A 323,784-nucleotide genomic window follows, 5' to 3' on the forward strand; every position below is an offset into this window, starting at 1 on the left:
TCGGCTATCACTGCCGGGGACGGGGTATCAACTAATCTGGCGTTGATTTTTGGCACGCTGTTGAGTTCTCAAGGAACGAAAGCTTCCTTTGTACTTGCCTGAGAGACTCTCTCAGGTTTTCCTCCGGGCTTCCCTTCGGTCTTGCGTTTCCGACTCTATCAGACCTTTTCTCGATCCGATTTCCTCGGTGCTTTCCAGGTTCCCGCTTTTGTTTCGCGGTTTCCTTTCCGGCGGTTCCGACTTTATCAGAAGTTCCGGGCCGGTCTGACCGGCGGTGGTTTTCCGATTCATCGGGGGGCTGCTGCGGAATTAATATTCCAAGCTGCCGATAGATTTTCACTGCTGCCGACCGGATCGCATCCAGTTCCAGGCAACTGTTCGAATCTACCTCCCCGCGCACTCCGTGTCAACGGCCTTTGCGGGAACGAGGAGGACACTAGCAGTTCAGCGGGGCGGTTCGCACATCAGGCGGCTGTCGGCACGGTCGCGCTGCGCTCGGCTGCCTCGACGTCGCCCGTGTCACCGGCTCGTGCCGCTCTGCCGCCTAGGACCTGGACGTACGCGAGGAAGGCCAGTTCGGCGGAGACGCCGATGGTGATGCGGGCCCAGGTGGGCAGGCCCGAAGGGGTGACGAAGCCTTCGATGGCACCCGAGACGAAGAGGACCAGGGCGAGGCCGATCGCCATGGCGATCGCGGCTCTGCCCTCCTCGGCGAGGGCCGTGCGCCGGGAGCGCGGGCCGGGGTCGATGACGGTCCAGCCGAGACGGAGGCCGGTGCCGGCGGCGACGAAGACCGCTGTCAGTTCGAGCAGGCCGTGCGGGAGCACCAGGCCGAGGAACGTGTCGAGCCGGCCCGCCGAGGACATGAGGCCGGCGCCGACGCCGAGGTTGAGCATGTTCTGGAAGAGGATCCACAGCACCGGAAGACCCAGGAAGACACCCAGGACCAGGCACATCGCGGCGGCCTGGGCGTTGTTCGTCCACACCTGGGCGGCGAACGAGGCGGCCGGGTGGCTGGAGTAGTAGGTCTCGTACTGGCCGCCGGGCCGGGTGAGCTCGCGCAGTTCGTCGGGGGCCGCTATGGAGGCCTGTACTTCCGGGTGGGTGCCGATCCACCAGCCCAGGGCGGCTGCGACGGCCGTAGAGAGGAGTGCGGTGGGGATCCACCAGTGGCGCGCGCGGTAGACGGCGGCGGGGAAGCCCTCGGTGAGGAAGCGGGTGACATCGCGCCACGAGGCCCGGCGGGTTCCGACGACGGCGCTACGCGCGCGTGCCACGAGTTGGGTGAGCCGACCGGTCAGCTGGGGGTCGGGGGCTATGGACTGGATGAGGGAGAGGTGGGTGGCGGTGCGTTGGTAGAGGGTGACGAGTTCGTCCGTCTCGGGGCCGGTGAGGCGGCGGCGTCGCCGTAGGAGGGCGTCCAGGCGGTCCCATTCGGCTCGGTGGGCGGAGACGAAGACGTCGAGGTCCATCGGTGTGCCTGCTCCTCGGCTGTGCGTCGGCTGCCGGTGGTGTGTGTCAGGTTGTCGTACTGCGACGCGATGTGCGCTCAGCTTGGCAGACTGGCTGGTTCCAGGAGCAGGTCGGGAAGGGGCAGCGGGCGTGAGTGAGCTGGTGACGGGTGAGGCGGTGGCGTTGCAGCTGCAGCCCGCCCGACTGCCCAGCAGGGCGCTGGCCCTGTTGCTGGACCTGGTCGTGGTCCTGGTCGTCTATGTGGTCGTGAGTGTCGTTCTGGTGCTGTCGACGGCCTCGTTGGACGACGCGGCGCGGACGGCGGTGTCGATCGCCACGTTCCTGCTGGTTCTGGTGGGTGGGCCGATCGCGGTGGAGACGCTCAGTCATGGGCGGTCGTTGGGGAAGACGGCGTGCGGGTTGCGGGTGGTGCGGGACGACGGTGGGCCGATCCGGTTCCGGCATGCGCTGGTGCGGGGCGCGCTCGGGCTGGTGGAGATCTTGCTGACGTTCGGGGTGGTGGCGTGTGTCGCGTCGCTGGTGTCGGCGCGGGGGCGGCGGCTCGGTGATGTGTTCGCCGGGACCCTCGTCGTGCGGGAGCGGGTGCCGGTGGCGCGGGGTGGTTTCGTGCCGCCTCCTCCGCCGTGGCTGGCCGGGCGGTTCCAGGAGCTCGATCTTTCGGCGGTGCCGGACGGGTTGTGGTTGGCGATCCGCCAGTACCTGGGGCGGATGAGTCAGCTGGATCCGCAGGTGGGCTGGGCGATGGCGGGGCGGCTGGCGGGTGAGCTCGCGGAGCGGACCGGGGTGCCGGTGCCGCCGGGCGTGCCGCCGGCCGCTTATCTGGCGGCGGTGGTGCAGGAGCGGCAGGTTCGGGAGGCGCGGCGGATGTTCGGGGGTGGGTCGGTCGTGGGTGGGTCGGTCGTGGGTGGTCCTGTGGTGGGTGGGGCGGGTGTGGGTGGTGGCTTCAGCCCTGCGCCGCCGTCCGGTCCCGCCGTGCCCGGTGATGGGGCGGGGGCGGGTGGGCCGTCCGTGGGGGTGGAGGGAGTGGAGCGTGGTGGGGGTGCGGGGCAGAGCACCGGGTTCGTGCCGCCGGCGTAGGGCCTGGGTGTCGGGTTCAGGTGAACGTCGACGGGGGTGATTCGAGGTCCTCGAGTTCGATGCCGGGGGCCGCGAGGACGACGTCGCCGGCGATGTGCACGTTGTGCTGTTCGCCCGTGTCCAGGGCTGTGACCTGGTATTCGTCCACGGTCAGGAGGGCGTTGTCAGTGGCGTGTGTTTCTCTGTTCACGAGGGCCCAGGACTGGTCGACGGTGCGGGGGGCGAGGACCGGGTCGGTGAAGGCGACGAGGCGTACGCGGGTGGCCGCGGTGGAGGGGGTGAGGCGCAGGAGGCGGGTGGTGGCGACGAGGAATGCGGGTGAGGTGCCGGTGAAGGCGTGGGCGGGTGTGTTGCCTTCGGTGGCGTGGGTGCCGGTGGGGTCGGTGCGGACCCAGGTGACGCCGTCCAGGGCGGCGCCGCGGACCTGCCAGCTGCTCGCGTGGAGTTCGAGGCGGAGGGGGCGGCCGAGGTCGTCGAGGGTGAGGTCGACGGAGCCGGTGTGTTCGCCGGTGGGGGTGGTCAGCTGGGAGACGTAGCGCCAGCCGGAGGGGCCGGGGGCGCACTGGAAGTGTTCGTGTGCGAGGGGGGTGTGATCGTGCGGATCGTGGAGCGAATAGCGGCCGCGGGGCATGGGGGTCCTGGGGTGTGACGGGCTGGTCGGGGCGCCGCGGCGGTCCGGCCGAGGGGCCGAAGGGGCAGGCCCCCGGCACGGGGGTGCGGGGGCCTGTCTCTGAGGTGCGGTCCTGCTGCTTGCTGGTGCGGCTGCGGGCTCGGGGCCCGCGGCCGGCTCAGTAGCGGTAGTGGTCCGACTTGTACGGGCCGTCGACCTGGACGCCGATGTAGGCGGCCTGCTCCGGGCGGAGGGTCGTCAGCTTGACGCCGAGGGAGTCGAGGTGGAGGCGGGCGACCTTCTCGTCGAGGTGCTTGGGCAGCGTGTAGACGCCGATCGGGTACTCGTCGGGCTTGGTGAACAGCTCGATCTGGGCCAGGGTCTGGTCCGCGAAGGAGTTGGACATCACGAACGAGGGGTGGCCGGTGGCGTTGCCCAGGTTCAGCAGGCGGCCCTCGGACAGGATGATGATCACCTTGCCGTCGGGGAAGGTCCAGGTGTGGACCTGCGGCTTGACCTCGTCCTTGACGACGCCGGGGATCTTGGCGAGGCCGGCCATGTCGATCTCGTTGTCGAAGTGGCCGATGTTTCCGACGATGGCCTGGTGCTTCATCTTGGCCATGTCGGAGGCCATGATGATGTCCTTGTTGCCGGTCGTGGTGACGAAGATGTCGGCCTTGTCGACGACCTCGTCGAGGGTCGTGACCTGGTAGCCGTCCATCGCGGCCTGGAGGGCGCAGATGGGGTCGATCTCGGTGACGATGACGCGGGCGCCCTGGCCGCGCAGCGACTCGGCGCAGCCCTTGCCGACGTCGCCGTAGCCGCAGACGACGGCGGTCTTGCCGCCGATGAGGACGTCGGTGGCGCGGTTGATGCCGTCGATGAGGGAGTGGCGGCAGCCGTACTTGTTGTCGAACTTCGACTTGGTGACGGCGTCGTTGACGTTGATCGCCGGGAAGAGGAGGTCGCCGTCGCGCTGCATCTCGTACAGGCGGTGGACGCCGGTGGTGGTCTCCTCGGTGACGCCGCGGATCTCCGAGGCGAGCTGGGTCCACTTCTGGGAGCCGTCGGTGATGGTGCGGTTGAGGAGCTCGAGGATGACGCGGTGTTCCTCGTTCTCGGCGGTGTCGACGGAGGGGACCTTGCCGTCCTTCTCGTACTCGACGCCCTTGTGGACGAGGAGGGTGGCGTCACCGCCGTCGTCGAGGATCATGTTGGGGCCGCCGGTGGGGCTGTCCGGCCAGGTGAGGGCCTGCTCGGTGCACCACCAGTACTCCTCCAGGGTCTCGCCCTTCCAGGCGAAGACGGGGACGCCCTGGGGGTTGTCCACGGTGCCCTCGGGGCCGACTGCGATGGCGGCGGCGGCGTGGTCCTGGGTGGAGAAGATGTTGCAGGAGGCCCAGCGGACCTGGGCGCCGAGGGCGACCAGGGTCTCGATGAGGACGGCGGTCTGCACGGTCATGTGCAGGGAGCCGGTGACGCGGGCGCCGGCGAGGGGCTGGGCCTCGGCGTACTCCTTGCGGATCGCCATGAGGCCGGGCATCTCGTGCTCGGCGAGGGTGATCTCCTTGCGGCCGAAGGTGGCCAGGGAGAGGTCGGCGACCTTGAAGTCCTGTCGGTGGTCGACAGTCGTCATGGTGAGCTGCTCCTCGGTGGTTGGTTCGAGGTGGGTAGGGCTGGTCTGCGCGGCGGCGGACACAGGGGTGCCCTCAGGGGGACACAGGCATGCCCGCGTGCGCGCAGCGCAGTCCGTCGGAGGCCCTCTCTCCCTCGGACGGTCCGCTGTGGGACCGCCCGACCGCCATCAGCAGCGACGTCTGGCTCCCGTCCAAGCTACACCGGAGGTGGCGGGCGGCCCCAGTCCGTCTGCGAACAGATCGCGCCGTTCGGGGGTGGCGAGGGGGGAAGGCCGCAGGGCCCGCCGGTGGTGCGGCGGGCCCTGTCGGGGAGGTGTCGGGGGTGGTCAGTGGTCGGCGGGGTGCCGGTCGGGGCCGCCGGGGGTGGCCTCGGGGTCGGGGCCCTTGGCGGCTTCGGTCTCGCTGAAGATGTCGGGTTCGAGGTAGATGACGCGGGCGATGGGGACGGCTTCGCGGATGCGGGCCTCGGCGGCGTCGATGGCGGTGGCGACCTCGGCGGCGGTGTCGTCGTGCCGTACGGCGATCTTGGCGGCGACGAGGAGTTCCTCGGGGCCGAGGTGGAGGGTGCGCATGTGGATGACGCGGGTGACGGTGCGGCCGTCGACGAGGGCGGTCTCGATCTTCTGGACGTCTTCGAGGCCGGCGGCTTCGCCGAGGAGGAGGGATTTGGTCTCGGCGGCGAGGACGAGGGCGATGAGGACGAGGAGGACGCCGATGCAGACGGTGCCGATGCCGTCCCAGATGCCGTCGCCGGTGAGGAGGGCGAGGCCGACGCCGCCGAGGGCGAGGATCAGGCCGATGAGGGCGCCGAAGTCCTCGAGGAGGACGACGGGGAGTTCGGGGGCCTTGGCGCGGCGGACGAACTGGGACCAGGAGAGGGAGCCGCGGAGTTCGTTGGACTCCTTGATGGCGGTGCGGAAGGAGAAGCCCTCGGCGATGATCGCGAAGACGAGGACGCCGACGGGCCAGTACCAGTGCTCGACCTCGTGGGGGTGCTTGATCTTCTCGTAGCCCTCGTAGATGGCGAACATGCCGCCGACGGAGAAGAGGACGATGGAGACGAGGAAGGCGTAGATGTAGCGCTCGCGGCCGTAGCCGAAGGGGTGCTGGGGGGTGGCTTCGCGCTGGGCCTTCTTGCCGCCGACGAGGAGGAGGGCCTGGTTGCCGGAGTCGGCGAGCGAGTGGACGCCTTCGGCGAGCATCGACGAGGAGCCGCTGAAGGCGAACGCCACGAATTTGGATGCCGCGATGGCGAGGTTGGCGCCGAGTGCCGCCACGATCGCCCTGGTGCCGCCTGACGCGCTCATGTGTTCGCGTTGTCCCTTCGCCTCACGTACGTGTCTCGTACGTCCTGTTCGCCGTCCGGGGTGTCTTTGCCCGGCCTTTGCCGGTGGGCCATTGTTGCAGCCCTGTCGGGCGGCGGTTCGTCAGGTGTCCACAGACCCGGTCAGACAATCACCGTGGCGCGGAAGAGGGTTCCGGCTCCGGACGCCTCGGCCTTCTCGCCGGCGGGGACGAAGACCGACTGGCCGGGGGCGAGTTCGTGTTCTCCGGCTCGTACCGTTCCGGCGGTGCAGAGGAGGATCTGCGGGGTCTCGCGGGTGAGGTCGTGGGGTTCGGAGCCCTCGGGGAGGACGTAGCGGGAGAGGCGGAACTCGTCGATGGGGGTCTCGTAGACCTCTTCGCCGTCGGGGGACGCCTCGGGGCGCAGGACGCCGGGGTCGCCGGGTTCGAAGCGGACGATGCGCAGGAGTTCGGGGACGTCGACGTGCTTGGGGGTGAGGCCGCAGCGCAGGACGTTGTCGGAGTTGGCCATGATCTCGACGCCGAGGCCGCTGAGGTAGGCGTGCGGGATGCCGGCGCCGAGGAAGAGGGCCTCGCCGGGCTGGAGCCGGACGTGGTTGAGGAGCATGGCGGCGATGACGCCGGGGTCGCCGGGGTAGTGGTGGGTGATGCCGGCGTAGGGGGTGTAGTCGCCGCCGAGGCGGTCGCAGGCGGCTGCGGCGGCGGTGACGGTGTGGGTCATGTCGTCGGGGTCGGCGGTGAGGACGGCGGTGAGGACCTCGCGCAGGGCGGCCTCTTCGGGGTGGGCGTGCAGGAGGTCGACGTACGGCTTGAGGGAGTCGACGCCGAGGCCGTCGAGGAGGGCGGCGGCCTGGAGGGGGTGGCGGAAGCCGCACAGGCCGTCGAACTCGGTGAGGGCGCAGATCAGTTCGGGCTTGTGGTTGGCGTCCTTGTAGTTGCGGTGGGGGGCGTCCACGGGGATGCCGCGGCGCTCCTCGTCGTCGTAGCCCTCCTTGGCCTGGGCGAGGTCGGGGTGGACCTGGAGGGAGAGGGGGGCGCCGGCGGCGAGGAGTTTGAGGAGGAAGGGCAGCCGGGGGCCGAACTTGGCCACCGCGCGGTCGCCGAGTTCGCGTCCGGGGTCGGTGTCGATGACCTCGACGAGGGTGCCGCGTTCCGTGCGGGAGGGGGCGCCGGGGTGGGCGCCCATCCACATTTCCGCCTGGGGTTCGCCGGTCGGCTCGGTGCCGAGCAGGTGCGGGATCGCGGTGGGGGAACCCCAGGCGTAGGGGCGGATGGTGTTGTCGAGGCGGTCCATCGGGTTCTCTGCCTGTCTGTCCGGCGCTGCTTGTCTGGTCGTGCTGGGGTGGGGCCCGCGCTGCACGCGCGCGTGGCTTCAGATCAAGCTTGTGAGGCGAGCGCCAGGTAGACGGCGGCGAAATCCGTGGTGGCGATCAGTTCGGCGAGGGTGACGAGTTCGTCGCCGTCGTCGGGTTCGAGCTCGCTGATCGGTGTGTCGTGGCTGAGGGCCAGGTCGCGGGCGGCGGGGGCGGCGGTGAGGCCGCCGAGGGGGCGGTCGCGCAGGAGGACCACGCGCGCGTGCAGGGCCGGGGCTTCCTCGACGCGGTCGCGGAAGAAGTCGTCGGGGTCGGCGCTGGCGGCGAGGGGTCCGGCGAGGAGGGCGCTGTGTTCGGCGAGTGCCTCGGGGAGTTCGGCGACGAGGGCGGGACGGCCGGCGAGTTCGGCGAGGGCGGCGGCGAAGCGCCGGCCGGCGGGGCCCGCGGAGGCGCCCTCGGTCCAGATGACCGGGAGGGCGTCGGCGAGTTCGGCGGCCAGGGTCTTCGCCGGGTTGCTGTAGGTGGCGATGGCGGGGCCGCAGCGTTCGGCGACCTGGTCGAGGCGGTCGGCGACCTTTTCGAGGGCGTCGGCCGGGGCGGAGAGGAGTGCGATGCGGTCGAGGAGCACGAGGAGGGGGGTGAACAGGGCCCACAGGACGCCGGGGGCGGAGGCGGCGACGGGGGGCTGTTCGTCGTGTTCGTACGGGGCGGTCGCCATCGGTACGAAGAGGCCGTGCGCGGCGTCGGCGGCGTCGGTGAGGGGGGTGCGGGCGGGGGCCACGGCGACGACGGTGCAGCCTCGGCGGTAGGCCTGCTCGGCGAGGAGGGCGAGGCCGGGTTCGGTGCCGTCGGGGGTGGCGATGAGGAGGAGGTCGACGGAGCCGGCCCAGCCGGGGAGTTCCCAGCGCAGGGCGCCCGCGGCGGGGGCGACGCCGGTGGGGGCGAGGCGGATGACGGGGCAGGCGGCGCCGGCGAGGGTGTCGAGGAGGTCGGCGACACAGGTGGCGGCGGCGCCGGGGCCCGCGATGAGGATGGCGCGGGGGCGGCCGTCGGGCTTGAGGTCGTTCACCCCGGCTTCGGCGGCGTGGCGGGCGGCGGTGCGGACGCGGGCGCCGGCTTCGGCCGCGCCGCGCAGGAGGGCTCGGCGGTCGGCCTCGGCGAGGGCCTCCGGCGTGTCGAGCAGTGAGTCGTCGAGCATGGCGGGGGTCTCCGATCGCCGGGGGGTCGTCGGGGGTCGTGCCGTGGTGGGGTGGCGGTGGTGGCGGTTGCCGGCGGGGCCGGTTGCGGCGGGGCGCCGGTTCGGCCGGGTGCCGGTTCGGCCGGGAGTGCCGGTTCGGCCGGGAGTGCCGGTTCCCGTCGGGGGTCCGATTCGAGCGGTACGACGGTGTCGGCGGGCCCCGGTCGCGGTCGGCGGGGTGGGCTGCGGTCGCGCGGGGTGGGTGCGCGGGGCGCGGCGGGCTGGGTTACGCGGGGCGGCGGGCCTCGTCGACGAGGAGGACGGGGATGCCGTCGCGGACGGGGTACGCCAGACCGCAGTCCTGGCCGGTGCAGATCAGCTCCGCGTCCTGCTCCTTGAGGGGGGCGTGGCAGGCCGGGCAGGCGAGGATCTCCAGGAGGCCGGCTTCGAGCGGCATGAGGTGTCCCTTCAGGTGCGTGCGGGGGTGGCTGGATGTGCCTGGTCAGCGTACCGCCGGTGGGGGTGGGGTGGTGGGTGGTGTCGCCCGCCGTCGCCGCCCCCACGCCGCCCGTACCGGGACGACGTCCCCGGGCGGGGCCCGAGCATCGCTCGGCGCGCGAGCCCCGTGAGCCCCGCGGGGTGTGCTCAGGCGCGGATGATCGCCAGGGCCTCGTCCCTGATCTTGGTCATGGTGGGTTCGTCGCGGGCCTCGGCGTTGAGGCGGAGGAGGGGTTCGGTGTTGGAGGGGCGGACGTTGAACCACCAGTCGGGGGTGGAGACGGTGAGGCCGTCGAGTTCGTCGAGGGTGACGTCGGGGACGTCGGCGTAGGCGGCCTTGATCGCGGCGATGCGGTCCGCCTGGTCGGCGACCGTGGAGTTGATCTCGCCGGAGCCGGTGTAGCGGTCGTACGCGGCCACGAGGGAGGACAGCGGGGCCTGCTGGCCGCCGAGGGCCGCGAGGACGTGGAGGGCGGCCAGCATGCCGGTGTCGGCGTTCCAGAAGTCCTTGAAGTAGTAGTGGGCGGAGTGTTCGCCGCCGAAGATCGCGCCGTGGCGGGCCATCTCCGCCTTGATGAAGGAGTGGCCGACGCGGGTGCGGACGGGGCTGCCGCCGCTCTCCTCGACCACCTCGGGGACGGTGCGGGAGGTGATCAGGTTGTGGATGACCGTGCCCCGGCCGCCGTGGCGGGCGAGTTCGCGGGTGGCGACCAGGGCCGTGATCGCGGACGGGGAGACCGGGTCGCCGTGCTCGTCGACGACGAAGCAGCGGTCGGCGTCGCCGTCGAAGGCGAGGCCGAGGTCGGCGGACTCCTCGCGGACGCGCTGCTGCAGGTCCACGAGGTTCGCCGGGTCGAGGGGGTTGGCCTCGTGGTTCGGGAAGGTGCCGTCGAGTTCGAAGTACAGGGGGACGACGGTCAGGGGCAGGCCGTCGAACACGGTGGGGACGGTGTGGCCGCCCATGCCGTTGCCCGCGTCGACCACGACCTTCAGGGGGCGGATGGAGGTCACGTCGACGAGTGAGCGCAGGTGCGCCGCGTAGTCCTTCAACGTGTCGGTCCGGGTGAGGGTTCCCGGCACGGCGGCGGGCTCGGGCGCGCCGGTGTCCGACCAGCGCTCCACCAGGGCGCGGATGTCCGCGAGGCCGGTGTCCTGGCCGACGGGGGCGGCGCCGGCGCGGCAGAGCTTGATGCCGTTGTACTGGGCGGGGTTGTGCGAGGCGGTGAACATGGCGCCGGGCAGGTTCAGGGCGCCGGAGGCGTAGTAGAGCTGGTCCGTGGAGCACAGGCCGATCTCGGTGACGTCGACGCCGAGGGCCGCCGCCCCGCGCGCGAAGGCGCCGCTGAGGCCGGGTGAGGAGGGGCGCATGTCGTGGCCGACGACGATGGCATCGGCGCCGGTCACCCGGGCGAAGGCCGCTCCGAGGAGTTGGGCGAGGGACTCGTCCCACTGGTCCGGGACCACCCCGCGGACGTCGTACGCCTTCACGATCTGCGACAGATCAGCAGCCACGGGCCACCCTTCCTGGAAGTCCTGTTCAGTCGCCACAAACTACCCGGAAGGGTTCAGCGACCGCTGTGCGCCCGCGCGGTGGACCCGCAGAAGTAACCTTGCGCACCAACCCGGGACACGCGTGCGTCGGATCACGCCGGTGACAGGGGGCGGCTGGGGTCGGTCAGGTTCCCGTCGCTGGAAGCGGTTTCTCGCCGTACGGGATCAGTTGTCGGGCGAGCGCAGGACACGCAGGTGGCCGCGGCGGGCGACTTCCATGGGGTCCGCGCCCCGTCCGCCGCCACCGGCCTGCGCCGCGCGTTCCTGCGGGCGGGCCGCCTCGCGGACGGCGTTGGCAAGCGCTTCCAGATCGTCACCACTGGGCCGCGCGGGAGCCGAGCCGTCCAGCAGCCGGACGACCTCCCAGCCGCGCGGGGCGGTGAGGCGCTCGGAGTGCTCGGCGCACAGGTCGTAGCAGTGGGGTTCGGCGTAGGTGGCGAGCGGGCCGAGGACCGCGGTCGAGTCGGCGTAGACGTACGTCAGCGTCGCGACGGCGGGTCGGCCGCAGGCAGTTCGCGAACAGCGACGTACAGGGCTCACGACGTTGGACGGTACCGCACTCTTGAGCGGGCCGCGACGACTCTCCACCAGGTCACTCCACCGTGTCGTGTTGTGAAACGCCCCACGGGCCTCTCCAGTCATACCCCGCTGACCTGCGCGAACACCAGTCATTAGCGAGAAGAAGACGAAGCCTCGCAGTCACCGGTTGGTGCAAACAGGATCAATTGCCATGAGTTCACCGGTCTCGGAGAGATACGGAATCGAGCCCAACCTTGGCTGGAATGGTCATCCTGCGACATGGGGTACGGGCCGGGCCGGAGGTGTCCGGGATGCCGCGTGGGGCCGGGCGGCCGGTCGCGGCGGGGTCTACCCTTCAGTAGTGATGGACAGCCCCGTACCGCCCCGTGCCGCAGGCCCCGGGCCCCGCCGCCGCGATCGTCACGGCCGGGGCATGCGGGGACCGATCGCGCCCCCTCAGGTGCCGTTGGCCGCGAGCCGCGCCGACGCGTTCGCCGACCTGGTGCAGGACTCCGTGGAACGGCTGGAGCGGCGCTGGCCGCAGCTCGCCGAGATCGACTTCATGGTGCTCGAGGTGCCGCGCCCGGCCGCGGCCGGCGAACCGTGGAACGACGAGGCGGTGCCCCTCGGCGGGACGGTTCCCGCGCGGGACGGACGGCGGGCGCGGGTGGTGGTCTACCGGCGCCCGGTCGAGATCCGCACCAAGGGACGCGACGAACGGGCCGCGCTGGTGCACGAGGTGGTCGTGGAACAGGTGGCGGAGCTGCTGGGGCTGACCCCGGAGACGGTGGATCCGCGCTACGGCGACGAGGACTGACCGGCCGTCTCCCACCGTCCTTGGCGCACCATCCCCACCGCCCCCGCCGCCCCGCACCGTCTCCCCGGATGACCCGGTCGGGTTACTTCTGCAGCACCGCCACGTTCTCGTCCGCGCGGGGGACCTCGACCGTGCCCCGGTCGTCCGGCAGGGTCTGGACGGTGAAGCCCGAGACGCCGTCCTGGGTCACCGCCAGAGTGCGGGCCGCGTAGACGGGGGTGTCGTTGAGGGGCTCCACCGTCAGGGCGAAGGTGCCCTTCAGGCCTGACGGGACGGGGAGTTCGACGTCCTGGGTCGTACCGGACTTGATCGTGTACGTCTTGGACACGGCCGTTCCGCCCTCGCTGCCCGCGGACGCGGTGACCTTCACCTTGGCGGTGCCCTTGGGAGCGGTCAGGGAGAGGGTGGTGCCCTTGGCGGTGTTGTCGACGGCGGACGCGCGCGTGCCCACCGGCGCGGAGGCGGGAATGAACGCCGACTCCTGATTGCCTCCCTTGCCGCGCAGCACCCGTACGGCCGCGACGACCGGCACCGACCGGTCGGTGGGCGTCAGGACGATCGAGCCCGCCTCGCCGCGCGTGACGTCGCCGAGGTCGACGGCGGTCGTCATCCCTCCCTTGACGTGCACGGTCTCGTGCCCGGCCGGGGTGATCAGGCCGCTGGGGGAGGCGAGTTGGACCTTCAGGTCGGCGTCGGCGTCACCCGGCGCGTAGGCGATCAGCCGGACCGCGGTGGCGTCCTTGGGGATGCCGGGGACGACCAGGCCGGCCGCCGGGTCGGTGGTGGCGGCCAGCCAGTCGCCGCCGAGCTTGTCGTCCAGGGCCTGCACCGCCGCGCCCACACGCCCGCTGCGGACGTTGACGTGGACGGTGAGGTCGTCCTCCTTGTCGGCGGTGAGCGTGGACAGCAGGACCGGCTCGCTGGAGTGCGGCGGGACGGTGATGCCCTCCCCCACCGTGGTCTGCAGGGCGCCGTCCTTGCCGTAGAGCTCGATGTCGGCGACGGCGGCGGAGTCGTCCGGGTTGGTGAGGTGGACGTAGTCCGTGCGGTCGGCCGCCGTGCTGGCTCCCGGGAACCAGAACTCCGTGTCCGCGGGGGTGCAGGTGACGCCCTGCAGGCCGCGGCCGGAGCCGGCGGCGACCTCGGTGGTCTCCTGGACCGTCCAGCCGGGCGCGAACTTCCCCTCGGCGGTGCCCACGAGCGCGGGCGACTCCCCGCCGGTGCTGTCGCCGGTGGCGGGGGTGCCGGGCTCCTTGGGGGTGACGACGGACTTCCCGGACTTGTCCGTCTTCTTGTCCTTCTTCTTGTCCTCGTCGGTTTTCTCGTCGGCCTTCTCGTCGGCCTTCTTGTCGTCCTTGTCGCTCGCCTTGTCGTCGGCCGTGTCCGCCGACTCCTCGGTGGCGGCGACGAGTTCGGCCGTGCCGTCGCCGCCCGTGCCCTTGGTGACGGGTGTGAACGACGTGTACGACGTCTCGGCGATGTCGGAGGTGCTGGGCGCCGGGCAGAGCAGGCTGGTGCGCTCCACGGGCAGGACGGCGGCCGCCTTGGCCGAGTCGTCCGCGCCGGCGGTCTTGGGCTCGTTGAGCGTGGCGAACCCGGTGACGGCGGCGAGCGCGGCCGTGCCGGCGATCAGGGAAAGGGTGGTGCGGTTCACTGCTGGCTCCCGTCGGGACGCTCGCTGCCGGTGCCGTGGGGGTGCTGCTGCTGCGCCGGGTCGTAGGCGGGGTCGTAGCCCTGGTTGCCGTAGCCCTGGTCGTAGCCGTACGTCTGCTCGTACGACGCCTGCCCGCCCTGGCCGTCGTAGGCATAGGGGTCGTACTGGCCGGCCTGGTAGGGGTCGTAGGACTGCTGGTCGTAGCCGCCCGCCCCGTACTGCTGGGCGTCCTGGTACTGCTCGCCCTGGTAGCCGCCGTACTCGGCGCCCGCGTAGCTCGGCCGGTCCCAGTCGCCGTACGTCTGCTGGTGCGGGAGGGCGACCGGCGTCTGCTCCGGGGCGTCCTGCGGTGTCTCCTCCGAAGGAGGCGAGGGGAAGTCGTCCCCAGGGGTCGGGAAGTCGTCGTCCTGGGCGGCGGGTTCCTCCGCCTCCTCGGCCTGGGCGCGCAGCCGGCGGGCCCGGCGGCCCTCGCCGTCGGCGGGCCGGTCCTCTGCGGGCTGCTCCTCGGGGAGGTCGTCGTCGACGTCGCGGCGGCGGCCGGGCAGGGCGAGGACGACGAGGACGAGGGCCAGGAAGCCCTGCGTCCACAGCCAGGCGGTGTGGGTGAAGGGGTCGTCGTAGGTGACGTCGAGCGTGCCGCCGGAGGCGGGGAGTTCGAAGCCCTGGGCCCAGCCGTCGACGGTGGTGCGGGTGAGCGGCCTGCCGTCCAGGGTGGCGGTCCAGCCGTCGGCGGCGGCGTCGGCCAGGCGCAGGATCCGGCCCTCGGAGCCCGACGGGATCGTGGTGTGGATGTCGACCGGGCCCGCGGCGACCGGGGTGGCCGTGCCCTTGCCCGACTCGGTGACGACCGCCGTGCGGGAGACCTCCTGGCCGACCCGCCACAGGGCGCTGCCGTCCTGCTGGCTGAGCCGCTTCAGGCCGGGGGTGGCGTCCAGGACGCGGGTGACGTCGCGGGGGGCGCCCTTGTGGACGAGGACGTAGCCGACGGCGAACTTGCCGAGTTGGTCGGCCTGGTCGGCGCCTGAGCCGGCGACGAGGTTGGCGACGACCTTGTCGAGCTGCGGGTTCTCGCCGTCGGCCGCGGCGAGTTCGGCGTCGCCGAGGCGGGCGCCGGAGCCGCGGACCAGCATGTAGTCGACGTGGGCGGTGGAGTCGCTGTCGAGGACGAGGGTGCGGGACTGGTCGCGGTTGCCGGCCTCCTCGGCGACGAACGCGGGCACCTGGACGGGGTCGCGGCGCTCCAGCGGGCCGTCGGCGCCGCCGATCATCCAGCCGGCGGCGAGCAGCAGGGGGCCCGCGGCGGAGGCGAAGGCGATGAGGGCGGCGACGGGCTGGCGCCAGCCGAAGCTCTGTTCGGCGACACGCGTGCGTGCGCCGTCGGCGCCGAGGACGGCGGCGGCCAGGAGTGCGATGCCGTAGACGAGGGTGGCGGGTCCGGCCCAGGTGGAGCTGTTGGACAGGACGGCGAAGACGAGCGCCACCAGGGCGATCGCCCAGGCCGTCCAGATGCCGAACTGGCGCTCGCCGCGCAGCAGGGCGGCGAGCGCGGCCAGGACGACGCCGATGAGCATCAGCCCGTCGACGGTGCCGGGTCCGCCGGGGCTGGCGGCGAGCAGGTCGAGCGCGGAGGCGGTGGACGGGGCGTAGTCGAGTCCGGCCTGGGTGAAGAAGCCGAACGGGAGCAGCGACAGCGACCAGGGCGCGAGGAGCAGCAGGGGGGTGCCGAGCTGGGCCAGGAAGCGCAGGCCGTAGGCGGTGATGTCGCCTCGGCGCACGGCCAGGACGGCGAGGCCGAGGACGAGCGCGAGGGGCCAGACGATCGGCGTGAACGCGGTGGTGACCGTGAGGAGCAGGGCGTAGGCCCAGGTGGCGCGCCAGCTGCCGCGGGCGCCGGAGGTGTGCGTCAGGCCGCTCGCGGCGGCTGCCGCGCGGGCGATGAGCGGGAGCAGGACGGCCAGGACGGCGGTGCCGACGCGGCCGCCGGCGAGGGCGCCGGTGGCGGCGGGCAGGAAGGCGTAGACGACGGCGGCCCAGGCGCGCAGGAGGCGGGACTCGACGAGGGGGCGGGAGGCGAAGTAGGCGGTGAAGCCGGCCAGCGGCACCGAGCAGACGAGCAGCAGGGTGAGGGCGAGGCCGGTGGAGCCGAACAGCAGGGTGGCGAGGGTCGCGACGATCGCGAGGTAGGGCGGCGCGGAGGGGGTGCCGCCCGCGCCGACCGGGTGCCAGGCGTCGAGGTAGCGCGACCAGAGTTCGGAGGCGTCGGCGGGGGCGGGCAGCAGGGCGCCGCCGGCGAGGGCGCCGCCGCCGAGGAGGTTCCGGCAGGCGACGAGGGAGACGAGCAGCAGGACCAGGAAGAGCACCGGGCCGGGTTTGCGGGCGATGCGCTTGAGGCGGGCGAACTGCTCGATCTCGAGGAAGTCGGCGTCGTCGCCGCCGGGGCCGGACTCCAGTCCGCCGCCGTGCCGTCCGGCGCCGCCGGCGGTCTCGGTGTCGGAGGAGCCGAAGAGGTCGCCGGCGACCTGTTCGACGGTGGCCCGTACGGTCGCGCCGGGCGGCGGGAACAGGGGCCGCAGTTCGCCCTTGTCGATCTGGGGGGTGCCGCGGCTGCGTCGTCCGGCGATGATCCGCTCGGGCCGCAGGAGGGTGCCGAGCAGACCGCGGATCTCGTCGAGGGCCTGTCCCGGGACCTTGCCGACGAGGTAGGCGACGGTGCGCAGCAGGGTGCCGAGGACCAGGCGCAGCAGGATCCAGGGCAGCAGTGCCGTACGGCTGTTGACGAGGAGGGTGTAGACGGCGCCGGCCTTGTCGACCTTGTGCGGGGAGGCGGTGGTGCGGCCCGCGCAGTCGACGGCGCGGCGCTCGCGGGAGGCGGCCTCGGCGTGGCGTACGACGGCGTCGGGGGCGACGAGGACGCGGTGGCCGGCGGCGGTGGCGCGCCAGCACAGGTCGACGTCGTCGCGCATCAGGGGCAGTCGGCGGTCGAAGCCGCCGAGTTCGTCGAAGACGTCGCGGCGGATCAGCATGCCGGCGGTGGACACGGACAGTACGGGCCGGACGTGGTCGTGCTGGCCCTGGTCCTGTTCGCGGCGGTCCAGGCCGGTCCAGCGGCGGCCGGAGGAGGCGATGGTGACGCCGACCTCGAGGAGCTGGCGGCGGTCGTACCAGCCGCGCAGTTTGGGGCCGACGACGGCCACGTCGTCGCGGCCGAGTTCGAGTTCGTTGTCCACGACGCGCAGGAGTTCGGCGAGGGCGTCGGGCTCGGGGGCGCTGTCGTCGTGCAGGAGCCAGAGCCACTGGACGGGTTCGCCGTGCGGGAGCTCCGGCAGGTCGTAGGCGTCGTCGCGCCACGTGCGCGTGACGGGGTCCCAGCCGCTGGGCCGCTTCAGGTACGGCAGTTCCTCGGGGGTGAGGACCGGGGCGGTGCGGTTGGCCTCCTCGACGGCCTGGCCGAAACCGGTGCGGCGGGCGAGGTGCAGGACGCGGTCGTCGCCGAGGGCCTCGGTGACCAGGCGGGCGGAGTCGTCCGAGCTGCCGGTGTCGGCGGCCATGACGGACTGGACGGGGCGCTCCTGGCCGAGCAGCCCGGCGAGCGCGTCGGGCAGCCAGCGGGCACCGTCGTGGGAGACGAGGACCGCGGTGACGACATGACGCGGAAACTCAGGTGTGGCAGCGCCGCCTTGGTGGCCTGCCGTGTGGCTGTGCACGGACATCGAGGTACGGGCCCCGGTTCGGTGGACGTGGTGGACGCCTGCGCCGCGTGAGGGCGGCGGGGTGTCTCGGACGAGCGACCACACTATCGGCTGGGCAGGACGGCGGCCCGCCGCCTGTGGACAACCCACCTGCGACGGGCCGTTCACCGCCGTGTCCGCCCGTGCCGGGCGGCTTGCGCCCCGGGGGGCGGCTCGCGTCCGTTGCGGGCGCCGTTCTCAGACGGCGGCCTTCTTCAGCCTGCGGCGCTCGCGCTCGGAGAGACCGCCCCAGATGCCGAAGCGTTCGTCGTTGGCGAGGGCGTATTCGAGGCATTCGGAGCGGACCTCGCAGGCGAGACAGACCTTCTTGGCCTCGCGGGTCGAGCCGCCCTTCTCGGGGAAGAAGGACTCGGGGTCGGTCTGGGCGCACAGTGCGCGCTCCTGCCAGCCGAGTTCCTCGCCCGCGTCGTCGACCAGCAGTTGCTGCACCAGCTCGGTCATGTGCGCCCCTCGCTCTGTCTTTCGCGTCCCCGTGTACCTGGCCGTTTACCGATGTCGGTGCCTTGGCCCATTACCGATGTCGGCTGAACGACACGAGTGAAATTACAAGTGTGCTGCTCCGGGCGAGTCAAGCCGAGATCTGCTATTGAGCCCCTTATTCACTCTGCGGAACCAAGGCCGTGCGGTAAGTGTTCAAATCGCCATAAACCTTGACATGCAGAGAGGGCCCTGGAGGGCTCGGACCCCGCGCAGTGCTTCCACGGGGAAGGACGCCCATGAGTGCGATCCCGTTGCGTCACAACGGCCTACGCGTCCGGCTTGTGCCTCGTGTGTCCCGGTGGCCGTATGCACAAACCTTTCACCTCTCAGATGCACCGGATGAGGTGAACCCTGTCCCACATATCGGGCGTCGAGTTGACACCGGCAGGTGTGAACCGATGTCCTTGTGGGCATGCTCGCGAACTCGGCACTCACCTCGACCCGCTCCGCCGGGTCCCACGGTGCTGCTCGTGCTCGCTGTAGCTGTTGTCGCTGTTCCAGCTGTTGAGCCCCACGCGCTCCGGCTGCCCCCTCCCGGGTCCACTCCGGCCCGGAGCTGTTTTCCTTCGGCCCGCACCAGGGCACCCCTGATCCACCCGTGATCCGGGTGGACGGTACGCGACACCCAGCCGCCCCCCACTCTTCCGCCGAGGAACATCCCACCCCATGAACAGCGACAGCGACCTCCAGATCGCCGGCGACATCCTCGAAGTCCCCCACCTCCTGCAGGCCCCCCGCGAGCACCCCGCCACCGTGGCCGAGTTCGTCGGCCTGGCCCGCTCCATCGCCGCCGACCGCGCCGCGTGGGAGCACCTCGTCCGCTACGACGCGACGAGCCGCTGGTACCACCGGCTGCGCACCGGCCCGGGCTACGAGGTGTGGCTGCTGTCCTGGGTGCCCGGACAGAGCAGCGGGCTGCACGACCACGGCCGCTCCTCCGGTGTGCTGACCGTCCTGGACGGCGAGCTGACCGAGCGCACGGAGCGGGGCAAGCGGGTGCTGGGGGCGGGCGCGCAGCGGGTGTTCGCGCCGGGGTACGTGCACGAGGTGGTCAACGACGCACTGGAGCCGGCGGTGAGCCTGCACGTGTACTTCCCGGGGCTGACCGAGATGCCGATGCACCACACGGCCTGCACGGCCCGGGAGACGTTCGACACGGTGGACGCCGTCAGCGCGTAGGGCGGTCATGGCCGGTACACGGCGCCCGTGACTCGTACGAGTGGTCGGGTTGTCCACAGGCGGGGGGTTGTCCACAACCGCCCGGCGGGCTGTCGGCGGGGCCTGCGAGACTGGCTTCCATGCGCATCGTGGTTCTGGCAGGCGGCATCGGTGGTGCCCGGTTCCTGCGCGGTCTGAAGCGGGCCGTGCCGGACGCGGACATCACCGTCATCGGCAACACCGGCGACGACATCCATCTCTTCGGGCTGAAGGTCTGCCCGGACCTCGACACCGTGATGTACACGCTGGGCGGCGGCATCAACGAGGAGCAGGGCTGGGGCCGGGCCGAGGAGACCTTCCATCTGAAGGAGGAGCTCGCGGCGTACGGCGTCGGGCCGGAGTGGTTCGGGCTGGGCGACCGGGACTTCGCCACGCACATCGTGCGGACGCAGATGATCGGCGCCGGGTATCCGCTGAGCGCGGTGACCGAGGCGCTGTGCGACCGGTGGAAGCCGGGGGTGCGGCTGATCCCGATGACGGACGACCGGGTCGAGACGCATGTCGCCGTCGAGATCGACGGCGAGCGCAGGGCCGTGCACTTCCAGGAGTACTGGGTGCGGCTGCGGGCGTCGGTGCCGGCGCAGGCGGTCGTGCCGGTCGGCGCGGAGCGGGCGAAGCCGGCGCCGGGGGTGCTGGAGGCGATCGCGGCGGCGGACGTCGTCCTGTTCCCGCCGTCGAACCCGGTCGTCTCCGTCGGCACCATCCTCGCCGTGCCCGGCATCCGTGAGGCGATCGCCGAGGCCGGGGTCCCGGTGGTGGGCCTGTCCCCCATCGTCGGGGACGCGCCCGTGCGCGGCATGGCCGACAAGGTGCTGGCCGCGGTCGGCGTGGAGTCGACGGCCGCCGCGGTCGCCGAGCACTACGGCTCGGGGCTGCTGGACGGCTGGCTCGTGGACACCGTGGACGCGGGGTCGGTGGACCGGATCGAGGCGGCCGGCATCCGCTGCCGGGCCGTGCCGCTGATGATGAGCGATCTCGACACGACCGCGCGGATGGCCGGGGAGGCGCTGAAGCTGGCGGAGGAGGTGCGGACGGTATGAGCGGTGAGCAGGGGTATCGCGTGTGGGCCGTCCCCGGGCTGCCCGAGGTGCAGGACGGGGACGACATCGCCAAGCTGATCGCCGCCGCCGAACCGGGGCTCGCCGACGGGGACGTGCTGCTGGTGACGTCGAAGATCGTGTCCAAGGCGGAGGGGCGGATCGTCCGGGCGGACGACCGGGAGGCCGCGATCGACGCCGAGACGGTACGGGTCGTGGCGCGTCGCGGGACGCTGCGGATCGTCGAGAACCGGCAGGGGCTGATCATGGCGGCGGCAGGCGTCGACGCCTCCAACACCCCTTCCGGGACGGTGCTGTTGCTGCCCGAGGACCCGGACGCGTCCGCGCGGGCGATCCGGGACGGGCTGCGCGACGCGCTCGGCGTCGAGGTCGGGGTCGTCGTCACCGACACCTTCGGACGGCCCTGGCGTGCGGGGCTCACGGACGTGGCGATCGGCGCCGCCGGGGTGCGGGTGCTGGACGATCTGCGCGGGGGCACGGACGCGTACGGCAATCCGCTGAGCGCGACGGTCGTCGCGACGGCGGACGAACTGGCGGCGGCCGGGGACCTGGTGAAGGGGAAGGCGGCCGGGCTGCCCGTGGCGGTGGTGCGGGGGCTGGCGCAGGTCGTGGCGGAGAGCGCGGGGGACGGTGCCGCGGCCCTGGTGCGCGGGGCGCGGGACGACATGTTCCGGCTGGGGACCTCGGAGGCGGTGCGGCTGGCGGTGACGCAGCGGCGGACCGTGCGGGCGTTCACCGACGAGCCGGTGGATCCCGGGGCGGTACGGCGGGCGGTCGCCGCGGCGGTCACGGCGCCGGCGCCGCATCACACGACGCCGTGGCGGTTCGTGCTGCTGGAGTCGGCGGAGTCGAGGGTCCGGCTGCTGGACGCGATGCGGGACGCGTGGATCGCGGATCTGCGGCGGGACGGCAAGTCCGAGGAGTCGATCGCCAAGCGGGTACGGCGGGGGGACGTCCTGCGGAACGCGCCGTATCTGGTGGTCCCCTGTCTGGTGATGGACGGGTCCCACACCTACGGCGACGCGCGGCGGGACGCGGCCGAGCGGGAGATGTTCGTCGTCGCGGCCGGGGCCGGGGTGCAGAACTTCCTGGTCGCGCTGGCCGGGGAGCGGCTGGGGTCGGCGTGGGTGTCGTCGACGATGTTCTGCCGGGACGTGGTGCGGGAGGTGCTGGGGCTGCCGCAGGGGTGGGATCCGATGGGGGCGGTGGCGGTCGGACATGCGGCGCAGGAGCCCCGGGAGCGGGCGGAACGGGAAGTGGAGGGTTTCATCGAGGTGCGGTGAGATGCGGTGAGGGGGTAAGGCTTGGTTCGGCTCTCTGCATTCGGGACGGGCATCGTGGCAGGACGTTTCGCACCTCGGTCCACGCGTACGACCGTGCGCGGCGGTCATGTTCCCGTGCCCGCGCGGACGGCGGCGCGGGACGCCGGCGCGCCGGGGCGGGTGCGGGAGTGGGTGCCGCGGGGGCCGGTCGATCTGGGGCTGGTGCTGGGGCCGTTGCGGCGGGGGGCCGGGGATCCGACGTTCCGGGCGATGCCGGACGGTTCGGTGTGGCGGGCCAGTCTGACGCCCGCCGGGGCGGGGACGCTGCGGGTGTCGGTGGTGCCCGGCGGGGGTGCCGTACGGGGGGAGGCGTGGGGGCCGGGGGCGGAGTGGCTGCTGGAGCGGTTGCCCGAGCTGCTGGGCGCCGCCGATGAGCCGGAGGCGTTCGTGCCGCGGCATCGGGTGGTGGCGATGGCGAGGCATCGGCGGCCGGGGCTGTGGTTGACGCGGACCGGGCTGGTGCTGGAGTCGTTGATTCCGTCGATTCTCGAACAGAAGGTCACGACGGACGAGGCGTACCGGGCGTGGCGGTTGCTGGTGCGGAAGTTCGGGGAGCCGGCGCCGGGGCCCGCGGCGGGCGGGCGGCTGTGGGTGATGCCTCCGGCGCGGACGTGGGCGTTGATCCCGTCGTGGGAGTGGCATCGGGCGGGCGTCGACAACAAGCGGGCGTCGACGATTCTGCGGGCGGTGCGGGTGGCGCGGAGGATGGAGGAGGCGGTGGGGATGTCTCCCGAGGACGCGCGGGCGCGGCTGGAGGTGGTGGCGGGGATCGGGCCGTGGACCTCGGCGGAGACCGTGCAGCGCAGTCATGGGGCGGCGGATGCGGTGACGGTGGGGGATCTTCATCTGCCGGGAATCGTGGGGTGGGCGTTGGCCGGGGACCGGGGGGCGGATGACGCGGCGATGCTGGAGTTGCTGGAGCCGTATGCGGGGCAGCGGCATCGGGCCGCTCGGTTGATTCTGTTGAGTGGGCGGGTGCCGGAGCGGAGGGCTCCGCGGATGCGGCGGGGGGACATCGGGTTGTTGTGAGGGGCTCCGCCCCTTCGACCCCGCTGGGGGCTGCGCCCCCAGACCCCGCTTCGGCCCTGAACGGGCCTCGTCCTCAAACGCCGGACGGGCTGAGAGAAGTGGACCGGCGCAGAAGGGTGACGCCCCTGCTTTGAGAGTTGCATCCGCGGACGCCGGACGGGCTGTAAGGCCGCGGCCGGCGTCGAGGGATGGAGCCCTTCGGTGGGCGGGTGGTTACTGGTCCGAGGAGAAGCGGACCGCTCCTGCGGGGATTTGGGCGTCGCACCAGATGCGGGCGCCATCGCGGAGTTCGTTGTCGGGGCCGATGATCGCGCCGTCGCCGATGACCGTGCCGGTGAGGACGGAGCGTTCGCCCACCCGGGCGCGGGTGCCGATGAGGGAGTCGGTGATGACGGCGCCGGGTTCGATGACGGCGCCGGGGAGGATCGTGGAGCCGAAGACCCGCGCGCCCTCCGCGACGAATGCGCCCTCGCCGACCACCGTGCCGCCGGTGAGTTTGGCGTCCGCCGCGACCCGGGCCGTGGGGAGGATCAGGCGGTCGCCGCAGCGGCCGGGGACCGCGGGGGACGGGGCGCGGCCGAGGACGAGGTCCGCCGAGCCCCGTACGAAGGCCGCGGGGGTGCCGAGGTCCAGCCAGTAGGTGGAGTCCACCATGCCCTGCAGGTGGGCTCCGGCCGCCAGCAGGTCGGGGAACGTCTCGCGTTCCACCGAGACCGGGCGGCCCTGCGGGATCGTGTCGATGACCGAGCGGCGGAAGACGTACGCGCCCGCGTTGATCTGGTCGGTGACGATCTCCTCGGGGGTCTCGGGCTTCTCCAGGAACGCGAGGACCCTGCCCGTCTCGTCCGTGGGGACCAGGCCGTAGGCGCGGGGGTCCGTCACCTTGGTGAGGTGCAGCGACACGTCCGCCGCCGTCTCCCGGTGCGTGGCCACCAGTCGTCCGATGTCCAGGCCCGTGAGGATGTCGCCGTTGAAGACCAGCACCGGGTCGTCGGGGGCCGAGTGCAGGCGGGACGCCACGTTGCGGATCGCGCCGCCCGTGCCGAGGGGCTCCTCCTCCGTCACGTACTCGATGTGCAGGCCCAGGGACGAGCCGTCGCCGAAGTACGGTTCGAAGACCTCCGCGAGATAGCTCGTCGCGAGGACGATGTGGTCCACCCCCGCCGCCTTCGCCCGCGCCAACTGGTGCGTGAGGAACGGCACCCCCGCCGCCCTGACCATGGGCTTGGGCGTGTGCACCGTGAGCGGGCGCAGCCGGGTGCCCTTGCCGCCGACCAGGAGGATCGCTTCTGTCACCTTCGTCTCTGCTTCCTGCCGGGACCGGCCGAACTGTCATTCGACCGGCCAGTGTATGCAGACCGTTGTGTGGCGCTTTCCAGGCCGTGCGGTGTTCCGTCCCAGTCCCGAGGAGACTGTCCCCCCGACGGCTGATGAAATGTGCCCCCATCTGGATGTGTTCTCCGGCCGTTCGGATGCAGTTCCGGTGCGGTCCGTCCGGGGGCCTCCCCTGACCCCCGGAGGCGTGGGCCGTGGTCCGCTCTCAGCGGCCCTGGTAGGTCGCCGCGGTCGAGCGGGCCGTGCCGAGCTTGCCGTAGAGCTGCTTGCCCGGGCATTCCGTGGCGAACCCGTCACGGTGTCCGGAGATCACATTCAGTCGTACGTTCTTTCCCTTGGCGTAGAGGTTCCCACCTCCGGACTTCAGGTATGTCTTTCCGTTCGGATTCGCCCCGAACAGGCCGAGCTTCCATGCCGTCAGACGCGCGATGGCCTTGACGGTGGCCGAGTTCGGCTTGGCTGAGGTGAAGGTGCCGAGGACGGCGACGCCCATGCTGTTGGTGTTGAAGCCGAGGGTGTGGGCGCCCATGACCGCCTTCGCGACACCGCCGGCCCGGCCCTCGTAGATGGTCCCGCACTTGTCGATGAGGAAGTTGTAGCCGATGTCCCGCCAACCCATGCTTTTGACGTGGTAGCGGTAGATACCACGGATGACGGACGGGGCCTGTGCGCAGGTGTAGTTGTTGCCCGTGGCCGTGTGGTGGACGAAGGCGGCCTTCACGGTGGTGGTGTAGCGGAAGCCCGCCTCCCGCATGCTCTCGTCCGCGCCCCAGCCCCGGCGGGTGACGATGCTCGGGCGGGGGCCGATGTAGGGGGTCGAACGGTGCTTCCTCGTCTGTTCGCGGTTCAGGGCCTGGATCCTGGTGGCGCCCAGGGGGGCGAGGCGGGCGTTGGCGGCGGAGGCGGCCCGCTCGGCCGTGGACAGTGCCTCGGGCCCCGCGGCCGGCAGGGCGCGGCTGCGCGGGGCCACCGGAATGTGTTGGGGGGCGGGGGCGCCGGGGTCGACCAGTTCCAGGCGCAGGCCGGCCGGGAGGGGGGTGTCGGGGTGGACGCGGACCTCGACGCCGTCGGAGTCGCCGACCCACAGGGGGGCGGTGGCGCCGCGGACCCGGCCCGAGGTGCGTTCGGCGGTGCCCGGGTCGGCGCCGTGGTCGGCGTTGTGGGTCTCCACGTCCTGCCAGCCGGACCAGGCGTCGCCGCCGGCCGGGCGGGTGCGGACCTGGACGCTGCCGTGCAGTTCGGCGTCCGGGTCGTCCCAGACGACGCCCAGCAGGGAGAAGCGGTGTACGTCCCTGCGGTGCATGCCCTGGTCGGCGGAGCCGAGGGCGCGGTCGCGGGTGAGGGGGGTGAGGGGCAGTGACTGGGTGCTGCCGGGGAGGGCGGCTGCCCTGGCGGCCTCGGCGCCGGCCTGCGCGGTCGGCGCCGGCCGCACCGCCGCCGCCGTGGCGGGCGACGTCAGTGGCAGGGCGAGGGCGGCCGCACAGGTGACACCGATCGAAGTAGCTAGCAATCCACGCATGCGAACGATCCTGGACATGGTCATACATATCTGTCCATCGGGGATATGACGGGCCGTCGGGAGCGTTCCGCCGAACCGGTGGCTCCCCGGGCGCCGGGCGTTCGGCCGAACCGGTGGCGCGGTGGCACGTGCGGCGACGGGGCGGCGCGTACGCTTGCGCGGGTGAACGTCACCGATCGCACCCCTGCCGACCTGCTGCGTTCCGCGCTCGCCGCGGATCCCGCGCGTCCCCTCGTGACCTTCTACGACGACGCCACGGGCGAGCGGGTCGAATTGTCCGTGGCCACCTTCGCCAACTGGGTGGCCAAGACCTCGAACCTCCTCCAGGACGGGATGTCCGCCGAGCCCGGCGACCGGGTCGCGCTGCTGCTGCCCGCGCACTGGCAGACGGCGGTGTGGCTGCTGGCGTGCGCGTCGGTGGGCGTGGTCGCGGACGTGGAAGGGGATCCGGCGCGGGCGGACTTCGTGGTGGCCGGGCCGGGGCGGTTCGAGGCGGGGCTCGCGTGCGGCGGGGAGCGGTACGCGCTCTCGCTCGCGCCGCTCGGGCGGCGGTTCGTGCCGGGGCCGCCGCAGGGGTACGTCGATTACGCCGTGGAGGTGCCGACGTACGGGGACCGGTTCGCGGCGTACGCGCCCGTCGATCCCGAGGCGCCGGCGCTGGTCGTGGCCGGGGCGGAGTTCAGCGGGGCGGAGATCGTGGAGCGGGCGCGGGACGGGGCGGCGGGGCTGGGGCTGACGGGGCCGGGGTCGCGGTTGCTGTCCTCGCTGCCGTACGACACGTGGGAGGGGCTCGCGGCGGGGTTGTACGCGCCGTTGGCCAGTGGGGGGTCCGTGGTGCTGTGCCGGAATCCGGAGCGGGCCGAGGAGGAGACGGTGGCTCGGCGGATCGAGAGTGAGCGGGTGACGGCGACTGCTCGGTAGGCGGGGGTGGGTTCCGCCTCCCGTACCAGGGGGCTCTGCCCCCTGGACCCCCGATCGGCCCTGAACGGGCCTCGTCCTCAAACGCCGGACGGGCTGAAAGACCTGTAGCGCGCCCCTCACTCGTTCGGCCCATCCCCGCCCGCACCCCCGCCCCGCTCGCGTCATCGTCGTAGAAGCGGCACTGCGGCGCGGGAGGGGGTGAGACGGATGAGGCGGCGGCGGTGGGTGGGGTACGGGGTCGGGGTGCTCGCCGTGCTGGTGGTGGGCAGTGGCGGGGTCGGGTGGGTGCTCTACACGCAGCTCGACGGGAACATCACGCCCGACGAGGCCGCCGCGGCCGAGCTTGCCCGGTATGCGAAGGAGCGGCCGGCCGCCCTGGTCGCGGACGCGCAGAACGTGCTGCTGATCGGGTCGGACTCGCGGGCCGGGGACGACAACGGGCGGTACGGGACGGACTCGGGCACCGAGCGGTCGGACACCACGATCCTGCTGCATCTGTCGGGCGGGCGGCACAGCGCGACCGCCGTGTCCCTGCCCCGGGATCTGATGGTGGACGTGCCCGCCTGCCGGCGGGCGGACGGGTCGCGGACCCGGCCGGTGTTCGCCATGTTCAATCACGCCTTCGAGACCGGCGGGTCGGCCTGCGCCGTCCGGACCGTGGAGAAGCTGACCGGGGTGCGGATCGACCATCACGTCGTCGTCGACTTCAGCGGGTTCAAGGACATGGTCGACGCGGTGGACGGGGTGCGGGTGTGTGTCGCCGAGCCCATCGTCGACAAGGCCGCGAAGCTGCGGCTGCCCGCCGGGGAGGTGACCCTCGACGGGGAGCGGGCGCTGGGGTACGTCCGGGCCCGCAAGTCCCTCGGGAACGGCAGCGACACCGAGCGGATGGACCGGCAGCAGCGGTTCCTCGCGGCGCTCGTCAACAAGGTGCGGAGCGACGATGTCCTGCTGAATCCCGTGAAGCTGTATCCGCTGCTGGATGCGGCCACGTCCGCGCTCACCACCGATCCGGATCTGGCGAGTCTGCGCGGACTCTATGAACTCGTGCGCGCCTTGGGCGACATTCCCACCGAACGGGTGCAATTCCTGACCGTTCCGCGGGAGTCGTATGTCTACAACGCCAATCGCGACCAACTGGTCGAGCCGGAGGCGGAGAAACTCTTCGAACAGCTGCGCACGGACGGGCCCGTCGTGGTTTCTAAGAAACTTCCCATGAAATCAGGCACGGTGGAGTCGGGTGAACACGGACCGTACTCCCTGACGGGTCCCACCCCCTCTCCACCGGCCCCTACGTTCCGCGGCAGCACCGCCGCCGACGACGGTTGCGGGTAAAGCGCTTGCCAAGTCGAGGTCTCTCGATGCACTCAAGTCCAGGGAATTGGGGCGGATTGCCCGGTTGTAGGGACGTGGAATTTGTCACGGCCGTCGCTCCACGTCGAACTGGGCGGATAGTGTGAGCGATCCGGTGCACCCGGCCGCGTGGTCTGTCCTGGGGTCGTGCACGGATGTGACCGAGTTGAGACTGAGTGACCGAGACGACCCGAGCGCCTTGAGGGGGAAAGGCGCCGCGTGGCCCCGACGGAGGATTTGACAGACCGTGGACGCGCAAGGCCGTGGGCGGGCGGACAACATCGATCCCGCAGACCAATGGGTGCTCAATCCGGATACCGGCGAATACGAACTGCGACTGAGCCCTTCCGCACCGCAGTCGGCGGTCCCCGGACCCCGTAGAGCGGCCTCCCGCGCGGCGGCCCCGGCCGGCGCGTCCGGCGGGGCGCGCGGCCGTACGGCGGCGCCGGAGCGGGAGTCGCCCGAGGAGGCCCCGGAGCGGGTTCCCGGGCCGCGCCGCAGGCGTGGGGTGCCGGAGGAGCCGCCGAACCGGCGTGGGCGCCGGCCGGTGAAGAAGAAGTCGAAGGCGAAGAAGGTCCTGCTGTGGACCGGCGGCGTCATGGCCTTCGTGCTGGTGGGCACGGCCGGTGCGGCCTACCTGTATCTGGAGCACCTCAACGACAACATCACCGCCGTCTCCGACGACGGTGCGAGCACCGGTGGCTTCAGCAAGGACAAGGCGATCAACATCCTGCTGATCGGCACCGACAAGCGCACCGGCGCGGGCAACACCAAGTACGGCGACGCCAACAGCGTGGGCCACGCGGACACCACGATCCTGCTGCACGTCTCCAAGGACCGGACGAACGCGACCGCGCTCAGCATCCCGCGCGACCTGATCGTGGACGTCCCGGACTGCCCGACCACGATGGAGGACGGCACCACCAAGGTCATCAAGGGCGAGGACGGCGTGCGCTTCAACACGAGCCTCGGCCAGGAGGACCGGACGCCGAGCTGCACCGTGCGCACGGTCACCGAGCTGACCGGGATCCAGGCGGACAACTTCATGGTCGCCGACTTCAACGCGGTCAAGACGCTGACCACGGCGGTCGGCGGGGTCGAGGTGTGTCTGGCGAAGGACATCGACGACGCGGACTCGCATCTGAAGCTGTCCAAGGGCACGCACACCATCGAGGGCGAGCAGGCGCTGGCCTTCGTGCGGACCCGGCACTCGGTGGGCTTCGGCGGCGACCTGAGCCGGATCGAGATCCAGCAGCAGTTCCTCGGCTCGCTGATGCGCAAGCTGAAGTCGAACGACACCCTCACCAGCCCCACCAAGATGATCAAGCTGGCGGAGGCGGGCACGAAGGCGCTGACCGTCGACTCCAAGCTCGACAGCATCACCAAGCTGAAGGACCTGGGCCTGGAGCTGGGGAAGCTCAATGTGAAGAACCTGACCTTCACCACCGTGCCGGTGCTCGACAACCCGGCGGAGAAGGTCAAGGCGACGGTCGTGGTCAACACCTCGACGGCCCCCACCGTCTTCCAGATGATCCAGGACGACGTCTCCTTCACCGAGGTGAAGGAGAAGGCCAAGGAGTCCAAGAGCGCGGCCGCCGCCGAGGCCGCCGCCCGGCTCAAGGGCACCAAGTCCGCAGCCTCCGAGGTCCGGGTGCAGGTCATGAACGGCGGAGCCCCGGCCGGCAGCGCACAGGAGACTCTTAACTGGCTGCAGAATGATGAGGGCGTGACGAAGTCCGAGAACGCGGGCAACGCGCCGGAGGAACTGAGCAACACGACGCTCGAGTACGACCCCGACCAGGCCGATCAGGCCCGCAGGCTGGCCGACATCATGGGGCTGCCGGGCACCGCGCTGAAGCCGGGGAAGAGCGTCACCAACGCCCAGGGACTGCCGACGATGACGCTGACGCTGGGCAAGGACTTCAAGGGCGCGGGCGTCTCGCTCACGGCAACCACGAAGGTGCCGGACTCGGTCCAGAAGTCCACGGCGGACAAGGTCCAGTGCGCGAAGTAGGTAACCCTACGGGCCCGTCGTGCGTCTGACTTGACGCGGGACGGGCCCGTGTCAGGCGCACGGCGTGGAGGGGCTGGGGAATTGGCGACGACAAGCGGGATGCGGGGTGAGGTTCCCGCGGTCGAGGACACGATGTCCCTGACCCCGGTGGACAAGGACACGTCCGACGACGAGGGCGGGGCCAGAGGCGACGGCGGCAACGGCACGGGCCGGGGGCGCCGCAGACGGAGGGTGCTGCGCTGGTCCGCGACGGTGCTGGCGCTCGTCATACTCGGCGGCGCGGGGGCCGGATACCTCTACTACGAACACCTCAACGCCAACATCAAGAGCGACGACCTCAACCTGGGCGACGCCAAGGACCGGGCGGCCAAGACGCAGGCGAACTCGGCCGGTCAGACCGCGCTGAACATCCTGCTGATCGGCTCCGACGCGCGCGACAGCGCGGAGAACCAGAAGCTGGGCGGCGCGAAGGACACCTACGGGGGCACCCCGCTCGCGGACGTCCAGATGCTGCTGCACGTCTCGGCGGACCGCAGCAACATGTCGGTGGTGAGCATGCCCCGCGACACGCTCGTCGACATCCCCAAGTGCACGGACCCCGACACCAAGAAGACGTACGCGGCGAGCACCCGGTCGATGACCAACGAGTCCCTGGGCCGCGGCGGCCCGGGCTGCACCGTGGCCACCTGGGAGAAGCTCACCGACATCCACATCGACCACTTCATGATGATCGACTTCTCGGGTGTGGTGTCGATGGCGGACGCGATCGGCGGCGTCCCGGTGTGCGTGGACGCCAACGTCTACTCGCACACCAGCAGCGGCAAGGGCTCCGGGCTGAAGCTGGAGAAGGGCACCACGTCCATCAAGGGCAAGCAGGCCCTGCAGTGGCTGCGCACGCGCTACGGCTTCGAGGACGACACCGACCTCGCCCGCGCCAAGGCGCAGCACATGTACATGAACTCGATGGTCCGTGAGCTGCGCGCCAACGCCAAGCTGACCAACCCCAACAAGCTGCGCAAGCTCGCCGAGGCCGCCACGAAGGCGATCACCGTCGACGACGGCCTGGACACCATCACCAAGATGTACGACCTGGCCACCGAGCTGCAGAAGGTGCCCACCGAGCGCATCACGATGACGACGATGCCGAACGCGTACGACACGGTCCAGACCGGCCGTGTGGTGCCCACCGAGGACGCCGACAAGCTGTTCCGGCTGGTGCGCGAGGACATCGCCCTGGACGGCAAGGACGAGAAGAAGGCCACGGCGAGCCCCTCGCCGACGGTCACCGACACGGCCGCGGCGGACGGGAAGATCGCGGTGCAGGTGCACAACAGCACCCGTACGGGCACGCTCGCCCCGGTCGTGGGCCGCGCGAGCGCGGTGACGGACCTGCTGAAGGCCAAGGGCTTCGACGAGGCCGTCGCGGACGCCTCCGCGGCCACCTCCGAGGAGGTCACGGTGATCCGCTACCCGAGCGCCGACCTCCAGGCCGACGCCCTGCGGGTGGCGAAGGTCCTCGGCGTCCCGACGAGCCAGGTGAAGAAGTCCACCGACGTCTCCGGGGTCACGCTCTACGTCGGCGGGGACTGGCGGTCGGGGAACAAGTACGCGGCGTCCGAGAAGAAGGACGACGACAAGACGCCCGAGTCGGCCCAGGCGATGAACGGCGCCGACGACTCGCAGTGCATGCACGTGGACCCGAACTACACCTGGTAGTCCGGGTCCGGGACGGGTGTCCGGCGGTGCTCAGCTCGACGAGCTGCTGAGGACCGCCGGGCGGCGCGAGGCGATGACCCTCCTGGCCAGCGCCTTCGGGCTGGTCAGGAAGCCGAACCCCCACGACATGTGCATGGTGGCGAGGGCGACGGGGATCTGGAGCCGGGCCTTCAGCGGCAGTCCCCTGCCGGCCGGCAGCGACCCGGCGGCGATCGCGGCGAGATAGCCGCCGGGGATCACGAACCCGAGCGGGGTGAGCACGGCGCCCACGACCAGGCCGGCGGCTATCGCGCACACCGCGGTGGGCGGGGCGAGGTAGCGCAGGTTGATGGAGCCCTCGTGGTAGCGGGCGACGACGTGCCGCCAACGGCCGTAGTCCTTGTACTGCTTGGCGAGCGCCTTCACCGACGGCCGCGGGCGGTACGACACCCTCAGCTCCGGCGAGAACCAGATCAGCCCGCCGGCCTCGCGGATGCGGAAGTTCAGCTCCCAGTCCTGGGCGCGGATGAACTCCTCGTTGTAGCCGCCCTGCTGTTCCAGGGCCTCGCGGCGGAACACGCCGAGGTACACGGTCTCGGCGGGGCCGGCCTGGCCGCCGGTGTGGAAGGCGGCGTTGCCGACGCCGATCTTCGAGGTCATCGCGGCGGCGACGGCGTGCTCCCAGTCGTTCTCGCCCTCGGCGTGCATGATGCCGCCGACGTTCTGCGCGCCGGTCTCCTCCAGGAGCCGTACGGCGGTGGCGATGTAGTTCGGGGAGAGGATGCCGTGCCCGTCGACGCGGACCACGATCGGATGGCGGGAGGCCTTGATCGCGGCGTTGAGGGCGGCGGGGGTGCGGCCGGTGGGGTTCGGGACGGTGTGCACGCGCGGGTCCTCCGCCACGAGCTCGGCGGCGATCTCGTCCGTACGGTCCGTGGACGGACCGAGGGCGATCACGACCTCCATCTCGCCGGCGTACTCCTGCGCGAGGATCGCTTGGACGGCTCCGCGCAGATGCCGCTCCTCGTCGAGGACGGGCATGATGACGGACACGGCGGGGAGCTGCACGTCGGGCTTGGCGTTCATAGGACGCTCACGTTACCGCGAACGGGGGACACCGGTGCGCGCCGCCGGGTGCGCTGCGCCGGGCGACAGATCGTACGGGCCTACGGTACTCACGGCTTCCCCCGCCCCTCTCCCCCCGCCGCTCGGCCGTCGCCCGGAGGTGTCCCGTATGCCCACCACACCGTCCCGGACCCGGCGCCGACCGCCGCGCCGCCCGATCCGCCCGGTGCGGCGCAGGCGTCCGCGCTGGGCCATGCGGGCGGCGACCACGCTCTCGGTCGTCGTGCTGGCCTCGGCCGGGATCGGGCACTCGCTGGTCGCCGGCCTCGACGCGGACATCGTCCGGGTCGATCCCTTCAAGGACATGAAGAACCGGCCGCGGGCCGGGCACGGGATGAACGTGCTGCTGGTCGGCACCGACGGCCGGGACAGGGTCACGGAGACCGAGCGGCGGCGGTTCCGGCTCGGCGGGGCGCCCTGCCACTGCACCGACACGATCATGATCGTGCACATCTCGGAGGACCGGGAGCGGGCGAGCGTGGTGAGCCTGCCGCGTGACTCGTACGCCGAGACGCCCCCGCACACCGACCAGGTCGGCGGGCGGGAGCACCGGGGGCACCCGATCAAGCTGAACGCGGCGTACGCGGAGGGCGGCCCGCAGCTGACCGTGCGCACGGTGGAGAACATGACCCATGTGAAGATCGACCACTATCTGGAGGTCGACTTCACCAGCTTCATGAAGACCGTGGACGTGCTGGGCGGGGTGAAGATCTGCACCACGCGGCCGCTGCGGGACACGTACACGGGTCTCGACCTCGCCGCGGGCGAGCACACGCTGCGGGGCGGGGCGGCGCTGCAGTACGTCCGTGCCCGGCACGCGGACGCCTCCTCGGACCTCGGGCGGATGAAGCGTCAGCAGCGGTTCCTGGCCTCGCTGGTGGACCGGGCGACGTCCTCGGGGATCCTGCTGAACCCGCTGAGGTTCCGGGACGTGACCCGGGCGGTGCTGGGGTCGGTCCGGGCGGACCGCGGCTTCGGCACGGACGAACTCCTCGACCTCGGCCGGGCGATGCGCACCTTCTCCCCCGCCTCCTCCGAGTTCACGACGGTGCCGATCGGCCGGCTGGGATACGTGGTGCCGGGCATCGGCTCGACCCTGAAGTGGGACCCGGTGAAGTCCGAGCAGGTCTTCCGGGCGCTGCGCGAGGACAAGCCCCTGGCCTCCGCCCGGCCGGGGCCGAAGCCGAGCGCGAGCCCGGACGGGCCGGCCCCGCGGGTGGAGGTGGCTCCGCAGCGGATCCTCGTCCAGGTGGAGAACGGCACGGCGACCAAGGGGCTGGGCCGGCGCGTGGACGAGGCCCTGGCGGCGGCCGGCTTCCGCACCACCCACCGCCCGGTCGACTCCCCCACCCGGGACGTCACGCGCACGCTCGTCGTCCACGACCCCCGCTGGGACCGCTCGGCCCGCTCCCTGGCCGCCGCCCTCCCCGGCAGCGAACTGCGCGCCGCCCCCGGCCTCGGCCCGACCCTGAAGGTCGTGGCGGGCACGGACTTCCGGGAGGTCCGCCGGGTCCGGGGTCCGCAGCCGGTGGCCCCGGAGCCGGAGGTCGTGCGGGGGAACGAGGTGCGGTGCACCTGAAGGCGAAAGTGCACCCGGGGGCGTAGCCCGGATGGCGGGTGGGGCCGTGGGGGCGTAGGACGGTAGTGCACGGGGTCCGCCCCGGGCCCCTGAAGCCCTCCAGGAGGAGCCATGACCCAGCAGCAGTCGTCCATGACGGCCATGAGCAAGGAGATGCAGGACTGCGTCCAGGCGTGCATGGCCTGCCACACCGTCTGCGAGGAGACGATGAGCTCCTGCATGCAGATGGGCGGCCAGGCCCAGATGCAGATCATGCGCGCGCTGATGGACTGCTCCGAGATGACCCGGATGTGCGCCGACATGATGATGCGGCGCTCGCCCATGTCGGCCGAGATGTGCGCGATGTGCGCCAAGGCGTGCGACATGTGCGCCGAGGCGTGTATGTCCATGCCGGACGATCCGCAGATGATGCGGTGCGCACAGGCGTGTCGCCGCTGCGCCGAGTCCTGCCGGACGATGGCGGGCGCCCGGATGTGATCCCCGCCCGAACGCGGTCAGGGGCACCCCTCGGGGTGCCCCTGGTCATGACGGGCGCTCAGCCGAACAGCGGTGCCAGCTCCCGCTCCAGGTCGGCCGGTTCGCGGTAGCGGACGGCCCGCATGCCGAGCGCGGCGGCGGCGTCCACGTTCTCCGGGGTGTCGTCCACGAACAGACACCGCTCGGGCCGTACGCCGGCCCGCGCCGCCCCGAGTTCCAGGATCCGCGGATCGGGCTTGGCGAGACCCACGCGGGCGCTGCTGACGACGTCGTCGGCGAGGTCGGTCAGGCCCATCGCGGCGAGGTCGGCCTCCAGGCCGGTCGTGGCGTTGGTGACCAGGACCAGCGGCACCCGGGTGCGGGCCCGGCGCAGCAGGGCGACCACCTGGTCGTCGGCGTGGAAGGGCGACTCCAGCAGCGCGGTGCCGAGCGACCAGGCGGTCTCCTCGTCCTCCACCAGCGGGGCGAGGCCCTGGGCGATGGCGGCGACCCACTCCTGCTCGGTGATCTGCCCGAGCAGCAGCGGCCCGTCGACCTCCGGGGAGAACGCCACCTTCTTGGTGGTGCCCTCCGCCAGTCCGGCGGCGCGTTCCAGCGCCTCCAGGTGGGCGGAGTCGAAGTGGCGTATCACGTTGTCGACGTCGCACAGGACGGCGTCGTAAGGGCGGCCCGAGGCCGGTCTGTCCCCACCCTGGTCAGTCACTGGTCACCGTGACCTTCTCGTCGTTGTTCAGTTCGTTCACCAGCTGCTTGACCTTGGTCTTGTCCCAGACGAGGTTGCCGCCGGAGGAGCCGGAGATCGGCATGTTCATGGACACGCCGTCGCCGCCGTTGACGCCCTTCATGGCGAAGAACATGGACCCGAGGTCGTACAGCCCCATGTCCTTGTCGACGATCAGGGAGTCCAGGCCCGCGCCCATCACCGGGTAGAACTTGAAGGGGTTGAGGATCGTCGACGGGGTGGCCACCTGGTGGGCCAGGGCGGCGAGGAACTTCTGCTGGTTCTTGGTGCGCTGGAGGTCGGAGGCGGCGAAGGCGTGCCGGGTGCGGACGAACGCGAGCGCCTCCTCGCCGTTCAGCGTCTGCTTGCCCGCCTTGAAGTCGGCGCCCGAGTACTTGTCCTTGAACGCCTTGTCGATGGTGATGTCGACCCCGCCGACCGCGTCCACGATGTTCGCGAAGCCCGCGAAGCCGATCTCGACGTAGTGGTCGATGTGCAGGCCGGTGTTGTACTCGACGGTGCGCACGAGCAGCGTCGGGCCGTCCTCGGCGTAGGCGGCGTTCAGCTTGGTGTGCCGGCCGGTGCCCTTGAACGTCTTGCCGGACTCGGAGCCCACGTACGTCGGGATCTCCACGTCCGAGTCGCGCGGCAGCGAGATGAGCGTGTCGCCGCTGGACCCGACGTGCAGGATCATCATCGAGTCGGTGCGCTTGCCCTCGGCGGAGCCGGTGTGCAGCTCCTTCTTGTCGGCGGCGGACAGGCCTTCACGGCTGTCGGAGCCGACGATGAGGTAGTTGGTGCCGTCGCCCTGCTCGGGGCGGTCGACGACCTTGGAGAGGTCGACCTCGCGGCGCAGCTTGGAGTCGGCCCAGAAGTAGGTGGAGACCGAGGTCACCACCAGGACGACCGCGAGGGTGATCGCGGTCCACTTGATCCGGCGGCGCCAGTCCGGCGCGGGGCGGGCGCCCTGCGGGTACGCGCCTGCCGGCCCGCCGGGCTGCCCGGGGCCGCCCGGTGAACCGTAGACCTGGCCCGAGCTGAAGCCGCTGTCGTACCCGGACTGCTGGGCGTTGGTGTAGTCGCCGTGTCCCTGTCCGCTGACGTACGACGGCTGCTGGGGGACACCGGCGCCCTGCGGCGGGGACGCGGGGCCGCGCCGGACCTGCCGCATGACACGCGCGCTCTCGGGCTGGGCGCCCGCGCTGCCGTTTCCGTACCGGGAGCCTCGGTCGTCGCCGGACCATCCCTCGGGCCAATCGTTCATGCCGAACAGTGTGCAGGCCGCGGCTGTGTCCCTTACAAGGGGTGTCGGAAAATCAGCGCTCCGCTGTTGCCAAGCTGACACAAAGTCCCGGCTTGTCCCCTGCGGCATAAGGTGGAGGCCATGACAGACCAGGTCACCGCAGTGGACTCGGACCTCCCGGACATCCCGGGCAAGCCCACCTCCGCGTCCCGCACCACCCTCAGCCACATCATGACCCACAACGACACCAACCTCCTGGGGACGGTGCACGGCGGTGTGATCATGAAGCTCGTCGACGACGCGGCGGGCGCCGTGGCCGGCCGGCACTCCGGCGGGCCCGCCGTGACCGCGTCCATGGACGAGATGGCGTTCCTGGAGCCGGTCCGCGTGGGCGACCTCGTCCATGCCAAGGCGCAGGTGAACTGGACCGGCCGGACCTCGATGGAGGTCGGTGTGCGGGTCCTGGCCGAGCGCTGGAACGAGTCGGCGCCGCCCACCCAGGTCGGCTCGGCCTATCTGGTGTTCGCCGCGGTGGACGCCGACGGCAAGCCGCGGGTGGTCCCCCCGGTGCTCCCGGAGACCGACCGCGACCGCCGGCGCCACCAGGAGGCCCAGATCCGCCGCACCCACCGGCTGGCCCGCCGCCGGGCCATCCGGGAACTGCGGGAGCGTCGGATCGCGGAGGGGTACGAGGACTGAGGTGCCCGGCCCGCCCCCGGACAGGTTCTAGAGCAGCCCGGCCAGCTTGCCGAAGGACTGGGTCCAGCCCTCCTCGTGCAGGGCGCGGCGCTGCTCGGTGGCGAAGTCACCCTGGGTGAGGGTCAGTTCGGTCGAGGTGTCGGCCAGTTCGCGGAGCGACAGCGTCACGACCGTCTCCCGGTCCTCCGGGTCGGGCTCCTCCCAGCGGAAGGTGCAGCGCAGGAGCCGCGGAGGGTCGACTTCGAGGAACTCCCCCGCCAGGTGGAACACGGCGCCTTCGGGGGGCCGCATCGCGATGCGGTACGCCCCTCCGGGACTCGGGTCGCTCTCCACGCTCGGGATGCCGAACCCGTCGGGGCCCCACCACCGGGCGAGCTCCTCCGGTTCCGTCAGGGCCCGGAACACGGCCCGGGGCGGTGCGCCCAGGACGCACCGCAGCCGCAGCACCAGCCCCTCGCCGGATGTCCTCACCCCTCCATCGTGGACCGGGCTCCCGCCGGCCACCACACGCGCCCGCCCTCCGGCCGGGAGGCGGACGGAGAGCGGGCGGGCAGGCGGGCGGAGCGGGGGGACGATGTGCCGGGCGGGTCCTACGGCAGGTTGCGGGCCATGACGATGCGCTGGACCTGGTTCGTGCCCTCGTAGATCTGGGTGATCTTGGCGTCGCGCATCATGCGCTCGACCGGGTAGTCCCGCGTGTAGCCGTAGCCGCCGAGGAGCTGGACGGCGTCCGTGGTGACCTCCATCGCCACGTCCGAGGCGAAGCACTTGGCGGCGGCGCCCTGGAAGGTGAGGTCGCTGTCGCCGCGCTCGGACTTGGCCGCCGCCGCATAGGTCAGCTGGCGGGCGGCCTCGATCTTCATGGCCATGTCGGCGAGCATGAACTGGATGCCCTGGAAGTCGGCGATTGGCTTGCCGAACTGCTTGCGCTCCTGGACATAGCCCTTGGCGTAGTCGAAGGCGCCCTGGGCGACGCCGAGGGCCTGGGCGGCGATGGTGATGCGGGTGTGGTCGAGGGTCGCCATCGCCGTCGCGAAGCCGGTGCCCTCCTCGCCGATCATGCGGTCCGCCGGGATGCGGACGTTGTCGAAGTAGACCTCGCGGGTCGGGGAGCCCTTGATGCCGAGCTTCTTCTCGGGGGCGCCGAAGGAGACGCCCTGGTCGGACTTCTCGACGACGAAGGCCGAGATGCCCTTGGAGCGCTTGGTGGGGTCGGTGACCGCCATCACGGTGTAGTACTCGCTGACGCCCGCGTTGGTGATCCAGCGCTTCACACCGTTGAGGATCCAGTGGTCGCCGTCACGGACCGCCTTGGTCTTCATGCCGGCCGCGTCCGAGCCCGCGTCCGGCTCGGAGAGGCAGTACGAGAACATCGCGTCGCCCTTGGCGAGCGGCGTCAGGTACTTCTTCTTCAGGTCCTCGGAGCCGGACAGGATCACCGGCAGCGAGCCCAGCTTGTTGACGGCCGGGATGAGGGAGGAGGACACGCAGGCGCGGGCCACCTCCTCGATGACGATCACGGTCGCCAGGGCGTCGGCGCCCGCGCCGCCGTACGACTCGGGTACGTGCACGGCGTGCAGATCGCTCGCCACCAGCGCGTCCAGCGCCTCCTGCGGGAACCGGGCCTCCTCGTCCACCGCCGCGGCGTACGGCGCGATCTTCGCCTCGGCCAGCGCGCGGATGGCGTCCCGGAGCATGTCGTGCTCCTCGGACAGGCGGTACAGGTCGAAGTCAGCCGATCCGGCCAAGGTTGCTCACGCTCCAAAGACGCTAGCGTTACCGACGCTAATTACCGTTAAGTAACTCAAATTTTAGAGGCCCCACCGCGCGTCTGACACGTGAGCTGGACAACAGAGGGAAGCCTGGGAGGGAAAGCGCCCGGTGAGGGGCTCCGACCCGCCCGGATATGCTCGGGCGCGCGCACCCCCGGCTTACTTTCCTGGAGCATCCATGAGCCTCAAGATCACCGTGATCGGCACCGGCTATCTCGGGGCCACCCATGCCGCGGCCATGGCCGAGCTGGGCTTCGAGGTGCTCGCCCTGGACGTGGTCAAGGAGAAGATCGAGAAGCTGGAGCGCGGCGAGACCCCCATGTACGAGCCGGGGCTCGAGGAGCTGCTGCGCCGGCACGTCGCCGGTATCGAGGGTTCCACCGGGCGGCTGCGCTTCACCATGGACTGGGCCGAGGTGGGCGCCTTCGGCGATGTGCACTTCGTGTGCGTGAACACTCCGCAGAAGCACGGCGAGTACGCCTGCGACATGTCCTACGTCGAGTCCGCGATCGGCTCGCTCGCCCCGCATCTGGCCCGGCCCGCCCTCGTCGTCGGCAAGTCGACGGTGCCCGTCGGCTCCGCCGAGCGGCTCGCCCGCACCATCGCCGAGCTGGCGCCCGTCGGCGCGGACGCCGAGCTGGCCTGGAACCCGGAGTTCCTGCGGGAGGGCTTCGCCGTGGACGACACCCTGCACCCCGACCGGATCGTGGTCGGGGTGCGCAGCGAGCGGGCGGAGAAGCTGCTGCGGAAGGTGTACGCCACGCCGGTCAAGGACGGCTCGCCCTTCGTCGTCACCGACTTCCCGACGGCCGAGCTGGTGAAGACCGCGGCGAACTCCTTCCTCGCGACGAAGATCTCCTTCATCAACGCGATGGCGGAGGTCTGCGAGGCCGCCGACGGCGATGTCGCCAAGCTGGCCGAGGCCATCGGGTACGACGACCGCATCGGCAAGAAGTTCCTGCGGGCCGGGATCGGCTTCGGCGGCGGCTGTCTGCCCAAGGACATCCGTGCCTTCATGGCGCGCGCCGGTGAGCTCGGCGCCGACCAGGCGCTGACCTTCCTGCGGGAGATCGACTCCATCAACATGCGCCAGCGCGGCCAGATGGTGGAGCTGACCCGGGAGGCCCTCGGCGGCGGCCCCTTCCTGGGCCGGCGGGTGGCCGTGCTCGGCGCCACCTTCAAGCCCGACTCGGACGACGTCCGGGACTCCCCCGCGCTCAACGTGGCCGGACAGATCCACCTCCAGGGCGCCCAGGTGACCGTCTACGACCCCAAGGGCATGGAGAACGCCCGCAGGGTCTTCCCGACGCTCGGATACGCCGACTCGGCCCTGGAGGCCGTACGGGGCGCCGACGTCGTCCTGCATCTGACGGAATGGCGGGAGTTCCGGGAGCTGGACCCGGTGGCGCTCGGGGAGGCCGCGGCGGCCCGGCTGGTGCTGGACGGACGCAACGCGCTCGACCCGGCGGTGTGGCGGGCGGCGGGCTGGACGTACCGGGCGATGGGCCGTCCCACGGCGTGAGCGGACCCGCGTGAGCGGGCGGGGCCCGGGCGCAGGGTGACGCCGGTTCGGCCGAGGCTCAGTCGGCCGAACCGGCGTCTGCGTGCATTCTGCCGTACCCGGGGGCCGTGTGCGGCGCGAACTCCCCGTACGTCTGCCTGTCGATCTCCTGTGAGTTAAGCGGGGCGGTCGTGCGGGCACCTGTCCCCCATGGCATCCGTCGTGCGTTTCCGTTCCGTCGTGCTGGACTGTCCCGACCCGCGCGCCCTCGCCGCGTTCTACGCGGGGCTCCTGGGCGGCACGCCCTGGGCCGAGGAGGGCGAGGAGGACTGGTACGTCCTCCAGGTGCCCGGCGGTCCCCGGCTCGCGTTCCAGGAGGTCGAGGGGTACACCCCGCCCGAGTGGCCGCGCCCCGACCGCAACCCCCAGCAGTTCCATCTCGACCTGGACGCCGGCGCCACCTGGGCGGAGGTCGACGCGGCGCACGAACGGGTCCTGGCGCTGGGGGCGCGGCCGCTGGACCTGGAGGACCGGGAGAAGAAGGACTTCCAGGTGTACGCCGATCCGGCGGGCCATCCGTTCTGCCTGTGCCGGATCGAGCATCCCTAGCATTTTTAGGGGCCCCTGCGGTCCTGGGCGGCGCGGGCGGCGAAGTCGGCGGTGCGCAGGGCGCGCTGGACGTTTCCCCAGGTCAGCAGGGCCACATCGGGCTCCGGCCAGCCGCGGTCGAGGAGTTCCGCGACGAGGTGGGGGTAGCCGGAGGCGTCGGCGAGGCCCTGCGGGTGCGCGGCGCCGGTGTCGTACGTGCCCGACAGGCCCACACTCGCGGGGCCCGCGACGGCCCGCACATGGTCGAGGTGGTCGGCGACGTCCGACAGGGTCGGTCCGGTCTGCTCGGCGGCCAGCGGCACCATGCACACGCCCCCGGCCGCGCCCAGCTCGGCGAGTAGGTCGTCGGGGAGGTTGTCGGGGTGCGGGCGCAGGGCGCGGGCGGCGGAGCGGGTGGCCAGCACCGGGGTGCGGGAGAGTGCCAGCGCACGGCCGATGGTGGCGTCGGAGGCGCCGGAGAGGTCGACGAGGACGCCGAGCCGGTTCATCTCCCGTACGGTCTCCTCGCCGAACCGGGTCAGCCCCGCCTCGCTCGCCCAGGGGGTGCCGGCGAGGGTGAGGACGCGCAGCCCGAGGGAGCGCAGGACGCGCAGGACGGCGAGGGAGCCGTCGAGGGCCGCCGCGGTCGCCGACCCGAGGACGACGGCGACCCGGCCGCAGTTGCGGGCGTCGAGGACCTCCCCCGCGGTCCGGGCGAGCCGCAGCCCCTCCGGGTGGGCGGCGACCACCGCGCGGGCGAGGTCGAGCTGCTCCAGGGTGGCGGCGAGAGCCCGGTCGGGGGCGAGACCGTCGGGCGGCTGCAGGGCGCAGAACAGCGCGCCGACCCGGCCGCGCCGCAGCCGGGGCACATCGGTGGCGACGGCGCTCTCACCGAGCTGGAGGTCGTACCAGGGCAACTCCCGCAGCACCCGGGGCAGCCCACTGCAGCCGTCGGCGACGGGGTACCGGGCAAGCAGGACATACGCCCGCTCGAGGGGGTCGGTGCGATCGGGGTCCGGGGCGGTGGCCCCTCGCGGGGACGGCGTGGGGCGCGGCGGGTCCGGGTGCGGGGCCGTGTGCGGGGCCGCGTGCGGGGCCGCGTGCGCGGAGGGCTGCGGGCGCGGCGGGTCCAGGTCCAGGGCCGCGTGCGCGGAAGGCTGCGGGCGCGGCGGGTCCGGGTCCAGGGCCGCGGCGGACGGCTGCGGGCGCGATGAGTCCGGGTGCGGGGCCGTGTGCGCGGAGGGCTGCGGGCGTGACAGGTCCGGCTCCAGGGCCGCGGCGGAGGGCTGCGGGCGGGACGACGGCAGCGGTTCTCGGCGCGGGTGTGGATCGTGGGGCGGCTTCGGTCGCGGGTCGGGGTCGGTGCCGGGGGCGTGCGGGTCGGTGTGGGGAGTGGATGGCTCGTGGACCTCGGGCGGGTCGTGCAGTTCGTCCTGGAGGTCGGCCATGACGGTCTCCGTACGTCGCTCGGCGGTACGGCCACCGTCGCACGGGGGCGGGGAGGCTTCCTGGTGGGCGGGGCGTTCGGGGGTACGGCCCGCCCACCGGGGTACGGCTCAGCCGTCGAGGGACTCGATCGTCGCGTGGGACGGGGCCCGCGTGGCGCGCAGCCCGCGGGAGACGTCCTCCGCCGCGCCCAGCACCCGCACGGCGTTCTTCCAGGTCAGCTTGGCGAGGTCGGCGTTCGACCAGCCCCGGTCGAGGAGTTCCGCGATGAGGTTGGGGTAGCCGGAGACGTCGTTCAGCCCGTCGGGGGTGAAGGCCGTGCCGTCGTAGTCGCCGCCGATGCCCAGATGGTCGATGCCGGCCACCGCGCGCATGTGGTCGAGGTGGTCGGCCACGGTCGCGGCCGTGGGGACCGGGCGGGGGTGCGTCTCCTGGAAGGCCTCGTGGACCTTCATCGCCTCGGGGGTGGTGGCCAGGTCGTGGAAGCCGTGGGCGCGCAGGTTCTCGCTCGCCGCCGCGGTCCATTCGACGGCGGCCTGGAGCACGAACTTCGGCACGAACGTCACCATGGCGACGCCGCCGTTGGCGGGGAGGCGTTCAAGGACGTCGTCGGGGATGTTGCGGGGGTGGTCGCAGACCGCGCGCGCCGAGGAGTGCGAGAAGATCACCGGCGCGGCGCTCGCGTCGAGCGCGTCGCGCATGGTGGTGGCGGCGACGTGCGAGAGGTCGACGAGCATGCCGAGCCGGTTCATCTCGCGCACCACCTCGCGGCCGAACGCCGTGAGACCGCCCGCCCTCGGCTCGTCGGTCGCCGAGTCCGCCCAGTCCACGTTGTCGTTGTGGGTGAGGGTCAGATAGCGCACGCCGAGCGCGTACAGGCCGCGCAGGGTGCCCAGCGAGTTGGCGATGGAGTGGCCGCCCTCGGCGCCCATCAGCGAGGCGATACGGCCCTCCCCGCGCGCGGCCTCCATGTCGGCGGCGGTGAGCGCGGCGCGCAGGTCGGCCGGGTGCCGGTCGATCAGCCGGCGTACGCAGTCGATCTGCTCCAGGGTCGCCGGGACCGGGTCGGGCAGGTCCGCGCGGACGTACACCGACCAGAACTGCGCGCCGACCCCGCCCTCGCGCAGCCGCGGAAGGTCGGTGTGCAGATGGGCGGCCTGGGAGACGGCGAGGTCGCGGGCGGCGAGGTCGTAGCGGACCTGCTCGCGCAGGGCCCACGGCAGGTCGTTGTGGCCGTCGACGACGGGGAAGGCGGCGAGGAGTTCCCGGGCTGCCTCGAGTGAGGTCAAGGCCGTCACTTCCCGAAGCCGAATCCGTTGCCCGCGCCCTCGACCTTGGTGCGCAGCCGCTTGCCCTTCTCGCTGGCCTGGTCGTTCAGCTCCTGCTGGAAGTCGCGCATCCGGGCGAGGAGGTCCTCGTCGTGGGTGGCGAGGATCCGGGCGGCGAGCAGTCCGGCATTGCGGGCGCCGGCCACGGAGACGGTGGCGACGGGCACGCCGGCCGGCATCTGCACGATCGACATCAGGCTGTCCATGCCGTCCAGGTACTTCAGCGGGACGGGCACGCCGATCACCGGGAGCGGGGTCACGGAGGCGAGCATGCCGGGCAGATGGGCGGCGCCGCCGGCGCCGGCGATGATCACCTTCAGGCCGCGGTCGGCGGCCTGCTCGCCGTACGCGATCATCTCGCGGGGCATGCGGTGCGCGGAGACGACGTCGACCTCGTAGTCGATCTCGAACTCGTCCAGTGCCTGGGCGGCGGCCTCCATGACGGGCCAGTCGCTGTCCGAACCCATCACGATGCCAACAACGGGGCTCATTCGGTGATCGTGCCTCTCAGGTAGCCGGCTGCGTGACGGGCGCGCTCGAGCACGTCGTCGAGGTCGTCGCCGTAGGTGTTGACGTGGCCGACCTTGCGGCCCGGCTTCACGTCCTTGCCGTACATGTGGATCTTGAGCTGGGGGTCGCGGGCCATGCAGTGCAGGTACGCGGAGTACATGTCGGGGAAGTCGCCGCCGAGGACGTTGACCATGACCGTCCAGGGCGCGCGCGGGCGCGGGTCGCCGAGGGGGAGGTCGAGGACGGCGCGGACGTGGTTGGCGAACTGCGAGGTGATCGCGCCGTCCTGGGTCCAGTGGCCGGAGTTGTGCGGGCGCATCGCGAGTTCGTTGACGAGGATGCGGCCGTCGCGGGTCTGGAACAGCTCGACGGCGAGGTGGCCGACGACGCCGAGTTCCTTGGCGATGCGCAGGGCCATCTCCTCCGCCCGCAGGGCGAGGGCGTGGTCGAGGCCGGGGGCGGGCGCGATGACCGTGTCGCAGACGCCGCCCACCTGCCGGGACTCCACGACCGGGTACGCGACGGCCTGGCCGTGCGGGGAGCGCACGACGTTGGCGGCGAGCTCGCGGACGTAGTCGACCTTCTCCTCGGCGAGGACGGGGACGCCGGCGCGGAACGGGTCGGCCGCCTCCTCGGCGGTCTCCACCACCCACACGCCCTTGCCGTCGTAGCCGCCGCGGACCGTCTTCAGGACGACGGGGAAGCCGTCGCCCTCGGCCGCGAACCGGACCACGTCCTGCGGGTCGGTCACGATGCGGTGCCGCGGGCAGGGCACGCCGATCGCGTCGAGCTTCGCGCGCATCACGCCCTTGTCCTGGGCGTGCACCAGCGCGTCCGGGCCGGGGCGGACGGGGATGCCGTCCGCCTCCAGCGCCCTGAGGTGCTCGGTGGGGACGTGTTCGTGATCGAAGGTGATCACATCGCACCCGCGCGCGAAGTCACGCAGCGTGTCGAGATCGCGGTAGTCGCCGATGACGACATCGCTCACGACCTGCGCCGCGGAATCCTGGGGGGTGTCACTGAGGAGCTTGAACCTGATGCCCAACGGAATGCCCGCCTCGTGTGTCATACGAGCGAGCTGGCCTCCGCCGACCATGCCGACTACCGGGAACGTCACGCCCCCAGGGTATCGGCCGCGCCACCTGGGGCGGAGCCCGCGCCCGCCGGGGCGGGCCTCCGGAGTTCTCACCGGTCTTTTCCCCGGCTCATACCGGCTGTTTGCCGCGTTCTTCCCGACCCGTTTCCGACCCGTGAGGCGGAGCACAGGAAACCGACAAGAGTGGTGGTTAGCATGGCTGGGTTGACGCAACCGAGACCCGGACGGGGGCCTGTACGACCATGGCGCATGGTTCCTCGGGGCAAGGACGGCTGCGGGCGGTAGCCCGTGAGCTGGTCAAATTCGGGGCTGTGGGCGGTGCCGGGGTGCTGGTCAACCTCGGTGTGTTCAACCTCGTGCGGCATCTCACGGACCTGCAGGTGGTGCGCGCGAGTGTCATCGCGACGGTCGTGTCGATCGTCTTCAACTACATCGGGTTCCGGTACTTCACCTACCGTGACCGCGACAAGAGCGGGCGTACGAAGGAACTGACGCTGTTCCTGCTGTTCAGCGCGGTCGGGCTGGTGATCGAGAACGGCCTGCTGTTCGCGGCGACGTACGGGTTCGGCTGGGACAGCCCGCTGCAGAGCAACGTGTTCAAGTTCCTCGGCATCGGGGTCGCGACGCTGTTCCGGTTCTGGTCGTACCGCACCTGGGTGTTCCGCGCACTGCCGGCGAAGGAGGCCGTGGCCAGCGCCGAGGCCTTCCTCGCGGAGGAGTCGCTGATCGGGGAGCAGCCCCGGCCACGCAAGGCGAAGGCCCGGCAGCGGGTCGGCTGAGGCAGCCGGCCGTTCCGGGGCGTACCGGATCCCAGGGGGTCGTACCGGGTACTACCGGATCTACCTGACCATCGGTTCCTCGTCGTGCGACGTCCTCTTCCGGGGCGCCGTACGGGAGAGGAAGAGCCCGAAGACCGCAGGCTGGGCCTGGAGCATCTCCAGACGGCCGCCGTCGGCCTCGGCGAGGTCCCGGGCCACCGCGAGGCCGATGCCGGTGGAGTTGCGGCCGCTGATCGTGCGTTCGAAGATGCGGGCGCCGAGGTCGGCGGGGACGCCGGGGCCCTCGTCGGTCACCTCGATGACGGCCTGGTTGCCGGTGACGCGGGTGCGCAGGGCGACCGTGCCGCCGCCGTGCATGAGGGAGTTCTCGATCAGGGCGGCGAGGACCTGGGCGACCGCGCCCGGGGTGCCCACCGCCCGCAGGTGGCGCTTGCCGGAGCTGACGATGGCGCGGCCCGCGCTGCGGTAGGCGGGGCGCCACTCGGCGAGCTGCTGCTGGATGACCTCGTCCAGGTCGAAGGAGACGGCGGAGCCGGTGCGGGGGTCGCGGGCGTTGGTCAGGAGGCGCTGGACGACGTCCGTGAGGCGTTCGACCTGGGTCAGGGCGATCGTCGCCTCCTCCTTCACCGTGTCGGGGTCGTCGGTGAGGGTGATCTCCTCCAGGCGCATCGACAGCGCCGTGAGGGGGGTGCGCAGCTGGTGGGAGGCGTCGGCGGCGAGGCGGCGCTCGGCGGTGAGCATCCGGGCGATGCGTTCCGCGGAGGAGTCCAGGACGTCCGCCACCCGGTCGAGTTCCGGGACGCCGTAGCGCTTGTGGCGGGGGCGGGGGTCGCCCGAGCCGAGGCGTTCGGCGGTCTCCGCGAGGTCGGTGAGGGGGGAGGCCAGTTTGTTCGCCTGGCGGATGGCCAGCAGGACCGCCGCGACGACCGCGAGCAGTGCGACCAGGCCGATGATCAGCAGGGTGCGGCCGACCTCGCGGGTGATCGTGGAGCGGGGCTCCTCGACCCGGACGGTCTCGCCGCCCTCGCCGCGCTCCTCGGCGTGGATGACGTCACCGCTGGGCTTCTCGCCGACCGCGATCGGCTTCTGTCCCGGGATGCGGATCACGGCGTAACGGTCCTGGGTGACCTGGTCGCGCAGGATCTCCGCGGTGACGTCCTCGCGGCCGAGCAGCCGGGTGTCCACGATGCCGACCAGCCGCACCGCCTCGGAGTCCACCCGCTCCTGGGCGCTGTTGCTGATCGTGCGGCTCTCGACGATGACGAGGGAGACCCCGAAGACGGCGATCACGACGAGCACGACGGCGAGGGTGGACTGGATGAGACGGCGACGCAAGGGAGCCCTCCGGACAGCGGCTTTTCAACGACCAGTGTGCACGCACCCCGAAGGGGCGCGGGGTACTGCGCGACCGGTCCCCGACGGCCCGCGGCCGCGCACCCGGCACAGGCCACGCCGGCCGGATGCGCCTGGTCGGTCAAGCCCCGGCGGCAGCCTTCAGCTCTTCTCGAAGCGGAAACCCACTCCGCGCACGGTGGCGATGTAGCGGGGGTTCGCCGCGTCGTCGCCGAGCTTCTTGCGCAGCCAGGAGATGTGCATGTCGAGCGTCTTGGTGGAGGACCACCAGGTGGTGTCCCAGACCTCGCGCATCAGCTGGTCGCGGGTGACGACCCGGCCCGCGTCCCGTACGAGGACCCGCAGCAGGTCGAACTCCTTGGCCGTCAGCTGGAGTTCCTCGTCGCCCATCCAGGCGCGGTGCGACTCGACGTCGATGCGCACCCCGTGGGTGGCGGGCGGCTGCGCGGGCTCCGCGGCGCCGCGCCGCAGCAGGGCCCGTACGCGGGCGAGGAGTTCGGCGAGACGGAAGGGCTTGGTGACGTAGTCGTCCGCGCCCGCGTCGAGACCGACGACGGTGTCCACCTCGTCGGCGCGCGCGGTCAGGATGAGGATCGGCACGGCGTGGCCCTCGGAGCGCAGCCGGCGGGCGACCTCGAGGCCGTCCATGCCGGGCAGGCCGAGGTCGAGCACGACCAGGTCGACGCCGCCCTGCATCCCGGCGTCGAGCGCGGTCGGTCCGTCCTCACGCACCTCGACCTCGTACCCTTCCCGGCGCAGTGCGCGGGCCAGCGGCTCCGAGATGGACGCGTCGTCCTCGGCGAGCAGTACACGGGTCATGAGCTGATGGTAGTCCGCGGCGGGCACGGCCCGAAGTGTGATCGGCGCTGCTGTTTCTTACCCAGGGACATGCCGGACAATCGGCCCGTCGCATCGGTGACGATCTTGGTACGTACCTATGGTCGACGAGTGGCAGGATAGTACAGACCTTCGAAAGCCCGTCGCGGCTCCTTGATCACCTGTGATTCGTATCTCAAACCTATTCATTTCCGACACTCTCCTGACGTATGGTGAAACAACGCCTGTAGCACCGCGGGGACCTTTGGCGCACTTGACGCCGAAGGTCTCTTTTGCGTGCGGGCCGGTGCGGGACACGTCCCCGCCGGTCTCGACAAGGAATGACCTCTGGCCGGGCCCCTGCTCGCTCAACGCGCGTAGAGGCGTGGATCCCGGTGGTCGCCGTCCACCGCCCCGCGACCCGGGGCGGGCTCCCCGAGGGCGTGGGGTGGACGGACCGACCCGCCGGTGCCGGCCGTCCCCACCGGGCGCGTGACCGCTCAGGCAAGCCCGCTGAAGCAGCGCGTCCCGACCAGCAAGGAACGACCATGGCGTCCAGCCTGACGAAGGACTCGGTCCGTCCGGCCACCCCCGGCTCCGGGAAGACCTTCTTCGGCCACCCCCGCGGACTGGCCACTCTCTTCATGACCGAGATGTGGGAGCGTTTCTCCTACTACGGCATGAAGGCCCTGCTCACCGTCTACCTGCTCTCCGGCGGCCCCGGCGCCGGCAAGGGGAGCATGGGCGGCGGCCTGGCCATGGACGTGGCCACCACCACGGTGATCGTCTCCGTCTACTCGGCGATGGTGTACCTGCTCGCGATGCCCGGCGGCTGGCTCGGCGACCGCGTCTGGGGCCCCCGCAGGACGGTGACCATCGCGGCCGTCACGATCATGGCCGGCCATGTCACGCTGGCGCTGCCCGGCGGTCAGGCCCCGTTCTTCGCGGGCCTGGCACTCGTCGCGGCCGGCTCCGGTCTGCTCAAGGCCAACATCTCCACGATGGTGGGCCACCTGTACGACGGCCCGGACGACCCGCGCCGCGACGGCGGATTCACGATCTTCTACATGGGGATCAACGCCGGCGCCTTCTTCGCCCCGCTGGCGATCGGCACCGTAGGCCAGGAGGTCAGCTGGCACCTCGGCTTCGGCATGGCCGCGGTCGGCATGGCGATCGGCCTCGCCGCGTTCCTGATCGGCACCCGCAACCTGAGCCCGAGGAGCAGCGTCGTCCCCAAGCCGCTGGCGGCCGAGGAGCGCGCCGCCTGGCTGCGCAAGGGCCTGACCTGGGTGGCCGTCGCGGCCGTCTTCTACGGCGTCGTCGGCGTCACCGGCCACTTCACCCTGAACTGGGCGATGATCCCGCTCACGGTCATCGGTCTGGTCGTCCCGGCGGGCGTGCTGATGCGCATCAAGCGGGACAAGGAGCTCTCGACCGCCGAGCAGTCGCGGATGACCGGCTACATCTGGTTCTTCGTCGCGGCCGCCGTGTTCTGGATGATCTACGACCAGGGCGCCTCCACCGTCCAGGCGTTCGGCGAGGGCAAGGCCTCGGGCTCGCTGCTCGGCTTCGACTTCCCGTCCTCCTGGTACCAGTCGCTGAACCCGCTGTTCATCATGGCGCTGGCCCCGGTGTTCGCGTTCGTCTGGGTGTGGCTGAACCGCAAGGGCAAGGAGCCCAGCACCATCGTGAAGTTCGCGATGGGCCTGGTCCTGATCGGCGTCTCGTTCTTCTTCTTCCTCCTCCCCCTGGGCATGGCCGCGAACGGAACCGCCGTCAGCCCGATGTGGCTCGTGGGCATCTACTTCATCCAGACCGTCGGTGAGCTGTGCCTGTCGCCGGTCGGTCTGTCGGTGACCACCAAGATGGCCCCGGCCAAGTACGCCAGCCAGATGATGGGCGTGTGGTTCCTCGCGGTCACCGCGGGCGACTCCGTCACCAGCCTGCTGTCCAACCCGGCGATCGCCGGCGTCGACCTCGGCGGTACGCCCGCCGTGTTCGGGGAGGCGGCCCTCGCCGCCCTGGCCGGCTTCGCGGTCTGGATGTACCGCCGCAAGGTGAAGTCGCTGATGGGCGACGTCCACTGACGGACGCGCTCGAACGCGAGGGCGAAGGCCGCCGCACCCACTCGGTGCGGCGGCCTTCGTCGCTCTCGGCACGGGGACCGGCCCCTCAGGACTCTCATGCCAGAGTCGGTCTTGGAAGCAGACGCGCCACGCGGCCTCAGCGCGTCCGGCGCCCCGGCATGAAGGTGAAGACCGCCGCGCCCAGCAGGACCGCCGTGCCGGCCACCAGGCCCAGGGCCTTCAGGGAGGCGTGGTCCTCGGCGCCGGTTTCCGCCAGACCGCCGCTGGTCGACGTGCTCGACGAGGACGAGCCGCTGCCGCCGGAGGCTCCGCTCGCCTGTTCCTCGGTGTCCAGGGTGAGGGAGACGGCCGTACTGTCCGGCGTACAGGTGGTGGTCGTGCTCATGGCCTCGATGGTCAGGACGCCCGGGGAGAGCGTGGACTCGCCGGTCGCGCCCGGCTTGTAGGTGCCGACCAGGTCCGGGATCTCGATCGGGTCGCCCTGCGGGATCGCCGCCGCGTTCAGCGGACCCTCCACCGCCACCGAGCCCGAGTCCGAACCGCCCAGCACGACCTGCATGGTCGGCTTCACCTTGCCGGCCGGGATGTCGATCGGGCTGTCCATCACCGACTTCTTGAACTGCACGGTGAGGTCGTAACTCCCGCCGTCCTTCTTGGCGTTGATCTGGATCGGCGAGGTCGCCTTCTTCACGCCGAGCGGGGAGTCGCAGGTGTAGGGGATGTCCACGACCTTGCCGGTGAAGTCGGTCTGACCGTCGTCGCCGGTCGCGCTCGGGGACGTGCTCGGGGACGCGGACGTGCTGACGGACGTACTGGCGGACGGGGACGCGGACTGGCTCGCGCTCGCGCTCCCCGACGGATCGGGTGACGCGCTCGAACTGCCCTCTCCCGCCGTCACCGTGATCGTCGCGGCCGGCTGCACGGTCTGCGACGGCGTGCAGGTGGTGTTCGTCCCCAGCGCGTTGACGACGTACGCGTTCGGCGTCAGCGTCACCTGGCCCGCCGCCGTCAGTTTCAGCGTGCCCTTCATGTCGGACAGCACCATGGCGCCGCCCTTGGGGATCGCCGGGTTCTCGCGCGGCCCGGTCATCGCGATGTCCGCGCCCTGCGCGCCGGCCGCCTTCAGGGTGCCGGACGGCTGGACCGAGTTCGCGGGCAGGTCGATGATGTCGGGGTTCTTCGACGCGGCCTGGGTGAACTTCCAGACGATGTCGACGGTGTCGCCCACCTTCGCCGTGGCCGGTGCGGTGATGTCGACCTTGGTGGTGCCGTCGATCTCGGGCAGGCCCACGCCCGAGGGCGGCACGCAGTGGGTGGCGTAGGAGACCTCGGCGGCCTGGGCCTGCCCCGCGGTCACACCGAGCAGCGCGGCGGCCCCGGCCAGCAGCACGGCGGCGCCCGCCGCGGCCGCGCTCCTGCGCCCGGCCCCGCGCGGGGGTGGTACGGCTCTCTCACTCACTTGGTTCCCTTCCTGCCGGGAGTCGAGGACTCGTCGGATGGTCGTCATGCGGTGCGGAGAGCCGGTCCGCCGCGGGCGGAACGGGGTCCGGGAGGGCCGGAGCGGTGTCCCCGTTGACCGGAGTCGAGTCCGGGACGGCCGGAGCGGAGTCCGGCGTGCTTCGAGCGGTGTCCGGGACGACCGGAGCGGGGCGAGCGGTGTCCGGGGCGGGGCGAGCGGGGTCCGGAGCGCCCGGAGCAGCGTCGGCGGTGACCGGAGCGGAAGCCGGGACGGCCGGAGCAGCGTCGGCGGTGACCGGAGCGGAAGCCGGGACGGCCGGAACCGGGGCCGGGGCGGGGCGAGCGGTGTCCGGGACGGCCGGAGCGGTGTCCGGGGTGAACCACGGCAGGATCGCGGAGGTGCTGGCGGGGACCGGTGAGGGGTCCTGGTGGCCGTACCCGTCCGGTGCGGGTTTCCGTTGACGAGGGGTTCGGCGTCCGTGGCGGGTCCGTGGCCGTACCCGGTCCACCACCGCCATCCCGATCCGGAACACCGCGGCCGGCACCACCAGGCACAGCAGGATCCAGAACAGGGTCACGCCCCACGGGCGCCCCACGCCCCACGGCTGCTCCGCTAGGGCCTTGCCGCCGTACTTCAGGGAGACGGTGTAGTCGCCGTGGGCCCCGGCGGAGAGTTCGACGGGCAGCTTCACGCGCGCCTTCCCGCCGGGCGGGATCGTGCCGCGCCACTGCTGCTCGTCCCACTGCGGGGCGAACACCCCGTGCGCGGTCCCGACCCGGAACACCGGGTCCTTCACGGTCGTGGTGCCGAGGTTGCCGACGGTGAGGACCAGCGTGCGGGCGGGCGGCGCGCCGAACCAGGTGAGCAGCCCGCCGGAGCCGTCCAGCCGGGGGGTGGTGAGCACGGCGAGCCGTCCGGCGGCCGAGGACTCGGCGGGCAGCGGTTCGACGGGGTGCCCGGCCACCTGGAAGACCACGTCGACCTGCGCCTTCGCGCCGGTCGCGGTGGCCACGTGCACCACACAGGGGCATGGATCGGGCGGCGCGGCCACTGGGAGCGCGCGGGTGAAACGGCCCTCGCCGTCGGTGGTGACGGCCCTGCCGTCGGCGTTGGCGCAGGAGTTGGTGCCACCGGTCAGCCCCCGGGCCGGGCTGGCCCGACCGCAGATCAGCAGCATCAGCAGGGTGCGCGGACGCCAGCCGCTGCCGCTGACGGTGACCGCGGCACCGGTCGCGGCCCGGGCGCTGGAGAGGGTGACGGCGGGTTTCCCGGCAGCCGACGCCGGGACCGCGCCCGCGAGCGGGAGCAGGAGAAGGACCAGGCACAGCGCCGCGGTCCGGAGTCTGCCGTTCACGTCGTACCCGCTCCCCTCGCACCGGCCGCGCGCCTACGACGTCGTACGACCGCCGGGGCCCCCGCCGCACCCCACGGCACGAACCGCGCCTGCGTACGGCGGGTGGCGCGGGCCGCACCGGGGACGATGACCGTCATGCGTACGGTGAGCGGCCGACCACCCGGGGCGGTGACGGCGACCGCGTCCTGGAGCACCGCGCCGGGCGCGGCCGACCGGCCGCCGGCAGTGGCGGCGGGAGCGGCGGCAGGAGCGACGGCGGGAGCGGCGGCCACAGACGGCGGCAGGGTCGGCAGCACGGTTCTGGCGGCACGGGCGTACGGCATCGGCGGCTCCGGTGACGAGGGGTGGGCGTGGCGGCGGTCAGCTGGGCTGCTGTCGGCGCCGGGTCAGCCACAGGACGCCGGCCGCGCCCGCGAGCAGCACGGTTCCGCCGAACGTGCCGAGGGCGATCGCCGAGTCCTCGGGCCCGGTCTGCGGAAGCTCGTCCCCACTGCCGCCGCCCGACGCCGTCACGTCGAGGGTGAGGGAGGGGCCGGGGCTGTTGGTGGGCGTGCAGGTGGTGGTCGTACCGAGCGCCTTGATGGTGAGGACCGCGGCCGTGAAGGTGACCTTGCCGGTCTTCTCCGGGGTGTACGTGCCGCTCAGATCGTTGATCTTGATGGGGGTGTTCTCGGGGATCGCGGCCTGGTTGGCGGCGCCGGTGACGGTCATCGTGCCGCTGTCCGCTCCGCCCAGCTTGATGGTGGCGCTGGGTTCCATCGAGCCCGCGCCGAGCTCCACCGGGCTGGAGGAGACGCCCTTCTGCCAGGACATGGTGATCTTGTAGCCGCTGCCGCTCTTGACGCCCTTGATGTCGATCGGCGAGACCGCGCTCTTGTCGCCGATGGGCGTCTTGCAGGAGTAGTTGACGTCGACGACCTCGGCCATGGCCACGGGGGCGGACGCCCAGACCGCCGCCCCGGCCAGGGCCGCGGCAGTCGCGAGCGCGGCGCTTCGCTTCCGGTTCGACACGGTCCCCTCATTCCTGCCAGTCGCCTGCCGGCCATTTCCTGACGAGCCATCAGATCGAGCCGTCAAGGTACGCCGGGCAGGTTGAGGAGGGAAGAGAAGGGGAGGGCCGGAGTTGTGGGGATCCGGGGGTGGGCGTGAGGGGTTCGGGGGTGGGCGTGCGGGGTTCGGGGGGCAGGACCACCCACCCCGCAAAGGCCCTGCGCACGGGCCGGCCGTCCGTGGCGTCGGCGTCGACGTCAGGACGGGGCGCCCAGTTCCGCCCAGACCGTCTTGCCGGCCAGGCCCGGCGTGCGGACGACGCCCCAGTCCAGGCAGAGCCGCTGGACGATGAACATGCCGTGCCCGCCGGGGCGTCCCGAGCGGTGCGGGGTGCGCGGGGCCGGCTGACCCGCGCCCCGGTCGGAGACCTCGACGCGGATCACCTTCTTGTCGCAGCCCAGGACCATCCGCTCCGGCCCCTCGGCGTGCAGACAGGCGTTGGTGACCAGCTCGGAGACGACGAGCAGCACGTCCTCGGCGGCGGCCCGCTGGTCGGCGGTGGCCGCGGGCAGCCAGCCCCACGCGTACAGCGCCTGCCGGGCGAAGTCGCGGGCCGCCGGGACGACCCCGCTGACGCCGTCGAAGCTCAGCCCGCGGACCTGGCGCCCCGCCGAGCCTCCGGAAGCGCCGCCGGCCTCCGGCTCCTGCTCCGGACCGCGGTCGCCCGGCGAGTAGGGCCGGGTGGTGCTCATCAGCGCTTCACCTCACCGATTCACCGGTTCACAATGCAACATTCAACATTCACTTCAGCACAGAGTGCCGTACGGAGTTCAGTACGTGGCGCGTCGGCGTTTCCGTCGACCGTGCCGCCGACATGTTCAGGTCCAGGATGTCTCCTGCCCGGCGGAACCGGGGGAACACCCCCCGTTCGCCTCGCACCGGGCGCGGCGGCGATCTCCGGCCGCCCGGGGCCGCGCCGGCCGTGTCCGGCCGCAACGGGAGCGTCGTACCGGGCCCCGATCGGAGCGCCGCACCCGGCCGTCTCAGCCGTCCTCGTCGGCGAGTGCCGCCGCGAGGCTGTCGTGCACGGTGAAGACCGCGTCCGCTCCGGTGATCTCGAAGACCCGGGCCACCACGGGCTGCATCCCCGCCAGATGGACCCCGCCCCCGGCCGCCTCCGCCTTCAGTCGGGCGCCGAGCAGGACGTTCAGCCCGGTGGAGTCGCAGAACTCCAGCCGTGAGCAGTCCACGACCAGCCTGCTGAACCCCCTGGAGAGGCAGTCCTCGAGTGGTTCACGCAACAGATCGGCGGTGTGGTGGTCCAACTCACCCGCCGGAGTCACGACGGCACTGGAGCCCTCTTCCCGCACCTCGACCAGAAGCCGGCCCGACTGTGCGCTGCCGACCGTCCCGCGGTCCATGCGTCTCTCTCCCGGGTTCGCTCACTGCTTGGTGATGGCCTGCGATCGCCTGCCGACAGCCTGCTGGATTCCCCGTCGGCCGCCCTCGCACACTACGCCTTCGTCACGTGCTCCAACACCCAAACAATCACACACAAACGGACATAAGCCACCAATTCGCACTTGCGGATGGCTCAGTGCAGCCGGTAGGGCTAGTAAGGAACACGCAACCGACACGGCCGGCTTTGGAGGCGCCGCACACCGTAGTGCGCTCACTGGCTTCGGCAGCCTTATGCCGAGAACGATGGAGGACATCATGTCACCCCGGCTCGACGCATCGCGTACCCCGACTGCGACGTCGACACCCCCACCGGTTCAGGACCATCTGGATCCCATCGCGGAACTCCCCGGGATTCCCCCGTACGAGGAGTTCGGACAGATCGGCGCCGTCGACGCGCGGGCGTTGTCCAGGACGCTGTTCGAGCGGCTGGAGTCACTCGAGGAGGGCACGCACGCGTATGCGTACGTCCGCAACACCCTCGTCGAACTGAACCTCGCGCTCGTGAAGTTCGCCGCTTCCCGCTTCCGCTCGCGCAGCGAACCGATGGAGGACATCGTCCAGGTCGGCACGATCGGCCTGATCAAGGCGATCGACCGGTTCGAGCTGTCCCGGGGCGTCGAGTTCCCCACCTTCGCGATGCCGACCATCGTCGGTGAGATCAAACGGTTCTTCCGTGACACGTCGTGGTCCGTGCGCGTCCCGCGCCGGCTCCAGGAACTGCGGCTCGACCTGGCCAAGGCGGGCGACGAACTCGCCCAGAAGCTGGACCGGGCGCCGACGGTGGCGGAGTTGGCGGAGCGCCTGGACCTCACCAACGACGAGGTGGTGGAGGGCATGGCGGCCGCCAACGCCTACACCGCCTCCTCCCTGGACGCCCAGCCGGACGAGGACGACGCGGAGGGCGCCCTCGCCGACCGCATCGGTTACGAGGACCACGGTCTCGAAGGCATCGAGTACGTCGAGTCGTTGAAACCCCTGATCGCCGAACTCCCGCCGCGCGAACGCCAGATCCTCTCCCTCCGCTTCGTGGCGGGCATGACCCAGTCGGAGATCGGCGAGGAACTGGGCATCTCACAGATGCATGTGTCACGGCTGCTGTCGCGGACGCTGGTGCGGCTGCGGGAGGGGCTGACGGTCGAGGAGTAGGCCATCTGAAGGAGTGACCCCGTGAGGCTGAGGCAGGACCGGGGCCGCTCCTCCTGCGAGGTCACCTGTTCCTGCTGGACACCAGCGCCGTCCGCGTCCAGGCGATCAGCTGCTGCACGATCGCCCGGGCGCGGACGCTTGCGTGGGGAAAGAACGGCAGCAGGACCAGAGACGGCACGGACGCCAGCGTGACGATCAGCAGGGGTACGAGCGCAAAGAGCACGATCAGGGCGCGCTGTGCCCAGCGAGCGCCGGCGACCATGGCGGACCACGACGGCGACGATGACATGGCGGAGTTTCCCTTCAGAACGGGACGGGGATCTGCCGTTCACCGTCGGTGGTGTCCGCCGTGTTGCGACAGCGGCACCGGTTGCCGACCGCACGTCAACCGACCTAGGGAGTCCAGGTGACCGAAACGGCGCCCGTACCTCGGAGTTCGTCCGAAGTGGAGCGTGGCGGAATCCCGGAGGTTGCCGCCCTGGGCAACGCGTTGACCGCCCTGTTCAACACGCTGGAACTCTCGCAGAACGCGTACGCCGTCCGCATCTCCATGGACAAGTCGGCCGTCTCCCGCTACCTCCGGGGCCGCCGGATCGCGCCGCAGGACTTCGTCGACCGGCTGCTCCGGGAGGTGGAGACACGACGGAGAACGCCGGTGACGGACCAGGTCAGGTCCCGCCTCGTGGAGCTGCGGCTGAGCGCTCTGAAGGTCGTCGACCCGGACGCCCATGAACTGGAGTCGCTGCGAGCGGAGAGGGAGCGGTCGCAGCGGAAGGTGGAGGTATTGGCCCGCCACCAGGAGGCGTTACACGATCTGCTGGACAAGAAGGAGGCCCAGGTTCGCTCGCTGCGAGGGGAGTTGGAACAGCTCCGGCAGGACTGGGTGGCGGATCGGATGCAGGGCGGCGCAGAGGAGGGTGGGCGGGAGCGGCTGGAGCAGCAGATCGCCGAGTTGAAGGCCGAACTCGACCGGCTCGCCGACCTGCGAGGAAATGCGGAGCGGCGGTGTGAGGAACTGGAGGCACGAGTTCTGGACCTCGAGGAGGAGCTGGCACAACGGGATGGTGAGGGGGTGGGGGTTCGGCTACCCGTCGCGGTGCTGACGGAACAGCTCGAACTGGAGGCCGCGGACTACCGGAGCGTGGGGCGTGAGCTGACGGAAGCGGCGCTGGAAAGGCCGGTCGACGAACTGAAGCAACTCGTACGATGGCTCAGTGGTCGGGATCTGCTGCACCTGCGCCGAAGGCTCCTGGAACAAGTCGTGCGGACACGGGGCATCGACGAGGTCACCGCGTTCGCCGCAGGACTCCAGCCCCAGGAAGGCTTGGATCATCTGGTCGCGGAGGTGTGTGACAGTCTCGTCCCACAGGACATCGCGTACTTCTACTCGACGAGCGACGGGGCTCCCGCCGAAAACATCATCCGGCATTTGATCATTTCGGCTGACCCGGTCCACACCGCGTTGATCCTGTCCCAGCTTGACCCTCCCGACTCTCGTCTTGAAGCGCACTTCCGCGAGTGTGTCCGGAACGGCCTTCCCAGCAGCATGCTCAAGATCGTGGGTGAGTTGTGGGCGTTCAAGCTCCGCAGGACTTCGGCGTTGTTGTGCTCGGTGATCGCGAAGCAGATTGCCTGGGGAATGCAACCCATCCCCACGTTGGCGGTCTCGGACACCGTGCGGCACGGTCATCTCGTCGACGCGCTGTTGGCCACGTTGCCGCCCGAGTCGGTGGTGCTCGTCCTGTCCGGCGCTTACTACGATCCTTCCGGCAGAGCACCCTACGACAGCGCCCTGAAACGCCTCGCGCAGGCGGGGAAGCTGGCTGAGATAACGGCCCTGGCCGGAAACAGGGCCAGACCGATCGGGAGTTCGGAGCCCCTTCAGCTGAACGTACGGCGATGGGTGGGCGCGTTCCACGAAGCCGCGAAGACGTGGGCCTCGGCGAACCTCTCGTAGTCCCATCCCGTTACCTCCGGAAACCTCCCCACGGCACCCCTCTCGCCACTAAGGTCACCCCCACCCCAGACTGACCGGTACGTCAGCAACGGCGAGGAGGCGGGGACCGTGGTCCGTGCGGATGGTGAGAGCGGCGAGGATCCCACCGCTCCAGGTGACTCCCGGGCTTCCGGCGACTCCCATGCCTCCGGCAATGCCGATGCTTCCGGTGATTCGGGGGATTCCGACGCCCGTCTGACCGACCTGCTGCGCGGTGCGCCCGCCCGTGCCTACCCGGCGCTGCGCGCCCTGCGCGCCCGCCACGAACCCTCCGTCCTGGCCTACGCCCGCCTCTGCACCACCAGCGAACCGGCCACGCGCCGGCTGGCGGCGGAGGCGTTCACCCTCACGGCCCGCGCCACCGCGCGCGGCAGCGAGCCGGGCGGCGCCTGGCGGCACCTGCTCCTGCTGCAGGTGGGGCGGGTGGCGGCGGACTGGGCAGCGGACGACCGGGCGAGCGGCCTGGACGCGGGCCTGTTCCTGGTCCTCAACACGACTCCGGCCCCCGACGGCCCGGTCCCGCCCCTGCTGGCCGCCTTCCACTCCCTCCCGCCCCGCGCGCAGGGCCTGATCTGGTACGCGGTGGTGGAGCGCGAGACACCGGCGCGCATCGCCGTACTCCTCGGCCTGACGCCCCAGGACGTGATCTACGGAACAGCCCCCGCCCTGCACTCCCTGGCCGGGGCGGCTCTCCGCCTGCGCCTCGCCGCTTCCGACGACCCGCGCTGCGGGGACTTCCGGCGGCTGATCGAGGAGGCCGTACGCCCGGAGGGCGCCCGTCGCAGCCCCGACCTGGAGGCCCACCGGGCGCACTGCCCGCACTGCGCGACGGCGTACGAGGAGCAGCGCGCACTCCGGGACGCGCCGCGCACGGCGCTGGCGGAGGGGTTGTTGCCGTGGGGCGGGACGGCGTACGTGAGGGAGGAGCGGGAGCCGGCGGGGGTGGCAGCGGCGACGGCAGGGAAGCCGATACGGCGGTTTCCGCGCCCTCTGATCCTGGCGTCGGTGGTGGCAGGGGTGGCCCTGGTACCCCTCTGGCTGGTCCTGATGCCCTCGGACGACCCGGGAGTCCCGACGGTCGCGGCGGCGGCAGCCCCGTCGACGGCCCCTCAGGTGACGGTGACAGCGACGGTGTCGGTGCCGGCACCCACCCCCACACCGAGCACCGAGTCCCCGACGCCGAGCGCGACTCCGTCCCCTTCGCGCACCAGCCCGTCGCCGAAGCCGACCCCGTCCCCCTCTCCGACGCGGGCGCCGGGTGGGACGTACGCCCAGGTCGTGAATGTCGCCACGGGCCGCTGCCTGGAGGTGGCGGGCGACTTCGGCAACGGGACGGATGTGGTGACCGTGCCCTGTACGTCCTCGCCGAGCCAGCGTTGGCGGGTGGACGCGGACCGAGGAGTGCTCCAGTCGGCCGCCGACACCGACTTCTGCCTGGACAGCCGGGGGTCCGTGGACAAGGGGGTCGGCGTCTGGCAGTGCGCCTCGGTGGAGGGCGACAACGGCGACAACCTCCGCTTCACCGTGGACACCGACGGGACGATCCGCCCGCGGATCGCGATCCTGACGGGGCTGACGGCGGACGCGGGCGGCGGGGTGTCGCTGGAGCCGCTGGACGGGGGTGGGGATCAGCGGTGGCGGGCGGGGGCGCGGTGACCCGCCCGCCGTGGTGTGTCAGGAATCTTCGCGGAAGAGGTCGTACGCGTCGGTGACTTGGTACGACCGGTCGAGCCACGTCCCCAGCTCATCGAGGTCGCCGGAAGCGAGGACCCGCTCACGAACCTCGTCGGTAACATCGATCTCACGCCAGCCGAGCATCCGCACAATGGTCTCGGCCCGCTCCTGGGCCCGGCCCTCCTCCCGCCCTTCCGCGCGGCCTTCCTCCCGGCCTTCCTCGGCGAACGGGTGCCGCCAGAAGTACTGCATCGCCGTCATCATGTCCCTCCACATCTGCCGGGCCCGGGGGTCTGCCAGGCACGAATCGACGAACTGCGCGAGCACCGCGAGCTACGCCGCGGGAAGTTCGCACCACACCAGCTTGCCGCGCAGTCCGAGCCGGGAGAGCGGCTGCCATCCCCACAGGTCGGAGCAGGACCGTACGAGGGCGAAACCGCGCCCGCTCTCGGCGTCGGCGAGCTCGGTGAAGTCACCCGGGGGCTCGGGAGGTGCGGGGTCGGCGTCCCAGGCACCGATCTGCAGCACACCGTCGCGGTGACGGATCCGCAGGCAGGCAGGCCCCTTGGTGTGCAGGACGGCGTTGGAAACCAGCTCGGAGGCGAGAAGCTCGGCGGTCTCGGTGAGGTGGGCGAGATCGTGGAGGGTGAGGATCAGGCGGAGCGTGTGACGGGAGACCGTGACCGATCTGGGGTCGGTGGGGATGTAAAGGGAGCACTCCCAGGAGTCGGGAGTGGGGGCGGGGGCGATTTCGGGCATGGGGCAGCTCCGATCGGGTGAAGGGGTTCGAGGGGCGGTGGCAGTGCCGCAGCCGTCATGACAGGACGGAGCGGTGCGCTTCCGTTACGTAATGCTTGCGTCACCGACGGTAGGGCAGCAAATTATTCCTGCGCAATCTGCTGCCGTAATCTGGCACCCGAAAGAGGCACGACAACAAGGACGTTGGGGAGCGCATGGCACCGAGGATCCACCCCACCGCGCGGCAGATGCGCTTGGGAGCGGAGCTACGCAAACTGCGCGAGGCGGCAGGACTGAAGGCCCGCGAGGTGGCAGCGTTCCTGAACTCGACCTCGGTCCAGATGAGTCAGATCGAGGCGGGAATCGCAGCCGTCAGCGCGGAGCGCATCCGTCGCCTTGCGGCCCACTACGCCTGCGCAGACGAGCCGTTGATCAATGCACTGGCAGCCATGTCAGGGGATCGCACACGCGGCTGGTGGAACGACTATCGGGGAGTCCTGCCTCAGGTGAACCTGGACGTGGCGGAGGCGGAGCACCACGCAGCGTTCCTGCACGAGGTCGTCATCACGCACGTTCCCGGGTTACTCCAGACATCTGACTACGCGCGAACGATCTTCCGCTACATGCGCCCGGAGTTGCCTGAGAGCGAGGTGGAGTCCCGGGTGGAACACCGAATGCGGCGACGCGTCGTCATCGAAGGCGCCAACCCAAAGCCGTACGAAACGATCGTTCACGAGTTCGCGCTCAAGGTCCGAGTGGCCGACCGCCAGACCTCACTGACTCAACTCCGATGGATCCTGGAGCAGATCGAGCAGGGGCATACGACCCTTCGCGTCATCCCCATTGATCAGGACGGGTTCGCCGGCGCCGGGGCCTCGATGATGTACATGGGCGGCCCGTTGCCCCTGCTGGACACCTGCTTGAGGGATACCCCCACGGGCACCGCGTTCATCGACACCGAACCCCAACTGGCCCAGCTTCGAACACTCTTCCATAAGGTGAAGAAGGCAACGCTGGACCCTCTGGCGTCACGGGATTTCATCCACAGTCTGACAAAGGAGTTGTGAGGCATCCCATGGACCACACAATGCGCTGGCAGAAGTCGTCTTTCTCCGACGGCGGAGAAGGCAACACCTGTGTCGAACTCGCCGCCTACCCGCCCCCCACCACCCTCCACCTCCGCGAATCCGACACCCCCGCAACCGTCCTCACCACCACCCGCACCCCTCTCGCCCACCTGCTGCGCGCCATACGGACCGATTCGCTCTGAGGGCCCGCCATGAAGGCCCCCCTCAGACCACCCGCACCCCCCTCTTCCACACCCCCGACACCAGCGGCACCCCCGGCCGGTAGGCCAGGTGGACGTGGCTCGGGGCGTCGAGGAGCGTCAGGTCGGCGTGGGCGCCCGGGGTGAGGCGGCCCACGTCCGTGCGGCGGAGGGCCGCCGCTCCGCCCGCCGTCGACGACCAGACCGCCTCGTCCGGGGTCATGCCCATGTCCCGGACGGCCAGGGCGATGCAGAAGGGGACGGAGGAGGTGAAGGAGGAGCCCGGGTTGCAGTCCGTCGACAGGGCCACCGTGACGCCCGCGTCCAGGAGGCGGCGGGCGTTCGGCCACTCGGCGCGGGTGGAGAACTCGGCGCCCGGGAGGAGCGTGGCGACGGTGTTTCCGCCGGCGAGGGCGTCCACGTCCGCGTCCGTGAGGTGGGTGCAGTGGTCGGCGCTCGCCGCGTCGAGTTCGACGGCGAGCTGGACGCCGGGGCCGTGGGAGAGCTGGTTGGCGTGGATGCGGGGGTGCAGCCCCTTCGCCTTGCCGGCGGTGAGGATCGCGCGGGCCTGGTCGCCGTCGAAGGCGCCCTTCTCGCAGAAGACGTCGATCCAGCGGGCGTACGGGGCGCAGGCGTCCAGCATCTCGCCGGTGACCAGGGCGACGTACGCGGCCGGGTCCTCGGCGTGGTCCGGGGAGACGATGTGGGCGCCGAGGTAGGTGACCTCGTCGGTGTGCTGTGCGGCGATGCGCAGGGCGCGGGCCTCGTCGGCGACCGTCAGTCCGTAGCCCGACTTGGTCTCGAACGTGGTCGTGCCCTGGTGGAGGGCCTCGGAGAGGTAACGGGTGAGGTTCGCCTCGAGTTCCTCGTCGCTCGCGGCCCGGGTCGCGGCGACCGTCGTACGGATGCCGCCCGCCGTGTAGCCGCGGCCGGACATGCGGGCGTTGAACTCCTCCGTGCGGTCGCCCGCGAAGACCAGGTGGGAGTGGGAGTCGACGAAGCCGGGGAGGGCCGCCCGGCCGTCGGCGTCGACCCGATTGTCAGTGGCGGGTGCTTTGCTTGAGTCACCGGTCCACACGACGCGGTCGCCCTCGATGACGACGGCCGCGTCCCGGACCAGACCGAGGGGAGAGCCGTCACCCAGGGAGGGGTCGTTGGTGACCAGCGTGGCGATGTTGGTGATGACGGTGCTGCTGCTCATCGTCGTGTCCTCGGGGCTGACGGGGGCGGGTGCGGGGGCAGGGGCGGGCCTGGGGGTCACGCGCGCAGGGCTTCGACGGCCCGCGCCAGCGCCTGCGGCACATCCGGTACGAGTGTGTGGGCCCCGTCGCGTACGACGTGCCGGCCCGCGACGACCGTGTGCCGTACGTCCGCCGCGGTCGCCGCGAATACGGCGGTCTCGGCGCCGAGCCGGGGCAGCGGGCCCGCTGTCCTGACGGAGTCGAGGGCGATCGTCGTGAAGTCGGCGGGGGCGCCGGCCTCCAGGGTGCCCGCGTCCGGGCGGCCGAGGGCCGCGTGGCCGTCGGCGGAGGCTGCGCGCAGCAGGGCGGCCGCCGTCCAGTGACCGCGGGTGCGGCTGCGCAGGCGTTCGTTCAGCTCCATCGCGCGGGCCTCCTCCAGGAGGTCGATGACGGCGTGGCTGTCGGAGCCGAGGGAGAGCGGTGAGCCCTCGTTCTGGAGGGCGACGGCCGGGCCGATGCCGTCCGCGAGGTCCCGCTCGGTGGTCGGGCACATACAGGTGCCGGTGCCGCTGCCGCCGAGGAGGGAGATGTCCTCGGCGGTGAGGTGGGTGTTGTGGACGCCGGTGGTGCGGGGGCCCAGGACCCCGTGCAGGGCTAGGAGCTGGGTCGGGGTGCAGCCGTGGACCTCGTGGCAGGCCTCGTTCTCGGCGGTCTGCTCGGAGAGGTGGACGTGCAGCGGCGCGCCGCGCTCCCCGGCCCAGGCCGCCACGGTCGCCAGCTGCTCGGCGGGCACGGCCCGTACGGAGTGGATCGCGGCCCCGATCCGTGCGTGATCCCGTTCCTTGAGAAGTGAACAGCGTTCGGCCCAGGCGTCCGCGCTCCCGTCGGAGAAGCGGAGCTGGTGGGTGTTGGGGGGCTGTCCGAAGCCGGAGGAAAGGTAGGCGGTGTCGAGGAGGGTGATACGGATACCGGCGTCGGCGGCGGCCTCGATCAGGGCCTCGCCCATCGCGTTGGGGTCGGCGTAGGGGGTGCCGCCGGGGGCGTGGTGCAGATAGTGGAACTCGCCCACGGCCGTGATCCCGGCCAGCGCCATCTCGGCGTACACCGCGCGGGCCAGGGCGTGGTAGGTGTCGGGGGTCAGCCGGTCCGCGACGGAGTACATGGTCTCGCGCCAGGTCCAGAAGGTGCCGGAGCCGACCTGGACGGTGCCGCGCAGGGCGCGGTGGAAGGCGTGCGAGTGGGCGTTCGCCAGGCCGGGGAGGGTGAGGCCGCGCAGGATCTCGGCGCCCGGGGGCGGGGAGTCGACGCCCGTGCGGACGGCGGCGATCCGGCCGTCCGTGACATCGAGGGCGACGCCCGGCTCCACCTGCGGGTCGAGCCAGGCGTGCTCCAGCCAGTAGGTCCGTGTCCGCTGCGTGGAGGTCACCTGCAGGCCAGTCCTTCCAGTACGTCGGCGAGGGCGTGCACCCCGGCCACGCAGTCGTCCTCGGCGGCGAACTCGGCCGGGGAGTGCGAGACACCCGTGGGGTTGCGCACGAACAGCATGGCGGTCGGGACGCGTCCGGAGAGGATCCCGGCGTCGTGTCCGGCGCCCGTGCCGAGGACGGGGACCTTGAGGTCGGTGTCCCGGCCCAGGATGCGTGAGAGTTCGTCGCGCAGGGCGTGGTCGAACTCGACGACGGGGGTGAAGGACTCGCGGACCACGTCGAGGTCGACGCCGTGGGCGGCGGCGTACACGCGGGCGGCCTTCTCCACCCCGCTCACCACGGTGTCGAGGGTGGCCTGGTCCTCGGCGCGGGAGTCGAGCCAGCCGCGCACCAGGGAGGGGACGGCGTTGACGCCGTTCGGCTCGACGGAGATCTTGCCGAAGGTGGCGACGGCACCGGCGAGTTCGGCCTCGCGGCGGGCGGCGAGGACCGTCTCGGCGTAGGACAGCATGGGGTCGCGGCGGTCGACGAGACGGGTGGTGCCGGCGTGGTTGGCCTCGCCGCGGAAGTCGAACCGCCAGCGGCCGTGCGGCCAGATGGCGCTGGCGATGCCGACCCGGTCGCCGGACAGGTCCAGCGCGCGGCCCTGCTCGACGTGGAGTTCGACGAACGCGCCGATGCGGGCCAGCCGCTCCGGGTCGGGGCCGATGGCCTCGGGGTCGTGGCCGGCGGCCTCCATGGCCTGCGGGAGGGTGATCCCGTCGCCGTCGGTGAGGCGGTGCGCCTGCTCCACGGTGAGCGCTCCGGCGGTGAGGCGGGAGCCGACGCAGGCGAGACCGAAGCGGGCGCCCTCCTCGTCGCCGAAGTTGACGACGGCGAGCGGCTTGGCGAAGTCGGCGTCCCTGGCGCGCAGTTCGTCGAGCGCGGCGAAGGACGACACCACTCCGAGCGGCCCGTCGAAGGCGCCGCCGTCCGGCACGGAGTCGAGGTGCGAGCCGGTGACGACGGCGTCCCCGGCGGCCGGGTCGCCGAGCCATGCCCACTGGTTGCCGTTGCGGTCCACCTCGTAGGCCAGACCGCGCGCGGCGGCCTGCTCCTGAAACCAGGCCCGGCAGTCGGCGTCGGCGGCGGTCCAGGCGAAACGGCGGTAGCCGCGGGAGGCGGAGTCACGGCCGACGGGCAGCAACTCCGCCCACATGCTGTGGAACGTCACGCGTCGTCACCCTCGCGCATCGGCACCCGCACGCCGCGTTCGTCGGCGGCGGTCTCGGCGATGTCATAGCCGGCGTCGACGTGGCGGATGACGCCCATGCCGGGGTCGTTGGTCAGGACGCGGCGGATCTTCTCGCCGCCGAGCTTGGTGCCGTCGGCGACGGTGACCTGGCCGGCGTGGATGGAGCGGCCCATGCCGACGCCGCCGCCGTGGTGGAGGGAGACCCAGGAGGCGCCGGAGGCCACGTTGACCATGGCGTTGAGCAGCGGCCAGTCGGCGATCGCGTCGGAGCCGTCGAGCATGGCCTCGGTCTCCCGGTAGGGGGAGGCGACGGAGCCGCTGTCGAGGTGGTCGCGGCCGATGGCCAGCGGGGCGGCCAGCTCGCCGCTCGCGACCATGTCGTTGAAGCGCTCGCCGGCCTTGTCGCGCTCGCCGTAGCCGAGCCAGCAGATCCGGGCGGGCAGGCCCTGGAAGTGGACCCGCTCCCCCGCCATCTTGATCCAGCGGGCCAGGGACTCGTTCTCGGGGAAGAGGTCGAGGATCGCCTTGTCGGTCTTGGCGATGTCGGCGGGGTCGCCGGACAGGGCCGCCCAGCGGAAGGGGCCCTTGCCCTCGCAGAACAGGGGGCGGATGTAGGCGGGGACGAAGCCGGGGAAGGCGAACGCCCGGTCGTAGCCGGCGAGCTGGGCCTCGCCGCGGATCGAGTTGCCGTAGTCGAACACCTCGGCGCCGGCGTCCATGAAGCCGACCATGGCCTCGACATGGCGGGCCATCGACTCACGGGCGCGGGTGGTGAAGCCCGCCGGGTCCTTGGCGGCGGCGTCCGCCATGTCCTCGAAGGCCACCCCGACCGGCAGGTACGCCAGCGGGTCGTGGGCCGAGGTCTGGTCGGTGACGATGTCGATGGGGGCGCCCATCGCGAGGAGCTGCGGGACCAGCTCGGCGGCGTTGCCGAGGACGCCGATGGACAGCGGGCGGCGGGCGTCACGGGCCTCGACAGCCAGCTGGAGGGCGTGGTCGAGGGAGTCGGCCCTGACGTCCAGGTAGCGGTGCTCGATGCGGCGGTCGATGGCGCGCGGGTCGCAGTCGATGCAGAGCGCGACACCGTCGTTCATGGTGACGGCGAGGGGCTGGGCGCCGCCCATGCCGCCGAGGCCGGCGGTGAGGGTGATGGTTCCGGCGAGGGTGCCGCCGAACTTCTTCGCGGCGACGGCGGAGAAGGTCTCGTAGGTGCCCTGGAGGATGCCCTGGGTGCCGATGTAGATCCAGGAACCGGCGGTCATCTGGCCGTACATGGTCAGGCCGAGGGCCTCCAGGCGGCGGAACTCCTCCCAGTTGGCCCAGTCGCCGACGAGGTTGGAGTTGGCGATGAGGACTCGCGGGGCCCACTCGTGGGTCTGCATGACGCCGACGGGGCGGCCGGACTGGACGAGCATCGTCTCGTCCTGCTTCAGCCCCTTCAGGGTGCGCACCATGGCGTCGAAGGAGCGCCAGTCGCGGGCCGCCTTGCCGGTGCCGCCGTAGACGACGAGCTTGTCGGGGTGTTCGGCGACCTCGGGGTCGAGGTTGTTCTGCAGCATCCGCAGTGCGGCTTCCTGCTGCCATCCCAGGGCGCTGAGTTCCGTACCGCGCGACGCTCGTACGGGGCGGGGTCCTGACATGGTCTGCCTCCTTGCGGACGGTTCGTCCCGACGGACTGTTGCTCTCTCTATTCACATCCTGGACCTCTGAATAGAACTAGTCAATACATCCGCACGACGACTGCACCCGCCAGGGGAGGGGTGAAGCGAAGGAGAGGAGGCACGTGAGGCGAAGGACGGGCGCACGGCGTCGCGCTCACCACCCCGACAGGCACGCACGCCGTTGACGCAAACCGTGGTCAGGGTGTTGATAGGGACGCATGGGACGTCCCGCTCCCAAACGGGGCCAGCCGACCCACGTTAGCCAGTCGGCCGCATGTTCCGCTGGAAAATGCCAGATCCCTCACCCGTAGCGCATACGTTGCGTAGCGTCTCCCTCACTCATCCGAACCGCGGGCGGGAGGGGAGCCGAACGGTGCCCGGAATCGACGAGTGCCTACTGGAGGCCATGCGGCTGCCCGGGGCCCGGGGAGCAGCGCTGGTCGACTGGACCAGTGGGCTGGCGCTGGGCGCCGTCGGGGAGTTCCCGGGCGGCGACCACGAGGCGGCCGCGGCCGAGGCCGCCGAGGTCGCGCGGCTCACGGCCGAGCAGCGGACGTTCACCCCCGAGGGCTACGACGCCGCTCGCGAGGGCGACGCGGAGGGGGCGGCCGAGCCCCCGGTGGAGGACCTGATCATCAGCAACCGGGACAGTTACCACCTGCTGCGGTTCGTACCGACGTCCTTCGACAGCAGTGTCTTCCTGCATGTGTGGCTGGGCCGGTCGGACGGCAATCTCGCGCTGGCCCGGATCCGGCTGGGCGAGATGGCCGGACGGCTGGTGCTGGGATGACGCTCGTGGGGACGACACCGCAGAACACGACCCCGCCGCCCCGGCTGCCCGTGCGGGAGAGATCGACGGCCCGGGACGCGGGAGGCGGGCTGTCGCCGATGCTGACCCGGCTCGCCGCCGACCGGGCCACCGGCGTCCTGGAGCGCGAGCGCGGCTCGCTCTACCTCGCCGAGGGCCGTGTGGTGCACGCCGAGAGCCCCCTCGCCCCGGGCCTCGACGTGCTCCTCCTGACCCACGGCACCCTCGACGACGCCTCCTGGCGGCAGGCGCTGGAGCGGGCCGACGCGGAGCACGGCGCGCTGCGGCTGCTCCTGGACGCCGACCGGATCCCGCGCGGCGCGCTGGAGCTGTGCCATCTGGCGGCGCTGTACGACGCGGCGTACTTCGTGCTCGCCCCCAGCAGCACCCCGGGCCGGTTCCGCTACGGCGCGGGGCATCCCCTCGGCGGGCTGCGGCCGGTGCCGGTGGGTTCGCTGGAGCGCGAGACGCTGCGCCGCCGTGAGCTGCTGGACCGGTTGTGGCCGGACCCGCTGCCCGACGGGGCGCCGCTGGTGCGGGCCGAGGCGTTCGCCGCACCGGCGCCGACCGCGCGGCAGCGCGCCGTACTGGCGCTGGTGGACGGGGTGCGCACGGCGTCGGACATCGCCCGGGAGCTGGGCCGGCAGGCGTTCCACACCCTGGTGGACGTCCGTCGGCTGGCCGCGGCGGGCCTGCTGACCGCACTGTTCCCGCCGCCGCCACCGCCGCCACCGCCGTCCGTCCCGACCGGAGCGCAGGGAGCGGCCGGGGCGCCGGGAGAGCCGTGGGCGGCGGGCGCCCCCGCCGGGACGGACGCGTCCGGTACCGCCGGGGCGCCGCCCACCGCCAACCCCCCGCCCGCCGCCTCCCTGCCCCGTGTCAACGACCCCGACATCACCTTGCTGAAGAGGCTCAGAGATGCGCTGGAGGCCCTTTGAGCGGCAGCGACCGCGCGACGGGAGGAGCGAGCTGATGGCCGCCGGGCCCGAGATCCTCGACGAGCTCCGCCGACTGCGGGCCCGGCTGCCGCAGCTGACCGGCGCGCTGGCGGCCGGGGTGGACGGCCTCGTCCTCGCCCACGACACGCCCGGCGTGGAGCCGGAGGGGGTGGCCGCGCTGACCGCCGCCGCCCTCGGGGTCGCCGTACGGCTGACGGACAGCACCGGCCAGGGCGATCTGCGCGAGCTGCTGGTGCGCGGGCGGTACGGCTATGTCGCGACGTACGCGGCGGGCGGCCACGCCGTGCTGACGGTGCTCGCGCAGGACCGCGTCAACGTCGGGCGGCTGCACCTGGAGGGCCGCCGGGCCGGGGCCCGGATCGGGGAGCTCGTCGACGCGTACGAGGCGAAGGCGCGCGAGGCGCGGGCCCGCGAGCCGAAGGCGCTGCCCGCGAAGCCGCCGGCTCAGCCGCCCGTGCGGACGCCGGCCAGGCCCACCGCCGCCCCCCTATGGACCAGATCGGCGCGCGACACCACCACGGACGCGCGCACCACCACGGAAAGTCGAGAGGAACCGAGGAACACGTCATGGCCAACACCGAAACCGCACTGAAAGAGGCGCTCGCCACCATCGAGGGCGCGTCGGCCGCCGCGCTCGTCGACTACACCAGCGGTATGGCGCTGGGCACGCTGGGCGGCAGCAAGACCTTCGACCTCAACGTGGCCGCCGCCGGCAACACCGACGTGGTGCGCGCCAAGATGCGCACCATGGAGCACCTCGGGTTGAAGGCCCAGATCGAGGACATCCTGATCACGCTGTCCGACCAGTACCACCTGATCCGTCTGATCAGCGGGCGCGGCGGCAACGGGCTCTTCCTGTACCTCGTCCTGGACGCCAAGCGGGCCAACCTCGCGATGGCCCGCCACCAGCTGCGGAAGATCGAGGAGGACCTGGAGGTCTGACTACGCGTACGTCTCTGCGTGGCGGCGGGCCCCGCCCGGGGCCGCGTCGCCCGCTCCGATGCCGGTGCTGCGGTACGCCTTGACGGTCTTTCCGGCCGGACGGCCGCCGTACCGGCCGAGCCAGTCGACGCGCACCCACAGCAGCGCGTCCCCGGCCCGCTCGCGCCGCCCGAGCCAGGCGGCCTTCAGCCGGAGCCCGGTGCCGCAGCCGGCGAGCAGCATGCCGACGGCGGCGGGCACGGCGAAGGAACCGCCCAGCCCGGCCGCGAAGGCGAGCAGCAGCCACCAGCGGTGGCCGCGTCGCCAGGTGCGGACGGTGACCGCCCGGTCCTGGAGCACATCGTGCTTGCCGGCCCGGGCGGCACCGCCCGCGAGCTTGATGTAGCGCTTGCGGCCGTACAGCGCCACCACGGCCGCCGCCATGAGGAACAGGGCGGCCCCGGCCATGACCCCGATCCGGCGGCCGGTGAGTCCGGGCGGCAGCACGCCGACCCCCGCCGTGAACACTCCGCACCACCACAGCGGTGCGGCCCCGGCCCGTACGACGACGGCCACCCGGGCCAGCCCCTGACCTCCGCGTGCCACGTCCGCCTCCTCGTCACTCCGGCACAGTTGTCGTTGGCCGTTCAGAGTAGGGAGCGAACGTGAGACGAGTCTGAGAGCGGCGTCCCCCGAAGATTCGGGGGTCTACTCGACGAACAGCCCGCGTGCCGCCGCCCGCGCGTCGAACTCCTCCAGGCGGGCCTGCGCTTCGGGCAGGTCGTCGCACATCGCCTCCAGCAGGACCCGGCCCAGCAGCATCGGCGCGCACGCCGTGTCGAAGGCGAGCCCGGTGCCGACGGCGGCGGGCAGCAGCAGGTCGGAGACCTTGGCGACCGGGGCGAACGCGGAGTCGGCGACGGTGACGACGGTCAGCCCGGCCTGCTTCGCGTAGGTCAGCGTGTCCAGGACCTCGCGCGGATGCCGGGGCAGCGCGAAGCAGAGCAGCGCGGTGGCGCCGGCCCGTACGGCGGCGTCGATCCGGTCCTGGATCATCGTGCCGCCCTCGTTGAGCAGCCGTACGTCGGGGTGGACCTTGGCGGCGAAGTACGCGAAGCCGTACGCCTGGGAGGCGGCGGCCCGCAGGCCCAGCACCGGAAGGGGCCGGGAGGCGGCGAGCAGCCGGCCGGCCCGGTGCACCGGGCGCGGGTCGGCGAGGAGTTCGGCGAGGTGCCGCAGGTTCTCGATCTCGGCCTCGACGGCCTGCTGGTACTCGTTGTACGAGGCCGAGCCGGCCGGCTGTTCGGCGGGGGCGACCTCGCGCAGGTGCTTGCGCAGGGCGGGGTAGCCGTCGAAGCCGAGGGCGACGGCGAACCGGGTCACGGAGGGCTGGCTGACCCCGGCCAGCTCGGCCAGTTCGACGCTGGAGAGGAAGGGCACGTCGGCGGCGCGGCGCACCATGCTGTGGGCGATGCGCCGCTGGGTCGGCGTCAGCCGGTGCCCCTCGAAGAGCGCCTGCAGCCGTCCGGCGGGTGTGTCCGCCGCCCCCGTGCCGCCCATGTCGGTCTCCGCGCTCATGCCCCGCTCCCCCTCCAGATCTCCGTGAACCGGTCCAGCAGCCGGGCCGCCGCGCCCACGTCGTCCGTGAGCGGCCGGTCGGCCTGGTCCGCGTCGAGCACCGCCTCGGCGAGCTCCAGCGCCCGCCCGGCCGGAACCCCCGGCTCGGGCCGGAGCTCCCGCTGGCGCAGCGCCCGTACGGCGGCGACGAGTTCGCAGCCGACCACGAGACGGTACGCGCCACAGGCGCGCAGTGTCTGCCGGGCGGCGAGCGAGGCGAAACTGGCCTGTTCCTCGACGCCCCGGGAGAGTACAGCGTGGCCGAGCGACGCGGGGGCGGAGAAGGCCCGCAGGTCACCGAGGGCGGCTCCGGCGGCGTACTCCAGGATCATCACGCCGGAGGAGGCCGGCCGGTCGTCGGCGAGGAAGGGGCGCAGCCGGGTGTAGGCGGGCTCGTTGAGGGTGGAGAGCCGGGAGGTGGACAGCCGGGCGACCTGGGTCAGCGAGAGCCTGAAGTGGTCCAGGGCGAGGGCGAGTTGGGCCTGGTAGAAGCCGCCGTGGTGGTAGGCGGTCAGGTCCTCGGGGGAGATGAGGGGATTCTCGGCGGCGGCGTTGATCTCGATGCCGAGGACCTCCTCCAGGGCGTCGGCGGCGTCGTGCGCGGGGCCGTGGATCTGGGGCAGGCAGCGGAAGCCGTACGGGTCCTGGATCCGGCCGAGCGGAGGGGCGGGCCGGTCCTCGGCGCCGATCAGCTCCCGCATCCGGCGGGCGACCTCGGTGGAGCCGCGGTGCGGGCGGGCGGCGTGCACGGGGGCGGCGTAGGCCTCGTGCGAGCCGTCCACGGCCAGCAGGGAGAGGGCGGCGACCACCTGGGTGGCCTCGATGAGCCCGCGCAGCTCGTGCAGGGCGAGGGCGGACTGGCCGAGGGTGAGGGCGTTGCTGCTGATGAGGGCGAGGGCGTCGTTGTTGTCGAGCGACTGGGGCTCGGGGGCGCCGTCGCCGCGCCAGGGGTGCTCACCGGCCAGCGCCAGGCCCACCTGGGCCAGCGCCGCCAGGTCTCCGGTGCCCACGGATCCGAACTCGTTGACGACGGGGTGTGCGCCGCTCTCCAGGGCCTCGCACAGGGCGGTGACGACGCCGGGGCGCAGTCCGGCGCCGCCGGCGAGGAGCTGGTTGGCGCGGACGGCGAGCAGGGCGCGGACCTGCCGGGCGGGGAGTTCCTCGCCGATGGCGCCGGCATGGCTGCGCAGCAGCCGCAGTCCGTGGCCCGCGGCCTCCTCGGTGGGCACGTCCTCGTTGCGGTTGGCGCCCACGCCGGTGGAGCGGCCGTAGACGCGTCCGGTCGCGGCGATCTGCCGGGCGGCGTCCCAGACCTCCGTCATCCGCCGCATCGCGTCGGTCCCGGGGACCGGCCGCGCGGTGCCGTCGGCGAGGCGGACGACGTCCTGGACGCCGAGGGCGACTCCGTCGAGCACGACGAGGCCGCTGTGCGCGACACCGGAGGTGTCCACGATTCGAGACGACATCACCCTCAAATCCTCCTCAATACGGACACTCGATCTTGCCTTCCGGTCATCCGTTACAGCGGATTAACACCGAACCGTTGACAAGTTATTCAGCTACCAAGAACTCTGCATGACGTTATACAGCCGGGCAAGGGACATCTCATGATCCAGTTCGACGCGGTCCACAAGCGCTTCCCCAACGGCACGACAGCAGTCCACGACCTCACCCTGGAGATGCCGGAGGGCGGCGTGACCGTCCTGGTCGGGTCCTCCGGCTGCGGCAAGACCACCACCCTGCGGATGGTCAACCGCATGGTGGAACCGACCTCCGGCACCATCCGCGTCGGCGGCAGGGACGTCACCCGTCAGGACGCGGCCGAGCTGCGGCGTTCCATCGGGTACGTCATCCAGCAGGCCGGGCTCTTCCCGCACCGCACGGTGCTCGACAACATCGCCACCGTGCCGCTGCTGCTGGGCCACGGCCGCCGCCGGGCCCGCGCCCGCGCCGCCGAACTCCTCGAGACGGTCGGCCTCTCCACCGACGCCGGCCGCCGCTACCCGCACCAGCTCTCCGGCGGCCAGCAGCAGCGGGTCGGCGTGGCCCGCGCGCTCGCCGCCGACCCCCCGGTGCTCCTCATGGACGAGCCGTTCGGCGCGGTCGACCCGGTGGTGCGCACCCAGCTCCAGGACGAACTGCTGCGGCTCCAGAAAGAGCTGAACAAGACGATCGTCTTCGTCACGCACGACATCGACGAGGCCGTACGGCTCGGCGACCGCATCGCCGTCTTCCGCACCGGCGGCCATCTGGTGCAGTGCGCCGAGCCCGCAGAACTGCTCGCCCGCCCGGCCGACGACTTCGTGGCCGACTTCCTCGGCGCCGAGCGCGGTCTGAAGCTGCTCTCGCTGAAGACCCTCGCGGACCTCCCCCAGGGCCCGGCCCCGGAGGGCGGCGCCTGGACCCTCGTCCTCGACGCGGCGCGCAGGCCGCTGCACTGGGCCTCCAAGGACGCCGAGGTCCCCGTACGGCCGCTGAAGGACACCGACTCGCTGCTGTCGGCGCTCAACGAGTCCGTCGCCTCCCCCACCGGCCTGGTCGCCCGCGTCGACACGGACGGCGCCCTCACCGGCGTCACCTCCCGCGACGACATCCACGAGCGGGCCGGCCGGGCGCACGCGGAAGCCCGGGTGGCCGCATGACCATCGACTGGTCCTGGATCTCCGGACACACCGACGACCTGACCGCCCTCACGATCTCCCACCTCCAGGCCGCCCTCACGGCCGTCCTCCTCGGCCTGCTGATCTCGCTGCCGCTCGCCGTGGTCGCCCACCGGATCCGCCCACTGCGCGGGTTCCTCCTCGGGCTCTCGAACGTCCTGTTCACCATCCCGTCCATCGCGATCTTCGTGCTGCTGCTGCCGGTCAGCGGGCTGACCCGCACCACCACCGTCATCGGCCTGACCGTCTACACCCTGGTCGTCCTGCTGCGGAACACCGTCGAGGGCCTCGACTCGGTGCCCGCGAAGACCAAGGAGGCGGCCAAGGCGATGGGCACGCGCCCCCTGCGCACGCTCCTCACCGTGGAGTTCCCGCTCGCGCTCCCCGTGATCATGGCGGGGGTCAGGATCGCGACCGTCATGTCGATCTCGCTGGTCTCGGTCGCCACCTACATCGGCGACGGCGGCCTCGGCCAGCTCTTCACCGACGGCTTCCAGCGCGACTTCCCGACCCCGGTGATCGCGGGCGTGGTCCTCACGATCCTCCTCGCGGTCGTCGCGGACGCGCTGCTGGTCGCCCTCCAGTACGTCCTCACTCCCTGGCAGAGGCGGCGAGCCTGACATGTACGAACTCTTCGAGAACCTGGGCGCGTGGCTGACCGGCGGCGACCAGTGGACCGGCCCGGACGGGATCGCCCACCGCCTCGCCGAGCACCTCCAGTACTCCCTGCTCGCCACCCTCGTCGCCGCCGCGATCGGCCTCCCGATCGGTCTGCTGATCGGCCACACGGGCCGGGGCGCCTTCGTCGCGATCAACCTGGCCTCCTTCGGGCGGGCCCTGCCGACCGTCGGCCTCGTCGTGCTGGTCTTCCTGGTCAGCGGACTGTCCATGTGGCCGGTGTACGTCGCGCTCGTCGCCCTCGCCGTCCCCGCGATCGTCACCAACACCTACGCGGGCATGAAGGCCGTCGACCCGGACGTGAAGGACGCGGCGCGCGGCCAGGGCATGCGCGGCCACCAGGTCCTGCTCCAGGTGGAGCTGCCCCTCGCGCTCCCGCTGATCATGACGGGCCTGCGGCTCGCCCTCATCCAGGTCGTCGCCACGGCGACCATCGCCGCGTACGTCTCCTTCGGCGGCCTCGGCCGCTACGTCTTCGACGGCCTCGCCCAGCGCGACCTCGTGCAGGTGCTGGGCGGCGCGGTCCTCGTCGCCGCCGTCGCCGTCGTCCTCGACCTGCTGCTGAGCGGCCTCCAGCGCCTCCTCTTCCGACACCGCACCGCCTAGGGGCACTCCATGAACCGACGTACTCTCCTCGGCGGCCTGTTCGCCGCGGCCTCCGTCCCCGCGCTCTCCGCCTGCGCGGGCGGCATCACCTCGCTGGACGGCCAGGGCTCGGACACCTCCGGCGGCGGCTCCAGCAAGGGCGGGGTCACCATCGGCACCGCCAACTTCACCGAGAACCAGGTCCTGGGCTATCTGTACGCGGCCGTCCTCACCCAGGCCGGCGTGAAGGTGAAGGTCCGCCCCAACCTCGGCACCCGCGAGATCGTGATCCCGGCGCTGAAGGGCGGCGACGTCGACCTGCTGCCGGAGTACCAGGGCGCCCTGCTCGACTACCTCGACCCGAAGGCGACGGCGACGGAGGAGGGCGAGATGCAGAACGCCCTCACCATCGCGCTCCCGGCCGGCCTCCAGGTCCTGCCGTACGGACTGGCCGAGGACGCCGACGCGTTCGCCGTCACCCGCGCGACCGCCGAGAAGTACGGGCTGACCTCGCTGGCCGACCTCAGCAAGCAGAACGGCAAGCTGATCCTCGGCGCGGCGCCCGAGGTGAAGAAGCGTCAGGTGGGCGTGGTCGGGCTGAAGGAGGTGTACGGCGTCGAGTTCAAGGAGTTCAAGTCGCTCGACTCCTCCGGTCCGCTGGTCAAGGGGGCCCTGAAGAAGGGGGACGTGGACGTGGCGAACCTCTTCACCACCGACACGGACATCGAGGACAACGACTGGGTGGTGCTGAGCGACCCGAAGAACCTCATCCCCGGCCAGCACATCGTCCCCCTGATCGCCGACCGCAAGGCCGACTCCACCGTCCGCAAGGCCCTCGCCCGGCTCGGCAACGTCCTCACCACCGCCCATCTCACCGAGCTCAACCGCCAGGTGGACACGGACAAGAAGGACCCGGAGGACGTGGCGAACGCGTACGCGAAGCAGCACGGCCTGGCGGCCTAGGTCTAAAACTGACGGACCCGCACTCGGCCCCCTCCCCGGCGGACCCGACCCCGAAGAGGGGGGCTATCCCCCGTGCGGGGGCCGCTTCCGCTGCCTACCGTGGATGTCCATGACGGGATGGGAGACCACCATGGACGCGCGCGACAGCGACCTGAAGAAGGAACTCGACGCCACTCTGCAGACCCGCAGGGAGCTGGGCGAGGAGTACGAGTCCGCGCTGGTGGAGTCGTTCCTGGAGAAGGTCGACCAGCGCATCGACGCTGCGGTGGAGCGCCGGGTGCGCCGGGGGTTCGCGGAGGCGCAGACGGCGACGGCCCGTGACTCCCGCTCCCCGAGGGCCACGGACTCCTGGGGCGAGCGCTTCGGCTTCGGCATCGTCTCGCTGGTGCTGGCGGTCCCGCTGTCCGCGATCGGCGCGGGCACCGCGCATCTGCCCGGCCTGATCGTCACCTGGGCGGGCATCGTCGGCGTCAACGCCGTCCAGGCCGCCCGCAGCAACCCGGGCCTCTTCGGCTCACGCCGACGCTCCTCGAAGGACAGCGACTGGGAGGGCTGACGGACCCGGTCGGACCTCAGCCGTCCCAGCCGCGGAACGTGCCCGTGGCGTCGGCGCAGTCCGCGAAGTCCGCGAAGTCAAGGTCGGCGATCGAGAGGTTCGCGGACATGTCGGGGAACCACACCGGCGGCACCCGGACCGTCCGCCCCGGCTCGTCGTAGAGGTCGACGGCGAGCAGAAAGCGCTCCGGGCCGTCGGCCGGCGCCTTGGCGTCGGCGAGGAACACATAGGTGAGCTGCTCCTCCTCGTCCGCGGCGTCGAACGCGGCGCGCAGCGCGTCCCAGGCCGTGTCGTCGGAGAGGTCGGTGCGCAGGACGAGCGAGGTCAGGTCGTCGGGCCGGGGCAGGGCCATACGGCGATGATCCCACCCAGTGCCGGGCCGCCGGGAAAAGCTGTGCGCGGGGACCGCCGCACCCCCGTTACCGGGGGGCGGGACGACGGCGGTCCCCGCGAGGGACGCGGGCCGGGTCAGGCCGGGCTGGCGCGTCCGTGGCGCCGGTGGAGGTCCGGGAGCCGCTCCGGAGGTCCGTGACGCCGTTCGGTTGCCGGCCGGGGCGGGGAGCCGCTCCCGCCCTGCCGACACCCACTAATCTGCCGGACCCGTGTTAAGCGTGTGCTGCGCGGACGTGACGCGCTCGTACCACTTCCGCGAAGTCCACCACTTCGGTAGGTAAACGGAACTTCCGCTCCGGCACCGGCGGTTCACCGGACGTTCGCCGTCACTTACCGCCCTTGGCCAGGAAGGCCAGCAGGTCCTGACGGCTCACCACGCCGGTGGGCTTGCCCTCGACGAGGACGATCGCGGCGTCCGCCGTGCCGAGCACGGACATCAGGTCGCCGACCGGTTCACCGGAGCCGACCTGCGGCAGCGGGGCCGACATGTGCTTCTCCAGCGGGTCGGTGAGCGAGGCCCGCTGGGTGAACAGCGCGTCGAGCAGCTCGCGTTCGACGACCGAGCCGACGACCTCCGCCGCCATGACGTCCGGGTGACCGGCGCCCGGCTTCACGATCGGCATCTGCGAGACGCCGTACTCGCGCAGCACCTCGATGGCCTGACCGACCGTCTCGTCCGGGTGCATGTGGACGAGGGACGGCATGGCGCCGTGCTCCTTGTCGCTCAGCACGTCACCGACGCGCGCGGACGGGCCCTCGTCCTCCAGGAAGCCGTAGTCGGCCATCCACTCGTCTAAGTCAATCGGCAAACATGTATGTTGCTGCTAGAGTCCCCCGAAGCAACTCTCGAAGCAACTACCTGGAGGCTACTTCATGGCTGGCACCTCGCGCAGCTACCTGAACCCTGACCTGGTCAGAGCCCTGTCGGAGGGCGAGACCTTCGAGCAGTGGCTAGGGGACCGGATACCCGGCATCGACTACGCGCGCATCAGCGGCGACCAGGCCGTAAGGTCCAGCACGAAGGCCAAGTCCCGCGAGAAGGGTGTCGGTGTCCGGCACCAGCACGAGGGCAACGAAGAGGCGGCGGCAGAGCACGGCATCGCCATCGTCCGGTACTACGAGGACAACAACATCACCGCGGCTGACCCGGACATCGTCCGCCCCAGCTTCCGTGAGATGACCCGAGCCATGCTCCACCGGAAGGTCCCCGAGGGCTTCCCGATCCGAGCCGTGGTCGCCACCGAGTACGAGCGTGTCTGGCGACTGCCCGAGGACTACATCCGCTTCCGCCGTGCCGTGATCTCCGAGCCTGACGGCGTCTTCGTGGAGCGGGGCAAGCCCTACGACATTCACAGCGTCGGAGGCAACATCGTCGGACTCGTCAACTCGGGTGTCTCCGAGGGCGAGGTCTCCAAGACGAAGGAACGTATCCTGCGCAACATGCGCAGGCGTGCCCAGGACGGCACCACTCCCGGAGGGCGACGCCGCTTCGGCTGGCTCGCCCAGGACCCCAGGGAGGGCCGGGCGGTGAACATGGAGCTGGACCCGAAGGAAGCCCCCTACGTTCGCAAGATGATCGACTGGGCTCTCGAAGGCCGGGCCTGGAAGACGATCGCCCGCGACCTGAACGAGCTGGGCTCGGTCGGAGCCTCCGGGAAGCCTTGGTCCGGGGAAACCGTCCGCCAGCTCCTCGTGAACCCCGTCATCTGCGGCATGCGCCAGGTGAAGGGAGAGATCGTCAAGGACGCCAAAACGGGCAAGCCCGTCATGGGCAAGTGGGAAACGCTCGCCACGGTTGAAGAGTGGGAAGCGATCCGCGACCTGTCCAAGCGGCGTGGAGCACAGCGAGGCATGCGCCTGACCAACGGTGGAGGCAAGGTTCCCGGTGCCCCCGAGTCCCGTGCACGCAAGTACCTCTTCAGCGGCTTCCTGCGGTGCGGTGCCCCTCGAAAAGACGGCAAGGGAATCTGCAACGCCAAGATGGGAGGGGTGCGCCGGCCGACGCAGAGCAACCCGAACAACGCCCTCTATTGCTGCGTTGCCCTCGACTGCGGGAAGACGGCACGCAACCTGGTCAAGGTCGACCAGTTCCTTGAAGAGCTGGTGATCCGAGCCCTGGAAGCGGAGTTCAAGCATGCGGAGACGAAGTCGACTCCGTGGGAGGGCGAAGAGAAGCTGACGGCCCTGAGAACGCGGAAAGACTCCCTCGAATCCAAGTGGATGGAGGGAGTCGTGTCGGACGACCAGTTCTACCGGCTGTCGCCGCAGCTTGAAGAGCAGATTGAGGCCCTGGAAGAGGACCGCAGGGAACACGCGGCGATCGAGGCCGCGAACAACACCTTCTCCGGTTGGGACCGGTCGAAGTGGGCGGGGATGGACCTGACTCAGAAGCGCATGGCCATCGGCCGCATCATGCACGCGGCGATCATCCTGCCCATCCCCCAGGGACGCTCCAGGAAGGCCCCGTTCGATGCCAACCTGATCAAGGTCATCCCTCGTAAGTCGAGTGCTCAAGGCCGAGGATCGCTCGCAGCTCTCGGTTAGCGTCCTCGGGCAGAGGCAGGATGTTCCCCAGCTCCCGAGACACCCACTCGTCAACGCTGATCGGCTCGAAGGTGCTCAACTCGTAGTCCTCTCACGACAGGACCCCCCGCCATTGACGCTGCCGGGGGGTCCTTGCATGTCCGGGGCCAGATAGCCCCTCGAAACAACTTTTTGGTCAGGAATGAATGAATTGAGGCGGCGTCCCGTACCAGCCCGCCGAGTCGCCCGAGTCCCACACCACTCGCGTGATGCCCACACCAGTGATCAGCTTCGAGCAGTCACCGCAGGGCTTGAACGTGACATACAGCGTGGCTCCGGGCCTGTCCTCCGGACGGCTCCAGAGGATCGCGTTCCATTCGGCGTGGTACTCGATGCAGCCTTCGTACGAGGACCCCGAAGGGGCGTCTCCAGCGCACCGTTCACACTCCCCCGCCAGACAGCTCTTACCGCCTGGTGCTGAGCCGTTGTAGCCCGTGCTGACGATCCGGTGGTCACGGGAGACCAGGACGGCCCCGACCTGCTTTCGCAGGCAGTCACCGCGGGCTGCCACAGCCTTCGCGATACCTAGGAAGTACGAGTCCCAGTCAGGCCGCTTTATCAAGAGGCACCCCCGTCATCGGATGCACCTCGAAGGTCTCGATGTCCGAAGCCCTTGCCTCTTCCAGCAGCCGCACGCGGGTCTGTGCGGCCCGCTCGCTGTAGCTGCACACCGATGTGATGCGGCGGCCCTCGTTGTCGGTCCAGCGGACCTTGTACGACTTCACTGCTTGGGCTCCTCGTACCTGTCGCACGTGTCCACGGGCATCCACGTGATGTAGGGCTGTCCCTGGGCGTTGACCATGGTTATGGGCATGAGGTCGGTGTGGGACTGGAGACACTTCCGGTCGTCCGTCTCGCACCCCGTGAGAGCCACCAGCAGAAGAGCGGTGACCCCCACGAACGCGACTCGTCTCACTCGTCGTCCTCGTCCAGGTCGAAGAGCGGACCGCCCTCAACTACGACCGGAGGGTTCATCTCGCGGTCCCAGTACTCGGCGGCGAAAGCCTTGGCCAGATCAGCAGGGACGCCTTCGGCGACAGCAGAGCGGTAGACCAGGCCGGCGACCCCTGCGACGGAGACAGCCACGGAGGCCCGCTTCTCCATCAGGGCCTCATTGAACTGGTCCTCCAGCTCGTTGAAGAACGACTGGAAAGGGTTGGGGTTGGGCTCGTTCTCGTTCATTCGCATCGCTCCGCTTCGTTGTTCATTGCACATTCGGCACACAGGCCGGTTTCTACGTCGTCCAGGTCGAAAAGCCCTACGGCCTCATAGTTCTGGCAGTACTCGCAGTCCTCGATTACCTCGCTGTCGTCGTACAAGGGCTCAGGTCACGACGTAGGCGGTAGCAACCTTGATGGTCTTGCTGTTCTCCCAGACCGTGATCTCAGCCGTCTCGACCTCGGGAACGGCTTCCTCGTACTCGTAGCCCTTACAGCAGCCGCAACCCGAGTCCGGTACGACAACTCGAATGTCCCCGTACTCCTTCAGGGCCTTCTCCGCATGGGCAATCAGCTCGGTCAGCTTCATTCGTCTCCTAGTGCTTGCTGTCTTCCAGTTCCAAGACGGAACCCCATGAGCGTTCGCCGATCTCACCATCCGCAGGGACCATGAGGCCCTTGAAGACGAACTCCATGATTCGGGCCGCCTTCTCGGTCAGCTCTGCTGCCCGCTCCCTCGGGAAGGAGAAGACAATCTCGTCATGGATCGGCAGTCGCATGTACGGCGTGAATCCCGCTCGGTCCAGCTCGATAAGGGCTCGGGCAGTGATGTCCCGAGCCGAGGACTGGATGTAGTAGTTGAGAGCCGCATAGGCGCGGTCTCGGTCGACTGGCAGACGCCGGCCGGTCGCCGTGTAGACGTAACCGGTGCGTCGGGCTTCCTTCTGTAGCTTCTCGGAGAAAGCCTTTACGCCGACGTACGTGTCCCAGAACGCCTTGACTGCTCGCTTCGCGTCGGACTCCTCAATGCCCCACTGAGAGGAGACAGCACCCCAGCCACCACCGAAACAAACGGTGAAGTTGGTGCCCTTACCCGCCTTGCGCTTGGGGTGCTTGTCAGCCCCCTCGGGCATCGGCCCGAATGCCGCGATAGCGGTCAGGTTGTGCAAGTCTTCATCTCGCTGGAATGCATCGAGCATGACTGGATCGCCAGAAGCGGCAGCCATGACGCGCAGCTCCATGTTTCCGAAGTCGATCGAGACGGAAACCTCGCCCTCTTCCGCGAGGAAGGAGTGCCGTACGTAGCCGTCCCCTGCGGGGAATGTCTGGGCCGGGATCGAGCCGGTAATACTCATCCTCGCCGTACGTGCCTGGAGAGAATTGATTCCCGCATGCACCCGCCCCTGACTGTCTCGGCCGTTAAGCGCGTTTTCGAACCACGTCTTTCTCCACTTCTGCGCCTTGGTGGCTTTCTTGACTGCTTGGGCAAGCGGATGGTCGATGGAGTCGAGCACTTCGGCGTCCATTGCAAGGTTGCCCTTGGCAGTCCGCTTCGTCAGCTTGAAACCGAGCTTCTGGAACGCGGCTACGAGTTGCTGATTGGAGTTGACGTTCTCAACCCACTGCTTAGCGAATTCGACCCACTTGACTTCCTCCGCCTTCAACTCGGCGACTCGCCTCATGGCGTACGCCTCGTCCACCAGATAGCCAGTGCGCTCCAGCTTGGCCGTAATATGCGCCAGGCGGTGTTCCCAGCCGATCAGGCCCTTCTTTTTCGAGCGGGCCGGCACCATCGGGTACAGGATGTGGAAGAGGCGGAAGGCGATGATCGGGTCCATGCCCGAGTACAAGAGGAATTCGCGGTCGAACGTCTTGACGATCGGCCAGATGTCTTCCTTCTTGACCTTGTATCGCTTGGCTATCTCCCGCATCGAGCCCTTGACCTCTTCGGCCAACTTGAGATCGATGTAGTGCTTCGTCAGCTCTTCGAGTTTGAGGCCGGGACCGCCTTCCTTTACGGCCCGAGGGTCGACCAGGTGGGCGATGATCTTGGTGTCCAGCAGTTTGAACGCGATCTCTTCCAGCGGGATGCCGAGGCAGGCTTCGAACACGTGCTGATCGAAGGTGCCGTTGTGGGCTATGAGCACCTTCGCCCTGCGTACGGCCCAGATGGCAGCGGCTACGAACTCAGGGTTGTACTCGACGGGGAGGACCCAGGATTCGTGCGCATTGCCGAACTGAACGTGTCGCACTCGGAAGCCGCGGTCGGCATCCCACCAGTTGAGGCCCGTGGTTTCGGTGTCCCAGCCAAGTGCCGGGTTGGCTTCCACGAAGTCGATGAAGCGGTCAAGGTCCCAAGGCGTCTCGCAGACATTGATCTGTACTGCCTGACGCTTGATCGTGTAGGAGAGTTTGAGCATTGGGACCTTTCCGCAGTTACAGGCGCAGCGTCATGAAGAGGTAGGTGAGGACCGCACCGGCAGAGATGCCGAGAATGAATGAGATGAATGCGACGGTGACCATCAGTCCCCCGTGTGGAATTCGAGGGCTTCGGAGATGTCGAAGTAGAGCGTCGCGGCGGCTGAGAGGCTGATGTGAACTTGCTCGGTGGACGAGTAGCCGTCAGCTCGAAATGTGGCCCAGAGGGTGACGGTTTCCTCGCCCTTGCTGTTCACGGTTGGGCGTGCGCCGGCCTCCGCGAAGAGGACTGCTCGGTTGCGCTCAGGCTGCACGCGAAACCGCCTCGTAGGTGACCGAAACGAGGTCGTCTTCGTAGGCGTCGGGGTAGTCGGCCCAGTTGTTCACGTCCTCGTCCAGCTTGGCCATGGCTTCGATGGAATGGGCGTGGTCGCCGTAGTTTTCGGCGTCGGGCTCGTACTCGAAGACGACGGTCACGCGGATGATGTCAGCCATTACTTGATTCCTCCGAAGGCGCGGATGATGAGACGGGCGAGCAGGTAGCCGAGAACGAATCCGGCGACGTGCTGTAGGAAATCGATCACTCCTGCATGGCCTTTCGAGCTGCCCGGACGAGGATGCTCAGCAGCAGGCCGGCCCCTACGACCAGGCCGACGAGAAAGACGGAGAGAAGGTCCGCGGAGTCATACATTCGAGGGCTCCTTGCACACGTGGTCACGGGCTGCCTGCACGAGGTCAGCCAGGGAGACTTGGTTTTCTTCGCAGCAGGCACAGCCGCCAGCGGCGATGTCTTCGCCGCAGAGAAGGCAGGAGATTTCGACTCCGCCGTTATCCCAGCCGTAGACGAGAACGTTGCTGAGGTTGGTCAACGGTGCATCAGACACCGGGCGGGCGTCTCGGCTGCCTTGGCGTACTTCCAGAGGCCACAGGGAGCCTGGAACCAGGCGTACTGACCGAGGCCGAGGGCGAGGACCAGGACCATCGCGGCGAGAATCTTCACGGGGCGACCCTTCCGTGCTTGTCGAATGCGGCAGCGGTGTACGGCATGAGGTCTCGCAGGTGCTTTTCCATCTGATCGGCAACCATCTGGATTTCGAGCTGGGGACCGGAGGGGAAGCGGGCGTTCTCTCGCTTCGTGCGCAGGCTCAGGAAGTGCATGAGGCTGCGGGCATTGCAGGTGGCGTAGAACGACGTGTAGATGTTCACCGGAAGGACCATGCGCGCGACTTCGCGGGCAACTTCGAGATCCAGCAGCCGCTTGTAGGTGGTGTACGCCTCGGTACTGATCCGCTTCAGGTCGCCGCTCACGGCCATGAATTGCTTGTAGGTGCCCAGGGAGAATTCATAAGCACCAGGCTTACCGGTCTGCCGCAGGGGCCGGCCGTCCGCAGGAACGTAGAAGGTGGGGGCCAGTTCCTTGTAGCGTCCCGATTCCTCGTTGTACGAAAAGCCAACCCTGTGACGGAAAAATTCACGAGCTACGAAGATCGGCGCTTCGATGTAGAACGTGAACGAGTTGTGCTCGAAAGGGCTGCCGTGCCGGTCGCGCATCAGGTAGTTGATGAGCGGTTCGACGGGCTTGTTCAGGTCGAGTCCGTCAGCACCCATGGTGGAAACGCGGGCTGCATAGGCAACGTCGAAGTCCTTGGCGTCGGCCTTCATCAGGTCGACGTACATGTCACTGCGGAAGGTGACCTCAGTCATGACTCTCCGGGGAAGAGAGGGGGCCAGGCCGGTCACCCGGCCCCCTCGAAACAACTTTTAGGGGAAGAGAAAAGGGCCTACTTGGCCTTGAAGCTGCCGTCCTTCTGACGCCACAGCGGCTCGCACTGGTCGCTCTTCTCGCGCGCCTGGCAGAAGAGGGCCGCCCACGTGCCCTTCTCGACCAGCTTCCGGCCGTGCTGGCAGTCGTCGTCGGCCGGACCGGCAGGGGCGGAGCCCTTGTTCACGACTCGGCCGTTCTCGAACTTCTTCGGGGCGGAGCCTCCGCCACCCGCACCGCCCTTGAACTGCTCACGGGTGTACTGGGCCGCCTTGCTGGTCAGCTCGATGACGCCGTGATCCTTGAGGGCCTGCACCAGTTCGACCGTGCGGGAGGCCACCTCGTCGGCGGTCGCACCGTAGATGGTGGGAGTGATCCACTCGGCGTCGTAGCCGCTCGAAGCCTTGAACGTCAGGCCGATCTTGAAGGGGTTGGGTCCGTACGTGGCGGCGGGAGTGGTCATAGGCGTCTCCGGTGCAGTGGTGGCGTTATCGGTGGGGGTCGGCGACTCGTCCCACGGGGATCGATCGTCGAAAGGATCGGGATAGCTCAAGTCGTTTCCTCTCTTCCCTCTGTTCTCATTTTCCCTCGAAACAACCCCTCTAAGCAACTTTCGGGGCAGTGAAAGGGGTCACATCAGCTAGATGGGGCACGCGCCAGAGGCGCAGATTTCGTCGTACGAGGTGTCAGAAGTCGCTATCCCGAGGGCAGTTGCCACCTTCAGGTATTCCTCTTCCGTGATCCGCTCGTACGGTGCCTGTGCACGACTCAGCTCGGGGAAGATCGTGCTTCCCTTCAGCACGGGCATGTAGTCCAGCAGGACGGCCATGACGTCCTCCTGGTCGTACTTGTTGGGGTCGACGGAGGCTGTATAGGACACCGCCTGGTCGGCCCAGGCTCGCTGGTAGAGAGCCTGTACCGAGAGCATCTGCTCAAGGGTGAGCTGTCCGGCATGCTCAACGTAAGACGGGTCCAGGACCTGATCCACAAGCCGGTCCTTGGTCGGGATCGTGACGACCATCGTGTTCGCGGCGTAGATGCACGGCTCGACCTGGTAGCCCAGCACTCGGTACTCCTCGACCTTTCGGGCCTCCTCGGGTTCGAGCATGGAGAAGCGGATACGGCGGTTGAAGAACGTCGCGAAGGGCGCATGGATGCCCTCGCCGCTCGCGCCGGCCACCTTCGAAGTGGTGCCGGTAGGGGCCACCACACGAGACTTGATCGGGACCGGAATTCGCATGACGTTGGCGTACTCAATGGCCGCCCTGTCCACGACACTGGCGAACCTGCGGAGGTCGTCTTCCACCGCCCACTCGTTGGCAACCTCCGAGTATCTGATCCCCTGCTTGGCCAGGTAATCGGCGAAGCCGAGGTGCCCCACACCGATCCGCCTGTACTTGGCGATGGCTGCCGCGGATTTCTCGTCCGCCACCGGTGCGCAGGTGGCTCGGACCAGGTACCTCGTGATGAGCCGGTGCGCCTGGTCCAGGCCCTCGAAGTCGACCACGCCGGAACGGTCCACGAACGCGCCCAGGTTGACACTGCCGAGGTTGCACGGCTCCCACGGAGTGAGGGTTGCTTCGCCACAGGGGTTGGTCGTGAAGGTGCCGTCGACCTCCCCTTCTGCGGTCAGGGTGCTGTTCCAGAAGCCGGGCTCCCCGTTCTGGAGCGCGCCTTGGGCCAGGTGCGCGAGTACCTGTGTGGCCCGGTAGTCGCCAGCCTTCGCCTTCTCGATGAAGTCGGCGTCCACCTCGACACTGATGTTGGTGGTCCAGTGCTGGGACATGTCCGCCTTGGCGGCCAGGAACAGTTCGATCTGTCCGTCAGCCCAATGCATGATCGACATGCGAGCCGATCGCCTTACGCCGCCGCTCACGATGCAGCGGGCGATCTCATGGTCAATGGACATCGCATCCATGCCCGAGAGGGGCCAGCCCGCAGCGTCGTTGAGGATCTTGCCGACGTTCGCCAGCAGCTCGGCGAACGGGGCCGGACCGGAAGCCGTGCCGCCGAAGGACTTCAGCGGCGCACCCTTCTGCCTGACTCGGGACACGTCGTAGACGCGGTTCACGTGCTGCACGTCGGTGCGGTGTGCGGTCCGGATCAGGTCCGAGAGCGCATCCGCCCATCCCTGCCGGGAGTCCTCGACTGCGTAGGCACCAGCCCACGTGTAGGCGTACTCGGTGGAGATCAGACCGGCTTCCACCATGTCGAGGTAATCGGGGTGCGAGGGGTCGCACACGACGTGAACGCGCAGGGCGTTTTCGACAGTCGGGAAGTTGTGCAGGTAGCGGTTCGAGTAGTTCGAGCCGACTCCGCCTCCCTCAGCGAGGCGGAGGAGAGTGAATGAAAAGTGCTCCTCCGGAGCGCTGGCATCCCAGCCAGCGGCCCAACAGTTGTTCAGCGCGAAGTTATTCACGCCGCTCGACTTCAGGTGCCGGCCTGCGGGCAGCAGCTTGAAGTTCTCGATCAGGTCGACCAGGGCGTCACGCTCGCCCGGCTCGATGTAGCGGGGCTCGACTAGGGCCAGGTTGCCGTCTACGACGCGACGAACGGTCTCGGGCCAGGTCTCCAGCGATCCGTCCGGCTTCTCGCGCCGGTAGGTGCGCTCGTAGACGGTCTGGGCGGTCTCGGTAGGGAAGGTCATGCAGTGCCTTTCAGAAGGAGAGGTTGTGGCGGTACTTCGCGGCCTGGGCCTCGTTGAGGACGCTCGTCAGCCCGTTGAGGTCCGCAGGGGTGAGGTTGAATTCCGCGGTGCTGTCCTCGGTGGCCACCAGGACGTACGTCAGGCTTTCGGGGCCGTCGTCGTAGACGACCGTGATCTCTACGTTGGCCTCGGCGTAGTGCTTGCGGGTCTCGATCATGCGGCGGCCTTTCCGGTGCGGAGGTGGCTGTTCATGGCGATGGCGAGGGCGTCTACAGCGCGGTAGGACATCTTTCGCTCGGCGTCGTCCTTGGGCGGCAGGCCGTAGATGAACACCCGCGTCAGGACGTCGCGGTAGCGGTCGGTGAGCTTGCGCATGGCGGCGGAGGCGTCCAGCCGGGCCGACATGATGTTGTCGGTAATCCGGCACTTGGTCAGGTCGTCCTTCTTGCCGATGAGGGAGGAGACCTCGTCATCGGTGTAGATGAACGTGCGGAGCGCGTTCCGGGCCTCTTCGGGCGTGTAGTAGTACTGCCCGTCCATGAGGTCCCGCTGATTCTGTTCCTTGGACGCGTACTGCTTGGCGACCCGCCAGGCGACCTTCCGAAGGAACTCGTCGTCGTCCTGGCGCTTGGCGATGTAGGACGCCTGCTCGACCATGTGGACCAAGATTTCCTGCTGGACATCTTCGCCCTCAACGACGGGCCACTTCAGTGCCATTTCCTTGGCGACCTTCGCTGCGATGTCGTTGATGTGTTCCCAGTTGAGGTCTGTCACCTATGCCGCCTTCTTGAACTTGCCGTTGTTGCCGCGCTTGATCTCGCCGAATCGCTCGCCTTCGACCACGAAGGAACCGTCGTCCTCGACCGGGATTGCGTGAGGGGTGGCGGAGTACTTTCCGGCGTAGAAAAGGCCAAAGCCTCTCTGCCAGTTGGCGGGACCGTTCTTGAGGTATCCCGCCTTGTGGACGTCCATGAGGTGTCCGACTTCGAAGCCGTAGATGGTCTTCAGCTTTCCGCCGAAGCCCGTGGACTCCGGGGAGATGGCCAGCCGGTGAGTGTGGCCCATGACCAGGGACACGCCCGCCTTCTTCGCCTTCATGGCCGCGGTGCGTCCGGCGACCTGGTTGAGGCCGGGCGACTCGTGTCCGTGGATGGCGACCCATCCGGGCGCGAAGGGGTAGTAGGGCTCTGCCAGCTCGGCCCCGAAGCCATCGAAGTCCAGCAGGCTTTCGAAGTTGTAGTGGACGTCGTCGGCGGCCAGGGCGGGCGCGTTCTTCTCCAGGTACTTTTCCGGCCGCTCGTCGTGGTTGCCCTTGAGGATCTTCAGCGAGCCGTCGTAGACCTTGCGGAGCGGAGCCATGAAGTTGGTCTTCGCGTATTCGGAGTCTCGGCGGACTCCACCGGCGAACTCGAAGCGGGTGCCGGCCGTCCATCGGGACGGGGCCGGGTAGTCGACCAGGTCCCCGATCTGGATTACCTCGTCAGGCTGGTAGTCGCCGATGAAGTTGATGACGTTGCGCATCGCGCGCTTGTCCTCGTAGGGCATCTGCGTGTCGCTGATGACGACTATTCGCTTCACTGGCTTTCCTCCGCCTCACGCTGGTTGATTTCGTAGTCGATGTACCAGCGGGCCTTTTTCAGGTCCTCGATCGTCCGTCCCTTGAAGTCGGCACGGAACAGGTACTTGAGTGCGTTGCCTCGGACGAATCCGAAGTGCTTCGTGATGTCGATGACTTCGAGTCCGTTGGGGAGCCAGGTGTAGTGAGCCGGGTGGTTCACCACATCGCTTTCCCTCGAAACAACTTCCGAGGCAAAAGAAAGGTCGGCCTTGGCCAACAGGAACTCGCTTTCATGGATCAGCTCTTGGTCCGTGAAGCAGAGGCTTCCGCCTCCGTCGAACGTGACCTCGTACGGGTAGGGCATGGCTGTATCGGCGAAGAGACTGGTGACGGTTCCGACGTGGTTGGCGTAGATGCCGGCCGCCAAGCCTGCGGGGGTGGTCGCGTCCTGGGGGGCCGCGACGACGACCCTGTCTCCTGTCTTGAAGCGCAGCGTCACGCGGTCACTTCCTCCAGCTCGTCATCCCGGAACCACGCGCCCAAGCGCCACTCGTCTTCATCCAGGAGGACGGAGGTGGCCTCGAACCACTCGGCGTAGTTCACGGCCTGGATCGTCCCGAGCCAGCCGCCCAGCTCCTCGATGTGGTCCTTGACTCGGACTCGCGTTCCCGGCTCCCACTTCGACTTCACAGGCCCAACCTCTTCCGGTACTCGTCCACGCCATAGGTGTGAATGAATGAATTGATGTCGTGTCCTCCACCGAGGACGATGACCTTGCCGTTCGGCATTTCCGCGGCCCGCTTATCCGCTGCGGCGATGCCTGGTTCGTCGTCGTCGGCGATGATGAACACCGCCTCGAAGCCCACGAAGGCCGGATCGAAGTACGGCAGCCAGGCTGAGGTGCCTTGGGTGCCTGCGCAGGGGACGTCGGCCAGCTCGGACGCCTCGGTGTCGAACTCGCCCTCGCTCAGCGCGATATAGGGGGTCGGCTTGATCAGCGCCGCTGTGTTGTAGAGGCGCGGATGGTCACCAGGCAGGCTCCGGTACTTGCCGTGGCCCACATGCTGTTCCTTGCGGGTCGGGGCGTAGTACTGGCCGTTCTCGTCCTTCACGCACTCGTCGGCGATGCACCGGTACCTGATGGTGGCTACGGCGTGCTCTCCGCCTGCGGGGCGGAAGTAGGGGATGGCGAGCATCCCCGTCATCCGCTCGTCACCAGTTCTCGCCGAACCGACGTACCCGATCCCGAACCGGCTGGCTATGCCCCCCAAACCTCGGGCGCTCATGTACGCCTCGGCGGGACTCCCCTCGTACTGGCTGAAGTACTCCTTCGCTGCCAGCACTGAACCGGCCATCTGCAAATTCCTGGGCCTGCTTGAAGCCACAGCCTTCCTCTCGCATGATCACGTCCAAGCTGTCTTCTCGCACATCACAGGCGAAGCAGCTCCAACGCTGCTTGTCCGTATTGACGGAAGCGCTCGGGTTGGATTCGTTGTGCGCCGGGAGTGGGCACAGAATCTTCTGCCAGCCACTACGCGGCTGGACTTGCACTCCGTAGAAGTGGTTCAGGACTTCACTGATCGGAGGCTTCGGGCTGCTCATGTTCGATCTTCCTCGTGGTGACGGGAAAGTCGTAGCGCCGGTAAGAGTCGATGTACGTCCGGTGGTTGCCGCGCCATTCACGGGCGTCAACGTTGGTGCCATCGGGCATTACTCGTCCTTGTCGTACGTGTACCTGGGGCCGAACACTTGCCAGGCCGGGTAGTTCTCCAGGTAGTCAGCGGCTCGTCTGAGTACTTCGGGCCTGTCACGGGCACCTCGGGCCAAGAGCTGTCCGTTACAGCGTTGGCAAAGGAGTCCGCGAATTGCTTCGGTCTTGTGACAGTGGTCGACTGCGAGGTTTGTGCGGCGGGTTTCCTGGCAGATCGCGCAGCGTCCGCCCTGGGCCTCGAAGAGGATCTGGTATTCCTCGTTGTTGAGGCCGTAGGTGGCCTGTAGGCGGGCGTTCCGGCTTGCGGCTCGCCTGGTTGCCTTTCGGCAGGTGCTACAGACCTTCCCTCGGGGAGTGAAGAACTTCTCCGCCCGGTTCTTGGCGCACTTCTCGCATTGGCGGTATCCCTTGCGAGGTTCAGCCACGCCGAAGGGCCGCCTCAAGGCGAAGCTGCATCTTCATGTCGTACATGCCCTCGGCGAGGTCGCGAAGGTAGTCGAGAGGGACAACCTTCCAGGTTCGGCCCTGGGCCGTGGGGAAGCTGATCGCAGCGACGTGGATTCCTCGGCCGCCTACTCGGACCAGGTCTCGGGCGAGGTTTCGGAGGTTGAATCGGCGGCGGTCCTTCACCTGAAGGATGACTGCCACGACTCCCCCGCCGGCCTGCTTGATATCAGCGGCAGAGATTTCGGGACGCTCTTCGAGAAGCACGTCCACGATCTCCTTCTCGATGGTGTATCCGGCCCCGCTGTGCTGCTGCTTCATTTCCGTTCCCCTCCTACTTTTGAGTTTACGCACTTCGACCCCTCGAAGCAACTTTTAGGGTGTGACTTAGAACTCAGCGTCGATATCAGTAAGGCGCATGTTGGTCTTGTTGAAGTCGTACGAGGAGTAGGTCTCTCCACTGGCATCCACCATGCCCTCACGGTTCTTGACCGGGCTCACATGGAGGATCGCCCCGTCCATCCCGTCGACTTCCTTATGGATCGTCAGAATGAGGCTGGGCACTCGGCCGATCTTGCCCTTCACGCCGGACAGCGGGATGGGCTTCAGACCGTCGGAGAATTCACCAGTGACGTGGTGCAGGGCCAAGACGTGTGACTTGGTTTCCCGCGCCATTTCGGCAAGGTACTCACACATCCCTTCCAGGCCGAAGGTGAAGGATTCGGCGTCGCCGACCTCACCTCCGTCGATGTTGGTGATGTTGTCGGCTATGCACAAATGCGGGTAGCAGCCGAACACCTCGTGGTAGGCCGCCAAGTCGCGTTCCATGTCGGCGGGCGAGGGCCTGGCGTCGTAGTTGAAGCGGACCCACCAACGCTGACCGAGGGCCCCCACGTAGTCGCCGAAGTCGTCGTCCACCAGCTTGCGCTTGATCGTCTTCACGCTGTCGCCCGTGATGATGGCCGTGGCCCGCGAGAGCTGCGTAGCCGCCCCGGAGTCAGCCGACCAGTACAGGCACGGCAGGTTGCCGTACATGGCCAGGTTCAGCGCGAAGAGGCTCTTGCCCGTTCCAGGCCCCGCGGCCACGAGACTCAGGTCGCCTCTACGGAACTCGACTTCATGCCGCTGGAGTCCCTTGTACGGACTGGGCAGCGGCTCGCCGGCCGCCCCCTTCACACCGACGCTCTGTGCGAGCGAGTACATCAGCCACCTTCCTTGAGGGGCCGGAAGCCCGACCCCTCGAAGCAACTTCTTCGAGTAAAAGCAAGCCCGCTCAGCGGGCCTCTTTCCTACTCTCAGCTTACTTCAGGATTTCCCTCGAAGCAACTTTATCGGCGTGAAAAAGAGCAGGCATGGCGCACGTCACAAAAACGGCAGTTGAAGCCGGGGTTCGCCTTGAAGTCGCCTCGCTTGACCCCTGCATCCATGGCGGCATACCTCTCTCCCACCTGTTCTTCCGTGATCTCGTGCAGCTTTACGACGCGAGACAGGTTCCCGTTCTTGGCCAGGTACCAATCCCCCTTATTCACAGGAACGTTGTAGACCTTCTCGATCGCCACCTTGTAAGTCTCAAGCTGGAACTTGGACTTGGTGGTGCCGGTCTTGAGGTCTCGCACGCGCAGCGAATCGTCAGGCTCGAACACCAACTGGTCGATGTAGCCGCGGACTTGCACGCCACCGATCTCGGTCTTGAAGTACAGCTCCAGCGCGTCATCTCCACTGGGCGTCACCCAGATCTCCGGCTGCTTCTCCTGGGCCCACTCCACGTACCTGCGCGTGTGCTCCTGGCCCAGGACGTACCGGCGCTCGATGTCCTCACCTCCGGTGCCGTTCGCAGACAGCCACCTGTCCGTGTTCGGCTCCTTGTCGAGGGCCTTGTTCACCAGGGCGCTGTACTGGTCCGAGAAGAGCTGCACGGCCTCTTCCGCAGCCATGGTCCGCCCGGACCGTTCTACGGCTTCAGCGGCGCTGTGGAAGGCCGTGCCATGGGCCGACCAGGCGGCCGGCACGGGCACCACTCGTTCGATGCGCTGGAGGTAGAACCGCCAGCCGCACTCTTCGTACTGCTGAGTCTGGGAGACGCTTCGGGGCTGAGTAGCGATGTCGGTCAACGGGCCACCTTGGGGCAGAGTCGGACGTAGGTGTGGTGCTTGCTGTTGTGGAACATGGGGTGGGGGAAGTCGTTCTCCTGCCTGTCGACAGTGATGTCGATGAGGCGGACTCCGTAGTCCTTCCACACCCGCTCTTCGAGGTTGACCAGCTCTTCGATCTCGTGGTCGGACAGGTGCTCCCCGTAGGCGATGTCCCAGTACTCGCCAACCTCGGTCGCGATGGTGTGAACCATCAGCAAATTGTCGTCCCGCGTGATCCTGGTCTTGACTGTCTGGCTGGATTCGATCTGGTCCAGCACAGTCAACCTGCGCTCAACCTTCGTGTTAGGTGAGGCAAGGCTAAGCATGGTTCCGGCCAACATCACTCCCCTGTTTCGGTCGCAACTTGTTCACTCGTTGCGATCGCAAGCACGACCTTATGTCAGCGGAACCCAGGATTCCCCTCGAAACAACTGTGTCTTGGATCACTTACCCGCGGGTAAAGGTCGGCCTTGACCTGCACTGTTACGCAGCCGTGACACAAGCCGTACAACCCTTTGTGAAGGAAGCCTTCAGAATCTGTTCGAATCTTGTTCGAGCACGCAAAAGGCCCCGCTATGCGGGGCCCTGTCTTAACTTCGATCAAGTTGTCCGGTTCGTGAGGCGTTCAGACCTCGTTCACCTGAACGTCACTTCACGCACCGTGGTTCGTCACACGGGCTTCTAATCCACCGGGACGTCGGGGAGCACGAAACGGGTCAGCTCGGCCAGCGGCGGCGTCCCCTTCTCCTTGGGATAGCGGACCACCAGGCGATCGTCACGGGGCTCCCTGGGCTCCCAAGAGAAGGGCTTCTCCCTCTTCTCCGGGTCGTAGGCCAGGACCACGCCCTTGTCCCGCACGCGCTTCTCGAAGTTCATCGCGTCACGCCTCTGCCGCTCCGACAGCTCCCTGTCTCCGAGTCTCAGCCGTAGCCATAGCCGTAGGGACTGGATCGAGAACATCGCATGGTGGCTGCCGGCCTCTTGGGTGGCCTCCACCTTCCACACCTTCGCGATCTCCGCGTTGGCGTCGTTCGCGAAGGGCCTGCGCTCCAGACCGAGCTTCTGGAACCTCTTGTTCACGGCCTGGGGCGTGACTCCGTACAGCTCCGCGATCTCGCGGTTGTTGAGCTGCCCCAAGACGAACAACTTGGTCATCTCGGCGTCACTGGGGAGCTTGGTCATGGAGTCTGGGCCGCCTTCGTTCTGTTCATTCTGGTCGATGATCTTGGCGGGAGCATACAGAAGCAGCGCCCTCGAAGCAACCAACGAGCGCAAACGGCGAGCGAACTCACTAACCACCCTGTGACCTACATCTCACTTTATAGAAATTCATCCGGGACCCCTCACTAGGGACACATACATCATTAGTGAGAGAGCGAGTGAAACGAGCGAACGATGAACAACCTTATTCAGTGTCTGCTATGACCTGTATAAGGAACTGCTGTTGAAGGCTTTAGAAACAGCGTTGCGGAACCCTAAGTGGACTAGACCTAGTTTCCTGGCTTCTTTCTCATCGATCTTCCTCCTGTTGATCCCTTCGTAGAGGGCCTGTCGGCCTTCCGAAGGTGTGGTCCTGGAGGACGGCCCCGGCTGCCAGACAAGTACCCGGCCGGGGCCACCAACTTGCAGCCATGGAGGGGCCCGTGCCGAGAGCCAAGAGCATCTGTCTACGAGACGGCTGCACCTCCGTGACTGTGAAGGACGGGCGCTGCGCATCTCACCAGGTGCGCCGGGGATGGGACAGGGTCTCTGCCCGCAACCGCAACCGTCCTGGTGACTGGTCGACCCGGCGAGCTAAGACGCTTGCCCGGGATCGCTTTCAGTGTCGCAAATGTCGCTCAAGATCGGACCTTGAGATAGACCACATTCGTCCGATCGCCAAGGGGGGCACATGGGCCCTGGACAACCTCTGGACCCTGTGTAAGCCCTGTCACCGCAGTAAGACCTACTACGAAGACAGGTAATAGTCCGACCTTTGATCCCCGATAGCTCAGATGGCAGAGCAGCGGACTGTTAATCCGCGGGTCCCTGGTTCGAGTCCAGGTTGGGGAGCCATGCGGGTCGCACCCGCAGACTCAGGGAACCGGTCGCGCGCAACCCGAACCCCGAGTGGTGTCCGTCGTCTAGCGGCCTAGGACTCCTCCCCTTCCGGGAGGCGACGCCGGTTCGAATCCGGTTGGACACACCGATCTTGCTGCCGTCCGCCCTCTGGGGCTGGGCGGCTTTTTTCATTCATTCGCTCAGGAGGTCCGCCATGTATGCCGTCGACTGCAACGGCCGTTGCGAGGACTGCCCGTTCACCTGGTGCAGCACTACGCCGGCCGCCAGGCCGAGCAAGGCCCAGCAGCGCAAGGGATGGCGTCAGGACGCGATCGAGGAGCTGGACGACCTAGCCGACCTCTACGGCATCGACGCGGGTCAGGTGAGGCTCTGATGACTCGGGGACCGAAGCCCAAGGAGAACGCCGTCAGGCGCAACGTGCACGAGCACGCGACCGAGCTGGCGAACGAGGCTCAGGCAGGCCGGGAAATGCCTCGGGGCCTGGGGATCACCACGGCCGGGGCGAAACGGTTCTGGCGCACCTGGTCCACGGCCCCCCAGACACAGGGCTGGGCCGAGACGGACTGGACCGAGCTGGAGATCACCACCAAGTTGGTGGACGACTTTTATCGGGGCGAGCTGAAGCACGCCTCCGAAATCCGAATGCGTGTTGCCAAATGGGGCGCGACGGTCGAGGACCGGTCGAGACTGCGCATGAAGATCGAAGACGAATCCGAGGAGACGCCGGAAAAGGCGGGCCCGGACCTTTCTGTTTCTGACATGGACGAGGAGCTGTTCAAGCTGCTTAACGACGCATAGGAGGTGATGTGGGATGCCTCAGACGGGAAACATTCCGAAGGGCGTCCCACACCCGACTCGGAGCCTCGGTTACCAGATCATTCGCTGGGCACAGCGGTACATCGTCCAGCCCGACGGCGAGGACGCCGGCCAGCCTTGGCGCTTCACTCCCGAGCAGTTGCGCTTCGTCCTTTGGATGTACGCCATTGACGAGAACGGGAGGTGGTTGTACCGCACCGCGGCCCTTCGTAGGGCTAAGGGCTGGGGTTTAGCAAGACACCACTTCTCGCAGCACTCTGCATTGTCGAGTTTGTAGGCCCGTGCAGGTTCTCTCACTTCGATGAGAACGGCATGCCTGTCGGCAAGCGAGTGCCCCTCCCCCTTGTGCAGATTGCAGCCACCTCGCTCGACCAGACCGCCAACACGCGGGACATGATCCGAGGAATGCTGGCGGAGTCTCCTGCCGAGGCTGAGTACAACATCGAAATCGGCAAGGGCCTGATCCAGTTCAAGGACGGCCGGCCCGGTCGTATCGAGCCGGTTACCTCTTCCTCTCGTGGATTGGAAGGGGCCCGGCCATCGTTTGTCGTGTGCGACGAGGTCCATCACTGGATTGAGTCGAACCAGGGCGTATACGTCTGGGAAACGCTCGACCGAAATGTGCAGAAGACAGCGGGTGCCGGTTCTCGTCTGATCGAGACGACGAACGCGTACAACCCGAACGAGAACAGCATCGCCCAACGGACGCATGAAGCCGTCCTGCTGGGCTCTGGGCGTCTCCTCTACGACTGCGTTGAGGCTGAGAAGGACGTAGACCTCAAGGACCGCGAGGCGGTCATATCAGCCATCATTGACGCCTACGGAGACTCCCATTGGGTCGATGTCGAGGGCATCGCTGATGCGATCCAGGACCCGCGTACTCCTGCTGCTGTCGCTTACCGATTCTACCTGAACAACATTCAGGAGAACGCAGACGGCTGGATGTCGAAGGACGAATGGGAGCTGTGCTTCCAGGACAACGATCCGATACGTCCCGGCGACCAGATAGCCATTGGTTTCGACGGCTCCATTCGCGGAGATGCTACGGGCCTTGTCGGTTGCCGACTTCGGGACGGCAAGCTATTCCTGATCCACCTTCAGGAGAATCCCCGAGACCCGAACCAGCCTGACTGGGAAGTCGATGTCCTCGCGGTGGAAGCCGCGGTGGCCAATGCGTTCCGTACGTATCAGGTCGAGTGGTTCTACGGAGATCCGCCCTACTGGCAGGAAGCTATTGGCCGTTGGTCGATCGAGTACGGGGATGACTACGTATTCGAGTACTGGACCAACAAGCCCACGCGCATGGCGCAGGCCACAGAACGCTTCCGTACGGCGGCGATGGTCCAAGACCTCAAGCACGAGAACGACGAGGACATTTCCCGTCACGTGTTGAACGCGGTCACCCGCGAAGTTCCCCAGGGGACCTTGATCATCAAGGACTCTCCCCGGTCCAAGAAAAAGATCGACCTAGCGGTGTGCGCAATTCTCGCATTCGAGGCGAGGGCGGATGCCATCGCAGATGGGCGGCTGAAGAGACGACGATCCAGAGTGGTGGGTTTCTAGATGAGCGAACCGGTTATTGCTTCCGTCCCGAGTAACCCACTTCAGTGGCTTGAGTATCTGCACTCGAAGCTGCTGAGGCACCGGACAGGGTACCGGCGACACTCGGCCTACTACGACGGGGAACATCAGAAGTTGGTGTTCGCGCAGGCGCGGCACCTGAACGAGTTCGGCCACATCTTCGAGAAGTGGCGGGACAACTTCTGTGGACTGATCATCGACAGCGTCAACGAGCGCTTGGCGATCGACGGCTTCCGCATGACGGACGAGCCTGACGCCGACAAGGACGCACGGGACATCTGGCAGCGGAACTTCCTCGACGCGGAGTCCAACGCTGGCCACCTGGACGCGATGATCCACGGCACGTCATACGCCGTGGTCTGGGCCGATGCCTCGGGGAAGCCCACGATCACGCTGGAGTCAGCAGAGAACGTCGTCGTGCAGTACAAGCCTGGCAGCCGTCGAGACATCGAGGCCGCGGCGAAGTTCTACACGGACGACTGGGGACGCCAATGGTCGACGTTGTGGTTCGCCAATCGCGTCTACACCTTCCAGGCCGGCACCTTCGGCTGGGCCAACCCTTCGGCCGCTAAGTCGGTCAAGAACCCACTGGGCGAAGTTCCCGTCGTTCCCCTGAACAACCGGTCACGCCTCACCGGTGAGCCCCTGTCGGACCTGACGACAGTCATCCCGCTGCAAGACGCGGTGAACAAGATCGTGTCTGACGCTCTCCTCGCGAGTGAGTATGCGGCCTGGCCGCAGAGGTACGTCACGGGCCTGGAAATTGTGGAGGACGACTCGGGTAACCCGGTCGAGCCTTTCAAGATTGCCGTTGACAAGCTGCTCCAGGCCGAGGACCCGAACGTGAAGTTCGGCCAGTTCGAAGCAGCCGACCTGGGGAATTACGTCAAGCTGGCAGACATGCTCGTTCAGCACATGGCGAGCACGAGCCGCATCCCCTTCCATTACTTCCTGAACAACGGTGGTGTGGCTCCCTCGGGTGAGTCCATAACCGCCGCGGAGGCCGGTCTGATAGCCAAGACTCGTGAACGCATGCTCCATTTCGGCGAGGGCTGGGAACGCGTAATGCGTCTCGCCTTCAAGGTCATGAAGGACAAGCGTGCGGAGGCTTGGAGTGCCGAGGTCATTTGGCGTGACCCGGAGAATCGGACCGAAAGCCAACACATGGATGCACTTCTGAAGCTGAAGATGATCGGTGTTCCGACTGATCAGCTTCTTTCCGATGCAGGTTACACACCGCAGCAGATCGCCCGCTTCAAGTCGATGCGGGAGGACGACGCCAAGGCCGCAATGGAACTGGCGAAGAAGTTCCCCGATCCGGCTCAGCAGGCCAACGAGCAGGCCGGCCAGCCTAGCTCGGATGTCCAGAAGGCTGCCGTCAAGCAGCCGCAGGGCAATTCTGGTAACGCAGCCCGCAAGGCTGTGAACCCGGTTAAGGGTTGATCCCTTAATCCTTTTCATTACGCAGGCTCCCGCAATGGGGGCCTTTTTTGATGCACCGAAATGGATGGATCACGCATGGACGAGAACACGCAGAACGCTGGCACCACTTCCACCGAGGGCGCTCAGACCGGCGAGGCCGGCACCCCTCAGACTCCGACGCTCGAAACGCTTCAGGCCGAGGTCGACAAGTGGAAGTCCCTGTCCCGCACAAACGAGAAGCGGTGGCAGGACGCCTCTGCCGAGCGCGATGCGCTCAAGCAGTCCGGCATGACGGACGCAGAGAAGGCAATCGAGGCCGCTAAGGCTCAGGCCCGATCCGCGACCCTCGCCGAATACGGCACTCGGCTTGCTGACGCCGAGCTGCGTGCACAGGCCGCAAAGGCCGGTGTGGAGCTTCCTCCCGCCGAGTTCCTGAACCTGGCGAAGTTCGTCGGTGAAGACGGCTCTGTGAATGCCGACGTGATCGGCACTTTCGTCTCGTCCCTCCCGAAGCCGGTCGCTGAGCCCGAATTCGATCAGGGCCTTGGCCTTGGTCGTCAGGGCGGGTCCGGAGTTCAGCAGCTCACCCGCGACGACCTTTCCCGCATGTCCCCGCAGGAGATCAACGCTGCCCGCAAGGCGGGCCAGCTCGACGCCCTTATGCGAGGCGAAATCTGACAAACCCGTGAGGTAACCTATGGCATTTCTTTCTCAGGCTGGCAATAACACTGGGGCCGGCCAGCTTCAGACCACGCAGGGTCAGTTCATTCCCGAGGTCTGGACTTCCCAGCTCGTCTCCGACATCGAGGAGAACCTTGTCCTCGGTGCCTCCCCCTTCACCAACCGGCAGTATGAGGGCGAATTCCGCCGTGAGGGCGACGTAGTCCGAATCCCGCACTTCGTTGACGGGACTGTCACTGACAAGGGCCTGGTGAAGGCTTACGGCGAGATCGGCGATGCCGACCACGCGGCCCTTGAGTACATGAAGATGACCGTCGCGAAGGGCTCCAGCTTCCACCTGGAGGTCGACGCCCTTCACCAGCTCCAGACCAAGGGCGGCATCGACCTGATGTCCAACCTGGTCTCGCAGCGAGCGCGTCAGACCGCGCTTGCCATTGACGAGCTGGTGGCGCTCACCCTGCTCGCGGCTCTCCAGGGCAAGGACCTGAACGGCGCGGAGAACCGCACCGCCACTGTTTCCGGCCTCCCCGCGCTGGAGCTGGGCCCGATCAGCAAGGTGCAGGCGACCGACGTCAACGCCCCTGCTGCGGACAAGCTGTCGGTCTACGACTACGTGGTGAAGATGCTTGAGGTGCTGGACACCCGCTCCGCTCCGCAGGACCGGTACCTGTTCGTCTCTCCGCGCATGCGCTCTCTCCTCCTGCGGGACGAGAAGTTCATCGACGCCAGCCAGCACGGTGGCGGCGGCTCGGTCGTGGCCTCCGGTCAGATCGGCTCGATTCTCGGCCTCCCGGTCGTGGTCGCGAACGCGCTGGGCAACCACACCCGCCCGAACTCGCCGGTCATCAAGAAGGGCAACGAGAAGTTCACGAGCGTCGACCTGTTCATGGGCTCGACCTCCGCTGTCTCCGTCGTCGTGCCGTTCGCCGAGATGGCCGCGTACAACCCGGAGAAGAGCTTCACGTCGGCCGTGAAGTCCCGCGTCATCTACGACGCGAAGGTCTGCCGGCCCGAACAGCTCCTGGTCGCTCAGGGCGTCGAGGCGGAGATCAACACTCACAACGCCCCGGCTGCTGGCTGACCTGACCTTCCCTAACTGAAGGGAGGGACATGGCTTTTGCCACCTCAGACGATGTGGCCGCCCGTCTTGGGCGGCCACTCGCTGAAGACGAAGCGACCCGAGTATCCGCATTCCTGGACGACGCGTCCGCGTTCGTCACCGAGTACTGCAACGGCACCTGGGACAGGGCCACTCCCCCGGCCATCTTCAGGACGGTCGTGTGCGGTGAAGTCATTCGCTGGCTGTCCGTTGCCCCTGGCGTGATCTTGGAGCGCACTGGCGAGCTGGAGACCCAGTTCGGCCAGACCGCCTCGAACCAGGGCCTCTCTCGTGAGGCCACAGCAGCACTCCGCAAGTACCGGCGCAAGGTCGGTTCACTCCCCCTTCGCCGTTACGACTGCTAGGAGTCCGCATGCCCCGTCACTTCACTGACTTCGTTGAGGTCTATCGCGCAGAAATCGTTGCGGATGCCTACACGAAGAAGCGTGACTGGGACGCCGCCGTGAAGGTGTGGGCCGGTTCGGCATCTGTCCAACCGGCCTCCACCACGGAGGCGGACTCGCAGGAGCGCGAGACCACAGACATCCACATCACTGTCTTCCTGCCTCCCACAGCCGATGTCGACTCGACAGACCGGCTTGTGGTCGACGGCATCACGTACGAGGTGAGGTCCGAGCCACGCATCTGGCGTCAAGGCTCCCTCGCCCACATCTACTTGAGAGCACGGAGGGTGAGGCGCTAATGGCTGATGACGTCAAGTTCACCCTGCGCATGAATCCAGGGTGGGAGGAACACTTCCTCCTCAACGAGGAGACCCGCGACCTGGTGGCACTGCGCACCGAGGACATCGCCGTGTTCGCCAGGGCACTGGCACCGCGGGCTCGCAACAAGCCGCACTGGAACACCATCCACAAGCACATCGAAGTGATGGTCACCGCCTACAAGGGCTGGTACGGCCAGGTGCTCATTGAGCCTGACCGCGACATGCGTCACGCGATGCTCCAGGAGCGCGGCTACAAGGACCCCGCTGGCCATCGGCATCCGGGCCGCTTCTACCTGAAGCGGGCTCTGGAGAGGGCGAGGGTTGAATGAAAGTAGACCCCGTCGACCTGGTGTGGCAGTACCTCAACACAGCCCCGTACATCCCCGAGGACGCACCTACCGGCGACCTGGTGGGCCGTGAGGTCGGAGACACCACCATCTACCTCAGCCACTCAGGTGGCTTCCGCATCGTGCGGGACCGCATGGACCGTGCGGACATCGAGTACGACGTGTTCCACCAGGAGCGCGCCCAGGCAGCAAGCCTGGCCTACACCTGCCGTGAGCTGTTCCTAGAAGACCTGCCCGGCCAAATAATTGGCGACGTCGAGATCCTTGACGTTGTCGAGATTTCCTCTCCCCGGTACTACCCGGACTCGACTTCAGGCGAGCACGTCTACGGCGGGGAGATCACAGTTTTCTTCACCGAGAACTGATACCCCCCTGGCTTAGCCAGACCGAAGGGCCCCTTGTGGGGCCCTTTTTTGTTTCCCCGCTTGAGGAGTTCCTTTATGGCGAATGACGCTTCCAAGATTCGGTTCGCCCCTAACGGCGGACTGTTCATGGCCCCTTCTCCGACTGGTGGTGTCGGCGGCACGGTCCTTCCCGATGACGTAGGCGACGGCGGTAAGACCGCGCCGGCCGGTTACAAGTCGTTCGGTTATGTGGACGAGTCCGGCGTCACCATTACCCCGTCGATCGAGACGGACCCGGTGAATGCGTGGCAGTCCGCAGTTCCCGTTCTCTACAACGTGAAGGGTGCCTCGTTCCAGATCAAGGCGACCCTTCTGGAGACCTCGAAGCTGACCACCGAGCTTTTCTACGGTGCGGCGTGGGTCGAGGTCATGTCGGACGACACGACCCCGGTTCCCACCGGTGTTTACCGACTGGACCTTTCCAGCGTCCCGGAGCTGGCCGAGCTTTCGATCGTCGTGGACTGGGCACAGAAGGGCAAGAATTACCGCACGGTTATCCCGCGCGCCATGATCTCGGACCGAGGCGGTATCACGCTTCAGCGGACCGAGGCCCAGAAGTACGAGCTGACCATTGACGCCCTCGACTACAACGGCGGCCTTGGCTACGTGCTCACGGACGAGGTCATGACCGCCTGATTCGGGCTGTAAACGAATTGCCTCTGCCGGGGAGGGCTAAATTCCCCGGCCACTCTCTCACCCCACCCCATGACCCCCCGTTTCCCTTGGAGTTCCCATGGCTGCTGCCCGTAAGACCGCTGCCCCGAAGACCACCCCCAAGACCGCTGCTGCGGAGGCCGAGGCGACCGAGCAGCCGACCAAGTTCACCTTCCTTGGCGTCGACTTCGAGGTTCCGCCCGCCAAGCAGATTCCGCTTGATCTCCTCTTCGCCGAAGACGAGGTGGAAGCCGTGAAGATCATCGTCGGCGAGGATTCGTGGGCGCAGTTCCGTGCAGCTCGCCCGACGATCGGTGACTTCCAGGAGCTTTCCGCGAAGGTCAACGAGGCGTCGGCCGGCTCGGGAAACTGATAGCAACCGTCCACGTCATCAGGGAACATCCCGAGGAACTTGAAGCGGACCTCCTTGAGTTCTTCGGGGTCGATCTCCTCGACCTGTGGCGTGGGCGGTTGTCTCTGCGCAGAGTCCACCTGCTGATTAATTCACTCATGCACAAGGCAGGCCGATCCACCCTGCTCGCCACGATGGACGAGACAACGCAGTGGGGGTCGACGGAACACTTGCTCGCTCGCGTCTCAGACGCTCTGGAGCTGAGCAACTACCTCTTCCTCAAGGCCAATAGCAACGAGAAAAACATTCCGCTGCCTGAGCCTCTTCCCCGTCCCGGTTCCACGGAGCCAGAGAAGACCAAGCCAGCCGAGCACGAATTCGCGTCCGGTGAGGAGCTGTCCAACTTCTTTACGCAGATGAGCAATCTTTAGGAGGCCGGTATGGCGGCTACTGGTCGTGGACCTATCAAGGTTGGTTCCGGTTACATCGAGATCAACCCCCGGCTTTCCGAAGAGACGGTGCGCAAGTTCCGTGCCGAGATGGCTCGGGAGATGGAGAAGGCTGGCCGCCAGGCTGGCAAGGAGTTCACGACCGCCACCACCGAGGGCCTGAAGGGCATCGAGAAGGCTGTCCGCACTGCCGCCGCGAAGGCGGGCGCTGCCGCAGAAGCCGAGGTCAAGGACTCTGCCGAGGTCATCGCCAAGATTGAGGCTGACCTCACCAAGCAGTACGGCGAGCAGGCCACGAAGCGGTTCCGCGAGCTGCGCAAGCTGGAGGAGAAGAAGCGCGCCCTGGTCGAGGAGACCAGCAAGGAGACTCAGGCCGCTCTCAAGGCGACTCAGCGCCAGGAGACCGAGTCCCTGACGCAGGCCGCAAAGTCTCAGCAGCAGGCGATCACCCGCAAGGAGAAGGCGCAGGCCGAGTACGAGAAGTACGTACGCGAGTCCAACGCCCGCATCGCCAAGCAGGAAGCCGCGGAAGTCGCCGCCTCCGCAAAGCAGGTCGAGGCCGCCGAGAAGGCGAAGCAGAAGGCCAGGCGGCAGGCGCTCGAAGACGAAGCCCGCATGGATCGGGAGATCGCTGCCACTCAGGACCGTTTGGCCCGAGAGGAAGCCACCCGAGTCCGTACGACGGAGCGGGAGAAGCGCGCGGAGCGTGAGCAGTCCGCCCGCATGGAACGGGAGATTGAGGCCGCTCGACTCCGCCTGATTCGCGAGAACGAGACGCGTATCCGCACCGAGCTGCGGGAGACCCAGCGCCAGCGCCAGACGATGCTTCGGACGCAGGTCACTGACTCTCAGAACACTCAGCGGGAGTTGCGTCGTCAGCTGACGGATTACCGCACCCAGCTTGCCCGAGTGCAGACGCAGAACAACGAGGGATTCACCCGCCTTCAGGGGAAGTTCAAGAGCGTCGGATCGACCATCGAGACGATGGGCAATCACGCCACTGAGGCCGGAAACCTCATTACGACCAACCTGCTTGCCCCTCTCGGCCTGGTGGCCGGCGCGCTCACGACCATCGGTATCAAGTCCGCCGATATGCGAATCCTCGGCCAGAAGGGCCTTACCGCTGCCGGTGTGGACAACAAGACCGCGGCTTCGGAAATGGCCACGGTTCAGCAGTACGCCATTGATACTCCGTTCAGCGTCGACGTGATGCACGAGTACCAAATGAAGATGATCCGCTCTCTCGCGGCTGCTGACCCTGACTGGTACAAGAAGGCCACCAAGACGCAGGCCGCAAATCAGGCTGCCGGTAAGACCACTGACCTGATCATGGCTGTCGGCGACTCCATGGCCCGAGCGGGAAACCTCGACCCCTCGATGTTCCAGCGCGCCATGTATGCCCTTGACCGCATGTCCGACACGGACAAGGCGAGCACCCGCAACATCAGCCAGCTTGTGAACGCCACGGGTATCCCCGCGCCCGAGCTGGCCCAGATGTTCGGCTTCAACAGTGCAGGCGAGTTCTGGAAGGTTGTCGGTACTCCTGTCACCAAGGGTGGCGGCGTTTCCGGCAACGAGATGATGAACAACCTTCTCCAGTACTGGGACCCGAACTACTTCAAGAAGGGCAAGGACGGGAAGCCACTCAAGGACAAGAACGGGCAGTTCATCGTCAATGACGACGGGCACGACCCGAACAGCAGTGGCGGTTCCGCGGGCTACGGCAAGACGATGACTTCGGCCACCATCACCGGCCGAATACAGCAGATGACCGAGGGGGCCACAAACCGTCTCGGCAAGATGTTCGCCGAGCCCGGTAAGGACGGGCAGTACCAGTACACCAAGCTGGGCAACGCCTTCATGGGCAAGGGAGGTGTCCTCGATGAGGTCGGGGACATCGGAAAGTCCGCCCTGAAGCAGCTCCCCGATCTACTGATGACCTTCGCTGAGGAAATCAAGCGGATCACTGGCTGGTTCAAGACTGCTGCGAACTTCCTTGAGGAACACCCGGCAATCAAGGACGCCATTACCGAGATCGCCAAGATTGCGGTAGTCGTAGCACCCCTGCTTATCGGCATCGGCCTTCTGTCGAAGACCATCGGCAAGCTGACGAAGATCATGGGCATCGGGCTGAGCCCGGCGAAGGGTGCCTTCAACGCGGTGCGCGGCTCTACTCGTGTCGTCCGCCAGGGCCTCGCAGGTACGCGCTCATGGGCCAACGGAGACAGCTTCCGTGAGGGCTACCGGGACCGCCGCACCACGCTGCGCGGCGGAGACACCCGTGGACCCGTCGCACGCGCCCGAGACCGCGTCACCGGCCGCAATAGCCAGGCTGACGGCATCCGCTCGAACATGGACCGGGTTGCAGCTCAGATCCGTGAGGCGGAGGACCGTACCGCGGATCTCCGTGACCGGCTTCGTGAAGTCGCGGGCATGGACGTTGACCGCCTGGCCCATCAGTTGGCCAGCAGTGGCAACGACAGCGTTGCGGGTGCTGCTCGGGATGCTCAGCAGCAGGTTCACCAGATCCAGACTCAGGGCCTCGACCCACTGAACCGTGTCTCTCTGACCAACGTCCGGCAGCAGCTCACCGACACCAAGCAAGACGTCGACAAGCTGACGGCCGAGCTGAAGAACGCTCAGACCGAGGTCACCCAGCTCGACGGCAAGAAGCTGGTTCAGCTCAAGGTCACTGTCGATGGTGCCCACGGCACGGTCACTGACCTGAAGAACAAGGTCGATGACACGGCTCACTCTGTGGTCGTCCTCAACGGCAAGAAGCTGGACGCGCTGAAGAGCGAGTTCAACCACGTCCACGATGCTGCCGAGAAGGGCTACACCAAGGTTGGCCAGGGCACTGGCGGCGGTTCTCTCGCCGGTCGTGTGGGCCTGCTTAACGGGCGCTCTCTCAACACCCTGAAGGGCCAGTTCGACAAGGTCCACGACGCGGCTGATCGCGTCTACGACAAGGTTGGACAAGGTACGGGTTCCGGCTCGGTGGCCGGCCGGGTTGGTCTGCTCAACGGCCGCTCCCTGAAGGACATCAGGGATTGGTTCGACAAGCTGACCTCGGCTGCCGACAAGACGTACACGAAGGTCGGCCAGGGCACGGGAAGCACGTCCCTCGCTGGTCGTATCGGTCTGCTGAACGGACGCAGCCTGAAGGACGTCAAGGGTCAGGTCGATGACCTGAAGGACGCCCTTGATAAGGCGCACACTGCGGCCAACCACCTGGACACGTCCCTCGACAACATCGCCGATCACAAGAGCGGCGGTTCGTCGGGTGGCTCAGGTAAGAAGCCGAAGAAGCCGTACACAGGTGGCGTAATCACGAGCCAGGGCAACCTTGCTCACTTCGCTACGGGCGGTGTTCTTCCCGGCTACATGCCTGGCGTCGACTCGGTTCCCGCGATCCTGTCGCCTGGTGAAGCAATTCTCCGTCCGGAAGTCACGGCCACTCTTGGGGCTCCGCTGATCCATTCCTGGAATGCGATGGCCCGTAAGGGCCAGCTTTCCCGATATGCCGGTGGTGGCATTGTCGGCCGTTTCGGCATCGACAAGATCATCGACATGATTCACAACCAGAACATCTGGCCTGATGCGACCGCGGCTATCAACACGATGGCCTTTGACGCTACGTCTGTCCCTCTCGGTGGAGATATCCAGTCGGGAATGCTGGGGGCCGGCAAGGGCTCCGGTCACTACATCGGTTCCGACCTGGCGGGGAAGTTCGACGGGATCTATAACTTCGTCACGGAGGATTCCTGGAGGTTCCTGAAGCGTCTGCCCACGGTTGTTGGTCAGATCGTCGGCATCATCGGAGGTGCCTTTGCTCCGACGCTCGGCGACTACTTCCATGACGATGTCTGGAAGGGCAACGGGAACATCCTGGAACGAGGCGAAAGGTTCCTCGGGGATACTTTCTCGACGCACACCCTGACGAGCGTTTTCGATGACCTGTTCGGCGGCGTCTGGGATTCCGTGAAGTCCATCGTCGGCGGTGCGAAGGATCTGATAACCGATCCGGTTGGGTCTGTGACTAAGACGATCGACGCCCTTTGGGAAGTCGGCACCGGTGAAATCAATCAGATAGTCGACATGGTGAAGGCCGTGAAGTCTTTCGCGACCTCTCCCATGGACTATGCGAAGACCGTGCTGGGCGATGTCTACGAGACAGGAAAGGAAGCCCTTCCGAACACGAAGGGCCTTTTCGACTTCTCGGACAAGGACAAGGTCAACGCCTCCAAGCCTTCGGATATCGCGCAGAAGTACTCCTTCGACAATCCGCCCGGTGCGGGTGTCACGCGATGGACTCCCACGGTCAAGCGCGTCCTGAGTGAATTGAAGCTGTCGCAGGATTACACGGATCTGGTGCTGCACCGAATCCAGGTTGAGTCCAACGGTAACCCGAAGGCCATCAACAACTGGGACAGCAACGCGAAGGCCGGCTACCCGTCTCAGGGCCTTATGCAGACAATTCCGCAAACCTTCGCGGCGTACGCCGGCCCGTACAGGGGCCTGGGGATTACCAACGGACTCGCCTCGATCTACGCGGGCCTGAACTACGCAGTTCACCGGTACGGATCGGGTTGGCCGAAGGCCCTCTCCGGGACCAAGGGCTATTGGACGGGGACCGCTTCTGCTTCGCCTGGTCTCGCCCTCGTCGGCGAGCGCGGACCCGAGCTGATCGATTTCAGCGGAGGCGAGCGGGTCTACAACGACCAGGACACTGCCGGGATTCTCGGCGGAAAGAAGTACGAAATCCACATTCACGAAGCGAAGTCTGAGAACAGCACTCAGGCCGTACTTCGTGCGATGCAGTACGCGGAGGCGCTTTACGGCGGTCTCTAAGCGAATAGGAGTGTGCCATGCCAATTCCCGCCGTATCACCGGCAGTACTGAGGGACAACCGAGGCTTTGCAGGCCCTCAACCTCCGGATCGCGTCGTATGGCAGCACACCTTCGTGTCCATCACTGGGAACAACGGTGAGGGGGAGGAAATCCCCCTCACCGGGTTCGCCGGTGGTGCCTGGCCAAGCATATTCATGCTGCCGGGTGCTACAGGTCTGGACTCCCCGCCCATGGAGCTGCATTCGGATGACAGCCCGAACCTCGACGGTGGAATGTTCCGGGGTGCCAGGGCCACGCAACGCGAAATCATGCTTCCCGTCTTCCTTCACGGAGTCGATCGCAGGTCGGTACGCAATCTGAAGCGTCAGCTCATCAACGCACTCAACCCGAAGCGCGGGTATTGCGTGCTGAAGTTTGTCGAATCCAACGGGCATCCGCGGTACCTGTACTGCTATTACAAGTCCGGGCTAGAAGGCAGTGAGGCTACCGACCAGGCCGGTTTCACGTGGGTGAAGTACGGAATCCAGCTCACGGCCTTTGACCCCTGGTTCTACTCGGACGAGGTGACGGTCGCTAGCTGGGCCTTTGACTCCGCAAAGCCGTTCTTCAACAACGGCGGCACCTTCCTGCCGCCCAGTCTCTCTGAGGGCCTACCATCGGAAACCATCGTCAGCGTCACCAACCCCGGAGACATCGAAGCCTGGCCCACGTGGGAAATCACGGGGCCCGTCAAGCAACTGACGTTGACCAACGAATTCGGAGAGTCCTTCACCATCGGCCCTCTCAGTTCGGGTGCGGATGTCATTCCGACTGGCCGAACGCTCGTCGTGGACTCTCGCCCCGGCTACAAGACGCTCAAGGACGACTTGGGAACGAATTATTACCCGCTGCTGGCACCCAATCCGGTGCTGTGGAACATCCCGCCCGGCGACTCGCTGATTGATGTGGGCCTGGTGGCGGGCAGTGGGCCGGCCTCCATTTCCATTTCATTCAATCCGCGCTACGAAAGCTACTGATCTATGGGTTATCGAATCGAGGTGCGCGACCGGGACCTTAACCGGGTGGGCGAGATCGACACGTGGATGAAGCTGGACCTGGTGGTGCGCTACTGCCAGGCCGGCTCATGGACGCTGCTCATCAAGGCCGGTACGCCGCAGGCTGACCTTCTCCAGAAGGGAGGCGGCGTCGCCATTTACCAGGACGGCGTAGCCAAGCCGATCCTGACCGGCCCCATCGAGTCCTTCCAGCACTACTGGACGGTTGAGCAGCACACCGAGGCAGGCTCCCTGTACGTCGGTGGGCCGTGTGACAACAAGCTGGCCTATCAGCGCCTCGCCTTCCCCAGCCCTACGAAGACCATCGCCCAGCAGTACACGGGCGTTGCCACACGAACGGTGTCAGGGAAGGCCGGTACAGCGGTCTGGCAGGAGTTGTCGTCGGCGCTGGGCCCGGCTGCGCTCGCTGACCGTCGAGCGGCGGGTGTCGTCTTCCCCAGCGTCCCCAACCTCGGGGACCAGGTGGACGACTCGCTTCGGTTCGATGTCCTCGGGACCAAGTTCGAAGAGTGGATCGACACCAAGCAGACCGGCTACCGGTTCGTGTACGACCCCAACACGAAGAAGATCGTCCTGGACGTGTTCACTCCCCAGGACCGCTCCGCGGATGTCCGCTTCTCCAGGGAGCTGGGCAACCTGCGCGAGTACATCTGGACTCTCTCTGCCCCGTCCACCACCCGAGCCATCGTGGCCTGTCAGGGCGATGGAGCCGAGCGGTACATCTACCAGAAGATCAACGCGGATGCCGAAGCCGAATGGGGCACGATCCGCGAGACGTTCATTGACCGGCGTGACCTCGGACTGAAGACGAACCCGAGCACGGGCCAGCCGATGAAGGCAACCACGGACATGACTGACGCCGACTTCAACTCGGCCAAGGCTGCTGTGATCGATGCCGCGGATTCTGCACTCAGCGACGGCGCACCCAACGGCAACTTCCAGATCTACCCCATCGACACCCCCCAGCTCCAGTTCGGCCGGGACTACTTCGTTGGGGACGTCGTGACGGTAATCGCTGACGGCACCGAATACAGCGACATCGTCCGCGAGGTCGATATCACCGTTGAGGACGGCGGCAAGACGACGACCGTTTCCCCGAAGATCGGTGAGCAGGGCACCGGCAACCCCTTGAACCTTTACAAGACCGTATTCGAGATGCGCGAGAAGCTGAGGAAGCTAGAAACGAGGATGTAATGGCAGAACTTAGTTATCCGTTCTCGGCCGCCAACGGGGCCGGCGGCTCCAATACGGTCTCCCAGGCGCAGTGGCAAAAGATGGCGCAGATGTGGGGAGGCGACCGAATAGACCGGCGTCTCACCGCCTCCTCGTACGAGTCGACAGACCTGCCCTTCTACACGACCACGACCGGCCGCACGGTGGTGGTCAACGCTGGCCGGGCTTGGGTCGGTGGCTTCTACTACGAGCTGACCGGCACGAAGTCCCTGACGATCGCAGACAACACGTCGAGCTACGCCCGCATCGACATCATCGCCATCCGCGCCGACTTGTCGGCCGGGTCCGTGAACCTCGTCGTGATCCCTGGCCAGCCCGCGGCTACCCCAGTCGCCCCGCAGCCCACTCGTTCCATCGGTGGCAACTGGGACATGGTTCTTCACGAGGTGGCAGTCCCCAAGAGCAACGCGGCGATCTCCGTCAGCTCCCGCCTGATGTTCGACATGCCGCCCCGTGTGGAGTCCCCCTGGAACACGGACCTGACGGCCCCCTACGTACAGTCCGGGTCCTTCCTGTACGACATGGACGTCAACCGCAACTCGACCCAGACCGAGGGGTTCAAGGGCCGGGACGGCTTCATGTGGACCCAGACCCTCGGCAAGGCGTACTCGTATACCCCGAGCATGTTCAACGGCAAGACTTCACCGGGTACCCGCAAGGGCCGCTATCGGTGGATCGCCCCCAACACGGTCCAGTTCTCTGCGCAGTTCGACGCGTACGAGGACACGGGCGTCGTTGTCTCGGGCAGTAACACCTACCTCGGTGTGACTCTCCCGGTACCTGCGAATGGCGCGATGCGGCAGGTACTCACGGGCATTCTCACGAACCCCGCCGAGCAAGGCAATATGCCGAACCTCATGCAGGTCACTGCGTTCGCGGGAGACGGCAACGCGAACGTCGCGCTGTACGTGCCGAACTGGACGAACCTTGCGCAGGGTCTCGATGGTCTAAGGATGCTTCCTCCCGGATCGAAGCTGTACCTTTCCGGCTCTTACGAAGCGAATGAATTCAGCGAGTAACCCAACTCATTCAGAAATACGTCGGCCCCCGGCATCCCCGGCAGGGCCTTTCTTTATGCCCTGATTCAGGAGGTGCCGAGTGGCACGAAATCTCTTTGGTGGTTCTGCCGCTGACGTTGCCGAGGATGTGAACGGTGCCCGAGTCCCCAACGCCACCGGTACAGCGTGGGACGGTCCGACCAGCGGCGCGAACCAGATCGTTGACCTGACCGACGCGGACGGTGCCCCCATCTCGTCCCTGGCCGCTGACGCTAACGGCTTCCTCCCGACCTTTTACGGCCCCGATGGTGTCGAGCGTCTGTGGGTGGACTTCGGAGGCGGGAAGGTCGCCCTCACCTCGGTCACGATCGGCGAGCGGTTCGAAGCTCACCTCGTAGCGAGCGACCCCCACGGGACCAGGGCGTACGTGGACGCGAACTTCGTCAGCAACACGGCTGCCTCGTGGGTGAAGGCCCCTAACTCCGTCGCTTCTCAGGCCAAGGGCATTTACGCCCCGAGCGGCTGGGGCGAGTTCTGGCGACCCAAGAGGGACGCTGCGAAGCAGGGGGCCGGCAAGGCGAACGTGGCCGTTTTCGGCGGTAGCTCCGCGGTCGGCTTCTACGCCTCGAATCTCCGCACGAAGTCTTGGCCTGGCGTCCTGGCGACGTCGCTTCAGGCCACCTGCGGCGACGGCGGTACAGGCTTCCACTCGGCGCTCTTCAGCGCTCAGGGCATCTCCGGTTCGGATGCTGCGGCTATCACCCAGTGGACCGCCTCTGGCGGACTGGTGACTCAGACGGGCACCTGGAACATCGGCGGCTACCAGATGGGTCCGGGCTGGGGCTATCTGTACGCCAACGCCAACGGCGCGACGCTCACCTTCACTGTTCGCGGGACCACGGTCGGCATCTACACCTTGAGCGCCGACGGTGCTCGCTCGCCCTGGTCGTACTCGATCGATGGCGCTACCGCTGTCGCGGTCACTGACACCGCGACGACTGGCCTGGCCGTTCGGAAGACCACGGTCACCGGCCTGTCGGCAGGCACTCACACGGTGAAGCTGACGCACACCGGCACCGCTTCGCAGTACCTCTCGGTACTCGGCGTCTCAGCCGAGAACGCCTCCGGAACCGTCGTGAACAACTTCGGTCGTCGGAATGGATTCGCCTCCCACTACACCGCTCCCGGACGGCTGGACTGGAATGGCGGACCGAGCTACCCGGCTGATCTCGCCGTTTACATGGTCAGCCCCGAGGACGTAATGAATGGCGTCTCGGCTGACGCTTGGGCGTCCACTGTGCGACAGCACCTCGCGTACATCCGCGATGGCGGATCGCTGACTGGGGCAACCGACATCGTGATTGTCCTGCCTCACATTGGGACGGCTGACTTCTCGAACTACCGATACCAGGACTACGTGGACCGTGCTCACGGCCTGGCGCTTTCCTTCGAGGCTGCGCTAGTCGACCTGTGGAGCATTGGCCGTAACTCATGGAACTACTTCAACGCGCAGGGCTTCTGGGCCAACCCGGCTTCTCCGGGTGCGGCCGGCACTGACTCTGTCCACCTTTCCGATGCCGGTAACTCCTACGTCGCAGGAGTAATCAACACGCTCCTTCAGAGCTGACTAGGAGGAATCAATGGCTATCTCGCTCATGGCGCAGGTTATCGCTGTAGCCAAGTCGCAGATCGGTTATCGCGAGGGGTACGCCGAGGGCGGCTGGACCAATGCCGAGAAGTACGCCTCGGAAGTCCCCGGCCTTGGCTGGGCGCAGGGTCAGTCCTGGTGTGCTGTCTTCACTTCGTGGGTGGCGATGCGCGCCGGATGCGCGTCGCTTTTCCCTCGAACCGCTGACTGCTCTGCCGCTGTCACATGGTTCAACAGTGCCGGACGCTGGTCCTGGTACCCCGCTATCGGGGCGCAGGTCATGTACGGAACTTCGGGACAGGACCACACCGGGATCGTTTACGCCTACGACTCGACTTACATATGGACGATCGAAGCAAACACCTCGGATAACGGTACTTCCGAAGGCGACGGGGTGTATTTCCGTAAGCGCAAGCGTTCCGATGCGAATGTGTACGGATACGGCCTGCCTGCCTACCCGGAAGGGATCATCACGGCCGAGGTCGCGAAGAAGGGTGTCTCCGGATACACCTACGCGGTCTCGCACATGGGCCCTGGGCCGGCCGAGCTGCGGCCGGGCGGGCTGATGACGAACAACCTGGTCACGGACACGCTGAGTGTGGACGGCGCAGCTCACGCAGGCCGTGTATTCGTCCAGCAGAACGACTCCTCGACCGTGGCCCTTGAGGTGGTGGGCGCTACCTCGACCGCCCCTTCCATCGTCCGATTCAAGGACGCTGACGGCAATATCGTCTTCGAGATCACCGGCGCTGGTGCCCAGATCACGAATTCCGTGGCCTTCCTGACGAAGGCTCTCCAGCTCGGTAGCACCACCGCGGATCTCGGCGGAAGTTCCGGTGCAGTCGTGAGCATCAAGAACGTCACGACCGCCCCGACCACCAACCCGAGTGGCGGCGGAATCCTGTTCGTGCAGTCCGGTGCACTCAAGTACCGAGGCTCCAGCGGAACCGTTACGACTATCGCGCCTGCGTAATGAGGTAGAGCTATGGGCCCTAAGAGCATTATCGATTACGCGGGCCTGGTCTCTGCTGTAGCTGCCGCCCTGATCATTGTCAGGGCGGCTTGGCAGACCAATACCGCGAAGGTCTGGAAGGAAGAGGCCGAGGCACAGCGCGCTCGCGCAGACCGTCTTCAGAACGACATGAATGAAATCAAGGAACGTCTGACTCGCATCGAGGCCGAGAACGCTCGGCTTATCGAGCTGCTGACTGCCCTTGACCCTGAACGAATTAATTCGCTTCGCCGCTGAAGGCGAGAGCACGACGTGCAGCCCGGCCATGTGGTCCGGGCTTTTTCTATGCCCAGAGGGAGACGACATGGCGAGTGAGGCTGCGAGCGTACTGAGTATCGCGAAGGCCGAGAAGGGCTACAAGGAAGGGTTTTCGAACGGCCACTGGAACAACCACGAGAAGTATGCCGATCAGGTCCCCGGTATGGCGTGGGTGAGCGCAGGCGAGTACCCCTGGTGCGCTCTCTTCGTTTCGTGGGTGGCGCTCAAGGCTGGAGTCGCTGACCTGTTCCCGCGTTCCGCTTCCTGCGCCTACGGCGTGAACTGGTTCCGGCAGAAGGGGCGATTCTCCGAGTACCCCGCTATCGGCAGTCAGGTCTTTTTCGGCAAGGACGGTGGGACGCACACCGGGATTTGTGTTGCCTACGATGCCGACACGATCACGACCGTGGAAGGCAATACGAACACGGATGGTTCCCCGGAAGGCAATGGTGTCTATGTGCGGACGCGTAAGCGTCGGGACGCCAACACCTACGGGTACGGCCTGCCGAAGTACACCGAGGGCATCACGACCGCTGACCCCGCGCTGAAGGGCAAGGCCGGTTTCCACTACGCCGCGAAGGCGTCTGCTCCCGTGACCAGCTCGACCGCAGCGCACGCCAAGCCCAGCACCGCGAAGACGAAGGTCGTGGTCGTGAAGGCCGGTCAGACGCTCGGCCTGATCGCTGCCAGTGCAGGCGTGTCCCTCGCAGCGGTCCTCGGTCTCAACCCTGGGATCAAGGACGCCAACGTGATTCAGCCGGGCCAGAAGGTGACCGTGCCGGCCTCCACGCCGAAGGCCAGCTCGACGCCGAAGGCGACGACCAAGCCCAAGTCGACTGCCACTCCAAAGGCGAGCGCCAAGGAGTCGGCCAAGTCTCAGTGCAAGTGACCTTTTCCTGACTGGAGTTGCGAATGAATGAATTTATCTCGAAGCACGCTGTCCGCATCGTCGGTGCTGCTGCGGCTGCGGTACCGCTGGCCGCGTTCCTCTTCCCCGACATCCCGTGGGAGGGCCTTGTGGCCACTGCCGCGGCTCTCTTCGGTGTGAGTGAGGTTGCCCAGCGACACGAGAACACCAAGACTGCTGCCGCGCTGGCCGCGCCGTCCCCCTGGGACCGTGCTGCGGCTGCGCAGAAGGCCCTTGAGGCCATCGCAGCGGAGAAGGCGGCCGGTGAGTCAGCCGACCAGGCGAGTACGCCTGCCCAGTACTGAGGCGGAGGGGTCCGCTTCGGAGTGAGAGAATGAAATAATGTCCATGTCAAAAGTGGACAAACAAAAAAGGCCCACCCTCGTTTTGAGGGTGGGCCTTTTTCTCGTTTCAGGGTGCCTCGGTCAGACCAGGATCTCGGCCCGGTTCAGAATCTCCGTGGCTTCCTCGGTGCCAACCTCAGCGGCGACGAGAGCGAACGCCTTCCGGGTGTCTCCGTCGCAGCCCCAGTCGACCAGAACGCGCCACGCGTTCTGTACCTCGCCGGTCCCGAACTTCTGGGCCTTGATCATCACCCGAGCGCCGATCGCAGGTTCCTCGCTGATGATGTGCTCACTTGCCATCGTTGTGCACCCTCCCGGTCCTGGTCACGCGGGGGCCAGCGTACCGGCCCGCACTGACAGCTTCGATGTTTCCATGCCCCGGCCGGCGCATGGCCGGGGCCCGTCTTCGTCAGTCCTTCCAGACCCCGTCTCGCCACTTCATAGCCAGAGACGAGTAACGCCCCTGCACGAGTCGTGAGGGGCGCTTCTGGGGCATGAGGAGAGGAGACAAGGTCACGCCCCGACCGGGCGGAACATGCTGTAGTCGGCGCTCAGCCAACCGATCACACGGCGTCGGGCGTTGTCCCACACCTTGAAGCCTCCCGTGTCGTCCTTCTCCCCGAGCCAGCCTTCGAAGAGCACACCCGACCGGATCGGCTTCCGCGGCTCTACGTACTCCTCTTCCTCCTGGTCGTCCTCGTCCACCAGGCGCTCGTTCCTCTCCTCGGGAGGAAGCGAGTAATCAGGGCGAGCGTCGGGCAGCTCGACCAGCGGCGGCATGGCCGCTATCTCCTCCTCGGTGGCAGGCACAGCCCAGATGTTCGAGGCGCTGTGCACCTCGTCCACCACCTCATTGGTGTGCACGTCGACCAGCTTGTTCATGCCGAACCGCGACTCCGCCCAGCGGACGCGCACCATCGGTCCCTCGACCTGCGCCTTGCGCTTCGCGAGTCCTCCGAAGCGGAAGTACGCGGGGGTGTCCCCCCAAGGTACGAACCGCTGCATCTTGAACTTCTGCCACTCGGGAGCGGGCGTCTCGTCCTGGTCCTGGTGCTCGTTGACCTTGCGGCCGAGCTGCTTCGGCCTGTCCTGGTTCTCGTAGTGGTCAGCGGGCATCGGAGCCCACCAGATCCGCGACTGAAGGCGCAAGGTGTCCACCAGCTCGTTCGTCTCCAGGTCGGTCAGCGCGTAGGCTCCGCTCGCCGTGTAGCCGATCCGCACCTTCCGGGCCTGGCGCGGGCCGGTGCTGTTCTTCCCGCCCTTGCCCCCGTACACGAACACGGCCGACGACACCGCGTTCCGCACCTCGGTGTCCTGCCACTCGATCCCGTCAGGGTCGGTCGTCAGCAGCTCGACCGATCCCGAGTCCGGGAACATGGTCACCCAGGTCGAACGGTCCGTGGGCTGGTTGTCCTTCCCGCCGACGAACACCCGCCACGCCTTCGTAGAGGTGCCGTCGCGCTGAGCCTTGACCTCCTTCGGCTCCCACAGCAGGAAGCCGACGCGGGTCACCGCGTGGCCGCGGGTGTCCTGCCCGGTGGCGGTGATGTAGTCGCCGAGCTTGAGGCCGGCCAGCTTCTCGGACAGTTCCTGCGCCATTTCTTCCATCTCCCAGTTGATAGAGCGGGCCCGGCTCACGTCGTGGCTATCCATGAGGATTCGCAGGCTCGGAATTTCAAGTCGATCGGTGCACACGTCGCAGTCGCATTCGTGTCCTACGCACTGCGCGCAGTCGATTACGTCGCACAAGCGGTCAGGTCCGTATCCGTCCCCGCGGTTATAGGAGAAGGGGTAGAGGACGTGCTCTCGCTCGTATCGGTGGCCGTGCGCCACCGGGAACCCAGGGCACGAGGCAACAGAAAGCCGGGCCGATCCCTTCGTCAGGAATGCGGCCCGGCAAGCGGTGCACTGCAAGCGCCCCTCGGGGTGCCCTCTTAGTTTGTGATCAGACAACCCACACTTCCGTCTCGCTCACGATCCGGATACGGCTGGCATCTCCCCCGGCCTGCCGCAGCGCGGTCCTCATGACGGCCGGGTGGACTCGAAGCGTTCTGATCGGTCCGTTACGGGGGCGGTCCTTGCGCCTGGTGAGCGCTGCCCGACGCGCCTTGCGGTCGCGTCGGGCTTCCTTCTCCTCCTGGTCCAACAAGGTCCACTCGTGAGCAGCGCGCTTCGCAGGCGTGGAGAACTGCTTTGCTCGCTTGGGCTCGATCATGTGCTCTCAGTCCTAGAAGAGGGCGGCCAGTGCATCCTTCAGCGGGTCAACGGCGGGAGCCTTCGCGGGAGCGGTGCTCTTCTTCGCACCTGCCCGGCTCGCCTTCACCGGCTGCTCGGTCGCGCCGACAACGGAAAGGCGGGGCTTTGCAGCAGCCTTCCGCTTAGTCGGCTTCTCAACCACTTTACGTGCAGTCCGCACGGATGTCGTAGATTCCGCTTCCGGCTTCGGCTGCTCGGCCGTGATCTCCTCCGCCTGTGCGTCAACCAGGCGGAAGATGATCGAGGGGGCCCCACGGCCGGCCGTCCGCTTTTCCGTGATCATTTCCACGTCCGGCATATCCGCAACCATGGCCTTGAGACTGGCAGCTGTGACCCGCGTACCCAGCGACCGCAGGAGAAGCGTCGAGGTGGCTTCTCCGCCGTACATCTCCAGCTTCTCGCGGATCATGTCCGGCACGGTTTTGACCGCCTTCTGCGAAGCGTTCGCGGAGTCCATCACCAGCTTCTCGACACTGGCCATGGAGTACGAAACGAAGGCCCAGGCAGCCTCCAGAGCCTTCCGGCTGATCTTCGTCTTACGCTCGGACGCCGTGAAGATGGCCGCAACTCGGGCGACCTGTTCGGCCGACCGCTCCATGTAGCACGAGAGGTGTTCGGGCATCTCCGCCATGCGGTCCTCGATGATGGCCCGCAGCTCGTCATAGCGACGCCCAGCGTCGGCAGAGAACGAGATCACCCGCTGCTCTCGCAGTGCCCAGTGGTAGGCATCCGACAGAGCCTTGGTCTCACCGATCTTGGCCTTGTGGTTGTACGGGAGCATCTTCGAGCGCTCCACCAGGACCGGAAGGTACCTGTTGAAGCTGCCGCCCAGGGCCTCGGTCGCCGAGACGTACTTCGCCCACTCACCGGGGGTGATGTGCGCGTGAACGCCCAGCAGGGGCCGCGCCACCTCCTGAATGCCCTTCTTGGTGGTGTTCGAGATCGGGACGCCATCCCACGCCGAGCGGAGCTGCTGACTGAAGGTGGGGCAGCGGCGCGACCGCTTCAGTACGGACGACCACTCCTCTTCCACGATCAGGGCCCGGCCGTCCTGCCCCATCTCCGAGCGTGGCGAGTCCATCTCCAGCGTGTAGAGCATGTTCACCAGGGACGGCCCGGAGGTGACGCCCGCATAGGTGCGGGAGTGCATGAATCCGCCGATGGATGGGGACAGGATGCGGTCTGCCGTCCGCTTCGCGGTGCCCTTCCTGCCAAGCGCGGACTTGCCGACAAGGACCGTCCAGACGACGGCCGGCCTGCCCCCCTCCATGATGACTCGGCCATTGAGGGCCGACGAGAACACAGCCAGCGTGGACGCGAGCACGCCTATCGGGTCCGCCTCCGTGTGCGGCATCGCATTGGTCACGGCCTCACCGATCGGGCCGTACTTCATCGCCTCGAATGCCTTCGACATATGATGTATCCCTTTCCTTACGCGCTCTGCGCGGCGGTCATTTCAACGGTGAACAGGGCCTCGAAGTAGGCGCGGAACTTCTCTCCGTGCTCGTCGCACAGGTCGTAGGAATCCCCGGCTACCGAAAGCGCGGTTGTCGCGTCCCGCTCTTCGCCCTTCTTTGCGCAGGCGTCGCAGTGCACGACCTCAACCAGCTTGATCACGCTCAATCTCCCCTCGTTCGAGCGTCCATGGCGAAAGCCGGGACAGCGTCAATGTCCCGGCCCTCACTAAAAGCGCTCGCTACCAACTGTTCTGCGGGTGAATGGCCAGCCGACCGGACGGCAGCGTGACCACCTGATTCCGTCCGGCCTTCCGGACCTTGTAACGGCCGTCCGGCCGCTGCCTCTTGATGCGCCCGGCCCCCATAACTGATCCGTCCTCACGCAGGATGTAGACGTAATCACCAGCCTGGTAAGCGGTCATCCGTAGACCACCTCTCCGAGCGTCGCCACCTGCATTACCTGATCTGCCGAGTCTGCATCGAAGTCGGCGTGATCAGGCCCGTCCTTCAGGAAGGACACGCATTCCTGGTACGTGTACTGGGACACGTACTTGGAAACTCGACCGTCGGCTATGCGCTGCATCGCGCCCAAGATGATGTTGTGCGTCACGACCATCTTCAGAGCGGGCCCGTCCTTGTACGGGTCATCGATGGGGACAACCACGTTCCAGAAGTCGGGAGCGTCCCCGCGCTGGTCCCATTCGGAGCGGACGACGCCCCACCAGGACCACATGTCGAAAGAGGCCCCGAAGATGTGGTCGTAGGTGTCCTGCGGCTTGATGTTCTCGATCACGGGTGTTCCTTTCCAGGGTTCAGACGAGAGCGGGGAGACCGACGACCAGGCCGCGTGCCTCATGGAAGGTGTCCGTGACCTTCTGCACGAACAGTTCCGCGACCGCAGCCGGGTCGGCGTAGATGTCGGCTGCCTTGTGGCAGTCCGCGTAAAGCGCTCGCAGTTCCTCGAAGCGCTGGTCTGTGTCATCGGTCCAGGCAATGACCGCCGCGCGGTCTGCCAGCGTCTCGGAGTCCTCGGCGTATCGCTTCATCAGGCTCACAGTTCCTCCCCTATCGCTTCCTGATATCCGGCCCATACACGCGCCGGTATCCGGCCTCGCGTGCCTACGAAGAATCCGTTTTCGCGGCCCCACTCACGGGCCTTGCGCATGTGCTCTTTCATTCGCCAATAGCGCTCTTGTGCAGCCTTGGCGCGTTCCCACATCTCGTCGGACTGGCGTTTCCGCTCTACCTCTTGAGCGTCCCGAGCGTCATCCCTCGGCTTGTATGCGGCATAGAAGCGCTCTTCCGGAGGCGTTACCGGCGAGCGGTCGTCCGCGTCCCGCATTCCCTTGCGGACCATGTAGGCCCGTACGTCCTCGGGGTCGAATACCAACCGCTCTCCCCTCCTAGTGGCCAGCACCACCCCCAGGCCGGCGAGTCCCTGGGGGTGGCACAAGCGACTAGGCCAGAGCCTTTTCGAGGGCAGGCCGGTAAGGGTCCGGGCGGTACCAGCCGTTTGCCTTCGCGCGGTCGCAGGCGTCCTGGTAGAAGCCCCGTATGCACTCGCGGCAGACGTAGACCAGGCCGAGACCGACCATGCTGTAAGCGGGCCCGCGGCCGGTCGCGCACGTCTCGCACAGGCCGCCCCCGGCCGTGTGCTTGAAGCTGACCGTCTGCCGGTCGTTGGCCGTGTTGCGGAGCATGACGAAGGCGTGCGGACGCTCGGCCGCGTCCTTGTAAGCGGCCTTCCAGTCCTCCCCGTATTCGCCCACGCTCTTCATCGCGCAGAACGTGTCGTGGTTGGTGCTCTCACAGGCGTGCACGTCGTAAGACCAAGGCATTACAGGTTCTCCTTCGAGGGCTGGGCATTGAACAGGGCCGCGTATTGGGTGGCGAGGATGCCGAGTAGTTCCGCCCGGCCTTCGGCCGTCAGGACCATCGGGTTAAGGGCGTCCGCTTCCATGCGGCCGACAACGTGAGCGGCCAGCCGTCCGGGGTGGCGAGCGTCGACCAGTTCGGCGCACTCGTGGCACGCCTGCCACCGGCCGTCATCGAGCTGCACCGCGCCACCGATGGACGGCATAAAGCCCATCGGGATCACGTACAGGAAGGCGGGAACGCTGCCCGTGCAGAAGTCGCACAGATTCAAAGGGGGTGTTCCTATCTCGGGTTAGCGGCAGACGCCACAGCGGCGCAGGTGGTTATCCAGCCTTCGGGCCATCGAGCGTTTCGCGCCCAGCTCCCACGTGGCCGCAGAACGGGCCACCTGGTCATTCGTGTTGAGCGTCGCCGTGCCGTGCAGGTTCTCGACCTCATGCGTGAACTCGGCCTCTATCCGCTCGTACTTGGCACAGCGGAATCGGGAAAGGGTGACGGTCGTCATCGGGCATCCGCCAACGGCGCGTGACCACGCAGAACGGCAACGGAGTGCAGGAAGTACGCGGTCTCTTCCCCGAACTTCTCTTCGGCCAAGCGGTCGGCTTCATCCGATGCGTCCGAGGCGTTGGCGGCCCACACGTGGAAAACCTCGGGGTCCTCCTGGACACGGATGTCATCGCATCCCGCATCGAACATGTCCGAGTCCCAGTCACGGACGACGGTGAACGGATTCAGGCGGCGACGGGCGGCGAGCGAAATGAGCGAGCGAACCATGGGTGCCCCTTTCTGATCGGATGGGCATGGAAACGGCCGGGCACTGGCCCGGCCGCAACCAAACTCAGCCGCTCAGATCAGGCAGCGGCCTCGACCGCCCAGCCCTCCAGAATCGCGACCGTGTACCACAGCTCTTCGGCCTCGTACTCGTCGTACTCGGCACCCTTCGGAATCTCGATGATGTGTCCCGCGTACTCGTCCCACGCGGCCATACGAGCGGCCGTGAAAGCCTCCATCCGGCTTCCGGCCTCGATGTGCATGACGGGAGCGTCAAGGAACCCGTTATCCCCGGCCCAGTCGAGGACGACCGTGTACCGGTTGAACGGGCCGAAGTCGATCTCAACCACCTCAACCGGGGCAGGCTTACGGAATCGGGCAGCGATGCGAGCGAAGATGTTGCGCATGGTGGTGTGTCCTTTCGAGGGCATGAAAAAGGCCGGGTCCGCGTCAATGGCCCGGCGTAAAGGTGGTGAGGGTGGGGTGAGCGTCAGTTCATGCTCAGCACGTAGAACGAGGCCCCGGACGGGCCGCGAACCTCGACCGTGTAGAGCCCGCCACCGTTGATGTCGTCGTGCGCCATGGCTTCGGCGACCGCTCCGAGGTGAGCGCGGATGTCCTCGGGGATGTCCTCGCGTCCCTCCAACTGCTCGTAGTTGTGGGCCGCGACCGCCTTTAGCTCGGTGCTCTCGTCGTACTCACCCATCAGGCGGTCAGAGATCAGGTCGGGGATGTCTTCGAGGTCGTGACCGTCCCCCATGAAATGGGCCACGAGGGCGGCCGGCTTGTCCCTCAACAGGGATGCCAGCGCCGACACCCGCTCGAAGGACTCCCACTCCCCCAGCTCGATACCGCCGAAGTCGTCGTAGTCGTGGATGGCCCACTCCTCGGCCTTGCCCCCGTACCGCTTCGCGGTCGGCGACGTGGCCAACATGGCGTTGACGTCGTCCTGTATGGCGTCCGGGTCCTGGTCGGCGTCGATCCATTCCCCGTGCAGTTCGCCGTGGTTGTAGTCGGTCAGGCTCGCTACGTAGATACGCGGCATGGGTGTGTCCCTTCGTTGGTGGTGAGGTGCGTCCGGTGATGAGTGAGGCCCCCGGCCGTCGAGCGTCCGGGGGCCAGGCACACGACCGGGCGTCAGTGCTTCGCGAGCGTGATCACGCGTCGCCATCTGTGGGCGTCCTGGTCCCACGTGACCTGAAGGCCGGAACGCCGGATCGAGACGACGTACGGCACGCTGTACCAGCCCGTTTCCGAGCCCTGCCGCGAACCGAAGTTGATGGACTCGCCTGCATCTTCAAGCGCGTTCAGCGTGTCCGTGAGGGTCTGCCACAGCTCATCAGTGGTGCTCATGTCTGCCTTTCAGCGGGTGTACTTGCGCTTGTAGAGGTTCAGCTCAACGAACACGGACGGGAGTCCGTAGGAGGCCGCGTACGCGACCGCTTCCGCGTAGTCGTTGAACCGCTTGTGCCAGGCCGGGCCGATGTGGGCGACGTACATAGGGGCGTCTCTCAATCGAGGTAGAGGGAATCGGGGTGCGTCGACCGCAGGTGTTCGAAGTGCAGCCGCAGCGCGGCGTCATCTCTCGCCCAGGGGAAGAACGGGAGGTGCCCGTTCATCAGGTCGCCAACGTCCATCCGCACGGGGCGCGGCGGGAACACGTAGACCTGATCCGGGCCCGGACCGAGACCGAGCAACAGGCCGGACGGCTCGCCGCACTCGGCGACCATCCATAGGGCGTCAGTGAGTCGCATGTCAGAGCACGTCCAGACCGAGAAGGGTCATCAGCTCGGCGACGGTCGGCGCGCACTCGTGCGTTGCCTCCCACACTCCGAGCGCGGTACGGGCGTCCGACTCCGTGGGCAGGTCGGTAAGGCCGAGCGCTCGCCCAAGCGAGCCGTCCTCGACGCAGCGCACCTCTACGCCCTCCCCGCACTGGCACACGGTGCGTACGGAGCGGGTGAGGACAAGGGAGCGGGTATAGCCGGGCATGGGTGCCTTTCGGGTTGGGTGTCAGTGCACTTCGGAAAGCCAGGAACACGCGGGGGCGAAACCCATCTCGCAGTCGTCCTGTTTCGAGTCGGCGAAACCGTCATTCCACGTAGCCACGTGGTCTGTCTTGGGTGTGGCATCGGCCGCCGTAGCGTGACCGGCCAGGAAAAGGGCGACCGCAGCAGCGGCACCCGCGAGGAATGCGCGAACGCGCACAGCGGCTCCAAGTGATGTGTAGGTGACCGGACATGGCCGGACCCGGCAGCGTCAATGCCAGGTCCGACTAAGAGCGTCCACCCCAGTGAGCGGGACCTTTAGGCGACGAACATGAACACGGTCATCTGACCGGCCGCCTGTATGTCCTCGTGCCACTTCCGGGCCAGGATGAGCGCCATTGCGGCGCGCTCTTCGCGGCCGATCTCCCGGTCTTCCTGGCAGTAAGGGCAGTGCCATTCCGTCATCTTCGACGTGATGTCGCCCGACTCGACACCGTCCCGGAATACGTCCGAGCATTCGTGAGACGACACGTAGCATCCGCAGTCCCGGCCAGCGTGGCAGGTGAAGTCGTCCGGGTGGTTCTCTTCGTCTTCCAGCTCGGATGCGCGCTCTTCGTTGAGCCATCCGTAAGAGGCCAACGCCCCTTCCAGCTCTTCGACGACCGCGACAACCGCCGCATTGTCCGCGTCATAGACGTACGTCTCACCGGGCCCGTACGCCCAGCCCATGCCGCCGTCCGCAGCGTTCAACGCCTCTTCGATCGCTTCCGCATTCGACGTGCCCTGCGCCCAACGGGCAGTGTCGTACCCGTAATAGCGCTGGTCGGTGGAGGACGCGGCCGGGTGAAGGTTGTCCATGATCAGGCCAATGTGCGCCCAGTCGTTGTCTTCGGCCGCAGTCTCGAAGTGACCCAGCGAATAGGCGTAGCTCTGACTGGCGTAGTCCTCGACAGCTTCAGTGAACTTGGCACGCCAGGCCGCAATTTCGTGACCGTATTCGGGGGCGAGAGTAAGCATGGTGGAGCCTTTCTGACGTAGGGATGTGGCCGGTGGATAACCGGGTATGGCCACCCCCCGGCAGCGTCAATGCCGGGGAATGACCAGGCCCGTTCAGCCCTCGAAGCAACTTTCAGGGCATGGCTATGCGCGGTTCTCGTCCGCCCGCATCTCACACGCCCAGCACCACCGGGCATCCCGGCAGCACTCCCGCTCACGGACCGCGTAGCCAGCCGGAATGAGGGTCCATCCCTGCGTGCTGGCATTAATGCCCTTGCGGTACAGGTCGACCAGCAGGCGGGACTTTGCGGCCCGCTCCGTCGACGCCACGACGTCGAGCGTTTCCAGCGGGTTGCCCTCACGGTCGTACACGTCGACCGTCCACACCTTCTGTTCGTAGGTGTGCTGGCCACGCTTCACAGTGCACCCGCAGGAAGCCTTACCGGGGGCACGCACAACAGCGTTCATCACAATCACCCTTTCCAGGGTCTAGGGGGTTTCTGCGCCGCCTTATGGCGGTCGCATAGGGAACCGTGCAGGTTTGACCCGCGCACGGCTCTTGCAGGGTCGTGCAGCGCCCCTGCGGCGCAAGCGGTTTACAACCCGAAGGCATTCATCCCGCAGTGCCTCACACGCTTAGGGTCGTGACCGGTAGAGGCGAGTATCAGTCGCCCCTTACGTCGCACGCCGGACACGTGGTGTCGGCTGGTATTGCAAGGTGGTGCATGGGTAGTGCAAGGCATCCGGCCGTTTCTCAAGGGCAGTCGGCGCTAGTGCAGGTTCGCACCAGTCGCCCCCTCGAAACAACTTTTTGCCCATAAAGCAGGGGTGATCTATTGATACCGGGTGATCAGGTCCGGCTATTCAGCACACGCTGACGACGTGTCCTATTCATTGCCCCAGATGGGACAGAACAGTGGGTAGAACGGCCTGTCAGGTTCCTTGCCAACATCTGTCATCACGCTTTCCCTATCGCCCCTGAGTAGCCCCCAGGACCCTTCCTAAGTCGGTCTGTTCGTTGCTCGCTTCCCCATAGATGCCCGTCGCACTGCCTACACAGTGCCGGTGAGGCTATGGGAGCGCTACGCCTACTGAGACTGACGTCAGTACTTGCGCTCGGATGCTGGCCTATTCGCTGCCAGACGCCCTATCCACTGTTCAGTTATCAAGTAACTCGCGCTCCGGTCGTATGGCCCCTTGTGAGGGCTAGGGACGCCGTACGCATGCCCTTTCATTCATTCGTTCAAGCGCGCTACCCGTTCTCTACGGTTTCCCTGATCTCCCCGCTGACTGCGGGGGCGGTACTTCCGGAGGGGCCTTGCTGCGCCGCTTGTTCCGACACCGAGAACATTAGGTCTACACACCCCTCGAAGCAACTCCCGAAACAACTTCCTGCCCACACTCTAAGTAGGGAAGATGCGCGTGATAGATCACCATGCTGGAGAATGTCAATATGGCATAGGTGGGCAATTCGGGCACTTATACCCCCCACCCCTGTGACGCAGACCACACGGGGGAGGGCTGGCACGCCCGAAGGCGGCGATTTTCCTTTGCCCATGCTTTACCTAAAGCGCTCTGCCTTGACCTTATCTTTGCTCGTTCAATGGGTCGCTCATGGTCCAGGCTTTACGCACACTTGACTATTACTCGCCAGTAGGTAGCCCTGTCGGCACCCCTAGGCACCCCCCGACCGTCCGACCAGCACACCGAACGTTGCCGAGTGTGAGCGTTCCCTCACCCCCCGCTCATGAGTGAATGAATTAGATGGGCGCATAGGTATTCATTCATTCGTGCATGCACATACACACACGGGGGTAATACATTAGATCACTCACACAGGACCCACCGGGGGTGCTGTCCTTGATATGTGTACGGGTTTAAAGAATTTGAAGCCCGCAGACAGCTCGGTGCCGGCCTGCCGGCCCCTACCCCCTTCCAACCCCTCTCAGACCCCTTTTTGGGCCCTCCTGATGCCTCTCAGGGCCTCCCGAGGCTCGGTTCAGGGTCTCGTTCGCCCCTCACTGACCTGCATGAATGAATGAAATGAGCCTATGGAGTGAGCTGAGGCACACTTCAAGCCCCTGATGTCCTACGAGATGCCCCACTGACACATACATCTTTTTTGTAAGGGGTTTATATACCCTCTGACAGGTCGTCAGGTGACAGCAGTAGGGCCCCTCCACAAGAGAGGGGCCCCATGAATAGATATCTGCGTCAGAGTGACTTCGCGTGGTCCACGAAGGCCGCCCAGGGTGCCGGTCTCACGCCCAGGACCCCGCGTTTCCGATCCTTGGTGTCCCTGATCATCACCCTCCGCTTATCATTGTCGGCCACCTCCACGCAACTGTCACTGGACGTGTAGGAGCTGGTACGCCAGTTGGGCTCAGATGTCAAGTCGGCCTCCTAGTCGGTGGGCATGTGGTCGAAGTGCTGGATGGCGTTGAAGATGAGGTCGCGGACAGCGGTCCCGTAGACCGCGGAACGCTGCAAGAGCGAGTACGCCTTCGCGTACATCTCGATTTCGCGGGGTTGGGTAACTGAGAATTCGGCCGAGTACGTCTCCACGAGCACGAGCCGGTCATCGAACATCGAGAACGAGTTGCCAGGCCAGATGTGGACAGGTGCAGAGCGCGGGATGATGCCCAGGCTGAGGCGTGCAAGCCTCATGACCGCCAGGAGGCGGTCAAGCTGCCCCTTCATCACCTCCGGGCCTCCGAAGTTGGTGTACAACGCCTGCTCGGCAAGCAGGACGTTGAAGATCCGATCGCCCTGGTACAGGTACTGCTGCCGTTCGAGCCGTTTGGCTGTGGCTGCCTCTGTGTCGTTGGGGATCTCGAAGAAGTCGACGACCTGTTCAAAGGTGGCCGCCGCGTAGTCGGCGGTCTGGAGCGTCCCCCAGATGAGAGTGGGGTGCCAGATGCGGAAGACCTTGGTCCTGGCATAGACGGGGATGGCCTTGCTCTGCCGTGTCTCGGCCCCGGTCTCAAGCTGGCGACGCCACTCAAGCCACAGCTCATCGATGTGACGAACTGTGGCGATCAGGTCCTCGATCTGCTCGGGCCTGTTGGTCTTGGTGCACCAGGTGCGGATGTCAGTTTCGCTGGCGTTCTGCTTCCCGTTCTCGATGCGGGAAACCTTTGACTCCTGCCACCCGGTGGCCAGCGCGAATGCCCGGCCGCTCGTGAAGCCCGCGTCCTTACGGAATCCACGAAGCCGGGCACCCAGCGCCTCTCGTGCCTCTTGTGCTTGGTTGCTCACGGATGAGTCAGGGCTTGTACTCGGCGTGTGGGATGGCGAGAGACCAGAGCTGGTCACGCAGGCCGGCGCACTCAGCCACGACGTCCGCGGCTTCCACAATCTCCGAGCCCAGGACCCGCCCTTCAGGGTCGAAGTGGCCCACGGCAAGAAGCCGGTCGTCGTACAGCCACCAGTCGTTACCTGCCAGGGGGAACGTGATGCCCTCGGGCAGCAGGTGTCGTGGCAGCCAGCGGATGTCCTCGCCCATCTCGATGTTGAGGCGAGTCAGCGAGTGTTCCCACCTGACGTATTGGCTGTGCGGCTCCGTCACAACACGGACCCGACGCACTGTCTTGCCCTCTCCCGTGACGCGCTTCATCAGCGTCGTCCAGGCGTCAAGCCATGCGTAGTCGTCGGGCTCTCCCCGCTGCCATCGGGCATATGGAGTGTCCTCGACAGGCGACCCGTAGTCGTCCCTCAGCTCAAGATGGAACGCATCCCGCTCGAACTGGTTGAACAGCTCGTCACGCTGCGCGGGAGTGATCAGGTCCACTGTCTTCCTCCAGTAGGGCCGCGATCGAGGACTTGGGGACCTCGATGCAGGTCTCATAGTCGGGCATGCGCATCTGGCTGAGGGCTTCCGGGTCGTGCATTTCCGGGCCTTGGAGGACGCATGTTCCCTGCTCGGTGACAAGCATGATCGGTGTGGTGAACTTCTTGATCTCTCCGGAGGGCCGGCCGTCCTTCGTCAGGTGCTCGAACAGCTCGGTCGGCACCTCGATGACGGTCTGTCCTTCCGGCACGTCGAGCTGCATGAGCAGTTCGTTCGCGTACACCTTCCAGCCTTGGATGACGTAGCTGTCCTGATCACTGGCGTACAGGGTGGGGCTGTCTCCGGGAGTGGAGTTCTTCCCAAGGAACCGTAGCTGCATGGCTGGTCTCCCGTCCGCTGTCTTGCGCCGGATTGCGCGACAAGAAGATGGTCGCTGGGGCGTTCGAGCCCGTCAATTGGCTTGCTGCAAACTGGCGCAATCTTCTTGGAAGTTGGAGGCCGGCCCCTCTAGTTTCGTCTCCGAACCCAGCCCGCGTAGGCGGAATCGAGGGGAGAAGCGTGGTGGCGAGCGTGACTGACAGACGCGAGATGTCGGAGGCCGAAGCCGCGCGCTTGCCCATCGACGTGGAGACGATCACCAAGGCCGTAGACGAAGCCCTCGCGATGAGCATCAGCACGTCGAAGCGTGAGGACATCGACGCCAGGTCCGGCCAATTGACCGGGAGCTTGAATCTGCTCAGGGGCCAGTGCCTCGGCGAAGACGAGGACCCGAACGTGTTGAGGATCTTGGGCCTGGTGGACCGGCATCTGGCCCTGACCAATCGACCGACCTCCCGTTCGCAGGCCCACGAAGCGTTCTTCTTCTTGCAGGACACCGCCACGTTCACCCAGGCCCTGTTGGTGGCCTACGTCAAGAAGAACGAGGTCGGCACACAGTGAGAGCTGTCATCCGGTTCGTGGACTACGAGACCAATCGAGACCCCCAAGGGGAGGTCACCTTCAAGGCCCTGTGTGTTTCCGGGGACGAAGAGGAGTGCGGGGCCGAGTCAGAGGTGTGTGGGGACGACGAGTCCGCGAACACCTGGATGGCCAAGCACACCGCCAAGACCGGCCACAAGCGGTTCAAGCGCACCTGCGAGGACTACGCCCTCGTGGAAGCGAAGTCGTGACTGCCGTCCGGAGATGGCAACAGGGACTCTGCTGGCTCTGTCGGAAGTCGGACCAGCCCGTGACCTTCATAGGCCCTGTGACCGTGAACGGGGTCACCGCCCCCGGCTTCGCCTGCGCAGGCTGCTGCGAGTGGTCGAGGCAGTACGTCAACGCCTACACGCGGCAGCTCGACCAGCGGGCCGCCTCATGACACCCGTTCCCGACCGGCGTTCCCCCGCCGTCTGCCGGGAACGGGGCACCACCTCTGAGAGAGAGCTATGGCCTGCCAGATACCTCAAGGCGGTTCCTGTGGCGGCTGCCAGGAGTGCAGCCCGGAACTGTTTCTGCCTGCACAAGATCCGTACTTCGGTCCTGGCGAGCCGGGCGGAGATTTGGACCCCCACGAACAACCTGGTGGCCACCCTCACTGAATAGCTCCTCGTTCGTCCGTCGTTCCCCCGTGGCGGACGGACGAGGTCTAAGACCCCACCCCCGGTCCCTCTTTGGACGGTCGGGCCGGGGGTGGGTCAGCAAGTGCACAACGGTCCGGGGACGGACCCTGGGCCGCGTCTTGAGAGAAGGGCAAGTGCCGTGACGCTCAAGGAAGCACTCAGTCGCAAGGCTACCGTCCGCGGTGGCGACGACGACGACAACACCGACATCGAGGACGGCGACGGCAAGGGCGGTTCCGGCTCGCCGGGCCACCTCGCCTGACCGCTGCGCTACCTCCCCAGGAAGTCCCCCGGCTCAGGCTGGGGGACTTCCCCCGTCTCGTTAGGACTCGCATGCATCTCTTGGCGGTCGACTGGGATTTCTTCTTCCCAACCCCCACGGCCGGCGCACCGCTCGGGCCTCACCCCGAGCTGTATGCGTGGCCTGTCGCCGAGGACGCCATCCATGTGGAGGCGATCTGGCTTCGGCGCATCCGTGCCTTCAACAAAGCCGGGGTCCCTCTGCCGCTCTGCGAGGGGTTCGCTGGCTTTTGGGAGAGGTTCAAGATCGCACCGGACGCCTCACTCTTCTACGCGGACTCGAACGCTTGGGCCGGTCAGATCTTCCCGTCGAATGTCGGGGGAAGCGGCCCGTGGGAGTCGGTTCACCTCTACGACGCGCACCATGACTGCGGGTATCCGTCGAACCATCGCACCTTCGATGAGTGGAAGGATGCGGGGCAGATCAGCGCTGAGAACTGGCTTCTCGCCCACTACTGGAACGGGTCGAAGGTGTTCGTTCACTTCCCCGCGTGGCGGGAGTCCATGAAGAGGCCGTCTGAGCACCCGCTGATCCCCGTGAGCATGACCATTGACGACGGTCAGGCCCCGGAAGTCGTCTTCGATGCGGTCTTCCTTTGTCGCTCGGGGGCATGGGTGCCTCCCTGGTGCGACGAGGACTTCAGCAGGTTCCTCGCTGCATGCCCCGTCGCGCGCCGTGTCGAGGTCCCTCAGAACCAGTGGAACCAGCCCCGCCCGGATGTTGTGCGCATGGCCGATCTGGAAGACCGCATGCAGTCCCCTGTGAATGAATGAATTAAGCTGCTCGCGGCCTCCGGGCCGCAGCGGAACCCCTGTGGCGTCAACACGGGGGTTCTTCTGTTTTGGCATATGCCGACCGGGTACGCGACTGGTACCAGCGGTGCAGCAGTCTCCCCCCGAGTGCTGCTCGCTGGAAGGCCCCGGTCGTTTCTCCCCCGAGTCGATCGGGGCCGCCTTATGTCTGCACGCGCTACAGGCCCCCTGTGCGCGGTCTCGGACCCTCGCGGGCGCTTCGCGCCGTGACAGCACAGCGCCCCCGGCCAGAAGGCTCGGGGGCGGCTTGCTGAGGGGGGAGTCAGGCTGCTTCGGCCTGGAGACCGGAGTCCGGGTTCAGGACGGTCCAGAGTTCCGCCCAGGTGTCCTTGTCGATGGACGGCAGCAGCGTTTCGAGCTGCCGGTTAACCCACTCGTCAACGGTCGGGTAGGTCTCAGTCTGCTTAGCCATGGTTCTCCTCCGCACAGGTTGTCCCGCAGGGGACGTACCGTCAGCCGTTGGAGTCGGCGAGGAAGGCCAGAAGGTCTTGGCGGGTGATCACTCCGGTGGGCTTGCCGTCCACCAGGACCACCGCCGCGTCCCGTCCTTCCAGCACGGACATCATCCGTGCCACCGGTTCTCCCGATCCGACGACCGGCAGTGGCGGGCTCATGTGCTTCTCGATCGGGTCCCCTGACCCGGCGCGGTCGGCGAAGAGTGCGTGAAGCAACACTCGCTCGTCCACCGCCCCGATCACCTCGGGGGCCATCACATCGGGATGCCCAGCGCCCTTAGCCACTACTGGCATCTGCGATACCCCGAACTCCCTCAGTACCTCGATCGCATCCCCAACGGTCTCGTTGGGGTGCATGTGTACGAAGTTCGGGATGCCGCCTCCCTCCTTCTGCTTCAGTACGTCTCCTGCGGTCGGCTCCGTCGCCGTGTCTTCGCTGAACCCATGTTGGCCAATCCACTCGTCGTTGAAGATCTTGGAGAGGTACCCGCGGCCGCTGTCCGGCAGCAGGACGACGACCACGTCGTCGGGCCCGAGCCGCTCGGCGACCCGCAGCGCGGCGACGACGGCCATCCCGCAGGAGCCGCCGACGAGGAGCCCCTCCTCCCTGGCCAGCCGGCGGGTCATCTGGAAGGAGTCCTTGTCTGAGACCGCGACGATCTCGTCGGCGACGGTCCGGTCGTAGGCGGTCGGCCAGAAGTCCTCACCGACGCCCTCGACCAGGTACGGCCGCCCGGAGCCGCCGGAGTAGACGGACCCCTCGGGGTCGGCGCCGACGACCTGGACGCGGCCGTCGCTGGCGTCCTTCAGATAGCGGCCGGTGCCGGAGATGGTGCCGCCGGTCCCCACGCCCGCGACGAAGTGCGTGATCTTCCCTTCCGTCTGCTCCCACAGCTCCGGACCGGTGGAGTGGTAGTGGGAGAGCGGGTTGTTGGGGTTGGAGTACTGGTCGGGCTTCCAGGCGCCGGGCGTCTCGCGCACCAGCCGGTCGGAGACGTTGTAGTACGAGTCCGGGTGTTCGGGGTCCACGGCGGTCGGGCAGACGACGACCTCCGCGCCGTACGCCCGCAGCACGTTGATCTTGTCGGTGCTCACCTTGTCGGGGCACACGAAGATGCACTTGTACCCCTTCTGCTGCGCCACGATGGCCAGCCCGACACCGGTGTTCCCACTGGTGGGCTCGACGATCGTGCCGCCGGGCTTGAGCGCGCCGCTCTCCTCCGCCGCCTCGATCATGCGCAGGGCGATGCGGTCCTTCACGGAGCCGCCCGGGTTGAAGTACTCGACCTTGGCCAGAACGGTGGCCTGGATGCCCTGGGTCACGTTGTTGAGCTTCACCAGCGGGGTGTTGCCGACGAGGCTGATCATCGAGTCGTGGAATCGCACCGTTGTCTCCGGTTGCTTGCAAAAACAGTGGTCGTAGTGGTTACGCCAGCCTACGGCCCGTCCGCGACGTTCACTCCCCGTCGAGATTGGCCGACGGTCCGTACGGGGCAAGGAGTGGGTGTACGGACACGAGGAGGTGGCGGCGAGGCATGACGAGCATGTCGAGGGCGAGAGTGGCCCGGCGCATCGCGGCCGGCGCGGCCTATGGCGGCGGCGGCATCGGCCTGGCCGGGGCGGCGGTCGTGGGACTGCTGCTGGCGGAGGCGCAGCTGGCCCGGCGCCACGTGAACGGCAACGGCGAGCACCACCGGGTGCCGCACGCGGACGGCCGCTACGGCCGTACGTACGACGCCCCCGGCACCCCCGCCGCGGAGCCCCTGCGCCTGGTCCTGCTCGGCGACTCCACCGCGGCCGGCCAGGGCGTCCAACGCTCCGGCCAGACGCCGGGGGCGCTGCTGGCCTCCGGTCTCGCCGCGGTCGCGGAACGCCCGGTGGCGCTGCGCAACGTCGCCCTGCCCGGCGCCCAGTCCGACGACCTCGACCGCCAGGTCGCGCTGATCCTCGGCACCTCCGACCAGGTGCCCGACATCTGCGTGATCATGATCGGCGCCAACGACGTCACCCACCGCATGCCGCCGACCCGCTCGGTCCGTCATCTGGCGGCGGCGGTACGACGGCTGCGCACGGCCGGCGCGGAGGTGGTGGTCGGCACCTGTCCCGACCTCGGGACGATCGAGCCGGTCCCGCAGCCCCTGCGCTGGCTGGCCCGCAGAGCCTCCCGTCAGCTGGCGGCCGCCCAGACGATCGGCGTGATCGAACAGGGCGGCCGCACCGTGTCGCTGGGCGACCTCCTCGGTCCCGAGTTCGAGGAGAACCCGCGCGAGCTGTTCGGCCCCGACCACTACCACCCCTCGGCGGAGGGGTACGCCACCGCCGCCATGGCCGTCCTCCCCACCGTCTGCGCCGCCCTCGGCCTCTGGCCGGCGGAGGAGGAGCGCCCGGACGTCTCCCGCCGCGAGGGCTTCCTCCCGGTGGCCCGTGCGGCGGCGGAAGCCGCGTCGGAGGCCGGCACCGAGGTCACGGCGGCCATGCCGACCGGCCCGCGGGGCCCCTGGGCCCTGCTGAAGCGCCGCCGCAGGAGGAGGGTCGAGGAGGCGGAGCCGAGCCGGTCGGCACCAGACCAAGCAAGCGCTTAGAAAGTGCGGCCAGGGTCACACGCCAACCACCGTGACCCAGGCCATACGTACGGGTAACTTCCCAAGCAGCCGTGCCCGTACGAACCCCTTCCGCCACTGGAGCCGTGATGCCCGAAGCCGTCATCGTCTCGACCGCCCGCTCCCCGATCGGCCGCGCCGTCAAGGGCTCCCTGAAGGACCTGCGCCCGGACGACCTCACCGCCACGATCATCCAGGCCGCCCTGGCGAAGGTCCCCGAGCTGGACCCGAGGGACATCGACGACCTGATGCTCGGCTGCGGCCTCCCCGGCGGCGAGCAGGGCTACAACCTGGGCCGGATCGTCGCCGTGCAGATGGGCATGGACCACCTGCCCGGCTGCACGATCACCCGCTACTGTTCCTCCTCCCTCCAGACCTCCCGCATGGCGCTGCACGCCATCAAGGCCGGCGAGGGCGACGTCTTCATCTCGGCCGGTGTCGAGATGGTCTCCCGGTACGCCAAGGGCAGCTCCGACGGCCTCCCCGACACCAAGAACCCCCTCTTCGCCGACGCCGAGGCCCGTACCGTCGCCACGGCCTCCCAGGAGGGCTCCACCTGGCACGACCCGCGCGAGGACGGCCTGCTCCCCGACCCCTACATCGCGATGGGGCAGACCGCGGAGAACCTGGCCCGCGCCAAGGGCGTCACCCGCCAGGACATGGACGAGTTCGGCGTCCGCTCGCAGAACCTCGCCGAGGAAGCCCTCAAGAACGGCTTCTGGGAGCGCGAGATCACCCCGGTGACCCTCCCCGACGGCACCGTGGTCAGCAAGGACGACGGCCCGCGCGCCGGCGTCACCCTGGAGGCCGTGTCCGGCCTGAAGCCGGTCTTCCGCCCCGACGGCCTGGTCACGGCCGGCAACTGCTGCCCGCTCAACGACGGCGCCGCCGCGGTCGTCATCATGTCCGACACCAAGGCCCGCGAGCTGGGCCTGACCCCGCTCGCCCGGATCGTGTCCACGGGCGTCTCCGGCCTCTCCCCCGAGATCATGGGCCTCGGCCCGGTGGAGGCGTCGAAGCAGGCCCTGAGCCGCGCCGGCCTGACGATCGACGACATCGACCTGGTCGAGATCAACGAGGCGTTCGCCGCGCAGGTGATCCCCTCCTACCGCGACCTGGGCATCGACCTCGACAAGCTGAACGTCAACGGCGGCGCCATCGCCGTCGGCCACCCCTTCGGCATGACGGGCGCCCGGATCACCGGCACGCTCATCAACTCCCTCCAGTTCCACGACAAGCAGTTCGGCCTGGAGACGATGTGCGTCGGCGGCGGCCAGGGCATGGCGATGGTCATCGAGCGCCTCAGCTGACGAACGCGCCGGCGAACGCGCCGGCGAACGCGCCGACGAACGCCTCTGCGTAACCGTTTCGGCACCTGCCGTCACGGCACGGCCCGGAGTCCGGGAAAGCCCTGGACTCCGGGCCGTTTTGTGATCCAATCTCCCCCAGGATGTGACCTATCTCCCTCTGTCAGGGATTTACGCAGCTCAGAGTGGTTCACTAGCAAACCTCAGGCCCAATTTCCTGTCCGTTTCGTGACGTTACGCACTGACAGCTGGATAGTCCGCCCTTCAAGCTGATGTAGGAAGTCGGGGGTCGACTTTGGAACCGGGAGTACGTCAGTGAGCGCCATGCCGATCGCCCTGCTGGTCACCACGGCCGCCACCGGCGCCGTGGGCGTCGCCGTCCTGCGCACCCTCATGCAACTGCGCCGCCAGGTCGCCGCCCTGCACACCCAGCTCGCCGAGAACCACGCGGCCGAGCGACGGGGCTTCGTACCGGCCGCCCGCAGCACCACGGACACCGCCGAGATACGCGCGGCCGTGGCCGAGGCGCTCGCGGAGGAGCGGGAGCGGGAGCTTGCCGAGGCGCGCGCCTTCTGGGCCGCCCAGGAGGCCCGTGACGCCTCCGACGCCCCCTCCCTGCTGGGTCTGCCGGAGAGCGAGCTGTTCCTGCCCCGCCAGACCGACTTCGTGGGTCTGGAGCCGCTGGAGCCGGTGACCGAGCCGCCCGCGGACGCCGACGAGTTCGCCGGAGACTCCGCCGAACTGGCCGCGGCCCGCCGCCGCCACCCGTCCCACCCGGACTTCGTGCCGGTCCAGTCACCCGTCGTGAACGACCACGAACGCACGGTCGCCGCCCTGGAGGAACTGGCCGAGTCCCGCACCGAACTGACCGACGTCCGCCCGGGCCCTCTCGGCACCCTCGACGTCTACGTCTTCGCCGACGGCACCACCCTGTGCATGACCCCCGGCCACCGCGAGACGGCCGACCGCCTCGCCACCGCCCTCACCGCGGGCGAGACCCCGTACCTCCTGGGCGGCTCGGGCATCTCGGGCGCGTACACCCTGACGTTCGCGTGCGGCGAGGAGAACGTCTACATCCTGGCGGACAGGGTCATAGCGAGCTTGTAGGCGCCTGCACCGCAGCACACCCACGGGCGCGGGGAACCGCGCGACCAGCCCCCACACACCCGCACCCGCGAACGCACCTCAAACCCCCGCCCGCTTCTGCGCCTCCTCCACCAACCGCACAGCTTCGGCGACCTGGCCCTCATCGGAAAGCACGACCGCCAGATCATGCACAGCCACGGTGATTTGATCAGCCGCGGCGAACATCCCCGCGTCAGGCATCTCCCGAGGCTCCGCCCCGGGCTCCTCCACACGCTGCGCCCAGCTGGCCAACTCCCGGGCCAGTCCCAGCGCCTCAGCGGCAGCGCCCCGCTGCAACCGGCTCTGCGGGGCCGCACGCAAACGATCGGCGAAGTGATCCACCGCACGGGTCAGAGACGTCGTATCCACCACGTCGTGAGCGTACGCGTCGCACCCGGACTGTTGCCAACGGGCGAACGCTCAGGCACGGTGACCTGAAGGACCGGCTTACATCCCCTTTGCAACCGGAGGCGCCGATGTCCCATGTCCTCTCCGAGGAGACCCACCGCAACCTGCTCGCCCGTATCCCCCACTGCACCGGCCGTGAAGTCTCCGACTGGCTGCGCACCGTCGACGAAGGCCCCGCTCTCCGCTTCGAGGAGAAGGTCAGCTGGCTGCGCCACGAGCACAATCTCGCGTACGGCCACGCCAAGGCGATCATCCACGAGTACGAACTGAGGAGGGCCGCGCGCAAATTCCTCTAGGGCGCGCAGACGCCGAAGGGCCCCGGTGAAGACCGGGGCCCTTCCGTGCTCGACCGCTGTCGGCTCGACCGATGGCGCTAGTCGTTGCTGTTGAGGATCGCCAGGAGTCGCAGGAACTCCATGTAGATCCAGACCAGCGTCAGCGTGAGGCCGAAGGCGGCGAGCCAGGCCTCCTCGCGCGGGGCGCCGTAGGCGATGCCGTCCTCGACCTGCTTGAAGTCCAGGGCGAGGAAGCAGGCACCCAGGATGACGCCGATGATCCCGAAGACGATGCCGAGGCCGCCGCTGCGGAAGCCGAGGCCGTCACCGCCGCCGAAGACGGTGAACAGCAGGTTCACGGCCATCAGCAGGACGAAGCCGAGCGCCGCGGCCATCACGAAGCCGTAGAAGCGGCGGTTGACGCGGATCCAGCCGGCCTTGTAGGCCACGAGCACGCCGACGAAGACCGCCATGGTGCCGAGGACCGCCTGGACGACCACGCCGTCCGCGATGTACGTCGACACCGTGGAGGAGATCACGCCGAGGAAGACGCCCTCGAGGGCGGCGTACGACAGGATCAGCGCGGGGGCCGGGCGGCGCTTGAAGGACTGGACGAGCGCCAGCACCATCGCGACCAGGCCGGCGCCGACGGCGATGCCGTAGGACTTGCCGAGGTTGGCCTCGTCGACGGGCAGCAGCAGCCAGGACAGGACCGCCGTGACGATCACGGTGCCGAGCGTGGTCGCGGTGCGCGCGACGACGTCGTCCATGGTCATGGCGCCCGGGGTGACCGGGGCCTGCGGCGGGGCGCCCACCTGCTGCTGGGCGTAGGGGTTCTGGGCGTAGGGGTTGCCCGCCTGCTGGGCGTACGGGTTGCCCTGCGCGTACGGGTTGGCCTGCGTGCCGACAGCGGGTCCCCCGGCCTGCGGCGTCGCGTTGAAGCCCGCGTAGCCGTTGTCGCGGCTGAACCCCCGTCGCGAGAAGACCGGGTTTCTGCTCCTCATTTCACTCCTCCATGGCCACACAGCGTGGCCTTGGCGTCAAGAGTAATAGGTAGGCAAAGGATTGACCCTACTGCTTGGGGAGGATCTTTCCCTCGTCGTGCTGCGCAACACGCTACGTGGCGTCCTGATTCCCGGTACTGGAGGGCCCCATTCATGACCAACCTGCGACCTGGCCGGAACCGGTCGGAGACCGTCCGGCCGATCACCCGAACGGGAACCCGGTGTACCCCTCGGCCAGATCGGTCTCGGCGGCGCGCGAGGAGGCGATCCGCTCCAGCCGGGCGATCTGGAGCCGGTCCTCGAAGGGGGTGGCGTCGGGTGCGCGGTGCAGCAGGGTCGTCATGTCGTACGAGAACCGCTCGGCCTGCCAGACGCGCCGCAGACAGGTCTCCGAGTACGCGTCGAGCAGTTCGGCCGACCCGGTCTCCTTCTCGTGCGACAGCGCCCGCGCGAAGGTGACGACGTCCCCGACGGCCAGATTCAGCCCCTTGGCGCCGGTCGGCGGGACGATGTGCGCGGCGTCCCCGGCGAGGAAGAGCCGGCCGTACCGCATGGGTTCGTGGACGTACGACCGCATGGGGGTGACCGACTTCTGGGTGATCGGCCCGCGCTCCAGCCGCCAGCCGTCCCCGGTCTCGAAGCGGCGCTCCAGCTCGTCCCAGATCTCCTCGTCGCCCCAGCTCTCGGCGTCGGTGCCCTCGGGCACCTGGAGGTAGAGGCGGGAGACGGACGGGGAGCGCATGGACAGCAGGGCGAAGCCGCGGTCGTGGCGGGCGTAGACCAGCTCGTCGTGCGAGGGCGCCACGTCGGCGAGGATGCCGAGCCAGCCGAAGGGGTACGTCCGTTCGAAGACACGGGTCAGTTCGGCCGGGATCGCGCCCCGGGCCACGCCCCAGAAGCCGTCGCAGCCGACGACGTAGTCGCACTCCAGGACGTCCTCGACGCCCTCGTGCCGGAAGCGGACGCGCGGGCTGTCGGTGTCGGCGCCCTCCACGGCCAGCGCCTCGGCCTCGAACAGCAGCGGGCCGCCCTCCTTCAGCTGGAGGGCGATGAGGTCCTTGCAGACCTCGGTCTGCGCGTAGACCATCACGGACCGGCCGCCGGTGAGGGCGGGGAAGTCGACGCGGTGGCGCTTCCTGTCGTAGCGCAGCTCGATGCCGTCGTGGCGCAGCCCCTCGTGGTCCATGCGCTCCCCGGCGCCGGCCGCGCGCAGGACGTCGACCGTGCCCTGTTCCAGGATCCCGGCGCGCTGGCGGTGCTCGACGTAGGCCCGGTCGCGGCTCTCCAGGACGACGGAGTCGATGCCGGCGCCATGGAGCAGACGGGCGAGGAGGAGGCCGGCCGGGCCGGCGCCGATGATGCCGACAGTGGTGCGCATCGGGCGTTCCCTTCAGACTGCTTGTCAGACTGGTTGTTCGTCCAGTGAAGTTTTCTTCACTGTTGTCGCAAGCGAGTCTGCGCCCGGGGGTAGCCGGTGTCAATGAGGGGGACGCGGCGGTCAACGCCTCAATGGAGGGTGCAGTCATCGACGAGGTGTCGGAAGTGCCCAGAGCCGGACTTGAACCGGCACGCCCGCGAAGGGGCAGCGAGGTTTAAGCTCGCCGTGTCTGCATTCCACCATCTGGGCAGGCCTTGGGCTCCGCGTTGAGCTTCCGACCCTATCGGGATCCGTCCCCCGAACAGCGGAAGAGTGGACCGATGTTGTCTTATTTTATTGACGTCTGAGGGTGCATCAGCACCTGGAACTGGCCATCCGCACTTGCCAGTAGCCTGGCGCGCGGCAACCGCTTGCGCATACGGAATGACGGAATTTCACCGCCCGAACGAGGGTGCTCCACCGGTTCTTGACGAACCGTCGCCCTCGCGCCTCTGAGGGACGGGTGTCATCCCCAGGTATGACACGGCGCTCCGTGGTCCGACCGGAGTCTGCCTTCAGAACCGGAACAACGACTGACTACAGGGCCGCCGACTGCCGGAACGATGGTTCAAGTCCGCAAGACCCCCATCCCACCCTCCCGACAGGAGCGCGTTTCCGTGACCACCAGCCCCCTCGCCGAACGGACCACGACCGTGGCCGCCCGTGCCACGGACCTGTCGAAGATCTACGGGCAGGGCGAGACCCAGGTGGTCGCCCTGGACCGGGTCTCCGTCGACTTCCGGCAGGCCGAGTTCACCGCGATCATGGGCCCCTCCGGGTCCGGCAAGTCCACCCTGATGCACTGTGTCGCCGGCCTCGACACCTTCTCCTCGGGCTCGGTGCGCATCGGCGAGACGGAGCTCGGCTCGCTGAAGGACAAGCAGCTCACCAAGCTCCGCCGCGACAAGATCGGGTTCATCTTCCAGGCGTTCAACCTGCTGCCGACCCTGACCGCCCTGGAGAACATCACCCTCCCGATGGACATCGCGGGGCGGAAACCGGACAAGGAGTGGCTGGAGACGGTCATCGGGATGGTGGGGCTGAAGGACCGGCTCGGCCACCGCCCCTCCCAGCTCTCCGGCGGTCAGCAGCAGCGCGTCGCCGTCGCCCGCGCCCTGGCCTCCCGGCCCGACATCATCTTCGGCGACGAACCGACCGGAAACCTCGACTCCCGCTCCGGCGCCGAGGTGCTGGGCTTCCTGCGCAACTCCGTGCGGGAACTGGGCCAGACGGTGGTGATGGTGACCCACGACCCGGTGGCGGCGGCGTACTCGGACCGGGTGGTGTTCCTCGCGGACGGCCGCATCGTCGACGAGATGCACCGCCCGACGGCCGAGACCGTTCTCGACTTCATGCGCCTTCTTCCTGGGGGGAACCCCCAGACCTCCGAGTTCGACGCGAAGGGCCGGACCAGCTGATGTTCCGCACCGCCCTGCGCAACGTCCTCGCGCACAAGGCCCGGCTCATGATGACCGTGCTCGCCGTGATGCTCGGCGTGGCCTTCGTCTCCGGGACGCTCGTCTTCACCAACACCCTGTCCAACGCCCTGCAGAACAGCTCCGCCAAGGGCTTCGACCACGTCGACGTCGCCGTCACCGCCAGGCCCCAGGACGACGTCGGCGACCGTATGGGCAAGACCCCCGAACTCACCGACGCCCTGCGCGAGCAGAGCGCGAAGGTGGACGGCGCGGCCTCCGCCGTGGGCGTCGTGACCGGCTTCACCGCCATCGCCGACAAGGACGGCAAGCTCATAGGCGGCGGTTTCCAGTCACAGGGCGGCAACTACTGGGGGACGAAGGACCCCCGCTACCCGCTCGCCGAGGGACACGCCCCGAGCGGCGCGAACGAGGTCCTCATCGACACGAGGACCGCCGAGCGGGCCGGCTACCGGGTCGGCGACACCGTGCGGATCTCGGTCGACGGCCCGGTGCTGACCCCGAAGATCGCCGGCATCTTCACCACCGACGACGGCAACGTCGCCGCGGGCGGCAGCCTCGCCCTGTTCGACACGGCGACCGCGCAGAAGCTGTTCGGCAAGACCGGCACGTACGACGAGATCGACGTGGAGGCCGATCCCGGCGTCTCGCAGACCGCGCTGGCGGCCGCCCTGGACGCCGCCCTGCCCAAGGGCAAGGTGCTGACCGACACCGGCGAGCAGCTCGCCCACCGCCAGGCGGTGACGATCTCCGCCTCGATGAGCGGCCTGAAGCAGGGCCTGCTGGTGTTCGCCGGGATCGCGCTGTTCGTGGGCACGTTCATCATCGCCAACACCTTCACCATGCTGGTCGCCCAGCGCACCAAGGAGCTCGCGCTGCTGCGGGCCGTGGGCGCCTCGCGCCGGCAGGTGACGCGGTCGGTGCTGATCGAGGCGTTCGTGGTGGGCGCGGTGGCCGGGGTGACCGGTCTGGTGGCCGGCATCGGGATCGGCGCCGGGCTGCGCTCGCTGATGAACACGCTCGGCGCGACCGTCCCCGACGGGCCGCTCGTCGTCTCCCCCGGCACGGTCGCCGCCGCCCTCGGCGTCGGGGTCGTCATCACCATGCTGGCCGCCTGGCTGCCCGGCCGCCGGGCAGCGAAGATCCCGCCGGTCGCCGCGATGAGCAGCCTGCACGCCAAGGCGACCACCAAGTCGCTGGTGCTGCGCAACACGCTGGGCGCGCTGTTCACGGCGGCGGGCGTCGCGACCGTCCTGTACGCGACGACGATGGACGGCTCGGACGGACAGGCCCCCATGGGCATCGGCGCGGTCCTGCTGATCATCGGTGTGTTCATCCTGACCCCGCTGCTGTCCCGCCCGCTGATCGCGGGCGTGGCGCCCGCCCTGCGGATCTTCGGGGTCTCGGGCCGGCTGGCCCGGCAGAACTCGGTGCGCAACCCGCGCCGTACGGCCGCCACCGCCTCGGCGCTGATGATCGGCCTCACCCTGATCACCGGCATGACGGTGACGGCGGGCAGCCTGCAGAAGTCGATCGACAAGATGGCGTCCTCCGCCATCCGCGCCGACTACGTGGTGTCGATGGCGAACGGCAACGAGCTCTCCCCGGACGTCGAGCAGAAGCTGCGGTCCACCCAGGGCGTGACCGCCACCAGCCCGCTGCGCAACGCGCCCGCCCGGATCGACGACACCACCGAGTACCTCACCGGCGTCGACGGCTCCGCCATCGGCAGGCTCACCGACCTCACGGTCGACGACGGCACCTTCGCGGTGGACGGCACGCAGGTCGTCGTGGACGAGGACACGGCGAAGCTGTACGGCTGGAAGGCCGGTTCGGACTTCGCCGTCTCCTACGAGGACGGCGAGAAGGAGCGGCTCACGGTCGCCGGGGTGTACGAGGGCAACGAGCTGATCCGGGGCATCCTGCTCGACACCGCCGCGCTCGCCCCGCACCAGGAGGACCCGGCCGACATGCAGGTCATGGTCAAGACCTCGGGCGGCGCCTCGGACGCGACCAAGGACCGGCTGGAGAAGGCCCTCGGCTCCAACCCGGCCATCAAGGTGCAGAGCAAGAAGGACCTGTCGGACAGCATCGCGCAGATGTTCACGCTGATGCTGAACATGCTCTACGGCCTGCTGGCCATGGCCGTGATCGTCGCGGTCCTCGGGGTGATCAACACCCTCGCGATGTCGGTCTTCGAGCGCTCGCAGGAGATCGGCATGCTGCGGGCGATCGGCCTGGACCGCCGCGCGGTCAAGCGGATGGTCCGTCTGGAGTCCCTCGTCATCTCCCTGTTCGGCGGTGTGCTCGGCGTCGGCCTGGGCGTGTTCTTCGGCTGGGCGGCCGGTGAGCTGGTCGGCACGAAGATGGCGACGTACGAACTCGTCCTGCCGTGGGGCCGGATGGCCTTGTTCCTGCTGCTGGCCGGCGGGGTGGGCGTCCTCGCGGCGCTGTGGCCGGCCCGGCGGGCGGCCCGGCTGAACATGCTGACGGCGATCAAGTCGGAGTAGCCGACGCCCGGAAGGGGCCCCGCCGAGGATATGGCGGGGCCCCTTCTTCCTGCGCTCAGTTCCAGGTACGGGCGCGCAGCGGCATCCCGGAGTCACCGGACTGCGGTGTCCGCACGGCGAGGACCTGGTTGACGCCCAGCCGGTTGCGTTCGAAGCCGACGGCGCAGGCGGCCATGTACAGCCGCCAGACGCGGGCCCGGCCGGGGCTGGTGAGCCGCACGGCGCGGGTCCAGTCGTCCTCCAGCCGGCCCACCCAGTGGCGCAGGGTGAGGGCGTAGTGCTCCCGGATCGACTCGACGTCCCGGACCTCGAAGCCGGCGCGTTCGAGCTGGGTGACGGTGGTGCCGATGGGGGCCAGCTCGCCGTCCGGGAAGACGTAGGAGTCGATGAATCCGTCGAGGTGGTAGGCGGATTCGTCGTGCTGGGGGCGCCGGGAGATCTGGTGGTTGAGCAGACGTCCGCCGGGGGCGAGGAGCGCGTACAGGTCGCCGGCGTACTCCAGGTACTTCGCGGCGCCGACGTGTTCCGCCATGCCGATGGAGGAGATCGCGTCGTACGGCCCGTCGGTCACGTCCCGGTAGTCCTGCACCCGGATGTCGACGCGGTCGGTGAGCCCGGCGTCGGCGACGCGCTTGCGGGCGTAGGCCGCCTGCTCCTGGGAGAGGGTGACGCCGACGACCTGCACCCCGTGCTCGCGGGCCGCGTGGACGGCCATGGAGCCCCAGCCGCAGCCGACGTCGAGGAGTCGCTGACCGGGCTTCAGGGCCAGTTTGCGGCAGACGAGTTCGAGCTTGTCGCGCTGGGCCTCCTCGAGGCTGCCGCCGGGGTGGGGCCAGTAGGCGCAGGAGTACACCATGGACGGCCCGAGGACGATCCCGTAGAAGTCGTTGCCGACGTCGTAGTGGTGGCTGATGGCCTGTCGGTCGGTGCGGCGGGTGTGCAGGTTGCGGGTGCGGCGGATCTCCTCGGGGGGCGGTGCGGGCGGCAGCGGGAGTCCCGCGAGCCTGAGCAGCCCGAGCGCGGCCGCGCGGAACGCGGGGTCGCGCAGGGCCTGGCCGAGGGTACGGGCGTCCTCGCCCCGCTCCCAGATCAGCCCCGAGAGCAGGTCCATGGCGCGATACAGGTCGCCCTCGATCTCCAGGTCCCCGGCGACCCAGGCACGGGCGAGCCCCAGCTCGCCCGGCTTGAAGAGCAGTCGGCGCAGGGCTCTTCGGTTGCGCACCACCAGGGCGGGCGCGTCGGGCGGGCCCGCCTGCGAACCGTCCCAGGCGCGGATGCGCATCGGGAGCGGGGCGCCCAGCAACTGTTCGACGAGCGCATGGAGCCGCGGCGCGGCGTCGGTCATGGAGCACACCTCCGTGACGGTGATCCCGTACTGTCCTGATTCCACGTAAACACCTGGTGTGCCCGGAAGCAGTCCCCCACGCGCGTCACGGACGGGCAAACTCCGCCGATGTCACCGGTGGGGACCGAGTGGGGCGACTCATGCCCGGGACGCCGGCCGGGCCTCAAGATGCTGTTCATGACAGAGGAACAGAAGGGGCGTCGCCACATATGGTTCCGGGTGGCCGTTGCTCTGGCGTTGTCGGGCGCTTGCGTCGCCGGGCTGGTGAAGTTCGTCCGGGTGTGGGAGGGCGAGCCGTACCCCGTCGCGGACCCGGCCGCGACGGCGGCCCGCCTGGACGACGAGACCCAGACCGTGTACGACGCGCTGGCGCTGACCGGCGCCGAGCTGGAGGCGGAACGGTCCGGCGGTCTCGTCGCGTACAACGACAGCTGCCAGTACCGGGGCCTGAGCCACTGGGCCGACCAGCTGAACGACACTCCGCCGCTCGTGCCGGACGTGGTGAACGTGTCGGCCGAGTGGAGGCTGAAGGGCGTCTCCGACGAGGAGGCCGCGGCGGCGCTGCGGCGGGCCCGTGCGGAGCTGGTGCGGCGGGGCTGGGAGGTCACCCGGTACGAGAACGCCGCGCCGAGGCGGACGCTCCGCGTGACACCGGACGGCTCCGACGGGGTACCGGTCTCCCTCCGGGTCGACGCGCTCCCCGGCGACCGGCTCCTGGTCGGCGCGTACGCCGACTGCGCCCGCTACCCCGACGGCACCCCGCTCGACGCCCAGGACCGGCCGCGGCTGCCGGACCAGGCGGCCCCGGCGCAGCTGCGGAAGTGAGCGAACGCCGAAGGGGCCGCCCGCACCACGGATGGCGGGCGGCCCCTTCGGGGCGTTCAGGGGGTGGAGATCAGGAGGCCTTGGCCTTCTCGTTCTCCGGCTTGGCCACGGCCGGGGCCGGGGCGGGCTTGGCCGCCTCGTAGAACTCCTCGCGGGGGTTCTCCATCGCGCCGAGGGCGACGACCTCGCGCTTGAGGAACATGCCGAGGGTCCAGTCGGCGAAGACGCGGATCTTGCGGTTCCAGGTCGGCATCGCCAGACCGTGGTAGCCACGGTGCATGTACCAGGCGAGACGGCCCTTGAGCTTGATCTTCATCTTGCCCATGACGATCATCGCGACGCCCTTGTGGAGGCCGAGGCCCGCCACCGCGCCCTTGTTGGAGTGCTCGTAGTCCTTCTGCGGGAAGCCCCGCATACCGGAGATCACGTTGTCGCCGAGCACCCTGGCCTGACGCAGCGCGTGCTGCGCGTTCGGCGGGCACCAGGCGTTCTCCACGCCGGCCTTGCGGGCGGCCACGTCCGGGACCTGGGCGTTGTCGCCGGCGGCCCAGATGTAGTCGGTGCCCTGGACCTGGAGGCTGGGGGCGCAGTCGACGTGGCCGCGGGGGCCGAGCGGGAGGCCGTAGCGGGCCAGGACCGGGTTCGGCTTGACGCCGGCGGTCCACACGATCGTGTTGGAGTCGACCTCGAGGCCGTTCTTCAGCACGACGTGGCCGTCGACGCAGGAGTCCATGGAGGTGGAGAGGTAGATCTCCACGCCGCGGGCCTCGAGGTGCTCCTTGCCGTACTGGCCGAGCTTGGGGCCGACCTCGGGCAGGATCTTGTCGGCGGCGTCGACGAGGATGAACCGCATGTCCTCGCGGGACACCGTCTTGTAGTACTTGGCCGCGTCGCGGGCCATGTCCTCGACCTCACCGATGGTCTCCGCGCCGGCGAAGCCGCCGCCGATGAAGACGAAGGTGAGCGCCTTGCGGCGGATCTCCTCGTCGGTGGTGGAGTCGGCCTTGTCGAGCTGCTCGAGGACGTGGTTGCGCAGGCCGATGGCCTCCTCGACGCCCTTCATGCCGATGCCCTGCTCGGCGAGGCCGGGGATCGGGAAGGTGCGGGAGACCGCGCCGAGCGCGATCACCAGGTAGTCGAAGGGCAGCTCGTACGCCTCGCCGACCAGCGGGGCGATCGTGGCGACCTTGCGGTCCTGGTCGATGGTGGTGACCCGGCCGGTGAGGACCTCCGCCTTGGGCAGCACGCGTCGCAGCGGGACGACGACGTGGCGCGGGGAGATGTTGCCGGCGGCGGTTTCGGGGAGGAAGGGCTGGTAGGTCATGTACGACCGGGGGTCGACGACCGTGACGGTCGCCTCGCCGTAGCGCATCTTCTTGAGGATGCGCCGAGCTGCGTACAGGCCTACGTACCCACCGCCTACTACGAGGATCCTGGGACGCTCCGTGGTGCTCATGGCATCGAGTATCCACCCGCCCCAGGGGGGTCGCTCGTGCGCCCCTTCACAAGCTTGTGGAGGGTGTGTGCTATCCTCCGCGACCCGCGTGATCCACGTCATGGCGTGGAGGGGGAACCAGCGTGTAGGGCGAGGCGTTGTCAATGCCGCGTGAGCTGCCTCTCCGGGTGTCCGGGGGTGGGGTGAGGGGTCGGAAACACCCCCTCGGAGGACCATCGCGAAACGTCCGTGCGCGCCTCTTTTGAACACGTTCACACGGGTGTTGACCCCCCGGAAGGGTCAACCGGCCCTCATTCGCCCCTCACCAGGGTCGAAATCCTTGTGAAGAACTTCACGAACTTTTCCGCGGGGCCTGCGCCGGGGGCTCCGGCAAGGCCCCCGGCCGCGCTCAAACGGGCATCCTGCCTGCTCAGCAGAGTGCAAGTAGGGGCGCCCGGAACTGACACGGAGCCGGCTCGGAGTCAGCGGGAAGCCGCCGCCACCGACCACGCGATGCCGTCGAGGATGTCGTGCTCGCTCACCACGACCTCCCGGGCGCCGATCCGCTCCATGATCGACAGAAGCACGAGGGCGCCCGCCGCGATCACGTCCACCCGGCCCGGGTGCATCGAGCCGATCGCCGCGCGCTCGGCGTGGGTGGAGTGCAGCAGCCACTCGGTGATCTCGCGGACCTTGTCGTGCGAGACGCGCGAGTGGTGGATGGCCGCCGAGTCGTACGCGGGCAGCTCCTGCGCGATCGCCGACACCGTCGTCACGGAGCCCGCCAGGCCCACCAGCGTGTGCGCCTCGCGCAGCGGGACCGTCTCCTCGGCCAGGTCCAGGGCCGCCTCGATGTCGGCCCGCATGGCCGCGATCCGGCCGGCGGTCGGCGGGTCGGTGACCTCGCCGTCCACGACCAGGTGCCGCTCGGTCATCCGCACACAGCCGACGTTCACCGAACGGGCCGCCCGCACGTGCTCCTCGCCGACCACGAACTCCGTGGAGCCGCCGCCGATGTCCACCACCAGATAGGGCCGGGTCAGGTCCGCGCGGCCCGTGAGCTCCTTCGTGGCGCCCGTGAAGGAGAACTCGGCCTCCTGGTCGCCGGTGATGACCTCGGGCTCCACACCCAGGATGTCCAGCACGCCCCGCACGAACTCGTCGCGGTTCTCGGCGTCCCGGGAGGCGGAGGTGGCCACGAACCGCAGCCGCTCCGCGCCGAGCTCCTTGATCACCGCCGCGTACTCCCGGCACGCGGCGAAGGTCCGCTCCAGCGCCTCGGGCGCCAGCCGACCGGTCCGGTCCACGCCCTGCCCGAGGCGGACGATCGTCATACGGCGGTCCAGATCGACCAGTTCACCGGTCTCCGGGTCGGCATCGGCGACGAGCAGACGGATGGAGTTCGTACCGCAGTCGATGGCGGCGACACGGGTCATCGGGCGTCCCCCTCGGCCGGCCCGGTGTCTCCCTCGACGGGCTTGAACGCGAAGTGGCCCTTCTCGTCCTCGGACGTCTCCACCTGCCACCCCGCACCGGACGGCGGCCCGGGAAGCGACACGCACGCCCCCTTGGCCCACCACTCGGGCAGCATGGCGAGCGCCTCGTCACCCAGCGGGTTCACGCCCGGGCCCGCCGCCAGGGAGTGCGCCACGAGGACGTGCAGGCACTTCACCCGGTCCGGCATGCCGCCCGCGCTCGGAAAGCCCTTCAGCTCCTCGATCTCGTCCCGGCGCCGCACGTAGTCCTCGTGCGCGGCGCGGTAGGCGGCCGCGAGCTCCGGGTCGGTCTGCAGCCGCTCCGTCATCTCCTTCATCACGCCGTTCGCCTCGAGCGTGCCGATCGCGGAGTTCGCCTTGGGGCACGTCAGGTAGTACAGCGTCGGGAAGGGGGTGCCGTCGGGCAGCCGCGGCGCCGTCTCGACGACGTCCGGCTGTCCGCACGGGCAGCGGTGCGCGATCGCGCGCAGCCCACGCGGCGGCCGGCCGAGCTGCTGCTTGAAGGCCTCGACGTCGGCGTCGGTGGGCTCGGTGCGCGGGGTGGTCGGCGGGGGCGTTTCCATGCTTCGGGGACTGTCTCTCTGTCGGTTCACTGGTCGGAGGCGTCGGACTTGTCGACCCCGTCCCAGACGTTCGAGTACCAGGGGCGGTCGGCCGCCCCGAGGTCGGCGCGGGCCTTCTTGACCGCGTCGGGGTCGATCACGATGAAGCCGGTCTCCCCCGGCATCACATAGTGCAGCCGCTCCCGGATCTGCTGCTCGGCGTACGCGTCGTCCTGCCAGCGTGCCTTGAGATCGCGCAGTTGTTCCACCCGCCGGGTGGCCTCGGCCTTCTCCCGCTCCAGATCGGCGATGTCCGCGCGCTGTGAGACGTACTGCCGCATCGGGTAGGCGAGGGCCACGATCAGGGTGCACAGGACCAGCGCGAGCAGCGCGGCTCGGCCGGTGAGGCGGGAGCGGCGGGCCTGGCGCTTGGTCTGGGAGCGGTAGACGCGGGCCGCGGTCTGCTCGCCGAGCAGCCGCAGTCTGGTCGCGGTGGAGAAACGGTCCCGGTCCTTCACGGCCATCGGCTTCGCGCCTCCCCTTTCACCCACACGCGCGTACGTCTCACACGCGCGTACGTCCCCGCACACGGTACGGGACCGAGTACGGGGACGTACGTACGACTGGCTGTCGGTCGACCCGGGCGGGGTCAGCCCTTGGAGACCTCGCGGAACCGCGGGAAGGCGGAGCGGCCGGCGTACACCGCGGCGTCGTCGAGGATCTCCTCGATGCGCAGCAGCTGGTTGTACTTGGCGACGCGCTCGGAGCGGGCCGGGGCGCCGGTCTTGATCTGGCCGCAGTTGGTGGCGACGGCCAGGTCGGCGATGGTGACGTCCTCGGTCTCGCCGGAGCGGTGGGACATCATGCACTTGAAGCCGTTGCGCTGGGCGAGCTCGACGGCGTCCAGGGTCTCGGTGAGCGAGCCGATCTGGTTCACCTTGACCAGCAGGGCGTTGGCGGTGCCCTCCTCGATGCCGCGGGCGAGGCGCTCGGGGTTGGTGACGAACAGGTCGTCGCCGACGAGCTGCACCTTGTCGCCGAGGCGGTCGGTGATGACCTTCCAGCCGGCCCAGTCGTCCTCGAACAGCGGGTCCTCGATGGAGACGAGCGGGTAGGCCGCGACGAGCTCCTCGTAGTACTCCGTCATCTCGGCGGCGGAGCGCTCCTTGCCCTCGAAGAGGTACTTTCCGTCCTTGTAGAACTCGGAGGCGGCGACGTCGAGCGCGAGGGCGATCTGCTCGCCCGGGAGGTAACCGGCTTCCTTGATCGCCTCGAGGATGAGGTCGAGGGCGGCGCGGTTGGAGTCGAGGTTGGGGGCGAAGCCACCCTCGTCGCCGAGGCCGGTCGACAGGCCCTTGGTCTTCAGGACCTTCTTGAGGGTGTGGTAGACCTCGGTGCCCCAGCGCAGGGCCTCGGAGAAGGACTCCGCGCCGATCGGGGCGATCATGAACTCCTGGATGTCCACGTTGGAGTCGGCGTGCGAGCCGCCGTTCAGGATGTTCATCATCGGCACCGGCAGCAGGTGCGCGTTGGGGCCGCCCAGGTAGCGGAAGAGCGGCAGGTCGCTGGCCTCGGACGCGGCGTGGGCGACGGCGAGGGAGACGCCGAGGATGGCGTTGGCGCCGAGGGAGCCCTTGTTGTCGGTGGCGTCCAGGTCGAACATGGCCTGGTCGATCAGGCGCTGCTCGGTGGCGTCGTAGCCGACGAGCTCCGGGCCGATCTGCTCGATGACGGCGAGGACGGCCTTCTCGACACCCTTGCCGTGGTAGCGGTTGGGGTCGCCGTCGCGGAGCTCGATGGCCTCGAAGGCACCGGTGGAGGCGCCGGACGGAACGGCGGCACGACCCGTGCTGCCGTCGTCGAGGCCGACCTCGACCTCGACCGTGGGGTTGCCTCGGGAGTCCAGGATTTCCCGGGCTACGACGACGTCGATGGACGGCACGAGCATCTCCTTCTTGGGATGTGACGCTGGTTGTGCGGGGCACAGGGGCCTTGTCGGCCTTTGCTGGGCCTTGCGCCTAGAGCCTATCCGCCCCGGGGCCGTCGGCAGCCGACCGACCGTCCCGTGGACAAACTGACCGTACACATTGTTCCCCATCGGAACAAAGAGCGGGTGGCGCAGAGACGAACACCTGGGCAAAGAAAACCCCGCTCCGGTGCGTACGGGGGAATGCGCACCGGAGCGGGGAGCCCGTGGGGACGGGGGGGGTGACCCTCACGAGGCTTTCAGTGTGCGGGGCCACCATGTGAGCGGCCTGTGGCCCCGCTGGGAAGCGGATGTCACTTCAGGTGCAGCTGCTGACCCGGGTAGATGAGGTCCGCGTCCTCGACGATGTCCTTGTTCAGCTGGAACAGCTTCTGCCAGCCGCCCTTGACCTTGTGCTTCTCGGCGATCGAGCTGAGGGAGTCGCCCTTGACGACCTTGTACTCGCCGTCGCCCTTCTTGACCTTCTTGCCGGTCGGGGTGGTGACCGTCTTGGAGGCGGCCGGGCGCTCGGTGGAGCGGGAGGCGGTCTGCTGCTCGGTGGAGCGGGTGGCGGTGGAGCCGCTGGAGCTGCTGGAGCTGCTGGAGCTCGACGAGGAGCCGGTGCCGGCGGAGCCGGCGCTGCCGCCGTACGGGGTGCTGGACAGGCCGGTGCCGCAGACCGGCCAGGCGCCCTTGCCCTGGCCCGCGAGGACCTTCTCGGCGATGGCGATCTGCTGTTCCTTGCCGGCCAGGTCGGCGCGCGCGGCGTAGGCGGTGCCGCCGTACGCGGCCCAGGTGGAGGCGGAGAACTGCAGGCCGCCGTAGTAGCCGTTGCCGGTGTTGATGGACCAGTTGCCGCCCGACTCGCACTGGGCGACGGCGTCCCACTCGGAGGCGGTGGCGGCCGAGGCGTTGCCGGCCGCCATCAGCGGGGCGGCGATGGCGACACCGGTGACGCCGGCGAGCGCGGCGACGCGGGTGGCTTTGGACGGACGACGGTGCTTGCCCTTGCCGGAAAACAGCATGGTTCATCCCCTCACCGACGCCTGCGAGGTGAGCTGTCGGGTTCGGGCCGGTTGAGTTGCCCGGCCACGCACCTCGTGGTGCGCGGCTTCACCCCGAGCCGGTTCCGGCGGTCAACCGCCGGGCCCGGCACTTACCTTGGGTCCCCCGCTCCTGCCTACGGCGCTTGACGCGACGACTGTTCCCGGGCTGCCGCTGGCAGGATTCGGCGTTGCGGCGGCCGGGGCCCGGATTGCCGAGCGGTCCTGACCGTAGACAGCCGATCCGGGGAATATCAAAGACGATCACGACTTCTGAGACTCATCCCACACTTTCACCAAACCGGACAATCAGCGCGAAGTGGGGCGTGAACTCCCGGCGCTTTCAGGGGCGTTCCACCCCTATTGGACACCCGTGTCGAGGGTCTGACCGGGCATGATGGCGCTCGGGTCGGCGCCGATGCGGTCCTTGTTCTCGGCGTAGAGTGCGCGCCATCCACCGTCGACACCAAGGGAGTCGGCGATGCTGATGAGCGAGTCACCCTCCTGGACGGTGTAGGTGGACGCGGCGTGCCGGCCGGAGGTGGCGGTCGAGGCGCCGCCCTCGGCGGTCTCGGTGGTCCCGGTGGTCCCGGTGGTCTCGTCGGCGGTGGCGCCGCGATGGCGGCCGGAGCCGAGGGAGCCGGTGTCGACCAGGCTCCAAGTCCCGGCATCCTGGACAGGATTGTCCGACTCGCCCGAGTCGTCCGCTTCCGGGATGGTCGTGGGCGAGCCGTCGGACCCCTCGGCGTCACCCTTCCCCTTGCCCGAAGTGTCGGACTTGCCGGACTCGTTCGCCTTGGAGGACGAAGCGGACGAAGGGGACTCGGAGGCCGAAGCGGACGGATCGGTCGAGGGAGTGGACGCATCCGCGCCGGAGTCGTCGCCCTTGCCGGAGCCACCCGAGCCGGACGACCCCTTGGACAGGTCGGACAATCCGGATGACACGGACGAGTCGGACTCGTCGCCCGCCACTCCGGTGTCCACATCCTCCGCCCCGCCGCTCAGCTTGCTGAGCCCGGAGGTCAGCCCGCAGGTGCCCCAGGCGCCGATGTCCTCCGCGGCGAGCAGCTTCTGGGCCACGGCTATCTGCTGGTTGCGGCTGGCCAGATCGGGGCGGGTGGCGTAGTCGAGGCCGCCGTACGTCTCCCAGTCCTCTTGGGAGAGGCTCAGGCCGCCGAACTCGCCGTTGCCCTCGTTGGCGCTCCAGGACCCGTCGGTCTCGCACTGCGCCACCTTGTCCCACACCGTGCCGTCGGCCGCGCTCGCGCCGCTGGCGGCGAGGAGCGGGATGGCGATGGCGGAGCCGGTCACTCCGGCTGCGACGAGGAGGGCCGGAGCCTGACGGGGGCGACGGTGACGACCGTTCCCGGAGAGCATGCGAGGGCCTTTCTCTGGACAGCGATGACCGGCACGGCGGGCGGTGCGAGCACACACGGGTACGCCGCGCTGACGAGTGAACGTATCGGCAGACGATCACTTGTCACAAGTTAATGCCGCGCAGATCACGTGAAGATCACAGACTTGAGGGTCGGTCACCTTTGCTCCGCCGGGCGGTCATCCTGCGGCTGACCTCAGGTCGGCTGTCCCTGTGCCACCGGCCGGCCACGCACCGCGGTGAACTCCACGGGCAGGGTGCGCAGTCCGCGCATGATGAGCCCGCCGCGCCATCTCAAGTCGGCCGGGTCCGCCCCGAGTCGGAGGTCGGGGAGCCGGGTGAGGAGAGTGGCGAGCGCGGTCTGGCCCTCCAGCCGGGCGAGGGGGGCGCCGAGGCAGTAGTGGATGCCGTGGCCGTACCCGAGGTGCTGGTTGTCGCGGCGGGAGAGGTCCAGGGTGTCGGGGTCGGTGAAGCGGGCGGGGTCGCGGTCGGCGGCGGCGAGGACGACGAGGACGGGGTCGCCGGGGGCGATGTCCTGCCCGCCGAGGGCGAGGGGTTCGGTGGCGAAGCGCCAGGTGGCCAGTTCGACCGGCCCGTCGTAGCGCAGGAGTTCCTCGACGCCGGTCTCCAGGAGGCCGCGCTCGCCCCGGGACAGGGACCGCTGGAGCCGGTCGCGCTGCTCGGGGTGGGTGAGGAGGGCGTAGGTGCCGTTGCCGATGAGGTTGACCGTCGTCTCGAAGCCGGCGAACAGCAGGATGAAGGCCATCGCGGCGGCCTCGTTCTCGGTGAGGTGCTCGCCGTGGTCGGAGGCGCGGATGAGACCGGAGAGGAGGTCCTCGCCGGGCTCCGGCCGCTCGGGGAGTTCCGCGCGCTTGCGGTGGATGAGGTCCAGCAGATAGCCGCGCATCTTCTTCACGGACCGCGCGACACCGCCCCGGGGGCCTCCGCCGTGACGGATCATCATGCCCGCCCAGTCCCGGAAGTCGTCCTGGTCCTCGCGGGGCACGCCGAGGAGGTCGCAGATCGCGTAGATGGGGAGCGGGAACGCGAAGTCGTGGATCAGGTCGGCCTCGCCCTCGGCGGCGAACCGGTCGATGAGGTCGTCGGTCAGCTCCTGCACCCGGGGGGCGAACTCGGCGACCCGGCGCGGGGTGAACGCCTTGCTGACGAGCCGTCGCAGCCGGGTGTGGTCCGGCGGGTCGATGTTCAGCAGATGTGTCATCAACTCGGCCTTGCGCTCGCCCGGGATACCGGTCCTGCCCCGGGCGTGCTCGGGCTCGTCGTGATGCGCGGGGTTCTTTGAGAGCCGCTGGTCGGCGAGGGCCTGCTTCGCGTCGGCGTACCGGGTGACCAGCCAGGCCTCCACTCCGCTGGGCAGCCGGGTCCGGTGCACGGGGGCGTGCTCGCGCAGCCAGGCGTAGGCGGGGTAGGGGTCGGTGGCGAACTCCCAGGTGAAGAGCTCGGGGGCCGGCGGGGTGGCGGCCGGGGGGTGAGGCTGACTGGTCACTGCTTCCTGTTTCTCGAACGGCTTCCTGTTTCTCGAGCACCGGCGCCTTCTCCGCTCCTGAACGCCGGCGCTTCTCCTTGTCTCGTGTCCGGCGCTACTCCTCTCGCGAAGGCCGGCGCCGCTACTTCTCCCGCTCGCGGATCGCGTCCCGGTAGACGCGGGCCGCCGCGCGCAGGGCCGCCTCCGGGTCGGTGCCCTCCGTCTCCGCCCGGGCGGCGAGGGCGAGCAGTTCGTAGCCGATGCCCTCGCCGGCGGGGAGGGGGACGTCGAGGCCGGCCGAGCGGACTCTCGACGAGAGTTTCGCCGCCAGGGCGAGGCCGGGCTGGTGGAGGGGGATGCCGTCCGTGACGGACTCCCGCCGCTTCTCCACGGCCTTGGTGCGCAGCCAGTGCGCCTTGACCTCCTCCGGGGTGGTGGCCGTGGCGTCGCCGAAGACATGGGGATGGCGGTGGATGAGCTTGGTGACGATGGTGGCGGCCACGTCGTCGATGGAGAAGGGCGCGTCCTCGTCCTCCTCGGCGATCCGGGCGTGGAAGACGACCTGGAGGAGGACGTCGCCCAGTTCCTCGCGGAGCTCGTCGCGGTCGCCGTCCTCGATGGCCTCGACCAGCTCGTAGGCCTCCTCGATGCCGTACTTGGCGAGGCCCTTGTGGGTCTGCCGGGAGGACCAGGGGCACTCGCGGCGGATGCGGTCCATGACCTGGATCAGGTCGAGGAGGCGGGCGCCCGGGAGGTCGTAGGAGGCGGGGAGCAGTTCCAGCTCGGGCATCGCGACCCGGCCGGAGCCGGCCAGCCGGGCCAGTCCGTCCGTCAGGGCCGGTTCGCCCTCGCCGGTCGCGACGACCACGACCGTGCGTCCGCCCGCGCAGGTGGTGACCAGGTCCTCGGCGGTCGGGGAGGACTCCTCCACCCGTATCCCCGCCTCGCGCAGATACGGCAGCTGCGGGTGGGCACCGTCGGCGCACAGGACGCGGTCCGCCTCGCGCAGGGTCTGCCAGGCGGGCCAGGACAGCAGGCCGGGGGCGACCCGGTGGCTGGTGGTCAGCAGGACGACTCGGCCCGTCGGGGAGGCGGTGGGTGCGGAGCCGGTGGGTGCGGTCACATCGTTCACACCCCGAACGTAACCCACACCCGCCGACCGCTCCGCTCAGTTGTCCACAGGCAGGGGTGGCCGGTCATACCGTCGTACTGTCACGCCGGCTGTGTGCCTGTCGTGGTGACCTCGCGGACCCACGGCGTCTTCGCGTCGACGCGGCTGACCTTCTTCGCGTCCCAGCTGCCGTAGCGCGGGTTGAGGTCGACGCCCAGCTTCTTCGACGTCACGGACAGCGCGCTCCAGAACGCGGGGTCGCTGGTGGTGGTGCCGAGCTGCGTGGCGAGCTTCTGGGCCTCCAGCTGGAGGCGGAGGTTGTCGTCGAGGCGCTCCGGCGCGACGCCGTACTGCTGGAGCCAGCCCGTCTCCAGGCCCTGTGCGCCGCCCGCCTGCTGCTCCAGGCCGGCCCGCAGCTGCTGGACCTCGCGGCGGCTGACGGTGATGCCCGCGTCCTCGGCGGCGCGGTTCAGCACCTCGTCCAGGACCATGCCGTGCAGGGTGTCCCGGGTGAGGGTGCTGGTCTGGGCGACGACCTGGGCGTACTGCGCCTCGTCGGGGACGGCCGCCCGCTGGGCCTCGCGCACCTCGTTCACCCGGGTCTCGAGCTGCGCGACGGTGATCCGGTGGCCGCCGACGACGGCCGCCGCGCCCGGATGCGCGTCATTCCCGCAGGCGGTGAGGAGGGGCGCCGCCATGATCGCGGCGGACAGCAGGAACGCGGTGCGACGACGACGGCGGTGCAAGGGGAACCTCCCGGTCGGAGATTGTGCGACGGTGCACAAAGTCTTGCGGTGATCGATGGTAGGCAGTGGTGCGCCTGGGGCCAACCCATTCGACCAACGATTCACCAGGACTTCGGGCACCGCCGCGCTCGGACACGGCCCGCTCGTCGGTGCGAGGGGTCAGCCCAGCCCGTGGCTCGGCCCACCCGTGGGCTCGGGGCTCGGCCCAGACCGTGGTTCGGGTCTCGGCCCAGTCCGTGGTTCGGGTCTCGGCCCAGCCTGTGGCCCGGGCTCAGCCCCGTGCTGCCGTCACCGCGGCCTCGACCGCGTGGGCGACTCCCGCGCGTACGTCGTCGCCCGTGGCCACCGTGCCGACGTTCGTCCCCGCGCGTGTGCCGCCCACGAGGACGAAAGACACCTTCTTGTGGTGCGCGGCCGTCTCCTGCGCGACCGTGACCTCCGGCCCGCCCACGGCAACGACGACCTCGCAGGAACGCTGGAGAAGGCCGTTGAGGAAGGGACGCGCGTTGCCGGTGCTCTGCTCGCCGGTCACCGGGGCGTAGCTCACGCGCGCGTGCGTCTTCAGGGACGCGTCCTGCATGCCCTGCCAGACCGCCGCCGCGGGGGTGCCGGCCGTGATGCCCCGGTCGCCGGTGAGAAGGCAGGCGTCGACGTCGGTGTAGGCACGGGCGCGGGTGGCGGGGATCGGGGGGCGGTCGTCGCGCGAGAAGAGGAGGACGGCGGTGACCAGCAGCGCGGCCGTCACGGCGAGCGCCCCCGCTGTGAGGGCGATGGCGCGTCCGCTCAGGGCGCGCAGCCGGGCGAGCACGGCGCGTCCGAGAACGGTCGCCCGCCCCTCGGGCCCCGACCGCTCCGGGCGCGCCTGGGACACCTGTCGCACTTGCTTGGCCATGCGTGTCTCTCCCTCACTCCCCAGCGGGCCGACGCGGCCAGGCCCGCCACGCGTGCGTGGCCGCCGCCGCCGTCGACAGGGCGATCAGCAGCAGGTCGAGGCCGAACAGCGCGCCGTGGGTGTCCACCGGGGTGAGCGCCAGTTCGGCTGTCCAGGCCGCCAGCACCGCGCTGAAGGCGGCGAAGGCACACCAGTCGGCGCGGGTGCGGCGGCGCAGGGCGAGGACGAGGGAGGGGACGGGGCACAGCAGCCCCAGGCTGAGGACGGGCAGCGCGGCGAAGCCGACCCGGGCGGCGGGTGTGCGCAGCAGCGCGGCGGCCGGCACGCGCGCGACGACGGCCTGCACCGCCCGCACCGCCCTGACAGCCCGCACTCCCGTCTCCCCCTCGCCGTCTCTCTGCGTACCCGGGGTCAGCCGACCAGGGCGACCGGGGCGTCCCAGGCGTCGCGGTCCACCGTGATGGTGTAACCGCCGCGGGTCTCCTTGCTGTTGACCATGTACTGGTGGCCGCGGCTGTGCCCGGTGAACTGGGTGGCGCCCCAGGGCCAGTCGGTGGTCGTGGTGTTCTTCTTGTCCCACAGCGCGTACCACAGGTTGCCCGGCAGGTCCGTCTTGTCGGTGGCGTCGGCGATCGCCTTGGCGCTGGAGCTGCTGAAGCCGTAGTAGCCGGCGCGGTAGGTCTTGGCGCGCAGGGTCTTGCTGAAGGAGCGGACGTAGGCGAGGACGGCGTCGTTGCACGACTTGTTCGTGATGTCGTACGCCTCCATGTCGAGGTAGATCGGGCTGCCGGTCTTCATGCCGAGCGCGGAGGCCTTGGCGACGGCGTCCGCCGCGTCGGTGGCGCCCAGGGAGGTGGCCGTGGAAGCGGTGATCTTCTCGGGGCTGGAGCCGGTCTGGCAGGGCGGCTGGGCGCCGACATAGAGCGGGATGAGCTTCCAGCCCACGGAGTTGACCGACTTGACCCAGGAGGCGGTGAGGTTGGGCTGGTTGCAGCCGCGGTTCTTGCCGCCGACGTAGACGGCGGCGGCGCCGTAGAAGCCGTCGGTCTTCCAGGCCTTCATCGCGGACAGGGAGGGCGCCGTGCAGGTGTCGAAGGCACGGCCCGTGTAGGTCTTCTGCGCGGGCCAGGTGGTGGCCGCCATGGACTGCTGGGCGGCGATCCCGGCCCCCGCCAGGACGGCTGCGCCTGCCACGCCCCACGTGATGTATCTGCGCCGCCTGGACTGCCGGTGCTCGGCCATCCCACCCCACCCGTTCGATCGATCATGTATGCGTATGTGCGCACGAAGCGGATGGCACGTTAACGTGCGGCACCCCTGTGATCGGGAAACACAGCTTCCTCATAGCCACAAGATTCCCTCATGTCACAGTAAAGAATAGGGAGGTCCCGGTACCGGCGGCCGTGCCCTACCCTTTCCCCCTGGTGACCTGGGGGGGCGTGAGGACAATGGTGACGACGACGATGACGGGCGCGGAGAAGCGCCTCGAGGCCGGCTGGCCGCAGCGGCTCGGCTGGACGGCCCTGACGTGGTTCTCGTGCGGCTTCCTGGTGTGGGTGCCCTTCCTGTACGTGGCGCTGCGCCGCGGCCGCCCCTCGGACTGGGGCGCGTTCGGGTCGTTCGCGCTGTACGAGTGCGTGACCCTGCCGTGGCTGGTCAACACCGGCGACGGGGAGGCGGATCCGTTCCTGTCGCTCGCGGTGCTGGTGACGCTGGTGGTGGCGACGGTGCTGCTGCTGGCCGCCCTGTTCGACAAGAAGACCCCGCCGGTCCCGATGATGGCGTACGGGCAGCACGGGCAGCCGCCGTATCAGCAGGGGTATCCGTACGGGCGTTGATGACTGACCTGCTCGCTGAGCGGCCGTTCTGGCTAAAGCACCTACTACTCCTGCGCTCAAGGGCGGGCCGGGCAACTGCTGTTCGGTCCCGGGTATGCGTGGGACGCACACCGGGAGTACTCACGCCGGCTGTGGGGTTAGGCCGTGTTGCCCCGCTTCACCGTGCCGCTGACGGGCGACCACCGCCTCCAGGTGGCGTACCGCGCTGTCGAGGACGAGGCGTGGGTCGACTTCCTCGTGGACCATCCGGCCTGGGCACGGGTGGAACGTATCGCCCGGGACGACGGGCACTTCATGGGACCCGGCCTGTCCTGGCCCGAACTGGTCGCGGTCGCCGACGCACCTTCGGCCGACGCGGCAGGCGCCGACTCGCACGCCCGTCTGCTGCTCCTGCTGCCGGCCTTCGGCGACGACGCCATCCCGGCGGAAGCGGTCGAGCGGCCGGCCAGGGCGTTGGGCCTGCGCGTCGGGGTCGCGGACCCATGGGAACTCGCCACCGCCCTGCTGGAGAGTCAGGGCCCGGCCGGTGCCGTGCGGTGGACCACCAGCGACACGGGTGTCCGTATCAATGACGGCCGCTGCTCCATCCGCAACCCCGCCCAGCCCTTCGCCCTCGCGGAGGGAGGCCTGCGCAGGGTGTCCGCGGCCCTCGCCCCGTGAACCCGCGGATGGCCAACGGTTTCTGCGCACCCTCGGATCCGCCTCAAGGTTGTCCAGGTGCGTGCCCCTACTCGGCAAGGCCCAGCCGCCTCAGTTCCGTGAGTTCCTCATGGAACTCCCTGAAATACTTCGACCGCACCGGAGCGATCTCCACGAAGGAGTCGAAGGGCGTGCGCGAGAAGCGGTCACGGTAGGAGGCCGCCGAGGAGGGCAGTCCGTCACCCGCGGCCTCGAAGACCGACCGCCTCAGCAGGAACTGCGTCTCCTCGTTCCGTCGGACGAGGTCCCCCGGGACCATGTAGAGGGACGCGTCCGAGAATTCCGCGCCGGAAATGTCCAGCGCCCAGTCGACGTCGCGGTAGTAGGAGACCATGGCGTCCACGAACGTACGGCTCACCTCCTCGGACAGCGAATAGTGCGGTGGCGTGGTGAGGAATGCGCCGATCCTCCCTTCGAGCCGTACCTGACGGAATGTGCACGCTGCGAAGTTCATCGGTTTCGAGAAAGTGATGTTCTCAGCCACGATCTCCTCGAACCTGACTCCGTGGACCGAGCATCCGACCGCCTTGCACCGGCTCAGCGTGCCGCGTCGCACGACCGCCATGAGCGGGTGCTCGAACTGAGCCAGGGCACAGCCACGGAATTCGAGCCCTTTCAGATCGAACTGCTCCAGAACGACGTCGGTGTTGACGATCTTCTTCGCCGCGACGACCGAGCCTTCAGCCACTTCCGAGCACCCACTCTCCCCGGCGTAGGCGGTCGCGTCGCCTGCCTCGACGACGAACTCCGCGCCGAGGCCGGGGCCTGCCGACTCCTCCTGGTCCTTCCCACTCGTACCGACTCGGATGTGTCGAAGGCAGCGTGGGGAAGGCGTGATCAGTGCCCAATGAAACCGGTGAGCCCTTCCTGCCAGCGTCGCTCGAAGAATTCCGCGGACGTCTCTTCGACATGCAGGTCGTCATCGGCCTCCAGCTCCGTCCACGACGGAACGCGCTCTGTGCCGAGCTCCACCCCGCCCCGCACCCGGTGGTCCCGATCGACACAGACGAGTCGGCCATCCATGTGCTGAGCCACCTTGCGCAGCTCATAGCCGTCTCTCCCGATCTCTGTCACGAACTCGAACGGTTCGTCATCGGCCGCCAGAAAATTGATGGAGACGAAGTACCACGGTCTGGACTCGGCACCGTGCTTCCGCCGGAGTCGAGCGGCCGGCGTCTGCTGGGGTCGAAACGCGCGACGGCGCATGCAGTTCGACGCTGACGACTCACAAATGGGCCAGGTGCACAGCCGACCACAAGGCCCGGAAGGACGCCATCCAAGCACTGCCGACACCTTTGACAGCTCAGCCGTCATCGCGGCGGCGGCCGAAGCCAGCTGGTCAGCGCGCCGAATGACCGCCATCGGATCGCGTTCCCTCGAGACCAGAGCACACTCATCCTCCCGCTGAGCGCTGCGCTCGAGCTCGGCGAAGTCGGCGACGCCCAAAGACGCCGCTGCCCGCGTGTGCTCATTCACCAGACGGGTAAGCGTGCTCCACACCCCCACCGCCTGCTCCGAGAGCCTCGCATCCGCCGAAAACGATTGCACCTCTCCGGCTCCAGCCGCAGTCAAGGCCATGCTGGCGACGCTCTGTTCGAAGAAAGCCGGATGGGCGAAATCCTGCAACGGACCAACCGCCTCACAGAATTCATCGAGACTGATCAGGACACCGTCCGTGATCTCGCCGGAGCCCAGACAGCCACGAATTACCTCGTCGACCGGGTGCCGCACCGGTGATTCGAGCACCTCCAGCAGTGGCAAGAGACGCATCAGGCACAACGCGCCGCTGGTCACAGTAGGTTCTTTCATTCCATCAGTCAGTGATTACCGTCGCGGACCAGGCAGCGACCTCATCGGCGGACATGTACAGTTTGACACCTTCCAACAGACGCAGCTCGTGCAACAAGTAATCCGGTGACACGAAGACCGGCAGATCGCCGATGGTCCCGGCCCCGGTCTTCGGGGCCTCGAAGCGAACCAGCACATACGGACTCGGCTCCTGAGATCTCGCTGGAGTATCCCGGAAAAACCCCGAACGCAACATTGTTGAGCTCCGGGTCCCGCGGAAACGGGCGATGCGCCGCAGGCCCGATTCGGCCTACCACGTCGAACTCCCGCCCTGGCCACGAGAAGCCCGGCAGCGCGACCAGCGGTTCAGGCCGCCCAATGAATTCGCCCTCTCGCTCGAGCACGAATTCAAGATCGGCACGGCACAATCCCGCGTCATATGAGTCCTTGGTGTTCAACCTGAACACGTGACGACGATCCGAACTCAGCGCTGCCAACAGGACGAACCCTGGAGCCGGGGACCACTCAGCGATGTCCATCGTCAAGCCCATCCAGCCACCAGCAACTGGCGGAACCCTACGAACTGCTCGGCGCTCGTGTACTTCGCCCGCTTCGCGCCGCGCGCCTCGTCGGCCAGCCTGACCAGCGTGTCACCCACCACCAGAGCGGCGGAGGGTCGTACGGGTACGTCGCCCGCCACTCCCTCAGCCACCCGTCGTCCCGCACCGCCGCATGCACCAGGATGCCCAGCCGATACCAGCGCAACTCCCAGTCTTGACCCACCTCGTCGAGATAGGCCGCCGCCTGCCGCCAGTCCCCCGCGACCGCCGCCTCCGCCACCGCGTCGGCCTGCGGATCCGAGCCCGCGAAACGGGCATCGAGCTGAGCCGCGGGGACGAGACCATACGCGGCGGCATCGATGACCAGCCGTTTCTGCCTGCTCTCCGAAACGCCCTGCTGAGCGTCCTTCTGCGATCTGGCCTTGCGGATGTTGCGCGGGGATGGTGACGGCGGCGTAGGCGAGGATGCCGGTACCGGCCGTGGCTGTGAAAGGGTTAACGAATGCTCCCGACGTCGTGGTGAAAGGAATGCGGGTCGCCGGTGGGTGCCGTATCAGGGACGATGCCGGCCCCGCCGGTCGTGAGCACCCCTTTGGAGCCAACCCCCGCCGGTCAGCGTCCTCCCAGCTTGGGTCAGGACCACTCGCTGAGGCGGATCCACACGTCACCGTCTCCCGGCCTGACCCTCGCCGAGTCGCCGATGCCGAGCTCGCTCAGCACGGAAAAAATCCTGTCGAGAACAACCTTTTTGGACACATCCTCTTCGACTTCCACATCAAGGTTGGAGCCGGATTCACCGGTCCCCGCCCCAACCACTTCCCCGATTCCTGACAATTTTTCGTTGAGGGCATCTTCGACATCATCCCGGTCAACCGGGATGGGGCCGTCCAACCAGATTTCCACAAAGTCCACGGCTACCTCACCGGGATAGGAGTTCATCGAAGAACGCGTCCATCATCTGGACTGATTTCTTGCCGCGAGCAGGCTTGGAGAATCCGAGCGCAGGTGATTCCGGACTGTTCAGTAGGTCTGCTCCACGCTGAGCGAATCCCTGCGTAAAGAATTCCTCGGCTCCCTTGTTGGCGTCCAAACTGGTCTGAACGTCAACCACGTGGGGAGTGAAGTCCGGGTTCTCCTTGAATATGTCGTGACCGCGAGCTATGCGCCCCTTCATCACCTGCAAGGGGTTTCCCTTTCCTTGCGCGCGCCCCACATACCGAACAGCACCTTCTGCATCCTTGGCCGCATAGGTGATGTAACTCCGACCATTGGACGCAGAGGGCTCGCTGAGGTTGAGGCCTTCACCCGGCTTCACTCCAAACGTGTCGAAGAGGTCTGCACCCTCGTCTACATCGCAATTGTGAACGAGTAGAGGGGTGTCCCCGGCTTGCACATAGTACGTATGGAGGTCGCCGACGGTGAGGTCGTACGTAGTGGTGTTCGCGTGGTACAGGCGGACACCTGTGACCTCGGCCGTGCCGGTCGGCGTCTGGAGGACGTCGCCGGGGTACAGGTCCTTGGCCTCGACGAAGGCCGACTGGGTCTCGTCGTAGAAGGGGTGGTGGAAGGTCGTCTGGAGGTGAGCGTCCTGCGTGCTCGCCCGGGTCATGCCGACTGCCGCCGCCACCGGCTGGGTCGCCTTCTGGCCGCCGTGGCCAGCCGACAGGGCTCCCAGTACCGCCGCCGACGCCGCCAGGCCGAACGCCGCCTTGCGGGCCGCCTTCTTGGCCAGGGCCTTCACACCGGCCTTCCCAGCCGTCCCCTTCACCGTCACGTCCACGAAGTCGTGATCCGTGCGCGTGACGATCACGTCGGTGACCTCGTGCACCTGCGTACCCGTGACACCCGGCACCGAGTCGGCGATCTTGTCGCCCACCCGCACCTGGTCGATCGCCTTCGTCACTCCGTCGGCCATCAGCACGCGGGTCGAGCCCGTGAAGCTGTGGCACGTCGGCCCCGCCTCATCCGAATGCGACTGAGCCCGGGACCCCGCCCCCTCCGAATCCGCCCGGGAAGCCGCCGCCTCCGTCGCATCCGTCGCCGCTGTTTCCTCGGCCTCCGTCGCGCCCTTGCCGAAGAGGCCGCCGACGACCTTCATCGCCTTCGGGGCGGCCTTCGCCAGGAGCTTGCCGCCGATCTTGCCGAGGGCGCCGCCGAGCGCACCCGCCACGGCGCCGGTCACCGCGGCGCCCGCGAAGGCGCCGGCGGAGCAGTCGTCGCCGCCGTTCTCGGCGCACGCGAAGCCCTGCTCGACCAGGGAGCCGACCGCGCCCGCGGCCGCCGCGCAGCCGATGGAGCCGACGCCCGCGGTCAGGGCCTCGCAGCCCGCGAAGACCGCCGTGGATACCACGAAGGAGGTGATCGCGGCCGCGTGGTGCTTCACGAAGGTCGCGGTGGCCTTCGCCGCCTTCACGGTGGCGTGGTACGCGGTCCGTGCCGCGTGGGAGACGGCATGCGCCGCCTTCTTCACGGCGTGCGCGACCTTGCTCGCCGCCTTCTTGACCGTGTGCACCACGCGGTGCACCGCTCTCGACACCTTGTGGTACGCGGTGTGCACCGCATGGACCACCCGGTGATACGCGCGTCTCACATGTCGTGCCGTGTAGTGGTAGACGCGCCGCACCACCCGCACCGTCGCGTGGTACACGTCCCGCACGTGGTGGACCACCTTGTGGGCCGCGTGCTTCACGGCGTGCACGACCTTGCGGGCCGCGTGCTTGACCGCGTGGTAGACCCGGTGCGCCGCGTGCTTCACCGCGTGGGACACGTGATGGGCGGCCTTCTTCGCGCCGCACACCACGTCGTACCAGGAGCAGTTGCCCGACTCGTCCGTGCCCGCCAGCGGGTTGTCGTCGACGTACGCGAACGGGTTCGCGGACACCGAGTTCGGGACCGGGTTCAGCGACACGCTGTCCTTGTTGAGGAACACACCCGTGTCCGGGTCGTACCAGCGCGATGCCGTGCCCACGTCACCCGTGCCGGGTTCCGTCCAGCCGGACTGGAAACCGAGGTGGCCGACGACCGTGTTCGTCGGGGAGACCACCTTGCCCAGCGGGTCGTACGACGCCGATCCGGTCAGGGCCGTGGCGCCCGAGGCGAAGGAGCCCACCACGTCGTTGTGCTGGTCGGTCAGGGCCAGCACCGCGCCACCGCCCGACGGCTTGACGCCCACCAGGCCGCCCGCCGGGTCGTACGTGTACGTGTCGTCGCCGTCCGACGCGATCGTGTTGTCCGCGCCCGAGTAGGCGAAGGTGCGGCTCGCGCCCGTCGTCGTGTCCCGGTCGGTGATGTTCCGGCCGGTCGCGTCCAGCGTGTACGACTGCTCGCCCGCGACGATCTGCCCGCCGAACGCGTCCGTCTTGTACGCGACCGTCCCGCCGGCCGTCGACGACTCCTGCGTCATCGTGCCGCGCGCCGAGTACGAGTAGCTGTGTACGCCGTCCGACGTGAGCTCGTCGCGCTCGTCGTACGTGTAGACGTCCGCGCCGTTGCGGATCCGGTTGCCCGAGGCGTCGTAGGCGTACGACGTGGTCGTGCTGCCGTTGTTCCACGAGGTCAGCCGGTTGGCCCAGTCGTAGCCGTACGTGTTCGCCGATGCTCCCGACACGCCCGTCGTCGTCTTCGACGTCAGGTTGCCGTCGTCGTCGTAGCCGTACGCGAAGCTCGCCACCGTCGAGGCGCCCTGCACCAGGACGTCGTTGGTCAGCTCGTGCCGGCTGTCGTAGGTGAAGGTGCGCGTCTGGCCCGTCGAGCCGTACTTGACCGTCTTCAGGTCGTTCAACTGGTCGTAGGTGTAGGTGAGCTGGTTGCCCGTTGCCGGGTCGTTCAGGGAGGACAGGCGGCCGGCCGTGTCGTAGCCGTACGTCGTCGTGCCGGCCGCGTCCGTGCGGGACGTCACCGCCGCGTCGTCGTTGTAGGCGAAGCTCGAGGACCCCGCCGAACCCGACGTCGTCAGCAGGTCGCCGCGGTCGTCGTAGGTGAACGCGTCGTGCGTGGCGTCCTGGTGGTCGGCCGCGCCCGCGATGCCCGCCTCGTCGGTGTCGGCCGACATCACGCGGCCGTCCGCGTCATAGGTGAAGCTGCGCTTGGCGGTCGCCGCGTCGGCGCCCGCGCCGGACATCGACTTCAGCTGGCCGACGTTGTCGTACGTCATCGATGTCGTCGTGCCACCCGGCAGGGTCGCGGACGTCATCTGGCCGTCCGCGTCGTAGGCGAACGTCGTCGTCGAGTCGGCGGCCGAGCTGTACTGGGCCGTGGTCGGCTCGACGATCGTCTGCTGCTGGCCCCACGGGGTGTACGTGTAGCGCCAGGAGTTGCCGCGGCCGTCGGTGAAGCGGGTGCGGTTGCCGGCCGCGTCGTAGCCGAAGGTCGTGGTGATCGACGTCGACGCGTCGACCGGCTGGACCTCCTGGGTGATCGTCCCGGCCGCGTCGTAGGTGAAGTGGCTGGTGTGCTGGCGTGCGTCGGTGGCGGCGACCATGTTGCCGACACCGTCGTACTGCTGCGAGGTCGACCACAGCTGGACGTTGTTCTTGTCGTACCCGCGGGTGGCGACCGGGTCGCCGTCGGCGTTGTAGTCGGTCTGGGTCCAGCTGCCGTCGGCGAGGATCGTCTTCTGCGGGTTGCCCTGGAAGTCGTAGGTGTAGTTGGTGGCGTTGCCCGCGCCGTCGGTGACCGAGGTGACGTCACCGGCCCGGTTGTAGCCGTACGACGTCTTCACCCCGCCCGGCGAGGTGACCGAGGAGGCGTGCGCCCCGTAGGGGTTGCCCGTGGTGACGTCGTAGGACGTATGGGTCGTCAGGGTCTTCGTCGACGGGTAGCGCTCCATCGTCGTCGCGGTGACCTGACGGCCGAGGTAGTCGTACGTGGCCTGCGCCTGCGCGCCGGTGCCGTCCGTCGTGGAGAGCTGGTCGCCGTTGGTGTCGTAGACCGCGTGCGTCTTCGTGCCGTCGGGTTCCGTGACCTGGGCGACGTCGCCCAGCTGGTCGTACAGGTAGGAGGTCGTCCTCCCGCCGGGCGTGGTGACCGACGTCTGGTTGCCTTCGCTGTCGTACGTCCAGACCGTCGTGCCCGCGTCGGGGGTGGAGCCGCCCGCCGGGGTGTACGACGGGAGCGTCTCGGAGACCTTGTTCCCCTCCGCGTCGTAGACCGTCGTCGTGACCAGGCCGTTCGGGTCCTGTTCCTCGACCGCCTCGCCGAAGGTGTTGAAGCCGCTGGTGGTGACCGGGCGGACGGTCGCGGCCGTCGTCCCGTCGGGCTCGGCCTGGACGGCGGGCGCGGTGGTGACCGCGAGGTTGCCTGCCTCGTCGTAGGCGTAATCGGTGGTGTGCTGCTCGGCGTCCGTCATCGACGTCGGCAGACCGCGCTTGTCGTAGCCGTACTTGGTGGTCTGGGCGTCGGAGGAGCCGACTGTGCCGCCGGTGCGGCCCTTGCCGTAGAGCGAGGTGACCTCACTCGCCGACAGCGCCCGCTGGTAGACCTGCACGTCCCCGACCTCGCCGTTGTCGACGTCGGCGATGGTGCCCCCGGCCGTCTTCGTGCCGCCGATGGTCAGCGGCCCGGTGCCGGTCCACGGGGAGGTGTCGGTGGCGGAGCCGTCCTGCGCGCCGTTGACGTACAGCTTCATCGAGCCGTTGCTCGCGTCGAACACGCCGACCAGATGGGTCCAGGTGTTGAGCGGGGCGGCCGTCGAGGCCTGGGCGTCGTAGAAGGCGGACGGGGAGGCCACGTCGGAGCTGGCCGCGTGGAAGCGGAAGGAGTTGGAGGTCTTGTTGTACTGCAGGTAGAAGGAGGCCCGGTTGGTGCCGCCCTGGGCGACGAAGGTGCGGATGGCGGAGGTGTCCGCCAGGTTCACCCACGCGGAGACCGTGTAGGAGGCGGAGGTGTCCAGGACCGGGCTGTTGGTGGCGACGATGTCGCCGGTGCCGGTCGAGGTGCCCGCGAACTTGGCCGCGTCGTCCGCCCAGGTCACGCCCGCGCCCGCGGTGGCGGTGTTGCCGGTGCCGGAGGAGTCGGTGACGGACCGGCCCGCCGTCTGGTTCAGCTTCCACCAGCCCGCCGGATGACCGGAGGCGTCCCCGTACAGTGTCTCGCTGAGCAGGTTGCCCATGTCGTCGTAGGTGTTGGTGGTCGTGCGGTCGTAGCCGGAGGAGTCGTGGTCGCTCTCGGAGGCGACCTGGTCGTCCGGGGTGTACGACACCGTCGTCACCCGGTCCACACCGGTCGGGTCGAGCTCGGTGGACATGGTCCGGGAGGCCGCGTCGACCGTGTACTTGGTGACCGTCTCGCCGTTGTCGGTGGTCTGCTGGGTGAGGTTGCCGGCCGCGTCGTAGAGGTCCGACTCCAGCGTGTAGGTGCTGTTGCCGTCGGCGCTGGTGCGCTTCACCGTCGCGGTCAGACCGTCGTCGGTGTACGTGTACGCCGTCGTGTTGCCCATCGCGTCGGTGACGGACGCGAGCCGCCCGGCCGGGTCGTAGGCCCGGGAGGACTCGGTGAGGAGCGCCGCCGTCTGCGGGTTCACCGGGTCGCCGGTGTACATCAGGCCCTGGGTGAGCAGGTCGCCGTTGTCGTTGTACGTGTACCGGGTCTCGGTGCCGGCGCTCGTCACCTCCTTGGTCTTGTTGCCGGAGGTGTCGTATGTGTACGTCGTGGTGTTGCCGTTGCTCGCGCCCTCGGCCGCGTTGGCGTCGGCCTCGGTCAGGACGCGGTCGTAGGCGTCGTAGGTCCAGTTCTGGCTGCGGGAGTGGTCGCCGCCGCTGCCGTCGGACACCGTCTGCGAGGTGACGTCGCCGTCGTCGTCGTAGACCGAGGCGGTGACGGCGGCGTGGGTGGCGCCGGTGACGCGGTCGGTGAGCTGCGGGTCGTGTTCCTGGAGGACCTGGCCGCCGGCGTCGTACACGTAGGACGTCGTCAGGCCGTTCGGGTAGGTGTCGGAGACGACCTTCTCGGTGAGGACCTGGCCGAGACCGTCGTAGGTGTACGAGGTGACCAGGCCGAGGGCGTCGGTGGTCGAGGCCACGTCACCGTTCTTGAAGTACGCCACCTGGTTGACCGCGCCGCCCGGGGAGACGGTCTTCACGGGGAGGCCCTTGGGGACCGCCCCGCCGTCGGCGGACGGGTAGGTGCTGGTCCCGTCGCTGTAGACGGTGCTCGTCGTACGGCCGTTCGGGAAGCCGGGGACGGCCGGACCGGTGATGGCGGTCTGGTTGCCCGCCGAGTCGTACGTGTACGACGTCAGGTAGGTGGAGTCGGTCGCCGAGGCCGATCTGCCGTCGCGCTCGGTGAGGAGCTGGTCGTTGCGCGGGTCGGCGGTGGTGAGCTGGGCCGTCGTGTCGTCGGGGTAGTACCCGTAGTACTCGGTGTTGCACTTGTTGGCGGCCTGGTCCTGGCAGGACGTGGAGGAGACCACGTTGCCGCGTATGTCGTGGCCCGTGATCGTGAGCGCGCCGTTGGGGTCGGTGACCGTGTGCTCGAAGCCGGCCGAGTCGTAGCCGAAGCTGGTCTTGTCGCCGAGGCCGTCGGTCTCGGTCAGTGCGCGGTTGCCGTTGGTGACGTCGTAGGTGTACTTCAGGGTCTTGGTGGTCGGTTCCGTGACCGTGACCGTCTCGACGGGGAGCAGGCCGGTGGAGTTCTTCGCGGCCTCCATGTGCTGCTCGACGTCGGCCGCCGTGAGACCGGTCCGGTAGAAGGCGGCCTCGGCGATGGAACCCTTGAAGTAACTGATGTCGGCGGGCGAGTTCACCCAGGACTTGGCGAAGCCGGCGCCGATGTAGAGGTGGTTGTTCGACTGGTCGTTCGGGGCGCCGCTGTAGGTGGCCTGCTGGACGCCGTCCAGGTACATGGTCTGGGTGGAGCCGGTGACGCTGAGCACGACCTGGTGCCAGGCGTTGTTGGTGACGGTGCCGGTGGAGCCGAAGGCCGTCGACCCCGAGCCGCTGCCGGACCAGAAGTGGCCGTGCAGCTTGTTGTCGCTGCCGACGTACAGCACCGGCGTCCAGCTGCCGGAGGGAGTGCTCGCCCCGGCGAGGGCCACCGACTGGTCGCCGATCAGAACACCCTGGTTGACGGTCTTGAACCACAGTTCGACGCTGCGGTCGTTGCCGGAGTGCAGACCCGCGGCCGGGACCTCGACGTACGAGGTGGAGCCGTCGAAGGTGGCCGCCTTCTGGTCGCTGAACGGGCCGGACGCGCCGAGGGTGACGGAGGTGTAGGCGCCGTTGCCGCCGCGCACCTGGTCCACGGCCGTCGTGGCCCCGGCCGCCTCCCCCAGCCGGAAGTACTGGCTCGGCGCCCCGCCCAGGACCGCGCCCCGGTAGGTGTCGCTCGACCCGGTGACGGTCGGGGCGCCCAGCACCCAGGTGCCGCCGTTCTCGTCCGTCATCTGCGTGAGCACGGTCGAGTCGGTGTTGTACGTCATCGCCGCGAACGTCTTGCCGGACGGCCGCTTGACCGAGGTCAGCAGCGACTCGCTGTGCGTGCCGTAGGTGTACAGGGCGTTCACGTCGGCGGCGACCAGCGGGCGGCTGTACCAGCCGACGTCGGCGATGGAGCCGTTGAAGTAGGTGGCGTAGCCGGTGTCGTCGGAGGCGGAGGAGTGCGGCTCGTCGGGCCAGTCGCCGCCGAGGAAACCGGTGCCGAGGTAGTTGAAGGACTGGTTCTTGCCGAAGGCCGTCGCGCTCTTGATGGAGATGGTGCCGGTGCGGGAGCCGACCTTGGCGTTGTCCAGGTAGAGGGTCTGGGAGTTGCCGGCGGCGGACAGCACGACGTGGTGCCACTTGCCGTCGGCGACGGACGCCGAGGACACGATCGGGTTGACGCCGTCGCTGTACCAGAACTCGGCGTTCAGCTTGCCGTCCGTGCCGACGTACACGGACGGTGTGTAGAAGCCGGCCGCCTGCCCGGACCCGATCGGCTGCGAGGCGTAGGAGTAGAGCACCCCCGGTCCGGCGGAGGTCTTGAACCACAGGGAGAGCGCGCCGGAGTCGGTGTCGTTGCCGAGGTTCTTCGGCAGGGAGACGTCCGAGGAGGTGCCGTTGAAACCGGCTGCCTTCGCGGAGGAACCGGTGAGGGGGCCGCTCTGGCCGAGGGTGACGTTCTCGTACGTCGCGTTCGTGGTGCCCTCGTTGGCGAGGACCGCGTCCTTGGCGCTGGTGCCGGAGGTCTCCGACAGCGGCCAGAAGGTGTGCGGGTCGAGGTCGAGCGCCGCGTTCTGGTAGCCGGAGCCGGTGGTGTAGCCGTACGTCGTGCACTTGGTCGTGCTCAGCGGCGAGCAGACGGTGGTCAGCTGGTCGCCGGTGTAGCCGTATGTCCAGATCTGCGTCGTGTTCGTGTCACCGGCGGTGACCGGGTCGGTGACGACGGTCTGGACGTGTGCGGCGAGCGCGCCGGCCGGCGTGGACCAGGTCATGGTGAGCGAGCGGCCGGAGACCGCCGAGGTCATCTTCGTGATGTGGCCGCTCGTCCAGGTGAGGGTGAGGGCGCGACCGTTGGCGTCGGTCACCGAGGTCAGGCCGTAGCCGCCGGAGCCCAGGGACTGGGTGAAGGTGTAGAGGGTGTCGTCCTTGTCGGTGAGCGTGTAGCCGCCGGTGACCGATTTGAAGGTGGCGAACCGTCCGCCGCCGGGGGTGAACGTGCCGTCGCTGTTCTTGCCGTAGCCCGCCTGTGAGCCGTCCGGGTAGGTGACCTGGACGCTCGCGACCGCGCCGGACGCCGTGTACTGCTCGGTGGCCCGGGAGTCGAGGATGCTGGACCAGCCCGCGCCGAACGCGCCGGTCCAGCGCGGGTCACGGGAGTTGTAGTCGCGGTCGATGTCCAGGGACGGGCCGACCGTGGAGATCGAGGCGTCGGTGTCGGAGGTGGTGTAGTTGCCGATCGACGCGTCGAAGCCGTGGTCGCTGCTGTTCTGCGAGAGCCCCGAGGTGATGACGGTCTGCGGGACCTGGATCGATATCTCGTAGGGGTCGGCCGGCGAGTAGAGGTTCGTGGCCGAGTCGTACGCCTGGACGGTCCAGCTGTAGCTCTTGCCCCAGGCGAGCTTGCCGGAGGGAACGGTCCAGTCGCCGGTGGAGACCAGGCCCGAGTCGGCGACCTTGGCGCCGGAGGCGTCGTAGACCCGGAACAGGTATTGGTTGGCGCTGCCGGAGGTGGAGTTGGCGCCGCCGGCCCAGGCGGTGAGTTCGGGGGTGGTGGTGCCGACGACCGCGTTGTCCGCCGGGAACTGTTCGTACAGCTGCGGGGCGGTGTTGCCGGTGTAGGTGACCTCGATCCAGGGGCCCTTGCCCGGGTCGTTGAAGGAGCCGAACTGCTTCCAGTGAAGGGCGTCGGCGGTGGAGGCGTACACGCCGAGGCCGTGGTCGGCGGTGGCGCCGCTGAACCAGCCCTGGATCGCCGAGGTGGACAGCGACACGCTCACCCAGTCGCCGACCGTGCGGTCCGCGGCGGTGTTGGCGCAGGCGTTGGGCACGCTCGGGGTGGCGTTGCCGATCGACGAGCCCATGGACGGGCCGGGGTAGCTGGTGACGCCCTCCGGGGTCCAGGCGCTGGTCACCAGCGCCACGTCGAAACGTTCCGCCGTACAGGTGGAGGCCCAGGTGTCGAACAGGTGCAGGGTCGCGGCGGTGACGGTGGCGTTGCTGCCGTCCCAGGCGGTGTCCCAGTGGTTGACGAAGCTGTTCGCGGCGTGGGTGCCGGAGTCGTAGGAGCCGACCTTGACGGTCTGCTCGTAGGAATGGTCGACATTGTTGCCGGACCCGGACTCGGCGTAGGTGGTGGTCCAGCCGTCCTCGACGGTGGGGTCGACGGTGACCGGGAAGACCCGGCTCTTCGCGTGCAGCCAGGCGCTGTCGAGGGTGATGCGCAGGACATAGCCGTCGCCGTCGTGGAGGAGCTCGGTGGTGACGGCGTGGGTGGTGGCGGGGTCGCCGGAGCGCGGGTCGACGTGGGAGTCGTAGGCGTAGGCCGGAGGGATGCGCTCGACGGACGTGCCGGAGGCGTCCCGGAGATCGATCCAGCCGTCCGCTTCCTGGCTGGGCGTGAGGCCCTTGAGGGTGAGCGGGAAGGTCCAGGTGTCGCCCGCGTCCGCGTCCCGGAGGACGACGGACTCCTTCATCCCGGTGGCGGTGGGCCGCACCTGCAGATCGGTGCCGGGCAGGACCCCGTCGTACGTCACGGTCGAACCGTCGGCGGTGCCCTCGACCGGGGCGGCGCCCTCGAGGGCGTAGGCCACGCCGTGCTTCGTGTCGGTCGCGAGGGAGGCGAGCGCGGGATCGGTGGCCCTGGCCGCGAAGTCGACGTCGAGGGAGTTGGCCGTCTCGTACCACCGCCCGTCCGGCCCGGCCCGCACATCCACGTCGATGGGCGCCCATCGGCCCTCGCCGACCTGGTAGTTGACGGGGTTCTGGGAGATACGGCGGGTGACGGACCCGTCGGCGTTGTCGTAGACGGTCTCCGTGCGGCTGGACTTGGTGGCGCTGCGCTTGCTGGTCTTGGCGTCGTACCCGGCGGCGCCCGCACTGCGGCCCGCGGGCGTGGCCGGCTTGTGCGCCTGGTAGGCGGGCAGTTCGCCCTTCGCCTTTCCGGGGGCGTGGCCCGCGCCGCGATGGGCGGCCGTCGCGGCGGCGGACACCTGGTGCCGGCGCCCGGCCGCGGTGCCGGACTGCTGGTGCGGCAGCCTGCCCCAGTGCGGGTCGGTGAACCAGTGCGCGAGGGAGGCCAGGCTCATGCCCGGCAGCTCGACGCTGCCGAGCTCCAGCCCCTCGGCGACCGCCTGATCGGTCGTCAGCATCAGGGCCAGCGCGGTGAGCAGCAGCGCGGACAGACCCCGCAGGGTGCGACGGGAACGAAACGCCCCGCCCGACCGTCTTGCACGGTGCGAACGAGGGAAGCGACTCGAACGGCTGGGCAGCCGAAAGCGCAACACGACCTGGACCCCCACCAGCGATCGGAAAGCGACACAGAAGCTCACCGATCTTGCCTACTGTGAACAGTCTGTGGACAGGTCCGCGGACCGATCTTTCAGCTCCCTTGACCGGCTCTTGCTGAACCTGACCGATTTGCCGCAGGGCGCCCGTTTGCCGCCTGTGAACTCCTTTACCGACTCATCGATCCCCGCGGACCAAGTGTTCATGCCCCCGTACTGGCCAAAACCGTAAGGCCGTCAGCCCGCGTGGAAGCGTTCCGGCGCCTTGGTGGAATTGCCGCCCGTGGGGAGCCTCTGTTCGGGGCAGGCGGAGAGGACCTTCCGCATCGCGGCCTTCTCCGCCGCCGTGACCCACAGCCCGTACTTCTTCTTCACGGCCACCTGCGCCGCGACATACGTGCACCGGTAGGCCTTGTTGGGCGGCAGCCAGGTCGCGGTGTCCCCGTCGCCCTTGGAACGGTTGGTGCTCGCGTCCACGGCCAGCAGGTTGAGCGGGTCGTTGGCGAGCGCTATCCGCTTGCTCGCGTCCCAGTACTTCGCCCCCGTCTGCCAGGCGTCGGACAGGGCGACGACATGGTCGATGTCGACCTTGCTCGCACCGCGCCGATAGGTCACGTCCTTCCCGGAGTACGGGTCCGACTCCAGCACGCCGTACACCACCTTGCAGTCCCCGCCGGTGAACCTCACCTCCGCCAGATCGCGCTTGAGGATGTCGTCGCGCGTGTCACAGCCGTTGGAGTCCGTGTCGGCCCACGCGGTGCCGAACCTGTCCCGCTCATAGCCGGTCCTGGGCGCGCGCCCCTTCACGGTGAGCGACCCGGCGGCCGCGAGAGCCGCTCCCCCGCCTGCCGGCGCCGTACCAGAACCGGAACCCGACCCGGAGCCCGCACCGGATCCGAGGCCTGTTCCCACGCCCTGGTCGGCACAGCCGGCCACCGCCACGACGGTCACCGCGCTCATCAGCATGGCGGCGGTCGCCGCCCCACCCCTCAGACGCATCCCGCGCGCCCCTCCCCTTGCCTGCCCGCTGCCACCCCGCACAGGGCGGCTTCCCCGGCGGACGTCGGTGCACACCGTACCGATGGGGCGCTCCGCGGCATCCGGGAGGTCCAGACCACCATGGCCTCAAGTGGGCATCCCTCACATCCCGGGAATATCGTCGAAAGTGAGTCACCTCCGGAAGGAGCTCTGCATGGGCATCCTCGACAGGTTCAGGCACAACAAGGCGGCCCAGGACAAGGCCAAGGACATGTCCGACGCCGCCGAACGGAAGGTCAACGAGAGGACGGGCAACAAATACGAGGGTCAGGTCGACGAAGCCCAGCAGAGGATGGAGGGCTCGCTCGGCATGGACCGCGAACGGCCCGACCGGCCCGACCGGCCCGAGGGGCAATGATCCCCGAGGTGATGATCCGAGGGACCCGAGGGCGATGACGCGACCGCCGAAGAGACCACGGAGGAACGTCCGGCCCGGGTGCCGGACCCCGCACACCACCTGAAGAAGAAGCCGTCCGCGCAGCCTCACCTCCCGCGGACGGCTTCCCGCGCGCCCGGCACCGGGCCCCGCCACCGGGCCCGCAACGGCCCTGCTCCCGCCGCCGGGCGGCCCTCACACCTTGCCTATCCCCAGGGTGGATTCCGAGGGCAGCAGTCCGGAGCCGATGACCGCGACCCAGTAGTCGCCGAGGAGGCCGGCCAGCCGCTCCGTGGCCTGCGCCCCCAGGGCCTGCCAGGGGCCGAGCGCGAGGCGGTCGGTGTCCTGCTCCACGCGACGGCGCAGCTCGCGGCCCGCCTCCGTCGCCGTACCGTCCGGCTCGACGAGGCCCCGGGCGGCCAGGCGCTCCCGGGCCGCCGTCCACTCCTCGGCCGGCCAGCCGCGGCTCTCGAAGCGCTCGGCCGAGGCGGCGCCTATCGCGGCGAAGGACACCAGCGCTTCTGCCGGGTCGAGTCCGGCGATCAGCAGGGCGGCGAGATGCCCGTCGCCGCGGTGCTCGCGCAGGACGGTCGCCGCCTGCCAGAGCTGAAGGTGAGGGTCGACCGGCCACTCCAGCGCGGCGTTGGCCGCGGCGAGCGGGCGGCCCGCCGTGTCCGCGGCCTCGGCGGCACGCCGGGCGAGGTCGGCCGCCTCCTCCATGGCGGGACTGTCGACGCGGTCGCCGAACAGCGTGCGGTAGGCCCGGTCGACGCCCCTCAGCCTCGCCCTCAGCGCGGCGTCCGACGTGGTGACCCTGCGCGCCTCGTCGACGTACCGGGCGACCATGCCGGGCGCGAAGCTATAGAAGGCCGAGGTCACGGCCCCGCTGCCGACGGGCCCCAGGGGCGCGGCGCGGAACGGGAAGTAGCTCGACCAGCGGTCCTCGGCGGAGAGGCCGAGACCGGCGGCCTCCTCGAAGACCTCGGGCGCGTAGTACAGGACGGCGTGCAGGGGTTCCAGCAGATGCCAGAGCCCACGGGCCCGGGACGGCTCCACCTGCCGCTCCGGCGCCGGTGCGTGCACCTGGTTCTCGGACTCGCTCTCGGACATGACGTCTCCCCCTCGTCGTGTTCGGCGTGCGCCATAACTTGACACTGACAAGATTGCCCGACCGCCTCCAACTTGTCAATGCCTAGATTCGCCGTAGTCTGCTCCCATGAGCCCGTACCACCACGGCGATCTGCGCCGCGCCATCCTCACCGCCGCCCTCGACGTCATCGCCACCGACGGCCCCGCCGCGCTGAGCCTGCGCGACCTCGCCCGCCGCGCCGGCGTCTCGCACGCCGCCCCCGCCCACCACTTCCGCGACCGCACCGGTCTGCTGACGGCGATCGCGGCGGAGGGGCACGGACTGCTGGCCGAGACACTCGCCGGGGCGACGGACCTGCGGGACGCGGGCGCCCGCTACGTCCGGTTCGCCCGGCAGCACCCGGCGCACTTCCAGGTGATGTTCACGCCGAACCTGCTGCACACCGACGACCTGGAGCTGACCACGGCCCGCGCCCTGTCCGGCGCGGCCCTGACCGACGCCATCGCCACCAGCACGCCCGCCGGCGACGACCCGCACTCCCGGCACACCCGCCTCGCCGTCTGGTCCCTGGCCCACGGCTTCGCCACCCTGCTGCTCGGCCACAACCTCGACCGCCTCCTCGACGACGAGGACCCCGAGGACGTACTGCGGGAGCTGCCGCTGTTCCTGCTCCCACCCGCCTGAACCGCCGCCGCCGGACCGGCGCTTGACCCTGACACCGGCGTCAGGGTCCGAGGATCCCCGCATGACCGGAACGAACAGCCCCCGAACCGTCCTCGTCACCGGCGCCGGCACCGGCATCGGCCGCGCCACCGCCCACGCCTTCGCCGCACAGGGCGACCGCGTGATCGCCGTGGGCCGCCGCCCGGCGCCCCTCGCCGGGACCGCCGCCCACGACGAGGACCGCATCACCCCGCTCGCCGCCGACCTCACGGCCGAGGACGGCCCGGCCGACGTCGTCCGCACCGCCCTGGAACGCCACGGCCGCATCGACGTCCTCGTCAACAATGCCGCCATCGTCACCACCGACTCCCTGCGCACCTACACCCTCGCCTCGGTACGCCCCCTCCTCGCGACCAACCTGGTCGCTCCCCTCCTCCTCACCCAGGCCGCGCTGCCCGCCCTGGAGGAGAGCCGGGGTGTCGTCGTGAACGTGACGACGTCCGTCGGGCAGCGTGGCTGGCCGGGCAACTCCCTGTACGCGGCCGGGAAGGCCGCCCTCGAAGTGCTCACCCGCAGTTGGGCGGTCGAACTGGCGCCCCTCGGGATCCGGGTCGCCGCGGTGGCGCCCGGCGCGATCGAGACACCGATCGCCGACCACACCGGCTGGACGCCAGAACAGCGTGCCGCGATCCGCGCCTGGCAGCTCGCGCACACCCCGCTCGGCCGGATCGGCCGCCCGCAGGACGTCGCCTGGGCGATCACGCGACTCGCCTCACCCGAGGCCTCGTTCGTCACCGGGGTGATCCTCCCGGTGGACGGCGGCGCGGTCGTCGCATGAGACTGACGTGCATGCAGCAGCCAGGCGACACGACGGCCCCCGGTCCGCCCCGACCACGCCTGCGCATCGGCGAGCTCGCCGAGGTCACCGGAGCCTCCGTGCGCGCCCTGCGCCACTACGAGCGGGCGGGGCTGATCGTCTCCGAGCGCGCCGCCAACGGCTACCGCTTCTACGACCCCGCCGTCGCCGTCCGCGTCCGCAACATCCGCAGCCTCGTACGGGCGGGGCTCACCCTGGACGACGTACAGGTGTTCCTGCCCTGTCTGGACCGGGACGTGACCGCGTCCCCGCCGACCGGGCGGACCCTGGAGGTCGCGCTGCGGCGGCTCGCGGTCATGGAGGAGCGGATCGCCGCCCAGGTCGCGGTCCGTGACCGGCTGGCGGCGGCCCTGGCGGAGGCCCTGGCGGAGGCCACCGGCGGACGGATCCGACCGGTGGCCTGACGGCCCTCGACTCCTACGACCCCAGCACCGACGCCAGGAACTCCCCCACCCAGCCCAGCAGTTCCCGGCCGACCAACGGCTTGCCGCCGACCTTCGCCGTCTTCGGGCGGGGCACGAGGACCTGGTGGACGGCCGGCTTGATGACGGAGCCGGGGTACAGGCGCTTCAGGCGCAGCTCCTGCGACTCACGCAACTCCACCGGCGCGAAACGGATGTTGGTGCCCTGCAGAACGATCTCGCCGACCCCGCACGCGCGTGCCAGCATCCGCAGCCCGGCCACCAGCAGCAGGTTCTCGACCGGCTCGGGCAGCTTGCCGTAACGGTCGACGAGTTCCTCCCGTACGGCCTTGATGTCGTCCTCGGAGTTGGCCGAGGCGATGGCACGGTAGGCCTGCAGACGCAGCCGCTCGCCGGGGGCGTAGTCGTGCGGGACGTGCGCGTCGACCGGCAGCTCGATCTTGACCTCGAGCGGCGGCTCCTCCTCGATCCCACCGGTCTCCAGCTGCCGCCGGTAGTCTGCCACGGCCTCGCCGACCATCCGGACGTACAGGTCGAAGCCGACACCCGCGATGTGGCCCGACTGCTCGCCGCCGAGGAGGTTTCCGGCCCCTCGGATCTCCAGGTCCTTCATCGCCACGTACATGCCCGCGCCCATCTCGGTGTGCTGGGCGATCGTGGCGAGCCGCTCGTGCGCGGTCTCCGTCAGCGGCTTCTCCGGCGGGTACAGGAAGTACGCGTACCCGCGCTCGCGGCCACGGCCCACCCGGCCGCGCAGCTGGTGCAGCTGGGAGAGACCGAAGGTGTCGCCGCGCTCCACGATCAGGGTGTTGGCGTTGGAGATGTCGATGCCGGACTCGACGATCGTCGTCGAGACGAGCACGTCGAACTTCTTCTCCCAGAAGTCGACGACGACCTGTTCGAGGGCCGACTCGGACATCTGCCCGTGGGCCGTCGCGATCCGCGCCTCGGGGACGATCTCCCGCAGCCGGGCCGCCGCGCGGTCGATCGACTCGACCCGGTTGTGGATGTAGAAGACCTGGCCCTCGCGCAGCAGTTCACGGCGGATCGCGGCGCCGATCTGCTTCTCCTCGTACGGGCCGACGAAGGTGAGCACCGGGTGGCGCTCCTCCGGCGGGGTGGTGATCGTCGACATCTCGCGGATGCCGGTGACCGCCATCTCCAGGGTGCGCGGGATCGGGGTCGCCGACATGGTCAGCACGTCGACGTTGGCGCGGAGCTTCTTCAGCTGCTCCTTGTGCTCGACGCCGAAGCGCTGCTCCTCGTCGACGATGACCAGGCCCAGGTCCTTGAACTTCGTCTCCGAGGAGAACAGGCGGTGGGTGCCGATGACGACGTCCACCGCGCCCTCGTGCAGGCCCTCCAGGACCGCCTTCGCCTCGGTGTCGGTCTGGAACCGGGACAGCGCCCTGACGTTGACCGGGAACTGCGCGTACCGCTCGCTGAACGTGCCGAAGTGCTGCTGCACGAGCAAAGTCGTCGGGACGAGGACCGCGACCTGCTTGCCGTCCTGGACGGCCTTGAACGCGGCGCGGACCGCGATCTCCGTCTTGCCGTAGCCGACGTCACCGCAGATCAGGCGGTCCATGGGGACCGTCTTCTCCATGTCGTCCTTGACCTCGGCGATGGTGGTGAGCTGGTCGGGGGTCTCCGCGTACGGGAACGCGTCCTCCAGCTCGCGCTGCCACGGCGTGTCCGTGCCGAACGCGTGCCCGGGGGCGGCCATGCGCGCGGAGTACAGCTTGATCAGGTCGGCGGCGATCTCCTTGACGGCCTTCTTCGCGCGCGCCTTGGTCTTCGTCCAGTCGGCGCCGCCGAGCCGGTGCAGCGTGGGCGCCTCGCCGCCGACGTACTTGGTGATCTGCTCCAGCTGGTCGGTGGGGATGTAGAGGCGGTCGCCGGGCTGGCCGCGCTTGGCGGGGGCGTACTCGACGACCAGGTACTCGCGCGTGGCGCCCTGCACGGTGCGCTGCACCATCTCGATGTAGCGGCCGACGCCGTGCTGCTCGTGGACGATGTAGTCGCCCGCCTCCAGGGTGAGCGGGTCGATCGTCTTCCGGCGGCGCGCGGGCATGCGCGCGCCGTCCTTGCCGGCCGCCTTCTGGCCCGACAGGTCGGTCTCGGTGAGGACGACCAGCTTCAGCGCCGCGTCCACGAAGCCGTACTCGAGGGAGCCGCACGCCACATGGACGACGGACGGGCTCAGCGAGGCGATGTCCGTGTCGAGGCGGGCGGCGACGCCCTCGCCGCCGAGGACCTCCACCGTGCGGGCCGCCGGGCCGTGGCCCTCGGTGACGAAGACGACGCGCCAGCCGTCGGCGAGCCAGCCCTTGGTGTCGGCGAGGGCCTTCGCGGTGTCGCCGCGGTAGGTCTCGGGGGCGTGCATGCCGAGCTGGAGGGTGTCCGCCTCCAGCTCGAGGTCGGCGGCGAACGGCGACACGGACCACCACATCATGTCCAGCTCGCGCGCGCGGTCGCGGACGTCCGCGATCGACCACAGGGAGGCCGCGCCGACGTCGATGGGCGCCTCGCCGCCGCCGGCCGTGGCCGCCCAGGACGCCTGCAGGAACTCCTGCGAGGTCGCCACCAGGTCGGCGGCGCGCGTACGGACCCGCTCCGGATCGCATACGACGGCCATGGCGCCCTTGGGGAGGACGTCGATGAGCAGCTCCATGTCGTCGACGAGGACGGGGGCGAGGGACTCCATGCCCTCGACCGCGATGCCCTCGGCGATCCTGTGGAGGAGTTCGCCGAGTTCCGGGTGCTGTTCGGCGAGGGCACGCGCACGCGTGCGTACGTCGTCCGTCAGCAGGAGTTCACGGCAGGGCGGGGCCCACAGGCCGTGCTCGGCGACTTCGAGGGAGCGCTGGTCGGCGACCTTGAAGTAGCGGATCTCCTCGATGTCGTCGCCCCAGAACTCGATGCGCAGGGGGTGTTCCTCGGTGGGCGGGAACACGTCCAGGATGCCGCCGCGCACGGCGAACTCGCCGCGCTTCTCGACGAGCTCCACGCGCGCGTACGCGGCTGCGGCGAGCGCTTCGACGGTCCGGTTCAGGTCGGCCTGCTCGCCGGTGCGCAGGGCCACCGGTTCCAGGTCGCCGAGGCCCTTGACCTGCGGCTGGAGGACCGAGCGGACCGGCGCCACGACGACCGAGACCGGGCCCGTCTCGGGGTCGTCGGGGCGCGGGTGGGACAGCCGGCGCAGCACGGCGAGGCGGCGGCCCACGGTGTCGCTGCGGGGGCTGAGGCGTTCGTGCGGGAGCGTCTCCCAGGAGGGGTACTCGACGACGCCGTCCGGCGGCAGCAGGGAGCGCAGGGCGGCGGCCAGGTCCTCGGCCTCGCGGCCGGTCGCGGTGACGGCGAGGACGGTGCGGCCGGTCTCGCGGGCGAGGGCGGCGATGGTGAAGGGGCGGGCCGCCGGGGGGCCGACCAGATCGATGTGCATGCGGTTGCCGTCTGCGGCCGCGGGGATCGCTTCGGCGAGGGCGGTGTCCTTGACGACGGCGTCGAGCAGACCGTGCAGGCTCATTCGGGGCGGCTTTCGTCGGTGGGTGGGCAACGCGAACGACCCGGCACGCGTCACGGGCCGGGGGTGTCCAGGGTACGACGGGGCGCTGCCGTTCGCCGGGGGCTGTGGACAACCAGGGTTTCTCAGGGGGCGGCCCTGACACTCCCGCCAGGGCTCCGCCCCCCTGGACCCCCGACCTTCGCCGCCCACCACCCGACTCGGTCGGACGGGGAAGGCACCGAGAAGCCCCCCGCGCTTCTCGGTGCCTCGGCCGTGCCCCCGTATATGCGCCCGTATGTGCGCCCGTATCGCCGTCTAGTCCGTCGCGATCGCGTTCAGCACGTTCATGCGGCCGGCGCGGAAGGCGGGGATCAGGGCCGCGAACAGGCCCACGAAGGCCGAGCCGATGAAGACGGCGGTGATGGTCGGCCACGGGATCTCGAGGACGGTCAGGCCCTCCAGGGCGAGGAGCTGCTGGGCGGTGGCGCCCCAGCCCATGCCCAGGCCGAGGCCGAGGAGGGCGCCGAAGAGGGCGATGACCACCGACTCCATGCGGATCATGCGGCGCAGCTGGCGGCGCGAGAGGCCGATGGCGCGCATCAGGCCGATCTCCCGGGTGCGTTCCACCACCGACAGGGCCAGGGTGTTCACCACGCCCAGGATCGCGACGACGATCGCGAGCGCCAGGAGGCCGTAGATCAGGTTGAGGAGCTGGCCGATCTGGTCCTTCAGCGCCTGCTTGTAGTCGGTCTGGTCGCGGACGCTGTACTGCGGGTAGTCGTGCAGGGCGGACTTCAGGGACGTGTAGGCGGCGTCCTGCTGTCCGTCCTTCGCCGAGGCGAAGACCAGCTGGTCGAGGGGGAGCTTGTCGGCCGGGACGTACTTCTTCATCGTGTCGATGGAGGTGTACATCGCGCCCTGGTCGATGACGACGTCACTGCTGGTGATCGCGCGGACGGTGAGGCGGGCCGTGGAGCCGTTGTCGAACGCCACCGCGATCTTGGATCCGAGATGGATGTCGTGGTCCTTGGCGAACGTCTCGTGGACGGACATCGAGTCGGGCTTGTAGGCGTCGGCGAGCTTGCCCGCGACGGTCTCGGTGCGCAGGTCCGTAGCGTAGCTCGGGTCGGCGGCGGTGATGGCCGTGCCGTCGAGCGTCTTCCCGTCGGGCGTGGTGAAGTCGGCCTTGGTCCACTTGTACTCGGTGACCCGCTCCAGGCCCGGCGTGTCCTTGACCGCCTGGACGGCCTGCGGGGTGATGAGCTGCCCGTTGTCGCTCTGGATGATGAAGTCCGTGCCGACGGTCTTGTCGAGCTGGTCGGTCGCGGAGGCGACCATGGAGGAGCCGACGACCGAGAGGCAGGCGACCAGGGCGAGGCCGATCATCAGCGCGGCGCCGGTGGCGCCGGTGCGGCGCGGGTTGCGCAGGGCGTTGCGTTCGGCCATGCGGCCGACCGGGCCGAAGGCCCTCAGCAGGACCGCGCCGAGGACACGGACCACGCCGCCCGCGAGCAGCGGGCCGATGACGACGAAGCCGATCAGCGTCAGCACCACACCGAGGCCGAGCCAGAGGGAGCCCTCCTTGGCCTTGTCGGCGGCCGAGGCGAGGTAGAGGCCGTAGCCGCCCGCTCCGGTCAGCAGCAGCCCCAGCACGGCCCGTACGACACCGGCCTTGGCGTCGGCCGGGGCGCCCGCGTCGCGCAGCGCGGCCATCGGGGAGACCTTGCCGGCGCGGCGGGCGGGCAGGTAGGCGGCGAGGACGGTGACGATCACACCGAGGGCGAGGCCGACCACCGGGGTCGTCCAGGCCACCGTCAGATCGTCGGTGGAGAGGTTCATGCCGGTCGCGCCCATGAGCTTCATCAGACCGATCGCGAGGCCGACGCCCGCGCCGACGCCGAGCACCGAGCCGACGAAGCCGAGCAGCAGCGCCTCGGCGAGGACCGAGCGGTTGACCTGCTTGCGGCTGGAGCCGATGGCCCGCATCAGGCCGATCTCCCGGGTGCGCTGGGCGACCAGCATGGAAAAGGTGTTGATGATCAGGAAGATGCCGACGAGGAAGGCGATCCCGGCGAAGCCGAGCATCGCGTACTTCATGACGTTCAGGAAGCCGCCGACGTCCGCGCGGTTGGCGTCGGCCGTCTCCTTGGCGGTCTGCACCTTGTAGCCGGCCGTGCCGAGCTCCGCCGTGACGTTCTTCTTCAGCTGGTCGTCGCTGACGCCGGCCGCGGCCGTGACGTTGACGTTGGTGTACACGTCCGGCTCGCCGACCAGGGTCTGCTGGGCGGTCCTCGTGTCCAGGTAGAAGATCGCGGCGCCGGGGTTGGTGACCTGGAAGGCGGCGATGCCGGAGATCCGCGCGGTGTGCGTGCCGACCGCGCTGATCACGCCGATCTCGTCGCCGAGCTTCAGGTGGTGCTTGTCGGCGGTGTCCTTGTCGACCATGACCTGGCCGGAGCCCTGGGGCGCCGCACCGGAGGTGATCTTCATGGTGCGGGCGTCGTTGCCGTTCCAGCTGCCGACGATGGTCGGGGCGCCGCTGGACGGGGAGAGGTTGTCCTTGTCGGCGTCCACGACGGTCACCGAGGTCGAGAAGACGGTCCCCTCCGCCGTCTTCACGCCCTGGGCCTCGCGCACCTTGGTGAGCACGGAGGCCGGCATGACCGGCGGCTTGCCGTTGTCGGAGGTGGTCTCACCGGTGTCCGAGGCGTCCTTGGCGCTGACCGTGACATCGGAGGAGGTGGCGGCGAACAGCTTGTCGAAGGTGGTGTTCATGGTGTCGGTGAACACCAGCGTGCCGCAGACGAAGGCGACGGAGAGCAGGACCGCGACGGCCGACAGGGCCATGCGTCCCTTGTGCGCGAAGAAGTTGCGCATCGAGGTCTTCATGACGGTCATGACGTACGCCCCCGCGCGTCGAAGTCCTTCATGCGGTCCAGGACGGCGTCCGCGGTCGGCTTGAACATCTCGTCGACGATCCGGCCGTCGGCGAGGTACAGCACCCGGTCCGCGTACGAGGCCGCCACCGGGTCGTGGGTGACCATCACGATGGTCTGCCCGAGCTCGTCGACGGAGCGGCGCAGGAAGCCCAGGACCTCGGCGCCCGCGCGCGAGTCGAGGTTTCCGGTCGGCTCGTCACCGAAGATGATCTCGGGGCGGGCCGCCAGGGCGCGCGCCACGGCGACCCGCTGCTGCTGACCGCCGGAGAGCTGGGTGGGCCGGTGCTTGAGCCGGTCGGAGAGTCCCACCGTGTCGACCACGCGCGCGAGCCACTCCTTGTCGGGCTTGCGGCCCGCGATGTCCATGGGCAGCGTGATGTTCTCGATCGCGTTGAGCGTGGGCAGCAGGTTGAACGCCTGGAAGATGAACCCGATCCGGTCCCGGCGCAGCTTCGTGAGCTTCTTGTCCTTCAGGCCGGTGATCTCGGTGTCGTCCAGGTAGATCTGACCGCTCGTCACGGTGTCGAGACCGGCGAGGCAGTGCATCAGCGTGGACTTGCCGGACCCCGAGGGGCCCATGATCGCGGTGAACTGCCCGCGTGCGATGTCCACGTCGACGTGGTCCAGGGCGACGACCCGGGTCTCGCCGGACCCGTACGCCTTGACGACCTGTCGCGCCCGCGCGGCGACGGCCGTACGCCCTCCAGTGCCCCCGTGCCTGGGAATGGTCACAGCCGAAGTCACGGTAAGTCTCCTATGTCGGAAGTGAATGGATCGCACTCGACCGCGGTGGATGACCGGGGAGGAGTGCGCGTGGTGCGCGTAGTGCGCCAAGTGCGAGTAGTGCGGGAGGTGCTACGTCGAAGAGTCTGGCGGCGGGAGGGGGTCCGGCGCGCTGGTGCCGGGACCCGTCTTTCCGGGGGGTTAACCCCACCCTCCGCCGCTGGGGCTGGCCACCCCCAACGGCATAAAGCCAGGTTAAGAAGGCACCCCGGTCTGTCTCGTCCTCCGCCGGTACGAACCCTCCCCGAGACGTAGTACGGAGGTACCCCTAGGGGCTCTCCACCACCGGGTGGAGCGGCACTCGGGGTCGACTCCACCCTTCGGCCCCGCGTCGCTCCACCCCCGATGGCCTCAGGCTGCACCCTTCCGTCGCGTGAAGGTCAAGGCTCCCCTGGAGAGAAGGGCAAGTGGGAAGCTGTCCTCCGGCGGATAGGTGCAGGGGGCACGGGAGACGGCAGGGGAGGGCATCCGGTGGGGGACACGAGACCCGCGACACGTGAGGCCGCGCCGCAGCGCATGGGCGGGCAGCGGCGGGGCGCGGTGGTGGCCGCGCTGATGCTCTCCATGGCGCTGGCCGCCCTGGACTCCACCGTCGTCTCCACGGCCGTCCCGCAGATCGTCGGCGACCTGGGCGGGTTCTCGGTCTTCTCGTGGCTGTTCTCGGGCTATCTGCTCGCGGTGACGGTCACCCTGCCCGTCTACGGCAAGCTCTCCGACACCTTCGGCCGCAAGCCGGTGCTGGTGGTGGGCGCCGCGCTGTTCCTGCTGGGGTCGCTGCTGTGCGCGCTCGCCTGGAACATGGCGGCGCTGATCGCGTTCCGCGTGGTGCAGGGGCTGGGCGGCGGCGCGCTGCAGGGCACGGTGCAGACGCTCGCCGCCGATCTGTATCCGCTCGAGGAGCGGCCGAAGATCCAGTCGAAGCTGTCCACGGTGTGGGCGGTGTCGGCGGTGGCGGGTCCCGGTCTGGGCGGAGTGCTCGCGGCGTACGCGGACTGGCGCTGGATCTTCCTGGTCAACCTGCCGATCGGGGCGGTGGCGTTGTGGCTGATCGTCCGTCATCTGCACGAGCCGCACAGGGAGTCGCTGCAGGGATCTTCGGCACTCGCACGTGGGGACGAGGAGACACGGCCGGGATCTCGTGCACGCGCGCGTGGGGATCAGGAGACGCCGGCGGAATCGTCGGCACACGCGCGTGAGGACCGGAAGACGCGGCCGGGATCTCGTGCACGCGCGCGTGAAGACCGGAAGACGCCGGCGGAATCGTCGCCACGCGCGCGTGTGGACTGGGTCGGGGCTCTGGCCGTGTTCGCGTGCGGTGGGGTGTTGTTGACCGCGTTGGTGCAGGGCGGGGTGGCCTGGCCGTGGTGGTCGGGGCCGTCGTTCGGGCTGTTCGGTGCGGGGCTGGCGCTGGCGGGGCTCGTGGTGGTCGTCGAGCGCCGGGCGGCGGAGCCGATCATCCCGGGGTGGGTGTGGCGGCGCCGTACGATCGCCGCGGTCAATCTGGCCCTGGGCGCGCTGGGCCTGCTGATGGTGGCGCCCTCGGTGTTCCTGCCGACGTACGCGCAGTCGGTGCTGGGCCTCGGCCCCGTGGCGGCCGGCTTCGTGCTCTCGGTGTGGACGCTGAGCTGGCCCGTGTCGGCCGCGCTGAGCCAGCACGTCTACCGGCGGATCGGCTTCCGTGACACCGCGCTGCTCGGCATCGGCGCCGCCGCGCTGATCCTGCTGGCGTTCCCCTTCCTGCCGTATCCCGGCGCGGCCTGGCAGCCGGCCCTGTTGATGCTGGTGCTCGGGGCGGCGCTCGGCCTCTTCCAGCTGCCGCTGATCGTGGGTGTGCAGTCGACGGTGGGCTGGTCGGAGCGCGGGACGACGACGGCGTCGGTGCTGTTCTGCCGGCAGACCGGGCAGACGATCGGCGCGTCGGTGTTCGGCGCGGTCGCCAACGGGGTGCTGGCCGCCCGGCTGGGCGGGGCGGGCGATCTGGACTCGGTCACCCGCGCGCTCGACGCAGGTACGGCGCCCGAGTCCGTACGGCGCGCTGTCGCGAGCGCCGTGCACGCCGTGTATCTGGGCGCGTCGTGTGCCGCCGCGCTCGCGTTCCTGGTGCTGCTGTGCGTGGCGCCGCGCCGGTTCCCGGTGCTGGGCGAGCAGGACCGGAGCGAGCCGCCGACGACGGAAGGGACGGAGGAGCAGCCGGGGGAGCAGCCGGAGCGGCGGCGGGGTTATCGGGGGTAACACCGCAGGTCAGCGGCCGGTTCGCATAGTAAGCGCATACCGACCGACCAGTTTGGTGAAAAGACTTCGCACCGACCGTACTCCCGAGTAACGTGCGTGGCTCGCCACCCCCACCCCACCTCCCTGCGGTCCGCCGCCACGGGCCCGAGCCATGCAAGGAGCACGGGATGTCCTACGACCCGTCCCGCCCCGACCCGACCTACCCCTGGCAGCCGCCACCCCAGCCGCCCCCCACGTCCCCGCGCCACCGACCGGACCACCAGGCCCCGCTCGGGCACCACAGCGACCTGCGGATCCTGCGCGGCGCCTACCGCCGCCAGCGACGCGTCGCCACGCTCACCGCGCTCGGCTACTTCGTCGTGTTCCTCGTCCTGTCCGGCTTCGCGCCGTCCCTGATGACGGCCACCGTCACCACCGGACTGCCCGCCGGCCTCCTCCTCGGGCTGATCCAGCTCCCCGTCACCTTGCTGGCGATCGCCGTCTACGAGCACACCGCCCGGCGCCGGGTCGACCCGCTCGCCGACCGCATCCGCAAGCAGTCCGAGATCGACGTACGACGGGGGACCACCCGGTGAGCACGGCAAGCACCCACCTCGCGGCCTCCGTCACGGAGTTCAGCGGCGACGCGCAGACCATGTCCCTCGCCGCCTTCACCGCGGTCGCCACCGTCACCCTGCTGCTGTGCGTGATGACCGGCCCCGACCGCGACGACCTCGACGAGTTCTACACCGGCTACCGCTCCCTGTCCCCGCTGCGCAACGGCCTCGCCATCGCCGGCGACTACATCTCCGCCGCCACCGTCCTCGGCACCGGCGGGGTCATCGCCCTGTGCGGCTACGACGGTGTCGTCCTCGCCCTCAGCACGGCCCTGTCGCTGATGCTGCTGATGTTCCTGCTGGCCGAACCCCTGCGCAACGCGGGCCGGTTCACCATGGGCGACGCGCTGGCCAGAAGGATGCCGGGCCGGGCCGTACGGATCACCGCCTGCGCCGTCACCCTCGCCGCGCTGCTGCCGATGATGCTGGTGCAGCTCGCCGGCACCGGACAGCTCCTCGCGTTCATCCTGGGCTTCTCCGGAGACTCCGTGAAGACCGGCTGCGTCGTCGTCATGGGCGCGCTGATGATCAGCTACGCGGCGATCGGCGGCATGAAGGGCACCGCCCTCATCCAGATCCTGAAGATCGTGACCCTGCTCGGCTCCGGTGCCGCCGTCGCCCTCGTCGTCCTCAGCCGCTTCGACTGGAACCCGGGCGCCCTGTTCGACGCGGCCGCGAAGGGCAGCGGGGTCGGCGACGCGTTCCTGCGCTCCGGCCTGGAGTTCGCCGGCAGCCCGTACCCCCGTATCGACATGATCACCTCCCAGCTGTCGGTGGTCCTGGGCGGCGCCTGCCTGCCGCACATCACCATGCGCATGTACACCGCCTCCAGCGCCCGCCAGGTGCGCCGCTCGCTGTCCTGGGCGGTGTCCGGCGTGGCGGTGTTCGTCCTGGTCATGACGGTCGTCGGATTCGGGGCCACGGCCCTGGTCGGCCGCGCCGCGATCGCCGCCGCGGACCCGCAGGGCAACACCGCCTATCTGCTGGGCTCACGGGCCGCGTTCGGCACGGACGTGTCCACCGCGGAGACCCTGCTGTTCACGGCGGTCACCACGGCGATCTTCCTCACCGTCCTCGCCTCCGTCGCCGGCATGATCCTCGCCTGCGCCAACTCCCTCGCCCACGACGTCTTCGCGGCACGCGCGCGTGCGACGACCCCGCAGCGCGAGATGCTGATCGCCCGGCTGTCCGCGCTGGCCGTCGGCGTACCGACGATCCTGCTCGCCACCCAGGTGCAGCACCGCAGCCTGCAGCCCCTGGTCACGCTCTCCTTCTGCCTGGGCGCGTCCGCCCTCGCCCCCGCCCTCGTCTACAGCCTCTTCTGGCGCCGCTACACCCGCACCGGCCTGCTGTGCACGCTCATCGGCGGCACCCTCGCCGTCCTGCTCCTCATGCCGGGCACGAACCTGGTCTCCGGCTCGCCCGCCGCCGCGTTCCCCGAGGCCGACTTCAACTGGTTCCCGTTCACCACCACCGGCATCGTCACCGTCCCCCTCGGCTTCGCCTTCGGCTGGCTCGGCACCCTGGCCTCGGGCCGGCGCGGCGCCGAGGAACAGCGCCGCCAGTACGAGGCCGTGGAGGGCTGGATCCTGGCGGGAGCGGCGGCACGCAAGGACAACTGACGACCGGCCGGACGGTCCCGTGGCCTGTCCGTCGGCTTGGCATGCAAGCGGGCCCGTCCTGCACCCCGCCGTAGGTCGTGCGGCGTGCAGGGCGGGCCCGCGGTCCTCGGCCCGAGGAGGGCTCGGGGACCCGGGGATCACTCCGCCGGGCGGCCCGTGAGCGCTCTCAGGCTCTCCTGGACCTGCTCCATGTGCGCCCGCACCTCGTCCGAGTGCTCATGGTGCTTGCGGATCACCCGTTCCGTCTCCTGGGCGATGCGGTCCTCCTTCAGCCGGGCCTCGGCGAGGATCTGCGTGGCACGCGCGCGTGCCTCCTCCTGACGCCGGCCGATCGACTCCTGGGCCTCGGCGAACTCCCGCTGCGCCGCGGCCAGGGCCTCCTCGGCACGGGCCACCGCCCGCTCGTTGTTCGCCTCCATGGCGGCGATCCGCTCGGCGAGCTCACGGTCCGCCTCGGCCCACTTCTCGGCGTGCTCGTGCTTCGGTTCCACGAGCAGGCCCGCGGTGCGCTGCCGTACGTCACGCAGCGCGTCGAGCTCCGCGCCGCGGAACTCCTTGACCTTGCGCCGCGCGGTGACCCGGATGCCCTGCGCCTCGGCGCGCGCGGCGAGCAGCCGCTTGTGGGCGTGCTCCTTGGCCTCCGTGCGGATCGTCTCCGCCTGCTCCTGGGCAGTGCGGCTCAGCGTCTCGGCATGCTCCTCGGCCTGCGCGACCTCCTCCGCCGCCTCCCGCCGGGCGCGCTCGACCATCCCGGCCGCCTCTTCCTGTACGAGATCCCACACGCGCCGTGCGCGCTCCCCGAGGGTGTCGTACGTCTGCGGCTTGATCTCCGTGCAGGCCTCGCGCAGCCGCTTGGCCTCCACCACCATCTCCTTGGCGAGCACCGTGAGCCGGGTGACCCGCTCCCAGGCCGCGTCGCGTTCGGCGGAGAGCGCGGCGGTGAACGTGTCGACTTCTTTGGGCCGGTAGCCGCGCCCGAGAACGGTCACGAACCCCGGCGATGACACCCGTGCGCTGCTCATGCTGTAGCCCCTTCCACCAGACGAACGCGAAATGATGATTTCCCGCATATCTTGATGTATCGGACTTAAGTGTTCATAACGCGACACTCCGGGCGCGCAAAAGGGCCGGGTCGGTCATCCGACCGGCCCGGCCCTCGACACACCCGGTGTCAGCGCGAGACACGCCTCACAGCAGCCCGTCCCACATCTGCTCCAGCAGCACCGACCACCAGCTCTCCGGCGAACCCAGCGCCGCCGGGTCCAGCGAGGCCAACTGGGCCTGGAAGTCCACCGTCCAGCGCCCCGCCTGCTCCTGGTTCAGCCCGAACCGCAGCCGCCACATCCGGCCCAGCAGCGCGAGGCACCGCTGGAACTCGGGCAGCCCGGTGTTCACGAACTGCGGCGGCACGGACCCACCGCCCGGCCCCGCCTCCACCGGCACCGCGACGATGTTCGCCGTCCCGTACTGCACACAGATCGCCTTGCCGAAATCACTGCCCATGACGAGGTACGACCCCGCGTCCGGCGCCGGCTGCACACCGCGCTCCGCCGCCAGCTCCGCCAGCGTCGGCACCGGCCGCCCCGGCTGGGCCTGCGCCCAGAAGAACGGCCCCATGTCCATCGGCAGACCCGCCACCACCAGCGTGTGCGCCACGACCGGCGGCACCCCCTGCCGGGACACCGCGGCCTGCTCGAACCGGAACAGCCCCGGCCCGAACGCCGCACCCAGCTCCTGCGCGACCCCCTCCGGGGGGATCGGCGGAACCGGCTGCACCGGCGGCAACGGCGCCCGCACCGGCGCGGGCCGCGCGGGACCGTCGGCCACCTGGTGCAACTCGCCCTGGTGCACCAGCAGCTGCTGCATGCCCTGCTGCCGGCTCGCATGGTCCGTGCCGTACGGCGCGATGCTCGCCAGCCGTGCCTGCGGCCACTGCTCCCGGATCATCCGCGCACAGTACGCACCCGGCAGCTCGCACGACTCCAGCTCGGTGTGCAGCTCCAGCACCTGGTCCGGGGGCACGTTCATGGCCCGCAGCTCATGGAAGATCTGCCACTCCGGGTGCGGGGTGCCCGGCGCCGAACGCCGGATCACCTGCTGCTCCGACCCGTCCTGCGCGCGGTAGCGCAGCACGGCCTGGTAGCCAGGACCGACCGTCGGCTGCCCGGGCGGCTGCTGCGGATACCCGTACGCCGGCGGCTGCCCCGCTCCGGGCATCCCCGGAGGCATGCCCTGAGGGGGCCCCGGGGGCATACCGGGGCCACCGGGCGCCATACCCGGAGCGCCCGGCGCACCCGGGGCGGGCGGCGGGGGCGCACCGGGGCCGCCGACCGGGGGTCCGGCCAGCACGGTCTGCGCCTGGTGCGGGGCGCCGGGCCCACCGGGCATACCCGGCCCGCCGGGTGCCCCCGGAACTCCGGGCGCCTGCGGTGCGCCGGGAGCACCCGCCGGAGCCTGCGGCACACCAGGGGCGCCCGGCGGCTGCGGCGCGCCCCCGACTCCACCGGGCACACCCGGCCCACCGGGCCCTCCCGGACCCATCTGCCCGGGGTTGGCCAGCATGGTCGCGGCATGGTGAACACCGCCGGGAGGAGCACCACCCGGCGTGTTCGGTCCGGCGGGCTGATTCGGCGCACCCGGCCCGCCCTGAGCGTTCGGCGCACCCGGAGCACCTGGCGCACCCGGAGCACCCGGCGCCTGCGGCGCACCGGGCCCGGCCGGCCCGTCCGGCCCCAGGGCCGACACCAACTGCGTGGGCACATAGCCACCCGCCGCGGCGGCACCGGGCGCACCCGGACCGGGCGGCGGCGGAGGCGGCGTACCGCCCGGCCGCGCACCCGGGGCCCCCGGCGCGCTCGGCGGAGGCGGCGGCGTGGCCCCACCGCGACCCCCACGACGCGGGGGCGGAGCCGCCTTGCTGGTCGCGGCATCGGCGATCTCACCGGCGTTCGGCGCGAGCGACCGCCCGGGCGCACCCCCACCCGGGGCACCGGCCCCGTACGACGGCACACCCGCCTGCGGCTGAGGAGGCGGCGGAGGCGGAGGCGTGGCCCCCTGCCCGGCACCGGCACCCCCCGGGCCCTGCGGATACCCGTACGACACCCCACCGGGCCCCTGAGGCGGAGCCGGCGGCGGAGGCATGACCCCCTGCCCGGCCCCCGCACGACCGGGGGCACCGGAACCACCGGGCCCCTGCGGATACCCGTACGACGACCCGACCGGCCCATGGGGCGAGGGCGGAGCCGGCGTGTTGCCCGGCGCCCCCGGCGCGCTCTCGGCGGAGACGCGGCCCGAGGCGTCCATCGCCGGGGCGACCGCCGTCGGCGGGAGCTGGCTGCCGCCCTTCATCAGGGCCGTCTTGGCGTCCGGCAGCCCGGCGGGCGGCGGCGCCGGTTCGTCGGAGCCGCTCAGCGGCGGCGCGAAGACCGTCGCGGGCAGCGGTACGGAACGGTCGTCGCCGGCGTCGGCGTTCGTGTCCGTCCCCGTCCAGGGCGTCGCCCCGGCGGGCGTCGGCGCGACAGGTCCCCCCGGCGCACCGGGCGCGGGCCCCGTCGGCACCCCGGGCTGCGTCTGCGGAAGCCCACTGCCCGGCACTCCGGGCTGCGTCTGCGGCAACCCACTCCCCGGCACCCCGGCCTGCGTCCGCGGCAGCGAGGGATCCGGCGTCGCGCCCCCACCCTCAGCACCCGCCGACACACCGGCACCGGTGCCGGCACCGGCACCGGCACCGGCATCAGACCCGGCAGCCCCGGACCCGGCCCCAGACCCGCCCTCGGCCCCCCGCCGCTCCCCGATGCCCAGCTTGTCCGCCGCCTCCTGCAACCACTCCGGCGGCGACAACAAGAACGACGTCTGATTCAGATCCACCCGCGCCGCAGGCGCCGGCACCGCGTCCTGGGGCTCGTCCGGGCGGCCGTACTCCTCCTCGTAACGGCGGACCACCTCACCCACCGGCAGCGCCGGCCACAACGTGGCCTCCCCGCTGTCCCGGGCGATCACCAGCCGCTGCGCACCCCCGTCCGACCGGGGCCCCTCGGGACGGTCCTCCGCCCACACCACGAACCCGAGCCCGAACTCCCGCACCCGCACCTCACGATGCTGGTACGCGGGAACGTCCCCGTTGATCCACTCCTCGGCGCGCTCCTGCGCCTGCGCGAACGTCACCATCGCTCAGCTCACTCCCCCGCACCGACGGACGCCACGGGCACCGCACGCGCGAACCCGCCGTCCACCATCAGATTCGCCACCGTCTCCAACTCCGGCGGATTGCCGGCCAGCCGGGACAGGAACACGTCGAAGTCCTCACCGCACGGCAACAACAGCCGCTGCGTACGCTCCGCCGGCGGCAACGAGGGATCCACGTCCCGGACGTCGTCGTACGCGCAGAACCACACCGAACCGACCCGCTCGCCCTTCACCTTCACGGCCAGCAGCCCGCCCTGCACGAACCCGACGCCCAGGTAGTCCTTCGTCAGATGGTCCCGCAGACACTTGTTGACGTACACGAGATCGTTGACCGCCGCCTCGTCCCGCACCGTGAAGAACGGCTGGTCCACCAGCAGCCCCGCCTCGGCGTCCAGCGCCGCGCCCACCGGCGCGCACCCGCCCGCCGCCTTCAGGAACGACCGGTACGCCCCCGGCAGCCGGTACCCGAGATCCTCCTCGACCCCCTGCACCTGCGCCTCGCTCACCGCCACACCGGACTTCGGCAGTCCCACATGCGCCGGACGCGTCTCCTGCAACGGCCGCGTCCCCCGCTTCGACTGGTCCACCGCCGCCGTCGCCAGACCGCCGTGATGCCTGAGCAACGCCTTCACCTCGACCGGAACCAGCTCCAGCCGCCGCGAACCCACCACGTGGTGCCACGTCCAGCCGTGCGGGGTCGCCACATTCGGCACCGTGTCCCACAACTCGTGCCCCGAAGCCGCGAGCACCGCGTTCGCCGACACATAGTCCGTCAGCCGCAACTCGTCGACCCCGAAACCCTCGGGGGGCTCCGCGATCTCCGCCGCCGCACGCGCGTACGGCGAGAAGTCCGGATAGCCGCGCTCGTCGATCCGCACCCCTCTCGGGTGCCGCGCCGCACGCACCGGATCCGGGAAATGCACGACCTGCCCGGCATAGGCCGCGTTGGGCGGCGCGGCTTGCTGCCCGAGCCGACTCGTCGTCATGGCGGTTGCCCCCTGCGGCACTCTGGTACGGCCCGCAGCGACCGGTTCCGCTTCCGGACCCGACCCACCACGCCCCGTATCGACTGTCTCCAACGGTTCTCCAACACGCGCCCACCGCGCGCATCACGGTGCCGACAGCCTATGCGGTACGACGACACGGGTCACCGGCGCTCCGTTTGACGGCCCCCACATCCGTGACCAGCCGTCACCCCGCCCTTACGGACCGCCCAAACCCGGGCGTGTCGCACCGCCCCAGCTTCCGCACCCGCCACGCCATTTGGCACCCTGTGACGTCCGAGGGCATGCTCGGGAGGGGATGACGATCATGAACGCAACACAAACGGGGCAGCACAACGGGCCGCAAACGCCCACATCCGGCGACCCCCGCATCGGCTGGTCCACCACCGAGACCCCCCACGCCCCCACGCTCCGTCACCGCCGCGACGGCATACTCCCCACCATCGCCGCCGCCCTCTCCGTGCGCGGCGCCACCCTCACCGGCACCGCGGCCCGGGGCGACCAGCCACCGGCCCTGCACCACCTCGTCCAGGACTTCCTCGACACCCTCGGCAGCGCCCAACGCGACCGTTTCACCGGACGCTGCGCCGAAGCACTCCTCATCTCCCGCCACATCGCCGCCGCAGACGCCGCCCGCAGCAGACGCGCCGCCCGCAAACCCATGACCAACGGCGAAGCCCGCAAGGCACTGAAACAAGCCAAACTCACCGCCCGCCGCATCCGTGAGGACGGCGACCCCCTCCACGGCAGCTTCGCCGCACCCTGCCGCGCCTGCACCGCCCTCAGCGCCCACTTCGGCGTCCGCGTCGTCGACCCCGAAGCAAACGACTGAGTCCGCCCCCACCCCCGGCGAACAGCGAACAGCGAACAGCGAAAAAGAACGACGAACGAACGACGAACGAAGGCCGATGCACCCGGACCCGCGCACCTCCTCCCCCTATCCCTCGGCTTCGCTCGGGCCGGGGGGACCCCCATCCCGCTTCCCCGTCCCCGTCGACGCCACCCTGCGCGCCGCCGGCTGGCAACCCGGACGCTGGGACATCAAACAAGCCGAGATCTGGGCCGACACCCTCCGCGACCACACCAGCCCCGCCGGCCACCGCCACGCCGTCTTCCCCGCCGCCGTGGAAGCCTGGGCCGAATTCGGCGGCCTCACCCTCACCCCCACCGGCCCCGGCCGCCAGGTCGCCCCCACCCCCCTCCACCTCGACCCCCTCCACGGCCTCCACATGGCCCGCACCCTCGCCGACCTCGGCCGCGCCCTCGACACCGACGTCAGCCCCCTCGGCACCGAGACCGACACCCACTCCCTCCTCGCCATCGACGCCGAAGGCCGCGTCTACGCCCTCGACCACACCGGCGACTGGTACCTCGGCCCCGACATCGACCAGGCCCTCGCCGCCCTCGTCTCCGGCATCGAACCCGTACGCCTCACCGCCGGCTGACCGGCCCCGCCCGCCGCTACGACGCCGGGATCACCGCCGACACCCGGAAACCCCCCGCCTCCGTCGGCCCCGACACGAACACCCCACCCAGCGCCACCACCCGCTCCTTCATCCCCACCAGACCATTGCCCCCCGACGGCAACCCCGCCGAACCCGCCGAACCCACCTCCGGCGGCGGCTCGTTCTCCACCTGCATCGCGATTTCCGCCACCCGATGCGCCAACCGCACATGCGTCTTCGCCCCCGCCGCATGCTTGTGCACGTTCGTCAACGCCTCCTGCACCACCCGGTACGCCGTCTGCTCGATCTCGCCCGCATACGACCGGATCTCGCCCTCCACCGACAGATCCACCACCATCCCCGCAGCCGCCGACTGCCCGATCAACTCCTCCAGCTCCTCCAGACACGGCCCCTCACCGTGCTGCTCCACCACCGCCCGCGAAGCCGCCGCCGCAGCCGCCACCCCCACCGCCGCCAACGGCACCGAAGCCGCCGCCGCCCGCTCCTGCCCCCCACCGCTCCGCAGCACCCCGAGCATCTCCCGCAACTCCGTCAGCGCCTGCCGCCCCATGTCCCCGACCAGCGCGGCATTCCGTACGGCCTTCTCGGGATCCTTGCGCGCAACAGCCTGCAGGGCCGCCGCATGCACCACCATCAGGCTCACCCGGTGCGCGACCACGTCATGCATCTCCCGCGCGATCCGCGTCCGCTCCTCGCTCCGCGCCCACTCGGCCCGCTCCTCCGCCCGCTCGGCGAGCAACTGCAACTCCCGCTCGAGGCTGTCCGCTCTCTCGCGGAGGCTCTCCATCAGCCGGCGCCGCTGACCGGCGTACATCCCCAGCAGCACCGGCGGAGCGGTCAGCCCCAGCGACATCACGACCGCCGCGAACGGAATGAACCAGTCCCCGATCGTCAGCCGGCCCGAATCCATGCTCTGCCGCACCCGTACGAACGTCACGATCAACGTCCCGATCAGCTGCATCCCCGCCAGCGAGGCGATGATCCGCCGGGGCAGCTCGGACGCGGCGAGCGTGTACAGCCCGACCAGGCCCATCAGGAAGCCCATCTGGGCCGGCGTGATCGCGATCGCCACCAGCACCACGGCGATCGGCCACTGCCGCCGCACCACCAGCACGGAGCCGGCCAGCAACCCGAAGACGACCCCCGCCGCCACCGGGATCCCGGCGTCCCGTGCGAACGCCACCCCCTCCGTCGCGCACTCCACGGCCGACACTGCGGCCAGACCGCAGTCGAACGCGGCACTGCGCCACCTGGCCCACCACAGCGGCCCCCTCAGGTCCCCCGTGGTCTCTTCCCCCGTCGCGGTCATGCCTCCAGCCTACGGGCGCGACCCCCACCCTTTCCGTCGACTTTCGCCGACGAAACCGCCCCCATTCCCTCGAACAGGTGAACCACGCCTGTTCGACCCCGGAACCCCGCATTCCGCCCGGACGGTATGCGTATGGCACATGCACGTGGCAAGTACGCGGACTTCGAGACCCTGAGCGAACAGGCGGTCGCCCTGCGGCGGGCGGGACTCAGCCTTCGGCAGATCCGCGACGAGCCGAAGATCTACAACAACGACATCCTGAACAGGCTGGTGAAGGGCGAGCCCCCATCGGAGTGGACGACGCCCCATACAGGTGCAGCCCGACAGGGCGCACAGCGTGCGGTCGAGAAGCGCGCCGTCGCGCACGCAGAGCCACCGGAAAGGGCGGCCTCCGAGATCGGGCCGGTCACCCACCGCGAGGCCCGGGCGAACCGGGTGGGCATCAGCGTCGACGCCCAATTACGAGTGCCTCCGGGTGGCCGCGCTCCAGAGCGCCGACCTACACCGTCGCATCGAAGGCTGGCGGTACGGCATAGTAGGAGACGCCACTCGACAGCCTGACTAAATGTCCGGGTTTACACGAGTTTGTTCCCCTGTGGTGTAATTGGCAGCACTGTGGCTTTTGGTGCCATATGTCCGGGTTCGAGTCCTGGCGGGGGAGCTTTAGGTTCGGGTCCTGACCCAGCAAGGTCAGGGCCCACTCTCATGTCTCCCAGGAAACGCCCCGGTATCCTTCGGATGTCCCCACCTCAGTCCACAGCCGAAGGGCACATCCGTGAGCGCCATTCGCCCGGCAGCCGTCGTCGTTCTCGCAGCGGGTGAGGGCACCCGTATGAAGTCGGCCACACCCAAGGTCCTCCACGAGCTCTGCGGTCGCAGTCTCGTCGGGCATGTGCTGGCCGCCGCCCGTGAGTTGGACCCCGAGAACCTGGTCGTCGTCGTCGGGCACGCGCGCGAGAAGGTCGCCGCCCACCTCGCCGAGGTCGACGCCACCGTACGGACCGCGGTGCAGGAGCAGCAGAACGGCACCGGTCATGCCGTCCGGATCGCGCTGGAGGAGCTGGGCAGCCGGGTCGACGGCACGGTGGTCGTCGTCTGCGGCGACACCCCCCTCCTCACCGGCGCCACCCTCTCCGCGCTCGCCGCGACCCATCACACCGACGGCAACGCGGTCACCGTGCTGACCGCCGAGGTGCCGGACGCCACCGGGTACGGGCGGATCGTGCGGGACGAGGCGACGGGTGCCGTCACGGCCATCGTGGAGCACAAGGACGCCTCCGACGCCCAGCGGGCGATCCGGGAGATCAACTCGGGTGTCTTCGCCTTCGACGGGGCGCTGCTCGCGGATGCGCTGAAGAAGGTGCGGACGGACAACAGCCAGGGTGAGGAGTACCTCACCGATGTGCTGGGGATCCTTCGGGAGGCCGGGCACCGGGTGGGCGCGTCCGTGGCCGCCGATCACCGGGAGATCGCCGGTATCAACAACCGGGTGCAGCTGAGCGAGGCCCGTCGGATCCTCAACGACCGGCTGCTGACCGCCGCGATGCTCTCCGGTGTGACGGTGATCGACCCGGCGACGACGTGGGTCGATGTGACGGTCACCTTCGAGCAGGACGCCGTCGTCCATCCGGGCACGCAGCTGCACGGGGCCACGCACGTCGGTGAGGGCGCGGAGGTCGGTCCGAACAGCCGGCTGACGGACACGGTCGTGGGTGCGGGCGCCCGGGTCGACAACGCGGTGTCCTATTCCTCGCACATCGGTGCGAACGCGTCCGTCGGGCCGTACGCCTATCTGCGGCCGGGGACGCGCCTGGGTGCGAAGGGCAAGATCGGTACGTATGTGGAGACGAAGAACGCGTCGATCGGGGAGGGGACGAAGATCCCGCATCTCTCCTATGTCGGTGACGCGACCATCGGTGAGTACACCAACATCGGTGCCGCCAGCGTGTTCGTGAACTACGACGGCGAGAGCAAGCACCACACCACCGTCGGGTCGCACTGCAAGACCGGCTCGGACAACATGTTTGTGGCTCCTGTCACGGTCGGGGACGGCGCGTACACCGCCGCCGGGTCCGTGATCACCAAGGACGTGCCGCCCGGTTCGCTGGCCGTGGCCCGTGGTCAGCAGCGGAATATCGAGGGTTGGGTGGCCCGTAAGCGTCCGGGGAGCGCTGCCGCGCAGGCGGCCGAGGCGGCTGCCCAGCGGCGCGAGGGCGAAGACTGACCGGAAACAGGTGCGTCAAACACGGCGTACCGTGATAAGTGCGAACCCGCACCCCCTGAGACACCTCTGAGGAGACAGTGCTGTGACCGGGATCAAGACGACCGGCGAGAAGAAGTTGATGTTCTTCTCCGGCCGCGCCCACCCCGAGCTTGCCGAGGAGGTCGCCCACGAGCTGGGTGTCGGGGTCGTCCCGACGAAGGCCTTCGACTTCGCCAATGGCGAGATCTACGTCCGCTACCAGGAGTCGGCGCGTGGTGCGGACTGCTTCCTGATCCAGAGCCACACGGCTCCGATCAACAAGTGGATCATGGAGCAGCTCATCATGATCGACGCGCTGAAGCGTGCTTCGGCGCGTTCGATCACCGTGATCGTGCCGTTCTACGGCTATGCGCGGCAGGACAAGAAGCACCGTGGCCGTGAGCCGATCTCGGCGCGGCTGATCGCGGACCTGATGAAGACGGCGGGTGCGGACCGGATCCTGACCGTGGATCTGCACACCGATCAGATCCAGGGTTTCTTCGACGGGCCCGTCGACCACCTGTTCGCGCTGCCGCTGCTGGCGGACTACGTGGGCAGCAAGGTGGACAAGTCGAAGCTGACGGTGGTGTCGCCGGACGCCGGCCGGGTGCGGGTGGCGGACCGCTGGTGCGACCGGCTGGGTGCGCCGCTGGCGATCGTGCACAAGCGGCGTGACAAGGACGTGGCGAACCAGGTGACGGTCCACGAGGTCGTGGGCGAGGTCAAGGGCCGGGTCTGTGTGCTGGTCGACGACATGATCGACACGGGTGGCACGATCTGTGCCGCGGCGGACGCGCTGTTCGCGCACGGTGCGGAGGACGTCATCGTGACGGCGACGCACGGTGTGCTGTCGGGTCCGGCGGCGGACCGGCTGAAGAACTCGAAGGTCAGCGAGTTCGTGTTCACCAACACGCTGCCGACGCCCGGTGAGCTGGAGCTGGACAAGATCACGGTCCTGTCCATCGCGCACACGATCGCGAGCGCGGTGCGTGAGGTGTTCGAGGACGGTTCGGTGACGAGCCTGTTCGACGAGCAGTAGGACGAGGAGCAGCAGGACGAGGAGCAGCAGGACGAACAGCCGGTCCTCTGATCGTTTGATCGTTTCTGCATGATCGATTTTTCTGCGGCCTTCCTCGCCGAGTAGACTTCTCCAGTTGCTCGGCGAGGGAGGCCGCATCCTTGGATGCGACGCTCCGTTATCGACGCGCTCTTCGTAGCAGGCCGTTCGTGGCCGGGTGACCACGTCCGTTCCTGATTCCACGAGGAGTGATCATGTCCGAGGTCAAGATCTCCGCCGAGACCCGCACCGAGTTCGGCAAGGGTGCCGCCCGTCGTATCCGTCGTGACAGCAAGGTCCCCGGTGTCCTGTACGGCCACGGCTCGGACCCGCTGCACCTGACCCTCCCGGGCCACGACCTGCTGCTCGCGCTGCGTACGCCGAACGTCCTGATCTCGCTGGACATCGACGGCAAGACCAGCGAGCTGGCGATCCCGAAGGCCGTGCAGCGTGACGCGGTCAAGGGCTTCCTCGAGCACGTCGACCTGCAGCTGGTCAAGCGCGGCGAGAAGGTCACGGTCGAGATCCCGGTGCACGCCGAGGGCGAGCTGGCCGCCGGTGGCAACCTGCTGGAGCACGTCCTGAACGCGCTGCCGGTCGAGGCCGAGGCCACCCACATCCCCGAGGGTGTCACGGTGTCCGTCGAGGGCCTGGAGGCCGGCGCCTCCGTCCTCGCCAAGGACATCACCCTGCCGAAGGGCACCACGCTGGCCGTGGACGGCGAGACCGTCGTCCTGCAGGTGCTGGCCGCGCAGGCCGAGGAGGCCCCGGAGGGCGAGGCCGCCGAGGGCGAAGAGGTCGCCGAGGCCTGAGCCGCGTAGCTTTCGTAGCGGTACTTCAGCTCCAGCCGCTGTTCCTCTTCCGGGGGAACAGCGGCTGCTGTGTAAGGAGACTTGGACGTGACGACCCCCGCCAACGCCCCGTGGCTGATCGTCGGCCTCGGGAATCCCGGGCCGGAGTACGCCGGCAACCGCCACAACGTCGGTTTCATGGTGGCCGATCTGCTGGCCGAGCGGATCGGGGGGAGGTTCAAGCGGGCGGGGAAGGCGCAGGCCCAGGTCGTGGAGGGGCGGATCGGGCCGCCCGGGCCGGCGAGCCGGCGGGTGGTCCTGGCGAAGCCGATGTCGTTCATGAACCTGTCCGGCGGTCCGGTGAACGCGCTGCGGGACTTCTACAAGGTGCCGGTGGCGAACATCGTGGCCGTGCACGACGAGCTGGACATCGACTACGGCACGCTGCGACTGAAGCTGGGCGGCGGGGACAACGGGCACAACGGTCTGAAGTCGATGACGAAGGCGATGGGTGCGGAGTACCACCGGCTGCGGTTCGGGATCGGGCGGCCGCCGGGGCGGATGCAGGTGGCGGACTTCGTGCTGAAGGACTTCTCCTCGACGGAGCGCAAGGAGCTGGACTGGTTCGTGGACCGGGCCGCCGATGCCGTCGAGTGTCTGGTGATCGAGGGGCTGGAGCGGGCGCAGAGTACGTACAACTCGTGACGTGTCGCCCAGCGAGGTTGACTGGCTGCTGAGGCTTGGCCAATGATCCCGGCCATGCCTGCCACAGCAGCCTCGTCCCATCGCCGCACCACGCGTAAAGGGCATAAAAGCCGTAGAAGCGGCTCTCCGAAAGCCCGTCAGGCCTCGACCGCAGCCCTGCGGTTCGGGCGGCTCGCGGCGATGGGGGTGGTGGCGGCGCTGATCCTGTTCGCCGGGGTGTGGGGTTCGTGGGGTACGGCGCAGCAGGTGATGCTGACGAAGGGGCGCGAGCACGGCACGATCGAGGTGACGCGGTGCGGTGCGCAGACCTGTTCGGGGCCGTACACGCCGTTGTCGGAGGGGTCGACGGCGCGGTCGCGGGTGGTGATCGAGAGGTCGGTGGCGGTGCGCAAGGGGCGGACGTACACGGTCGTCGTGAAGCCGGACGGTGACGAGGTGGTGCGGTCGGGTCCGGCCGGGGTGCTGTACGCGTGGGTGCCGATGGGGGGCGCGCTGCTGCTCGCGTCGGTGGTGGTCGCGGGCGGGCTGGGGCGTGCGCGGTGGGGGTGGGCGCTGGCGGGGTCCGGGGTGGCCTTGTTGACGGCGGCTTTCGTCACCATCTGATCGGGTTCGGTGCATTTCTTTTCTGTGTAGCGCCCATATGTTGCCTGTTCGTGATTGACCGGTGGTCAGTGTCGGTTGGAAGCTGAGCCGCCCCCTCCACATCTTCCCTTTCGTCACTCGAAGATGGACTGCCCCATGCGCACCCTCACTCGGGCCGGTGTCGTCGCCGTCGCCTCCTCGGCGGCACTGCTGCTGGCTCCCGCCGCCCACGCGGCCAAAGGCGACAACGGCGATGTGAAGACCCACAGGTCGACGACCGACGAGTCCGACCAGCGCGACGAGCCCAAGGTCTGCTCGTTCTATCTCGACGCGTTCCATTTCGACGGGCTGCAGCAGGTCGACTGGCACATCGAGGCCTGGGCGGACAACGACGCCGAGAAGGGCGAGACCGTCAAGACCGGCTCCATCACGCTGGACGCGAACGGGCACGGCCGGACCCAGGATCTGTCGCTGCCCGACGGCCAGTACAAGCTGTTCTGGAACTTCGACGGTGAGAAGGGGGCCGCGAAGCACAAGGTGTTCAAGGTGGACTGCGAGGAGGAGGGCGGCGGCGGTTCTTCTCCGTCCGGTTCCCCCTCCGGATCCCCCTCCGGATCCTCGTCGGCGTCGCCGTCCGGCTCGCCGTCGGACTCCGCCTCCCCCTCGGCGTCTGCTTCGCCCTCCGCGTCCGCCGAGCCGTCGTCCTCCTCGGGTGCGACCCCGTCCTCGGCGTCCACCCCGCAGGGCGGCACCGGTGGTCTCGCCGAGACCGGCAACGGGGCGCCCGTCGGTGTCCTGGCGGCCGTCGCGGCGGCGCTGGTGGGTGCCGGCGGCTACCTCGTGGCCCGGCGGCGACGGGCCTGACGCACGGCGGGCCCGACCAACGGCGGGCCTGACGCACGGCGGGAAGAGCTGCCGTAGAGCAGGAAGAAACGGGGGTGCCCCCGAGCCTCGTACTTCTCCGAGGCTCGGGGGCACCCCTCTTCGGTCCTCCACCGGCGCTCAGCCGGTGTTGCGCAGGCCCGCCGCCACGCCGTTGACCGTGAGGAGCAGGGCGCGGGAGAGCAGCGGGTCGGGTTCGGCGCCCGCGGCCGCCGCGTCGCGCTGCCGCTTGAGCAGGGTCACCTGGAGGTAGGAGATCGGGTCCAGGTAGGCGTCGCGGATGGTGAAGGTCTGCTTCAGGACGGGGGTGGCGTCCAGCAGTTCGCGCTCGCCGGTGACCCTGAGGACCTCGGCGACGGTGAGCTCGTGCTCGGCCCGGATGCGGTCGAAGACGTGCTTGAGGTCGTCGGGGACGAGGGTGTCGACGTAGTGCTGGGCGATCCGCAGGTCGGTCTTGGCGAGGGTCATCTCGACGTTGGAGACGAAGTTGCGGAAGAAGTGCCACTGCTCGTGCATCTCGTCGAGCACGGTGGCCCCTTCCTGCCGCAGGCCTGCCTCGCGCAGGGCCTTCAGGCCGGAGCCGACGCCGTACCAGCCGGGGACGATCTGGCGGGACTGGGTCCAGCCGAAGACCCACGGGATGGCGCGCAGTCCGTCGAGCGAGACGCCCGAGCCTGGGCGGCGGGAGGGCCGGGAGCCCAGGTGCAGGTCGGCGAGCTGGTCGACCGGGGTGGAGGCGAGGAAGTACGTCGGCAGGTCGGGGTCCTCGACGAGTTCGCGGTAGGCCGCGTGCGCCGCGTCGGAGACGACGTCCATGGCGGCGTCCCAGCGGGCGAGGGCTTCGTCGGACTGGCGGGGCGCGGTGTGCAGGGCGGAGGCCTGGAGGGTGGCGGCGACCGTCAGTTCCAGGTTCTCGCGGGCCAGGGAGGGGATGAGGTACTTGTCGGAGATGACCTCGCCCTGTTCGGTGACCTTGATCTCGCCTTCGAGGGTGCCCCAGGGCTGGGCGAGGATCGCGTCGTGCGAGGGGCCGCCGCCGCGGCCGACGGTGCCGCCGCGGCCGTGGAAGAGGCGCAGGCGTACGCCGTAGCGGTGGGCGACGTCGCGCAGGCGGCGCTGTGCCCGGTGGATCTCCCACTGGGACGTGGTGATGCCGCCGAACTTGGAGGAGTCGGAGTAGCCGAGCATGACCTCCTGGACGTCGCCGCGCAGAGCGACGAGGCGCCGGTAGGAGGGGTCGGAGAGCATCTCCTCCAGGATGGTGTCGGCGGCCTTGAGCTCGTCGGTGGTCTCCAGGAGGGGCACGATGCCGATCTTGGCCCAGCCGGCGTGCAGGTCGATCAGGCCGGCCTCGCGGGCGAGGACGGCGGCGGCGAAGACGTCGTCGGCGCCCTGGCACATCGAGATGATGTAGGACTCGATGACTTCGGGTCCGAAGACGGCGAGGGCTCGCTTGATGGTGCCGAAGACGCCGAGGGTCTTCTCGCCGGCGGCGTCGACGGGCGCCGGGGTGGGGGCGAGGGGCCTGCGTGAGCGGAGTTCCTTGGCGAGCAGCTTGGTGCGGTAGTCGCGGGGCATGTCGGCGTAGCGCCAGGACTCTTCACCGAGGCGGTCGAACAGTTGACCGAGGGCGTGGTGGTGGGCGTCGGCGTGTTCGCGGACGTCCATGGTGGCGAGCTGGAGGCCGAAGGCGGCCAGCGTGCGGATGGTGCGGTTCATGCGGCCGTCGGCGAAGAGGCCGCCGCGGTGCTCGCGCAGGGAGGTCTGGACGAGGGTGAGGTCCTGGAGGAGCTCGCTGGTGCCGAGGTAGTCGCGGCCGGGTTCGTGCGGGGTGCCCTTGGCGAGGCGCTGCTTGGTGTTCTCCAGCTTCTGCCGGATGCAGGTGGCCTTGAGGCGGTAGGGCTCCTCGGCGTTGAGGCGCTTGTAGCGGGGGCTGATCTCGGGCAGGCGTTCGAGGTCGGCCTTCAGGGACTCCAGCAGTTCCTCCGTCGCCCCGGTATAGCGGATGGAGTTCGACAGGAAGCCGCGCAGTTCGTCGATCGTCTCCAGGGCGTCGTTGATGCCGTGTTCGTGCTGGAGGATGAGGACGTCCCAGGTGACCTGGGGGGTGACGTTGGGGTTGCCGTCGCGGTCGCCGCCGATCCAGGTGCCGAAGGTGAGGGGGCGGGTGTCCTCGGGGAGGTGGACGCCGACCCGCTCCAGCTCGGAGGTGAGGTCCTCCAGGACGTCGCCGACGGCGTTCGCGTGGAGTTCGTCGAGGTAGTAGATCGCGTTGCGGGCCTCGTCGGCGGGCTCGGGGCGTACGACGCGGAGCTCGTCGGTCTGCCAGACGAGGTCGATGTTCTCGGCGAGGCGCGTGTCGTGGCGCCGGCGGTCGGCCTCGATGACGGGGGTGTCCAGGAGCGCGGCGATGCGCCGGAGCTTGTTCAGCACCGACCGGCGGGCGGCCTCGGTCGGGTGTGCGGTGAACACCGGGCGGACGTTCAGATGGCGGACGGTCTCGCGGACGTGCTCGGGGTCGGCGTCCTTGAGGCGGTCGGCGGTGCGGGCGAGGAGTCCGCCCTCGGCGGCGCGCTTGGCGCGCAGCTCACGGCCGCGGTGGACCTGCTCGGTGACGTTGGCGAGGTGGAAGTAGGTGGAGAAGGCGCGGACGAGCTTGGCCGCGGTCTCCAGTTCGGTGCCGCGCAGCAGCTCGGCGGCGGCCTCGCCGTCCTCGCGGGTGAGGCGGCGGACCTTCTCGACCAGGTCGAGCAGCTCGGGGCCCTCCTGGCGGACGAGGGTCTCCCCGAGGAGGTCACCCAGTCGGCGGATGTCGGCGCGCAGCTCTGCACTCGTCGTCGTGGTCTGGTCGTCGGCACTGCTCACAGGTGCGGCTCCTTGCAGTGGTGAAGCTCGTCTGAGGCTCGTCTGGGACGGGGCCCGGGACCGTCCGGGCGGCGGGTGCCGCATACGGGCCGGACATCCGGGAAGAAAACAGAGCGGACCGCGCTGTCCGACCGCCTCCAAGGATAGGTGGCGGACGGGACGCGCAGACGGTCGGGCTCTTGCCGCCGAGCAGGGCACTGCCATACTTACGATGCCGTAGGTTACGGAACCGTAGGAAGCTGTACGCGGCATCCTGCGCGAGGTGCCCGTGACCCGGCGACCTGCCACAGAACCCTCGAACCCCACAGGGGACGCCCCATGACCACGAGCTCCGATGTGATCGACGACGCCCCGAAGGCGAACGACGGCGCTCCACTTCCCTCCGCGACGCTGGGTGGCGAACAGAAGCGTTCGCTGGAGCAGATCACCCTCCTCCTGTTCATCATCGTTCCGTTTCTCGCGCTGCTCGCGGCGGTGCCGCTGGCGTGGGGGTGGGGGGTCAGCTGGCTGGACCTGGGCCTGCTGGTCTTCATGTACTACCTCGGGTGCCACGGCATCACGATCGGTTTCCACCGCTACTTCACCCACGGTTCGTTCAAGGCGAAACGGCCGCTGCGGATCGCGCTGGCGGTCATGGGGTCGCTGGCGGTGGAGGGGCCGCTGGTCCGCTGGGTGGCGGATCACCGCAGGCACCACAAGTTCTCGGACGCGGAGGGCGACCCGCATTCGCCGTGGCGGTTCGGGGAGACCGTTCCGGCGCTGATGAAGGGCCTGTGGTGGGCGCACATCGGATGGATGTTCGACGAGGAGCAGACCCCGCAGGACAAGTACGCGCCGGATCTGATCAAGGACCGGGCGATCCGGGCGATCTCTCGGCAGTTCATCTTCTGGACGATGCTGTCGCTGGCGATCCCGCCGCTGGTGGGCGGGCTGGTGACGATGTCCTGGTGGGGCGCGTTCACGGCGTTCTTCTGGGGGTCGCTGGTGCGGGTGGCGCTGCTGCACCACGTCACCTGGTCGATCAACTCGATCTGTCACGCGGTGGGCAGGCGCCCCTTCAAGTCGCGGGACCGCTCGGGCAACGTGTGGTGGCTGGCCGCGCTGTCGTGCGGCGAGTCCTGGCACAACCTGCACCACGCGGACCCGACGTCGGCGCGGCACGGTGTGGAGCGGGGGCAGATCGACTCCTCGGCGCGGCTCATCCGCTGGTTTGAGATGCTCGGGTGGGCGTACGACGTCCGCTGGCCGTCACGCTCGCGTATCGATTCGCGTCGCAACACGGACGAGGACGGCTCCCGACGCCGGAAGGCGGCTGCGAAGGCGGCATGATTGACGGCGTGGCGACCGACTCCAGCAGTACCCCCAGTTCCGGCGGCGAAGCGAAGCCGCGGCGCGTCCGGCGCACCCGGATGACGGGGGCCGAGCGTCGCCAGCAGTTGCTGGAGATCGGTCGCACCCTGTTCGCGGCGAAGGGCTTCGAGGCCACGTCGGTGGAGGAGATCGCGGCGAAGGCCGGGGTCTCCAAGCCGGTGGTGTACGAGCACTTCGGCGGCAAGGAGGGGCTGTACGCGGTCGTCGTGGACCGGGAGATGCGGCGGCTGCTGGACATGGTGACCAGCTCGCTGACCGCCGGTCACCCCCGTGAGCTGCTCGAACAGGCGGCCTTCGCGCTGCTCGACTACATCGAGGAGCACACGGACGGGTTCCGGATCCTGGTCCGGGACTCCCCGATCCCGCAGTCGACGGGGTCCTTCGCCTCGCTGATCTCGGACATCGCCACCCAGGTGGAGGACATCCTGGGCCGTGAGTTCAAGAGCCGCGGTTTCGATCCGAAGCTGGCGCCGCTGTACGCGCAGGCGCTGGTGGGGATGGTGGCGCTGACGGGTCAGTGGTGGCTGGACGTGCGTCGGCCGAAGAAGGCCGAGGTCGCGGCCCATCTGGTCAACCTGGCCTGGCACGGGCTGGACGGGCTGGAGGCCAGACCGCACCTGATAGGCCGCCGCAAGGCGTAGCGCCCGCGCGTGAGCGGCTGTGGGTGAGCGGCTGTGGGTCAGTGCTTGAAGGCGTCCTTGGTCTTCTCCTTCGCCTGGCGGGCGTCGCCCTTGGCCTGTTCGGCGCGGCCCTCGGCCTCGAGCGGCAGGTCGCGCGTCGCCCGGCCGGTGACCTCCTTGGCCTTGCCCTTGAGCTGTTCCTTCTTGGCCTTGGCCTTCTGATCGCGTGCCATGGTGGTTCGCTCCTCGGTTGTTCGAATTTCACCCGAGTCACCGTCGGCGCGGCGGTTCAAACGCGGGTTTCCAGGAACTCCAGGCGGTTGCCGACGGGGTCGTGGGCGTAGAAGCGGTCGTGGCCGGGGAGGTCGTCGTCCCAGGTGACGTCCACTCCATGGGCCGCGAGCCGGGCGGCGTGGGCGGCGATCGCGGTGACCCTCAGGCCCGGGTGGGCCTTGGCCGACGGGCGGAAGTCCCGCTCGATGCCCACATGGATCTGTACGGCGCCGGCCCGGAACCAGCAGCCGCCGCGGGCTGCGAGCACGCCGGGCTTGGGGATCTCGGTCATGCCGAGGGCGTCGGTGTAGAAGGCCCGCAGGAGGTCCTCGGTGCCGGGCGGGGCGGCGAGCTGGACGTGGTCGACGGCGGTGATCATCACACCGCCCTGGTGGCCACGGCGAACAGTCGGCGGAAGGGCAGGACGGTCCCGTACGGGGTGCTCGGGTAGGCCTCGCGGAGCAGGTCGCGGTATGCGGTGACGAAGGCGTCCCGGGCCTCGGGGTCGTCGGCGAGGGCGTCGAGGGCGGGGCGCAGTCCGGTGCCCTTGACCCAGTCGAGGACGGGGTCCTCGCCCGTCAGGACGTGGTGGTACGTCGTCGTCCAGACGTCGGTGGCGCAGCCCAGGCGGGCGAGGCGGTCGAGGTAGACGCCGGGGGCGTGGACGGAGTCCTCGGGGCGCAGGACGTGGGCGAGGCGGTCCTTCCAGCGGGGGGTGTCGCCGAGTTCGCGCATGAGGGCGTGCAGGGGGGCGTCGGTGTTGTGGGGGACCTGGAAGGCGAGGGTGCCGCCGGGGGCGAGGCCGTCGAGCCAGGCGGGGAGGGCGTCGAGGTGGCCGGGGACCCAGTGCAGGGCGGCGTTGGAGATGAGCAGGTCGTACGTCTCGTCGGGGGTCCAGGTGGTGAGGTCGGCGTGGGCGAAGTCGAGGTGTGCGCCGGCGTGCGCGGCGGCGTCGGCGAGCATCTGCGCGGAGTTGTCGTAGCCGGTGATGCGGGCGGTGGGCCAGCGGTCGGCGAGGACGGCGGTGACGTTGCCGGGGCCGCAGCCGAGGTCGGCGATGCGGGGCGGGTCGCCGGGCAGGTCGGGGACGCGGGCGAGGAGGTCGTGGAAGGGGCGGGCGCGGTGGCCGGCGTGGCGGAGGTACTGGGCGGGGTTCCAGGAAGGGTTGGTCGTCATGTCTCTCACCTTCCCCTCTCACTATCTTGACGTCAAGAGACTAGATATCAAGAGATTAGATACCAAGAGACTCGACATCAAGAGACTTCATGTCGACACAACCACTACACTGATCGTCATGGAGGACGAGGTCGATCGGCTGGTCGCAGCGTGGCGCCGGGAGCGCCCGGACCTCGACGTGGAGCCGCTGGAAGTACTCAGCCGGGTGAGCAGACTGGCCCGGCATCTGGACCGGGCGCGCCGGCTGGCGTTCTCCGAGCATCAGCTGGAGCCCTGGGAGTTCGACGTGCTGACCGCGCTCCGGCGCGCGGGGGCGCCGTACCAGCTCTCCCCCGGGCAGCTGCTGACGCAGACGCTGGTGACGTCGGGCACGATGACGAACCGTATCGACCGGCTCACGAAGAAGGGTCTGGTGGAACGGCTGCCGGACCCGAGCGACCGGCGCGGTGTGCTCGTCCGTCTCACGGACGACGGCAAGGACCGCGCCGATCAGGCGCTGGCCGGGCTGCTCGACCAGGAACGGGCCATCCTGGCCGAGCTCTCGCACGCCCAGCGCGGCGAGCTGGCCGCCCTGCTACGCCAGCTGACCGCCCCGTTCGACAACATCCCCGGCTAGGTCCACCGGACCGACGCCGGCTCTGCGTGCCAGGGCGACGGCGGCGAGGGTGGAGTGGACGCCCAGTTTGCCGAGGACGTTCTGCATATGGGTGCGGACGGTGTGCGGGGAGAGGAAGAGGCGCTCGGCGACGGCCTTGCGCCCCAGGCCCGCCACCATGCACCGGAGCACTTCGCGTTCCCTCGGGGTGAGGGACTCGACGAGCCGTTCGCTCTCGGTGCGGTGCTTGCGGGCGGCGGTGAGTTCGCGCAGGACGCCGGTGAGCAGGGCGGGCGGCAGATGGGTCTCCTCGCGCAGGACCCCGCGGATGACGGTGAGCAGCCGCGACAGCGAGCAGTCCTTGGCCACCCACCCGGACGCCCCGGCCTGCAGGGCGAGGGCGGCGCGGCGCGGGTCGTCCTTCTCGGCGAGGACGACGACCCGGACGTGGGGCTGTGTGGAGCGCACGCCCGCGACGAGGGAGATCCCGTCGACGAGCCCGTCCTCGCCGACCTCGTGCACGGGGACGGCGGGCCGTATGCCCGGCAGCGCACCGCCCGGGCCGCCGCCCGGACCGCCTCCTCCCGCGGCGCCGAGATCGGCGTCGACGAGCAGCACGTCGTAGCGGCGTCCCTCGGCGGCCGCGCGCTCCAGGCTGCGCAGCGCCGCGGGGCCGCTGCCGGCCGCGGAGACGTCGACGTCGGGCTCTGCGGCGAGCGCCGCGGCGAGCGACTCGGCGAAGATGCGGTGGTCGTCGACGACCAGGACTCGGATACGAACCACGAAACCCCCTTCCCCAGGCTCCTTGCCGGAGCAGGGGATACCCCAAGGTCCTCGAAAGACGGAGCACGACGACCGGCGCGGGTACGACGCCCGGAGGGGATGCGGGCCACCGCACGGCCGCCGCCGTGCAGAGACTGCTACCCCGACTCCGGGCGTCGTACCCGACTGTCTCGCCCCCTGATCGGCACCGGCCCCCACCGGTGCTGTTCATCAGGGTAGGGCTGTGGGCGGGCAGCGGAAGGCAAAACGCAGAACTGGTTGGCCAGGGCGTTTATGGTGTGCCGCATGTTTCGTCTTGAGACAGAAGTCGACAGTACGAGGCGCGATCTTCTTCGCTCGCGGCTCCGCGACAGCGACACGGCGGCCTCCCCCGTTCTGAAGGCGCTGCGCGGCACCCCCGCCGAACGCGAGACCCCGCTGCACGTGTGGGCCTCGGACGCGGCCGGCGAACTCGCGGGCGGGCTGGTCGGCCACACCTGGACGACCTGGCTGCACGTCGCCCACCTGTGGGTGGACGAACGTCACCGCGGCACGGGCCTGGGCTCCCGCCTGATGACCGAGGCGGAACGCGTCGCCGCCGAGGAACGCGACTGCCGCCACGTACGCCTGGAGACCTGGGACTTCCAGGCCCCGGAGTTCTACGGACGCCTCGGCTACGAGGTGGTGTGCGTGATCGAGGACTATCCGCCGGGGATCACGGAGTACACGCTGACGAAACGGCTGGGGTGAGACGGCAGGCACCGGAGCCCGACGCCTCACCCTTTTTCGTGACAGCCGGTCAGATCAGGCGGCGCGCCCCCGGGGAGGGGACCGCCTCGAAGACGCGCGGGGCCGTGTGGCCCGCCGCCGCGAAGGCCTCCTCGATCGCCTTGGTGAGGGTGTCGACCTCGGCGGCGTCGGTGAGGACGATCGCCGATCCGCCGAAGCCGCCGCCGGTCATCCGGGCGCCGAGGGCGCCGTGGGCGACGGCGGTGTCGACGACCAGGTCCAGCTCGGGGCAGGAGACCCGGAAGTCGTCGCGCAGGGAGGCGTGGCCCTCGGTGAGGACCGGGCCGACGGCCCGGGTGTCGCCGGCCTCCAGCAGGGCGACCATGCGTTCGACGCGGGCGTCCTCGGTGACGACGTGGCGGACCAGGCGGCGGACCTCCTCCTCGTCGCCGAGGCGGGCGAGGGCCGCGTCCAGGTCGGCGTACGGGACGTCCCGCAGCGCGTCGACGCCGAGCAGGGCGGCGCCCTTCTCGCAGCCCTCGCGGCGCTTGCCGTACTCGCCGGTGCTGTGGGAGTGCTTGACCTGGGTGTCCACGACCAGCAGCCGCATCCCCTCGGCCGCGAGGTCGAGCGGGATCTGCTTCTGGGAGAGGTCGCGGGTGTCGAGGAAGAGGGCGTGGCCCTCCTCGCAGCAGGCCGAGGCCGTCTGGTCCATGATCCCGGTGGGGGCGCCGACGTAGACGTTCTCCGCGCGCTGGCACAGGCGGGCGAGCTGCCAGCCCGCGAGGCCCAGTGCGTAGAGGTCGTTCAGGGCGAGGGCCACGACGACCTCGATCGCCGCCGACGAGGACAGGCCCGCGCCGGTCGGGACGGTCGAGGTGAGGTGGATGTCGGCGCCGGTGACCGGGTGGCCGGCCTCGCGCAGCGCCCAGACGACCCCGGCGGGGTACGCCGTCCAGTTCTCGTCGGACTCCGGGGCGAGGTCGTCGAGGCGGAGCTCGACGACGCCGCCCTCGATGTCGGAGGAGTGCAGGCGCAGCCGGCCGTCCTCGCGCCGGGAGACCGCGGCGAGCGCCTGGTGCGGCAGCGCGAAGGGCATCACGAAGCCGTCGTTGTAGTCGGTGTGCTCACCGATGAGGTTGACGCGGCCGGGCGCGGCCCACACCCCGTCGGGCTCGGCGCCGTACAGCCCGGCGAACGCCTCGCGCACTTCCTGTGCCGCCACTGCTGCCCCCACTACTGCTCCCTTGCGATGTGCTGCGCGAACTCCCAGGCGTCCGCGACGATGCCCGCGAGGTCCGCGCGGGACGGGTTCCAGCCCAGCCGTTCGCGGGCGGTGGCCGCGGAGGCGACCAGGACGGCGGGGTCGCCGCCCCGGCGGGGGGCCATGACCTCGGGGATCGGGTGGCCGGTGACCTCGCGGACGGTCTCGATCACCTCGCGGACCGAGAAGCCGTTGCCGTTGCCCAGGTTGCAGACGAGGTGCTCGCCGGGCGTGGCGGCGGCGACGGCGAGGAGGTGGGCCTCGGCGAGGTCGGCGACGTGGATGTAGTCGCGCACACAGGTGCCGTCGGGGGTCGGGTAGTCGTCGCCGTAGACGGAGATGGCCTCGCGGCGGCCCTGGGCGACCTGGAGGACGAGCGGGATGAGGTGCGACTCGGGGTCGTGGCGCTCGCCGTACGCCCCGTAGGCGCCCGCGACGTTGAAGTAGCGCAGGGAGACCGCGCCCAGGCCGTGCGCCGCGGCCTCGCCGGTGATCATGTGGTCGACGGCGAGCTTGGTGGCCCCGTAGGGGTTGGTGGGCTTCGTCGGCGCGGTCTCGACGATCGGGACCTGCTCGGGCTCGCCGTAGGTGGCGGCGGTGGAGGAGAAGACGAGCTTGCGCACGCCGGCCTCGCGCATGGCGGCGAGCAGGGCCATGGTGCCGCCTACGTTGTTGTCCCAGTACTTCTCGGGCTTCACGACGGACTCGCCGACCTGCGAGGACGCGGCGAAGTGCAGCACGGCGTCGAAGGAGGCGTCGAGCCACTTGGCGGCGTCGCGGATGTCGCCCTCGACGAAGGCGGCGCCGGCGGGGACGCTCTCGCGGAAGCCGGTGGTCAGGTTGTCGAGGACGACGACCTCGTGGCCCGCCTCCAGCAGGTGCTGGGCGACCACGCTGCCGACGTAACCCGCCCCGCCCGTCACCAGGTACTTCATGAACTCGCTACCTCTCGCAGTCGCTCGGCCGCGCGCTCCGGTGGCACGTCGTTGATGAAGACGTTCATGCCGGATTCGGAACCCGCGAGGAACTTCAGCTTGCCGGACGTCCGGCGGATGGTGAAAAGCTCGAGGTGGAGCGCGAAGTCGTCACGGTTGACGCCGTCGAACTCCTCCAGCGCGCCGAACGGCGCCTGGTGCCAGGCGGCGATGTAGGGCGTGGGCGGTTCACCTTCACCGAAGATACGGTCGAAGCGCCTCAAGAGTTCCAGGTAGACCTGGGGGAACTCTGTGCGGGCCTCCTCGCCGAGGGCGAGCAGGTCGGGCACGCGCCGCTTGGGGTACAGGTGCACCTCGTACGGCCAGTGCGCCGCGTACGGCACGAAGGCGACCCAGTGTTCACCCTCCAGGACGACCCGTTCGCCCCGGAGTTCACGCTCCAGTACGGCGTCGAAGAGGTTCTCCCCGCCGGTGGCCTCCTTGTGCGCGGCGACCGAACGCAGCATCAGGGCGGTGCGGGGGGTGGTGAACGGGTAGGCGTAGATCTGCCCGTGCGGGTGACCCAGTGTCACACCGATCTCGGCACCCCGGTTCTCGAAGCAGAACACCTGGTCGACGGAGGGCAGATGCGACAGCTCGGAGGTCCGGTCCGTCCAGGCGTCGAGGACGAGGCGCGTCTGCTCCTCGGTGAGGTCGGCGAAGGACGCGTTGTGGTCGGAGGTGAAGCAGACCACCTCGCACCGCCCGGAGTCGCCGGCCAGCGAGGGGAAACGGTTCTCGAAGACGACGACGTCGTACGACGAGTCCGGGATCTCGCTGAGCCGCTCGCCCTGGGAGGGGCACAGGGGGCATTCGTCGGCCGGCGGGTGGTAGATGCGCCCCTGCCGGTGCGAGGCGATCGCGACCGAGTCGCCCAGCAGCGGGTCCCGGCGTACCTCCGAAGTGGTGACCGTGCGGTCCAGCGGACGGCGGTCCACCGCGTCGCGCACCGAGTCGTCCTTCAGGTCGTAGTAGATCAGCTCACGACCGTCGGCCAGCCGGGTCGAGGTCTTCTTCACCGCGACTCTCCATTGCCAAGTAGTGCCAAGTAAGTGCCAAGCATGACTTCAAACAGAACCGAACACATAGAAACATAAACACGCGCGGGAAGTAACCCCCCACAACCAAACAAAGACCACCAGACAAGGTGAGCTCCGGATGCAGACCCCCACAGACCGCGTGCAGCTGGCAGCCGAGCTGCGGCTCCCCACGAACGCGCTCGACTACACGATCCTCGGCATCTACTTCGTCGTCGTCCTGGGCATCGGCTTCGCCGCCCGCAAGTCGGTCAAGACCAGCCTCGACTTCTTCCTCTCCGGGCGCTCGCTGCCGGCCTGGATCACCGGCCTCGCCTTCATCTCGGCGAACCTGGCCGCCACCGAGATCCTCGGCATGGCCGCGAACAGCGCCCAGTACGGCGCCTACACCGTGCACTGGTACTGGATCGGCGCCATCCCGGCGATGGTGTTCCTGGGCCTGGTGATGATGCCGTTCTACTACGGCAGCAAGGTCCGCTCGGTGCCCGAGTTCCTGCTGCTGCGCTTCGACAAAGGGGCCCATCTGCTCAGCTCGGCCCTGTTCGCCTTCGCGGCGATCCTGATCGCGGGCGTCAACCTGTACGCGCTGGCGATCGTCGTCGAGGCCCTGCTGGGCTGGCCGCAGTGGGTGGCGATCGTGGTCGCGGGCTTCTTCGTCCTCGCGTACATCACCCTGGGCGGCCTGTCCTCGGCGATCTACAACGAGGTCCTCCAGTTCTTCGTGATCCTGGCGGCGCTGATCCCGCTGTCGGTGCTGGGCCTGAAGCGGGTGAACGGCTGGGACGGCCTCACCGACAAGCTGACCGCGATCCACGGGGAGAACTTCACCACCGCCTGGGGCGGCACCGGCATCGGCAGCGACAACCCGCTGGGCGCGAACTGGCTGACCATCGTGCTCGGCCTCGGCTTCGTCCTCTCCTTCGGCTACTGGACGACGAACTTCGCCGAGGTCCAGCGCGCCCTGTCGGCGAGGAACCTGTCGGCGGCCCAGCGGACCCCGCTCATCGCGGCGTACCCCAAGATCTTCATCGTGTTCCTGGTGATGATCCCGGGGCTGGTGGCGGCGGCCCTGATCCCGGGCTTCGGCACCGAGGACTCCGGCTACCAGTACAACGACGCCATCCCGTACCTGATGGCTTCACTGCTGCCCAACGGCGTGCTGGGCATCGCGGTGACCGGACTGCTGGCGGCGTTCATGGCCGGCATGGCGGCCAACGTGTCGTCGTTCAACACGGTGTTCACCACCGACATCTGGGCGAAGTACGTGGTGCGCGACCGCGAGGACGCCTACTACGTCCGCTTCGGCCGGCTGATCACGGCGATCGGGGTCGCGGCGTCGGTGGGGACGGCCTTCCTGGCCTCCTCCTTCTCCAACATCATGAGCTACCTCCAGACGCTGTTCTCCTTCTTCAACGTCCCCATGTTCGTGGTCTTCATCGTGGGGATGTTCTGGAAGCGGGCGTCGCGGAAGTCGGGCTTCTGGGGCCTGCTCGCCGGCACCACCGCGGCGATGATCAACTACTTCGTCCTCTACAAGCAGGACGTCATCGGCATCCCCACCGACCAGGGCGCGAACTTCGTCTCCGCGATCGCCGGATTCGTCGCGGGAGCGGTCGTCATGGTGGCGGTCTCGCTGTTCACCGCCCCGAAGCCCGACGAGGAGCTCCAGGGACTGGTCTACGGCACCCGCTCCCCCGGCATGGCCGAACCCCCGGCGGCCGGCGACGACGCCTGGTACCGCAAGCCCGCGCTGCTGGGCTGGGGGGCCGTGATCCTGGCGGCGGCCTGCTACATCCCGTTCTCGTTCTGAACCCGTTCGCGCCGCCCGCGGGAGAGAGCCGCGCGCGGGAGACCGCGGGAGACCGCGGGAGACTGGAGAGACCATGTCCGAGCACTTCGAACCCGAGGAACGCCACGAGGCCGCCGAGCGGCAGCGGCGCGCCGGGTACACCGAGGCCGAGCTCCAGCGCGAGATCACCGAGCTGGAGCAGCAGTCGACGACCGCAGCCCGCATCTTCGACCTGCGCCGCATCATCGGCGGACTGTTCGTCCTGTACGGCGTCATCCTCACGCTCACCGGCCTGACCGACAGCGACGCCGAGATCGACAAGGCCCAGGGCATCAACATCAACCTCTGGACCGGCCTCGGGATGCTGGCCCTCGGCGTCTTCTTCCTGGCGTGGCTGTGGCTGCGGCCGGCGTCGGCTCCGGCACCGCCGCTGCCGACACCAAAGGACACACCCTCCGAGTGACGCCCTACAGCAGCCCCGCCCCCGCCAGGAACTTGGCCACCCCTTCGGTCTCCTCCGGGGACAGCGGGATCTGGGGCTCGGCCGTCGCCGGGCAGTCGATGACGCCGCGCAGGTACAGAGCCGTCTTGAACGCGCCCAGGGCCGCCGAGCTCCCGCCCATCCGGGCCGGGTCGCCGACCGACACCATGCCGAACAGGGCGCACAGCCGTTCCTGTTCGGCCCGCGCTCCCTCCGCGTCGCCCGACCGGCACCGGTCGACGAGCCGGACGTACCCGTGCGGGTCGACGTTGGCCAGGCCGGGCACCGCGCCGTCCGCGCCCAGCGCCAGCGCCGCGTCGACCAGCAGCTCGGAGCCGGTGAGGACACCGAAGCCGGGCAGGTCGCGAGCGCCGGTGACGACCTCGCGGAAGCCGGCCAGATCGCCGCTGGAGTCCTTCAGCCCGGCCAGCACGCCCTCGGCGGCCAGGTCCAGGACGAGCCCGGCGGGCAGCTTGGTGTGCACGGCGACCGGGATGTCGTAGGCGATCACCGGGAGCGCGCCGCGCTCGGCGACCAGCCGGTAGTGGCGGGCGATCTCCGCGGGGTGGGTGCGGGTGTAGAAGGGCGCGGTGACGACGACCGCGTCCGCGCCCGCCGCCGCGGCGGCCGCGACGTGGTCCAGCACCCGGGACGTGGTCATGTCGACGGCGCCGGCCAGGACGGGCAGCCGGCCCGCCACCTGCCCGACGACGGTCTCGGTGACCAGTCGGCGCTGCCGGTCGGTGAGGAACGCGACCTCCGAGGTGGAGCCGAGCACGAACAGCCCGTCCACGCCGCCGTCCAGGAGATGGTCGACGAGCCGGCGCAGCGAGGGGACGTCCACCTCGCGGTCCGGGGTCAGGGGGGTGCAGACCGGCGGGATCACTCCGGCCGGCGGGGTGGGCAGGGTCATCGCAGCTCCCTGGGCAGGCTCTCGCGTACGAGGTCGTCGGTCGACTCGTCCTCCTGCACAGGATGGTGACAGCGGTAGCGGTGTCCGGGCGACGACGCGGCCGAGACCTCGGGCATCTCGCGCGAGCACACCGCGTCCGCCTTCCAGCAGCGGGTGTGGAACGGGCAGCCGCTCGGCGGGCGGGTCGCCGACGGCACCGGACCGGTCAGCGGGATCGGGGCGCGCGGGCGCAGCAGGCTGGGCGTGGCGGAGAACAGGGCGCGGGTGTACGGGTGCCGGGCCTCGTCGGTGATCCGGTCGGCCGGGGCCTCCTCGACGATCCGGCCGAGGTACATGGTGATCACCCGGTCGCTCATGCGCCGTACGGTCTGGATGTCGTGCGAGACGAACACCAGGGCGAGGCCGAGGCGTTCGCGCAGGTCGAGGAGGAGGTTGAGGATCTGGGCGCGGACGGAGACGTCCAGGGCGCTGGTGGGTTCGTCGGCGACGAGCAGACCGGGGTCGAGGGCGAGCGCGCGGGCGACGGCGACGCGCTGGCGCTGACCGCCGGAGAGCTGTCCGGGCAGGGCGTCGGCGAGGGCCGGGGGCAGGCCGACGAGGGCCATCAGCTCACGCGCGCGTGCCTCGCGTCCGGCTTTCGTGCCGCGCCGGTGGACGTCCATCGGGTCGCGCAGGATCCGCCGTACGGTCAGCCGGCGGTTGAGGGCGGTCGAGGGGTCCTGGAAGACCATGCCGGTGCCGGCGCCGACCGCGGTCCGGCGTTCGTCCGGGGGCATCGTCCACAGGTCGCGGCCGCGGTGGAGGACCGTGCCGGAGGTGGGCCGCTGGATGCCCACCAGCACTCTGGCCAGCGTCGACTTCCCGCACCCGGACTCGCCGACCACACCGACCGTCTCACCGGGCGCGACGGTGAGATCGACGCCGGTGAGGGCGTACAGCGACTCCCGGCCGAAGGGCCCGCCCCTGGCCCGGTGCACGACATGGACGTCCCGCAGCTCCACCACGGCGCTCATGACACGGCCTCGCTCTCCGGCTCGGGGGTGGGTTCCACGGCGGGGTGGTGACAGGCGACGGTGTGGGCGGGGGCAGGCGGACCCTCGGGGCGGGGCGCGGCCGGGCGGAGGGGTGGGGTCGCGAGGCAGACCGTCGTGGCGCTCGGGCAGCGGTCGGCGAAGCGGCAGCCCGGCGGGTAGTCCGCGGGGGCCGGTACGGTCCCGGCGATCCGGGTCGGCCGGGCGTCGGCGGACTCCAGGGAGAGGACGCCGGCGAGCAGGCCGCGGGTGTAGGGGTGGGCCGGGGCCGCGAGGAGGTCGGGGGTCGGGCCGCTCTCCACGATCCGCCCGCCGTACATCACCGCGACCCGGTCGGTGACCTCGGCGACGAGGGCGAGGTCGTGCGAGACGAGGACCAGCGCGAAGCCCAGTTCCTCGCGCAGCCGCAGCAGCAGCTCCATGACCTGGGCCTGCACGGTGACGTCGAGGGCGGTCGTCGGCTCGTCGGCGACGATCAGGGACGGGTCGCGGGAGAGGGCCATGGCGATGAGCACGCGCTGGCGCTGCCCGCCGGAGAGCTCGTGCGGCCGGCTGCGCAGGGTGCGCGGCGGGTCGAGGCCGACCATCGTCAGCAGTTCATCGGGCGTACGGCGGCCTCCGCGCCGTACCAGCTGGCGAAGCTGGGCGCGGACGGTCATCGCCGGGTTGAGCGCGGACAGGGCGTCCTGGTGGACCATCGCCATCTCGTGCCCGAGCAGCCGCCGCCGGGCCCGGGCCGGCTGGGTGAGCAAGTCCGTGCCGCGGAAGCGGATCCGGCCGCGGACCCGGGCGGGCGCGGGCTGGAGGCCCATGAGGGTGAGCGCGGTCAGGGACTTCCCGCAGCCGGACTCGCCGACCAGGCCCAGCACCTCGCCGGGGTACAGCTCGAAGCCGATCCCGTCGACGACGTCCACGCCCCGGTGCCGGTCGGGGAAGCCGACGGCGAGGTCCTCCACCGTGAGCACGGGGCCGCCGCCGCGGTCCACCGGGGGCCGGGCGCGGGCGCGCAGCCGCCGGGCGGCGTCGGCGAGCCCGGTCAGCGGGTGCACGGCGTCGGCGGGCACCGCCGCGTCCCCCGTCGCGTGACCGTGCCGGTGTTCCTCCTCCGGTGTCGCGGTCGTGCGGGCCGCCGGGGCCGCCCAGGCGTCGGAGACGCCCTCCGACAGGAGGGTCAGCGACAGGACGGTGACCAGCATCAGCAGTCCGGGGAAGACGGTCGCCCACCAGCCGCCGGTCAGCACCATGTTCCGGCCGTCGGCGACGACGCTGCCCCAGGACGGGTCCGGGGGCCGTACGCCGGCGCCGACGAAGGACAGCGACGCCTCGAAGACGATCGCCTCGGCGACCTGGACCGTGCAGAACACGAGCACCGGCGCCGCGCAGTTGACCGCGACGTGCCGCAGCACGATGTGCGGGGTGCGGGCGCCGATGAGGCGTTCCGCCGTCACATAGTCCTCGCCGTACTGGTCGAGGACGTTGGCCCGGACGACCCGTGCCACCGCCGGGGTGAAGAGAAAGGCGATCGCGCAGGTCAGGACGGTGATGCCGCCGCCGAAGACGGTGACGAGCACGGCGGCCAGGGCGATGCCGGGGAAGGCCATCACCACGTCCAGGCCCCGCATCAGCGTCTCGTCGACCCCCTTGCGGGAGGTCGCGGCGAGCGCCCCGAGGAGCGCGCCGGCGGCCAGGGCGAGCGCGGTCGCGCCCAGCCCGATCGCGAGGGACCAGCGGGCGCCGTACAGGAGTCTGCTGAGGATGTCCCGGCCGAGGCTGTCCTGGCCCATCCAGTGGGCGCCGGAGGGGTGTCCGGTGCCGTCGACGGGGTCCTGCTGGTCGAGCGGGTCGTACGGGGCGAGGAGCGGCGCCAGGACGGCGGCGAGGGCGACGACCGTCAGGAACCCGACGGCGAGGCGGGCGCGGGTGGGCATCAGGCCGCCCTCAGGCGTGGGTTGACGAGCAGGTGGAGGAGGTCGATGAGGAGGTTGACGACGACGAAGCCGGTGGCGGTGGTGAGGACGACGCCCTGGACGACGGCCGGGTCGCCGTTCTGTACGGCGTCGATCATCAGTTTGCCCATGCCGGGCAGGGCGAAGACCGTCTCGATGACGACGGCGCCGCCGAGGAGGTGACCGACGCGCAGGCCGAGCACGGTCAGCGGGTTCATCAGGGCGTTGCGCAGCACGTTGCGGCCGACGACCACGCGGGGCGGGAGTCCGGCGCCGAGCGCGGTGCGAACGTAGTCCTTGTCCAGTTCCTCCACCACCGAGGTCCGTACGATCCGGGTCAGCTGGGCCGCCACCGGCAGGGAGAGGGCGAGCGCGGGCAGCGCCATGGTGCGCAGCCAGCCGGTGAGGGAGTCGGCGGGGTTGATGTAGCCGCCGGCCGGGAACCAGCCCAGGTCCACGGCCAGGTACTGGATCATCAGCAGCGCCAGCCAGAACCCGGGCGCGGCCACCCCGGCCAGCGAGAGGACCCGTACGGCCTGGTCGGGGAGGCGGTCGCGGTGCACGGCGGCGGTGATCCCGCAGGTCAGGGCGAGGACGACGGCGATGCCGAGGCCGAGGAAGGTCAGCTGGAGGGTGAGCGGCAGCGCGGTGGCGATCTGGTCGGCGACCCGGGCGCCGGTGAGGGCGCTGGTGCCGAGGTCGCCGTGGAAGAGGTCGCCGACGAAGTGGACGTACCGCACGGGGAGGGGGTCGAGGAGGCCGTTGCGTGCGCGGAACTCGTGCAGTTGACGCGGGGTCGGGTTGGCGCCCTGGAAGAAGGCGGAGGCGGGGTCGGCGTCGGAGAACCGCATCACCAGGAACACGAACAGCGCGATGCCGAGCAGCAGCGGCACCAGCAGGGCGACGCGGCGCAGCAGGATCCGTACGACCGCTGTCATGCCGTCAGGCCCACCTGGCCTGCAGGAGGTTGAGGCCGGGGTAGGGCTGGGCGCGGGCGCCGGTGAGCCGGTGCGGGTCCCAGGCGGTCATCAGCTCGTTGTGGACGACCGGGTAGAGGACGGCCTGTTCGGCGACGGTGTCGAGGCAGTCCCGGAGCAGGGCGTTCCTGCTGCCCGGGTCGGGTTCGCGGCCGGCCCGGTCCATGGCGGCGAAGAGGCGCCGGGCGACGGGGTGGGTCTCCCAGCGGGCGTAGCGCGTCCACAGATTGTGGGGGCCGTAGTTGTAGCGGAGGATCAGGTCGGCGTCGAGGCCGAACTGGTTGGCGTTGGAGGCGGCGGCGACCACCTGGTAGTCCCTCCTCTGGTCCAGCTTGGTGAAGACGGCGGTGGTCTCCTGCGGCGCGAGGGTCGTCTCGACGCCGACCGCGTCCCAGGACGCCTTGATGGTCGGCAGGCAGTCGAGGACCCAGCTCACGTTCACGGCGAGCAGTTCGATCCTCAGTCCGCGCACGCCGGCGGCCCGCAGCAGGGCACGCGCGCGTGCGGGGTCGTGGCGGTAGACGGTGCTCGCGGGCCGGTGGGCGGGGTTGCCCTCGTCCAGGAAGGACGTGGCCGGTGTGCCGTGCCCCTTGAGGGCGACCTCGACCATCCGCTCGGCGTCGACGGCGTAGTGCAGCGCCTGGCGCACCCGTACGTCGTCGAAGGGGCTGCGGCGGGTGTTGAACATCAGGAACAGGTTGTTCATCCCGGCGGCGCCCGCGACGGTGCGGCCGCGGCGCCGCAGCCAGGGGATGTGGGCGTAGGGGATGTTGTCGGCGATCTGCGCGCCGGCGCTCACGCCGGAGATCCGGGCGACACGGGAGGCGGCGTCGACGATCGTCAGCCAGTTCATCCTCCGGAAGGCCGGTGGGCGGGGTCCGTCGTAGGCGGCGAACGCCTCGAAGGCGGTGTTCGACTTCGGGTGGTGGGCGGTCTGCCGGTACGGTCCGGAGCCGATCGCGAGTCCCCGGACCGCGTCGTCCCAGGCGCCGGGCCGGGAGTAGACGTGCCGGGGCATGATCTTGGCGAGGGTGAGGCGGGGGACGCCGTCGGGGAAGGGGAAGCGGAGGTGGAGTTCCACGGTGCGGGCGTCGGCCTTGCGGACGCCGGCGAGCCAGCTCGCGAAGAAGCCGCGGGTGAGGGTCTCGGTGCCGGGGTCCAGGATCCGTTCGTAGACGAACACGACGTCGTCGGCGGTGACGGGGCTGCCGTCGTGGAAGACGGCGCCGGGCCTGAGCGTGAACCGCCAGACGGTGGCGCCGGGGTCGGCGGGCAGCCGGGTCGCGAGCGCGGGGTAGGGGGCGCGGGTGACCGGGTCGGTGTCGACCAGCCCCTCGTAGACGTGGTGGTTGGCGGCCATGGCGAACGCGGACGCCGTCCGGGTCGGGTCCCAGCTGCCGTCGTTGCCGTAGCCGATCACCGCGGTCAGGGTGCGGTCGGGGCCGCGGCCGCCGGTGTCGTTGGTGGAGGGCGGGCCGCCGCAGGCCGCCAGGGAGGCGGTCAGGGCGGCCGTGGTCGTCAGGAACGCCCGGCGATCGGGCACCGCGATGCCGTGGTCCACGATTCGCCCCCTTTGTCTCCTTGGCCGTCGCGACCCTAGGAAGGGGTCGCGGGGACGGTCAAGGAGAGCCGGGGAGGGCCACACGAATGGCGTAACCGCAGGCCAGGGCGGCTACGGCGTCGGGTCCGCGCTCGCGCGGTGGGAGCCGAGGGGACCCGCGCGGTCCAGCAGACCGGTGCGGGCGGCCAGGGCCGCCGCCTCCAGGCGGGAGCCGACACCGAGTTTCATGAGGACGCGCTGGACGTGGGTGCGGGCCGTGGAGGGGGCTATGCCCATACCTGCGGCGATCAGGCGGGTGTCCTCGCCGTCGGCGACCCGGACCAGGACCTCGACCTCGCGCGGGGTGAGCATCTGCAGCAGCCGCTGCCCCTCGTCGTCCGGCTGGGCGACGGGGTTGAGGAGTTCACCGAAGGCGCCCTGGAGGAGCTGCGGGGCGACCGCGGCCTCGCCCGCCCTCGCCTTCATGATGGCCCGCTCGACGCCCTCGATGCGCTCGTCGTGGCGCACATAGCCGGAGGCGCCCGCGGCGAAGGCGGCGGCGATGCCCCGGGGGCTGGGCACCGGCCCGAGGACCAGGACCGCCACCTGCGGGCGCTCCCGCTTGATCCGGACCACCGGGTCGAAGATGCCCGGCTCGGCCGGGGCGGCCGTCCCGAGCAGGCACACCTCCGGCGCCCGGGTGATCACCAGCTCCGCCGCCCCCGCGGCGGGCGCCGCCGCGGCGAGCACCCGGTGCCCTCTCAGCTTCAACGCCGAGGCCAGCGCCTCGGCGAGCAGTCGGTGGTCGTCGACCACCATCAGCCGCACTCCCATCGGCAACCCCCCAGTCCCCCAACGGAACACGACAGACGGAACACAACAGAACGGTGACAACAGACAAAAGGTGCCCCCCGGCACCCCGTCCTTCATGCCCCCGGAAGCTACACGCTTGTTCGACGTTGCGCTCCCCCTACCGGCGAGAAGTGCCCCGGATCGCCGAAATTCCTCGCATTCGAGGGTGATGAGCGGTAAGTGCACGGCCCCGCCCCTGAGCAGGGGCGGGGCCGCTCGTCTCTCGGCGCTCAGCCGGAGGTGCCGAAGGCGACCGCCAGGTACCCCTTGTCGCCGCCGCTGCCGGCGTCGGCGTAGGTGTCCGCCATGTACAGCCGGCCCTGGGAGTACAGGAGCTCCGAGTACTCCGGGGACATGTCGCTCTCCATCTCGCGCGCGTCCTCCGAGTCCGTGTTCTCCAGCAGCGTGGTCTCCTTGAACGAACCGCCGTCGATGCTGACGACCTGTCCGCCCTTGTCGTACGGCGGCTCCTTGTACGCGATCACGTTGCCGCCGTCCATCCGCAGCGGGTAGAGGGTGTAGTCGGTGCCGGAGTCGGCGCGCTGGCCGGTCTGCTTGCCGGTGGCGAGGTCGAAGGCGACGATCGAGTTGCTGCGGGAGCCGTCGCCGTTGTCGTCGCGCTCCTCGGTCGCGACGTACAGCCGGTCGTTGCCGACGGTGAGACCCGTGCACGCCTCGGGTGTGTCGATGCTGTCGCACTCGGCCGCGTACTCGTCGCCCGGCGCGGAGATCCGGGTGCGCAGTTCGCCGGTCTTGTTGTCGATGGAGAAGAAGTCGGAGATGCCGCTGCCGTCACCGGCGCTGTCGCCGACGTCGGCGGCCACGACCAGCGGGTCCGTCGAGACCACGCCGGCGTACTCGATGTCGGTGGCCATCTTGTACTCGGAGAGCACCTTCCCGGAGGCCGGGTCGATGGTCTGGATGTGCAGCTGCGGCGCGTCGTACGAGCCGCACTTGCGCACCGCGACCAGTTTGGCGCCGCCGCCGTAGCCGGCGTCGTAGCAGGTGTCGGAGGTCTTGGGCGACCACAGCACCTTGCCGGTCGCGATGTCGAAGGCGGCGCCGCCGTCGGTGCTGCCCACGGCGACCGTGTTCGCGCTGACGGTGACGTTGTCGAAGTCGATCGGGGCGTCACCGGAGTTGACCGTCTTCGTCCACAGCTGTTTGCCGGCGTTCAGGTCGATCGCCGCGACCTGGGTGCAGCCGGCCGTGGAGTCCTTCGGGGGCATCTTCGGCTGGAAGACGACCGCGGTGCGGCCGTCGTCGTTGGTCTGCCGGCTGGCCGCGCACACCGGGCCGGGCAGCTTCACCGTCCACAGCTTCGTGCCCTTGTCGCGGTCGTAGCCGACGATCTCGGCGACCCCGCTCTTCACAAACGCCTTGTCGGTCAGCCAGGAGCCGTCCACGGCCACGCTGTCGTCCTTGGCGACGGTGGGCATCGGCAGCTGGAAGAGGGCCTTGGCGCCCGGGTCGGAGGGCACCTTCTCGCTGCCCTTGGCGACCCCGCCCTTGTCGTCGCCGCCGGTGCCGCCGGTGCCGCCGGAGGCGGTGGGGCCGTCCTGCTTGCCGCCCCCGCCGGACGACTTGGCGTACCAGACCCCGCCGCCGACGATCAGCGCGATCGCCACCACCGCGGCGACGATGATCACCATCGAGGCGTTCATCTTCCGCTTCCCGCCCGGAGCGGCGGGCGCGGGCGACTGCATCGGCACGGTCACCGGCTGCCCGGGGTAGCCGTAGCCGGGCTGCGGCCCGTAGGGGGCCGCGGCACCGTACGGGGGCTGCGGCTGGGGAGCGGCCCCGGGGTACCCGTAGCCCGGCTGGGGCTGCGGGGGCTGGGGCGCGGCGGCCGGGTAGCCGTAACCGGGCTGGGGCTGCGGGGCTCCCGGATAGCCGTAGCCCTGGGGCTGCTGCGGGGGCTGAGGGGGCTGAGGGGCTCCCGGGTAGCCGTAACCGGGCTGGGGCTGCTGCGGGGGCTGAGGGGCTCCCGGGTAGCCGTAACCGGGCTGGGGCTGCTGCGGGGGCTGGGGGGCCTGCGGGTAGCTGGGGCCGGGGTGCGGGGTCGGCTGGGCCGGTGCGCCGGGCTGCGGGCTCGGGTGAGACGGTACGCCGGGCTGCGGCTGCGGCTGCGGCTGCGGCTGCGGCTGCGGCTGCGGCTGCGGCTGCGGCTGCGGCTGCTGAGCGTGGGCCTGTTGGGAGGGCTGGGGCGGCTGTGCCGCGGGCCCTGCCGGAGCAGCCCCCTGCGCCGACTGCGCACCCTGGCCGGCCTGGGCCTGGGCCTGCGCTGCCTGGGCCTGGGCTGCCTGGGCCGCCTCGGTGTTCTTCCTCAGATGCTCCGCCATGGCCGCCTGGTGCGGCATGGGGCCGCCGGTCGGCCGGCTGAGCTGCGGTCCCTCAGGCGGAGCGGGCGGCGGCGCCGGTGGCCGGAACGGCGGTGGCCCCTGCGGCGCGGGCGCCTGCGGCACCGCGTCCTGCGGAGGGGCGTCCTGCGGTGGCTCGGGGGGCCCGAATGCCCCCTGCTGCTGGGGCGGTTGGTCCTGCGGCGGCTGGGTCATGGTGTGGATTTCCTCGGCGGAGGCGGAACGCTGGGGACGACGGGACGGAACTGGCTCGGAGGGGGTCCGCTCACTTGCCGTAGGCGAGCATGAGCTTCTCCTTCCCGTCGTCCTCGCCGGTCAGCTGGGTGGAGGAGAGGTAGAGACGGCCGTCGGCCCAGGCGCGGTCGCCGTTGGAGAACCCGTCCTCGAGGTCGACCGTGCCCGTGGGCATCTGCAGCAGCGTCGTCGAGGTGTGCGCGGACCCGGCCGTCGGGATCGACACCACCCGGCCGCCCGCGTCGGAGGACGGCCCGACGTACGCCACGAGCTTGCCGCTCTCGGTCGTCATCGGCGACATCGGCTCGTCGGTGGGCGACTTCACGCGCCACTTCTCCTTGCCGGTGGCGAGGTCGATCGCGACGACCTCGTTGGCGCCGCCGCTCGCGTCGGTGGGCAGGTAGAGCGTGCTCGCGTCGACCGCCGCGCCGAGGCAGCCGGTGAGGTCGCTGTCGAAGAGCGCCCAGCCGCACTGCGGGTCGAAGTCCTCGTCGACCCCGACCTGCGAACGGAAGCCGCCGTCCGCCTTGAACGTCGAGATGTTCCAGCTGTTCTTGTCGTCGTTGGTGCTGTAGACGACGAGCGGGTCGAGGGAGTACACCCGCTCGACCTCCCAGCCCTTGTCGAGCTTGCGGGTCCACTTCGCCTTGCCGGTCGCCGGGTCCAGCTCCTGGAGCTCGACGTGCTCGTCGGTCTTCAGCGCGGCACAGGAGGCCACCATCACCAGCCGGGCCCCGCCCGCGAACGCCTTCGGGAAGCAGGAGTCGCCGTACTTCTCGATGTCGTACAGCTTCTTGCCGGTGCGGGCGTCGTACGCCACCCCGGACTGCGAGCGGCCCACGACCAGCGTGTTCCCGGCGAGGGAGAGCCCGATGCCGCTGCCGACGCTGTCGAAGAGCTGACCGTCCGCGACCTTCGCGGTCCAGCCCTTGGCGCCGGTGGCGAGGTCGATCTGCTGGAGCTGGTTGCACTGGGCGCGGTCGCTGACCCCGCTCATGTACGCGACGACGATCTTGTCGTCGGCGGTCGTGTCCTTGGTGACCGAGCAGATCTTCTGGGGGAACGCGACCGGGTCCCAGGCCGGCTTGCCGTCGCCGACGCCGTACGCGACGACCTCCTTGTACGCCGCCTTCGCCGCCACCTTGGACGTGATCCACATGCCGGGCGCGTCGGCGCCGTCGGCGGGCGCGTCCGGTGCCTCCTTGTACCAGAGCACCTTGGCCTCGCCCGCCTTGCGGCCCGCGTTGAGGTCCTGCGGGTCCGTGCCGCCGTCGCCGCTGCCGTCCCCGGGGTTGACCGGGCTGTCGCTCGCGCCCTTCTTGTCGTCGCTCGCGTCGGCGACCGGCTTCTTGCCGTCGTCGCCGCCGCCGGCGACCGCGAACACGACCCCGCCGATCACCAACAGGGCGGCGACCGCGGCGGCCACGACCATCGCGGGGCGCCCCTTGAAGGGGTTGCGCGAGCCGGGGCCTGGCGGCGGAGTGCCGGGGGCGCCGGGGAACTGGGCCGGACCGGGCGGGTACCCGTAACCGGGCTGCGCCTGCTGGGCATAGGGCCCGGGCTGCCCATAGGGCCCCGGCTGCCCGTACGGCCCCTGCGGCTGGGGCGGTCCGTACGGTCCCGGCTGCCGGGGCTCTCCGTACGGTCCCGGTGCGGCCGGAGCGCCGTACGGACCGGCCTGCTGCGGATAGCCGTACCCGGGCGCGCCCTGCGGCTGGGGCGGCATCTGCGGTGCTCCGAATCCGCCCTGCTGCGGCGGCTGATCAGGCGGCTGGGCCATCAGCGTGTTCCCCCTTGTCACTGATTTTTGGCCAGCCCTTTGTATCACCCGGCACCGACACCAAATCGGGCCGGATCCACCCCTGTTCCCAAGGGAGGACCGGCCCGTGATGCCCTTGTTATGCGCCTTCACGCCCCCTTCACGGGGTGCACGCGCGCGTGTCGAAGTGCTACGCGTCCTCGGCGAGTTCCAGCCAGCGCAGCTCCAGGTCCTCCCGCTCCCCCGCCAGCCCGCGCAGCTCCGCGTCGAGTTCGGCGACCTTCGCGAAGTCGGTGGCGTTGTCGGCGATCTGCGCGTGCAGCTTGGACTCCCGCTCGGAGATCTTGTCCAACTGGCGTTCGATCCGCTGGAGTTCCTTCTTGGCGGCGCGCTGGTCGGCGGCGCTCTTCTCGGTCGTGGCCGGCTTCGGCGCGGCCGCCGGGGCGGAGGAGGCCGCGGCCTCCTCCATCCGGGCCCGGCGCTCCAGGTACTCGTCGATGCCGCGTGGCAGCATCCGCAGCGTGGCGTCGCCGAGGAGGGCGAACACCCGGTCGGTGGTGCGCTCGACGAAGAACCGGTCGTGGGAGATGACGACCATCGAGCCGGGCCAGCCGTCGAGGACGTCCTCCAGCTGGGTGAGGGTCTCGATGTCGAGGTCGTTGGTGGGCTCGTCGAGGAAGAGGACGTTCGGCTCGTCCATGAGCAGCCGCAGGATCTGGAGGCGGCGCCGCTCACCGCCGGACAGGTCGCCGACCGGAGTCCACTGCTTCTCCTTGTTGAAGCCGAACGTCTCGCACAGCTGACCGGCCGTCATCTCGCGCCCCTTGCCGAGGTCGACGCGCTCGCGCACCCGCTGCACGGCCTCCAGGACCCGCAGGTTCGGGTCGAGTTCGCCGACCTCCTGGGAGAGGTAGGCGAGCTTCACGGTCTTGCCGACGACGACCCGGCCGCCCGCGGGCCGGGCCTCGCCCTCGGTGCGCCACGCCTCGGCCATGGCGCGCAGCAGGGAGGTCTTGCCGGCGCCGTTGACGCCGACCAGGCCGATGCGGTCACCGGGGCCGAGCTGCCAGGTGACGTGCTTGAGCAGCACCTTGGGTCCGGCCTGCACGGAGACGTCCTCGAGGTCGAAGACGGTCCTGCCGAGCCGTGAGGACGCGAACTTCATCAGCTCGCTGCTGTCCCGGGGCGGCGGCACGTCCTTGATGAGCTCGTTGGCGGCCTCGACCCGGAAGCGCGGCTTCGACGTCCGCGCGGGGGCGCCGCGCCGCAGCCAGGCCAGCTCCTTGCGGACCAGGTTCTGCCGCTTGACCTCCTCGGTCGCGGCGATCCGCTCCCGCTCCGCGCGCGCGAAGACGTAGTCGGAGTAGCCGCCCTCGTACTCGTGGACGTCACCGCGCTGGACGTCCCACATGCGCGTGCAGACCTGGTCGAGGAACCAGCGGTCGTGGGTGACGCACACGAGCGCGGAACGGCGGGCCTGGAGGTGGCGGGCGAGCCAGGAGATGCCCTCGACGTCGAGGTGGTTCGTCGGCTCGTCGAGGACGATCACGTCCTGCTCGTCGATGAGCAGTTTGGCGAGCGCGATCCGGCGGCGCTCACCGCCGGAGAGCGGTCCGATGACGGTGTCGAGCCCCTGCGGGAACCCGGGCAGGTCGAGGCCGCCGAACAGGCCGGTCAGTACGTCCCTGACCTTGGCGTTGCCCGCCCACTCGTGGTCGGCCATGTCCCGGATGACCTCGTGCCGCACGGTCGCGGCCGGGTCGAGGGAGTCGTGCTGGGTGAGGACGCCCATGCGCAGCCCGCCGGAGTGGGTGACCCGCCCGGAGTCGGCCTCCTCCAGCTTGGCGAGCATCCGGATCAGGGTGGTCTTGCCGTCGCCGTTGCGGCCGACGACCCCGATCCGGTCCCCTTCGGACACGCCGAGCGAGATGCCGTCGAGGAGCGCACGGGTGCCGTACACCTTGCTGACGTTCTCGACATTGACCAGGTTGACGGCCATTTCACTCCTGCGCATGGGGGTCGGTCAGCCTTCTAGCGTAGGGCCTGCCGGGTTAGGGACGGGGCGCGAGGGTGTTGTCACTCTTTGTGATGACGTGATCGGGAAAGGGCCGCTACCGTGGAGGACGGGCAGCAGGATCCCGTCCATGGGAGGAACCATGACCGCCGAGTCCGTAAAGCACCGCGTCCAGTGGCCGGTGCCGCCGCAGGACGGCTACACCGTGGACGACCTGTTCACGCTGCCCGATCTCCCGCCGCATACCGAACTGATCGACGGGAGCTTGGTTTTCGTGAGTGCGCAGCGCCGATTTCACGGCAATATGATCGACCTGCTGGTCTGGGGCCTGCGCACGGGACTGCCGTCCGAGCTGAAGGTCAGCCGGGAGATGACTGTCATCCTCGACTCCCGCAACGGCCCCGAACCAGACGTCAGCGTGATCCGCGCCAATGCGGTCACCGGGCCGAATCAGTCGAGCTTCCGGGCCGAGGACGTGCTCCTCGCCGTGGAGGTCGTCTCACCGGACTCGGAATCCCGGGACCGCACGACCAAGCCGCAGAAGTACGCGTCCGCCGGAATCCCGAATTTCTGGCGCGTCGAGCAGAGCGGGGCCAGCAACAGGGCTGTCATCCATGTGTACGAGCTGGACCCGCTCACCCAGGCGTACGTTCACACGGGGATGCACCGGGACCAAGTCAAGGTCGACAAGCCCTACGACATCGTCATCGACCTGACCGCCGTCGACGAACTCTGACCGCGACCGCCCCTCAGAGCACCGTCGCCCCCGCCGCCGGCGCCGTCGCCACCCGCACCGTGCGGCAGGTGCCGGAGGCGCGCAGGGCCTCGGCCACCGTCTCGGCCGAGCCCGGATCGCGGACGAGGAAGGCCGTCGTCGGTCCTGAGCCCGAGACCAGCGCCGCGAGCGCCCCCGCCCCGCGTCCCGACGCCAGCGTGTCGGCCAGTTCGGGGAAGAGGGAGAGCGCGGCGGGCTGAAGGTCGTTGGAGACCGTCGCGGCGAGCGCGTCGGGGTCACCGGCGGCCAGGGCGTCCAGGAGCGCCTCGGAGGCGACCGGCTCGGGGATGTCCCGCCCCTCGGCGAGACGGTCGAACTCACGGAAGACGGCCGGGGTCGACAGCCCCCGCTCCGCCATCGCGAACACCCAGTGGAAGGCGCTGCCCACCTCCAGCGGCGTCAGCTTCTCGCCGCGCCCGGTGCCGAGGGCCGCCCCGCCGACCAGGCTGAACGGGACGTCGCTGCCCAGCTCGGCGCAGATGTCGAGGAGTTCACCGCGCGGCGCGCCGATGCCCCACAGCGTGTCGCAGGCCAGCAGCGCGCCCGCGCCGTCCGCGCTGCCGCCCGCCATGCCGCCGGCCACCGGGATGTCCTTGGCGATGTGGAGGTGGACGCGGGGGTCGCGGTCGTACCGCTCGGCGAGGGCGAGCGCGGCGCGGGCGGCGAGGTTCGTACGGTCCAGGGGGACCTGGGCCGCGTCCGGGCCCGCGCAGGTGACGCGGAGGTCGTCGGCCGGGGTGACGGTGACCTCGTCGTACAGGCCGACCGCCAGGAACACGTTCGCCAGGTCGTGGAAGCCGTCCGCGCGCGCGGCGCCCACCGCGAGCTGGACGTTGACCTTGGCCGGCACGCGGACGGTGACGCTCACGCTGTGTTCTCCTGCTTGTTCTCGGCGGCCTCGTCGCCGACGGCCTTGTTCTCGGCGGCCTTGTTCTCGGCGGCCTTGTTCTCGGCGGCCTTGTTCTCGGCGATCCGGGCGAATTCCTCGACGGTCAGCGACTCGCCGCGCGCCTGCGGGGACACCCCGGCCGCGACCAGCGCCGTCTCGGCCGCCGCCGCCGAACCGGCCCAGCCGGCGAGCGCGGCCCGCAGCGTCTTGCGCCGCTGGGCGAAGGCCGCGTCGACCACGGCGAACACCTCGGCCCTGGACGCCGTGGTCTTGAGCGGCTCGGTGCGCCGGACCAGCGAGACGAGCCCGCTGTCGACGTTCGGGGCCGGCCAGAAGACGTTGCGGCCGATGGCCCCGGCCCGCTTGACCTCGGCGTACCAGTTGGCCTTGACGGACGGGACGCCGTACACCTTCGAGCCGGGCGCGGCGGCGAGGCGGTCGGCGACCTCGGACTGGACCATCACGAGGGTGCGGTCGATGCTCGGGAAGGTGGCGAGCATGTGCAGCAGGACGGGCACAGCCACGTTGTAGGGGAGGTTCGCGACCAGGGCGGTCGGGGCCGGGCCGGGCAGGTCGGTGACGTGCATCGCGTCGGAGTGCACCAGCGCGAACCGCTCCGCGCGCTCCGGCATGCGCGCCGTGATCGTCGCGGGGAGCGCGGCGGCCAGCACGTCGTCGATCTCCACGGCGGTGACCCGGTCGGCGACCTCCAGCAGGGCGAGCGTGAGGGAGCCGAGCCCCGGGCCGACCTCGACGACCACGTCGTCGGGGCGGACCTGCGCGGTACGGACGATACGGCGGACCGTGTTCGCGTCGATCACGAAGTTCTGGCCGCGCTGCTTGGTGGGACGCACACCGAGGGCGGCCGCGAGTTCACGGATGTCGGCGGGGCCGAGGAGGGCGTCGGGGGTGGGGCTGCTCACGGGACAAGGGTACGGGGGCCCGGCGGGCGGTCTCTCACCCGTGCAGCCGTGCCCCGCAGTGCGGCCAGGGACTCGCCCCCCGGCGCACGTACAGCTTCTTCGCGCGGAGGGTCTGTTCCGCCGCCGGGGCGTCCTGGGGGCGCCCGCTGCCGCCGAGGGCGTGCCAGGTGAGGCGGTCGAACTGGTACAGCCCCCCGTACGTCCCCGACGGGTCGACCGCGTCGGGCCGGCCGCCGGACTCGCAGGCCGCGAGCCCCTGCCAGTTCAGCCCGTCGGCCCCGCGCACCGACGTCGGCAGCGGCTTCGTGCCGACCCTCACCACCTGGTCCCGGGCCTCGCGCACCACCTCGGTGCCGATCCGCCGGGGCTTCTGCCGCACCCCGTTGACGGTGCGCAGGGCGTACGTGGTCCGGCGCAGCCCGGGCTGTCCGGCCCGCTCGACGACCTCGGTGCCCCGGAAGAGGGCGGGATCCTCGGTGCGCCGCACCGCGAACGGGATCGGCTCCTCGCGCACCTCCCTGCCGCCGGTGATCCGCAGCACGGTGACCGTCTGCCCGTCGCGCGGGAAGCTGCCGGGCGGGACGGAGGTGGTGTCCTCGCCGCGCAGGGTGATCCCGGCCTGCTCGACGGCCTCGCCCACGGTCGCCGCGTTGGTGCGGATGGTGCGGGCCCGGCCGTCGGCCAGGACCGTCACGGAGCGCTCGGTGCGCACGTCCAGCGCGAGCCCCTGCCGCCCGATGCGCCGGGTGCGCGCGAGGGAGAGATACGCGCCGTCGGCGCGCACCCCGAACTGTTCGAGCGCCGCCTCCACCGTGCGCGCCGTCGTCCACAGGTCGTGCCGGTGGCCGTCCAGGGTGAGCCGTACGGGCCGTCCGTAGCGCACCTCGACCTCGTCGCCGCCGGCCAGGGCCGTGCCCGGGGCGGGCACCACCCGGTCGTGCGCGCCGACCGGCACGCCCTCGTCGGCCAGCAGTTCGGTGACGTCGTCGGCGAAGGTGTGCAGGGTGCGGGACCTGCCGTCGACGGTCAGCTCGACCGCCTTGTCCTCGGCGACGAAGGCGGTGGTGCCGCCGGCGAGGAAGGCGACGACGAGGGCCTGCGGGAGCAGCCGGCGCACGGCGGAGTCGGGGCGTTCGGCCGCCCGCCCCCTGCGCCGGCGCGCGGCCCGCCGTCCCGTCCCCTCCGCGGGCACCGGCGCGCCCTGGTGCGGCAGCTGGAGCGTGTCCGGGGGCCGGGGTGCCTCGTAGGCGGGCCGGTAGGTGTCGTCGTACGGCGGCCGGTACGGGGCGTCACCGGCCTCGGGGCCCGTGTACACGCCGTGGGCGACGGTCTCCGCGTTGTGCAGGTCGACGTACGTGTCGCCGCCGCCGTACGGCTCGTGGTACTGCTGCGAGTTGCTCACGCCGACGCTCCAGGGGTCCTGGGGGTCCTGATCGGGCCCCCAGAACCTAGCGGAGAGGCGGTCACTCTCCAAAGCGGCACAGCTACCCAGCGTTGTGTTCGGGTGACCCCACGACCGGATCAGTAACCGAACGCGCGTGCGGTGTTGGTCGCGAGCGCCGTCGCGAACGTGTCCTCGTCGAGGTCCCGTACGGCGGCCATGGCACGCACCGTGACAGGGATCAGGTAGGGCGCGTTGGGCCGGCCGCGGTAGGGGGCCGGGGTGAGGAAGGGGGCGTCGGTCTCGACCAGGACCAGCTCCAGGGGGGCGACGGCGAGGGCGTCGCGCAGGTGCTGGGCGTTCTTGAAGGTGACGTTGCCGGCGAAGGACATGAAGTACCCGGCGCGGGCGCAGATCTCGGCCATCTCGGCGTCGCCGGAGTAGCAGTGGAAGACGGTCCGCTCGGGCGCGCCCTCCTCCTTCAGCACGCGCAGGACGTCGGCGTGGGCGTCGCGGTCGTGGATGACGAGCGCCTTGCCGTGCCGCTTGGCGATCTCGATGTGGGCGCGGAAGGAACGCTCCTGCGCCTCCTTGCCCCCGGGACCGGTGCGGAAGTGGTCGAGGCCGGTCTCGCCGACGGCCTTGACGTGCGCGAGCGCGGCCAGGCGGTCGATCTCGGCGAGCGCCTCGTCGAGCGCCGCCGCGCCCCCCGGCTCGCGTGCGCCCTGCCGGGACCAGCCGTCGGGGTCGCCGTGCACGATGCGGGGCGCCTCGTTGGGGTGCAGGGCGACGGCCGCGTGGACGCTGTCGTACGCCGCCGCCGTCTCGGCCGCCCAGCGGGAGCCCTTGATGTCGCAGCCGACCTGGACGACCGTCGTGACCCCGACCGACGCGGCCTTCGCGAGGCCCTCCTCCACGGTGCCGGACTGCATGTCGAGGTGGGTGTGGGAGTCGGCGACCGGCACCCGCAGGGGCTCCGGGAGCGGCGGCGCCGCGTTCTTGTCGCTGGAGGAAGGCATGCCCCGATCCTACGGAAGGGGCATGCGACGGCCCGCGGTCCGCCCCCGCGGGCCGTCGCGCGCTCAGCTCGCCTTGCGGAAGGGGTGCAGCAGGTCGGACAGATGCCAGTGGTGGGGTTCCCTGGTCTGCGCCGGCACCTCGGGCACCTCGACCGGTCCCGCCGGGGGCACCGGGCGCCCCCGGCGGGCCGCGCCCTGCACCGACGACACCTGTCCGGCCCGCATGATGCGCACCACGTGCCCGTCGCAGTTCTGGCACGCGGGCCGGCTCAGCGGGGACGGCACGACCCGCCCGTCCGTCACGTACTGGACGAACTCGTGTCCGCCGCCGTCGATGTGGTGCTCTATCGCGTACGACTGCTCCCAGCCGTGCCCGCAGCGCATGCAGGCGAAGGAATACGACTCGTTGACCACGCCGGTCGCCCCGTTGCGAAGGCCGGTCTGCCCTGTGATCTCACTCATGGCCAGCTCCTGTTGTCCGCTGGAGGGACGTGTCACGTCCCGTCATCCAGTGGATGCCTCACACCGGCCGAATGGCACCCGATCTGTGCAGTGTTGAAGCCGATTTGGGCGTCCCTTGCCACAAGCCCCGGCGCCCTTTGCCCGCCCATGGGGCGCACGCTCATCCGACATGCGCCCTGCTCAGAGGGGGTGTGAGCGTCCTCACGGCACTCCTGTGAACTCCTTCACGACACCCCCGCGAACCTCACGACCCCCCGGCGTTCTTCGCCGCCACCACCGCGTCGAACACCTCGCGCTTGGGCAGGCCCGCATCCGCCGCGACCGCCGCGATGGCCTCCTTGCGGCGCTCGCCCGCCTCCTCGCGCACCCGTACCCGCCGCACCAGCTCCGCCGCGTCGAGCTCCTCGGGACCGCGCTCGGGCGCGCCGGAGACGACGACGGTGATCTCACCGCGTACGCCCTCGGCCGCCCAGGCGGCCAGCTCGTCCAGCGGACCGCGCCTGACCTCCTCGTACGTCTTGGTCAGCTCGCGGCAGACGGCGGCCCGCCGGTCCGCGCCGAACACCTCGGCCATCGCGGTGAGGGTGTCGTCGAGCCGGTGCGGGGCCTCGAAGTAGACGAGGGTGCGCCGCTCCTCGGCGACCTCCCGCAGCCGCGACAGCCGCTCCCCCGCCTTCCTCGGCAGGAACCCCTCGAAGCAGAACCGGTCGACGGGCAGCCCGGACAGGGCGAGCGCGGTGAGCACGGCGGACGGGCCGGGCACGGCGGTGACCCGGATGTCCCGTTCGACGGCCGCGGCGACCAGCCGGTACCCGGGGTCGGAGACCGACGGCATGCCCGCGTCGGTGACGAGCAGCACGCGCGCGCCGCCCAGCAGGTCCTCGACGAGCTCGGGCGTGCGGGCCGACTCGTTGCCCTCGAAGTACGACACGATCCGCCCCTTGGGCGTGACGCCGAGGGCCTGGGTCAGCCGGCGCAGCCTGCGGGTGTCCTCGGCGGCGACGACATCGGCCCCGGCCAGCTCCTCGGCGAGCCGCGGCGGGGCGTCGGAGACGTCGCCGATGGGGGTGCCGGCGAGGACGAGGGTTCCGGGCGCGAGAGCGGGCGTGTCTGTCACGTTCCCCATCCTCCCAGGCGCCGTGCGCCCGGCGTGACGCCCGGCGTGACGCCCGGCGTGACCGGCCGACTGGGCCCATGCACGGGACTCACACAGCCCTGTTCCCTACGATGGCGCGGTGACCAGTACCGCGTCCTCCACGGACTCCACGGACTCCACGGGCTCCACCGACCACCGGCCCGCAGCGACCGCGCACGCCGACCCGCACGACCGGCGGCCGTCGTCGTGGCGGCTGCGGCTGCGCCGTTTCGGGTACGCGGCCGAGCCCGCGGCCGATGTCCGGGCGAGGCTGGTGCCGCCGTACACGCAGCCCAGTCCCCGGCTGTGGCAGACGCTGGGGCTGCCGCCGGTGTGGGCGGACCGGATCGCGCGCTGGTCGGGCTGGGGCGGTCCGCTGCTGGTCACGCTGGTGGCGGGCGTCATGCGGTTCTGGAACCTGGGCAACCCGAGGAAGGTGATATTCGACGAGACGTACTACGCCAAGGACGCGTGGGCGCTCGTCCACCGCGGGTTCGAGGTCAACTGGGACAAGAACGCCAACGACCTGGTCCTCTCCTCGGGCGGCCATCTCGCCGTCCCCACGGACGCGGCGTACGTCGTGCATCCGCCGGTCGGCAAGTACGTCATCGGGCTGGGCGAGCTGATCTTCGGCTTCGATCCGTTCGGCTGGCGCTTCATGACGGCGCTGCTGGGCACGCTGTCCGTGCTGCTGCTGTGCCGGATCGGCCGCCGCATCTTCCGCTCCACCTTCCTCGGCTGTCTCGCGGGCGCGCTGATGGCGGTGGACGGGCTGGCCTTCGTGATGAGCCGCACCTCGCTGCTCGACGGGGTGCTGATGTTCTTCGTGCTGGCGGCGTTCGGCTGTCTGGTGATCGACCGCGACCGGGCGCGGGCGCGGCTCGCCGCGGCCCTGCCGCCGGACGTGGACGGCCGCTTCCGCCCGGACGCGCACATCGCCGAGACCGTGCGCCTGGGTCTGCGCCCCTGGCGCTGGGCGGCGGGTCTGATGTTCGGCCTGGCCATCGGCACCAAGTGGAACGCGCTGTACATCATGGCCGCGTTCCTGCTGATGACCCTGCTCTGGGACGTGAGCTCGCGCAGGGTGGCCGGCGCCCGCCACCCCTACCGGGCGGTCCTCAGGCACGACACGGGCCTGACGTTCCTGGCGACGATCCCGGTCGCCGTCGTCACCTACCTGGTCTCCTGGACGGGCTGGATCCTGTCGCCGAGCGACGGCTCGGGCGGCTACTACCGCAACTGGGCGGCCACCGACGGCCGGGGCGGCAGCTGGACCTGGCTGTTCCCGGACTGGCTGCGGAGCCTGTGGCACTACGAGCACGAGGTGTACGAGTTCCACACCCACCTCACCTCGCCGCACAACTACCAGTCGAACCCGTGGAGCTGGCTGGTCCTCGGCCGCCCCGTCTCCTACTTCTACGAGTCCCCCTCCCCCGGCACGGACGGCTGCCCCGCCGACGCGGGCGAGAAGTGCGCCCGCGAGGTCCTCGCGATCGGCACCCCGCTGCTGTGGTGGGCCGCCTGCTTCGCGCTCCTCTACGTGCTGTGGCGCTGGCTGTTCCGCCGCGACTGGCGCGCGGGCGCGATCGCCTGCGGCATCGCGGCCGGCTACCTCCCCTGGTTCATGTACCAGGAGCGCACGATCTTCCTCTTCTACGCGGTCGTCTTCCTCCCCTTCCTGTGCCTCGCGGTCGCGATGATGCTCGGCGCGATCATCGGCCCCCCGGGCTCGTCGGACACCCGCCGCGTGGCCGGCGCCACCGGCGCGGGCGTCCTGGTCCTCCTGATCGCCTGGAACTTCATCTACTTCTGGCCCCTGTTCACGGGCCAGGCGATTCCGATCGACCAGTGGCGGTCACGGATGTGGATCGACACGTGGGTCTAGCCGTGCCGTGCCTTCCGTCCAGGGGCGCCGGATCCTCATCGACAGACAACGTTCGCGTATGCGATTGAGCACCCTGGGCTAACGATTCCGGAAACTGCCGTCCCAGGCGCCTCCCTTTCTGCTTACTGTGAGCCTGAGCAGAGATTTCTGAACGCGTTCAGAAACGTCGTGCAGTAGGTGCCAACGGGGAGGGTGCACACATGCGCAAGGGGGCGAAGGCGGCCATAGTCGGCTCGGTGTTCGTCGTCATGGTGGGCGGGGCCGGGTACGGGGCCTTCAACATCGTGAACGCGATGAGCGGGGGCGGCGGCGCGGAGGGCGGCGGGCCCGCGCCCGCGCGGACGGGGCCGCCGAGCAGCAGTGAGGTGAAGGACACCAGCACCAAGTTCTTCGCCGCCTGGGAGAAGGGCGAGCCGGCGGCCGCGGCCGCGCTCACCAACAACGCGGAGAAGGCAGAGCCGCTGCTGACCTCGTACGGCGGGACCGCCCACATCGGCGGGGTGAAGATCACCCCGGGTGCCGCCCAGGGGGACACCGTGCCGTTCAGCGTCAGGGCGACCGTGTCGTACGAAGGCAGGTCGAAGCCGCTCGACTACAAGAGCGAGCTGACCGTGGTGCGCGGGGTCACCACCGGCAGGGCGCTCGTGGACTGGCAGCCGTCGGTCGTCCACCCCGAGCTCAAGGACATGGACGACACCCTGGTCACCGGCGCCGCGTCCGCCCCGCCGATCGAGGCCGTCGACCGCGGCGGCAAGGTGCTCACCAAGGAGAAGTACCCCTCGCTCGGGCCGATCCTCGACGAGCTGCGCGCCAAGTACGGCGACAAGGCCGGCGGCACCCCCGGCATCGAGCTGGCGATCCACCACGCCGCCCCGGACGCCGCCGACACCCCGCTGCTGACCCTCGCCGAGGGCAAGGCGGGCAGGCTGCCCACCACGCTCAGCGCGAGCGTGCAGGCGGCGGCCGAGAAGGCGGTCGGGAAGTACCCCGAGTCGTCGGTGGTGGCCGTCAAGCCGAGCACCGGCGAGGTGCTGGCGGTCGCCAACAACCGTGCCGACGGCTGGAACGCCGCGTTCCTCGGCAAGGTGGCCCCCGGCTCCACGATGAAGATCGCCAGCGCCGCCACCCTCATCGACAACAAGATCACCTCGGCGAACGGTCCGGCCCCCTGCCCGGCCGAGGCCGTATGGCAGAGCCAGACCTTCCACAACATCAAGAACATGCCCCCGAACGACAACGCCACCCTCTCCGAGAGCTTCGCCCGCTCCTGCAACACGGCGTTCGTGAAGTTCGCCGACGAGGTGAAGGTCGACTCCCTCACCGAGGAGACCAAGGACCGCTTCGGGATCGGCCTCGACTGGAAGACCGGCATCCCGTCCTTCGACGGCTCGGTCCCCGCCTCCGGCGGCCCGGACACCGCGGCCAACCTGATCGGGCAGGGCCAGGTCCAGATGAACCCGCTGAACCTGGCCTCGATGACGGCGACCGCGATGACGGGCGCCTTCCGGCAGCCGGTGATCGTGCCGCAGAGCCTCGACGGCCGTGAACTGGCACGCGCGCGTGGGCTGTCTGCGAGCACCGTGCGGCAACTGCGCGGCATGATGAACCGCACCGCGACCAGCGGCACCGCCGCCGAGGTGATGGCGAAGCTCGGTGGCAGCATCGGCGCGAAGACCGGTTCCGCCGAGGTCGACGGCCAGGCCAGGTCCAACAGCTGGTTCACCGGCTACCGCGACGACGTGGCCGCCGCGGCCCTGGTCCAGGACGGCGGCCACGGCGTGGACGCGTCCGGCCCGCTCGTCGCGGAGATCCTGCGCGCCGGTTGACCCGACGCCGGAGCCGCTGGTTCAAGTCGGTAACAGGTGGGTGGTTGACGTCACATATGACGTCACCCCCACAGCGCGGGACTCTAGGGTGGTTGCCGTCGTTGGGGTGAGTGAGGGCAACGAGGGCACTGGGGCAAGGGGAGCCCCCTGGGGATCCGGAGGATCACAGGCTGTGGGCAAGAGAAGGCGCGTCGACGAACGGCGCAGCAAGCGACGGCCCGCCGTCGTCGGCGGCATGGTCGCCGTCGTCGTCGGCGGGGCCGGGATCGGTGTCTACGCGCTCTACGCCGGCGGCGCGTCGGCCGAGGCCGGTACGGCGGGCAGGCTGAAGACGGTCGTCAAGACCGGACCGCTGTCGGAGACCGAGGTGACCACCGCGGCCCGCACGTTCCTCACCGCCTGGCAGCAGGGCGCGGTCGCGAAGGCCTCGGCCGCCACCGACGACTCCACGGCCGCCGCCGCCCTGCTCACCGGCTACACCGAGGACGCCCACGTCTCGGGCGTCACCCTCACCGCCGGCAGGCGCACGGGCGACAAGGTCGCCTTCTCCGTGAAGGGCACGGTGACGTACAAGAAAGTCAGCAAGCCGCTGTCGTACGACAGCGCGCTGACCGTCGTACGCCGGGCGAAGGACGGCAGGGCGACCGTCGACTGGCACGCGTCCGTGGTGCATCCCGACCTGTCCGACGGGGACACGCTCGTGACCGGCGAGGCGGGCAACCCGCCGGTCAAGGCGCTCGACCGGGACGGCGGTGAGATCACCGCCGCCACATACCCCTCCCTCGGCACGGTGCTGGACGGGCTGCGCGAGAAGTACGGCAAGAAGGCGGGCGGTACGGCGGGCGTCGAGCTGCGCGTGGTGCGCGGCAAGGCGTCCAAGGCGAAGAAGGCCTCCGACAAGACCCTCCTGGAGCTCAGCAAGGGCACCCCGGGCACCGTGAGGACGACCCTCAGCCCGACGCTCCAGGCCGCCGCCGAACAGCAGGTCGCCAAGACCGCGCGCGCGTCCGTCGTCGTCCTGCGCCCCTCCACCGGCGAGATCCTCGCGGTGGCGAACACCGGCCACGGCTTCAACACCGCGTTCAACGGCTCCCTCGCGCCCGGCTCCACCTGGAAGATCGTCAGCTCGTCGGTGCTCATCGAGAAGGGGCTGGCGTCGGCGGACAAGGTGCACCCCTGCCCGAAGACGTTCACCTACGGCGGCTGGAAGTTCCACAACGACGACGACTTCCAGATCAAGGGCGGCAGCTTCAAGGCGAGTTTCGCGCGCTCCTGCAACACGGCCTTCATCAGCCAGGCGGGTGAGCTCGACAACGACACCCTGACCCGGCAGGCGCAGCAGGTGTTCGGGCTGTCGATGAACAACTGGGCCATCGGGGTCCCGTCGTTCGACGGCTCGGTGCCGGTGCAGTCGGCGGCCCAGATGGCGGCCTCCCTGATCGGTCAGGGCGGGGTGCGGATGAACCCGCTGAACATGGCGTCGGTGTCGGCGACGGTGAAGTCGGGCACCTTCCACCAGCCGTACCTGGTCTCCCCGTCGGTCGACCACCGCGCCCTCGCCACGGCCTCCCGCACGATGTCCTCCTCCACCCTGTCCCAGCTGCGCGAGCTGATGAACTACACCGCGGCCTACGGCACCGCCGCCGAGGCGATGTCGGGCCTCGGCCCCGACGACGGCGCGAAGACCGGCTCGGCGGAGGTCGACGGCCAGTCCAAGCCGAACGGCTGGTTCACGGCCTACAAGGGCGACCTGGCGGCGGCGGGAGTGGTCCAGGCAGGCGGCCACGGCGGCGACACGGCGGGGCCGATCGTGGCGGCCCTGCTGAGGATGGGCGGCTGACCGGCGGCCCTACCGGGTGACCGGTTCGCCCGCCATGTAGGTCCGGCGCAGAAACCGCAGCAGCGCCTGTGAGTCGAACTGCACCACCGACACACCCTGCGACGAATGGAACTCGACGACGGCCTGCACCCGCCCGAGCGGCCACACCCGCACCTCGCCCGTCCCGGCCGGTGCCCGCAACCCCTGCTCCAGCAGGGTCCGCGAGAACGTCCACTCGTGCCGGTCGGGCAGCCCCACCCGCACGGACCGCGGATCGTCCTCGGGGTCGTAGCGCAGGACGACGGGAACGGCGTCGCGTTCCTCCTCGACCAGGTCCGCGTCCGTGACGATGTGGGCTCGCGCGTACTGCTCGACTACGGACATCGGCCGGCCCTCTCACGCTGCGTGACCTACGGGGAAGCTGTGTATCGATTCCCCCTCCAATGTCGCATATTTTCCGGAATGCGCTCCTCCGGGCAGGCGTATCTCACCTGTGCGATACGCCGTACAACGTGCGCCGATTCACGAGCTCCTCGCTCTTGCGAACTGTTCGCATTAAGCCACTATCATCGACGGGTGCACGTACCCGACGGATTCATCAACGCCCCGACCTCCGCCGTGACCGGAGTCGTCGCCGCGGGCGCCATCGCCGTGAGCCTGCGCGGCGCGCGCCGTGAGCTCGACGAGCGGACGGCGCCGCTGGCCGGCCTGGTCGCGGCGTTCATCTTCGCCGTGCAGATGCTGAACTTCCCCGTCGCGGCGGGCACCAGCGGCCATCTGCTGGGCGGCGCGCTGGCCGCGATACTCGTGGGCCCCTTCACGGGGGTCCTGTGCGTGTCCGTCGTCCTGCTGATGCAGGGCATCCTCTTCGCCGACGGCGGGCTGACCGCGCTCGGGGTGAACATCACCGACATGGCGATCGTCACGACCGTGGTGGCGTACGCCGTCTTCCGCGGCCTGGTGAAGACGCTGCCGCGCACCCACCGCTCGGTCACGGTCGCGTCCTTCGTCGCCGCCCTGCTGTCCGTCCCCGCCGCGGCGGTGGCCTTCACCTTCCTGTACTGGATCGGCGGCACCACCGACGTGGCGATCGGCAAGGTCGCCACCGCGATGGTCGGCGTGCATGTGCTGATCGGCGTCGGCGAGGCCGCGATCACCGCGCTGACGGTCGGCGCCGTGATCGCCGTACGGCCGGACCTCGTGTACGGCGCGCGCGGCCTGCAGCAGAAGCTCAAGCTGCGCGTGAACGGCGAACTGGTCGACACTCCCGCGGCGCACCCGGCGGCGCCCGTGGCGGCGCGCACCTCGCGGCGCACGCTGTGGGTGAGCGGCCTGGTCACCTCCCTGGTCCTCGCCGGCGTCGTCAGCTTCTACGCCTCCGCGAACCCCGACGGCCTGGAGAAGGTCGCCGCCGACCACGGCATCGACAGCAAGGCCGAGGAGCACGCGAACGCCGACTCCCCGCTCGCCGACTACGGCGTCAAGGACGTCACGAACGCCCGGCTGTCCGGCGGTCTCGCGGGCGTGATCGGCGTGGGCGTGACCGTCGTCGCGGGCAGCGCGGTCTTCTGGGCGGTGCGTCGGCGCCGTACGTCGGACGCCTCGCCCACCGCCGTAGAGAACGTCTGACGGCATGGGCGCAGGACACGCGCACCGGCTCTACCGGCACGGGCACTCGCCCGTGCACGCGCTGCCGCCGCACACCAAGCTCGCCGCCACGTTCGCCTTCGTGGTCGTCGTGGTCTCGACGCCGCGCGAGGCGATGTGGGCGTTCGGCCTGTACGCCGTCCTGCTCGCGTGCGTGGCACGGCACGCGCGCGTGCCCGCTCGCTTCCTTCTCAAACGTCTGCTGATCGAGGTGCCGTTCGTCGCGTTCGCGGTGCTGATGCCGTTCGTGGCGGAGGGCGAGCGGGTGGACGTCCTCGGGCTGTCCCTCAGCGTGAACGGCCTGTGGGGCGCCTGGAACGTCCTCGCCAAGGGCACCCTGGGCGTCGCCGCCTCCGTGCTCCTGGCGGCCACCACGGAGCTGCGGGAGCTGCTCCTGGGCCTCCAGCGCCTGAAGCTGCCCCCGCTGCTGGTGCAGATCGCGTCCTTCATGATCCGCTACGGCGATGTCATCACCGACGAGATGCGGCGGATGCGGATCGCGCGCGAGTCGCGCGGCTTCGAGGCACGAGGCGTACGGCACTGGGGCGTGCTCGCCAAGTCGGCGGGCGCGCTGTTCATCCGCTCCTACGAACGCGGCGAGCGGGTGCATCTGGCGATGGTCAGCCGGGGGTACGCCGGTGCGATGCCGGTGATCGACGAGGTGACCGCGTCCCGGGCGCAGTGGTCGTACGCCTTCGCCCTGCCGTTCGCCGCCCTGGTCGTCTGCGTGGTGGGATGGATGCTGTGACGGACATGTCCCTGGAGGTCTCCGGCCTCGCCTTCGCCTACCCCGACGGCCATCAGGCGCTGTTCGGCGTGGATTTCGGCATCGCGCGCGGGGAGCGGGTCGCGCTGCTCGGGCCGAACGGCGCCGGCAAGACCACGCTCGTGCTGCACCTCAACGGCATCCTGACCGGCGGGGCGGGCACGGTGACGGTCGCCGGACTGCCCGTCGGCAAGCGCCACATGGCTCAGATCCGCCGCAAGGTCGGCCTCGTCTTCCAGGACCCGGACGACCAGCTGTTCATGCCGACGGTCCGCGAGGACGTGGCGTTCGGGCCGGCCGCGGCCGGGCTGAAGGGCGCGGAGCTGGAGGAGCGCGTGGACCGCGCGCTCGCGCAGGTCGGCATGGCGGAGTTCAAGGACCGCCCGCCGCACCACCTCTCCTTCGGCCAGCGCCGCAGGGTCGCCGTCGCCACCGTCCTCGCGATGGAACCGGAGATCCTCGTCCTGGACGAGCCGTCCTCCAACCTCGACCCCGCCTCGCGCCGTGAACTCGCCGACATCCTGCGCTCGCTTGACGTGACCGTGCTGATGGTCACGCACGACCTGCCGTACGCCCTGGAGCTGTGCCCGCGTGCGCTGATCCTGAGCGAGGGCGTGATCGCGGCGGACGGCCGCACGGGCGAACTCCTCGCCGACGAGTCCCTGATGAACGCCCATCGTCTGGAGCTGCCCTTCGGGTTCGACCCGCGCTCCGTCACAATGGGGGCGTGACGAATGGGCGCGTGACCGACGAAAACCGGACGGCCGAGCGTACGCCGCTGCTCGACGAACAGCTGTGCTTCGCGCTGTACGCGGCCCAGCGCGCGGTGACCTCCGCCTACCGCCCGGTCCTGGACGAGCTGGGGCTCACCTACCCGCAGTACCTCGTGCTGCTGGCCCTCTGGGAGCGCGGTGAGACCACGGTCAAGGAGCTGGCGGCGGCCCTGCGGCTCGACTACGGCACGATGTCGCCGCTGCTGAAGCGCCTGGAGGCGGCGGGCCTGGTGCGCCGGGAGCGCTCGGAGCGCGACGAGCGCACGGTCCTGGTCGCCTGCACCGGCCGCGGCGAGGAACTGAGGAGCCGCGCGTCCCGCGTCCCCGGCGCCCTGATGACCGCGACGGGCCTGGAGGCGGCGGAGGTCGCGCGGTTGCGCGAGGAACTGTGGGGTCTCGCGGAGCGGGCGCACAGCGCGGCGAGCCGCGCGCGGTAGCCCGCGCGAGCTGAAGTTACCCGCGGTTACTACCCCCTGGTAGAAACACACCGACCTACCGGCCGGTACCTTGTGCACGATGTAATCGGGGAACGTTCAGGGGAGGGGTCCCGCTGTGAGCGAAGGTGACGTCGTCGACGTCGTCGAAACCGTCGACACCCGTCCGACGAAGATCATGTACGTCGCCGAGGCGACCGCGCACGGAGGGCGCGACGGGTATGTGACCAGCCAGGACGGCCAGATCGAGCTGAAGGTGGCGATGCCGCCGGAGCTGGGCGGCGACGGCAACGGCACCAACCCGGAACAGCTCTTCGCGGCCGGCTACAGCTCCTGCTTCCACAACGCGCTGATCCTCGTCGGCAACCGCGCGGGCTACGACCTGACCGGCTCCACGGTCGCGGCGAAGGTCGGCATCGGGCCGAACAGGACCAAGGGCTACGGCCTCGCGGTCGCCCTCAGCGTCTCGCTCCCCGTCCTCGACCAGGGCCTCGCCGAGAAGCTGGTCGACGCGGCCCACCAGGTCTGCCCGTACTCGAACGCCACCCGCGGCAACATCGACGTGACGATTCTGCTGGGCTGAGCCCGGGTACAACGCCGGTGTCGCCCGCGCGGGCGGGCGGGATCGGGGGGTCCCATGGGTGGTCCCACGGACGGTTCGGCGGACGCTTCGGCGGACAGTCCTGCGGACTGCTCGGCGCACGACGGGTTCGGGCGCCGGCTCGCGCTCCGGCTCGTGCCGCGCGGGGCGGCCGCGCTCGCCGGGTACCGCGAGTTCGGGGCCTACGTCGACAGCGACCGGCAGACACCCCTGGCGGTCTGGGCCTTCTGCGCGGTGACCGGCTTCTTCTGGTTCGTCCTGCCGGTCGTCCTCGTCGCACGGCTCTGCCTGGGACTCGGGGACACGCGCACCGTCTGGCTGACCCCGGTGACCCTGGCGGGGCCGCTCCTGCTCGTCCTCGGCCGTCGTGTGGGCTGGTGGCGGGGCGTCCTGTACCGGTACGACCGCGGCGTGGTCCTGCGCCGGTTCCGCAGCTACCAGGCTTACTCCTGGCGCGAGTTGACCGCCGAGACGCACAGTCGATGGGTCGATGAGGGGGATGGGTTCGAGCACCGCGTCCGGCGCGAGGAACTGGAGCTGCGCACCCGCGACGGCACCCGCGTCCACCGCTACGACCACCACCCGCGCGAGGTGAGCGCCCTCGTCCGCCCCGCGCGGAAGCCACAGCGGACCGCCGACCCCTAGGGCAGCCCGAGGAATCCAAGGCGCGGCCGCCGTGTTTCACTCACTGTCGCAAGCGAGTGAAGGGATCCGGGCGTGAACACGAACGCGAACGGTGTGGTGGCCGAGGGATTCGAGCCGGTCCGGGAGGCGTTCGTACGGAATTTCGCCACGCTCGGGGAGCGGGGCGCGGCGGTGGCCGTCTACCGGGACGGGCGCAAGGTCGTCGACCTGTGGGGCGGCACCCGGGACGTGGACGGCACGGCTCCCTGGGAGCAGGGCACCGCGCAGATCGTGCGCTCCGCGACCAAGGGCGTCGCCGCCGCCGTACTCCTGCTGCTGCACCAGCGCGGACTGCTGGACCTCGACGCGCCCGTGGGGGCGTACTGGCCGCAGTACAAGGCGGCCGGCAAGGAGCGCACCCTGGTGCGGGAGCTGCTCGCGCACCGCGCGGGGGTGCCCGTCCTCGACCGGCCGCTGACGCCCGCCGAGGCCGCCGACCCCGATCTGGGCGCGGCGGCGGTCGCCGCGCAGGCGCCCGCCTGGGAGCCGGGCGGCGACCACGGGTACCACGCGCAGACCTACAGCTGGCTGACCGGCGAGCTGGTACGGCGGGTCACCGGGCGACCGATCGGCGAGTGGATCGCCGACGAGATCGCCGCACCCCTCGGGGCCGATCTGTGGCTGGGGCTGCCGGAATCGCTCCACGCGCGCGTGGGACGCGTCGGGCAGGTCGACACGCCCGTGCCCGCCGGAGGTCTGCGGACCCGGCCCAAGCGGTCCGTCGCCGACGCCTACGCCGACCCCGCCTCCCTCACCCGCCGCGCCTTCGCCGCGATCACCCCGCTGCCCGACGAGAACGACCCCGCGTACCGCGCGGCGGCCCTGCCCGCCTCCAACGGCATCGCCACCGCCGACGGCCTGGCCCGCTTCTACGCCTCGCTCATCGGCGAAGTCGAGGGCGGCGTGCGGCTGTTCACCCCCGAGACGGCCGCCCTGGCGGGCACCGAGCAGTCCGCCGGGCCGGACCGGGTGCTGGTGGTCACCACCCGGTTCGGCCTCGGCCACATGCTGCACGGCGGTGCGTCCCCGCTGCTCTCCCCCACCTCCTTCGGCCACCCCGGCCGCGGCGGCGCGCTCGGCCTCGCGGACCCCGGGTCGGGCATCGCCTTCGGCTATGTCACCAACGGTTTCCGCACCGGCGTGACGGCCGACCCGAGGGCCCAGGCGCTGCTGCGGGCGGTACGGACGGCGATCACCTCCGCCTGACGGCCCCCACCGTCCGACGCGCCTCAGATGTTGATGGAATGAGACGTCCGCCCCGACGCGTCGTCGATCTCCCCGTGGGCCTTCGTCAGCAACTGCATGGCGAGTTCGTTGAGGGCGCGGGCGCCCGCTATCTCCTCGCCGACCCGGGGCTGGTTGCTGTCGACCCGGTGACGGCTGGCGTGCCCGTGGGACCGTACCTCGGTCCCGTCGGGCAGGCGGACCAGCGCGGCGGCGCTCGTGTGCTGATCGTCCTCCTTGAACTCCAGCTCGACGTGCCATCCCACAGCGGTGTGCATCATGTCGGTCACCTCCGGAACTCCTGCTTCCAGGGTGCTCCTCCGGACCGGCGCCCGCACCCACGCGGACTCAGTCCGGCAGGACCGTCCCCTCGGGCACGTCGATGCCGAACTCCTGCGCGCAGATCCGCCGCACCTCCGCCTCCCCGGTCAGCTCCCGCTCGACGACCCGGCCGTCGGCGCCGGCCCGCACGAGCCGGCGGCCGTCCAGCAGGAGGTGGCCGCCGTCCGGGATGAGGCGCAGGACACGCGGACGCCTGCGGAACGGGGAGCGCGGATGCGTGGCGACGTACCAGTTGGCGACCTCGAAGTCCGGCCGCGCGAAGGGCGCGAGGGTGAAGACGTACTGCGCCTGCCAGGCGTCCTCCGTACGGAACTCCAGCGACCACAGCTCCAGCGGCCCGTCCGACGGGACCCGGACGAGCCGGTGGCGGCGCCCGGCGCCGGAGGGCTCGCCCGGGGCCGTCGGGACCGGCTCCAGCGGCGCGCCGGGGGCGCCGAAGCCGACGTCGGCGAGCTGGGGGCGCGGGTCGCCCGGCGCCTCGACGAGCAGCGCCATGTGGGTCAGCGGCCGGTCCTCGGCCCGCGCCGCGCCCAGCACGACCCGCGCCGCGAGCCGGGTCACCCGGAACCCGAGGGCCACCAGCACCTCCGCGAACAGCGTGTTCTGCTCGAAGCAGTAGCCCCCGCGTCGGCCCCGCACCAGCTTGGCCATCAGATCGGCGGGCGCCAGCGAGGGCACGACACCGCGTACGGGGTCCAGGTTCTCGAAGGGGAACGCGTGCACGTGCGCGTGGTGCAACGCGCGCAGGGTGCCCGCATCGGCTTCGCGGACACCGGGGTGGCCGATGCGCTCGCAGTAGGCGTCGAGGTCGTCGCGGCTCAGGGAAGAACGGCTGAAGGAAGAACGGCCGAGGGAAGAACGGCCGAAGGCAGAGGTGTCCATGGCGGTCAACCGGCATGCAGCATCAGGCCGATGCCCACGACCAGCAGGCAGGCGGCGGCGATGCGCGGGGCGCCGAAGGTCTCCTTGAAGAAGAGGGCGCCGATGGCGGCGCCGACGATGATGGACGACTCGCGCAGTGCTGCCACCGGGGCCAGTTCGGCGCGGGTCTGGGCCCACAGGACGAGGGCGTACGCGGCGACGGACAGGGCGGAGCCGAGGAGGCCGACTCGGGCGTCGGGGCGCAGGACGGCGAGGGTCCCGCCGCGCCAGCGGATGACGGCGTACGCCGGGATCACCACGCCCTGAACGGCCATCAGCCACGCGATGTACCCGAGGGAGGAACCGGCGGCGCGCACCCCGAGGCCGTCGACGACCGTGTACGCGGCGATGGTCAGCCCGGTGGCGAGCGCGGCGCCGATCGCCGACCAGTTCGGCCGCCTCCCGCGCAGCCCCCACAGCGCGACGCCGGTCAGCCCCGCGCAGGACACCGCGATGCCGGCGGCGGCCCAGCCGTCGGGTACCTCGTGCGCGAAGACGGCGGCGAGGACGGTGACGACGAGCGGCGCGGTGCCGCGCGCGATGGGGTACGCCTGCCCGAAGTCGCCGAGCCGGAACGACCGCATCAGCAGCGCGTAGTAGGCGATGTGGATGACGGCGGAGCACAGCAGGTACGGCCACGCCCCGGCCGCCGGGAACGCGACGAACGGCGCGAGGGCGAGGCCGATGAGCATGCCGCCGCCCGCGATCAGCGTGAAGCCGACCAGCTTGTCGGTGATCCGGTGCGCGATGGCGTTCCAGCCGGCGTGGGTGACCGCCGCCAGCAGCACGGCGGCGGTGACCAGAGGTGTCACGCGGTGCGCTCGCGGACGTCCACGACGGTGGCGGCCGAGCGGGCGACGAGGGTGTCGGGGGCCATGGGGAACACGGCGTGCGGATCGCCGGCGGCGGCCCAGACGACGTCGTGCGCGAGGAGACCGCGATCGGCGAGGACCCGGGTGCGGGTGCGGTGCCCGAAGGGCGGTACGCCGCCGATGGCGTACCCGGTGGTCTCGCGGACGACGCCCGCGTCGGCCCTCGTCACCTTCTCGGCGCCGAGTTCCGCACGCACCCGCTCCACGTCGACCCGGGACGCGCCGTCCATCAGCACCAGCACCGGCACGCCGTCCGCCGCGAAGATCAGCGACTTGCAGATCTGGCTCAGCTCGCACCCGATGGCGGCGGCCGCCTCGGCGGCGGTGCGGGTCGCCTCCGGGAAGCGGCGCACGCGCGCGTTCAGCTCGTCGAGCCCCAGCTCGGTGAGGGCCTCGGCGAAACGGGGGTGGGCACCGGTGGTGGTCGTCATGCACGGCACGCTAGCGGTCGTTGTACGGGGCATGCGACGGAGTTACGCGGGTGGGTGCTCAGCCGTCTGCTCAGCCGTGTGTTCAGCCGTGTGTTCAGCCGTCGAAGAGGCGGCGGGACTGCTCGATATGGGCGAGGTTGCGGTGGGTCCACTCGCACATCCCGTCGACCGTGGCCCGCAGTCCCCGCCCCGCCTCGGTCAGGGTGTACTCGACGCGCGGCGGCACGGTCGGGTACACGGTCCGCACCACCAGGCCGTTGCGCTCCAGCATGCGCAGGTTCTGGGTGAGCATCTTGTGGCTGACCCCCTCGACCGCGTCACGCAACGGGCTGAACCGCAGGGTGCGTTCCCCGAGCGCCTCGATGATCAGCAGCGCCCACTTGTTGGCCACGTCCGAGAAGATCTCGCGGCCGAGCGAGTCGGCCCTCCTCAGGTCCGCCTGTTCGTCGGGCGTGCCCGTGTACTGCTTGGTCACCAGCAGGTTCCCCAGTCACCGAAAAGTGCGTTCTTCCATGTCAGCGTTCACTCTCCTACGGTTCCCCGGTAACCACAAGAGAGCACGACCGCCCCTACGGAAGGCAGGCGCCCCCATGCCCGTCACCCTCGTGAATCCGACCGGACTGCCCAGCACCGACGCGTACAGCCAGGTGTCCGTCGCGACCGGCTCCCGGCTCGTCTCCGTCGCCGGACAGGTCGCCTGGGACGCCGAGGGCGTCACGGTCGGCGAGGGCGATCTCGCCGCGCAGGTCGAACAGGCCTACGTCAATGTCGGCACCGCGCTCGCCGGGGTCGGCGCCGGCTTCGACGACGTCACCAGGCTGACCGTCCATGTCGTCGACTGGACCCCGGACAAGATGCCGGCGTTCATGGCGGGCGTCACCCGCGCGGCCGGCCGCCTCGGCGTCACGGCGACCCCGCCGGTCACCCTGCTGGGCGTCGCCGCCCTCCACATCCCCGAGCACCTGGTGGAGATCGAGGCGACGGCGATCCTCGACTGACGGATTCCCCTACCCGCCCCAGGTGGCGGAGTACTGGACGTGCAGACGGCCCGGTACATGGCGCCGGGTCCTCGCGTGCGGCCAGGGGCCGGGGCCCAGTTCGACGCAGTAGTGCGCGGCGGGGTGGCGGTGCAGGTGGGAGGGCGCCTCGTCGACGAGGCCGCGCAGGGCCGCGCCGTGTTCGCGGAAGGCGGTGGAGCTGCCGACGACGAACAGGGTGTGCGCCGCGATGTGGAAGTCGAGGTGGTCGCGGTACTCCTGGTGGCGCCACCGGTCGTGGTCGACGGCCGTCTCGTCGGGGAGGTCCCGCTCCGGGGTGGAGGCGGTGTGGGGCTTCCCGGCCCCGAGCCGCGCGCGGACCTCCTTCCAGGACCCGGTGGGGAACTGCAGGCTGTGGTGGAGCAGCACCAGGTCCAGCGCGACCGGTTCACCGTCGCCGGCCACGCCCTCGGGCGCCGGGTTGGCCCGGATCGGCAGATACACCAGCGAGTGCGCGGACCGCGCGGCCAGCGCCCACAGCTCGACGAGCCGCTCCGCGCCCTCCCGGTCGGCGTACATCGACAGCCAGTGCCGGTCGTCCCGCAGGGCCAGCCGTACGGGGGCGGGCGCGGCCCGGATCACCCGCACCTCGGCACCGCCCTGCCGGACCCGGTGTATGCGTACGCGCGTGCTCATCCGATGCCGTCGACGAACCCGGCCCGGGCGACGGGAGAGACGGACGGTTCCGGCGTACTCACGGTCTCCCCAGCGCTTGTTCGACGAAGTCCGGGGACTCCCCCGGCGTGACCTGGAGTTCCACGAAGGGCAACGGGGCCACGTCCGGCATGCGTTCGAGCTGCCGACGCAGAACATTGTGTCGCACGCACGACGGCGCGCCCGCCCCCGGCAGTAGGGGTCGGGCGCGCCGCCGTCGGGTGGATCAGTGGCGGTCGCCGCGGTCGTGACGGTCCCAGCCGCCGTGCTCGTGGCGGTCGCCGCCGTGGTGGCGGTCCCAGCCGCCGTGCTCGTGGCGGTCGCCGCCGTGGTGGCGGTCCCAGCCGCCGTGACGCCGGCCGCCCCAGGACTCGTCGTCGACGAAGCGGTTGCGGTCGTTGCGCAGGGTGATCGTGTCGGCGCGGTCGTCCAGCACCTCGCGGCGGCGGTCCTGGAACAAGTCGGTGCGGGTGTCGCGGCCCTCACCGGTGTGAATCCGGACGGTGGCGCGGGGGGCCAGGCGGTAGTTGTCGAACGTGTAGGTGTCGCCGTCCCGGTTCGTCAGCGTCCACCCCTCCAGGTTGACCGCGTGGCGGGTGGTGTTGGTGAGCTCGACCCACTCCTTGTTCAGGGAGCGGTTGGAGCGGTCGTCACGGCCCGGGGAGTCGTACTGGACGGCGCTGATCTCCACCTTGGGCCGCTCGGCGCGGGGGTAGCCGGCGGCGGACGCCGGGAGCGCCACGGCGCCGACGACGGCGGCGGCCGCGAGGGTGGCGGCAGCCAGACGGCGGGCGGAAACAACGGAAGAGGACACAAGGTCTCCTAGTTTTGTGCGAGTTACGACCGCATCGGCCGCAGAACCCACACTTGACCACCACACGTCCCGCAAGCATCCGATTGACGCCTCACGTTACGAATCATCCATATTTCAGTGACAGTAACCTTCTATGTCCATCTATGTACTGAAGGCTCTGAGTCGTTGTCAGATCTACCCTCCGAGCCCTGCCGGCGACCGTCCGTCACCCGAAAGTGGGTCACAACGGGCGAGGCGAACAAAAAGCCGGTGAGGGCGCCCCGTCCCCACGGAACCCTCACCGGCGGTCTTCACACGAGCGGTCGGATCACGCCCGTACGAGCTCCCTGTCCTCGTCGGGGTCGGCGTCCTTGGCGTCGGCCGGGGTGCGCAGCCCCTCGCCCTCGACGTCCACGTTGGGCAGGGCGCGGTCCAGCCACTTCGGCAGCCACCAGGCCTTCTTGCCGAGCAGGGCGAGGACCGCGGGGACGATGGCCATGCGGACGACGAACGCGTCGAAGAAGACGGCGATCGCGAGGCCGAAGCCGATCATCTTGATCATGGACTCGCCGGAGCCGATGAAGCCGGCGAACACGGCCATCATGATGACCGCGGCGGCGGCGACCACCCGGGCGCTGTACTTGAAGCCGGTGACCACGGCCTGGCTCGGGCTCTCGCCGTGGACGTAGGCCTCGCGCATCCGGGTCACGAGGAACACCTCGTAGTCCATGGCCAGGCCGAAGACCACGCCGACCATGAAGATCGGCATCATCGACATGATCGGGCCGGTCTCCTCGACGCCGATCAGGCTCGCCAGCCAGCCCCACTGGAAGACCGCGACGACGGCGCCGAGCGCGGCCAGCACGCTGAGCAGGAAGCCGAGGGCAGCCTTCAGCGGGACCAGGATCGAGCGGAAGACCACGATCAGCAGGAGGAAGGCCAGGCCCACCACCAGCGCCAGGTACGGGATCAGGGCGTCCGTGAGCTTCTGCGAGAAGTCGATGTTCATGGCGGTGGCGCCGGTGACCAGCACCTCGGCGTCCGTGTCGGCGGTCACCCCGGTGCCGGCGTCACGGATGGCGTGCACCAGGTCCTCGGTGTCGGTCGAGGACGGCTTGGAGTCCGGGATCACCGTGATCATCGCGGTGTCGCCGGCCTTGTTGAAGGTGGCGGGGGTGACGGTGACGACGTCCTTGAGGCCCTTGACCTCGTCGCTCACCGCGGTGGCCGCGGCCTGGGGGTCGGCGCTGTCCTTGGCGTCCACGACGACCATGAGGGGGCCGTTGAAGCCGGGCCCGAAGCCTTCGGAGAGCAGGTCGTAGGCGCGGCGCTGGGTGGTGGACGTCGACTGCGAGCCGTCGTCGGGCAGGCCCAGCTCCAGCTGGGTGGCGGGGAGGGCGATCGCACCGAGGCCCACCACGCCGAGCAGGAGGACGGCGACGGGACGGCGGACGACGAAGCTGGCCCAGCGGGCGCCCATGTTGGGCTTCGCGGCCGCGGCCGCGGCCGTGTCCTCGGCCGTGTCCTCGGTGGTACGGCGGCCGAACCGCTTGCCCTTCTGGCCGGCCGGCTTGACCTTGCGGCCCGCGTAGCCGAGCAGCGCCGGGATCATGGTGAGGGCGATGAGGACGGAGACGACGACCGTGCCAGCCGCCGCGAGCCCCATCTTGGTCAGCATCGGGACGCCGACGACGGAGAGTCCGGCGAGGGCGATGACGACGGTGAGGCCGGCGAAGACGACCGCCGAGCCGGCGGTGCCGGTGGCGCGGCCTACCGCTTCCTCGCGGCTGCGGCCCTCGGCGAGTTCGACGCGGTAGCGGGAGACGATGAACAGCGCGTAGTCGATGCCGACGGCGAGGCCGATCATCAGGGCGAGGGTGGAGGTGGTGTCGCCGAGGTCGAGCGCGCTGGCGAGCGCGGTGATGGTGGAGACGCCGATGCCGACGCCGATGATCGCGGTCAGCAGCGGGAGTCCGGCGGCGACGAGCGAGCCCAGGGTGACGACGAGGACCACCGCGGCGAGGGCCAGGCCGATGATCTCACCGGTGGCGGCCTGATCGGGTTCGGCCTGGAGGGCGTCACCGCCCATCTCGACGGTCAGCCCGGCGTCCCTGGCCTTGTCGGCGGTGGTCTCCAGCGCTTCCTTGGAGGAGTCCTTCAGCTCGACGGAGGAGACCTCGTACCGCACGGAGGCGTACGCGACCGTGCCGTCCTTGCTGACGGCGTTGGTCGTGTAGGGGTCGGTGACGGAGGTGACCTCGGAGCCGTCGCCCAGCTCCTTGACGGTCTTCTCGACGGTCGCCTTGTGGGCGGCGTCGGTCATCTTCTCCCCGTCGGGCGCCTTGAAGACGACCCGCGCGGTGGCGCCGTCGGCGCTGGAGCCGGGGAAGCGCTGTTCCAGCAGGTCGAAGGCCTTCTGGGCCTCGACGCCGGGGATCGAGAAGGAGGAGGAGCCGGCGGCGGGCGCGGAGGCGGCGCCGACGCCGGCGAGCGTCAGCAGGGCGATCCAGAGCAGGGCGACGAAATGCCGCCGCCGGAACGAGAACCGGCCGAGTTTGTAGAGGAACGTGGCCACGGAGGCGTACTCCCGGTCAGGTCGTGGGGTATGGGCGCCCGGCACCGGGGTTCCGGCACGGGCCCGAGGGCAGGGGTGACCGCACCGGCGGGGAGGCAGGTGTGATCGTCCCGACGACGTGAGCGGTGACGTCAGGCGGTGGTGTGCGATCGGGGAATGATCAGGGGTCGATCGGGGGTCGATCAGGAGGTGGGCACGCCGAGAGCGGGGAGGACCACGGCGTCGATGTACGCGAGGAGGAAGGACTGGGTCGGCGGCATCTCGTCGATCATCGTGCGGGCGGCGAACCCGCCGATCATCATGTGCATCACGAACTCGATCGCCGGGTTGTCCGGGCGGACCTCGCCCCGGTCGACCGCCCGCTGCAGCACGGTGCGGAACTCCGCCATCTCGGGTTCGATGAGATGCTCCCGGAACGCGCCCAGGAGGTCCGGGTTGCCGTGGATCGCCATGGCCAGCCCTCGCATCAGCGCGGAGCTCTGCTCCATCTCGCAGTCGTCCGAGCGCCTCGTGAGGGCGTGCAGGTCACCTCTGAGCGACCCGGTGTCGATCGCGGCGAGCCCGACGCCGCCCGGCTTGTTGTGCCGGACCGCCTTCGCCACCAGCTCGGCCTTGCCGCCCCACTGGCGGTAGAGCGTGGCCTTGCTGGAGCGGGTGCGGGCGGCGACGGCGTCCATGGTCAGGGCGTCGTAGCCGACCTCGCGGAGCAGATCGAGCACGGCGCCGTACAGCTCGGCCTCGCGCTCGGGTGTGATCCGACTGCGACGCGCGGTTGCGGTCTCGGTCATCCCGCTCACCTTTCGGCTCCGTCACCCAGGGGTCTCGTACATCCGTCTCGTACGCCCATCGCGTACGTCCATCGCTTACACCCAAGAAGATACCCCTCACACCAGCGAAACGAAACCGTTTCGTACGTGTGCTGACTCACGTCCGTGAAGAGCGGATAAGCACGGGCCGCGGAAGCCGAGAAGTTGCCCGGCCCGTTTCGCCGGAAAAGCATGGGGAGGTGAGCTATCTGCACCTGCCCCATCTCAGCGGTGACCTCCTGTGCTTCGTGGCCGAGGACGACCTCTGGCTGACCCGGCTGGACAGTCCGGACCGCGCCTGGCGGCTCACCGTCGACCGCACGAAGGCCGGACACCCCCGCTTCTCCCCCGACGGACGCCTCATCGCGTACACGAGCTGGCGAAGTCTCGTCCCCGAGATCCACCTGGTGCCGGTGGACGGCGGACCGGGACGGCGGCTGACCTACTGGGGCAGCCCCGACACCCAGGTCTGCGGCTGGACCCCGGAGGGCGACATCCTCGCCGTCGCCTCCCACGGTGAACCCTTCTCCTACTTCACCTGGGCCTACAAGGTCCCCGCCGACGGCTCCCCCGGCAGCAAACTGCCCTGGGGCCCCGTCTCCGACATCCAGGTCGCCGACCTCGACGGCGAGCACATGACGCTGCTGCTGACCGGCACGCCCCCGCACGAGCCCGCCTCCTGGAAGCGCTACCGGGGCGGCGCCATGGGCCGCCTGTGGCTGCACGGACAGCGCCTCCTGGAGGACCTCGACGGCCACCTCCACTCCCCCCTCTTCGTCGGTGGCCGGATCGCCTTCCTCTCCGACCACGAGGGCGTCGGCAACCTCTACTCCTGTGCCCACGACGGCTCCGACCTGCGTCGGCACACCGACCACGACGCCTTCTACGCCCGCCACGCCGCCACCGACGGCACGCGCGTGGTGTACCAGTGCGCCGGCGACCTGTGGCTCGTCGACGACCTCGCCGCCGGCTCCGGGCCACGCCGGATCGACGTACGGCTGGGCGGTCCGCGCGCGGGACGGCGCCGGTACCAGATCCCGGCCGCCCAGCACGTGGACGGCCTGTCCGTCGACGAGACCGGACGGGCGAGCGCGGTCGTCGTCCGCGGCAGCCTGTACTGGCTGACCCACCGGGACGGACCCGCCCGTACGATCACCGACACGCCCGGCGTACGGGTACGGCTCCCGGAGATGCTCGGCTCGGGCGGGCAGGTCGCCTACGTCACCGACGCCGAGGGCGAGGACGCCGTCGAGATCGCCTACCTCCCGCGCGCGAGCGGCGACCGCGAGCCGCGCCGGCTGGCCTCCGGGGAGCTGGGCCGGGTCCTGGAGCTGGTGTCGGACCCGGACGGCGAACGCCTCGCGATCGCCGCGCACGACGGTCGGCTCCTGCTGATCGACGCGACCGAGGATTCCAACGGCGAGGTCACCGAGTTGATCACGTCCGTCAACGGGCCCGTCCGCGACCTCGCCTTCTCCCCCGACGGGACCTGGCTCACCTGGTCGCATCCGGGCATCGGCCGCTCGCTGCGGCAGATCAAGATGGCCCGGATCCCGGGCGTGGGGCAGGGCGAACGGCTGATCGTCGACGTCACCAACGGCCGCTTCGAGGACGAGAACCCCGTCTTCACCCGCGACGGCCGCTATCTCGCCTTCCTCTCCTGGCGCGGCTTCGACCCGGTGTACGACGTCCACACCGGCGACCTGTCCTTCCCGCTCGGCTGCCGCCCCTACCTCGTCCCGCTGTCCTCCGCCACCCCGTCCCCCTTCGCGCTGAACCCGGAGGGCCGGCCGGCCGCCGGGGGCCTGGACCCGGTGGAGGAGGACGAGGGCGGCGACGGGACCGTGACCGTGGAGGTCGAGGGGCTGGAGAGCCGGGTCACCCCGTTCCCCGTCCCCGCCTCCAAGTACTCCTCGCTGCACCCGGTCGCGGGCGGCGGACTGGTCTGGCTGCGCTGGCCGATCTCGGGCGCGCTCGGCGAGACCTTCGCCAACCCGGACGACATGAGCGGCCGGCCCACGCTGGAGTACTTCACCATCGGCAAGGCCAAGAAGTCCGAACTCGTCGGCCATCTCGACTGGTTCGCCGTCAGCGGGGACGGCTCCCGGCTCGTCGTGGTCGACGAGGGCGATCTGCGGGCCGTGCCGTCGAGCGAGTCCGGCGACCTCGACACCACCGTCTGGATCGACGTACGCCGCATCCTGCACGAGGTGGACCCCGGCGCCGAATGGCGGCAGTCGTACGAGGAGGCGGGCCGGCTCATCCGCGCCTACTTCTGGGACCCGGGGATGTGCGGCATCGACTGGGACGCGGTGCTCGACCAGTACCGCCCGCTCGTCGAACGGGTCGCCTCCCCCGACGAGTTCGCCGACCTGCTCCGCGAGGTCCTCGGCGAACTCGGCACCTCGCACGCCTACGTCACCGCCGCCCGCCGCAACGAGGGGCCGCCGCACTACCAGCGCCGGCAGGGCCTGCTGGGCGCCAACCTCGTACGGCGCGACGGCGGCTGGACCGTCAAGCGCATCCTCGCCGGCGACTCCTCCGACTCCAAGGCCCGCTCACCGCTCGCGGGCACCGGCATCCGCGAGGGCGCGGTGCTGACGCACGTCGACGGCCGGCCGGTGGATCCGCTCCAGGGGCCGTACCCCCTCCTGGCGGGGGCGGGCGGTACGACGGTGGAGCTCACGTTCACCCCGGCGGAGGGCACCGCGGGGCGCGCACGGCGCGTGGCCGTGGTCCCGCTCATCGACGAGCGCCCCCTGCGCTACCAGGACTGGGTCGCCAAACGGCGCGAGGTGGTGCGGGAGCTGAGCGGCGGCCGGTGCGGCTACCTCCACATCCCCGACATGGGCGGCTCCGGCTGGGCCCAGTTCAACCGCGACCTGCGCATGGAGGTGTCCCGGCCCGCGCTCATCGTGGACGTGCGCGGCAACGCGGGCGGCCACATCAGCGAGCTGGTCGTGGAGAAGCTGACCCGCACGATCCTCGGCTGGGACCTCACCCGCAACGCCCAGCCGGTGTCGTACGCCTCGAACGCCCCCCGCGGCCCGGTGGTGGCCCTCGCCGACGAGGCGACCTCCTCGGACGGCGACATGATCACCGCCGCGTTCAAACTGCTGAAGCTGGGCCCGGTGGTGGGGCAGCGCACCTGGGGCGGAGTCGTCGGCATGACCGGCCGCCACCAGCTCGGCGACGGCACGGTCATCACCGTCCCCATGAACGCGGCCTGGTTCGACGCCTACGGCTGGACCGTCGAGAACCGCGGCGTCCTCCCCGACCTCGAGATCCTCCGCACCCCCCTGGACTGGGCGGAGGGCCGCTACGCCCAACTCGACGACGCGGTCCGCCTGGCCCTGGACCTCCTCGACACCAACCCCCCGGCGTCCCCACCGGACTACACCGCCGTACCGAACCGCTCCCGCCCGAAACTCCCTCCACGCGCGTGAGGCTCGGGGGGTACGACTTGCGGATGACGGATGGGCGGCTCGGCGTCTCGTGGCCTGCGACTCGTGGCTTGGCGGCTTGCGACTTGCGGCTCGTCGCCGTGGTCCGGCAGCTCGGCAGCTCACCGGCTCGGCAGCTCCGCGGCTCGGCAGCTCCGCGACTCCGGGGCCTAGCGGCCCGCGGTGTCGAGCAGCAGTTTCGCCGCCACGGCCGCCCCGTCGGTGCGGATGCCGGCGGCCACGGTCCTCGCCCGTGCACCGGTGTCGGTGGCGAGGGCCGTGCCCAGGGCGGCCGCGAGGGACTCGGCGGTGGGCTCCGGGCCGTCGTGTGCCGCGCCGATGCCGAGGGCGGCCACCCGGCCCGCCCAGTACGGCTGGTCCGCCGCCTGCGGCACCACCACCTGGGGCGCGCCGGCCCGCGCGGCCGTCGTCGTGGTGCCCGCGCCGCCGTGGTGCACGACGGCGGCCACGCGGCCGAACAGCGCCTGCTGATTGACCTCGCCCACGACGAAACAGTCGTCCTGGTCGTCGATCGCGGCCAGTTCGGCCCAGCCGCGGCCGACGAGCACGCGGCGGCCGTGCCTGCGGATCACCTCGATGGACACCCGGGCGATGTCCGCCGAGACGCCGCGCATACTGCCGTAGCCGACGAACACCGGGGGTGCGCCCGCGTCCAGGAACGCCAGCAGGTCGTCCGCCGGCGGGCGTTCGTCCGGCAGGATCCACGCGCCGGTGTGCACGACGTCGAGCTCCGGGGTCTGCCGCCACGGGCCCAGGACCGGGTCGGTGGCCAGCCACGGCCGGTCGGTGAAGATGAAGCGGTGGACGTCGTCGACCGGCGGCAGACCGACCGAGGCCCGGTGGGCGTTGAGCGCACCGCCGTGCAGCGTGTTGAAGGTCCGGGCGTTCAGATCCCACAGCACCCGGTTGTCCGTCACCTCCGGCGGAAACGACTGTCCCGGCAGCAGCGCGGGCGGCGCCTGGTGCGGCGACCGCAGCAGAAACGGGCAGAAGGTCGCGTACACGTACGGGATACCGAGCTTCTCGGCCGCCGACCGCGAGGAGAAGTGCGCGAGTCCGGTCGCCAGCAGGACATCGCATCCCTCGGCCGCCGCGACGACCGTGTCGTACTGCGCGGCCAGTTCGGCCACGCGCCGGGAGGCCGCCGATTCCGTCGACGGCGCCGTCATGACCCCCATCGGCCTGCCGATCGGCACCAGCTCCACACCGGCCCGTTCGAGCATCCGGACGAACACCTCGTCCGGCGGCGCACACACCCGCACCTGCGCCCCGAGCTCCCGTAACCGCACCGCGAGCGCCACCACCGGTTCGGCATCCCCACGCGACCCGTAGGTCGACAACAACACGCGCACCACGCGACTCCCGTTCCCGCAGACACCACACCTGACCCGGCGATTCTGCGCGCCCAGGGGGCCCTTGCGGCAAGCCCCCCACCGCGCTATACGTTGATCACGGCAGAGGTTTCGTGCCTTTGGGGGCGCGGGGAACTGCGCGACAAGCCCCGAACGCCCAAAACGCAGGGTGCCCTCCCCGAAAAGGGAAGGGCACCCCACGTTCACGGCCGAAGCCCAGCGCAGCGACTACGCGTCGTAGTCCTGGTTGAGCCGGTCCTCTTCCTCGCGCTGCGTGCGCTCCGTCTCCGGGTCCGTCTCACGGCGCCGGCCACGCTGCTGGACCTGCTCCTTGGCCTGCTGGGCCTTCTGCTTGGCCTGCTGCTGCCACTGCTGGGACTGGTCCTGCATCTTGTCCTTCATACCCATGTGGGTTCACTCCTGTAGGGAGATGAGGGGAGGGTCGAAGCCCCGTGGTGGGGCCTCGACCAGATTCACACGGGAGGACAACGCACGCATTTCGATCAACTACGGTGCGTAGCACGCGCCGCCTCGTCGGCCGCGCCCCCGGCCCCCACCAGCCCCGTCCGCATCCCCTGCAACCTGGGCGCGAACCGCTTCATCTCCCGCTGCCCGACGGTCCCGATGATCCCCGGGAGACCCCCTCGTACGCCCTGCATCCCGCGCAGCCACCACTGCCCGTACACATGGGACGACCGCCGCTCTATGCCGGCGACGATCCGGTCCACCGCCGGGCCGAGCGGATACGTCTTGTTCGCCGGCCACGGCAGCCGCTGCCGCAACTCCCGCATGACCTCCTCCTGATCGGCCCCGCGCACCATGTCGGTGTCGGTCCAGGACAGATAGCCCACGCCGACCCGCACGCCCCGGTGACCGACCTCGGCGCGCAGGCTGTGCGCGTACGCCTCCACCCCGGACTTGGACGCGCAGTACGCGGTCATCATCGGCGCGGGGGTGAGCGCGGCGAGGGAGGCGATCTGGAGCAGATAGCCCCGGCTCTCCAGCAGCGCCGGCAGGAAGGCGCGGGCGGTGACCGCCGAGCCGATGAGGTTGACCTCGATGACCCGGCGCCAGGCCTCCGGGTCGGAGTCGACGAACGGCCCGCCGGACGCCACACCGGCGTTGGCGACCACGACGTCCACCTTGCCGAAGCGTTCCTTCACCTCGGCCGCGACCCGGGTCATCGCCTCCTGGTCGGTGACGTCGGCGTACCAGTGGTCGCTGTCGCCGTGCAGCCGCTGCGAGACCTCCTTGAGCGCGTCCGGCTCCAGCCCCACCAGCGCGACCTTCGCCCCGCGCGCGGAGAGCTTGCGGGCGAGCAGCTCACCGACCCCCCGCGCGGCACCGGTGACGACGGCGACCCGCCCCTCGAGACCGACCCTGCTCATGCGCCCTCCTTCAACTGCGTGTACGTGCGGACGAGTTCCCGGATCCTGCCGGTGACCAGCTCGGGCGCCTCGACCGGCGTCATGTGGCCGAGCCCGGGCAGCTCCGTCACCCCCAGGGAGTGCGGCAGCGCCGCCGCGATCCGGTGGGCGTGCACCGGCGGGGTCAGCCGGTCCCCGGTGCCGACCACGACGGCCGTCGGCACCCGCAACTCCCGTACGGCGTGGTCGAGGTCGAGCGCGCTCAGCACCCGCGACCAGGCGTGCCGCACCGTGCGCGGGCAGGCGTGCACGATCCGCGCGCACGTCTCCACCAGGTGCGGGGCCGAACCGGCGCCCATCGTGGCGTACTTGAGGATCGCCTTGGCGACCGGCGTGACCGGCCCGAGGGGCGCCCGCGTGCCGAGGACCCGCCCGGTCAGCCAGGTCCGCAGCCGGCCCGGACGCAGCGGTACGACGGTGGACTCGGCGACCAGCCGCGAGGCGCCCGTGCTGCACAGCAGGACGGCGGCGGCGTGCTCCCGCATCCGGGGGCGCGCGGCGGCGGCCAGCACGGTCATGGCGCCCATCGAGTGCCCGGCGATCACCGCCCGCTCACCGGGCGCGAGGGTCGCGGCGAGCACCGCTTCCAGGTCGTCGGCGAGCGCGTCCGTGCTGCACACCGGGGACGGCGGGGTGCGGCCGTGCCCGCGCTGGTCGTAGGCGATGACCCGGTGGTCGGCGGCGAGGTCCCCGATCTGGGCCGCCCAGAAGGCGGTGGAGCAGGTCCAGCCGTGCGCGAGGACGACGGCGGGCGCGTCCTCGGGGCCGTGGACCTCGACGTGCAGCCGGGTGCCGTCGGCGGAGAGGGCGGTGAGGTCGCGGGCGGGGGTCGTGCTCGTGCTCATGCGGTGACCTCGCTCTTGTCATCCTTTGTGCGGACGGCCGCGCGCTGGTCGTCCTCCGTGCGGACGGCCGCGCGCTGGTCGGCGGGCGCCCGCAGGACCTCGTACTCCGCGAGCTCCACCCGCCGGGTCGCGCGCCGGAACTCGCTGGTCGTGCCCGGCCAGATGGTGGTGTTGCGGCCGCTCGCGTCGAGGTACCAGCTGGTGCAGCCGCCGGTGTTCCACACGGTCCTCTTCATACGGTCCTGCACGCGCGCGTTCCACGCGTCGACCGCGCCGGGCCGGGCGTCGAGGGCGACGCGCCGGCCGAGGACGTGCAGCTGCCGCAGATAGTCGGCCATGTAGTTCAGCTGGGACTCGATCATCAGGATCATCGAGGAGTTCCCGAGACCGGTGTTGGGGCCGATGATCGACAGCCAGTTGGGGAAGCCGGCCGCGGACGCGCCGCGCAGGGCGGCCATCCCGTCCTTCCAGCTCTCCGCGAGGGTCCGCCCGTCGGCGCCCACCACCCGCTCGGCGATCGGCATGTCGGTGACGTGGAACCCCGTACCGAAGACGATCACATCGGCCTCTGCCTCGCTGCCGTCGGCCGCCACCAGCGTGGAGCCGCGGATCTCGCTCAGCCCGCTCGCGACGACGTCCACGTTCGGCTGCGCGAGGGCCGGATAGTAGGTGCTCGACAGCAGGATCCGCTTGCAGCCGATGCGGTAGTCGGGGGTGAGCTTGGCGCGCAGGACCGGGTCCTTGATCGCGCGGGCCAGATTGAGCGCGGCGAGCCGCTCGACGAATCCGAGCTCGTTCGGGTGCTTGGTGAACGCCTGGACCTGCAGCTCACGGATGCCCCACAGCAGTCCGCGCCGCATCCGGGTGGTGACCGGCACGGCCCGGTGCAGTGCGCGTTCGGCGCCGCTGACGGCCCGGTCGACGCGCGGCATCACCCATGGCGGGGTGCGCTGGAACAGGGTCAGCCGGGAGACGACCGGCTGGACGGCCGGCACGATCTGGATCGCGGAGGCGCCCGTGCCGACCACGGCGACCCGCTTGCCGGTGAGGTCGTGGTCGTGGTCCCAGCGGGCGGAGTGGAAGACCTTGCCGGGGAAGGTGTCGAGGCCGGGGACGTCCGGGACCTTCGGGTCGGACAGCGGCCCGGTCGCGGAGACGACGACGTCGGCGACGTACCGGCCGCCGCTCGTCTCGATGTCCCAGCGCAGCTCCTGCGCGTCCCAGGTCATCCGCCGGACCTCGGAGCCGAACCGCAGATGCGGCCGCAGGCCGAAGGTGTCCGTGACGTGCTCCAGATAGGCGCGGATGTGCTCCTGCCCGGAGAAGGTGCGCGGCCAGTCGGGGTTGGGTGCGAAGGAGAAGGAGTACAGGTGGGAGGGCACGTCACAGGCGCACCCCGGGTAACTGTTGTCCCGCCAGGTGCCGCCGACGCTGTCGGCGCGCTCCAGCACGACGAAGTCGGTGATCCCCTCGCGGCGCAGTCGCACCGCGGCCCCGAGCCCGCCGAAACCGGACCCGATCACCGCCACCCGCACCTGTTCGGTCATGCCGACACCTCCTGCCGTACGACGCCACGGCGCGACGACGCCACGACTCCTCGCGACCGCGCCAGTGAACACTGGCGCAATCGGACTGTAGAGCAGCTCACTACCGAGCGGTAGGGGCTGGGGAAGGGAAAGTTACTGCGGGTACGACATAGGCTTCCGCCGTGGCGGACACGCGCGAATACCGGACGGAGGAGCTGGCCAGGGAGGCCGGCATCACAGTGCGCACCCTGCGCTTCTACCGTGAGCGCAAACTGCTCGCGCCACCCCGCCGCGAGGGCCGTATCGCCTGGTACGACGATCATCACCTGGCCCGGCTGCGCACGATCGCCGCCCTGCTGGAACGCGGCCACACCCTGACCGGCATCGCCGAGCTGGCCGACGCCCTCGACCACGGGCGGGACGTGGCCGACCTGATCGGCGTCGGCGGCCCCACCGAGGAGGAGCCCATCCGGCTCACCCCCGAGGAACTCGCCGCCCGCTTCGAGGGCCAGGTCACCCCCGAGAACCTCGCCGCCGCCCTCGAACTCGGCTACCTCGGCACCGACGGCGACGAGATCGTGCACATCAGCGGCCGCCTCCTGGACGTCTCCGCCGCCCTGGTCCGCGAGGGCATCCCCCTCGCCGAGGTCCTCGCGGCGGGCGCCCGCGTCCGCGAACACGCCGACGCCCTCGCGGAACTCTTCACCGCCCTGGTCCTGCGCCACGCGACGGAGTCCGACCTGCCACGCCTGCGACCGCTGGCGCGGAGCGTGGTGGAGGCGGAGCTGTCACTGGCACTGGACCGACGGCTGCGGAAGGAGGGCGAGGGGGCCTAGGCCGTGTCCGCAAAGTCCCGTCGTCCGCCCGAAGGGCGGGCCCTGCGGCGTCCGGTGCGTGCTCTCGGCGTGTCGGGCGGAGACCCTCGTACTGGATGTACTTGGGGCTTCGCCCGGCGCGGCGAGAGTGCGTGCCGGGCGTCGCGGGGCTGGGGGTACCCCCTCTGGGGGAGGGACTTTGCGGACACGGCCTAGCCGGCGGGCCGCAGGTCGTAGACCACCGTCACGGGCGCGTGGTCCGACCAGCGCTCGCCGTGCGTGGCGGCGCGCTCCACGACGCCCTTGACGGCCCTGCCCGCGAGGCCGGGTGTGGAGACATGGAGGTCGATCCTCCATCCCGAGTCGTTGTCGAACGCCCGCCCCCGGTACGACCACCACGTGTACGGACCCTCCAGGTCCGGGTGCAGGGCGCGTACGACGTCGACATAGCCGCCGTCCTGCGGGGTGAGGACCTGGGTGAGCCAGGCGCGCTCCTCGGGGAGGAATCCGGAGTTCTTGGTGTTGGAGCGCCAGTTCTTCAGGTCGGCCTGCTGGTGGGCGATGTTCCAGTCGCCGCAGACCAGGACCTCGCGGCCGTCGGCGGCGGCGCGCTCGCGCAGGTCCTTGAGGTGCGCGAGGAACTCGTCCATGAAGCGGACCTTCTCCTCCTGGCGGTCGGTGCCGACCTCGCCGGAGGGGAGGTAGAGCGAGGCGACCGTCACACCGGGCAGATCGGCCTCGACGTACCGGCCGCTGCCGTCGAACTCGGACGAGCCGAAACCGATCCGGACGGCGTCCGGTTCACGGCGCGTGTAGAGGGAGACGCCGGCCCGGCCCTTGGCGGCGGCGGGGGCGTGCGTGACATGCCAGCCCTCGGGCGCGCGGACCGCCTCCGGCAGCTGCTCCGGCTCGGCGCGCACCTCCTGCAGGCACAGCACATCGGCGGAGGTGTCCGCGAGCCACTCCACGAAGCCCTTCTTCGCGGCGGCACGCAGACCGTTCACATTGACGGAGGTCACGGTAAGCACCCGGGCACGATACCGGCACACTGGACGAGGCCCGGAAAATGAGATCCCACCCGATTGTGCATAGACGTACTGTGAGCAGCATGAACATACGCCGCGTGTCCTTCGACCACCCCGATGCCGTCGCACTCAACGACGAGGTCCAGGCGGAGTACCACGAGCGCTACGGCGACGGCGGCGACGCCACGGTCCTGGAGCCCTCCCACTTCGAACCGCCGAGCGGGGTCTACCTCATCGCGTACGACGAGGTGGACCGGCCCGTGGCCACCGGCGGCTGGCGCAGCCAGGACACAAACGGCGAGGGCAACGAGGACGGGGACGCCGAGCTGAAGCGGATGTTCGTGATCCGGGAGATGCGCGGGCGCGGGCTGGCGCGGCGGATGCTGACCGCGCTGGAGGAGGACGCGCGGGCGGCCGGCCGGGTGCGGATGGTCCTGGAGACCGGCACCGAGCAGCCGGAGGCCATCGCCCTGTACACCTCCAGCGGGTACGCGCCGTGCACCAAGTTCGGCTACTACCGCGCGTACGAGTCGAGCCGGTGCTTCGCCAAGCCGCTCGCCCCCGGAGAACTCAGCCTCTGAGATAGGCCAGCACCGCGAGCACCCGGCGGTGGGTGTCGTCCGCCGGCGGCAGGTCCAGTTTCGTGAGGATGCCGCCTATGTGCTTGCCGACGGCCGCCTCCGAGACCACGAGCGCCCTGGCTATCGCGCCGTTGGACCGGCCCTCGGCCACCAGCGCCAGCACCTCCCGCTCGCGCGGGGTCAGCCGGGCCAGCGGATCGCGCCGGCGGCGCAGCAACTGCCGTACGACCTCCGGGTCGACGACCGTGCCGCCGGCCGCCACCTCGTGCAGGGCGGTCACGAACTCCTCGACCTGGCCGACCCGGTCCTTGAGGAGGTAGCCGACGCCGGTGCCGTCGCCGGAGTCGAGGAGCTCGGCGGCGTAGGCGCGCTGGACGTACTGGCTGAGGACGAGGACGGGCAGGCCGGGGCGCTCGGTGCGCAGCCGGACCGCCGCGTGCAGCCCCTCGTCCTGGAAGCCGGGCGGCATACGGACGTCGGTGACGACCACGTCGGGGGTGTGCTCGGCGACGGCGGCGAGGAGGGCGGGGGCGTCGCCGACCGCGGCGACGACCTCGTGGCCGAAGCGGGTGAGCAGGGCCGTCAGGCCGTCGCGGAGGAGGACGCCGTCCTCGGCGAGGACGACCCGGAGGGTCCGTCCTCCGGTGTCGCCTTCTGCGGCGTCTTCCGTGTCGGCTTCGGTGTCGACTTCGGTGTCGGCTTCGGTGTCGGCTCGCAAGGGATCTCCACACGCAGCAGGGTCGGTCCGCCTGTCGGGCTGGTCACGGACAGTCTTCCATCGAGCACTGACACCCGGTCGGCGAGACCGGTGAGACCGCTCCCCCGGTCGGGGTCCGCGCCGCCCCGGCCGTCGTCCGACACCTCCAGGACGAGCCGTCCGTCGCCGTACTCCCCCTCGACCCGGGCGCGCCCCGCCCCGCTGTGCCGGGCGACGTTGGCGAGCGCCTCACGGACCACGAAGTACGCGGCGGCCTCCACCGCCTGCGGAAGCCGGGGCAGGGGCGACACGAACCCGACGTCCACGGGGACCGGCGAACGGTCGGCGGCGTCGGCGACGGCGGCCTCCAGGCCGTAGTCGGCGAGCACCTTGGGGTGGATGCCGTGGATCAGCTCGCGCAGTTCGGCGAGGACCGCGCCCGCTTCCTCGCACGCGCGCGTGAGCTGTTCGGCGAGCGGGCCGCCGGGCGGGGCGTCGAGCCGGGCCAGGCCGAGGCTCATGGTGAGGGCGACGAGGCGTTGCTGGGCGCCGTCGTGCAGATCGCGTTCGATCCGCCGCCGTTCCGCCTCGAAGGCGTCGACCAGTCGGGCACGGGAGCGGGTCAGTTCGACGACCCTCGCGCGCGTGCCGCCGTCGGGCGGGGCGACCAGACGGCGCGTCAGGGCGGCGCGTGCCGCGGCGGCCACGCCGAGGGCGTACGCCCCGGCCGCGAGCAGCAGCACCCCGAGCGCGGCGGCGGCGAACGCCGTGGGCTGACCGGTGACCGTCCACACCTTCAGCACCTTCACCTCACGCCCGCCGCCGACCGTGGCGAGCAGCAGCGGGGTCGCGATCATCGCGAGCGGCGAGACCAGCGCGACGAGCAGCAGAAGCGCCTCGGCCGGCCAGAGGAGACAGGCGGCGAGGAGGGTGTGGCCGAATGCGCGCCAGGTGGCACGCTCCCGCAACCGGGTCACGAGCCAGACGCGCAGACCGGGGGCGGGGGGTTCGATGTGAGGGGTCGGGGCGGGCACGGAGGTCCGCGGGTTTTCCTCCACCCACCCCAGCCTGCGCCGCTCCAGCGCGGCCACGGGCAGCCCGGCGAGGACGGTGGCCGCGAGCAGGGGCAGCCCCACGAGCACGATCGCGAGGACCGCGCCGACCGTCACCCAGGCCGCCAGCCCGACCAGGAGGGCGGCCCCGAGCATCGCCCCGGTCAGCAAATAGGCGGCGGCGCGCCAGGGCCACGACGTGAGCAGATAGCGCGGGCGGGTCAGTGCCTGCCGGACGTTCCTGGGGTGTCGGGGGTCCATACGGGTCACCGTAGAAGGGCGCCCTGCCGGCGGACCATCCCTCCAGGCCGAGATCCGGGGGTAGGGCTGTCCCTACCCCAACTCTCGTCCCTGGCCGACCGACACGGCACACCCGCCCACGGTTTCGTGGACCCATGACCACACACGCCGTCCAACTGACCTCCGTGAGCAGGCGATACGGCGCCGTCGACGCCCCGGTCGCCGCGCTCGACGACGTCACACTCACCCTCCCCCGGGGCTCGTTCACCGCCGTCATGGGCCCGTCGGGGTCCGGGAAATCGACGCTGCTGCAGTGCGCCGCCGGGCTCGACCGGCCGACGTCCGGGTCCGTGCGGATCGGCGGCACCGAGCTGACCGCGCTGAGCGAGCGCCGGCTCACCCTGCTGCGGCGGGAGCGCATCGGATTCGTCTTCCAGTCGTACAACCTGCTGCCCGCCCTCACCGCCGCCCAGAACGTCGCCCTCCCGCTGCGGCTGGCGGGCCGCCGCCCCGCGAAGGCGGAGGTGCGCGAGGCGCTGCGCCGGGTCGGTCTGGCCGACCGGGCGGGGCACCGGCCCGCCGAACTCTCCGGCGGCCAGCAGCAACGGGTCGCCCTCGCCCGCGCCCTGATCACCCGCCCCGAGGTGCTCTTCGGCGACGAACCGACCGGCGCCCTCGACTCCACGACCGGCCGCGAGGTGCTGATCCTGCTGCGCGGCCTGGCCGACGCCCACGGACAGACGGTCGTCATGGTGACCCACGATCCGGTGGCCGCCTCCTACGCGGACCGGGTGGTGTTCCTGGTCGACGGCCGGGTGCACGGCGAACTGGCCGGGGCGGGCGCGGAACGGATCGCGTCGCGGATGGCCGGTCTGGAGGCGGCACCCGAGCCGGGACCGGCGGAGGGCGGCCCGGTGCGCGCTTCCGTCACCGGGGAGGTCGCCCCGTGCTGAGCGTCGCCGTACGGACCCTGCGGACGCGCTGGGCCGCCTTCGTCGGCAGTTTCGTCGCCCTCGCCCTGGGGGTGGCGCTGCTGACGGTGATGGGGCAGGCGCTGGCCGCCTCGCTGCACGCTCCGGTGCGGACGCCGGAACGGTTCGCCGCGGCGCCGGTGGTGGTGCGGGGACAGGACACCTTGCGGGTGGCGACCCCGACCGGGGTGCGGACGGCGGAGCTGGCGGTGCCGCGTGCGGTGCCGGCCGCCACGGTCGCCGCTCTGCGCGCCCTCGGCCCGGTCGTGCAGGACCGTTCCTTCCCGGTCCGCGCGGCCGACGGCCCGGCCGATCTGGTCGGTCACCCCTGGTCGACGGCGCGGTTCGCACCGTACGAGCTCGACACGGGCCGCGCGCCGCGCGCGGCAGACGAGGTGGTGACCACCGGGGACTGGACGTCCGTGGGCGACCGCCTGGAGACCGACGACGGGCCGCTGCGGGTCGTCGGGACGGTACGCGCGCGTGGCGGCACGGAACGGGTGGCTGGCTTCGACGTACGCGCGCGTGCACGTGGTTTCGAGAACGCCGTGTTCTACACGGACGCGCGGGCCGCCCGCCTGGAGCCCCGGTCGGAGCAGCTGGTGATCGAGGCGGACGCGGCGGCGGTCCGTGCGGCCGTCGGCGACAGCGCGCGCGTGCTCACGGGTGCCGACCGCCGGTTCGCGGACGCGGATCCCGGTCGTGACGCCGAGGCGCTGACCGCGCTGAACGCCCTGTTCGGCACGGCGGGCGGGGTGACGGCGTTCGTCTCGGTGTTCGTGGTGGCCTCCACGTTCGCGTTCGCCGTGGACCGGCGCCGCCGCGAGTTCGGGCTGCTGCGCACCGCGGGGGCGACACCGGGTCAGATCCGGCGGTCGGTGCTGACGGAGGCGCTGCTGGTGGGCGTACTCGCCTCGGCGGCGGGCTGCGCGCTGGGCGGGTGCGCCGCCCCGTGGCTGGCCGAGCTGGTGGTCGACGGCGGTCTCGCGCCGGCCTGGTACGCGATCGGCGGCCCTGTGTGGCCGTATCATCTCGCGTTCTGGACGGGTCTGTCGGTCGCCGTGTGCGGGGCGCTGGCCGCGGGTCTGCGGGCCGGGCGGACCGCGCCGGCGCAGGCGTTGCGCGAGGTCTCGGTCGACGGGCGCGCGCTGACGGCCGGGCGCCGGTGGTGCGGCGCCGCGCTGCTTCTCACGGCGTGCGCGACCCTGTCGTACGCCCTGCTGACGGACCCGGGCGACCTGCTGCACCGCAAGACGTACATCAGCCGCCCCCTGCTCGTGATCACGGCGGTGGCGCTGCTGTCGCCCGCGCTGGTGCGCCCGCTGGTGCCGCGGCTGCCGGGGGTGATCGGGCTGCTGGTGCGGGAGAACGCGCTCGCCGGCGTCCGCCGTACCGCCGCCGTGGCCGCGCCTGTGCTGGTCACGGTGGCGCTGGCGGGCTCGTTGCTGGGTGCGACGGCCACGCTGACCGAGGCGCGGGCCGCGGAGGTGCGGCAGCGGACGGCGGCGGACTTCGTGGTGACACCGGGGAGCGGTACGGCGCTGACGGCGGACGCCGTGGAGCGGCTGCGAAAGGTTCCCGGCGCGATGGTGTCGGCGAGTGCGGCGACCGCCGTGTACACGCTGGAGGACGGGGTGGCGCTGGTGAGGTCCGAGGCGCGGGCGGTCGATCCGGGGCTGCTCGGCACGGTCGTACGGCTGCCGGTGACGGCGGGTCGGCTCGCGGATCTCGACGATGGTTCGATCGTGGTGACCGAGGAGTGGGCGCGGCACCGGGTGGGGCAGCGGGTGCGGGTGTGGCTCGGTGACGGTACGTCCCGGTCGCTGCGGATCGCCGCCGTGCTGGCCACCGGCACCGGGGAGAGCGGGGTGTGGGTGAGCGCGGCCCATGCGGGCGGGGCGGGTGTGGACCGCGTCGACGTACGCGTGCGTGCGGGCACCGATCCGGAGGCGGTCGCGGCCGGGCTGCGGGCGGTCGGCGGGGTGCGAGTGCTGAGCCGGGCACAGTGGGTGGCGGCGGCCTATCCCGAGACCAACCGGACGACCTGGCTGGGGGTGCTGCTCGTCCTGGGCATCGCGCTGGTGTACACCGGCATCTCGCTCGCCAACACGCTGGTGATGGCGGCGGCGGAACGGCGGCGGGAGCTGGCGGCGTTGCGGCTGGCGGGTGCCACCGGCGGGCAGATCCTGCGACTGACCGCGGCGGAGGCGCTGACGGTCGTGGGGGTGGGCGCCGTGGTCGGCCTGCTGGTGACGGTCGTCAACCTGGCGGGGATGTGGGGCGCGTTGCGTCTGGTGTCGGCCCCGTCGACGCTCGTCGTGCCCTGGCCGGCGCTCGGCGTGGTGACGGGGGTGTGCGCGGTGCTGGCGGTGGGGGCGGCGGTCGTGCCGGTGGCGGTGTCGTGCGCACGGTCCGGCACGCGCGTGGGCATCGCTCCATGACGTACTGCCATATGGCGCAACTGCCGGGCGTCCTCGGCCGCGCGGCGGGTCGTTTCCGCGCCGGCGGAGGCGAGTTTGATCGCCCTGTCACGCCACGGTTGCGACAGCCATGCCGCGAACATGGCAGAAGGTCCGCCCCCGATGGGGGCGGACCTTCATGCTGCGTGGACCTGAGGGGATTTGAACCCCTGGCCCCCTCGATGCGAACTACGGGCGGGGAGGTCGTTGAGGTCTTCCGGGCTGGTCACGAGGGTGTTAGCGGCTCGGGACGGTCACCTGTGGTTGCCATAGTTGCTGTACTTCGCTGCTGTACCGCGGGTGATCAAGCACTGGGTAGCAGGTCAGCTTCGGAGCACTTGTAGCCGTTCCCTTGGGGCCAGATGATCGCTTGCCGAGCAGTCTTCGCGAGCTCGATGAGATCCGGGCGGGGCTTGCTCGGCACAAGAACGGCTTGGTACTTGGCGCGCACGAAGCGGTTGTAGTCGAGGAGCTGGCCGAGGGCCATGCGCATGTTCTCCCGCGTCACGCTGCCCTTGGCCTCAATGAGGAGATCTAGGTCTGGCACGTAGAGGTCTGTGAGGAGGGGCCTGGTTTCACCTTCGGGCAGGATGCGTTGGCGGTGCACCCGGTAACCCTTGGTTCGGAGGTACGCACTGAAGTCCAGTACCAGCTTGCCTTCTCGGCGCTCCGCCTCGTACGGCTCGCGGTTCGGGTCGACGAACGTCTTCTCGGTTTCGAGGCGCTCAATGTCGATCTCGGTGACCATCTCGGGCTGGTCCGCGAGTAGCCGGCCCAACTTCGTACCAGGGTGCTTGGGTGGGGTGTCCAGGGGGCGAAGCATGAAGACAATGACCTTGCGAAGCGGGCCGTCTCCGGTCTCCGGCGCGTCTGCTTCGTACCACCCGTTAGCAGCGAAGCGACCAAGGTAGGTCACGTTACCCCGGGCGCCCTGGAAGACCCTCAGTGCTCGACCTTCGGCCTCATGGTTCAGGATGCTGGCGTTTCCGGAGAGCATCCGCTGGTCTCCGTACTGCCCTTCCCCGCTGTAGTGGAAGAGCCCATCTGGCATCCAGCCGTCGTAGTACCCGTGCTTCTCGCCTGCGACCGGGTCCGTAAAGATCATCACGTTGGGCGTCTTGGCGGATGGTCCGATGCCGCCCTGAGTTCGCCCGCCGTACTTGACGTGCAACTGCTTGCGCTCGATCACGTCACCGGGCTCGAGATCCCATGTGATGCCTTCCGCTGCCGGCACTTCCGAGTGCGTCTGCGACATCGCTGCGGTCCCCCTTCGCCCTGCTCTACGACCTTCCCTCGTAGCGTACTGTACGCTAGGCGGCAGCACGAATCGTTGACGCGAATCGGATACCAGATTTTGGGGTCCAAAACGGACACTGGCTGGAGAGGGAGGGTGATGGGCGACGTAACGAACGGCTCCACTGGGGCTGCCCCAACCGCTCACGCGACCCGCGATCCGTTTGCGCACGGCGGGAGGTGTAAGGCTCGAACCTGATAACTGCCAACCGTGCCCTGTTCTTTGACTCCACTTCAGGAACTCAAGGGCTGGGTATGATTGGCACCACTTCACCATCCTCCTCAGAGGTGTAGTCGACGCACTTGCCTCAGAGACCTCCGGTGTGCGATGGCCGCTTGCCGGCAGGAGGAAGGTGAGGTGCCGCGTTGAGCTCCGACCTGAATAAAGAGCCCAAGAAGCCCAAGTGGTCTGCCCCTGAGAGGTGGCAGGTGGTCTTGGCGCTACTGAGCTTGATGGTTGCGCTCGCCGCACTGGTGGGACAGTTCGCTCAGCTTCGCTGAGTGCCCACCCGAATGCCCTGTCGACCCGAGACCGGTCTCCGAAAACAGCGAGCCCGGTCGGCTAGCACTCGACCGGGCTCGTAACTGCGCGGAGGGCCTGTCCTGGTTGCAGCCGGGGCGGGCCCTTCCGTGTCTGCAATCTGGGGTTGCCGCAACAACCCTGATTCGACAAGAAGAACTTTACCACCGTTTCCCACGTCCGATCTGGACAGCGGGGAGTTTTCGCAGGTCAGAGCGGGTGTGTGGAAATGGCATTTCCACTTCAAGCGCGGCACGGCCCCTGGTCTGCGCCCGTCGATCACAACTGTTCAAGCCCCAGCTTGGCAAGACGTGACCGGATGGCGCTGGGCTGCCGACCGAACATCTGCCCCAGATCGTTGAGGTCACGGCTACCGTCCCGATAGAGGGCAAGCAGGCGCTTGTCATCCTCCGGCGACCATGGCTGATACGCGTTGGGGTGCTGCTTGCGGATTACTTCGGGGTCGTCCCGTCGCCGACCATCCCCTTCGCCATTGAGGCTGACGGATGTGATCGTCTTCAAGGGATAACGACCAACTTCGACACCGAGCAACCACAGCACCACGTGCCCATCTTCGAAGGTCAGATGGTCTGCTCGTTGAGTGACTGCGCGACGAAGACAGTCAGCGTCGGTTGGATCTGGGTAGTAGTCGTCGAAGGTCACGCGGACTGTCGGTGAAGTCTTGGAGGCCCCCATACCCATAGCGTGCCCAACGCCGCCGACCTGCGGAAGGACGCCGCAGGTGAAGCCAGCGCGTTTCGGCCTCACGTATGGGCCCTTGCTGAACAGCTCGCCGTCACCGTTGCCCTCCACCTGAACCCACCACCACCCCAGCTCCCATCCCGTCTGCCGTCGACCCACACACCGTGGAGCGGGCGTGGTTCAGGGCGTCAAGGTGGAGCGCGCCACTGTACGAACGACCTTGACGCCCTGGGCCGCGTCCGCTCGGCTCTGCCTGGGTCGATGGCAGGCGGGATGGGAGCTCCCCGCGCACGCCACGATTCTGCCGGCACTCGCGGACGGCGCCCCCGCCATCTCGGAGCCTGAGCGCCCCCGCCGGAGGCACTGCTTTTGACCGTGGCTGCGCTATACGGTGCTCTACTCCCGGGCCGTAGCTTGCTGCGGCCCCAGGGGGCGGCCCCTGCGCCGAAGGCGTGTGGGGGCCGCCCCCAGGGGCCAGCCCGCGCCGTGCGCGGGCCCTTGATGAGGTAGGGAAACCTGTAACAACATCGGCTAGCCAACCGCGCTTCGCTCGGCCAAACCGCGCAGGGACTCAGGAATACGAGGCTCTGAGAGCTGGACCAAATCGCGGATCACCTCCCGGGCCAAGTGATGATCGTGGATCTGTTCAGGCGCCAGAACCTCGGCCTCCAGGAGTGCGGCTGTGGCCTCGCCGACGTGTCGCCGCTGCGCGTGCGCTCGCGCCACGTCAAGGAGGAAACGTGACTGTCGCTCGGGCGAGAGGGCCGAAGCGTCAACGTGCTGGGCCACCTCCAGGGCAAGTCCGGCGTCTCCCAGCTCCACGGCCGTGCTCACGGCATGGATCTCGACGTTCGTCGGCCCGAACTCGGTGTCGAAGTCGTTGCGGTCTTCGCCCAGCCGCGCGGCGATCTCCCGTGCCCGGTGGATGTGCTCATGAGTCCGCCCGCGGTTGCCCTCTTTGGCGTTGATCACCGAGAGGACCAGGTTCATGGCGCCCAAGAGCGACAGTTCTTCCGGGGGGCACGTGGGCGCCTCCGACCTGGGCGCCATGACCGCCACGGCGGACGTTGCTGCCTGCTCGGCCTGCTCCATGTGCTGCTGGCGCATGAAAGCGTGCGACATGCGGAACAGGCTCGCCACCACTTCCAACGGCTGGCCTGCAAGTTCGGCAGCCTGTAGTGCCCGGTCTGCTGCGACCCATGCCGCGTCGGCCTGGTCCTGTCGGGTGAAGCTCGCTGCTGCCGCCTGATACGCCTTCGCGCGCAGGGCATGAAGCTCTGTGCGGTCACTCGCCGGCGCATGGCGCACCGCCGCCTCGATGCTCGGGAGCAGGCTGGCGAGATGATCGCTCAGTGACGCGTAGCTCGACGCGTGCGTCAGTGTCCACGCCTCGTCCACCTGCTGACGGAACTCGGCGAGAGACGGGATCGGTCCGGCTGGCGGCAGATCGAACAGGCTGCCCAGAGCCGGGTGTCCGGTGAGGGCTACGCGCAGGCCGTCAAGGTCGTTGCTCCCCTGCGGCTCCTCGGGCTCGGCTTCTTCGACTGGTGCGGCGTCGGGGCGAAGCTCACGGACAGGCACGTTCAATGCATCGGCGAGGGCCTGAAGGATCGAGAGCCGCTCGACGGGCTGAACGCTTCTCTCGACCTGCGAAACCCAGCTCTCTGAACGCCCCATCGCGGCTGCAAGGTCGCTCTGCGACATGCCCGCTTCGCGGCGCAACTCCTTGACTCGGCGGCCAAGGGTCTTGGGGTCGGAGCCTGTCACGCCTCGGCTCCCGTGGGGTACTTGCCGGCGTACGGCTGGAGCCGGTCAACCTCGGTCTTCTCGACGTACTTGCTGCGCTCCGTGAGGAAGTGGCGCGTGTGGGGCTGGCGCTCGTGCTCCTCGAATGCGGCGTAGTCGGCGTACAGCTCAAAGAAGATCCGCTCGTCGGGCGCGCCCTCGACCTCATGGCACGCGTAGACCAGAGTGCCGGGCTCGTGGGCCTGGATCCCTGCTGCGGTCTCCCGGATCAGCGCATCAAAGGCCTCACCAGCACCCTCGCGAAGCGTGAAGCGAACAAAAAGCCCATAGTTGGCCATTTCTCCTCCATCTCGTCGCATTCAGTCTCGCAGAGGCAGACTTCTACTGCTAGTCGCAGCTTTTCTGTTGACTCGCAGTTTTTCTGCGAGTAGCTTCGTTGGTGTCGGACAACAAGACGCCCCGAGCTACGTGCATCCGCCAAGATCACAACGCAGCCCGGGGCTCATCCCCTGAGGGAGACTCCATAATGCCGTCCTTCAAAATCGACCTCGCGACCGCAGTCGTGTTCGTGGCCACCGCGCCGGAGCCGAAGGTGAAGAACTTCGCGACCGGTGAGCGCGCCGTGAACGTCGAGGGCAAGGCCATGTCGACCGTGGGCCTCCTGGTCTCGGACGAGGGTGAAGGCAACCTGCTGAAGGTCAACATCCCGGAGAACGGTTACCCGGAAGGGCTCGCGCCGGGCATGCCGGTCACGGTCATCGGTCTGAAGGCCAGGGACTGGGAGAACGTGATCAAGGGCGAGAAGCGCTCGGGTATCTCGTTCAGCGCGGTCGCGATCACGCCGGCGGCCTGAGATGACGGACCTGTCGGTGTGGCTGGAAGCCACGGGGGCCTTAACCGGGGTCGGTGGGCTCGGCTACGCGAAGTACCGCGCGCCGCGTGTGTACTGGTCGGTGGTCGGCCTGCCGATGACCTGGGGCCGGTTCTCCTTCTCGTACCGGTCGACCATGGACGTGTGCGGGCTGACGGTGCAGCCGTCGGGACTGCGGGCGTTCATGACGCGCAACGTGGCCCGCCGTGAGGTGCTGCCGGTTCCGCCGAAGATCCGCCGGGTGCGGCCCACGTCGACCGGGCTGCGGGTGACCCTGCGTCTCCCGGCCGGTCTGGAGCCCGCCGACCTGGCCGCGTCCTCGGAGCGGCTGCGTCACGCCTGGGGTGTGCACTCGGTGACCGTGGTGGAGACGAAGCCCGGTTTCGTCGAACTGCGGATGACCGGCTATGACGTGCTGCGCCGGGTGCGGATGCCCCGTGGGGTCCGCCCGCGTGACCTGGTGGTGCCGGTGGCGCTGCGGGAGGACGGGACCGCGTTCGAGCGGGACTACCGCAACGCTCCCATGGCGCTGACCCTGGGCGCGAACCAGTCCGGGAAGTCCATGTATCAGCGCAACCTGATCAAGGGGCTCGCTCAGCTCCCGGTCGCGCTGGTCGGTGTCGACTGTAAGCGCGGGGTGGAACAGTCCGCGTTCGCGCCCCGCCTCTCGGCCCTGGCCACCACCCCGGACCAAGCCGCCTCGCTGCTGACGGTCCTGGTCGCCGAGATGGAAGACCGTTTCGACCTGCTGAGCCTGCACGGCGCCTCCGACCTGTGGGAACTGCCCGACGACGTCCGGCCCGTGCCGGTGGTCGTCCTGGTCGACGAGATCGCGGAACTCTTCCTGATCTCCTCCCGCAAGGACGAGGAACGCCGCGAGCGGCTCGTCACCTCGCTGATCCGGCTCGCTCAGATGGCCCGCGCGGCCGGCATCTACCTGGAAATCTGCGGGCAGCGCTTCGGCTCCGACCTGGGCAAGGGCGCCACCATGCTCCGTGCCCAGCTCACGGGCCGGGTCGTGCACCGCGTCAACGACAAGCAGACCGCCGAAATGGGTCTCGCCGACGTCGCCCCCGACGCGGTCCCGGCCGCGAGCCTGATCCCGATGGAACGCCCCGGCACCGCCGTTGCGGCGGACGCCTCCGGCGGCTGGTCGAAGATCCGCACCCCGCAGGTGTCCAAGGCTGAAGTAGTCGCGGTCTGCCGGGAGTTCGCCCACCTGGTCCCCGAGCTGCCGTTCCTGGACCCGTTCCGCCCGTTCGTGCCCGCCGAGTCGCCGGCGTCCGGCCCCTCGCTGGTCAAGCCGCGCCCGGTCACGGAGTAACCGCCGTGGCCGCCCGCAAGCCCGCCCGCCGTACGCCTCCGGCCGCGAAGTGCCCGGACTGCGACGGCAAGGGCGAGATCACCGAAACCGTCCGCGTCGGCCCCCGCAAGGGCCGCGCCACCGACCACAAGCAGGGCGCCGTGTGCCTGACCTGCTGGGGCTCCGGCGAAAAGCCCGCCGACGACTGACCGCCGGACCCCGGGCGGCACCCCGTGGTTGCGCCCGGGTCGGCTCCGACTCCCCTCGAAGGGAGGCAAGAACATGTCCCGCTCGATCCGCCCGGATGCGGTCCTGATCCAAGCCGTCATCGCCGGCGCCCTGTCCTTCGCCCACCTGCACGACCTGGCCGAAGCCGCCGGACAGTCCGGCTGGAAGGCCTGGGCCTACCCGATCTCGGTCGACCTGCTGTTGGTCGCCGCCTGGCGCCGACTGCGCACCGCCCGCCGCGACCGCTCCGCCTGGACCTGGTTCGTCATCGCCCTGACCGCCTCACTCGGCGCGAACATCGCGACCGCCGGACTCCTCGACCTGGGCGCCGTGCCCTCCTGGCTGCGCATCCTCGTCGCCGGCTGGCCCGCCCTCGCCTTCCTCGGCGGAACCCTCCTCGTCCACACCCCCGCAACCCCGGCCACTCCTGCACAGCCTGTGGACGACACCCCGCCCGCGCCGGAAGTCGATATGCGCCGCACCGACGAACCCGACCCGGCCCCGGCCGTGCCGGAACTGGCACCCGCACCGCAACAGCCCGCGCCCGTCGCCCCCGCGGTCCCGGCCGCCCTGCTCGATCACGCCCGCAAGCTCACCGAAGCCCACCGGGCCTCCACCGGCACCCCGATGCCCGCCGACGTCCTGTCCGCCCGCCTCGGACTGCCCGCCCCGACCACCGCCGCGATCGTCGCCCAACTCCAACTCGCCTGATCAGGAAGGACATACGACCCATGTCACTGTCCAGCTTCAACCGCCCGAACGACTTCTTGGAAGCGGCCCGTGAGATGGCCGACACCGGCCGCCCGACCCTGGCACGCCTGCTCGCCGAGGAGGCCGCCGACCACACCCCCGACCCGGCACAGAAGGCCAGCATCCTCGCCGAGTTCCCCGGCCGCAGCCTCAAGCAGGAGGACTGATCCCATGACCGTCCACCGCCGCTTCCGCGACCGCATCCGCATCGGCCCCGTCCAGGTCGCCACCTACTACGACGGGCGCGGACGGGACATGCACACCGCCGCCTGCACCGCCCCCGGCTGCGGCTTCTCGACCGACTACCGCGACCGCGCCGCCGCCGAACTCGCCGCCCGCACCCACCGCTGCAAGGCCTAGGAGACCGGCATGGACGTCCCGCTCTGGCTCGCCGTGATCGTCGTCGGCTACCTCGGCATCAAGCTCGCCCGCCCGCCGTGGTGGCTGGTCGCCCTGCTCCTCCTCGGCGGCTACCTCATCGCCGACAGCTTCCTCGCCCCCGCCCTCGGAACCGTCCTCAAGTAGAAGGGACCGCAATCGTGTTCACCCCGAAGTACCCGCCGCAGGACACCGCCCCGCCCGCCACGGCCCCCGTGCCGACGGTCCACACCCCGGTGCCCGTCCAGCCGTCGGCCCCGGTGCCGGTCCCGGCCGCCCCGGTCTCCAACCGGCCCACCGTCCAGCTCACCCCGGGCAGTGCGCTCGCCCTCGCCGCCGGCGGCGGTGCCGTGGTCCTCGTCGTCGGCGCGGTCCTCGTCTCGCTGCTGCTGGCGGTCGCCATTACGGGCGTCTCCGTCGCCGTGGTCGCGGTCGTCCTGCGCCTGCTCATCAAGGACCTGCACAAGCACTGATCGGCCCCCGGAGCGGCCTCTACCGCCAAGTTTCGTCCGCTCCGGGCGCCTGGACCCCATCCAGATCCAACGGACCCGAAAGGGAAGCCCCATCATGCCTCAGCACGCCCGGAACACGCCCGTCTGCCGCGACTGCGACGGCTTCGCCACCGCCGCCATCGCCACCGGCACCCGCCACCACGACGGCACCCGCGTCACGCTCCCCGTGAACTGCCCGACCTGCAAGGGCACCGGCAGCACCCGTCCCGCCCCTGCCGTGGCGCGCGTCGGGAGGTGGCAGGCGTGAAGCGTCCCAGCCGCACCAACCCCGGACTGCACATCTCCGCCCCTTCCGCCGACGAACGCGCCCCTGGCTACGGCCAGTCGCCCAGCCTGCTGGAACTGTCCGGCAAGGTCCCCACCGAACTCGCCGGCCAGCCCAGCGCCTCCTACGCCTGCCACTGCGGACAGACGGGAGAGGCCACCGGCCGCCGAGCCGTCCAGGCCCTGGTCACCGAGTACGGCACCCACGGCCGGGCCTGCCCCGACGACAACGGCCGCCCCTGGGAGCGCCACGGACAGCCCCTGCCGCCCCGCTCGAACGGGAGCCGGTGATCGTCGTGGCCCTCCTCGACTGGCGTTCGTCCAAGCACTTCGACAGCAGCGGCGACAAGCCCTGCGTGATCTGCACCAAGCCCACCCCCCTGCGCTCCGACCGCGGCAAGCCCGTCCACAAGGTCTGCGCCGAGGAATGGATCGACGCCCACACGCCGAAGGAGAACAAGGCGTGACCCACACCGCCACCCTGGCGGGCCTGGAGGACCCGGCCACCCTCACCGACGTGCTGAGGCTGGCCGGGTCCCCCGGCTTCGACCGCATCCAAGACCAGATCCGCCGCACCGGCGGCTGCTCCGACCCGATCCACCTCCAGGGCGCCACCATCACCCGTGATCGGGCCACCGGACACGTCCTGCACCACTACGACACCGACACCGAGCCCGGCGGCCGACTCCGCGTCGCCTGCGGCAACCGCCGCGCCTCGCGCTGCCCGTCCTGCGCCTGGACCTACGCCGGCGACACCTACCACCTGATCCGTGCCGGCCTCGTCGGCGACCTCGCCAAGGGCACCCCGGCCACCGTCCGCGATCACCCCCGGGTCTTCGCGACCCTGACCGCCCCGTCGTTCGGGCCGGTCCACAACCGCCCCGGCAACCGGCCCTGCCGCTGCGGCACCCGCCACGCCGAGGACGCGCCCGAACTCGGCACCCCCCTCGACCCGAACACGTACGACTACGCGGGCGCCGTGCTGTGGAACAACCACGCCTCTGACCTGTGGCGCTACTTCTCGATCTACCTCCGCCGGGAGATCGCCCGCCGCGCTGGCCTCACACAGAAGGACGCCCGCGAACAGTCCCGCGTCTCCTTCGGCAAGGTCGCCGAGTACCAGAAGCGCGGCGCCGTGCACTTCCATGCCGTGATCCGCTTCGACGGACCCGACGGCCCTGACTCGCCGCCCCCGGCCTGGGCCACCCTCGACCTGCTCACCGACGCGATCCATGCCGCCACCGGCCGCGTCGCGGTCGACGTCAAGCCGGCCGGTGACCAGCCCGCCCGCACCCTGCGCTGGGGCACACAGCTCGACGTCCGCACGATCCGGGCCTTCGGCGACGGCGAGGACATCACCGAACAGGCCGTGGCCTCCTACGTCGCCAAGTACGCCACCAAAGCCGCCGAGACCACCGGCACCGTCGACCGCCGCGTCGGCAACAAAGAGGCCCTCGTCCTCCTCGGCGTCCCCGAGCACCCCCGCCGACTCATCGAAGCCTGCCTCGACCTCCACGCCCTCTACCCGGACCGCAAGCTCCGCGACTGGGCTCACATGCTCGGCTTCCGCGGCCACTTCTCCACCAAGTCCCGCCGCTACTCCACCACCCTCGGCGCCCTGCGCCAGACCCGAGCCGACTACCGCGCCGCCCAACAACGCGAAGCCCTCGGCCTGCCCGACCCCGACGACCCGGAGGCAACCACACTGACCCTCGCCCACTGGAGCTATGCCGGCCACGGCCACACCCCCGGTGAGTCCTGGCTCGCCGCCAACATCCGCCGCGACATCGAACTCAACCGCGAAGCAGCCCGCGAAGCCCTGCAAGACCAAGACTGGGAGGACCCCGCAGCATGACCACAACCGTCATCGAACCGAAGTGGCACACCACGGAGGAAGTTGCGGTTCTGCTCCGCTTCGGCCTCTCCAAGACCAAGATGCTCATCCTCACCGGAGAAATCCGCTCCGTGAAGATCGGCCGCAACCGGCGCATCCTGCCGCAATGGGTGGACGAGTACGTCCAGCGCGTCACCTCTACCCCTGATGGGGTGTCAGCATGAGCGGCAAGCGGGGCAACGGGGAAGGCTCGATCTACCCGTACAAGAACGGTTTCGCTGCCTACGCCTGGGTGACCAGCCCTGAGGGCAACCGCAAGCGCAAGTACGTCTATGGCAAGACCCGTGAGGAGGTCCACGACAAGTGGATCAAGCTTCACGCTGAGGCCAAGCAAGGGCCCGTGGTCACGTCCTCGCCGACGCTCGCGCAGTACCTCACCCGCTGGCTGAAGGAGGTCGTGACGCCCGACCTGAAGCCGAAGACCGCAGAGACCTACGCGATGCATGTCCGCCTCTACATCACCCCGGGTCTGGGCTCGAAGCGGCTCGACAAGCTCACCGTGCGGGACGTACGAAGCTGGGTTAACACCCTGCTGGATCAGTGCCAGTGCTGCGCCCAGGGCCTCGACGCGAAGCGGGACACGCCCCGCTGCTGCGCCGCGGGCGACTGCTGCGAGCGCATCCCGTCCCGCCGCACTGTCCAGGACGCCCGCGCAGTCCTGCGGTCGGCCCTGACCAACGCCATGACGGAGGAACTGATCTCGAAGAACGTCGCGGGCCTGGTCAAGGTGCGGTCGGCACGGAAGGTGAAGCGGCATCCATGGTCCGTCGAAGAGGCGCGCCAGTTCCTCGAAGCGGCGAGCGCGGCCCATGACCCGCTGTACGCGGCCTACGTGCTCATCCTGGTCCTGGGCTTCCGGCGCGGTGAAGTGCTCGGCCTCACCTGGGAGAACGTCAACCTGGACACCGGTGAGATCTCGGTGCAGATGCAGCTACAGCGCATCAACCGGCGCTTGGTCCACGACGAGACCAAGACCGAGGCGTCCACGGCCGTACTGCCGCTCCCGGAGATCTGCATCGCGGCTCTCCAGCGGAGGCAGAAGGAACGGGAGTTGGCCAAGCAGGCGGCCGGCGAACTGTGGTCGGACTTCGACTTCGTGTTCACGACGCGCTACGGCACGCCGTTCGAGCCGCGCAACTTCAACCGGCGGTTCGTCGACCGATCGACCCGGGCCGGCGTCCGTCAAATCCGTCTGCACGACACCCGACACACGTGCGGTTCGCTCCTCGCCGCGCTCGACGTGCACCCGCGGGTCGCGATGCAGATCCTTCGGCACAGCAAGATCGCGGTGACCATGGAGGTGTACACGCACGTCCCGTCGGAAGCCACCCGCCGGGCACTGCGCAAGCTGGGCAAGCACCTTGGGAAGCAAGATCCGGAGTAGTTGCTGTACTTCACTGCTGTACGGCATGTCAAAGCCCCGGTCGGGATATCCCTACCGGGGCTTTGAGCTGCGTGGACCTGAGGGGATTCGAACCCCTGGCCCCCTCGATGCGAACGAGGTGCGCTACCGGACTGCGCCACAGGCCCTTGCAACGAGTGAAACTCTAGCACCCCGATCGGGCTGCTTGAAAATCCGTTCCCGGAGGCCGGGGGCCCGTGGCCCGGAAGCTCCCGGGGCGGGCTGCGGGGCGCCCGCGCGTGTCACTCGTTGGCGGCCCGGGGCCGCTCGCCGTCCTCGTACTGGTCGAAGAGCGGGGTGCGGCCGCGCTCGCGGGAGCGCTTGGCCGAGGCCGCGCGCCGGGCATCACTGCGCTCGTCGCCGTCCGCCGCCCCGCCGTCCGCGAGGTCCGGCTGCTGCGGCTCCGCGTCCGGTACGGCGGCGTCCGCCGTGTCCTGCTCCGGCACGACCGTGCTGGAGCGGGCGGAACTCCAGGCGTCCGGGGCGCCCAGGTCCACGTCGGAGGTGGCTCTGGGTGCGACCGGCGCGGTCACGTACGTGGGCAGTGGCACCGGCACCGGGTCCCAGCTGTCGCCGCGGCCGGGCCGGCGCTGCCGTTCGCGCTGCTGGTCGACCCACTCCGCGTGATCGGTCTGCTCGACGAGCGCCCTGCGGTCGGCGGCGAGGGCCAGCAGGCCCGGGTCGGTCTCCGGCTCGGGGGCCACGTGCGGCTCCTCTGCGCCGGCGTCCGCGGCGGCCTCGGCGGTCGCTGCGGCCGAGGCCGGAGCCGGGGCACGGCGGCGGGGCTGGCGCTCACGGAGCCGCTGCGCCGCGGCCTCGGCCCGTCTGCGGTCCATCTGGAAGGCGAAACGCCGGCGCTCCTGAGCGCGCAGATAGGCGATGTACCCGCTGAGCAGGACGGCGGGCACGCCGGGCGCCCAGAGGAACGTGAGCCCTCCGACGGCCGCGACGATCGCGCCGAGCGTGAAGGCGAGGAAGAGCAGGATCGTGGTGCGCCTACGGCGCGCGAGCGCCTTCGAGCGCTGGGCGCGCGCTGCGGCCGCCTCCCCGCCGGGAGTGCGCCGCGCGGCCGGCACCCGCTGGCGCGCCGGGGCGGCGCCCCCCTCGTGTGCACCGGCCGGCGCGTGGCCGGACGCGGAGTCGGAGGTGTGGTCGCGCGCGGGCTTGGGTGCCGGATCGCGCTTCGGATCGCGTCCGGGGTCGCGGGCCGCGTCCGGGCGCGCGTGGCCGCGCTCCGGCGCCCGTTCCTGTGCCCGTTCCTGCGCCCGCTCCGGTACCGGCGCCTTCACCTGCGGGCGGGTCGGAGGCATGGCGAAGGCCCGGACGTCCACCGAATCGGTGACGGCGTCCGGGGCGTCGGTGTCCCGCTCCCCCTCCTCGGTGGAGCGCGCCCGCAGGTCCTTGGCGTACCGGCGCTCCATACCCGCCCGTCCGGACAGCAGCCGGATGGCGGTGCTGAAGCGTTCCGTCGGACGGGCCTCGTTCAGCTCGTCCTGCCTACGGAGCCACATCGGCACCAAGTAGGCGGCCCAGGCCCCGACAATGACTGCGTAGATGAGGCCGCTGCTGCTCACGCCTCACACGGTAGAGGGATTCGCATGAGGCCATCCGCCAATTGGGCCGGTGTGTCGCACGATCTGGCTGATATTTCGAGCTTTTTTTGCGACCAGTGCGATCAACCGATCGTTTTCGAACGTTTATTCGGGGCCTGTGGGGCCTTTCCCGACCGGGTTTCGGAGCGGCGTATTCAATTGGAGGCATTCTGTGAGCGTGCGCGACGCCAGCGGCCCAGCAGGCCCTCCGGCACCTCCTCCGCCGTCAGCGCGAACACGAGGTGGTCGCGCCAGGCGCCGTCGATGTGGAGATAGCGCGGCCTCAGCCCTTCCTCCCGGAATCCGAGTTTCTCCACGACCCGGCGGCTGGGCCCGTTCTCGGGGCGAATGCAGACCTCGATGCGGTGCAGTCCGACGGTCCGGAAGCAGTGGTCGACGACGAGCGCCACGGCCGTGGGCATCACCCCGCGGCCGGCCACCGCCTCGTCCACCCAGTAGCCGACGTGCCCGGAGCACATCGACCCCCAGGTGATCCCGGCGACGGTCAGCTGCCCGACCAGGCGCCCCTGGTACTCGATGACGAACGGCAGCATCCGTCCCGCGTTCGCCTCGGAGCGCAGGTGGCGGACCATCTGGCGGTAGGTCGGCCGGTGCGCGATCGGCCCGCTGGGCGCGGGCGGCGGGATGGTCGCCTCCCAGGGGCGCAGCCAGTCCCGGTTGCGCCGGTTCACCTCGCGCCAGGCCCGCTGGTCGCGCAGCTTTATCGGCCGCAGGACGATGTCGCCCTCCGTCAGCTCCACGGGCCAGGATGCGCCGTTCAGCTCGCACCCCCCGTACTGGCGGCCGGTCTGGGGTGGTCTCCGCCCCGGATCTGGTCCACGGCGTGCTTCAGCAGGGGTTCGAGGACCATGAGGCCGTCCTTCACGCCGCCGGTGGAGCCGGGCAGGTTGACGATCAGGGTCCCGCCCGCGACTCCGGCCAGGCCCCGGGAGAGGACCGCGGTCGGCACCTTCTCGCGGCCGTACGCCCGGATGGCCTCCGCGATGCCCGGCACCTCGTAGTCGATCACGCGGCGGGTCGCCTCGGGCGTGCGGTCGGTGGGCGAGACGCCGGTGCCGCCGGTGGTGACGATCACGTCGAAGCCGGCGTCGGCGCCCGCCCGCAGCGCCTCCTCCACGGGGTCGCCGTCGGGCACGACCCGCGGCCCGTCGACGGCGAAACCGAAGCCCCTGAGGCCCTCGGCGACCAGCGGCCCGCCCCGGTCCTCGTACACGCCGGCCGAGGCCCGGTTGGAGGCGGTGACCACCAGCGCGCTGTAGGGCGCGAGGAGGGCACCTCCGATCGACGCGTCCAAGGTCATGGCCGACTCCAGTCGCCCGACTTGCCGCCCGTCTTCTCCTCCACGCGCACGTCCGTGATGACCGCTCCCTTGTCGACCGCCTTCACCATGTCGATCACGGTGAGCGCGGCGACGGAGACCGCGGTGAGCGCCTCCATCTCGACGCCCGTGCGGTCCGTCGTCTTCACGGTGGCGCTGATCTCCACGGCGTCGTCCGCGACCGACAGGTCCAGTTTCACACCGGACACCGACAACGGGTGACACAGCGGGATCAGGTCCGGGGTGCGTTTGGCGCCCATGATCCCGGCGATCCGCGCGGTCGCGAGGGCGTCGCCCTTGGGGACGCCCTCGCCGCGCAGCAGCTCGACCACGCGGGGCGAGACGAGGACGCGTCCACTGGCACGCGCCGTGCGTGCCGTGACGTCCTTGTCGGATACGTCGACCATGCGGGCCGCGCCCGCGTCGTCGATGTGCGTCAGTCGGTCCTGCGTACTCATGCTGGTGCGGCGCTCCCGGTCCGGGCCTGTTGTGCGCGACACGGTACCCCCAACCAGGGGTGCTCAGCCGAGCAGGACCACCTCGACTTCGGTGCCCGGTTCGACGGACTCCACGTCCTCGGGGACGACGATCAGCGCGTCGGCGTGCGCGAGGGCGGCCACCAGGTGGGAGCCGGCGCCTCCGACGGGGCGGACGGTGCCGTCGGCACAGGTGGCGCGCAGGAACTGTCTGCGCCCCTTGGGCGAGCCGATCGCCTTGTCGGCGGCCAGCGTCGCGCGCGTGGTGGGCCGGTGGACGTCCTGGAGCCCCATGAGAGTGCGGATCGCGGGGCGGACGAACAGTTCGAAGGAGACGTACGAGGAGACCGGGTTGCCGGGCAGGGCCAGCAGGGGGATGTGGTCGGGGCCGATGGAGCCGAAGCCCTGGGGCTTGCCGGGCTGCATGGCGAGCTTGCGGAACTCGATGCCGCTGCCGGCCTCGTCCTCGTCGCCGACGTGCGACAGCGCCTCCTTGACGACGTCGTACGCCCCGACGCTCACGCCGCCGGTGGTGACCAGGAGGTCGGCGCGGACCAGTTGGTCCTCGATGGTGGAACGGAGGGTCTCGGCGTCGTCGGCGACCGCGCCCACCCGGTACGCGATGGCGCCGGCGTCACGGGCGGCGGCGGTCAGGGCGAAGCTGTTGGAGTCGTAGATCTGGCCGGCGCCCAGTTCCTCGCCGGGCTGGACGAGTTCACTGCCGGTGGACATGACGACGACGCGCGGACGCGGGCGCACCCGGACGGTGCCGCGGCCGATCGCGGCGAGCAGGGCGATCTGGGGCGGTCCGAGGACGGTGCCGGCTTCGAGGGCGCGGTCCCCGGCCTGGACGTCGCTGCCCTTCGCGCGCACGTGCGCGCGTGCTTGTGCGGGGCGGTACACGCGTACGTGCCCGGCGGCCTGCTCGGGGGCGAGGCTGCGGGCGCGCATCCCGCTGACCGGGCCCTCGCCGAGGCCTCCGTCGGTCCACTCCACGGGAACGACGGTCTCGGCGCCGTTCGGCAGCGGGGCGCCGGTCATGATCCGGGCGGCCTGGCCGGGCCCCACGTACAGCAGGTCGGCCGCCTGACCCGCCGCGACGTCCCCCACGACCTCCAGGGCCGCCGGGAACTCCTCGCTCGCGCCGTCGACATCCGCGACGCGTACCGCGTACCCGTCCATGGAGCTGTTGTCGAACGGCGGCAGGGAGAGCGCGACCGTGACGTCCTCGACCAGGACGCAGCCCTGGGCGTCGGGGAGTTGCAGCTCGATGGGCTCCAGGGGGCGGACGGTGGCGAGGATGTCCTCCAGGTGCTCGTCCACCGACCAGAGGTGGTCCTGGTCGGTGGGGCGGGGCGCGGCGGTGCTCAAAGTGGCTACATCTCCTCGGTGACGTAACTGCGAAGCCAGGACCGGAAGTCCGGACCCAGATCTTCACGTTCGCACGCGAGTCTGACAATGGCACGCAGGTAGTCGCCGCGGTCGCCGGTGTCATAGCGGCGGCCCTTGAAGACGACGCCGTGCACCGGGCCGCCGACCTTCTCGTCCTGGGCGAGCAGTTGGAGGGCGTCGGTGAGCTGGATCTCGCCGCCGCGGCCCGGCTCGGTCTCGCGCAGCACCCCGAAGACGGCCGGGTCGAGGACGTAGCGGCCGATGATCGCGTAGTTGGAGGGGGCGTCCGCCGCCTCGGGCTTCTCGACCAGGCCGGAGACCTTGACCACGTCGCGGTCGGCGGTGGCATCGACGGCCGCGCAGCCGTAGAGGTGGATCTGCTCGGGCGCGACCTCCATGAGCGCGACGACACTGCCGCCGTGCAGCTCCTGAACCTCGATCATCCGCTGCAGCAGCGGGTCGCGGGGGTCGATGAGGTCGTCGCCGAGCAGGACGGCGAACGGCTCGTTCCCGACGTGCGGGGCGGCGCACAGGACGGCGTGGCCGAGTCCCTTGGGGTCGCCCTGGCGGACGTAGTGCATGGTGGCGAGGTCGCTGGACTCCTGGACCTTGGCGAGCCGCTTGGCGTCGCCCTTCTTCTCCAGCGCCGACTCGAGTTCGTAGTTGCGGTCGAAGTGGTCCTCGAGGGGGCGCTTGTTGCGACCTGTGACCATGAGGACGTCGTCGAGGCCGGCGGACACGGCCTCCTCGACCACGTACTGGATCGCGGGCTTGTCGACGACCGGCAGCATCTCCTTGGGAGTGGCCTTCGTCGCCGGGAGGAACCGGGTGCCGAGGCCTGCTGCGGGGATGACAGCCTTGCTGATCCTGGGGTGAGACTGAGTCATGTCCGCAACCTTATCCGGTGGCTTTGAGAGGAATCTGTAGCTCCGGTTAATAAGTGTTCATTTGAGCGTATTGGAGCAGTGCGGATGCGATCCACGGGCCGCGGAAACGGCACAGCGGACTCTGACAAAATTACGTTGCGGCGAGGGTTCCTCGACGTGAGGAACAGGTTGACGGCGGACGACGTGCACACGGCGGCCGTGGCGCTGGCCGGGCATGCCCTGGAGCTGCCCGAGTTGGCGCACGCGCGCGTGGTGGCGGCGTACGTCTCCGTGGGCACCGAGCCCGGCACCCTCGCGCTCCTGGACGCCCTGCGCGCCCGGGGCGTGCGCGTGTTGCTGCCCGCGCTGCTGCCGGACAACGATCTGGACTGGGGCGCCTACGACGGTCCGGGCTCCCTCGCGCCCGTGCGGCACGGCGGGAGGATGGAACTCCTGGAGCCGGTCGGCGAGCGGCTCGGCGCGGACGCCGTGACAGGCGCGGACGTGGTGCTGCTACCGGGTGTCGCGGTCGACACGCGCGGGATGCGCCTCGGGCGCGGCGGAGGGTCGTACGACCGTGTCCTGGCCCGGCTGGACGACGCCGGCGCGCACCCCTCGCTGGTAGTGCTGCTGTACGACAACGAGGTCGTCGAGCACGTCCCCGAGGAGCCCCACGATCGGCCGGTGCGGGCGGTGGTGACGCCGTCGCGGGTGCGGCGCTTCCCGTAGATCCTCATGCCAAGAAGGGGCCCTTCACGCGTGTGTGCGTGAAGGGCCCCTTCTTGGTGATCGTTCTCAGTCGCTCATGGCTTGAGCACGAGGGTGTCGCTGGTGCTCTTGTCGACCGCCTTCTGCGAGAAGGACCAGTCGAGCAGTTCACCGTTGGCCCACTTGCTGGTCTGGTCGGTGTAGTGGGCGCTGAAGGCGTGCCCGGAGGCACCGGTGAGGTTGATCCACTTCGACTTGTCGAAGTCCTCGAGGTTGACCACCATGCGCATCGACGGCACCCACACGACGCCGTAGCCGCCGGCCGCGTTCCAGCCGGTCGCGTCGACCGCCGCCTCGCCGCCGCCGAGCTTCCAGGGGCCGCGGTTGAGGATGTACTGCAGGAAACCGGGGCCGCTGGTGCCGAGGGTCTGGTTCTTCAGGAACAGGCGGTGCAGCCGGCCCCAGCTCCAGGTGTCGATGTCCTTGCCGAGCTTCGCGGTGAGCTCCCAGCGTGCGTCGATCATGGCGCGCTTGAACAGGTCGTCGCGGTTGTGGTCGGCGCCTTCGCGGCCGGTGGCCGACTTCGGTGTGGTCCACCAGTCGCTGTCGGGCTTGTCCATGAGGTTGCGCACGACCTGGAACCAGCGGTCGCCGCCGTCGGGCTGCGCCTGGTCGGCGTCGCGCTGACCGCACTCGCGGACCTTCGCGGTGTCGTCGACGGCATTGGTGGCGTTCACCGGGTCGACCCACAGGCACTGGCCCTCGACGCGCAGTTCCTTGGGCAGCTTGTTGCCGAAGGCGAGCTTGAGGATGTTGCGCCAGACAGCGTTGAAATACGCGGCCGCCGCCGAGTCGGCGTCCTGAGTGCGCTCCCAGTTCTGGAGCAGTTCCTGCGCCTCACGGACGTCCGGGTCGGCGATGTCGATCTTCAGCAGGGTGGGGACGAGCAGCTTGGCGATCTCGCTGCTGTTGTCCATCTGCATCTGGCGCATGTCGTCGGTGGAGATCTTGCCACCGCCCTGGATCTTGTTCTTGATCAGGTCGGTGATGCGCTGGCTGCGGGTGCCGTAGCCCCAGTCCGTGGTCAGTGTGTACGGGTACTTGTCGTCGACCACTGCCTGGTTGGCGGTGACGATGAAGCCGCGCTTCGGGTTGAGCTCGTAGGGCAGTGCCTTGAAGTCGATGTAGCCGGTCCACGCGTTCTTGGAGTCCCAGCCCGCCACCGGGACCGAGCCGTCGTCACCCTTCGCGCGCGTGGGGATCTTTCCGGGCAGCTGGTACCCGATGTTGTCCTCGGTGTCGGCGTAGATCAGGTTCTGCGAGGGCACGTCGAACAGCTTCGCCGCGTCACGGAAGTCGTCCCAGTCCTTGGCCCTGTCCATCGCGAAGACGGCGTCCATCGTGGCGCCGGCCTCCAGCGCGGTCCACTTCAGGGCGACGCCGTAGCCGTCGCCGCGGTCGGGTGCCGCGTTGTCGACGCCGGCCTTCTGGCCGACCTTGACGAGTTCCTTGCTGCGATCGGACAGCAGGGGCATGCCGTCCTCGGTCTGACGGACGACGATCTTCTTCGCGCTGCCGTCGGCGACCTTGATGGTCTCCGTGCGCGACTCGAAGGGCTTCGTCTTGCCGTCGTAGAGGTAACCGTCGCCGGAGAGCTTCTCCAGGTAGAGGTCGGTGACGTCGACGCCGGAGTTGGTCATGCCCCAGGCAATGTGCTGGTTGTGGCCGATGATCACACCGGGCATGCCCGCGAAGGTGTAGCCGGTGACGTCGTACTGGCACTTGCTGGAGACGGTGCGGCAGTGCAGGCCCATCTGGTACCAGACGGACGGCAGCGAGGCCGACAGGTGCGGGTCGTTCGCCAGCAGCGGCTCACCGGTGATGGTGTGGTCGCCGGAGACGACCCAGGAGTTGGAGCCGATGCCGTTGCCGTTCACGCCAACGGCCGTGGGCAGGTCGTCCAGGACGTTGTAGAGGCCTTCCAGCTGGCCCTGCAGGCCCACCGTGTCCCCGGAGGTCCCGGAGCCGCTCGTCGAGGTGCCGGTGCCCGTGGAGCCGCTCGTGGAGGTGTCGCCGGAGCCGCTGCTCGTGCTGTCGCTGTCCTCGAACGCCTTCGTGAGCTCGTTGTACTCGCCCTGCTGGACGATCGTATTGGGCTCGTCGGAGTCGCCGTACGGGTATTCGGGGTACAGATCGGCGATCTGCTGCGGGCCGAGGCGGCTCGTCATCAGGGCGCGGTCGATCTCGTCCTGCATGTTGCCGCGCAGGTCCCAGGCCATCGCCTTCAGCCAGGAGATCGAGTCGACCGGGGTCCACTCGGCCGGCTTGTAGTCGTTGGTGAAGCCCAGCGCCGCGTACTCCAGGGAGATGTCCGCGCCGTCCTTGCCCTTGAGGTAGGCGTTGACTCCCTTAGCGTACGCCTGGAGGTACTTCTTGGTGGAGTCCGACAGCGTGCTGTCGTACTCCTTCTTGGCGATCCGGTCCCAGCCCAGGGTGCGCAGGAACTCGTCGTTGTCGACCTGGCTCTTGCCGAACATCTCCGACAGGCGGCCGGACGTCATGTGGCGGCGTACATCCATCTCGTAGAACCGGTCCTGCGCCTGGACGTAGCCCTGCGCCATGAACAGGTCCTCGTCGGACGACGCGTAGATCTGCGGGATGCCGTAGCCGTCCCGCTTCACGTCCACAGGCCCGGACAGGCCGTCGAGAGTGATCGAACCCTTGGTCTGCGGGAAGGAGGCACGGACCGTACTGATGGACCAATAGGCGCCGAAAGCGATGCCGCCGATGACGGCCAGCACCAGTACGAGCACGATAAGACGGGCTTTTCGCCCCTTCTTCCTGCCGGACTTGCCGGGCTTGTCACCCGTTGTGGCGGTGGTGTTGGGGGGCATCGCTGTCCTTGCTGTCCTAACGCGAGCGGCAGGCGGTCCTGGAGTGCTGGAGCAACCATAGGCGCAGGGGTCTGCGCCACTTGACGCGGAGTCGGGTACCAGCACGGAAGGATGTTCGATCTTGCCTCTTCGAGCGTCAAGAAATCGTCAAGAGTTAGGTAAGGTAATGAAGTAGTTGGGCTCGGAGCGGACAGCTTCGTGTCCCATGTACGTGTGCGCCCGCGCGCGAGTCGTGCGCGCCAGGGAAGGGAACCGCCGCTGACTGTCCACCACCTCAACCAGCTCCTGCTCGTCTGCTCGCTCGTCCTGCTCGTCGCCGTCGCAGCGGTACGGATCTCCTCGCGCAGCGGGCTCCCCAGCCTGCTCGTTTACCTCGGCATCGGCGTCCTCATGGGCCAGGACGGCATCGGCGACATCCGCTTCGACAACGCCGAGCTCACCCAGGTCATCGGCTACGCGGCCCTGGTCGTGATCCTCGCCGAGGGTGGTCTGGGCACGAAGTGGAAGGAGATCCAGCCGGCCCTCCCGGCCGCCTCCGCGCTGGCCCTCGCCGGCGTCGCGGTGAGCGTGGGGGTCACCGCGGCCGGTGCGCACTATCTGACCGGGCTGGAATGGCGGCAGGCCCTGATCATCGGCGCGGTGGTGTCCTCCACGGACGCGGCGGCGGTGTTCTCCGTCCTGCGCCGTATCCCGCTCCCCGCGCGCGTGACGGGCACACTGGAGGCCGAGTCCGGCTTCAATGACGCCCCCGTGGTCATCCTGGTGGTGGCTTTCTCCCAGACCGGCCCCGTCGAGCACTGGTACGTACTGGTGGGCGAGATAGCCCTCGAGCTGGCCATCGGCGCGGCCGTCGGACTCGCCGTGGGCTGGCTGGGCTCCTGGGGCCTCAGGCATGTCGCTCTGCCCGCCTCCGGCCTCTATCCGATCGCGGTCATGGCGATCGCGGTCACGGCGTACGCGGCCGGCGCCCTGGCGCACGGCAGCGGCTTCCTCGGCGTCTACCTCGCCTCGATGGTCATGGGCAACGCGAAGCTGCCGCACTGGCCGGCCACGCGCGGGTTCGCCGACGGGCTCGGCTGGATCGCCCAGATCGGCATGTTCGTCCTGCTCGGCCTGCTGGTCACCCCGCACGAACTGGGCGACGACGTGTGGCCCGCACTCGTCATCGGCCTGGTGCTCACGATGGTGGCGCGCCCGCTGAGCGTGGTGGTGTGCCTGACCCCGTTCCGGGTGCCCTGGCAGGAGCAGACCCTGATGTCCTGGGCGGGGCTGCGCGGCGCGGTCCCCATCATCCTGGCGACCATCCCCATGGTGAGCGGCATCGAGGCCAGCCGACGCATCTTCAACATCGTCTTCGTCCTGGTCGTCGTCTACACCCTGGTCCAGGGGCCGACGCTGCCCTGGCTTGCCCGCAAACTGCGCCTGGGCGAGGAATCCGAGGCCGCCGACCTCGGGGTCGAGTCGGCGCCCCTCGAGCGGCTGCGCGGGCATCTGCTCTCGGTCGCGATCCCCGAGGGGTCGAAGATGCACGGCGTCGAGGTCAACGAACTGCGACTGCCGGCCGGGGCCGCCGTCACCCTCGTCGTCCGCGATGGAAAATCGTTTGTTCCGCTGCCGACGACGGTGCTGCGGCACGGCGACGAACTCCTCGTCGTCGCCACCGACCCCGTCCGGGACGCCGCCGAGAAGCGGCTGCGCGCCGTGGGACACGGAGGCAAGCTGGCCGGGTGGCTGGGCACGGGCGGAGACCGCTGAGGGCACGTCCCGCGCCGCGTCCGGGCAGGTCCGTGACCCGTTAAGGGCAGGTTTCGAAGTGCTCACTCTCACAGGCCATGAGCACGCCATGCCCGGTACGATGAACGCGCACCTTGATCGAACCAACTCTGCCTGACGCAGAGCTGGCGCGACCGTATGGCGGCCGGGACGCCTCCCTCACGGGCCCGGTATCTACCGCAGTAGCGCAAGAGGACAGCTCTCGGCGCCCCTCGCCCGCACAGTGGGCTCGCGCTACCAGGCGGCAGAAAGGCACGGGCCGTGGCGTCCACGGTCTCCATCGGATACAGCCATCTACTGCGCACGCGCGGCGCATGGACGTTCCTGCTCCCCGGCTTCGCGGCGCGCCAGCCGTTCGCGATGCTCACCATCTCCATCGTGCTCCTCGTGCAGCACACCACCGGCTCCTACGGCGTAGCAGGTGCCGCCGCCGCGGTCACCGGGGTCTCGATGGCCCTGTTCGCGCCGTACGGCGGGCGCCTCGCCGACCGGTACGGACAGCGCGCGGTGCTGGTCCCCGGCGTCCTCGTGCACGGATTGTCGGCCTTGACGCTGACGGCGCTCGCCCTGGCCGACGCACCCCTGTGGGCGCTGTTCGCGGCGGCCGTGCCCACGGGCGCCTCGGTGCCGCAGATCGGGCCCATGGTGCGGGCCCGCTGGGGCGTGAAGCTGAAGGGCTCGCCGCTGATGACCACAGCGGCGGCCTTCGAGTCCGTCACGGACGAGTTGACCTTCGTCGTCGGCCCACTGCTGGCGACGGCCCTCTGCACCACCGTGAACCCGGCCGCCGGGCTGGTCGCCGAGGCTTCGCTGACCCTGGTCGGCGGTCTGCTGTTCGCCGCGCAGAAGAGCACCCAGCCGCAGACCGCCACCGCCGGGCACGCACGCGTGGAGCACGCCTCGGCGCTGCGCATCCCCGGCGTGCGGGTGCTGGTCGTGACCTTCCTGGGCATCGGGTCGGTCTTCGGCGGCATGCAGGTCTCGCTGGCCGCGTTCACCGATTCCATCGGCGAGCCCGGCCTGAACGGTGTCCTGTACGGGACGTTCGCCGCCGGCAACATGCTCTCCGGCCTGGTCTGCGGCGCCATCGCCTGGAAGACCGCCCCGCAGCACCGTCTGGTCGTCGGCTACGCCGCGCTGGCGCTGACGGCCTCCGGCCTGTGGGCCGCGCACTCGGTGCTCCTGCTGGCGGGCCTGGGCCTGCTGGTCGGCATGTGCATCGCGCCCGCGCTGATCACCGGCTACACGCTGGTCGAGGGCCTGGTGCCGGCCCAGGCGCGCACCGAGGCGTTCACCTGGCTGACGGGCGCGGTCGCGCTCGGCCAGGCGGCCGCCGTCACGGTCGCCGGCCAGTTGGAGGACCGTTTCTGGCAAGGCGCCGGATTCCTGGTGCCGCTGGGCGGCACGCTGCTCGCCCTGACCACGCTGCTGGCGCTGCGATCGCGGCTGGTGACGCACCCCCGGGGCCGTACCGTGGCACGTGGCGTCGGTCACCGCGTGCCGCTGACAGTGGACTGATCCTCAGGAATACGTCACTATGGACCGTCGTTAGCACTCATTGAGTGAGAGTGCCAGGAGGAAGACAGTGCCGACCTACCAGTACCAGTGCACCGAGTGCGGCGAGGGCCTCGAGGCGGTGCAGAAGTTCACCGACGACGCCCTGACCGAGTGCCCCAACTGTGGTGGCCGCCTCAAGAAGGTGTTCTCCGCGGTCGGCATCGTCTTCAAGGGCTCCGGTTTCTACCGCAACGACAGCCGCGGCTCCTCGTCGAGCAGCTCGCCGGCCTCGTCGAAGCCGGCGGCCTCGTCGTCGTCCTCCACGGACTCCTCGTCTTCGTCGTCCTCTTCGTCTTCGTCCTCCTCGGACTCGAAGTCGAGCTCCGGCACCTCGGCGGGCACGTCCGCCGCGTAAGGCTTCCTCCTGGGACCCTGCCGTCGTACGACGGCAGGGTCCCAGGTGTTTCCGCGGTCGGGAGCTGACCGTGTTCGATTCCGGCTACTGTGCTGGTCATGGCGAACGCAGAGATCGGTGTCATCGGCGGCTCGGGCTTCTACTCGTTTCTCGACGACGTCACCGAGATCCAGGTGGACACCCCTTACGGGGCGCCCAGCGACTCCCTCTTCCTCGGTGAGATCGCCGGCCGGCGGGTCGCGTTCCTGCCCCGGCACGGACGGGGGCATCACCTGCCGCCCCACCGCATCAACTACCGGGCCAATCTGTGGGCGCTGCGCTCGGTGGGGGCGCGCCAGATCCTGGGCCCGTGCGCCGTGGGCGGGCTGCGCCCCGAGTACGGGCCGGGCACGCTGCTGGTGCCCGATCAGCTGGTCGACCGTACGAAATCCCGGGTGGGGACCTACTTCGACGGGCTGCCGCTGCCCGACGGAACGGTGCCCAACGTGGTGCACGTGTCCCTGGCCGACCCCTACTGCCCCGCCGGGCGGGCGGCCGCGCTGAAGGCGGCGCGCGGGCGGGAGTGGGAGCCGGTGGACGGCGGAACGCTGGTCGTGGTCGAGGGGCCCCGGTTCTCGACGCGTGCCGAGTCGTTGTGGCACCAGGCACAGGGCTGGTCGGTGGTGGGCATGACCGGTCACCCGGAGGCGGCGCTCGCCCGTGAGCTGGAGCTGTGCTACACGTCGTTGACCCTGGTCACCGACCTGGACGCGGGTGCCGAGTCCGGTGAGGGCGTGTCGCACGAGGAGGTGCTGACCGTGTTCGCGGCGAACGTGGACCGGATGCGGGGCGTTCTGTTCGACGCGGTGGCCGCGCTGCCGCCGGCCGAGGAGCGGGACTGCGCGTGCGGGAAGGCGCTGGGCGGGATGGATCCGGGATTCGAGCTGCCGTAGCGGAACTCGTCGTTCGGGTGACGGAGTTTTCCACAACCCGTGGATGATCCACCGGTTCCGGCGGGCGTCGGCGTGAGCGGGCATCGTGGCCTGGCTAGCCGATCCCTCGCCGCAGGTGGTGATCCCGTTGTCCCCGTTCCCCCCTTTCTCCCCCTCTCCTTCCGCCTCCTCCCCTTCCTCTCCCGCCCACCCGGTCCCTCCGCCATACGAGGTGCCGCAGTTCCCTCCCGTACGGGTCAGGGGCGGGTGGTGTCTGCTGCCTCGGCTCGTGCGCAACCGGCAGCGGGCCGTGGCACTGGGCCTCGCCGTGACCGCCGCCGCGCTCGTGGCGGCTGGACCGAAGAGCGATGGCCCGGCTCCGGCGCGCGGACATCCGGACGGCGCCACACCCGCCCGCGCGCACTCCTCATCGGGCGAGCCTGCCCGCAGGCGCCCCGCGGGCGGGCAGGTGAAGGTGACGGCGCCGGTGCGGATCGCCGACGCGGCGACCGTACGGCTGCTACGGCCCGGCGACCGGGTCGACGTCATCGCCGTCCCGTCCGCCGGCCCCACGGCGGCGGACGGGGAGGCCTGGGTGGTGGCGCGCCGGGCACTCGTGACGAAGGTGCCGGAGCCTGCGGACCCGTCCGCGGTCACCGGTGACGGTGACGAAGGAGCGCTGCTCGTGCTGTCGGTGTCCCGCTCCACCGCGACGCGCCTGGCGGGCGCGAGCGGGTCGGCCCGGCTGGCGGTGACCCTGTGGTGAAGAAGAGGTCAAGTCCTTCGTTGGAGCTACCGGATGGGGCAAGCGTGGCTCAGGGTGACGTAGGTTGCGGAGCTGTTCGTTCCACAACTTGTGCCACCACATGTGCCACAAGGCGTCCATACAAGGAGAGTTCCCGCGGTGAGCGAGAAGCAGAAGGATCCGAGCATCTGGCACGGCTTCAAGGCCTTCCTGATGCGAGGGAACGTCGTCGATCTGGCCGTGGCGGTGGTGATCGGCGCGGCCTTCACGAACATCGTGAACTCGGTGGTGAAGGGCGTCATCAACCCGCTGGTCGGCGCGATCGGGACCAAGAGCCTGGACAGCTACAGCTCGTGCCTGGAAGACCCGTGCAAGGTCGCGGCGGACGGGACGGTCACGAGCGGTGTGCCGATCCTGTGGGGCACCGTCCTCGGCGCGACGCTGAACTTCGTGATCACCGCGGCGGTGGTCTACTTCCTGATGGTGCTGCCGATGGCGAAGTACCTGGCCCGGGTGGAGGCCCGCAGGAAGGCGCGCGAGGGCACGCACGAGGTCCTCGAGGTGACCGAGCTGGAGGTGCTGAAGGAGATCCGCGACGTGATGGTGGCCCAGCGGGGTCCGGGGTCCGCCGGGCGGTAGTCGCCGCTTTCCGAAGGCTGTGCGGCGCGGTTCAGACGTTGCGCGGCACTGCTCAGAGGTGGTGGGGCGGCTTCTCGTCCAGGAAGCGCCTGAGGTCGGCCGCGCTGTCGCCGGACGAGGCCGACCGACCGCCCCAGCCGTCGTCGGTGTCGTCCGAGGACTGCTGGTCCAGCGGGTCGTCGAAGAACAGCGCGGCCTTCGGGTCGCGCGGCTCGGGGGCGGCGGCGGGGGTACTCATGCCTCCAGGGTACGTCTCCCCCGACCAGGACTTTTCGGCGTCCATCTGCTGTGCTGTGACCCATGACGTCCAGTACTGCTCGCGATCACGCGAGACCCCTGCGCAGACTCACCGCGCGGGGGCGCGGGGAGGCGCACCGGGTCGCCTCCCCGCTCGAGCTGTTCTTCGACCTGTGTTTCGTGGTTGCCGTCGCCCAGGCGGGCATGCAGTTGGTGCATGCGGTGGCCGAGTCCCACGCCGGGGAGGGCGTCCTCAACTACGCGATGGTGTTCTTCGCCATCTGGTGGGCGTGGATGAACTTCACGTGGTTCGCGTCGGCGTACGACAACGACGACGTGCTGTACCGGGTGGTCACGCTGGTGCAGATCGCCGGGGTGCTGGTGCTGGCGGCGGGCGTCTCGCGGGCGTTCGAGGACCACGAGTTCGTGGCCGTCTGGTTGGGCTACGCGATCATGAGGTTCGCTCTGAGCTGGCAGTGGCTGCGCGTCGCGTGGTCGGCCGAAGGCCCGGAGCGGACGATGGCCCTGAGGTACGCCGGGGGCGTGCTGCTGTGCCAGGTGGGCTGGGTGGGGTTGCTGGTCCTGCCGGAGGGCGGCAGGAGCTGGCTGTTCCTGGTGATGGCGGTGGCCGAGCTGTGCGTGCCGGTGTACGCGGAGAAGGCCCATCCGACGACGTGGCATCCGCATCACATCGCGGAGCGGTACGGGCTGTTCACGATCATCGTGCTGGGCGAGACGATCGCGGCGGCCACGGTCGCCGTGAAGTCGGCCGTCGACGAGAGCGACGCGCTGGGCGAGCTGCTGCCGATCGCGGTGGGTGGTCTGCTGATCGTGTTCGCGGCGTGGTGGATCTACTTCGTGGTGCCCATCCACGGACATCTGCGTTCCAACCAGCAGTCGTTCGTGTGGGGCTACGGTCACTACTTCGTGTTCGCCTCTGCCGCGGCGATCGGTGCGGGCCTGGAGGTGGCGGTGGAGCAGGCGGTCGGCGAGGCGCATCTGTCGACGCTCGCCGCGTCGGCGGCGGTGACTCTGCCCACGGCGCTGTATCTGCTGACGGTCTGGGTGCTGCACGCCCGCCACTTCAAGGTGGGCCTGGCCCAGCAGTTGGTGCTGCCGGGTACGGCGCTGCTGGTGATCTGCTGCACCTTCCTCGGCGACTGGGCGGTCCTCGCGGCCGGCCTGGTGTCGGCGCTGGCGGTGGCGACGGGGACGACGCTGACGGCGCGCGCGGTCGCGCGGGAGGGCACGGTGGGCGCTTCGGGCGCTTCGGGCGCTTCGGGTGGGGCCGGATAGCCGTACCGGGGCGTGGGCTGGGCGAGACTGGCTGCCATGACAGTTGACGCTCTGACGGATGTCGCGGGCGTGCGGGTGGGGCATGCCACCCGGGCCGGCGACGGTTGGCTCACGGGCACCACGGTCGTGCTCGCGCCGGAGGGTGGTGCCGTGGCCGCTGTGGATGTACGCGGCGGCGGTCCCGGCACCAAGGAGACCGACGCCCTCGATCCTCGCAACGTGGTGCAGCGGGTGGACGCGGTCGTGCTGACCGGGGGGAGCGCCTACGGGCTCGACGCGGCGTCCGGGGTGATGGCCTGGCTGGAGGAGCGGGGGCGCGGGGTTCCCGTGGGGCCGGATCCGGCGCATGTGGTGCCGGTGGTGCCCGCCGCTTGTGTCTTCGATCTGGGGCGGGGCGGTGACTTCCGGGCCCGGCCGGGCGCGGCGCTCGGGCGGGCCGCGGTCGAGGCGGCCGCTGCCAGTGCGGCGGGTGCGCCGGTGCCGGAGGGGTGTGTGGGGGCCGGGACGGGTGCGGCGGTCGGGTCGATGAAGGGCGGGGTGGGCAGTGCCAGTGTCGTCCTCGGCTCGGGTATCACGGTGGCGGCGCTGGTGGTGGCCAACGCGGTGGGGTCGGTGACGGATCCGGAGACGGGGGTGCTGTACGGGGAGTTGTTCCAGGGGAGGGTGGGGTATCCGGAGGCGCGTGTGCATGAGGCGGCGCGCCAGCGGCTCGCCGAGAGTGCCGCGCGGAACGCCCCTCCCCCGTTGAACACGACGCTCGCGGTGGTCGCCACCGACGCGGAGCTGACGAAGGCGCAGGCGCAGAAGCTGGCGGGAACGGCGCACGACGGGATCGCGCGCGCGGTGCGTCCGGTGCATCTGCTGCACGACGGCGACACGGTGTTCACCCTGGCCACGGGCGCCCGTCCGCTCGCCCCCGCGCATCCCCTGGCCCTGAACGACGTCCTCGCGGCGGGCGCCGATGTGGTGACGCGCGCGATCGTGCGGGCCGTGCGGGCCGCGGAGTCGGTGGAGGGGCCGGGCGGGGCCTGGCCGTCGTACACGGAGTTGTACGGGGGTTGAGGAGCCGGCGGCGGGCGATTGTCTTGGTTCTGTCACGTCATCGCCTTCATTGGGCCAAGGCGGGAACCTCGGCGGGTGTCGGGGCCCTCCTTTTTCACGTACTGGAGCGGATCACGCACATCACATGAAGCTGGAGCAGCCCGTGACAACGCCGGACATAGCAGCGCGGCGCGTACTGGGGGCCTGTGCCGTCCTGGTGGTCGGCGCACTGACCCTGACCGCCTGTGGGGGAAGCGCCAACGCCAAGAGCGGTGACGACGGCAAGGGCGGTAAGGGGACCTCGTCCAAGACGTCCACCGCGAAGATCGTCATCTCGGCCAAGGACGGCTCGACGGGCGCGTCCATCAACACGACCGGGGTGAAGGTCAGTGACGGGCGGCTGACCGAGGTGAAGATGACGGTGGCCGGGACGGCGCAGGCCGTCGCGGGCACCCTGTCGGCCGACGGCAGCAGCTGGAAGCCGAAGGAGCAGTTGGAGCGCGGGACGAAGTACGAGATATCGGCGACCGCGAAGGACGGGGGCGGCAAGGTCGCCGCCGCCAACTCGATCTTCACCACGGTCAGTTCGGCGAACAGTTTCATCGGGACGTACACGCCGGACAACGGGACGACGGTCGGTGTGGGGATGCCGGTGTCGTTCACGTTCGACAAGGTGATCACCGACAGGAAGGCCGTGCAGTCGCACATCACGGTGACGTCGAGCAGTGGGCAGCAGGTGGTGGGGCACTGGTTCGGGGAGCAGCGGCTCGACTTCCGGCCGGAGGAGTACTGGAAGGCCGGTTCCAAGGTGACGATGAAGATCGACCTGGACGGCATCGAGGGCGCGAACGGCGTCTACGGGGTGCAGAAGAAGACGGTCAGCTTCACGATCGGGCGTTCGCAGGTGTCCACGGTGGACGTGAACACGGAGATGATGACGGTCGTGCGGGACGGGCAGGTCCTGCGGAAGGTGCCGATCTCCTCGGGCAGCCCGCAGCACACGACGTACAACGGCCAGATGGTGATCTCGGAGAAGTTCACGCAGACGCGGATGAACAGTCAGACGGTCGGTCTGGGCGGGGAGTACGACATCCCGGATGTGCCGCATGCGATGCGGTTGACGACGTCGGGGACGTTCATCCACGGCAACTACTGGTACGACAGGGGGAACCCGCCGTTCGGTCGGGTGGGTACGAGCCACGGGTGTGTGGGGCTCGCGGATGTGCAGGGTGCGCAGGGCGACACGACGGCGAAGTGGTTCTACGACAACTCGCTGATCGGGGACGTCGTGATCGTGAAGAACTCCCCGGACAAGACGGTGGCGCCGGACAACGGGCTGAACGGGTGGAACATGTCGTGGGCCGAGTGGACCGCGGGGAGTGCGGGCTGACCGGGGTGATGCGGACGCCGGTGTTCCGGGGCAAGGGGCCTCTCACCGGCGGTTTCTGAGGGGTCGTGGGGCCGCGCGGGAACTTTTCGCGCGGCCCGCGCGTTTTCCCCGACGTAGGTTTCTCGGTTCCCGGACATGATGTCGGACCGAGGGGCTACGGTATGCACCCACAAGGTGACATGCAGCAACGCCGGGAGAAACCTTGAGCGTTCCGTACGAGACTGCAGCGTACGAACCAGCCGAGTCGCCCGAGTCTCCGGAGGAGCATCTCGCGCGACTGCTCGGTCGTGCCCTGAACTCGTTCGAGCTGCCGGACGATGTCCTTCGGCGGCTCGACTGCGCGCTGGCGCACGACAGCTCGCTGCACTCCGCGCATCACAGCGCGGGTCTGCACCGTGAGACCTATCGGCACACCTGGCTGCTGGCCGACGGGTGTGCGCTGACGCTGTGGGAGCTGGTGCACAACACCGCGCCGGGCAGTGAACCGCAGCACGAGGTGTACGTCGACGAGGAGGAGCTGCGGACGGCGACCGCGCGGTTGCCGTTGCCGCCGGACGAGCCGGACTTCGAGCTGCCGGTGCTGGCGCCGTTGGAGCCGGTTTCGGCGCCCCGGCATGTGTATGTTCCGGACGATTCGGCGGACCATGCGCGTCGGCTGCTGCGTCGCGCGGAGAACACCGACCGGCCCGGTGCGGAGACCGCCGAGTTGTTGAGGTCGGCGTTCGCGCACCAGATCACGCAGGCTTTCGGGCGGCCCTGCCGGGCGGGCCGGGTCGGTCTGGGCTTCTCGTTGTACGAGCACGCGTTCCTGTTGCGGGACGGCCGGGAGATCTCCCTGTGGGAGGTGGAGCACACGGCGACGCCCGACGGGCGGCACATGTGCGAGGTGTATCTGTCGGAGGCCGACGCCCGGGAGGCGATGGAGCGCCGGGCGGCGCAGGTCTCCTGACCGTCGGCAGGATGTCCGGCACAGGCCGAGCGGCCGGTCGCCGCCCCGTTTCGTGGGGCTGCGGCCGGCCGCTCGTGCAGGTGCAGGTGGCGTGGGGCCTGTGGGTCAGGCCGCGACCGGCTGCTTCGTCTCCGCCGTGGTGGCGGTCGCGTCGCCCCGGGTCGCCGTGGTGGGGGTGCTGCCGAGGGCCGGCTTGCGCAGGCCCTTGAGGACGACGACCAGGGCCGTGGTGACGCAGACGCCGACCGCGATGGCGATCAGGTAGAGGAACGGGTTGCCGATCAGCGGGACCACGAAGATGCCGCCGTGCGGGGCGCGCAGGGTGGCGCCGAAGGCCATCGACAGGGCGCCGGTGATGGCGCCGCCCACCATCGAGGAGGGGATCACGCGCAGCGGGTCGGCCGCGGCGAACGGGATGGCGCCCTCGGAGATGAAGGAGGCGCCGAGGACCCAGGCGGCCTTGCCGTTCTCGCGCTCGGTCTCGGTGAAGAGCTTGCCGCGCACGGTCGTGGCCAGGGCCATCGCGAGCGGCGGGACCATGCCGGCCGCCATGACCGCGGCCATGATCTTCATCGCGGAGTCGCTGGGGCTGGCGACGGCGATGCCGGCGGTGGCGAAGGTGTAGGCGACCTTGTTGACGGGGCCGCCGAGGTCGAAGCACATCATCAGGCCGAGGAGGGCGCCGAGGAGGACGGCGTTGGTGCCGGTGAGGCCGTTGAGGCCGTCGGTGAGGGCCTTCTGGGCGGAGGCGATGGGCTTGCCGATGACGACGAACATCAGGAATCCGACGATCGCCGAGGAGATCAGCGGGATCACCACGACTGGCATGATGCCGCGCACCGCCGGCGGGATCTTCACCTTCTGGATCGACAGCACCACTCCGCCGGCGATCAGACCGGCCGCGAGGCCGCCGAGGAAGCCCGCGTTGATGGTGACGGAGATCGCGCCGCCGACGAAGCCGGGCACGAGTCCCGGGCGGTCGGCCATGCCGTAGGCGATGTAGCCGGCGAGGACGGGGACCAGGAAGCCGAAGGAGACGACGCCGATCTGGAAGAGCAGTGCGGCCCAGCTGTCGCCCTGGGTCCACACGAAGTGGTCCATGACCGACGGCGCCTTGTTGATCTTGTATCCGCCGATCGCGAAGCCGAGCGCGATGAGCAGACCGCCGGCGGCGACGAACGGGACCATGTACGAGACGCCGGACATCAGCCACTTGCGGAGCTTGGTGCCGTAGCCCTCGGAGGAGTCGCCCGCGCGCTGCACCGGCGTACCGGGCGCGGCGGGGGCCGTGATCTCGCCGCGTTCCGCCTTGCCGCGGACCTCGGTGATCAGTTCGGCGGGGCGGTTGATGCCCGCCTTCACGCCGACGTCGACGGTGGGCTTCCCGGCGAAGCGGTCCTTCTCGCGTACGGGGACGTCGTGGGCGAAGATCACGCCGTCGGCGGCGGCGATGACGGCCGGGTCGAGCCGGGTGAAGCCGGCCGAGCCCTGGGTCTCGACGGTGACCTCGACGCCCGCCTCGCGGCCCGCGTTCTCCAGGGATTCGGCGGCCATGTAGGTGTGGGCGATGCCGGTGGGGCAGGAGGTGACGGCGACGATCCGGAAGGGGCGCGCGGCGGGCTCGGGGGTGGTGGCCGTGTCGGTGTCGGCGGAGGCCGCCGCCGACACCGACACGGAGTCTTCGGAAGTGCCCGAGGAGGCGTTCTCGGCCGGAGTGGCCGGTGCCTCGTCGCCCCGGATCAGGGCGGCCGCGGCCGCCGGGTCGCCGGCCGCCCGCAGTGCGTCGGTGAACTCGGTGTTCATCAGCTGGCGGGCGAGGGACGACAGGATGGTGAGGTGGGCGTCGTCGGCGCCGGCGGGGGCGGCGATCAGGAAGATCAGGTCGGCGGGGCCGTCGGCCGCGCCGAAGTCGATGCCGGTGGCGCTGCGGCCGAAGGCGAGGGTCGGCTCGGTGACGTGCTCGCTGCGGCAGTGCGGGATGCCGATGCCGCCGTCGAGGCCGGTGGGCATCTGGGCCTCGCGGGCGGCCACGTCGGCGAGGAAGCCGTCCAGGTCGGTCACCCGGCCCTGGGTCACCATGCGTGCGGCGAGGGACCGCGCCGCGGCTTCCTTGGTGTCGGCGGACAGGTCGAGGTCGACCAGGTCCGCGGTGATCATGTCGCTCATCGCGGGCTCCTTCGCACGCGTATCGCCCGGGACGTGGGGTGGGCGCGGGTGAGGGTGGGGACGGGAGTGGGGGTGGGGTGGGGAGAGGGGTGGGCGGCGAGTAACAGGAGGGTCGTCATGACGCCGGCTCCTTCAGTTCGCGGTCCACCGGCACCTCGGCCGTGACGGTGACCGCCGACGGGTCGAGGTCGCCCGGGGTCGGCATCACGCTGCCGGGCAGCTGTACGGCCGCCGCGCCGTGGGCGACGGCGGAGGCGAGCGCCGCCGGGCCGCGCCCGCCGGCGATGAGGAAGCCGGCGAGGGAGGAGTCGCCGGCGCCGACATTGCTGCGGACGACGTCGACGCGGGCGCTCGCGAACCAGGTGCCCGCGTCCTCCACGAGGAGCTGTCCGTCGGCGCCGAGGCTGGCGAGGACGGTACGGGCGCCCATGGCGCGCAGTTCCTCGGCCGCCTTGACGGCGTCGCCCACCGTGGCGAGGGGGCGGCCGACGGCCTCGGCGAGTTCTTCGGCGTTCGGCTTGACCACGTCGGGCCGCTCGCGGAGCGCTTCGAGGAGGGCGCGCCCGGAGGTGTCGAGGGCGATCCATGCGCCGCCGGCGTGCGCCCGGGCGACGACCTCGGCGTACCAGGAGGGGTCGAGGCCGCGGGGCAGGCTGCCGCAGCAGGCGATCCAGTCGGCTTCGCGCGACTGTTCGCGGACGGTCTCCAGGAGCAGTTCCTGTTCGTCGGGGGAGAGCTCGGGGCCCGGCGCGTTGATCTTGGTGAGGACGCCGTCGGATTCGGCGAGTGCGATGTTGGAGCGGGTGGCTCCGGCGACCGGGACGGGGGCGACCTCGATGCCCTGCGCGTCGAGGAGGTCGGCGACGAGTGCGCCGGGCGCGCCGCCGAGGGGCAGGACGGCGATCGTGCGCCGGCCGGCGGCGGCGACCGCGCGGGAGACGTTGACGCCCTTGCCGCCGGGGTCCATGCGCTCGCCGGTGGCGCGGATGACCTCGCCGCGGTCGAGGGAGGGCACCTCGTAGGTGCGGTCGAGGGAGGGGTTGGGGGTGACCGTGAGGATCACGCCGCCGGGGCTCGTGGGGGTGCCGCTCATGCTCGTACCACTTCCGTGCCGCCGCGCTCGATGGCGGCCGTGTCGTCGTCGCTCAGCCCGCTGTCGGTGATGAGCAGGTCCACGTCGCTCAGGTCGCCGAAGCGGGCGAAGTGCTCCTGGCCGTGCTTGGCGGAGTCGGCGAGCAGGACGACCCGGCGCGCCGCGGCGACGGCCGCCCGCTTGACCGCGGCCTCGGCGAGGTCGGGGGTGGTCAGGCCGTGCTCGGCGGAGAAACCGTTGGCCGCCACAAAAAGTACATCGGCTCGGATTTCGGCGTAGGCACGGAGCGCCCAGGCGTCCACGGCGGCGCGCGTACGGTGTCGTACGCGCCCCCCGACGAGGTGGAGCTGCATACCGGGGTGGTCCGCGAGGCGGGCCGCGATGGGCAGGCTGTGGGTGACGACGGTGAGCTCGGCCTCCAGCGGGAGCGCGGCCGCGAGGCGGGCGACCGTCGTACCGGCGTCGAGGATCATCGTGCCCTCGGAGGGCAGTTCCGTCAGGGCCGCCTTGGCGATGCGGTCCTTCTCGTCGGTGGAGGTGCCCTCGCGTTCGGCGAGGTCCGGTTCGAAGTCGAGGCGTCCGACCGGTATGGCGCCGCCGTGGACCCGGCGCACCAGGCCGGCGCGGTCGAGGGCCTTCAGATCGCGGCGGACGGTCTCCGCGGTGACCTGGAACTCCTCGGCCAGCGACAGGACGTCCACCCGGCCGCCCTCACGGGCGAGCCGCAGGATCTCCTGCTGCCGCTCCGGTGCGTACATGTCCGCTCGCTTCCGATCGCTTCCGATTCATGCCCGAACTTGTGGTTTCGCTGCGAGGCTACGCCCGGATTTCCGGAAAGTAAACAGGTTCGGGCTCGATTCGGACATGAACGGACTTCTGGATCAACAGTGGACCGACTAGGCCGGGTCCTGTCCTACTTCTGCTGCATGCTCAGGGGCATGACCACGGACACTCCGGCACGGCTGCTGCAGTTGCTCTCCCTTCTCCAGACGCCCCGTGAATGGCCCGGCGGCGAACTGTCCCAGCGGCTCGGGGTGTCCCGGCGCACCGTGCGGCGGGACATCGACCGGCTGCGTGAGCTGGGGTATCCGGTGCAGGCCAGCAAGGGCGCGGACGGCGGGTACCGGCTGGTCGCGGGCAAGGCGATGCCGCCGCTGGTGCTGGACGACGAGGAGGCCGTGGCGATCGCGGTCGGGCTGCGGGCGGGCGCCGGGCACGCGGTGGAGGGCGTGGACGAGGCGTCCGTACGGGCCCTGGCCAAGCTGGAGCAGGTGCTGCCCGCCCGGCTGCGCCGTCGCGTCGCCACGCTCCAGGCCGCGACGATGCCGCTGACCAGCGGGGACGGGGCGAGCATCGCGCCGGAGACGCTGACCGTGATGGCGTCCACCGTCGCCGGGCACGAGCGGCTGCGGTTCGCCTACCGGGCGAAGGACGGCACCGAGTCGCGGCGGCTGACCGAGCCGTACCGGCTGGTGTCGACGGGGCGGCGCTGGTACCTCGTGGCGTACGACGTCGACCGGGCGGACTGGCGGACGTTCCGGGTGGACCGGGTGAGCGAGCCGTTCGCGACCGGGGCGCGGTTCACGCCCCGGGAACTGCCGACGGGGGACGCGGCGGAGTATCTGCGGCGGTCGCTGCAGTGGCAGGCGCACGAGTACGAGTTCGACGTCACGTTCGAGGAACCGCCGGAGGCCCTCGCGGCGCGGCTGCCCGCGTGGATGGGCCGGCCGGTGACGGACGGGGCGGGCGGGAGCCGGCTGCGGGGGTCGACCGGTGATCCGGTGGAGTGGCTGGCGGTGCGGCTGGCGATGCTGGGGTGCGAGTTCTCGGTGCGGGAGCCTGGGGAACTGGTGGAGTGCGTACGGGGTTTGGGGGCGCGGTTGGGGCGGGCGGGGGGTGCGGAGGGCGCGGGGGCGCAGGCCGGTGGGGATACGCCCCCGGCGTGACGGCGCACACCGGCACGAACACACCCCAAGGGCGCGACGTGTGCCGGGTCAGGTGCGCTCCGGCTCCCAGGCGAACTCCCGCAGGGCCTGCAGATTGCGCAGTGCCAGGGCTGCCGGGCCGTCCGGGGCGGTGGCGGGGGTGTCGGTCGCGGCCCAGCTCTGTACGGCGACGCGGACCGCGGCGCTCGCGACGGCGGCACCGAAACGCAGGTGCGGCGTGACGCCGGAGTTCGCGAAGCCACCGTCGACGGCACCGACGTGCCCGGCACCGACGTTCTCGACACCGCCGTTTTCGACACCGCCGTGCCCGGCATCATCGTTCTCGACGCCCCCGTTCCCGACACCACCGCTCCCGACGCCTCCGTTCCCGGCACCACCGGGCCCGACGCCCCCGTTCCCGGCACCCCCGCTCCCGGCAAGCCGTGTCGCGAGGACCTGGGCCAGTGACTCCTCCGAGGTCTGGCAGACCTCTGCCCAGACCTTCCCGAGGGCGGGGACGGCCCCGGCCAGGCGGATCAGGGTGCGGACCCGTTCCCAGGAGGCGGTCGAGACGCCCCGGCCCGGGACGAGGGTGTGGTGGACGGCGTGGGCCAGGGCGTCGGGGAGCGGGAGGTCGGGCGGGGCCTCGCGGACCGCGTCCACCCAGCGCTGGGCGCCCGCCGCGTAGAGGGGGGCGACGGCCTCTTCCTTCGTGGCGAAGTAGCGGTAGAACGTGCGCGGGGCGATGCCGGCTGCCTGGGCGATGTCCTCGGCGCGGGTGGCTCTGAGGCCGCGGGCGACGAAGAGATCCGCCGCGGCCTTGGCGATCTCCATCCGGGTCGCCGCCTTGCGCCGCTCGGTCAGGGAGGCCGAGGCGGGGGTGGAGCTGCTCACACTCGGCAGGCTATGCCCATGTGGCACAATCTGCCATCCGGGCGGGCCACCCCGTGGTTCAGGTACGGGGTGACCCGCCCACCTCGGCTGCCGTGGCAGCCGGGCGGACGTACGGCAGTCGGACGGGTGTACGAGGGCGAGCCGGGCCCCGACGCCCGGGGGAAGGCGCCGAGGCCCGGCTCGGGGAAAGTCCCGGCGCCGGGGGGATGGTGCGTCGGGACGTGGCTCTTGGAGGGCGGGACGGGGTCCGGGTTCTCGAACTCCCTTGCCCTGAAGTCTTGTTCCCCCGTCCTCGGCGTTGAAGCGGCGTTGTATCGCCATGTTTGCGCGGGCTTGCGCCACCCGGCGCACGCGGGCGGAACCGGCGTGCCCCGGGTGTGCCGGGGAGGGGGTCGGCCGAGGCCGTCGGGCTCTAGGCCGCGGCCTCGAACCCGGTGTCGCGGGCCAGCTTCTTCAGTTCCAGCAGGGCGTGCTTCTCGATCTGGCGGATGCGTTCGCGCGTCAGTCCGTGCTCCTTGCCGACCTCGGTGAGGGTGCGCTCCCGGCCGTCCTCGATGCCGTACCGCATCTTGATGATGGAGGCGGTGCGCGGGTCGAGGCGGTCGATCAGGCCGTCGAGTTCCTCGCTGCGCAGCAGCGTGAGGACCGACTGCTCGGGCGACACCGCCGAGGTGTCCTCCAGGAGGTCGCCGAACTGGGTCTCGCCCTCGTCGTCCACCGACATGTTCAGGGACACCGGGTCGCGGGCCCAGTCCAGGACGTCGGTGACGCGCTCCGGGGTGGAGCCGAGTTCCGTGGCGATCTCCTGGGGCTCCGGGTCGCGGCCGTGCTCCCGGTTGAACTCGCGCTGGACGCGGCGGATCCGGCCGAGCTCCTCCACGAGGTGGACGGGCAGGCGGATCGTGCGCGACTGGTCGGCGATCGAGCGGGTGATGGCCTGGCGGATCCACCAGGTGGCGTACGTCGAGAACTTGAAGCCCTTGCGGTAGTCGAACTTCTCGACCGCGCGGACCAGGCCGGCGTTGCCCTCCTGGATCAGGTCGAGAAGGGGCAGACCGCTGCGCGGGTAGCGGCGGGCGACGGCGACGACCAGGCGGAGGTTGGAGCGGATGAAGACGTCCTTGGCGCGCTCGCTCTCGGCGACCAGGGCCTCCAGTTCCGCACGGGTGGCTTCCGCCCGGGACTCCTCGTACCCGTCGAGGACCTGTTGCGCGAACACACCCGCCTCGATGATCTGGGACAGCTCGACTTCCTTGGCGGCGTCGAGCAGCGGTGTGCGCGCGATCTCGTCGAGATACATGCCGACCAGGTCGCGGTCGGCGATCTCGCCGCCATGGGCGCGAACACTGCTTGCCGCGCCGGTCCGGCCACTGGCGGACTGACGACGGGCGACGGCACGGGTTGCCATGCGTGCTCCCTTGCGATGGTGGGGTCAGCGGGTGGTCCTTGGACACCGGGCACTCGGTCAGTGGTCCCGGGACTCGCTTCGGGACTCTGCTCGTGTGCCCTGCATCCGATGGAAACAACGACTGGAATCAGGACAGAATTCCCAACGCGCACCCCGGATTTTCTGATCATGCAGTACCCTGTCCGGCCATTGGCGGGCCACACGGGGAGAAGCGATGGCGTCCGAGCACGCGGAGGTGCAGGTCAGGCCGGGAGTCGAGGGGGACCTCGCAGCCCTCACCGACCTCTACAACCACTACGTTCGTGAGACGGCCATCACATTCGATACCGCGGTCTTCACTCCGGAAGAGCGCCGCCCTTGGCTGCTCTCCCACCCTGAAGACGGCCCGTACCGGCTGAAGGTTGCCGTGGACGCGGACTCACAGGAGATTCTCGGGTACGCCACATCCAGCCCTTACAGGCCGAAGGCCGCCTACGTGACCTCGGTGGAGGCGACCGTCTACGTGGCCCCGCACGCCGGGCGCCGCGGCGTCGGCACCCTGCTGTACAAGGCGCTCTTCGAGGCGCTCGCCGGGGAGGATCTGCACCGGGCGTACGCGGGGATCGCGCAGCCGAACGAAGCGTCCGCGCGGCTGCACGAACGCTTCGGTTTCCGGTACGTCGGCACCTACCGGGAGGTGGGCCGCAAGTTCGGCCGCTACTGGGACGTGGCCTGGTACGAGAAGGAACTCCAGGGCTCCCAGCCGCCCTGGCCGAACCAGCCGAACCAGCCGAACCAGCCGAACCAGCCGAACCAGCCGAACCAGCCGAACCAGCCGAACTAGCCGAACTGCACCGACCGCTTCGCCAGCCCCATCCAGAACCCGTCGATCACCGACCTCTGCGCGTCCAGCTCGCCGGAGACCTCGGCGGCGCCCATGGCCACGAAGAGCGGGGCGAAGTGCTCGGTGCGGGGGTGGGCGTAGCGGCCGGCCGGGGCCTTGTGGAGGAAGTCGAGCAGGGAGTCCCAGTCGCGGGCCTCCATGGCGCGCCGGCCCCAGTCGTCGAACTCCACCGACCAGGAGGGGATGCCGCCCTGCCGCAGGGCGGCGAGGTTGTGGGTGAAGAAGCCGGAACCGACGATCAGGACGCCCTCGTCGCGCAGGGGGGCGAGTTTGCGGCCGATCTCCATGAGCCTGACGGGGTCCAGGGTCGGCATCGACACCTGGAGCACGGGGATGTCGGCGGCCGGGAACATCTCGACGAGCGGGACGTACGCGCCGTGGTCGAGGCCGCGGTCGGGGATGTCCTGGACGGGGATCCCGGGGGCTCGCAGCAGCTTGCGCACGCTCTCGGCGAGCTCCGGCGCGCCGGGTGCGTCGTACTTCACCTGGTAGTAATGCTCGGGGAAGCCCCAGAAGTCGTAGACGAGGGGCACCGGGTCGACGGCACCGAGGGCGAGGGGGGCCTCTTCCCAGTGTGCGGAGATCATCAGGATCGCCTTGGGGCGGGGAAGGCCGGCGGACCAGGCGGCGAGTTCGCCCGGCCAGATCGGATCGTCCGCGAGCGGCGGCGCGCCATGACTGAGGTACAGGGCGGGCATGCGTTCCTGAGTGGCGGCGGACATGGCGGCGACTCCCTCCGGTTCCCGGGCGGCTCCCTCCGGAACCGTTGCTTGAAATCTAAAACGTCAACATCCAACAGCATATTCCTGATTGGTTTAAATTTCAAGGAGCGTACGCTTACAGTGGAACACATGAAGACCGCATCCACCTCCGCTGAAGAGCCCCGATGGCTCACCGACGAAGAGCAGATCGTCTGGCGTTCCTATGTCCACGCGAGCATGCTCCTCGAGGACCACATGGACCGGCAGCTCCAGCGGGACGCGGGGATGCCCCACATCTACTACGGCCTTCTGGTCAAACTCGCCGAGTCGCCCCAGCTCCGGCTGCGGATGACCGAACTCGCCATGCACGCGAAGATCACCCGCTCACGGCTCTCGCACGCCATCGCCCGGCTGGAGAAGAGCGGCTGGGTGCGGCGTGAGGACTGCGCCTCCGACAAGCGCGGGCAGTTCGCGGTGCTGACGGAGGAGGGGGTGGACGTGCTGCGGCGGGCGGCGCCGGGGCATGTCATCGCCGTGCGCAACGCGGTGTTCGACCGGCTCAGCACGGAGCAGCAGAAAGCCCTCGGCGAGATCATGCAGATCATCGCCGAGGGCCTTCAGCCGGATGAGGCGGGGGCCGATCTTCCCTGGCTGCGCTAGTCGTTCGGGTCGGCGCCACCGTGGCTGGTCGCGCCCACGCGGCGGAGCCGCATATCGGTACAGTCCCGCGCCCCTGGAGGGCGCGTCAGTGAGCGACCACCGGGATCTGGAGCGCCTCCTCCTCGTCCGTCGCGCCCTCGCCCGTCGCCGGGCCCAGCTCCGGCTTGCCGGCGGTGATGAGGGTCAGGGCGATCGCGGCGGCGGCGACCAGGATGCCCACGGCGAACCAGATGGCGCTGGTGTAGCCGTGCACCATGCCCTCCAGCTGGACCAGCTGCTGCTGGGGCTTCGAGGCGGCGCCCGCGATGTGGTCCTTGATATACGACGTCGTCGCGGACGCGGCGATCGTGTTCAGCAGGGCGGTGCCGATCGCGCCGCCCACCTGCTGCGAGGTGTTGACCATCGCGGAGGCGACACCGGCGTCGCGCGGCTCGATGCCGTACGTGGCCAGGGACATCGCCGGCATGAACGCCGTGCCCATGCCGAGGCCGAGCAGCAGCATCGCCGGCAGCAGGACGGCCGCGTACGAGGAGCCGATCTCCAGGCGGGTCAGCAGCAGCATGCCGAGCGCGGCGACCAGGAAGCCGGGGCCCATCAGCAGGCGCGGTGCGACCCGGGTCATCAGGCGGGTGCCGATCTGGGTGGAGCCGGTGATCATGCCCGCGATCATCGGCAGGAACGCGAAGCCGGTCTTGACCGGGGAGTAGCCCTTGACGACCTGCAGGTAGTAGGTCAGGAACAGGAACAGGCCGAACATCGCGATGATCGCGAGACCGAGGGAGAGGTAGACACCGCCGCGGTTGCGCTCGGTGATCACGCGCAGCGGCAGCAGCGGGGCCTTGACCTTCGCCTCGACGATCACGAAGGCGAGCAGCAGCACGCCGGAGGCGACGAACATGCCGACGGTCAGGGAGTCGCTCCAGCCGTCGGACTCGGCGCGGGTGAAGCCGTAGACCAGGGAGACCAGGCCCAGGGTGGACAGGATCACGCCCGGGATGTCGAGGGAGGAGCGGTTACGGCCGCCCTCGGGCTCACGGATGACGAAGTACGCGCCGGCCGCGGCGACGATCGCGAACGGGATGTTGACGAAGAACGTCCAGCGCCAGTCCAGGTACTCGGTGAGGAACCCGCCGAGGATCAGACCGACCGCGCCACCGCCGCCGGCGATCGCGCCGTAGATGCCGAAGGCCTTGGCGCGCTCCTTGGCGTCGGTGAACATGACGGCGAGCAGGGAGAGCGCGGCGGGCGCGAGGAGTGCGCCGAAGGCGCCCTGAAGCGCGCGGGCGCCGAACATCATCGCCTCGTTGGTGGCGGCGCCGCCCAGCGCGGAGGCCGCGGCGAAGCCGCCGAGACCGGTGACGAAGGCGCGCTTGCGGCCCCACAGGTCGGCGATACGGCCGCCGAAGAGCAGCAGACCGCCGAAGGCGAGGGCGTAGGCGGTGACGATCCACTGCCGGTTGCCGTCGGAGATGCCGAGATCCTGCTGGGCGGAGGGCATCGCGATGTTCACGATGGTGGCGTCGAGCACGACCATCAGCTGGGCTATGGCGATGAAGGCCAGGGCTTTCCAGCGGTTGGCGTCCGGGACACCGGGAGCCTTGACGGCTGTTTCGGACATGGGGGTACCCACCTCGGGACTTCGTGACGGAAAAAGAACGTGAAAGGGCGCGGAAAGAGAAGCGGAGAGAGAAAGAGCTCTAAGAGGTGTTCTGGGTGGTCAGGCCTGGCGCAGGTCCTCCATGGTCACGGCGGTGCCCGGCAGGACGGAGGGGGCCGGGGCCCGCAGTCCGTCCAGGAGCAGTTGGAGGTGGCGGTGGACGAACCGGTCGCTGTAACTGCATCCGGTGCCGGCCGGGGGGCGGCTGAGCTGGGCGACGGCGACCATGACGTCACCGACGCCGACGTCGTGCCGTAGCTGCCCGGCCGCCTTGGCGCGGTCCATGACCTCCTCGATGATCCGCTCGACGCGCAGTCGGGCGGCTTCCAGGTCGGGGTGGTGCTGGTCGAAGGTGCTGGAGACCATCGGGCACAGTGCGCTGACCCGCTCGTCGGCGGAGGCGTGCACGAAGCGCTCCAGTGCCGCGAAGGCGTCCCCGGTCTCGGCGAGGGCGGCCTGGCCGGCCAGAACCGTGCGGTCCAGGACGGAGCAGACGACCTCGCGGACCAGGGCGTCGCGGTCGGGGAAGTTGCGGTACACCGTGGCGTTGCCGACGCCGGCCCGGCGGGCGATGTCGTCGAGCGGCACATCCGGGCCGAGCTCGGTGAACATCTCGCGGGCGGCGGTGACGATGCGCTCCCGGTTGCGCAGGGCATCGGCCCGGGGCCGGGGCGCCTTGCGCACGGCGGGCTGCGGCGACGTCACGGTCTGCACGGCGTACTCCTCGAAGCTGGGAGCGGGGCGATCCGGGGAAGCTGTCCCCGTTTCGCTCGGACACCTGACTAAACGGGGAAGGGGTCCCCGGTTATTTCCCGCGTCCGGAAGTTTTCTCATGTGACCTGGGTCACATGCACACGATCGGTCGTTCTCAGCGCGCGAGGGCCTCCACGGCAGCACAGGGTGAGCGAAAGGGTGCAGCCGGTGACCGGGTGGCTGCCCGGAGCGAAAGGCCCCCGCCGCAATGCAGCCGCAGCCCGTGCGCACCGCGCCGGAACCCCTCCGCCGTCGGATACGCCCGCGCCGCGTCGCCGCTCTCGCCTGCGTGACCGCGCTGACCTTCGCGGTCAGCACCTCGGCCGGCAGCGGCCGCCTCGACCCCGGCCTCGCGCTCGGGCCGACCAGGGCCGGGGCGGGCCCGGTCTCGCTGGGCCGTACCGCCACCCTCGCCCCCTGCATGATCAGGAGCGGCTCGTCCGTCCAGATGTCCGAGGGTCTGCCGACGCCCGGCGGCTACGCCCGCTCCACCGGCACCGTCCGCGCCCTCACCCTGATGGTCGACTTCTCCGACGCGCCGGGCCGGGGCACCGCGCTCGACCGCTACCACGAGTTCTTCCCGCAGACCGAGAAGTGGTTCCGCACCGCGTCCTACGGCCGCCTCGACTACCGCTCCGAGACGCCGATCCGGCACTGGCTGCGGATGCCGAAGACGTTCCGGGCGTACGGCATAGAGCGCGGCGCGCCCTTCGACCCCGGCTACCGCCGTCTCGTCCAGGACATCGTGGCCGCCGCCGACCCGAGCGTGGACTTCCGCTCGTACGACCTGCTGAACGTGCTGGTCACCCCGAACGCGGGCCCCTCCGCGCTGGACACCGTGCTGTCGGTGACGTTCGCCGGGAACACCGAGGCGCCGGTCGCCGACGGGGTGACCGTCGCCAACGCGTCCTTCGTCTACTCCCGCCAGGACGACGGCTCCGGCTCCTACGGCCGCACCGGCTACCGCGTCCTGCCGCACGAGAACGGGCATGTCTTCGGGCTGCCCGACCTCTACACCCAGGACGGCGGGGGCGCGGTCGGGCACTGGGACATCATGAGCGAGGACTGGGGGGCCAACAACGACCTGCTCGCCTGGCACAAGTGGAAGCTGGGCTGGCTGGACGCGAGCCAGGTCGCCTGCTCGGCGGTGCGCGGGTCGGCGGAGTACCGGCTGACGCCGCTGTGGCGGACCGGGGGCCCGAAGCTGGTGTTCGTGCCCGTCGACGGGCGCACCGGTTACGCCGTCGAGCTGCGCACCCGAGGCGGCAACGACGAGACGGTGTGCCGGCCGGGGGTGCTGGTCTACAAGGTGGACGCGGGCGTCGACACCGGCATGGGGCCGGTGACGGTCTACGACTCCGCCGAGGACAGCGGCGGCTGCACCCGCAGCCCGAACGTCCACGCGGAACTCTCCGACGCGCCCTACGCCCCCGGCGAGTCCTTCACCGACCCCGAACGGGGCATCCGCATCTCGGTGACGGGCGCGGACCTCAAGGGGGAGTACCGGGTGCGGGTGACGCGGGGGTGAGGGCGGCGCCGGTACGTGAGCGCGGCGCAGGTAAGGACCGGGGGCGGGGCGCTGGGCGGTTGGGACGGGGCGTGGGGCGGCGGGTGCGGGGCGTCCGGCAGGCGGGACGAGGCCGTGACGCCGACCGGTCCGGGACGTCCGGCGGGCGGGGACGGGGCCATGAGGCCGACAGGTGCGGGACGTCCGGCGGGCGGGGACGGGGCCATGAGGCCGACAGGTGCGAGACATCCGGCGGGCGGGGACGGGGCCATGAGGCCGACAGGTGCGAGACATCCGGCGGGCGGGGACGGGGCCATGAGGCCGACAGGTGCGAGACATCCGGCGG

322 protein-coding genes, 5 tRNA genes, 4 pseudogenes and 1 riboswitch are annotated in these 323,784 nt (G+C 69.9%); of the genes and pseudogenes, 139 read left to right on the plus strand and 192 right to left on the minus strand.

Going from position 1 to position 323,784, the window contains the following annotated elements; genetic code table 11:
* Positions 1-464: 464 nt before the first annotated feature.
* Entirely contained in the window at positions 465-1,472 is a 1,008-nt protein-coding gene (locus ABZ464_RS02150) for a stage II sporulation protein M (protein WP_359269631.1), read from the minus strand.
* 130 nt (positions 1,473-1,602) lie between these two features.
* Here ABZ464_RS02150 and ABZ464_RS02155 point away from each other — a divergent pair, with 130 nt between their 5' ends.
* Positions 1,603-2,550 carry an RDD family protein gene (locus ABZ464_RS02155; RefSeq protein WP_359269633.1) on the plus strand — a complete coding sequence of 316 codons (948 nt, stop codon included), beginning with the start codon at positions 1,603-1,605 and terminating at the stop codon, positions 2,548-2,550.
* 16 nt (positions 2,551-2,566) lie between these two features.
* Here the strand turns inward: ABZ464_RS02155 and ABZ464_RS02160 are convergent, their stop codons facing one another.
* The 8 genes from ABZ464_RS02160 to ABZ464_RS02195 form a co-directional block, all read right to left on the minus strand.
* Positions 2,567-3,181, minus strand: a complete 615-nt coding sequence (locus ABZ464_RS02160) for a hypothetical protein (RefSeq protein ID WP_359269636.1) — start codon at positions 3,179-3,181, stop codon at positions 2,567-2,569.
* A gap of 157 nt (positions 3,182-3,338) precedes the next feature.
* Positions 3,339-4,796, minus strand: a complete 1,458-nt coding sequence (ahcY, locus tag ABZ464_RS02165; protein ID WP_359269638.1) for an adenosylhomocysteinase — start codon at positions 4,794-4,796, stop codon at positions 3,339-3,341.
* Between the two features lie 327 nt (positions 4,797-5,123).
* Positions 5,124-6,104, minus strand: coding sequence for a cation diffusion facilitator family transporter (locus tag ABZ464_RS02170; RefSeq protein ID WP_359269641.1), 981 nt, complete (start codon positions 6,102-6,104; stop codon positions 5,124-5,126).
* 140 nt (positions 6,105-6,244) lie between these two features.
* Positions 6,245-7,396 (minus strand): mannose-6-phosphate isomerase, class I, encoded by a 1,152-nt coding sequence (gene manA, locus ABZ464_RS02175; protein WP_359269644.1) that lies wholly within the window; start codon positions 7,394-7,396, stop codon positions 6,245-6,247.
* 83 nt (positions 7,397-7,479) lie between these two features.
* A complete protein-coding gene (locus ABZ464_RS02180; protein ID WP_359269647.1) occupies positions 7,480-8,613 on the minus strand; it encodes an SIS domain-containing protein in 1,134 nt (377 codons plus the stop codon).
* 265 nt (positions 8,614-8,878) lie between these two features.
* Positions 8,879-9,049 (minus strand): Trm112 family protein, encoded by a 171-nt coding sequence (locus ABZ464_RS02185; RefSeq protein WP_020940431.1) that lies wholly within the window; start codon positions 9,047-9,049, stop codon positions 8,879-8,881.
* A gap of 188 nt (positions 9,050-9,237) precedes the next feature.
* A complete protein-coding gene (locus tag ABZ464_RS02190) occupies positions 9,238-10,602 on the minus strand; it encodes a phosphomannomutase/phosphoglucomutase (RefSeq protein WP_359269650.1) in 1,365 nt (454 codons plus the stop codon).
* 204 nt (positions 10,603-10,806) lie between these two features.
* Positions 10,807-11,229 carry a DUF3499 domain-containing protein gene (locus ABZ464_RS02195; RefSeq protein WP_059196228.1) on the minus strand — a complete coding sequence of 141 codons (423 nt, stop codon included), beginning with the start codon at positions 11,227-11,229 and terminating at the stop codon, positions 10,807-10,809.
* Between the two features lie 295 nt (positions 11,230-11,524).
* Between ABZ464_RS02195 and ABZ464_RS02200 the strand changes: the two genes are divergently transcribed.
* Entirely contained in the window at positions 11,525-11,977 is a 453-nt protein-coding gene (locus tag ABZ464_RS02200) for a metallopeptidase family protein (RefSeq protein ID WP_359269652.1), read from the plus strand.
* Between the two features lie 82 nt (positions 11,978-12,059).
* On the opposite strand, the gene ABZ464_RS02205 is transcribed toward ABZ464_RS02200, so the two are convergent.
* The 3 genes from ABZ464_RS02205 to ABZ464_RS02215 all read right to left on the minus strand — a co-directional run bounded on the left by ABZ464_RS02205 (position 12,060) and on the right by ABZ464_RS02215 (position 17,821).
* A complete protein-coding gene (locus tag ABZ464_RS02205) occupies positions 12,060-13,631 on the minus strand; it encodes a DUF5719 family protein (protein ID WP_359269655.1) in 1,572 nt (523 codons plus the stop codon).
* Positions 13,628-17,341, minus strand: coding sequence for a glycosyltransferase (locus ABZ464_RS02210; RefSeq protein WP_359269658.1), 3,714 nt, complete (start codon positions 17,339-17,341; stop codon positions 13,628-13,630). Before ABZ464_RS02210 ends, ABZ464_RS02205 begins: the two co-directional genes overlap by 4 nt.
* Before the next feature lie 216 nt (positions 17,342-17,557).
* Positions 17,558-17,821 (minus strand): WhiB family transcriptional regulator, encoded by a 264-nt coding sequence (locus ABZ464_RS02215; RefSeq protein WP_030792866.1) that lies wholly within the window; start codon positions 17,819-17,821, stop codon positions 17,558-17,560.
* 705 nt (positions 17,822-18,526) lie between these two features.
* Here ABZ464_RS02215 and ABZ464_RS02220 point away from each other — a divergent pair.
* The 4 genes from ABZ464_RS02220 (at position 18,527) to ABZ464_RS02235 (ending at position 22,487) form a co-directional block, all read left to right on the plus strand.
* Entirely contained in the window at positions 18,527-19,039 is a 513-nt protein-coding gene (locus tag ABZ464_RS02220) for a cysteine dioxygenase family protein (RefSeq protein ID WP_359269660.1), read from the plus strand.
* 119 nt (positions 19,040-19,158) lie between these two features.
* Positions 19,159-20,118, plus strand: coding sequence for a 2-phospho-L-lactate transferase (gene cofD / locus ABZ464_RS02225; protein WP_359269663.1), 960 nt, complete (start codon positions 19,159-19,161; stop codon positions 20,116-20,118).
* Entirely contained in the window at positions 20,115-21,419 is a 1,305-nt protein-coding gene (locus tag ABZ464_RS02230) for a coenzyme F420-0:L-glutamate ligase (protein WP_359269666.1), read from the plus strand. Before cofD ends, ABZ464_RS02230 begins: the two co-directional genes overlap by 4 nt.
* Positions 21,420-21,473: 54 nt before the next feature.
* A complete protein-coding gene (locus ABZ464_RS02235) occupies positions 21,474-22,487 on the plus strand; it encodes a DNA-3-methyladenine glycosylase 2 family protein (RefSeq protein ID WP_359269668.1) in 1,014 nt (337 codons plus the stop codon).
* A gap of 213 nt (positions 22,488-22,700) precedes the next feature.
* On the opposite strand, the gene ABZ464_RS02240 is transcribed toward ABZ464_RS02235, so the two are convergent.
* Together ABZ464_RS02240 and ABZ464_RS02245 are read right to left on the minus strand one after the other, a co-directional pair.
* Entirely contained in the window at positions 22,701-23,783 is a 1,083-nt protein-coding gene (locus ABZ464_RS02240; RefSeq protein ID WP_359269671.1) for an NDP-sugar synthase, read from the minus strand.
* A gap of 244 nt (positions 23,784-24,027) precedes the next feature.
* Positions 24,028-25,341 carry a peptidoglycan recognition protein gene (locus ABZ464_RS02245; protein WP_359269674.1) on the minus strand — a complete coding sequence of 438 codons (1,314 nt, stop codon included), beginning with the start codon at positions 25,339-25,341 and terminating at the stop codon, positions 24,028-24,030.
* Positions 25,342-25,503: 162 nt separating this feature from the next.
* On the opposite strand from ABZ464_RS02245, the gene ABZ464_RS02250 reads away from it, so the two are divergent.
* The 4 genes from ABZ464_RS02250 to ABZ464_RS02265 all read left to right on the plus strand — a co-directional run bounded on the left by ABZ464_RS02250 (position 25,504) and on the right by ABZ464_RS02265 (position 31,345).
* Positions 25,504-26,262, plus strand: a complete 759-nt coding sequence (locus tag ABZ464_RS02250; RefSeq protein WP_359269676.1) for a TIGR03089 family protein — start codon at positions 25,504-25,506, stop codon at positions 26,260-26,262.
* A gap of 207 nt (positions 26,263-26,469) precedes the next feature.
* Complete coding sequence (locus ABZ464_RS02255) at positions 26,470-27,597, plus strand: LCP family protein (RefSeq protein WP_359269679.1); 1,128 nt, start codon at positions 26,470-26,472, stop codon at positions 27,595-27,597.
* 265 nt (positions 27,598-27,862) lie between these two features.
* Positions 27,863-29,629, plus strand: a complete 1,767-nt coding sequence (locus ABZ464_RS02260) for an LCP family protein (RefSeq protein WP_359269682.1) — start codon at positions 27,863-27,865, stop codon at positions 29,627-29,629.
* Positions 29,630-29,761: 132 nt separating this feature from the next.
* A complete protein-coding gene (locus ABZ464_RS02265; protein WP_359270636.1) occupies positions 29,762-31,345 on the plus strand; it encodes an LCP family protein in 1,584 nt (527 codons plus the stop codon).
* A gap of 30 nt (positions 31,346-31,375) precedes the next feature.
* Here the strand turns inward: ABZ464_RS02265 and ABZ464_RS02270 are convergent, their stop codons facing one another.
* The gene (locus ABZ464_RS02270) at positions 31,376-32,410 is read right to left on the minus strand and encodes a glycosyltransferase family 2 protein (protein ID WP_359269685.1); all 1,035 of its coding nucleotides are present in this window, start codon (positions 32,408-32,410) and stop codon (positions 31,376-31,378) included.
* Positions 32,411-32,558: 148 nt separating this feature from the next.
* Here ABZ464_RS02270 and ABZ464_RS02275 point away from each other — a divergent pair, with 148 nt between their 5' ends.
* The gene (locus ABZ464_RS02275; RefSeq protein WP_359269688.1) at positions 32,559-34,028 is read left to right on the plus strand and encodes an LCP family protein; all 1,470 of its coding nucleotides are present in this window, start codon (positions 32,559-32,561) and stop codon (positions 34,026-34,028) included.
* A gap of 111 nt (positions 34,029-34,139) precedes the next feature.
* On the plus strand, positions 34,140-34,505 hold the full coding sequence (locus tag ABZ464_RS02280; RefSeq protein ID WP_055634408.1) for a four-helix bundle copper-binding protein: 366 nt from the start codon (positions 34,140-34,142) through the stop codon (positions 34,503-34,505).
* Between the two features lie 58 nt (positions 34,506-34,563).
* Here ABZ464_RS02280 and ABZ464_RS02285 read toward each other — a convergent pair whose 3' ends face one another.
* Entirely contained in the window at positions 34,564-35,208 is a 645-nt protein-coding gene (locus ABZ464_RS02285; protein ID WP_359269691.1) for an HAD-IA family hydrolase, read from the minus strand.
* On the minus strand, positions 35,201-36,490 hold the full coding sequence (locus tag ABZ464_RS02290) for an LCP family protein (protein ID WP_359269694.1): 1,290 nt from the start codon (positions 36,488-36,490) through the stop codon (positions 35,201-35,203). Before ABZ464_RS02290 ends, ABZ464_RS02285 begins: the two co-directional genes overlap by 8 nt.
* Positions 36,491-36,610: 120 nt before the next feature.
* On the opposite strand from ABZ464_RS02290, the gene ABZ464_RS02295 reads away from it, so the two are divergent.
* Positions 36,611-37,168: an acyl-CoA thioesterase gene (locus ABZ464_RS02295; protein ID WP_359269697.1), complete on the plus strand. Its 558-nt coding sequence runs from the start codon at positions 36,611-36,613 to the stop codon at positions 37,166-37,168.
* A gap of 27 nt (positions 37,169-37,195) precedes the next feature.
* On the opposite strand, the gene ABZ464_RS02300 is transcribed toward ABZ464_RS02295, so the two are convergent.
* Positions 37,196-37,639, minus strand: a complete 444-nt coding sequence (locus tag ABZ464_RS02300) for an SRPBCC domain-containing protein (RefSeq protein WP_359269700.1) — start codon at positions 37,637-37,639, stop codon at positions 37,196-37,198.
* A gap of 119 nt (positions 37,640-37,758) precedes the next feature.
* Positions 37,759-38,916, minus strand: coding sequence for an acyl-CoA dehydrogenase (locus ABZ464_RS02305; RefSeq protein WP_359269703.1), 1,158 nt, complete (start codon positions 38,914-38,916; stop codon positions 37,759-37,761).
* A gap of 202 nt (positions 38,917-39,118) precedes the next feature.
* Between ABZ464_RS02305 and ABZ464_RS02310 the strand changes: the two genes are divergently transcribed.
* Together ABZ464_RS02310 and ABZ464_RS02315 are read left to right on the plus strand one after the other, a co-directional pair.
* Positions 39,119-40,462 carry a UDP-glucose/GDP-mannose dehydrogenase family protein gene (locus tag ABZ464_RS02310; RefSeq protein ID WP_359269706.1) on the plus strand — a complete coding sequence of 448 codons (1,344 nt, stop codon included), beginning with the start codon at positions 39,119-39,121 and terminating at the stop codon, positions 40,460-40,462.
* A gap of 189 nt (positions 40,463-40,651) precedes the next feature.
* Positions 40,652-41,050, plus strand: a complete 399-nt coding sequence (locus ABZ464_RS02315; RefSeq protein ID WP_359269708.1) for a VOC family protein — start codon at positions 40,652-40,654, stop codon at positions 41,048-41,050.
* Positions 41,051-41,055: 5 nt separating this feature from the next.
* Here the strand turns inward: ABZ464_RS02315 and ABZ464_RS02320 are convergent, their stop codons facing one another.
* The 4 genes from ABZ464_RS02320 to ABZ464_RS02335 form a co-directional block, all read right to left on the minus strand.
* The gene (locus ABZ464_RS02320; protein ID WP_359270639.1) at positions 41,056-42,168 is read right to left on the minus strand and encodes a dipeptidase; all 1,113 of its coding nucleotides are present in this window, start codon (positions 42,166-42,168) and stop codon (positions 41,056-41,058) included.
* A gap of 417 nt (positions 42,169-42,585) precedes the next feature.
* On the minus strand, positions 42,586-43,764 hold the full coding sequence (locus ABZ464_RS02325; protein WP_359269711.1) for a dipeptidase: 1,179 nt from the start codon (positions 43,762-43,764) through the stop codon (positions 42,586-42,588).
* Positions 43,765-43,769: 5 nt separating this feature from the next.
* Positions 43,770-44,294, minus strand: a complete 525-nt coding sequence (gene purE / locus ABZ464_RS02330) for a 5-(carboxyamino)imidazole ribonucleotide mutase (protein WP_359269713.1) — start codon at positions 44,292-44,294, stop codon at positions 43,770-43,772.
* Positions 44,291-45,430, minus strand: a complete 1,140-nt coding sequence (locus ABZ464_RS02335; RefSeq protein WP_359269715.1) for a 5-(carboxyamino)imidazole ribonucleotide synthase — start codon at positions 45,428-45,430, stop codon at positions 44,291-44,293. Before ABZ464_RS02335 ends, purE begins: the two co-directional genes overlap by 4 nt.
* Positions 45,431-45,651: 221 nt before the next feature.
* On the opposite strand from ABZ464_RS02335, the gene ABZ464_RS02340 reads away from it, so the two are divergent.
* Positions 45,652-46,188 carry a GtrA family protein gene (locus tag ABZ464_RS02340; protein ID WP_359269717.1) on the plus strand — a complete coding sequence of 179 codons (537 nt, stop codon included), beginning with the start codon at positions 45,652-45,654 and terminating at the stop codon, positions 46,186-46,188.
* Between the two features lie 60 nt (positions 46,189-46,248).
* On the opposite strand, the gene ABZ464_RS02345 is transcribed toward ABZ464_RS02340, so the two are convergent.
* Both ABZ464_RS02345 and ABZ464_RS02350 read right to left on the minus strand, forming a co-directional pair.
* On the minus strand, positions 46,249-47,523 hold the full coding sequence (locus ABZ464_RS02345) for an ATP-binding protein (RefSeq protein WP_359269718.1): 1,275 nt from the start codon (positions 47,521-47,523) through the stop codon (positions 46,249-46,251).
* Between the two features lie 159 nt (positions 47,524-47,682).
* On the minus strand, positions 47,683-48,360 hold the full coding sequence (locus ABZ464_RS02350; RefSeq protein WP_067251025.1) for a response regulator transcription factor: 678 nt from the start codon (positions 48,358-48,360) through the stop codon (positions 47,683-47,685).
* 545 nt (positions 48,361-48,905) lie between these two features.
* Here ABZ464_RS02350 and ABZ464_RS02355 point away from each other — a divergent pair.
* Entirely contained in the window at positions 48,906-50,444 is a 1,539-nt protein-coding gene (locus tag ABZ464_RS02355; RefSeq protein ID WP_359269720.1) for an oligopeptide:H+ symporter, read from the plus strand.
* A gap of 136 nt (positions 50,445-50,580) precedes the next feature.
* Here ABZ464_RS02355 and ABZ464_RS02360 read toward each other — a convergent pair whose 3' ends face one another.
* The 6 genes and pseudogenes from ABZ464_RS02360 to ABZ464_RS02385 form a co-directional block, all read right to left on the minus strand.
* A complete protein-coding gene (locus ABZ464_RS02360; RefSeq protein WP_359270642.1) occupies positions 50,581-51,831 on the minus strand; it encodes a hypothetical protein in 1,251 nt (416 codons plus the stop codon).
* A gap of 559 nt (positions 51,832-52,390) precedes the next feature.
* Positions 52,391-53,257: pseudogene (locus ABZ464_RS02365) on the minus strand (hypothetical protein); the annotation flags it as partial.
* The gene (locus ABZ464_RS02370) at positions 53,254-53,580 is read right to left on the minus strand and encodes a hypothetical protein (RefSeq protein WP_359269722.1); all 327 of its coding nucleotides are present in this window, start codon (positions 53,578-53,580) and stop codon (positions 53,254-53,256) included. The pseudogene ABZ464_RS02365 and the gene ABZ464_RS02370, both read right to left, overlap by 4 nt.
* A 37-nt stretch (positions 53,581-53,617) precedes the next feature.
* Positions 53,618-54,268 (minus strand): LPXTG cell wall anchor domain-containing protein, encoded by a 651-nt coding sequence (locus ABZ464_RS02375; RefSeq protein ID WP_359269724.1) that lies wholly within the window; start codon positions 54,266-54,268, stop codon positions 53,618-53,620.
* A gap of 236 nt (positions 54,269-54,504) precedes the next feature.
* Positions 54,505-54,999 carry an ATP-binding protein gene (locus ABZ464_RS02380; protein ID WP_359269726.1) on the minus strand — a complete coding sequence of 165 codons (495 nt, stop codon included), beginning with the start codon at positions 54,997-54,999 and terminating at the stop codon, positions 54,505-54,507.
* A 291-nt stretch (positions 55,000-55,290) separates the two neighbouring features.
* Positions 55,291-55,668, minus strand: a complete 378-nt coding sequence (locus ABZ464_RS02385; RefSeq protein ID WP_359269728.1) for an STAS domain-containing protein — start codon at positions 55,666-55,668, stop codon at positions 55,291-55,293.
* Positions 55,669-55,963: 295 nt separating this feature from the next.
* Between ABZ464_RS02385 and ABZ464_RS02390 the strand changes: the two genes are divergently transcribed.
* On the plus strand, positions 55,964-56,854 hold the full coding sequence (locus tag ABZ464_RS02390) for an RNA polymerase sigma factor SigF (protein ID WP_359269731.1): 891 nt from the start codon (positions 55,964-55,966) through the stop codon (positions 56,852-56,854).
* 61 nt (positions 56,855-56,915) lie between these two features.
* On the opposite strand, the gene ABZ464_RS02395 is transcribed toward ABZ464_RS02390, so the two are convergent.
* Positions 56,916-57,143, minus strand: a complete 228-nt coding sequence (locus ABZ464_RS02395) for a hypothetical protein (protein ID WP_359269734.1) — start codon at positions 57,141-57,143, stop codon at positions 56,916-56,918.
* A 117-nt stretch (positions 57,144-57,260) separates the two neighbouring features.
* On the opposite strand from ABZ464_RS02395, the gene ABZ464_RS02400 reads away from it, so the two are divergent.
* Together ABZ464_RS02400 and ABZ464_RS02405 are read left to right on the plus strand one after the other, a co-directional pair.
* Positions 57,261-58,811, plus strand: coding sequence for a hypothetical protein (locus ABZ464_RS02400; protein ID WP_359269737.1), 1,551 nt, complete (start codon positions 57,261-57,263; stop codon positions 58,809-58,811).
* Positions 58,812-59,045: 234 nt separating this feature from the next.
* Entirely contained in the window at positions 59,046-60,506 is a 1,461-nt protein-coding gene (locus tag ABZ464_RS02405; RefSeq protein ID WP_359270645.1) for an RICIN domain-containing protein, read from the plus strand.
* 18 nt (positions 60,507-60,524) lie between these two features.
* Here the strand turns inward: ABZ464_RS02405 and ABZ464_RS02410 are convergent, their stop codons facing one another.
* Both ABZ464_RS02410 and ABZ464_RS02415 read right to left on the minus strand, forming a co-directional pair.
* Positions 60,525-60,776, minus strand: a complete 252-nt coding sequence (locus ABZ464_RS02410; RefSeq protein ID WP_359269740.1) for a hypothetical protein — start codon at positions 60,774-60,776, stop codon at positions 60,525-60,527.
* An 81-nt stretch (positions 60,777-60,857) separates the two neighbouring features.
* Positions 60,858-61,283 (minus strand): ATP-binding protein, encoded by a 426-nt coding sequence (locus ABZ464_RS02415; protein ID WP_359269743.1) that lies wholly within the window; start codon positions 61,281-61,283, stop codon positions 60,858-60,860.
* A gap of 194 nt (positions 61,284-61,477) precedes the next feature.
* Between ABZ464_RS02415 and ABZ464_RS02420 the strand changes: the two genes are divergently transcribed.
* The gene (locus tag ABZ464_RS02420; protein ID WP_359269747.1) at positions 61,478-62,329 is read left to right on the plus strand and encodes a helix-turn-helix transcriptional regulator; all 852 of its coding nucleotides are present in this window, start codon (positions 61,478-61,480) and stop codon (positions 62,327-62,329) included.
* An 8-nt stretch (positions 62,330-62,337) separates the two neighbouring features.
* A complete protein-coding gene (locus ABZ464_RS02425) occupies positions 62,338-62,532 on the plus strand; it encodes a DUF397 domain-containing protein (protein ID WP_359269750.1) in 195 nt (64 codons plus the stop codon).
* Between the two features lie 22 nt (positions 62,533-62,554).
* Here ABZ464_RS02425 and hutI read toward each other — a convergent pair whose 3' ends face one another.
* The 4 genes from hutI to hutU are packed head-to-tail and all read right to left on the minus strand — an operon-like array spanning position 62,555 to position 68,011.
* On the minus strand, positions 62,555-63,730 hold the full coding sequence (gene hutI / locus ABZ464_RS02430) for an imidazolonepropionase (RefSeq protein ID WP_359269752.1): 1,176 nt from the start codon (positions 63,728-63,730) through the stop codon (positions 62,555-62,557).
* Between the two features lie 56 nt (positions 63,731-63,786).
* On the minus strand, positions 63,787-65,136 hold the full coding sequence (locus tag ABZ464_RS02435) for a formimidoylglutamate deiminase (RefSeq protein ID WP_359269756.1): 1,350 nt from the start codon (positions 65,134-65,136) through the stop codon (positions 63,787-63,789).
* Positions 65,133-66,350 carry an allantoate amidohydrolase gene (locus ABZ464_RS02440; protein ID WP_359269759.1) on the minus strand — a complete coding sequence of 406 codons (1,218 nt, stop codon included), beginning with the start codon at positions 66,348-66,350 and terminating at the stop codon, positions 65,133-65,135. The genes ABZ464_RS02435 and ABZ464_RS02440 overlap by 4 nt, the downstream gene beginning before the upstream one ends.
* Positions 66,347-68,011 (minus strand): urocanate hydratase, encoded by a 1,665-nt coding sequence (gene hutU / locus ABZ464_RS02445; protein WP_359269762.1) that lies wholly within the window; start codon positions 68,009-68,011, stop codon positions 66,347-66,349. The genes ABZ464_RS02440 and hutU overlap by 4 nt, the downstream gene beginning before the upstream one ends.
* A gap of 394 nt (positions 68,012-68,405) precedes the next feature.
* On the opposite strand from hutU, the gene ABZ464_RS02450 reads away from it, so the two are divergent.
* Genes ABZ464_RS02450 through ABZ464_RS02465 form a run of 4 tightly spaced genes read left to right on the plus strand, consistent with a single transcriptional unit; the run spans position 68,406 to position 70,741 of the window.
* Positions 68,406-68,822 (plus strand): hypothetical protein, encoded by a 417-nt coding sequence (locus ABZ464_RS02450; protein ID WP_359269765.1) that lies wholly within the window; start codon positions 68,406-68,408, stop codon positions 68,820-68,822.
* Positions 68,819-69,778 carry a transcriptional regulator gene (locus ABZ464_RS02455; RefSeq protein ID WP_359269767.1) on the plus strand — a complete coding sequence of 320 codons (960 nt, stop codon included), beginning with the start codon at positions 68,819-68,821 and terminating at the stop codon, positions 69,776-69,778. Before ABZ464_RS02450 ends, ABZ464_RS02455 begins: the two co-directional genes overlap by 4 nt.
* A gap of 34 nt (positions 69,779-69,812) precedes the next feature.
* Positions 69,813-70,391: a roadblock/LC7 domain-containing protein gene (locus tag ABZ464_RS02460; protein WP_359269770.1), complete on the plus strand. Its 579-nt coding sequence runs from the start codon at positions 69,813-69,815 to the stop codon at positions 70,389-70,391.
* The gene (locus ABZ464_RS02465) at positions 70,367-70,741 is read left to right on the plus strand and encodes a hypothetical protein (RefSeq protein ID WP_059203185.1); all 375 of its coding nucleotides are present in this window, start codon (positions 70,367-70,369) and stop codon (positions 70,739-70,741) included. Before ABZ464_RS02460 ends, ABZ464_RS02465 begins: the two co-directional genes overlap by 25 nt.
* Here ABZ464_RS02465 and ABZ464_RS02470 read toward each other — a convergent pair whose 3' ends face one another.
* From ABZ464_RS02470 to ABZ464_RS02480, 3 genes are all read right to left on the minus strand, one after another.
* Positions 70,742-71,326 (minus strand): hypothetical protein, encoded by a 585-nt coding sequence (locus ABZ464_RS02470; RefSeq protein ID WP_359269773.1) that lies wholly within the window; start codon positions 71,324-71,326, stop codon positions 70,742-70,744.
* 102 nt (positions 71,327-71,428) lie between these two features.
* Complete coding sequence (locus ABZ464_RS02475) at positions 71,429-72,298, minus strand: MurR/RpiR family transcriptional regulator (RefSeq protein ID WP_359269776.1); 870 nt, start codon at positions 72,296-72,298, stop codon at positions 71,429-71,431.
* Positions 72,295-73,803: an aromatic amino acid ammonia-lyase gene (locus ABZ464_RS02480; protein WP_359269779.1), complete on the minus strand. Its 1,509-nt coding sequence runs from the start codon at positions 73,801-73,803 to the stop codon at positions 72,295-72,297. Before ABZ464_RS02480 ends, ABZ464_RS02475 begins: the two co-directional genes overlap by 4 nt.
* Before the next feature lie 141 nt (positions 73,804-73,944).
* Here ABZ464_RS02480 and ABZ464_RS02485 point away from each other — a divergent pair, with 141 nt between their 5' ends.
* The 5 genes from ABZ464_RS02485 (at position 73,945) to ABZ464_RS02505 (ending at position 77,779) form a co-directional block, all read left to right on the plus strand.
* On the plus strand, positions 73,945-74,979 hold the full coding sequence (locus ABZ464_RS02485) for an ABC transporter ATP-binding protein (protein ID WP_359269782.1): 1,035 nt from the start codon (positions 73,945-73,947) through the stop codon (positions 74,977-74,979).
* Positions 74,976-75,617: an ABC transporter permease gene (locus ABZ464_RS02490; RefSeq protein WP_359269784.1), complete on the plus strand. Its 642-nt coding sequence runs from the start codon at positions 74,976-74,978 to the stop codon at positions 75,615-75,617. The genes ABZ464_RS02485 and ABZ464_RS02490 overlap by 4 nt, the downstream gene beginning before the upstream one ends.
* Before the next feature lies 1 nt (position 75,618).
* A complete protein-coding gene (locus tag ABZ464_RS02495) occupies positions 75,619-76,281 on the plus strand; it encodes an ABC transporter permease (RefSeq protein ID WP_359269787.1) in 663 nt (220 codons plus the stop codon).
* 9 nt (positions 76,282-76,290) lie between these two features.
* Complete coding sequence (locus ABZ464_RS02500) at positions 76,291-77,223, plus strand: ABC transporter substrate-binding protein (RefSeq protein WP_359269789.1); 933 nt, start codon at positions 76,291-76,293, stop codon at positions 77,221-77,223.
* A 130-nt stretch (positions 77,224-77,353) separates the two neighbouring features.
* The gene (locus ABZ464_RS02505; protein WP_359270647.1) at positions 77,354-77,779 is read left to right on the plus strand and encodes a hypothetical protein; all 426 of its coding nucleotides are present in this window, start codon (positions 77,354-77,356) and stop codon (positions 77,777-77,779) included.
* Positions 77,780-77,795: 16 nt separating this feature from the next.
* Here the strand turns inward: ABZ464_RS02505 and ABZ464_RS02510 are convergent, their stop codons facing one another.
* Together ABZ464_RS02510 and ABZ464_RS02515 are read right to left on the minus strand one after the other, a co-directional pair.
* Positions 77,796-78,131 carry a hypothetical protein gene (locus ABZ464_RS02510; protein ID WP_359269792.1) on the minus strand — a complete coding sequence of 112 codons (336 nt, stop codon included), beginning with the start codon at positions 78,129-78,131 and terminating at the stop codon, positions 77,796-77,798.
* A 367-nt stretch (positions 78,132-78,498) separates the two neighbouring features.
* Positions 78,499-78,966: pseudogene (locus ABZ464_RS02515) on the minus strand (CBS domain-containing protein); the annotation flags it as partial.
* Between the two features lie 79 nt (positions 78,967-79,045).
* Here ABZ464_RS02515 and ABZ464_RS02520 point away from each other — a divergent pair.
* Positions 79,046-80,716, plus strand: coding sequence for a recombinase family protein (locus ABZ464_RS02520; protein ID WP_359269795.1), 1,671 nt, complete (start codon positions 79,046-79,048; stop codon positions 80,714-80,716).
* 175 nt (positions 80,717-80,891) lie between these two features.
* Here the strand turns inward: ABZ464_RS02520 and ABZ464_RS02525 are convergent, their stop codons facing one another.
* From ABZ464_RS02525 to ABZ464_RS02650, 26 genes and pseudogenes are all read right to left on the minus strand, one after another.
* A complete protein-coding gene (locus tag ABZ464_RS02525) occupies positions 80,892-81,317 on the minus strand; it encodes a deaminase (RefSeq protein ID WP_359269797.1) in 426 nt (141 codons plus the stop codon).
* Positions 81,301-81,480: a hypothetical protein gene (locus tag ABZ464_RS02530; RefSeq protein ID WP_359269800.1), complete on the minus strand. Its 180-nt coding sequence runs from the start codon at positions 81,478-81,480 to the stop codon at positions 81,301-81,303. The genes ABZ464_RS02525 and ABZ464_RS02530 overlap by 17 nt, the downstream gene beginning before the upstream one ends.
* Positions 81,477-81,671 carry a hypothetical protein gene (locus ABZ464_RS02535; RefSeq protein ID WP_359269803.1) on the minus strand — a complete coding sequence of 65 codons (195 nt, stop codon included), beginning with the start codon at positions 81,669-81,671 and terminating at the stop codon, positions 81,477-81,479. Before ABZ464_RS02535 ends, ABZ464_RS02530 begins: the two co-directional genes overlap by 4 nt.
* Positions 81,668-81,937, minus strand: coding sequence for a hypothetical protein (locus ABZ464_RS02540; RefSeq protein ID WP_359269806.1), 270 nt, complete (start codon positions 81,935-81,937; stop codon positions 81,668-81,670). Before ABZ464_RS02540 ends, ABZ464_RS02535 begins: the two co-directional genes overlap by 4 nt.
* A gap of 141 nt (positions 81,938-82,078) precedes the next feature.
* Positions 82,079-82,282, minus strand: coding sequence for a hypothetical protein (locus tag ABZ464_RS02545; RefSeq protein WP_359269809.1), 204 nt, complete (start codon positions 82,280-82,282; stop codon positions 82,079-82,081).
* Between the two features lie 7 nt (positions 82,283-82,289).
* Positions 82,290-84,113, minus strand: coding sequence for a DNA polymerase (locus ABZ464_RS02550; protein WP_359269812.1), 1,824 nt, complete (start codon positions 84,111-84,113; stop codon positions 82,290-82,292).
* Between the two features lie 102 nt (positions 84,114-84,215).
* On the minus strand, positions 84,216-84,425 hold the full coding sequence (locus ABZ464_RS02555; protein WP_359269815.1) for a hypothetical protein: 210 nt from the start codon (positions 84,423-84,425) through the stop codon (positions 84,216-84,218).
* Entirely contained in the window at positions 84,415-84,606 is a 192-nt protein-coding gene (locus tag ABZ464_RS02560) for a hypothetical protein (RefSeq protein ID WP_359269818.1), read from the minus strand. The genes ABZ464_RS02555 and ABZ464_RS02560 overlap by 11 nt, the downstream gene beginning before the upstream one ends.
* Before the next feature lie 370 nt (positions 84,607-84,976).
* Positions 84,977-85,111: a hypothetical protein gene (locus tag ABZ464_RS02565; RefSeq protein WP_359269820.1), complete on the minus strand. Its 135-nt coding sequence runs from the start codon at positions 85,109-85,111 to the stop codon at positions 84,977-84,979.
* On the minus strand, positions 85,108-85,815 hold the full coding sequence (gene thyX / locus ABZ464_RS02570; RefSeq protein WP_359269823.1) for an FAD-dependent thymidylate synthase: 708 nt from the start codon (positions 85,813-85,815) through the stop codon (positions 85,108-85,110). The genes ABZ464_RS02565 and thyX overlap by 4 nt, the downstream gene beginning before the upstream one ends.
* 77 nt (positions 85,816-85,892) lie before the next feature.
* On the minus strand, positions 85,893-86,336 hold the full coding sequence (locus tag ABZ464_RS02575) for a hypothetical protein (protein WP_359269826.1): 444 nt from the start codon (positions 86,334-86,336) through the stop codon (positions 85,893-85,895).
* Positions 86,337-86,513: 177 nt separating this feature from the next.
* Positions 86,514-88,520, minus strand: a complete 2,007-nt coding sequence (nrdJ, locus tag ABZ464_RS02580; protein ID WP_359269829.1) for a ribonucleoside-triphosphate reductase, adenosylcobalamin-dependent — start codon at positions 88,518-88,520, stop codon at positions 86,514-86,516.
* A gap of 10 nt (positions 88,521-88,530) precedes the next feature.
* Positions 88,531-88,737 carry a hypothetical protein gene (locus tag ABZ464_RS02585; protein WP_359269831.1) on the minus strand — a complete coding sequence of 69 codons (207 nt, stop codon included), beginning with the start codon at positions 88,735-88,737 and terminating at the stop codon, positions 88,531-88,533.
* A complete protein-coding gene (locus ABZ464_RS02590; RefSeq protein ID WP_359269834.1) occupies positions 88,734-89,294 on the minus strand; it encodes a hypothetical protein in 561 nt (186 codons plus the stop codon). Before ABZ464_RS02590 ends, ABZ464_RS02585 begins: the two co-directional genes overlap by 4 nt.
* Positions 89,295-90,098, minus strand: a complete 804-nt coding sequence (locus ABZ464_RS02595; protein WP_359269836.1) for a metallophosphoesterase — start codon at positions 90,096-90,098, stop codon at positions 89,295-89,297.
* Positions 90,095-90,577, minus strand: a complete 483-nt coding sequence (locus ABZ464_RS02600; protein ID WP_359269839.1) for a DUF3310 domain-containing protein — start codon at positions 90,575-90,577, stop codon at positions 90,095-90,097. Before ABZ464_RS02600 ends, ABZ464_RS02595 begins: the two co-directional genes overlap by 4 nt.
* The gene (locus ABZ464_RS02605) at positions 90,574-90,768 is read right to left on the minus strand and encodes a hypothetical protein (RefSeq protein WP_359269842.1); all 195 of its coding nucleotides are present in this window, start codon (positions 90,766-90,768) and stop codon (positions 90,574-90,576) included. The genes ABZ464_RS02600 and ABZ464_RS02605 overlap by 4 nt, the downstream gene beginning before the upstream one ends.
* Positions 90,765-91,433 (minus strand): topoisomerase, encoded by a 669-nt coding sequence (locus ABZ464_RS02610; protein WP_359269845.1) that lies wholly within the window; start codon positions 91,431-91,433, stop codon positions 90,765-90,767. The genes ABZ464_RS02605 and ABZ464_RS02610 overlap by 4 nt, the downstream gene beginning before the upstream one ends.
* 19 nt (positions 91,434-91,452) lie before the next feature.
* A pseudogene (locus tag ABZ464_RS02615) lies at positions 91,453-91,680 on the minus strand (CHC2 zinc finger domain-containing protein); the annotation flags it as partial.
* Entirely contained in the window at positions 91,652-91,789 is a 138-nt protein-coding gene (locus tag ABZ464_RS02620; protein ID WP_359269848.1) for a hypothetical protein, read from the minus strand. The pseudogene ABZ464_RS02615 and the gene ABZ464_RS02620, both read right to left, overlap by 29 nt.
* Positions 91,789-92,214, minus strand: a complete 426-nt coding sequence (locus ABZ464_RS02625) for an endonuclease VII domain-containing protein (protein WP_359269850.1) — start codon at positions 92,212-92,214, stop codon at positions 91,789-91,791. The genes ABZ464_RS02620 and ABZ464_RS02625 overlap by 1 nt, the downstream gene beginning before the upstream one ends.
* The gene (locus tag ABZ464_RS02630; RefSeq protein ID WP_359269853.1) at positions 92,207-92,554 is read right to left on the minus strand and encodes a hypothetical protein; all 348 of its coding nucleotides are present in this window, start codon (positions 92,552-92,554) and stop codon (positions 92,207-92,209) included. The genes ABZ464_RS02625 and ABZ464_RS02630 overlap by 8 nt, the downstream gene beginning before the upstream one ends.
* A 66-nt stretch (positions 92,555-92,620) precedes the next feature.
* Positions 92,621-93,436, minus strand: a complete 816-nt coding sequence (locus ABZ464_RS02635; RefSeq protein ID WP_359269856.1) for an AAA family ATPase — start codon at positions 93,434-93,436, stop codon at positions 92,621-92,623.
* 125 nt (positions 93,437-93,561) lie between these two features.
* Positions 93,562-94,344 (minus strand): PD-(D/E)XK nuclease family protein, encoded by a 783-nt coding sequence (locus ABZ464_RS02640; protein WP_359269858.1) that lies wholly within the window; start codon positions 94,342-94,344, stop codon positions 93,562-93,564.
* Complete coding sequence (locus ABZ464_RS02645) at positions 94,341-94,577, minus strand: hypothetical protein (protein WP_359269861.1); 237 nt, start codon at positions 94,575-94,577, stop codon at positions 94,341-94,343. Before ABZ464_RS02645 ends, ABZ464_RS02640 begins: the two co-directional genes overlap by 4 nt.
* Before the next feature lie 469 nt (positions 94,578-95,046).
* Positions 95,047-95,547 (minus strand): hypothetical protein, encoded by a 501-nt coding sequence (locus ABZ464_RS02650; RefSeq protein WP_359269864.1) that lies wholly within the window; start codon positions 95,545-95,547, stop codon positions 95,047-95,049.
* A gap of 449 nt (positions 95,548-95,996) precedes the next feature.
* On the opposite strand from ABZ464_RS02650, the gene ABZ464_RS02655 reads away from it, so the two are divergent.
* From ABZ464_RS02655 to ABZ464_RS02775, 25 genes are all read left to right on the plus strand, one after another.
* Positions 95,997-96,329 (plus strand): HNH endonuclease signature motif containing protein, encoded by a 333-nt coding sequence (locus ABZ464_RS02655; RefSeq protein ID WP_359269867.1) that lies wholly within the window; start codon positions 95,997-95,999, stop codon positions 96,327-96,329.
* 15 nt (positions 96,330-96,344) lie between these two features.
* Positions 96,345-96,420, plus strand: a tRNA-Asn gene (locus tag ABZ464_RS02660).
* A gap of 57 nt (positions 96,421-96,477) precedes the next feature.
* Positions 96,478-96,550: transfer RNA gene (locus ABZ464_RS02665), tRNA-Glu, on the plus strand.
* 69 nt (positions 96,551-96,619) lie between these two features.
* On the plus strand, positions 96,620-96,799 hold the full coding sequence (locus ABZ464_RS02670; protein WP_359269870.1) for a hypothetical protein: 180 nt from the start codon (positions 96,620-96,622) through the stop codon (positions 96,797-96,799).
* Positions 96,799-97,224 carry a hypothetical protein gene (locus ABZ464_RS02675; protein ID WP_359269873.1) on the plus strand — a complete coding sequence of 142 codons (426 nt, stop codon included), beginning with the start codon at positions 96,799-96,801 and terminating at the stop codon, positions 97,222-97,224. The genes ABZ464_RS02670 and ABZ464_RS02675 overlap by 1 nt, the downstream gene beginning before the upstream one ends.
* A gap of 330 nt (positions 97,225-97,554) precedes the next feature.
* A complete protein-coding gene (locus ABZ464_RS02680) occupies positions 97,555-98,805 on the plus strand; it encodes a hypothetical protein (protein ID WP_359269876.1) in 1,251 nt (416 codons plus the stop codon).
* The gene (locus ABZ464_RS02685) at positions 98,806-100,266 is read left to right on the plus strand and encodes a phage portal protein (protein ID WP_359269878.1); all 1,461 of its coding nucleotides are present in this window, start codon (positions 98,806-98,808) and stop codon (positions 100,264-100,266) included.
* A gap of 75 nt (positions 100,267-100,341) precedes the next feature.
* Positions 100,342-100,923: a hypothetical protein gene (locus ABZ464_RS02690; protein WP_359269880.1), complete on the plus strand. Its 582-nt coding sequence runs from the start codon at positions 100,342-100,344 to the stop codon at positions 100,921-100,923.
* 19 nt (positions 100,924-100,942) lie between these two features.
* On the plus strand, positions 100,943-102,007 hold the full coding sequence (locus tag ABZ464_RS02695) for a hypothetical protein (RefSeq protein ID WP_359269883.1): 1,065 nt from the start codon (positions 100,943-100,945) through the stop codon (positions 102,005-102,007).
* 29 nt (positions 102,008-102,036) lie between these two features.
* Positions 102,037-102,390, plus strand: coding sequence for a hypothetical protein (locus ABZ464_RS02700; protein WP_359269886.1), 354 nt, complete (start codon positions 102,037-102,039; stop codon positions 102,388-102,390).
* Between the two features lie 8 nt (positions 102,391-102,398).
* Positions 102,399-102,728 (plus strand): head-tail adaptor protein, encoded by a 330-nt coding sequence (locus ABZ464_RS02705; RefSeq protein WP_359269889.1) that lies wholly within the window; start codon positions 102,399-102,401, stop codon positions 102,726-102,728.
* Positions 102,728-103,078 (plus strand): hypothetical protein, encoded by a 351-nt coding sequence (locus ABZ464_RS02710; RefSeq protein ID WP_359269892.1) that lies wholly within the window; start codon positions 102,728-102,730, stop codon positions 103,076-103,078. Before ABZ464_RS02705 ends, ABZ464_RS02710 begins: the two co-directional genes overlap by 1 nt.
* A complete protein-coding gene (locus tag ABZ464_RS02715) occupies positions 103,075-103,461 on the plus strand; it encodes a hypothetical protein (protein ID WP_359269895.1) in 387 nt (128 codons plus the stop codon). Before ABZ464_RS02710 ends, ABZ464_RS02715 begins: the two co-directional genes overlap by 4 nt.
* A gap of 75 nt (positions 103,462-103,536) precedes the next feature.
* On the plus strand, positions 103,537-104,136 hold the full coding sequence (locus ABZ464_RS02720) for a hypothetical protein (protein ID WP_359269897.1): 600 nt from the start codon (positions 103,537-103,539) through the stop codon (positions 104,134-104,136).
* A gap of 97 nt (positions 104,137-104,233) precedes the next feature.
* Positions 104,234-104,527, plus strand: a complete 294-nt coding sequence (locus tag ABZ464_RS02725; RefSeq protein ID WP_359269900.1) for a hypothetical protein — start codon at positions 104,234-104,236, stop codon at positions 104,525-104,527.
* A gap of 173 nt (positions 104,528-104,700) precedes the next feature.
* Complete coding sequence (locus ABZ464_RS02730) at positions 104,701-104,937, plus strand: hypothetical protein (protein ID WP_359269902.1); 237 nt, start codon at positions 104,701-104,703, stop codon at positions 104,935-104,937.
* Between the two features lie 9 nt (positions 104,938-104,946).
* The gene (locus ABZ464_RS02735; protein ID WP_359269905.1) at positions 104,947-109,806 is read left to right on the plus strand and encodes a transglycosylase SLT domain-containing protein; all 4,860 of its coding nucleotides are present in this window, start codon (positions 104,947-104,949) and stop codon (positions 109,804-109,806) included.
* A 17-nt stretch (positions 109,807-109,823) separates the two neighbouring features.
* Entirely contained in the window at positions 109,824-110,822 is a 999-nt protein-coding gene (locus tag ABZ464_RS02740) for a phage tail family protein (protein ID WP_359269907.1), read from the plus strand.
* 45 nt (positions 110,823-110,867) lie between these two features.
* On the plus strand, positions 110,868-112,055 hold the full coding sequence (locus tag ABZ464_RS02745; protein ID WP_359269911.1) for a siphovirus ReqiPepy6 Gp37-like family protein: 1,188 nt from the start codon (positions 110,868-110,870) through the stop codon (positions 112,053-112,055).
* On the plus strand, positions 112,055-113,113 hold the full coding sequence (locus ABZ464_RS02750) for a hypothetical protein (protein WP_359269914.1): 1,059 nt from the start codon (positions 112,055-112,057) through the stop codon (positions 113,111-113,113). Before ABZ464_RS02745 ends, ABZ464_RS02750 begins: the two co-directional genes overlap by 1 nt.
* A gap of 79 nt (positions 113,114-113,192) precedes the next feature.
* A complete protein-coding gene (locus ABZ464_RS02755; RefSeq protein WP_359269917.1) occupies positions 113,193-114,719 on the plus strand; it encodes a hypothetical protein in 1,527 nt (508 codons plus the stop codon).
* A 13-nt stretch (positions 114,720-114,732) separates the two neighbouring features.
* Positions 114,733-115,713 (plus strand): CHAP domain-containing protein, encoded by a 981-nt coding sequence (locus tag ABZ464_RS02760; protein WP_359269919.1) that lies wholly within the window; start codon positions 114,733-114,735, stop codon positions 115,711-115,713.
* 12 nt (positions 115,714-115,725) lie between these two features.
* A complete protein-coding gene (locus tag ABZ464_RS02765) occupies positions 115,726-115,989 on the plus strand; it encodes a hypothetical protein (RefSeq protein ID WP_333745372.1) in 264 nt (87 codons plus the stop codon).
* Between the two features lie 67 nt (positions 115,990-116,056).
* The gene (locus ABZ464_RS02770) at positions 116,057-116,899 is read left to right on the plus strand and encodes a LysM peptidoglycan-binding domain-containing protein (protein ID WP_359269922.1); all 843 of its coding nucleotides are present in this window, start codon (positions 116,057-116,059) and stop codon (positions 116,897-116,899) included.
* A 23-nt stretch (positions 116,900-116,922) separates the two neighbouring features.
* Positions 116,923-117,222, plus strand: coding sequence for a hypothetical protein (locus ABZ464_RS02775; protein ID WP_359269924.1), 300 nt, complete (start codon positions 116,923-116,925; stop codon positions 117,220-117,222).
* 120 nt (positions 117,223-117,342) lie between these two features.
* Here the strand turns inward: ABZ464_RS02775 and ABZ464_RS02780 are convergent, their stop codons facing one another.
* From ABZ464_RS02780 to ABZ464_RS02900, 25 genes are all read right to left on the minus strand, one after another.
* Positions 117,343-117,561: a hypothetical protein gene (locus ABZ464_RS02780; RefSeq protein ID WP_359269926.1), complete on the minus strand. Its 219-nt coding sequence runs from the start codon at positions 117,559-117,561 to the stop codon at positions 117,343-117,345.
* Between the two features lie 213 nt (positions 117,562-117,774).
* The gene (locus tag ABZ464_RS02785; protein ID WP_359269929.1) at positions 117,775-118,914 is read right to left on the minus strand and encodes a hypothetical protein; all 1,140 of its coding nucleotides are present in this window, start codon (positions 118,912-118,914) and stop codon (positions 117,775-117,777) included.
* A 292-nt stretch (positions 118,915-119,206) separates the two neighbouring features.
* Positions 119,207-119,476 carry a hypothetical protein gene (locus ABZ464_RS02790; RefSeq protein WP_359269931.1) on the minus strand — a complete coding sequence of 90 codons (270 nt, stop codon included), beginning with the start codon at positions 119,474-119,476 and terminating at the stop codon, positions 119,207-119,209.
* 12 nt (positions 119,477-119,488) lie between these two features.
* A complete protein-coding gene (locus ABZ464_RS02795; RefSeq protein ID WP_359269933.1) occupies positions 119,489-120,931 on the minus strand; it encodes a hypothetical protein in 1,443 nt (480 codons plus the stop codon).
* 17 nt (positions 120,932-120,948) lie between these two features.
* Positions 120,949-121,134 (minus strand): hypothetical protein, encoded by a 186-nt coding sequence (locus tag ABZ464_RS02800; RefSeq protein ID WP_359269935.1) that lies wholly within the window; start codon positions 121,132-121,134, stop codon positions 120,949-120,951.
* A gap of 79 nt (positions 121,135-121,213) precedes the next feature.
* Positions 121,214-121,396 carry a hypothetical protein gene (locus tag ABZ464_RS02805; protein ID WP_359269937.1) on the minus strand — a complete coding sequence of 61 codons (183 nt, stop codon included), beginning with the start codon at positions 121,394-121,396 and terminating at the stop codon, positions 121,214-121,216.
* Positions 121,393-121,767 carry a hypothetical protein gene (locus tag ABZ464_RS02810; RefSeq protein ID WP_359269940.1) on the minus strand — a complete coding sequence of 125 codons (375 nt, stop codon included), beginning with the start codon at positions 121,765-121,767 and terminating at the stop codon, positions 121,393-121,395. Before ABZ464_RS02810 ends, ABZ464_RS02805 begins: the two co-directional genes overlap by 4 nt.
* 19 nt (positions 121,768-121,786) lie before the next feature.
* On the minus strand, positions 121,787-122,029 hold the full coding sequence (locus ABZ464_RS02815; RefSeq protein ID WP_359269942.1) for a hypothetical protein: 243 nt from the start codon (positions 122,027-122,029) through the stop codon (positions 121,787-121,789).
* Entirely contained in the window at positions 122,026-122,364 is a 339-nt protein-coding gene (locus tag ABZ464_RS02820; protein ID WP_359269944.1) for a hypothetical protein, read from the minus strand. Before ABZ464_RS02820 ends, ABZ464_RS02815 begins: the two co-directional genes overlap by 4 nt.
* A gap of 67 nt (positions 122,365-122,431) precedes the next feature.
* Complete coding sequence (locus tag ABZ464_RS02825) at positions 122,432-122,812, minus strand: hypothetical protein (protein WP_359269947.1); 381 nt, start codon at positions 122,810-122,812, stop codon at positions 122,432-122,434.
* Positions 122,812-123,120: a hypothetical protein gene (locus tag ABZ464_RS02830; protein ID WP_359269950.1), complete on the minus strand. Its 309-nt coding sequence runs from the start codon at positions 123,118-123,120 to the stop codon at positions 122,812-122,814. Before ABZ464_RS02830 ends, ABZ464_RS02825 begins: the two co-directional genes overlap by 1 nt.
* A gap of 21 nt (positions 123,121-123,141) precedes the next feature.
* Positions 123,142-123,354, minus strand: coding sequence for a hypothetical protein (locus tag ABZ464_RS02835; protein ID WP_359269953.1), 213 nt, complete (start codon positions 123,352-123,354; stop codon positions 123,142-123,144).
* On the minus strand, positions 123,351-123,623 hold the full coding sequence (locus tag ABZ464_RS02840) for a hypothetical protein (protein ID WP_359269955.1): 273 nt from the start codon (positions 123,621-123,623) through the stop codon (positions 123,351-123,353). Before ABZ464_RS02840 ends, ABZ464_RS02835 begins: the two co-directional genes overlap by 4 nt.
* A gap of 77 nt (positions 123,624-123,700) precedes the next feature.
* On the minus strand, positions 123,701-124,027 hold the full coding sequence (locus ABZ464_RS02845) for a hypothetical protein (RefSeq protein WP_359269958.1): 327 nt from the start codon (positions 124,025-124,027) through the stop codon (positions 123,701-123,703).
* 83 nt (positions 124,028-124,110) lie between these two features.
* Complete coding sequence (locus tag ABZ464_RS02850) at positions 124,111-124,665, minus strand: antirestriction protein ArdA (protein WP_359269961.1); 555 nt, start codon at positions 124,663-124,665, stop codon at positions 124,111-124,113.
* 92 nt (positions 124,666-124,757) lie between these two features.
* On the minus strand, positions 124,758-124,973 hold the full coding sequence (locus ABZ464_RS02855) for a hypothetical protein (protein WP_359269964.1): 216 nt from the start codon (positions 124,971-124,973) through the stop codon (positions 124,758-124,760).
* A gap of 9 nt (positions 124,974-124,982) precedes the next feature.
* A complete protein-coding gene (locus ABZ464_RS02860; RefSeq protein WP_359269966.1) occupies positions 124,983-125,135 on the minus strand; it encodes a hypothetical protein in 153 nt (50 codons plus the stop codon).
* Positions 125,132-125,374: a hypothetical protein gene (locus ABZ464_RS02865; protein WP_359269969.1), complete on the minus strand. Its 243-nt coding sequence runs from the start codon at positions 125,372-125,374 to the stop codon at positions 125,132-125,134. Before ABZ464_RS02865 ends, ABZ464_RS02860 begins: the two co-directional genes overlap by 4 nt.
* A 1-nt stretch (position 125,375) precedes the next feature.
* Positions 125,376-125,612: a hypothetical protein gene (locus ABZ464_RS02870; protein ID WP_359269972.1), complete on the minus strand. Its 237-nt coding sequence runs from the start codon at positions 125,610-125,612 to the stop codon at positions 125,376-125,378.
* Between the two features lie 314 nt (positions 125,613-125,926).
* Complete coding sequence (locus ABZ464_RS02875; protein ID WP_359269974.1) at positions 125,927-126,625, minus strand: hypothetical protein; 699 nt, start codon at positions 126,623-126,625, stop codon at positions 125,927-125,929.
* A gap of 123 nt (positions 126,626-126,748) precedes the next feature.
* Positions 126,749-127,072: a hypothetical protein gene (locus ABZ464_RS02880; RefSeq protein WP_359269977.1), complete on the minus strand. Its 324-nt coding sequence runs from the start codon at positions 127,070-127,072 to the stop codon at positions 126,749-126,751.
* Positions 127,073-128,818: 1,746 nt separating this feature from the next.
* Entirely contained in the window at positions 128,819-128,998 is a 180-nt protein-coding gene (locus ABZ464_RS02885; protein WP_359269979.1) for a DUF397 domain-containing protein, read from the minus strand.
* A 9-nt stretch (positions 128,999-129,007) separates the two neighbouring features.
* Positions 129,008-129,862: a helix-turn-helix transcriptional regulator gene (locus ABZ464_RS02890; protein WP_359269982.1), complete on the minus strand. Its 855-nt coding sequence runs from the start codon at positions 129,860-129,862 to the stop codon at positions 129,008-129,010.
* Between the two features lie 7 nt (positions 129,863-129,869).
* Positions 129,870-130,394 carry a DUF6879 family protein gene (locus ABZ464_RS02895; protein ID WP_359269985.1) on the minus strand — a complete coding sequence of 175 codons (525 nt, stop codon included), beginning with the start codon at positions 130,392-130,394 and terminating at the stop codon, positions 129,870-129,872.
* Entirely contained in the window at positions 130,366-130,773 is a 408-nt protein-coding gene (locus tag ABZ464_RS02900; protein WP_359269988.1) for a hypothetical protein, read from the minus strand. The genes ABZ464_RS02895 and ABZ464_RS02900 overlap by 29 nt, the downstream gene beginning before the upstream one ends.
* Before the next feature lie 191 nt (positions 130,774-130,964).
* Between ABZ464_RS02900 and ABZ464_RS02905 the strand changes: the two genes are divergently transcribed.
* From ABZ464_RS02905 to ABZ464_RS02920, 4 genes are all read left to right on the plus strand, one after another.
* Positions 130,965-131,333, plus strand: coding sequence for a hypothetical protein (locus ABZ464_RS02905; protein ID WP_359269990.1), 369 nt, complete (start codon positions 130,965-130,967; stop codon positions 131,331-131,333).
* Positions 131,330-131,563, plus strand: a complete 234-nt coding sequence (locus ABZ464_RS02910; protein ID WP_359269993.1) for a hypothetical protein — start codon at positions 131,330-131,332, stop codon at positions 131,561-131,563. The genes ABZ464_RS02905 and ABZ464_RS02910 overlap by 4 nt, the downstream gene beginning before the upstream one ends.
* A 571-nt stretch (positions 131,564-132,134) precedes the next feature.
* Positions 132,135-132,257 carry a hypothetical protein gene (locus tag ABZ464_RS02915; protein WP_359269996.1) on the plus strand — a complete coding sequence of 41 codons (123 nt, stop codon included), beginning with the start codon at positions 132,135-132,137 and terminating at the stop codon, positions 132,255-132,257.
* 80 nt (positions 132,258-132,337) lie between these two features.
* The gene (locus ABZ464_RS02920) at positions 132,338-133,069 is read left to right on the plus strand and encodes a hypothetical protein (RefSeq protein WP_359269998.1); all 732 of its coding nucleotides are present in this window, start codon (positions 132,338-132,340) and stop codon (positions 133,067-133,069) included.
* Between the two features lie 301 nt (positions 133,070-133,370).
* Here ABZ464_RS02920 and ABZ464_RS02925 read toward each other — a convergent pair whose 3' ends face one another.
* Both ABZ464_RS02925 and ABZ464_RS02930 read right to left on the minus strand, forming a co-directional pair.
* The gene (locus ABZ464_RS02925) at positions 133,371-133,520 is read right to left on the minus strand and encodes a hypothetical protein (RefSeq protein WP_359270001.1); all 150 of its coding nucleotides are present in this window, start codon (positions 133,518-133,520) and stop codon (positions 133,371-133,373) included.
* A 40-nt stretch (positions 133,521-133,560) separates the two neighbouring features.
* Positions 133,561-134,949, minus strand: coding sequence for a cystathionine beta-synthase (locus tag ABZ464_RS02930; protein WP_359270004.1), 1,389 nt, complete (start codon positions 134,947-134,949; stop codon positions 133,561-133,563).
* Between the two features lie 149 nt (positions 134,950-135,098).
* Between ABZ464_RS02930 and ABZ464_RS02935 the strand changes: the two genes are divergently transcribed.
* From ABZ464_RS02935 to ABZ464_RS02945, 3 genes are all read left to right on the plus strand, one after another.
* A complete protein-coding gene (locus ABZ464_RS02935; protein WP_359270007.1) occupies positions 135,099-136,145 on the plus strand; it encodes an SGNH/GDSL hydrolase family protein in 1,047 nt (348 codons plus the stop codon).
* Between the two features lie 107 nt (positions 136,146-136,252).
* Positions 136,253-137,473 carry an acetyl-CoA C-acetyltransferase gene (locus ABZ464_RS02940; protein ID WP_359270009.1) on the plus strand — a complete coding sequence of 407 codons (1,221 nt, stop codon included), beginning with the start codon at positions 136,253-136,255 and terminating at the stop codon, positions 137,471-137,473.
* A 312-nt stretch (positions 137,474-137,785) separates the two neighbouring features.
* Positions 137,786-138,577 carry a hypothetical protein gene (locus ABZ464_RS02945; RefSeq protein WP_359270011.1) on the plus strand — a complete coding sequence of 264 codons (792 nt, stop codon included), beginning with the start codon at positions 137,786-137,788 and terminating at the stop codon, positions 138,575-138,577.
* Positions 138,578-138,655: 78 nt separating this feature from the next.
* Here the strand turns inward: ABZ464_RS02945 and ABZ464_RS02950 are convergent, their stop codons facing one another.
* The gene (locus tag ABZ464_RS02950; RefSeq protein WP_359270013.1) at positions 138,656-138,967 is read right to left on the minus strand and encodes a hypothetical protein; all 312 of its coding nucleotides are present in this window, start codon (positions 138,965-138,967) and stop codon (positions 138,656-138,658) included.
* 104 nt (positions 138,968-139,071) lie between these two features.
* On the opposite strand from ABZ464_RS02950, the gene ABZ464_RS02955 reads away from it, so the two are divergent.
* Entirely contained in the window at positions 139,072-139,299 is a 228-nt protein-coding gene (locus ABZ464_RS02955) for a DUF4287 domain-containing protein (RefSeq protein WP_055631699.1), read from the plus strand.
* 77 nt (positions 139,300-139,376) lie between these two features.
* Here ABZ464_RS02955 and ABZ464_RS02960 read toward each other — a convergent pair whose 3' ends face one another.
* From ABZ464_RS02960 to ABZ464_RS02970, 3 genes are all read right to left on the minus strand, one after another.
* Positions 139,377-140,282: a Bax inhibitor-1/YccA family protein gene (locus ABZ464_RS02960; protein WP_359270016.1), complete on the minus strand. Its 906-nt coding sequence runs from the start codon at positions 140,280-140,282 to the stop codon at positions 139,377-139,379.
* A 202-nt stretch (positions 140,283-140,484) separates the two neighbouring features.
* Positions 140,485-141,660 carry a 4-hydroxybenzoate 3-monooxygenase gene (locus ABZ464_RS02965; protein WP_359270019.1) on the minus strand — a complete coding sequence of 392 codons (1,176 nt, stop codon included), beginning with the start codon at positions 141,658-141,660 and terminating at the stop codon, positions 140,485-140,487.
* Between the two features lie 165 nt (positions 141,661-141,825).
* Positions 141,826-141,909 (minus strand) — tRNA-Leu (locus tag ABZ464_RS02970).
* Between the two features lie 407 nt (positions 141,910-142,316).
* On the opposite strand from ABZ464_RS02970, the gene ABZ464_RS02975 reads away from it, so the two are divergent.
* Positions 142,317-143,117: an ABC transporter ATP-binding protein gene (locus ABZ464_RS02975; protein ID WP_359270022.1), complete on the plus strand. Its 801-nt coding sequence runs from the start codon at positions 142,317-142,319 to the stop codon at positions 143,115-143,117.
* The gene (locus ABZ464_RS02980; RefSeq protein WP_359270024.1) at positions 143,117-145,645 is read left to right on the plus strand and encodes an FtsX-like permease family protein; all 2,529 of its coding nucleotides are present in this window, start codon (positions 143,117-143,119) and stop codon (positions 145,643-145,645) included. The genes ABZ464_RS02975 and ABZ464_RS02980 overlap by 1 nt, the downstream gene beginning before the upstream one ends.
* Positions 145,646-145,700: 55 nt before the next feature.
* Here ABZ464_RS02980 and ABZ464_RS02985 read toward each other — a convergent pair whose 3' ends face one another.
* Positions 145,701-146,990, minus strand: coding sequence for a cyclopropane-fatty-acyl-phospholipid synthase family protein (locus ABZ464_RS02985; RefSeq protein WP_359270026.1), 1,290 nt, complete (start codon positions 146,988-146,990; stop codon positions 145,701-145,703).
* 177 nt (positions 146,991-147,167) lie between these two features.
* Between ABZ464_RS02985 and ABZ464_RS02990 the strand changes: the two genes are divergently transcribed.
* On the plus strand, positions 147,168-147,815 hold the full coding sequence (locus ABZ464_RS02990; RefSeq protein WP_359270028.1) for a hypothetical protein: 648 nt from the start codon (positions 147,168-147,170) through the stop codon (positions 147,813-147,815).
* A 70-nt stretch (positions 147,816-147,885) separates the two neighbouring features.
* Here ABZ464_RS02990 and ABZ464_RS02995 read toward each other — a convergent pair whose 3' ends face one another.
* The 13 genes from ABZ464_RS02995 to ABZ464_RS03055 form a co-directional block, all read right to left on the minus strand.
* Positions 147,886-149,271, minus strand: coding sequence for an NAD(P)/FAD-dependent oxidoreductase (locus ABZ464_RS02995; RefSeq protein ID WP_359270030.1), 1,386 nt, complete (start codon positions 149,269-149,271; stop codon positions 147,886-147,888).
* Positions 149,272-149,732: 461 nt separating this feature from the next.
* Positions 149,733-150,686 carry a Ppx/GppA phosphatase family protein gene (locus ABZ464_RS03000; RefSeq protein ID WP_359270033.1) on the minus strand — a complete coding sequence of 318 codons (954 nt, stop codon included), beginning with the start codon at positions 150,684-150,686 and terminating at the stop codon, positions 149,733-149,735.
* The gene (locus tag ABZ464_RS03005) at positions 150,683-151,309 is read right to left on the minus strand and encodes a DUF501 domain-containing protein (RefSeq protein ID WP_359270035.1); all 627 of its coding nucleotides are present in this window, start codon (positions 151,307-151,309) and stop codon (positions 150,683-150,685) included. The genes ABZ464_RS03000 and ABZ464_RS03005 overlap by 4 nt, the downstream gene beginning before the upstream one ends.
* 26 nt (positions 151,310-151,335) lie before the next feature.
* Entirely contained in the window at positions 151,336-151,812 is a 477-nt protein-coding gene (locus ABZ464_RS03010; RefSeq protein ID WP_359270038.1) for a septum formation initiator family protein, read from the minus strand.
* Between the two features lie 125 nt (positions 151,813-151,937).
* A complete protein-coding gene (gene eno, locus ABZ464_RS03015; protein ID WP_359270041.1) occupies positions 151,938-153,236 on the minus strand; it encodes a phosphopyruvate hydratase in 1,299 nt (432 codons plus the stop codon).
* 332 nt (positions 153,237-153,568) lie between these two features.
* A complete protein-coding gene (locus tag ABZ464_RS03020) occupies positions 153,569-154,279 on the minus strand; it encodes a transglycosylase family protein (RefSeq protein WP_359270043.1) in 711 nt (236 codons plus the stop codon).
* Positions 154,280-154,282: 3 nt separating this feature from the next.
* Positions 154,283-154,452: riboswitch (cyclic di-AMP (ydaO/yuaA leader) on the minus strand.
* 205 nt (positions 154,453-154,657) lie between these two features.
* Positions 154,658-155,674 (minus strand): transglycosylase family protein, encoded by a 1,017-nt coding sequence (locus ABZ464_RS03025; RefSeq protein WP_359270045.1) that lies wholly within the window; start codon positions 155,672-155,674, stop codon positions 154,658-154,660.
* Positions 155,675-155,868: 194 nt separating this feature from the next.
* The gene (locus tag ABZ464_RS03030) at positions 155,869-157,179 is read right to left on the minus strand and encodes a cytochrome P450 (protein ID WP_359270048.1); all 1,311 of its coding nucleotides are present in this window, start codon (positions 157,177-157,179) and stop codon (positions 155,869-155,871) included.
* A 121-nt stretch (positions 157,180-157,300) separates the two neighbouring features.
* A complete protein-coding gene (locus ABZ464_RS03035) occupies positions 157,301-158,281 on the minus strand; it encodes a nucleoside triphosphate pyrophosphohydrolase (protein WP_359270650.1) in 981 nt (326 codons plus the stop codon).
* An 89-nt stretch (positions 158,282-158,370) separates the two neighbouring features.
* Complete coding sequence (locus ABZ464_RS03040; RefSeq protein WP_359270051.1) at positions 158,371-159,015, minus strand: SurA N-terminal domain-containing protein; 645 nt, start codon at positions 159,013-159,015, stop codon at positions 158,371-158,373.
* Between the two features lie 271 nt (positions 159,016-159,286).
* A complete protein-coding gene (locus ABZ464_RS03045; protein ID WP_359270053.1) occupies positions 159,287-159,907 on the minus strand; it encodes a hypothetical protein in 621 nt (206 codons plus the stop codon).
* A gap of 13 nt (positions 159,908-159,920) precedes the next feature.
* Positions 159,921-160,280 carry a hypothetical protein gene (locus ABZ464_RS03050; RefSeq protein ID WP_359270055.1) on the minus strand — a complete coding sequence of 120 codons (360 nt, stop codon included), beginning with the start codon at positions 160,278-160,280 and terminating at the stop codon, positions 159,921-159,923.
* A gap of 38 nt (positions 160,281-160,318) precedes the next feature.
* Positions 160,319-161,149, minus strand: a complete 831-nt coding sequence (locus ABZ464_RS03055) for a glycoside hydrolase domain-containing protein (protein ID WP_359270058.1) — start codon at positions 161,147-161,149, stop codon at positions 160,319-160,321.
* Positions 161,150-161,355: 206 nt separating this feature from the next.
* Between ABZ464_RS03055 and ABZ464_RS03060 the strand changes: the two genes are divergently transcribed.
* Both ABZ464_RS03060 and ABZ464_RS03065 read left to right on the plus strand, forming a co-directional pair.
* Positions 161,356-161,745: a hypothetical protein gene (locus ABZ464_RS03060; RefSeq protein WP_359270652.1), complete on the plus strand. Its 390-nt coding sequence runs from the start codon at positions 161,356-161,358 to the stop codon at positions 161,743-161,745.
* Between the two features lie 144 nt (positions 161,746-161,889).
* Complete coding sequence (locus ABZ464_RS03065) at positions 161,890-162,405, plus strand: hypothetical protein (RefSeq protein WP_359270060.1); 516 nt, start codon at positions 161,890-161,892, stop codon at positions 162,403-162,405.
* Positions 162,406-162,472: 67 nt separating this feature from the next.
* On the opposite strand, the gene ABZ464_RS03070 is transcribed toward ABZ464_RS03065, so the two are convergent.
* The 7 genes from ABZ464_RS03070 to ABZ464_RS03100 form a co-directional block, all read right to left on the minus strand.
* Positions 162,473-163,132 (minus strand): hypothetical protein, encoded by a 660-nt coding sequence (locus ABZ464_RS03070; RefSeq protein ID WP_359270063.1) that lies wholly within the window; start codon positions 163,130-163,132, stop codon positions 162,473-162,475.
* A 149-nt stretch (positions 163,133-163,281) separates the two neighbouring features.
* The gene (locus tag ABZ464_RS03075) at positions 163,282-164,238 is read right to left on the minus strand and encodes a hypothetical protein (RefSeq protein WP_359270065.1); all 957 of its coding nucleotides are present in this window, start codon (positions 164,236-164,238) and stop codon (positions 163,282-163,284) included.
* Positions 164,239-164,257: 19 nt separating this feature from the next.
* Positions 164,258-164,428 (minus strand): hypothetical protein, encoded by a 171-nt coding sequence (locus tag ABZ464_RS03080; protein ID WP_359270067.1) that lies wholly within the window; start codon positions 164,426-164,428, stop codon positions 164,258-164,260.
* 345 nt (positions 164,429-164,773) lie between these two features.
* Complete coding sequence (locus ABZ464_RS03085; RefSeq protein ID WP_359270070.1) at positions 164,774-164,944, minus strand: hypothetical protein; 171 nt, start codon at positions 164,942-164,944, stop codon at positions 164,774-164,776.
* A 481-nt stretch (positions 164,945-165,425) separates the two neighbouring features.
* Positions 165,426-165,731: a hypothetical protein gene (locus tag ABZ464_RS03090; RefSeq protein ID WP_359270073.1), complete on the minus strand. Its 306-nt coding sequence runs from the start codon at positions 165,729-165,731 to the stop codon at positions 165,426-165,428.
* Positions 165,712-176,574 (minus strand): LamG-like jellyroll fold domain-containing protein, encoded by a 10,863-nt coding sequence (locus ABZ464_RS03095; protein ID WP_359270076.1) that lies wholly within the window; start codon positions 176,572-176,574, stop codon positions 165,712-165,714. The genes ABZ464_RS03090 and ABZ464_RS03095 overlap by 20 nt, the downstream gene beginning before the upstream one ends.
* A gap of 372 nt (positions 176,575-176,946) precedes the next feature.
* Positions 176,947-177,708: an HNH endonuclease family protein gene (locus ABZ464_RS03100; protein WP_359270078.1), complete on the minus strand. Its 762-nt coding sequence runs from the start codon at positions 177,706-177,708 to the stop codon at positions 176,947-176,949.
* Positions 177,709-177,901: 193 nt separating this feature from the next.
* On the opposite strand from ABZ464_RS03100, the gene ABZ464_RS03105 reads away from it, so the two are divergent.
* On the plus strand, positions 177,902-178,105 hold the full coding sequence (locus tag ABZ464_RS03105) for an antitoxin (protein ID WP_359270081.1): 204 nt from the start codon (positions 177,902-177,904) through the stop codon (positions 178,103-178,105).
* 213 nt (positions 178,106-178,318) lie between these two features.
* On the opposite strand, the gene ABZ464_RS03110 is transcribed toward ABZ464_RS03105, so the two are convergent.
* Complete coding sequence (locus tag ABZ464_RS03110; RefSeq protein WP_359270083.1) at positions 178,319-179,233, minus strand: hypothetical protein; 915 nt, start codon at positions 179,231-179,233, stop codon at positions 178,319-178,321.
* 106 nt (positions 179,234-179,339) lie between these two features.
* On the opposite strand from ABZ464_RS03110, the gene ABZ464_RS03115 reads away from it, so the two are divergent.
* From ABZ464_RS03115 to ABZ464_RS03125, 3 genes are all read left to right on the plus strand, one after another.
* Positions 179,340-179,897: a TetR/AcrR family transcriptional regulator gene (locus ABZ464_RS03115; RefSeq protein WP_359270085.1), complete on the plus strand. Its 558-nt coding sequence runs from the start codon at positions 179,340-179,342 to the stop codon at positions 179,895-179,897.
* Between the two features lie 61 nt (positions 179,898-179,958).
* Complete coding sequence (locus ABZ464_RS03120; protein ID WP_359270087.1) at positions 179,959-180,714, plus strand: SDR family oxidoreductase; 756 nt, start codon at positions 179,959-179,961, stop codon at positions 180,712-180,714.
* A gap of 59 nt (positions 180,715-180,773) precedes the next feature.
* Positions 180,774-181,157 carry a MerR family transcriptional regulator gene (locus ABZ464_RS03125; protein WP_359270653.1) on the plus strand — a complete coding sequence of 128 codons (384 nt, stop codon included), beginning with the start codon at positions 180,774-180,776 and terminating at the stop codon, positions 181,155-181,157.
* Between the two features lie 13 nt (positions 181,158-181,170).
* Here the strand turns inward: ABZ464_RS03125 and mfd are convergent, their stop codons facing one another.
* The 3 genes from mfd to ABZ464_RS03140 all read right to left on the minus strand — a co-directional run bounded on the left by mfd (position 181,171) and on the right by ABZ464_RS03140 (position 188,366).
* The gene (gene mfd, locus ABZ464_RS03130; protein WP_359270089.1) at positions 181,171-184,704 is read right to left on the minus strand and encodes a transcription-repair coupling factor; all 3,534 of its coding nucleotides are present in this window, start codon (positions 184,702-184,704) and stop codon (positions 181,171-181,173) included.
* 294 nt (positions 184,705-184,998) lie between these two features.
* Positions 184,999-187,581 (minus strand): FtsX-like permease family protein, encoded by a 2,583-nt coding sequence (locus ABZ464_RS03135; RefSeq protein WP_359270092.1) that lies wholly within the window; start codon positions 187,579-187,581, stop codon positions 184,999-185,001.
* Positions 187,578-188,366 carry an ABC transporter ATP-binding protein gene (locus ABZ464_RS03140; RefSeq protein ID WP_359270094.1) on the minus strand — a complete coding sequence of 263 codons (789 nt, stop codon included), beginning with the start codon at positions 188,364-188,366 and terminating at the stop codon, positions 187,578-187,580. Before ABZ464_RS03140 ends, ABZ464_RS03135 begins: the two co-directional genes overlap by 4 nt.
* Before the next feature lie 555 nt (positions 188,367-188,921).
* On the opposite strand from ABZ464_RS03140, the gene ABZ464_RS03145 reads away from it, so the two are divergent.
* The 3 genes from ABZ464_RS03145 (at position 188,922) to ABZ464_RS03155 (ending at position 192,855) form a co-directional block, all read left to right on the plus strand.
* Positions 188,922-190,637: an MFS transporter gene (locus ABZ464_RS03145; RefSeq protein WP_359270656.1), complete on the plus strand. Its 1,716-nt coding sequence runs from the start codon at positions 188,922-188,924 to the stop codon at positions 190,635-190,637.
* 167 nt (positions 190,638-190,804) lie between these two features.
* Complete coding sequence (locus tag ABZ464_RS03150) at positions 190,805-191,212, plus strand: DUF485 domain-containing protein (protein WP_359270096.1); 408 nt, start codon at positions 190,805-190,807, stop codon at positions 191,210-191,212.
* 59 nt (positions 191,213-191,271) lie between these two features.
* On the plus strand, positions 191,272-192,855 hold the full coding sequence (locus tag ABZ464_RS03155) for a cation acetate symporter (RefSeq protein ID WP_359270659.1): 1,584 nt from the start codon (positions 191,272-191,274) through the stop codon (positions 192,853-192,855).
* Positions 192,856-192,992: 137 nt separating this feature from the next.
* Here ABZ464_RS03155 and ABZ464_RS03160 read toward each other — a convergent pair whose 3' ends face one another.
* The 3 genes from ABZ464_RS03160 to ABZ464_RS03170 form a co-directional block, all read right to left on the minus strand.
* On the minus strand, positions 192,993-193,877 hold the full coding sequence (locus ABZ464_RS03160) for a cellulose-binding protein (protein WP_359270099.1): 885 nt from the start codon (positions 193,875-193,877) through the stop codon (positions 192,993-192,995).
* A 166-nt stretch (positions 193,878-194,043) separates the two neighbouring features.
* Entirely contained in the window at positions 194,044-197,022 is a 2,979-nt protein-coding gene (locus tag ABZ464_RS03165) for an SUKH-4 family immunity protein (RefSeq protein WP_359270102.1), read from the minus strand.
* 8 nt (positions 197,023-197,030) lie between these two features.
* A complete protein-coding gene (locus ABZ464_RS03170) occupies positions 197,031-198,026 on the minus strand; it encodes an SMI1/KNR4 family protein (RefSeq protein WP_359270105.1) in 996 nt (331 codons plus the stop codon).
* 316 nt (positions 198,027-198,342) lie between these two features.
* On the opposite strand from ABZ464_RS03170, the gene ABZ464_RS03175 reads away from it, so the two are divergent.
* Positions 198,343-198,876 carry a YwqJ-related putative deaminase gene (locus tag ABZ464_RS03175; RefSeq protein ID WP_359270108.1) on the plus strand — a complete coding sequence of 178 codons (534 nt, stop codon included), beginning with the start codon at positions 198,343-198,345 and terminating at the stop codon, positions 198,874-198,876.
* A gap of 76 nt (positions 198,877-198,952) precedes the next feature.
* The gene (locus ABZ464_RS03180; RefSeq protein WP_359270111.1) at positions 198,953-199,489 is read left to right on the plus strand and encodes an SUKH-3 domain-containing protein; all 537 of its coding nucleotides are present in this window, start codon (positions 198,953-198,955) and stop codon (positions 199,487-199,489) included.
* Positions 199,490-199,505: 16 nt separating this feature from the next.
* Here ABZ464_RS03180 and ABZ464_RS03185 read toward each other — a convergent pair whose 3' ends face one another.
* A complete protein-coding gene (locus tag ABZ464_RS03185; RefSeq protein ID WP_359270114.1) occupies positions 199,506-200,819 on the minus strand; it encodes a histidine kinase in 1,314 nt (437 codons plus the stop codon).
* A 132-nt stretch (positions 200,820-200,951) separates the two neighbouring features.
* Here ABZ464_RS03185 and ABZ464_RS03190 point away from each other — a divergent pair, with 132 nt between their 5' ends.
* The 8 genes from ABZ464_RS03190 to ABZ464_RS03225 all read left to right on the plus strand — a co-directional run bounded on the left by ABZ464_RS03190 (position 200,952) and on the right by ABZ464_RS03225 (position 207,060).
* Positions 200,952-201,380 carry a hypothetical protein gene (locus ABZ464_RS03190; RefSeq protein WP_359270681.1) on the plus strand — a complete coding sequence of 143 codons (429 nt, stop codon included), beginning with the start codon at positions 200,952-200,954 and terminating at the stop codon, positions 201,378-201,380.
* 28 nt (positions 201,381-201,408) lie between these two features.
* Positions 201,409-201,480: transfer RNA gene (locus tag ABZ464_RS03195), tRNA-Gln, on the plus strand.
* A gap of 114 nt (positions 201,481-201,594) precedes the next feature.
* The gene (gene glmU / locus ABZ464_RS03200; RefSeq protein ID WP_359270117.1) at positions 201,595-203,043 is read left to right on the plus strand and encodes a bifunctional UDP-N-acetylglucosamine diphosphorylase/glucosamine-1-phosphate N-acetyltransferase GlmU; all 1,449 of its coding nucleotides are present in this window, start codon (positions 201,595-201,597) and stop codon (positions 203,041-203,043) included.
* A gap of 82 nt (positions 203,044-203,125) precedes the next feature.
* Positions 203,126-204,100 (plus strand): ribose-phosphate diphosphokinase, encoded by a 975-nt coding sequence (locus ABZ464_RS03205; protein ID WP_055635124.1) that lies wholly within the window; start codon positions 203,126-203,128, stop codon positions 204,098-204,100.
* A 233-nt stretch (positions 204,101-204,333) separates the two neighbouring features.
* On the plus strand, positions 204,334-204,930 hold the full coding sequence (locus tag ABZ464_RS03210; RefSeq protein ID WP_359270121.1) for a 50S ribosomal protein L25/general stress protein Ctc: 597 nt from the start codon (positions 204,334-204,336) through the stop codon (positions 204,928-204,930).
* An 81-nt stretch (positions 204,931-205,011) separates the two neighbouring features.
* Positions 205,012-205,614: an aminoacyl-tRNA hydrolase gene (gene pth / locus ABZ464_RS03215; protein ID WP_359270123.1), complete on the plus strand. Its 603-nt coding sequence runs from the start codon at positions 205,012-205,014 to the stop codon at positions 205,612-205,614.
* A 42-nt stretch (positions 205,615-205,656) separates the two neighbouring features.
* A complete protein-coding gene (locus ABZ464_RS03220; RefSeq protein WP_359270126.1) occupies positions 205,657-206,217 on the plus strand; it encodes a hypothetical protein in 561 nt (186 codons plus the stop codon).
* 135 nt (positions 206,218-206,352) lie between these two features.
* Positions 206,353-207,060 (plus strand): LPXTG cell wall anchor domain-containing protein, encoded by a 708-nt coding sequence (locus tag ABZ464_RS03225; RefSeq protein ID WP_359270129.1) that lies wholly within the window; start codon positions 206,353-206,355, stop codon positions 207,058-207,060.
* Positions 207,061-207,198: 138 nt separating this feature from the next.
* Here ABZ464_RS03225 and ppc read toward each other — a convergent pair whose 3' ends face one another.
* Positions 207,199-209,943, minus strand: a complete 2,745-nt coding sequence (gene ppc / locus ABZ464_RS03230) for a phosphoenolpyruvate carboxylase (RefSeq protein WP_359270131.1) — start codon at positions 209,941-209,943, stop codon at positions 207,199-207,201.
* Between the two features lie 318 nt (positions 209,944-210,261).
* Between ppc and ABZ464_RS03235 the strand changes: the two genes are divergently transcribed.
* A complete protein-coding gene (locus ABZ464_RS03235; protein ID WP_359270133.1) occupies positions 210,262-211,272 on the plus strand; it encodes an acyl-CoA desaturase in 1,011 nt (336 codons plus the stop codon).
* Positions 211,269-211,955, plus strand: coding sequence for a TetR/AcrR family transcriptional regulator (locus tag ABZ464_RS03240; protein WP_359270136.1), 687 nt, complete (start codon positions 211,269-211,271; stop codon positions 211,953-211,955). The genes ABZ464_RS03235 and ABZ464_RS03240 overlap by 4 nt, the downstream gene beginning before the upstream one ends.
* Positions 211,956-211,993: 38 nt before the next feature.
* On the opposite strand, the gene ABZ464_RS03245 is transcribed toward ABZ464_RS03240, so the two are convergent.
* From ABZ464_RS03245 to ABZ464_RS03255, 3 genes are read right to left on the minus strand one after another with little or no spacing between them, the layout of a single operon-like run.
* Entirely contained in the window at positions 211,994-212,167 is a 174-nt protein-coding gene (locus ABZ464_RS03245) for a CsbD family protein (RefSeq protein ID WP_359270138.1), read from the minus strand.
* A 56-nt stretch (positions 212,168-212,223) separates the two neighbouring features.
* Positions 212,224-212,586 carry a glyoxalase gene (locus ABZ464_RS03250; RefSeq protein ID WP_359270141.1) on the minus strand — a complete coding sequence of 121 codons (363 nt, stop codon included), beginning with the start codon at positions 212,584-212,586 and terminating at the stop codon, positions 212,224-212,226.
* Positions 212,586-213,383: a trans-aconitate 2-methyltransferase gene (locus ABZ464_RS03255; protein WP_359270144.1), complete on the minus strand. Its 798-nt coding sequence runs from the start codon at positions 213,381-213,383 to the stop codon at positions 212,586-212,588. Before ABZ464_RS03255 ends, ABZ464_RS03250 begins: the two co-directional genes overlap by 1 nt.
* Positions 213,384-213,501: 118 nt before the next feature.
* On the opposite strand from ABZ464_RS03255, the gene ABZ464_RS03260 reads away from it, so the two are divergent.
* Positions 213,502-213,999, plus strand: a complete 498-nt coding sequence (locus tag ABZ464_RS03260; protein WP_079661767.1) for a MarR family transcriptional regulator — start codon at positions 213,502-213,504, stop codon at positions 213,997-213,999.
* On the opposite strand, the gene ABZ464_RS03265 is transcribed toward ABZ464_RS03260, so the two are convergent.
* Positions 213,958-214,761 (minus strand): response regulator transcription factor, encoded by an 804-nt coding sequence (locus ABZ464_RS03265; protein ID WP_359270147.1) that lies wholly within the window; start codon positions 214,759-214,761, stop codon positions 213,958-213,960. The two genes, ABZ464_RS03260 and ABZ464_RS03265, sit on opposite strands and share 42 nt — an antisense overlap.
* A 273-nt stretch (positions 214,762-215,034) precedes the next feature.
* Here ABZ464_RS03265 and ABZ464_RS03270 point away from each other — a divergent pair, with 273 nt between their 5' ends.
* Positions 215,035-215,490, plus strand: coding sequence for an N-acetyltransferase (locus ABZ464_RS03270; RefSeq protein WP_359270662.1), 456 nt, complete (start codon positions 215,035-215,037; stop codon positions 215,488-215,490).
* A 49-nt stretch (positions 215,491-215,539) separates the two neighbouring features.
* Here ABZ464_RS03270 and galK read toward each other — a convergent pair whose 3' ends face one another.
* Genes galK through galT form a run of 3 tightly spaced genes read right to left on the minus strand, consistent with a single transcriptional unit; the run spans position 215,540 to position 218,726 of the window.
* On the minus strand, positions 215,540-216,706 hold the full coding sequence (galK, locus tag ABZ464_RS03275) for a galactokinase (RefSeq protein WP_359270150.1): 1,167 nt from the start codon (positions 216,704-216,706) through the stop codon (positions 215,540-215,542).
* Positions 216,706-217,668, minus strand: coding sequence for a UDP-glucose 4-epimerase GalE (gene galE, locus ABZ464_RS03280; RefSeq protein WP_359270153.1), 963 nt, complete (start codon positions 217,666-217,668; stop codon positions 216,706-216,708). Before galE ends, galK begins: the two co-directional genes overlap by 1 nt.
* A complete protein-coding gene (gene galT, locus ABZ464_RS03285; RefSeq protein WP_359270156.1) occupies positions 217,665-218,726 on the minus strand; it encodes a galactose-1-phosphate uridylyltransferase in 1,062 nt (353 codons plus the stop codon). Before galT ends, galE begins: the two co-directional genes overlap by 4 nt.
* A gap of 139 nt (positions 218,727-218,865) precedes the next feature.
* Here galT and ABZ464_RS03290 point away from each other — a divergent pair, with 139 nt between their 5' ends.
* Entirely contained in the window at positions 218,866-220,554 is a 1,689-nt protein-coding gene (locus tag ABZ464_RS03290; RefSeq protein WP_359270159.1) for a sodium:solute symporter family protein, read from the plus strand.
* Positions 220,555-220,627: 73 nt separating this feature from the next.
* Complete coding sequence (locus tag ABZ464_RS03295; protein ID WP_359270162.1) at positions 220,628-220,996, plus strand: hypothetical protein; 369 nt, start codon at positions 220,628-220,630, stop codon at positions 220,994-220,996.
* A gap of 4 nt (positions 220,997-221,000) precedes the next feature.
* Here the strand turns inward: ABZ464_RS03295 and ABZ464_RS03300 are convergent, their stop codons facing one another.
* The 9 genes from ABZ464_RS03300 to ABZ464_RS03340 all read right to left on the minus strand — a co-directional run bounded on the left by ABZ464_RS03300 (position 221,001) and on the right by ABZ464_RS03340 (position 234,625).
* A complete protein-coding gene (locus tag ABZ464_RS03300) occupies positions 221,001-221,927 on the minus strand; it encodes a dihydrodipicolinate synthase family protein (protein ID WP_359270165.1) in 927 nt (308 codons plus the stop codon).
* Positions 221,924-222,940 carry an ABC transporter ATP-binding protein gene (locus ABZ464_RS03305; RefSeq protein WP_359270169.1) on the minus strand — a complete coding sequence of 339 codons (1,017 nt, stop codon included), beginning with the start codon at positions 222,938-222,940 and terminating at the stop codon, positions 221,924-221,926. The genes ABZ464_RS03300 and ABZ464_RS03305 overlap by 4 nt, the downstream gene beginning before the upstream one ends.
* Entirely contained in the window at positions 222,937-224,886 is a 1,950-nt protein-coding gene (locus ABZ464_RS03310; RefSeq protein WP_359270171.1) for a dipeptide/oligopeptide/nickel ABC transporter permease/ATP-binding protein, read from the minus strand. Before ABZ464_RS03310 ends, ABZ464_RS03305 begins: the two co-directional genes overlap by 4 nt.
* The gene (locus tag ABZ464_RS03315; RefSeq protein WP_359270174.1) at positions 224,886-225,842 is read right to left on the minus strand and encodes an ABC transporter permease; all 957 of its coding nucleotides are present in this window, start codon (positions 225,840-225,842) and stop codon (positions 224,886-224,888) included. The genes ABZ464_RS03310 and ABZ464_RS03315 overlap by 1 nt, the downstream gene beginning before the upstream one ends.
* Positions 225,843-225,846: 4 nt before the next feature.
* Positions 225,847-227,442 carry an ABC transporter substrate-binding protein gene (locus ABZ464_RS03320; protein WP_359270176.1) on the minus strand — a complete coding sequence of 532 codons (1,596 nt, stop codon included), beginning with the start codon at positions 227,440-227,442 and terminating at the stop codon, positions 225,847-225,849.
* Positions 227,443-227,553: 111 nt separating this feature from the next.
* A complete protein-coding gene (locus ABZ464_RS03325; protein ID WP_359270179.1) occupies positions 227,554-228,255 on the minus strand; it encodes a response regulator transcription factor in 702 nt (233 codons plus the stop codon).
* A gap of 248 nt (positions 228,256-228,503) precedes the next feature.
* Positions 228,504-230,828, minus strand: a complete 2,325-nt coding sequence (locus tag ABZ464_RS03330) for a PQQ-binding-like beta-propeller repeat protein (RefSeq protein WP_359270182.1) — start codon at positions 230,826-230,828, stop codon at positions 228,504-228,506.
* A gap of 70 nt (positions 230,829-230,898) precedes the next feature.
* Positions 230,899-232,647, minus strand: a complete 1,749-nt coding sequence (locus ABZ464_RS03335) for a PQQ-binding-like beta-propeller repeat protein (RefSeq protein WP_359270184.1) — start codon at positions 232,645-232,647, stop codon at positions 230,899-230,901.
* A gap of 169 nt (positions 232,648-232,816) precedes the next feature.
* Positions 232,817-234,625, minus strand: coding sequence for an ABC-F family ATP-binding cassette domain-containing protein (locus ABZ464_RS03340; protein ID WP_359270187.1), 1,809 nt, complete (start codon positions 234,623-234,625; stop codon positions 232,817-232,819).
* 157 nt (positions 234,626-234,782) lie between these two features.
* Here ABZ464_RS03340 and ABZ464_RS03345 point away from each other — a divergent pair, with 157 nt between their 5' ends.
* A complete protein-coding gene (locus ABZ464_RS03345; RefSeq protein WP_359270190.1) occupies positions 234,783-235,376 on the plus strand; it encodes a Uma2 family endonuclease in 594 nt (197 codons plus the stop codon).
* A gap of 13 nt (positions 235,377-235,389) precedes the next feature.
* On the opposite strand, the gene ABZ464_RS03350 is transcribed toward ABZ464_RS03345, so the two are convergent.
* The 6 genes from ABZ464_RS03350 to rsmI all read right to left on the minus strand — a co-directional run bounded on the left by ABZ464_RS03350 (position 235,390) and on the right by rsmI (position 241,206).
* A complete protein-coding gene (locus ABZ464_RS03350; protein ID WP_359270193.1) occupies positions 235,390-236,283 on the minus strand; it encodes a 4-(cytidine 5'-diphospho)-2-C-methyl-D-erythritol kinase in 894 nt (297 codons plus the stop codon).
* The gene (gene rsmA, locus ABZ464_RS03355) at positions 236,280-237,227 is read right to left on the minus strand and encodes a 16S rRNA (adenine(1518)-N(6)/adenine(1519)-N(6))-dimethyltransferase RsmA (protein ID WP_359270196.1); all 948 of its coding nucleotides are present in this window, start codon (positions 237,225-237,227) and stop codon (positions 236,280-236,282) included. The genes ABZ464_RS03350 and rsmA overlap by 4 nt, the downstream gene beginning before the upstream one ends.
* A 34-nt stretch (positions 237,228-237,261) precedes the next feature.
* On the minus strand, positions 237,262-238,629 hold the full coding sequence (locus ABZ464_RS03360; RefSeq protein WP_359270199.1) for a ubiquitin-like domain-containing protein: 1,368 nt from the start codon (positions 238,627-238,629) through the stop codon (positions 237,262-237,264).
* 119 nt (positions 238,630-238,748) lie between these two features.
* Entirely contained in the window at positions 238,749-239,627 is an 879-nt protein-coding gene (locus ABZ464_RS03365) for a TatD family hydrolase (protein WP_359270202.1), read from the minus strand.
* Between the two features lie 63 nt (positions 239,628-239,690).
* Entirely contained in the window at positions 239,691-240,089 is a 399-nt protein-coding gene (locus ABZ464_RS03370) for a hypothetical protein (RefSeq protein WP_359270205.1), read from the minus strand.
* A 244-nt stretch (positions 240,090-240,333) separates the two neighbouring features.
* Positions 240,334-241,206, minus strand: coding sequence for a 16S rRNA (cytidine(1402)-2'-O)-methyltransferase (gene rsmI / locus ABZ464_RS03375; RefSeq protein WP_359270208.1), 873 nt, complete (start codon positions 241,204-241,206; stop codon positions 240,334-240,336).
* 118 nt (positions 241,207-241,324) lie between these two features.
* Between rsmI and ABZ464_RS03380 the strand changes: the two genes are divergently transcribed.
* From ABZ464_RS03380 to ABZ464_RS03390, 3 genes are all read left to right on the plus strand, one after another.
* Complete coding sequence (locus ABZ464_RS03380; RefSeq protein WP_359270212.1) at positions 241,325-243,109, plus strand: phospholipid carrier-dependent glycosyltransferase; 1,785 nt, start codon at positions 241,325-241,327, stop codon at positions 243,107-243,109.
* 200 nt (positions 243,110-243,309) lie between these two features.
* A complete protein-coding gene (locus ABZ464_RS03385) occupies positions 243,310-244,935 on the plus strand; it encodes a penicillin-binding transpeptidase domain-containing protein (protein ID WP_359270215.1) in 1,626 nt (541 codons plus the stop codon).
* Between the two features lie 172 nt (positions 244,936-245,107).
* Positions 245,108-246,775, plus strand: coding sequence for a penicillin-binding transpeptidase domain-containing protein (locus ABZ464_RS03390; protein ID WP_359270218.1), 1,668 nt, complete (start codon positions 245,108-245,110; stop codon positions 246,773-246,775).
* 9 nt (positions 246,776-246,784) lie between these two features.
* Here ABZ464_RS03390 and ABZ464_RS03395 read toward each other — a convergent pair whose 3' ends face one another.
* Positions 246,785-247,138 carry an SsgA family sporulation/cell division regulator gene (locus tag ABZ464_RS03395; RefSeq protein ID WP_359270221.1) on the minus strand — a complete coding sequence of 118 codons (354 nt, stop codon included), beginning with the start codon at positions 247,136-247,138 and terminating at the stop codon, positions 246,785-246,787.
* Between the two features lie 192 nt (positions 247,139-247,330).
* Between ABZ464_RS03395 and ABZ464_RS03400 the strand changes: the two genes are divergently transcribed.
* From ABZ464_RS03400 to ABZ464_RS03430, 7 genes are all read left to right on the plus strand, one after another.
* Positions 247,331-248,383 (plus strand): energy-coupling factor ABC transporter permease, encoded by a 1,053-nt coding sequence (locus ABZ464_RS03400; protein ID WP_359270224.1) that lies wholly within the window; start codon positions 247,331-247,333, stop codon positions 248,381-248,383.
* Positions 248,384-248,387: 4 nt separating this feature from the next.
* Positions 248,388-249,149: a cobalt ECF transporter T component CbiQ gene (gene cbiQ, locus ABZ464_RS03405; RefSeq protein WP_359270227.1), complete on the plus strand. Its 762-nt coding sequence runs from the start codon at positions 248,388-248,390 to the stop codon at positions 249,147-249,149.
* Positions 249,137-249,898, plus strand: coding sequence for an ABC transporter ATP-binding protein (locus ABZ464_RS03410; RefSeq protein ID WP_359270230.1), 762 nt, complete (start codon positions 249,137-249,139; stop codon positions 249,896-249,898). The genes cbiQ and ABZ464_RS03410 overlap by 13 nt, the downstream gene beginning before the upstream one ends.
* Before the next feature lie 11 nt (positions 249,899-249,909).
* On the plus strand, positions 249,910-250,377 hold the full coding sequence (locus ABZ464_RS03415) for a MarR family transcriptional regulator (RefSeq protein WP_359270233.1): 468 nt from the start codon (positions 249,910-249,912) through the stop codon (positions 250,375-250,377).
* Between the two features lie 175 nt (positions 250,378-250,552).
* The gene (locus ABZ464_RS03420; RefSeq protein WP_359270664.1) at positions 250,553-250,957 is read left to right on the plus strand and encodes an organic hydroperoxide resistance protein; all 405 of its coding nucleotides are present in this window, start codon (positions 250,553-250,555) and stop codon (positions 250,955-250,957) included.
* 54 nt (positions 250,958-251,011) lie between these two features.
* Positions 251,012-251,620, plus strand: coding sequence for a hypothetical protein (locus tag ABZ464_RS03425; RefSeq protein ID WP_359270236.1), 609 nt, complete (start codon positions 251,012-251,014; stop codon positions 251,618-251,620).
* Positions 251,621-251,692: 72 nt separating this feature from the next.
* Positions 251,693-252,865 carry a serine hydrolase domain-containing protein gene (locus ABZ464_RS03430; protein ID WP_359270239.1) on the plus strand — a complete coding sequence of 391 codons (1,173 nt, stop codon included), beginning with the start codon at positions 251,693-251,695 and terminating at the stop codon, positions 252,863-252,865.
* 23 nt (positions 252,866-252,888) lie between these two features.
* On the opposite strand, the gene ABZ464_RS03435 is transcribed toward ABZ464_RS03430, so the two are convergent.
* The 5 genes from ABZ464_RS03435 to ABZ464_RS03455 form a co-directional block, all read right to left on the minus strand.
* Positions 252,889-253,164 carry a DUF1876 domain-containing protein gene (locus tag ABZ464_RS03435; protein ID WP_359270242.1) on the minus strand — a complete coding sequence of 92 codons (276 nt, stop codon included), beginning with the start codon at positions 253,162-253,164 and terminating at the stop codon, positions 252,889-252,891.
* A gap of 67 nt (positions 253,165-253,231) precedes the next feature.
* On the minus strand, positions 253,232-254,107 hold the full coding sequence (locus ABZ464_RS03440) for an arylamine N-acetyltransferase (RefSeq protein ID WP_359270245.1): 876 nt from the start codon (positions 254,105-254,107) through the stop codon (positions 253,232-253,234).
* Between the two features lie 5 nt (positions 254,108-254,112).
* Complete coding sequence (locus ABZ464_RS03445) at positions 254,113-254,958, minus strand: EamA family transporter (RefSeq protein WP_359270247.1); 846 nt, start codon at positions 254,956-254,958, stop codon at positions 254,113-254,115.
* Entirely contained in the window at positions 254,955-255,449 is a 495-nt protein-coding gene (locus ABZ464_RS03450) for a YbaK/EbsC family protein (RefSeq protein ID WP_359270250.1), read from the minus strand. Before ABZ464_RS03450 ends, ABZ464_RS03445 begins: the two co-directional genes overlap by 4 nt.
* Before the next feature lie 94 nt (positions 255,450-255,543).
* Positions 255,544-255,927 (minus strand): helix-turn-helix domain-containing protein, encoded by a 384-nt coding sequence (locus tag ABZ464_RS03455; RefSeq protein WP_359270667.1) that lies wholly within the window; start codon positions 255,925-255,927, stop codon positions 255,544-255,546.
* A gap of 112 nt (positions 255,928-256,039) precedes the next feature.
* Here ABZ464_RS03455 and ABZ464_RS03460 point away from each other — a divergent pair, with 112 nt between their 5' ends.
* Positions 256,040-256,447, plus strand: coding sequence for a RidA family protein (locus ABZ464_RS03460; RefSeq protein ID WP_359270252.1), 408 nt, complete (start codon positions 256,040-256,042; stop codon positions 256,445-256,447).
* A gap of 9 nt (positions 256,448-256,456) precedes the next feature.
* Here ABZ464_RS03460 and ABZ464_RS03465 read toward each other — a convergent pair whose 3' ends face one another.
* From ABZ464_RS03465 to ABZ464_RS03480, 4 genes are all read right to left on the minus strand, one after another.
* On the minus strand, positions 256,457-257,122 hold the full coding sequence (locus tag ABZ464_RS03465) for a hypothetical protein (protein ID WP_359270254.1): 666 nt from the start codon (positions 257,120-257,122) through the stop codon (positions 256,457-256,459).
* 244 nt (positions 257,123-257,366) lie between these two features.
* A complete protein-coding gene (locus ABZ464_RS03470) occupies positions 257,367-257,954 on the minus strand; it encodes a lamin tail domain-containing protein (RefSeq protein ID WP_359270256.1) in 588 nt (195 codons plus the stop codon).
* A gap of 307 nt (positions 257,955-258,261) precedes the next feature.
* Positions 258,262-260,508, minus strand: coding sequence for an MMPL family transporter (locus ABZ464_RS03475; RefSeq protein WP_359270258.1), 2,247 nt, complete (start codon positions 260,506-260,508; stop codon positions 258,262-258,264).
* Positions 260,509-260,690: 182 nt separating this feature from the next.
* Positions 260,691-261,296 carry a TetR/AcrR family transcriptional regulator gene (locus tag ABZ464_RS03480; protein WP_359270260.1) on the minus strand — a complete coding sequence of 202 codons (606 nt, stop codon included), beginning with the start codon at positions 261,294-261,296 and terminating at the stop codon, positions 260,691-260,693.
* Positions 261,297-261,514: 218 nt separating this feature from the next.
* Between ABZ464_RS03480 and ABZ464_RS03485 the strand changes: the two genes are divergently transcribed.
* Positions 261,515-264,760, plus strand: a complete 3,246-nt coding sequence (locus ABZ464_RS03485) for a S41 family peptidase (RefSeq protein ID WP_359270262.1) — start codon at positions 261,515-261,517, stop codon at positions 264,758-264,760.
* Positions 264,761-264,927: 167 nt separating this feature from the next.
* Here ABZ464_RS03485 and ABZ464_RS03490 read toward each other — a convergent pair whose 3' ends face one another.
* The 5 genes from ABZ464_RS03490 to ABZ464_RS03510 form a co-directional block, all read right to left on the minus strand.
* Positions 264,928-266,130, minus strand: a complete 1,203-nt coding sequence (locus ABZ464_RS03490) for a glycosyltransferase (RefSeq protein ID WP_359270264.1) — start codon at positions 266,128-266,130, stop codon at positions 264,928-264,930.
* A 228-nt stretch (positions 266,131-266,358) separates the two neighbouring features.
* Positions 266,359-266,538 carry a hypothetical protein gene (locus ABZ464_RS03495; protein ID WP_359270266.1) on the minus strand — a complete coding sequence of 60 codons (180 nt, stop codon included), beginning with the start codon at positions 266,536-266,538 and terminating at the stop codon, positions 266,359-266,361.
* A 95-nt stretch (positions 266,539-266,633) separates the two neighbouring features.
* On the minus strand, positions 266,634-267,518 hold the full coding sequence (locus tag ABZ464_RS03500; RefSeq protein WP_359270268.1) for an SDR family oxidoreductase: 885 nt from the start codon (positions 267,516-267,518) through the stop codon (positions 266,634-266,636).
* Complete coding sequence (locus ABZ464_RS03505; protein WP_359270270.1) at positions 267,515-268,402, minus strand: alpha/beta hydrolase; 888 nt, start codon at positions 268,400-268,402, stop codon at positions 267,515-267,517. The genes ABZ464_RS03500 and ABZ464_RS03505 overlap by 4 nt, the downstream gene beginning before the upstream one ends.
* Complete coding sequence (locus ABZ464_RS03510; protein ID WP_359270272.1) at positions 268,399-269,949, minus strand: NAD(P)/FAD-dependent oxidoreductase; 1,551 nt, start codon at positions 269,947-269,949, stop codon at positions 268,399-268,401. Before ABZ464_RS03510 ends, ABZ464_RS03505 begins: the two co-directional genes overlap by 4 nt.
* Positions 269,950-270,110: 161 nt before the next feature.
* Between ABZ464_RS03510 and ABZ464_RS03515 the strand changes: the two genes are divergently transcribed.
* Positions 270,111-270,764: a MerR family transcriptional regulator gene (locus ABZ464_RS03515; protein WP_359270274.1), complete on the plus strand. Its 654-nt coding sequence runs from the start codon at positions 270,111-270,113 to the stop codon at positions 270,762-270,764.
* 191 nt (positions 270,765-270,955) lie between these two features.
* Here ABZ464_RS03515 and ABZ464_RS03520 read toward each other — a convergent pair whose 3' ends face one another.
* Entirely contained in the window at positions 270,956-271,771 is an 816-nt protein-coding gene (locus tag ABZ464_RS03520; RefSeq protein WP_359270277.1) for an exodeoxyribonuclease III, read from the minus strand.
* 80 nt (positions 271,772-271,851) lie between these two features.
* Between ABZ464_RS03520 and ABZ464_RS03525 the strand changes: the two genes are divergently transcribed.
* On the plus strand, positions 271,852-272,349 hold the full coding sequence (locus tag ABZ464_RS03525; protein ID WP_359270278.1) for a GNAT family N-acetyltransferase: 498 nt from the start codon (positions 271,852-271,854) through the stop codon (positions 272,347-272,349).
* On the opposite strand, the gene ABZ464_RS03530 is transcribed toward ABZ464_RS03525, so the two are convergent.
* Positions 272,339-272,935 carry a response regulator transcription factor gene (locus tag ABZ464_RS03530; protein WP_359270670.1) on the minus strand — a complete coding sequence of 199 codons (597 nt, stop codon included), beginning with the start codon at positions 272,933-272,935 and terminating at the stop codon, positions 272,339-272,341. The two genes, ABZ464_RS03525 and ABZ464_RS03530, sit on opposite strands and share 11 nt — an antisense overlap.
* The gene (locus ABZ464_RS03535) at positions 272,932-274,359 is read right to left on the minus strand and encodes a sensor histidine kinase (protein ID WP_359270281.1); all 1,428 of its coding nucleotides are present in this window, start codon (positions 274,357-274,359) and stop codon (positions 272,932-272,934) included. Before ABZ464_RS03535 ends, ABZ464_RS03530 begins: the two co-directional genes overlap by 4 nt.
* 134 nt (positions 274,360-274,493) lie before the next feature.
* Here ABZ464_RS03535 and ABZ464_RS03540 point away from each other — a divergent pair, with 134 nt between their 5' ends.
* Entirely contained in the window at positions 274,494-275,291 is a 798-nt protein-coding gene (locus ABZ464_RS03540) for an ABC transporter ATP-binding protein (protein WP_359270284.1), read from the plus strand.
* The gene (locus tag ABZ464_RS03545; RefSeq protein ID WP_359270287.1) at positions 275,285-277,750 is read left to right on the plus strand and encodes an FtsX-like permease family protein; all 2,466 of its coding nucleotides are present in this window, start codon (positions 275,285-275,287) and stop codon (positions 277,748-277,750) included. Before ABZ464_RS03540 ends, ABZ464_RS03545 begins: the two co-directional genes overlap by 7 nt.
* A 322-nt stretch (positions 277,751-278,072) precedes the next feature.
* Here ABZ464_RS03545 and ABZ464_RS03550 read toward each other — a convergent pair whose 3' ends face one another.
* The 4 genes from ABZ464_RS03550 to ABZ464_RS03565 all read right to left on the minus strand — a co-directional run bounded on the left by ABZ464_RS03550 (position 278,073) and on the right by ABZ464_RS03565 (position 282,367).
* Positions 278,073-279,023, minus strand: a complete 951-nt coding sequence (locus tag ABZ464_RS03550; protein WP_359270290.1) for a restriction endonuclease — start codon at positions 279,021-279,023, stop codon at positions 278,073-278,075.
* An 837-nt stretch (positions 279,024-279,860) separates the two neighbouring features.
* A complete protein-coding gene (locus ABZ464_RS03555; protein WP_359270292.1) occupies positions 279,861-280,244 on the minus strand; it encodes a hypothetical protein in 384 nt (127 codons plus the stop codon).
* A gap of 570 nt (positions 280,245-280,814) precedes the next feature.
* Positions 280,815-282,050 (minus strand): helix-turn-helix transcriptional regulator, encoded by a 1,236-nt coding sequence (locus ABZ464_RS03560; protein WP_359270295.1) that lies wholly within the window; start codon positions 282,048-282,050, stop codon positions 280,815-280,817.
* Positions 282,047-282,367: an antibiotic biosynthesis monooxygenase gene (locus ABZ464_RS03565; protein WP_359270298.1), complete on the minus strand. Its 321-nt coding sequence runs from the start codon at positions 282,365-282,367 to the stop codon at positions 282,047-282,049. The genes ABZ464_RS03560 and ABZ464_RS03565 overlap by 4 nt, the downstream gene beginning before the upstream one ends.
* Positions 282,368-282,555: 188 nt before the next feature.
* On the opposite strand from ABZ464_RS03565, the gene ABZ464_RS03570 reads away from it, so the two are divergent.
* Positions 282,556-282,882 carry a hypothetical protein gene (locus ABZ464_RS03570; RefSeq protein ID WP_359270301.1) on the plus strand — a complete coding sequence of 109 codons (327 nt, stop codon included), beginning with the start codon at positions 282,556-282,558 and terminating at the stop codon, positions 282,880-282,882.
* Between the two features lie 63 nt (positions 282,883-282,945).
* Here ABZ464_RS03570 and ABZ464_RS03575 read toward each other — a convergent pair whose 3' ends face one another.
* On the minus strand, positions 282,946-283,086 hold the full coding sequence (locus ABZ464_RS03575; RefSeq protein WP_359270303.1) for a hypothetical protein: 141 nt from the start codon (positions 283,084-283,086) through the stop codon (positions 282,946-282,948).
* Here ABZ464_RS03575 and ABZ464_RS03580 point away from each other — a divergent pair.
* From ABZ464_RS03580 to ABZ464_RS03640, 13 genes are all read left to right on the plus strand, one after another.
* Positions 283,085-284,224, plus strand: a complete 1,140-nt coding sequence (locus ABZ464_RS03580) for an FtsK/SpoIIIE domain-containing protein (protein ID WP_359270306.1) — start codon at positions 283,085-283,087, stop codon at positions 284,222-284,224. The two genes, ABZ464_RS03575 and ABZ464_RS03580, sit on opposite strands and share 2 nt — an antisense overlap.
* Before the next feature lie 5 nt (positions 284,225-284,229).
* Positions 284,230-284,412 (plus strand): hypothetical protein, encoded by a 183-nt coding sequence (locus ABZ464_RS03585; protein ID WP_359270309.1) that lies wholly within the window; start codon positions 284,230-284,232, stop codon positions 284,410-284,412.
* Between the two features lie 73 nt (positions 284,413-284,485).
* Entirely contained in the window at positions 284,486-285,142 is a 657-nt protein-coding gene (locus tag ABZ464_RS03590; protein WP_359270312.1) for a DUF2637 domain-containing protein, read from the plus strand.
* Between the two features lie 20 nt (positions 285,143-285,162).
* Complete coding sequence (locus ABZ464_RS03595) at positions 285,163-285,348, plus strand: hypothetical protein (RefSeq protein ID WP_359270315.1); 186 nt, start codon at positions 285,163-285,165, stop codon at positions 285,346-285,348.
* Positions 285,349-285,352: 4 nt separating this feature from the next.
* Complete coding sequence (locus ABZ464_RS03600; protein ID WP_359270317.1) at positions 285,353-285,541, plus strand: mobile element transfer protein; 189 nt, start codon at positions 285,353-285,355, stop codon at positions 285,539-285,541.
* Positions 285,542-285,550: 9 nt separating this feature from the next.
* Complete coding sequence (locus ABZ464_RS03605; RefSeq protein ID WP_359270320.1) at positions 285,551-285,706, plus strand: hypothetical protein; 156 nt, start codon at positions 285,551-285,553, stop codon at positions 285,704-285,706.
* Between the two features lie 14 nt (positions 285,707-285,720).
* A complete protein-coding gene (locus ABZ464_RS03610; protein WP_359270323.1) occupies positions 285,721-286,032 on the plus strand; it encodes a SpdD protein in 312 nt (103 codons plus the stop codon).
* 94 nt (positions 286,033-286,126) lie between these two features.
* Positions 286,127-286,318, plus strand: a complete 192-nt coding sequence (locus ABZ464_RS03615) for a hypothetical protein (RefSeq protein ID WP_359270326.1) — start codon at positions 286,127-286,129, stop codon at positions 286,316-286,318.
* Positions 286,315-286,626, plus strand: coding sequence for a hypothetical protein (locus tag ABZ464_RS03620; RefSeq protein WP_359270328.1), 312 nt, complete (start codon positions 286,315-286,317; stop codon positions 286,624-286,626). The genes ABZ464_RS03615 and ABZ464_RS03620 overlap by 4 nt, the downstream gene beginning before the upstream one ends.
* Entirely contained in the window at positions 286,623-286,802 is a 180-nt protein-coding gene (locus ABZ464_RS03625) for a hypothetical protein (protein ID WP_359270684.1), read from the plus strand. Before ABZ464_RS03620 ends, ABZ464_RS03625 begins: the two co-directional genes overlap by 4 nt.
* Positions 286,799-288,190: a replication initiator protein RepSA gene (repSA, locus tag ABZ464_RS03630; RefSeq protein ID WP_359270331.1), complete on the plus strand. Its 1,392-nt coding sequence runs from the start codon at positions 286,799-286,801 to the stop codon at positions 288,188-288,190. The genes ABZ464_RS03625 and repSA overlap by 4 nt, the downstream gene beginning before the upstream one ends.
* Positions 288,187-288,393 (plus strand): excisionase family DNA-binding protein, encoded by a 207-nt coding sequence (locus tag ABZ464_RS03635; RefSeq protein WP_359270333.1) that lies wholly within the window; start codon positions 288,187-288,189, stop codon positions 288,391-288,393. Before repSA ends, ABZ464_RS03635 begins: the two co-directional genes overlap by 4 nt.
* Positions 288,390-289,613: a tyrosine-type recombinase/integrase gene (locus tag ABZ464_RS03640; RefSeq protein WP_359270336.1), complete on the plus strand. Its 1,224-nt coding sequence runs from the start codon at positions 288,390-288,392 to the stop codon at positions 289,611-289,613. The genes ABZ464_RS03635 and ABZ464_RS03640 overlap by 4 nt, the downstream gene beginning before the upstream one ends.
* Positions 289,614-289,685: 72 nt before the next feature.
* Here ABZ464_RS03640 and ABZ464_RS03645 read toward each other — a convergent pair.
* The 7 genes from ABZ464_RS03645 to galU form a co-directional block, all read right to left on the minus strand.
* Positions 289,686-289,759 (minus strand) — tRNA-Ala (locus tag ABZ464_RS03645).
* A gap of 114 nt (positions 289,760-289,873) precedes the next feature.
* Positions 289,874-291,205 carry a gephyrin-like molybdotransferase receptor GlpR gene (gene glpR, locus ABZ464_RS03650; protein WP_359270339.1) on the minus strand — a complete coding sequence of 444 codons (1,332 nt, stop codon included), beginning with the start codon at positions 291,203-291,205 and terminating at the stop codon, positions 289,874-289,876.
* Positions 291,206-291,378: 173 nt separating this feature from the next.
* Positions 291,379-291,984 (minus strand): GNAT family protein, encoded by a 606-nt coding sequence (locus ABZ464_RS03655; protein ID WP_359270342.1) that lies wholly within the window; start codon positions 291,982-291,984, stop codon positions 291,379-291,381.
* A gap of 17 nt (positions 291,985-292,001) precedes the next feature.
* Entirely contained in the window at positions 292,002-292,544 is a 543-nt protein-coding gene (locus ABZ464_RS03660) for a MogA/MoaB family molybdenum cofactor biosynthesis protein (protein WP_359270345.1), read from the minus strand.
* Entirely contained in the window at positions 292,541-293,020 is a 480-nt protein-coding gene (gene moaC, locus ABZ464_RS03665) for a cyclic pyranopterin monophosphate synthase MoaC (RefSeq protein ID WP_359270348.1), read from the minus strand. Before moaC ends, ABZ464_RS03660 begins: the two co-directional genes overlap by 4 nt.
* 63 nt (positions 293,021-293,083) lie before the next feature.
* Positions 293,084-294,409 (minus strand): gephyrin-like molybdotransferase Glp, encoded by a 1,326-nt coding sequence (gene glp / locus ABZ464_RS03670; protein ID WP_359270351.1) that lies wholly within the window; start codon positions 294,407-294,409, stop codon positions 293,084-293,086.
* A 5-nt stretch (positions 294,410-294,414) separates the two neighbouring features.
* Positions 294,415-295,317, minus strand: coding sequence for a UTP--glucose-1-phosphate uridylyltransferase GalU (gene galU, locus ABZ464_RS03675; protein ID WP_359270354.1), 903 nt, complete (start codon positions 295,315-295,317; stop codon positions 294,415-294,417).
* 84 nt (positions 295,318-295,401) lie between these two features.
* On the opposite strand from galU, the gene ABZ464_RS03680 reads away from it, so the two are divergent.
* Positions 295,402-296,025, plus strand: a complete 624-nt coding sequence (locus tag ABZ464_RS03680) for a 5-formyltetrahydrofolate cyclo-ligase (RefSeq protein WP_359270356.1) — start codon at positions 295,402-295,404, stop codon at positions 296,023-296,025.
* Between the two features lie 74 nt (positions 296,026-296,099).
* Here the strand turns inward: ABZ464_RS03680 and ABZ464_RS03685 are convergent, their stop codons facing one another.
* A complete protein-coding gene (locus ABZ464_RS03685; RefSeq protein WP_359270359.1) occupies positions 296,100-298,898 on the minus strand; it encodes a penicillin acylase family protein in 2,799 nt (932 codons plus the stop codon).
* Positions 298,899-299,096: 198 nt separating this feature from the next.
* Here ABZ464_RS03685 and ABZ464_RS03690 point away from each other — a divergent pair, with 198 nt between their 5' ends.
* From ABZ464_RS03690 to mscL, 6 genes are all read left to right on the plus strand, one after another.
* A complete protein-coding gene (locus tag ABZ464_RS03690; protein ID WP_359270362.1) occupies positions 299,097-300,653 on the plus strand; it encodes a potassium/proton antiporter in 1,557 nt (518 codons plus the stop codon).
* Between the two features lie 279 nt (positions 300,654-300,932).
* Positions 300,933-302,189: an MFS transporter gene (locus ABZ464_RS03695; protein ID WP_359270365.1), complete on the plus strand. Its 1,257-nt coding sequence runs from the start codon at positions 300,933-300,935 to the stop codon at positions 302,187-302,189.
* Between the two features lie 67 nt (positions 302,190-302,256).
* On the plus strand, positions 302,257-302,583 hold the full coding sequence (locus tag ABZ464_RS03700) for an FmdB family zinc ribbon protein (protein WP_359270368.1): 327 nt from the start codon (positions 302,257-302,259) through the stop codon (positions 302,581-302,583).
* Positions 302,584-302,681: 98 nt separating this feature from the next.
* Positions 302,682-303,515: an S-methyl-5'-thioadenosine phosphorylase gene (locus tag ABZ464_RS03705; protein WP_359270371.1), complete on the plus strand. Its 834-nt coding sequence runs from the start codon at positions 302,682-302,684 to the stop codon at positions 303,513-303,515.
* A gap of 211 nt (positions 303,516-303,726) precedes the next feature.
* Complete coding sequence (locus ABZ464_RS03710; RefSeq protein ID WP_359270374.1) at positions 303,727-304,260, plus strand: RcpC/CpaB family pilus assembly protein; 534 nt, start codon at positions 303,727-303,729, stop codon at positions 304,258-304,260.
* A 138-nt stretch (positions 304,261-304,398) separates the two neighbouring features.
* On the plus strand, positions 304,399-304,878 hold the full coding sequence (gene mscL, locus ABZ464_RS03715; protein WP_359270377.1) for a large conductance mechanosensitive channel protein MscL: 480 nt from the start codon (positions 304,399-304,401) through the stop codon (positions 304,876-304,878).
* 52 nt (positions 304,879-304,930) lie between these two features.
* On the opposite strand, the gene ABZ464_RS03720 is transcribed toward mscL, so the two are convergent.
* Positions 304,931-305,116 carry a hypothetical protein gene (locus ABZ464_RS03720; protein WP_359270380.1) on the minus strand — a complete coding sequence of 62 codons (186 nt, stop codon included), beginning with the start codon at positions 305,114-305,116 and terminating at the stop codon, positions 304,931-304,933.
* 62 nt (positions 305,117-305,178) lie between these two features.
* On the opposite strand from ABZ464_RS03720, the gene ABZ464_RS03725 reads away from it, so the two are divergent.
* From ABZ464_RS03725 to ABZ464_RS03740, 4 genes are all read left to right on the plus strand, one after another.
* Positions 305,179-306,411, plus strand: coding sequence for a low temperature requirement protein A (locus ABZ464_RS03725; protein WP_359270383.1), 1,233 nt, complete (start codon positions 305,179-305,181; stop codon positions 306,409-306,411).
* 36 nt (positions 306,412-306,447) lie between these two features.
* A complete protein-coding gene (locus tag ABZ464_RS03730; RefSeq protein ID WP_359270386.1) occupies positions 306,448-307,473 on the plus strand; it encodes a P1 family peptidase in 1,026 nt (341 codons plus the stop codon).
* Positions 307,474-307,615: 142 nt separating this feature from the next.
* Complete coding sequence (locus tag ABZ464_RS03735) at positions 307,616-308,842, plus strand: Ig-like domain-containing protein (protein WP_359270389.1); 1,227 nt, start codon at positions 307,616-307,618, stop codon at positions 308,840-308,842.
* A gap of 202 nt (positions 308,843-309,044) precedes the next feature.
* A complete protein-coding gene (locus ABZ464_RS03740; protein ID WP_359270392.1) occupies positions 309,045-309,791 on the plus strand; it encodes a DUF6227 family protein in 747 nt (248 codons plus the stop codon).
* Positions 309,792-309,896: 105 nt separating this feature from the next.
* On the opposite strand, the gene ABZ464_RS03745 is transcribed toward ABZ464_RS03740, so the two are convergent.
* The 3 genes from ABZ464_RS03745 to ABZ464_RS03755 form a co-directional block, all read right to left on the minus strand.
* Complete coding sequence (locus tag ABZ464_RS03745) at positions 309,897-311,957, minus strand: fructose-specific PTS transporter subunit EIIC (protein ID WP_359270393.1); 2,061 nt, start codon at positions 311,955-311,957, stop codon at positions 309,897-309,899.
* Between the two features lie 115 nt (positions 311,958-312,072).
* Positions 312,073-313,020, minus strand: a complete 948-nt coding sequence (gene pfkB / locus ABZ464_RS03750) for a 1-phosphofructokinase (RefSeq protein ID WP_359270673.1) — start codon at positions 313,018-313,020, stop codon at positions 312,073-312,075.
* A 26-nt stretch (positions 313,021-313,046) separates the two neighbouring features.
* On the minus strand, positions 313,047-313,808 hold the full coding sequence (locus tag ABZ464_RS03755; RefSeq protein WP_359270396.1) for a DeoR/GlpR family DNA-binding transcription regulator: 762 nt from the start codon (positions 313,806-313,808) through the stop codon (positions 313,047-313,049).
* A 180-nt stretch (positions 313,809-313,988) separates the two neighbouring features.
* On the opposite strand from ABZ464_RS03755, the gene ABZ464_RS03760 reads away from it, so the two are divergent.
* Positions 313,989-314,996: a YafY family protein gene (locus ABZ464_RS03760; protein WP_359270398.1), complete on the plus strand. Its 1,008-nt coding sequence runs from the start codon at positions 313,989-313,991 to the stop codon at positions 314,994-314,996.
* A 48-nt stretch (positions 314,997-315,044) separates the two neighbouring features.
* Here ABZ464_RS03760 and ABZ464_RS03765 read toward each other — a convergent pair whose 3' ends face one another.
* Complete coding sequence (locus ABZ464_RS03765) at positions 315,045-315,809, minus strand: TetR family transcriptional regulator (RefSeq protein WP_359270676.1); 765 nt, start codon at positions 315,807-315,809, stop codon at positions 315,045-315,047.
* Positions 315,810-316,281: 472 nt separating this feature from the next.
* Positions 316,282-317,277 carry a sigma-70 family RNA polymerase sigma factor gene (locus ABZ464_RS03770; RefSeq protein WP_359270400.1) on the minus strand — a complete coding sequence of 332 codons (996 nt, stop codon included), beginning with the start codon at positions 317,275-317,277 and terminating at the stop codon, positions 316,282-316,284.
* A gap of 214 nt (positions 317,278-317,491) precedes the next feature.
* On the opposite strand from ABZ464_RS03770, the pseudogene ABZ464_RS03775 reads away from it, so the two are divergent.
* Positions 317,492-318,007 (plus strand): annotated as a pseudogene (locus ABZ464_RS03775) (N-acetyltransferase family protein); the annotation flags it as partial.
* 89 nt (positions 318,008-318,096) lie between these two features.
* Here ABZ464_RS03775 and ABZ464_RS03780 read toward each other — a convergent pair.
* The gene (locus ABZ464_RS03780) at positions 318,097-318,882 is read right to left on the minus strand and encodes a class III extradiol ring-cleavage dioxygenase (protein ID WP_359270402.1); all 786 of its coding nucleotides are present in this window, start codon (positions 318,880-318,882) and stop codon (positions 318,097-318,099) included.
* Between the two features lie 129 nt (positions 318,883-319,011).
* Here ABZ464_RS03780 and ABZ464_RS03785 point away from each other — a divergent pair, with 129 nt between their 5' ends.
* Complete coding sequence (locus ABZ464_RS03785) at positions 319,012-319,521, plus strand: MarR family transcriptional regulator (RefSeq protein WP_359270405.1); 510 nt, start codon at positions 319,012-319,014, stop codon at positions 319,519-319,521.
* Positions 319,522-319,606: 85 nt separating this feature from the next.
* Here ABZ464_RS03785 and ABZ464_RS03790 read toward each other — a convergent pair whose 3' ends face one another.
* Together ABZ464_RS03790 and ABZ464_RS03795 are read right to left on the minus strand one after the other, a co-directional pair.
* On the minus strand, positions 319,607-321,139 hold the full coding sequence (locus ABZ464_RS03790; protein WP_359270408.1) for an MFS transporter: 1,533 nt from the start codon (positions 321,137-321,139) through the stop codon (positions 319,607-319,609).
* A gap of 99 nt (positions 321,140-321,238) precedes the next feature.
* The gene (locus tag ABZ464_RS03795; protein ID WP_359270411.1) at positions 321,239-321,892 is read right to left on the minus strand and encodes a TetR/AcrR family transcriptional regulator; all 654 of its coding nucleotides are present in this window, start codon (positions 321,890-321,892) and stop codon (positions 321,239-321,241) included.
* A 247-nt stretch (positions 321,893-322,139) separates the two neighbouring features.
* Between ABZ464_RS03795 and ABZ464_RS03800 the strand changes: the two genes are divergently transcribed.
* Positions 322,140-323,459: a M6 family metalloprotease domain-containing protein gene (locus tag ABZ464_RS03800; protein WP_359270414.1), complete on the plus strand. Its 1,320-nt coding sequence runs from the start codon at positions 322,140-322,142 to the stop codon at positions 323,457-323,459.
* Positions 323,460-323,784: the final 325 nt, after the last annotated feature.

It is taken from the genome of Streptomyces sp. NPDC005820, from assembly GCF_040630255.1.
In the GTDB taxonomy this organism is placed as follows: domain Bacteria; phylum Actinomycetota; class Actinomycetes; order Streptomycetales; family Streptomycetaceae; genus Streptomyces.

Bases quoted from the DNA above. Each gene is read 5' to 3' on its own strand.
- ABZ464_RS02150 (WP_359269631.1), bottom strand. From the start codon at position 1,472: ATGGACCTCGACGTCTTCGTCTCCGCCCACCGAGCCGAATGGGACCGC.
- ABZ464_RS02160 (WP_359269636.1), bottom strand. From the start codon at position 3,181: ATGCCCCGCGGCCGCTATTCGCTCCACGATCCGCACGATCACACCCCC.
- ahcY (WP_359269638.1), bottom strand. From the start codon at position 4,796: ATGACGACTGTCGACCACCGACAGGACTTCAAGGTCGCCGACCTCTCC.
- ABZ464_RS02170 (WP_359269641.1), bottom strand. From the start codon at position 6,104: ATGAGCGCGTCAGGCGGCACCAGGGCGATCGTGGCGGCACTCGGCGCC.
- manA (WP_359269644.1), bottom strand. From the start codon at position 7,396: ATGGACCGCCTCGACAACACCATCCGCCCCTACGCCTGGGGTTCCCCC.
- ABZ464_RS02180 (WP_359269647.1), bottom strand. From the start codon at position 8,613: ATGCTCGACGACTCACTGCTCGACACGCCGGAGGCCCTCGCCGAGGCC.
- ABZ464_RS02185 (WP_020940431.1), bottom strand. From the start codon at position 9,049: ATGCCGCTCGAAGCCGGCCTCCTGGAGATCCTCGCCTGCCCGGCCTGC.
- ABZ464_RS02200 (WP_359269652.1), top strand. From the start codon at position 11,525: ATGGACAGCCCCGTACCGCCCCGTGCCGCAGGCCCCGGGCCCCGCCGC.
- ABZ464_RS02210 (WP_359269658.1), bottom strand. From the start codon at position 17,341: ATGTCCGTGCACAGCCACACGGCAGGCCACCAAGGCGGCGCTGCCACA.
- ABZ464_RS02215 (WP_030792866.1), bottom strand. From the start codon at position 17,821: ATGACCGAGCTGGTGCAGCAACTGCTGGTCGACGACGCGGGCGAGGAA.
- ABZ464_RS02220 (WP_359269660.1), top strand. From the start codon at position 18,527: ATGAACAGCGACAGCGACCTCCAGATCGCCGGCGACATCCTCGAAGTC.
- cofD (WP_359269663.1), top strand. From the start codon at position 19,159: ATGCGCATCGTGGTTCTGGCAGGCGGCATCGGTGGTGCCCGGTTCCTG.
- ABZ464_RS02230 (WP_359269666.1), top strand. From the start codon at position 20,115: ATGAGCGGTGAGCAGGGGTATCGCGTGTGGGCCGTCCCCGGGCTGCCC.
- ABZ464_RS02245 (WP_359269674.1), bottom strand. From the start codon at position 25,341: ATGCGTGGATTGCTAGCTACTTCGATCGGTGTCACCTGTGCGGCCGCC.
- ABZ464_RS02255 (WP_359269679.1), top strand. From the start codon at position 26,470: ATGAGGCGGCGGCGGTGGGTGGGGTACGGGGTCGGGGTGCTCGCCGTG.
- ABZ464_RS02265 (WP_359270636.1), top strand. From the start codon at position 29,762: ATGTCCCTGACCCCGGTGGACAAGGACACGTCCGACGACGAGGGCGGG.
- ABZ464_RS02270 (WP_359269685.1), bottom strand. From the start codon at position 32,410: ATGAACGCCAAGCCCGACGTGCAGCTCCCCGCCGTGTCCGTCATCATG.
- ABZ464_RS02275 (WP_359269688.1), top strand. From the start codon at position 32,559: ATGCCCACCACACCGTCCCGGACCCGGCGCCGACCGCCGCGCCGCCCG.
- ABZ464_RS02280 (WP_055634408.1), top strand. From the start codon at position 34,140: ATGACCCAGCAGCAGTCGTCCATGACGGCCATGAGCAAGGAGATGCAG.
- ABZ464_RS02290 (WP_359269694.1), bottom strand. From the start codon at position 36,490: ATGAACGATTGGCCCGAGGGATGGTCCGGCGACGACCGAGGCTCCCGG.
- ABZ464_RS02295 (WP_359269697.1), top strand. From the start codon at position 36,611: ATGACAGACCAGGTCACCGCAGTGGACTCGGACCTCCCGGACATCCCG.
- ABZ464_RS02310 (WP_359269706.1), top strand. From the start codon at position 39,119: ATGAGCCTCAAGATCACCGTGATCGGCACCGGCTATCTCGGGGCCACC.
- ABZ464_RS02315 (WP_359269708.1), top strand. From the start codon at position 40,652: ATGGCATCCGTCGTGCGTTTCCGTTCCGTCGTGCTGGACTGTCCCGAC.
- purE (WP_359269713.1), bottom strand. From the start codon at position 44,294: ATGAGCCCCGTTGTTGGCATCGTGATGGGTTCGGACAGCGACTGGCCC.
- ABZ464_RS02340 (WP_359269717.1), top strand. From the start codon at position 45,652: ATGGCGCATGGTTCCTCGGGGCAAGGACGGCTGCGGGCGGTAGCCCGT.
- ABZ464_RS02350 (WP_067251025.1), bottom strand. From the start codon at position 48,360: ATGACCCGTGTACTGCTCGCCGAGGACGACGCGTCCATCTCGGAGCCG.
- ABZ464_RS02355 (WP_359269720.1), top strand. From the start codon at position 48,906: ATGGCGTCCAGCCTGACGAAGGACTCGGTCCGTCCGGCCACCCCCGGC.
- ABZ464_RS02370 (WP_359269722.1), bottom strand. From the start codon at position 53,580: ATGCCGTACGCCCGTGCCGCCAGAACCGTGCTGCCGACCCTGCCGCCG.
- ABZ464_RS02380 (WP_359269726.1), bottom strand. From the start codon at position 54,999: ATGAGCACCACCCGGCCCTACTCGCCGGGCGACCGCGGTCCGGAGCAG.
- ABZ464_RS02385 (WP_359269728.1), bottom strand. From the start codon at position 55,668: ATGGACCGCGGGACGGTCGGCAGCGCACAGTCGGGCCGGCTTCTGGTC.
- ABZ464_RS02390 (WP_359269731.1), top strand. From the start codon at position 55,964: ATGTCACCCCGGCTCGACGCATCGCGTACCCCGACTGCGACGTCGACA.
- ABZ464_RS02395 (WP_359269734.1), bottom strand. From the start codon at position 57,143: ATGTCATCGTCGCCGTCGTGGTCCGCCATGGTCGCCGGCGCTCGCTGG.
- ABZ464_RS02410 (WP_359269740.1), bottom strand. From the start codon at position 60,776: ATGCAGTACTTCTGGCGGCACCCGTTCGCCGAGGAAGGCCGGGAGGAA.
- ABZ464_RS02415 (WP_359269743.1), bottom strand. From the start codon at position 61,283: ATGCCCGAAATCGCCCCCGCCCCCACTCCCGACTCCTGGGAGTGCTCC.
- ABZ464_RS02420 (WP_359269747.1), top strand. From the start codon at position 61,478: ATGGCACCGAGGATCCACCCCACCGCGCGGCAGATGCGCTTGGGAGCG.
- ABZ464_RS02425 (WP_359269750.1), top strand. From the start codon at position 62,338: ATGGACCACACAATGCGCTGGCAGAAGTCGTCTTTCTCCGACGGCGGA.
- hutI (WP_359269752.1), bottom strand. From the start codon at position 63,730: ATGAGCAGCAGCACCGTCATCACCAACATCGCCACGCTGGTCACCAAC.
- hutU (WP_359269762.1), bottom strand. From the start codon at position 68,011: ATGTCAGGACCCCGCCCCGTACGAGCGTCGCGCGGTACGGAACTCAGC.
- ABZ464_RS02455 (WP_359269767.1), top strand. From the start codon at position 68,819: ATGACGCTCGTGGGGACGACACCGCAGAACACGACCCCGCCGCCCCGG.
- ABZ464_RS02460 (WP_359269770.1), top strand. From the start codon at position 69,813: ATGGCCGCCGGGCCCGAGATCCTCGACGAGCTCCGCCGACTGCGGGCC.
- ABZ464_RS02465 (WP_059203185.1), top strand. From the start codon at position 70,367: ATGGCCAACACCGAAACCGCACTGAAAGAGGCGCTCGCCACCATCGAG.
- ABZ464_RS02475 (WP_359269776.1), bottom strand. From the start codon at position 72,298: ATGAGCGCGGAGACCGACATGGGCGGCACGGGGGCGGCGGACACACCC.
- ABZ464_RS02480 (WP_359269779.1), bottom strand. From the start codon at position 73,803: ATGTCGTCTCGAATCGTGGACACCTCCGGTGTCGCGCACAGCGGCCTC.
- ABZ464_RS02485 (WP_359269782.1), top strand. From the start codon at position 73,945: ATGATCCAGTTCGACGCGGTCCACAAGCGCTTCCCCAACGGCACGACA.
- ABZ464_RS02490 (WP_359269784.1), top strand. From the start codon at position 74,976: ATGACCATCGACTGGTCCTGGATCTCCGGACACACCGACGACCTGACC.
- ABZ464_RS02495 (WP_359269787.1), top strand. From the start codon at position 75,619: ATGTACGAACTCTTCGAGAACCTGGGCGCGTGGCTGACCGGCGGCGAC.
- ABZ464_RS02500 (WP_359269789.1), top strand. From the start codon at position 76,291: ATGAACCGACGTACTCTCCTCGGCGGCCTGTTCGCCGCGGCCTCCGTC.
- ABZ464_RS02505 (WP_359270647.1), top strand. From the start codon at position 77,354: ATGGACGCGCGCGACAGCGACCTGAAGAAGGAACTCGACGCCACTCTG.
- ABZ464_RS02510 (WP_359269792.1), bottom strand. From the start codon at position 78,131: ATGGCCCTGCCCCGGCCCGACGACCTGACCTCGCTCGTCCTGCGCACC.
- ABZ464_RS02520 (WP_359269795.1), top strand. From the start codon at position 79,046: ATGGCTGGCACCTCGCGCAGCTACCTGAACCCTGACCTGGTCAGAGCC.
- ABZ464_RS02540 (WP_359269806.1), bottom strand. From the start codon at position 81,937: ATGAACGAGAACGAGCCCAACCCCAACCCTTTCCAGTCGTTCTTCAAC.
- ABZ464_RS02545 (WP_359269809.1), bottom strand. From the start codon at position 82,282: ATGAAGCTGACCGAGCTGATTGCCCATGCGGAGAAGGCCCTGAAGGAG.
- ABZ464_RS02550 (WP_359269812.1), bottom strand. From the start codon at position 84,113: ATGCTCAAACTCTCCTACACGATCAAGCGTCAGGCAGTACAGATCAAT.
- ABZ464_RS02560 (WP_359269818.1), bottom strand. From the start codon at position 84,606: ATGGCTGACATCATCCGCGTGACCGTCGTCTTCGAGTACGAGCCCGAC.
- thyX (WP_359269823.1), bottom strand. From the start codon at position 85,815: ATGACTGAGGTCACCTTCCGCAGTGACATGTACGTCGACCTGATGAAG.
- ABZ464_RS02575 (WP_359269826.1), bottom strand. From the start codon at position 86,336: ATGACCACTCCCGCCGCCACGTACGGACCCAACCCCTTCAAGATCGGC.
- nrdJ (WP_359269829.1), bottom strand. From the start codon at position 88,520: ATGACCTTCCCTACCGAGACCGCCCAGACCGTCTACGAGCGCACCTAC.
- ABZ464_RS02585 (WP_359269831.1), bottom strand. From the start codon at position 88,737: ATGATCGAGACCCGCAAGCACTACGCCGAGGCCAACGTAGAGATCACG.
- ABZ464_RS02610 (WP_359269845.1), bottom strand. From the start codon at position 91,433: ATGGCCGGTTCAGTGCTGGCAGCGAAGGAGTACTTCAGCCAGTACGAG.
- ABZ464_RS02620 (WP_359269848.1), bottom strand. From the start codon at position 91,789: ATGCCCGATGGCACCAACGTTGACGCCCGTGAATGGCGCGGCAACCAC.
- ABZ464_RS02630 (WP_359269853.1), bottom strand. From the start codon at position 92,554: ATGAAGCAGCAGCACAGCGGGGCCGGATACACCATCGAGAAGGAGATC.
- ABZ464_RS02635 (WP_359269856.1), bottom strand. From the start codon at position 93,436: ATGTACTCGCTCGCACAGAGCGTCGGTGTGAAGGGGGCGGCCGGCGAG.
- ABZ464_RS02645 (WP_359269861.1), bottom strand. From the start codon at position 94,577: ATGGTTCACACCATCGCGACCGAGGTTGGCGAGTACTGGGACATCGCC.
- ABZ464_RS02650 (WP_359269864.1), bottom strand. From the start codon at position 95,547: ATGACCAAGCTCCCCAGTGACGCCGAGATGACCAAGTTGTTCGTCTTG.
- ABZ464_RS02655 (WP_359269867.1), top strand. From the start codon at position 95,997: ATGGAGGGGCCCGTGCCGAGAGCCAAGAGCATCTGTCTACGAGACGGC.
- ABZ464_RS02670 (WP_359269870.1), top strand. From the start codon at position 96,620: ATGTATGCCGTCGACTGCAACGGCCGTTGCGAGGACTGCCCGTTCACC.
- ABZ464_RS02675 (WP_359269873.1), top strand. From the start codon at position 96,799: ATGACTCGGGGACCGAAGCCCAAGGAGAACGCCGTCAGGCGCAACGTG.
- ABZ464_RS02680 (WP_359269876.1), top strand. From the start codon at position 97,555: ATGCCTGTCGGCAAGCGAGTGCCCCTCCCCCTTGTGCAGATTGCAGCC.
- ABZ464_RS02685 (WP_359269878.1), top strand. From the start codon at position 98,806: ATGAGCGAACCGGTTATTGCTTCCGTCCCGAGTAACCCACTTCAGTGG.
- ABZ464_RS02690 (WP_359269880.1), top strand. From the start codon at position 100,342: ATGGACGAGAACACGCAGAACGCTGGCACCACTTCCACCGAGGGCGCT.
- ABZ464_RS02695 (WP_359269883.1), top strand. From the start codon at position 100,943: ATGGCATTTCTTTCTCAGGCTGGCAATAACACTGGGGCCGGCCAGCTT.
- ABZ464_RS02700 (WP_359269886.1), top strand. From the start codon at position 102,037: ATGGCTTTTGCCACCTCAGACGATGTGGCCGCCCGTCTTGGGCGGCCA.
- ABZ464_RS02705 (WP_359269889.1), top strand. From the start codon at position 102,399: ATGCCCCGTCACTTCACTGACTTCGTTGAGGTCTATCGCGCAGAAATC.
- ABZ464_RS02710 (WP_359269892.1), top strand. From the start codon at position 102,728: ATGGCTGATGACGTCAAGTTCACCCTGCGCATGAATCCAGGGTGGGAG.
- ABZ464_RS02715 (WP_359269895.1), top strand. From the start codon at position 103,075: ATGAAAGTAGACCCCGTCGACCTGGTGTGGCAGTACCTCAACACAGCC.
- ABZ464_RS02720 (WP_359269897.1), top strand. From the start codon at position 103,537: ATGGCGAATGACGCTTCCAAGATTCGGTTCGCCCCTAACGGCGGACTG.
- ABZ464_RS02725 (WP_359269900.1), top strand. From the start codon at position 104,234: ATGGCTGCTGCCCGTAAGACCGCTGCCCCGAAGACCACCCCCAAGACC.
- ABZ464_RS02730 (WP_359269902.1), top strand. From the start codon at position 104,701: ATGGACGAGACAACGCAGTGGGGGTCGACGGAACACTTGCTCGCTCGC.
- ABZ464_RS02735 (WP_359269905.1), top strand. From the start codon at position 104,947: ATGGCGGCTACTGGTCGTGGACCTATCAAGGTTGGTTCCGGTTACATC.
- ABZ464_RS02740 (WP_359269907.1), top strand. From the start codon at position 109,824: ATGCCAATTCCCGCCGTATCACCGGCAGTACTGAGGGACAACCGAGGC.
- ABZ464_RS02750 (WP_359269914.1), top strand. From the start codon at position 112,055: ATGGCAGAACTTAGTTATCCGTTCTCGGCCGCCAACGGGGCCGGCGGC.
- ABZ464_RS02760 (WP_359269919.1), top strand. From the start codon at position 114,733: ATGGCTATCTCGCTCATGGCGCAGGTTATCGCTGTAGCCAAGTCGCAG.
- ABZ464_RS02765 (WP_333745372.1), top strand. From the start codon at position 115,726: ATGGGCCCTAAGAGCATTATCGATTACGCGGGCCTGGTCTCTGCTGTA.
- ABZ464_RS02770 (WP_359269922.1), top strand. From the start codon at position 116,057: ATGGCGAGTGAGGCTGCGAGCGTACTGAGTATCGCGAAGGCCGAGAAG.
- ABZ464_RS02775 (WP_359269924.1), top strand. From the start codon at position 116,923: ATGAATGAATTTATCTCGAAGCACGCTGTCCGCATCGTCGGTGCTGCT.
- ABZ464_RS02780 (WP_359269926.1), bottom strand. From the start codon at position 117,561: ATGGCAAGTGAGCACATCATCAGCGAGGAACCTGCGATCGGCGCTCGG.
- ABZ464_RS02785 (WP_359269929.1), bottom strand. From the start codon at position 118,914: ATGGATAGCCACGACGTGAGCCGGGCCCGCTCTATCAACTGGGAGATG.
- ABZ464_RS02790 (WP_359269931.1), bottom strand. From the start codon at position 119,476: ATGATCGAGCCCAAGCGAGCAAAGCAGTTCTCCACGCCTGCGAAGCGC.
- ABZ464_RS02795 (WP_359269933.1), bottom strand. From the start codon at position 120,931: ATGTCGAAGGCATTCGAGGCGATGAAGTACGGCCCGATCGGTGAGGCC.
- ABZ464_RS02805 (WP_359269937.1), bottom strand. From the start codon at position 121,396: ATGACCGCTTACCAGGCTGGTGATTACGTCTACATCCTGCGTGAGGAC.
- ABZ464_RS02825 (WP_359269947.1), bottom strand. From the start codon at position 122,812: ATGCCTTGGTCTTACGACGTGCACGCCTGTGAGAGCACCAACCACGAC.
- ABZ464_RS02835 (WP_359269953.1), bottom strand. From the start codon at position 123,354: ATGACGACCGTCACCCTTTCCCGATTCCGCTGTGCCAAGTACGAGCGG.
- ABZ464_RS02840 (WP_359269955.1), bottom strand. From the start codon at position 123,623: ATGGTTCGCTCGCTCATTTCGCTCGCCGCCCGTCGCCGCCTGAATCCG.
- ABZ464_RS02845 (WP_359269958.1), bottom strand. From the start codon at position 124,027: ATGCGCAACATCTTCGCTCGCATCGCTGCCCGATTCCGTAAGCCTGCC.
- ABZ464_RS02850 (WP_359269961.1), bottom strand. From the start codon at position 124,665: ATGCCGCGTATCTACGTAGCGAGCCTGACCGACTACAACCACGGCGAA.
- ABZ464_RS02855 (WP_359269964.1), bottom strand. From the start codon at position 124,973: ATGAGCACCACTGATGAGCTGTGGCAGACCCTCACGGACACGCTGAAC.
- ABZ464_RS02865 (WP_359269969.1), bottom strand. From the start codon at position 125,374: ATGCGACTCACTGACGCCCTATGGATGGTCGCCGAGTGCGGCGAGCCG.
- ABZ464_RS02870 (WP_359269972.1), bottom strand. From the start codon at position 125,612: ATGCCCGGCTATACCCGCTCCCTTGTCCTCACCCGCTCCGTACGCACC.
- ABZ464_RS02875 (WP_359269974.1), bottom strand. From the start codon at position 126,625: ATGCTTACTCTCGCCCCCGAATACGGTCACGAAATTGCGGCCTGGCGT.
- ABZ464_RS02880 (WP_359269977.1), bottom strand. From the start codon at position 127,072: ATGAACGCTGTTGTGCGTGCCCCCGGTAAGGCTTCCTGCGGGTGCACT.
- ABZ464_RS02900 (WP_359269988.1), bottom strand. From the start codon at position 130,773: ATGCAGCTACGGTTCCTTGGGAAGAACTCCACTCCCGGAGACAGCCCC.
- ABZ464_RS02925 (WP_359270001.1), bottom strand. From the start codon at position 133,520: ATGGCTAAGCAGACTGAGACCTACCCGACCGTTGACGAGTGGGTTAAC.
- ABZ464_RS02935 (WP_359270007.1), top strand. From the start codon at position 135,099: ATGACGAGCATGTCGAGGGCGAGAGTGGCCCGGCGCATCGCGGCCGGC.
- ABZ464_RS02940 (WP_359270009.1), top strand. From the start codon at position 136,253: ATGCCCGAAGCCGTCATCGTCTCGACCGCCCGCTCCCCGATCGGCCGC.
- ABZ464_RS02955 (WP_055631699.1), top strand. From the start codon at position 139,072: ATGTCCCATGTCCTCTCCGAGGAGACCCACCGCAACCTGCTCGCCCGT.
- ABZ464_RS02960 (WP_359270016.1), bottom strand. From the start codon at position 140,282: ATGAGGAGCAGAAACCCGGTCTTCTCGCGACGGGGGTTCAGCCGCGAC.
- ABZ464_RS02965 (WP_359270019.1), bottom strand. From the start codon at position 141,660: ATGCGCACCACTGTCGGCATCATCGGCGCCGGCCCGGCCGGCCTCCTC.
- ABZ464_RS02980 (WP_359270024.1), top strand. From the start codon at position 143,117: ATGTTCCGCACCGCCCTGCGCAACGTCCTCGCGCACAAGGCCCGGCTC.
- ABZ464_RS02985 (WP_359270026.1), bottom strand. From the start codon at position 146,990: ATGACCGACGCCGCGCCGCGGCTCCATGCGCTCGTCGAACAGTTGCTG.
- ABZ464_RS02990 (WP_359270028.1), top strand. From the start codon at position 147,168: ATGACAGAGGAACAGAAGGGGCGTCGCCACATATGGTTCCGGGTGGCC.
- ABZ464_RS02995 (WP_359270030.1), bottom strand. From the start codon at position 149,271: ATGAGCACCACGGAGCGTCCCAGGATCCTCGTAGTAGGCGGTGGGTAC.
- ABZ464_RS03000 (WP_359270033.1), bottom strand. From the start codon at position 150,686: ATGACCCGTGTCGCCGCCATCGACTGCGGTACGAACTCCATCCGTCTG.
- ABZ464_RS03005 (WP_359270035.1), bottom strand. From the start codon at position 151,309: ATGGAAACGCCCCCGCCGACCACCCCGCGCACCGAGCCCACCGACGCC.
- ABZ464_RS03010 (WP_359270038.1), bottom strand. From the start codon at position 151,812: ATGGCCGTGAAGGACCGGGACCGTTTCTCCACCGCGACCAGACTGCGG.
- eno (WP_359270041.1), bottom strand. From the start codon at position 153,236: ATGCTCGTGCCGTCCATCGACGTCGTCGTAGCCCGGGAAATCCTGGAC.
- ABZ464_RS03020 (WP_359270043.1), bottom strand. From the start codon at position 154,279: ATGCTGTTTTCCGGCAAGGGCAAGCACCGTCGTCCGTCCAAAGCCACC.
- ABZ464_RS03025 (WP_359270045.1), bottom strand. From the start codon at position 155,674: ATGCTCTCCGGGAACGGTCGTCACCGTCGCCCCCGTCAGGCTCCGGCC.
- ABZ464_RS03045 (WP_359270053.1), bottom strand. From the start codon at position 159,907: ATGGCCAAGCAAGTGCGACAGGTGTCCCAGGCGCGCCCGGAGCGGTCG.
- ABZ464_RS03055 (WP_359270058.1), bottom strand. From the start codon at position 161,149: ATGGCCGAGCACCGGCAGTCCAGGCGGCGCAGATACATCACGTGGGGC.
- ABZ464_RS03060 (WP_359270652.1), top strand. From the start codon at position 161,356: ATGGTGACGACGACGATGACGGGCGCGGAGAAGCGCCTCGAGGCCGGC.
- ABZ464_RS03090 (WP_359270073.1), bottom strand. From the start codon at position 165,731: ATGAACTCCTATCCCGGTGAGGTAGCCGTGGACTTTGTGGAAATCTGG.
- ABZ464_RS03095 (WP_359270076.1), bottom strand. From the start codon at position 176,574: ATGCTGACGACCGATCAGGCGGTCGCCGAGGGGCTGGAGCTCGGCAGC.
- ABZ464_RS03100 (WP_359270078.1), bottom strand. From the start codon at position 177,708: ATGCGTCTGAGGGGTGGGGCGGCGACCGCCGCCATGCTGATGAGCGCG.
- ABZ464_RS03105 (WP_359270081.1), top strand. From the start codon at position 177,902: ATGGGCATCCTCGACAGGTTCAGGCACAACAAGGCGGCCCAGGACAAG.
- ABZ464_RS03110 (WP_359270083.1), bottom strand. From the start codon at position 179,233: ATGTCCGAGAGCGAGTCCGAGAACCAGGTGCACGCACCGGCGCCGGAG.
- ABZ464_RS03115 (WP_359270085.1), top strand. From the start codon at position 179,340: ATGAGCCCGTACCACCACGGCGATCTGCGCCGCGCCATCCTCACCGCC.
- ABZ464_RS03120 (WP_359270087.1), top strand. From the start codon at position 179,959: ATGACCGGAACGAACAGCCCCCGAACCGTCCTCGTCACCGGCGCCGGC.
- mfd (WP_359270089.1), bottom strand. From the start codon at position 184,704: ATGAGCCTGCACGGTCTGCTCGACGCCGTCGTCAAGGACACCGCCCTC.
- ABZ464_RS03135 (WP_359270092.1), bottom strand. From the start codon at position 187,581: ATGACCGTCATGAAGACCTCGATGCGCAACTTCTTCGCGCACAAGGGA.
- ABZ464_RS03145 (WP_359270656.1), top strand. From the start codon at position 188,922: ATGGGCGGGCAGCGGCGGGGCGCGGTGGTGGCCGCGCTGATGCTCTCC.
- ABZ464_RS03150 (WP_359270096.1), top strand. From the start codon at position 190,805: ATGTCCTACGACCCGTCCCGCCCCGACCCGACCTACCCCTGGCAGCCG.
- ABZ464_RS03155 (WP_359270659.1), top strand. From the start codon at position 191,272: ATGTCCCTCGCCGCCTTCACCGCGGTCGCCACCGTCACCCTGCTGCTG.
- ABZ464_RS03160 (WP_359270099.1), bottom strand. From the start codon at position 193,877: ATGAGCAGCGCACGGGTGTCATCGCCGGGGTTCGTGACCGTTCTCGGG.
- ABZ464_RS03165 (WP_359270102.1), bottom strand. From the start codon at position 197,022: ATGGTGACGTTCGCGCAGGCGCAGGAGCGCGCCGAGGAGTGGATCAAC.
- ABZ464_RS03170 (WP_359270105.1), bottom strand. From the start codon at position 198,026: ATGACGACGAGTCGGCTCGGGCAGCAAGCCGCGCCGCCCAACGCGGCC.
- ABZ464_RS03175 (WP_359270108.1), top strand. From the start codon at position 198,343: ATGACGATCATGAACGCAACACAAACGGGGCAGCACAACGGGCCGCAA.
- ABZ464_RS03180 (WP_359270111.1), top strand. From the start codon at position 198,953: ATGCACCCGGACCCGCGCACCTCCTCCCCCTATCCCTCGGCTTCGCTC.
- ABZ464_RS03185 (WP_359270114.1), bottom strand. From the start codon at position 200,819: ATGACCGCGACGGGGGAAGAGACCACGGGGGACCTGAGGGGGCCGCTG.
- ABZ464_RS03190 (WP_359270681.1), top strand. From the start codon at position 200,952: ATGGCACATGCACGTGGCAAGTACGCGGACTTCGAGACCCTGAGCGAA.
- ABZ464_RS03210 (WP_359270121.1), top strand. From the start codon at position 204,334: ATGTCCGAGGTCAAGATCTCCGCCGAGACCCGCACCGAGTTCGGCAAG.
- ABZ464_RS03220 (WP_359270126.1), top strand. From the start codon at position 205,657: ATGATCCCGGCCATGCCTGCCACAGCAGCCTCGTCCCATCGCCGCACC.
- ABZ464_RS03225 (WP_359270129.1), top strand. From the start codon at position 206,353: ATGCGCACCCTCACTCGGGCCGGTGTCGTCGCCGTCGCCTCCTCGGCG.
- ABZ464_RS03235 (WP_359270133.1), top strand. From the start codon at position 210,262: ATGACCACGAGCTCCGATGTGATCGACGACGCCCCGAAGGCGAACGAC.
- ABZ464_RS03240 (WP_359270136.1), top strand. From the start codon at position 211,269: ATGATTGACGGCGTGGCGACCGACTCCAGCAGTACCCCCAGTTCCGGC.
- ABZ464_RS03245 (WP_359270138.1), bottom strand. From the start codon at position 212,167: ATGGCACGCGATCAGAAGGCCAAGGCCAAGAAGGAACAGCTCAAGGGC.
- ABZ464_RS03250 (WP_359270141.1), bottom strand. From the start codon at position 212,586: ATGATCACCGCCGTCGACCACGTCCAGCTCGCCGCCCCGCCCGGCACC.
- ABZ464_RS03255 (WP_359270144.1), bottom strand. From the start codon at position 213,383: ATGACGACCAACCCTTCCTGGAACCCCGCCCAGTACCTCCGCCACGCC.
- ABZ464_RS03260 (WP_079661767.1), top strand. From the start codon at position 213,502: ATGGAGGACGAGGTCGATCGGCTGGTCGCAGCGTGGCGCCGGGAGCGC.
- ABZ464_RS03270 (WP_359270662.1), top strand. From the start codon at position 215,035: ATGGTGTGCCGCATGTTTCGTCTTGAGACAGAAGTCGACAGTACGAGG.
- galE (WP_359270153.1), bottom strand. From the start codon at position 217,668: ATGAAGTACCTGGTGACGGGCGGGGCGGGTTACGTCGGCAGCGTGGTC.
- ABZ464_RS03290 (WP_359270159.1), top strand. From the start codon at position 218,866: ATGCAGACCCCCACAGACCGCGTGCAGCTGGCAGCCGAGCTGCGGCTC.
- ABZ464_RS03295 (WP_359270162.1), top strand. From the start codon at position 220,628: ATGTCCGAGCACTTCGAACCCGAGGAACGCCACGAGGCCGCCGAGCGG.
- ABZ464_RS03300 (WP_359270165.1), bottom strand. From the start codon at position 221,927: ATGACCCTGCCCACCCCGCCGGCCGGAGTGATCCCGCCGGTCTGCACC.
- ABZ464_RS03305 (WP_359270169.1), bottom strand. From the start codon at position 222,940: ATGAGCGCCGTGGTGGAGCTGCGGGACGTCCATGTCGTGCACCGGGCC.
- ABZ464_RS03310 (WP_359270171.1), bottom strand. From the start codon at position 224,886: ATGCCCACCCGCGCCCGCCTCGCCGTCGGGTTCCTGACGGTCGTCGCC.
- ABZ464_RS03315 (WP_359270174.1), bottom strand. From the start codon at position 225,842: ATGACAGCGGTCGTACGGATCCTGCTGCGCCGCGTCGCCCTGCTGGTG.
- ABZ464_RS03325 (WP_359270179.1), bottom strand. From the start codon at position 228,255: ATGGGAGTGCGGCTGATGGTGGTCGACGACCACCGACTGCTCGCCGAG.
- ABZ464_RS03330 (WP_359270182.1), bottom strand. From the start codon at position 230,828: ATGACCCAGCCGCCGCAGGACCAACCGCCCCAGCAGCAGGGGGCATTC.
- ABZ464_RS03335 (WP_359270184.1), bottom strand. From the start codon at position 232,647: ATGGCCCAGCCGCCTGATCAGCCGCCGCAGCAGGGCGGATTCGGAGCA.
- ABZ464_RS03340 (WP_359270187.1), bottom strand. From the start codon at position 234,625: ATGGCCGTCAACCTGGTCAATGTCGAGAACGTCAGCAAGGTGTACGGC.
- ABZ464_RS03345 (WP_359270190.1), top strand. From the start codon at position 234,783: ATGACCGCCGAGTCCGTAAAGCACCGCGTCCAGTGGCCGGTGCCGCCG.
- ABZ464_RS03365 (WP_359270202.1), bottom strand. From the start codon at position 239,627: ATGCCTTCCTCCAGCGACAAGAACGCGGCGCCGCCGCTCCCGGAGCCC.
- ABZ464_RS03370 (WP_359270205.1), bottom strand. From the start codon at position 240,089: ATGAGTGAGATCACAGGGCAGACCGGCCTTCGCAACGGGGCGACCGGC.
- ABZ464_RS03385 (WP_359270215.1), top strand. From the start codon at position 243,310: ATGCGCAAGGGGGCGAAGGCGGCCATAGTCGGCTCGGTGTTCGTCGTC.
- ABZ464_RS03395 (WP_359270221.1), bottom strand. From the start codon at position 247,138: ATGTCCGTAGTCGAGCAGTACGCGCGAGCCCACATCGTCACGGACGCG.
- cbiQ (WP_359270227.1), top strand. From the start codon at position 248,388: ATGGGCGCAGGACACGCGCACCGGCTCTACCGGCACGGGCACTCGCCC.
- ABZ464_RS03410 (WP_359270230.1), top strand. From the start codon at position 249,137: ATGGATGCTGTGACGGACATGTCCCTGGAGGTCTCCGGCCTCGCCTTC.
- ABZ464_RS03420 (WP_359270664.1), top strand. From the start codon at position 250,553: ATGTACGTCGCCGAGGCGACCGCGCACGGAGGGCGCGACGGGTATGTG.
- ABZ464_RS03425 (WP_359270236.1), top strand. From the start codon at position 251,012: ATGGGTGGTCCCACGGACGGTTCGGCGGACGCTTCGGCGGACAGTCCT.
- ABZ464_RS03435 (WP_359270242.1), bottom strand. From the start codon at position 253,164: ATGATGCACACCGCTGTGGGATGGCACGTCGAGCTGGAGTTCAAGGAG.
- ABZ464_RS03440 (WP_359270245.1), bottom strand. From the start codon at position 254,107: ATGGACACCTCTGCCTTCGGCCGTTCTTCCCTCGGCCGTTCTTCCTTC.
- ABZ464_RS03450 (WP_359270250.1), bottom strand. From the start codon at position 255,449: ATGACGACCACCACCGGTGCCCACCCCCGTTTCGCCGAGGCCCTCACC.
- ABZ464_RS03460 (WP_359270252.1), top strand. From the start codon at position 256,040: ATGCCCGTCACCCTCGTGAATCCGACCGGACTGCCCAGCACCGACGCG.
- ABZ464_RS03465 (WP_359270254.1), bottom strand. From the start codon at position 257,122: ATGAGCACGCGCGTACGCATACACCGGGTCCGGCAGGGCGGTGCCGAG.
- ABZ464_RS03480 (WP_359270260.1), bottom strand. From the start codon at position 261,296: ATGACCGAGACCGCAACCGCGCGTCGCAGTCGGATCACACCCGAGCGC.
- ABZ464_RS03495 (WP_359270266.1), bottom strand. From the start codon at position 266,538: ATGGGTATGAAGGACAAGATGCAGGACCAGTCCCAGCAGTGGCAGCAG.
- ABZ464_RS03500 (WP_359270268.1), bottom strand. From the start codon at position 267,518: ATGAGCAGGGTCGGTCTCGAGGGGCGGGTCGCCGTCGTCACCGGTGCC.
- ABZ464_RS03505 (WP_359270270.1), bottom strand. From the start codon at position 268,402: ATGAGCACGAGCACGACCCCCGCCCGCGACCTCACCGCCCTCTCCGCC.
- ABZ464_RS03510 (WP_359270272.1), bottom strand. From the start codon at position 269,949: ATGACCGAACAGGTGCGGGTGGCGGTGATCGGGTCCGGTTTCGGCGGG.
- ABZ464_RS03525 (WP_359270278.1), top strand. From the start codon at position 271,852: ATGAACATACGCCGCGTGTCCTTCGACCACCCCGATGCCGTCGCACTC.
- ABZ464_RS03535 (WP_359270281.1), bottom strand. From the start codon at position 274,359: ATGGACCCCCGACACCCCAGGAACGTCCGGCAGGCACTGACCCGCCCG.
- ABZ464_RS03540 (WP_359270284.1), top strand. From the start codon at position 274,494: ATGACCACACACGCCGTCCAACTGACCTCCGTGAGCAGGCGATACGGC.
- ABZ464_RS03550 (WP_359270290.1), bottom strand. From the start codon at position 279,023: ATGTCGCAGACGCACTCGGAAGTGCCGGCAGCGGAAGGCATCACATGG.
- ABZ464_RS03565 (WP_359270298.1), bottom strand. From the start codon at position 282,367: ATGGCCAACTATGGGCTTTTTGTTCGCTTCACGCTTCGCGAGGGTGCT.
- ABZ464_RS03570 (WP_359270301.1), top strand. From the start codon at position 282,556: ATGCCGTCCTTCAAAATCGACCTCGCGACCGCAGTCGTGTTCGTGGCC.
- ABZ464_RS03580 (WP_359270306.1), top strand. From the start codon at position 283,085: ATGACGCGCAACGTGGCCCGCCGTGAGGTGCTGCCGGTTCCGCCGAAG.
- ABZ464_RS03575 (WP_359270303.1), bottom strand. From the start codon at position 283,086: ATGAACGCCCGCAGTCCCGACGGCTGCACCGTCAGCCCGCACACGTCC.
- ABZ464_RS03590 (WP_359270312.1), top strand. From the start codon at position 284,486: ATGTCCCGCTCGATCCGCCCGGATGCGGTCCTGATCCAAGCCGTCATC.
- ABZ464_RS03595 (WP_359270315.1), top strand. From the start codon at position 285,163: ATGTCACTGTCCAGCTTCAACCGCCCGAACGACTTCTTGGAAGCGGCC.
- ABZ464_RS03600 (WP_359270317.1), top strand. From the start codon at position 285,353: ATGACCGTCCACCGCCGCTTCCGCGACCGCATCCGCATCGGCCCCGTC.
- ABZ464_RS03605 (WP_359270320.1), top strand. From the start codon at position 285,551: ATGGACGTCCCGCTCTGGCTCGCCGTGATCGTCGTCGGCTACCTCGGC.
- ABZ464_RS03615 (WP_359270326.1), top strand. From the start codon at position 286,127: ATGCCTCAGCACGCCCGGAACACGCCCGTCTGCCGCGACTGCGACGGC.
- ABZ464_RS03635 (WP_359270333.1), top strand. From the start codon at position 288,187: ATGACCACAACCGTCATCGAACCGAAGTGGCACACCACGGAGGAAGTT.
- ABZ464_RS03640 (WP_359270336.1), top strand. From the start codon at position 288,390: ATGAGCGGCAAGCGGGGCAACGGGGAAGGCTCGATCTACCCGTACAAG.
- ABZ464_RS03660 (WP_359270345.1), bottom strand. From the start codon at position 292,544: ATGACCTTGGACGCGTCGATCGGAGGTGCCCTCCTCGCGCCCTACAGC.
- moaC (WP_359270348.1), bottom strand. From the start codon at position 293,020: ATGAGTACGCAGGACCGACTGACGCACATCGACGACGCGGGCGCGGCC.
- galU (WP_359270354.1), bottom strand. From the start codon at position 295,317: ATGACTCAGTCTCACCCCAGGATCAGCAAGGCTGTCATCCCCGCAGCA.
- ABZ464_RS03680 (WP_359270356.1), top strand. From the start codon at position 295,402: ATGCGATCCACGGGCCGCGGAAACGGCACAGCGGACTCTGACAAAATT.
- ABZ464_RS03685 (WP_359270359.1), bottom strand. From the start codon at position 298,898: ATGCCCCCCAACACCACCGCCACAACGGGTGACAAGCCCGGCAAGTCC.
- ABZ464_RS03705 (WP_359270371.1), top strand. From the start codon at position 302,682: ATGGCGAACGCAGAGATCGGTGTCATCGGCGGCTCGGGCTTCTACTCG.
- ABZ464_RS03720 (WP_359270380.1), bottom strand. From the start codon at position 305,116: ATGAGTACCCCCGCCGCCGCCCCCGAGCCGCGCGACCCGAAGGCCGCG.
- ABZ464_RS03725 (WP_359270383.1), top strand. From the start codon at position 305,179: ATGACGTCCAGTACTGCTCGCGATCACGCGAGACCCCTGCGCAGACTC.
- ABZ464_RS03730 (WP_359270386.1), top strand. From the start codon at position 306,448: ATGACAGTTGACGCTCTGACGGATGTCGCGGGCGTGCGGGTGGGGCAT.
- ABZ464_RS03745 (WP_359270393.1), bottom strand. From the start codon at position 311,957: ATGAGCGACATGATCACCGCGGACCTGGTCGACCTCGACCTGTCCGCC.
- ABZ464_RS03755 (WP_359270396.1), bottom strand. From the start codon at position 313,808: ATGTACGCACCGGAGCGGCAGCAGGAGATCCTGCGGCTCGCCCGTGAG.
- ABZ464_RS03760 (WP_359270398.1), top strand. From the start codon at position 313,989: ATGACCACGGACACTCCGGCACGGCTGCTGCAGTTGCTCTCCCTTCTC.
- ABZ464_RS03765 (WP_359270676.1), bottom strand. From the start codon at position 315,809: ATGGAGATCGCCAAGGCCGCGGCGGATCTCTTCGTCGCCCGCGGCCTC.
- ABZ464_RS03770 (WP_359270400.1), bottom strand. From the start codon at position 317,277: ATGGCAACCCGTGCCGTCGCCCGTCGTCAGTCCGCCAGTGGCCGGACC.
- ABZ464_RS03780 (WP_359270402.1), bottom strand. From the start codon at position 318,882: ATGTCCGCCGCCACTCAGGAACGCATGCCCGCCCTGTACCTCAGTCAT.
- ABZ464_RS03785 (WP_359270405.1), top strand. From the start codon at position 319,012: ATGAAGACCGCATCCACCTCCGCTGAAGAGCCCCGATGGCTCACCGAC.
- ABZ464_RS03790 (WP_359270408.1), bottom strand. From the start codon at position 321,139: ATGTCCGAAACAGCCGTCAAGGCTCCCGGTGTCCCGGACGCCAACCGC.
- ABZ464_RS03800 (WP_359270414.1), top strand. From the start codon at position 322,140: ATGCAGCCGCAGCCCGTGCGCACCGCGCCGGAACCCCTCCGCCGTCGG.